Origin of the sequence: Caloramator sp. mosi_1 (assembly GCF_028622835.1) — a bacterium.
Classification (GTDB): Bacteria; Bacillota; Clostridia; order Clostridiales; family Caloramatoraceae; genus Thermobrachium.
Genome location: NZ_CP117677.1, coordinates 342,578 through 803,950 on the forward strand (window position 1 = coordinate 342,578; position 461,373 = coordinate 803,950).

General features: G+C 31.3%; 518 protein-coding genes, 7 tRNA genes, 151 pseudogenes, 3 riboswitches and 1 other annotated feature (2 of these 680 only partly in view). Of the genes and pseudogenes, 112 read left to right on the forward strand and 564 right to left on the reverse strand.

Annotation, left to right across the window (positions count from 1 at the left end):
• The 5 genes and pseudogenes from cysK to PL321_RS02455 form a co-directional block, all read right to left on the reverse strand.
• Positions 1 to 435 (reverse strand): annotated as a pseudogene (gene cysK / locus PL321_RS02435) (cysteine synthase A); it reaches 479 nt to the left of the window's first position.
• Between the two features lie 71 nt (positions 436 to 506).
• Positions 507 to 746 (reverse strand) — a binding site (T-box leader).
• A gap of 89 nt (positions 747 to 835) precedes the next feature.
• The gene (gene sleB / locus PL321_RS02440; RefSeq protein WP_273964353.1) at positions 836 to 1,471 is read right to left on the reverse strand and encodes a spore cortex-lytic enzyme; all 636 of its coding nucleotides are present in this window, start codon (positions 1,469 to 1,471) and stop codon (positions 836 to 838) included.
• 156 nt (positions 1,472 to 1,627) lie between these two features.
• Complete coding sequence (locus PL321_RS02445) at positions 1,628 to 2,170, reverse strand: hypothetical protein (RefSeq protein WP_273963337.1); 543 nt, start codon at positions 2,168 to 2,170, stop codon at positions 1,628 to 1,630.
• A gap of 26 nt (positions 2,171 to 2,196) precedes the next feature.
• The gene (locus PL321_RS02450; RefSeq protein WP_273963338.1) at positions 2,197 to 2,433 is read right to left on the reverse strand and encodes a hypothetical protein; all 237 of its coding nucleotides are present in this window, start codon (positions 2,431 to 2,433) and stop codon (positions 2,197 to 2,199) included.
• Positions 2,421 to 2,663: a hypothetical protein gene (locus tag PL321_RS02455; RefSeq protein WP_273963339.1), complete on the reverse strand. Its 243-nt coding sequence runs from the start codon at positions 2,661 to 2,663 to the stop codon at positions 2,421 to 2,423. The genes PL321_RS02450 and PL321_RS02455 overlap by 13 nt, the downstream gene beginning before the upstream one ends.
• A 179-nt stretch (positions 2,664 to 2,842) precedes the next feature.
• Between PL321_RS02455 and PL321_RS02460 the strand changes: the two genes are divergently transcribed.
• From PL321_RS02460 to PL321_RS02475, 4 genes and pseudogenes are all read left to right on the forward strand, one after another.
• Positions 2,843 to 3,022, forward strand: coding sequence for a hypothetical protein (locus PL321_RS02460; RefSeq protein ID WP_273962636.1), 180 nt, complete (start codon positions 2,843 to 2,845; stop codon positions 3,020 to 3,022).
• Positions 3,019 to 4,152, forward strand: a complete 1,134-nt coding sequence (locus PL321_RS02465) for a transposase (RefSeq protein WP_273963340.1) — start codon at positions 3,019 to 3,021, stop codon at positions 4,150 to 4,152. Before PL321_RS02460 ends, PL321_RS02465 begins: the two co-directional genes overlap by 4 nt.
• 276 nt (positions 4,153 to 4,428) lie before the next feature.
• A pseudogene (locus PL321_RS02470) lies at positions 4,429 to 6,236 on the forward strand (YgiQ family radical SAM protein).
• A 468-nt stretch (positions 6,237 to 6,704) separates the two neighbouring features.
• Positions 6,705 to 6,875 carry a hypothetical protein gene (locus PL321_RS02475; RefSeq protein ID WP_273963341.1) on the forward strand — a complete coding sequence of 57 codons (171 nt, stop codon included), beginning with the start codon at positions 6,705 to 6,707 and terminating at the stop codon, positions 6,873 to 6,875.
• An 801-nt stretch (positions 6,876 to 7,676) separates the two neighbouring features.
• Here PL321_RS02475 and PL321_RS19415 read toward each other — a convergent pair.
• Genes PL321_RS19415 through PL321_RS02490 form a run of 4 tightly spaced genes read right to left on the reverse strand, consistent with a single transcriptional unit; the run spans position 7,677 to position 9,537 of the window.
• The gene (locus PL321_RS19415; RefSeq protein WP_337960926.1) at positions 7,677 to 8,102 is read right to left on the reverse strand and encodes a hypothetical protein; all 426 of its coding nucleotides are present in this window, start codon (positions 8,100 to 8,102) and stop codon (positions 7,677 to 7,679) included.
• Positions 8,103 to 8,110: 8 nt separating this feature from the next.
• Positions 8,111 to 8,548 (reverse strand): YegS/Rv2252/BmrU family lipid kinase, encoded by a 438-nt coding sequence (locus tag PL321_RS19420; RefSeq protein ID WP_337960927.1) that lies wholly within the window; start codon positions 8,546 to 8,548, stop codon positions 8,111 to 8,113.
• A 59-nt stretch (positions 8,549 to 8,607) separates the two neighbouring features.
• Complete coding sequence (locus PL321_RS02485) at positions 8,608 to 9,036, reverse strand: CBS domain-containing protein (protein ID WP_273963342.1); 429 nt, start codon at positions 9,034 to 9,036, stop codon at positions 8,608 to 8,610.
• A gap of 39 nt (positions 9,037 to 9,075) precedes the next feature.
• Positions 9,076 to 9,537 carry a TVP38/TMEM64 family protein gene (locus PL321_RS02490; protein WP_273963343.1) on the reverse strand — a complete coding sequence of 154 codons (462 nt, stop codon included), beginning with the start codon at positions 9,535 to 9,537 and terminating at the stop codon, positions 9,076 to 9,078.
• Positions 9,538 to 9,880: 343 nt separating this feature from the next.
• Between PL321_RS02490 and pssA the strand changes: the two genes are divergently transcribed.
• The 3 genes and pseudogenes from pssA (at position 9,881) to PL321_RS02505 (ending at position 11,222) form a co-directional block, all read left to right on the forward strand.
• A complete protein-coding gene (pssA, locus tag PL321_RS02495) occupies positions 9,881 to 10,402 on the forward strand; it encodes a CDP-diacylglycerol--serine O-phosphatidyltransferase (protein WP_273964354.1) in 522 nt (173 codons plus the stop codon).
• Positions 10,403 to 10,490: 88 nt separating this feature from the next.
• A pseudogene (gene rbr, locus PL321_RS02500) lies at positions 10,491 to 11,028 on the forward strand (rubrerythrin).
• A gap of 11 nt (positions 11,029 to 11,039) precedes the next feature.
• Entirely contained in the window at positions 11,040 to 11,222 is a 183-nt protein-coding gene (locus tag PL321_RS02505; protein ID WP_273963345.1) for a hypothetical protein, read from the forward strand.
• 113 nt (positions 11,223 to 11,335) lie between these two features.
• Here the strand turns inward: PL321_RS02505 and PL321_RS19425 are convergent, their stop codons facing one another.
• The 3 genes and pseudogenes from PL321_RS19425 to sdaAB all read right to left on the reverse strand — a co-directional run bounded on the left by PL321_RS19425 (position 11,336) and on the right by sdaAB (position 13,116).
• The gene (locus tag PL321_RS19425; protein ID WP_337960928.1) at positions 11,336 to 11,446 is read right to left on the reverse strand and encodes an RCKP-type rubredoxin-like domain-containing protein; all 111 of its coding nucleotides are present in this window, start codon (positions 11,444 to 11,446) and stop codon (positions 11,336 to 11,338) included.
• A gap of 110 nt (positions 11,447 to 11,556) precedes the next feature.
• Positions 11,557 to 12,430 (reverse strand): annotated as a pseudogene (gene sdaAA / locus PL321_RS02510) (L-serine ammonia-lyase, iron-sulfur-dependent, subunit alpha).
• Positions 12,431 to 12,444: 14 nt separating this feature from the next.
• The gene (gene sdaAB / locus PL321_RS02515) at positions 12,445 to 13,116 is read right to left on the reverse strand and encodes an L-serine ammonia-lyase, iron-sulfur-dependent subunit beta (RefSeq protein ID WP_273963346.1); all 672 of its coding nucleotides are present in this window, start codon (positions 13,114 to 13,116) and stop codon (positions 12,445 to 12,447) included.
• Positions 13,117 to 13,308: 192 nt separating this feature from the next.
• On the opposite strand from sdaAB, the gene PL321_RS02520 reads away from it, so the two are divergent.
• Complete coding sequence (locus tag PL321_RS02520; protein ID WP_273963347.1) at positions 13,309 to 13,569, forward strand: hypothetical protein; 261 nt, start codon at positions 13,309 to 13,311, stop codon at positions 13,567 to 13,569.
• 54 nt (positions 13,570 to 13,623) lie between these two features.
• On the opposite strand, the gene PL321_RS02525 is transcribed toward PL321_RS02520, so the two are convergent.
• The 4 genes and pseudogenes from PL321_RS02525 to PL321_RS20765 form a co-directional block, all read right to left on the reverse strand.
• Positions 13,624 to 14,574 (reverse strand): TldD/PmbA family protein, encoded by a 951-nt coding sequence (locus tag PL321_RS02525; protein ID WP_273963348.1) that lies wholly within the window; start codon positions 14,572 to 14,574, stop codon positions 13,624 to 13,626.
• 159 nt (positions 14,575 to 14,733) lie between these two features.
• Entirely contained in the window at positions 14,734 to 14,967 is a 234-nt protein-coding gene (locus PL321_RS02530) for a PmbA/TldA family metallopeptidase (protein WP_273963349.1), read from the reverse strand.
• Between the two features lie 11 nt (positions 14,968 to 14,978).
• A pseudogene (locus tag PL321_RS02535) lies at positions 14,979 to 16,360 on the reverse strand (TldD/PmbA family protein).
• 115 nt (positions 16,361 to 16,475) lie between these two features.
• Positions 16,476 to 18,170: pseudogene (locus tag PL321_RS20765) on the reverse strand (nucleoside kinase).
• 124 nt (positions 18,171 to 18,294) lie between these two features.
• Here PL321_RS20765 and PL321_RS02560 point away from each other — a divergent pair.
• Together PL321_RS02560 and PL321_RS02565 are read left to right on the forward strand one after the other, a co-directional pair.
• Positions 18,295 to 19,434 carry a YVTN family beta-propeller repeat protein gene (locus tag PL321_RS02560; RefSeq protein ID WP_273963354.1) on the forward strand — a complete coding sequence of 380 codons (1,140 nt, stop codon included), beginning with the start codon at positions 18,295 to 18,297 and terminating at the stop codon, positions 19,432 to 19,434.
• A 38-nt stretch (positions 19,435 to 19,472) separates the two neighbouring features.
• Positions 19,473 to 20,207: a carboxypeptidase-like regulatory domain-containing protein gene (locus tag PL321_RS02565; protein ID WP_273964355.1), complete on the forward strand. Its 735-nt coding sequence runs from the start codon at positions 19,473 to 19,475 to the stop codon at positions 20,205 to 20,207.
• Positions 20,208 to 20,482: 275 nt separating this feature from the next.
• Here PL321_RS02565 and PL321_RS02570 read toward each other — a convergent pair whose 3' ends face one another.
• The 5 genes and pseudogenes from PL321_RS02570 to PL321_RS02590 form a co-directional block, all read right to left on the reverse strand.
• A complete protein-coding gene (locus tag PL321_RS02570) occupies positions 20,483 to 20,869 on the reverse strand; it encodes a hypothetical protein (protein WP_273963355.1) in 387 nt (128 codons plus the stop codon).
• An 88-nt stretch (positions 20,870 to 20,957) separates the two neighbouring features.
• Positions 20,958 to 21,410 (reverse strand): glutamate--tRNA ligase, encoded by a 453-nt coding sequence (locus PL321_RS02575; RefSeq protein ID WP_273963356.1) that lies wholly within the window; start codon positions 21,408 to 21,410, stop codon positions 20,958 to 20,960.
• Between the two features lie 17 nt (positions 21,411 to 21,427).
• Positions 21,428 to 21,941, reverse strand: a pseudogene (locus tag PL321_RS02580) (glutamate--tRNA ligase).
• Entirely contained in the window at positions 21,942 to 22,214 is a 273-nt protein-coding gene (locus tag PL321_RS02585; RefSeq protein ID WP_273963358.1) for a hypothetical protein, read from the reverse strand.
• 98 nt (positions 22,215 to 22,312) lie between these two features.
• Positions 22,313 to 23,020, reverse strand: a complete 708-nt coding sequence (locus PL321_RS02590; RefSeq protein ID WP_273963359.1) for an SMI1/KNR4 family protein — start codon at positions 23,018 to 23,020, stop codon at positions 22,313 to 22,315.
• A gap of 155 nt (positions 23,021 to 23,175) precedes the next feature.
• On the opposite strand from PL321_RS02590, the pseudogene PL321_RS02595 reads away from it, so the two are divergent.
• From PL321_RS02595 to fba, 3 genes and pseudogenes are all read left to right on the forward strand, one after another.
• Positions 23,176 to 23,837, forward strand: a pseudogene (locus PL321_RS02595) (YetF domain-containing protein); the annotation flags it as partial.
• 155 nt (positions 23,838 to 23,992) lie between these two features.
• Positions 23,993 to 24,199 carry a DUF4363 family protein gene (locus PL321_RS02600; RefSeq protein WP_443110721.1) on the forward strand — a complete coding sequence of 69 codons (207 nt, stop codon included), beginning with the start codon at positions 23,993 to 23,995 and terminating at the stop codon, positions 24,197 to 24,199.
• Positions 24,200 to 24,350: 151 nt separating this feature from the next.
• A pseudogene (gene fba / locus PL321_RS02605) lies at positions 24,351 to 25,278 on the forward strand (class II fructose-1,6-bisphosphate aldolase).
• Positions 25,279 to 25,289: 11 nt separating this feature from the next.
• Here fba and PL321_RS02610 read toward each other — a convergent pair.
• Positions 25,290 to 25,730 (reverse strand): carboxypeptidase-like regulatory domain-containing protein, encoded by a 441-nt coding sequence (locus PL321_RS02610; RefSeq protein ID WP_273963360.1) that lies wholly within the window; start codon positions 25,728 to 25,730, stop codon positions 25,290 to 25,292.
• Positions 25,731 to 26,160: 430 nt separating this feature from the next.
• On the opposite strand from PL321_RS02610, the gene PL321_RS02615 reads away from it, so the two are divergent.
• Both PL321_RS02615 and PL321_RS02620 read left to right on the forward strand, forming a co-directional pair.
• Complete coding sequence (locus PL321_RS02615) at positions 26,161 to 26,553, forward strand: hypothetical protein (protein WP_273963361.1); 393 nt, start codon at positions 26,161 to 26,163, stop codon at positions 26,551 to 26,553.
• Between the two features lie 10 nt (positions 26,554 to 26,563).
• A complete protein-coding gene (locus tag PL321_RS02620; RefSeq protein ID WP_273963362.1) occupies positions 26,564 to 27,433 on the forward strand; it encodes an MSCRAMM family protein in 870 nt (289 codons plus the stop codon).
• A 28-nt stretch (positions 27,434 to 27,461) separates the two neighbouring features.
• Here PL321_RS02620 and PL321_RS02625 read toward each other — a convergent pair whose 3' ends face one another.
• The 7 genes and pseudogenes from PL321_RS02625 to PL321_RS02660 all read right to left on the reverse strand — a co-directional run bounded on the left by PL321_RS02625 (position 27,462) and on the right by PL321_RS02660 (position 31,438).
• A complete protein-coding gene (locus tag PL321_RS02625; RefSeq protein ID WP_273963363.1) occupies positions 27,462 to 27,758 on the reverse strand; it encodes a hypothetical protein in 297 nt (98 codons plus the stop codon).
• Entirely contained in the window at positions 27,755 to 28,609 is an 855-nt protein-coding gene (locus tag PL321_RS02630; RefSeq protein WP_337961038.1) for an LCP family protein, read from the reverse strand. The genes PL321_RS02625 and PL321_RS02630 overlap by 4 nt, the downstream gene beginning before the upstream one ends.
• A gap of 398 nt (positions 28,610 to 29,007) precedes the next feature.
• Positions 29,008 to 29,888, reverse strand: a pseudogene (locus PL321_RS20770) (alpha-amylase family glycosyl hydrolase).
• Positions 29,876 to 30,343 (reverse strand): alpha-amylase family glycosyl hydrolase, encoded by a 468-nt coding sequence (locus tag PL321_RS02645; protein ID WP_273963366.1) that lies wholly within the window; start codon positions 30,341 to 30,343, stop codon positions 29,876 to 29,878. Before PL321_RS02645 ends, PL321_RS20770 begins: the two are co-directional and overlap by 13 nt.
• Before the next feature lie 39 nt (positions 30,344 to 30,382).
• Positions 30,383 to 30,544 (reverse strand): hypothetical protein, encoded by a 162-nt coding sequence (locus PL321_RS02650; RefSeq protein ID WP_273963367.1) that lies wholly within the window; start codon positions 30,542 to 30,544, stop codon positions 30,383 to 30,385.
• Positions 30,545 to 30,659: 115 nt separating this feature from the next.
• The gene (locus tag PL321_RS02655) at positions 30,660 to 30,869 is read right to left on the reverse strand and encodes a hypothetical protein (RefSeq protein WP_273963368.1); all 210 of its coding nucleotides are present in this window, start codon (positions 30,867 to 30,869) and stop codon (positions 30,660 to 30,662) included.
• 413 nt (positions 30,870 to 31,282) lie between these two features.
• Entirely contained in the window at positions 31,283 to 31,438 is a 156-nt protein-coding gene (locus PL321_RS02660; RefSeq protein ID WP_273963369.1) for a hypothetical protein, read from the reverse strand.
• 376 nt (positions 31,439 to 31,814) lie between these two features.
• Between PL321_RS02660 and PL321_RS02665 the strand changes: the two genes are divergently transcribed.
• Positions 31,815 to 32,057 (forward strand): hypothetical protein, encoded by a 243-nt coding sequence (locus PL321_RS02665; RefSeq protein ID WP_273963370.1) that lies wholly within the window; start codon positions 31,815 to 31,817, stop codon positions 32,055 to 32,057.
• Between the two features lie 26 nt (positions 32,058 to 32,083).
• Here PL321_RS02665 and PL321_RS02670 read toward each other — a convergent pair whose 3' ends face one another.
• From PL321_RS02670 to PL321_RS02680, 3 genes are all read right to left on the reverse strand, one after another.
• Positions 32,084 to 32,548 (reverse strand): AEC family transporter, encoded by a 465-nt coding sequence (locus tag PL321_RS02670; protein ID WP_273963371.1) that lies wholly within the window; start codon positions 32,546 to 32,548, stop codon positions 32,084 to 32,086.
• On the reverse strand, positions 32,545 to 32,838 hold the full coding sequence (locus PL321_RS02675; protein ID WP_273963372.1) for an AEC family transporter: 294 nt from the start codon (positions 32,836 to 32,838) through the stop codon (positions 32,545 to 32,547). The genes PL321_RS02670 and PL321_RS02675 overlap by 4 nt, the downstream gene beginning before the upstream one ends.
• A 123-nt stretch (positions 32,839 to 32,961) precedes the next feature.
• Positions 32,962 to 33,369 carry an acyl-CoA thioesterase gene (locus PL321_RS02680; protein WP_273963373.1) on the reverse strand — a complete coding sequence of 136 codons (408 nt, stop codon included), beginning with the start codon at positions 33,367 to 33,369 and terminating at the stop codon, positions 32,962 to 32,964.
• Between the two features lie 181 nt (positions 33,370 to 33,550).
• Between PL321_RS02680 and PL321_RS02685 the strand changes: the two genes are divergently transcribed.
• A complete protein-coding gene (locus PL321_RS02685) occupies positions 33,551 to 33,976 on the forward strand; it encodes a ferritin-like domain-containing protein (RefSeq protein WP_273963374.1) in 426 nt (141 codons plus the stop codon).
• A gap of 38 nt (positions 33,977 to 34,014) precedes the next feature.
• Here the strand turns inward: PL321_RS02685 and PL321_RS02690 are convergent, their stop codons facing one another.
• From PL321_RS02690 to PL321_RS02725, 8 genes are all read right to left on the reverse strand, one after another.
• Positions 34,015 to 34,683 carry a methyl-accepting chemotaxis protein gene (locus PL321_RS02690; protein ID WP_273963376.1) on the reverse strand — a complete coding sequence of 223 codons (669 nt, stop codon included), beginning with the start codon at positions 34,681 to 34,683 and terminating at the stop codon, positions 34,015 to 34,017.
• 56 nt (positions 34,684 to 34,739) lie between these two features.
• The gene (locus PL321_RS02695; protein ID WP_273963378.1) at positions 34,740 to 34,928 is read right to left on the reverse strand and encodes a hypothetical protein; all 189 of its coding nucleotides are present in this window, start codon (positions 34,926 to 34,928) and stop codon (positions 34,740 to 34,742) included.
• A 212-nt stretch (positions 34,929 to 35,140) separates the two neighbouring features.
• The gene (locus tag PL321_RS02700) at positions 35,141 to 35,596 is read right to left on the reverse strand and encodes a cache domain-containing protein (RefSeq protein WP_273964358.1); all 456 of its coding nucleotides are present in this window, start codon (positions 35,594 to 35,596) and stop codon (positions 35,141 to 35,143) included.
• Positions 35,593 to 36,018: a hypothetical protein gene (locus PL321_RS02705; RefSeq protein WP_273963379.1), complete on the reverse strand. Its 426-nt coding sequence runs from the start codon at positions 36,016 to 36,018 to the stop codon at positions 35,593 to 35,595. Before PL321_RS02705 ends, PL321_RS02700 begins: the two co-directional genes overlap by 4 nt.
• A gap of 474 nt (positions 36,019 to 36,492) precedes the next feature.
• Positions 36,493 to 36,825, reverse strand: a complete 333-nt coding sequence (locus PL321_RS02710; protein ID WP_273963380.1) for a hypothetical protein — start codon at positions 36,823 to 36,825, stop codon at positions 36,493 to 36,495.
• A gap of 32 nt (positions 36,826 to 36,857) precedes the next feature.
• Positions 36,858 to 37,136 carry a hypothetical protein gene (locus PL321_RS02715; RefSeq protein WP_273963382.1) on the reverse strand — a complete coding sequence of 93 codons (279 nt, stop codon included), beginning with the start codon at positions 37,134 to 37,136 and terminating at the stop codon, positions 36,858 to 36,860.
• A 20-nt stretch (positions 37,137 to 37,156) separates the two neighbouring features.
• Positions 37,157 to 37,588, reverse strand: coding sequence for a hypothetical protein (locus PL321_RS02720; protein WP_273963383.1), 432 nt, complete (start codon positions 37,586 to 37,588; stop codon positions 37,157 to 37,159).
• Between the two features lie 281 nt (positions 37,589 to 37,869).
• Entirely contained in the window at positions 37,870 to 38,178 is a 309-nt protein-coding gene (locus tag PL321_RS02725; RefSeq protein ID WP_273963384.1) for a hypothetical protein, read from the reverse strand.
• A 489-nt stretch (positions 38,179 to 38,667) separates the two neighbouring features.
• Here PL321_RS02725 and PL321_RS02730 point away from each other — a divergent pair, with 489 nt between their 5' ends.
• From PL321_RS02730 to PL321_RS02755, 6 genes are all read left to right on the forward strand, one after another.
• Positions 38,668 to 38,844: a hypothetical protein gene (locus PL321_RS02730; protein ID WP_273963385.1), complete on the forward strand. Its 177-nt coding sequence runs from the start codon at positions 38,668 to 38,670 to the stop codon at positions 38,842 to 38,844.
• A 5-nt stretch (positions 38,845 to 38,849) separates the two neighbouring features.
• The gene (locus PL321_RS02735; protein WP_273963386.1) at positions 38,850 to 39,278 is read left to right on the forward strand and encodes a hypothetical protein; all 429 of its coding nucleotides are present in this window, start codon (positions 38,850 to 38,852) and stop codon (positions 39,276 to 39,278) included.
• Between the two features lie 229 nt (positions 39,279 to 39,507).
• The gene (locus PL321_RS02740; RefSeq protein ID WP_273963387.1) at positions 39,508 to 39,699 is read left to right on the forward strand and encodes a hypothetical protein; all 192 of its coding nucleotides are present in this window, start codon (positions 39,508 to 39,510) and stop codon (positions 39,697 to 39,699) included.
• A 107-nt stretch (positions 39,700 to 39,806) separates the two neighbouring features.
• Positions 39,807 to 40,850, forward strand: a complete 1,044-nt coding sequence (locus PL321_RS02745; RefSeq protein ID WP_337961039.1) for a 3'-5' exonuclease — start codon at positions 39,807 to 39,809, stop codon at positions 40,848 to 40,850.
• Positions 40,822 to 41,145: a zinc-ribbon domain-containing protein gene (locus PL321_RS02750; RefSeq protein WP_273963388.1), complete on the forward strand. Its 324-nt coding sequence runs from the start codon at positions 40,822 to 40,824 to the stop codon at positions 41,143 to 41,145. Before PL321_RS02745 ends, PL321_RS02750 begins: the two co-directional genes overlap by 29 nt.
• An 802-nt stretch (positions 41,146 to 41,947) precedes the next feature.
• Positions 41,948 to 42,023: transfer RNA gene (locus PL321_RS02755), tRNA-Trp, on the forward strand.
• 44 nt (positions 42,024 to 42,067) lie between these two features.
• Here the strand turns inward: PL321_RS02755 and PL321_RS02760 are convergent.
• From PL321_RS02760 to PL321_RS19445, 19 genes and pseudogenes are all read right to left on the reverse strand, one after another.
• A complete protein-coding gene (locus PL321_RS02760) occupies positions 42,068 to 42,250 on the reverse strand; it encodes an SHOCT domain-containing protein (RefSeq protein ID WP_273963389.1) in 183 nt (60 codons plus the stop codon).
• Positions 42,251 to 42,335: 85 nt separating this feature from the next.
• Entirely contained in the window at positions 42,336 to 42,488 is a 153-nt protein-coding gene (locus tag PL321_RS02765; RefSeq protein ID WP_273963390.1) for a hypothetical protein, read from the reverse strand.
• Positions 42,489 to 42,652: 164 nt separating this feature from the next.
• Entirely contained in the window at positions 42,653 to 43,414 is a 762-nt protein-coding gene (locus tag PL321_RS02770) for a putative bifunctional diguanylate cyclase/phosphodiesterase (RefSeq protein WP_337961040.1), read from the reverse strand.
• Positions 43,411 to 45,221, reverse strand: a pseudogene (locus PL321_RS02780) (diguanylate cyclase domain-containing protein). The gene PL321_RS02770 and the pseudogene PL321_RS02780 overlap by 4 nt, the downstream one beginning before the upstream one ends.
• 50 nt (positions 45,222 to 45,271) lie before the next feature.
• A complete protein-coding gene (locus PL321_RS02785; RefSeq protein WP_273963392.1) occupies positions 45,272 to 45,520 on the reverse strand; it encodes a hypothetical protein in 249 nt (82 codons plus the stop codon).
• Between the two features lie 173 nt (positions 45,521 to 45,693).
• Positions 45,694 to 46,023 (reverse strand): hypothetical protein, encoded by a 330-nt coding sequence (locus PL321_RS02790; RefSeq protein WP_273963393.1) that lies wholly within the window; start codon positions 46,021 to 46,023, stop codon positions 45,694 to 45,696.
• Positions 46,024 to 46,132: 109 nt separating this feature from the next.
• Positions 46,133 to 46,321: a hypothetical protein gene (locus tag PL321_RS02795; protein ID WP_273963394.1), complete on the reverse strand. Its 189-nt coding sequence runs from the start codon at positions 46,319 to 46,321 to the stop codon at positions 46,133 to 46,135.
• Positions 46,291 to 46,419 (reverse strand): hypothetical protein, encoded by a 129-nt coding sequence (locus tag PL321_RS02800; protein WP_273963395.1) that lies wholly within the window; start codon positions 46,417 to 46,419, stop codon positions 46,291 to 46,293. The genes PL321_RS02795 and PL321_RS02800 overlap by 31 nt, the downstream gene beginning before the upstream one ends.
• Positions 46,386 to 46,688: a hypothetical protein gene (locus PL321_RS02805; RefSeq protein WP_273963397.1), complete on the reverse strand. Its 303-nt coding sequence runs from the start codon at positions 46,686 to 46,688 to the stop codon at positions 46,386 to 46,388. Before PL321_RS02805 ends, PL321_RS02800 begins: the two co-directional genes overlap by 34 nt.
• Before the next feature lie 4 nt (positions 46,689 to 46,692).
• Complete coding sequence (locus tag PL321_RS02810; RefSeq protein WP_273963398.1) at positions 46,693 to 47,634, reverse strand: aminoimidazole riboside kinase; 942 nt, start codon at positions 47,632 to 47,634, stop codon at positions 46,693 to 46,695.
• 14 nt (positions 47,635 to 47,648) lie between these two features.
• A pseudogene (locus PL321_RS20775) lies at positions 47,649 to 48,382 on the reverse strand (PTS transporter subunit EIIC).
• An 8-nt stretch (positions 48,383 to 48,390) separates the two neighbouring features.
• The gene (locus PL321_RS02820) at positions 48,391 to 48,927 is read right to left on the reverse strand and encodes a glucose PTS transporter subunit EIIB (protein ID WP_273963399.1); all 537 of its coding nucleotides are present in this window, start codon (positions 48,925 to 48,927) and stop codon (positions 48,391 to 48,393) included.
• Positions 48,928 to 48,942: 15 nt separating this feature from the next.
• Positions 48,943 to 49,005: pseudogene (locus PL321_RS20780) on the reverse strand (PTS transporter subunit EIIB); the annotation flags it as partial.
• 200 nt (positions 49,006 to 49,205) lie between these two features.
• The gene (locus tag PL321_RS02825) at positions 49,206 to 49,523 is read right to left on the reverse strand and encodes a PRD domain-containing protein (protein ID WP_273963400.1); all 318 of its coding nucleotides are present in this window, start codon (positions 49,521 to 49,523) and stop codon (positions 49,206 to 49,208) included.
• A 93-nt stretch (positions 49,524 to 49,616) separates the two neighbouring features.
• Positions 49,617 to 50,038, reverse strand: a pseudogene (locus PL321_RS02830) (CAT RNA binding domain-containing protein); the annotation flags it as partial.
• Between the two features lie 88 nt (positions 50,039 to 50,126).
• Positions 50,127 to 51,386 (reverse strand): annotated as a pseudogene (locus tag PL321_RS02835) (SpoVR family protein).
• Complete coding sequence (locus tag PL321_RS02840) at positions 51,346 to 52,077, reverse strand: DUF444 family protein (RefSeq protein ID WP_273963402.1); 732 nt, start codon at positions 52,075 to 52,077, stop codon at positions 51,346 to 51,348. Before PL321_RS02840 ends, PL321_RS02835 begins: the two are co-directional and overlap by 41 nt.
• Positions 52,046 to 52,552 (reverse strand): annotated as a pseudogene (locus PL321_RS02845) (DUF444 family protein). Before PL321_RS02845 ends, PL321_RS02840 begins: the two are co-directional and overlap by 32 nt.
• Positions 52,553 to 52,558: 6 nt before the next feature.
• A pseudogene (locus PL321_RS19445) lies at positions 52,559 to 54,476 on the reverse strand (PrkA family serine protein kinase).
• Between the two features lie 157 nt (positions 54,477 to 54,633).
• Here PL321_RS19445 and PL321_RS02865 point away from each other — a divergent pair.
• The 13 genes and pseudogenes from PL321_RS02865 to PL321_RS19455 all read left to right on the forward strand — a co-directional run bounded on the left by PL321_RS02865 (position 54,634) and on the right by PL321_RS19455 (position 60,874).
• A pseudogene (locus PL321_RS02865) lies at positions 54,634 to 55,331 on the forward strand (ABC transporter ATP-binding protein).
• The gene (locus PL321_RS02870) at positions 55,325 to 55,618 is read left to right on the forward strand and encodes a hypothetical protein (protein ID WP_273963404.1); all 294 of its coding nucleotides are present in this window, start codon (positions 55,325 to 55,327) and stop codon (positions 55,616 to 55,618) included. The pseudogene PL321_RS02865 and the gene PL321_RS02870 overlap by 7 nt, the downstream one beginning before the upstream one ends.
• A 206-nt stretch (positions 55,619 to 55,824) precedes the next feature.
• The gene (locus PL321_RS02875) at positions 55,825 to 56,064 is read left to right on the forward strand and encodes a hypothetical protein (protein WP_273963405.1); all 240 of its coding nucleotides are present in this window, start codon (positions 55,825 to 55,827) and stop codon (positions 56,062 to 56,064) included.
• The gene (locus PL321_RS02880; protein ID WP_273963406.1) at positions 56,055 to 56,294 is read left to right on the forward strand and encodes an FtsX-like permease family protein; all 240 of its coding nucleotides are present in this window, start codon (positions 56,055 to 56,057) and stop codon (positions 56,292 to 56,294) included. Before PL321_RS02875 ends, PL321_RS02880 begins: the two co-directional genes overlap by 10 nt.
• Positions 56,291 to 56,812, forward strand: a complete 522-nt coding sequence (locus PL321_RS02885; RefSeq protein WP_273963407.1) for a hypothetical protein — start codon at positions 56,291 to 56,293, stop codon at positions 56,810 to 56,812. The genes PL321_RS02880 and PL321_RS02885 overlap by 4 nt, the downstream gene beginning before the upstream one ends.
• A gap of 140 nt (positions 56,813 to 56,952) precedes the next feature.
• On the forward strand, positions 56,953 to 57,516 hold the full coding sequence (locus PL321_RS02890; protein WP_273963408.1) for an FtsX-like permease family protein: 564 nt from the start codon (positions 56,953 to 56,955) through the stop codon (positions 57,514 to 57,516).
• Positions 57,517 to 57,580: 64 nt separating this feature from the next.
• Entirely contained in the window at positions 57,581 to 57,766 is a 186-nt protein-coding gene (locus PL321_RS20785; protein ID WP_443110722.1) for a TetR/AcrR family transcriptional regulator, read from the forward strand.
• A gap of 17 nt (positions 57,767 to 57,783) precedes the next feature.
• Complete coding sequence (locus PL321_RS02895; protein ID WP_337961042.1) at positions 57,784 to 58,158, forward strand: hypothetical protein; 375 nt, start codon at positions 57,784 to 57,786, stop codon at positions 58,156 to 58,158.
• Positions 58,159 to 58,454: 296 nt separating this feature from the next.
• Positions 58,455 to 58,934 carry an alkaline phosphatase family protein gene (locus tag PL321_RS02900; RefSeq protein ID WP_273963410.1) on the forward strand — a complete coding sequence of 160 codons (480 nt, stop codon included), beginning with the start codon at positions 58,455 to 58,457 and terminating at the stop codon, positions 58,932 to 58,934.
• Positions 58,841 to 59,473 carry an alkaline phosphatase family protein gene (locus PL321_RS02905; RefSeq protein ID WP_273963411.1) on the forward strand — a complete coding sequence of 211 codons (633 nt, stop codon included), beginning with the start codon at positions 58,841 to 58,843 and terminating at the stop codon, positions 59,471 to 59,473. The genes PL321_RS02900 and PL321_RS02905 overlap by 94 nt, the downstream gene beginning before the upstream one ends.
• Entirely contained in the window at positions 59,473 to 59,628 is a 156-nt protein-coding gene (locus tag PL321_RS02910; RefSeq protein ID WP_273963412.1) for a hypothetical protein, read from the forward strand. The genes PL321_RS02905 and PL321_RS02910 overlap by 1 nt, the downstream gene beginning before the upstream one ends.
• 14 nt (positions 59,629 to 59,642) lie before the next feature.
• Positions 59,643 to 60,290: an MFS transporter gene (locus PL321_RS19450; RefSeq protein ID WP_337960933.1), complete on the forward strand. Its 648-nt coding sequence runs from the start codon at positions 59,643 to 59,645 to the stop codon at positions 60,288 to 60,290.
• Between the two features lie 206 nt (positions 60,291 to 60,496).
• Entirely contained in the window at positions 60,497 to 60,874 is a 378-nt protein-coding gene (locus tag PL321_RS19455; protein WP_337961043.1) for an MFS transporter, read from the forward strand.
• Positions 60,875 to 61,397: 523 nt separating this feature from the next.
• Here the strand turns inward: PL321_RS19455 and PL321_RS02920 are convergent.
• Positions 61,398 to 61,619 (reverse strand): hypothetical protein, encoded by a 222-nt coding sequence (locus PL321_RS02920; RefSeq protein ID WP_273962625.1) that lies wholly within the window; start codon positions 61,617 to 61,619, stop codon positions 61,398 to 61,400.
• Positions 61,620 to 61,833: 214 nt separating this feature from the next.
• Positions 61,834 to 62,490, reverse strand: coding sequence for a hypothetical protein (locus tag PL321_RS02925; RefSeq protein WP_273963413.1), 657 nt, complete (start codon positions 62,488 to 62,490; stop codon positions 61,834 to 61,836).
• Positions 62,491 to 63,031: 541 nt separating this feature from the next.
• On the opposite strand from PL321_RS02925, the gene PL321_RS02930 reads away from it, so the two are divergent.
• The gene (locus PL321_RS02930; protein WP_273963414.1) at positions 63,032 to 63,379 is read left to right on the forward strand and encodes a LiaF transmembrane domain-containing protein; all 348 of its coding nucleotides are present in this window, start codon (positions 63,032 to 63,034) and stop codon (positions 63,377 to 63,379) included.
• Position 63,380: 1 nt separating this feature from the next.
• Here the strand turns inward: PL321_RS02930 and PL321_RS02935 are convergent, their stop codons facing one another.
• On the reverse strand, positions 63,381 to 63,503 hold the full coding sequence (locus tag PL321_RS02935) for a hypothetical protein (protein WP_273963415.1): 123 nt from the start codon (positions 63,501 to 63,503) through the stop codon (positions 63,381 to 63,383).
• A 60-nt stretch (positions 63,504 to 63,563) separates the two neighbouring features.
• On the opposite strand from PL321_RS02935, the gene PL321_RS02940 reads away from it, so the two are divergent.
• Positions 63,564 to 63,707 (forward strand): hypothetical protein, encoded by a 144-nt coding sequence (locus PL321_RS02940; protein WP_273963416.1) that lies wholly within the window; start codon positions 63,564 to 63,566, stop codon positions 63,705 to 63,707.
• A gap of 113 nt (positions 63,708 to 63,820) precedes the next feature.
• Here PL321_RS02940 and PL321_RS02945 read toward each other — a convergent pair whose 3' ends face one another.
• The 30 genes and pseudogenes from PL321_RS02945 to PL321_RS20810 all read right to left on the reverse strand — a co-directional run bounded on the left by PL321_RS02945 (position 63,821) and on the right by PL321_RS20810 (position 80,287).
• A complete protein-coding gene (locus PL321_RS02945; protein ID WP_273963417.1) occupies positions 63,821 to 64,192 on the reverse strand; it encodes an SdpI family protein in 372 nt (123 codons plus the stop codon).
• Positions 64,193 to 64,236: 44 nt separating this feature from the next.
• Complete coding sequence (locus PL321_RS20790) at positions 64,237 to 64,335, reverse strand: DUF1648 domain-containing protein (protein WP_443110723.1); 99 nt, start codon at positions 64,333 to 64,335, stop codon at positions 64,237 to 64,239.
• A gap of 59 nt (positions 64,336 to 64,394) precedes the next feature.
• Positions 64,395 to 64,643 carry an autorepressor SdpR family transcription factor gene (locus tag PL321_RS02950; RefSeq protein WP_273963419.1) on the reverse strand — a complete coding sequence of 83 codons (249 nt, stop codon included), beginning with the start codon at positions 64,641 to 64,643 and terminating at the stop codon, positions 64,395 to 64,397.
• Positions 64,644 to 65,010: 367 nt separating this feature from the next.
• Complete coding sequence (locus PL321_RS02955; RefSeq protein ID WP_273963420.1) at positions 65,011 to 65,256, reverse strand: TIGR03905 family TSCPD domain-containing protein; 246 nt, start codon at positions 65,254 to 65,256, stop codon at positions 65,011 to 65,013.
• 71 nt (positions 65,257 to 65,327) lie between these two features.
• Positions 65,328 to 65,564 (reverse strand): annotated as a pseudogene (locus PL321_RS20795) (DUF3793 family protein); the annotation flags it as partial.
• 22 nt (positions 65,565 to 65,586) lie between these two features.
• Positions 65,587 to 65,874, reverse strand: a complete 288-nt coding sequence (locus PL321_RS20800; RefSeq protein ID WP_443110724.1) for a DUF3793 family protein — start codon at positions 65,872 to 65,874, stop codon at positions 65,587 to 65,589.
• A gap of 37 nt (positions 65,875 to 65,911) precedes the next feature.
• Positions 65,912 to 66,199, reverse strand: a complete 288-nt coding sequence (locus PL321_RS02960) for a DUF2325 domain-containing protein (protein ID WP_273963421.1) — start codon at positions 66,197 to 66,199, stop codon at positions 65,912 to 65,914.
• A 434-nt stretch (positions 66,200 to 66,633) separates the two neighbouring features.
• Positions 66,634 to 66,855, reverse strand: coding sequence for a DUF3343 domain-containing protein (locus PL321_RS02965; RefSeq protein WP_273963422.1), 222 nt, complete (start codon positions 66,853 to 66,855; stop codon positions 66,634 to 66,636).
• Between the two features lie 4 nt (positions 66,856 to 66,859).
• Positions 66,860 to 67,027 (reverse strand): sulfurtransferase TusA family protein, encoded by a 168-nt coding sequence (locus PL321_RS02970; protein ID WP_443110684.1) that lies wholly within the window; start codon positions 67,025 to 67,027, stop codon positions 66,860 to 66,862.
• A 36-nt stretch (positions 67,028 to 67,063) separates the two neighbouring features.
• Complete coding sequence (locus tag PL321_RS20805; RefSeq protein WP_443110685.1) at positions 67,064 to 67,243, reverse strand: hypothetical protein; 180 nt, start codon at positions 67,241 to 67,243, stop codon at positions 67,064 to 67,066.
• Positions 67,215 to 67,883 carry a YedE family putative selenium transporter gene (yedE, locus tag PL321_RS02975; RefSeq protein ID WP_443110725.1) on the reverse strand — a complete coding sequence of 223 codons (669 nt, stop codon included), beginning with the start codon at positions 67,881 to 67,883 and terminating at the stop codon, positions 67,215 to 67,217. The genes PL321_RS20805 and yedE overlap by 29 nt, the downstream gene beginning before the upstream one ends.
• A gap of 161 nt (positions 67,884 to 68,044) precedes the next feature.
• Positions 68,045 to 69,111, reverse strand: a pseudogene (gene tnpB / locus PL321_RS02980) (IS200/IS605 family element RNA-guided endonuclease TnpB).
• 60 nt (positions 69,112 to 69,171) lie between these two features.
• Positions 69,172 to 69,267, reverse strand: a pseudogene (locus tag PL321_RS02985) (IS200/IS605 family transposase); the annotation flags it as partial.
• Positions 69,268 to 69,382: 115 nt separating this feature from the next.
• Positions 69,383 to 69,589 (reverse strand): annotated as a pseudogene (locus PL321_RS02990) (YedE family putative selenium transporter); the annotation flags it as partial.
• Positions 69,590 to 69,757: 168 nt separating this feature from the next.
• Positions 69,758 to 71,153, reverse strand: a pseudogene (gene gltA, locus PL321_RS02995) (NADPH-dependent glutamate synthase).
• 12 nt (positions 71,154 to 71,165) lie between these two features.
• A pseudogene (locus PL321_RS03000) lies at positions 71,166 to 72,018 on the reverse strand (sulfide/dihydroorotate dehydrogenase-like FAD/NAD-binding protein).
• 199 nt (positions 72,019 to 72,217) lie between these two features.
• Positions 72,218 to 72,760, reverse strand: coding sequence for a shikimate dehydrogenase family protein (locus PL321_RS03005; RefSeq protein ID WP_337960934.1), 543 nt, complete (start codon positions 72,758 to 72,760; stop codon positions 72,218 to 72,220).
• Positions 72,761 to 72,792: 32 nt separating this feature from the next.
• Positions 72,793 to 72,909: a hypothetical protein gene (locus PL321_RS19460; protein WP_337960935.1), complete on the reverse strand. Its 117-nt coding sequence runs from the start codon at positions 72,907 to 72,909 to the stop codon at positions 72,793 to 72,795.
• A gap of 124 nt (positions 72,910 to 73,033) precedes the next feature.
• The gene (locus PL321_RS03010) at positions 73,034 to 73,252 is read right to left on the reverse strand and encodes a chorismate synthase (protein ID WP_273963423.1); all 219 of its coding nucleotides are present in this window, start codon (positions 73,250 to 73,252) and stop codon (positions 73,034 to 73,036) included.
• 17 nt (positions 73,253 to 73,269) lie between these two features.
• Positions 73,270 to 73,547: pseudogene (locus PL321_RS03020) on the reverse strand (chorismate synthase).
• A complete protein-coding gene (locus tag PL321_RS03025) occupies positions 73,544 to 73,681 on the reverse strand; it encodes a hypothetical protein (protein ID WP_273963425.1) in 138 nt (45 codons plus the stop codon). The pseudogene PL321_RS03020 and the gene PL321_RS03025 overlap by 4 nt, the downstream one beginning before the upstream one ends.
• A complete protein-coding gene (locus PL321_RS03030) occupies positions 73,681 to 73,833 on the reverse strand; it encodes a chorismate synthase (RefSeq protein ID WP_337961044.1) in 153 nt (50 codons plus the stop codon). The genes PL321_RS03025 and PL321_RS03030 overlap by 1 nt, the downstream gene beginning before the upstream one ends.
• Positions 73,793 to 74,128, reverse strand: a complete 336-nt coding sequence (locus PL321_RS19465; RefSeq protein ID WP_337960936.1) for a chorismate synthase — start codon at positions 74,126 to 74,128, stop codon at positions 73,793 to 73,795. Before PL321_RS19465 ends, PL321_RS03030 begins: the two co-directional genes overlap by 41 nt.
• Positions 74,121 to 75,394: pseudogene (aroA, locus tag PL321_RS03045) on the reverse strand (3-phosphoshikimate 1-carboxyvinyltransferase). Before aroA ends, PL321_RS19465 begins: the two are co-directional and overlap by 8 nt.
• 130 nt (positions 75,395 to 75,524) lie before the next feature.
• On the reverse strand, positions 75,525 to 76,487 hold the full coding sequence (locus PL321_RS03050) for a dipeptide epimerase (protein WP_273963426.1): 963 nt from the start codon (positions 76,485 to 76,487) through the stop codon (positions 75,525 to 75,527).
• 169 nt (positions 76,488 to 76,656) lie between these two features.
• Positions 76,657 to 77,661 carry a tRNA (adenosine(37)-N6)-threonylcarbamoyltransferase complex dimerization subunit type 1 TsaB gene (tsaB, locus tag PL321_RS03055; RefSeq protein ID WP_273963427.1) on the reverse strand — a complete coding sequence of 335 codons (1,005 nt, stop codon included), beginning with the start codon at positions 77,659 to 77,661 and terminating at the stop codon, positions 76,657 to 76,659.
• A complete protein-coding gene (locus PL321_RS19470) occupies positions 77,661 to 77,831 on the reverse strand; it encodes a tRNA (adenosine(37)-N6)-threonylcarbamoyltransferase complex ATPase subunit type 1 TsaE (RefSeq protein ID WP_337960937.1) in 171 nt (56 codons plus the stop codon). The genes tsaB and PL321_RS19470 overlap by 1 nt, the downstream gene beginning before the upstream one ends.
• On the reverse strand, positions 77,819 to 78,004 hold the full coding sequence (locus PL321_RS19475) for a tRNA (adenosine(37)-N6)-threonylcarbamoyltransferase complex ATPase subunit type 1 TsaE (protein WP_337961045.1): 186 nt from the start codon (positions 78,002 to 78,004) through the stop codon (positions 77,819 to 77,821). The genes PL321_RS19470 and PL321_RS19475 overlap by 13 nt, the downstream gene beginning before the upstream one ends.
• A 491-nt stretch (positions 78,005 to 78,495) precedes the next feature.
• Positions 78,496 to 79,389 carry a methyl-accepting chemotaxis protein gene (locus tag PL321_RS03065; protein WP_273963428.1) on the reverse strand — a complete coding sequence of 298 codons (894 nt, stop codon included), beginning with the start codon at positions 79,387 to 79,389 and terminating at the stop codon, positions 78,496 to 78,498.
• Between the two features lie 98 nt (positions 79,390 to 79,487).
• Positions 79,488 to 80,287: pseudogene (locus PL321_RS20810) on the reverse strand (heme NO-binding domain-containing protein).
• Between the two features lie 150 nt (positions 80,288 to 80,437).
• On the opposite strand from PL321_RS20810, the gene PL321_RS03080 reads away from it, so the two are divergent.
• Both PL321_RS03080 and PL321_RS03085 read left to right on the forward strand, forming a co-directional pair.
• Positions 80,438 to 81,259: an HD-GYP domain-containing protein gene (locus tag PL321_RS03080; protein ID WP_273963431.1), complete on the forward strand. Its 822-nt coding sequence runs from the start codon at positions 80,438 to 80,440 to the stop codon at positions 81,257 to 81,259.
• A gap of 2 nt (positions 81,260 to 81,261) precedes the next feature.
• Positions 81,262 to 81,678, forward strand: a complete 417-nt coding sequence (locus PL321_RS03085) for an HD-GYP domain-containing protein (protein WP_273963432.1) — start codon at positions 81,262 to 81,264, stop codon at positions 81,676 to 81,678.
• 119 nt (positions 81,679 to 81,797) lie between these two features.
• Here PL321_RS03085 and PL321_RS20815 read toward each other — a convergent pair whose 3' ends face one another.
• The 9 genes and pseudogenes from PL321_RS20815 to PL321_RS03130 form a co-directional block, all read right to left on the reverse strand.
• Positions 81,798 to 81,941, reverse strand: coding sequence for a hypothetical protein (locus tag PL321_RS20815; RefSeq protein ID WP_443110686.1), 144 nt, complete (start codon positions 81,939 to 81,941; stop codon positions 81,798 to 81,800).
• Between the two features lie 106 nt (positions 81,942 to 82,047).
• Positions 82,048 to 82,374, reverse strand: a complete 327-nt coding sequence (locus tag PL321_RS20820) for an ECF transporter S component (RefSeq protein WP_443110687.1) — start codon at positions 82,372 to 82,374, stop codon at positions 82,048 to 82,050.
• A gap of 72 nt (positions 82,375 to 82,446) precedes the next feature.
• A riboswitch (FMN riboswitch) is annotated at positions 82,447 to 82,561 on the reverse strand.
• Between the two features lie 53 nt (positions 82,562 to 82,614).
• On the reverse strand, positions 82,615 to 83,031 hold the full coding sequence (locus tag PL321_RS03095; protein ID WP_273963433.1) for a Crp/Fnr family transcriptional regulator: 417 nt from the start codon (positions 83,029 to 83,031) through the stop codon (positions 82,615 to 82,617).
• Complete coding sequence (locus PL321_RS03100) at positions 82,989 to 83,300, reverse strand: hypothetical protein (protein ID WP_273963434.1); 312 nt, start codon at positions 83,298 to 83,300, stop codon at positions 82,989 to 82,991. The genes PL321_RS03095 and PL321_RS03100 overlap by 43 nt, the downstream gene beginning before the upstream one ends.
• 122 nt (positions 83,301 to 83,422) lie before the next feature.
• Positions 83,423 to 84,601, reverse strand: a pseudogene (locus PL321_RS03105) (amidohydrolase).
• 12 nt (positions 84,602 to 84,613) lie between these two features.
• Positions 84,614 to 86,764, reverse strand: a pseudogene (locus PL321_RS03110) (Tex family protein).
• A gap of 6 nt (positions 86,765 to 86,770) precedes the next feature.
• Positions 86,771 to 87,135: pseudogene (locus PL321_RS20825) on the reverse strand (DUF2294 domain-containing protein).
• A gap of 71 nt (positions 87,136 to 87,206) precedes the next feature.
• The gene (locus tag PL321_RS03125; protein WP_443110688.1) at positions 87,207 to 87,473 is read right to left on the reverse strand and encodes a DUF1294 domain-containing protein; all 267 of its coding nucleotides are present in this window, start codon (positions 87,471 to 87,473) and stop codon (positions 87,207 to 87,209) included.
• Between the two features lie 376 nt (positions 87,474 to 87,849).
• Complete coding sequence (locus tag PL321_RS03130; RefSeq protein WP_027308166.1) at positions 87,850 to 88,398, reverse strand: NADH peroxidase; 549 nt, start codon at positions 88,396 to 88,398, stop codon at positions 87,850 to 87,852.
• 181 nt (positions 88,399 to 88,579) lie between these two features.
• On the opposite strand from PL321_RS03130, the gene PL321_RS03135 reads away from it, so the two are divergent.
• Positions 88,580 to 88,756, forward strand: a complete 177-nt coding sequence (locus PL321_RS03135) for an FmdB family zinc ribbon protein (protein ID WP_273963437.1) — start codon at positions 88,580 to 88,582, stop codon at positions 88,754 to 88,756.
• Positions 88,757 to 88,810: 54 nt separating this feature from the next.
• Here the strand turns inward: PL321_RS03135 and PL321_RS03140 are convergent, their stop codons facing one another.
• From PL321_RS03140 to PL321_RS03215, 18 genes and pseudogenes are all read right to left on the reverse strand, one after another.
• On the reverse strand, positions 88,811 to 89,293 hold the full coding sequence (locus PL321_RS03140; RefSeq protein ID WP_273963438.1) for a hypothetical protein: 483 nt from the start codon (positions 89,291 to 89,293) through the stop codon (positions 88,811 to 88,813).
• 96 nt (positions 89,294 to 89,389) lie between these two features.
• Positions 89,390 to 89,677, reverse strand: a complete 288-nt coding sequence (locus tag PL321_RS19480; RefSeq protein ID WP_337961046.1) for an ATP-binding protein — start codon at positions 89,675 to 89,677, stop codon at positions 89,390 to 89,392.
• Positions 89,678 to 89,737: 60 nt separating this feature from the next.
• Positions 89,738 to 90,804: pseudogene (gene tnpB / locus PL321_RS03145) on the reverse strand (IS200/IS605 family element RNA-guided endonuclease TnpB).
• A gap of 276 nt (positions 90,805 to 91,080) precedes the next feature.
• Entirely contained in the window at positions 91,081 to 91,506 is a 426-nt protein-coding gene (locus PL321_RS03155; protein WP_273963439.1) for a hypothetical protein, read from the reverse strand.
• A 131-nt stretch (positions 91,507 to 91,637) separates the two neighbouring features.
• A pseudogene (locus PL321_RS03160) lies at positions 91,638 to 92,361 on the reverse strand (energy-coupling factor ABC transporter ATP-binding protein).
• A 95-nt stretch (positions 92,362 to 92,456) separates the two neighbouring features.
• A pseudogene (locus PL321_RS03165) lies at positions 92,457 to 92,801 on the reverse strand (energy-coupling factor transporter transmembrane component T); the annotation flags it as partial.
• 22 nt (positions 92,802 to 92,823) lie between these two features.
• Positions 92,824 to 93,168, reverse strand: a complete 345-nt coding sequence (locus tag PL321_RS03170) for a hypothetical protein (RefSeq protein WP_273963440.1) — start codon at positions 93,166 to 93,168, stop codon at positions 92,824 to 92,826.
• A complete protein-coding gene (locus PL321_RS19485; protein WP_337960938.1) occupies positions 93,169 to 93,408 on the reverse strand; it encodes a PDGLE domain-containing protein in 240 nt (79 codons plus the stop codon). It lies immediately after the preceding gene.
• Complete coding sequence (locus PL321_RS19490; RefSeq protein ID WP_337961047.1) at positions 93,405 to 93,719, reverse strand: energy-coupling factor ABC transporter permease; 315 nt, start codon at positions 93,717 to 93,719, stop codon at positions 93,405 to 93,407. Before PL321_RS19490 ends, PL321_RS19485 begins: the two co-directional genes overlap by 4 nt.
• Before the next feature lie 8 nt (positions 93,720 to 93,727).
• Positions 93,728 to 93,972, reverse strand: a pseudogene (locus PL321_RS20830) (energy-coupling factor ABC transporter permease).
• A 28-nt stretch (positions 93,973 to 94,000) separates the two neighbouring features.
• A complete protein-coding gene (locus PL321_RS19500; RefSeq protein ID WP_337960939.1) occupies positions 94,001 to 94,129 on the reverse strand; it encodes a hypothetical protein in 129 nt (42 codons plus the stop codon).
• A 173-nt stretch (positions 94,130 to 94,302) separates the two neighbouring features.
• A pseudogene (locus PL321_RS20835) lies at positions 94,303 to 95,414 on the reverse strand (beta-propeller domain-containing protein).
• The gene (locus PL321_RS03190) at positions 95,405 to 96,061 is read right to left on the reverse strand and encodes a beta-propeller domain-containing protein (protein WP_337961050.1); all 657 of its coding nucleotides are present in this window, start codon (positions 96,059 to 96,061) and stop codon (positions 95,405 to 95,407) included. The pseudogene PL321_RS20835 and the gene PL321_RS03190 overlap by 10 nt, the downstream one beginning before the upstream one ends.
• 28 nt (positions 96,062 to 96,089) lie before the next feature.
• A complete protein-coding gene (locus PL321_RS03195) occupies positions 96,090 to 96,245 on the reverse strand; it encodes a hypothetical protein (RefSeq protein ID WP_273963441.1) in 156 nt (51 codons plus the stop codon).
• Positions 96,246 to 96,350: 105 nt separating this feature from the next.
• Positions 96,351 to 96,617 carry an RNA polymerase sigma factor gene (locus PL321_RS03200; protein ID WP_273963442.1) on the reverse strand — a complete coding sequence of 89 codons (267 nt, stop codon included), beginning with the start codon at positions 96,615 to 96,617 and terminating at the stop codon, positions 96,351 to 96,353.
• Positions 96,578 to 96,871, reverse strand: a complete 294-nt coding sequence (locus PL321_RS03205) for a sigma-70 family RNA polymerase sigma factor (protein WP_273963443.1) — start codon at positions 96,869 to 96,871, stop codon at positions 96,578 to 96,580. The genes PL321_RS03200 and PL321_RS03205 overlap by 40 nt, the downstream gene beginning before the upstream one ends.
• Positions 96,872 to 97,017: 146 nt before the next feature.
• The gene (locus PL321_RS03210; RefSeq protein WP_337961051.1) at positions 97,018 to 97,731 is read right to left on the reverse strand and encodes a sensor domain-containing diguanylate cyclase; all 714 of its coding nucleotides are present in this window, start codon (positions 97,729 to 97,731) and stop codon (positions 97,018 to 97,020) included.
• Between the two features lie 217 nt (positions 97,732 to 97,948).
• Positions 97,949 to 98,089 carry a hypothetical protein gene (locus tag PL321_RS03215; protein ID WP_273963444.1) on the reverse strand — a complete coding sequence of 47 codons (141 nt, stop codon included), beginning with the start codon at positions 98,087 to 98,089 and terminating at the stop codon, positions 97,949 to 97,951.
• Positions 98,090 to 98,298: 209 nt separating this feature from the next.
• On the opposite strand from PL321_RS03215, the gene PL321_RS03220 reads away from it, so the two are divergent.
• On the forward strand, positions 98,299 to 98,427 hold the full coding sequence (locus PL321_RS03220) for a hypothetical protein (RefSeq protein ID WP_273963445.1): 129 nt from the start codon (positions 98,299 to 98,301) through the stop codon (positions 98,425 to 98,427).
• A 228-nt stretch (positions 98,428 to 98,655) separates the two neighbouring features.
• On the opposite strand, the gene PL321_RS03225 is transcribed toward PL321_RS03220, so the two are convergent.
• The 8 genes and pseudogenes from PL321_RS03225 to PL321_RS03250 form a co-directional block, all read right to left on the reverse strand.
• Entirely contained in the window at positions 98,656 to 98,817 is a 162-nt protein-coding gene (locus PL321_RS03225; protein WP_027308154.1) for a zinc-ribbon domain-containing protein, read from the reverse strand.
• Positions 98,818 to 98,984: 167 nt separating this feature from the next.
• A pseudogene (locus PL321_RS03230) lies at positions 98,985 to 100,526 on the reverse strand (DEAD/DEAH box helicase).
• Positions 100,527 to 100,590: 64 nt separating this feature from the next.
• Positions 100,591 to 100,752 carry a glycerate kinase gene (locus tag PL321_RS20840; RefSeq protein WP_443110689.1) on the reverse strand — a complete coding sequence of 54 codons (162 nt, stop codon included), beginning with the start codon at positions 100,750 to 100,752 and terminating at the stop codon, positions 100,591 to 100,593.
• Between the two features lie 25 nt (positions 100,753 to 100,777).
• Positions 100,778 to 101,622 (reverse strand): annotated as a pseudogene (locus tag PL321_RS19510) (glycerate kinase family protein).
• A complete protein-coding gene (locus PL321_RS19515) occupies positions 101,561 to 101,722 on the reverse strand; it encodes a hypothetical protein (RefSeq protein WP_337960941.1) in 162 nt (53 codons plus the stop codon). The pseudogene PL321_RS19510 and the gene PL321_RS19515 overlap by 62 nt, the downstream one beginning before the upstream one ends.
• 48 nt (positions 101,723 to 101,770) lie before the next feature.
• Positions 101,771 to 103,093: a 6-phospho-alpha-glucosidase gene (locus PL321_RS03240; protein WP_273963446.1), complete on the reverse strand. Its 1,323-nt coding sequence runs from the start codon at positions 103,091 to 103,093 to the stop codon at positions 101,771 to 101,773.
• A gap of 23 nt (positions 103,094 to 103,116) precedes the next feature.
• Positions 103,117 to 104,466, reverse strand: coding sequence for a PTS transporter subunit EIIC (locus tag PL321_RS03245; protein WP_273963447.1), 1,350 nt, complete (start codon positions 104,464 to 104,466; stop codon positions 103,117 to 103,119).
• A gap of 8 nt (positions 104,467 to 104,474) precedes the next feature.
• Positions 104,475 to 104,663, reverse strand: a complete 189-nt coding sequence (locus tag PL321_RS03250; protein WP_273963448.1) for a hypothetical protein — start codon at positions 104,661 to 104,663, stop codon at positions 104,475 to 104,477.
• 205 nt (positions 104,664 to 104,868) lie between these two features.
• Between PL321_RS03250 and PL321_RS03255 the strand changes: the two genes are divergently transcribed.
• The 7 genes and pseudogenes from PL321_RS03255 (at position 104,869) to PL321_RS03285 (ending at position 112,106) form a co-directional block, all read left to right on the forward strand.
• A complete protein-coding gene (locus tag PL321_RS03255; protein ID WP_273963449.1) occupies positions 104,869 to 105,633 on the forward strand; it encodes a MurR/RpiR family transcriptional regulator in 765 nt (254 codons plus the stop codon).
• Between the two features lie 654 nt (positions 105,634 to 106,287).
• A pseudogene (nadA, locus tag PL321_RS03260) lies at positions 106,288 to 107,143 on the forward strand (quinolinate synthase NadA).
• 4 nt (positions 107,144 to 107,147) lie between these two features.
• Positions 107,148 to 108,429 (forward strand): annotated as a pseudogene (locus PL321_RS20845) (L-aspartate oxidase).
• A pseudogene (gene nadC, locus PL321_RS03270) lies at positions 108,416 to 109,241 on the forward strand (carboxylating nicotinate-nucleotide diphosphorylase). Before PL321_RS20845 ends, nadC begins: the two co-directional pseudogenes overlap by 14 nt.
• 118 nt (positions 109,242 to 109,359) lie before the next feature.
• Positions 109,360 to 110,227: pseudogene (pdxS, locus tag PL321_RS03275) on the forward strand (pyridoxal 5'-phosphate synthase lyase subunit PdxS).
• A gap of 1 nt (position 110,228) precedes the next feature.
• A pseudogene (gene pdxT / locus PL321_RS03280) lies at positions 110,229 to 110,779 on the forward strand (pyridoxal 5'-phosphate synthase glutaminase subunit PdxT).
• Positions 110,780 to 111,313: 534 nt separating this feature from the next.
• Positions 111,314 to 112,106: pseudogene (locus tag PL321_RS03285) on the forward strand (ZIP family metal transporter).
• 8 nt (positions 112,107 to 112,114) lie between these two features.
• Here the strand turns inward: PL321_RS03285 and PL321_RS03290 are convergent.
• Positions 112,115 to 113,829 (reverse strand): annotated as a pseudogene (locus tag PL321_RS03290) (ABC transporter ATP-binding protein).
• A 156-nt stretch (positions 113,830 to 113,985) separates the two neighbouring features.
• Between PL321_RS03290 and PL321_RS03295 the strand changes: the two are divergent.
• From PL321_RS03295 to PL321_RS03310, 4 genes are all read left to right on the forward strand, one after another.
• Positions 113,986 to 115,824: an OPT family oligopeptide transporter gene (locus PL321_RS03295; protein ID WP_337960943.1), complete on the forward strand. Its 1,839-nt coding sequence runs from the start codon at positions 113,986 to 113,988 to the stop codon at positions 115,822 to 115,824.
• A gap of 330 nt (positions 115,825 to 116,154) precedes the next feature.
• A complete protein-coding gene (locus PL321_RS03300; RefSeq protein ID WP_273963451.1) occupies positions 116,155 to 116,382 on the forward strand; it encodes a hypothetical protein in 228 nt (75 codons plus the stop codon).
• A gap of 483 nt (positions 116,383 to 116,865) precedes the next feature.
• Positions 116,866 to 117,165, forward strand: a complete 300-nt coding sequence (locus PL321_RS03305) for a hypothetical protein (protein WP_273963452.1) — start codon at positions 116,866 to 116,868, stop codon at positions 117,163 to 117,165.
• The gene (locus PL321_RS03310) at positions 117,165 to 117,899 is read left to right on the forward strand and encodes a hypothetical protein (RefSeq protein ID WP_273963453.1); all 735 of its coding nucleotides are present in this window, start codon (positions 117,165 to 117,167) and stop codon (positions 117,897 to 117,899) included. The genes PL321_RS03305 and PL321_RS03310 overlap by 1 nt, the downstream gene beginning before the upstream one ends.
• 60 nt (positions 117,900 to 117,959) lie before the next feature.
• Here PL321_RS03310 and PL321_RS03315 read toward each other — a convergent pair whose 3' ends face one another.
• From PL321_RS03315 to carA, 26 genes and pseudogenes are all read right to left on the reverse strand, one after another.
• On the reverse strand, positions 117,960 to 118,298 hold the full coding sequence (locus PL321_RS03315; RefSeq protein ID WP_273963454.1) for a hypothetical protein: 339 nt from the start codon (positions 118,296 to 118,298) through the stop codon (positions 117,960 to 117,962).
• Positions 118,289 to 118,555, reverse strand: a complete 267-nt coding sequence (locus PL321_RS03320) for a hypothetical protein (protein ID WP_273963455.1) — start codon at positions 118,553 to 118,555, stop codon at positions 118,289 to 118,291. Before PL321_RS03320 ends, PL321_RS03315 begins: the two co-directional genes overlap by 10 nt.
• A 38-nt stretch (positions 118,556 to 118,593) precedes the next feature.
• Positions 118,594 to 119,118: an MFS transporter gene (locus tag PL321_RS03325; RefSeq protein ID WP_273964370.1), complete on the reverse strand. Its 525-nt coding sequence runs from the start codon at positions 119,116 to 119,118 to the stop codon at positions 118,594 to 118,596.
• 34 nt (positions 119,119 to 119,152) lie between these two features.
• A complete protein-coding gene (locus PL321_RS03330; protein ID WP_273963456.1) occupies positions 119,153 to 119,614 on the reverse strand; it encodes an alpha/beta hydrolase in 462 nt (153 codons plus the stop codon).
• A gap of 11 nt (positions 119,615 to 119,625) precedes the next feature.
• A complete protein-coding gene (locus tag PL321_RS03335) occupies positions 119,626 to 119,904 on the reverse strand; it encodes an alpha/beta hydrolase (protein WP_273963457.1) in 279 nt (92 codons plus the stop codon).
• A gap of 258 nt (positions 119,905 to 120,162) precedes the next feature.
• Positions 120,163 to 120,657: a GGDEF domain-containing protein gene (locus PL321_RS03340; protein WP_273963458.1), complete on the reverse strand. Its 495-nt coding sequence runs from the start codon at positions 120,655 to 120,657 to the stop codon at positions 120,163 to 120,165.
• 106 nt (positions 120,658 to 120,763) lie between these two features.
• On the reverse strand, positions 120,764 to 121,237 hold the full coding sequence (locus PL321_RS03345; protein ID WP_273963459.1) for a PAS domain-containing protein: 474 nt from the start codon (positions 121,235 to 121,237) through the stop codon (positions 120,764 to 120,766).
• Positions 121,234 to 121,473, reverse strand: coding sequence for a PAS domain S-box protein (locus PL321_RS03350; protein WP_273963460.1), 240 nt, complete (start codon positions 121,471 to 121,473; stop codon positions 121,234 to 121,236). Before PL321_RS03350 ends, PL321_RS03345 begins: the two co-directional genes overlap by 4 nt.
• 92 nt (positions 121,474 to 121,565) lie before the next feature.
• A complete protein-coding gene (locus tag PL321_RS03355; RefSeq protein WP_337961053.1) occupies positions 121,566 to 122,099 on the reverse strand; it encodes a GGDEF domain-containing protein in 534 nt (177 codons plus the stop codon).
• Positions 122,100 to 122,144: 45 nt separating this feature from the next.
• Positions 122,145 to 122,333: pseudogene (locus PL321_RS03360) on the reverse strand (PAS domain-containing protein); the annotation flags it as partial.
• Positions 122,334 to 122,489: 156 nt separating this feature from the next.
• The gene (locus tag PL321_RS03365) at positions 122,490 to 122,876 is read right to left on the reverse strand and encodes a PAS domain S-box protein (protein ID WP_273963461.1); all 387 of its coding nucleotides are present in this window, start codon (positions 122,874 to 122,876) and stop codon (positions 122,490 to 122,492) included.
• 267 nt (positions 122,877 to 123,143) lie between these two features.
• Positions 123,144 to 124,358, reverse strand: coding sequence for an alpha-amylase family glycosyl hydrolase (locus PL321_RS03370; RefSeq protein WP_273963462.1), 1,215 nt, complete (start codon positions 124,356 to 124,358; stop codon positions 123,144 to 123,146).
• On the reverse strand, positions 124,346 to 125,170 hold the full coding sequence (locus PL321_RS03375; RefSeq protein ID WP_337961054.1) for an alpha-amylase family glycosyl hydrolase: 825 nt from the start codon (positions 125,168 to 125,170) through the stop codon (positions 124,346 to 124,348). Before PL321_RS03375 ends, PL321_RS03370 begins: the two co-directional genes overlap by 13 nt.
• Positions 125,158 to 125,619 (reverse strand): hypothetical protein, encoded by a 462-nt coding sequence (locus PL321_RS03380; protein WP_273963463.1) that lies wholly within the window; start codon positions 125,617 to 125,619, stop codon positions 125,158 to 125,160. Before PL321_RS03380 ends, PL321_RS03375 begins: the two co-directional genes overlap by 13 nt.
• Positions 125,620 to 125,822: 203 nt before the next feature.
• Positions 125,823 to 125,981 (reverse strand): hypothetical protein, encoded by a 159-nt coding sequence (locus PL321_RS03385; protein ID WP_273963464.1) that lies wholly within the window; start codon positions 125,979 to 125,981, stop codon positions 125,823 to 125,825.
• A 107-nt stretch (positions 125,982 to 126,088) separates the two neighbouring features.
• Positions 126,089 to 127,594: a pullulanase X25 domain-containing protein gene (locus tag PL321_RS03390; RefSeq protein ID WP_273963465.1), complete on the reverse strand. Its 1,506-nt coding sequence runs from the start codon at positions 127,592 to 127,594 to the stop codon at positions 126,089 to 126,091.
• A 63-nt stretch (positions 127,595 to 127,657) separates the two neighbouring features.
• Entirely contained in the window at positions 127,658 to 127,957 is a 300-nt protein-coding gene (locus tag PL321_RS20850) for a pullulanase X25 domain-containing protein (RefSeq protein WP_443110726.1), read from the reverse strand.
• 26 nt (positions 127,958 to 127,983) lie between these two features.
• Positions 127,984 to 128,208 (reverse strand): hypothetical protein, encoded by a 225-nt coding sequence (locus tag PL321_RS03395; RefSeq protein ID WP_273963466.1) that lies wholly within the window; start codon positions 128,206 to 128,208, stop codon positions 127,984 to 127,986.
• 200 nt (positions 128,209 to 128,408) lie between these two features.
• The gene (locus PL321_RS03400) at positions 128,409 to 128,912 is read right to left on the reverse strand and encodes a metallophosphoesterase (RefSeq protein WP_273963467.1); all 504 of its coding nucleotides are present in this window, start codon (positions 128,910 to 128,912) and stop codon (positions 128,409 to 128,411) included.
• 14 nt (positions 128,913 to 128,926) lie between these two features.
• Positions 128,927 to 129,415 (reverse strand): hypothetical protein, encoded by a 489-nt coding sequence (locus PL321_RS03405; RefSeq protein WP_273963468.1) that lies wholly within the window; start codon positions 129,413 to 129,415, stop codon positions 128,927 to 128,929.
• Positions 129,416 to 129,571: 156 nt separating this feature from the next.
• A complete protein-coding gene (locus PL321_RS03410; RefSeq protein ID WP_273963469.1) occupies positions 129,572 to 130,243 on the reverse strand; it encodes an alpha/beta hydrolase in 672 nt (223 codons plus the stop codon).
• A gap of 13 nt (positions 130,244 to 130,256) precedes the next feature.
• Positions 130,257 to 130,514, reverse strand: a complete 258-nt coding sequence (locus tag PL321_RS03415) for a hypothetical protein (protein WP_273963470.1) — start codon at positions 130,512 to 130,514, stop codon at positions 130,257 to 130,259.
• A complete protein-coding gene (locus PL321_RS03420) occupies positions 130,514 to 130,810 on the reverse strand; it encodes an SDR family NAD(P)-dependent oxidoreductase (protein WP_337961055.1) in 297 nt (98 codons plus the stop codon). The genes PL321_RS03415 and PL321_RS03420 overlap by 1 nt, the downstream gene beginning before the upstream one ends.
• Positions 130,811 to 131,274: 464 nt before the next feature.
• On the reverse strand, positions 131,275 to 131,655 hold the full coding sequence (locus PL321_RS03425) for a hypothetical protein (protein ID WP_273963471.1): 381 nt from the start codon (positions 131,653 to 131,655) through the stop codon (positions 131,275 to 131,277).
• Positions 131,656 to 131,861: 206 nt separating this feature from the next.
• A pseudogene (gene carB, locus PL321_RS03430) lies at positions 131,862 to 135,029 on the reverse strand (carbamoyl-phosphate synthase (glutamine-hydrolyzing) large subunit).
• Between the two features lie 10 nt (positions 135,030 to 135,039).
• A pseudogene (carA, locus tag PL321_RS03435) lies at positions 135,040 to 136,088 on the reverse strand (glutamine-hydrolyzing carbamoyl-phosphate synthase small subunit).
• A gap of 435 nt (positions 136,089 to 136,523) precedes the next feature.
• Between carA and PL321_RS03440 the strand changes: the two are divergent.
• From PL321_RS03440 to PL321_RS19530, 3 genes and pseudogenes are all read left to right on the forward strand, one after another.
• Positions 136,524 to 137,341 (forward strand): annotated as a pseudogene (locus tag PL321_RS03440) (pullulanase-associated domain-containing protein).
• Positions 137,342 to 137,517: 176 nt separating this feature from the next.
• Positions 137,518 to 139,179, forward strand: coding sequence for a type I pullulanase (gene pulA / locus PL321_RS03445; protein WP_273964374.1), 1,662 nt, complete (start codon positions 137,518 to 137,520; stop codon positions 139,177 to 139,179).
• A gap of 17 nt (positions 139,180 to 139,196) precedes the next feature.
• Positions 139,197 to 139,322, forward strand: coding sequence for a hypothetical protein (locus PL321_RS19530; RefSeq protein ID WP_337961056.1), 126 nt, complete (start codon positions 139,197 to 139,199; stop codon positions 139,320 to 139,322).
• Between the two features lie 222 nt (positions 139,323 to 139,544).
• Here PL321_RS19530 and PL321_RS03450 read toward each other — a convergent pair whose 3' ends face one another.
• Entirely contained in the window at positions 139,545 to 140,414 is an 870-nt protein-coding gene (locus PL321_RS03450) for a tRNA 2-thiocytidine biosynthesis TtcA family protein (protein ID WP_273963472.1), read from the reverse strand.
• A 297-nt stretch (positions 140,415 to 140,711) separates the two neighbouring features.
• Between PL321_RS03450 and adhE the strand changes: the two are divergent.
• Positions 140,712 to 143,296 (forward strand): annotated as a pseudogene (adhE, locus tag PL321_RS03455) (bifunctional acetaldehyde-CoA/alcohol dehydrogenase).
• Between the two features lie 108 nt (positions 143,297 to 143,404).
• On the opposite strand, the pseudogene treR reads toward adhE, so the two are convergent.
• The 10 genes and pseudogenes from treR to PL321_RS03495 form a co-directional block, all read right to left on the reverse strand.
• A pseudogene (gene treR, locus PL321_RS03460) lies at positions 143,405 to 144,118 on the reverse strand (trehalose operon repressor).
• Positions 144,119 to 144,152: 34 nt separating this feature from the next.
• A complete protein-coding gene (locus tag PL321_RS20855; RefSeq protein ID WP_443110727.1) occupies positions 144,153 to 144,407 on the reverse strand; it encodes an alpha-glucosidase C-terminal domain-containing protein in 255 nt (84 codons plus the stop codon).
• 45 nt (positions 144,408 to 144,452) lie between these two features.
• Positions 144,453 to 145,761, reverse strand: a pseudogene (locus PL321_RS03465) (alpha,alpha-phosphotrehalase); the annotation flags it as partial.
• A 125-nt stretch (positions 145,762 to 145,886) separates the two neighbouring features.
• Positions 145,887 to 147,307: pseudogene (gene treP, locus PL321_RS03470) on the reverse strand (PTS system trehalose-specific EIIBC component).
• Between the two features lie 142 nt (positions 147,308 to 147,449).
• Positions 147,450 to 148,777 (reverse strand): annotated as a pseudogene (locus PL321_RS03475) (FAD-dependent oxidoreductase).
• 205 nt (positions 148,778 to 148,982) lie between these two features.
• Positions 148,983 to 150,248 (reverse strand): annotated as a pseudogene (locus tag PL321_RS03480) (APC family permease); the annotation flags it as partial.
• Between the two features lie 32 nt (positions 150,249 to 150,280).
• Positions 150,281 to 151,009, reverse strand: coding sequence for a gamma-glutamyl-gamma-aminobutyrate hydrolase family protein (locus PL321_RS03485; RefSeq protein WP_273963473.1), 729 nt, complete (start codon positions 151,007 to 151,009; stop codon positions 150,281 to 150,283).
• 418 nt (positions 151,010 to 151,427) lie between these two features.
• Complete coding sequence (locus PL321_RS20860; RefSeq protein WP_443110728.1) at positions 151,428 to 151,592, reverse strand: hypothetical protein; 165 nt, start codon at positions 151,590 to 151,592, stop codon at positions 151,428 to 151,430.
• Positions 151,589 to 152,167: a sigma-54 interaction domain-containing protein gene (locus tag PL321_RS03490; RefSeq protein WP_273963475.1), complete on the reverse strand. Its 579-nt coding sequence runs from the start codon at positions 152,165 to 152,167 to the stop codon at positions 151,589 to 151,591. Before PL321_RS03490 ends, PL321_RS20860 begins: the two co-directional genes overlap by 4 nt.
• Positions 152,168 to 152,375: 208 nt before the next feature.
• Positions 152,376 to 153,152 carry a PAS domain-containing protein gene (locus tag PL321_RS03495; protein WP_273963476.1) on the reverse strand — a complete coding sequence of 259 codons (777 nt, stop codon included), beginning with the start codon at positions 153,150 to 153,152 and terminating at the stop codon, positions 152,376 to 152,378.
• A 348-nt stretch (positions 153,153 to 153,500) separates the two neighbouring features.
• Between PL321_RS03495 and PL321_RS03500 the strand changes: the two genes are divergently transcribed.
• The 3 genes from PL321_RS03500 to PL321_RS03510 are packed head-to-tail and all read left to right on the forward strand — an operon-like array spanning position 153,501 to position 154,521.
• Positions 153,501 to 153,671, forward strand: a complete 171-nt coding sequence (locus tag PL321_RS03500) for a hypothetical protein (protein WP_273963477.1) — start codon at positions 153,501 to 153,503, stop codon at positions 153,669 to 153,671.
• 23 nt (positions 153,672 to 153,694) lie between these two features.
• A complete protein-coding gene (locus PL321_RS03505) occupies positions 153,695 to 154,237 on the forward strand; it encodes an alanyl-tRNA editing protein (protein WP_273963478.1) in 543 nt (180 codons plus the stop codon).
• Positions 154,238 to 154,296: 59 nt separating this feature from the next.
• On the forward strand, positions 154,297 to 154,521 hold the full coding sequence (locus tag PL321_RS03510) for a hypothetical protein (RefSeq protein ID WP_273963479.1): 225 nt from the start codon (positions 154,297 to 154,299) through the stop codon (positions 154,519 to 154,521).
• Positions 154,522 to 154,712: 191 nt separating this feature from the next.
• Here the strand turns inward: PL321_RS03510 and hcp (PL321_RS03515) are convergent.
• From hcp (PL321_RS03515) to PL321_RS03710, 41 genes and pseudogenes are all read right to left on the reverse strand, one after another.
• Positions 154,713 to 156,352, reverse strand: a pseudogene (hcp, locus tag PL321_RS03515) (hydroxylamine reductase).
• 194 nt (positions 156,353 to 156,546) lie between these two features.
• A complete protein-coding gene (locus PL321_RS03520) occupies positions 156,547 to 156,840 on the reverse strand; it encodes a DUF2752 domain-containing protein (protein ID WP_273963480.1) in 294 nt (97 codons plus the stop codon).
• A 48-nt stretch (positions 156,841 to 156,888) separates the two neighbouring features.
• Positions 156,889 to 157,239, reverse strand: a complete 351-nt coding sequence (locus PL321_RS03525) for a CD225/dispanin family protein (RefSeq protein WP_273963481.1) — start codon at positions 157,237 to 157,239, stop codon at positions 156,889 to 156,891.
• Between the two features lie 246 nt (positions 157,240 to 157,485).
• Entirely contained in the window at positions 157,486 to 157,758 is a 273-nt protein-coding gene (locus PL321_RS03530) for an acylphosphatase (protein ID WP_273963482.1), read from the reverse strand.
• Between the two features lie 62 nt (positions 157,759 to 157,820).
• Entirely contained in the window at positions 157,821 to 158,534 is a 714-nt protein-coding gene (locus tag PL321_RS03535) for an HD-GYP domain-containing protein (protein WP_273963483.1), read from the reverse strand.
• Between the two features lie 82 nt (positions 158,535 to 158,616).
• Positions 158,617 to 158,862 carry a hypothetical protein gene (locus PL321_RS03540; protein ID WP_273963484.1) on the reverse strand — a complete coding sequence of 82 codons (246 nt, stop codon included), beginning with the start codon at positions 158,860 to 158,862 and terminating at the stop codon, positions 158,617 to 158,619.
• A gap of 283 nt (positions 158,863 to 159,145) precedes the next feature.
• Positions 159,146 to 159,397 carry a hypothetical protein gene (locus PL321_RS03545; protein ID WP_273963485.1) on the reverse strand — a complete coding sequence of 84 codons (252 nt, stop codon included), beginning with the start codon at positions 159,395 to 159,397 and terminating at the stop codon, positions 159,146 to 159,148.
• A 38-nt stretch (positions 159,398 to 159,435) separates the two neighbouring features.
• Entirely contained in the window at positions 159,436 to 160,554 is a 1,119-nt protein-coding gene (locus tag PL321_RS03550; RefSeq protein ID WP_273963486.1) for a glycoside hydrolase family 10 protein, read from the reverse strand.
• A 362-nt stretch (positions 160,555 to 160,916) separates the two neighbouring features.
• Complete coding sequence (locus tag PL321_RS03555) at positions 160,917 to 161,177, reverse strand: HPr family phosphocarrier protein (protein WP_273963487.1); 261 nt, start codon at positions 161,175 to 161,177, stop codon at positions 160,917 to 160,919.
• Positions 161,178 to 161,191: 14 nt separating this feature from the next.
• Positions 161,192 to 161,925: pseudogene (nagB, locus tag PL321_RS03560) on the reverse strand (glucosamine-6-phosphate deaminase).
• A gap of 54 nt (positions 161,926 to 161,979) precedes the next feature.
• Positions 161,980 to 163,107: pseudogene (gene nagA / locus PL321_RS03565) on the reverse strand (N-acetylglucosamine-6-phosphate deacetylase).
• Positions 163,104 to 164,025 (reverse strand): annotated as a pseudogene (gene murQ, locus PL321_RS03570) (N-acetylmuramic acid 6-phosphate etherase). Before murQ ends, nagA begins: the two co-directional pseudogenes overlap by 4 nt.
• Before the next feature lie 14 nt (positions 164,026 to 164,039).
• A pseudogene (locus tag PL321_RS03575) lies at positions 164,040 to 165,122 on the reverse strand (DUF871 domain-containing protein).
• A pseudogene (anmK, locus tag PL321_RS20865) lies at positions 165,091 to 166,281 on the reverse strand (anhydro-N-acetylmuramic acid kinase AnmK). Before anmK ends, PL321_RS03575 begins: the two co-directional pseudogenes overlap by 32 nt.
• Positions 166,282 to 166,301: 20 nt before the next feature.
• Positions 166,302 to 166,541: a hypothetical protein gene (locus PL321_RS03585; protein ID WP_273963488.1), complete on the reverse strand. Its 240-nt coding sequence runs from the start codon at positions 166,539 to 166,541 to the stop codon at positions 166,302 to 166,304.
• Positions 166,522 to 166,695, reverse strand: coding sequence for a hypothetical protein (locus tag PL321_RS03590; RefSeq protein WP_273963489.1), 174 nt, complete (start codon positions 166,693 to 166,695; stop codon positions 166,522 to 166,524). The genes PL321_RS03585 and PL321_RS03590 overlap by 20 nt, the downstream gene beginning before the upstream one ends.
• A 14-nt stretch (positions 166,696 to 166,709) precedes the next feature.
• Entirely contained in the window at positions 166,710 to 166,865 is a 156-nt protein-coding gene (locus PL321_RS20870; RefSeq protein ID WP_443110729.1) for a BadF/BadG/BcrA/BcrD ATPase family protein, read from the reverse strand.
• Positions 166,844 to 167,197 carry a BadF/BadG/BcrA/BcrD ATPase family protein gene (locus PL321_RS03595; RefSeq protein WP_273963490.1) on the reverse strand — a complete coding sequence of 118 codons (354 nt, stop codon included), beginning with the start codon at positions 167,195 to 167,197 and terminating at the stop codon, positions 166,844 to 166,846. Before PL321_RS03595 ends, PL321_RS20870 begins: the two co-directional genes overlap by 22 nt.
• Before the next feature lie 15 nt (positions 167,198 to 167,212).
• Complete coding sequence (locus PL321_RS03600) at positions 167,213 to 167,695, reverse strand: PRD domain-containing protein (RefSeq protein ID WP_273963492.1); 483 nt, start codon at positions 167,693 to 167,695, stop codon at positions 167,213 to 167,215.
• Between the two features lie 86 nt (positions 167,696 to 167,781).
• On the reverse strand, positions 167,782 to 168,225 hold the full coding sequence (locus PL321_RS03605) for a hypothetical protein (protein ID WP_273963493.1): 444 nt from the start codon (positions 168,223 to 168,225) through the stop codon (positions 167,782 to 167,784).
• A gap of 11 nt (positions 168,226 to 168,236) precedes the next feature.
• Positions 168,237 to 168,500 (reverse strand): PRD domain-containing protein, encoded by a 264-nt coding sequence (locus tag PL321_RS03610; RefSeq protein WP_273964375.1) that lies wholly within the window; start codon positions 168,498 to 168,500, stop codon positions 168,237 to 168,239.
• Positions 168,501 to 168,555: 55 nt separating this feature from the next.
• A complete protein-coding gene (locus tag PL321_RS03615; RefSeq protein WP_273963494.1) occupies positions 168,556 to 168,702 on the reverse strand; it encodes a hypothetical protein in 147 nt (48 codons plus the stop codon).
• A gap of 77 nt (positions 168,703 to 168,779) precedes the next feature.
• Complete coding sequence (locus tag PL321_RS03620; RefSeq protein WP_337960947.1) at positions 168,780 to 169,163, reverse strand: hypothetical protein; 384 nt, start codon at positions 169,161 to 169,163, stop codon at positions 168,780 to 168,782.
• Positions 169,164 to 169,521, reverse strand: a pseudogene (locus PL321_RS20875) (sigma 54-interacting transcriptional regulator); the annotation flags it as partial.
• Positions 169,509 to 169,817 carry a hypothetical protein gene (locus tag PL321_RS03635; RefSeq protein ID WP_273963497.1) on the reverse strand — a complete coding sequence of 103 codons (309 nt, stop codon included), beginning with the start codon at positions 169,815 to 169,817 and terminating at the stop codon, positions 169,509 to 169,511. The gene PL321_RS03635 and the pseudogene PL321_RS20875, both read right to left, overlap by 13 nt.
• A 369-nt stretch (positions 169,818 to 170,186) precedes the next feature.
• Positions 170,187 to 170,495 (reverse strand): PTS lactose/cellobiose transporter subunit IIA, encoded by a 309-nt coding sequence (locus PL321_RS03640; protein ID WP_273963498.1) that lies wholly within the window; start codon positions 170,493 to 170,495, stop codon positions 170,187 to 170,189.
• Between the two features lie 178 nt (positions 170,496 to 170,673).
• Positions 170,674 to 171,999, reverse strand: coding sequence for a PTS sugar transporter subunit IIC (locus PL321_RS03645; protein WP_273963499.1), 1,326 nt, complete (start codon positions 171,997 to 171,999; stop codon positions 170,674 to 170,676).
• Positions 172,000 to 172,022: 23 nt separating this feature from the next.
• Positions 172,023 to 172,331: a PTS sugar transporter subunit IIB gene (locus PL321_RS03650; RefSeq protein ID WP_273963500.1), complete on the reverse strand. Its 309-nt coding sequence runs from the start codon at positions 172,329 to 172,331 to the stop codon at positions 172,023 to 172,025.
• Positions 172,332 to 172,476: 145 nt separating this feature from the next.
• Positions 172,477 to 172,986 carry a hypothetical protein gene (locus tag PL321_RS03655; protein ID WP_273963501.1) on the reverse strand — a complete coding sequence of 170 codons (510 nt, stop codon included), beginning with the start codon at positions 172,984 to 172,986 and terminating at the stop codon, positions 172,477 to 172,479.
• Between the two features lie 26 nt (positions 172,987 to 173,012).
• A complete protein-coding gene (locus tag PL321_RS03660; protein ID WP_273963502.1) occupies positions 173,013 to 173,951 on the reverse strand; it encodes a hypothetical protein in 939 nt (312 codons plus the stop codon).
• A 20-nt stretch (positions 173,952 to 173,971) separates the two neighbouring features.
• Positions 173,972 to 175,204, reverse strand: a complete 1,233-nt coding sequence (locus tag PL321_RS03665) for a SpoIID/LytB domain-containing protein (protein ID WP_273963503.1) — start codon at positions 175,202 to 175,204, stop codon at positions 173,972 to 173,974.
• Positions 175,201 to 176,499: a glycoside hydrolase family 10 protein gene (locus PL321_RS03670; protein ID WP_273963504.1), complete on the reverse strand. Its 1,299-nt coding sequence runs from the start codon at positions 176,497 to 176,499 to the stop codon at positions 175,201 to 175,203. The genes PL321_RS03665 and PL321_RS03670 overlap by 4 nt, the downstream gene beginning before the upstream one ends.
• 894 nt (positions 176,500 to 177,393) lie before the next feature.
• Positions 177,394 to 177,732, reverse strand: a complete 339-nt coding sequence (locus PL321_RS03675) for a hypothetical protein (RefSeq protein WP_273963505.1) — start codon at positions 177,730 to 177,732, stop codon at positions 177,394 to 177,396.
• A gap of 182 nt (positions 177,733 to 177,914) precedes the next feature.
• A complete protein-coding gene (locus tag PL321_RS03680) occupies positions 177,915 to 178,175 on the reverse strand; it encodes a hypothetical protein (RefSeq protein ID WP_273963506.1) in 261 nt (86 codons plus the stop codon).
• Positions 178,145 to 178,369: a hypothetical protein gene (locus PL321_RS03685; RefSeq protein ID WP_273963507.1), complete on the reverse strand. Its 225-nt coding sequence runs from the start codon at positions 178,367 to 178,369 to the stop codon at positions 178,145 to 178,147. Before PL321_RS03685 ends, PL321_RS03680 begins: the two co-directional genes overlap by 31 nt.
• 390 nt (positions 178,370 to 178,759) lie before the next feature.
• A pseudogene (locus PL321_RS03690) lies at positions 178,760 to 179,970 on the reverse strand (iron-containing alcohol dehydrogenase).
• A 135-nt stretch (positions 179,971 to 180,105) separates the two neighbouring features.
• A complete protein-coding gene (locus tag PL321_RS03695; RefSeq protein WP_273963508.1) occupies positions 180,106 to 180,378 on the reverse strand; it encodes a hypothetical protein in 273 nt (90 codons plus the stop codon).
• A 53-nt stretch (positions 180,379 to 180,431) separates the two neighbouring features.
• Positions 180,432 to 181,331, reverse strand: coding sequence for an MFS transporter (locus PL321_RS03700; protein WP_273963509.1), 900 nt, complete (start codon positions 181,329 to 181,331; stop codon positions 180,432 to 180,434).
• A gap of 103 nt (positions 181,332 to 181,434) precedes the next feature.
• On the reverse strand, positions 181,435 to 181,521 hold the full coding sequence (locus PL321_RS20880; protein WP_443110730.1) for a hypothetical protein: 87 nt from the start codon (positions 181,519 to 181,521) through the stop codon (positions 181,435 to 181,437).
• Positions 181,522 to 181,550: 29 nt separating this feature from the next.
• Positions 181,551 to 181,703 carry a hypothetical protein gene (locus PL321_RS03705; RefSeq protein WP_273963510.1) on the reverse strand — a complete coding sequence of 51 codons (153 nt, stop codon included), beginning with the start codon at positions 181,701 to 181,703 and terminating at the stop codon, positions 181,551 to 181,553.
• 60 nt (positions 181,704 to 181,763) lie between these two features.
• Positions 181,764 to 181,958: a hypothetical protein gene (locus PL321_RS03710; protein ID WP_273963511.1), complete on the reverse strand. Its 195-nt coding sequence runs from the start codon at positions 181,956 to 181,958 to the stop codon at positions 181,764 to 181,766.
• A gap of 136 nt (positions 181,959 to 182,094) precedes the next feature.
• Here PL321_RS03710 and PL321_RS03715 point away from each other — a divergent pair.
• Positions 182,095 to 182,709, forward strand: a pseudogene (locus PL321_RS03715) (ATP-binding protein).
• A gap of 474 nt (positions 182,710 to 183,183) precedes the next feature.
• Here PL321_RS03715 and pdxA read toward each other — a convergent pair.
• From pdxA to PL321_RS03755, 9 genes and pseudogenes are all read right to left on the reverse strand, one after another.
• Positions 183,184 to 184,116, reverse strand: a complete 933-nt coding sequence (gene pdxA / locus PL321_RS03720; protein WP_273963512.1) for a 4-hydroxythreonine-4-phosphate dehydrogenase PdxA — start codon at positions 184,114 to 184,116, stop codon at positions 183,184 to 183,186.
• Positions 184,117 to 185,103 carry a four-carbon acid sugar kinase family protein gene (locus PL321_RS03725; protein ID WP_273963513.1) on the reverse strand — a complete coding sequence of 329 codons (987 nt, stop codon included), beginning with the start codon at positions 185,101 to 185,103 and terminating at the stop codon, positions 184,117 to 184,119. It lies immediately after the preceding gene.
• Between the two features lie 142 nt (positions 185,104 to 185,245).
• Positions 185,246 to 185,323: a four-carbon acid sugar kinase family protein gene (locus PL321_RS20885; protein WP_443110731.1), complete on the reverse strand. Its 78-nt coding sequence runs from the start codon at positions 185,321 to 185,323 to the stop codon at positions 185,246 to 185,248.
• 13 nt (positions 185,324 to 185,336) lie between these two features.
• Positions 185,337 to 186,290, reverse strand: a pseudogene (locus tag PL321_RS03730) (2-keto-3-deoxygluconate permease).
• Positions 186,291 to 186,824: 534 nt separating this feature from the next.
• Positions 186,825 to 187,980: pseudogene (locus PL321_RS03735) on the reverse strand (UxaA family hydrolase).
• Entirely contained in the window at positions 187,961 to 188,095 is a 135-nt protein-coding gene (locus PL321_RS20890; protein WP_443110690.1) for a hypothetical protein, read from the reverse strand. The pseudogene PL321_RS03735 and the gene PL321_RS20890 overlap by 20 nt, the downstream one beginning before the upstream one ends.
• 266 nt (positions 188,096 to 188,361) lie before the next feature.
• Complete coding sequence (locus PL321_RS03745; RefSeq protein ID WP_443110732.1) at positions 188,362 to 188,904, reverse strand: helix-turn-helix domain-containing protein; 543 nt, start codon at positions 188,902 to 188,904, stop codon at positions 188,362 to 188,364.
• Positions 188,890 to 189,566: pseudogene (locus tag PL321_RS03750) on the reverse strand (sigma-54 interaction domain-containing protein); the annotation flags it as partial. The pseudogene PL321_RS03750 and the gene PL321_RS03745, both read right to left, overlap by 15 nt.
• Complete coding sequence (locus PL321_RS03755; RefSeq protein WP_273963516.1) at positions 189,551 to 190,303, reverse strand: PrpR N-terminal domain-containing protein; 753 nt, start codon at positions 190,301 to 190,303, stop codon at positions 189,551 to 189,553. The gene PL321_RS03755 and the pseudogene PL321_RS03750, both read right to left, overlap by 16 nt.
• A gap of 793 nt (positions 190,304 to 191,096) precedes the next feature.
• Between PL321_RS03755 and PL321_RS03760 the strand changes: the two genes are divergently transcribed.
• Positions 191,097 to 192,314 carry a transposase gene (locus PL321_RS03760; protein ID WP_273963517.1) on the forward strand — a complete coding sequence of 406 codons (1,218 nt, stop codon included), beginning with the start codon at positions 191,097 to 191,099 and terminating at the stop codon, positions 192,312 to 192,314.
• A 236-nt stretch (positions 192,315 to 192,550) separates the two neighbouring features.
• Here PL321_RS03760 and PL321_RS03765 read toward each other — a convergent pair whose 3' ends face one another.
• The 45 genes and pseudogenes from PL321_RS03765 to PL321_RS03975 all read right to left on the reverse strand — a co-directional run bounded on the left by PL321_RS03765 (position 192,551) and on the right by PL321_RS03975 (position 218,912).
• Positions 192,551 to 193,048, reverse strand: a complete 498-nt coding sequence (locus PL321_RS03765; protein WP_273963518.1) for a class I mannose-6-phosphate isomerase — start codon at positions 193,046 to 193,048, stop codon at positions 192,551 to 192,553.
• Positions 193,012 to 193,281: a type I phosphomannose isomerase catalytic subunit gene (locus PL321_RS03770; protein WP_273963519.1), complete on the reverse strand. Its 270-nt coding sequence runs from the start codon at positions 193,279 to 193,281 to the stop codon at positions 193,012 to 193,014. The genes PL321_RS03765 and PL321_RS03770 overlap by 37 nt, the downstream gene beginning before the upstream one ends.
• 491 nt (positions 193,282 to 193,772) lie before the next feature.
• Positions 193,773 to 194,087 carry a PTS fructose transporter subunit IIB gene (locus tag PL321_RS03775; protein WP_273963520.1) on the reverse strand — a complete coding sequence of 105 codons (315 nt, stop codon included), beginning with the start codon at positions 194,085 to 194,087 and terminating at the stop codon, positions 193,773 to 193,775.
• 124 nt (positions 194,088 to 194,211) lie between these two features.
• On the reverse strand, positions 194,212 to 194,829 hold the full coding sequence (locus tag PL321_RS03780) for a PTS fructose transporter subunit IIC (RefSeq protein WP_337961060.1): 618 nt from the start codon (positions 194,827 to 194,829) through the stop codon (positions 194,212 to 194,214).
• Between the two features lie 5 nt (positions 194,830 to 194,834).
• Positions 194,835 to 194,978, reverse strand: a complete 144-nt coding sequence (locus PL321_RS03785) for a hypothetical protein (protein WP_273963521.1) — start codon at positions 194,976 to 194,978, stop codon at positions 194,835 to 194,837.
• A gap of 213 nt (positions 194,979 to 195,191) precedes the next feature.
• Complete coding sequence (locus tag PL321_RS20895) at positions 195,192 to 195,269, reverse strand: hypothetical protein (protein ID WP_443110733.1); 78 nt, start codon at positions 195,267 to 195,269, stop codon at positions 195,192 to 195,194.
• 110 nt (positions 195,270 to 195,379) lie between these two features.
• Positions 195,380 to 195,630 (reverse strand): annotated as a pseudogene (locus PL321_RS03795) (PTS sugar transporter subunit IIA); the annotation flags it as partial.
• A gap of 120 nt (positions 195,631 to 195,750) precedes the next feature.
• Positions 195,751 to 196,059 (reverse strand): PTS sugar transporter subunit IIA, encoded by a 309-nt coding sequence (locus PL321_RS03800; protein ID WP_337961062.1) that lies wholly within the window; start codon positions 196,057 to 196,059, stop codon positions 195,751 to 195,753.
• Between the two features lie 81 nt (positions 196,060 to 196,140).
• A complete protein-coding gene (locus tag PL321_RS03805) occupies positions 196,141 to 197,049 on the reverse strand; it encodes a BglG family transcription antiterminator (protein ID WP_273963524.1) in 909 nt (302 codons plus the stop codon).
• A gap of 89 nt (positions 197,050 to 197,138) precedes the next feature.
• Positions 197,139 to 197,459, reverse strand: coding sequence for an HTH domain-containing protein (locus PL321_RS20900; protein WP_443110734.1), 321 nt, complete (start codon positions 197,457 to 197,459; stop codon positions 197,139 to 197,141).
• Positions 197,411 to 197,599 carry a helix-turn-helix domain-containing protein gene (locus PL321_RS03810; protein WP_273963526.1) on the reverse strand — a complete coding sequence of 63 codons (189 nt, stop codon included), beginning with the start codon at positions 197,597 to 197,599 and terminating at the stop codon, positions 197,411 to 197,413. Before PL321_RS03810 ends, PL321_RS20900 begins: the two co-directional genes overlap by 49 nt.
• Positions 197,600 to 197,894: 295 nt before the next feature.
• Positions 197,895 to 199,550, reverse strand: coding sequence for an ATP-binding protein (locus tag PL321_RS03815; protein ID WP_273963528.1), 1,656 nt, complete (start codon positions 199,548 to 199,550; stop codon positions 197,895 to 197,897).
• Positions 199,551 to 199,603: 53 nt separating this feature from the next.
• On the reverse strand, positions 199,604 to 199,726 hold the full coding sequence (locus tag PL321_RS03820) for a hypothetical protein (protein WP_273963529.1): 123 nt from the start codon (positions 199,724 to 199,726) through the stop codon (positions 199,604 to 199,606).
• A gap of 324 nt (positions 199,727 to 200,050) precedes the next feature.
• Positions 200,051 to 200,290, reverse strand: coding sequence for an AAA family ATPase (locus tag PL321_RS03825; RefSeq protein ID WP_273963530.1), 240 nt, complete (start codon positions 200,288 to 200,290; stop codon positions 200,051 to 200,053).
• Between the two features lie 130 nt (positions 200,291 to 200,420).
• Positions 200,421 to 201,212 carry a metallophosphoesterase family protein gene (locus PL321_RS03830; protein WP_337961063.1) on the reverse strand — a complete coding sequence of 264 codons (792 nt, stop codon included), beginning with the start codon at positions 201,210 to 201,212 and terminating at the stop codon, positions 200,421 to 200,423.
• A complete protein-coding gene (locus PL321_RS03835) occupies positions 201,188 to 201,388 on the reverse strand; it encodes a metallophosphoesterase family protein (protein ID WP_273964382.1) in 201 nt (66 codons plus the stop codon). The genes PL321_RS03830 and PL321_RS03835 overlap by 25 nt, the downstream gene beginning before the upstream one ends.
• A 258-nt stretch (positions 201,389 to 201,646) precedes the next feature.
• Positions 201,647 to 202,027, reverse strand: a pseudogene (locus PL321_RS03840) (class I SAM-dependent methyltransferase); the annotation flags it as partial.
• Between the two features lie 93 nt (positions 202,028 to 202,120).
• Positions 202,121 to 204,031, reverse strand: a complete 1,911-nt coding sequence (locus PL321_RS03845) for a DEAD/DEAH box helicase (RefSeq protein WP_337961064.1) — start codon at positions 204,029 to 204,031, stop codon at positions 202,121 to 202,123.
• Entirely contained in the window at positions 203,986 to 204,417 is a 432-nt protein-coding gene (locus PL321_RS03850) for a phospholipase D-like domain-containing protein (protein WP_273964384.1), read from the reverse strand. The genes PL321_RS03845 and PL321_RS03850 overlap by 46 nt, the downstream gene beginning before the upstream one ends.
• A 58-nt stretch (positions 204,418 to 204,475) precedes the next feature.
• On the reverse strand, positions 204,476 to 204,640 hold the full coding sequence (locus tag PL321_RS03855; RefSeq protein ID WP_273963531.1) for a hypothetical protein: 165 nt from the start codon (positions 204,638 to 204,640) through the stop codon (positions 204,476 to 204,478).
• Between the two features lie 121 nt (positions 204,641 to 204,761).
• A pseudogene (locus PL321_RS03860) lies at positions 204,762 to 206,103 on the reverse strand (GntP family permease).
• 19 nt (positions 206,104 to 206,122) lie between these two features.
• Positions 206,123 to 207,252, reverse strand: a pseudogene (locus tag PL321_RS20905) (glycerate kinase).
• Positions 207,253 to 207,673: 421 nt separating this feature from the next.
• On the reverse strand, positions 207,674 to 207,865 hold the full coding sequence (locus PL321_RS03870; RefSeq protein ID WP_273963532.1) for a PucR family transcriptional regulator: 192 nt from the start codon (positions 207,863 to 207,865) through the stop codon (positions 207,674 to 207,676).
• Between the two features lie 47 nt (positions 207,866 to 207,912).
• Positions 207,913 to 208,389, reverse strand: a complete 477-nt coding sequence (locus tag PL321_RS03875) for a hypothetical protein (RefSeq protein WP_273964385.1) — start codon at positions 208,387 to 208,389, stop codon at positions 207,913 to 207,915.
• Positions 208,386 to 208,822: pseudogene (locus tag PL321_RS19590) on the reverse strand (sugar diacid recognition domain-containing protein). The gene PL321_RS03875 and the pseudogene PL321_RS19590 overlap by 4 nt, the downstream one beginning before the upstream one ends.
• A gap of 106 nt (positions 208,823 to 208,928) precedes the next feature.
• Entirely contained in the window at positions 208,929 to 209,198 is a 270-nt protein-coding gene (locus tag PL321_RS19595) for an AIM24 family protein (RefSeq protein ID WP_337960952.1), read from the reverse strand.
• A gap of 13 nt (positions 209,199 to 209,211) precedes the next feature.
• Positions 209,212 to 209,514, reverse strand: a complete 303-nt coding sequence (locus PL321_RS19600; protein ID WP_337960953.1) for an AIM24 family protein — start codon at positions 209,512 to 209,514, stop codon at positions 209,212 to 209,214.
• A gap of 172 nt (positions 209,515 to 209,686) precedes the next feature.
• Positions 209,687 to 209,869, reverse strand: coding sequence for a hypothetical protein (locus tag PL321_RS03895; RefSeq protein ID WP_273963534.1), 183 nt, complete (start codon positions 209,867 to 209,869; stop codon positions 209,687 to 209,689).
• 11 nt (positions 209,870 to 209,880) lie between these two features.
• Complete coding sequence (locus PL321_RS03900; RefSeq protein ID WP_273963535.1) at positions 209,881 to 210,666, reverse strand: RecB family exonuclease; 786 nt, start codon at positions 210,664 to 210,666, stop codon at positions 209,881 to 209,883.
• A 157-nt stretch (positions 210,667 to 210,823) separates the two neighbouring features.
• A complete protein-coding gene (locus PL321_RS03905; RefSeq protein WP_337960954.1) occupies positions 210,824 to 210,961 on the reverse strand; it encodes a hypothetical protein in 138 nt (45 codons plus the stop codon).
• Positions 210,962 to 210,990: 29 nt separating this feature from the next.
• Complete coding sequence (locus PL321_RS03910) at positions 210,991 to 211,131, reverse strand: hypothetical protein (RefSeq protein ID WP_273963536.1); 141 nt, start codon at positions 211,129 to 211,131, stop codon at positions 210,991 to 210,993.
• Positions 211,132 to 211,187: 56 nt separating this feature from the next.
• Positions 211,188 to 211,604, reverse strand: a pseudogene (locus PL321_RS03915) (3'-5' exonuclease); the annotation flags it as partial.
• A gap of 26 nt (positions 211,605 to 211,630) precedes the next feature.
• Positions 211,631 to 211,798, reverse strand: coding sequence for a hypothetical protein (locus PL321_RS03920; protein ID WP_273963537.1), 168 nt, complete (start codon positions 211,796 to 211,798; stop codon positions 211,631 to 211,633).
• A gap of 88 nt (positions 211,799 to 211,886) precedes the next feature.
• Positions 211,887 to 212,075: a UvrD-helicase domain-containing protein gene (locus PL321_RS20910; protein ID WP_443110735.1), complete on the reverse strand. Its 189-nt coding sequence runs from the start codon at positions 212,073 to 212,075 to the stop codon at positions 211,887 to 211,889.
• A complete protein-coding gene (locus PL321_RS03925; RefSeq protein ID WP_273963538.1) occupies positions 212,072 to 212,200 on the reverse strand; it encodes a hypothetical protein in 129 nt (42 codons plus the stop codon). The genes PL321_RS20910 and PL321_RS03925 overlap by 4 nt, the downstream gene beginning before the upstream one ends.
• Before the next feature lie 92 nt (positions 212,201 to 212,292).
• Complete coding sequence (locus PL321_RS03930; RefSeq protein WP_337961066.1) at positions 212,293 to 212,667, reverse strand: UvrD-helicase domain-containing protein; 375 nt, start codon at positions 212,665 to 212,667, stop codon at positions 212,293 to 212,295.
• A gap of 58 nt (positions 212,668 to 212,725) precedes the next feature.
• Positions 212,726 to 212,938: a UvrD-helicase domain-containing protein gene (locus tag PL321_RS03935; protein ID WP_273963539.1), complete on the reverse strand. Its 213-nt coding sequence runs from the start codon at positions 212,936 to 212,938 to the stop codon at positions 212,726 to 212,728.
• Between the two features lie 231 nt (positions 212,939 to 213,169).
• The gene (locus PL321_RS03940) at positions 213,170 to 214,408 is read right to left on the reverse strand and encodes a PD-(D/E)XK nuclease family protein (RefSeq protein ID WP_273963540.1); all 1,239 of its coding nucleotides are present in this window, start codon (positions 214,406 to 214,408) and stop codon (positions 213,170 to 213,172) included.
• Between the two features lie 209 nt (positions 214,409 to 214,617).
• On the reverse strand, positions 214,618 to 214,974 hold the full coding sequence (locus PL321_RS03945; RefSeq protein WP_337960955.1) for a hypothetical protein: 357 nt from the start codon (positions 214,972 to 214,974) through the stop codon (positions 214,618 to 214,620).
• Positions 214,975 to 215,266: 292 nt separating this feature from the next.
• Entirely contained in the window at positions 215,267 to 215,416 is a 150-nt protein-coding gene (locus PL321_RS03950; RefSeq protein WP_273963541.1) for a hypothetical protein, read from the reverse strand.
• Positions 215,401 to 215,631 (reverse strand): hypothetical protein, encoded by a 231-nt coding sequence (locus PL321_RS19605; protein WP_337961067.1) that lies wholly within the window; start codon positions 215,629 to 215,631, stop codon positions 215,401 to 215,403. The genes PL321_RS03950 and PL321_RS19605 overlap by 16 nt, the downstream gene beginning before the upstream one ends.
• Before the next feature lie 17 nt (positions 215,632 to 215,648).
• The gene (locus tag PL321_RS03960) at positions 215,649 to 215,996 is read right to left on the reverse strand and encodes a hypothetical protein (RefSeq protein ID WP_273963543.1); all 348 of its coding nucleotides are present in this window, start codon (positions 215,994 to 215,996) and stop codon (positions 215,649 to 215,651) included.
• 108 nt (positions 215,997 to 216,104) lie between these two features.
• Positions 216,105 to 216,968, reverse strand: coding sequence for an SDR family oxidoreductase (locus tag PL321_RS03965; protein WP_273963544.1), 864 nt, complete (start codon positions 216,966 to 216,968; stop codon positions 216,105 to 216,107).
• A gap of 73 nt (positions 216,969 to 217,041) precedes the next feature.
• Positions 217,042 to 217,968 (reverse strand): DUF5692 family protein, encoded by a 927-nt coding sequence (locus PL321_RS03970; RefSeq protein WP_273963545.1) that lies wholly within the window; start codon positions 217,966 to 217,968, stop codon positions 217,042 to 217,044.
• Between the two features lie 173 nt (positions 217,969 to 218,141).
• On the reverse strand, positions 218,142 to 218,912 hold the full coding sequence (locus tag PL321_RS03975) for an ABC transporter ATP-binding protein (RefSeq protein WP_273963546.1): 771 nt from the start codon (positions 218,910 to 218,912) through the stop codon (positions 218,142 to 218,144).
• A gap of 277 nt (positions 218,913 to 219,189) precedes the next feature.
• Here PL321_RS03975 and PL321_RS03980 point away from each other — a divergent pair, with 277 nt between their 5' ends.
• On the forward strand, positions 219,190 to 220,044 hold the full coding sequence (locus PL321_RS03980; protein ID WP_273964388.1) for a glycosyl hydrolase family 18 protein: 855 nt from the start codon (positions 219,190 to 219,192) through the stop codon (positions 220,042 to 220,044).
• Positions 220,032 to 220,394, forward strand: a complete 363-nt coding sequence (locus PL321_RS03985; RefSeq protein WP_273963547.1) for a glycosyl hydrolase family 18 protein — start codon at positions 220,032 to 220,034, stop codon at positions 220,392 to 220,394. Before PL321_RS03980 ends, PL321_RS03985 begins: the two co-directional genes overlap by 13 nt.
• Before the next feature lie 10 nt (positions 220,395 to 220,404).
• Here PL321_RS03985 and PL321_RS03990 read toward each other — a convergent pair whose 3' ends face one another.
• Positions 220,405 to 221,310 (reverse strand): DMT family transporter, encoded by a 906-nt coding sequence (locus PL321_RS03990; RefSeq protein WP_273963548.1) that lies wholly within the window; start codon positions 221,308 to 221,310, stop codon positions 220,405 to 220,407.
• A gap of 251 nt (positions 221,311 to 221,561) precedes the next feature.
• Between PL321_RS03990 and PL321_RS03995 the strand changes: the two are divergent.
• The 13 genes and pseudogenes from PL321_RS03995 to PL321_RS20915 all read left to right on the forward strand — a co-directional run bounded on the left by PL321_RS03995 (position 221,562) and on the right by PL321_RS20915 (position 229,935).
• Positions 221,562 to 222,896 (forward strand): annotated as a pseudogene (locus PL321_RS03995) (IS1380 family transposase).
• Between the two features lie 348 nt (positions 222,897 to 223,244).
• On the forward strand, positions 223,245 to 223,466 hold the full coding sequence (locus tag PL321_RS04000) for a hypothetical protein (protein WP_273963549.1): 222 nt from the start codon (positions 223,245 to 223,247) through the stop codon (positions 223,464 to 223,466).
• A gap of 627 nt (positions 223,467 to 224,093) precedes the next feature.
• Positions 224,094 to 224,816: a hypothetical protein gene (locus PL321_RS04005; RefSeq protein WP_273963550.1), complete on the forward strand. Its 723-nt coding sequence runs from the start codon at positions 224,094 to 224,096 to the stop codon at positions 224,814 to 224,816.
• A 446-nt stretch (positions 224,817 to 225,262) separates the two neighbouring features.
• Positions 225,263 to 225,436, forward strand: a complete 174-nt coding sequence (locus tag PL321_RS04010) for a hypothetical protein (protein WP_273963551.1) — start codon at positions 225,263 to 225,265, stop codon at positions 225,434 to 225,436.
• Entirely contained in the window at positions 225,423 to 225,947 is a 525-nt protein-coding gene (gene lepB / locus PL321_RS04015) for a signal peptidase I (RefSeq protein ID WP_273963552.1), read from the forward strand. Before PL321_RS04010 ends, lepB begins: the two co-directional genes overlap by 14 nt.
• Positions 225,948 to 226,339: 392 nt before the next feature.
• A pseudogene (locus tag PL321_RS19610) lies at positions 226,340 to 226,852 on the forward strand (MFS transporter); the annotation flags it as partial.
• A gap of 33 nt (positions 226,853 to 226,885) precedes the next feature.
• Complete coding sequence (locus PL321_RS19615) at positions 226,886 to 227,395, forward strand: MFS transporter (protein ID WP_337961068.1); 510 nt, start codon at positions 226,886 to 226,888, stop codon at positions 227,393 to 227,395.
• 136 nt (positions 227,396 to 227,531) lie between these two features.
• Positions 227,532 to 227,867: an IS66 family insertion sequence element accessory protein TnpA gene (gene tnpA / locus PL321_RS04025; protein WP_273963553.1), complete on the forward strand. Its 336-nt coding sequence runs from the start codon at positions 227,532 to 227,534 to the stop codon at positions 227,865 to 227,867.
• A 73-nt stretch (positions 227,868 to 227,940) separates the two neighbouring features.
• Positions 227,941 to 228,209: pseudogene (gene tnpB, locus PL321_RS04030) on the forward strand (IS66 family insertion sequence element accessory protein TnpB).
• Positions 228,210 to 228,301: 92 nt separating this feature from the next.
• Positions 228,302 to 228,577: a transposase gene (locus PL321_RS04035; RefSeq protein WP_273962931.1), complete on the forward strand. Its 276-nt coding sequence runs from the start codon at positions 228,302 to 228,304 to the stop codon at positions 228,575 to 228,577.
• Positions 228,578 to 228,650: 73 nt separating this feature from the next.
• Positions 228,651 to 228,974, forward strand: a complete 324-nt coding sequence (locus PL321_RS04040) for an IS66 family transposase zinc-finger binding domain-containing protein (RefSeq protein WP_273963554.1) — start codon at positions 228,651 to 228,653, stop codon at positions 228,972 to 228,974.
• Positions 228,974 to 229,776 (forward strand): annotated as a pseudogene (tnpC, locus tag PL321_RS04045) (IS66 family transposase); the annotation flags it as partial. The gene PL321_RS04040 and the pseudogene tnpC, both read left to right, overlap by 1 nt.
• A 21-nt stretch (positions 229,777 to 229,797) precedes the next feature.
• Complete coding sequence (locus PL321_RS20915; RefSeq protein ID WP_443110736.1) at positions 229,798 to 229,935, forward strand: hypothetical protein; 138 nt, start codon at positions 229,798 to 229,800, stop codon at positions 229,933 to 229,935.
• 83 nt (positions 229,936 to 230,018) lie between these two features.
• Here the strand turns inward: PL321_RS20915 and PL321_RS04050 are convergent, their stop codons facing one another.
• Positions 230,019 to 230,543 carry a GNAT family N-acetyltransferase gene (locus PL321_RS04050; RefSeq protein ID WP_337961069.1) on the reverse strand — a complete coding sequence of 175 codons (525 nt, stop codon included), beginning with the start codon at positions 230,541 to 230,543 and terminating at the stop codon, positions 230,019 to 230,021.
• Between the two features lie 128 nt (positions 230,544 to 230,671).
• A pseudogene (locus PL321_RS20920) lies at positions 230,672 to 232,089 on the reverse strand (YfcC family protein).
• Positions 232,090 to 232,438: 349 nt separating this feature from the next.
• Here PL321_RS20920 and arcA point away from each other — a divergent pair.
• The 3 pseudogenes from arcA to arcC all read left to right on the forward strand — a co-directional run bounded on the left by arcA (position 232,439) and on the right by arcC (position 235,701).
• Positions 232,439 to 233,663, forward strand: a pseudogene (gene arcA, locus PL321_RS04065) (arginine deiminase).
• A gap of 33 nt (positions 233,664 to 233,696) precedes the next feature.
• Positions 233,697 to 234,685, forward strand: a pseudogene (gene argF, locus PL321_RS04070) (ornithine carbamoyltransferase).
• A 66-nt stretch (positions 234,686 to 234,751) separates the two neighbouring features.
• Positions 234,752 to 235,701 (forward strand): annotated as a pseudogene (gene arcC, locus PL321_RS04075) (carbamate kinase).
• Positions 235,702 to 235,816: 115 nt separating this feature from the next.
• On the opposite strand, the gene PL321_RS04080 reads toward arcC, so the two are convergent.
• The 20 genes and pseudogenes from PL321_RS04080 to ppaX form a co-directional block, all read right to left on the reverse strand.
• Positions 235,817 to 236,005, reverse strand: a complete 189-nt coding sequence (locus tag PL321_RS04080; RefSeq protein ID WP_273963558.1) for an EAL domain-containing protein — start codon at positions 236,003 to 236,005, stop codon at positions 235,817 to 235,819.
• A complete protein-coding gene (locus PL321_RS04085; protein ID WP_273963559.1) occupies positions 236,005 to 236,586 on the reverse strand; it encodes an EAL domain-containing protein in 582 nt (193 codons plus the stop codon). Before PL321_RS04085 ends, PL321_RS04080 begins: the two co-directional genes overlap by 1 nt.
• 16 nt (positions 236,587 to 236,602) lie before the next feature.
• Positions 236,603 to 236,929 carry a GGDEF domain-containing protein gene (locus PL321_RS20925; protein ID WP_443110737.1) on the reverse strand — a complete coding sequence of 109 codons (327 nt, stop codon included), beginning with the start codon at positions 236,927 to 236,929 and terminating at the stop codon, positions 236,603 to 236,605.
• 254 nt (positions 236,930 to 237,183) lie between these two features.
• Positions 237,184 to 238,272 (reverse strand): methyl-accepting chemotaxis protein, encoded by a 1,089-nt coding sequence (locus PL321_RS04090; RefSeq protein WP_273963560.1) that lies wholly within the window; start codon positions 238,270 to 238,272, stop codon positions 237,184 to 237,186.
• A 92-nt stretch (positions 238,273 to 238,364) separates the two neighbouring features.
• Positions 238,365 to 238,550, reverse strand: a complete 186-nt coding sequence (locus PL321_RS04095; RefSeq protein ID WP_273963561.1) for a hypothetical protein — start codon at positions 238,548 to 238,550, stop codon at positions 238,365 to 238,367.
• 39 nt (positions 238,551 to 238,589) lie between these two features.
• Positions 238,590 to 238,880 (reverse strand): MCP four helix bundle domain-containing protein, encoded by a 291-nt coding sequence (locus PL321_RS04100; protein WP_337961070.1) that lies wholly within the window; start codon positions 238,878 to 238,880, stop codon positions 238,590 to 238,592.
• 621 nt (positions 238,881 to 239,501) lie between these two features.
• A complete protein-coding gene (locus PL321_RS04105) occupies positions 239,502 to 239,837 on the reverse strand; it encodes a hypothetical protein (RefSeq protein WP_273963562.1) in 336 nt (111 codons plus the stop codon).
• A gap of 50 nt (positions 239,838 to 239,887) precedes the next feature.
• On the reverse strand, positions 239,888 to 240,280 hold the full coding sequence (locus tag PL321_RS04110) for a methyl-accepting chemotaxis protein (RefSeq protein ID WP_273963563.1): 393 nt from the start codon (positions 240,278 to 240,280) through the stop codon (positions 239,888 to 239,890).
• 23 nt (positions 240,281 to 240,303) lie between these two features.
• Positions 240,304 to 241,398: a HAMP domain-containing protein gene (locus PL321_RS04115; RefSeq protein WP_273963564.1), complete on the reverse strand. Its 1,095-nt coding sequence runs from the start codon at positions 241,396 to 241,398 to the stop codon at positions 240,304 to 240,306.
• Positions 241,399 to 241,589: 191 nt separating this feature from the next.
• Complete coding sequence (locus tag PL321_RS04120; protein ID WP_273963566.1) at positions 241,590 to 241,841, reverse strand: hypothetical protein; 252 nt, start codon at positions 241,839 to 241,841, stop codon at positions 241,590 to 241,592.
• 249 nt (positions 241,842 to 242,090) lie between these two features.
• The gene (locus tag PL321_RS04125; RefSeq protein ID WP_273963567.1) at positions 242,091 to 242,519 is read right to left on the reverse strand and encodes a DUF4931 domain-containing protein; all 429 of its coding nucleotides are present in this window, start codon (positions 242,517 to 242,519) and stop codon (positions 242,091 to 242,093) included.
• 22 nt (positions 242,520 to 242,541) lie between these two features.
• The gene (locus tag PL321_RS04130) at positions 242,542 to 243,972 is read right to left on the reverse strand and encodes a glycosyltransferase (protein ID WP_273963568.1); all 1,431 of its coding nucleotides are present in this window, start codon (positions 243,970 to 243,972) and stop codon (positions 242,542 to 242,544) included.
• 9 nt (positions 243,973 to 243,981) lie between these two features.
• A pseudogene (locus PL321_RS20930) lies at positions 243,982 to 244,655 on the reverse strand (carbohydrate kinase family protein).
• A gap of 122 nt (positions 244,656 to 244,777) precedes the next feature.
• On the reverse strand, positions 244,778 to 244,963 hold the full coding sequence (locus tag PL321_RS04145; RefSeq protein WP_273963570.1) for a hypothetical protein: 186 nt from the start codon (positions 244,961 to 244,963) through the stop codon (positions 244,778 to 244,780).
• 32 nt (positions 244,964 to 244,995) lie between these two features.
• Positions 244,996 to 245,721 (reverse strand): substrate-binding domain-containing protein, encoded by a 726-nt coding sequence (locus tag PL321_RS04150; protein WP_273963571.1) that lies wholly within the window; start codon positions 245,719 to 245,721, stop codon positions 244,996 to 244,998.
• 148 nt (positions 245,722 to 245,869) lie between these two features.
• Positions 245,870 to 245,983, reverse strand: a complete 114-nt coding sequence (locus PL321_RS04155; RefSeq protein WP_273963572.1) for a LacI family DNA-binding transcriptional regulator — start codon at positions 245,981 to 245,983, stop codon at positions 245,870 to 245,872.
• 258 nt (positions 245,984 to 246,241) lie between these two features.
• A complete protein-coding gene (locus PL321_RS04160) occupies positions 246,242 to 247,552 on the reverse strand; it encodes an ABC transporter permease (RefSeq protein WP_273963573.1) in 1,311 nt (436 codons plus the stop codon).
• Between the two features lie 8 nt (positions 247,553 to 247,560).
• Positions 247,561 to 247,866, reverse strand: a complete 306-nt coding sequence (locus tag PL321_RS04165; protein ID WP_273963574.1) for a carbohydrate ABC transporter permease — start codon at positions 247,864 to 247,866, stop codon at positions 247,561 to 247,563.
• Positions 247,867 to 247,966: 100 nt separating this feature from the next.
• A complete protein-coding gene (locus tag PL321_RS04170) occupies positions 247,967 to 249,211 on the reverse strand; it encodes an ABC transporter substrate-binding protein (protein WP_273963575.1) in 1,245 nt (414 codons plus the stop codon).
• A gap of 301 nt (positions 249,212 to 249,512) precedes the next feature.
• On the reverse strand, positions 249,513 to 250,139 hold the full coding sequence (ppaX, locus tag PL321_RS04175) for a pyrophosphatase PpaX (RefSeq protein ID WP_273963576.1): 627 nt from the start codon (positions 250,137 to 250,139) through the stop codon (positions 249,513 to 249,515).
• Between the two features lie 537 nt (positions 250,140 to 250,676).
• On the opposite strand from ppaX, the gene PL321_RS04180 reads away from it, so the two are divergent.
• The 3 genes from PL321_RS04180 to PL321_RS04190 all read left to right on the forward strand — a co-directional run bounded on the left by PL321_RS04180 (position 250,677) and on the right by PL321_RS04190 (position 252,302).
• Positions 250,677 to 251,180 carry a hypothetical protein gene (locus tag PL321_RS04180; protein WP_273962624.1) on the forward strand — a complete coding sequence of 168 codons (504 nt, stop codon included), beginning with the start codon at positions 250,677 to 250,679 and terminating at the stop codon, positions 251,178 to 251,180.
• 142 nt (positions 251,181 to 251,322) lie between these two features.
• Positions 251,323 to 251,769, forward strand: coding sequence for a hypothetical protein (locus PL321_RS04185; RefSeq protein WP_273963577.1), 447 nt, complete (start codon positions 251,323 to 251,325; stop codon positions 251,767 to 251,769).
• A 287-nt stretch (positions 251,770 to 252,056) separates the two neighbouring features.
• Positions 252,057 to 252,302, forward strand: a complete 246-nt coding sequence (locus PL321_RS04190) for a thioredoxin family protein (RefSeq protein WP_273963578.1) — start codon at positions 252,057 to 252,059, stop codon at positions 252,300 to 252,302.
• A 100-nt stretch (positions 252,303 to 252,402) separates the two neighbouring features.
• On the opposite strand, the gene PL321_RS04195 is transcribed toward PL321_RS04190, so the two are convergent.
• The 18 genes and pseudogenes from PL321_RS04195 to PL321_RS04275 form a co-directional block, all read right to left on the reverse strand.
• Positions 252,403 to 252,720: a hypothetical protein gene (locus PL321_RS04195; RefSeq protein ID WP_443110691.1), complete on the reverse strand. Its 318-nt coding sequence runs from the start codon at positions 252,718 to 252,720 to the stop codon at positions 252,403 to 252,405.
• A 399-nt stretch (positions 252,721 to 253,119) separates the two neighbouring features.
• The gene (locus PL321_RS04200) at positions 253,120 to 254,082 is read right to left on the reverse strand and encodes a hypothetical protein (protein ID WP_273963579.1); all 963 of its coding nucleotides are present in this window, start codon (positions 254,080 to 254,082) and stop codon (positions 253,120 to 253,122) included.
• Positions 254,057 to 254,545, reverse strand: coding sequence for a hypothetical protein (locus PL321_RS04205; protein WP_273963580.1), 489 nt, complete (start codon positions 254,543 to 254,545; stop codon positions 254,057 to 254,059). The genes PL321_RS04200 and PL321_RS04205 overlap by 26 nt, the downstream gene beginning before the upstream one ends.
• A 37-nt stretch (positions 254,546 to 254,582) precedes the next feature.
• A complete protein-coding gene (locus PL321_RS04210) occupies positions 254,583 to 254,954 on the reverse strand; it encodes an ATP-binding cassette domain-containing protein (RefSeq protein WP_273963581.1) in 372 nt (123 codons plus the stop codon).
• A 153-nt stretch (positions 254,955 to 255,107) separates the two neighbouring features.
• Positions 255,108 to 255,332 (reverse strand): GntR family transcriptional regulator, encoded by a 225-nt coding sequence (locus PL321_RS04215; RefSeq protein WP_337960956.1) that lies wholly within the window; start codon positions 255,330 to 255,332, stop codon positions 255,108 to 255,110.
• A 223-nt stretch (positions 255,333 to 255,555) separates the two neighbouring features.
• Positions 255,556 to 255,843 (reverse strand): DUF6449 domain-containing protein, encoded by a 288-nt coding sequence (locus tag PL321_RS20935; protein WP_443110738.1) that lies wholly within the window; start codon positions 255,841 to 255,843, stop codon positions 255,556 to 255,558.
• Positions 255,840 to 256,526, reverse strand: coding sequence for a hypothetical protein (locus PL321_RS04220; RefSeq protein ID WP_273963582.1), 687 nt, complete (start codon positions 256,524 to 256,526; stop codon positions 255,840 to 255,842). Before PL321_RS04220 ends, PL321_RS20935 begins: the two co-directional genes overlap by 4 nt.
• Complete coding sequence (locus tag PL321_RS20940) at positions 256,502 to 256,927, reverse strand: ABC transporter permease (RefSeq protein WP_443110739.1); 426 nt, start codon at positions 256,925 to 256,927, stop codon at positions 256,502 to 256,504. The genes PL321_RS04220 and PL321_RS20940 overlap by 25 nt, the downstream gene beginning before the upstream one ends.
• A 698-nt stretch (positions 256,928 to 257,625) precedes the next feature.
• Positions 257,626 to 257,889 (reverse strand): hypothetical protein, encoded by a 264-nt coding sequence (locus tag PL321_RS04225; RefSeq protein ID WP_273963583.1) that lies wholly within the window; start codon positions 257,887 to 257,889, stop codon positions 257,626 to 257,628.
• A 62-nt stretch (positions 257,890 to 257,951) separates the two neighbouring features.
• Positions 257,952 to 258,530, reverse strand: coding sequence for an ABC transporter substrate-binding protein (locus PL321_RS04230; RefSeq protein ID WP_273963584.1), 579 nt, complete (start codon positions 258,528 to 258,530; stop codon positions 257,952 to 257,954).
• A gap of 14 nt (positions 258,531 to 258,544) precedes the next feature.
• The gene (locus PL321_RS19620; protein ID WP_337960957.1) at positions 258,545 to 258,775 is read right to left on the reverse strand and encodes an ABC transporter ATP-binding protein; all 231 of its coding nucleotides are present in this window, start codon (positions 258,773 to 258,775) and stop codon (positions 258,545 to 258,547) included.
• A 131-nt stretch (positions 258,776 to 258,906) separates the two neighbouring features.
• Positions 258,907 to 259,236, reverse strand: a complete 330-nt coding sequence (locus tag PL321_RS19625; RefSeq protein WP_337961073.1) for an ABC transporter ATP-binding protein — start codon at positions 259,234 to 259,236, stop codon at positions 258,907 to 258,909.
• A 101-nt stretch (positions 259,237 to 259,337) separates the two neighbouring features.
• Positions 259,338 to 260,157: pseudogene (locus tag PL321_RS20945) on the reverse strand (FecCD family ABC transporter permease).
• Positions 260,085 to 260,339, reverse strand: coding sequence for a hypothetical protein (locus PL321_RS04255; protein ID WP_273964716.1), 255 nt, complete (start codon positions 260,337 to 260,339; stop codon positions 260,085 to 260,087). Before PL321_RS04255 ends, PL321_RS20945 begins: the two are co-directional and overlap by 73 nt.
• Positions 260,340 to 260,341: 2 nt before the next feature.
• Positions 260,342 to 260,866, reverse strand: coding sequence for an FmdE family protein (locus PL321_RS04260; protein WP_273963587.1), 525 nt, complete (start codon positions 260,864 to 260,866; stop codon positions 260,342 to 260,344).
• Positions 260,867 to 261,127: 261 nt separating this feature from the next.
• Positions 261,128 to 261,576: pseudogene (locus PL321_RS04265) on the reverse strand (DUF134 domain-containing protein).
• A 16-nt stretch (positions 261,577 to 261,592) separates the two neighbouring features.
• Positions 261,593 to 262,404, reverse strand: a pseudogene (locus PL321_RS04270) (Mrp/NBP35 family ATP-binding protein).
• 447 nt (positions 262,405 to 262,851) lie between these two features.
• Positions 262,852 to 266,270: pseudogene (locus PL321_RS04275) on the reverse strand (bifunctional metallophosphatase/5'-nucleotidase).
• Positions 266,271 to 266,452: 182 nt separating this feature from the next.
• On the opposite strand from PL321_RS04275, the gene PL321_RS04285 reads away from it, so the two are divergent.
• The 4 genes from PL321_RS04285 to PL321_RS04300 all read left to right on the forward strand — a co-directional run bounded on the left by PL321_RS04285 (position 266,453) and on the right by PL321_RS04300 (position 268,695).
• Complete coding sequence (locus PL321_RS04285; RefSeq protein ID WP_273963590.1) at positions 266,453 to 266,734, forward strand: PAS domain-containing protein; 282 nt, start codon at positions 266,453 to 266,455, stop codon at positions 266,732 to 266,734.
• Between the two features lie 83 nt (positions 266,735 to 266,817).
• The gene (locus PL321_RS04290; RefSeq protein ID WP_273963591.1) at positions 266,818 to 267,069 is read left to right on the forward strand and encodes a hypothetical protein; all 252 of its coding nucleotides are present in this window, start codon (positions 266,818 to 266,820) and stop codon (positions 267,067 to 267,069) included.
• Between the two features lie 172 nt (positions 267,070 to 267,241).
• A complete protein-coding gene (locus tag PL321_RS04295; protein ID WP_443110740.1) occupies positions 267,242 to 268,240 on the forward strand; it encodes a sensor histidine kinase in 999 nt (332 codons plus the stop codon).
• A 221-nt stretch (positions 268,241 to 268,461) separates the two neighbouring features.
• Positions 268,462 to 268,695 carry a hypothetical protein gene (locus tag PL321_RS04300; protein ID WP_273963592.1) on the forward strand — a complete coding sequence of 78 codons (234 nt, stop codon included), beginning with the start codon at positions 268,462 to 268,464 and terminating at the stop codon, positions 268,693 to 268,695.
• Between the two features lie 245 nt (positions 268,696 to 268,940).
• Here the strand turns inward: PL321_RS04300 and PL321_RS04305 are convergent, their stop codons facing one another.
• The 37 genes and pseudogenes from PL321_RS04305 to PL321_RS04485 form a co-directional block, all read right to left on the reverse strand.
• Entirely contained in the window at positions 268,941 to 269,474 is a 534-nt protein-coding gene (locus PL321_RS04305) for a phosphoesterase (protein ID WP_273963593.1), read from the reverse strand.
• On the reverse strand, positions 269,420 to 269,671 hold the full coding sequence (locus tag PL321_RS04310; RefSeq protein ID WP_273963594.1) for a PHP domain-containing protein: 252 nt from the start codon (positions 269,669 to 269,671) through the stop codon (positions 269,420 to 269,422). The genes PL321_RS04305 and PL321_RS04310 overlap by 55 nt, the downstream gene beginning before the upstream one ends.
• Positions 269,672 to 269,673: 2 nt before the next feature.
• Positions 269,674 to 270,006 carry a DRTGG domain-containing protein gene (locus tag PL321_RS04315; RefSeq protein WP_273963595.1) on the reverse strand — a complete coding sequence of 111 codons (333 nt, stop codon included), beginning with the start codon at positions 270,004 to 270,006 and terminating at the stop codon, positions 269,674 to 269,676.
• Positions 269,996 to 270,160: a (Fe-S)-binding protein gene (locus PL321_RS04320; RefSeq protein WP_273963596.1), complete on the reverse strand. Its 165-nt coding sequence runs from the start codon at positions 270,158 to 270,160 to the stop codon at positions 269,996 to 269,998. The genes PL321_RS04315 and PL321_RS04320 overlap by 11 nt, the downstream gene beginning before the upstream one ends.
• Positions 270,157 to 270,342, reverse strand: coding sequence for a hypothetical protein (locus PL321_RS04325; protein ID WP_273963597.1), 186 nt, complete (start codon positions 270,340 to 270,342; stop codon positions 270,157 to 270,159). Before PL321_RS04325 ends, PL321_RS04320 begins: the two co-directional genes overlap by 4 nt.
• A gap of 3 nt (positions 270,343 to 270,345) precedes the next feature.
• A pseudogene (locus tag PL321_RS20950) lies at positions 270,346 to 270,423 on the reverse strand (hypothetical protein); the annotation flags it as partial.
• 103 nt (positions 270,424 to 270,526) lie between these two features.
• Positions 270,527 to 271,069: a [Fe-Fe] hydrogenase large subunit C-terminal domain-containing protein gene (locus tag PL321_RS04330; protein ID WP_273963598.1), complete on the reverse strand. Its 543-nt coding sequence runs from the start codon at positions 271,067 to 271,069 to the stop codon at positions 270,527 to 270,529.
• Positions 271,030 to 271,215 (reverse strand): 4Fe-4S binding protein, encoded by a 186-nt coding sequence (locus PL321_RS04335; RefSeq protein ID WP_337961075.1) that lies wholly within the window; start codon positions 271,213 to 271,215, stop codon positions 271,030 to 271,032. Before PL321_RS04335 ends, PL321_RS04330 begins: the two co-directional genes overlap by 40 nt.
• Before the next feature lie 100 nt (positions 271,216 to 271,315).
• Positions 271,316 to 271,660: an ATP-binding protein gene (locus PL321_RS04340; protein ID WP_337960958.1), complete on the reverse strand. Its 345-nt coding sequence runs from the start codon at positions 271,658 to 271,660 to the stop codon at positions 271,316 to 271,318.
• Positions 271,660 to 272,034, reverse strand: coding sequence for a DRTGG domain-containing protein (locus PL321_RS04345; RefSeq protein WP_443110741.1), 375 nt, complete (start codon positions 272,032 to 272,034; stop codon positions 271,660 to 271,662). The genes PL321_RS04340 and PL321_RS04345 overlap by 1 nt, the downstream gene beginning before the upstream one ends.
• A gap of 188 nt (positions 272,035 to 272,222) precedes the next feature.
• The gene (locus PL321_RS04350; RefSeq protein WP_273963599.1) at positions 272,223 to 272,705 is read right to left on the reverse strand and encodes a class I SAM-dependent methyltransferase; all 483 of its coding nucleotides are present in this window, start codon (positions 272,703 to 272,705) and stop codon (positions 272,223 to 272,225) included.
• A gap of 17 nt (positions 272,706 to 272,722) precedes the next feature.
• A pseudogene (locus PL321_RS04355) lies at positions 272,723 to 273,492 on the reverse strand (EAL domain-containing protein).
• 23 nt (positions 273,493 to 273,515) lie between these two features.
• Complete coding sequence (locus PL321_RS04360; RefSeq protein ID WP_273963601.1) at positions 273,516 to 274,001, reverse strand: GGDEF domain-containing protein; 486 nt, start codon at positions 273,999 to 274,001, stop codon at positions 273,516 to 273,518.
• Between the two features lie 358 nt (positions 274,002 to 274,359).
• Positions 274,360 to 274,991: pseudogene (locus tag PL321_RS04365) on the reverse strand (methyl-accepting chemotaxis protein).
• Between the two features lie 38 nt (positions 274,992 to 275,029).
• Positions 275,030 to 275,956 (reverse strand): methyl-accepting chemotaxis protein, encoded by a 927-nt coding sequence (locus PL321_RS04375; RefSeq protein WP_273963602.1) that lies wholly within the window; start codon positions 275,954 to 275,956, stop codon positions 275,030 to 275,032.
• Between the two features lie 632 nt (positions 275,957 to 276,588).
• Positions 276,589 to 277,777, reverse strand: a pseudogene (gene hydF, locus PL321_RS04380) ([FeFe] hydrogenase H-cluster maturation GTPase HydF).
• Positions 277,778 to 277,788: 11 nt separating this feature from the next.
• Positions 277,789 to 279,203 (reverse strand): annotated as a pseudogene (gene hydG / locus PL321_RS04385) ([FeFe] hydrogenase H-cluster radical SAM maturase HydG).
• Between the two features lie 97 nt (positions 279,204 to 279,300).
• Positions 279,301 to 279,429, reverse strand: a complete 129-nt coding sequence (locus PL321_RS04390; RefSeq protein WP_273963603.1) for a hypothetical protein — start codon at positions 279,427 to 279,429, stop codon at positions 279,301 to 279,303.
• Positions 279,426 to 279,653 (reverse strand): hypothetical protein, encoded by a 228-nt coding sequence (locus PL321_RS04395; protein WP_273963604.1) that lies wholly within the window; start codon positions 279,651 to 279,653, stop codon positions 279,426 to 279,428. The genes PL321_RS04390 and PL321_RS04395 overlap by 4 nt, the downstream gene beginning before the upstream one ends.
• A 23-nt stretch (positions 279,654 to 279,676) precedes the next feature.
• Entirely contained in the window at positions 279,677 to 280,000 is a 324-nt protein-coding gene (locus PL321_RS04400; protein WP_273963605.1) for a radical SAM protein, read from the reverse strand.
• Complete coding sequence (locus tag PL321_RS04405; RefSeq protein WP_273963606.1) at positions 279,982 to 280,242, reverse strand: hypothetical protein; 261 nt, start codon at positions 280,240 to 280,242, stop codon at positions 279,982 to 279,984. The genes PL321_RS04400 and PL321_RS04405 overlap by 19 nt, the downstream gene beginning before the upstream one ends.
• 8 nt (positions 280,243 to 280,250) lie before the next feature.
• Positions 280,251 to 280,496, reverse strand: a complete 246-nt coding sequence (locus tag PL321_RS04410) for a TM1266 family iron-only hydrogenase system putative regulator (protein ID WP_273963607.1) — start codon at positions 280,494 to 280,496, stop codon at positions 280,251 to 280,253.
• Between the two features lie 217 nt (positions 280,497 to 280,713).
• Positions 280,714 to 282,450, reverse strand: coding sequence for an NADH-dependent [FeFe] hydrogenase, group A6 (locus PL321_RS04415; RefSeq protein ID WP_273963608.1), 1,737 nt, complete (start codon positions 282,448 to 282,450; stop codon positions 280,714 to 280,716).
• A 15-nt stretch (positions 282,451 to 282,465) separates the two neighbouring features.
• Positions 282,466 to 284,259 carry an NADH-quinone oxidoreductase subunit NuoF gene (gene nuoF / locus PL321_RS04420; RefSeq protein WP_273963609.1) on the reverse strand — a complete coding sequence of 598 codons (1,794 nt, stop codon included), beginning with the start codon at positions 284,257 to 284,259 and terminating at the stop codon, positions 282,466 to 282,468.
• A 14-nt stretch (positions 284,260 to 284,273) separates the two neighbouring features.
• Positions 284,274 to 284,675, reverse strand: coding sequence for a (2Fe-2S) ferredoxin domain-containing protein (locus PL321_RS04425; protein WP_273963610.1), 402 nt, complete (start codon positions 284,673 to 284,675; stop codon positions 284,274 to 284,276).
• Positions 284,675 to 285,223, reverse strand: coding sequence for an ATP-binding protein (locus PL321_RS04430; protein WP_273963611.1), 549 nt, complete (start codon positions 285,221 to 285,223; stop codon positions 284,675 to 284,677). The genes PL321_RS04425 and PL321_RS04430 overlap by 1 nt, the downstream gene beginning before the upstream one ends.
• 9 nt (positions 285,224 to 285,232) lie before the next feature.
• On the reverse strand, positions 285,233 to 285,736 hold the full coding sequence (gene nuoE / locus PL321_RS04435; RefSeq protein WP_273963612.1) for an NADH-quinone oxidoreductase subunit NuoE: 504 nt from the start codon (positions 285,734 to 285,736) through the stop codon (positions 285,233 to 285,235).
• 554 nt (positions 285,737 to 286,290) lie between these two features.
• Positions 286,291 to 286,920 carry an HD-GYP domain-containing protein gene (locus PL321_RS04440; RefSeq protein ID WP_273963613.1) on the reverse strand — a complete coding sequence of 210 codons (630 nt, stop codon included), beginning with the start codon at positions 286,918 to 286,920 and terminating at the stop codon, positions 286,291 to 286,293.
• Entirely contained in the window at positions 286,914 to 287,621 is a 708-nt protein-coding gene (locus tag PL321_RS04445) for a GGDEF domain-containing protein (RefSeq protein ID WP_273963614.1), read from the reverse strand. Before PL321_RS04445 ends, PL321_RS04440 begins: the two co-directional genes overlap by 7 nt.
• The gene (locus tag PL321_RS04450) at positions 287,606 to 287,992 is read right to left on the reverse strand and encodes a hypothetical protein (RefSeq protein WP_273963615.1); all 387 of its coding nucleotides are present in this window, start codon (positions 287,990 to 287,992) and stop codon (positions 287,606 to 287,608) included. The genes PL321_RS04445 and PL321_RS04450 overlap by 16 nt, the downstream gene beginning before the upstream one ends.
• Positions 287,993 to 288,445: 453 nt before the next feature.
• Positions 288,446 to 289,380: pseudogene (locus PL321_RS04455) on the reverse strand (magnesium transporter CorA family protein).
• Between the two features lie 154 nt (positions 289,381 to 289,534).
• Positions 289,535 to 290,137 carry a hypothetical protein gene (locus PL321_RS04460; RefSeq protein WP_273963617.1) on the reverse strand — a complete coding sequence of 201 codons (603 nt, stop codon included), beginning with the start codon at positions 290,135 to 290,137 and terminating at the stop codon, positions 289,535 to 289,537.
• A gap of 284 nt (positions 290,138 to 290,421) precedes the next feature.
• On the reverse strand, positions 290,422 to 290,610 hold the full coding sequence (locus tag PL321_RS04465; RefSeq protein WP_273963618.1) for a hypothetical protein: 189 nt from the start codon (positions 290,608 to 290,610) through the stop codon (positions 290,422 to 290,424).
• 219 nt (positions 290,611 to 290,829) lie between these two features.
• Complete coding sequence (locus PL321_RS04470) at positions 290,830 to 291,036, reverse strand: hypothetical protein (protein ID WP_273963619.1); 207 nt, start codon at positions 291,034 to 291,036, stop codon at positions 290,830 to 290,832.
• A gap of 199 nt (positions 291,037 to 291,235) precedes the next feature.
• Positions 291,236 to 291,541, reverse strand: a complete 306-nt coding sequence (locus tag PL321_RS04475; RefSeq protein ID WP_273963620.1) for a carboxypeptidase-like regulatory domain-containing protein — start codon at positions 291,539 to 291,541, stop codon at positions 291,236 to 291,238.
• A gap of 134 nt (positions 291,542 to 291,675) precedes the next feature.
• Positions 291,676 to 292,311 carry a DUF11 domain-containing protein gene (locus tag PL321_RS04480; protein WP_337961076.1) on the reverse strand — a complete coding sequence of 212 codons (636 nt, stop codon included), beginning with the start codon at positions 292,309 to 292,311 and terminating at the stop codon, positions 291,676 to 291,678.
• Positions 292,308 to 292,913, reverse strand: a complete 606-nt coding sequence (locus PL321_RS04485) for a hypothetical protein (RefSeq protein ID WP_273963621.1) — start codon at positions 292,911 to 292,913, stop codon at positions 292,308 to 292,310. Before PL321_RS04485 ends, PL321_RS04480 begins: the two co-directional genes overlap by 4 nt.
• Positions 292,914 to 293,027: 114 nt before the next feature.
• Here PL321_RS04485 and PL321_RS04490 point away from each other — a divergent pair, with 114 nt between their 5' ends.
• The 5 genes from PL321_RS04490 to PL321_RS04510 all read left to right on the forward strand — a co-directional run bounded on the left by PL321_RS04490 (position 293,028) and on the right by PL321_RS04510 (position 295,172).
• The gene (locus tag PL321_RS04490) at positions 293,028 to 293,366 is read left to right on the forward strand and encodes a hypothetical protein (protein WP_273963622.1); all 339 of its coding nucleotides are present in this window, start codon (positions 293,028 to 293,030) and stop codon (positions 293,364 to 293,366) included.
• 113 nt (positions 293,367 to 293,479) lie between these two features.
• Positions 293,480 to 294,388, forward strand: a complete 909-nt coding sequence (locus PL321_RS04495) for a M28 family metallopeptidase (protein ID WP_273963623.1) — start codon at positions 293,480 to 293,482, stop codon at positions 294,386 to 294,388.
• A 4-nt stretch (positions 294,389 to 294,392) separates the two neighbouring features.
• Complete coding sequence (locus PL321_RS04500) at positions 294,393 to 294,542, forward strand: hypothetical protein (RefSeq protein WP_273963624.1); 150 nt, start codon at positions 294,393 to 294,395, stop codon at positions 294,540 to 294,542.
• A 28-nt stretch (positions 294,543 to 294,570) separates the two neighbouring features.
• Positions 294,571 to 294,741 (forward strand): hypothetical protein, encoded by a 171-nt coding sequence (locus PL321_RS04505; RefSeq protein ID WP_273963625.1) that lies wholly within the window; start codon positions 294,571 to 294,573, stop codon positions 294,739 to 294,741.
• 65 nt (positions 294,742 to 294,806) lie between these two features.
• Entirely contained in the window at positions 294,807 to 295,172 is a 366-nt protein-coding gene (locus PL321_RS04510; protein WP_337961077.1) for a GNAT family N-acetyltransferase, read from the forward strand.
• 86 nt (positions 295,173 to 295,258) lie between these two features.
• Here PL321_RS04510 and prfB read toward each other — a convergent pair whose 3' ends face one another.
• Both prfB and secA read right to left on the reverse strand, forming a co-directional pair.
• Positions 295,259 to 296,377: a peptide chain release factor 2 gene (gene prfB, locus PL321_RS04515; protein WP_273964399.1), complete on the reverse strand. Its 1,119-nt coding sequence runs from the start codon at positions 296,375 to 296,377 to the stop codon at positions 295,259 to 295,261.
• 26 nt (positions 296,378 to 296,403) lie between these two features.
• Positions 296,404 to 298,901 (reverse strand): annotated as a pseudogene (secA, locus tag PL321_RS04520) (preprotein translocase subunit SecA).
• 847 nt (positions 298,902 to 299,748) lie between these two features.
• Between secA and PL321_RS04525 the strand changes: the two are divergent.
• Positions 299,749 to 300,126 (forward strand): hypothetical protein, encoded by a 378-nt coding sequence (locus tag PL321_RS04525; protein WP_273963627.1) that lies wholly within the window; start codon positions 299,749 to 299,751, stop codon positions 300,124 to 300,126.
• Positions 300,127 to 300,136: 10 nt separating this feature from the next.
• Here the strand turns inward: PL321_RS04525 and hpf are convergent.
• From hpf to PL321_RS04610, 17 genes and pseudogenes are all read right to left on the reverse strand, one after another.
• A pseudogene (gene hpf, locus PL321_RS04530) lies at positions 300,137 to 300,660 on the reverse strand (ribosome hibernation-promoting factor, HPF/YfiA family).
• A 634-nt stretch (positions 300,661 to 301,294) separates the two neighbouring features.
• Positions 301,295 to 302,215: a ComF family protein gene (locus PL321_RS04535; RefSeq protein WP_273963628.1), complete on the reverse strand. Its 921-nt coding sequence runs from the start codon at positions 302,213 to 302,215 to the stop codon at positions 301,295 to 301,297.
• A gap of 62 nt (positions 302,216 to 302,277) precedes the next feature.
• On the reverse strand, positions 302,278 to 302,478 hold the full coding sequence (locus PL321_RS04540) for a hypothetical protein (RefSeq protein ID WP_273963629.1): 201 nt from the start codon (positions 302,476 to 302,478) through the stop codon (positions 302,278 to 302,280).
• 360 nt (positions 302,479 to 302,838) lie between these two features.
• Complete coding sequence (locus PL321_RS04545) at positions 302,839 to 303,558, reverse strand: hypothetical protein (RefSeq protein WP_273963630.1); 720 nt, start codon at positions 303,556 to 303,558, stop codon at positions 302,839 to 302,841.
• An 18-nt stretch (positions 303,559 to 303,576) separates the two neighbouring features.
• Positions 303,577 to 305,786 (reverse strand): annotated as a pseudogene (recD2, locus tag PL321_RS04550) (SF1B family DNA helicase RecD2).
• Between the two features lie 169 nt (positions 305,787 to 305,955).
• Complete coding sequence (locus tag PL321_RS04555; protein WP_273963631.1) at positions 305,956 to 306,294, reverse strand: hypothetical protein; 339 nt, start codon at positions 306,292 to 306,294, stop codon at positions 305,956 to 305,958.
• A 206-nt stretch (positions 306,295 to 306,500) separates the two neighbouring features.
• A complete protein-coding gene (locus PL321_RS04560) occupies positions 306,501 to 306,668 on the reverse strand; it encodes a YvrJ family protein (RefSeq protein WP_273963632.1) in 168 nt (55 codons plus the stop codon).
• A 143-nt stretch (positions 306,669 to 306,811) separates the two neighbouring features.
• The gene (locus PL321_RS04565) at positions 306,812 to 307,030 is read right to left on the reverse strand and encodes a DUF2922 domain-containing protein (protein WP_273963633.1); all 219 of its coding nucleotides are present in this window, start codon (positions 307,028 to 307,030) and stop codon (positions 306,812 to 306,814) included.
• A 14-nt stretch (positions 307,031 to 307,044) separates the two neighbouring features.
• Positions 307,045 to 307,269, reverse strand: coding sequence for a DUF1659 domain-containing protein (locus PL321_RS04570; RefSeq protein ID WP_273963634.1), 225 nt, complete (start codon positions 307,267 to 307,269; stop codon positions 307,045 to 307,047).
• Positions 307,270 to 307,482: 213 nt separating this feature from the next.
• Positions 307,483 to 308,673: a methionine adenosyltransferase gene (metK, locus tag PL321_RS04575; protein WP_273963635.1), complete on the reverse strand. Its 1,191-nt coding sequence runs from the start codon at positions 308,671 to 308,673 to the stop codon at positions 307,483 to 307,485.
• Positions 308,674 to 309,050: 377 nt separating this feature from the next.
• Positions 309,051 to 309,155: riboswitch (SAM riboswitch) on the reverse strand.
• 239 nt (positions 309,156 to 309,394) lie between these two features.
• Positions 309,395 to 309,703 (reverse strand): YkvA family protein, encoded by a 309-nt coding sequence (locus tag PL321_RS04580; RefSeq protein ID WP_273963636.1) that lies wholly within the window; start codon positions 309,701 to 309,703, stop codon positions 309,395 to 309,397.
• An 81-nt stretch (positions 309,704 to 309,784) separates the two neighbouring features.
• Positions 309,785 to 309,868: transfer RNA gene (locus tag PL321_RS04585), tRNA-Tyr, on the reverse strand.
• 5 nt (positions 309,869 to 309,873) lie between these two features.
• Positions 309,874 to 309,949, reverse strand: a tRNA-Thr gene (locus PL321_RS04590).
• An 8-nt stretch (positions 309,950 to 309,957) separates the two neighbouring features.
• Positions 309,958 to 310,033 (reverse strand) — tRNA-Val (locus PL321_RS04595).
• Positions 310,034 to 310,057: 24 nt separating this feature from the next.
• Positions 310,058 to 310,142: transfer RNA gene (locus tag PL321_RS04600), tRNA-Tyr, on the reverse strand.
• A 5-nt stretch (positions 310,143 to 310,147) separates the two neighbouring features.
• A tRNA-Thr gene (locus PL321_RS04605) sits at positions 310,148 to 310,223 on the reverse strand.
• A 7-nt stretch (positions 310,224 to 310,230) separates the two neighbouring features.
• Positions 310,231 to 310,306 (reverse strand) — tRNA-Val (locus PL321_RS04610).
• 271 nt (positions 310,307 to 310,577) lie between these two features.
• On the opposite strand from PL321_RS04610, the pseudogene PL321_RS04615 reads away from it, so the two are divergent.
• A pseudogene (locus PL321_RS04615) lies at positions 310,578 to 311,320 on the forward strand (ATP-binding protein).
• A 157-nt stretch (positions 311,321 to 311,477) separates the two neighbouring features.
• On the opposite strand, the gene PL321_RS04620 reads toward PL321_RS04615, so the two are convergent.
• A complete protein-coding gene (locus tag PL321_RS04620) occupies positions 311,478 to 311,873 on the reverse strand; it encodes a hypothetical protein (RefSeq protein WP_273963637.1) in 396 nt (131 codons plus the stop codon).
• A gap of 134 nt (positions 311,874 to 312,007) precedes the next feature.
• On the opposite strand from PL321_RS04620, the pseudogene yyaC reads away from it, so the two are divergent.
• A pseudogene (gene yyaC, locus PL321_RS04625) lies at positions 312,008 to 312,521 on the forward strand (spore protease YyaC).
• Between the two features lie 311 nt (positions 312,522 to 312,832).
• On the opposite strand, the pseudogene PL321_RS04630 reads toward yyaC, so the two are convergent.
• From PL321_RS04630 to PL321_RS04780, 33 genes and pseudogenes are all read right to left on the reverse strand, one after another.
• Positions 312,833 to 313,842, reverse strand: a pseudogene (locus PL321_RS04630) (rod shape-determining protein).
• A 112-nt stretch (positions 313,843 to 313,954) separates the two neighbouring features.
• The gene (gene spoIIID, locus PL321_RS04635; protein WP_027307888.1) at positions 313,955 to 314,209 is read right to left on the reverse strand and encodes a sporulation transcriptional regulator SpoIIID; all 255 of its coding nucleotides are present in this window, start codon (positions 314,207 to 314,209) and stop codon (positions 313,955 to 313,957) included.
• Between the two features lie 316 nt (positions 314,210 to 314,525).
• Positions 314,526 to 315,248 carry a M23 family metallopeptidase gene (locus tag PL321_RS04640; protein WP_273963638.1) on the reverse strand — a complete coding sequence of 241 codons (723 nt, stop codon included), beginning with the start codon at positions 315,246 to 315,248 and terminating at the stop codon, positions 314,526 to 314,528.
• A gap of 189 nt (positions 315,249 to 315,437) precedes the next feature.
• A complete protein-coding gene (spoIID, locus tag PL321_RS04645) occupies positions 315,438 to 316,274 on the reverse strand; it encodes a stage II sporulation protein D (RefSeq protein ID WP_273964400.1) in 837 nt (278 codons plus the stop codon).
• A 279-nt stretch (positions 316,275 to 316,553) separates the two neighbouring features.
• Positions 316,554 to 317,801 (reverse strand): annotated as a pseudogene (gene murA / locus PL321_RS04650) (UDP-N-acetylglucosamine 1-carboxyvinyltransferase).
• 17 nt (positions 317,802 to 317,818) lie between these two features.
• Positions 317,819 to 318,016, reverse strand: coding sequence for a YwmB family TATA-box binding protein (locus PL321_RS20955; RefSeq protein ID WP_443110742.1), 198 nt, complete (start codon positions 318,014 to 318,016; stop codon positions 317,819 to 317,821).
• Positions 317,965 to 318,504, reverse strand: coding sequence for a hypothetical protein (locus PL321_RS04655; protein WP_273963639.1), 540 nt, complete (start codon positions 318,502 to 318,504; stop codon positions 317,965 to 317,967). Before PL321_RS04655 ends, PL321_RS20955 begins: the two co-directional genes overlap by 52 nt.
• A 62-nt stretch (positions 318,505 to 318,566) precedes the next feature.
• Positions 318,567 to 318,935, reverse strand: a complete 369-nt coding sequence (atpC, locus tag PL321_RS04660) for an ATP synthase F1 subunit epsilon (protein WP_273964401.1) — start codon at positions 318,933 to 318,935, stop codon at positions 318,567 to 318,569.
• 52 nt (positions 318,936 to 318,987) lie between these two features.
• Positions 318,988 to 320,382 (reverse strand): F0F1 ATP synthase subunit beta, encoded by a 1,395-nt coding sequence (gene atpD, locus PL321_RS04665; RefSeq protein WP_273963641.1) that lies wholly within the window; start codon positions 320,380 to 320,382, stop codon positions 318,988 to 318,990.
• A gap of 10 nt (positions 320,383 to 320,392) precedes the next feature.
• Positions 320,393 to 321,100: an ATP synthase F1 subunit gamma gene (gene atpG, locus PL321_RS04670; RefSeq protein ID WP_337961078.1), complete on the reverse strand. Its 708-nt coding sequence runs from the start codon at positions 321,098 to 321,100 to the stop codon at positions 320,393 to 320,395.
• A 159-nt stretch (positions 321,101 to 321,259) separates the two neighbouring features.
• Positions 321,260 to 322,763: pseudogene (gene atpA / locus PL321_RS04675) on the reverse strand (F0F1 ATP synthase subunit alpha).
• Complete coding sequence (atpH, locus tag PL321_RS04680) at positions 322,760 to 323,311, reverse strand: ATP synthase F1 subunit delta (protein ID WP_273963642.1); 552 nt, start codon at positions 323,309 to 323,311, stop codon at positions 322,760 to 322,762. Before atpH ends, atpA begins: the two are co-directional and overlap by 4 nt.
• A 281-nt stretch (positions 323,312 to 323,592) precedes the next feature.
• A complete protein-coding gene (locus tag PL321_RS04685; RefSeq protein ID WP_273963643.1) occupies positions 323,593 to 323,790 on the reverse strand; it encodes an ATP synthase F0 subunit B in 198 nt (65 codons plus the stop codon).
• 137 nt (positions 323,791 to 323,927) lie between these two features.
• Complete coding sequence (gene atpE, locus PL321_RS04690) at positions 323,928 to 324,173, reverse strand: ATP synthase F0 subunit C (RefSeq protein WP_273964403.1); 246 nt, start codon at positions 324,171 to 324,173, stop codon at positions 323,928 to 323,930.
• Between the two features lie 23 nt (positions 324,174 to 324,196).
• A pseudogene (locus PL321_RS20960) lies at positions 324,197 to 324,897 on the reverse strand (F0F1 ATP synthase subunit A).
• A 787-nt stretch (positions 324,898 to 325,684) separates the two neighbouring features.
• A complete protein-coding gene (gene wecB, locus PL321_RS04705; protein WP_273963649.1) occupies positions 325,685 to 326,845 on the reverse strand; it encodes a non-hydrolyzing UDP-N-acetylglucosamine 2-epimerase in 1,161 nt (386 codons plus the stop codon).
• Positions 326,846 to 326,849: 4 nt separating this feature from the next.
• Complete coding sequence (locus tag PL321_RS19630) at positions 326,850 to 327,248, reverse strand: MraY family glycosyltransferase (RefSeq protein ID WP_443110692.1); 399 nt, start codon at positions 327,246 to 327,248, stop codon at positions 326,850 to 326,852.
• Positions 327,221 to 327,700, reverse strand: a complete 480-nt coding sequence (locus PL321_RS19635; protein ID WP_337960959.1) for an MraY family glycosyltransferase — start codon at positions 327,698 to 327,700, stop codon at positions 327,221 to 327,223. Before PL321_RS19635 ends, PL321_RS19630 begins: the two co-directional genes overlap by 28 nt.
• A 383-nt stretch (positions 327,701 to 328,083) precedes the next feature.
• The gene (locus tag PL321_RS04715) at positions 328,084 to 328,530 is read right to left on the reverse strand and encodes a deoxycytidylate deaminase (protein WP_273963650.1); all 447 of its coding nucleotides are present in this window, start codon (positions 328,528 to 328,530) and stop codon (positions 328,084 to 328,086) included.
• 8 nt (positions 328,531 to 328,538) lie between these two features.
• Positions 328,539 to 329,170, reverse strand: a pseudogene (gene upp / locus PL321_RS04720) (uracil phosphoribosyltransferase).
• 19 nt (positions 329,171 to 329,189) lie between these two features.
• Positions 329,190 to 329,638 (reverse strand): annotated as a pseudogene (gene rpiB, locus PL321_RS04725) (ribose 5-phosphate isomerase B).
• Between the two features lie 74 nt (positions 329,639 to 329,712).
• A pseudogene (locus PL321_RS04730) lies at positions 329,713 to 330,157 on the reverse strand (low molecular weight protein arginine phosphatase).
• A 9-nt stretch (positions 330,158 to 330,166) separates the two neighbouring features.
• Positions 330,167 to 331,207 (reverse strand): annotated as a pseudogene (locus PL321_RS04735) (L-threonylcarbamoyladenylate synthase).
• A 166-nt stretch (positions 331,208 to 331,373) separates the two neighbouring features.
• A complete protein-coding gene (locus PL321_RS04740; protein WP_273964405.1) occupies positions 331,374 to 331,655 on the reverse strand; it encodes a ZIP family metal transporter in 282 nt (93 codons plus the stop codon).
• Between the two features lie 46 nt (positions 331,656 to 331,701).
• Complete coding sequence (locus PL321_RS04745) at positions 331,702 to 331,899, reverse strand: hypothetical protein (protein ID WP_273963652.1); 198 nt, start codon at positions 331,897 to 331,899, stop codon at positions 331,702 to 331,704.
• 82 nt (positions 331,900 to 331,981) lie between these two features.
• A complete protein-coding gene (locus PL321_RS04750; RefSeq protein WP_273963654.1) occupies positions 331,982 to 332,572 on the reverse strand; it encodes a hypothetical protein in 591 nt (196 codons plus the stop codon).
• Positions 332,573 to 333,080: 508 nt separating this feature from the next.
• Positions 333,081 to 334,154, reverse strand: a pseudogene (prfA, locus tag PL321_RS04755) (peptide chain release factor 1).
• Positions 334,155 to 334,214: 60 nt separating this feature from the next.
• Positions 334,215 to 334,418 (reverse strand): chromate transporter, encoded by a 204-nt coding sequence (locus tag PL321_RS20965; RefSeq protein WP_443110743.1) that lies wholly within the window; start codon positions 334,416 to 334,418, stop codon positions 334,215 to 334,217.
• A pseudogene (locus PL321_RS04760) lies at positions 334,391 to 334,683 on the reverse strand (chromate transporter). Before PL321_RS04760 ends, PL321_RS20965 begins: the two are co-directional and overlap by 28 nt.
• A 163-nt stretch (positions 334,684 to 334,846) precedes the next feature.
• Positions 334,847 to 335,266 carry a chromate transporter gene (locus tag PL321_RS04765; RefSeq protein WP_443110693.1) on the reverse strand — a complete coding sequence of 140 codons (420 nt, stop codon included), beginning with the start codon at positions 335,264 to 335,266 and terminating at the stop codon, positions 334,847 to 334,849.
• Positions 335,267 to 335,394: 128 nt separating this feature from the next.
• The gene (locus PL321_RS04770) at positions 335,395 to 335,844 is read right to left on the reverse strand and encodes a N5-glutamine methyltransferase family protein (RefSeq protein ID WP_337961080.1); all 450 of its coding nucleotides are present in this window, start codon (positions 335,842 to 335,844) and stop codon (positions 335,395 to 335,397) included.
• Positions 335,844 to 336,107, reverse strand: a complete 264-nt coding sequence (locus tag PL321_RS04775; protein WP_273963656.1) for a hypothetical protein — start codon at positions 336,105 to 336,107, stop codon at positions 335,844 to 335,846. Before PL321_RS04775 ends, PL321_RS04770 begins: the two co-directional genes overlap by 1 nt.
• Position 336,108: 1 nt before the next feature.
• Positions 336,109 to 336,996: pseudogene (locus tag PL321_RS04780) on the reverse strand (DUF1385 domain-containing protein).
• A 153-nt stretch (positions 336,997 to 337,149) separates the two neighbouring features.
• Between PL321_RS04780 and hcp (PL321_RS04785) the strand changes: the two are divergent.
• Positions 337,150 to 338,795 (forward strand): annotated as a pseudogene (gene hcp / locus PL321_RS04785) (hydroxylamine reductase).
• Positions 338,796 to 338,897: 102 nt separating this feature from the next.
• Here hcp (PL321_RS04785) and PL321_RS04790 read toward each other — a convergent pair.
• From PL321_RS04790 to PL321_RS05055, 54 genes and pseudogenes are all read right to left on the reverse strand, one after another.
• The gene (locus PL321_RS04790) at positions 338,898 to 340,121 is read right to left on the reverse strand and encodes an LTA synthase family protein (RefSeq protein ID WP_273963658.1); all 1,224 of its coding nucleotides are present in this window, start codon (positions 340,119 to 340,121) and stop codon (positions 338,898 to 338,900) included.
• A 23-nt stretch (positions 340,122 to 340,144) separates the two neighbouring features.
• On the reverse strand, positions 340,145 to 340,702 hold the full coding sequence (locus PL321_RS04795) for a hypothetical protein (protein ID WP_273963659.1): 558 nt from the start codon (positions 340,700 to 340,702) through the stop codon (positions 340,145 to 340,147).
• Complete coding sequence (locus PL321_RS04800) at positions 340,677 to 341,459, reverse strand: glycosyltransferase family 2 protein (RefSeq protein WP_337961081.1); 783 nt, start codon at positions 341,457 to 341,459, stop codon at positions 340,677 to 340,679. The genes PL321_RS04795 and PL321_RS04800 overlap by 26 nt, the downstream gene beginning before the upstream one ends.
• Positions 341,460 to 341,576: 117 nt before the next feature.
• Positions 341,577 to 341,951: a glycosyltransferase family 2 protein gene (locus PL321_RS04805; protein ID WP_273963661.1), complete on the reverse strand. Its 375-nt coding sequence runs from the start codon at positions 341,949 to 341,951 to the stop codon at positions 341,577 to 341,579.
• Positions 341,952 to 342,685: pseudogene (locus tag PL321_RS04810) on the reverse strand (WecB/TagA/CpsF family glycosyltransferase).
• A gap of 495 nt (positions 342,686 to 343,180) precedes the next feature.
• Positions 343,181 to 344,447 (reverse strand): annotated as a pseudogene (gene hemL, locus PL321_RS04815) (glutamate-1-semialdehyde 2,1-aminomutase).
• A gap of 10 nt (positions 344,448 to 344,457) precedes the next feature.
• Positions 344,458 to 345,418 (reverse strand): annotated as a pseudogene (gene hemB, locus PL321_RS04820) (porphobilinogen synthase).
• A gap of 1 nt (position 345,419) precedes the next feature.
• Positions 345,420 to 346,027 (reverse strand): annotated as a pseudogene (locus PL321_RS20970) (uroporphyrinogen-III synthase).
• Between the two features lie 321 nt (positions 346,028 to 346,348).
• Complete coding sequence (gene cobA, locus PL321_RS04835) at positions 346,349 to 346,861, reverse strand: uroporphyrinogen-III C-methyltransferase (protein ID WP_273963666.1); 513 nt, start codon at positions 346,859 to 346,861, stop codon at positions 346,349 to 346,351.
• Between the two features lie 9 nt (positions 346,862 to 346,870).
• A pseudogene (gene hemC, locus PL321_RS04840) lies at positions 346,871 to 347,729 on the reverse strand (hydroxymethylbilane synthase).
• Between the two features lie 187 nt (positions 347,730 to 347,916).
• The gene (locus PL321_RS04845) at positions 347,917 to 348,057 is read right to left on the reverse strand and encodes a hypothetical protein (protein ID WP_273963667.1); all 141 of its coding nucleotides are present in this window, start codon (positions 348,055 to 348,057) and stop codon (positions 347,917 to 347,919) included.
• 68 nt (positions 348,058 to 348,125) lie between these two features.
• A complete protein-coding gene (locus PL321_RS04850; protein ID WP_273963668.1) occupies positions 348,126 to 348,341 on the reverse strand; it encodes an NAD(P)-dependent oxidoreductase in 216 nt (71 codons plus the stop codon).
• A pseudogene (locus PL321_RS04855) lies at positions 348,305 to 348,427 on the reverse strand (glutamyl-tRNA reductase); the annotation flags it as partial. The gene PL321_RS04850 and the pseudogene PL321_RS04855, both read right to left, overlap by 37 nt.
• A gap of 35 nt (positions 348,428 to 348,462) precedes the next feature.
• Positions 348,463 to 349,299 (reverse strand): hypothetical protein, encoded by an 837-nt coding sequence (locus PL321_RS04860; RefSeq protein WP_337961083.1) that lies wholly within the window; start codon positions 349,297 to 349,299, stop codon positions 348,463 to 348,465.
• Positions 349,296 to 349,463, reverse strand: a complete 168-nt coding sequence (locus PL321_RS04865; protein ID WP_273963671.1) for a hypothetical protein — start codon at positions 349,461 to 349,463, stop codon at positions 349,296 to 349,298. Before PL321_RS04865 ends, PL321_RS04860 begins: the two co-directional genes overlap by 4 nt.
• A gap of 96 nt (positions 349,464 to 349,559) precedes the next feature.
• Positions 349,560 to 349,820 (reverse strand): precorrin-6A/cobalt-precorrin-6A reductase, encoded by a 261-nt coding sequence (locus PL321_RS04870; protein WP_337961084.1) that lies wholly within the window; start codon positions 349,818 to 349,820, stop codon positions 349,560 to 349,562.
• Positions 349,817 to 350,119: pseudogene (locus tag PL321_RS04875) on the reverse strand (precorrin-6A/cobalt-precorrin-6A reductase); the annotation flags it as partial. The pseudogene PL321_RS04875 and the gene PL321_RS04870, both read right to left, overlap by 4 nt.
• Positions 350,120 to 350,161: 42 nt before the next feature.
• Positions 350,162 to 350,903: pseudogene (gene cobJ, locus PL321_RS04880) on the reverse strand (precorrin-3B C(17)-methyltransferase).
• 27 nt (positions 350,904 to 350,930) lie between these two features.
• The gene (locus PL321_RS04885) at positions 350,931 to 351,152 is read right to left on the reverse strand and encodes a cobalamin biosynthesis protein (RefSeq protein WP_273964411.1); all 222 of its coding nucleotides are present in this window, start codon (positions 351,150 to 351,152) and stop codon (positions 350,931 to 350,933) included.
• Positions 351,110 to 351,847, reverse strand: coding sequence for a cobalt-precorrin 5A hydrolase (locus PL321_RS04890; protein ID WP_273963673.1), 738 nt, complete (start codon positions 351,845 to 351,847; stop codon positions 351,110 to 351,112). Before PL321_RS04890 ends, PL321_RS04885 begins: the two co-directional genes overlap by 43 nt.
• Positions 351,844 to 352,594 (reverse strand): annotated as a pseudogene (gene cobM, locus PL321_RS04895) (precorrin-4 C(11)-methyltransferase). Before cobM ends, PL321_RS04890 begins: the two are co-directional and overlap by 4 nt.
• Before the next feature lie 305 nt (positions 352,595 to 352,899).
• Positions 352,900 to 353,241, reverse strand: coding sequence for an SAM-dependent methyltransferase (locus PL321_RS04900; RefSeq protein ID WP_273963674.1), 342 nt, complete (start codon positions 353,239 to 353,241; stop codon positions 352,900 to 352,902).
• Positions 353,238 to 353,522: a hypothetical protein gene (locus tag PL321_RS04905; RefSeq protein ID WP_273963676.1), complete on the reverse strand. Its 285-nt coding sequence runs from the start codon at positions 353,520 to 353,522 to the stop codon at positions 353,238 to 353,240. Before PL321_RS04905 ends, PL321_RS04900 begins: the two co-directional genes overlap by 4 nt.
• A 23-nt stretch (positions 353,523 to 353,545) precedes the next feature.
• On the reverse strand, positions 353,546 to 353,767 hold the full coding sequence (locus tag PL321_RS04910) for a 50S ribosomal protein L11 methyltransferase (RefSeq protein WP_273963678.1): 222 nt from the start codon (positions 353,765 to 353,767) through the stop codon (positions 353,546 to 353,548).
• The gene (locus PL321_RS04915; RefSeq protein ID WP_273963679.1) at positions 353,757 to 353,888 is read right to left on the reverse strand and encodes a hypothetical protein; all 132 of its coding nucleotides are present in this window, start codon (positions 353,886 to 353,888) and stop codon (positions 353,757 to 353,759) included. The genes PL321_RS04910 and PL321_RS04915 overlap by 11 nt, the downstream gene beginning before the upstream one ends.
• A 100-nt stretch (positions 353,889 to 353,988) precedes the next feature.
• Entirely contained in the window at positions 353,989 to 354,318 is a 330-nt protein-coding gene (locus PL321_RS04920) for an SAM-dependent methyltransferase (RefSeq protein ID WP_273963680.1), read from the reverse strand.
• Complete coding sequence (locus PL321_RS04925) at positions 354,290 to 354,622, reverse strand: hypothetical protein (RefSeq protein ID WP_273963682.1); 333 nt, start codon at positions 354,620 to 354,622, stop codon at positions 354,290 to 354,292. The genes PL321_RS04920 and PL321_RS04925 overlap by 29 nt, the downstream gene beginning before the upstream one ends.
• Positions 354,623 to 354,634: 12 nt before the next feature.
• Positions 354,635 to 354,745: pseudogene (locus PL321_RS20975) on the reverse strand (hypothetical protein); the annotation flags it as partial.
• On the reverse strand, positions 354,700 to 354,975 hold the full coding sequence (locus PL321_RS04930) for a cobalt-precorrin-5B (C(1))-methyltransferase (RefSeq protein WP_273963683.1): 276 nt from the start codon (positions 354,973 to 354,975) through the stop codon (positions 354,700 to 354,702). The gene PL321_RS04930 and the pseudogene PL321_RS20975, both read right to left, overlap by 46 nt.
• Before the next feature lie 17 nt (positions 354,976 to 354,992).
• Positions 354,993 to 355,352: a cobalt-precorrin-5B (C(1))-methyltransferase gene (locus PL321_RS04935; protein ID WP_273963684.1), complete on the reverse strand. Its 360-nt coding sequence runs from the start codon at positions 355,350 to 355,352 to the stop codon at positions 354,993 to 354,995.
• Between the two features lies 1 nt (position 355,353).
• Positions 355,354 to 355,988, reverse strand: a pseudogene (locus PL321_RS04940) (precorrin-8X methylmutase).
• Positions 355,989 to 356,045: 57 nt separating this feature from the next.
• A pseudogene (locus PL321_RS04945) lies at positions 356,046 to 356,317 on the reverse strand (sirohydrochlorin chelatase); the annotation flags it as partial.
• Between the two features lie 64 nt (positions 356,318 to 356,381).
• Positions 356,382 to 356,729, reverse strand: a complete 348-nt coding sequence (locus PL321_RS04950; protein ID WP_273963686.1) for a hypothetical protein — start codon at positions 356,727 to 356,729, stop codon at positions 356,382 to 356,384.
• 429 nt (positions 356,730 to 357,158) lie between these two features.
• Positions 357,159 to 357,365 (reverse strand): hypothetical protein, encoded by a 207-nt coding sequence (locus tag PL321_RS04955; RefSeq protein WP_273963687.1) that lies wholly within the window; start codon positions 357,363 to 357,365, stop codon positions 357,159 to 357,161.
• Positions 357,366 to 357,373: 8 nt separating this feature from the next.
• Positions 357,374 to 357,622: a nucleotide-binding protein gene (locus PL321_RS04960; RefSeq protein WP_273963688.1), complete on the reverse strand. Its 249-nt coding sequence runs from the start codon at positions 357,620 to 357,622 to the stop codon at positions 357,374 to 357,376.
• A 151-nt stretch (positions 357,623 to 357,773) separates the two neighbouring features.
• The gene (locus tag PL321_RS04965) at positions 357,774 to 358,430 is read right to left on the reverse strand and encodes a GHMP family kinase ATP-binding protein (protein ID WP_273963689.1); all 657 of its coding nucleotides are present in this window, start codon (positions 358,428 to 358,430) and stop codon (positions 357,774 to 357,776) included.
• Positions 358,423 to 358,835, reverse strand: a pseudogene (locus PL321_RS04970) (aminotransferase class I/II-fold pyridoxal phosphate-dependent enzyme). The gene PL321_RS04965 and the pseudogene PL321_RS04970 overlap by 8 nt, the downstream one beginning before the upstream one ends.
• Positions 358,836 to 358,989: 154 nt before the next feature.
• Positions 358,990 to 359,430, reverse strand: a complete 441-nt coding sequence (locus PL321_RS04975) for an aminotransferase class I/II-fold pyridoxal phosphate-dependent enzyme (RefSeq protein WP_273963690.1) — start codon at positions 359,428 to 359,430, stop codon at positions 358,990 to 358,992.
• A complete protein-coding gene (gene cbiB, locus PL321_RS04980) occupies positions 359,427 to 360,353 on the reverse strand; it encodes an adenosylcobinamide-phosphate synthase CbiB (RefSeq protein WP_273963691.1) in 927 nt (308 codons plus the stop codon). The genes PL321_RS04975 and cbiB overlap by 4 nt, the downstream gene beginning before the upstream one ends.
• Positions 360,350 to 361,771, reverse strand: a pseudogene (locus PL321_RS04985) (cobyric acid synthase). The gene cbiB and the pseudogene PL321_RS04985 overlap by 4 nt, the downstream one beginning before the upstream one ends.
• 17 nt (positions 361,772 to 361,788) lie before the next feature.
• Positions 361,789 to 362,082: an energy-coupling factor transporter transmembrane component T gene (locus tag PL321_RS04990; protein ID WP_337960960.1), complete on the reverse strand. Its 294-nt coding sequence runs from the start codon at positions 362,080 to 362,082 to the stop codon at positions 361,789 to 361,791.
• A gap of 17 nt (positions 362,083 to 362,099) precedes the next feature.
• The gene (locus tag PL321_RS04995) at positions 362,100 to 362,267 is read right to left on the reverse strand and encodes a hypothetical protein (protein WP_273963692.1); all 168 of its coding nucleotides are present in this window, start codon (positions 362,265 to 362,267) and stop codon (positions 362,100 to 362,102) included.
• A gap of 192 nt (positions 362,268 to 362,459) precedes the next feature.
• Positions 362,460 to 362,704, reverse strand: a pseudogene (locus PL321_RS05000) (energy-coupling factor ABC transporter substrate-binding protein).
• Positions 362,705 to 362,732: 28 nt separating this feature from the next.
• A pseudogene (locus PL321_RS05005) lies at positions 362,733 to 363,433 on the reverse strand (energy-coupling factor ABC transporter permease).
• Between the two features lie 14 nt (positions 363,434 to 363,447).
• Entirely contained in the window at positions 363,448 to 363,597 is a 150-nt protein-coding gene (locus PL321_RS05010; RefSeq protein ID WP_273964413.1) for a histidine phosphatase family protein, read from the reverse strand.
• Positions 363,598 to 363,623: 26 nt separating this feature from the next.
• Complete coding sequence (locus PL321_RS05015) at positions 363,624 to 363,944, reverse strand: histidine phosphatase family protein (RefSeq protein ID WP_273964414.1); 321 nt, start codon at positions 363,942 to 363,944, stop codon at positions 363,624 to 363,626.
• A gap of 62 nt (positions 363,945 to 364,006) precedes the next feature.
• Positions 364,007 to 364,357, reverse strand: a complete 351-nt coding sequence (locus tag PL321_RS05020) for an adenosylcobinamide-GDP ribazoletransferase (RefSeq protein WP_337961085.1) — start codon at positions 364,355 to 364,357, stop codon at positions 364,007 to 364,009.
• Positions 364,333 to 364,646, reverse strand: a pseudogene (locus PL321_RS20980) (adenosylcobinamide-GDP ribazoletransferase); the annotation flags it as partial. The pseudogene PL321_RS20980 and the gene PL321_RS05020, both read right to left, overlap by 25 nt.
• A gap of 91 nt (positions 364,647 to 364,737) precedes the next feature.
• Positions 364,738 to 365,272: pseudogene (gene cobU, locus PL321_RS05025) on the reverse strand (bifunctional adenosylcobinamide kinase/adenosylcobinamide-phosphate guanylyltransferase).
• A pseudogene (gene cobT / locus PL321_RS05030) lies at positions 365,269 to 366,347 on the reverse strand (nicotinate-nucleotide--dimethylbenzimidazole phosphoribosyltransferase). The pseudogenes cobU and cobT overlap by 4 nt, the downstream one beginning before the upstream one ends.
• Positions 366,348 to 366,507: 160 nt before the next feature.
• Positions 366,508 to 366,678, reverse strand: a riboswitch (cobalamin riboswitch).
• A gap of 85 nt (positions 366,679 to 366,763) precedes the next feature.
• Positions 366,764 to 367,093 carry an asparaginase gene (locus PL321_RS05035; RefSeq protein WP_337960961.1) on the reverse strand — a complete coding sequence of 110 codons (330 nt, stop codon included), beginning with the start codon at positions 367,091 to 367,093 and terminating at the stop codon, positions 366,764 to 366,766.
• Positions 367,036 to 367,724 (reverse strand): annotated as a pseudogene (locus PL321_RS20985) (asparaginase). Before PL321_RS20985 ends, PL321_RS05035 begins: the two are co-directional and overlap by 58 nt.
• Before the next feature lie 55 nt (positions 367,725 to 367,779).
• Positions 367,780 to 369,462, reverse strand: a complete 1,683-nt coding sequence (locus PL321_RS05050; RefSeq protein WP_337961086.1) for a molybdopterin-containing oxidoreductase family protein — start codon at positions 369,460 to 369,462, stop codon at positions 367,780 to 367,782.
• Between the two features lie 85 nt (positions 369,463 to 369,547).
• A complete protein-coding gene (locus PL321_RS05055) occupies positions 369,548 to 369,736 on the reverse strand; it encodes a hypothetical protein (RefSeq protein WP_273963697.1) in 189 nt (62 codons plus the stop codon).
• Between the two features lie 112 nt (positions 369,737 to 369,848).
• Between PL321_RS05055 and PL321_RS05060 the strand changes: the two genes are divergently transcribed.
• Positions 369,849 to 369,995 (forward strand): hypothetical protein, encoded by a 147-nt coding sequence (locus PL321_RS05060; RefSeq protein WP_273963698.1) that lies wholly within the window; start codon positions 369,849 to 369,851, stop codon positions 369,993 to 369,995.
• Positions 369,996 to 370,006: 11 nt separating this feature from the next.
• Entirely contained in the window at positions 370,007 to 370,189 is a 183-nt protein-coding gene (locus PL321_RS20990; protein WP_443110744.1) for a DUF7852 domain-containing protein, read from the forward strand.
• A 436-nt stretch (positions 370,190 to 370,625) separates the two neighbouring features.
• Here PL321_RS20990 and PL321_RS05065 read toward each other — a convergent pair whose 3' ends face one another.
• From PL321_RS05065 to PL321_RS05220, 32 genes and pseudogenes are all read right to left on the reverse strand, one after another.
• The gene (locus tag PL321_RS05065; RefSeq protein WP_273963699.1) at positions 370,626 to 372,152 is read right to left on the reverse strand and encodes a sodium:solute symporter family transporter; all 1,527 of its coding nucleotides are present in this window, start codon (positions 372,150 to 372,152) and stop codon (positions 370,626 to 370,628) included.
• Positions 372,152 to 372,607: a hypothetical protein gene (locus tag PL321_RS05070; RefSeq protein WP_273963700.1), complete on the reverse strand. Its 456-nt coding sequence runs from the start codon at positions 372,605 to 372,607 to the stop codon at positions 372,152 to 372,154. The genes PL321_RS05065 and PL321_RS05070 overlap by 1 nt, the downstream gene beginning before the upstream one ends.
• Positions 372,608 to 372,906: 299 nt before the next feature.
• On the reverse strand, positions 372,907 to 373,653 hold the full coding sequence (locus PL321_RS05075) for an alpha/beta fold hydrolase (RefSeq protein WP_273963701.1): 747 nt from the start codon (positions 373,651 to 373,653) through the stop codon (positions 372,907 to 372,909).
• Positions 373,617 to 373,793 (reverse strand): alpha/beta fold hydrolase, encoded by a 177-nt coding sequence (locus PL321_RS05080; RefSeq protein WP_273963702.1) that lies wholly within the window; start codon positions 373,791 to 373,793, stop codon positions 373,617 to 373,619. Before PL321_RS05080 ends, PL321_RS05075 begins: the two co-directional genes overlap by 37 nt.
• Positions 373,794 to 373,802: 9 nt before the next feature.
• Positions 373,803 to 375,098, reverse strand: coding sequence for an acetyl-CoA hydrolase/transferase family protein (locus PL321_RS05085; RefSeq protein ID WP_273963703.1), 1,296 nt, complete (start codon positions 375,096 to 375,098; stop codon positions 373,803 to 373,805).
• A gap of 15 nt (positions 375,099 to 375,113) precedes the next feature.
• Positions 375,114 to 375,368 carry a 3-oxoacyl-[acyl-carrier-protein] synthase III C-terminal domain-containing protein gene (locus PL321_RS05090; protein ID WP_337961087.1) on the reverse strand — a complete coding sequence of 85 codons (255 nt, stop codon included), beginning with the start codon at positions 375,366 to 375,368 and terminating at the stop codon, positions 375,114 to 375,116.
• Entirely contained in the window at positions 375,365 to 375,772 is a 408-nt protein-coding gene (locus tag PL321_RS05095) for a hypothetical protein (RefSeq protein WP_273963704.1), read from the reverse strand. The genes PL321_RS05090 and PL321_RS05095 overlap by 4 nt, the downstream gene beginning before the upstream one ends.
• Entirely contained in the window at positions 375,769 to 376,140 is a 372-nt protein-coding gene (locus PL321_RS05100; protein ID WP_273963705.1) for a hypothetical protein, read from the reverse strand. The genes PL321_RS05095 and PL321_RS05100 overlap by 4 nt, the downstream gene beginning before the upstream one ends.
• 104 nt (positions 376,141 to 376,244) lie before the next feature.
• Positions 376,245 to 376,391 carry a helix-turn-helix domain-containing protein gene (locus PL321_RS20995; protein ID WP_273964418.1) on the reverse strand — a complete coding sequence of 49 codons (147 nt, stop codon included), beginning with the start codon at positions 376,389 to 376,391 and terminating at the stop codon, positions 376,245 to 376,247.
• A 48-nt stretch (positions 376,392 to 376,439) separates the two neighbouring features.
• A pseudogene (locus PL321_RS05110) lies at positions 376,440 to 377,210 on the reverse strand (sigma-54 interaction domain-containing protein); the annotation flags it as partial.
• Between the two features lie 152 nt (positions 377,211 to 377,362).
• A pseudogene (locus PL321_RS05115) lies at positions 377,363 to 377,539 on the reverse strand (PAS domain-containing protein); the annotation flags it as partial.
• 199 nt (positions 377,540 to 377,738) lie between these two features.
• The gene (locus tag PL321_RS05120; RefSeq protein WP_273963706.1) at positions 377,739 to 378,122 is read right to left on the reverse strand and encodes an alpha/beta fold hydrolase; all 384 of its coding nucleotides are present in this window, start codon (positions 378,120 to 378,122) and stop codon (positions 377,739 to 377,741) included.
• A complete protein-coding gene (locus PL321_RS05125) occupies positions 378,119 to 378,556 on the reverse strand; it encodes an alpha/beta fold hydrolase (protein ID WP_273963707.1) in 438 nt (145 codons plus the stop codon). Before PL321_RS05125 ends, PL321_RS05120 begins: the two co-directional genes overlap by 4 nt.
• Positions 378,557 to 378,567: 11 nt before the next feature.
• Positions 378,568 to 379,743 (reverse strand): ABC transporter substrate-binding protein, encoded by a 1,176-nt coding sequence (locus tag PL321_RS05130; protein WP_273963708.1) that lies wholly within the window; start codon positions 379,741 to 379,743, stop codon positions 378,568 to 378,570.
• 48 nt (positions 379,744 to 379,791) lie between these two features.
• Positions 379,792 to 380,497, reverse strand: a pseudogene (locus PL321_RS05135) (ABC transporter ATP-binding protein).
• A 10-nt stretch (positions 380,498 to 380,507) separates the two neighbouring features.
• Positions 380,508 to 380,720, reverse strand: coding sequence for a hypothetical protein (locus PL321_RS05140; protein WP_273963709.1), 213 nt, complete (start codon positions 380,718 to 380,720; stop codon positions 380,508 to 380,510).
• 66 nt (positions 380,721 to 380,786) lie between these two features.
• Positions 380,787 to 380,945 (reverse strand): annotated as a pseudogene (locus PL321_RS05145) (hypothetical protein); the annotation flags it as partial.
• A gap of 172 nt (positions 380,946 to 381,117) precedes the next feature.
• On the reverse strand, positions 381,118 to 381,267 hold the full coding sequence (locus PL321_RS05150) for an ATP-binding cassette domain-containing protein (protein ID WP_273963710.1): 150 nt from the start codon (positions 381,265 to 381,267) through the stop codon (positions 381,118 to 381,120).
• Positions 381,264 to 381,689, reverse strand: a complete 426-nt coding sequence (locus tag PL321_RS05155; RefSeq protein ID WP_273963711.1) for a branched-chain amino acid ABC transporter permease — start codon at positions 381,687 to 381,689, stop codon at positions 381,264 to 381,266. The genes PL321_RS05150 and PL321_RS05155 overlap by 4 nt, the downstream gene beginning before the upstream one ends.
• 26 nt (positions 381,690 to 381,715) lie before the next feature.
• Positions 381,716 to 382,240, reverse strand: a complete 525-nt coding sequence (locus PL321_RS05160; protein ID WP_273963712.1) for a branched-chain amino acid ABC transporter permease — start codon at positions 382,238 to 382,240, stop codon at positions 381,716 to 381,718.
• A 3-nt stretch (positions 382,241 to 382,243) separates the two neighbouring features.
• Entirely contained in the window at positions 382,244 to 382,387 is a 144-nt protein-coding gene (locus PL321_RS05165; protein WP_273963713.1) for a hypothetical protein, read from the reverse strand.
• Complete coding sequence (locus tag PL321_RS05170; protein ID WP_273963714.1) at positions 382,381 to 382,662, reverse strand: ABC transporter permease subunit; 282 nt, start codon at positions 382,660 to 382,662, stop codon at positions 382,381 to 382,383. Before PL321_RS05170 ends, PL321_RS05165 begins: the two co-directional genes overlap by 7 nt.
• A 62-nt stretch (positions 382,663 to 382,724) precedes the next feature.
• Entirely contained in the window at positions 382,725 to 383,105 is a 381-nt protein-coding gene (locus tag PL321_RS05175) for a branched-chain amino acid ABC transporter permease (protein ID WP_273963715.1), read from the reverse strand.
• Positions 383,106 to 383,258: 153 nt separating this feature from the next.
• Entirely contained in the window at positions 383,259 to 384,005 is a 747-nt protein-coding gene (locus PL321_RS21000; protein WP_443110745.1) for a CsxC family protein, read from the reverse strand.
• A gap of 214 nt (positions 384,006 to 384,219) precedes the next feature.
• Positions 384,220 to 384,414 (reverse strand): DUF3006 family protein, encoded by a 195-nt coding sequence (locus PL321_RS05185; RefSeq protein WP_273963718.1) that lies wholly within the window; start codon positions 384,412 to 384,414, stop codon positions 384,220 to 384,222.
• Positions 384,415 to 384,418: 4 nt separating this feature from the next.
• Positions 384,419 to 384,996: pseudogene (locus PL321_RS05190) on the reverse strand (thymidine kinase).
• Between the two features lie 52 nt (positions 384,997 to 385,048).
• Positions 385,049 to 385,261: a 50S ribosomal protein L31 gene (rpmE, locus tag PL321_RS05195; protein WP_273963719.1), complete on the reverse strand. Its 213-nt coding sequence runs from the start codon at positions 385,259 to 385,261 to the stop codon at positions 385,049 to 385,051.
• Positions 385,262 to 385,370: 109 nt separating this feature from the next.
• Positions 385,371 to 386,753 (reverse strand): annotated as a pseudogene (gene rho, locus PL321_RS05200) (transcription termination factor Rho).
• Between the two features lie 432 nt (positions 386,754 to 387,185).
• Positions 387,186 to 388,133 carry a class II fructose-bisphosphatase gene (glpX, locus tag PL321_RS05205; RefSeq protein ID WP_273963720.1) on the reverse strand — a complete coding sequence of 316 codons (948 nt, stop codon included), beginning with the start codon at positions 388,131 to 388,133 and terminating at the stop codon, positions 387,186 to 387,188.
• A gap of 40 nt (positions 388,134 to 388,173) precedes the next feature.
• Positions 388,174 to 389,216: pseudogene (gene glpX, locus PL321_RS05210) on the reverse strand (class II fructose-bisphosphatase).
• 224 nt (positions 389,217 to 389,440) lie between these two features.
• Positions 389,441 to 390,088 (reverse strand): fructose-6-phosphate aldolase, encoded by a 648-nt coding sequence (gene fsa / locus PL321_RS05215; RefSeq protein ID WP_273963721.1) that lies wholly within the window; start codon positions 390,086 to 390,088, stop codon positions 389,441 to 389,443.
• Between the two features lie 25 nt (positions 390,089 to 390,113).
• Positions 390,114 to 390,509, reverse strand: a complete 396-nt coding sequence (locus PL321_RS05220; protein ID WP_273963723.1) for a hypothetical protein — start codon at positions 390,507 to 390,509, stop codon at positions 390,114 to 390,116.
• 150 nt (positions 390,510 to 390,659) lie between these two features.
• Between PL321_RS05220 and PL321_RS05225 the strand changes: the two genes are divergently transcribed.
• The 3 genes from PL321_RS05225 to PL321_RS05235 all read left to right on the forward strand — a co-directional run bounded on the left by PL321_RS05225 (position 390,660) and on the right by PL321_RS05235 (position 392,923).
• Entirely contained in the window at positions 390,660 to 391,064 is a 405-nt protein-coding gene (locus PL321_RS05225; protein WP_273963724.1) for a hotdog domain-containing protein, read from the forward strand.
• 5 nt (positions 391,065 to 391,069) lie between these two features.
• Positions 391,070 to 391,885 carry a 3-keto-5-aminohexanoate cleavage protein gene (locus PL321_RS05230; RefSeq protein WP_273963725.1) on the forward strand — a complete coding sequence of 272 codons (816 nt, stop codon included), beginning with the start codon at positions 391,070 to 391,072 and terminating at the stop codon, positions 391,883 to 391,885.
• A gap of 174 nt (positions 391,886 to 392,059) precedes the next feature.
• Positions 392,060 to 392,923, forward strand: coding sequence for a diacylglycerol/lipid kinase family protein (locus tag PL321_RS05235; RefSeq protein ID WP_273963726.1), 864 nt, complete (start codon positions 392,060 to 392,062; stop codon positions 392,921 to 392,923).
• Between the two features lie 52 nt (positions 392,924 to 392,975).
• On the opposite strand, the gene PL321_RS05240 is transcribed toward PL321_RS05235, so the two are convergent.
• The 33 genes and pseudogenes from PL321_RS05240 to PL321_RS05385 all read right to left on the reverse strand — a co-directional run bounded on the left by PL321_RS05240 (position 392,976) and on the right by PL321_RS05385 (position 417,844).
• On the reverse strand, positions 392,976 to 393,248 hold the full coding sequence (locus PL321_RS05240) for an SH3 domain-containing protein (protein WP_273963727.1): 273 nt from the start codon (positions 393,246 to 393,248) through the stop codon (positions 392,976 to 392,978).
• Between the two features lie 32 nt (positions 393,249 to 393,280).
• Positions 393,281 to 393,511: a hypothetical protein gene (locus PL321_RS05245; RefSeq protein WP_273963728.1), complete on the reverse strand. Its 231-nt coding sequence runs from the start codon at positions 393,509 to 393,511 to the stop codon at positions 393,281 to 393,283.
• A gap of 124 nt (positions 393,512 to 393,635) precedes the next feature.
• A complete protein-coding gene (locus PL321_RS05250) occupies positions 393,636 to 393,881 on the reverse strand; it encodes a S41 family peptidase (protein ID WP_273964419.1) in 246 nt (81 codons plus the stop codon).
• A 37-nt stretch (positions 393,882 to 393,918) separates the two neighbouring features.
• Entirely contained in the window at positions 393,919 to 394,572 is a 654-nt protein-coding gene (locus PL321_RS05255) for a S41 family peptidase (RefSeq protein WP_273963729.1), read from the reverse strand.
• A gap of 71 nt (positions 394,573 to 394,643) precedes the next feature.
• On the reverse strand, positions 394,644 to 394,766 hold the full coding sequence (locus tag PL321_RS05260) for a hypothetical protein (protein ID WP_273963730.1): 123 nt from the start codon (positions 394,764 to 394,766) through the stop codon (positions 394,644 to 394,646).
• Positions 394,767 to 394,816: 50 nt separating this feature from the next.
• Positions 394,817 to 394,939, reverse strand: coding sequence for a hypothetical protein (locus PL321_RS05265; protein WP_273963731.1), 123 nt, complete (start codon positions 394,937 to 394,939; stop codon positions 394,817 to 394,819).
• Between the two features lie 89 nt (positions 394,940 to 395,028).
• Entirely contained in the window at positions 395,029 to 395,853 is an 825-nt protein-coding gene (locus PL321_RS05270; protein ID WP_273963732.1) for a hypothetical protein, read from the reverse strand.
• Positions 395,854 to 395,867: 14 nt separating this feature from the next.
• The gene (locus PL321_RS05275) at positions 395,868 to 397,664 is read right to left on the reverse strand and encodes a hypothetical protein (RefSeq protein WP_273963733.1); all 1,797 of its coding nucleotides are present in this window, start codon (positions 397,662 to 397,664) and stop codon (positions 395,868 to 395,870) included.
• 185 nt (positions 397,665 to 397,849) lie between these two features.
• A complete protein-coding gene (locus PL321_RS05280; RefSeq protein ID WP_273963734.1) occupies positions 397,850 to 398,047 on the reverse strand; it encodes a hypothetical protein in 198 nt (65 codons plus the stop codon).
• A complete protein-coding gene (locus tag PL321_RS05285) occupies positions 398,029 to 398,223 on the reverse strand; it encodes a hypothetical protein (RefSeq protein ID WP_273963735.1) in 195 nt (64 codons plus the stop codon). Before PL321_RS05285 ends, PL321_RS05280 begins: the two co-directional genes overlap by 19 nt.
• Before the next feature lie 77 nt (positions 398,224 to 398,300).
• The gene (locus PL321_RS05290) at positions 398,301 to 398,681 is read right to left on the reverse strand and encodes a hypothetical protein (RefSeq protein WP_273963736.1); all 381 of its coding nucleotides are present in this window, start codon (positions 398,679 to 398,681) and stop codon (positions 398,301 to 398,303) included.
• A gap of 849 nt (positions 398,682 to 399,530) precedes the next feature.
• Positions 399,531 to 400,052 carry a cell wall-binding repeat-containing protein gene (locus tag PL321_RS21005; RefSeq protein ID WP_443110746.1) on the reverse strand — a complete coding sequence of 174 codons (522 nt, stop codon included), beginning with the start codon at positions 400,050 to 400,052 and terminating at the stop codon, positions 399,531 to 399,533.
• Positions 400,028 to 400,324, reverse strand: coding sequence for a cell wall-binding repeat-containing protein (locus tag PL321_RS05295; protein ID WP_273963737.1), 297 nt, complete (start codon positions 400,322 to 400,324; stop codon positions 400,028 to 400,030). The genes PL321_RS21005 and PL321_RS05295 overlap by 25 nt, the downstream gene beginning before the upstream one ends.
• Before the next feature lie 121 nt (positions 400,325 to 400,445).
• Positions 400,446 to 401,969: a cell wall-binding repeat-containing protein gene (locus PL321_RS05300; RefSeq protein ID WP_273963738.1), complete on the reverse strand. Its 1,524-nt coding sequence runs from the start codon at positions 401,967 to 401,969 to the stop codon at positions 400,446 to 400,448.
• On the reverse strand, positions 401,942 to 402,532 hold the full coding sequence (locus tag PL321_RS05305) for a cell wall-binding repeat-containing protein (RefSeq protein ID WP_273963739.1): 591 nt from the start codon (positions 402,530 to 402,532) through the stop codon (positions 401,942 to 401,944). Before PL321_RS05305 ends, PL321_RS05300 begins: the two co-directional genes overlap by 28 nt.
• A gap of 102 nt (positions 402,533 to 402,634) precedes the next feature.
• Complete coding sequence (locus tag PL321_RS05310) at positions 402,635 to 405,193, reverse strand: hypothetical protein (RefSeq protein WP_273963740.1); 2,559 nt, start codon at positions 405,191 to 405,193, stop codon at positions 402,635 to 402,637.
• 107 nt (positions 405,194 to 405,300) lie between these two features.
• Positions 405,301 to 406,656 carry a S8 family serine peptidase gene (locus PL321_RS05315; RefSeq protein ID WP_337961089.1) on the reverse strand — a complete coding sequence of 452 codons (1,356 nt, stop codon included), beginning with the start codon at positions 406,654 to 406,656 and terminating at the stop codon, positions 405,301 to 405,303.
• 54 nt (positions 406,657 to 406,710) lie between these two features.
• Positions 406,711 to 406,824: pseudogene (locus PL321_RS19650) on the reverse strand (PA domain-containing protein); the annotation flags it as partial.
• Positions 406,825 to 406,873: 49 nt separating this feature from the next.
• Positions 406,874 to 407,938, reverse strand: coding sequence for a S8 family serine peptidase (locus PL321_RS05325; protein ID WP_273963741.1), 1,065 nt, complete (start codon positions 407,936 to 407,938; stop codon positions 406,874 to 406,876).
• On the reverse strand, positions 407,935 to 408,150 hold the full coding sequence (locus PL321_RS05330; protein ID WP_273963742.1) for a hypothetical protein: 216 nt from the start codon (positions 408,148 to 408,150) through the stop codon (positions 407,935 to 407,937). The genes PL321_RS05325 and PL321_RS05330 overlap by 4 nt, the downstream gene beginning before the upstream one ends.
• A 379-nt stretch (positions 408,151 to 408,529) precedes the next feature.
• Complete coding sequence (locus PL321_RS05335) at positions 408,530 to 409,348, reverse strand: hypothetical protein (RefSeq protein WP_273963743.1); 819 nt, start codon at positions 409,346 to 409,348, stop codon at positions 408,530 to 408,532.
• Positions 409,349 to 409,482: 134 nt separating this feature from the next.
• A complete protein-coding gene (locus PL321_RS05340; protein WP_273963745.1) occupies positions 409,483 to 410,187 on the reverse strand; it encodes a hypothetical protein in 705 nt (234 codons plus the stop codon).
• Positions 410,163 to 410,384: a hypothetical protein gene (locus tag PL321_RS05345; protein WP_273963746.1), complete on the reverse strand. Its 222-nt coding sequence runs from the start codon at positions 410,382 to 410,384 to the stop codon at positions 410,163 to 410,165. The genes PL321_RS05340 and PL321_RS05345 overlap by 25 nt, the downstream gene beginning before the upstream one ends.
• Before the next feature lie 27 nt (positions 410,385 to 410,411).
• Positions 410,412 to 410,717, reverse strand: a pseudogene (locus tag PL321_RS21010) (Ig-like domain-containing protein); the annotation flags it as partial.
• Positions 410,718 to 410,820: 103 nt separating this feature from the next.
• On the reverse strand, positions 410,821 to 411,978 hold the full coding sequence (locus tag PL321_RS05350; protein ID WP_273963747.1) for a DUF5050 domain-containing protein: 1,158 nt from the start codon (positions 411,976 to 411,978) through the stop codon (positions 410,821 to 410,823).
• 301 nt (positions 411,979 to 412,279) lie between these two features.
• Positions 412,280 to 412,465: a hypothetical protein gene (locus PL321_RS05355; protein ID WP_273963748.1), complete on the reverse strand. Its 186-nt coding sequence runs from the start codon at positions 412,463 to 412,465 to the stop codon at positions 412,280 to 412,282.
• Complete coding sequence (locus PL321_RS21015; protein ID WP_443110747.1) at positions 412,392 to 412,571, reverse strand: Ig-like domain-containing protein; 180 nt, start codon at positions 412,569 to 412,571, stop codon at positions 412,392 to 412,394. The genes PL321_RS05355 and PL321_RS21015 overlap by 74 nt, the downstream gene beginning before the upstream one ends.
• Positions 412,544 to 413,920 carry a hypothetical protein gene (locus PL321_RS05360; protein ID WP_273963749.1) on the reverse strand — a complete coding sequence of 459 codons (1,377 nt, stop codon included), beginning with the start codon at positions 413,918 to 413,920 and terminating at the stop codon, positions 412,544 to 412,546. Before PL321_RS05360 ends, PL321_RS21015 begins: the two co-directional genes overlap by 28 nt.
• 232 nt (positions 413,921 to 414,152) lie before the next feature.
• Positions 414,153 to 414,884, reverse strand: coding sequence for an SLAP domain-containing protein (locus PL321_RS05365; protein ID WP_273963750.1), 732 nt, complete (start codon positions 414,882 to 414,884; stop codon positions 414,153 to 414,155).
• A 258-nt stretch (positions 414,885 to 415,142) separates the two neighbouring features.
• On the reverse strand, positions 415,143 to 415,574 hold the full coding sequence (locus PL321_RS05370) for an O-antigen ligase family protein (protein WP_273963751.1): 432 nt from the start codon (positions 415,572 to 415,574) through the stop codon (positions 415,143 to 415,145).
• On the reverse strand, positions 415,520 to 416,059 hold the full coding sequence (locus PL321_RS05375; protein ID WP_273963752.1) for a hypothetical protein: 540 nt from the start codon (positions 416,057 to 416,059) through the stop codon (positions 415,520 to 415,522). Before PL321_RS05375 ends, PL321_RS05370 begins: the two co-directional genes overlap by 55 nt.
• A 644-nt stretch (positions 416,060 to 416,703) precedes the next feature.
• Positions 416,704 to 416,943 (reverse strand): hypothetical protein, encoded by a 240-nt coding sequence (locus PL321_RS05380; RefSeq protein WP_273963753.1) that lies wholly within the window; start codon positions 416,941 to 416,943, stop codon positions 416,704 to 416,706.
• Between the two features lie 265 nt (positions 416,944 to 417,208).
• On the reverse strand, positions 417,209 to 417,844 hold the full coding sequence (locus PL321_RS05385) for a hypothetical protein (RefSeq protein ID WP_273963754.1): 636 nt from the start codon (positions 417,842 to 417,844) through the stop codon (positions 417,209 to 417,211).
• Between the two features lie 277 nt (positions 417,845 to 418,121).
• Between PL321_RS05385 and PL321_RS05390 the strand changes: the two genes are divergently transcribed.
• Positions 418,122 to 418,262: a hypothetical protein gene (locus PL321_RS05390; protein ID WP_273963755.1), complete on the forward strand. Its 141-nt coding sequence runs from the start codon at positions 418,122 to 418,124 to the stop codon at positions 418,260 to 418,262.
• A 785-nt stretch (positions 418,263 to 419,047) separates the two neighbouring features.
• On the opposite strand, the pseudogene PL321_RS21020 reads toward PL321_RS05390, so the two are convergent.
• The 14 genes and pseudogenes from PL321_RS21020 to PL321_RS05455 form a co-directional block, all read right to left on the reverse strand.
• Positions 419,048 to 419,236: pseudogene (locus PL321_RS21020) on the reverse strand (cell wall-binding repeat-containing protein); the annotation flags it as partial.
• Complete coding sequence (locus tag PL321_RS05400; protein ID WP_273963757.1) at positions 419,191 to 419,946, reverse strand: cell wall-binding repeat-containing protein; 756 nt, start codon at positions 419,944 to 419,946, stop codon at positions 419,191 to 419,193. The gene PL321_RS05400 and the pseudogene PL321_RS21020, both read right to left, overlap by 46 nt.
• 510 nt (positions 419,947 to 420,456) lie before the next feature.
• Positions 420,457 to 422,054: pseudogene (locus PL321_RS05405) on the reverse strand (CTP synthase).
• Positions 422,055 to 422,154: 100 nt separating this feature from the next.
• Positions 422,155 to 422,745, reverse strand: a complete 591-nt coding sequence (locus tag PL321_RS05410; RefSeq protein ID WP_337961090.1) for an MBL fold metallo-hydrolase — start codon at positions 422,743 to 422,745, stop codon at positions 422,155 to 422,157.
• 141 nt (positions 422,746 to 422,886) lie between these two features.
• Positions 422,887 to 423,675 carry an OAM dimerization domain-containing protein gene (locus PL321_RS05415; RefSeq protein ID WP_273963758.1) on the reverse strand — a complete coding sequence of 263 codons (789 nt, stop codon included), beginning with the start codon at positions 423,673 to 423,675 and terminating at the stop codon, positions 422,887 to 422,889.
• Between the two features lie 35 nt (positions 423,676 to 423,710).
• Positions 423,711 to 425,223, reverse strand: a pseudogene (locus tag PL321_RS05420) (lysine 5,6-aminomutase subunit alpha).
• A 9-nt stretch (positions 425,224 to 425,232) separates the two neighbouring features.
• A complete protein-coding gene (locus PL321_RS05425) occupies positions 425,233 to 425,355 on the reverse strand; it encodes a hypothetical protein (RefSeq protein ID WP_273963759.1) in 123 nt (40 codons plus the stop codon).
• Positions 425,356 to 425,363: 8 nt separating this feature from the next.
• A complete protein-coding gene (locus PL321_RS21025; protein ID WP_443110748.1) occupies positions 425,364 to 425,567 on the reverse strand; it encodes a hypothetical protein in 204 nt (67 codons plus the stop codon).
• Positions 425,568 to 426,506: 939 nt separating this feature from the next.
• Positions 426,507 to 426,656: a hypothetical protein gene (locus PL321_RS05430; protein WP_273963760.1), complete on the reverse strand. Its 150-nt coding sequence runs from the start codon at positions 426,654 to 426,656 to the stop codon at positions 426,507 to 426,509.
• 281 nt (positions 426,657 to 426,937) lie between these two features.
• Complete coding sequence (locus PL321_RS05435; protein ID WP_273963761.1) at positions 426,938 to 427,252, reverse strand: hypothetical protein; 315 nt, start codon at positions 427,250 to 427,252, stop codon at positions 426,938 to 426,940.
• The gene (locus tag PL321_RS05440) at positions 427,246 to 427,650 is read right to left on the reverse strand and encodes a hypothetical protein (RefSeq protein ID WP_273963762.1); all 405 of its coding nucleotides are present in this window, start codon (positions 427,648 to 427,650) and stop codon (positions 427,246 to 427,248) included. Before PL321_RS05440 ends, PL321_RS05435 begins: the two co-directional genes overlap by 7 nt.
• A 6-nt stretch (positions 427,651 to 427,656) precedes the next feature.
• Entirely contained in the window at positions 427,657 to 427,797 is a 141-nt protein-coding gene (locus PL321_RS05445) for a hypothetical protein (protein ID WP_273963764.1), read from the reverse strand.
• Between the two features lie 11 nt (positions 427,798 to 427,808).
• A pseudogene (ablA, locus tag PL321_RS05450) lies at positions 427,809 to 429,070 on the reverse strand (lysine 2,3-aminomutase).
• 16 nt (positions 429,071 to 429,086) lie between these two features.
• Positions 429,087 to 430,118 (reverse strand): annotated as a pseudogene (locus PL321_RS05455) (L-erythro-3,5-diaminohexanoate dehydrogenase).
• Between the two features lie 426 nt (positions 430,119 to 430,544).
• On the opposite strand from PL321_RS05455, the gene PL321_RS05460 reads away from it, so the two are divergent.
• The 4 genes and pseudogenes from PL321_RS05460 (at position 430,545) to PL321_RS05475 (ending at position 431,880) form a co-directional block, all read left to right on the forward strand.
• The gene (locus PL321_RS05460; RefSeq protein WP_273963765.1) at positions 430,545 to 430,808 is read left to right on the forward strand and encodes a PAS domain-containing protein; all 264 of its coding nucleotides are present in this window, start codon (positions 430,545 to 430,547) and stop codon (positions 430,806 to 430,808) included.
• A gap of 200 nt (positions 430,809 to 431,008) precedes the next feature.
• Positions 431,009 to 431,585, forward strand: a pseudogene (locus tag PL321_RS05465) (sigma 54-interacting transcriptional regulator).
• Positions 431,558 to 431,776 (forward strand): hypothetical protein, encoded by a 219-nt coding sequence (locus tag PL321_RS05470; protein WP_273963766.1) that lies wholly within the window; start codon positions 431,558 to 431,560, stop codon positions 431,774 to 431,776. The pseudogene PL321_RS05465 and the gene PL321_RS05470 overlap by 28 nt, the downstream one beginning before the upstream one ends.
• A gap of 32 nt (positions 431,777 to 431,808) precedes the next feature.
• Positions 431,809 to 431,880, forward strand: a complete 72-nt coding sequence (locus PL321_RS05475; protein ID WP_273964422.1) for a helix-turn-helix domain-containing protein — start codon at positions 431,809 to 431,811, stop codon at positions 431,878 to 431,880.
• Positions 431,881 to 431,960: 80 nt separating this feature from the next.
• Here PL321_RS05475 and PL321_RS05480 read toward each other — a convergent pair whose 3' ends face one another.
• From PL321_RS05480 to ypeB, 5 genes and pseudogenes are all read right to left on the reverse strand, one after another.
• Entirely contained in the window at positions 431,961 to 432,374 is a 414-nt protein-coding gene (locus PL321_RS05480; RefSeq protein ID WP_273963767.1) for a DUF1934 domain-containing protein, read from the reverse strand.
• Positions 432,375 to 432,483: 109 nt separating this feature from the next.
• Positions 432,484 to 433,197, reverse strand: a complete 714-nt coding sequence (murI, locus tag PL321_RS05485; protein ID WP_337960962.1) for a glutamate racemase — start codon at positions 433,195 to 433,197, stop codon at positions 432,484 to 432,486.
• 22 nt (positions 433,198 to 433,219) lie between these two features.
• Positions 433,220 to 434,197, reverse strand: a pseudogene (locus PL321_RS05490) (tRNA 4-thiouridine(8) synthase ThiI).
• A gap of 450 nt (positions 434,198 to 434,647) precedes the next feature.
• Positions 434,648 to 434,794 (reverse strand): hypothetical protein, encoded by a 147-nt coding sequence (locus PL321_RS05500; protein WP_273963768.1) that lies wholly within the window; start codon positions 434,792 to 434,794, stop codon positions 434,648 to 434,650.
• Between the two features lie 32 nt (positions 434,795 to 434,826).
• Positions 434,827 to 436,002 (reverse strand): germination protein YpeB, encoded by a 1,176-nt coding sequence (ypeB, locus tag PL321_RS05505; RefSeq protein ID WP_273963769.1) that lies wholly within the window; start codon positions 436,000 to 436,002, stop codon positions 434,827 to 434,829.
• Positions 436,003 to 436,267: 265 nt separating this feature from the next.
• Here ypeB and PL321_RS21030 point away from each other — a divergent pair.
• Together PL321_RS21030 and PL321_RS05515 are read left to right on the forward strand one after the other, a co-directional pair.
• A pseudogene (locus PL321_RS21030) lies at positions 436,268 to 436,737 on the forward strand (MGDG synthase family glycosyltransferase).
• Positions 436,679 to 437,077: a glycosyltransferase gene (locus tag PL321_RS05515; protein ID WP_273963771.1), complete on the forward strand. Its 399-nt coding sequence runs from the start codon at positions 436,679 to 436,681 to the stop codon at positions 437,075 to 437,077. Before PL321_RS21030 ends, PL321_RS05515 begins: the two are co-directional and overlap by 59 nt.
• Positions 437,078 to 437,256: 179 nt before the next feature.
• On the opposite strand, the gene PL321_RS05520 is transcribed toward PL321_RS05515, so the two are convergent.
• The 22 genes and pseudogenes from PL321_RS05520 to PL321_RS05620 all read right to left on the reverse strand — a co-directional run bounded on the left by PL321_RS05520 (position 437,257) and on the right by PL321_RS05620 (position 449,993).
• Positions 437,257 to 437,457: a hypothetical protein gene (locus PL321_RS05520; RefSeq protein WP_273963773.1), complete on the reverse strand. Its 201-nt coding sequence runs from the start codon at positions 437,455 to 437,457 to the stop codon at positions 437,257 to 437,259.
• Positions 437,458 to 437,472: 15 nt separating this feature from the next.
• Positions 437,473 to 437,700, reverse strand: a pseudogene (locus PL321_RS21035) (stage II sporulation protein R); the annotation flags it as partial.
• Between the two features lie 41 nt (positions 437,701 to 437,741).
• Positions 437,742 to 437,891 carry a hypothetical protein gene (locus tag PL321_RS05525; protein WP_273963774.1) on the reverse strand — a complete coding sequence of 50 codons (150 nt, stop codon included), beginning with the start codon at positions 437,889 to 437,891 and terminating at the stop codon, positions 437,742 to 437,744.
• Between the two features lie 80 nt (positions 437,892 to 437,971).
• A complete protein-coding gene (locus PL321_RS05530; protein WP_273964423.1) occupies positions 437,972 to 438,736 on the reverse strand; it encodes a Ger(x)C family spore germination C-terminal domain-containing protein in 765 nt (254 codons plus the stop codon).
• A gap of 43 nt (positions 438,737 to 438,779) precedes the next feature.
• Positions 438,780 to 439,124 carry a Ger(x)C family spore germination protein gene (locus PL321_RS05535; protein WP_273963775.1) on the reverse strand — a complete coding sequence of 115 codons (345 nt, stop codon included), beginning with the start codon at positions 439,122 to 439,124 and terminating at the stop codon, positions 438,780 to 438,782.
• Positions 439,121 to 440,222: pseudogene (locus PL321_RS05540) on the reverse strand (GerAB/ArcD/ProY family transporter). Before PL321_RS05540 ends, PL321_RS05535 begins: the two are co-directional and overlap by 4 nt.
• Positions 440,200 to 441,689, reverse strand: a pseudogene (locus PL321_RS05550) (spore germination protein). Before PL321_RS05550 ends, PL321_RS05540 begins: the two co-directional pseudogenes overlap by 23 nt.
• 110 nt (positions 441,690 to 441,799) lie before the next feature.
• Entirely contained in the window at positions 441,800 to 441,907 is a 108-nt protein-coding gene (locus tag PL321_RS21040; RefSeq protein WP_443110749.1) for a CLC_0170 family protein, read from the reverse strand.
• A gap of 407 nt (positions 441,908 to 442,314) precedes the next feature.
• Positions 442,315 to 443,049, reverse strand: coding sequence for a nucleotidyltransferase family protein (locus PL321_RS05555; protein ID WP_273963780.1), 735 nt, complete (start codon positions 443,047 to 443,049; stop codon positions 442,315 to 442,317).
• Positions 443,050 to 443,052: 3 nt separating this feature from the next.
• Positions 443,053 to 443,637 (reverse strand): 4-(cytidine 5'-diphospho)-2-C-methyl-D-erythritol kinase, encoded by a 585-nt coding sequence (ispE, locus tag PL321_RS05560; RefSeq protein ID WP_337961091.1) that lies wholly within the window; start codon positions 443,635 to 443,637, stop codon positions 443,053 to 443,055.
• On the reverse strand, positions 443,628 to 443,900 hold the full coding sequence (locus PL321_RS05565; protein WP_273963781.1) for a 4-(cytidine 5'-diphospho)-2-C-methyl-D-erythritol kinase: 273 nt from the start codon (positions 443,898 to 443,900) through the stop codon (positions 443,628 to 443,630). The genes ispE and PL321_RS05565 overlap by 10 nt, the downstream gene beginning before the upstream one ends.
• A 117-nt stretch (positions 443,901 to 444,017) precedes the next feature.
• The gene (locus PL321_RS05570) at positions 444,018 to 444,830 is read right to left on the reverse strand and encodes a DUF3794 and LysM peptidoglycan-binding domain-containing protein (protein ID WP_273963782.1); all 813 of its coding nucleotides are present in this window, start codon (positions 444,828 to 444,830) and stop codon (positions 444,018 to 444,020) included.
• 63 nt (positions 444,831 to 444,893) lie between these two features.
• Complete coding sequence (locus PL321_RS05575) at positions 444,894 to 445,511, reverse strand: DUF3794 domain-containing protein (protein ID WP_273963783.1); 618 nt, start codon at positions 445,509 to 445,511, stop codon at positions 444,894 to 444,896.
• A gap of 429 nt (positions 445,512 to 445,940) precedes the next feature.
• Positions 445,941 to 446,144, reverse strand: a complete 204-nt coding sequence (locus tag PL321_RS05580) for a Veg family protein (protein WP_273963784.1) — start codon at positions 446,142 to 446,144, stop codon at positions 445,941 to 445,943.
• A gap of 276 nt (positions 446,145 to 446,420) precedes the next feature.
• The gene (locus tag PL321_RS05585; RefSeq protein ID WP_337961092.1) at positions 446,421 to 446,639 is read right to left on the reverse strand and encodes an N-acetylmuramoyl-L-alanine amidase family protein; all 219 of its coding nucleotides are present in this window, start codon (positions 446,637 to 446,639) and stop codon (positions 446,421 to 446,423) included.
• The gene (locus PL321_RS05590; protein ID WP_337961093.1) at positions 446,633 to 446,998 is read right to left on the reverse strand and encodes an N-acetylmuramoyl-L-alanine amidase family protein; all 366 of its coding nucleotides are present in this window, start codon (positions 446,996 to 446,998) and stop codon (positions 446,633 to 446,635) included. Before PL321_RS05590 ends, PL321_RS05585 begins: the two co-directional genes overlap by 7 nt.
• On the reverse strand, positions 446,992 to 447,729 hold the full coding sequence (locus PL321_RS05595; RefSeq protein ID WP_273963785.1) for a hypothetical protein: 738 nt from the start codon (positions 447,727 to 447,729) through the stop codon (positions 446,992 to 446,994). Before PL321_RS05595 ends, PL321_RS05590 begins: the two co-directional genes overlap by 7 nt.
• A gap of 11 nt (positions 447,730 to 447,740) precedes the next feature.
• A pseudogene (yabG, locus tag PL321_RS05600) lies at positions 447,741 to 448,611 on the reverse strand (sporulation peptidase YabG).
• Between the two features lie 124 nt (positions 448,612 to 448,735).
• A complete protein-coding gene (locus tag PL321_RS05605; RefSeq protein ID WP_273963786.1) occupies positions 448,736 to 448,894 on the reverse strand; it encodes a hypothetical protein in 159 nt (52 codons plus the stop codon).
• A gap of 5 nt (positions 448,895 to 448,899) precedes the next feature.
• Positions 448,900 to 449,172 carry a phosphotransferase gene (locus tag PL321_RS05610; RefSeq protein WP_273963787.1) on the reverse strand — a complete coding sequence of 91 codons (273 nt, stop codon included), beginning with the start codon at positions 449,170 to 449,172 and terminating at the stop codon, positions 448,900 to 448,902.
• A gap of 2 nt (positions 449,173 to 449,174) precedes the next feature.
• On the reverse strand, positions 449,175 to 449,651 hold the full coding sequence (locus PL321_RS05615) for a hypothetical protein (RefSeq protein WP_273963788.1): 477 nt from the start codon (positions 449,649 to 449,651) through the stop codon (positions 449,175 to 449,177).
• 201 nt (positions 449,652 to 449,852) lie between these two features.
• On the reverse strand, positions 449,853 to 449,993 hold the full coding sequence (locus PL321_RS05620) for a hypothetical protein (protein WP_273963789.1): 141 nt from the start codon (positions 449,991 to 449,993) through the stop codon (positions 449,853 to 449,855).
• 125 nt (positions 449,994 to 450,118) lie between these two features.
• Between PL321_RS05620 and PL321_RS05625 the strand changes: the two genes are divergently transcribed.
• Positions 450,119 to 451,438 carry an MFS transporter gene (locus tag PL321_RS05625; protein WP_273963790.1) on the forward strand — a complete coding sequence of 440 codons (1,320 nt, stop codon included), beginning with the start codon at positions 450,119 to 450,121 and terminating at the stop codon, positions 451,436 to 451,438.
• Positions 451,439 to 451,550: 112 nt separating this feature from the next.
• Positions 451,551 to 452,641, forward strand: a pseudogene (locus tag PL321_RS05630) (glycosyltransferase family 4 protein).
• Positions 452,642 to 452,700: 59 nt separating this feature from the next.
• On the opposite strand, the gene PL321_RS05635 reads toward PL321_RS05630, so the two are convergent.
• The 7 genes from PL321_RS05635 to PL321_RS05665 all read right to left on the reverse strand — a co-directional run bounded on the left by PL321_RS05635 (position 452,701) and on the right by PL321_RS05665 (position 455,853).
• Complete coding sequence (locus tag PL321_RS05635) at positions 452,701 to 453,219, reverse strand: phosphotransferase (protein WP_273963791.1); 519 nt, start codon at positions 453,217 to 453,219, stop codon at positions 452,701 to 452,703.
• Between the two features lie 11 nt (positions 453,220 to 453,230).
• On the reverse strand, positions 453,231 to 453,422 hold the full coding sequence (locus PL321_RS05640; RefSeq protein ID WP_273963793.1) for a hypothetical protein: 192 nt from the start codon (positions 453,420 to 453,422) through the stop codon (positions 453,231 to 453,233).
• A gap of 107 nt (positions 453,423 to 453,529) precedes the next feature.
• Positions 453,530 to 453,685 (reverse strand): hypothetical protein, encoded by a 156-nt coding sequence (locus tag PL321_RS05645; RefSeq protein ID WP_273963794.1) that lies wholly within the window; start codon positions 453,683 to 453,685, stop codon positions 453,530 to 453,532.
• Between the two features lie 170 nt (positions 453,686 to 453,855).
• Positions 453,856 to 454,005 (reverse strand): hypothetical protein, encoded by a 150-nt coding sequence (locus PL321_RS05650; RefSeq protein ID WP_273963795.1) that lies wholly within the window; start codon positions 454,003 to 454,005, stop codon positions 453,856 to 453,858.
• The gene (locus tag PL321_RS05655) at positions 454,005 to 454,283 is read right to left on the reverse strand and encodes a hypothetical protein (RefSeq protein ID WP_273963796.1); all 279 of its coding nucleotides are present in this window, start codon (positions 454,281 to 454,283) and stop codon (positions 454,005 to 454,007) included. Before PL321_RS05655 ends, PL321_RS05650 begins: the two co-directional genes overlap by 1 nt.
• Positions 454,284 to 454,597: 314 nt before the next feature.
• On the reverse strand, positions 454,598 to 455,179 hold the full coding sequence (locus tag PL321_RS05660; protein WP_273963797.1) for a hypothetical protein: 582 nt from the start codon (positions 455,177 to 455,179) through the stop codon (positions 454,598 to 454,600).
• Positions 455,180 to 455,223: 44 nt separating this feature from the next.
• Positions 455,224 to 455,853: a hypothetical protein gene (locus PL321_RS05665; protein WP_273963799.1), complete on the reverse strand. Its 630-nt coding sequence runs from the start codon at positions 455,851 to 455,853 to the stop codon at positions 455,224 to 455,226.
• A gap of 141 nt (positions 455,854 to 455,994) precedes the next feature.
• Here PL321_RS05665 and PL321_RS05670 point away from each other — a divergent pair.
• Positions 455,995 to 457,117 (forward strand): annotated as a pseudogene (locus PL321_RS05670) (glycosyltransferase family 4 protein).
• A 32-nt stretch (positions 457,118 to 457,149) separates the two neighbouring features.
• Positions 457,150 to 457,497 carry a hypothetical protein gene (locus PL321_RS05675; RefSeq protein WP_273963800.1) on the forward strand — a complete coding sequence of 116 codons (348 nt, stop codon included), beginning with the start codon at positions 457,150 to 457,152 and terminating at the stop codon, positions 457,495 to 457,497.
• Positions 457,498 to 457,686: 189 nt separating this feature from the next.
• Here the strand turns inward: PL321_RS05675 and PL321_RS05680 are convergent, their stop codons facing one another.
• The 6 genes from PL321_RS05680 to PL321_RS05700 all read right to left on the reverse strand — a co-directional run.
• Entirely contained in the window at positions 457,687 to 458,529 is an 843-nt protein-coding gene (locus PL321_RS05680) for a methyl-accepting chemotaxis protein (protein ID WP_337961094.1), read from the reverse strand.
• Complete coding sequence (locus PL321_RS05685; protein WP_273963802.1) at positions 458,466 to 459,023, reverse strand: hypothetical protein; 558 nt, start codon at positions 459,021 to 459,023, stop codon at positions 458,466 to 458,468. The genes PL321_RS05680 and PL321_RS05685 overlap by 64 nt, the downstream gene beginning before the upstream one ends.
• Positions 459,024 to 459,154: 131 nt before the next feature.
• Entirely contained in the window at positions 459,155 to 459,568 is a 414-nt protein-coding gene (locus PL321_RS05690) for a mannose-6-phosphate isomerase (RefSeq protein ID WP_273963803.1), read from the reverse strand.
• Between the two features lie 438 nt (positions 459,569 to 460,006).
• Positions 460,007 to 460,504, reverse strand: a complete 498-nt coding sequence (locus PL321_RS05695; RefSeq protein WP_443110694.1) for a restriction endonuclease subunit S — start codon at positions 460,502 to 460,504, stop codon at positions 460,007 to 460,009.
• A 59-nt stretch (positions 460,505 to 460,563) separates the two neighbouring features.
• The gene (locus PL321_RS21045) at positions 460,564 to 460,869 is read right to left on the reverse strand and encodes a restriction endonuclease subunit S (protein WP_443110750.1); all 306 of its coding nucleotides are present in this window, start codon (positions 460,867 to 460,869) and stop codon (positions 460,564 to 460,566) included.
• 350 nt (positions 460,870 to 461,219) lie between these two features.
• Positions 461,220 to 461,373, reverse strand: partial view of a hypothetical protein gene (locus PL321_RS05700; protein WP_273963806.1) — the 3' portion only. Its footprint extends 68 nt past the window's final position; 154 of the gene's 222 nt are visible here — the last part of the coding sequence; its start codon lies off the right edge, out of view — the gene reads right to left on this strand; it ends in the stop codon at positions 461,220 to 461,222.

The window sequence follows — 461,373 nt, forward strand, 5'->3', positions numbered from 1 at the left end:
TATATTTTCAAACTGCATCGGCATAAAGTATCCTTTTTCCTTTGCAAGCTCATATGCCCTTTCAACAGCTCCCTTCATTCCCTTTGCACCTTCAGTCAATACTATATCTGCACCATAGGCCTTAAGTATCTTTCTTCTTTCTATACTCATTGTCTCAGGCATAACCAAAATCAAACTATATCCCTTTGCTGCTGAAACCATTGCAAGTCCTATGCCCGTATTTCCACTTGTAGGTTCTATTATTGTGTCTCCTTTTTTATAAGTCCCTGTTTTTCTGCCTCTTCTATCATTGAAAGGGCTATCCTATCCTTCACACTACCCCTGGATTAAAAACTCTACTTTTACATAAACCTCAGCACTATTTTCATCTAACATATTATTTAATTTTACTAATGGTGTTTTTCCTATTGTTTCATAAATATTATTAAAAATCATTTAGACCCCTCCTAAAATAATTGATTTATATATAAATTTTTTGCATATAAAAAACCTTCTACCTCTGTAAATACAGAGGCAGAAGGTCTACTTCCGCGGTTCCACTCTGTTTAGGCTAATAAAAGCCCATCTCATTTTCAGGTACTAACATACCCTATCTCTATAACGGGAGCACCCGTAGCAGCCTACTTATTTTTCGGCTTAACACTCCGAGGGGCACTTCAATTATACTCTGCTTAGAACTCTCTCAGCCTTGGAGTTCCTCTCTGTAAAGCTTTATATAATCTACTTTCCCTCTTCACTGTGTTTAATTCCTATTAATTTAGTCGGATTTCTTAATTATATTATATGCAATTCTCATAAAAAATCAATAAATATTTTTAAATTTTTTTATGTATTTTTATTTACAAAATACGTGTTTACCAATTACCTTGATTACAGGACGTGAATATATCCATTTATTGGTTGTTTTTTCAGGATTATAATAGTATATTGCTCCTCCAGATGGATCCCATCCATTTAAGGCATCTATTGCTGCTTTTCTTGAACTATCTACAACTGCTGCATTTATCTGCCCATCTACAACAGCTGTAAAAGCACCTGGCTGATAAACTACTCCTGGTATAGTTGATGGGAATCTTGGATCCCTAACTCTATTCAATACAACTCCTCCGATTGCAACCTGACCAATATATGGTTCTCCTCTTCCTTCACCATTAATAACTCTTGTAAGTAAATCTAAGTTTTGAGAGCCTGTTCCTGCTGTACTTTGACCTCTTGATGATGATACATTTATGCCAAGTGCAGCTAAAGTTCTTGGTCCAACTACTCCATCTGCAGTAAGACCATTTTTCCTTTGAAAGTTTCTAACTGCTGTATAGGTCTGATATCCATAAATTCCGTCTATTGCACCATTATAATAACCCCATCTTTTTAATCTTGTTTGAATTTCTCTAACAACATCCCCTCTTGAGCCATAGGAATAGGTTTGAGCGTTGATAACACTTGTAGTAATAAAGTATGCAAAATACATCATAAATGCTACCCATACAATCAAAAATGCCTTCTTCAATTTACATCCCCTCCTTCATTATCTTATTATTTCCAAGGGATGATAGAAATTATTACAAAAACTCCTTAATTTTTATTAATGTTGAATTATTTAATTTATGCAATCAATATGACTTTTATTTTACATACTTCCTTCACAAACTTGAATAATTTGCCCTTTAGTATATTTAAAGAGTCTATACGCACTTATGTCGTTTACAATATTAAGTTCTGTAAAATATAGTTCTCCATCTATCAATCTAATATCTTCAATTAGATTGTTACTTTTATATATGTTATTATAAACATTGTTTTTTACATCAATCTGATATATTTTAAAAATGTCTCCTGTTCTACATACTGTATATAGAAATTCATCATCTGTTGCTATAATATATATGTCTGACAGATCAATTTTAAATTTGTTTTTGTAATCTATATAAAAATAATCCATAGATTTTAAATCTTTATATACAAGTTTTAATTTCTTTATATCTAAATAGTTTATATAAATATCGTTGTATTTATAGTTTGTAAATATGGTTTTAGAGTTCTCCTTTAAATTTAAAAGCTTTAATACTAAATCTATGTTTACAAAACTCGATAGGTCGTAAACATCATATTCTTTTTCTATATCTATTAAATATAGTCTATCTTTATTGTTTTCGGTAATCTTTACTATCACTCTATATTCGTCTATATAATTAACATCTATTTTTGTGCATCTTCTAAGTTTAATATAGTATTATATTTTCCTGTATATTTATCTATCGCAATTAAGTAAAGTATTGAACTTGATATGGTTTTACTAATTATTATATTTCCTGACGTATTATACATAGGATCATATACTTTTCCATTTATCTTTTCTTGAGTTAATCTTAAATTTTTAGGTACTTCGTCCACACGAAGCTCTGAAAAAGTCCATTTATCATTTAAAAAATCCAATTATAATTTTTATATCTAATTCCGCTTTCCTCTAATGTATACAGCAAATTTCCATTTATATCTATAATTTTATATTCATTTTCGTACTTTAGTGCAACCTTTTTGTTATCTGGACACCATTTAATATTTTCAATTATATTATTACTTTTTTCCTTAATATCAACATCATAAATATAATAAACAAACATAAATACTAAAAATATAGATAAAGCAATAGTAATTTTTTTCAAAGTATCACCCCTTTTAAGTTCTTTTAATAGCCTTGAGCATAACTCAAAGACCTTGATTTTACTAGCCCGATAGGGCCAAATTTTTTATCACTCAAATTTATGTCATAGGATTTCCTCTCTTTTGTCGAATTATACTATATAACCACACATAATACAAAAACAATAAGGAGGAAATCTCTATGTACCAACGTCAAGAAATATTTAATATAATTGAACTTTTTACTTCTCAAAAACTTATCAATTTTTATACTAAAATCTTTGATAGTCTTGATTTATCTATATTACCCGATAGGATTCCTTCTAAATATGGTCCTAATGGCTATTCTCGCCATGCTCTTTTAGAGCCTTTATTGTTATGAAATGTGAGAAGTTCGGCAAAATTACTGACCTAAAAGATTTTCTAGAAAATAATCTAATCATTGCTCAGCTTTGTGGTTTTAATATTCTTAAGCCTTTGCCTTCATACTCAGTTTTTCAGAGATTTATTAAAAATTTATCTAACTCTTATCTTAAGGAAATCATGAAAAATCAAGTTAATATTCTTAAAGAACTAGGATTTATTGACAACAACTTTATATCAGTTGATGCAACGCCTGTTAAAGCTAACACTAAATTTAATAATCCTAAATGCTTCGCAAATAACAAGTTTTCTAAAAATAACCCGCCTTCTTCTGATAAAGATTGTAAATTAGGTGTTCATACTGCTAATAACTCTATGAATGTTCAAGTTTCAGAAGATAAACCTAATAATTCAAAGAAAAAATATGAATTCTACTGGGGATACAAAAATCATGTTATTTGTGATGCTATCTCTGGTCTTCCCATTGCTGAATTTACTACAACCGCTGATGTCAATGAAATTTCTAACTTTACAGAAATCCTATCTGATACAAATGAGTGGTTCCCACTCAAAGGTAGTTATATTATTGCTGATAAAGGCTATGATTCAAAGCAAAATCATGACTTTATTCGTAATACCCTTAAAGGTCATGCTTTCATTGCATTAAATAAACGTGGAAGAAAGCCTAAAGACTTAACATCCACAGGTAATGTAATATGCGATGCTGGATTAGCAATGCATAAAGATGGCAAACAATATTTTGATTCCTATATTAAACAAAAGTTTTGCTGTCCTTTTAGAACTTCTAAAGATGATTCTTTATGTCCATGTAACCACGAAAAATTCTTTAACGGTAAGAAAAACAGAGGTTGTGTAAAATACATAAGTATTGGCACTGATTATAGATCTTCCATAAATCGTGATTCTATATTTTTCAAGAAAATATACAGTCTTAGAACTGAATCTGAAAGATACAATTCTAGATGGAAGAATCTAAATACTGAGCAAGCTTATGTTAAAAATATTAACTCTGTTGCTAATCTAAATACAATCGGACATATTTGTCTTTTAACTATTGCAATTGCTGCTATAAAATCTGGCTGTGTTGATAAATACAAATCCCTATCGGGATTAAAAAGGACAGCTTAAACTAAGTTATATCAAAATTTTTAAGCATCAATTTCACCAAGGGGATAGTCTACCCTTTTTTGTTTCTTTCATTTCAATTTAAATTCCATTTTTGATAGTTAAGCTACGCTTAATAAAAATTGTAATAATTTAACTTTTGTTGTTTTATTTTTTATTTAATTATGCTCATATCTATTCTTTTAATATTTTATCATATTTTTTAAAAAGGACCTATTTTCTTTTTATATTATTATTTTTGTGTTATAATACTAAAACAATACAAAACGAGGTGATACTATGGCAGATTTCTTACCAATAAATAAAGAGGATATGAAAAAGAGAAATATAGAACAGCTTGATTTCATATACATATCTGGAGATGCATACGTTGACCATCCGTCCTTTGGCCACGCTATAATTACAAGGCTTATTGAATACTACGGTTTTACTGTTGGGATAATTCCTCAACCGAACTGGAAAAGTAAAGATGATTTTATGAGGCTTGGGAAACCTAAAATTGCTTTTCTTGTGTCGTCAGGAAACATTGACTCAATGGTAAATCACTACACAGCACATAAAAAAGAAGAAATGATGATGCCTATTCACCTGGTGGTAGGGCTGGATATAGACCTGATAGAGCTGTAATAGTCTACTGTAACAGACTAAGAGAAGCATATAAAGATGTTCCAATAATAATAGGTGGAATAGAAGCAAGCCTCAGAAGGTTTGCCCATTATGATTATTGGGATGATAAGGTTAGAAATTCAATACTTGTAGATAGTAGTGCAGATCTACTAATATATGGTATGGGTGAAAAACCTATTATGGAAATACTTAATCTTATTCAATTTGGTAAGAATATTAAGGATATAAAAGATATTCGTGGAACCTGTTATTTAACATCACAAATCAGCCAATTAAAGGATTACATAGAGCTACCATCCTTTGAGGAAGTGTCTAAAAATAAAAAGAATATGCAAAGGCCTTTAAAATACAGTATGAAGAACAGGATGCAATAAGAGGAAAAACCTTAGTTCAAAAACACGACAACAAATATGTTGTTCAAAATCCACCTGCTATGCCGCTTTCCAAAGAAGAGATGGACTTTGTTTATTCTCTTCCCTATACAAGAACCTACCATCCTATATATAAATCACAGGGTGGTATACCTGCATTAAAGGAGGTTGAATTTAGCATAACATCCCACAGAGGTTGTTTTGGGGGCTGTTCCTTCTGTGCATTAAATTTTCATCAAGGAAGAGTAATTCAGCCAAGAAGTGAAGAATCTATATTAAGGGAGGCTGAAGCATTAACAAAACTTCCTAATTTCAAAGGTTATATACACGATGTAGGTGGGCCTACTGCAAACTTTAGAAGACCCTCCTGTAAAAACAAATTGAACAGGGTGTTTGCAAAAATAGACAGTGTCTTTTCCCAAATCCCTGTAAAAATTTAGAAGTTGAACACTCTGAATACTTAAATATGCTTAGAAAGATTAGAAAAATTAAGGGTGTAAAAAAGTATTTATTCGTTCTGGAATAAGATATGATTATCTTATGCTTGATAAAAACGATGCCTTTTTGATGAACTAATTAAACACCATATTAGTGGCCAACTAAAGGTTGCACCTGAACATATTTGTAATGAAGTGCTAAACCTTATGGGAAACCAAATAGAAAAGTATATGATGCCTTTGTAAAAAATATTTTGAGAAAAACAAAAAATTTAAACTAAATCAATTTTTGGTACCATACCTTATGTCAAGCCACCCAGGAAGTACATTAAAAAGTGCAGTAGAACTTGCAGAATATATTAGGGATATGGGCTATAATCCAGAACAGGTTCAGGATTTTTATCCAACCCCTGGCAGTTTGTCAACAGCAATGTATTATACAGAAATGAATCCTCTAACAGGAGAGAAGGTATATGTACCTAAAACAAAGGAAGAAAAGGAAATGCAAAGAGCTCTACTACAATTTAGAGACCCTAAAAATTATGATTTAGTCTATAAGGCTTTGGTTAAAGCAGGTAGGGAAGATTTAATAGGATACGGAAAAAAATGCTTAATTCCTCCTAAAAAGTCTAAAATTAAAAAGGGTAGATGATAAATGGAAAAACAAATTCTTATTATAGTTAAATCCATTGTGGACAAAAGTTTAATTGGAACATATTTATTCTTCTTTTTAATTCCTGTTTGCAGATACTTTTTCCTCCATATCCTGGAGATACAATTACTATTTTTCAAGGATATTTAACCTATAAAATGGGGTTTAATAAATATTTAATGCTTCTTTCTACTATTTGTGGCTCCTTCTTAAGTAGTATGTTTCTTTACTACTTAAGCTATAAAAATCAAACATTGTACTTAATAATAAATTTTTGATTAAATTTTTTAATCTTGATAAAATACACAAATTAGAAGAATGGTTTAAAAAATACGGGGTATTTTTGTTCTGATAAATAAATTTATTCCAGGCCTTGGTTCTCTTACATTTATTGCAGCAGGTATTTTCAAACTTCCTATAATACCTGCCACTATATCTATTCTTTTAGCAAATGTTTTACAAAATACAATGCTCTTTGCTGCTGGTGCTCTTACAGGAGATAATATGGAAATTATAAAAGCTTCTATTAAAGAATATTATAGGTTAATTGTTGGGATAACAATAATCATATCATTACTATATTATGTAATTAGAAATAGAATAAAGTTAAACAGCAGGCTGTTGAAAAAGTCGAGATAAAATAAGCCCCTTGAAGGATTTCTTTGGCATTCCTTCAAGGGGCAATTTCATAATCAATGCATATTTTATGTTTGTCAACAATCTGCCCATTAAGAATTTACTTAATGGGGATTTTGAATACAGCTATCAATAAATACAGCTAAAAGCAGTATAGCCTCTGGAATTAATGTCATAGTTTTTAATTCTATTCCTACATAGATTGAAATAGCTTGAATTAAAAATATTAAATATCCTACTATATAAGCTATATTTACAGCCTTTACAGGAATTGAATCAATAACTCTAAAATAATTTGATGCAATAAATATAAAAAGTAGTGCAAAAACGATATTAACAGAATCAAATAATTCTCATAGTCATTTATGCAGACAAATTTAAATCCACCATAATATTTTATAAAATTATTTGGTGTAATATATATTGTATATGATTCTATTATAATAAAGACAAATATAAGTGTTTTATCTATTAATCCAATTTTTGATTTCCTATTTAAAATATATATGAAGTAAATAACTACAGTAAAAAGTATAACTGGCACTAAGGTGAATTTACCAAAATAAAACAAGTGATTTAGTTTTTTAGCCTTTAAGAACATAAAAATCAGAATATATCTTAAGGATGATATTAGAAATAATAAGGATATTAGAATGCTGTATTTTTGTTTTTATTTAATAAAATATAAATATTGAAAAAGCATAAAACAAAACATATAAAAATCAGTGTTAATAAAGCCTTCACCCTCTACACCTTTTAGATTGCTACTAATTAATTAATATTATAAAACATTATTATTTATACCTAAGGCGTAAATATTTTTATCTTTTTAGACGAAATTCTAACATCAAGTGGGAAATTGGGTCCTACTTCTCCATCTATATCTGTCTCTATATTTTCATTACATTCAATTCTAAATTCTCTACTCTTTAGATATATTACGTTGCTGTTTTCAAGATGCTCTCCTTTTAACATTTTCAAAAATAAGTTAAATAGCTCTACAAGATTGCACTGCTTTATTGCAATTAAGTTGAGCATTTCATCATCTGCAGTTGAATCCGGTGCTAATTTAAATCCTCCTGCACTTGAACCATTTAATATTACAAATAGATATATATTTTCCTCATAAGTTTTTCCATCACAGCTTATTTTAATTGGAATAGCTCTAAAGTTTGGAAGTTGCTCTATCCCCTTTAAATAATATGCTACTTTACCAAGGGTATTTTTCATATTTATGTCTATTTTTGTGATACATCGGTTAAAAGGCCTCCTGCTGCAACATTTATAAAATACCTATCGTTTATTTTTCCTAAATCAAATTCGCTGAGTTTTCCCCTTGCTATTACATCACAGGCTTCAGTAATCCTTCGAGGTATACCTAAGTGTGATGCAAAATCATTTGCAGTACCATAGGGGAAAATTCCAAGAGGAACATCAATCTCCTTTAAAATCATTGCATTTATTACGTGATTTATTGTTCCATCTCCACCTGCAACAAGAATTATATCATAGTCTTTAGCCCTTTCCATACTTGTATAGATATCTTCTATTGAAATTGTTCTATAGGGTGTTACCTCATATCCTGCCATTTGCAGTCTATCTATCACCGCATCTAATCTATTTCTAAAGGACCTATCACCTGAATAGGGATTGTAAATTAATCTTGCCTTTTTCATATTATCGCCCCCCAAATATATATAATACCTACAATATCTAATCCCTGCAACTGCAGGGATTAGAACATTATGTCATTTGGTTTTGAAATGTCGCTTAATGCTTCACCAGCATCATCCTGAAGCCTATTAGTTACAGCTATATCTCCTAAAGCAAGCATTCCAACAAGTCTTCCATCTTCAACTACAGGAAGACGTCTTATTTGCTTTTCTGCCATAAGTCTTGCTGCATCGTGGATGTCATTATCAGAATTTATTGTTGTAATACCAACTGTCATAACATCCCTTGCTAATACTTCACCTGGATTTTTACCATAGGCAACATCCCTTAAAACTATGTCTCTGTCTGTAATGATACCCACTACTCTATTACCCTCACAAACTGGAACTGAACCTATGTTATAATTCTTCATCAAATTTGCAACTTCAGTTACAGGAGTATTTGGAGTAACTGTAACCACTTCTCTTGTCATTATATCCTTTACCTTCATAAAAACACCTCCAATTTTAGTATTTCCTGAAGGTGTTTTTTACTCTAATTCTTTCATATCCTTTATTACAAATGAAACCACCAAAAGTATTATAAGTATAGTAATAGGAATAAGTAAACTTTTGTAGTGTCTTGTATTAAAGGAATTCCCAAAATAATTATATGCAAACATCTCAGGCATAACACCAAGTACACTTGCTAATATAAAATCTCTATATCTAATAGAAGTTAATCCACAGGCTAAACTTAAAGCGTCGTATGGAAAAATAACAGGAAGTCTCATTAAAAATAAAATTTTAAAACCATCCTTTTCTAATACCTTATCAAACTTATCCAATTTACCCTTTGTAATTTTATGCACAAAATCCTTCCCTAAAAACCTTGCAACATAATATCCTACAGTTGCAGAAATAAAACATCCAATTAAGGAAACAATGTATCCAAAAATCCAACCATATAAAACGCCTGAAATAACTCCAAGAACCCAAGTTGGGAAAAGCATAACAAAGGGTTTGACTGCATATATGAGCAGTAAAACAACAGCAGAATATTGTCCATAACTTTCTATAAATCTCTTTATACTTCTTACGTTGGCTCTATTAAAACAAAAAATAATCTATTTGATTTAATAATATAAATTATAGCGATAAGTGTTATTACTATACTAATATATTTTAATAATTTTTTTTTGTCAATATATCACCTCAAATTTGATTTATTTTATTGTAAAAAAGCTGTTTTTGTTTATAATATATACTTAGTAAATTAAATAAAAATTCTAAAATCAGTTACATTACTTATTTTATAACATTTTATATTTTACTTCAATGTAACTTAAATAATTTATTTGGGGTGATTGTTTTGAAAAAGATTTTATTCCTAATTTATTTACCTTTGCTAACCTGTCCCTTGGAATGATATCTATTATGTTTACATTTAATAACAATTTAAAGTTGGCAGCTATTTTAATAATGTCAGCAGCTCTTCTTGATAGGTATGATGGTAGGATAGCAAGGAAAATAGGGGTTTCAAGTGAACTTGGAAAAGAACTTGATTCATTAGCTGACCTTGTTTCCTTTGGTGCTGCACCAGCAATATTAAGTTGGCAATTATATTTAATTAATTTCGGACTTATAGGATATATTATAACACTTTTATTTCCAATAGCTGGTGCCTTCAGACTTGCAAGATTTAATGTTACTAAGTTTAACAATGTATTTACTGGTGTTCCTATAACTGTAGCAGGTGCAGTTGTTGCACTTGATAATTTAATAGGCATATATACACCTCACCAGTACATATCAACGATTATATTTATAGTTTTTGCTTATTTAATGGTTAGCAAATTGCAAATTAAGAAATTCTAAAATAGGGTTAAAAAACCCTATTTTTTGTAAAAAATATAACATAATACATATTATATAACTGTGAGTAAATTAAATTGGGAGGATTCTAATGAATCTTAAGGGAAGCAAAACAGAAAAAATTTACTAAAGACCTTTTCTGGAGAATCAAGGGCAAGGAGTAGATACTCATTTTATGCAGAGAAGGCAAGAAAAGAAGGATATGAGTTTATTGCTAAAATATTTGATATAACTTCAGATAACGAAAAAGCTCACGCCAGGAGAGTTTTTGACGACTTTTTAAAGGAAAATAAAACTACTGCTGAAAACCTTCTTGAAGCTGCAATGCTTGAGGCCTTTGAAGCAGAAAAACTGTACAAAGAGTTTGAAAAAGTTGCAAAGGAAGAAGGATTTGAGGAAATCGCTGACTTTTTGAAGAACTTGCAGAAACAGAGGAATATCATAAAATAAGATTTTTAAAGATACTTGAAAATCTAAAATCAGGTAAGATATTTAAGAGGGATACTCCTGTTAAATGGCAATGTCTCAATTGTGGATATGTTCACGAAGGTACTGAAGCACCTGAAGTATGTCCACTATGTGCCTTTAAGAGGGCCTTCTTTGAAATCTACTGTGAGAACTATAAATAGAGGTGAATATAATGTCTCCTTGTATGATTGTTTGGGTGCCAATTAGTTACTTTGAAGATGAAGAAGATTTATTTGAAAATGCAAGATTCTATAGAGCTGATGATGGTGAAGATAATTATCAGGATAAGATAAAGCTATTTGAAATGATTGATGATGAATTTGTTAATGAATATATAAATCAATCAAACAAATAAACTGATGTAAAAATTCATAATCAAAGCCCTATAAAGGATTTTAATGTAATCTGTTTTAAATCCCTTATAGGGCTTTAGTAGTATAAATTATAAAAATTTAGCTAAGCTTAATGTTATTGTTGCTTTTCAAAGTTTTCCTTAGTAGCACCACACTTTGGACATTTTTGTGGTCTACATCTTCCTTCCTTTGTTTCTCCACATACTGTACATTTCCAAACAGCCATAACACAACCCACCTTTATGTAATATAATAAGAGTGGATTTTCCACTCTTATTATAATTCTAAATTTAAGTTTTGTATTTGTCAATAATAATTATCTTTTAAATGTAATTATTACTCACCTAAAACTTCTTTTCTTAATTTTATTCCCGTTGGTGTTGCTGCTATTCCTCCAAGGGCAGTTTCCCTTAAGGCTTCTGGTAGTGCCTTACCTACTCTATACATTGCCTCAACAACTTCATCAAAGGGAATAATACTTTTAATCCCTGCAAGTGCAAGTTCTGCAGATATTAATGCATTTACAACACCTGAAGCATTTCTTTTAGCACAAGGTGCCTCAACAAGACCGGCTATTGGGTCACATACAAGCCCCATTATGTTTTTAAGTGCTATTGATGCAGCATCAAGGCACATCTGTGGTGTACCACCTGCCATCTCAACAATAGCTGCTGCTGCCATAGCTGCTGCTGCTCCACACTCTGCTTGGCAGCCGCCCTCTGCACCTGATACTGTAGCATTCTTTGCAATTATCTGTCCTATACCTGATGCTGTAAATAGAGCATTCACAATTTCATCTTCAGTTTTATTCAGCTTTTCTCCTGCTGTAATTACTGCAGCAGGTAAAATTCCACAGGAACCTGCAGTTGGTGCTGCAACTATTCTACCCATAGCAGCATTAACTTCAGAACAGGACAATGCCCTTGCCATTGCTTTTACTACTGTATCACCACACAGTGTATTACCATTTTTTCTATAATCCTCTAATCTTTTTGCATCTCCTCCTATAAGTCCACTTACGGATTTTACCTCCTTATAAAGTGCCTCCTGTGCAGATGCCTTCATTACTTCTAATGCCTTTTTCATCTTTAATACTATTTCTTCTCTACTTAAGCCTTGCAGATCTACTTCATTTTCTAATTACAACCTCATATATTTTGCACCTTTTAGAATTTGCCAACTCCATTAATTCTAAACCTGTACTATACATATAATAACCTCCAATTACTTTACAGGATTTATAGCCTTTGCTGAGATAATATTTTCTACCTTTTCTATAACCTTTAATACATATTCACTTATCTCTGCATCTGTTTCAATTATCATTAATGCCTCTTTACCCTTTGCCCTTCTTGTCACCCTCATTGTCGCTATATTTATGTTTTGGCTTGCCAAGATTGCAGTAACTGAACTTATCATACCTTTAACATCCTTTTGCTTAACAATAAGGGTTGGATAATCTCCTGTAAATTCAACCTTATCTCCATTTATTTCAGTAATTATTATATTTCCTCCTCCAATGGAAGAGCCTACAACCTCAAATTTACTACCGTCGTCTTTATAAAAAACTATTTTTACTGTATTAGGATGAACATCCCCTAAATCCGCCTCGATAAACTCTATTTCTATCCCTTTTTCTTTAGCAATATCAAGAGAATACTTTAATCTATCATCGTAGGTTTCCATACCTAATACACCTGCTACAAGAGCCCTGTCTGTTCCGTGCCCTCGATAAGTCTTGGCAAAGGAACCGTGAAGATAAAATACAACTTTACTAAAATTGCCTCCTGAAATCGACATTGCAACCTTTCCAAGTCTTGTTGCCCCTGCTGTATGTGAACTTGATGGTCCAACCATAATAGGTCCAATTATATCGAAGGAACTTAAACCGCTCATACTATCTTCCTCTCTCTTAAAATTCGACATTATTTTCATTTTAATTTTATCATTTTATTAATTTTTAAACAATAGAAATTTTAAATTCTTTTTAGTGTTTGTAAGAAAAGATAATTGCATTAAAATTTGTTTAACAAAATTAATATCTTATTAATATTATATACTGTAAGTCAAAATAGGAGGTAAATTATAATGAACCCTGTGGATATGATTCCTACAATGATTATGCCAAATATGGTACCTATTATAGTAGATATTGAAGATGATGAAGAAAGACAAAAGGGTGAATTTGAACAAAAAGGCCAATTCAATGAAGTTGATAGAATACTGAACAAAATTGAAAAAAATAATCCAGAAATTTTTGTGCTTCTTAAAATGTACAATATGCCTTACCCCGTTGCACGAAGACTTGTTAGAAGAATAATAAGGCTTACATTAAATTATCAGAAATAAATTTTTAATACATTTTTAGGTGCCAAAAAAATTTTGGCACCTAAAAATTATTTATTACTTTCCAGATATATTAAGCTCTCTTATTATTAAACTTGGACTTCCATAGCTTCCAAGTCCACTTGGTAAGGCAAGTTCAAAATCTGAGAGTACCTCCTCTATATCATTTAAAAGACTATAGAAATTACCAGCTACTGTTATTTGTTCTACAGGTCTTGTTATTTTTCCATCTTCTACAAGATACCCCTCTGCTGCAAGAGAAAAGTCGCCAGATACTGCATTTGCTCCTGAGTGAAGTCCTTGAAGGCTCGTAATAATAAGTGCCCTTTGCTGTATTTTAATTGCCTCTTCATATCCTAAACTGCCCTTAACAATATACATATTTGTAGGTGAAACTACAACTGGTGACTTATAACTTGACTTAAAACCATTTCCTGTGGATTTTACTCCATCCTTCTTAGCAGTTTTTATGTTGTAAAGGAAGGTTTTTAAAACACCCTCTTTAATTATTTCCTTTGTGAAGGTTTCAACACCTTCGTCATCAAAGGAACAGCTTGATGGTGCATCCTTCAAAAATGGATCATCTAATATTGTTATCTTTGGAGATGCAATCTTTGTATTTAATTTACCCTTTAAAAGCGAATATCCCTTTTGTACTGAGTCTGCAGAAAATATTGATGAAAAAGTTGCAAGCAATGTAGCTGCTGCATCACGTCTTAATATCACTTTATATTTACCTGATGGTACACTTTCTGCACCAAGTGAATTAATTGCCTCATCACAGGCCTCTTTTACTAACTTTTCAAAATCTATATTGCTATAATTACTTGTTACTTTAAAGCTACTTCCGCTTTTTACATCATCCCTATCCTTTGCAACGACTGAAATATATGCTACACTTACACCACTTTCTTCTTCTAAATTAAGTCCCTTTGTGTTTACTATTTTCCTTCTTCCTTTTCCTGTCTCAATTAAACAGTAATTAACAGATTCAATTCTTGAATCCATTTCCTTTGCTCTTTTTCCATAAACATAGCATCATCTATTTTCTTTTTGTATCAACATCAACATTTATATCTTTTTCAAGTTCTTTATACTTACCACCTTCATAAAACTCAGGAAGTACATCTGTTTGTGTTTCCTTTGCATTGTCTTTAGCATTTTTAATTAAAAATCAATATCCTCTTCATCAAACTTTTCAGAATATGCGTATCCAAGCCTTCCGTCGTATATAGCCCTAAGTGAAATTCCTTTATTTCTATTTACATTGTACTTATCTACCTCTTGATTATATATATTTACCTCAAAGCTGTCAGAATCTATGTAGTATACCTCCATATCACTTAATCCTTCTTGTTTTCCTCTTTTAAATAGTTCATCTATAAACTTATTGAGCTCCATAAAATCACCTCCTACTTTCTTCCACCAACTGTCATCTTCTTAACTCTAATCATAGGCTGACCTACATTTGCTGGAACACTTCCACTTACCGAACCACACATTCCTTGACCTAAATCAAGATTGTCTGCAACCATATCAATATCAAGTAGAACCTGTGAACCCTTACCTATAAGTGTAGCACCTCTTACTGGTCTATCTATTTTACCATCCTTTATGAGGTATGCTTCATTTACAGCAAAATTAAAATCCCCTGTAACAGGATTTACAGAACCTCCACCCATATATTTAGCATAGAGTCCGTACTCAGTTGACCTTATAATCTCCTCTTTAGTTTTATCGCCAGGTGCAATGAAGGTGTTTGTCATTCTTGAAGTTGGTGCATACTTATAACTCTCGCGTCTACTGTTTCCTGTTGGTTTCATATTCATTCTTCTGCCATTTAGCATATCTACCATATATCCCTTTAATATTCCATTTTCTATTAACACATTTTTCTGTGTTGGATGTCCTTCATCGTCAATATTAGAAGAACCCCAAGCATTAGGTATTGTTCCATCATCTATTGCTGTTACTACCTCTGAAGCTATCCTTTGACCAAGCTTTCCTGCAAAAACAGAATGACCCTTTGCCACCGAAGTAGCCTCTAAGGAGTGTCCGCACGCCTCGTGGAATATAACACCTCCAAAACCATTGTATATTACAACAGGCATAACTCCTGACGGACAAAGGTCTGCGTGAAGCATTGTTACAGCTATTCTTGCTGCCTCCTTTGCGTGCCATTCCATATCAACATTTTGGAAAAATTCAAAGCCCATAAGCCTTCCAGGACCAAAAATCCAGTTTGATTTTCATTTCCATCTGAAGCTACAGCCTCTATAGCCATTCTTGTTCTTATTCTTCTATCCTCTGCAAGTAAACCTTCTGAATTTGCAATTAAAACTCTTTTATCGTTGTCTATATATCTAACTGAAACCTGTACAATCTCACTGCTGTAGTTTTTAGCTATACCATAGGCTTCTTTTACCTTAGAAACCTTTTTAGAAATATCAACTGTGCTTGGAACAACAGCTATAGGATGTGCATTTGTATAATCTAACTTAATAAAATCTTTACTTTCTATATTTTTAGTTCCAGCTAATGCATAGGATGCATCCCTTGCTATCTTTAAAAGTCCTTCCCTTGATAAATCATTTGTATATGCATAAATGCATTTAAAACCTGATAAAATTCTAACTCCTGCTCCATAATCCTTTCCTGAAAGTACACTTTCAACCTTACCATCTGTCATATAGGCAGTATTTAAATCATTTTGTTCTATATAAATTTCTGCAAAATCTCCACCTGTCTTTAATGCTTCATTTAAAACTTCCTGAAGAATTGATTTTTCAATCATATTTACACCTCCCATTATTATATTATCCTAAATTTTACAGGTAATACCTATATATTAACATTTAAATACCATAAATTCAATCGATATAACAAAAAGGGCTTACGCCCTTACTACTTTACTCAAAACAACTTCCACCAATAAATTCTTTAATAATAGAATTCTTAGGAATTATATCCTCATCCTCAACTGATATAAAATATTGTAGAAAGGACAAGAGCCTTTTTGCCTCGATATATGCTGGGCTATCCTTTTTAATTTCATGAAGAAGAGGTTCTGCATACTTCTTAAGTATACTCATTTCATATACAAGGGTCGAATTAAACATTGCATCTGCATCCTCTTGAAAAGGAAATATATTTTTTCTTCTCCTCGTCTTACACTCGGCCAAGAAAGAATATTAGCCTCTGCATTTCTTCCCCTTGAACGATTATCCCTTACAATTCTTCTTAAAAGTCTAACATCGGTTGTTGGTATTCTGTTATGATTATCTATATTTAACTGTGTTAATGCACTAATATAGATTTTAAACTTATTTTCTCTTGCAATTGCGTTTGTCAACATTTCATTTAATCCGTGTATTCCTTCTATTACAAGAACTGAATTAGGTTCCATTTTATATTTATGTCCCTTCCACTCTCTTCTGCCTTCTATAAAATTAAAGGTTGGAATTTCTACCTCCTGCCCATCAAGAAGTAGTGCCAAGTGCTTGTTAAAGAGCTCTAAATCAAGTGCATAGATTGACTCAAAATCATATTCCCCATTTTCATCAAGTGGCGTCTTTTCTCTATCCACAAAATAATCGTCTAAAGATATTGGATGAGGTTTTAATCCAAGAACCCTAAGTTGAATAGAAAGCCTTTTTGAAAAGGTTGTTTTACCTGATGATGAAGGTCCTGCAATCAATACTATCTTTACCTTATCCCTATTTTCATAAATTTTATCTGCAATTTGGGCAATTTTTTCTCGTGAAGCCCCTCTGCAACTAAAATCAGTTCATTCATCTCTTTGTTTAAAACCTTGTCATTAAGTGCTCCTACATCTGCTACATCGAGTATTTTTGCCCATTCTTCTGTCTCTTTAAATACCTTTGCAAGCTTTGGAACATCTCTAAATTTAATTAACTCCGTTGGATTACTCTCCTGAGGATATAGAAGTAAAAATCCAGGGTCGTGGAACTTCAAATCAAAAAGTTTTAAATATCCTGCTGAAGGCACCATAGGACCATAAAAATAATCATACAAATACCCACACCTATAGAGGTTAATATAAGGAAGATTAATATACTTTAAAAGTCTAAGCTTATCCTTCATACCATAGTTTTGAAATATTTTAATAGCCTCTTCCTTCTTAACCTTTATTTTTTCAAAGGGTTCATCAGAATCTATTATCTCCTGCATCCTTTTTTTAATAAGTTCTATATCCTTCTCCTCTATCTTTCTTTCATAGTGTATTTCTCCATATAATGCTTTATTTAGTGAATGTTCTATAGTAATCTCTGCACCGGAAAACAAATCTTCTACTGCTTTTATAAAAACAAATGTCAAACTTCTAAGATATGTCTTCACACCAAGGGGACTTTTTAGAGTTATTGGAAGAACTTCAACATCATAATGTATCTTTTAGTAAGCTCCTCAATTTCTCCATCCACCATAGCAACAACTGGGTCTTTTAGGTCTTTGCCTGTTTTTAATATGTCAAGTAAATTGCTTCCAACATTAGCCTTTATAATCTCTCCGTTATCTAACCTTTTACTGTGACTAATTTTTCCATAATTATCCCCCTTTAATAGAGTGTAGTTTATTATATGCATTATTTTAAATAAAGTTACATCATTAATTTATTATATTTTACAAAATTAATTTTAATTTTTCTACACTTTACTTGTCACTTATTTTTTTCTGCATATATTATATTGAAAAGATAAGGGGGATAATATGAAGACCTTTGCTGTATATGCAGCTAATTTAAACTCAGCAAGTGCAACTTGTATAGATACAACAACCGATAAAGTTATAGCAAATATACCTGTTGGAAGTAACCCCTATGATGTACTATCAACTCCAGACGGACAGTATATATTCACCTTTAACTCTGGTGATGGAACTGTAAGTATGATTAATACAACAACAAATACTGTTATCTCAACAATAGCAGTTGGACAGTTTCCTATGGCCGGAGTTATAGCCCCCGATGGCTCCACTCTCTATGTAGCGTGCCGTGACAGTGAATATATAGCTGTAATTAATATTACAACTCAAACATTAATAAACACTATACCTCTAAACTTTAAACCAGTTAGAATGGTTATAACTCCAGATGGAAGGTTTATATTTATACAGTGTATTAATGCTCTAAATATACCTGTAATTGATACAGAGACTCAAACTATAATTAAAAGAATTTCTCTACCTTCATCTTTAACCTATACCCCAACCGATCTTTTAATGAGTAAAGATGGTAAATATGTATACTTTATAAGCTATCAAAGACCATTTATAGGTATGGTATCTGTAGAAAATCTTGAACTTTTAACACCATATATTACCTTTACCTCTGGTGTGTTTAATCCTACTGCTATAACGACTTCAGATGATGGTAAATATGTATTCGTTTGTGGACTGAGTAGATCAACTGGTATGATTATGCAACTTTCCACAACGCCTCCACTTAGAATATTAAAAACAAAATTCCTATTTGCTGTACCATATAAATGCAAAATAACTCCAAACTCTCAAAAGCTAATTACACTTAACTCAACTTCAGGCAGCATAACAATATTTGATATAAACAATCTTGATAACTACAAAACAGTCTATTTAGGTGGTTCTTTAACAGATATTGTTATAAGACCTGAATCTAAAATTGCCTATATTACAAACCAAAGTTTAAATATAGCAATAAGAGTTGATCTTGAACACGCAAATCCTGTATCTGCACTCCCAACTGGCAATTATCCTATATCTCTACGTGGAACATTAATTGAGGTTCCTACACCTTCTTCACTTCTACTCTGCCGTGCTCTAAGAGCTGAAACAAGCAATATTGAGCTTACAAAAATGCAAGTATTGATATAACTGTAACTCCTGAGCTTGACCAAAGTCCAGAAGGTTTGGTGTATGGAAACATCACAGATCCTGCTAACAATCCAATCGTAAACGCTTCAATTAAAATTATTACCACCGATGGATATACTATATATCACGACGCAACAGATAGTAAGGGATTCTTTAGCGGCAGACTTCCTTCTGGAGATTATTATATTATAATTATCTCACCAGACTATAATCTATCATATGTTGGTAGCTTTTCACTTCAGGGAGGAGAGCAAAAGGATTTAAGTATACTATTAAACGATAATATAGTCTCTAAACTGGGCGTTATATTTGGAGAAGCACTTGGAAGCACCCTTGAAGGCATTGTAAATGGAGGTGCAAACCTGTATAGAAAAGTGGAAGGAATAGATGAACTATATGTTCATAGTTTCACAGGTATTAATGGTAGATATAGAATAGCATATATACCACAGGGAATTTATACCTTAAGATTAGCTTGTAATGGATATCTGCCACAGGATTTCTTAGTTGTAATAGATAAGGACTATATGGTAGTATCTTCTACTAATAAACTTTCAAAGGATCCTACAAACCCACAGGGTAAAATTTCAGGTACAGTAATTTACAACGGCATTCCTGTTGATAAATGTCTTGTAGAAATTTATAGACGTGAAGGAGACCTTAAATATGTTGTCGCAATAACAGAAACAAAATCTGACGGTAAATTTGAATTTGATAAGCTTCCTGCTGGAACTTACTTTATTGAAACATTTAAGCTGATACCTCAAAATTAATTGTAATTTATAGCTAAAATAAGCCCCATAATGTAGTGAACTACCCCCACCTATAGAGGTGGGGGCTTCGTGGTCAAGGTAGCTTCTGCTACCAGATTACCCACGCTCAAAGGGCTGTTCCTTCCCCAGTTTTACCAATCATATGGCTAATTTTAGTAGCCTTGGTTTTCGCTACTTTTCAGCTACATTCATCACCCACTTACAGAAGTGGGCGACTTCTGTTGCTGTTTATGTTAAATATATACATTATGGGGCTTATAAAAACAAATTAAAATCTATTGTGTCTCAATATCCATCCTGCACCTTCTTAATCTTTTTAGTGTCTCCTCCTTACCTATAATCTCAAATACATCAAATAGTGGAGGAGATATCCTTGAACCTGTTACTGCAACTCGAAGAAGCATAAACAATATTTTTGTTTTAGTATTTATTAACTCACACAATCTTCTCATTTCCTCTTCTAAATAGATTTTATCCCAATTATCTATGTCTTCTAAATGTTTAATTGATTCATCTAAAAGCCTTAGAACCTCGCCTTTTTCAATCTTCTTTATTGCATCAATTATTACTTCTAAGGAGTATTCCTTTGGGCTTTGGTAAAACATCCTAAAGGCGTCCTTTACCTCATCTAACCTTTTCAATCTTTCCTGTTCAATTTCCACAATCTTTTTAACTTTCTATAATCATCATCTGTGCTATTAAAATAATCTTGTCCCTCAACAAAGGGTAAAACAAGTTCATACAGTTCTTCTACACTTTTTTTCTAATATAGTGTCCATTGTACCAATCAAGCTTTTTAAAATCAAAAACAACATTTGAATTATTTATATTTTCTAAACTAAACTTCTCTATCATCTCGTCAATTGTTAAAAATTCCTGTCCATCCTTTGGATTCCAACCTAAAAGCACTATAAAATTTAATACTGCCTCCTTTAAATAACCCATATCCTTATATTCACCAATATAAAGTGCACCATCCCTTTTTGAAATCTTACTTCTATCCTCATTGAGTAGAAGAGGAAAATGTACATACTGTGGTATTCTTGCAGAAAGTGCCTCTAAAACTAATACCTGACAGAAGGTATTTGGAATGTGCTCCTGACTTCTAAGAACGTGGGATATATTCATTAGGTAGTCATCCACCGCCGTAGCAAAGTTATATGTTGGAACTCCATCGGATTTTCTTATTACAAAGTCCCCCATTAGATTTCCATCCCACTTTAATTCCCTCTTACTAAATCGTTAAATGTTATAATTTTATTAGGAACTTTAAATCTAACAACTGGTTTTAATCCTCTACTTAATTTCTCCTCTACCTCATCCTTAGTTAAAGTTCTACACTTTCCTGTGTACTTTGGAGGAAGTTTTTGTTCTATTTGTCTTTTCCTCTCCTCTTCAAGTTCCTCTTCACTACAAAAACAATAATAGGCGTATCCTTCACTAATTAGTTTCTCTATGTATTTATTATATATGTCTAATCTTTCTGACTGTCTATATGGGCCATAGGGTCCCCCTACATCAGGTCCCTCATCCCAATTTATCCCCAACCATTTTAATCCTTCAAAAATTCCTTCTTCAGACTCCTTTGAATTACGCTTCATATCAGTGTCATCTATTCTTAAAACAAACTTACCGTTATTTTTTTGCAAATAAATAATTATATAGGGCATTCCTTGCCGTACCAACGTGGCAATTCCCAGTTGGACTTGGTGCAATTCTAACTCTAACCTCCATCTACAACACCTTCCTATTTAAGTTTTTTATATCATTCTCAATTATTTTTGATAAATACGAATCACCTGAAACCTTAGTAACCCTTAAGGCTAAATTTAATATCTCCTCTTTGTCATCTATTCCACAGTAAAGAGCATTTGCACATTCCTCTAATGCCTGTTTATATCTACCCCTATTTAAATATTCTTCCGCCATAATCTTTCTAAGCTTAGCATCATAGGGGTCGACACCCTTCATTAATCTTCCTTCCAACAAATCGTCATAATCATACATATCCTCAATAAAAAGAGCAACCTCTCTGTGGGCATCCTCTGGAATGTCTATAAAATCCTCCTGCCAATAGCTGTAGCCAGTTAAACACAGGGATTTTTTTATTGCTTTTTTAGATATGTATATCCATCCACTTTACCTGATAAAATAAGATGTCTTCCCAAAATATAATAGGGGGCAAAATAGTTATTGCAGGCCTTAATAGCCTTATTTATATAACCTACTCCCCTTTTATAATCTCCATTTTCAAGATAATACTTACCAAGATAACATAGACTCTGTACAGCCCTTTCATCGCGATTAATCATTAATCTATGATAGTCTAATTCAGACTTATATTGTTTTATTTCGTTAAAATCAAAACCATATTCTTTAGATAAAATCATACACCTTTCTATACACTCATTAGATGCAGAAACATTTTCCGGGAATGAGTATTCATCTATACCATTTATTGATGCAAAATAGTCATCCAGCATACATCTATATAGAAAAGACTCAAAATTTGAAGATAGTATAACAAAATTTCCTGTCTCGTGAAGATAAAGCCCTATAAAATAATCATCTACTTCGGGACCATATTTATAAAAACAATATAAATCTCCATTGCTTATATCCCCAAAGGGAACAAGCCTAAAATCCATTTTACCTGGCAGCCTTAATATATTTGCAGCTATATTCTCAGCATACTCAAACCTGCAACTGCCAAACTGAACATCTCCACCAAACTTATATATAAATTCCTTATATTCCTTTGGAAGAAAATATCCATATTTCATTTCAAATTTCTCTAATCTACCCTTTGTCATACCTTAGTTCCTTTCATTAAAGTGTACTAATTAAATTATATTAATAATTCTAATAATTTACAAGTAAATTACAAACGATTCTAAATTATTGAAAATAATTTTAAAATGTTTAAAAATCAATTTTAATCAAATACTACAACTTAGGAGGTGTATTTATGATTGTATTTTTACGAACAATTATTTTATATCTATTCGTTACATTAGCAATGCGTCTTATGGGCAAAAGACAAATTGGCGAACTCCAACCCTTTGAGCTTGTTGTTGCTCTTATGCTCTCAGAACTTGCTACACTTCCTATGCAGGATACTGCAATACCATTAATACACGGAATTATTCCCATATTAACTTTAATGACTCTTGAAATATTAATTTCATTTTTAACCTTAAAAATAGAATTTTTAAGAAAGGTATTTTGTGGAACACCTGATATTTTAATAAAACACGGCAAAGTTTCTGAAGAAGAATTAAGAAGACAACGATTTAATTTAGATGATTTAATTGAAGAACTTAGAATGATGGGATATCTTGATATCGAAGACATAGAATATGCAGTGCTTGAAACAAGCGGTAAGCTTAGCATAATACCTAAGGCTGAAAAATCACCTGTAACAAGAGAAGATTTAAATATAAAACCACAAGCTGTTAAGTTGCCCATTAGCTTAATACTTGACGGAGTATTAAATAAAAAAATCTTGCAATAACTGGCCACGACATAAATTGGCTTATGGAAAATTTAAAAAGCAAGGGCATTGATGATATTAAGGATGTATTTATTGCTATGATAGATTCTAAAGGAAATCTTTTTATTCAAAGGAGGGATAAAGATGAGAAAAAGAATAAAAGCAATATTAAAACATCTTTAATTATCCTCCTGCTGTTTTCTATTATTGTTTCCTCAGGATTAATAGTAAATATTTTTTAAATAATACATCTAATTCTTTATTAAATTCTATTTATGTTATACAATTTAATATAGAGAGCAGTAATTGGGATATGTCATATAACGAAATAATAAAACTTAAATCTGAATGGGAAAAAACTAAAAGAGTTTGGAGTGCTTTAATTCACCACGATGAAATAGATAAAATATCTGAAAATATAGAACTAATTATTGAATATATTAAAGCAAAAGACAAAACAAATTGCTTAAGCCATATTGCTGTATTAAAAAATATATAGAACACATACCTGAAATGGATAAAGTTTGCATCCAAAATATTTTTTAAAAAATTATTTGCTTACAACTAAAAATGTACTATAATATACATAGTGTCTAATTGTCCCATAGGGACCATTTATGTCCCATAATACATATAAAGGAGGATTAATAATGCCACTTGTAACAACTAAAGAAATGTTTAAAAAGCCTATGAAGGCGGATATGCAATTGGTGCTTTTAACATCAACAATCTTGAAATACTTCAAGGAGTTGTAAAGGGTGCAAAGGCTAAAAACTCACCTGTTATTCTACAATGCTCAACTGGTGCACTAAAATATGCAGGACCAAAATACCTAAGAGCAATGGTTGAGGCTGCTGCTGAAGAAACAGGAATTGACATAGCACTACACCTTGACCACGGTCCAGATTTAGATGCAGTAAAGCTTGCAATAGCAAGTGGATTTACTTCAGTTATGTTTGATGGTTCACACTATGACTTTGAAGAAAATATAAAAAGACTAAGGAAGTTGTTGAATATGCTCACGCACACGGTGTTGTGGTAGAGGCAGAACTTGGTGTACTTGCTGGAGTAGAAGACGACGTTGTTGCAGCTGAACACGTTTACACTGATCCAGACCAAGCAGTTGAGTTTGTTGAAAGAACAGGATGTGATTCTTTAGCAATTGCTATTGGTACATCCCACGGTGCCTTCAAGTTCCCACCAGATTATGAACCACAACTTAGATTTGACATACTTGAAGAAATTCAAAGAAAGCTTCCAAACTTCCCAATAGTACTTCACGGTGCATCAGCAGTTGATCCTGAAACTGTTGAAATGTGCAACAAGTTTGGTGGAAACATTGCAAATGCAAAGGGTATACCTGTTGAAATGTTAAGAAAGGCAGCTTCAATGGCTGTATGTAAGATTAATATGGATACAGACTTAAGACTTGCTATGACAGCAGCAATTAGAAAGGTATTTGCAGAAAACCCAGCTGAATTTGACCCAAGAAAGTATCTTGGTGCTGGTAGAGATGCTATACAAAAGGTTGTTGAATACAAGATTGAAAACGTACTTGGATCAGCAAATAGACTATAAAAGAGCAGACCTTAACAGGTCTGCTCCTTCTTTGCACAAGTTATAATAGAATACTCTCCTCTTTCAACGTTGTAAAACAAATACTCACCTTGTGAGTTGGTACGTGTAAATTTAATTAGTTTTCCATCTTTTCTTTGAAGAACAACCAACGCATCCTTTACTCTATTTCCTTCACTATCTACTATAACTCCACTTATTGTTCCATACATCATCTTAGGCTTAATTATGGGATAAATATTTAAGGCATTTACTCCTGGTCTTAAACATATCTTTTCTTTGTAATAAAACATATTATTTTCAGCCCTTATGATGTAAATGCCACTTGAAATACCATCGATAAAAAACATACCACTTTTATCTGTAATAGTTCTTTCACATAGGGTAGTTACACCATAGTAGCAGGCATATATTTCCACTTGGCACATATCAACTGGTTTATTGTTAAATATCACTTTACCTATTATATAAGACAGTTTGTTTTCAATCTTATTTAGACTTATTAAAATACTTATTTTTGGCGTTGAGACAAAAATATATGTTGGAAATCAGAAGTAACATAACCTTCACAAACTGCAAATACCTTATAACAATTTTTATTATCAAAAGCATTAATTTAAAGTTTCCACAACTATCAGTAATTGTATGTGCAATTGGATTCGAATATACATCTAAGGCCTTAACACAGGCACTACAAATACCTTGTCCATTTGAATCAATAACTTTTCCTTCTATGATTTTGAAACAACCTTCTCTTTTTCTATCCTCCCATCTATTCTAACCTCATTATCCATATAATCACCACCACATTCCCTACTACATATTATTCACAACAGTGATATTTTTTTCATAATATAATACAGGAAAGAGATGGAGGCATACTTTATGCCAGTTGATTTAAGAAAAATTCTAATTTATTTTGAAGAAAAATTTAATCAAATATACAGTAAGCTTGAAAATTTAAATAACTCCTTCTCAACCTGTGAAATAATTACTAAAAATATTACAAAAGAAGAAACAATAATCTTAAAGCCAAATACACAAAACATCATAATAAAAGATATAATTATTGCCTCTACATTAGATGACAACCCTATGTGTGAAATTAAAGTGAATTTTGGGTTATCCTATATAATATTTGTTATAACCAAAGAACAACCAACACTCCATATAAATCTAACAAACGGAATTCTACTTAAATACAATCTACCTGCTACAGCCCGAATTGAAAACGGCTGCAGCAGTGCATCCATAACCTTAATATACAATACCATTTAGGGGGATATAAATGACAATGCCTTCAAGCGACCTATATATTTTAGGGCAATCTACCGCTAAGGAACTTACAGGTATAGGACAAGAAATTAGAATTGACCTTGACCTTCAACCAAACCCTAATTTAGACTCAGGCACAATTATAGGTACAGTTAAAGATGAAAATGGAAATCCAATCCCAGGTGCTGTAGTAAAAATATTCGATGCACAGGGCAACCCAATAGCCCACACCTTTACAGATGCACAGGGTAATTATACTTTTTCACCCTTCCCACCTGGAACACAGTACTATATATCATCCATTGCTCCAGGATTTACCTTCTCACATCTACAACTATTTGCACTACAAGCAAGACAACAGATACAAATTGATATTACACTTGCCTCTGACCCTAAGGCTAATCTATCAATTATAGCAGGTGATGTATTTACAGCTCAAAGTGAACCAATTCAAGATGCAATTATTCAACTATTTAAAGTAAATCCAGACCAGACAGAAACATTAATAGGAACAACCTTTACTAACCAGACAGGTCAGTTCCTATTTATGGATGTAGACCAGGGAACCTATAGAGTAAGAACAAGTAAATTTGGATATATTTCTGATACTTCTACTATGTTAATTGATCAAAATAGAATGATAGGTAAACTTGTTATTACTCTTAACGTTGATCCAAACGCTTCAAAGGGTACTATTTCTGGATATATTAAGGACGATAATAACCAACCAATCTCTAATGCTGTTGTAACTCTTTATAGAGTTGAAACTGATGGTAACCTTACTCCTATAAAATTTACAAGAACAAACGATCAGGGTATGTATCTGTTTACAGATGTACCAAACGGCAATTACAAAGTTAAGGCTAATAAATTATCTGTATAAAAATGTGCCCAGAAATACTGGGCACATTTTATTGACTATTCTGTTGTTCATCATTACCTTGTTCTGTGCTATTTTGAGAATCTGTACCTTGTTGATTATTTGAATTTGAATTAGTATCAGTATCTTTATTTTCTTCTTGAGTTCCGCCTTGCTCTACGTTATTGTTTTGATCACTATCATTCTGTGAGCTATCTTTATTCGTATCAAGATTATCTGAAGAGTTTTCTTTATCAGACGTATTTGTATTTGTATCTATATCACTATCTTTAATTTCTTTTGAATCCTTAATTTGTTTATCTTCCTTTGGTATCTCTAATTTAATCACTGGTGGTTTTTGCCCCTCTTATCAATAGGCTTGTCTTGTGAATGATAATTGTTTACCATATAAACAGGTGCATAGGATGCTGCCCCTGATGTTGAATATAGGAACTTTTCAAGCATTATGGCATTCTTTTGAAAATCAGGAAGCAATATACTCATACCATTCACATAGGTTTCCTCAAAGGTATAATCAAAGGGTACTCTTGCCTTCTCAACTGGAGTATTACCAAATTTATAAGCAGTATAACCTATATTCATAAGTTTTGTAGTTGGGATATTTGTTTTTATATAGGGTAGTACTGCTTTGGCTACCTCCGGAAGTTTAAACATACTTATATTTCTTGCCTTATCTATCAAAAGCCCTAATACCATTCTTTGTCTCTCTGTTCTTTCATAATCTCCATTACCTACTTTTCTTATTCTACAGTAGGAAAGAGCCTGTTGACCATTTAATTTTTGATAACCTGGACCCGAAAGTAAAGTTGAATTCTTACCGTTTACTTCTTTTATATACTTATTTATTTCATTTACTTCATAATCCTTAACTTCAACCTCTATACCTCCAAGCGTATCAATAACATCTTGGAAGGCATTAAAATCTATACATACATAGTATTGAACATTTACCTGAAAGACTTCATATAATGTCTTCATTAATAGTTCTGGTCCACCTAAGGTAAAGGCTGCGTTTATTTTATGCGGCTTATACCCTGGTATTGGAACATACATATCCCTCATAAAGGATGTAAGCTTTATTGTTTTATTGTTTGTATCTAATGTTGCCAGTATAATTGAATCTGTTCTTGCAGCTTCTCCCTCTTCTCTTGCATCTATTCCTATTAAAAGTATATTGATAAATCCCTTTTCTTCTTCATACTCTAACTGCTGTTTTTGTTCATCTGACGTAAAAAATCCTTTGGTGTTGGTACGTGAATTGTGTCGTTAATATAATAAAATACTCCCAAAGCTAAACTAATCAAAACAATAATTGGTATTAATACATATTTTAGCTTTTTCATATTATCCTCCCTTTGATTAATATACCTAATATATTATGCCATAAAAATATGTTGGAGACAATTGATTTATATGAATAAAGTGTAAAAATAATAAATAAAAGAGCTGTTTTGTTACGTACTAATAACATAACAGCTCTTTTTACTTTTATTTATTTGTAAAAATCACATAATCGTATGGCTTAAGCTGGTATTTTTGAATACCATTTTCTGTTACTTCTACTACATTACCTTTGACTACTTTATTAAATCCATTTTTACTACTAAATCCTTATCTATCAATATGTTTTCTTCCCTTATATTTACAATTATTAGTCTCTTTTCACCTTTATAATCCCTTATAAAGGAAGCAGCAAGCGGTATAGTATCAAAGGGTACTATATCTCCATATTTCATAACATCATCATTTAATCTAAACTTTATAAAATCTCTATAGAAATTAAGCAGTGAATTTGGATCCTGGTCCTGTTCCTCAACAGATGGAGAATATTCTCCAACATTGTGTTTTATTAATTCCCACTTTGTTTGGCCCTGTCCTGTTGTTTTGTACCATTTAAATGGTTCTCTTATCTCTTCATCTGGCTTATGCCCCTTCATTCCTATCTCTTCACCATAGTATATAAATGGGTTTCCTGGTAGACTTAGATAAATAGCAGCTGCTGCTTTATTTTTTCAACACTATCTAACTTTGACATAACCCTATCTATGTCGTGATTTGTTAAAAATGGTGCATCCACATAGTCTTTATATGTTGATTTATATGTGTCATACGTATGCTTTATTCTTTGAGATAGTTTTGTAGAAAAACCTGTGTTTACTGCTTCTATAATTTTATCTGCCATATTAAAGTTGAAACAAGAATCAAAGGCTGTAAAGAATGGTGCTATCTTTGACTCTGAGTCCCAAACTTCGCCTACTATATAGACATCGTTTTTAACACCTCTCACATAATCTGAAAACTCCTGCCACCAGTCAACAGTGTCCTTAAACCTTTTCCCTTCATATATATGAAGAGCAGCGTCTATTCTAAATCCATCAACACCTTTATCTATCCAAAACTTCGCTGCGTCCTTTATCTCTTTTCTTACCTTCTTGTTATCAAAGTTTAAGTCTGGCATCTCTGACCAGAAGGTAGCATAATAATAGTTTTTGCTGTCCTTTGTATGCCAAGCTTTTGCCCAATGCCTGATAATTCTCTTAGATTTGTATCCTTACCAGACCATATATAATAATCTTTGTATTTTCTGTCTCCTTTTAATGCCTTCTCAAACCACGGATGTTTGCTACTTGTATGATTTGGAACAAAGTCTAATATTATTTTTATACCATTATCGTGGGCCTTTTTAATTAGATTTTCAAAATCCTCCATTGTACCAAAATCCTTATTTATACCTTTATAGTCTGTTACATCATAACCGTGGTAACTTGGTGATGGATATATAGGATTTAACCAAATTGCATTGGCTCCTAAGCTTTTTATGTAGTCTAATTTTTCAGCAACTCCCTTTAAATCTCCTATTCCATCTCCATCTGAATCGTAGAAGGACCTAACAAAAATCTGATAAACAACCAAGCCCTCCTGTTTTGTTCTTGGTGCAATCGTTTGCTCTTTTTAAAAAAGCACCCTACACTTGTTAGTAGAGCAGCCAGTACTAAAAATAATGCCAGTAATCGTTTCTTCATATTTTTCTCCCCTGTTATATAAATTTATTAATTTTAACATCTCTTCATCCGGTGCAATATATCCTGCCCTTTTTCCACCCTTGTTGTACATAAAAACATACCTTTTATCTTCACAATTCCAAGGAATATAAATTTCCTTTTTGTTCCTTCTGAAACCTTTAAATCCTTTTCACTACCAAAGGCTTCAAATTCTTTAACATCAATGTCTAATAAAGTTTTTCTTTTTGTTTATTGTATATCACATCTATTTGAAGGTTACCATTTGTAAATATATATTCATATTCTCTATACTGCTTATTTCTCAAAATAGTCATAAGATAAGCAATTAAAATTAAAAATACTGTAATTGTAAGTATAGTTTTATTAAATGTTATTAGGGTAAAAAATAAAGATATTGCGGCAATAACAGCGAACACATAAATCAAAGCATTGAATAGACCATATACTGTATTTTTTCAGTACCTAAATGCTGTTCATAGAACTTGTCCATCTAAATTACCTCCCAAGTTTTACAATCTTCGTAAATATTATATCATATAAATAAAAGAATACCTGCAAAATTAAAAATAAAAATAATGTAATATTTTTTATAGGTCTTGTAATACTTACTGAAAATATATTTCCATTAACCATATATATTAGAAATAATATAGAATTAAACCATAAAAACTTAAATAGTCTTTTCTCATTATTATTAAGGGATGATAATTCTATAAAATAATTTATTATTGGATAGATGCCAAAAAACTATATATAATCCAACAAAGGCTATTAAACCCTAAAACGTGAAGTAAAACTAAAGAATAAAAGTAAGAAATAAATCCATAACTTACTCCACATTTTTTATTGGATATGATACAATAAAGGTTGTTATCAATATAAATATTAAATTTAAAAATGATGTAGTATTTAGTTTTTGCATAAAAAGCATAACTAAGGTAACTATTGTACCAGCTAAAATGGATATATATAAATCTCTTCTCATAGTCTACACCCTTAATCTAAAATTATTAAAAATATTAATAATATTTTACAATAATTTAAATAAAATTTCTATACTTTATTTTGGAGGAATAAAAATGAAGGAGATAGAAGTTAAAGTGTTAGATGTTGATTTAGATAGTATAAAGAAAAAGTTGAAATGCATTGGTGCAGAAAAAGTAAAGAAAGAAAATCAAAAAATTTCTTTTTAATCTACCAAATGGCGAAAATGGTTATGTTAGGATAAGGATTATAGAAGATTTAATGAATAATAAACAAAAAGTAACTCTTTGCATTAAAAAGATATTTAAAACAGATTTTGCAAGGCAAAATATCGAACACGAATTTGAAGTGTCTGATTTTAATGAATGCCTAAATTTTTGAAGGAATTAGGTATAAAGGATTTTAAAAGAGAAGACAAACATAGAGAAAGCTATATGTTAAAGGATGTATTAATAGAATTTGATACTTGGGATAAAGAAGTATTCCCTATGCCATATATAGAAATTGAGGCCCCAAATATTGAGGCCTTAGAAAATACAATCCTTCTTTTAAATATACCAAAGGATAAAATAACTTCAAAGGGACTTTTAGAAATCAAAAGAGATATGGGGTTACTTTAATAATAGCAAAATTGCTGGGATGGTTATTACAGATAAAATCGTAGATAAAAAACAACCTTTGATGCATATTCTGCATTTCCACCATATTTTTCTGCCATTATAACCGTATTTGCTGCTGCCGGCATTGCAGTTATTATTACTGGAATGCTTAAATAAAAATCCTTTAACCCAATAAAATTTAATATAAAATAAACAGCTAATGGAATGAAAATCAACCTAACAAAGGAGCCAAAGTATACCGAAAACCCTTCAAAAATTGACTTTATCCTTGCATCTGCTAATGTAGAACCAATTATTATCATTGAAAGAGGGGTTGTCATTGAGCCTACTATTTCTAATGTTTTTATAATCGGTGCTGGAAGGCTAATTGAAAATAAAAATATAATTAAACCAATAAAAACTGAAACTATACCAGGATTTAATACAGCCTTCCTTAGATTTTCTTTATTACCTCTGCCTGAAAATATGAAGACACCTGCTGTCCATATCAATATATTGAAGGGAATATTGAAAAGAGCTGCATAAAAAGTCCTATTTTACCATATATACTCTCTACGACTGGGTATCCCATAAAACCACAGTTTGAAAAAACCGTTACAAACCATAAAACCTTTCTTTCATCCTCTTTAAATCCTTTATAAAGAATATTTCCTATTACAAGTAGTACTATATGAATTAGGGTTGAAGTCAAAAATAATTTCATCCCTAAATTAAACATATCCTTTGAAAACTTAAAATTAAAGGATGCTACAATCATAAAGGGTAGTGTAACATTAAGCAAAAGTTCTGATAAGCTTTTATTTACCTTTGGGTCAATAAAACCCTTTTTCTTGAAATATAACCTACTACCATAATTAAAAACAGAACTATTACTTGCGTTATAATTGTATTCATATTAATCCTCCTAATTTCTCTCCGCATTATTTATTAATATTTCGTATAAAGGCTGATTAAACTTATTTAGTGCAATTGGTTTTAAATTTTTATCCGTAAACCCGTGTACTGTGTAGCCCTCTGCTAAAAGTGTTTCTCCTCTATACACTTTATATCCAAACTTAATCTTGACCCTTGAAACCTCTAAAATAGTTGCTTCTATCTCAACTAAATCATCATAATAGGAAGGGCTTTTATATCTTACGTTTACCTCTACTACAGGAAGCATAAGTCCTATTTCTTCTAAATGCCTGTAATCAAAACCTAAATTTCTCAACAGTTCTGTTCTCCCTACATCAAACCATACTATATAATTTGAATGATAAACAATTCCCATCCTGTCTGTTTCTTTATACCTTACTCTAAACTTTGTTCTCATACAAACCACTCCCTTGTATAACAACTTTTAAATTGTATATATTTAAAACTCAAAATAATTTTATACCCTCATTATATAATTTATCATAGTTTTTATTAAAAAATATAACAAAAATCACTTTTAAACGTAAATTTACAAAATCAATAAATATTTTTATACTAAATATAAGGAGTGTGATAATATGTACGGGGCTGTTAGAGCAAAAATTGATAAAAACCTTAAACTTGAAAGTATGTTGATTTATGCTATTGAGGATGAATACCTTGCAAGAACTGAGTATGAGCTTGCCTTAAAGGCACTTGGAAATGAAAAACCCTTTAACAGCATTATTAATTCTGAAGTTCATCATATAAATTGGATTAAGGAACTTATGCAAAAATACAATGTAGATATTCCTGAAGATAAATCTTTAGACTATTTAAAGGAGCCTTCCTCATTGGAGGAAGCCCTTGAATACGGCATACACGCTGAAATTGAGAACATAGATATGTATGAGAGGTTTTTATCTCTTGATATTCCAGATGATGTGAGAACAGTTTTTAAGAAATTAAGGGACGCTTCAAAGGGACATCTATTGGTGCTTAAAAACAGAAAAGAATCATTATAAAAGTAATCTAAGGGTTGTCTTTTGACAACCCTTAGTATTTAAAGCTTTATAATGCTTAGCACATCCTTTAGTTTATTTGCACCTTCAAGGTTTTGGTCAGAAATTTCCTTTACTCCATCTACAGCAGCAACAATGTTTTGAGTTTTTGTTGCGATATTTTCAGTTCCTACTGCACCTTCATTTACTGTCTTTGCAACATCACTTATTGCTCTTGCAATGTCTGAAACAGCTTCCGTTGCTTCCTTAACCTGCATCTTTACTTCTTCCATATAGTTGTATATAGTGTCTGCATCCATATTATACTGTTCACCAACCACTATAAAGGCATTATAGTCATTTGTAACCTTTTCCTCAATAAAACCAAGTATATCTTGGCTACTCTTTGCAAGGTTTCTAACTGATACATTTACCATATCAACAACCTTTTGTATATTTGAAGCAATTTTTGAGGATTCTTCAGCCAGCTTTCTTACTTCATCTGCAACTACTGCAAACCCTCTTCCTGCTTCTCCTGCACGTGCTGCCTCTATTGCGGCATTTAGGGCAAGTAGATTTGTTTGAGATGTTATTGCAATTATTGTATCTGCCAACTCATTTATCTTTTCTACCTTCTTAGATTCCTCTATTGCCTCTTCAAGATCCTTCTTAACATTACTATATATGTTTAGAGCATTTTCCTTTGAAGCTTTTACATCTGAATCTATCATTAATGCTCTTTCCTTTATTTCTTCTGTATATCTTGTAACCTGTTCTACTCTTTCTCTTATTTTTCAACATTTGATAATATCGTATCAGATGTTGCTGTAACCTCCTCTGTTGCTGCTGATGTTTCCTCCATACCCGCTGCAAGTTCCTCTGTTGTTGCCATATTGTCTTCTGCTTCTGACTTTAGCATTTCTACAGTATTTGATACTTTAAAGGCATTATCCTTAATAATATCTGAAACATCCATAATCTTTCCTACTATGTCCCTTAATTGAACTCTTAGATTTGCAACGGCATTTGCAATAAAACCAACTTCGCCCTTGTATTTTAATAGGTCTTCATACTCTTTCTTATACTCAAGTTCAAACTTTGACGTTTCATCAATTAATTTTACAATCTTCTTTAATGGTCTTGTTATTCTTTCAACAAATATATAACATAATACTACTGCAAGTAATCCTAATACTCAAAAATTAATATAAGCTTTCTTATTAATGAATTTATTGGTGCTACTGCTTCTTCCTCATCAACTGTTGTTACTACAATCCATCCTGTCTTATTTGAAAAGTCATAGCCTGCAATTTTATTTATTCCATTATAAGTATATTTTATTGTATTTCTATCAACCTTCTGGTTAGATTTTAGTTTCTCAAGCAAATTTTTTACAGCATCATTTTGAACTGGTTTACCAATCTTTTCTTTATCCTTATGATATATAATTTTACCTGTTGTATCTACAACATAGGTATATCCAGATTTTAATCCCGCAACGCCTTCATCCTTTAAAAATTTTGAAAAGCTGATACATTTTACTGCACTTGTAACAAATCCTTTTATATTCCCCTCTATTATTACAGGATATGTTACAGCTACAACTAATTCTCCTGTTGATTTTGAAACTAAAACTTCACTTATAACAGGAGCTTTTTGTTTATTGTATCCTTTGTATACTGTCTGTCTTGTACACTTTTTCCTATTAAATTTCTATCACTGTCTGCCAATATTGTACCATTTACATCGGCAAGAAATATATGTTCGCTATTTCCTACATCCTTAACATAATTATCAAAAATTCTACTTAAACCCTCAACGCTTCCTTGTCCTTGTAAAACAGCCTTAACATCACTTGAGGAGGCAAGTCCGTGTAATTCTGAAATCTCTTTTTCTAATAGTACGTCAATCTTTTCAACCTCATTTGATGAAATATTTAAAATCTCTCCATTTAACCTCTTTATAAAATAGTCATTAACCCCCTTATAGGATAACAAACCCATAACTACGATGCTTGTTACAAATATTGATAGCACGAATAAGGATATTCGTTTTCCCATCGTCATTCTGCAATTCCTCCTTTGAAGTTATTATATATCAGTTATCGTATTTAATATTAAAAACTTAACAAGTTTTTGTATAATAATTTGTTAATTAATTTTTATTTTAAAAATTATTTTACCATTTTTGTCTAACATATACCATCTCTACCAGTTATTTCTCTTATATTTATTAAAATTTAACTCATAATATAATTAGAAGGGAGGCTTTACTTATGGTTAGAAAAAGTAGAAAAGGTATTGTAGGCAAGGCTCTTCCTACTATGTCTAAAAGATACAGAATAGGTGAAGGAATTGATTTTATAAAGGAAAAACTTAAAATGGAGTAGGCGTTGCCTACTCCATTATTTTACTTCAACCTCTAAAACATCATAGTAATTGAAAATTGTATAATAAAGCTTTTTTGTTTTTCATCGTATAAAAATGAGTTTATATATGGTATATCTTCGACTATTGTAGTTATTTTGTTTGTAGTAAGATCTAAACAGTTAATTTTACATTTTCCGTTATCTTCTGTGTAAACAAAAATATTTTTTCTTCAGTTGATAAATATCCCTCAAAAAATTTGAAATCATTATATATCATACTTTCTTCTTTAGTTTCTAAATTGTAGATACGTAAATCATTATTAGTAGTAGAATATAATACATATTTATTATTTAAATGTAAAATTTCAGATACATATATATTATTTTCAATTTTTTCTGTTTTGTTTGTTTTAGTATCTAAAATAAACATATTGGTTCCATCTGTAATGTCATTGTTTATTTTGTAATAACATATTTTACTATCTTTTATATTTAAAACCCACACATTATCTAAAACTCTTTCTACTGTGGTGTTACTTATTTTATACAGATTTTTAACTGAATAAATATAGCAATCTTCTCCATCAACAAAAACCTATTTACAATTAGGTTTGTAACTAAGTGGGGCATATTTTCATCTAACGTATATAACTGAACTCCATAAAAATACAAATTACCTTCAAAAATCTTTAAATTATTAGCACTTGTATCATCTATCAAAGTTTTTAAATTTTTACCTCCACCCTTTGAATCTAATTTACATTCAATTATTTTATCATATTCTAAATAGTATATTTTGTTATTTATTTTTACCATTCTATGTCCTTGTATTGCTTCTACTTCTTTTTACTTGGGATATAATATAAATCTGGCTTTATTTCTGGACATTCATATTTCTTTTTACTTTTTATGTCATATATATATTTTTGATTATTTTCCTCTAAAAACTCAAAATTACCATATACAATTTTATTAACCTTTATCTCCTCTTTTGGATTTTTACCGTTTAAATCAACACTCATAAGTAATTTTTTATTATTTTCATTACAAAAAGTATAATAGTATATTCTATTGTTTAATATTTTTGCCAATTCAACTGTATTATCTGAAGATGCCAAATCCCAAAGTTTTTCAAAATTTTTATTATAGCACGTTATTTTGATATTTCCTGTAGATGTATAAAAACATCCATTATAAAACATAATGTAAGTAATATTATCATTTAAAGTATATGTTTTATAGTTTTTATTATCTATATTCATTCTCATATAAAAGATTTCCTGCCTCAGCATAATAATAATAAATTATATTGCCCATATACAAAAATTAGTAGGATATATCTTTAAATCTACAGTGTTTTTGTTCGCAATATCAAATATTTTTACACTCTTGCTTTTACTATCAATATAAGCAATTTTGCCATCGACGATTTGAAACTCATTACAATTATCTAACAGTTTTTCTATTGATTTTTTCTTTGGTTCTAATCTAAATAAAGTATTTTTATCATCTCTAAAATAAACAATATCCCTATAAGCATCAACTTGTTCTACCCAATTTTTGTAATTCTCTCTAATGATTTGTACTTTGTATTATAAGCATATAAACAAAAGTCTTCATATTGAATAAATGGTATAAAATATATAGTATCTCCAACCTTAACCTGATTTTTTATTGTATTAGTATAATATTCCTCTTGTTTTAATATTTTAGTCTTAATTTGATATTTAAAAACCTGCATTTTTGGTGTTAAAACATTTTTTATACTTTTACCAAAAAAGCTAAATAAAAATCCTATCAATAGTATACAAGCTAAGATATAGTATAACCTCTCTATTTTCTTTCCTTTATTATCCATATTTTCACCCCCTTTTCAATATAATATCATATTGTTCCATAAATACAAATATTTTGTATAAAAATTTCAGATTGTTGACAAACATAAAAGATGCATTGATTATGAAATTGCCCCTTGAAAGTTTTTCAAATTGGCATATTTCATAAGCTTTAGCAAGTGTATCTTTAGACTTTGAAAAAGTCCTAAATTCGGCACACGATGTGCCGAGCCGAGCGGCCCTCAAGGATGAGGGCATCGCGAGGGCAGGACTTTTTAGAACAAAGTATTCCCAGGAAATAATATTTACATCTACTATAAAATGAGATAAAATTAATTTAAGCTGTTTTCAAGGACCTCCAAAACTTAAGGAGGTGTTTTTATGTCAATCGAGAATCATCCAGATTATACGCAAGAATCACAATTTTTAAGCTTTATTCTTGACTTTCTAAAAAATATCACAACTCACTTCTTACAGCAAAGGCTATTTTAAACAAAGAACTTTCAAGAGGTGTGGGCGACCCTAAGGACGACAGCAGTGACCCCTACATCAGTATGATAATCAACACTCAGCTTTCCGACACAATAGAGGAAAAATTAAAAAAGATAGAAAATGCACACAAAAAGCCATATTTTGCAAGGGTTGATTTCACAGAGGACGGCTCAAAAATCGTGAAAAACTCTATATAGGAAAGATGTCAGTACTTGATGATAAAAATTACAAACCAATAATAATCGACTGGAGGGCACCCATTGCAAACTTATATTATGAAGGACGTTTAGGTAAAGCACACTACGACTGCCCTGACGGTCGAATATACGGTGAAATCCATTTAAAAAGGCAGTATACAATTGAAGATGGTAAGCTGCTAAATATGTTTGATATTGATATAACCACAAACGATGAGTTTTTACAGGCCTTTCTTGGAGCAAATGCAGACAACAGATTAAAGGATATTGTCTCAACTATACAGGTTGAACAAAATAGAATAATAAGAGCCGATATGTGGAAACCTTTAATTGTCCAGGGGTCGCAGGAAGCGGAAAAACAACCATTGCACTCCACAGGATTGCCTATCTTATTTACAACTACGACAAGGACTTTGTTCCTGAAAACTATATGATTATTGCACCAAATAAGCTCTTTTAAATTATATTTCTGATGTTTTACCTGAACTTGGTGTCAATAGAGTTAAACAGACAACTTATGAAGAATTTGCCTTTGAGGTTCTTGAAAAGAAGGTAAAAGTAAAGGATGTAAATAACAAGCTTTCGCACTTAGTAAATCTTTTAGATGAAAAGGAAAAAGAAATAATAATTGAGGCAACTAAGTTTAAAACATCAAAGGAATTTATGGATACATTAAATCTTTACTTAAAGGATTTAGAGAAAAGGATTATACCTGAAAATTCCTTTAAAATTGGTAAAATCGAACTTTATTCCTATGAGGACATACAAGAACTGTTTTTAAAAAATTATTATGACCTTCCTTTTCTAAAAAGGTTAAATGAAATAAAAAACATCTGCAAAATAAAGCAAAATTAAAAAAGGATGAACTTATTGAAAGACTAAACAAAATTTCTGATTTAGAGGTCAATAAAATAAAAACAACTATATTAGACACAGAAGAAAGAAGGATTAAACTAACTGAAATATATAATAAACGAGATGAACTAATAACCAAGGTAAATGATTTTGTTAAAAACGGTGCACATAATTTTATTAAAGAAATAATAGTAAAAACTCCCTTTGAATACTATGATGAATTTTTATCAAGTAATATATTTAAAGAAGAGGCCATTAAACATATAAGCCTTGATGCCTATGAATATTTAGTACGTTCCTATAAAGAAAATATCTCTACAAATATGTATGAGTATGAAGATTTAGCTCCTCTTCTCTATATAAAGTATTTTACTTTGGGACTCAGCGAAAAAATAAAGGTTAAACATATTGTGATAGATGAAGCACAGGATTTTAGTGTTCTTCAACTTTATGTTTTAAAAAATATAATAAAGGACAGTTCCTTTACAATTCTTGGAGACTTAAATCAAGGCATACACTACTATCGAGGTGTTAGAGATTGGAGTGAAATCAGAAGCATTGTTTTTAATAATTCGGCTAACTACCTTACACTTGAGCAAACCTACAGAACAAGTATAGAGATTATGGATGTTGCAAACAAAGTAATATCCCATATAAAAGATTCTCAAGTTCAAATTGGAAAACCTGTTATAAGACACGGTGAGAAGGTAAAGGTTAAAAGGTTAAGCTGTACAAAAGAAGTGGTTGATGATATTCTGGTTAAAATAGAAGATCTTAAAAAATCAAATATCAACACAATGGCTATTATAGGAAAAACAATGGAGGAATGTAAAGAAATCCACAAACTATTAAAAAAGAAGGGAATTGAATTTAAGCTAATTACTGGAAGTGAAAAGGAATATTCTGCAAAACAAGTAATTGTTCCTTCTTATCTTTCAAAGGGGCTTGAGTTTGATGCTGTTTTTATTCCTAATGCCAATAAAAATTTATACAAGAACAATGAGCTTGATATAAAACTTCTTTATGTTGCTCTTACAAGGCCTCTTCATAGATTATATATATACACAATAGGCGAAGTTTGTGATATGCTAAAGGATATAGAATGTGTTGAGGGGAAGGAGTATGTTCTTTATAGGTATCTTTGGAGTTGAAGGCAAGGAAGAACATATAGGAGATTTAAATGGAAGAGTTTGTAAGGTATGTGGGCAGTACACAACCTATAGGGTATATAAAAGATATTCCTATTTTCATTTTTTCTTCATAAAATTGTTTAGGTTTGATGAACATTATTATGCCATTTCGAGATGCTGTAACAGAATATTTGAAATACAAAAGGAAGTTGGAAGAAAATTTGAACTCAAAGAAATATATGATATAGATGATAATGATTTAAAGGAAATATATAATCCTTATGCTGAAAAAGTATGTCCAAACTGCAAAAATTAATTAATCCAGAATATCCCTATTGCCCATTTTGTGGGACAAAATTAAATTAACTTAAAAAATCACTTTTCATTATCCTCCCTCATATAATGTACTAAAAAAGGGGGATATTTTATGCCAGAGCTTTGGGGTATTGTAGCAGTATTAGCAATACTTGTTGTATACTATTTCGTAAATAGAGAATATGCAAAAAATTAGCCCTTGAGTTTATGTTCTACGTTGAAAAAAGGCAGAAGAGCTTGCACTGTATGAAGGAAAAAGAAATTCTACTATGTTGTTTCCCAGTATGATAGGCTGCCTGCATTTGTAAAGGCAGTAATTACCCCAGATCAATTTGCACAAATGGTACAACAACTTTTTGATGAGGCTATAAGTAGGTTGGACGATAAAAATAGTTTTATCCCACCAGAAAAATAATAACACTAAATAAACTATAATAAATTCTTAAAACAGTACTAAATATCTTTTCTTAAATTGATAAAAAATTCTTCATCTACGCTAATATATACTAATGGAAAATTTATATAAACAAAGCCCCATTGAAGGATTTTATCATTTACAATTTCTAAGTAGTTCTCAACTTAGAAATATACTTTAAAATCCATTCTTGGGGCTTTTAAAAATCTTAATTTTAATTTAATATAACTATATAATTTGAATTATCTTTTATTCATCAAATCCTTATTTACATATAAAATAGAAATTTATATAAATTAGTCTAAACATATTAATATTAATTAATGAAACATTTTTTAAAATTAGTGTTGACAAATATAAAAATATATTATAGAATAAACTATGTCGAAGGGGTATAGCTCAATTGGTAGAGCAACGGTCTCCAAAACCGTAGGCTGTGGGTTCGATTCCTACTGCCCCTGCCATAAGGCCTAATCATACGATTAGGCCTTGTTTGTTTTTCTACTCCTTATAAGATTCTTTTATTCAGATACTCTTCTTCACTAATTTCTCCCTTTGCAAACTTTATGTTCAAAATTTCTATTGCTGAATTTGTTGAATTCTGTTTTTTATAAGACTTAAAGAGCATATATACCAAAAATACAAATAAAACTAAAAATACTAAGTCAACAATATGCATCCAAGGAAACAAAAACCTCCGTCTCCTAATCTTTCACAAAAACCTCTTGGTATACCACCAGCAAATGAATGTCGCATAACTAATCCCTACCTTTCAATTAAATATTTTTATTCAAATATTCCTCTTCGCTGATTTCTCCATCTATAAACTTTTTATCAAGAATTTCTATTGCTCTTTTGTTTGCTGCATTATTATTTTGATTTAAATAAAAAATTGCTATAGCTCCTAAACCTATTATAAGTAAATACATTTCATCACCTCCTCACCTTATTTATAGAATAAGCATTCTTTGTGGAGACATAGTGATAAAATGATTAATAAACTGTGAATTTATATTATAAAATTTTATTAATGCTTACATTATAATTTTCTAAATAAAAAACAGGCATTCTAATTATAGAATGCCTGCAGCTTTTAAACTTCAAATTTGCATTCAAATAGTTTTTCTACCTCTTTCTTCTCAACTGGTCGACTAAACAAATATCCCTGCATATAGTCGCATCCCTTAACCTTTAAGTAGTTGAACTGTTCTCTGTCTTCAATTCCCTCAACCACAACCTTTAAATTAAGCTGATGGGCTAAAAATGTTATTCCATCTAAAACTTCCTTTTTGCCTTCCTTCGCAAACATTTTATCAATAAAGGTTTTATCAAGTTTAATATAATCAGCAGGAATAAAAGTTAAATAATTCAATGAGGAGTAACCTGTACCAAAATCATCTATTGCAATTTGAATTCCTACCTCTTTTAGCTGTTCTATTATATTTATATTTCTCTCTTTATCCTCCATCAATGCACTTTCTGTTATTTCTATCTTTAATAATTGTGGCTGTATTGAATAGTATTTTATTACTGATTTCAACTTATCTACAAAACCTTCATCTCTAAGCTGAACTGCAGAAACGTTTATTCCAATAGGTTTTACATCCATACCTTTATCAATCCACTCTCTTATTTGTCTTGCTACTTCATCTATTACGAAGTATCCAATATCTACAATAAGACCCGTTTCTTCTGCAACTGGAATAAACACAGCAGGTGATAGATTATGCTCCTTTAGTCTTATAAGAGCTTCAAAGGCGTGCACTTCTCCAGTTTTTGAACAAACCTGTGGTTGATATACCAATTTAAATCCATTATTTTTTATACACTCTAATAGTATCTTTTCAGTTTCTATTTTTTCTCAAGCTCCTCAATCATTTCATTACTAAAGAATACATACCTGTTTTTCCCTTCAGATTTTGCCTTATACATTGCAGTATCAGCATTTTTGATTATATCACTAACATTATTGCCATCATCAGGAACCAATGCTATACCTATACTTGTAGTTGTATATATGTTCTTTCCTATCACATCTATTCCTTCTCTTAAATCATCAATAATACTCTTAGAAAGTTCCCTTATTTCATTTATATCTGTAAAATGTCTTAAAAGAATTAAAAATTCATCTCCCCAAACCTTGCAACAAGTACATTATTATTAATATACCTTTTTAATATGGTTGCCACCTTTCTAAGCAATGCATCTCCTTTATCGTGCCCTAAGGTATCATTTACCTTCTTAAAATTATCCAAATCAAGCAATAGCACTGCAAACCTCTTGTGATTTATATTTCTTATTTCCTTTTCTAACTCCTCAATAAAATATCTTCTATTTGGCAAATCTGTTAGTGTATCATAATAGGCAAGATATTTTATGTTATCTTCGTATTCTTTACGTTCAGTTATATCCATCATAGCACCTGATATTATCTTTTCTTCACCTTTTAAATTTATCGCTCTTCCTTTAATATACATCCACCTTATTATTCCAAATCCAGTTTTAACCCTTATTTCACACTCTATACAGCTTCTTCTTCCTTCTATATGATCCTTATATGCTGAATATAATACGTCTTTGTCTTCCTCAAGTACAATTTCATCTATTAACTCTCTAATCTTTATCTCCTTAAAGTCATAACCTATAAGCGTTTTAAACTGTTCGGATAGGTATAGTATATCGTCCTTAGTATTCCATTCAAATATACCATTCTTTCCAGCCTCAAGGGCTATTCTATACCTCTCTTCACTAATCCTTAGCTGCTCTTCAGAATTAATTAAATTATCATATTGAACTCTTAATTCTTCTTCTGTTGCTGCAAGCTCTTCATAGAGTGCCTCAAGCTCATCATAATTATTTTTTAATCTATTTATCATACTATTGTATGCCTTACTTAAACTTCCAAATTCGTCTTTACCGTTATATATAAACTGATGTTCTAATGTTCCTTCTTCAGTAGCCTTCATTGCATTCATAAGATTGGTAAGTGGTGTTGTAATGGTTTCTGAAAATCTTATCCCAAAACGTATAGACAATACTAAAAAGGTAATTAAAAGAAGTAAAGATAGTATTGTTATATTCCTTGAAACTGAAAGTATTTCCTCTAAATCCTGTGCTACAACAATCAGCCATCCTGTTGACTTCATATACTTTAATGCCATAAACTTTTTATTTCCTCTATATTCATATATACCACTATATTCATCTATTTTTTCACCATTGTTTATTCTTTCTATTAAGCTGTTTAACAATTCATTTTCTACTTTTGTCCCAATCCTCTCTAAATCTGGGTGATATAATATTATACTATTTAAATCAACTATATAAGTATACCTATTTTTGCCTACTTCATAATTTAAAAATTTTAATCCTATCTCATCTATATCAAAATATGCACAAAATACACCTATTAAATTTTTATCTACGTCAGACAAAACTGGAACAGATACAAGCAGTTTAGAATGGTATTTATCTGTATAAATTGGTTTCATAAATACTTTATCTTTATTTAAATTTTTTATTATATCTGAATGTATTGTATTAGATATATACTGCCTATCGTCTGTATCTAATAGTATTTTACCATCAAGTGCTAATATTACAGATTTATACTTTAACTTAGGCTTTAATAGAAAATTTCTATACTCAGATAAATAACTCATACTTTCTATTTCGCTTTTATTTTTTATATATTCATAGGCTTGCTGTCTACTTATTTCATCCCTTTTACTATAAAATCCTTTATCTTTTTATTTTGTGCTATATCCTCTATTTCACTGGAAAAGATGCTTAATATAACAGATATATTTTCTGCTTCTACTGTAACTATATCACTTATTTTTGATTTGTTTATTTCAATAAGTTGTCTTGATGAATAATAATAAATAGAAACCGTTAATATAATAAGTGGTATAGATACAAGTAATGCCAAAAATATAGGCAACTTTTTCTTTATATACAAGGAAACTCCTCCTTTTTATCCTAATTTGCCCTATCATTATAACATATTTCTTCAACATTTTATGTTTTTCGACATTATTTTTATCGTTATTTTTTCGTAAAACTTTAATACAAAGAAAAGGTGAAATGCTAATTCCATTATATGGCAATTCACATTTCACCTGGGTGGCACTTTTATATCAGTTTCATATTTCCCTTTGCATCATATTCAACTTTAATTTGATTGGAAAGCCTATAGGATTTATTATTTCTCTCAAATCCTTCATCATCCCCAACATACCAAGATAAAAATACATCTTCTCCTTTTGGATTCTTTATTATTCTTCCAGTATATAAACCTTCTTTATTACCGCATAAAACAATATTGTCTGATAAAGGCTTGAATTCGCCCGACAAACTATCAGAAACAAAGTATAATACCCCTGTCTGTGGTTCTAATGGATAGATTTCTTTAATGTACTCAGGGTTATACCATTCCTTTTTACTGCAAATATCATATACCATTTGCCATTGTGTTTGTGTAAAGACGGAACCTCCATATCGGTAAATATATGAGGTGATGTTGCTGGAGGCATAACTTCCCAATTAATTAAATCCTTTGATCTTGCTCTTCCTATGCACCCTCTATATTTTGGATGTCCATTTTTATCCCTTGCTGTAAAAATGCATAGTACATTTTTTCATCTTCATCATATACAACAAATGGGTCTCTACATCCCTCGTGTTTATTATATGCATCCTGCTGCTTCTCATAATATCTTTCATCAGCAACTATAACAGGATTTCCTTGTACTTTTCCCAATTTATCAAATCCTTAGATATTGCAACCCCTATTCTTTGAGTATGTCCAACATAACCATCTTCAACTATATCCCTTTTACATCTTGATGTATAAAACATATAATAAGTATCATCTTTTTTATAGTACAACCCGTCCAAATTGAAACACTGTCCCAATCATCCTCTAAATCCGACGCTTTTAATACAGTGCCTTTATATTCCCAATTTATTAAGTCCTTTGATACTGCATACCCAACTGAAGAATTTCTATGCCTGCTATGGGAGTCTTCATTTAACGGTGCCTCTAAATGGAATAAATGATAAACCCCATTTTCTTCATATATCCAAAAATCCCATAAAAACTTTCCTTCTGGTGCATAAAGCTTCATTTTTTCACCTCTTTAGTATTTCAAGTACTTCATCTAATGTAGGAAGTGCAGACATTGCTCCCTTTTTAGAAACAGCACAAGCACCACATACATTAGCTATCTTTGCAAAATATTTTATGTCTTCTATTGTAATTTCATCAAAATCCTTTCCACAACTTGTAATTGCATAAAGGATTCCAGCAATAAAAGCATCTCCAGCACCTGTTGTGTCAACTACCTCTACTTTAAATCCATCTATTTTTTCTATATAACCTTTGTAACTTAGTAATACGCCCTCTTTTCCTAATGTCACAAGTATTAATTTTATATCATATCTTTTTAACTCTTCTAAAGCTTCCTTTATATCACTTTTACCCGTTAAAAATCTTATTTCTTCATCCGATACCTTTAAAATATCAACCTCATTTAATATTTCAAAAACAGTATCTTTTGCCTTCTTTTCATTTTCCCATAAATTCAATCTTAAATTTGGATCAAAGGATATATACATTCCTTTTTCTTTTGCAATTTTAATTGCTTTTATTGTCGCCTTTTTAGAGCCTTCACTTATCATTGATATTGTACCAAAGTGAAGTATTTTATATCCTTCAAGCATTTCTTCTTTTATATCTTCTTCCCTCAAAAGACTATCTGCACTTGGATTTACATAAAATTCAAAGCTTCTCTCTCCATTTTCATCTAATGTTACAAGTACAATACCTGTGTGTGCTTCTTCTGTAAATATCATATTTTTAGTTGACACATTAAAACCATCCAATACACCCTTTAAGTATCTTCCTAAACTATCGTTGCCAACCTTTCCTATAAACCCAGCATTACCTCCAAGCCTTGAAACCCCAGCTGCTACATTTGCTGGGGCTCCTCCAGGATTCTTTTGATATGTCATATTATTATCTATTGGTATAAAATCAATCAAAACTTCTCCAAGTGTAACAACACCCTTCATTTTATCACCTACTTTTAATTTTCTGTTTGTTTATCTTCAAATCCTATAACATAAGTTGATATAAAAGCTGAAGCAAAAGCTATGACCATACCTACTAAATAATTAATCATAGATGACGTTTGAACAATAGCTGTACCTGGAATACCAGTAACACCTACCGCTGTCATCGCAACCTTAGTAGCAACAACATATGCTCCACCTAATGCCCCTCCTATTGCTGCTGCAATAAATGGCTTCATAAGTCTTAAATTAACTCCAAATATAGCAGCTTCAGTAATTCCAAGCAGACAGGAGGTTGCTGCAGGAAGTGCTATAGACTTCATTTTTGCATTTTTGTTTTAAAATATACAGCAAAGGCTGCTCCACCTTGTGCTACATTTGCCATTGACCATATTGGTAATAATAAATTTGCACCAACATTCTTTATAAGTTCAGCTTCTATTGCGTGGAAACTATGATGAATTCCTGTTATTACTATTGTTGAATATAATCCGCCGAAAATTAACCCTGCTAATGCACCAACGCTATTGTAGGCAAAATTTAATACAAAGGATATACCCTCACCAATAATTCTACCTACAGGTCCTATAACGGTTAATGATATAAATCCTGTTATCATTATTGTTAAAAACGGAGTTAAAAGTATATCTAAAACTTCTGGAACTATTTTTCTTATATTTCTTTCTACTATTCCTAATATCCATACTGCAATAAGTATTGGTAAAACAGTTCCTTGATATCCTACCATTGCAACATTTAAACCAAATACATTAATTGTTCTTTCAATTCCCCACCAACTGTCCAAGCATTTTGAAGTGCAGGGTGTATTAAAATTCCACCAAGGGCTGCAGCTAAAAATGGATTAGCACCAAACTCCTTTGCTGCACTAAAGGCAACTAATATTGGTAAAAATACAAAGGCTGCATTTGAAAACATATCAACAAGTATAAATAGACCACTTTCTGGATTAACCAAATTAAATGTTTTAAACATTCCTAAAAGTCCCATTAGAAGTCCACTTGCAACTATCGTTGGTATAATTGGAACAAATATATTTGATAAAATCCTTGCAAGTTTTTGAATAGGGTTCATCTTTTGCATAGAATCCTTCTTTAAATCACTGGTTGAAGATTCCTTTAAATCAGCTATTTTTATTAGTTCCTTATATACTTTATTTACAAAACCTTGTCCAAGTATTATTTGAAATTGTCCTATATTAGAGAACACTCCTTTAACTTCCTCAAGTTTTTCAAGTTCCTCAATGTTTACCTTAGACTCATCCTTTAAAACCATTCTAAGTCTTGTGGCACAGTGAGCCGCACTGATAATATTATCCTTTCCACCAACAAGTTCAAGTATTTTTGAGCATATTCTCTATGATCCATATATTTCCTCCTCAACTATTTTAAAATTCAAATTTAGTCCCGGGCACTAAATCTAATTTTTATTAAACAAAAAGACCCAAAGCACCAGTAGTTAAATCTACCGTTACTTTGGGTCTTGCCTGCATTACCAGTAACAATCCCTAAATATTTGTTTGTATATTTATAATATAAAAATTTTTGAACTTGTCAAGCAGAATTTATAATTCTCTGAATGTGCAGTGAAATATAGGCTATCTCTTCTTCAGGTATATTATATTCATATTCATCATTTATATGCTGTTGTATTTGTTTTGCAATATTATATGCCTTTGAATATTTTGTTTTAATTACTTCAAATAATTCTGCATCTATACCAAAGGTCTTTTCTCTATTAATAATTCTTTTTAACGCAAAGTGAAAATGGGTTTTTAATCTTTGATAGGAAATAGATGCTTCATCAATTTTTATATTTAGGTTTGCTTCTATAATTTTTGTCATATCCTTAATAATAGACGCTATATCCATTGTTACAGTTATATCTCTATAGTTATTCTTTGCAGTATGAATGTGCAGTGCAATAAAACCTATCTCATCTTCAGGAATTTCAATATTAAGTTTTTGTTTGATATACTCTTTTGCCCAAATACCTATTTTGAATTCATCGAAATAGAGGGATCTTATCTCCTCAAGAAGCTTATTTTTTATTATAATTCCCTTTTAAATCTTTCAAAGGCAAAAGCTAAGTGGTCAGTTAATGCAATATAAATATGTGGATTTAATTCAACATTTAATTTATTTTCTGCATAACGAATAATATTCTCTGCAACATCTACATACTCTTGAGGAAAGCTTTTTACTATTTCTTCAAATTTTTCATATTCGCTTTTATCTTCCATAACAAAGACTTTCTCTATTTTAGTCTTATCGACTATATCATTTATTTTCTTTTGAAAACCAATACCAGAACCTATAACAATTTTTTCTACACCCTTATCACTTACAAGGAGAGTATTGTTATTAAGAATTTTCTTAATTTTCATTTTATCCTCCTCATACTTCTTATGTACTACAAAATATTATATCACACTCAAAATAAAGTTTTGTCAATAATTTTTTATACACCTCTTTTTACACTCTTTTTTCATCACAGTATATCTTATATTCCTTTCCACCAAACTGCGTTTTTAAAATCACTGGATGTCCCCAAAGCTCAACAAGATGCTTTAGGGTTGCCTCTGCATATTCAAGAAGAAGTTCACGTCCATCAAATATATGCTCTAAAACTAAAGTTCTATCCCTTTCAACATCAACAACCTGTATATATGGTACAAGCCCCATTCCGCAGTTATTGCTCAAAGTGTCTCTAATCTCCTTCCATCCCTCATCATCGGATACTTCTTTGATAATATACTCACTATCCCGCTTTACATATTCAAAAGGTTCATCTCTTGACAAAGTTCTAATGTCAAATATCTTCTAATAAAGGAAGAATCTCTATCAACATCTCTTACCTCAAATATTTTCTTATTTCCATATCTTTTTCTAAGTCCTCAAATATCTTGTATCCAACATAATATGGGTTTAATCCACCTAATCGTGGTGCTACCACATCATTATGCCTTTTTATAAATTCTAAATACAAACCTTGAGGAAGTTCCAACTCCTTTAAAATACGATAGTGCCAAAAACTTGCCCATCCTTCATTCATAATCTTTGTCTCTATCTGAGGTATAAAATAAAGTGCCTCTTCACGTATCATTTCAACAATAGTCTTTTTATAATCCTCAATATCACTGTATTTTATTATAAATAAAAGCAAATCCTCCTCAGGAAGTTTATACTTATTATCAACCTTTTCATCTTCTTTATTTTTGTAGATTGTTCTTCCTACCTGAAGCTTTAGTGCGTGGGCTGCATCTATAACCTTTTCAACTTCATCATACCCTATTGAAGGATTTTTAATATATTCTCTAATTAAATTTGCGTGTCTTTTAAACATATCTATAGTATAATCAGCATTTGTTCCCTCTTTAAAGAGTCTGTTATTCTTAAAAAATCATTATGGGCATAGACGTGTGCCATAGTTAAAATTTGAAGGAGAAGAGTATTCTCCTTCATTAGATAAGCAAGACAAGGATTTGAATTTATAACCATCTCATAGGGAAGCCCTGTTAAATTGTATCTATATAAAGTTTTTGTTCTTTCATAGGCCTTTCCAAAACTCCAATGGGGATATCTTGATGGCATTCCTATATATGCCTCATAGGAGAGCATCTCTTCATAGCTTACTATTTCAAACTCCTGCTCATAAAAATCCAACCCAAAATCTCTGGCAATCTTTTCTATCTTATCGTTCCAATTCATAAGTTCCTTTATTGAATAGTCCATCAATATCCCCCTTCTGCCTCTTTTTAAGCATTGTCTTTAATCCATCCCAAAGTTCATTTTTATGACTAACAGAAACTGCAACAAAATTTTTTTCTTTTATCTCTTTTGTAAGTTTTCCTTTTATAGTCATACTATAGCTATTGGGCATAACCTCAGCATAAGCAAAGAGGTTGCACACCTTGCAAAGTTCCTTTGCAGATTTTATAGTCCTTTCATCATCCTCACTCCAATTATCTCCATCGCTAACATAAAAGGCATAAACGTTCCAATTTTCAGGATTAAACCTTGTATTGATTATCTCAAGTGCCTTATTAAGACCACTTGAAATATAGGTACCTCCAGATTCAACCCTATGGAAAAATTGATACTCATTAACCTCCTCTGCTGTTGTTGTATGGGCTACAAAGGCTACCTGTACGTTTTTATATTTCTTTCTTATAAATCTTGACAAAATATAGAAGAAGGATCTTGCCATAAACTTCTTTGTATTATCCATAGAACCTGAAATATCCATTATGCATATTATTGCTGCATTACTTTCTCTTCTAAACTTTTTCTTTATTTTAAAATACCTTAAGTCATCCTCAACAAACGGAAATCTTTCTATATCTACTGGCAGGTTCATCTCCCTTAGTGCTCTTTTCCTTGCCTGCTTTCTTTTATCTTCTCCATAACAGTTCTTTTTTCGCAAGCCTCGGTCTTATGCCGTACTTTTGATATCCATCCCTCTTTCTACTGCTCTCTACTAATATCTCGGATGTTTTCTTTCTATCCATATCAGGGAGTTCAAGGTCCTCAAATAGATAGTCAAGTATATCATCTATTGTAATTTCAAGTTCATACATTTCTTCTCCCTCTTGATTTCCTGCCCCCTGTTGTCCCATACCCTGCTTTTTTCACTTCCTATTCTATCTCCTCTTTTTCTGTACCATCACCCGATGCTACACCCTTTGTATTTTTACCATAGATAAATTGATATTCCTTAAGACCCCTTATTGGAATCTTTACCTTTTATTTTTACTCTCACCTATTATACTCTCTTCAGATAAAATATCTGCAAGATTGTCCTTTATTGCCTTTTCAACAAGCTTTTTGTGCCTTCTTCTATCCTCTATGGAACGGTCGTGCTCAACAGGATCTGAGTGCATATCACGAAAAATAGCCATATAACATCAATCCTTCCATAGATTATTTGCTGCATATTTTAATATAACGTCACAACAGTGGTCGCAATAGCCATCCTCCTTCATCTTTTCTACCATTGCATTGTATTTTGCATCCTGCTCCTTATCCCTTACCTTTGATTTAGTTATTATCCTTGTTAAATCCTTTACAGATGCTATAAGTTTCTTTTCTATTGCCTCCTTTAATGGTTCATAGCTCGTATAATCTATCTTTCCGCCATTTCTTATGACATAGAACATATAGGATGTAACATCGGTTCTAAATCCCTTTGCTGAGTTTGGCGATATACCTATCTGTTCCTCTATAGACCTCATAAAGGCTTCATCTGGATTTAATTCTTCACCGGTTGCCTTGTCCTTAATCTTTGTCTTATTAACATATGCCTCAGCATTATCTATATAATTGTTAAATAGGCTCTCTGCCTGCTCTCTAAATCCGTGTATAAAGGCCTTTGTTATTTCCTTCTCTAAAATCTTATTATATTCTTTTCTTATTGCATCCTGTATATATGCAGTATATTTTTCTTATCATCATCATTAACGTCAAGTTCTTTTATAGATTTTAAAATGCTCTCCATTACACTTAGTGGGTTTATGCAGTCATATTCTGAGTTAGAGAGTGCATTATCTATTGCCTTAACTATAAATCTTGTTGAAATTCCTGTCATTCCTTCCCTTGGACCTGCCTCCTCCTTGAGTTCCTTTATATCTATCTTCTTTGTTGTTCCATTTTCTAAAATATCTTCACCATTATATAGTTTCAATTTAGTCATTATATCCACTTTATTAGAAGGTGTTAATCTTGAAAGAATTGCAAACATAGCTGCAACTTCAATTGTATGCGGTGCTATATGGGCCTTAAAATTGCTCTTTTTAGAATCTTTTCATATATCTTAACTTCTTCATTTAGTTCTAAACAGTAAGGAACCTCTATTTTAACTATTCTGTCAAGTATTGCCTCATTGGTATGGTCTGACTTAAATTTATTCCATTCAGCTTCATTAGAGTGGGCTATTATTATTCCGTCAAAGTAAATCATTGGCCCTTTACCTGGAGATGGTATTGATTTTTCTTGGGTTGCTGTAATTATTGTGTGAAGATATTCTACATCGTTTTTAAATACCTCTATAAACTCAACAATTCCTCTATTACCAACATTAAAGGCACCATTTAATGAAAGTATTCTTGGATCATCTTCAGGATATAAATCCATCTTGGATATGTCTATTGAACCTGTTAGAACTGATGTGTCTTGGTTATTAGGATCAACAGGTGGTACAACTCCTATTCCCTTTCTTGATCTTATTGAAAAATTGCTTGTTACAACTGGAAATCTTTCATATTCTCCATTATACTCATTCATAAGCCTATATTTACATATAGGGCACAAATCGCCTTCTATTTGAACTTTAAGTAATTTTTCAAATTCAGGTCTTAGGTGATTTGGAACTAAGTGAAGTGGCTCTTCTCTCATTGGACAACCCTTTAGTGCGTAAATTGGAGGTGATTGCTCAAGTGCTCTTTTTAAAGCCTCAACTATAGAGGATTTACCAGCACCAACAGGACCAACTAAATATAAAACCTGTCTTGATTCTTCGCCCTTCATTGATGCAGAATAAAAATAATTTACTATCTTCATTAGAACTTTATCTATTCCAAAAACTCATCCTTGAAAAAGTTGTATTTTTTATAACTTCGTTTCCATATATCTTTCTAACTCTTGGGTTTTCCTCGGGTTTTAAAACTTCGTAACCTTTGCTTAGTATTATGTCGTACATTCTTTTGTGTGCAAGCTTTGCAATATCTGGATTGTTTTTTAATATCTCAAGATAATCTAAAAAGGTACCTTCAAATTTTTCTTTACTTTTTTCTCTCTATCACTCTTAATTAGTTGATTAAAGTCCATATTACCCTCCAATTACCCTTCTATTTTATTACTATAATATGGGGGAATTTTTAAATTATGATGAAAAAATAAAGTATTATATGCATTGACCATATGGTCAATATGTATTATAATAAAATTAAGAATATTGACCATATGGTCAAAAGGAGGTATATATATGTCGATTTCATTTAAAAATGTAACTAAAGAATATAAGACTTCCTCAAATTCATTTTTGCTTTAAAGGGCATTTCCTTTGAAGCAAATGAAGGAGAAGATAGTTGCTATACTTGGACCATCTGGTTCTGGGAAATCAACTCTTCTTAATATCTTAGGAGGGATTGACAGGGTAACTTACGGTGAGGTTTTATTTGGAGATATTAATATTAGCAGACTATCCGATAAGGAGCTTACAAAATATAGACGCGACAATGTTGGGTTTGTTTTTCAGTTCTATAACCTAATACCAAATCTAACTGCCTATGAAAATGTTGAGGTTGCTTATGAGCTTAATAAAAGTACCCTTAAAATAGATGAGGTTTTAGAAGCTGTAGGTATGATTGAGAGCAAAAATAAGTTTCCTCAGCAGTTAAGTGGTGGTGAACAGCAGAGAATTTCAATTGCAAGAGCAATTATTAAAAACCAAAGCTTCTACTTTGTGATGAACCTACAGGTGCTTTAGATTATACAACATCAAAGGAAGTATTAGAATTGCTTGATAAAATAAATAAAATGTATGGTACTACAATTTTTATTGTAACCCACAATACAAGCATTGCATCTATGTGCCATAGGATTATTAGATTGAGAAGTGGTCAAGTAACAGAAGTTAAGATAAATAAAGAACGCATCTCCCCTAAGGAGGTTGAATGGTAATGATTTTAAATAAAAGAATCTGGAGAGTTCTGTTTCAAAACAAAATGCAGTATCTTGGACTTATGTTTTTAGTCGCTCTATCAATTTCCTTATATGCTATATTTGGAAGTTTGGCATTTAATTTTAATGAAGCAACAGAATCATACAACAGTAAAACAAATATTGAAGATGCAAAGTTTTTAACCTACAAAGAAGTAGATGTTGATAAATTAGAAAGTATTTTTAATGTTGCATTGGAAAAAGGTATGAAACTGATGTTCAGTTTAAAAATTCAACTATTAGGTTAATAGAGCTTACTAAGAAAATAAATAAACCGATTATAATTGAAGGCCAAAGTATTAAAGATGGAGAAATTGCAATTAATCCTGCTTATGCTAAAGCCAACAATATAAAAATTGGAGATGTAATTAACTTAGGTGGTTATGAATATACAGTTTCTGGTTTTGTATCAATCCCAGATTACATCTACCCTACTAAATCTTTAACTGATTTAATGGCAGACCCAACTAAATTTGGAGTTGCAATTGTGACACAGAAGGATATAAAAAGATACAATGATTTAACCTATTTCTACAGTATAAAAGGAGATTTAAACAATGCAAAGGAATATATAGACAAGGAATACAAAATAATTATGTGGCAGGATATAAAGGATAATTTAAGGTACATTTTAGCAAAAAGAAAATTGAACAACTTCCTCAACTTGCTGTTAAAATACCTCTTTTGTTTTTAAGTTTAACCTTTATACTCTTATTTGTTCTTTTAAAGAGAATTATAAAACTTGAAATTAAGGAAATAGGAACACTTTATGCACTTGGATATACTAAAACTGAAATACAAAAGCATTATCTATTTTATCCTATTATAATATCCCTATTTGGAACTATACTTGGAACTCTTTTTACTCTAATTTTACAAAAACCTCTCACAGACTACTATGTTTTTACTTTAACATTCCTGTGAGTCCTAACGTTAAATATACATTTTTATTATATGGTCTTCTTGAATCTGTTTTAATTCTTTCCCTATCTACCTATGCTGCATCATCAAAGCTTTTAAAGAATCCACCCACTACTCTTTTAAGGGGAAAAATAGAAAAGGAAAAGTTATCCTGGTTCACAAATATAAATCTTAATAAGTTGAAGTTTAAACATAAGTTTAGAATAAGGGAGTCCTTAAGAGGAATCTCAAAAATTATACTTCTTATTTTTGGAATATTTACCGCTTCAACACTACTTCTTGTTGGATTTGCTGCAAAAGGTTCAGTAGATGCATTAATTAATAAATCAATTAAAGATACATTTAGGTATAAATATAGCTACATTTTAAAAGAAAATATAAATAAGAGTGAAATAAATGCTGAAGGGTTTAAGATAGCATATTTTAAAAACACAGAGGCTAATGATAATATTTTAGTCTATGGACTCGATAGAAATACAAAACATATAAAGCTTGTTAAGGGGAAAATGAAGTTAAAGTAGATAAAATATATATAACTAACTCCCTGTATGAAAAATTAAATAAAAAAGCCTCCTTAAAACTTATTAACCTTTTTAACAACAGAACAATCGATATTCAAATAGACGATGTAGTTGATGTATATACAGGAAATGTTATTTATATGCCCCTTGATATGTTGAATAATATATTAAATGATGATAAGGAAAGTATAAACGGAATATATTCAAATACAAAACTTAATATTGCTGAAGATAAAATACTAAAGATTGAAAGTATTGAAGAAATATTAAAATCCTTTGATGTAGCACTTGAACCAGTTAAGTATATGTTAGTTGCAATGGGTATATTATCCTTTATAATAGCTTTAATAGTAGTCTATATAGTTACATCACTTATAATTGAAGAAAACAAACACTCTATTTCACTCCTAAAGATTTTAGGCTATAACGAGAATGAAATAAATTCACTTATGCTTTCATTTATGTTTTTACCAAGCATTGTAGGTTATATACTTTCTATACCTTTTGTAAAGGCATTTTTAGGCTCTATTCTAAATACATCTTTAAAGGATATGAATTTAGCTATGCCAATTGAAATAAATCCTGTTTATTCGATTTTAGGATATGCTATAATCTATTTTGTACTTGTTATTTCAAAATTTATATCAAGAAGAAGAATATTTAATATTTCTATGGTTGACATCCTTAAACTACAAAAGGATTAAAGTACAAGAGGTGATTTAGTTTGGAAAAAGACAACAATGTACCTGAAGAAAAAGAGAAAAAATAATAAAGGCTGCAATAGAGGAATTTGCAAAGGAAGGATATAAAAATGCCTCTACTAATAAAATAGTAGAAACTGCCTGCATATCTAAAGGCATATTATTTCACTATTTTAAGAGCAAAAAGGGGCTATATATAGAAACAATTAAATATGCAATTCCTCTACTCTATGATGAATTTTTAAGATTGTAGATTTTTCAGAGACGGATATTTTTGAAAGAATTATTAAATGGAATCTTGTTAAATTTAATCTTATGGAGAAATACCCATATATTTTTAAATTATTAACAGATGCCTTTTTAAACACACCAAAGGAATTAAGCAAAGAACTTACACCAATTCTTATGGAATATCAAAGATTTGGTTATGATGCTATGTTTAAAAATATAGACTTTTCAAAGCTTAAAGAAGATGTAGATGTTCAAAATGCTATCAAAATTATTTCGTGGGTATTTGAAAGTTATGGAAACAGCTATATTAAAACTCATAAGAACGAAAAGGGAGAAATTGTTTTAGAAAAGGAAAAGATTATTGAGGAAATGAAGGTTATTTCAACTATTTTAAAATATGGAATGTATAGATAGGTGTTTAAAACACTTGATAAGATAGCCCCTTGAAGGATTTCTTTGGCATTTTTCTACGGCTCAAGCAAGTCTAAGCTTTTCTTTGTTTGAAAAGGTCTAAAGATTCCACTTTCTAAAGCTTATAAAATGCCAAACTAAATCCTTTCAAGGGGTAATTTCATAAACAGATCATCTTTTTTATGTTTGTTAACAATATGAGGTATATAAAACAACTTTATGTAAAATAAGCAAATATTTTTCCAAAACTTAATATATATTAAATATATTTGTATTATAATTAAATTGAGGTGTTGAATTTGAAGGAAAAACTTATTGTGATCTCCTTTGATGCATTATGTAAAGAGGACTTAAAAACAATACAAACCCTACCAACATTTAAGTACATTTTAAACAACTCTCTTTACTCACTTGATGTAGAACCAGTTTATCCAACACTTACTTATCCAAACCACGCAAGTATAATTACGGGAAAGAGGCCCTTTGAACACGGTATTGTAAATAATACCAAGCTGCAACCAGGCCGTATTTCCCCAGATTGGTTTTGGTACAAAAGCGATATAAAATGTGAAACTTTATTAGATATTGTTAAAAATAAAGGTGGAACTACCTGCACACTACTTTGGCCTACAACTGCAGGAGGCAGGATAGATTATAATATGCCTGAAATATTTGCAAACAGACCTTGGCAAAACCAGATAATAGTCTCTCTTTTGCTGGAAGCAAACTATTCCAACTATCTATTTATAAAAAATATGGAAAATTACTTGACGGTCTAAAACAGCCAAATCTTGATGATTTTGTACTCGAATCTACTCTATTTACACTTAAAAATAAAGAACCAAATCTATTACTTGTTCATTTTACAGACCTTGATACACAAAAACATATATACGGAACAAAATCTGAAAATGCAACGAAGGCAATTCTACGGCACGAAGAAAGATTAAAAAGAATATTTGAGACTGCTTCTAATTTAGGCTATAAAATTGTAATATTAGGTGACCACGGAAGTTTAGATGTTCACAGTGCTATATCTATTAATAGTTATTTAAAAGAGCAAAAACTTTTAGACTACGTATACTTCAAATCCTGTGATGGTTCTGCCTATATTTACTTAAGAAGGGAGGTGCCAATAGGTATAAAAGATAAAATATATCATTCTATAGAGGATTTTAATAAACAAAGCAAAGGAACTATAGAAAAAATATTTTTAAGATCTGATTATGAAAAATTAGGATTTGATAAAAAGGCTTTTCTTATGCTTGAACCTTCATCAGGATACTGTTTTACAGAAAAAATACTAAAGATTATATAGTGGCATCTGACCACAAGGCTGCCCACGGACAGCTTCCCTATAAGCATAAAACAATATTTTGTTTCTGGGATATGGGTAAAACTAAAGGAACCCTTGGCAGTATAAAAATAACTAAAATAAAGGATATATTGATAAACTCAATAAATTTAAAATGAATTGGGGGATTTTTATGAACTTAAACAAAGAAGAGAAAAGCTGGGCTCTATACGACTGGGCTAACTCTGCCTATTCAATGACTGTTACAACAACTATTTTGCCTCTATATTTCAAGATGTTGACAGATGCTGTTAATATTGATAAAGCAACTTCTACTGCCTATTGGGGTTATGCAAATTCTATTGCTACTTTAGTTGTGGCACTTTTAGCTCCAATTTTAGGAACTATTGCAGACTATAAGGGATATAAGAAAAAATTCTTTGTAACATTCTTTTTAATAGGAATCATATCTACATCTTTACTTGCAATTCCTACAGGAAATGCTTGGTTTATTCTTCTTGTAATTTATCTTTTAACCGTAGTTGGTTTTTCAGGTGCAAATATATTCTATGATGCTTTTTTAGTTGATGTAACAGTTGAAGATAGAATGGACAGAGTATCTACTATGGGTTATGCTTTAGGGTATATTGGAAGTACTATTCCATTTATTATTTGTATGATTATTGTTATACTGGCACAATTCAACAAAATTCCTATGAGCGTTTTTACTGCCTCTAAAATTTCCTTTATTATAACCGCCATATGGTGGGGTATTTTTACAATACCTATGATTAAAAATGTAAAGCAAAAATATTTTATAGAACCTGAAAAAATCCTATAACCTCAAGTTTTAAAAGAATTTTTAATACCTTTAAGGATATAAAAAGCATAAGCCCCTTTTATTTTCCTTTTGGCATACTTTTTCTATATAGATGGAGTTGATACAATTATAAAAATGTCAACTTCCTACGGTGCTGATTTAGGTATTAGTGCTACAAGTCTTTTGATTATACTACTTCTTACTCAATTTGTTGCATTCCCTTTGCTATATTATACGGTAGGCTTTCTGAAAAATACTCAACAAAAACTATGCTATATGTTGCAATAACAGTTTATACTGGAATCTGTATTTATGCATACTTTTTAAAGACGGCGATAGATTTCTGGATACTTGCAATGCTTGTTGGAACATCTCAAGGAGGAATACAAGCACTTAGCCGTTCTTATTTTGGTAAACTCGTGCCTAAGGAAAACTCCAATGAATTCTTTGGTTTTTATAATATATTTGGAAAATTTGCAGCTATAATGGGTCCATTTTTAGTTGGACTTGTTGCACAACTTACAGGTAAAACAAACAACGGAGTGTTTAGTGTAATTATTTTATTTATTATAGGAGGAATTTTATTGAAAAAGGTACCTAATTAAGGTACCTTTTATGCATATACATTTATATTTAATCCTACATTTTTGTTGATATACCCTTCATCCCCCTGTAATATTTCTTAGGATCATAGGTCATAATAAATTCATCTATTGATGCCTCAAGGGATTTTGTTACACGTATGATTAAGTCTAAATTTAAAAATCCTGAGATGCATTACCTAAATTCCTTAAATTACTTGAAAACTGCACATTAGAAACTGTAGGTATCATAGTCACACCTCGTGCTAAAATAATTCGTTTTATATATTTTATTTTAGCACAACAATTAAAGATTGTCCATTTATGTAAAAATGTTTATGTAATTGTAAATATTTTATTTTTGACTACTAAAATTCGTATTTTGTAGTATAATTAATACTATATAGATGATTGCAGAATGTAAAAATTAAAATTGTGGATAACTTTTTGGATTTTACTAAAAAATCACAAAAAAGAACATGCCAAAAACCTTTGATAAAAAGGCATGCGAAGCATAAATACAAATTTTGGATTGTGGATATGTGGATTAAGCAGGTATTTTAAGAAGTTTTGATATACTTCTTAAATATTCAGGTTTATTTATGGCGTAAGCCAATATTACATTTATAAGTTTAGATATAGCAGTCAAATATAAGTCAGCACGCATTGTATAGGTATTAACAGTTTTAGGTTGCTGTATACAAGGGTTTGATTTTAAAGATGCTATTTCTCTCTCAATACAACAACGTATTGAATAAGTTTTTCCCATTCCACAGAGTTCCTTATAATACCAGGATAAAGTCTAAAATTTTTATCAGGATAAACATAGGTCATACGACCACTTTTGCTATCAGTACATGGATTTTCACATGTATGATAAGGTTTACCATTTTTATCACGATGTGATTTAGGGCAAGTAAACTTATATCTTAAACTTCTATTTTTGCCTTTACAAGAACCATCAAATTTAAAAGGTTCTTGTGTTAAGGAGCATATAGGAATACCTTCGGTATTATATTCAAGTTCTCCAATTTTTGTATTGGATTGGCTACGAGGATTAAGTGGGATAAGAACTTTTCAAATTCTAAATGTTTAAATAATCCAAAGTTATCATAACTATCAAATTCTGAATCACCTAAAAAAGTTTTAAATTTAAAATTTGAATATTTTTTTAAGTTATTCAAAAATGGTACAATTACTGGTTTCAATGAAGCATTATCATAAAAATATTTTTGTTCTTCAGGAGTAGAGAATTCTTTTTCTACAGATTTATAAAAGTCTTCTTCGAAGAATTTTATGCTTAAAGGTATACCCCAACCATTAGTTAATAATCCAAATTTATAGAAGTAACCAAAATGTCCATTTACGAAATCAAGTCGTATATTTGGGTTAGCTTGAGAATACTTAGGCATGTTTTTATATGCGGCAGCATAGGGATTAAAGTTCTTGTCATTAATAATTTTTGAATATGCTTTTTGCTTATTTATTTCACTTGCAAGTGTTTTAGGATTATTTTCTTTTACACGAGGCTTTAATCCAGATGTATCATATATCAAAATTGAGTTTAAATTTTTATATGGGGAATCAGCAGGAAGAAGATTATTAATATCTTCACATATATCAATAACTTTAGGAACCATAGAATTAAATAAATCTGCGATATCACTTTCAAAAGTAGTTTTAAATCTACTGAAAAAGATTCATCAGGTATAGATTTATAGAAACCACAAAATTCTCTAATTTCAGTAGAAAATACAAGAAATAGATTTAACAACGCAGTTGTAGGTATATGAAATATTTGCATAATTAGCAAAGATGATAATATAGAAGAAAGCTCATATTCACGATTTCTTCCTAAATCTGAATAGTAATGTTCTTTAAAAGAATTAGGGATAAATGTATTAATATCAAAATTATCAGCAAGCAATTTAATAAACCCTACGGGTTGTTTAGTAACCATATTTTTAAATTCAGATACTTGCTCAAAAAGTTAAGTTGCTTAATTTTGCTAATACAAAACATGCTATTCTCCTCCTCTGTGGATAGTTTTAAAGGTTGTTATAATTTAATAATGCCACAGTGGAGGAAAATATAAAAGCCTTATGGCTAAAAAATAGTAAAATCAATGGTTGCAGAATTCTGCAACCGACTAATTAATACTATAAGAAGGGAGGGGTTAAAATGAATGGAAGAAAGAAAATGGGAATACTACTTATCATTATCGGTGTTTTTCTAATTTTATCACAATTACAGTTAATAGATATTAATTCACTAATAAGACAATATTGGCCATCTTTAATTATTATTTATGGAATATATAAATTTATAGAATACAGAGGAATAAATGCAACTGGTCTATCCTTTTTAGTAGTAGGTATAATATTACAGGTTTGGCATCTTGATTTGCTTCCTGGTCAATTTAAAGAATATATATGGCCAACCATATTAATAGTAATAGGAATATCACTTATTTTTTCACAAAATGCTTCTACTTCAAAAAAAACAAATTTAGAGAAGACAACTTTATAGATTATCTTGCAATTTTATCTTCCCTTGAAACTATAAATTCTTCTTCTAAATTCAAGGGTGGAAATATTACCTGTATATTAGGTGGTGCTGAAGTAGATCTTACACCCTGTAAAATAGAAAACAACTATGCAGAAATAACTACAACTGCAATAATGGGAGGAATAGACTTAAAGGTGCCTAAGGATTGGAAAGTTGTGGTTACTGGAATACCCTTTTAGGTGGATGGGATAATAAAACCTTTTTAAGTCCTGAACAGGAAAAGACATTATATATAAGATGTTTTGCAATATTAGGTGGAGTTGAGATAAAAATTAAAAGTAGTTGGTGAAATACACCAACTACTTTTGTTTAATTCTCTATATATTTTATAACTGTAAAACAACGGAACAAAGGCACTTATTAAAGTTGAAATCATTAAAACTGCAAATGCAGTTATACCTCCTACAAAGGATACAAAAATATAATAAAACCAGACATAACCCAAAAGGGAGCTGCAAATCTATGAGTTCTTACCCAAACTCTTTCATCCGCAAGTGTCCAAGGTGTTCTAATGCCAACAAAATAGTTGTGTTTTATCTTTCCCATTACATTTCCAAATAATATAAACATTATTGAAACAGCCATTGTCATAACAAAATCTACCTGAACTTTATAGCCTAATGCCGCAACCAATATTATTATTTGAATTATAATAAATAAAGTGTGTATAAAGTATCTTATTATATTATAAGCAGATTTAAATTTTGTATAGTTATCCTTTTTAGGGTCTAAATTAGGTAAAACTAAAAACATTAAATAAAATAATATATTCATTAAATTTATTCCTATTACCCCAAATAATTTGCTTGAATAGGAATCTATTTCCCTCTAATATTCCAATGACTTGGTACTTTATCAGGTAAATAAGGATACAATACAAGACTTATAATAAACGTAATAAATATTAAAGATAAAATAGGCCAATCCTTTTTATTCTTTCACCTATTCTCATCACTATTCACCCCTTCATTATAATCTATAATTTCAAAAACCAATTTATAAGTTCTTGAAAAACCGTTGTATTTAAAGAATAGTATATGTTTTGCCCCTTTCTTTCATCTGATACCAAATCAGCCTGCTTTAGTATATTAAGATGATGTGAAATGCTTGGTTTCGTCATATTAAAATGTTCTGCTATCTCTCCTGCTGTTAAATCACCATCTTTAAGAAGCATTATTATTTTTCTTCTTGTTGGGTCTGCTAAAGCTTTAAAGGGTAAATTCATATAAACACCTCCTTTAGATATTTAGATAAATTTCTAAATATCTACTATTATTATACAACATTTTTCAAAATATGTTCAAGGAGAAAAAAATAAAATATGTTTTGATGGTAAAAACCCCTTGAAGGATTCCAATAGATTATTTCATAGGATTTAGCAAGTCGTCTGTTTTATCTTTAAAAATCTCTAATTCAACACAGAATATTCCGCACCATAATTTCACACATATGATGGAAATCGTCAAAGTAGGACTTTTAAAAGCAAAAAAATTTTAACTTGCCTAAGCCTTAGAACACAAAAATCCTTCAAGGGGTTAATCTTATAATGACTTTTTCATCATTTTCATAGTGACTAAGTTTTATTCTATCTTTTATTTCTTTAGTATTTCCTCAAGAGCCTTTGCAAATTGGTCTGGGCAAGATGTATCTTTCAATCCACATCTTACTCCCTTTAATCTTTTTATAGCCTCCTCTACCTCCATACCTTCAAGTAGATTTGCAAGGCCTATTGCATTACCAGGGCATCCTCCAACAAATTCAACATCTGTAATTTTTCCATCTTTAATATCAAATAATATTTCATCTGCACATACACTACTTGGTTTATAACTGTACATACTTTCACCCCCAAATTTTAATAACCATTGTTAATTATACAAGGTTAACTTGGGGAAAATCAACCTTCAAGCTATTTTTGCTCAATTATTTTATCTTTTATTATTTCTATAGCTTTAATCTTTGCTTCATCATATAATCTAAATATTTTCTTAGCATTCTCTACATCATTATATACCTTCCAATAACCACAAAGTTTGCATTCACTTTTACTACAAATAAAATCCCTTACATCCTCAACAGGAATTCCAAGGAAAATACCTATTTCGTGTGGGCAAGAATATGTATATCTCTTTTTAAATGTTTTAACTTTTCTATCAAAGTCATATCATCTAAATAACCAAATTTTTTAGAAACTCAATGTTTAATTTAAGTGTTTTTTCAAGCTTATTTTCATTGTATAGAAGTACTGTTAACTTGTTATTTTGCAACTTAATCTCAAAACATTTTATCTCATAATCTCTTAAAATATCTTCCTTTAGTTCTCTCCATAGTTTATAAAAAGATATATCGAAATCTTCAATTGTAATAATTGTAGATGGTTTATTGCAAAATATTGTGGGTGCACAATGATAAAGTAATAAACTTTTTACGAATAACTTCTTATCGTATTCTTTTATTTTTTAAATAATGTATTGATAACCATTGCTCTCCTCCCTAAAATTTTAATACCTTCTTTATGTTCTCTTCGATTAAAGGCCAAGAACGCTTACAATATATTATTCTATTCTTTGAATTGCAGTTTTTTAAATTAGTAACAATACAATGATTTATATAATCTGTAAGTACAATGACTAAATCATATTTTACAGCTTTGTTAATACTGCTATTTATCTTGTCACCATTTTTTCTTCCACTAATATGCTTTATTTCATCAAATTCTTTATTCTTTAACCCCTTAATTACTGTATCAATTTTATCTCCACCTATAATCAAGGCACTCATATAAACCTCCCTCAATCCTTATTGATAACAATTATCATTTTCATTATTATTTTAATATTTCATTGATAATTTGTCAATTATATATCAAAAATAAAACAACCCTTGGGTTTTACCAAGGGTTCAGTTTGTTGTCAAACATAAAAGATGCATTGCTTATGAAATTGCCCCTTGAAAGGATTTCAAATTGGCATATTTCATAAACTTTAGCAAGTGTTGTTTTTCGACTTTGAAAAAGTCCGTAATTCGGCACACGATGTGCCGAGCCGAGCAGCCCTCAAGGATGAGGGCATCGCGAGGGTAGGACTTTTTCAAACAAAGAAAAGCTTACACTTGATTAGCGAAATGAAGGAATGCCAAGGAAATCCTTCAAGGGGCCAAACATATTATAGCTTTTTCAACAGCCTCAACCCTTGGGTCTTACCAAGGGTTGTTTACTATACGCTTTTAAATAATACTTGAAACTCTTCATCATAGATACCATCTAAATCATCTATCGAATATTTGAGTGCTTCTTCTTCAAAAATTCTTGCAGCAATTCCACAACTTGAACTTATTTTTCTGGGTGTTGGCATAAGCTCTACCCTTAACCCATTTTGTTCAAGCAGTCTCTTATACATAAACGCTGCCGATTGTGTGTGAAAGGTTACAATATACATAAAATCACTCTTTTCTAATCTCTATAAGTATTTCCTGTTCCTTTTCCTTAATATTTACCCTATATCCTAAATTAACTGCATATCTTTTAATATTTTCCCTTGAAGTTGCATTATCAACCAAAACATCTACACCATCTTTATAAACTTCTAAAGCCTTCTTTGTTAATAGCACAGGTTCTGGACAAGATCTTCCCTTGCATCTACTACATTAACCTTCAACCTTGACATCCCCCTTCACTTTAAAACTTATACTCTTTTCTACGTTGAAATAACCAATTAAAGCCACTACCACAAAGCCTATTAACACCGCTATCTTACCATTTGTAGTTGGCCCTTGTGCACTTGATGCAAGTTTAAAGTTATGTGCAAAAGCTGCGCCAACTGCCATACCTAATACTGTTATAGCAGAATCTATATTTACCTTCTCCTGCTAAAATTAATTGTCTCATTGGACATCCTCCAAGTAATACTGAGCCAAATCCTGCAAGTGCCATTCCTAAAAAGTTCCACAAACCATCAGTATGAGCAATAGGTTGTGCCGAAAATCCTACTTTAAAGTATCCAAATATTACATTACCTAAAAATGCTGCCACAAAAATTGCTAAAAATCCTGAAATTAAATACCAATCTTTAAATAGAATTAAATCTCTAATACCACCTACCATACAAAGTCTTGTTCTTTGTGCATATCCGCCAACAATTAATCCTACAACAAGTGCCAATAAAATTGGTGCGTGTTGAGAACCTGGGCCCTTTTGGCTATAAAATAAAACTGCTGAACCAGCTATTAATAAAATGAGTAGAGCAATATTTATCAATGGAAATATAAATCCTTCAGCCTTGTTCAAGTTGTATGTTCTTTTTAGTGTAAAGCCCTTATTTAAAAATACTATTCCTAAACCTATCCCAGCTGTAAAACCTATAATTCCAAATAATGCATTTAAGTCTCCTCCTGCAAGTCTTAAAACCATTCTTAATGGACAACCTAAGAACATTAATGCTCCAACCATAACTATAAATCCTAAGATAAACCTTGTAAGTGGTGATGAACCTCCTCTAGACTGAAATTCTTTTTACCATAGGACAGTGAACTACCCCCACCTATAGAGGTGGTGGCTTCGTGGTCAAGGCAACTTCTGTTGCCAGTTTACCCACGCTCAAAGGGCTGTTCCATCCCCAGTTTTACCATTTATATGGCTAATTTTAGTAAGTTCTTTGCTGCATTTACATCTCTATCGTGTTTAGCACCACAATTAGGACATTTCCATTCTCTTAATGCTAAATTTTTTACATCAGGGTTTTTATATCCACACTCTGAACATATTTGACTTGATGCATAGTTTTGTGGTGCTATTATTATTTCTCTTCCATACCACTTTGCTTTATATTCTAATATTCTTCTAAATTCTGCCCAGGATACTTCACTTATTGATTTTGATAAACATCTATTTTGTTGCATATTCTTTACCCTCAAATCTTCTAAAACTATAACTTGGTTTTCGTTTATAATTTTAGAGGATAATTTGTGAAGAAAATCTCTTCTTTGATTAGTTATTTTTTCGTGTAATTTAGCAAGTTTTTGTCTATTTTTCTCATAATTTTTACTGCCCTTTTGTTTCCTTGATAAATCTCTTTGTAGTTTCTTTATTCTTTTTCACTTCTTTTTAGCCACTTGGGATTTTCTATTTTTGCTCCATCTGATAATATTGCAAATTCCTTTAACCCTAAATCTATTCCAATTTTTTTATCTGCTTTTGGTAACTCCTTTATCTCTGTTTCTACTAATATAGAAGCATAATATTTTTCTGTTGGTGTTTTAGATATTGTTACTGATTTAATAATTCCTTCAAATTGCCTATGTTGTTTTATTTTTATCTTTGTTTTTAATTTTGGTATTTTCAAATAACCATCTATAATATCAACTGTTCCATTTTGATTATTTGTTGTATAGGATTGATGTCCTTTTTCTTCTTGAATTTAGGAAAGCCTATGCTGTTATCTCTAAAAAGCTCTTGTATGCCTTCTCTAAATTAAGCTGTGCATTAGCAAGAGCAAGGCTATCTACTTCTTTTAGAAAAGGATATTCTTTTTATATTGTGCAGGAGTTGTTTTAAGTATTTTTCCTGTTTGTTTGTAATGCTCTATCTTATCATTAAGCATTTTGTTGTATATGAACCTTACACAGCCAAATACTTTTGATAAATATTCCTTTTGTTCTTTTGTTGGGTATATTCTATATTTATAGGCTTTTAGCAAAGTCACACCTATTCACCTTGCTTTTCTATATATTTTTTAATAACTTCAATTGGCCTTCACAATATTATCATTTATAAGCTTTCTTCTATATCTCGTTACTAAAACAAGATGATAATATAGCAAGAATACTGAATGATCATTATTATCTAAATCTATGTATCTATATAACCTCATTTTTCTAATGCTTATTTTGTATCTGAACGATGAATTTGTCAACTGACATTCATCACCCACTTATAGAAGTAGGCGACTTCTGTTGCTGATTAGGTTAAAAAGCTCCAAGTACTATCCCTATTATTTCTGGTCTTATGTATTGAACAACCTCAGCTCTATGTAAACCTAATCCCCCAACTGTATCTCTTATAAAGCAGGCAATACATATTCCCATATTTACTGGGTTACCAAACTTTACAAGAAGAACAGACAACAGACCTACAATAAGACCATTAATAACAATAGATTTTTTGTACCCATACAAATCCCTCTTTTTCTGAATTTTCTATTTTTAGTATAATTTATTTATGTACCTAATGTTAAATAGATAATTTCTATAAATATTCTTAATTATTTTTATCTATATAAAAGGTACTGTGAAGTAAAAGTTCTTTATCTCTTCACAGTACCTCTTTAATGAATTTTTTATTCATTACCACAAGATAGAAATGTCAGATTTCAACTGGATGGAACTTTTTGTGTATAGCAAAGGCGGCTTTTTACCTGCCTCCATTGCAAGAATTACTGTTGCAGCTCCAGTTACTGCATCACCGCCAGCATATACACCCTCCATTGTTGTTTTTCCTGTTTCCTCTTCAACTACTATGCACCTTCTATTGTTTACTTTAATTTCACTTGTTGTATACGTAATTATAGGGTTTGGAACCGTTCCTATTGCCATAATAACTGTGTCAAATTCCTCTATATAATCTGATCCTTCTATTTCTATAGGTGTCCTTCTTCCAGTATCATCTGCGTCTTCAAGTTTCATTTTCCTTAAAACCATTCCCTTTACCCAACCATTTTCATCAGCTATTATCTCAACCGGATTTGTTAATAAATCAAATATTACTCCTTCTTCCTTTGCGTGATGTATTTCTTCTAATCTTGCTGGCATTTCCTCTTCTGTTCTTCTATATATAATATGAACCTCTGCATTAAGTCTTATTGCTGTTCTTGCAGCATCCATTGCAACATTACCACCACCAATAACTGCTACTTTTTTGCCAAGCTTTAAAGGTGTATCATAATCCTCTAAAAGGCCCTCATTAGGTTGGCCCTTGTTAAAAATTCATTTGCTGAAAAAACACCCTTTGCATTTTCACCCTTTATACCCATAAACTTTGGAAGTCCAGCTCCTGTTCCAATAAATATAGCATCATATCCCATTTCATTCATAAGTTGATTAATTGTTACTGTTCTTCCAACTATGACATTTGTTTTTATCTCAACCCCTAATTTTATTAAATTTTCTATCTCTCTTTTACAATCTTATCCTTTGGAAGTCTAAACTCTGGAATACCATATACCAAAACCCCACCTGCTTCGTGAAGTGCCTCAAATATCGTTACTTTATAGCCTAATGTTGCAAGAGTTGACGCACAGGATAAACCTGCAGGTCCACTTCCTACAACCGCAACTTTTTGCCATTATATGGATATTTATTTACTACCTCTATGTTGTTACTAAGAACATAATCTCCTATAAATCTCTCAAGCTTACCTATGGCAACTGCTTGTCCTTTTTACCAAGAACGCAACCGCCCTCGCATTGAATTTCCTGCGGGCAAACCCTACCACAAATAGATGGAAGGGAATTATACTTAAATATAGTCTCTGCTGCCTCTTTAAATTCTCCTCTTTTGATATAATCTATAAACTTAGGTATATCTACTCCAACAGGGCATTTTTTACACACTGGGCATTTTTACAATTTAAGCATCTTGAGGCCTCCTTCATCGCCTCCTCTTTGCTATACCCTAAGCAAACCTCTTCAAAGCTTTTTATTCTTTCTTGCACACTTAATTCTCTAACAGGAACTCTCTGCATACTAACCCTCCATTAAAAACAACTGCATTCTTTGCTGTGATGTAATCTTCTCACTTCTTCATCTCTAAACATATTTTGTCTATTTATTGCTTCATCAAAGTCAACTAAATGACCGTTAAATTCAGGTCCATCTGTACAGGTAAACTTTGTCTCTCCGCCAACAGTTACTCTACAAGCACCGCACATTCCTGTTCCATCAACCATAATTGAGTTTAAACTTACTGTTGTCTTTATATTATATTCCTTTGTAAGAAGGCATACAAACTTCATCATTATCATAGGGCCTATTGCTACAACTTCATCATATTTATTGCCTTCCTCTAAAAGCTTTTTTATTAAATCTGTAACTCTACCCTTAAAACCTAAACTTCCATCATCGGTAGTTATATAAACTCTACATCCTAAAACTTCTAATTCATCCCTTAATATTACTAAATCTTTGTTTCTTGCCCCTATAATAACATCACATTCTACTCCCTTTTCTCTTAAGTACTTTACTTGTGGATACACTGGTGCTGTCCCAACTCCACCTGCTACAAATAAAAACCTTTTGTTCTTAAGTTCATCAATGCTTAAGTTTACAAACTCAGAAGGATTGCCAAGGGGACCTGCAAAGTCTAAAAACTGTCTCCTTCATTAAGTTTTGACATTTTAGTTGTGGACGCACCAACTACCTGAAACACAATTGTAACTGTACCTAACTCCTCATTATAATCACATATAGTAAGAGGAATTCGCTCCCCCTTTTCATCTATTCTTACAATGACAAACTGTCCTGGTTTTGCAGATTTAGCAACCAAAGGAGCCTTTACTTCAAACATTACTATGTTTTGTGCTAAAATCTTCTTTTTAATATCTTATACATTAATATACCCCCAATTAAATACTTTGTTTATTAATACATTTTTGGCTTAAGACATTTAATTATATATTATTTTAATAATAGGTTAAAATCAAGTGCTCCAAGGTAAATATTTTTTGATTATCAAAGTATTTTTTAAAATTCACAATCCCTTTACAGTTTTTTAAGCTGTTTAAAACTTTAGCTATATTATAGTGTAATATTATGTTCCTGTATTAATAATATTGAACACTATATCATAAATATCCTTAATAATTTTTTTATCCACACTACACCCATTCCAAATCTCCTGTGCCTTTATTGCCTGTGCTATAAGCATATAAAGACCATTTACAGCCTTTAAATTTAACTCCTCTGCCCATTTTAGAAATAAAGTTTTAGTTGGATTATATATTAAATCTACTGCTACACTATAGTTTTGAAGAATATTTTTATCAACGGGTGAATTATCAATATTAGGATACATTCCTACAGGGGTGCAGTTTATTATATAATCTAAATTACTTAGCTTTTGCAATTCAAAGTAGTCAATACACCTAATCCCTCTAAATTTAGTTGAAGCACTCTCTTTGTCTCTACTAACTAATACTATCTCTTTTATTCCGTTATCTATAAGACAGGAGGCTACTGCCTTTGAGGCACCTCCACCACCTAATATTACTGCTCCTTTATTCTTTATTTCTATATCATAAATTTCAAGCATAGACTTAAAACCGAAATAGTCTGTATTATAGCCTATCATCATATTGTTCTTAAAATCTATTGTATTTACTGCTCCTATTTTTTAGCCTCCTCTGATACCTCATCTAAATAATCCATTATATCAACTTTATAGGGAATAGTAACATTTAAACCTTTAACTTTCTTTCTAAGCTCATTAACTTTTTCCTTCAAACTATCCTTTTCTATTTCAAATAGTAAATAGTCTCCCTCAATATTTAATTTTTTAATATCTCCCTATGAATTAAAGGAGAGTAACTGTGTGAAAGCTTCTCTCCTATTAAACCATATAAATTCATTACATCATCCATATATATCCATCCTTTTCAATTAGTAAATCCAATATGCCTATTGCTGTTACAGCCTCAACTACTGGAACTGCACGGGGTACAATACAAGCATCGTGCCTTCCTTCTACCTTTAGTTTAACATTTTGCATTAGAGCAATATCTACTGAATCCTGTTCCTTTAATATAGATGGGGTTGGCTTTATCGCAACCCTAAAGATAATAGGCATTCCATTTGTTATTCCTCCTAATATCCCACCATTGTTGTTCTTTTTGTTTTTATTTTTCCATTTTCAATATAGAATTCATCATTTGCCTCTGAACCCATTAGTTTTGTAATATTAAACCCTTCTCCAAACTCAACCCCCTTAACAGCAGGTATTGAAAAAGTAGATGGGCTAATTTAGACTCTACTGAATCAAAAAAGGTGAACCTACCCCAGCTTCTTATGTTTACTACTGCTGTTTCTATTATTCCACCTATTGAATCGCCCTTTTCCTTTGCATCTAAAATAGTCTTCTTCATTTTTCTCCTGCATTATCATCTAAAACTGCAAATTCTGTATTTTGAAGTAAGTTTAGGGTTTCATCATTAATATTAGAAAAATCAAAACCCCTATCCTCTATATCACCTATACTCTTTATATGGGCACCTACCATTATTCCCTTCTTTTTAAAATCAATTTTGCAATTGCTCCTGCAAAAACAAGAGGAGCTGTTAGCCTACCTGAAAAATGTCCTCCTCCTCTATAGTCATTAAACCCCTTATATTTAATATATCCTGTATAATCTGCGTGTCCTGGTCTTAATATATTTTTGTTCTTTCATAATCTCGTGACTGCTTGTTTTTATTATATATAATACCACATAGAGGGGTTCCTGTTGTTCTTCCATTAAAAAACCACTTAATATTTTAACTTCATCCTCTTCCCTTCTTGGGGTAGAGATGCTACTTCTTCCAGGTGCTCTTCTTGCCATTTCCTTATTTATATAATTAAAATCAAGCTCTAATCCTGCGGGAAGTCCATCTATAACAATACCTACTGCATCGTTGTGGGATTCGCCAAATAAAGAAATTTTAAAATTGTTCCCCCATATACTACTCATAGGTTTCACCGCCTAACTCTCTAAAGTGGTCAAAAAGTTTGGATAGGATTTTTTACCGATTCAAAATTGTTTATTATTACAGGGTTTTCACACCTAATAGACGCTATCGCAAGTGCCATTGCTATTCTATGGTCATTCCAACTATCTACACATCCTCCAATTAGTTTATCCTTTCCTTCTATCAAAAGTCCATCATCAAATTCTAAAACCTTTGCACCTAATTTATTAAGTTCCGTCGCAATCGCCTTTAACCTGTCGGACTCCTTTATCCTAAGTCTTTTAGCATTTATAATTTTTGTTGTTCCCCTGCTTAAGGATGCAAGAGTTGCAATAATTGGAGTTAAATCTGGACATTGAGATACATCTATTTCTGTACCTTTTGTATTAGATATTTCTGTGGTTATAAAGCCCTCTGCAATTTTAATATTGCCACCCATATCTTTAATAATATCAACTATAACCTTGTCTCCCTGAAGCGAATCTAATTTTAAACCATTGCATTTTATGCAATCACCTAAAACTCCAGCAACAAGCCAAAAGGCAGCCTGTGAATAATCCCCTTCTACCCTATAATCTGTCGGTATATATTTTTGACCACCCTTTATAATAAATTCTTTATAATTGTAGTTTGTTACTTCAACTCCAAAGCTTTTTAATACATCCAAGGTTAAATCTACATATCCTTTAGATTCTAACTGAGTCGTCAAAACAATCTTTGAATCACCATCTAATAAGGGAAGTGCAAATAAGAGCCCTGATATAAACTGCGAGCTAATATTTCCTGCTACTTCATATATTCCACTTTTAAGCTTCCCTTTACTGTAAGTGGGAGCTTACCTTTATTATTTAAATATTTTATTCCCTTTTCATCAAACAGCCTATAGAAAACATCAAGGGGTCTTTCTACTAATTTGCCACGTCCTTTAAAGGTAACTTCTTTATCCTGCAAAGAGAAACAGGGATTAAGAATCTTAATGTTGACCCCGACTCCCTGCAATCTATCACATTATCTATTAGATTTAAATTGCCCTTTCCTCTAATTAATAAATTTAAACCTTCCTCATCATCCTTTACCTCATATTGAACTCCAAAGGCCTTCATACCTAAGAGTGTAGCAGTAATATCCTCAGAGAATATTATATTTTCTATTTTACTTAATCCATCTGATAAAGATGCACAGATTATTGCTCTATGGCTTATACTCTTTGAAGGTGGTATTTCTACACTTCCCTTTAGCCTTCTTGGTACTATTTTTATACTTTTCACCTAATTCACCTCAAATTTTAATATCTTACTCCCTTTATTCCACATCCTATTTCCCTTGAAATATTAATTAAATTCCTTTTATACTCTATACCGCCGTCAACCCTGTTCTCCTTTAAAAGAAGAGCTGCATCTAAATCAACCTTTTAATTCCAAGTCTTCCACAGGCAAGAGATGCAGCATAGGAAATCCCTACACCGCTTTCCATCATACTTCCTATCATACACTCAACTCCATAGGCTTCAGCTATAGATAGTATCTTTTGTGCATTATAGAGTCCTCCACACTTCATAAGCTTAATATTTAATATGTCACAGGCTCTATTTGATAAAAGCCTTACTGCATCCTGAAGTGAAAATAAAGATTCATCTGCCATAATAGGAATATAGGTGTTGTCGGTTACATATTTTAAACCTTCTATATCGTAGTATGGGACAGGCTGTTCAATAAGTTCTATATCAAGTCCCATATCCTCCATCCTTCTGATTGTCCTTACTGCCTCCTTAGGACTCCAACCTTGGTTGGCATCAAGCCTTATTTTAATATCCTTTGGCACAGTATCCCTTATTGCTTTAACCCTTTTTATGTCAAGTTCACTATCAATTCCAACTTTAATCTTTAGGGTATTAAAGCCTCTTTCCACATATTCCTTTGCATCCTCTGCCATTTCCTTTGGGTGCTTTACGCTTACTGTAATGTCAGTCTCAACATTGTCCCTTGCACCGCCTAAGATTACATATAAAGGTTTATTGCACATCTTTGCAAACAAATCATAAACAGCCATATCGACGGCTGCCTTTGCACTTGTATTTTTTATTAGACATTTATTTATTTTAGACATTATATTTTCAATCTCTTCTACTTCCATATCCTTTATAGCTGGAAAAATATAATTATAAATTGCATCCTTTATATTTCCTTCTAAATCACCAGTTATTACAGGTGTAGCCGCAGCTTCACCGTAACCAATACTGCCGTCATCTGTATAAAGTTCTATTATGAAGGTTTTTAAAGTAGTAACCTCTCTTAAGGCTGTTTTAAAGTTTTTTTCTAAAGGTACTTCTAATGTTTTTATATCTACTCCACTTATTTTCATTTTATCCCCTCTTAAATTATTTCTTATCTAAATCATACTTCCACATAATATAGGCATCTTCCCTGTATCTTGATAATATCCCTTTCTGGTTGCAACAATAACAAATCCTTTTTCTTATAAAGATTAATTGCAGGTATATTAGATACCCTCACCTCAAGTGTCATAGCGTTTATATGTCTTTTTGGGCCTCCTCAATTAAAACATCTACTAACTTTTCACCAAGCCCTTGCCCTCTAAATTCTGGATGCACAGCTATATTGGTTATATGTCCTTCATCGATCATACACCACATACCAGCATAGCCTATAACCTTTTCTTTATATCTTAAAACCTTATAAACTGCACAGCTATTCCTTGTTAACTCTGTTTGAAAGGCCTCTTTACTCCAAGGCGTTTTAAAACTTAAAACCTCAACTTCATAAACATCATCAATATCCTCTAATTTCATATCCTCTACTATGAAATCACTCAATCTTCTCACCTGTCCTTTTTCATATTCCCTTTCTGCTTGAGACTTTCTTATATATAAAGGACTAAAGGTATATATATCGGAAACTTCACCCTTATAATATTTTTTCAGTGCAATCTCTCCTATGCTTGATGCTCTTGGAAGCATATTGTTTTTACTTGAAAAATACGCCCTATCCTTTAATCTATCTTTTATTTTGCCAAAATGTATTGAAACAGCATCGCCGCAGAATAAAATTTTATTATATGCCTCAAGCTTTTCTAAAAGTTCATCTATATGTAAAGCATCAATCGGTATTATATTTATAAGTTCTCCTGCTTTATATTCGTAAAGTGCAGTATATACATTATCCCTTAGGGCATCCATAATAGGACAAATTACACCATCAAAACTTCCTTGCTGATATGCCATTGCCTCAAGGCTTGATACAGTTATGAAGGACTTATTGGAGCCTTGAACTATTCCCTTTGCTGCTGCAACACCAATTCTAAGTCCTGTAAAGGAACCAGGTCCACCCGATACTGCAATTATATCTATATCCTTTAGGCTGTTTTCTGTAATCTCAAGTAACCTTTCTATCATAGGAAAAAGTATTACAGAATGCTGCATTTTGTGGTTTAAATATATTTCTCCTTCAACTTTTTCATCTGATACAATTGATACAGTTGCAACAGTTGATGATGTATCCATTGCTAAAACCTTCATTAAATTTCACCTTCCAATCCCTTTATTTGTATTTCGCGTTCGTTGTCTTCTAACTTCTTAATATAAATATATATTTTATTCTTTGGAAGAAGCTCTTCTACCATATCTCCCCATTCAACAACGCAAACTCCTTCTCCATATAAATACTCCTCAAATCCTATCTCGTACATCTCATATATATCCTCAATTCTGTATACGTCAAAATGATAAAAGGGAGTCGTCCTATATATTCATTTACAATAGTAAAGGTAGGGCTTGTAATATAATCGTCAACTCCAAGTCCCGCTGCAATTCCCTTTGTAAGATGAGTTTTACCAGCACCTAAATCACCATTTAAGGAAATTACATCTCCCTTTTAAGAAGTGTTCCTATTTTATATCCTAATTGAAAGGTTTCTTTTTCGCTTGTTGTAACAATAGTCTTCATCTATTACACCAACCTTATATTTTTATTTTGGCATAAATCTATTTTATACCATAAATGTGAAATCATCAATTAGAAAGAAAAAGTTGCCCAAAGGCAACTTTTGAGGCTGTTGAAAAAGCTATAATATGTTTGGCCCCTTGAAGGATTTCCTTGGCATTCCTTCATTTCGCTAAGCAAGTCTAAGCTTTTCTTTGTTTGAAAAGTCCTACCCTCGCGATGCCCTCATCCGTGAGGGCCGCTCGGCTCGGCACATCGTGTGCCGAATTACGGACTTTTTCAAAGTCGAAAAGCAACACTTGCTAAAGCTTATGAAATATGCCAATTTGAAATCCTTTCAAGGGGCAATTTCATAATCAATGCATCTTTTGTGTTTGTCAACAATCTGAAAAGTTGCCCAAGGGCAACTTTTTATATCTTATATATGTTAATATCTTGTGAGAATTGTTCTGTAATCTTTTTAAAGTCTGCTATGCTGTCAATAAGTTTCTTAATTTCTTCTGTGTAGCTTTGAACGTTAGCTGCAACCTCCTCTGATGATGCAGAATTCTCCTCTGCAATTGCAGCAAGGGATTCAATCTTTTCATAAACCTTAATTATAGAATCAGTTTCTGCTTGAAGCTTATTTGATGTTTCAATAAGCTTATCTGCAACCTGCTTAATCTTATCTTTTGCTTCACTACTTGAATAAACAGCCGTATTTAGCTTTTTGTTTTCATCATTTAATACTTCAAATTGTTCTGCAACAGAATTTACTTGGATTTCTATCTGATTTACAAAGTCAAGAAGTCTGTTGTTTATGTCATCCACAGCATTCTTTGACTGTTCAGCAAGTTTTCTAACCTCATCTGCAACAACTGCAAAGCCACGTCCTGCCTCTCCTGCACGTGCTGCCTCAATTGATGCATTAAGGGCAAGAAGATTAGTTTGTGCTGCAATCTGTGAAACAAGTTCTACAACCTCAGTTATTCCCTTCGCCTGTTCCTTTATTTCAAAGCTTCTGTTCTTTACAACTTCAAAATTCTTCAAAAGCTCATTTAACTTTTGTGATGTCATATCTACATACTTAAAGCTTGTCTCTATCTTCTCAACAGCATTCTCAAGTTCTTCCTTATTTTGCATTTCTATTTCAACCACATTCTTTATTGCCTCAACATTATCATTAAGTAGTGCTACTGATGTTTCTGTTTCCCCAGCTTGTGTCATAGCAGCTTCTGCTACCTGCTCAACTACACTTGATATTTCATCTGATGTATATTTCATCTTATCTGCAATTGTTGTTAAGGTATTACTGAAGGTATTCATCTCATCAGTGATTCCTTTAAAACCTACAAAATCCTTTCTTACTACATCTTTATATTCATTTAGTGAATCAAATATTTTTTCAAAATAGTCTCCTGTTACTATTTTCCCATCCTCAACATATTCGTGGGACTTAATTCTTTTAGTTCATTAACTATTCTGTACAATGGCCTGTTTATAAGTTTTGTACCTAAAAGGGTAGATATTAAAGCATACACAAAGGAGGCATATAGGGCAACTTCCTTTGAAATTAAAAATGTTGGTATTTCAAGTAGTGCAAATAAAATAAATGATACTACTGATGCCTTTAATTCTATATCCTTGATAAATCCTAACGCCTTATTTAATCTAAACTTTTCTGTTACATATATGTCCTTTTCAAAGGTTAGCTTTAATTCTAATGTATCAGCTGCCTTTGAAATTTCCTGTATTTCAACCTTTTCTTTAAAATACTCTGCTGAACCTTCAATTAAACCTAAGAAGTAATCAAACATACCTCTTTTTGAGAAGTACTTAAATACCGCTTCTCTTCTTGAGATAGGTTTCATCTCTAATATAGGAGGCTTTGCACCTGGTATTCTTTTAACCACAATCACGTGTACATCATACATAGACTTTAAGAAACCATAAAGGCTATCGTGTTTAAAAAGGCTGGATAATCTAAACTGAAGGTTTTAATATTATCACGACCTATACTTCTCCAAAGCTCCTGTGTTGTAATTCCCTTTTCCTTTGATATAAAGTTCATCATTGATTTGACCTTATCGTCCTGCACATCTTCTATTGGTGAAAACATTTTATCTCTATTGAATCCTATATATTCTAAAGCCTTATCTACAACGCTATCACCATATAATTTTCTACAGGTTTTTACCCAAGTTGATACTGCAGTTCCCTTCATAATAACACCTCCAACTAAATTTTATCAAACATTTCTTGCTAATTCAATTCTTTTAATAATGATTTTTGCTATTAATTGTAGAATTAAAGCCTATTTTGTTGTACAATACTATATATCGAATAAAATTTTAAAAAGTTTATGGAGGTTTTTATGGAAAGACTTGATCTTCATCAAGTAGTCGCATCCCTTGCTTTTTCTGTTGATTTAGCTGAAACAAGTGTAATTGCTGATAATGATTTTAAAGATTACACAGCAAACCTCAATTTTTCAAAACATAAATTTCTAAATCACGCCAGAAGAGCAACCTATGTTGCCTTAAAGGTTGCAAAATACATAAATAGTGATGAAAACTTCCTAAGTAAAGTATTTATAGCAACGGCACTACACGACATAGGAATAAGAAAAGACATAGATTCTGCACATTCTGATTTTGACATTATACTTGAACATTCAAAACTTGGTGAGGCTTTAATATTAAGACTTCCTGTGGATAAGGAACTTGCAACCATAATAAAATATCATCACGAAAATTTCAATGGCACTGGTCTTTATAAGTTAAAGGCAGAAGAAATTCCTCTTATTTCACGTATAATAAGGTTGGCTGACCTATTTGAAATACTATATGATGAGTCAAAATCAAACTTTATTCAAAGAAATAGAATAAATGAGTGGATCAATGAGCATAAGAATAGTTTATTCGACCCTAAAATTATTGATATATACAACAAAGTACAATCTGTTGATGCCTTTTGGCTTGATATAGAAAACCTTGCATACAGCAGTCAAATACTTGATAGGATAATACCAGATATTAAAATACCTACAACACTTGAAGATATTAAGAAGATTGCTGAGGTTTTTGCATATATAATTGACCATAAAAGTCATTTTACTTATACTCATTCCACAAACCTTGCAAAGCACGTTAAAAGGTATGTAATTATATTGGCTTTGATAAGAGTAAAACCCTAAAGATGGAAATTGCTGCACTACTGCACGATATAGGCAAATTATCTATTCCAAATTCTATACTTGACAAAAACGGTAAACTTACCCCTGATGAAATGCAGATAATGCGTTCTCATACCTACTATACAAGATTTATACTTTCTAAAATTGAAGGCTTTGAAGAAATTACAGAATGGGCCTCAAATCACCACGAAAAACTAAACGGAAGAGGATACCCATTAGGACTTGTTGCAGATGAATTATCCCTTGAATCTCGAATAATGGCAATATGTGATATCTATGAAGCATTAACAGCTGATAGGCCTTATAGAGCTGGAATGAGACCTGAAGACGCCTTTAAGATTATCGAAACTATGATTGAAGCTGGTGAGGTTTGTAATAAAGCCTTTAATATTGTAAAACACGCATTATTAGAGATATAAACTTATGAAACTATTAAAAAGGCTATGATAGTATTAACCCCTTGAAGGATGAAGTGCTCCTTCAAGGGGCAATTTCATAATTTGAACATCTTTTATGTTTGTCAACAATCTGAATCTTTTTATTTTAAGATTGTATTCATCTTCTTGTATAATAAAAATGTCACAACCGAAGCCAGTATACCCTTTATTAAATTAAAGGGCATAATGCAGTATACTATTAGAGTATTTAAATCAACAACAAGACTATTTACCTTTGAAGTCATCTGAACAACAGCTTTTATTGGAAATCCTAAAACCTTCTCATATAATGGTAAAAAACGTAATAGTTTGCAACTGACGCTACAACTGCCATAACAAGCACACCTGCAATTAAAGATAAAATTGCTCCTTTTTTGTCTTATCTCTTTTATAAAGTGCACCAGCAGTATAAACTAAACTTGAACCCACAATAAAGTTAGCAAGTTCACCAATACCAGATGTACTTCCCTTAGTAATAAGATGTAGAAGATTTTTCACCGCTTCAACAACTACTGCAAATACAGGTCCAAAGGCAAATGCTGCAAATAATGCAGGTACATCACTTAAATCAATCTTTAAAAAATCTGGGAAAAATGGTAGTGGAAACTCAATAAACATCACCAAATAGGCTATTGCTGCTAAAATCGAGATTTTTGTTAGTTTTTGTGTCTTTGACATAAAATCCTCCCTTTCTTAATCCCAGGGCGGAGAGAAAATAAAAAACCTCTGAAATCTCCAGAGGCAAAAAAGATAAACCTTCTCCCATCCAGACTATACTGTCGGCCTCGGAATTTCACCGAGTCATGCCTTTCGGCTCGCGGGCTATACCGCCGGTCGGGAATTGCACCCTGCCCTGAAGATTTTTATTCTTATTCTTTTATCTTATTATATAATAATTTCCAAATAAATTCAATAGCACTAACTGCAGAATTTTTCTAAATCCAATATTTTTAAATAACGTCTTCCAGATTCTATTATTCCACTACTTTTAAATTCATTTACAATACGTGATAGTGTTTCTCTTGTCATATTTAAAAGATATGCAATTTCTTGATAGTTTACATCAAGTTCTATCTCAACTTGTCCATTGTTATATTTACTATATCCATTAAAATACTCAAGTATAAAACTTACAAAGGAATGTCTGTGGTTTCCAGAACTTGTATATCCCTGTCTTATCATTTGTAAGTCCATACTTCTAATAATTAAACTATGAATATACCTTCTAAATTCTATATTTTCGTGTAAATAGCTTAATATTTTATCCCTTTCAATAAAATAAACACAGCTATTTATTGCTGCTTCATATTTAAAGGTAGACTCATCTGTAAACACAGAAAAGTTAAAAACTCTCCTGGAAATACAAAGCTGCAAATCATATCACTTCCCATATAGTTATCGTGCTTTATTGCAACTTTTCCCTTTTCAAGAAAGAAAAACTTACTTTTTATATTTTCTCTTTCTATTTCCTCACCCTTTAAGTATAAAACCTTCTTAAAATCACTACCAAAAATGTCGTAAAATTTATTAACTGTGTTTTCTATGTCGTAAAAGTACCTTCTATGATGTGTAGTTAAAATTTTCTCATAAAGCCCCCTATCCACATTCTCACTCCTTTTTATTAGACTAATTAATATATCGTAATCTATTTAAAATAATTTAGTTAATTTTTATAAAAAATAAAAAAATATTATTTTAAACTTGTCCTATTTTAAAATTAAAGAGTCTAAGAAACACCCAAGTGGTGTTTCTTAGACTCTTTGTATACTACTTTACCCTCTATTAAAACATATTGCGTCTTTGACATTATATCAAGCGGAAATCTGTCTAAAACAACTATATCTGCATCCTTTCCTACCTCTAAAGAACCTACCCTATCATCAATTTTTAGTATCTTTGCTGGATTTATAGTTATTGCCTTTAAAGCCTCCATTTCATCCATACCGTGTTTTGCTGCAAGTGCTGCACAAAGAGGTAGGTATTGTATTGGAATAACACCGTGGTCTGTCATTATAGCAATATCTATTCCCTTTTACTTAAAATGCCTGCTGTTTCAAAGGTTAATTCCTAAGCTCTACTTTACTTCTCTCAGATAAACTTGGTCCAACTATAAGAGGATACCCCTCTTCCTTTAATTCATCTGCTATTAGATGCCCCTCAGTACAGTGGTCTAAAGTTAAATCTATATCAAACTCCTTTGCTATTCTAATAGCCGTAAACATATCATCAGCTCTATGAGCGTGCACCTTTAAAGGTATTTCTCTTTTAAAACAGGTATTAGACTTTCATACTTTATATCAAAGTCTGGTTTATCTTCTTCCTCCTCTGCACTTTCCATTTTGTTTAGATATTCCTTTGCCTTATATAAAGTATCCCTTAAAAGTGCTGCAATTCCCATTCTTGTAGTTGGCATTTCGTGTTTTTCGTGATATGTTGATTTTGGATTTTCACCAAAAGCCACCTTTATAGCAGCTGGGCTCTTTACAATCATATCATCAATTCTTTTTCCATAGGTTTTTATTACTGCAAAACTTCCTGAAATAACATTTGCACTTCCAGGTCCTGAACAAACACAGGTTATACCGTTTTCATAAGCCTCTTTAAAGGTTTTATCCATTGGGTTTATACCATCTATCGCCCTAAGATGTGGAGTTATAGGGTCAGTTGCTTCGTTGCCATCTGCCCCTTCAAATCCAACTCCATCCTCCCACATACCAAGGTGGCAGTGGGCATCTATCATACCAGGCATTATATATCCACCCTTTGCATCTATTACTTCAATTTCTCCATCGAACTCTTTTTCTTCTCCTACATATTTAATTTTTCTGCCCTCTACAAGTACGCAGCCCTTCTCTATAACTCTACCTGCCATAGTTAAAACAGTTCCATTTTTTATTAAAATCATTTAATAACCCCCTTATATCTTCATTGAAAGTGCTATTCTCTTTCTTTCTAAATCGACCTCTAAAACCTTTACATCAACTACTTGACCTACCTTAACAAAATCTGCTGGATGTTTTACAAATGTCTCTGCTATCTCTGATTTATGAACAAGTCCATCTTGATGAACACCAATATCAACAAAGGCTCCAAAATCTGCAACATTTCTAACTGTTCCCTTTAATATCATTCCTGGCTTTAAATCCTCCATCTTTAAAACATCACTTCTGAAGATAGGTTTTTCAAGTTCATCTCTTATATCTCTTCCTGGCTTCTTAAGTTCCTTAACTATGTCAAGTAGTGTAGGTATTCCTATATTTATTTCTGATGCTATTTTTTCTTCTCCGTAGTTTTTAAGTCTTTCGTCTATATCCTGTAGTTTATTTTGCTTAACATCATCTTTACTATATCCTAATAGGTTTATAAGCTTTTCTGCTGCTTCATAGGATTCTGGGTGAACAGCAGTATTATCAAAAACATTATCTCCATCTGTGATTCTTAAAAATCCTGCACATTGTTCAAAGGCCTTCTCTCCTAATCTTTTTACCTTAAGAAGTTCTTTTCTATTTTTAAACTTACCGTTTTCTTCTCTATATTCTACAATATTCTTAGCAATTGCAGTATTTATACCAGAAACATATGAAAGAAGTGCTTGTGATGCTGTATTTAAATCAACTCCAACAGAGTTTACCGCATCCTCTACAACTCCATTTAATGCCTCAGAAAGACGTTTTTGTGTTACATCGTGCTGATATTGACCAACACCAATTGACTTTGGATCAATTTTTACCAGTTCTGCAAGTGGGTCCTGTAGTCTTCTTGCTATAGAAATTGCACCTCTTAAAGAAACATTTATATCTGGAAACTCCTTTGCTGCAAGCTCTGATGCTGAATAAACTGATGCCCCTGCCTCAGACACAACAACATAGAATATTTCCTTTCCTGTTTCCTCTTTTATTTCCCTTATAAGTTCTGATAAAAATGCCTCTGATTCACGTGATGCAGTGCCATTTCCTAAAGAAATAATATCAACATTATGCTTGTATATTAGCTCTTTAAGAGCTTTTGCTTCCCTCAATATCATTTTGAGGTTCTGTCGGATAAACTGTAGTAGTATCAAGTAATTTTCCTGTTTCATCTACAACTGCTATCTTACATCCTGTTCTAAATGCAGGGTCAAATCCAAGCACAACCTTATTCTTTACAGGAGGTTGTAACAAAAGATTTTTCAAGTTTATTGAAAAGACTTTTATTGCCTGTTCCTCAGCTTTATCTGTTAACATATTTCTAATTTCTCTTTCTATTGAAGGAGAAATTAATCTCACATAACTATCCTTTATTGCATCCTTTATGTATTTTGTTTCCTGTCCTTCTCTTTTAATTATTTTCTTTTCAAGATATAGAAGTATTTTATCAACTGGTGCCTCAATCTTAACTTGTAAAAACTCTTCTCTTTCTCCTCTATTTATTGCTAAAATTCTGTGGGGAACAATTCTGCAGACTGCTTCACTATAATCGTAGTACATTTCATAGGGAGAACGTTCATCCTTTGTCTTTTTAGTTGCTATGATTCCCTCTTTATAAGTAATATCTCTAATTGACTTTCTAAAATCTGCGTTGTCTGATATATCCTCAGCTATAATGTCGAGGGCACCTGAAATTGCCTCTTCCTTTGTTAATACCTTTAATTCTTCATTTACGTACTTTTCTGCTTCCTTTTCTAAATCCCCATCAAATTCCTGAGAAATAATTAAATTTGCAAGTGGCTCTAACCCCTTTTCCTTTGCTATCGTAGCTCTTGTTCTTTTCTTTGGTCTAAATGGTCTGTATATATCATCAACTTCTGTAATTGTTTCTGCTGCCTCAATCTTTGAAACAATCTCATCAGTTAGTTTGCCTTGTTCATCTATTAATCTTTTTACTTCTTCCTTTTTGATAGCAGATTTCTTAAATAGGTTAGTCTTTCGTAAAAATTTCTAAGAGTTGTATCATCAAGATTTCCTGTAGCCTCTTTACGATATCTTGCTATAAAAGGAATAGTATTGCCTGAATCAATTAACTCTATGGTATTTTTGACCTGCCATTCCTTTATACTAAGTTCCTCTGACAGTCTTCTTATAATATCCATTACCCATCACTCCTTAAATAAACTTTCTACATCCTTTTCCATAACAAAAACCATTAGATATTCTCCTGTCTTTGTACTGATATCACAGTGAATACTTACAACCTTTACATTAACAATTTCCTCTATTATTGCCTCAAGTTTTCCTCTTAAAACGTCCTCAAGCATATACCTGAATTCTTTAATGGTTTTTCTCCCCTCTGGTGACTGAGCAAGTCTTTTTCCGCTGGAGTTAAAACCTTTTTTAGTCTTACTATTATCATATCCTTAAATATATGTGCCATTGCTTCTTCAGCACCACGACCTATCTCTTCCTTTTCAAAATGTATAAGTGCATTGCTTATCTTCATTTCTAAACTTCCCTTTAGAGACATAAAAATACCTCCATTTATAATTTCTATACTATTTTATATTTACCTTCCTATAATATCAAGGGAAATTTAATTTATTTAAATATTAAAAAAGATATCAACAATTGAAATATAATCATTAAAGGCACTCCAAACTTAAACTTAGGCTTTCGTGTTTTATGGTGAAATATATGCATAGAAAGATATACACCAATGCTTCCACCAAGTAATGCAATCATTAGTAAAGTACTCTCCCTTATTCTCCATCCCTTGTATTTAGCTTTAAATTTATCAATCATAACCAAAAACATACCTAAAATATTTAGGATTGCTACCCAAGTTAAATATGAAATTTCCAACACTTTTATATATCCCCTTAAAATTAATTAAGTTCACCGTACCAATAACAGTATTATAATATATTTTACACGATATTACTTATATTTTTTAAAATAAGTTACCTCAACAAACACACTACATCCGCTATAAGTTATGGTTGTTCACAGTCATCTATATAATAAAAAATAATGTGTCCGATTAGGACACATTATTCTTCTTCAGGCATAGTTTCTTTTTTCTGTTCTTCTTTTGTTTCTTTTCTTCCTTCTTTGCCATTCTTATCACCCCTCCCATTATAAGTTAACCAAATTTTTATAAATTATACAGGTTATAATAAATTTTTCTCGTAAAAATTCTAAAGACTGTCCTTCAAGTTGAAGAACAGTCTTTTTATACTCATTACTTATTAAAATATCTTTCTAATAGCCCCTTAAATGCTGCACCGTGTCTTGCTTCATCCTTACACATTTCGTGAACAGTATCGTGTATTGCATCAAGGTTTAGTTCCTTTGCTCTTTTTGCAAGCTTTAACTTTCCTTCACAAGCACCATATTCAGCTTGAACTCTCATCTCTAAGTTCTTCTTTGTGCTGTCTGTTACCACTTCACCTAAAAGTTCTGCAAACTTTGCAGCGTGTTCTGCTTCTTCAATTGCTATTCTCTTATATGCTTCTGCAACTTCAGGATATCCTTCTCTATCAGCTTGACGGCTCATAGCAAGGTACATACCAACCTCAGTACATTCTCCTATAAAGTTCATCTTTAGACCTTCTATTATTTCTGGATCAACATCCTTTGCAACTCCTATTCTATGTTCATCCGCCCAAACAAGCTTTCCATCTTCCTTTACTATAAACTTTTCCTTAGGTGCATTACATTGTGGACACTTGTCTGGTGCCTCCATTCCTTCGTGAACATAACCACATATTGTACATACAAACTTCTTCATATTAACATCCTCCCTTTATATTAAAATTTTTTATATTTCCTATCGACACTTTAATAATACCATATTATTTTTATTTTGACAATAGTTTTTGTAGAAAATTATTTTCCTTAATGAAATATTGAAATGCATTGTGATATGTATATAATATACCATAGAAGGGTATATAAAGGAGGTGTAGTTTATGCCACTATATACTTACAAATGTGAAATCTGTGAAAATGAATTTGAAGAGTTAGTAAGAAATGCAGATGAAAAGGTTGAATGCCCTAAATGTAAAAGCTCAGTTGTTAAGAGAAAACTTCCTACAATAAAAGTAAATGGTTCATCTAATGCCCCTAAGTCAAGTGGTTTTTCTTGAGCAGGATGTTAACTTTGGCTGGATGCCAAAATTAAAAGTAGGTGAAATCCTCACCTACTTTACTATCTTTAAATAATCCTTAATATCAAATACATCTTCTTCAGTTTGATATAGTTTGTGTTTTACAAATTTTACGTCTTTATATGTTGTCTTTAAAATACCCATCATTGCAATATGGTTTTTAGCATTTTTAGCATCTAAATCCTCTAATCTTACCTCCAGCCTGTTTTGGCTTGCTCTTATTTCTGTTACATCAGTCCTCATTTCTTTTATATCTGTTTCAATAGAATCTACCCTGATTCTAATACCATCTATTCTCTTTTCGATATTATCCATTCTAATTTCAATATTATCCATTCTCTTTTCGATGTTGTCCATTCTAATTTCAATGTTATCTATTCTCTTTTCGATGTTGTCCATTCTAATTTCAATGTTATCTATTCTCTTTTCAATACTATCAATTCTTTTCTCGATGTTATCTATTCTTTTTTCAATGTTATCCAACTTGTTCAAAATTAAATTTAAAACCTGTTCCATCTATTCACCTCCAAAACACCCTTAATGATAATTTTATACTAAATATACCTATACATCAATAGAAACTATATAATAAAATAAAACTTAACTCCACCTTCAATATTTATAGCTCCAACCTCTCCCCGTGAAGTTCAATAATATTTTTACTATACTTAAGCCCAAACCAGTACCTCCATATCTTTTATTTCCCGACTTATCGATTTTATAAAATTTATTCCATATATATTCAATCTCATCCTGCGGTATATTACTTCCTGAATTTATAACTTCAAATTTAACCCTATCATCTTCTTTATATAAATTTATCTCAACTTTACCTGTTGAATGTCTTATTGCATTAGGTGAACTACCCCCACCTATAGAGGTGGTGGCTTCGTGGTCAATACTCCTATCGGAGCAAGTTTACCCACGCTCAAAGGGCTGTTCCATCCCCAGTTTTACCATTTATATGGCTAATTTTAGTAAGTTCTTTGCTGCATTTACATCTCTATCGTGTTTAGCACCACAATTAGGACACTCCCACTCCCTCAATGCTAAATTCTTTACCTCTGAGTTTTTATATCCACATTCACTACATATTTGACTTGATGCATAGTTTTGTGGTGCTATTATTATTTCTCTTCCATACCACTTTGCTTTATATTCTAATATTCTTCTAAATTCTGCCCAGGATACTTCACTTATTGATTTTGATAAACATCTATTTTGTTGCATATTCTTTACCTTCAAATCCTCTAAAACTATAACTTGGTTTTCGTTTATAATTTTAGAGGACAATTTATGAAGAAAATCTCTTCTTTGATTAGTTATTTTTTCGTGTAATTTAGCAAGTTTTTGCCTGTTTTTCTCATAATTTTTACTACTCTTTTGTTTCCTTGATAAATCTCTTTGTAGTTTCTTTATTCTTTTTCAGTTCTTCTTAGCCATTTGGGATTTTCTATTTTTTCTCCATCTGATAATATTGCAAATTCCTTTAACCCTAAATCTATTCCAATTTTTTATCTGCTTTTGGTAATTCCTTTATCTCTGTTTCTACTAATATCGAAGCATAATACTTTTCTGTTGGTGTTTTAGATATTGTTACTGATTTAATAATTCCTTCAAATTGCCTATGTTGTTTTATTTTTATCTTTGTTTTTAACTTTGGTATTTTTAAGTAACCGTCTATAATATCAACTGTCCCATTTTGATTATTTGTTGTATAGGATTGATATCCTTTTTTCTTCTTGAATTTAGGAAAGCCTATGCTATTATCTCTAAAAAGCTCTTGTATGCCTTCTCTAAATTAAGCTGTGCATTAGCAAGAGCAAGGCTATCTACTTCTTTTAGAAAAGGATATTCTTTTTATATTGTGCAGGCGTTGTTTTTAGCATTTTCCCTGTTTGTTTGTAATGCTCTATCTTATCATTAAGCATTTTGTTGTATATGAACCTTACACAACCAAATACTTTAGATAAATATTCCTTTTGTTCTTTTGTTGGGTATATTCTATATTTATAGGCTTTTAGCAAAGTCACACCTATTCACCTTGCTTTTCTATATATTTTTTATAACTTCAATTGGCCTTCACAATATTATCATTTATAAGCTTTCTTCTATATCTCGTTACTAAAACAAGATGATAATATAGCAAGAATACTGAATGATCATTATTATCAAAATCTATGTATCTATATAACCTCATTTTTCTAATGCTTATTTTGTATCTGAACGATGAATTTGTCAAGCGACATTCATCACCCACTTATAGAAGTAGGTGACTTCTGTCGCTGATTAGGTTAAATTTGCTAAATTATTTTTGCCTCCTTTAGCTGAAGATTGATAAGCTTTGCTTCATCCTCTGACTTTGCATTACTTAACTGAAGGTTTAATTTTTCTATATTAATCTCTGCACTTGCTATTTGTGACTCTATTTGTTCATTATATACTGTTAAAAGTGTCTGACCTTCCTTTACAGTATCTTTGATTTTTACACTTAAATTTTTAACTTCACCACTATTTTTAGCAACTATATCCTTAGTAGTTCCTGCAAATACAATACCAGTTGACTTAATTTTAACTGAAATATCCTGTTTTACTACCCTTTGCGGTATATATCTGATAGTTGATTGTGTGTTATTTGTGTTGAACTTCTTAGAATAAAAATAATACACCGAAAACACAATAATTAAAGCTAAAACAATACCAATTAATACTTTGAAACTTCTTTTCATTTTCTCTCCTCCCATCAAGTTTTAAACCCATTTTAAAGTTTAATTAAGGAGGGTAATTGACAAAATTATTAATAAATTGTGAATAAAAATACAGCTTCTTATAGGTAATCAAAGCCTATAAGAAGCTGCGTTTAAATTATGTTATTTTGTTCTAAAAATTCCTTATTACAGATTAGATTATCAAAATCACCATCATATATTATCCTATGCTCACTTGATATTACAATAGCTCTTTTAAACAACCCCTTAAAATAATCAAAATCGTGGGTAGCACAGATTATAGTTTTACCATAATCATTTAAGTTTTTTAAAAGCTCCTTAATTTTTCTTTTACTCTTTGGGTCGATTTCATTTAAGGGCTCATCTAAAATTAAAACCTCTGGATTTAAAGCAAGAGTTGCAGCAATTGCAACCTTTTTCTTTTCACCACCACTTAATGTATATGGAACCCTATTCTTTAGATGTTCAATATCAAGTAGCTTTAAACAATCATCAACCCTTTTTGAACTACTGCATAATCTATATCAAATTGCAACAATCCAAAGGCTATTTCATCAAAAACAGTTTTGCAAAAAGCTGATTATCTGAGTTTTGAAAAACAAAACCCACTCTCTTATGAAAAATTTTTCTTCTTCTTGAATCACTTAAAAACTTAGAATCAATTCTTTGCCTATCAAATAAATACTCTCCAATTTTTACATCCAAAAGACCATTTAACACCCTAAGTAAAGTAGTTTTTCCCGAACCATTTGGTCCAATAATTGCAACACTTTCACCATGCTGTATTTTAAATGAAATATCTTTTAATACTACATTGTCATTTAGCCTACAAGTTAAATCTTTAATTTCAATCATTCTATCACCTTATAAAATTATAATTTTTTATTTTATAACAAAAAAGCCAATTATAATTATTATATTTATGATACTATACAACACTTCACCAATTCCTATTTTTTATATATCCTGCTATTAAATTCACCACTAAAACATCTACACTCTAATGCCTCGTCCATCTTAAAACTTAAATCAATAGATGTTACAAACAAATTATACATTATTTGTGAAAGCACATCATAAGGATTTTTGATATATCCAACACTTCTTATCTTTAAACTGCAAAGTATTGCATATGCTCTTTCTGACAATAAATATATAAACCTTATTGCAGAATCAAATATGAATAGTACAATATTAGGAACTTTAATCAACCGAAACGATGAAATAATATTATGCCAATTTGATGTAATTGACATAATCATAGTTAAAATAACTGATATAGTTATTTTAACTACGCTTAATACCGCATTTTTGTTTCTAAAAAATCGATGGACCTATTATTATAGCAGAAACAAAAAGGGTTACTAAAAATATATTTAATATTCTTAGAAGATCCTTATCCTCTAAAAGAATCACTAATAAAATCAAATAGGCAGCATTTAACATTATATAAAATTTATTAAAGGAAAGGGATAGAAGTATTAAGTTGATAAGAGTAAAATAAAGCTTAAAAGTCTCGTGGATACTATATATACCTCTATCCCTTTTATCAAACTTTCTAATATTAGATAAAAGATTAAGTAATGAAGTTAAAGTTTTTTCAATAAAAGTTTCATTTTTAATTTTAAATTCAAGTTCATCCTTTTCCTTTAACCAATCCATTTAACTTTCTAACCCTTTCTTTAAAAAGATACCTATTAATCTAAATAAAAGCATAATCATCATTACCCCAAGAATGGCAGATATTATATATCCTATTACATCGTTTACACCTGAGACTGTGTAATCTGGCATTATAGCCTCAAAATTAAAACCTGTTTCCATTCCATTTGGAACATACCCTATAATCTCTTTTATTTCATCTAACCCCCACTCACCCCAAGCTGTGCCTTGTGCTATCAATCCAAGCGGTGATAGTGCAATAAGTAGTGTGATAAATATATATACTTTATTAATCCCCTCTTTTTACCATTATCTTCATATATTTTTACTAAATCTATTTGTTTTGCAATCTTATATATTAACAATGATATAACACCTTCTATAACACCTGCAACTAAAAGATGTGAAATCATCATAGCTGGTATTGCTACACTTAAGCCATACGGACAGTAAAGCGGCGTACCATCTGCTGTTTTAAATAGATATGGTTGTATACCAAATTCAACAGCAGTTAAAAATGCTGCAATATTAAGTCCTATATATGAAGCTATAAAAACTGCTAAGTTTTCATTTTTATTTTTAACTTATTGTAAATGTAGTATCCACTAAAGGACATAGCAAAGGCCATATTAAATATATTTGCACCTAAAGAAAGTATCCCTCCATCTCCAAAAATAGTGCTTGAATTGTAAGGGCAACAGCAACAGATATAAAGGCAGCATAAGGGCCAAGGAGTATTGCTATAATTACAGCTCCAACTGCGTGACCTGTTGTTCCTCCAAGTAGTGGAACATTAAACATCATAATCAAAAAGAATATGCCGCCGCAACACCTAAAAGTGAAAGCCTTCTTCTATCAAGTTCCTCTTTACTTTAGATATAGTTCTTTTAATCACTGGTATAATTGCAAAATAAAAGGCTGTGCAAGTAGATGGACTTAAGTAATTTTCTGGTATATGCATTTAAACCCCTCCTTAAGATTTTTTATTTGATTTATAATTTATATGTAGTAACAAAAAGGGTAGCGTCTTAAACGCTACCCTCGTGGTAACAAATCTATACTAAAACATAATAAATCAACTTGCCTTCGTGGCTATTTTTAGTTTAACAAAAATTTTATATTAATTCAATACTTTTAATGCATTCTACTGTATATCTCCCTATAAACTTCCTGCATAGTATTAAGATTTAAAACACTTATATATCTACTTGATATTACAAACATTAAGTTATCTACAAAAACTGCCCTATATCCATACAAAGGCTCTCTATATGCATCTGTAGAATCTATTTTGCTATGGCTTATCTTTGCCTTTACTTCTAACTTATTATTTTTAATCTCCATTAAGCAAAGCCCTGTAAACTCTAAATTATATGAGTCGTCATTCTTTGTTTCATATAGGTCAAAGGCATAGAGGTTATATTTTCTATATTCAACAAGGGCCTTGTGATTATATAGAGATTCTGAAAAGCTTCCCTTTCCTCCAATTTCAATGCTGTCTTTTGTTTTGGATGGTTTACATCTGACACATCAAATATTGCAACCTTTATTCCTTTATTTACAACTCTTCCTTCCATTTCTCCTGTTTCCATTCCAAAACCAATAATTGTATTTTCATCATAGGGATGGAGGTAAGTGCTGTAGCCAGGAATCTTTAGTAACCCTAATATTTTAGGTTCCCTTGGATTTTTTAAGTCGATTACAAATAGTGGATCTACCTGTTTAAAGGTTACCATATATAACTTATCCTTCACAAATCTTGTGGAATAGATTCTTTCATCTACTGCTATCCCTTTTATACTTCCTACAACATTCATATTTTTATCAATCACATAAACACTATTAGATGTTGTAAATTTATTATTTTCTGTTTTATTTTCTGTTGTTGCTATTCTAAAATATCCATCATATTCATCCATAGAGAACTGATTTATTATTGCTCCCTTTACAGTAGTAAACTTTTTATATTCAACCTTTTCTCCTAATTCAAATTTATAAATAACTGTGTCTTGATCATATACTGAAACTGCAATACTTTCATTTGGCTTAGATGAATCTTGTTTTATTTCTTTGTAGTTTACAGCAGTTCTAACAAGATATAGACTACTGTGGGACATATACATATTTTCAAAGTAACCTAAAACCACCTGATTGTCTATTGTATTATTATTTATATCAATTGATGCTATAACTGTATAGTTAGGCTGAATATCCTGCTTGTTATATCTTATATTAGTTACATCAATTTCTTTTTAACTGCTTCCTTTCCGTATTCTATATAATACGGTAATAAGCTGTCATTATTCGCTGATTCTCTTATATAATAGTAAAATCCCTTATTTGTAACTATATAAACCCTTCCATCCTTTAACCTTGCCGACAATTTATAGCCATTAATTTCATATTGCTTAACTGAAATTGGTTTTTGAATATCAGATATATCATATATACTTATAAGAGTTGTATCTTCCCCATAATAAATAGGCATTATACCTATCACTTTTTCCTTTAATGATGGCTGTTGTTGATTCTCTTTAAATCTACTAACACTTGACATTAATACTAAATAATTCTTACTATCATTTTTATATAAGAACATATCTGTTAAATTTATATTTCTTTTATACCCTTTGAACTCCTTTACCTCTTTATCTCCTAATAGTTCTTCTCCTTTTAGAGCTGTAATCTTCTTTGGTTTTTCCTCTGCTGTAAAAATAGTTACTTCATTTCTTTCAAAATTTATAACATATATATAGTTTCCATCTGTTTTTATAATATCTGCCTCATCTATTCCTTGAACCTGCACATTGGTATTTGAATGTTCTCTTGAGGTAGATTGTGCTTTTGAATCTAATGCCTTCTCTTGAGTTGCTATTCCTCCAAAAACCTTAATCTATTATTTTTATCTCTTAAATTCTTGTTTAGCATAGAAACAAATTCTTTTTATTTTTAACCTTAGTAAGTTCGTACGATACCTCTTTTGTATCCTTATCCTGTTTCAAATAGGATAAAACATAGGTAAATGCAAAAATTGAAACTATCAAGCTCATAACTAAAGCTGCCCATCTTCTTTTCATAACTATCCCTCCTTTATTTAAATCTTTACATTTTAATAAAGTCCTTCTTTTAAATCTTCACTTACGTGTATCTCATCTAACCCTCTTAAATCAATCTCCCTTTTGTCATTCCTCATAGGCTAATCCCTCCTTAAGATTGCTTTTTAGTATTTCTCTTGCCCTCATAAGCCTACTTCTTATAGTTGATTCTTTAGTATTTAGCATCTGTGATATATCAGCTGTTGTAAGTCCTTTGTAATAATAGAGATAAACAACAACTCTATACTTATCTGGCAAGTTTAATACTGCATTAAGTATGTAATCCCTCTCTATCTCTTTAAGAGCATCATTTTCTACTGTTTCTTTTTCTTCTCCTTTAATCTCCCAAAACAAAATGTTTCTTTTATCCAAGCACTTTTAAGATAATCTTTACAGGTATTTATTGCTATTTTAGTTATCCAAGTATACACATCTGAATCCTGTCTAAATTTATCTATATTTTTATATACCTTTATAAAGACTTCTTGAAACAAATCCTCTGCCTGTGAATAGTCCTTTGTATATATATAACACAACCTTAAAATGTCATCTCCATATTCATCTATTAAATATTCAATTTCTGCACTTCTATCCTGCTTAATTATCACACCTCTTCCTCCCTTCACTTATTAGACGATACAAAATTCAATTCTGTTGCAGTTAAATAATATTTCTATTAATTTTTTATAATTCCTTCAAAAATAAAAAAGAGGTAAAACTACCTCTAAAAACTACCTCTACCTTTCAACTTTCTTTATCTTTTTTGTTGGTACATCCTATCATCTGCCGCTGTCATAATACTATCAATATCCATTCCATCCCTGTATTCACATATACCATAACTAAAATCAATAACTATATTTTCTATTGGATTTTCCTTTAAATAATTTTTTATAAATCCAATCTTTCCCTCTGATTTATTATCATCTGCTCCGTGTAAAAGAAGTACAAACTCGTCTCCACCTAATCTTGCAACTACATCTGTATCCCTTAAATTTTTCTTTAGTACATCAGCAAAATATTTTAACACTCTATCTCCCATCTTATGTCCATAGGTATCATTTATTGGTTTAAAATCGTCTAAATCAATTAAAACTATACTAAACCTGTTTCCATATCTTATTGCCCTCTTTATTTCCTTTTCAAGTATTTCTTCAAAACATCTTCTGTTGAATACATCAGTAAGCTTGTCCGTTCTTAATGCATAATTTAACTCCTCAAGTAAAATGACATTCTTTATTGAAGCCTCCAGTTGTTTTACCAAAAATTCAAGAAGTTCAATATCCTTATTAGTAAAGGCATCTATCTTTTCAAGATTATCAATATTAATTACTCCATAAAATTCTCCCTCTATATAAATAGGTGCACTTAAAGTTGATTTTATATCTAATGCATTCATTTCAAGCAGCATTTTATATTTTTTATTATCTATATATTCACTATCAAAGGAACGCGGATTTTTTATTATATCTGCTGAGTTTAACCTATTTAGTTTATATAAATAAAGCTCCTCTTTTTAAAATTAACCTTTTTAGCTCATCTATATCATATCCTATTGCTGCTACATACTCCATATAATCCCTTTGTTTATTGTATACAAGTATGCTTCCAGCATCCCCTCTTCTACAATCTTTAGGGTATCCACTAATATCTTTTAAAGAGTTTATTTACATCTTTATATGCCATTAATTCTTTGAAATTTCAATTAGTAAATTGTTTAAATCTACCTCCCTCTCATATTTTTCTTTTAATCTAATGTACTGATTATAAAGTATTGTTAAAATAAAAATCAATAAAAACAATAACGCTGCAATAAAAGGTTTCAATAATATTCCCCTAATAAAAAGTATATCACATTTAGATAATCAAGCTTAATACAATTATATTATAAGTTATTTTCGATATTTTTGAACATTTATTTTTGAATACTATCTATGTTGCAGTATCTTTTATTGTTTTTATTCAAATAATATTAGGGAGGTGTATTTATGGCTAAAAAGAATTTAAAAACAGCATAACACCAGAGGCTACTGAAATGTATCCAACAAATGATAGAGAAGTTGAATCCTACTGTGAAGGGAAACCCTGTACCTTTAAGCACGTTGAATCTAATGTAAAAAATATTGACACAGGTGTTATGGAACCAAGTCTTAGAAAAAATTAAAAAATAGGCTGCATTGCAGCCTATTTGGGAGGATTTAATGGTGTTGGGGATTGTTTTAATTATTATTAGTAAATAATAATTGTCTTCTATAATTAAATAATATCACATTGTTGTGTTTTGTCAATATATGTAGAAATTTTTTATTTTAAAAATAGGACAAACCTTTTAATTCCTGCCTTACTTTTGGAAAAAGCAATAAAAAAGCAGCTTAACGCTGCTTTAAACTTCTTATCTATTGAAGTTTCTCTTTTGTTGCTTTCTAGCTTTTCTACATTCTGGACATCTCTTTGGTTCGTTTTCGAATCCCTTTTCAGCGTAGAATTGTTGTTCTCCTTCTGTGAAGATGAACTCCTTACCACAGTCTACACATACTAAATTCTTGTCTGCCATTTCAACATTCCTCCTAAAATATAACCTTTTTCCTTAAGACCAGGTACAACATTTCCAAGGCTATACAAGGAGAATGTTGAACTGTCTTTCGGGTACTATATAAATATATCATATATTTAATGTAATTGCAAGCAAAATATTTTATTTTTTCTTTGCAAACTCAATATTTACTTTTTACCTTTAATAGTATTTTCGTTCATTATCTTCATTACTTCCTTTGCATATTCTCTTGGAACTTCAACAAAGGAGAATTTGTCATAAATATCTATACTGCCAATTAAGTCTCCAGGTATTTTTACCTTATCTGCAAAGGCACCAACAATGTCCCTTGGAGATATTTTTGATTTTTACCTATGTTAATAAACAGCCTTGTCATTTCTCTATCCTGTTCTATTTCTTGAATATCATCTTCATATCTTTCATCTAATTTCATAGTCATCTTTAATAATGCTGATGCTATATCTAAAGAAGTATATTCATCTCCTACTATTCTTTCAATTATACCTGCATATCTTTCAAGTCCGCCCTCATTTATTACATCTTTTATCTTATCTATTAGGGCTGAAATCTTTCTTTCCTCTACATCGTTTATGGTAGGAATTTTGCCCATCTTAATCTTTGTTTTTGTATACCTTTGTATATCCTTTAATTTATATATTTCCTTTCCTGATATGAAGGTATATGCCTTTCCCTCTCTACCTGCTCTTCCTGTTCTGCCTATTCTGTGAACATAGTTTTCTATATCCTGTGGAACATCATAGTTGAAAACCATCTCAACATTTTCAACATCAATTCCTCTTGCTGCAACATCTGTTGCTACAAGTATTTCTATTAAACCATTTCTAAATTTTTGCATTACCTTGTCTCTTTGAAGCTGTTTTAGATCTCCGTGAAGCCCGTCTGCAAGATATCCTCTTGCCTGAAGGCTTAAAGAAACTTCGTCTACCTTCTTTTTGTATTACAGAATACTAAAGATAATTTAGGATTATGTATATCTAAAAGTCTTGATAAAACTTCTATTTTGTCTGCCTCTCTAACTTCTATATAGGTCTGTTCAATTGTAGGAACTGTAAGTTCCTTTTGAACAATCTTAACCATCTTAGGCTCTTTTTGATACTTTTGTGTAAGCTCTAAAATAGGCTTTGGCATTGTAGCTGAAAATAATAGAGTCTGTCTTTCCTTTGGTGCATTGCTCAATATAAACTCTATATCCTCTATAAATCCCATATTAAGCATTTCATCTGCTTCATCCAGTACAATCATCTTTAAATTATCTAACTTAATTGTGCCTCTATTTATATGGTCAATAACCCTTCCTGGCGTTCCTATTACAATATTTACACCTTTATTTAACGCATATATCTGTCTTTCTATAGCCTGCCCTCCATATACAGGAAGTGCGTATACTCCCTTTTAAAGGAGGATAGTTTTTTTATCTCTTCGCTTACCTGTATTGCCAATTCTCTTGTTGGACATAGAATTAGTGCTTGTATTTGTTTCTTACTTGTATCTATCCTTTCTATAACAGGTATTGAAAATGCTGCTGTCTTTCCTGTTCCTGTTTGTGCCTGACCTATTATGTCGTGTCCTTCTAATACTATAGGAATTGCCTGACTTTGTATAGGAGTTGCTTCTTCATACCCAAGGTTTGCAATTGCCTTTAGCATTTCCTTTGATAAATTAAGTTCGTTAAAATTTAATGTTGTCATACTTTACCACCTTTTATTTAGTTTAATATATTAATATTATGTGTTATTTTCAAAAAAGCAACTCCTATTTAAAAATTTTTATAAATTTCATTATTCTTTCGGCAGTATCCTCGATTAAAGTAGAAGCATTTTTCATAGATTGTTCTAAAGATATAGGGCCCTTTGTTATTGGAAATATCACATCTATACCATAGTTATATAAATCCCGGTAACTCTCTTCTAACAAACCACAGATGGCAAGTACAGGCTTATTATATTTTTAGATAGTTTAGCAATTCCAAGGGAACTTTACCAGAAAGTGTTTGTCCGTCTATTTTTCCTTCTCCTGTAACTACATAATCTACATTTTTAACAGTTTCATCTAATTTTAAAGTATCAATTAACACTTCAATTCCTTTTTTAATTTACCATTTAAAAATATTAACGCTCCAGCACCAAGCCCTCCAGCTGCACCTCCTCCTTTTATACTGCTTACATCTATTCCAAATTCTTTATAAACAATTTTAGAAAAATTAATAATAGCACTTTCAAGTACACTTAAATCTTCTTTCCTTGCACCTTTTTGCATTGCATAGACATAAGTTGCTCCCTTCTTTCCATATAGAGTATTTTCCACATCACAAGCTACCGAAAATTCACACTCATCTAATCTTTTATCTTTGCAGGATGGATCTATAGAATATAAACTTAAAAGCTTTTCACCTCCTAATCCTATATCAAAACCATTTTTATCTAAAAACTTATATCCTAGTGCCATTGCCATACCTACACCTGCATCATTAGTTGCACTTCCACCAATTCCAAGGATAAATTTTCTATAACCCAAATCAAGTGCCTGTTTTATAAGTTCTCCTGTCCCATAGGTAGTCGTATATAGAGGATTTCTTTCATTATTTTTAAGAAGTGGTAATCCTGAAGCCGCAGCCATTTCAATTACAACTGTTTTTTCATCTCCCAAGATGCCAAAATAGGAATCAATCTCCCTCATTAAAGGATCTTTTACCTTTGTTTTTATTATTTTCCCCTTAGTACAATTAACTAATGCTTCTACAGTACCTTCTCCACCATCTGCTATAGGTATCTTTATTACTTCTATATCCTTTTCTAACTCGTCTTAATCCTCTTTCAAAGGAATTTGCAGCATCAATTGACGAAATACTTCCTTTAAAGGAATCTATAGCAAGTAAAAACTTCATAACTTAACCTCCTTATTTAAAATAAAAGGGCAAGGTTTTACCTGCCCTTTATTTCAATTCTGGCCAATAGCCCTTATTTGCTTCAATCAAAGCATCTAAAACTTCCCTTGCCTTCTTTGCGGATACTATAGTTCTGTTTAAAGTTAATGCCTGAAGAGCCTTTTGGTATGAACCTTCAAAATATGCATCAACTGTAAGTTTTTCATATGCTAACTGATTTTCAATAAGTCCCTTGTAGAAGGTAGGTATTTTGCCTACAGCAAGAGGTCTTGGTCCATTTGATGTCACTACAGCCGCAACTTCTACCATTGCATCATCTGGTATATTTGATATTATACCGTTGTTTTCAACAATTACTATAAATATCTTATGCTTGTTAAAGGCAATTGATTCTGCAAGTTCTATAATATATTCACTATGTGCATCATTATGAACCAAGCTTGAACCTTTTGATGTTCCCTTTTCTACAACTTTTCTACACTCTTCAAATACTCTCTTTTCTCTACCGTCCATTACTTCATTTGCTCTTGTATAATTAGGATTTAAATGTGCAACTTTGTAATCTGGGTAATAATAATATTGTAAATATGTGTTAGGCAAATAATCTGGAAAATCAACCAGCATATCTCTAACAATAGCATAAGTATCAAGCCAAGATTTGTCTCTTTGTTCGGCGTCAACTGGTTTAAACCCAGTTTCAAGTATTATTTCTTTTATTTTAGGTACTAAATCATTACCATTTTTATCATAAAGGTGTGTAAACCAACCAAAGTGGTTAAGCCCAAAATAAACAGGTTCAAATTCGTTTGGATTCATATTTAGTAATCTGCCATAGGACCTTAACAGATTAACTGGTTGATCACATATATTGAGTATTCTTTTATCATCTGGAAATATTCTTCTTAAGGCCTCTGCTACAATTGCTGCTGGATTTGTATAATTTAAAATCCAGGCATCCTTTGAATATTTTCTTATGTCATTTATTGTATTTACCATATCTTTTATTGAACGCATTCCATAAGCAAATCCACCCGGTCCACAGGTTTCTTGACCTAATACCCCTAATGATAGAGGAATTTTTTCATCCTTCTCCCTCATTTTTAGGCCACCTGTTCTCATTTGAATAAATACAAAATCAACATCTTTATACGCCTCTTCAACCTTTGTTGTATAGCTGAATTCAAGTCCTTCATATTCTTCACTAAAAAGTATTTTTGCAAACTCTCCTATTGGTTTTTGTCTTTCTTCATCAATATCATATAAAACCAATTTTTTTAATGGAAACCTATCCTTCATTTTACATAAACTTTGAAGTAAACCTGGTGTCCAAGTACTGCCACCACCTACAATTGTCAAATTAAATTTTTTCATTGCTATGCCTCCTTATTTGTCGTTTACATTTTCTTTAATGCCTTTGTTACTGAAACTTTTATATTTGATGCTGATGGTCCATAGATAACTTGTACATTATTTTGATTAGGTTTTATAATTCCCTTAGCACCTGTCTTTTTTAGTTCTGTTTCATTTATAAGTGCTGAATCCTTTACTGTTACTCTAAGTCTTGTAAAACAATTATTTACTACTTCGATATTTTGTTTTCCACCTAATGCATATATAATTTGAATTGCTCTTTCATCTATAGATACCTGTTTTGAGTTGTCCTCTTCTATGTCTAAATCCTCTTCTCTTCCAGGAGTTTGTAGATTAAATTTTATTATTATAAGCTTAAATATATAGTAATAAGCAAATGCATATAAGATACCTATAAATAAAGTAATATACCACTTTGTATTAGGTTGCATCATACCAAATACTATAAGGTCAATTATTCCACCCTGTGTATTCCCTATTGCAACTTTAAAAATATGGTTTAACATAAAGGATAGACCACTTAATACTGAGTGAATCAAGAATAGTATTGGTGCAACGAATAAGAAGGAAAACTCAAGTGGCTCAGTTATACCTGTAACTAATGAAGCAAGAGCTCCTGTTATCAATATACCTTTTACTTTATTTTTGTGTTCTTCCTTTGCTGTATGGTACATAGCTAAAGCTGCTGCTGGAAGACCAAAAACCATTATTGGAATTTTTCCTTGTGCAAGAAATCTTGTGGCTTCTGTTGAAAAATTTGTACTTCCTGCTGCAAGTTCTGCAAAGTAAATATTTAAAGCTCCTGTAACAGTTTTACCTGCAACTTGTATTTCACCCCCAACAGGTGTAAATCTAAACATCGCATTTAATATATGATGAAGACCAAAGGGGATTAAAAGTCTTTCTAATGCTCCAAACAAAAATGTTCCAAAGTATCCCAGCCTTGCTATACCATATCCTGTTGCCTGTATGCCATTTCCAATAGGAGGCCAAATTACTGGGAATATTAATCCTATTAGCATAAATACAAAGGTTGTTACTATCGGTACAAATCTTGTTCCTCCAAAGAATCCAATATAATCCGGGAGCTTAATATTATAGTATTTATTATGAAGTGCTCCAACTATCATACCTGTCAATATACCACCAAAAACACCAAGTTCTAAGGTTTGAATACCAAGAACCATTGCTTGTCCAGCTTGTTTCATCTTATCTGGTTCTACTAACATTTTATTTGTCTTTAATACAAAGTTTATTGCAACATTTAAAATTATGAATCCAACAAAACCTGAAAATCCTGCAATAGCAGGTTCATCATCTGCTAATCCAATTGCTAATGCAATGGCAAATAATACCGGTAAGTTTGAGAACAAAGCTCCTGTTATAGCTCGTATGTATTGGATGAAATTTTGAATGCCTGCCCCTGTAACAATGGTAACTTTGAAATAATATTAGGATTGGAAAATGCTGCACTTAATCCTAAAAAGATACCTGCTGCTGAAATAAGTGCTATAGGAAGCATAAAGGCTTTTCCTAATTTTTGAAAGTAATTATTTAACTTTTTAAGCATATATAAACCTCCTCTTGTTTATTTACTCACATTATAAATAATTCAATTTAATTTTTAAATATATTTTGACAATATAGAAAATTAGTATGCAAGTTGTACATTTTTCATTTGATGAAATTTTTTTCACAACCCATATTCAAATTTATATTTTTGTAGTATAGTTAACTTTGATATAATATAATAAATCTTTTATAAAGGTGATAATATGTTAAAGATTAAAGATATTGAAGCTATAAAATATAAACTTAATAAAAACGAAAATGAACTTTTGAAATATTTTCTTGATAACTCAGATAATATAAAAAATATGACAATACAAGATGTTGCTAAAAATGCATATACCTCAACTGCAAGCATAGTGAGATTTTGCAAAAAATTAGGATATAGCGGATTTTCTGAATTCAAAATTGCCTTAATATACTATTTTGAAGATAAAATAAAAGAAAATAATAATTATGTTAGATTAAATAGCTTTAAACATACAATTTTTGATGATATTGATCAGAGCAAGGAATTAATAAATGATGAAAAAATAAATTCTGTTTTAGACTTGATTTATAACTCTGGAAGAATTGATTTTTATGGTGAAGGTTCATCAAGAATGATTTGTATGGAAATGTCAAGAAAATTTCATATAATTGGTAAGCCTTCAAATTATTATGATGATACGAGTATGATGTATATTTCTGCGGCATCATTGAAACCAAACGACATTGTGTTTGCAATTTCAATGTCTGGTGAAACAAATCAAATACTAAAAGCTGTTAATATAGCAAGAATGAGAAAAAGTAAAATTATTTCACTTACAAATATTGGAGTAAATACATTATCTAAGCTTTCTGATATAAATCTTTATGTATGTGCAAGCAACTTTACTATAGATGATATAAGCTTTATTTCTCGTATTCCAGCATTAACTTTGATGGAATACATATACTTTGCTTACTTAAACAAATATAAAACAAAATAAAAAATTTACGAATATTTTTTAAAAAACGGGCATTACTAATAATGTAAGGTAAGGGTATATAGCAGTTGAGCTAAGATCTATATATGCTCCCTGGCAGGGGTGTATATAGGTCGACCAAAGATTATATATAGGTCCATCTACTTGGGCTTATATATAGTCGGAGGGAAGATTCTTTAGGGTTGAGAAAAGCTATATTATAGTCGTACATTCATAATATGATTATAATATGGTTCCAATCTATTCTAAAGGGTCGAGCTAAGACTATAGAGGGTATTGGGATTTCACTTTTAGGCCTGAGTGATTTTTGGTTATATACAGCCGAGAGGTTGTATATAGCTGGGTAGATATCCTTTATGGTCGAACGAACCATCAGCTTAGGTGGCGAACTGCTCTATTGCAGTCGAAAGATTGCAGTTGGGTAATAAACTATCTATGTTGGTGTAAGGTAGACTGCTATGTGCTCTTTCCTTTTATTTTACAATAACACAATAAAAATCATATTACAGCTGTTATGGTTAACTTGCATAACAGCTTTTTATTTTTACCTAATTGAAAATAAATACTTTATGATATATTATATATGTAAAGACATCTGTAAAGTGAGGTGTATAGTTTGAAGAATAAAATTATAAACTTAAAAAAGAACTAAATGCAATAATTTTAGCTCATAATTATCAAAGGTCTGAGATATTAGATATTGCTGATTATGTAGGTGACTCATTCTACTTAAGTAAAATAGGGCAAAGTTGTAAAAACAAAACCATTGTATTTGCTGGTGTGTATTTTATGGCAGAAAGTGCCAAAATATTGTCTCCAGAAAAAGAAGTTTTGTTACCTGTTTTAGATGCAGCCTGTCCCCTTGCCGATACTGTTGACATAGAAAAACTTAAAGAATTTAAGAAAAGATATTATGATTACACTTTTGTTTGCTATATAAATACAAATGCAGAAGTAAAATCATTGTGTGATGTTGTTGTTACTTCTTCAAATGCAGAAAAAGTAATAAGTAAAATTCAAAATGATAAAATAGTGTTTTTACCAGATAAAAATTTAGGAGAATATATTAAAAGCAAATTTCCAAATAAAAATTTATAATATGGAATGGATATTGTCCCACACATCAAAAATTAATGCTTTATATATAAAGAAATTAAAAGAAAAAATAGATAATCTAATAGTTTTAGCTCACCCTGAATGCAATTTAGAAGTAAGACAAATTGCAGATTTTTTAGGAAGCACAAAAGAAATTATAGAATATGCCAATAGTACTAATTATAAAAACTATTTAATTGCAACTGAAGATGGAATCATTCATACTTTAAAACAAAATAATCCTAATAAAAACTTTTATATACCAGGTACTCCTGCTACCTGCGTAAATATGAAAAAAACTACACTTGAAGATATATATAACTCTTTATTGTATAAAAAGCACAACATAACCGTAGATAAAAATATATCACATTTAGCTATTAAACCTTTATTAAAAATGATTGAATTGGCAGGGTGATTTTATGAAGATACATACAGATGTGTTAATTGTAGGGAGTGGAATTGCTGGGCTTTTTACTGCTTTAAATTTAGATGAAAAATTAAGCATTACTATTGTTACAAAATCCAATTTAACAGATTCAAATTCATATCTTGCACAGGGCGGAATATCAACAATATATAATGATGATGACATAGATGATTTTGTATCAGATACTCTTATTGCAGGAAATTATAAAAACGATATTGAAACTGTATATCTTGTAGCTAAAGAATCTAAAAATGTTATTGATATACTTATAAAACTTGGTGTTAAATTCGACTCAGTAAATGGACAACTTTTATATACAAAGGAAGGAGGACATAGCAAATACAGAATTGTTCATCATAAAGATTTTACAGGAAAACACGTAATAGATATACTTTTCTCAAAAATACAAAATAGAAAAAATATTAATATAATAAAGAATACTTCTCTTATTGATTTAATAGTAGAAAATAATGTATGTTACGGGGAATTTGTTTAAAAAATAACAAAACTATTAATATATATTCCAGACAAACTATTTTAGCAACTGGAGGAATAGGTGGACTATTTAAGAACTCAACTAACACCAGAATTTTAACCGGAGATGCCCTTTCTATTTCCTTAAGACATAATATAAAACTTAAAGATATAGAATATATACAATTTCATCCTACAGCTCTTTATACTGAAAAAACTAAAAGAATGTTTTTAATTTCAGAAAGCTTAAGAGGAGAAGGTGCAATTTTAAAAAATATTTACGGTCATAGATTTGTAAACGAATTATTACCCCGGGACAAGGTTGCAGATAGAATATGGAATGAAATAAAAGAAACAAATTGTAACTTTGTATATTTAGATGTTTCACATCTTGACAAAGATTATATTAAAAACAGATTCCCTTTGATATATAACACCTGCCTATATTATGACATTGATATAACAAAAATCCAATACCAGTTCGCCCTGCTCAGCATTATCATATGGGTGGAATTGATGTGGATAAATTTTCAAAAACATCAATGAATAACCTGTTTGCAGTTGGCGAAGTAAGTTGTACAGGTCTTCACGGAAATAATAGACTTGCAAGTAATTCACTTTTGGAAGGTCTTGTTTTTGGAAAACGTTGTGCCGATTATATTAATAAAAATATTTATAATGCAAAACTTAGAATTTTTGATGTTCATAAAAATATTGATAAAATTGCTTTTGAAAATAAAATGCTTTTTAAAAATTTATTAAAAAGTTTTAGGAGTGATATAATCAATGAACTTATTTGAAATTGATGAACTTATAAAAAAATCATTAACTGAAGATGTTAACTATTTTGATTTAACAACAGAAGCAATCATAGACAACAATATGAAATCAACTGCAAAACTTATAGCAAAACAAGAAGGAATAATTGCAGGAACTTTTGTTTTTAAAAGAGTTTTTGATCTCTTAGGTGATATTGAATGTAATATTCTTTTACAAGATGGAACATTTATAAAAAGTGGAGATATAATTTGTACTCTTTATGGAAACACAAAAACATATTAATTGGAGAACGAACTGCGTTAAACTTTATTCAAAGAATGAGTGGTGTTGCAACTATTACAAGACAATTTGTTAAAGAACTTGAAGGTACTAAGACTAAACTTTTAGATACAAGAAAAACCACCCCAACGTTAAGAATACTTGAAAAATATTCAACATATATTGGAGGTGCTTTAAACCACAGATTTAATCTGTCTGATGGTATTTTAATAAAAGATAACCATATAAAAGCAGCTGGTTCTATAAAAAGGGCTGTAGAATTAATTCGAAATAAATATGCAAACACAAAAAAATAGAAGTAGAAACTGAAAACATTGATATGGTTAAAGAATGTTTAGAATGTAATGTTGATATTATAATGCTTGATAATATGGATATTGAAGAAATAAAAAGGCTGTATCTATTATTAATGGAAAAGCATTAATTGAAGTATCTGGTAACGTAACTTTAGAAAATATAAGAGAAATAGCTGAGAACAAATATAGATTTTATATCAACAGGTTATATAACTCATTCATATAAATCTTTAGATATAAGTTTAAAAATAGTGTAAATCTGCCTAAATAGGGCAGATTTTTTATTGACAAAATTAAGTAGTAAGTGTATCTATATTTTGAATATAACACTTTTATATTGTATCGATACATTATATCTTAAAGGGGGATTTTGTTATGGAACGTTATGAATTAAACAAAGATCTTGCAAAAATGCTAAAGGGCGGAGTAATAATGGATGTAACAAATGCAAAGGAGGCTGAGATTGCCGAAAAAGCAGGTGCCTGTGCTGTTATGGCACTTGAAAGAGTTCCCGCTGACATTAGAAAGCAAGGTGGAGTTGCCAGAATGTCTGACCCTAAGCTTATAAAAGAAATAAAAACAGCTGTTTCTATACCTGTAATGGCAAAAGTAAGAATAGGACATTTTGTTGAAGCTCAAATACTGAAGCATTAGAAATAGATTACATTGATGAAAGTGAAGTTTTAACACCAGCAGATGAAAAATATCACATAAATAAATGGAATTTTAAAGTTCCCTTTGTATGTGGTGCAAGGAATTTAGGAGAAGCTTTAAGAAGAATTGCTGAAGGTGCTTCTATGATAAGAACAAAAGGAGAAGCTGGAACAGGAAATGTTGTTGAGGCTGTAAGACACTTAAGACAAATGAAGGAAGATATAAAAATGGTTCAATCAGCAAGCGAAGAGTCCTTAATGACCATAAGTAAAGAACTAAACTCACCCTTTGAACTTATCAAATATGTTTGGAAAAATGGTAAACTTCCAGTTGTAAATTTCGCAGCAGGAGGAATAGCAACACCAGCAGATGCAGCTCTTATGATGCAACTTGGTGCTGAAGGAGTTTTTGTAGGTTCAGGAATATTTAAATCGCAAAATCCTGAAAAAGAGCTAAGGCAATTGTAATGGCTACTACATATTATAACGACCCAAAGATACTTGTTGAAATATCAGAAGATTTAGGGGATGCAATGTATGGGCTTGAAATTAAAAACTTAGAAAGTAATTTTGCTGAAAGAGGTTGGTAAAATGAGGGTTGGAGTTTTATCTTTACAAGGTGGTGTCATTGAACATATAAATCATTTAAAAAAGCTTGATATTGATGCTTTAGAAATAAAAAAAATTGAAGATTTAAAAAATATTGATGGAATTATACTACCAGGTGGAGAAAGCACTACTATTGGTAAACTTTTAAGAGATACTAACCTGTTTTTACCTTTAAAATCGTTAATTCTATCTGGATTACCAACTTGGGGTACTTGTGCAGGTATGATTTTGCTTGCAAAAGAAATCGAAAATGACACAAGAAAACATCTGCAGGTTATGGATATTAAAGTTAAAAGAAATGCTTTTGGAAGCCAGATTGATAGCTTTAAAAAGTAGATTTAATACCCGATGTTTCAAACAAACCTATTGAATTAATCTTTATTAGAGCACCATATATAAGTGAAGCGAGCGAAAATGTACACATTATTCACAAAATAGAAAACAGAATTGTTGCAGCAAGGCAAAATAATATTTTAGCAACTTCTTTCCATCCTGAATTAACTGATGATTTAAGCTTTCATAGGTATTTTTAAATATGATTAAATAGCGTATAAAAAATAACATTGTGAAAAAATAATAATGTAAGCAAAGGGTATATAGCAGTTGAGCTAAGATCTATATATGCTCCCTGGCAGGGGTGTATATAGGTCGACCAAAGATTATATATAGGTCCATCTACTTGGGCTTATATATAGTCGGAGGGAAGATTCTTTAGGGTTGAGAAAAGCTATATTATAGTCGTACATTCATAATATGATTATAATATGGTTCCAATCTATCCTAAAGGGTCGAGCTAAGATTATAGAGGGTATTGATATTCGTGTTTGGGCCCACACGAAATTTGGTTATATACAGCCGAAAGGTTGTATGTAGCTAATTAGATATCCTTTATGGTCGAACGAACCATCAGCTTAGGTGGCGAACTGCTCTATTGCAGTCGAAAGATTGCAGTTGGGTAATAAACTATCTATGTTGGTGCAAGGTAGACTGTTATGTGCTCTTTGCTTTTATTTTTGTGTAACAAATTCCACCCCTTCTAAATATTCTAAATTAATAGGGGTGGTATTTTGAGCTCATTAAACAATTTTTCTCCTTTAATACTCGCACTACTTGCTGGACTTTTTACCTGGTTAATTACAGCCTTAGGCTCATCTATTGTTTTCTTTTTTAAAGATGTAAACAAAAAGTTTTAAATAGTATGATGGGATTTGCAGCAGGTGTTATGATTGCAGCAAGCTTTTGGTCACTGCTTTCACCTGCTATAGAGCTTGCTGATGAATTAGGCTATAACCCTATTTTGCCTACAGCATTAGGTTTTTTATTTGGTGGATTATTTATTAGATTAACAGATTTTTTAGCAGGTAAAATACACAAAAAGAAACAGAAGAAGAAAATGTTTGGAGAAGAATGTTTATACTTATACTTGCAATAACCCTACACAACATTCCTGAAGGTCTTGCAATCGGAGTTGCCTTTGGTGCTTTAAACTTTGGGTACAGTGCAGCTGCTGTTGCAGCGGCAGTTTCTCTTGCAATTGGTATAGGAATACAAAACTTTCCAGAAGGAGCAGCAGTTTCTCTACCTTTAAAAAGGGAGGGATTAACTTCCTTTAAAAGCTTTATGTACGGTCAGGCCTCCGCACTGGTTGAGCCGATTTCTTCTTTAATTGGTGCATATCTTGTTGTTTATATAAGGGCTCTACTTCCCTATGCCCTTTCCTTTGCCGCTGGAGCTATGATATACGTTGTTGTAAAGGAGCTTATTCCTGAGTCTCAGTCTGAGGGAAATGAAGGGTTGATAAGCATTATGACACTGATAGGATTTATAGTAATGATGGTGTTAGATGTTGCATTAGGATAGGCTTTAGCCTATCCCTCAAATTGAGTCTTGTAGAGTTCATAGTAGATACCCTTCTTATTCATAAGCTCACTGTGGGTTCCCTCTTCCTCTATTCCATTTTCTGTTAAAACTATTATTCTCTTTGCATTTTTAACAGTCGCAAGTCGATGGGCTATTATAAAGGTAGTTCTATTCTTAGATAATTCCTCAATAGATTTTTGAATTATAGCTTCACTTTGATTATCTAAAGAAGATGTTGCTTCATCTAATATTAAAATTGGTGGATTTTTAAGAAACATTCTTGCTATTGATATTCTCTGCTTTTGACCGCCTGATAACTTAACTCCCTCTCTCCTATATATGTATCATATCCATCCTCAAGTTCCATAATAAAATCGTGGGCGTTTGCTGCCTTTGCTGCCTTTATTATTTCCTCTTCAGTTGCATTCAATTTTCCATAGGCAATATTTTCCCTTATAGTTCCTGCAAATAAAAATACATCCTGCTGGACAATGCCTATATTTTGCCTCAATGATTTTAGTTTTATATCCTTTATATTTATATCATCAATATATATACTTCCATCATCTACATCGTAAAATCTTGGAATTAAACTGCAAAGTGTCGTTTTCCCAACTCCAGAAGGACCTACAATAGCAACGCTCTCACCTGCAGCTACTTTTAGGTTTATATTTTCTAATACTGTATTTCTGTCATTGTATCTAAAACTAACATCTTTAAATTCAACTTTCCCCTTTATATTATCTAACTCTACTGCATCCTCTTTATCATAAATATCAGGTTTTATGTTCATTACTTCATAAAATCTCTTAAATCCAGCCATACCTCTTTGATATTGTTCAACAAATTGAGCAAGCCTTTTTACAGGTTGTGTAAATTGACCTATGTAAAGTAGATATGCAACTAAGTCTCCAACCTCGATTTGTCCCTTTGCTACAAAATATCCACCTGCAATTAAGGCAGAAAGTATTGATATATTTGAAAAAAGTTAATCCCTGCGTGAAGTATTCCAATATATTTTACTGATTTTGTCCTTAGAAACTTAAACTGATTATTTCCCTCATCAAATTTGTCCTATCTCATATTCTTCATTTGTAAAGGATTTTACAACTCTTATACCCGATATTGAATCCTCTAATCTACTGTTTACGTCTGCTAAGCTTTCTCTTATTCTTCTAAAGTTCTTTCTCATTTTAGAATTATATACTATTGTAAAATAAACCATAAAAGGTATTATAGTGAAAACTATTAAAGTTAACTTTACATTAAGTCTTAATAACAAAACAAATGAACCCAGTATCATAAGAGTGGATATGAACAAGTCTTCGGGACCGTGGTGTGCAAGCTCCGATATTTCATTCAAATCATTTACAATTCTTGACATTATCTGACCTGTTTTTGTATTGTCAAAATAACTTATAGGAAGCGTTTGAATATGTGAAAACATATCCCTTCTCATATCATATTCCATTCTAACCCCTAAAACGTGTCCATAATAACCTACTATGTACTCCATTGCCATTCTCAGTAAATATAACAATAAAAGTACTATTCCTACATTTAAAATTAGAGATATATTTTTAGAAGGAATAATATTGTTTATCATTTTTCTTGTTATCATTGGATAGATTAGATCTGTTGCAGCAATCAAAACTGCACAAAGCATATCTAAAATAAAAAGTCTTAGATGCGGTCTGTAGTATTTTACAAAGCTCTTTAGCATATAAATCACCCCTATTAAATTTTAAACTAAAACTTTAAAATGAACAATAAAGTTATGTATTTTTGTTAAAAAAGTTAAGTAAAAATTTAGAAGGAATTAAAATAGATTTATAGAAATAAAATTTTAATATAAATTCAAAATGGGGAGGGGTTTTTTATGTCAAGAAAAGGGCTTCCTGACGGAGCATACGGCCTAAAAGATGGACAAAAATATGTCCCATATGTTCCTTCAGAGAAGAAGATGCCTGAATTCACAGTTTTATCAATCATCTTAGGTATTCTGCTTTCTGCTCTATTTGGTGCCGCAAATGCATATCTTGGACTCAAGGTAGGTATGACTGTTTCTGCTTCTATTCCAGCTGCTGTTGTTTCTATGGCAATTGTTAGAGTTCTTTTAAGAAGAAAATCAATACTTGAAAACAATATGGTACAAACAATAGCATCAACTGGTGAGTCACTTGCTGCAGGTGCAATATTTACAATTCCTGCTCTATTCCTGTGGGGAGAAGCTCCAAGTGTTTTAACAATGGGTATATTAACATTTGTTGGCGGTGCTCTTGGTGTTCTATTTATGATCCCTGTTAGAAGATATTTAATAGTTCAAGAGCACGGAAAACTTCCATATCCTGAAGGTGTTGCTTGTGCTGAAGTTTTAGTTGCAGGAGAAGAAGGCGGAACAGGGGCAATTTATGTATTTATTGGTGCTTTAGTTGGACTTATCTATAAACTTGCTGGCGATGGATTTATGCTATTCCCAACATCAATAGACTTCGAAATACCAAAATACAAAGGTGCAATGGTAGGAATGGATGTATATCCTGCACTTCTTGGTGTAGGTTTTATTGTAGGCCCTCAAATATCTGCTTATATGCTTGGCGGTGCAATTTTAGGATGGCTTGTATTAATTCCAGCAATATCATTCTTTGGACAATACATTAATGTTCCTATATTCCCTGCTACAAAGCCAATAGCAGAACTTAGCATTAGTCAAATATGGAAAAGCTATATAAGATATATAGGTGCTGGTGCAGTTGCAACTGGAGGTATAATAAGCTTAATTAAGGCTATACCAACTATTGTAAATTCTTTTAGAGAAGCAATGAAGGGATACGGAAAGAAGGCTAAAGGTGTAATTGAAAGAGTTGACGCAGATCTTAATCCAATAATTGTTATAATAGGTATAATTGTTTTAGTTGTACTTATGGCAGTATTACCACAGATTCCTGTTAAAATATGGGGTGCTATACTTATTGCTATTTTTGGTTTCTTCTTTGTAACAGTTTCATCCAGAATAGTTGGTCTTGTTGGTAGTTCTTCAAACCCTGTATCAGGTATGACTATTGCAACTCTTCTTTTCTCTACAGTTATATTAAAGGCATTAGGATATAAGGGTACAGATGGTATGGTAGCTGCTTTGATAATAGGTGCTGTTGTTTGTACTGCTGCTGCAATTGCTGGTGATACATCACAGGATTTAAAAACAGGATACCTTGTTGGTGCTACTCCTTGGAAACAACAAATAGGAGAATTAATTGGTGTACTTGCTTCTGCTGCTGTAATTGGTTTTATACTAATTATGCTACATCAGGCATATACATTTGGTTCAGAGGAATTAAGTGCACCACAGGCTACTCTTATGAAGCTTGTTATTGAAGGTATAATGGACGGAAATCTTCCTTGGAACCTTGTATTTATGGGTGTATTTATTTCATTAATGCTTGAACTATTTAAGATTCCATCACTTCCTGTTGCAATAGGACTATATCTACCAATCAGCTTATCAACTCCAATAATGGTTGGAGGAATTATAAGGGGTATAGTTGATAAGAAGATAAAAGATGAAGGGGAACGTAAAGAAAAAGTTGAAAGGGGTATACTCTACTCATCAGGTCTAATTGCTGGTGAAGGTTTAATGGGTGTAATTTTGGCATTCTTTGCATATTTTGAAATAGATTTTAGTTTAAAAATCCTGTTTTTGAGAGATTGGGTGCTTTGATATTATTCTTAATTGTAGCATTGAGTTTAGCTTACTTTGTATTCAAAGATAAAAAGAACGAAAACAAGTTAATAAAACTAAAAGTGTATAATTAAATTCCACTTGGGTGTTAACCTAAGTGAAGCTGTTGAAAAAGTTATAATATAATATGTTTGGCCCCTTGAAGGATTTCCTTGGCATTCCTTCAAGGGGCCAAACGAAATCCTTTCAAGGGGCAATTTCATAATCAATGCATCTATTATGTTTGCCAACAATCTGACTTAGGTATTAACCTAAGTAATAAATTATAGTCAAATTTTTAAGCGACTGTAATTTTAAGGAGGGAATATTATGAAATACGTTCTTTATGTATTATCCATTGCTCTAATTACTGTGTTTTTAATTATATATGGACGTGCAAAGGAATATTATCTGCCTATGGAATTGACAAATAAATTATACATAAAATGCAAGGATAAAATATTAAAATATTTGATTAAAAATAAATATGCTACTTACAAAGAACTTGAAAAAGAAATAGAAGGTGTAACTGCAAAGGTATTTTGGAGTAAAAAGTAATAACAGTTCTTGATTCAAAGAAAATGGTTAAAACAATAGTTGAGTCCCTTATAGAGCAAAATAAAATAAGACTTGAAGAAATAAATGGTAAAAAACTGATAAAACTTAGTTGAATATACATTCTTATGTATCCATTAAAAAACCATTACATCCATTAAAATGTATTTTGTGATCCTCCCTTATAATAAACTTGGCATAATAGTTGCACTTAAGTTTTCAAAAATCTTGGGGGATTTTATGAAAAAAGATTTTTATTCTATCATTACTATTAATTTTATGTATTTTATTTAGCTCAGTATCTTTATCTAAAAGCAACAAATTAGTTAAAAACAATGGTTCACTTGTAATTGTTGGCGGTGCCCTTGAAAGCAGTAATGGAAGCATCTATAGAAAATTCATTGAATTAGCAGGAGGAAAAAAGCAGTTATAGGTATTATTGGCGCAGCAAGTTCAAAACCATACAAATACAGTAACGATTTTAAGATGGATTTAATAAAATATGGAGTTAAGGAGAAGAACATATTTATCATACCGATAGCTGTAAGAGATGATAAAACCACACCTGATGTTAATGAATCTAAATGGGCTGAAAATGTTAATAAACCTGAAGTTGTTGAAATGATAAAAAAATGTACAGGTATTTGGTTTGTAGGTGGAGATCAAACAAGAATTACAAAAGTTTTATTTAATAAAGATGGTTCAAATACCCTTGCACTTAATGCAATTTGGTCTGTTTATCAAAATGGAGGAGTAATAGGGGAACAAGTGCTGGTGCTGCTATAATGAGCGATCCTATGATTGCAGGTGGCAACAGTTTTGGTGCTTTAAAAAATGGATTTACCGATAAATATGAAGACTATAACGATCAAGAACAAGGTCCTGTGTATGCAACTAAGGGACTTGGTTTCTTTAATCAAGGAATAATTGATCAACATTTTGACAGAAAAGCAAGATTAGGAAGACTTGTTGTCACACTTCTTGCAAACAAAGATAAATTTAATCTTGGCTTTGGTATAGATGAAAATACTGCTCTTGTATACTATTCTGGTAAAAACGAAATTGAAGCTATTGGACGCGGTGGTATTGTTGTACTTGATGTTCAAAGGGCTCATAAAGAAGAAAATGGATCAATTAAGAATGTTGATATTAGCTATATAGAAAAAGGAGATAGATTTAATATAACAAATAAAAAATTTATGATAAATACAGTTAAAGAAACTACGCGTGGATATGAATACTACGAAGTTGAGGGGCCAATTATTAACTCCGGTGTTTTAAGCCCAAATTCATCCTTAAGAAATCTTCTTTCCTTTGATTTAATGGACAATTATTGCGTAAACGAAGTAAAAAGTTACTCCTTTGACGCAAATGGTGATGGCTTTGAACTTATATTTAAGAAAGGTGAAAATTCGCAGGGTTATTGGGCTTATTTAGATGGAAACAATGATTCATATTCTGTAACAAATGTTATACTTGATATTATTCCAATAAAGGTTACAATAAAATATAATAACTGAAAAGTCCCCAGAATGAATTAAATTCATTCTTGGGGACTTTTTGATATATTAATTTTATTTTTATATAGATGCAGATGTACCTTTGCTTATATACTTAGTAAATCTTGATGTTAGTATAATTAACCCTGCAATAACCATTGCTACAGCTGCAGTTGGGAAAAATACTCCATAACCAAATTTATCAAGCATAAATCCCATTATATTATTTGCTAAAAATTGTGGTAGGGATATAAATAAGTTCATCATTCCCATAAACTCACCTAATCTTTCTGGTGGAACTATTTCTGCAAGTATTGAATAAGTTGTAATTTGAATTGCTATAAATCCTATCCCTATCACTGCCATCATAGTAAATAATGCAGCTTTATTTTTTACAAAGGTACCTAAGGCTAAAGACAATGCAAACAATACAACTCCAAGTAAAAGAACCTTTCTTTTTCTATCTTGTCTGCAAGCTTTCCTATTGGAACTGCAAATACAGCACCTGCAAGTGTTAATATGAGTAGAGCATTATTTGCATCTGAGTTAGTTATATTTAAATTAGTTGTACAGTATTTTACAAAGAAAGGAGTTATAAATCCAAAGGACATATAAACCATAAACACTGAAAGATAAAGCTTTAATACAGATGGAAATTTAACAAAATCAAAGGACACTTTATTTGGTTTTTCATACTTTGAAGTATCTTCTTTTACTAAAAGACAGTTATCACTACAGTAACAAGTCCTAAAATTGCTCCTAAATAGAAGGGATATTTAAAATTCTTTTCCCATAAACTTGGACCTAACATAAATATAATTGCACTACCTATTACACTAACAACCCTTGCAAACCCATTAGCAAGTCCTAACTCCTTTTCATCTACAGCCTCTGGAATTAATGAATAGTAAGGACCTTGATAAAAGTTTAAAAAGAAATAAAACAAAAATGCTAACATAAAGGCGGTAGTATATGTGTTTGTATAAGGTAGTAAAATTAAGAATAAGGCTGAAAGAACTGAACCCATTATCATAAAGGGCTTTCTTTTTCCCATTTTGAAATTACTTCTGTCACTTAAAAGACCAACAAGATACTGTACAAATATTCCTGTAAAGGCACCCATTGAAATAAGACGTCCCTGCTGTGCATTTGATATGTTTAGTTTTGATACAAATAAAGGTATAACCGACATATTCATAGCCCAAAGAAGCCCAACCCCTAAATTAGGAAGACCAACAATATAAGGAACATACTTTTTTTCATAAAATTTCCCCTTATTTTATTTCAGATAAGAAATCTAAAACAGCCTTAAAACAATCTTCTCTTTCACATTCAACCGTAATATTATGTCCTGATTTTTCTAATTTGCATACTCTCTTAAATTCGCTTCTTGCAGTATTATTTAAGTAATCTGCACTTTTTATATCAACAGTTTCATCGTTCGTAGAATAAACTATCAGTAGTGGTACTTGTATTCTACTTAAATTTTTCTTTACAACTTTATTTAATTTGTTAAACTCATCAACTGATTTTATTGGAACCTTATTGTAGCCTAATAGATACTTCATTTCCTCCTCCGGTCTTTCCCTTGGTTCCCACTCACTATAACGCATAAAGTATTTTATGATAAATGCAAAATTAGCAGCTTTATTCTTATTAAAAAGTGGAGGTGCTAAAGCTGAAACACTATCTACTTCAAAGTTTTCAGCAATATAAAGTGCCAATAGAGATCCCATAGAGTGACCAATTACGTGAACTTTTTACATCTGCTTCTTAGCAAATTATAGCCCTCAAGTGCAGAATCTATCCAATCCTTATACGTGCATTTCTCCATCTCCTCAACATTAGTTCCATGCCCCTTTAACCTTACTCCATATACAGTATATCCCTTTGAATGTAGTCTTTCTCCAAGTAGTCTAAGCTCTGCTGGTGTACCTGTAAATCCGTGTATAACAAGACACCCCTCATCACTACCCTCAAATAAATACTCTTTTCTTAAGTCAACATCTAAAACTGTTGTTTCCATAACAACTCCCCTTAATAGAAAAGGTTTTCTTAATTCCATTATTGTACAAACAATTTAAAATGTCAATATTTTTCAGAAAATATTGATTAAAAAATACAAAGCCATACAATTTTTATCTCCATAGCAATAAAAAGCCCCTATGCAAAAGAAAAATTTAAAACGCATAGGGGAAAGTTTATGTCAATTACTATTTTACCATATTTTTTATAAATTTAAAGAATTTTTGTTTAAATTTATATCTTACAAAATCTTAGGTTATTACAAACACTCAACTCTATTTCTACCTGAATTCTTTGCTTTATATAAGGCCCTATCTGCATTAGTAATTAAATCTTCTAATGATAGTTCCTTTCTTGGCTCAAGGGCAGACACCCCAAAGCTTGCTGTATAGTTTATATAGAGGTTGAGCTTTTTAGAATATACTTTATTTTGTTCTATTTCTCTTCTCAAATTTTCTGCCTTCCTGTAAGCATCCTCAAGGTCAGCACCACTTAATAAAATTACAAACTCTTCTCCTCCAAATCTTGCAACAACATCGTATTTTCTAACTGCTCGCTTTATTGTTTTTGAAAAACTCTTTAAAACCAAGTCTCCTACATCGTGTCCATAGGTGTCATTTATAAATTTAAATTTATCTAAATCAGTCAAAATTACTGACACTGGTTTTTCCATTCTTTTTGCTCTTGAAAACTCCTCCCTCGCACGAACGAAAAAGGCCCTTCTGTTATAAACCCTTGTTAGATAATCAAACATAGCAAGCCTCTCAGCTTTCTGCTTTGCCTTAATTATTTCACTTCTATCATTTTTCTCCTTTGTTATGTCCTGTATTATACCAACTATTCTAATAGGTTCACTATTTTCATTCTCTAATAGGCATACATTTTAATCTTACCCATCTAATTTGCCTTTTAGAATCTATCGCTCTAAACTCATCCATATATGTATTATAATATCTAAAGTATTCTATTAATTTAACTAACTCTATTCTACTTATAACTCTATCCCGATCTTCTTCATAAATGCAGGTTAACCATAGATTAGAATCTCTATAGAAATTTTCTATCGATATTCCAGTAAACTTTTCTGCCGAATTGCTTGTATACACAATTCCCTTTGTCTTAACATCCATAAGGAATGTAATTTCCTCTAAATTTTCTGTAATCTGCTTCATTACTTCCCTTTGTTCAGAAAGATTTGATGTTAAGTTTTTTATGTCTGTTATGTCTGTATATAAAAGAGCAAAATAACCCTGCTCAGGTGAAAAAACATCTATACTGTACCATCTTTTCCATACTTCAAAGTATTGTTCTATTTTATCTTCTGTTCCCTTCATTGCAATTTCTGAAAAAGCTTTATGTAATTATTTATAACAAACTGATTTTCCTTGATTTCACTGGCTCTTTTACCTATAATATATTCTCTTTTAAGTCCAGTTAACTCCTCAAAGGCCTTATTAACATATATATATTCATAGTCAATAGCTTGTCCATTATCATTATAAACTATTTTATTATAAGCTAAAGCATTTTGCATACGACTTACTATCCGTCTAAATAATTCACCCTCCATTGGCAACACCCCAAACAAAATTAAAATATCTTCAACTATATTTTAACAAATAAATTTAATTATTTGAATATTAATTTTCTAAATTATTTAAATTAATTTATTATTTCAACTCTATTTCTACCATTTTCTTTTGCTCTATAAAGGGCTTTATCTGCAATTTTTATAGCTTCTTCTAAAGATTTATAATCACAACAATTTACTTTGCTTATACCAAAACTTGCTGTATATTTAATTTTCTCATCTGATACTTTTATTTCAGTTTCACTTATCATTTCTCTTAATTTTTCTATTCTGTTATATGCATCCTCTAAATTAATATCCTTTAGCAGAATTATAAATTCTTCTCCACCAAATCTTGCAACCAGATCATTTTCTCTAACTGATGTTTTCAATATTTGTGCAAAATTCTTTAAAACTAAATCACCAATATCGTGTCCATAGTTATCATTTATATTTTTAAACTTATCTATATCTGCCATTACAAGAACTAAATTGAAACCTTTACACTTTGCTTTTTTACATCTTTCCTCTGCTAATTGAAAGAAGGCTCGTCTGTTGTATAAGTTAGTCAAGTAGTCACGCATTGCCATATTTTCAGCTTTAACTTTTTGTTTTATTATTTCCATTTTATTTTCAATATCCCTTGTTATATCCTGCTCAATCCCCACAACCCTTACTATTTTATCCTGCTCATTTTTTATTGGTAAAAATTTAGATTTAATCCATTTTAGTTTTCCTGAATCAGTTATTATTCTAAATTTTTCCACAAATATACCCTTTTCATACATTTCTTTAACTGTATTTTCCATATTATATCTCTTTAAAACTTTTTCATAATCATCAGGATGGACAAGTTTTTTCCACTTTGAACATCCTTTTTCATATCTTCTATGCTAATTCTATAAATTTTTTCAAAGGCCGTACTTGCATATATAACTTCTCTTGTCTCTACATCCTGTAGAAATGTTGCTTCTTCTAAATTTTCAGTTATCTGATATAGTACTTCTTTTGTTCTTTTAGCGATTCTGTTGTTTTTTCATATCCGTAATATCATAAAATAAAGTCGCAAAATAGCCTTTTTCAGGTGAAAAAACATCTATTTTATACCATCTATCCCATATATCAAAATACTGCTCAATATGGCCCTCTGATTCATTTTCTGCAATTTTAGAGTAATATTCTATCCAATTTAAACTACTCTCCTTTATATTAGGAATTATTTTTGTTACTTTTTCCCCTATAACCTCCTGCTTTTTCAAGCCTGTTAATTCCTCAAAGGCATTGTTGACATATATAAATTCATAGTCAATTGGCTTATTTTTATCATCATATACAACTTTGTGATATGCAAAAGCATTTTGCATTTTATCAATTATCTTTTCTAAAACCATATTGGCTATCATATGTTCACCTCATACAAATTTTTCACAAATAATTATTATACAAAATTCATTAATTATTTTCCATATATATTACATAATATTTATTTAAATTTTAAAATTAAATAAAAGAGACTGAGTTAATCAGCCTCTTTTAAATTTAATAGATGATTTTTTAAAATTACTATACCTGTTATTATTAGTGTAAGTGATAAAAGTATTACCCCTCTAATGGGAATCCACCTGTCTTTGGTAGTTTATTATTCTTTTTATTCTCTTTTTCTTTATCTTCTAATTTATCTTCTTTTTATCTTCCTTTAATTCATTTTTGTCTTCAACCTTATTATTTGTTATTACATAATCACTGCAATGAGTTATTGTAAATGAAACTACTCCATTATCATATTCACATTCTATTTCTTCAAATTTTTGTGTCTGAGGATTAAAGTAATAAACATATGCTGCACCATCTTTAAATTTTGTTTTATCTACCTTAACAGAAATCTTAATACCTGTTCCATTTAATGTACCAAAGTTACTGTTAATATTCAATGGAATGTAATAGATATTTCCAAGCAACTTATCTATAGACTTTTTATTTTCGAGTTCTTCTTCAACTGTTAAAATCAAATCGCCATCAATATTTATTGCAATATCCTTTGCATTAAATTCAAATTCAACACCCTCTACATCAACAATAAGTGTCAAATTCTTTCTTGCAGCTAAAAGCAGCACATCCCTTGATAGTCTGTTATTTTCTATGCTAACTTTTATCTCTGAACCGTCTTTAGTTTCACTACTTAGTATATTGTTTATATCATTCATTACATTTGCTGAATCTTTATTTGTTACTACAAATCTTGCATCATATGCATCCTTTAATTTATCTGTTTGTATTGCAACATTTCTATAGCTGTTTACTAAAACAACACCTTGTTTTTCAGGAACTTGTACAACAACCTTACCATTTTCAACTACATATTCTTTTGCTGTAATTGCATCTATAAGTCTATTTACACCCTGTGGAATAGATAGTTCTACAGTCTTTTCTACATCGTTATTTATAAGCACATACGCCTCTTCATTTCCTAATGTTCTCTTAAATGCAAATAGACCCTCTAATTCTATTGGTGTTATTTCTCCTGTTCTTAATACTTCATAGTTTCTTCTTATATTGCTAAGCTTTGCATACCATTCAACCATATCCTTATCGCCTTTGCCCCAAGGGAATGTTCTTCTGTTATCAGGGTCATCTGCACCATATAGTGCTGCCTCGTCTCCATAATAAATAACTGGTGCACCTGGATAAGTCATTTGCATAAGTACAGCAAGTTTTAAGAGCTTCTTTGCATTCTCACTTGGAGCTTCTGCAACTGCCTTTTGGCTCTTTTCATAACCATCAAAGGCTGAGATTGCTCTTTGTGTATCGTGAGAATCTATTAAGTTAAACATAGCATAGAAGGCTTCTTTTTGATATTGTTCTCTTACTAATTCTAAAACTTCCATTGTGTTTTTAGCATCTTTTTATTCATTAAATAATCTAAAGCAGCTGCTCTAAATCTATAATTCATTACAGAATCATACATATCCCCAAGTAGATATCTTGATGCATCATCCCATATTTCACCTATTATTACGTTGTCGCCTTCTTCCTTTACTGCTTTTCTAAAATGCTGCCAAGTTTCATCTGAAACCTCATTTGCAACATCAAGTCTCCATCCATTTGAACCTTGTCTTAACCAGAATCTTGCATTAGCGTCCTCTCCATCTATTACTTCTTCTGCCCAAGATTCAACCTTGTATTCTGAACCATTTAACGCTTGAATTACTGGCATTGAATCAAATCCCCACCAGCCTTCATACGCATAATGTTCATTCTTTGTTCCTACATCTACTTTTCTATTTTCAATCTTAAACCAATCTTTATAGTGGAAATCTGTGATTCCAATTGATTTAAAATAGTCTTGAACTTGTTTTTCTGCTTCCTGTTGAGTTAATCCCTTTTCATTCATCAAGTCGTAAACTCTTGACCAATATTGGTATGCACCAAGTGGTTTGCCCTTTGTCATATGTTTACCATATCTATCAAAATAAATTGAATCATCTGAAACGTGATTAAATACTCCATCAAGTATTATCTTCATTCCTCTCTCTTTTGCTTTATTTGCAAGCTCAACAAAATCATCCATTGAACCAAGAATTGGATCAAGTTCTCTATAGTCAGTTGCATCGTACCTATGGTTTGAAATCGACTTAGATATAGGGTTGAAGTATAAAACATTTACACCTAATGCTTGTAGATAATCTAACTTTTCAATAACTCCCTAATATCTCCGCCATACATTTCATTACACCATTCTCCATCACCTTTAGTTCCTTTGTAGCCATCATTATTTTCTATTGAGGGAATCTCAGGTATTGCATACCAGTCATCATAAAATTCGTATGGCAAGAAACCTCTTGCTAATTTTTGTGCATAGTCGTTGTTTCTATCTCCATTATAGAATCTGTCAGGGAATATATGGTATATTACAGCATTCTTCATCCAATCAGGTGTCTTGAAATCATTTAAATAAACATTAAGTCCATAATACATTACCTTTCCAAGTTCATCAGCCTTACCTTTACCATATAATCCGTCATCATCACCATAGGCCTTTACATCAGAACCATTTGACACTATGAAGTAGTATTTATCCATTCCCTTTTCATTAGGAGTATATTTAGCTGTCCATATATAATACTCATCCTTTTGTTCCTTTGACATATCAAGACTTAATTGTCCGTTTGTTGTAAATAGAACTAATTTTGCCTGTGCTATATCTTTACCTGTCTTTAATCTAAATGTTACTTCTTCTCCAACCTTTACTGCACCAAAAGGAACCTTGTAATCACTATTTCTTGAATCAAAGTAAATTTTTGAAGTATCAATAGAATTTGAAACAGAATTATTAAATATTAAGCCTGTTATTATATCGTAGCTAAATTTAACTTTTTGCCTTCATTCAATGTCATTTCAGGATATACATATTCTTTATCATCTATTTTTACCTTTATATCAGAATAAGTTGCTTTTGATAATTCAACTTCTGCTGAATAAATACCTTTTAATTCTAAATCCTTCATCACATATTGATTGTTTCCTACTACTAATTTTGGTCTATCTTCATCTGAAAGTCTGGGTACATATTTAGTTGAATCTGTAACAATGTGGCTTATATCAGAGTAATAGAAGGTTACGTCTTGGGTTTTGGATTTTGCATAGTTATATTTGCACCATTTCTTTCACCATTATTTCCATAGTTTTCATTCCAAGAACCCATAGCAACTTTATATTCATATATACCTGCTGGTAAGTTTTTAATTGTAAATGTATATAGATTATCACCTATATGTTTCATCCTTGTGTTTTGATTTGATGGATCCCAGTCTCCTCCACCTACAAAGTGTTGTAAAGTACCTGCCAATATAACCGTTCTACCACCTGGAACCTCAGAAAGTTCCCTAACAACTTTAGTCTCTTTAGTTAGTTCTATACTTGAATTCTTATCCTTTCCCTTTATCCTAATTAAAACTTCTTCTACTCCATCTGGAAGAGTTGATACTATAAGCTTTCCGTTTTCTATCTTTGCAATGTCATTTGGATTCTCAACAAGGCTCCATTCAATATCTGAATAATCTTCTGTACTTCCATCCTCTTTAAGCACTCTACCCTTTAAAGTAAGTTCTGAATCCATCTTTACTTCAAAAGGAATTAATAAATTTATTAGCCCTGGAACATAAACTATTGAATTATCAAAGGCACCATCGCCTGTTTTTATTGGGTTTAGAGGGTCAAACATCCAGTTGCCATCAACAATAAACTTATACTGATAAATTCCAGGCATTATATTATTTAAAGTTATTGTAAAGATATCTCCCTGTTTTTCAAGATTTCTTCTTTCCTTCCAATCCTTGTCCAAGATTGAACCAGCAAGTTCAACCTTCTTAACCTTTCCTGTTAAATCTAAATAGCTGAAAGTAACACTTGTACCACTCACAACTGGGCTTACAACCCTTGCTGGAACCTTAACAACAGAATTTTTACCACCGAATCCGTCATCTGCTTGATTAGGGTTTGATGGATCTTGTATCCAGTTTCCGTCTACAACAAATTTGTATTTATATTCACCAGGATTTAATCTTAATTCTATACTCCAAACTCCCTTTTCATCCTTTGCCATTAAATCTTTTTCTGAATTCCAACCATTAAAATCACCAGCTATATAAACCCTATTAGCATTATTATTCTTATATCTAAATATTACCTTTCCATCTGGATAAACTTCTGGACTTACTATAGGTGCTTCAAGGCCTAGTATTTCTGAGACTTTATCTATATTATTGATGCTGTCATAAAGTTTTCTTTCCTTTACATCCGCAATAAAGTGAACCAATTTACCTTCCTTTGGTATTGAAACCCTTAAATTTCCACTTGATGGTATTCCTCCACCATCCCAACTGTAGTTTTCACAGACCTTATATTCAAATGTTCTATCCTCATTTTGTGGTGTAAAATATTTTGAGAAAATGAACTTTCCTTGTCCATCTAAATAAGTAAACTCAAACCCCTTAAGAGATGCATCCCATTCGCCACTTTGAACTTCTCTTATAGGTCCAATCAAAGAAACAATAGTATTAATCTCTGGGTTGTTTATTGAGTCTTCACATAAGTTTAGTTCTGGATTTGCTAAGAATGTCACATCTGTTGTATTTGTTAACTTTTCCCTTGAAATAACTCTATTGCTACCTTGTATTTCTCCTGCTCACCAAACGTGGTTGTAGGCTACCTTGTATTCAAAATCCTTATTTTGAGGCACTAAAGTAAATGTACCCTTATAGAACCCCCCACCTATATATTCTAAATCAAAATTTGAATCTGATGGGTTCCAATCTTGTCCGTTTTGTATAAAATCCCTAAGTGTTCCTACAAACGTAGCACTCTCTTTAAATCTTTGTGGTTCATTAACTGAATCGTAAACTTCCTTTGACTTTGAGTCAAATCTAAAAATTACCTTTGTATTGTGAGCAGGAACGTTTATTTTTCTATTATCGCCTCCAGGTATGCACTCATCCCAATTACCATTGAAGGCTACTTTATACTCGTACTCTCCTGCTTTTTAAAAGTCCCCACCTTTTCGTAAACTCCATTTTGGTATAACCTCATAAAACCTTCAGGATTTTCTGGCCTCCAGTTTGAGTCTTTGTTGTCCCCATCTGGAGTAAAATTACCAACAAGTGAAACGATTAAGTCTGCAGACAAATAATTTACCTCTGCACTTGCCTTTGGTGTTAACCTTGGAACTAAAGTGAACATAAAAAGAACACCAACAGCCAGCTCAGAGGCTTTTTAATTTTTGCATTTTTAGTCCCCCTCTATGCAATCGTTTGTTCATTTTAATTGTAAATAATTTTTGAAAAATTTTCAATAATTTGCAAACTTATTTTTTCTGTAAAAATTAAGTTTATTTTTACATATACTTATTTTTACAATCTCACTCTTGGTTGCAATTCTAATCAGGGGCCCCAAGTACCAAATCCACTTGAAACTATAAGATTAAAACTATCCTCCTGCAACAAACCGTGGTCTATATCATATATCCTTCCTGTTATAAAGTTTACTGGAAAAAATTGACCCTTATGAGTATGTCCACTTAACTGCAAATCCACTCCTGCCTCTTTTACCTCTTTTATATTCCTTGGTTGATGATCAACTACTATTACCAATTTATTTTTATCTAAATTTGAAACTAAATCTTTAATATTTCTTCTTTCTTTTCCATTAAACCTTAAAGAAGCTAAATCATCTCTACCTACCAAATATATCCCATCTAATTCTTTTACATCATCTATAAGTAATTCTATACCTGATTCATCAAAGCATCTCTTTACTTTATCTATATTTCTTGATATATATTCGTGATTTCCAACAACAGCATAAACACCATATTTTGATTTAATATTCTTCAATATTTCTCCATATCTTCTCCTCTCAAATACATCAATATCATCATCTATCAAATCACCTGCGAATATTACAATATCAGGGATTGGCTGTTAATTTGATTAACCAATTTATACAGCCTACCTTCTGTAATAATAGTTCCTAAATGGACATCGCTTACCATTATTATGTTTAAATCTTGATTTATAACCTTATTTGCTGTTATTTTGTACTCTGTAATTTTTGTATTTAGTGCATTTATTGTACCAATTATTATTAATAATATTATTGTTGCAGCAACAAATATGTTCGCATAGGCTAATATTTGAGGGGTTTTATAGCCTTTTATGATAATTTTAAGTGAAAGCCTTATTATGTCCACTAAAAAGAAGGCAATCATAACATAAAATAATAGGGCAATATAATAGGAACCCAGTAAACTTATAATGTAATTTAAGTTTTTAGATATATACTTTCTTAAAAACCTTTCAATTATAAAACTTAAAGATAGAAAAATAATTATACCCCAGTATAATTTTGCACTTAAAAAGGGCATTATTTTTCTTATGTTTCTAAACATCCTAAGACCTAAATAATAATTACCAAGACCGTATATAGCTATTGTTAATAGTATAAAAATACCACCATAGCATCTCCTCTTTTGAATATATTTTTATTTGATTATTTCCATAAATTTAGCAATATATTCAGCTGTAATTTTGCTGCTCTTCTTCCGTTATTTTAGCATCTCCATCCCCTTTTGTTTTCCATAGCTTCCAAATTGTCCGTGGTTTCCACCTTTTATTTCTACAAATTCAGCATCATCTGGCAATAACTCTTTTGAAGATTTTACTTTATCTAAATTTGCTACCTTATCTTCACTTCCCCATATAGAAACTACCTTTATACTTTTATTTTTAAAATTGAATTTTTCCTGAGGATATGAAGCTAAAAGAAAAAGTCCCTTTATCTTTTCTACGTGATTATAAGCATAATCTGATGCCACAACTCCACCTAAAGAATGTCCGCCAATAACCCAAACACTTATATCGCTATACTCCTTTATTACTTCGTCTGCTTTATTTTTATTAAATATTGCCAAATTTAATGGCATAGGAGTTATTACTACCCTGTATCCTTCTTCTGCTATTTTTGATGCTATTTTAATATATGCAGCAGGTTCTACCTTCCCACCGGGGTAGAAAATTAAACCCTTTTCTACTTTTTTATCTACAGGATTTATTACAATGTTTTTATCAATTTTTATATGCACCCGTTCATTAGACTTGATATATGCTTCTACATCAAAATTAGGTTTATATGCTGAAACTGCCCATATTAAAAATATTGCACTAAATACAAGAATTAAAACCGATGTTAAACCAATAATCTTTTTAACCTTCTTCAATAGTCATCACCTCTTACACTTTTTCTAACCATCTTTTAAACTTCTTATATTGTACTATTTGATAAAGTCTGTAGATAAATGGGAAAACTCTATTCAATATTGATATTATAACAAATGTTTTGGAGGGATTTACGTATTTTTTATTTCTCTCTATACCTTTTAAAATACATCCTGCAACATAGTTTGCTGACTGACTTGGGAAAGGCACTGGTGCAGTCTTTTTTGAATTTTTAAAGAAGTTTGTTCTTGTTGCTATGGGGTATACCACCATTAAGTGGCAATTTTATCCTTTTCAAATCTATAGGCATTTTGAAAAGCATCTACAGCACTTTTTGTTGCTGAATAAAGTGAATATCCTGGAAGGGGCATCTTGGCAACAGCCGAATCCGTAATAACATACGTAAACTCTTTATTTTTGCTTATCTCATTCATCTTTTCAAGACAATATATAGGTGCAAAAACATTTGTTTTAAATATTCTTTCTATATGTTCATAACTTGCCTCTTCAATTTTTTCATAATAAGCAAAACCTGCATTAGAAATAAAAATATCTATATTACCAAAAATTTAATGCGTAATCAAATAATTTATCCAACTCATCCCTATTTGAAACATCACATTTATATGGATATACATTATTAAGGGTTGGTATCTTTTCTATATCCCTTGATACAGCAATAACTTTGCATCCTCTTTTACTAACATATACAAAAGCTCAAGCCCAATACCTGATGAAGCACCTGTTAATATAACATTTTTACCCTTTAAATTCATAATTTCATCCCCTCTACCTCTGCTTTTGGAAAAACTATATTAAAATCAGCGACTTTCACAACTGCAATTGGTTTAAAAAAGTTATATCTGGAAAATATTTTTCATTAACTTGTATTTCTTCAATCCTTGAAAATCTTCCCTGCCCTTTTCCATAAAAATTAGTATAATATAGCTTATCTTTATATTTTTGAACTAATGGAAATGGTAACAGCTTTGTATTAACAGGAAATTTAATCTTTCCATCGCGTAACCGTATCTTAAAAATAGGCTCTCCTTCCTTTGAAAATTCTATATGAGTTAAACCTGCAGTATTTTTTATACTGCAATCTGCAAATTCCTTTGGTATAGCCCAATTTTTTACTCCATTTATTACACTGTCCTGTGTTGTTACATATATTTTTGATATTGTATTTAGTTTTTGCCTTTAAACTTAAATTTGCCTGGAATAAAAGAAGTTCCCTGTATGGTCCTACATCTGATTGCTTATAGTCAACAATCATAACACACCCTAATCCACCACAGGAATTGTCCTTTAAAAAGTCTTGTGAATAAAGGTGGCTCTTAATGAATTGTTTGTTAAATTTATAAAGTATAATATATCCATCACCCTTTAAGCTCCAAGGTGCTTCCTTATACATAACATCCCCCTAATTCTATATATTTACAACAATATTATAGAACATTTTTTACCATAATTGTATTAACAATTTGTGTATATTAGTATAAAAATCCAATTTTAATAATAAAAAACACTCCTCCTTATGGAAGGCAGTTTTATTTTTACTGTCTACCAAAGGGGAGCATATAAACCCTTTAAAAGATAAACCTACATCAAAAACATAAATTACAACTTATAAACATCATATTCAGCTTTATCCTCCATAACCTCAACAATAGCCCTTAGAGTATCTATTGATGTTACAACTTTGATATTTCTCTCTGCAGCAGCTCTCCTTATTTTAAAACCTTCTCTTTCTAAATCATTACCCTTTGTTGGTGTATTTACAACCAAATCTATATCTGCTTTTTTAATAAATTCTACTGCATCATCTTCTACAAACCCTACATCAATTTCCTCCTTAATCAATACCTCCTTAGTTCCTCCTGTTGCATATATAGTGCACCCTAATCTCTTTAACCTTTTTGCTAACTTTACAAACTCACACTTATCGTAATCATTTACTGCTGCAAATATGCTTTTTATCTTCTTTATATTTAGGCCTTTTGCTAAAAATCCCTTTAAAAGTGCCTCATTTAAACTTTTACCAATCCCTAAGACTTCACCTGTTGACTTCATTTCAGGTCCTAATGCAACCTCAACATTTTTTATTTTTTCTGTGGAAAACACAGGAACCTTTACTGCTATTATTTCAGGTTCTTTATATACATCAACTCCATATCCTATATTTTTTAATTTTTCACCAAGCATAACTCGTGTTGCTACCTCAACAACAGGTACACCCGTTACTTTACTTATAAAGGGAACAGTTCTTGACGCCCTTGGATTTACTTCTATAACATATAGTTCATCTTTATATTCTATAAACTGTATATTAAGCATTCCCCATATTTTAATTGATTTAGCAATTTTTTTAGTGTATTCTAACACCTTATCTTTTATAATTTTTGATACATTCTGCGTAGGATATATTGTTATACTATCACCTGAATGAATTCCTGCACTCTCTAAATGTTCCATAATGCCTGGGATTAAAACATCTTCCCCATCTGAAATTGCATCAACCTCAATTTCCCTACCACACAAATACTTATCAATTAACACTGGATTTTTTCTATCCCTTTCAAAGGCATATTTTAAATAATATTTAAGCTCCTTTTCATTCCTTGTTATTTCCATACCCTGTCCACCAAGTACGTAGGAAGGTCTAACCAGCACTGGAAAACCTATATTTTTCGCTTCTTTAACTCCCTCTTCTACAGACCATACTGCTCTTCCCCTTGGTCTTTTTATATTTAAACCTTCAAGAAGTCCATCAAACTTTTCCCTATCCTCTGCTAAATCTATCTGCTGTGACGTTGTTCCAAGTATTTTGATACCTTTTTTATCTATGTATTTAGCAAGCTTTATTGCAGTTTGACCACCAAACTGCAGAATTACACCATAGGGTTTCTCCTTTTCTATGATATTTAAAACATCCTCTTCTGTAAGCGGTTCAAAGTACAATTTATCCGATATATTAAAATCTGTACTTACTGTTTCAGGATTGTTGTTTATTATTATGGTTTCAAAGCCAAGTCTTTTAAGAGCTAATATGCAGTGTACCGAAGAATAATCAAACTCTATGCCCTGTCCTATTCTAATTGGTCCAGAACCTATTACTACAACCTTTTTGTTATCGGTTACTACAACTTCATCATACTCCTCATAGGTTGAGTAATAGTATGGAGTTTCTGCATTAAACTCACCTGCACAGGTATCAACCATTTTATATGTTGGATTTATATTCCATTCTCTTCTTAACCTTTTTATCTCTTCAACGTCAACATTTAAAAACTCAGCTATAGCTCTATCTGAAAAGCCAAATTTCTTATATTCCTTAAGCTTTTCTCTACTTAAATTCTTAAGACTTGATTTCTTTAGTTCCTCTTCCTTCTCTACTATATTTTTATTTTATTAATAAAGTACTTGTCTATTTTTGATATACTTGAAATTTTCTCAACTTCAATCCCTCTTCTTAAAAGTTCTGCTATTATGAACAATCCCTCATCATCTGGTTGTTTCAATCTTTCTATCAACTCATTTGATTGTATATTTTTAAATTTATTAATATTTAAAGAGTAGGTACCTATTTCAAGAGAGCGAACTCCCTTTAATAGTGCCTCTTCAAAGTTTCTGCCAATTGCCATAATTTCTCCTGTTGCCATCATCTTTGTTCCAAGCCTTTTTCAGCCTTAACAAATTTGTCAAAGGGCCACTTAGGTATCTTAACAACAACATAATCTAAACTTGGTTCAAAGCAAGCAAAGGTCTTCTTTGTTATTTCATTTTTATTTCATCAAGGCTGTAACCTAATGCAATCTTTGTTGCTACCCTTGCTATAGGATATCCTGTTGCCTTTGAAGCAAGGGCAGAAGAACGGGACACCCTTGGATTTATTTCAATTACTGCATATTGAAAAGAATCTGGATTTAATGCAAACTGGACGTTACATCCTCCCTCTATTCCAACTGCATTTATTATATCTATTGCTGCACTTCGTAACATCTGATATTCCTTATCTGATAAGGTTTGACTTGGTGCAACCACTATACTGTCACCTGTGTGCACTCCAACAGGGTCAATATTTTCCATATTGCATACGGTGATGCAATTTCCTTGACTGTCGCGTATAACTTCATATTCTATTTCCTTCCATCCCTTTACACTCTTTTCAAGAAGAACTTGTCCTATTGAACTTAATTTTAATCCTGTTTCTAAGATGGCCCTAAGCTCCTTTTCATCCTCTGCTATTCCTCCACCTGTACCTCCTAATGTATAGGCTGGCCTTACTATAACAGGATAGCCTATTTTCTCTGCAAACCTTAGTCCACTATCTAAATCTGTAACTATTTCACTTTCAATTACTGGTTGATTTATTTGCTTCATCAAATGCCTAAATAGTTCCCTATCCTCTCCACGTTTTATTGCCTCAATTTTGGTTCCTATAACATTTACGTTGTATTTTTGTAGTATACCCTTTTCATAAAGTTCAACTGCTAAATTAAGTCCCGTTTGTCCACCCATTCCTGCAAGAAGTGAGTCTGGCCTCTCCTTTTCTATTATTCTCTCTAACACATCTAAAGTTAAAGGTTCTATATAAATTTTATCTGCAACCTCTTTATCTGTCATAATCGTAGCAGGATTTGAATTTACCAAAACAACCTCTATTCCCTCTTCTTTTATTGCCATACAGGCCTGTGTCCCTGAATAATCAAACTCCGCTGCTTGTCCTATAACTATTGGTCCAGAACCTATCACAAGTACCTTTTGTATCTTACTATTAAGTGGCATACTATCCCTCCTATAATGCTAATTTTATAAATTCATCGAATATATAGTCGCTGTCTTTAGGACCAGGACAGGCCTCTGGATGAAATTGAACTGAATAAATAGGAAGCTTTTTATGTCTCATTCCCTCAACTGTTCCATCGTTTAAACTTATATGGGTTACCTCCATATCCTTAGGTAAAACATCAACGTAATATCCGTGATTTTGAGAGGTGATATATATTTTGTTTTTTATTAAATCTTTAACAGGATGGTTGCATCCTCTGTGTCCATACTTTAACTTTTTAGTTTTACCTCCAAGACTTAAGGCTATTAACTGATGCCCTAAGCATATACCAGCTATAGGCTTTTTACCTATTAATTCTTTTATATTTTCCACTATACCTTTTAAATCCTCTGGGTCTCCTGGGCCATTTGATAAAAACACCAAATCAGGATTTACCTCTAAAATTTCCTTGTATGATGCTACTGCAGGAAAAACACTTAGTCTGCACCCTCTTTTATAAAGCTTGTTATTATGTTTTGTTTTATTCCAAAATCATATATTGCAATATGCTTTCCTCTACCTTCTATATGGTATTTTTCCTTTGTACTTACCTTAAATACTGCATCTTTGTTTGAGAAGTTTTGCATAATTTCCAAAGCCCTATCAAAACTAATATCTTCAAGTGATATAACACCCTTCATTGTACCTGTATCTCTAAGTATTTTAGTAAGTGCTCTTGTATCTATTCCCTCAATTCCTATAATTTTATTTTCCTTAAAATATTCATCTAAATTCATTTTGCATCTAAAGTTGCTTGGGAAAGAGCATTTTTCCTTTACGATAAATCCCTTAACTTTAGGTGATTTAGATTCTACATCCTCAAAGTTTATTCCGTAATTTCCTATTAAAGGATAGGTCATTACAACTATTTGTCCATAGTAGGAAGGGTCTGTTAAAACCTCCTGATAACCTGTCATACCAGTGTTAAATACTACTTCACCTACTGCTTCCTTTTGATATCCAAATGCTCTTCCTGTAAACTCTATTCCATTTTCAAGTATTAGCTTTGCCATCATATTTTCCCTCCTTCGAATTTATAGAGGCTAAATTACATAGAATAAAAGGACACTCAAGAGATTATAAACACTAATCCCTTAAGTGTCCATTATGTTTTATAAAAATATGTAAGCAAAGCTGAAATTTTAGTTAAATTACAAAGAATCCTCATATTCACCATACTCCTTTCTGGCCTCACGGGACCAATTTAAAGTGTATTTTTTAAAATTTTAATCGATATTAAACTTAGTGTCAATTCATAAATAATTATTTTATATTTTAAAATTTTTCTGAAATTTATTTTTCTAAAACATATAAAACATTAATATTTATATATTGAGAATCTTAAATGCAAAAGAAGGAAAAATGAAATTTATGTCGAATAACTTCATTGAATACTATTTTAGAAGGGGAATCTTGATGACAAAAAGAAGACACTTGCAGTCTTTACTTTGGTGGTTTTTCTTCTGATTAACCTGTTTTATATTTTCCCACCAAAGCAAACGTTTGCTCAAGGCAAAACTAAGCTAATCATCCACTATGCAAAGGATCCAAATACCGACAAGGACTGGAACCTTTGGATCTGGCCTGCAGGTAAAGAAGGTAAAAAATATGAATTTACTAAGAAGGACGCTTTTGGTCCCTATGCAGTAATTGAATTTGACGAAAGCTACGACAAGGTTGGATTTATAGTAAGAACTGATGATTGGGAAAAGGATGTTGCAGAGGATAGGTTTATTGATAAATTCAAGGATGGTGTAGCTGAAATTTGGCTACTTCCTGGAGATCCTGAAATTTATTATACAAAGCCAAGCAAAACAGCCTCAACACCAACAAAGCTAAAAGAACAAACAAAGGTTACTGTTCACTACTATAGATATGATGGAAAATATGATGGATGGAACCTTTGGATTTGGCCTTTGGGAAACAAGGAAAGGGATATAATTTCACAGGTAAGGACAACTTTGGAGTTGTTGGAACCTTTATTATCGATGACACCTTAGGTGTTGAAAAATTGGGAATTATAACAAGGAGAAGCGAAGGCGGTAATGACTGGGCTGAAAAGGAATTTGGTGATAGATTTATAACTAAATTCAAAGAGGACGGTTCTGCTGAAATATGGTTAATGCAAGGAGATGAGAGAATTCACTATTCTATGGATACACTTGATTTAACTCCAAAATTAGTTTCTGCTTCTATAGATGGTATAAGCACAATAAATGTTGAGGTAAACTTCCCTTTGAAATTACAGAAAATATTAAGGATAATTTAACTGTTAAGGATAATTCAACAACATATACAATAAAGGAAGTTAAAATTGATGAATCAACAAAGGTTGATAATAAAGCAAGACGACTAAGCATAATACTAAATGAAAAAATTGCACTTGATAGGACAATAACAGTAGAATTTAAAGGCTATGGAACAAAAACTGCAATCTTTGGACAAATATTTAGCTCAAAGGAATTTGATGAGCTATACTTCTACTCTGGAAATGACCTTGGTGCTAACTACTCAAAGGAAAAAACAATCTTTAAGGTATGGGCTCCAACAGCAAGTGAAGCAAAGCTTGTTATCTACTCAAAGTGGGATGATAAACAGGGGAATGAGCTTGTAATGAAAAGGGAGGATAAGGGCGTATGGTCCTACACCCTTGACGGAGACCAACACGGAACAATCTATACCTATAAGGTTAAAATAGGCGACAACTGGAACGAAGCTGTTGACCCTTATGCAAAGACTGTTACAGTAAATGGGGACAAAGGAGTTGTAGTTGATTTATCAAGAACTAATCCTGAAAAGTGGAACCCTAAGTCTAAGCCTCAATTTAAAAATCCTGTAGATGCTGTAATCTATGAACTTCATATAAGAGATTTATCAGTTCATCCAAACAGCGGAATTAAAAATAAAGGTAAATTTTTAGGATTAGCAGAAACAGGAACAAAAACAAATAATGGAACACCTACTGGGCTTGACTATATTAAAAGCTTAGGGGTAACCCATATTGAGTTACTTCCTATGTATGATTTTGCATCAATAGATGAAACTTCAACAAAACCTCAATTTAATTGGGGATATGATCCTAAAAACTATAATGCACCTGAAGGAAGCTACTCAACCGATGCATACAATCCTATGTCGAGAGTTTCTGAGCTTAAAACTATGGTTCAAACATTACACGATAATGATTTAAGAGTTATTATGGACGTTGTATACAATCATATGTATAGTGCTGAAGCATCCAACTTTGAAAAGCTTGTTCCTGGATATTTCTTCAGAAAGGATGCATCTGGAAAACTCACTAATGGTTCTGGTTGTGGAAATGACGTTGCATCAGAAAGAAGTATGGCACGAAAATTTATAGTTGAATCTGTTGTATATTGGGCAAAGGAATATAACATAGATGGATTTAGATTTGACTTGATGGGACTTTTAGATGTAGAAACTATGAATACAATAAGAGCAGAACTTGATAAAATTGACCCATCAATACTGATAATAGGAGAAGGTTGGAACCTTTCTACTGCTTTAGATGATAGTTTAAAGGCAAACCAAAAGAACGCTACAAAGATGCCAAGAATAGCACATTTTAACGACACTATAAGAGATGGCATAAAAGGAAGCGTATTTAATCATAATGAACCTGGATTTGTAAATGGAAGTACAGCGTCACAGTTTAAGGTTATGTCTGGTATTGTAGGTGGTATCAACTATTCAAGCGGAATAACTACCTGGGGAAATATAGAACCAAATCAATCTGTTGTTTATTGTGAAGCCCACGATAATAACACACTATATGACAAACTAAAGTTTACAAATCCTAATGCAACAGAAGATGAAATAAAGGCTATGCATAAGCTTGCAGGAGCTATTGTTCTAACATCACAGGGAATTCCATTCCTACACGCAGGGCAAGAATTTATGAGAACAAAGCAAGGAAATGACAACAGCTATAATGCAAGCGATGAAATAAATAGACTCGATTGGGATAGAAAAGATAAAAATATAGACGTTGTTGAATACTACAAAGGATTAATAGAACTTAGAAAAAATCATCCAGCCTTTAGAATGCCAACTGCTGAAATGATCAAAAACATCTTACATTCTTAGATACACCTACAAATGTTATTGCATATACTCTAAAGGATAATGCTAACGGAGATAAATGGAAAAATATTGTTGTAGCCTTCAATGGAACAAATAAAGAGCAAAAATTACTCTTCCAAGCTGTGGAAGATACAACGTTGTTGTAAATGGACAAAAAGCTGGTATTAAAACTCTTGAAACTGTAAGCGGTGGAACTCTTACTCTTCCACCAAAGACTGCTTATGTTTTATATGAACAAACAACAAACTATGCATTAATTTCAGCAATAGTAATTCTTGTTGGAATGTTGGGATTTGTTGGATACAATATGTATAGTAAGCTTAATAAGAAGTGATAACAGCTAAGAGCCCTATTTTTATAGGGCTCTTTTATTCTTCGTAAAAATCTAAAAATGAATACTCCTTATCCCCCTGTTTCCAACCTAATATACAATCCATATTAACATTTTTAGAAGCATTGAAGATTGACTTATCTACATCATTAAACTTTTTCTTTAACTCCTTTATAAGCTCCTTAATTTCATACCTCTTGTTGGCAATCTTTTCTGCTGCAACCATACAAGCACAATTTATAGGCCATATTCCATTAGCCTTTGTAAACTGTTCTATGTGTCTCTCCTCTATATAATACATTGGGCGAATTAGCTCTATACCCTCAAAATTTGTAGCCTTTAACTTTGGCATCATTGTTTTAAAATTTCCTGAATATAGTACATTTAGCATTATAGTTTCAATAACATCATTAAAGTGGTGACCTAAGGCAAGCTTGTTGCATCCAAGTTCCTTTGCCTTAGAATATAGGGCACCTCTTCTCATTCTTGCACACATATAGCAGGGATAGTCCTTTGCAATTCTATCTGCCACCTCAAAGATACCAGAATCAAAAATTTTTATTGGTATGTTTAGATAGTTGCAGTTGTCTATAAGTAATGCTCTTATACTTTCGTGATATCCTGGGTCCATTGCTATAAACTCAAGTTCAAAATTTATTTTTCCGTGTCTTTTAAGTTCTTGGAAGAGTTTTGCCATAAGCATACTATCTTTTCCACCAGATACTGCAACAGCAACCTTATCCCCATCTTCAACAAGTTTAAACTCATCAATAGCCTTAACAAATTTAGTCCAGAGCTTATTTCTATAGGTTTTTATTATACTTCTTTCTATATCCTTTAAAGGTTTTCTCTCACTAAAGGGTACTAATATTGGACAACCTGTTCCTGCAAGTTTATTTTCGCTCATTCTACTCCTCCTTCTGAATAATATCGAATTTTATTATAATTCACATACAGTTAATTATACAACATATATTCAAATTAAACTTCGTTATTTTTTTAACTTTTTTATCAAAAGGTATTGATTTATTTTTAAAACTGTATTACAATGTACTTGTGAATTAATTAACAATATGTGGGTTAATTTAATTCACTTTTTATTGAATAACATTGTTAATTTATTAACTATTAAGTAAAATCAAACTCCTTTATTATTTTCGACATTTCTTATAATCGTTATTATTTTAACAAGAGAGGTGTTTTTATGGCAGTTACAAACAGAGAGGAACTACTTCTAAAAATCTCTGAAATAAGAGAAGCTCAAAGAAAATTCTCAACTTACACACAAGAACAAGTTGACGAGATATTTAGACAAGCTGCAATGGCAGCAAACAATGCAAGAATTTATCTTGCAAAAATGGCTGTTGAAGAAACAGGAATGGGTATTGTAGAGGACAAGGTTATAAAGAACCATTTTGCTTCAGAATATATCTACAACAAGTACAAGGATGAAAAGACTTGTGGAGTAATTGAAAAGGATGAAGCAATGGGACTTACAAAGATAGCAGAACCAATAGGAGTGATTGCTGCTATAGTTCCAACAACAAACCCAACTTCAACAGCAATTTTCAAGGCACTACTTGCACTTAAAACAAGAAATGGTATTATATTCTCTCCTCACCCACGTGCTAAAAAATCAACTATTGAAGCTGCAAGAATAATACTTGATGCTGCTGTTAAAGCTGGTGCACCAAAGAATATAATAGGTTGGATAGATGAACCCTCTGTTGAGCTTTCACAGCTTGTAATGGCAGAATCAGACCTAATACTTGCAACTGGTGGCCCTGGAATGGTAAAGGCAGCATATTCTTCAGGTAAACCTGCAATAGGGGTTGGTGCTGGTAACACTCCTGCTATAATAGATGAAACTGCACACATTAAAATGGCTGTAAACTCAATACTTCTTTCAAAGAGCTTTGACAACGGTGTTATCTGTGCATCAGAACAATCAGTAATCGTACTTGATGAAGTATATGATGAAGTAAAAAATGAATTTATTGAAAGAGGAGCATATATACTAAAGGGCGAAGAAGTTGACAAGGTTAGAAAGATACTTCTTGTTAACGGTTCAATAAATCCTAATATAGTCGGACAAAGTCCACAAAAGATAGGTGAAATGGCAGGAATTAAGGTTCCAGATAGTGCAAGAATAATAATTGCTGAAGTTGAATCTGTTGAAATAGATGAACCTTTCTCATACGAAAAACTATCTCCAGTTCTTGCTATGTATAGAGCTCAATCCTTTGATGAAGCTTTAAATAAGGCTGTAACACTTGTAAAACACGGTGGATTTGGACATACATCTGTTTTATATACAGATACAATAAAGTGCAAAGATAGAGTTGAAAAGTTTAGTATGGCAATGAAGACAGGAAGAACAATAATAAATATGCCTTCTTCACAAGGAGCAATTGGAGATATATATAACTTTAGACTTGCACCATCACTAACTCTTGGCTGCGGTTCTTGGGGTGGAAACTCTGTTTCAGAAAATGTCGGAGTAAAGCACCTTCTAAATATTAAGAACGTAGCTGAGAGGAGAGAAAATATGCTTTGGTTTAGAGTTCCAGAAAAGATTTACTTTAAGTATGGCTGCCTTGCAGAAGCTCTAAAGGAATTAAAGGATATGAATAAAAGAGAGCATTTATAGTTACTGACAAGGTACTATTTGATTTAGGATATGCCGAAAAGGTTACAAACGTATTAGAACCACTTGGAATAGAAACAAGCGTATTCTTTGAAGTTGAACCAGACCCAACACTTGCTTGTGCTAAAAAAGGTGCTGATTTAATGAAGGCCTTCAATCCAGACGTTATTATTGCACTTGGTGGCGGTTCACCAATGGACGTTGCAAAAATTATGTGGGTAATGTACGAACATCCAGAAGTTAGATTTGAAGATCTTGCAATGAGATTTATGGATATAAGAAAGAGAGTTTATAGATTCCCAGAGCTTGGACAAAAGGCTATGATGGTTGCAATTCCAACATCAGCAGGTACAGGTTCAGAAGTTACTCCTTTTGCAGTTATAACTGATGAAAAGACTGGAATTAAGTATCCACTTGCTGACTATGAATTAACTCCTGATATGGCAATTGTTGATACAGAACTTATGATGAATATGCCAAAGGGCTTAACAGCAGCTTCAGGTATAGATGCCTTAACACACGCAATAGAAGCTTATGTATCAGTTCTTGCTTCAGAATATACAAATGGACTTGCTCTTGAAGCAATAAGATTGATATTTAAATATTTACCACTTGCATATAGCGAAGGTCCAACTAATCAAAAGGCAAGAGAAAAGATGGCTCACGCTTCAACTATGGCTGGTATGGCATTTGCAAATGCTTTCCTTGGTGTATGCCACTCAATGGCACATAAGCTTGGTGCAATGCATCATATACCACACGGTATAGCAAATGCTCTACTAATAAATGAAGTTATAAGATTTAATGCTGTTGATAATCCAAGAAAACAAGCTGCATTCCCACAATATAAGTATCCAAACGCTAAGTGGAGATATGCAAGAATCGCAGATTACCTTGGACTTGGCGGAAAGAATGAAGATGAAAAGGTAGAACTATTAATTAAGGCTATAGACGAGCTTAAGGAAAAATTAAATATACCAAAGTCAATTAAGGAAGCTGGAGTTTCAGAGAAGAAATTCTATGCAACACTTGATGAAATGGCAGAACAAGCCTTTGATGACCAATGTACAGGTGCAAATCCAAGATATCCATTAATAAGTGAAATTAAGCAAATGTATATAAATGCCTTTGAAGGTAGATAATTTGTAAACTTACCATATAGATTGCATTAGTATTACCCCATCCTAAGGTTTATCCCCTTGCATTATTTATATACAATTTAAGGGAGTAGCAAAATTGCTACTCCCTTTTCATTTTAATCTTCTTGCAAAATCAACAAATTTAAATTTATCTGGTCTATGCCTTGATTCTGTATATTGGAAAAGTGTCATATCATCTAAATAAACATAGTTTTTTACAACAACTACTACATCATATCCTTCTAAATCTAAATACTTTTTATCCTCTTCTGTTGCACTTTTTACCACTATCTCCTTTTTAGCAAAGGAAATCTTTAGACCTAACACATTTTCTATATACTCATATATAGAGTTTTCACATATTTCCCTTGTAAATCCATCAGCTACTTTTTTAAAATAAAATCCTTATCAAGTATTATTCTTTTGTCCTTTATTTTTCTTGCTCTAACTATCTTCCACACTTCTTCATCTTTATTTATTTGAAGATTTTTTGAAGATACTTGTCTGGCTTTATAACCTCAAGCTCCTCCACTATAGTTTGAGCAGAACCACCCATTTTACTCGCAAGTTCCTTAAAGCTAATAAGACCTGAAATTTGAAAGTCAAATTTATTAATATCAAGTACAAAGGAACCTTTACCCTTTATTTTTGTATATATCCATTTTGTTCAAGATGTAAAAGAGCCTTTCTTACGGTATCCCTTGATACATCATAAATCTTCATAAGTTCGTTTTCTGAAGGAAGCTTTGTATTTGGTTCATACTCTGCCTTTTCAATCTTTTCTACAATATCATTGTATATTATTAGATATTTACTATTATCCATATACATCACCAATGATATTTTAACACGTATTACATTACTTAACAATATAATAAATTATTGATTCATATGGTCTTAAATTTAAATTCTTTAAATCACTTCCACTATCTTTGTAGTTAGATAATAAAATTTTTGTTTCACCCTCAACATCAATTTCATTTATGCTGACCTTTGCATCCTGACCATAGAAATTATTTACAACCACAATCAACTCATCTTTATACCTTCTTGCATATGCAAAAACACTGTTATTTTCTACACAAAGCGGAATATATTCGCCATAAGCTACCACATCATAGTCCTTTCTAATTTTTATTAATTTTCTATAATGGTTTAGTATTGAATCCTCATCATTTATTTGTGATTCAACATTTATTTCTTTATAATTTTTGAAACACCTATCCAAGGTTGTCCATTAGTAAAACCTGCATTATTACTACTATCCCACTGCATTGGAGTTCTTGAGTTGTCCCTTGACCTTTCCATTATAATATTCATTACTTCTTCTTCCTTCAAACCCTTTTCCATTAATATTTTATAGTAATTAATTGACTCAACATCCCTGTAATACTCTATCTTATCAAAATAAGCGTTAGTCATTCCAATCTCTTCACCTTGATATATATATGGCGTACCCCTTAGCATATGAATTGAAGTTGCAAGCATCTTTGCTGATTCCCTGTGGTATTTCTTATCATCTCCAAATCTTGATACAATTCTTGGCTGATCGTGATTGCACCAAAATACTGCACTCCAGCCGTTTCCCTGTTGCATTCCATTTTGCCAATCATTAAATATTTTCTTTAGCTGCCTAAAGTCAAAATCCATAAGGGCCCATTTATCTCCGTCTTTATAATCCACCTTTAGATGATGGAAGTTGAATACCATTGATAGTTCCTTTTCATCTGGGTTTGTATATTTTATACAATTGTCTATTGAGGTTGATGACATCTCACCAACTGTAATAACATCTTCATACCTTCCAAAGGTGTTTTTATTAAGTTCCTTTAAGTATTTATGAATGTTTGGTCCGTCTGTATAAAATCTACGGCCATCTCCTATTAGATCATCTTCAAAGACCTCAGGCTTAGATATTAGATTTATAACATCAAACCTTAATCCCTTTACACCTTTACTTAGCCAGAAATTTACTACATCGTAAACATTTTTTCTTACCTCTTCATTATCCCAATTTAAATCTGCCTGAGTTACATCAAATAAATGCAAGTAGTATTCTCCAAACTTTTCTACATACTCCCACGCACTTCCTCCAAACTTAGACTGCCAGTTTGTGGGTTTTTCTTTAAATATATAAAATCCTTTATACTTTTCTTCTCCATTAAGTGCTCTTTTAAACCACTCGTGGTCAGTTGATGTGTGGTTTAAAACCATATCCAGCATAATTCCAATGCCTCTTTTTGGGCTTCATCAACTAACTTTTCAAAGTCCTCCATTGTTCCAAATCTTGGGTCTATATTGTAATAATCTGCTACGTCATAGCCATTATCCCTTTGGGGTGAAACATAAAAAGGAGTTAGCCAAATGTAGTCAACCCCTAAAAACTTAAGATAATCAAGTTTTTCCACAACTCCCTTTAAATCACCAAATCCATCTCCATTGGAATCTTTAAATGACTTTGGATATATTTGATATACAACACTCTTTTAAAATCCTTCATCTCGTCACTCCTATCTTTTTTGATTTAGCACAATTGGGCTGTTATAAAACAGCCCAATTGCAAATTAAATTTAGGGAAAGTCTATTTAATCTATTACTTGTTATCCTTAACAAGTATATTGTTCTTCTTAAATATAATTGTTAGAACAAATGGAACTATTATTGCAATAAGCATTGCTATAAAGAACTTAAACATAAACTGTGGCTTTATTGAAAGTATTCCTGGTAATCCTCCAACACCTATTGAGTTTGCTAAAACACCAGTTCCAACTGAAAATACTGCTGCAATTGATGAACCTATCATTGCTGCAAGGAATGGATAAACATATTTTAAGTTTATACCAAACATAGCAGGTTCAGTTACACCAAGATAACAGGATATACAAGCTGGAATTGATACTTGTTTTTCTTCTTCATCGTGCTTATTTAGATAAATTATTGCAAGTACTGCTGAACCTTGTGCTATATTTGAAAGTGCTATCATTGGCCATAGGTTTGTTCCACCAAGTTCGCTCATTAATTGTAGGTCTATTGCGTTTGTCATATGGTGAAGACCTGTAATAACAAGTGGTGCATAAGTAAATCCAAATATTGCAGCAAATAACCAACCAAGTGCTGATGTAAGTCCTGCGTAAACAACCTTTGAAATTGCTGAACCTATTGCCCATCCAAGTGGTCCAAGTATTGTGTGTGCAATCAATACTGTTGGAACAAGTGCAAAGAATGGAACAACTATCATTGATATATATGAAGGAACTATATCTCTTAATTTTGATTCAAAGAATGAAAGTGTAAATCCTGCAAGAATTGTTGGAATTACTTGGGCTTGGTAACCAATCATTTTAACTTGTGCAAAACCGAAGTTCCAAACTGGAATTTCCTTTGCTGTAGCAACTGCATAGGCATTAAGTAGCTGTGGTGAAACAAGCGTAATACCAAGTACTATACCTAAGATTTGTGTTGTACCCATCTTCTTTGATATTGACCAAGTTATACCAACTGGTAAGAAGAAGAATATTGCTTCGCCTATAAGCCATAGGAAATGGTGAACTCCAGCCCAAAATTGTGATATTTCTGTTAAGCTCTTTGTTCCGTTTTCAAACATCTTAATATCGCCAATTATGTTTCTAAAACCAAGAATAAGACCTCCAACAACTATTGCTGGAATAAGTGGTGCAAATATTTCTCCAAGGTGTGATATTAATCTTTGAATCAGGCTCATATTTTGTCTTGCTGCCTTCTTCGCTTCATCCTTGCTAACACCCTCAATACCAGCATATTTTACAAATTCATTGTAGAAAACAGAGACTTCATTTCCAATTATTACTTGGAACTGTCCTGCTTGTGTGAAGGTTCCTTTTACTACCTTCATTGAATCAATCTTCTTAACGTCTGCCTTTTTGGGTCATTTAAAACAAATCTCATTCTTGTTGCACAGTGGGATACAGCTGCTATATTCTCTTTACCTCCCACATACTCTAACAATTCTTTTACATCATTTGTAAACTTACTCAACTTTATTCCCTCCATCCTTAACTTGTACGTACAACTTTGTTTTCACTTATATATTATCATGTACGTACAAGTTGTGCAATAGCTTTTTTAAAATTTTAAGAAAAATTAAATAAAAACACAAGGTAGGAGTAACCTTGTGTTTTTATATAGCATTTAACCCTGCAATATTTAATAAATTCCAAGGCTTATTAAAATGTGGCTGGAAGAAGAAATCCGTAAAGGCTAAATCCTCAACTGTCATTTCATTTTGTATAAAAACAGACATTGTATTCATAAGAGGTGTTAAATCGTGCTTTGATAAAATTTGAGCTCCTAATATTCTTCCTGTTTCCTTTTCAAAAACTACCTTTAACTTTGCCTTTTCAAATGTTGGCATAAACTCTGGTCTGTAGTTATCCTCTATTGTTACAGCTTGTATATTTAGCCCTTTATCCTTTGCAACTTCTTCTATTAATCCTGTTGAAGCAATGTTTAAGTCATATATTTTAATACCTGAAGTACCTTGAGTTCCTCTCCATTTAATACTGTTTTTGTAAGATTCTTTGCAGCTAATGTTCCCATTCTTACTGCATTTGTAGCAAGAGGAATATATTCATAGGACTTAGTTGGATTATACCATACTGCACAACAATCTCCTGCTGCAAAAACATCTTCTCTTGATGTTCTCATATATTCATCAACTATTATTGCTCCATTTGGCAGCATATCTAATTTACCTTTGAATATTTCAGTTGATGGTTTAAAGCCTACACAAACTATTACAACATCGGCAGGATATTGTCCTTTATCTGTTACAACCCTTTTTACTTTTCCATCTTCTCCCTCAAACTTTACTACAGTCTGAGATAATGCTAAATTAATTCCCTTAGTTCTTAACTTATCTTCTGCTAAATCAGTAAATTCTTTATCTAAATATTTGCTTAAGATTCTCTCTTGTGTATCGATTAATGTTACATTTTTCCCCTTTTCCTTAAAGGCTTCAACAAGTTCAACGCCTATATATCCTGCACCAACAACTACAACATTTTGTATATCTTCAACCTTTTTTATTATTTCATTTGCGTGATAATAGTTCTTAGAAAGTAAAATATTCTGTAGTTCATACCCTTCTATCTTAGGAATAACTGGCCAACTACCTGTTGTTATTATTAGTTTATCATAGGTATCTATAAACTCTTCTTCTGTTTCTAAATTTTTAACCTTTAATTCCTTTTTATCAAAATCAACATCTAATACCTCGTGTTTCATTTTTGTATTTATACCTAATTCACTTAGATGCTGTGGAGAGGAATAAAATAACCCATTAACATCCTTAATGACTCCACCTACATATAAGGCTATACCGCAGGATAAAAATGATATAGTATCATTCCTTTCATATACAGTAATATCAGCATCTTTGTATAACTTTGCTGTATTAATTGCAGCTGCCGTACCAGCGTGAGTACACCCAATTATTACAACCTTCATAAAATACACCCCTTTTTTATTTATTTAATTATATTTTAATCTATCGGATAATTTTTATCAATAGAAAATTATATTCTTTATTCATTTTTTAAGTATAATATAGTATTTCAAGGTATTATAAACAACGTATTTTGTTTAAGTAAAATAAAATCACTGTATATAATATTCTCATATACAGTGATTTTTATTTGTTTAAGATATATTGTTATATCCCTTTCATTATCTTAACTCCTCTATTTTGAGCCAATTTTAAAATAACATACAATGGTATTCCTATTAAAAGTGCACCAAGTCCCCATAATATTTGTTCTTTAGTAGCTTTTGTTAAAAGCCATATACTAACTATAACAGAGATAACAGGTAGCAAATACCCAAAAGGCATAGTATACGTGCTATTCATTCCTCGTTTTCTAAACACAATAACAGAAAGACAAGTTGGAATATATTGTGCAAACCTTGAAATAACAGAAATCATTGCAAGCTGTGTAAAGGTGCCAGAAACTGCAACTGGTATAGCCAGTATAACAGTTATAATGACTGCAATATATGGAACATCATATTTATTTTTCTTTGCAATGTACTTAGGAAGTATTCCATCTTCCGCAAGTGCTACACCCGATCTTGGAGCATTAAACGAAGCTGCTATATTTATTCCTCCTATTGATAAAATCGTCGCTATTGCTACAAACTTTTCACCAAAACCTCCCATAAAAACCTTTGCTGCATCAGCAACTGGTGTTGTACTTTCTGCAAGTTGTCCTCCCAAGATTCCAACAGAAATAATTTGAACAAGTATGTAAACAACAGATGCCAAAACCATAGTTACAATAATTGCTCTTGGTATGTTCTTTTGAGGCTCATCCATATCCTCTGCAGCAACTGCTATAGATTCAAATCCTGTAAAAGCATAAAAAATAAGTATAGCTGCTGAGCCTATAGTTGCACCACTTGTACCATTTGGAAACATAGGTATAAAATTTCCACCTTTTATAAAAAATATACCTATAATTACAAATAAAATAAGTGGTAATAATTTAGCAACTGTTATTATATTATTTAAATATTTAGTAGTCTTAACACCAGATATATTAACTAATCCAAGCCCTACCAAAATTGTTGTTGCAATTATGTTTTTAGCTAAAGGAGTTGCAGCTTGTGGTATAAATTTTGCCATAGCTGTTGCAAAACCTACTGCCATTGTTGCCCAAGCAATTATACTAATTGCCCACTTCATAATACCAACTTCAAAACCTATAAACTCTCCAAAGGCTTCTTTTGCATAAACATAAGGTCCTCCATTTTTATCAAAAAGACCACCAACCTCTGCAAAGCATAATGCCATTGACATTACTAATAGAGTATCAAAAATATAAATCCATATGCTACCAGGACCTATTATTTTCATAGCCTTTCCTGGTAAGAGATAAATCCCTGAACCAATAACACCGTTTATGCCTAATAATACTATACTCCAGAATCCAAATTTTTACTATCACCCATAAATTAATCCCTCCCTGAACAGTTTATAAATTCTTTAAATAAATTTATCATATTTGATTTAGGATTCTGAACCATCATTTCTGGATGCCATTGAACACCTATTACGAATTTACTGTTCTCAAGTTCAATTGCTTCAATAATATTATCATCCGAAAAAGCAACTGCTTTTAATCCGTTTCCTAATTTTTTAACACATTGATGATGGTATGAATTTATATTTGTCTTTTCTCCAAATATTTTATATAGTCTTGAACCTTCAATAAATCTTACACTGTGTGTTGCTGTACTTCTTTTAGCAGCTTGAACGTGTCTTATAAATGAACCTTCAACCTGAGATATATCCTGATATAGACTACCACCTAAAGCTACATTTAACATTTGCATACCTTTACATATACCTAATATTGGAATATTTCTTTCCAACGCAATATTTATACTTTTTAAATAAAACTCATCTATTTCAGGATAAGTATAATCCTGATACTTAGATGGTTGTTCACCATAAAGTAATGGATTTACATCAAACCCACCTGATAAAATAAGTCCATCTAACAAACTTATTTGTTTTGCAATAATTTCTTCTTCTAAATTCATAGGAATAATATACGGAACTCCACCTGCTTTAATAACTGAATCAATATAGTCATAATTAACATAGGCTCTTTCAATTCCCGGTAATATACCTCCCTCCATTATTAGTATATTTCCTAACACTCCAATAACTGGTCTCATCTTTAACGCCTCCTTTATATTGTTTCTATGCAAATACAATGCCAAAATTAAAATAATCCAACTTTTTGTAAATTGAATTTAAACCTATATTTCAATTCATTTCTTTACATTTTTTATAGTAAAATTAATACATATAAAATAAAAAACGGGATATGATAAACCTATTTTATCCCGTTTTTAATCCAATTTAAAAATATTTTACCTTTATCATTAATTTTAGTTCCACTCCTACCCTTATTTTTATTTATCATTTCTAAATCAAAAAGTAAATTTAATATTGACCTTACTTCACCCTCACCAATGTATGAAAGTTTTTCACTTATACATCTTCTACCAACACCATCACTTTTATCTAAACATTCAAGTACATCTATTACTTTTTCTAATTTATAAGTATTATTTATAATTTCAATTTCTTTTAAAAATCTATTCCATTATTTAATATATATTGTGGTAAATCATTTAATGTTACAATTTCAAATCCCATTACATTTAAATAACTTGCTATATTTTGCAGTTCTCTTATATTTCCTGGCCATTTATAATTTAGAAATAGTTTTTCAACCTCATAATCAAATTCTATTTTTCTTTCAAAAAACTTTCTAAAAGAGGCATTATATCTTCTTTTCTTTCCCTAAGTGGTGGTAAAGAAATTGGTAATACATTTATTCTATAATATAAATCCTCTCTAAATAAACCTTCATCTACTAATTTCTTTAAATCTTTATTAGTTGCTGCAATAACTCTAACATTGACATTAATTATGTTATCTGAACCAACTCTCATTATTTGTTTTTCCTGAAGTACTCTTAAAAGCCTTGTTTGTAATTTTAGTGGCATATCACCTATTTCATCTAAAAAAATTGTTCCATTATTGGCAATCTCAAATAAACCAATTTTGCCTTCCTTTAATGCACCTGTAAATGCACCTTTTTCATATCCGAAAAGCTCACTTTCTAATAAATTTTCAGGCAAAGCAGCACAATTTACAGCAACAAAAGGATATATAGAACGATTACTATAATTGTGTATAGATTGAGCAATCATCTCTTTACCAGTACCACTTTCTCCATTAATTAATACTGTATAATCTGATTTAGCTATTTTCTTTGCTATATTAATGCATTCCTTCATCTTAGGAGAATTTGTTATAATCATATCAAATTTATATTTTGCAAAAACCCTTTTTCTCGTATCTTTTTAGATAGATCTTGTTCAATCCTTTTTATATTAGTAACATCTGAAAAAGTTATTATATAACCTGAATCATAATTTAGATATTTAATAGGTTCTTTGTTTACACTAAAAATTTGGTTTTTATATTTTATTATTTCACTTTGTACTCTATTCTTTTTTATTACATTATCTATTTCTTTTCATTAAATGATAGGTAACTACCCATTTTATAGTTAAATAAATTATTATATGTACTATTAGCTAAAACTATTTTCCCTTCATTATCTGTAATTACAATAGCATCTTGTATATGCTCAATTAAAACCTCAAGTTGTTGCCCCTTTACAAACAAATCGAAATATTGTTTCTTAATCCCAATATCTTTGCTTATAATACTTTCAGAATATTTTATTAAATTTTCTTCTATATCCTTATCGTGTATATCTAAGCAATTAAATATTTTTAAAAACGTTGCTATATCAATGCATCTATGTCCTACATCAATTATAGTTTCTACAAAATTTGGTACCTTGTCTTTTTCTCCAGGAGTAATTGCAACCTTTACATTTTCATATACCTTATCATCTAAATATGGTATAAATTTAAGATGTTTTATTCCAATTCTACGAAGTAAATTAACTGTTTCAATTGTTGTTTCTTTTGTATCATTTACTACTAAAACTTCCGTATCATTTGGAATTGCTGCAATTTTATAAATTTCTTTTTCTCTCAATGTCCTTTCTATTACTATGATTGTACTCTCTTTTGAAGCATACTTTTGTATCTCATAAGCTTTTTCATCTATCATAACTAAAATAACAGTATCATTAATAATATCCCCATCCTTCATTTCATATAAGTAGTAGTTATTTATCTCTACCTTACCTACTAATACTTCATTTAAATTATCTCTTAAAAACTCTGACAAAGGCCCTTTTCTATTTGTAACAAGTGCAATACTCTTCAAATTTCATCCCTCCCTAAGTGCCCCCAGTTGAAATACTACATTTTTATATTTAATATCTTATTCATATCTTTAATTAATTTTTATATCGATAAATTATAATAAAAATAAAGATGTAATCATAAAACTTATAAGAAAAATTAATAAAATAAATTATTAAAGTATATACCTGCATTCAGTATTTTCTAAAAAATAATTATAATATTGACATAATTAATTCATATAAGACTTATAATTTCTCTTAGATTTAGCCTTTAACAAATTCATATAAAATAGTTATAATATACTTAATACTGATAATAAACAATTCCATAAAATGGTTTAATTCACATTTCACCTGGGTGGCACTTTTTGAGAAAAGGAGAGGTTATTATGCAAAAGCTGTATTATGAAAATCCATATATTTTTGAATGGGATGCTGAAGTTATAAATCAAATTAAAAAGATAATTTATATTTTGTTGAACTATCAAAAACAGCCTTTTATCCAGAAGGTGGGGGACAACCAAGAGACTTTGGGATAATTGATGGTTTTAACGTTATTGATTTGTTTGAAGAAAATGATACTGTATATCACGTTGTAGATAAAAAAATCGAAAAAAATAATGTAAAATGTACAATTGATTTTGAAAGAAGATTTGACCATATGCAAAACCACACAGGACAGCACCTTTTATCTTCAGTATTCATAACATTGTATGATGCCCCAACAAACAGTTTTCATCTTGGTGATGATTATGTAAGTATAGATATTGGTTTAGAAAATATAACAGACGAGATAGTTAAAAATGTTGAGGATAGAGTGAACGAACTAATTTTTAAAAACATACCAGTTAAATCATACATAGTAAATAATGAAGAAGCTAAAAAATTACCTTTAAGAAAACTCCCGCCTACTGATGTTAATATAAGAATTGTTGAAATCGAAGGAATAGACTACTCTCCCTGCTGCGGCACCCACGTTAGAAACCTTGGGGAAATTGGTATGGTAAAAATTTTAAAAACGGAAAAATATAAGAATATGACACGAGTATATTTTAAATGTGGTAAGAGACTTCTTAGAGATTTTCAAGAAAAAATACAATCATAAACAATTTAAACAAACAGCTATCTGTTCCACAAAATGAAATTCTAAGTAAAATAAACTCTATGCAAAATGAGATTAAAAATTTATCTAAACAGCTAAATGTACAAAAAGAAATTACTTCACAATACATTGCAATGGATTTAATAAAGGATTCTAAAGAAAATATCATATTTAAAATATACGATGATAAGCTATTTGACGAAATACAAATGATAGGAAATAAACTAACTTCCTTATGTGACAAAGTTGTTATTTTAGCTTCTATCGCCGATAAAAAGTTATATTAACCCATAATGGAACACTAAAAATTAACTGCGGTCAAATTTTTAAGGAACTTTTGCAAAACTTCAATGGTCGTGGGGAGGCGGTCCAAAATTTGCACAAGGAAGCTTTGAGAACATAGAAAACCTAAAGAAATTCACAGAAAATCTACTTGATCAAGTTAAAATACAGTAGGTAGAACCTACTGTATTTTAACTTATCCAATCATCATTTTAATATCATCATCTACGTTTGTAATACCACCAATTCCAAAGTTTTCAACAAGAACCTTTGCTACATTTGGTGATAAGAAGGCTGGTAGTGTTGGTCCTAAGTGAATATTCTTAACTCCAAGGTAAAGCAGTGCTAAAAGAACAGTTACAGCCTTTTGTTCATACCAAGCTATGTTGTATACTATTGGTAGCTCATTTATATCATTTAGTTCAAATACTTCCTTAAGCTTTAGAGCAATTACAGCAAGTGAATATGAATCGTTACATTGTCCTGCATCTAAAACCCTTGGAATTCCTCCAATGTCTCCAAGTTCAAGCTTGTTGTATCTGTACTTTGCACATCCTGCTGTTAGAATTACTGTATCCTTTGGAAGTTTCTTTGCAAATTCTGTGTAGTACTCTCTTGACTTCATTCTTCCATCACAGCCTGCCATAACAACAAACTTTCTAATTGCACCGCTCTTTACTGCTTCAACAACCTTATCAGCAAGTTGTAATACTTGGTTGTGGGCAAATCCACCAATTATTTCACCTTCTTCTATTTGTACTGGTGGTTTACATCTCTTTGCGTGTTCTATTATTTCGCTAAAATCTTTATTTCCATTTTCATCTTCCTTAATGTGTTTTGCACCTGGGAATCCTACTACACCAGTTGTGTATAGTCTATCCTTATATGAATCCTTTGGTGGTACTAAGCAGTTTGTAGTCATTAAAATCGGTCCATTAAATAGTTCAAATTCCTTATCTTGTAACCACCAAGCATTTCCATAGTTTCCAACAAAGTGTTCATACTTCTTAAAGGCAGGATAGTAGTGTGCAGGAAGCATTTCTCCGTGAGTATAAACATCCACGCCTGTTCCCTTAGTTTGTTCTAATAGTTGTTCTAAATCCTTTAGGTCGTGTCCACTTATAAGTATCGCTGGATTATTTCTTACACCAATATTAACCTTTGTAATCTCAGGATTTCCATAGGTTGATGTATTTGCCTTATCTAAAAGTGCCATCACATCAACAGCATATTTTCCTGTTTCAAGTGCAAGTGAAACAAGTTCATCAGCACTAAGTGTGTCATCTAAAGTTGCTGAAAGTGCCCTTTGCATAAATTTAAATATATCATTGTTTATATACTTAAGTACATAGGCGTGATTTGCATATGCAGCCATTCCCTTTACACCATAAGTAATTAATTCTCTTAAGGATCTTATATCCTCGTTTTCTGTCTTTAGTATTGATACTTCCTCTGCCTTCTTTTGTGCATCTTCCCTTGATACAACAAAATTTACTGCATCGTGATTTAGTTTTTTACATCTATTCCTTTAGACTTTAATTCATTCTTTATTTCCTCTCTTAAATTTATTCCCTCAAATACCCTATCGTATATTGCCATATCATCAAAATTTACATTTGTAATTGTCACAAACAGGCTTTCCATTATAAACCTATCTACATCATCCCTTTGAATTCCATTTTCCTTAGCAGTAAGGTTTACCATTGATAAACCCTTTAAAGTATACATTAGTAGGTCTTGACTCTTTGCAACTACATCATTCTTTCCACATACACCTCTTAAGCTACATCCCTTTCCACCTGCAGCTTCTTGACATTGATAGCAAAACATACTCATCTGAATCCCTCCTCTTTTTGTTTATACCTTAATTATACTTGCTATATTTTGGGGATTCAGTGATTTATATCACATAAATAAATTTTTATATGTTTATTTTAAAAATAGCACCGTTTATTACGGTGCCAGTAGAATAAAAGGATAATATGGAATGTTTCTTAATATCCAATATAAAAGAATGACTACTAAAATTATTATATAAGTTTTTTAGTTAGAATAATCTTTTTAAAAATAGGTTTATCATTTATGTATATTCCTATCTCTGAAATACAAAAATAAAATACAATTGGAATAGATAAAACCATAGCAGGATTATAGGAAAATGCCTGTTTTATCCTCCCGTGTAACAAATGGTAGTAAGCCCTTGATGACCCACAACCTGGACAATAATAACCTGTTATATACAAAAATGGGCAGGTTGGATATAGTGTTACCTCAGGATTATTTTTATAAAAATATAAAACTGAAACACAAAATAATAAAAGCATAATATAAAAAGTTTTTTTATTCCTTATACTAACCTTCATATTCAATTATCATCCTGAAACCGCAATAATATAAAATATCCCTATTATTAAACCAATAATAAATGAAGCCATACACCACGTTTTTGCCTTATCTGACGCTTCCTGTGCACCGTAATAGTCTCCAGCTGCCCATTTTGTATCCACTTGAGCTGCATAAACTATTGCAACAATTCCAAAGGGCAAACAGCAAAACAACGTTACCAAAATAGCCTGAGCTAAATATGTTGGTGGTTTATCTGCTAAACTTGGCCTAATATTTTTATAACCATAGTAAGTTTGTGTATCCCTTAGTTTAGTTCCACAATTTAAACAATAAAAAGCATCATCAGGACATTCTTGTCCACAATTTTTACAATACATAAAAATTCCCCTTGAATAGACTATTACATTTTATTCGATTATTGTTTGTGTTATTCGTATATTTTCTATATACAATTTTGTATTAGTTTTAACCCATAAAAATCACCCAAGTGAATTTTACACTTGGGTGAAGCCTTTAAAAAGTCAAGATAAAAAGGCCCCTTGAAGGATTACTTTGGTATTTTTTCAAGAGGCCATTTTAAATCAGAGGATATTTTATGTTTAATAACAATCTGGGTAATTTTTTTAATAATAAAGTATCTTAAATTTCTTGTCTCCCTTGATCTCTATTTCTTCCCTTTCAATATCATCTATTCTTGAAATTCCATTCCCCTTAAGTACAGCATCTAAAAATTTATGTATTTTATCCTCTTCCCCTTCAACTTCTGCCTCAACTGTTCCATCATCTAAGTTCTTAACATAGCCACTTAATCCTAAAGCATATGCCTTTGTATAAACAAAATACCTAAAACCTACTCCCTGTACTCTACCGCAGAACCTAAATCTATATCTTTTCATAAAACCACTCCATCTTATTTATACATAATTTGGAAAATATAACATTTCACCTGGGTGGCACTTTAGTTAAGTAAAGAGACTATTTTTAAGTCTTTTCTATTCATTAAATCTATAATTTCATCTCCTATTTTAATTATAGGATATGCAACATTTTGGGGTGTTATATAGACAATTTCAGCTGCTCGTCCATCATTCAAAACCACCTGCATACCAACATAGTAACTTGCAATGTTATGTAAGAAGGTAAGCAATATTTTTATATCAAAATTTATGTATCCATCTATTTCAATTATTTTGAAGGCATCAAAAGGCGTCATTCTACCCTTATAGACTCTCTCTTGAGTTAAAGCATCATATACATCGCATATAGAAATTATCTTTGCAAACAAACTTATATTATCACCCTTTAATCTTAGTGGATACCCAGAACCGTCTTCCTTCTCGTGATGCATAAGTATACCCTTTAAAACTTCAAGACTAATACGTTTATCCTGTTTTGCAATTTCATACCCGTACTGTGCGTGTTTTTTCATTATTTCAAACTCATTTTTATTAAGTGGTCCCTTTTTATTTAGTATTTCCTCAGGAATTTTTGACTTTCCTAAATCGTGCATAACCGCAGCCTTTGTTAACTCTGTAATTACCTCCTCTGAAAGACCAACCCATTTTCCAAGGAGCATACTATAAAAGGCTACGTTCAAGCTGTGATTATAGGTGTATTCATCATAGGCTTTAAAACTGGATAAAAATTTAATCACATTATCCTTTTGTTCCATTTCCACCTTTATATCTTCTGCAATATCAGATATAGCCCCATAATCAAGTTTTTGCCTAATGCTAAATCACCTATTATATTTTTTACTGCATCAACATTCTTAGAATATTCTTTTTTAGCTCTTCATATGCATTATTTATTGAATCTACTGAATCACTATCTGAATATATATATATTTGACTTATATCTAATTTTTTTAGCTTGTTTATTATAAATTCATTTAAAACTGTACCTTCTGTAATAATTACTGCTCCTGTTTCAGTAATCACATCTAAGGCAACCTTATCACCAATGCAGCAATCATCGATATTAATAATCCTCTTTTCCAAAATATCAGACCCCTCTTACTATATTAACTAATTTATATTATAACATAAAATCTTAAAAATACATATTTACCTATATTTTGTAAATTAAATAATTTATAAAAAATATTTTATCTTAGTAAATTAATACAGTATTCATTGTACTATTCTTTCAGTTATTTATTTCTTTATATATTTCTTTGAATCATAAGTTATTCTTGAAATTTCACTTTCATTTCCTATTCTGTCTACAGCTGTAACAGCATAAATATAATTTTTTTAATATCCACTTTATTATCGATAAATATTATCTCTCTTTGTCCCTTTTCTCTTTTATAATGGCTATTATGTTGTTAGGATCGTTTATATTTCCTATTTTATTCCCATTAAAACGATAAACAATATAATACATAGATTCATTAGATAAAGAATCCTGCCACTTTATTGATACTTTATTTTTTAAAACAGAAACTTTTAAATAACATACCTTCTTTGGAGATCTATTATCTATCCAAGGCATATTTGGTACAAATGCTTTTGTTCTATATAATTTTTTCAATAAGTTAGTTCCTTCATTATTACTATTAACAAGATTTCTTAAACTGAAAAAGCACTGCCCTTTACTTCTTTATATAGCGAGTTGAATTTTATTTGGTTTATTATTTCTTCAGGGTTTTGCCAATCAGTATCTAATTTATCAGTATATTTGTATACTGCTTGTCCAATATATAGATGACAATTCGTACCCCTTACAACATCTGACCACCAATCTACTAATTCAGCGTATGGTGCAGCATTATTTGCAAAAGACCAATAAATTTGTGGAATAATGTAATCAATCCATCCAGATTTTACCCATTTTCGTGTATCCGCATAAATATCATCATAACTTGATTGTGATGTTACAGGTGTATGTGAGCCTACACCTTCCTTGCTACCTTCTGGATGTTTTGCAATATGACCCCAAATCCCAAATGGGCTTACTCCAAATTTTACATATGGTTTCTCCCTCTTAATAGCCTGTGAAACTATTCTAATCATATTGTCAACATTGTTTCTTCTCCATTCCTTTATATCACTATATCCTTTGCCATATAGTTCAAAAGTATCTTTATCTTCTAAAGCCTCACCAAATACTAAAGGAATCTTTTTACCTGTTACATTGTCTATTTTCGATGTTTTATATGGATAAAAATAATCATCAAAGTGTATAGCATCAACATCATATTTTTTAACTATTTCTACAACCGTATCCTTTATAAAATTTTGAACTTCTGGTCTCCCTGGATCTAAAAATAGTTTATTTGCGAATCTAAGAACACAATCTGGATGAAGCTTGGCAAAATTATTATCTGCTAATTTTACAAGTTCCTCCTTTATAACTTCATCAGTTGGTTTATCAATTGAAAATCCTTGTGCAACTCTATATGGATTTAGCCAAGCGTGAAACTCCATATTTCTTTTGTGGGTCTCTTCAATCATCCATTTTAAAGGATCCCAACCTGGACTTACTCCTTGTTTACCTGTTAAATACTGCGACCAAGGATTTAATTTTGAATTATAAAAAGCATCATTCATAGGCCTTACTTGAAAAATTACTGCATTAAAATTCATATTCTGTAATTGATTTAGTATATTTATATATTCCTTTTTAAACTCTTCTTCCGATAAACCTTTTTTGATGGAAAATCTATATTTGAAACTGTTGAAATCCACACTCCTCTAAACTCACTTTTTTAGGTGTAATTTGCTGTGGTATTTTTATTTGTTCATCGTGTAACAGTATTTTTTATCTGAATTGTATTTAAATAATGGTACAAGCTTATCTACAGCCATAACATTTTTTGACTTAAAATTATATTTAATAACAATATCGATGTCAGAACTATAATAATATACTTTTTCTTCATACCAAAACACCTCAATCTTTTGAAAACAACTAAAATACACTATACTTAATAAAAATTATATAATATTTTGTGTATAATTTAAATAATTATTATGTCTTTTGTAAAAATTTATTTTAATAAGTAAAAAATTGATTTTAAATTAATAAATAGGTCGGGCATAATCCCGACCTATTCATTTAAATTCTCTATTAAATTTTTTAGTGCATCTACTGCTTCTCTTTCATCCTCACCCTCTGCCTTTATTACTATTTCATCTCCCTGTCTTACAGCAAGACTTAATAGTCCTAAAAGACTCTTTATATTTACTTCCTTTTCACCCTTTTTAAAAAATATGTTGCTTTTAAACTTTTTTGATTCTGTTACAACCAATGTTGCTGGTCTCGCGTGAAGACCTGTTTTGTTTTGTACTGTTGCCTTTGCTTCAACCATTTTAAACCCTCCATTTATTTAAAATTAAGTTTAGCTGCCGCCTCTTTATCTAAAATTAAAGTTACATCAGGATGAAGCTGCAGTATTGATGCTGGAACATCTGGTGTAATTGGACCATTTACCATTTTTTCAATTATATCTGCTTTTTCTTTGCCTGATGCCAAAAGAATAATCTTTCTTGCGTGCATTATTGTCTTTATTCCCATACTTATTGCCATCGTAGGTACTTCTTCTATTGAATTAAAAAATCTCGAATTTGCCTTTATGGTATCTTCATCAAGCCTTACAAGATGCGTTTTTGCTTCAAATTTAACATCAGGTTCGTTAAATCCAATGTGTCCATTTTTTCCTATACCTAAAATCTGAAGGTCTATACCTCCAGCCTTTTCTATTTTTTCTTCATATTCTAAACATTCCTTTTCAATATCCTGTGCTCTACCGTTTGGAATATTAATTTTATTCTTATCTATATCTACGTGTTTAAACAAATGTTCCATCATATAAAAATAATAGCTCTGTGGATTATCTCTATCTAATCCATAATACTCATCAAGGTTAAAGGTAGTCACCTCTCTAAAGGTAAACTTCCCTTCACTGTACATTTTTACTATTTCCCTATACATACCAATAGGAGTTCCTCCTGTTGCAAACCCAATAACACTTTTTGGCTTTAATATTAATTGGCTTGCAACCATATCTGCAGCTTTTTGCTTAACTCTTCGTAGTTTTCTGTCACAATTATTCTCATAAAAACCCTCCTATATTTGGTAAATCTCAGTTAAGGGCAACTGAAAACTAACTTTTATGCCGTAAAGACAACTTCTCCATCTATTATTGTTAACTTAACCTCTATATCTTCATTAAAAATTATAATATCTGCTTTTTTACCTTTTTAATACTACCAATTCTGCTGTCTTCATTAATAACTTTTGCTGGATTTAAAGAGGCCATCTTGACAGCATCTACTATATTTATTCCTAAATTTTTACATTTAGCACAGACCTATTTATAGTAAGGATACTTCCTGCAAGAGTACCGTCTTCAAGTCTTGCTGAAGTCTTATCCACATAAACCTCCTGTCCACCTAAGTCATATACCCCTTCCTTCATACCTCCTGCTCTCATAGAATCTGTTATTAAAACAACCTTATCAGTTCCCTTTATATTTATTAATAGCTTTACTGCCTCAGGATGAACGTGGATAAAGTCAGCAATGACCTCTGAGGTTATATGCTGATTAAGTACAGCACCAACTGCTCCTGGTTCTCTATGATTGAAGGGACTCATTGCATTAAAGGTGTGGGTAGCGTGACTTATCCCCTTTTTATTGCCTCTATTGCAATATCATAGGTTGTACTTGTATGCCCCATTGAGAGAACAATATTTTTATTTTTGAAACATATTCTATAAAACTTAATGCATCATCCACCTCCGGTGCCATTGTTATTATTTTTATTACATCAATATAATCCTTTATAAAATCATATGTCGGAGGTATTATATACTTTTCATCCTGTGCTCCTTTGTATTTTTGCTTATAAAAGGTCCTTCTAAATGAACTCCTAAAACCTTTGCTCCCTTTACCTTATCTTTATAACTTCTAACATTTTCAAGTGCACTATATATTAAATCCTTTGACATTGTCATCGTAGTTGGTAAAAGGCTGTAGCACCATACTTTGTGATGGTTTTACTTATATTTTGAAGTGCTTCATAGCTTGCATCCATTGTATCGCTACCACCTGCACCGTGTATATGTATATCAATAAAGCCAGGTGATACATAGTTACCGTCAGCGTCAATTATTTTATAGTCAGCTTTATTTATTTCTTTTTCATCCACAATATCAATAATTTTTTCGTCAAAGATTAAAGCTTTACCCTGAAGCACTTCCTCTTCTGTTATTATTCTACCGTTTATTATAGCCTTCATTTTATCAATCCTTCTTCATATTCTTCTATAGCCTTCGCTATGTATCCTCTGTTTTTTCTAAAAGTTTTTTAGCTTCTTTTATACAAAGTCCTGTCTTAATCATTAATATACTTAGTTTTACATCGTAATCTGTTTTATCAAGAACAGTCTCAATTACCAAATCATCTGCACCTGTCGCAATTTTAACTATTCTTTTTGCTCTCTCATACAATTTTTTATTTGAAGCCTGAACATCCACCATTAAATTTTCATATACCTTGCCCATTTTAATCATTGTTCCTGTTGAGAGCATATTTAGAATCATCTTTTGAGCTGTTCCTGCCTTCATTCTTGTTGAACCCATTATAACCTCAGGTCCAACCTCAGCTGATATTGGAACATCAGCATACTCATTCATTATGCTTTTCTTATTCATATTTACTGCAATTGTCAGTGCTCCTATTTCCTTTGCATACTTCATTGCTCCTATTACATAAGGAGTTCTGCCAGATGCTGCAATTCCGCAGACAACATCTTTATTTGTCAAATTTCTATCTATCATATCTTTTCTACCAAGCTCCTCATCATCCTCTGCACCTTCTACTGCTTTAAACATTGCAGTATGTCCTCCAGCAATTACCCCTTGAACCAACTCATAATCAACTCCAAAGGTAGGTGGGCACTCCGATGCATCTAATATTCCAAGTCTTCCACTTGTTCCTGCCCCAACGTATATTAACCTTCCACCATCTAAAAGCCTTTGTGATATCATATCAATTGCCTTCGCAATATTTTCCTTTTCCTTCTCTACTGCGAAAGCTACCTTTTATCCTCCTCATTTATCATTGAAACCATCTCTAATGTGCTTACTCTATCAATATTCTTCGTATTTGGATTCACAGCTTCAGTAACAAGATGTGCCAAATTTATTTTGTCCATACAGTTCACTCCTATCATTTAAGCTCAAAACCAAATTTCTGCCAAGGTTGTAAGTAGTCCAATAAAAATAATTCTTCTTCCTTAATTCTACCTACTACATTTGTTTTCCCTGAGTTTTCCATATCCTTTAATGCTATTTGCAATTCACCTGCATAATGTCCATATAATGATGTATCAATTAGTATGTCTCCCTTTTAATATCTGGTGTATTAAAAGGTATAAACTTATGTCCCTTGTATTTTACTCTACTTTGTGTAGACCTAATCATATATTCTGATACATCTCCGCGATTAAAGTGCAATTCTTCTAAAACTATTTTTCTTTCAATTTCTGGTACATCCTTAACAAGTTCTACTTCAAACTTGAGCATATCCCTATCCACTTTACTTAATTCTTTCATTTCCTCTTCAGATGCAAAACAATTTGCAATTATAACATCATCTATTAATCCTGTTGCAAAAGATGCTTTGCTTGAACCTTTATAGGTAAATTTCTATGCATTTCTAAAGTACATAGTCCCTCATTAACAGGCCAAGGTCCAAAGGTACTATTGTTTGAAGAAACAAAAGCTGCTGTTCTAATTCCTAATTCTTTAAATTGTCTACTACACTTTTCAAAGTGATTATAACTTAGACCTGTATATCTGTGGGGATAAAAATTATGACATGCAATAAGATTTTCTAAATTTGGTTTGTAGCTTAATATATTTTCTATATATTTTGTACCATTACTCATATTTATTTCAATCTTCAAACCATATGGATTAAATGTCATAAGGGATTCCTCTAGTCCACTAAATCCCATATCAAGTCTTATGCCATAGACATTAAGCTCTTTAAAAAGCTCAAATCCTTATAACTAATTCCAAGTTCTCCAAAAACTCTTGGACTTACATCTGCAATTACGTTCATTCCTAATCTATTTGCTTCATTAATTATTTCCTTAAATTCCTTGACTATTTTATCTTTATCGCCATTAACAGATAATAGACAAGTAAATACCCTTTTAAATCCGTATTTTGCTGCTAAATTTAAATACTCTATATTTTCCTGCAAACTGGCTTTTTCAGGATATATTGAAATACCTAACTGTTTCATATATTATTCCCCTAAAAAATTTTTTGCCTGGTGTTATATTCCCTAAAACAACTCTTTCCCTTGCTCCTGTTGCACCTTTAATATTTGAACATATTCCATTTAATGTTTCATTAGCAAGTACTGCAAAGGCAACTGCTTCTTTTGCATCTGATGAATATCCTAAATCTTCTTGTATCATAACACTACAGTTTGGTAATAAATCTTTAATCATATTTACTAAAGTTTTGTTATAACTACCACCACCACTTATAATTACTTCATCCACACTATATTTATCAAAGATATACAATTTATAATTTATGTATATTGAATAAGCTGTAAAAGCAGTTACTGTTGTTATAATATCAAAATCTTTATGAATCCCCCATTTTTTAAGGAGACTATCAACAAATGAACTGCCAAACATCTCTCTTCCAGTAGTCTTTGGTGGTTTTTAGATATATATGGTATATCTAAAAGTTCCTTTAACATACCTTCTATAATTTTACCTTGTGAAGCAAAATAACCATCTTTGTCATATTTAACTCCCTTAAGTCTCTGTACAACTTCATCTATAATCATATTTCCTGGTCCAGTGTCAAAGGCAAAAACATCATCCACTCTGCAATTTTTGGGTATTACCGTTACATTTCCAATACCACCTATATTCTGTAGTGCCCTTGTTTTATCTGATTTATATAATATATAATCTACATAAGGTACAAGTGGTGCACCTTGCCCCCTGCTGCCATATCCATAACTCTAAAATTAGATACGACAGTCGCTCCTGTTTCATAGGATATAACTGCTGGTTCTCCAATCTGAAGTGTTGATTTTATACTTCTATCACTACCTACTGGAATATGATATATAGTTTGTCCGTGTGAACCTATGAAATCAAGTTTGTCCAAAGGAAATTTTGCCCTTTTACATACCATTTTTACAGCATCTGCAAATAAATATCCTAATTTAAAATTAAGACTGCAGATAAGTTCAACATTAGACTCCTCCAACTTACAACAACTTTTTATCTCTTTTTTATATCCTCTGGCATATCTAAATTAACGAATTCTATTAATTCAACCTTTGTATTTTCGGAATTTCCGCTTATTTTAACAAGTGCTACATCAATACCGTCTAATGATGTTCCTGACATAAGACCTACGGCATACTTACACATTGATATCACCAACCATTTTATTATGTTCCATTAGAGCTATATAAAAGCCCCTTTGACGCTGGAACGTCTTCTTCTATTACTCTTACATTATTTAGTTTTCTACTTAAAATCTCTTTAAAATTAACTTTAACTATGTCAACCTTTGTTAATATGCTACCTTTAATACCAACCTTTATATCATTTAACATATCTAATTTATTTGCAACCATACAGGTTAAATTAACTAAATCTTCAGCTGCCTCAAGTAATATTTTTTGCATATATATCTTGTTTACTACTCTCTACAACAACCGGTACTAATGAAGCAATACTTGCCTTATCAAATTGGTAAACAAAACCTTTTATCTCTTCTACTTTTTTAATGTTTAATTTTTTCATTATATTTAATGTTAAAGGGCTCGCTTTATAACCCATATCGTATTCATAAATCATCTTTTTAAAGCTTTTAAAGATATATGATATCCACTACCTTCATCACCTAAAATATGTCCCCATCCTCCAGCCCTCATAATTTCATTTTCCTTTTTACCTACACTTATAGAGCCGGTTCCTGAAATAGTTATTATTCCATCCTCCCCTTTAATAAAGAAGCGTGTGCTATAACTGCATCATTCACTACCTTTGTATTGATTTTAAAGTATTCCTCAATTTTCTGCTTAATAATTGTACTATAATTTCCAGCTTCAACTCCTGCTAATCCTGCACAAATAAAAATACATTTTGAGTCTTTTGTTTTTTCATATACACCCTCTATACAACCATCAATTGCTTTTATTATATTATTTAATGCTTCTTTTTCATTTACCATTACATTTCCAAAACCAGAGACACTTTTATAGATGTAATCTCCATTTAAACTATAGGCTACAGCTTCGGTTTTAGTGCCTCCACCATCCACACCAATAATATACTGCAAAATATCACCAACCTCTTAGCTTAACATCATATCTAAAATATTGCATAAATCATCATCAGAAAATTTTATACTAAATTTTCTTTCAATAATAGTTAGATTTTCTTTTATATGTTCATAAATCTCAGAGTGCTTATTTTTTATTACTTCCAAGTTCTCGCATTTGACAGTTTCTTCTTGGTTTATTAACTTTTCAATTAAACAACCTAAATGTATAATAATACCATTTAATTTATCTTCATCAATATGAATCTTAAAGGTATTTAATAAATCATCAAACATATTAATAATATAGTCTACTAAATCACCCGATTCATCAATCTGTAAATAATCTTTAAAAACTATCTTTAAATTTTTTATAAACTCACCAGTTGAAGTAGTATAATTAATATATCCTTTATAATACTGTTCAAATAATGAATCAAGAGATATATAATTTATACCTTCAATTTCTATTTTAAATGGACTAACAATTGCTTCAATTTCAGCATTTTTTCTCAAACCTTCAACTGCTTTTAAAAATTCATTTTTATCTTTAATAGCTAAATTAACAACATCATATTTATTTATATCAAATTTTTTATATATTAACTCTTTAATCTTTTGTGCAGTTCCTTCACCTGTTGTACAAGCTGAAATGATAATTGGTTTATTTTTGAACTAAAAGAATTTTCAGCTTCACTTATTTGCTTCTCTTCAGCCTTTAGTGAACTTACTATATCGCTCAAACTCGCATTCATTAGAGCCATTCTTGTTGCTTTAATTGCCATAAGTGTTGTGACCATATCGACAGACTCGACTTCTATTCCTGTATTGTTAGAAATCATTTTATCAAAATATCTCAATGAACCCATATCAACTAAAAGTAATGCACCTTTTCCTTCGTTTTTCTCTTTTATTATTTCTTCAATCTTTTTTAGTGCATCCTCTGGTTTCATTGAAAGCGGCATATCAAAGGCTAACGCGTGATTTGTATTTAACAAATGATTTACTACCTCAACCATAGAAGATGCTGTGCTACTTCCGTGCATAGCAACCAAGACTAATACTTTACCATCATTTTCCTTTGCTTCTGCTGCAAAAACATAGCAATAAACCCTATTTCATCTAACGGAACCCTAATATTAAACTTTTCTTCTAACTTCTCAGCAAGTAACATAGCAATTTTAAATTCTTTTGGGTATTTCTCTCTTATTTCTTCTAATTTTGGGTTTTCTATCATTTTGTTAAATTTTGCTCTATTTAAAAATGTATCTATATGTATAACTAATCCTAAAAATGTGTTTTTGAAATTTTTCTTTTTAATTTATATTCAGCTAAAGATATAAAGGATTTTATAAATTCAAATAAATCATTATTTATTAATCTTTTACTTCTTCATCTTCATTTTTTAAATTAATATTTTTTAAATACTTATTAATGTATTCTTCAACTTCACCTGAAACAATATCTTTTATATGTTTTGTATCTAATCCCTTAGATTTAAAATAAAGTGTTCTTTTTTCCATAAAATCATATATGTTTTGTGATAGAGTATATTTATCGTCTTCAATATAATCCTTTATTGCCTCATCTGTTTTTATTTTTAATTTTTTATATTAGTTTTACTTGCAATTAGTAAACCTGCTTTTACTTTTTCATTAAAATCATCAAGTGTAACATTTAATGAATCTCCACCAAACATACTTCTTATATAAGCCTTAGCACAAGCAATTTGAATATCACTTTTAAGTTCACCTATGTTATTTAAACAATCATAATTAAGAAGTGCAGTAATTGCATCTTTTTCTACTTCTATTTTTCTATTTATCCTTTTTGATTCTTCTTCAAAGAAATTTTTTATTAACTCAAATCTTTCTTCAACTGGTCTCTCTCTTAACGGAGGCAATGAAATAATAACTGGTATTCTTCTAACAAATGTTTTTAACAATGTAGACTCTATATTTTCTGTTGTAGCTGCTATAATCATTACATTAATAGGTATCTCTTGCGTTCCTCCTAATTTTGAATATCTTCCTTCATCAATTAATGTAAAAGCATCTCTTGTCCCTCTGGTGGAAGTCTATGCACTTCATCAAGAAACAGAATACCATCTCTTGCCTTTTCAATTATTCCTTCTTTATCCTCTGTGGCTCCTGTGTACGCACCTTTTTTACACCAAATAAGTAGGAAATAAGAAGTTGCGGATTATTTGAGTAATCTGCACAGTTAAAAACTGCAAATTTACTGCTATCTTTTATCATCTTGGACTCTACAGCATATTTAAACATTATCTTTGCAAAATATGATTTTCCAACCCCAGTTTCTCCAACTATTAAGGTATGCAATCCCTTTGGAGGATAAACAATAGCAGCCTTTGCAAGAGCAATCTGATTTTTAAACTTCCACTGTTTCCAATGATACTATCAAACACTGAACTACTTTTCCCTATTTCTTCTTTCAATAATTTTTCTTCATTGACAAAGTATCTTACAGGTCTTCCTGATGTCTTCTTAATATATCCTTGATTAACAAGCCTACTAAATTCCCTTACTACATTACTTCTCTGCATATTCATAATCTTAGCTGTTTCTTGTGCTGTTACACCAATTACCTTCCCAATTTGCTTTTTTGCCTTATACATTCTTCCTTGATATAATCATATACCTCTTTATATTTCACACTAATCCCGCCTTATTTAATTTATTTATTTTTTTACCATCTATTTTTACAAGTCCTTTATATTCTTCTTTTTCTAACATTTGCCTGGTAATCTCAAAAACATAATACACAATACTGAAGATACTATCAACAGTATATTCCAAATAACGGGATTAATTTTATTAAAAGCAAAACTTGGAATAATTAAAACCAAGAAGGCAGAAAAACCTATAATCCATCTATTCAGTTTTATCTTTTTCATCAATAAATTTGTAAATTTAACTGAACCTAAAATCAAAACTATAAAAAGATTATATAAAACAGTTTTGAAGGCATCTATATCTCCTCCATACTACTTTTTCTCTTCTAATTTTTTACATAATTTTACTATTTGTTCTATTAAATTTTTCTCTGAAATTGCTGTCATCAAATGGTCTTGAGCGTGAACCATAAGTAAATTCATTTGAAGATTTTCACCATTAATTTCAGCTTGAATTAACTTTGTCTGGGTATTATGAGCAATATCAAGTTCCTCTTGTGCCTTTATAAGTAATTCTTCAGCTTCTTTTATGTTTCCCTCCTGTGCCTTTTTAATAGCTTCATAGGCATATGCCCTTGCATTACCTCCGTGTGATATTATTTCAAAGATTTCATTTTCCATAACTAAACCTCCATTCAGCAATTAAAATTCAGTCAATTATATAAATTTAACATATAATTTTATCATTAATTGTAATTAAAAATAATTAAATTATATATTAGATTAGATGTATACTTAAATTTTGTCTGTACTATACTCTATTTTATTGTGCACCAGGGGTAAACCCTGGTGCACTAAATTACATATTTAAAGTTGATTCAGTAGCAGCAACTTGAGCCTTTTCTTCTTCTATCATTTTCTTCTCATATACCTTAAAGAATGGATAATAAATTATCATAGAAATTAAGATGTTTATTATAACCAAAATTACCGCTGAAATACTTCCGTTGGTAGCAAAATATGCTCCTATTGGTGCTGGCAATGTCCAAGGTGCATTTATTGCAAATCTTCCTACTATTCCTAAAGCTACAGCTATATAAGAAATTATACCTATTACAAGTGGTGCAACAATAAATGGTATTGCAAGAATTGGGTTCATAACTAATGGTACACCAAACATCATTGGTTCATTTATATTAAATATACCTGGTATTATTGAGAATCTACCAACCTTCTTTAAGTATTCAGATTTTGAGAAACATAATAGAATTGCTAAACCTAATGTTGCTCCTGCACCACCAATCCATACAAGCCATTGGAAGAATTGCTCTGGTGCAATATTAGGAAGTGGTTGTCCAACCGCAAGTGCTGCTGCATTTTCTTCAAGTAAAACTAACCATATTGGTCTAAGTACTGAACCTATAACTGATGCCCCGTGAATACCTGCTGACCATAATAAAGTAATTAAGAATATTGGAACAATTATACCCCAAATTGAGTTACCAGCCACACCTTTTACTGGTGCAAATATATTCATAATGAACTTTTGAATATCAAAATTTAACCATACTCTTATAAACCATAATACAATTATTATCACAGCAGCTGGGATTAATGCTTCAAAGGATCTTGAAACTGATTCTGGAACTTGTTCTGGCATCTTTATTGTAATGTGATATTTCTTTAATACTCTTAGTACCTCAACAGCAAATATCATAGCTAAAATAGCTGCAAACATACCTGCTCCACCTAAATTTCCCATTGGTAGTGCCCAACCAATTGGGGCTGCACCCTCAATGCCTGCCTCTGCTGCCTTCTTTAAAACAGCATCAACATTAACAGGAATAGTCATCATTAAAAACGCCGCAAGGGATAACACTCCTCCTGAAACACCATCTAATTTATAAGACTTTGCCAAACTGTATCCCATACCATATGCTGCATATAAAGCCATAAGCCCCATTGTCATTCTAAATGGTATAAGTATTTTTCCAACATGTGGTGCAACTGCATCTGCCCAAGACTTAACAGGTGGAAAAGCAATAATCAAGAAAAAGCTACCAACTATAATTAATGATAATGTTGATATAATACCTTCTCTTATTGCTCTTAAATGTCTCTGTTCTGCCAATCTTGCCATAGGAGGCATAAACTTTTCTTCAATCCATTTCAAAAATTTTTCCATTCAAAATTCCCCTCATAAAATATTTATTTATAATATTTTTTAATTTGTTCTAAGACCTTTGGAGCACCTATTGGAGTATATCCCATTGGAACTATTAATTCTATTGGAACATTTGCACTTGCTGCCTGTTCTTTAAAAACATCCATTCTATGTTTGACTTGTGGTGCGACTATTGCTAAATCATATCCTCCATTCTTTAGCTCTTCTTCAAACTCACCAGTTCCAACAGCTTTAATCTCAAGTGGAAAGTTTTGTTTATCTGCTTCTTGTTTTATTGCCTTAACTACAATTGCACTTGACATTCCACCTGAACACACCATCAATACTTTCATACTCTTCCTCCCATCTTTAAAATTTACTTAAGTAATAAGCAAATAATGTGCCAACTTGTTGAAATATTGTATTTACTATATTTTTAGAGTAGTGTATCATTTTATGTCTTTTTGATACACTACTCTAATTAATCAATGATACTAATTAGATGTTTTGTCTCTTTTTATTAATAAAAAGTAGTGCTATGCCAAATACGATTAATATTAAACTTAATGAAACTAAAATATTTGAATCTATAAGGTGGCCTGTCTTTGGCAAAGATTCATTAGACTTATTATCATTGTTTTGTTCATCTTTATTTACATCACTTTCTTCAGTATCTTTACTATCTTTACTCTTAAGTTCTTGTAGTTTTTCTTCAAGTGCAATCAACTTATTAAGATTTACAATATTCGAATCGTTGTTAGCAATATTTACTAAATACCTTGCATTCTTTATTACTTCCTCATCTTCTAATGATAAATTCTCTATATCTGGTAAGCTTGCTATTGCATCAATTGCTGCTTGCTCCTTTGCATATTGAGTTGCCTGTTCCTCTGATACCTTCGATACTATAAATGTTCTCATTGCTTCCTTTAACTCATTAGTTGTATTTTCAATCACTTGATTGTCTGAACTTTCATTATCAAACGTATTTACAGCCTTATCTATCACAGCTCTAAATTTGGATTTTGAGCCTTCTAAATAGTTCCCTTGTTGTTTCCCTCCTCTGCACTATCCAGCAAACCTTCAGCCAATAAAATAAGAAGCTCTAAAGGATTATTTTCTAAATTATTAGTTTGATTATAAATGTTAACAAGTTCAATGTCAGTATAATATGTGGTCAATATCTTGTCGTATGTCCATCCCCTATCTGATAAACACTTCGCACCATATTGACTCATACCAACACCGTGTCCATTACCTCCACCGTAGAAAATTACACTATTTATATTGTTATTTTCATCTTTAATTATATCAAATGTAAAGAAAGCTGATGGTAATATGCTGTAATTTTTTAGTGAACTTGCGTTATAACCTTGCGAGCCACCTGTTGCCCTATATAAGATTACATCACTTCCTTTTGTGTCTACTGCTCTTGGTCTAATTAGAAATCTTATATTAAATTCTTTAACTATCTTATATGTTCCAGTTGTACCTACAATAACAAGTTCTGTAATGTTGCCTCCTTCACCTCGTTTAGCAACATACATATCTAATATTTCACCTATTCCTTCTTCAGGTATTGGTTTGCTTATAAAATTTCCATCTGAATCTTTGGTAAGTATAAATTGTGGATCTGCTCCATACCTTAACTTTATATTCGCATTTATTGTGTTTTGTAATTCTTGCTTACTTAAACCCACTTTCCATCTAAACCACGGTGAGTCTGAATCGTATGATTTTAAGGATATATTTTTATAAAACTCCTCAATTTGCTTTTCATCTTGTGTATTAATAGTCAATAACTTAGAATCGTCTTCTGGGTCAAAAGTATAACTTTTACCTATTAAATATGGAACACGTATTCCAGGGAACAAGTTAGAAACTGGCTCTGACCATACTTCATGTTTTGCTGCACTGTATCCACCAGAAGTTGAATAATACCTTGCATCAACAAGTTGATCTCCATTTTTCATAATCATCCCTTTAGTTTCATTTACCGCCTTAGTAGCAGTAGGATTCTCTGAGTATTGTTATATACTTGACTCAATGTACTATCATCAACGTGAAATCCTCTATCTGCAAATCTACTGCTAAAATAATCTCCTAATGCATATGTTCTTGCTGCTACTGCTTGTGCCTTTAAAGCTTCTAATCCAAATGATTCTGGCATTTCACTTGGTACAACTTGATATAAATATTTTTCTATCTGTATTTCATTTATTAAATTTAATTTATCACCACTCTTAGAAAGTGTGACTTCTAATGTTCCTCTGTAGGAAGGATTAAAAACTGGACTACCTCTTCTTAATGTTGTAACTGTTATTTTATCATCTTCATTATAAGGTTCTGCATATAATCTATTTAAAGTTCTATAAACTATATTTCCATTTTTATATACTGAAATTTGTCCATCTTCAACTTTAAAACTAATTAAATCATTACTTAAAATATCAAAGGCAACATTACTTTTCTTATCTAATAACTTAAATCCATTTGATGCCTTCATTTCAATATTAGAATAATCAAGTAAATTAATGTCTGCTGGATTGTTTACATCACTTCTTATCCCTATTCTAACTTTATCTATTTTTGTTTCTCCATCTATTATTATTAAATCAACTTTATTATCTCTATCTAAATAAAACGTCACATTCTCTGCTCCAACCATTACATTAGATAAGTTTCTTTCTACTACTTTATTATCAATTATTTGATATACAAGTACATCTTGAGCTATATCTATATATCCTCTATATTCCAACTCAATTTTATTATTTATAGTATCCTTTAACATAACCTTTTCTTTAATGTACTGAACCTTAGGATAAAATACTATTTCTGGTTTACTTTCATTATGCAATCTATCTAAAGCAGTTACAGCATAAACATACTGTTTATTTTTTTCTACTGAATTATCAACAAAGCTTTGTTCCTCTTTACTATTATCCCTTCTTACTACCCCAATTATTTTTGATGGATCTTCAATATTTCCAATACTTCTTCCTTCAAACCTATATACAACGTAATATGCAGATTCATTTTCCAAGTTATCTTTCCAAGATATCTCTATTTTATTTTCTCCTAACAATTTATATGAAATATCGTGTACTTTATTTGGTGCTTTACCGTCTATCCAAGGCATAGTAGGTATTAATGCTTTTGTTTTAAAATACTCATTTTTTATCTTATCTGTAACACCTAAATTATTTAATCTTAATTGTTTCAAACTAAAAAGGAACTACCCTTCACCTGTGGATACATCAAATTGAATTTAAGTTGATTTCCTATTTCATCTGGATTTTTCCAATCGTTATCACTTGAGTTTATCTTATAATTTGCATGCCCTATATATAAATGGCAGTTTGTACCTTTTACAACATCTGCCCACCAATCAACAAGCTCTCCATATGGTGCTGCTGTGGTACCAAAAGCCCAGTATATTTGTGGAGTAATATAATCAATCCATCCTTCCTTGACCCATTTTCTCGTATCGGCATATATATCATCATAACTTGCAGATGATGTAATTGGTGTATGGGAACCTACACCTTCAGGACTGCCTTCAGGATGCCTATCATAGTGTCCCCAGATACCAAATGGACTAATACCAAACTTAACATAAGGTTTCTTTTCCTTTATTGCTTTTGATACCTCTCTTATTAAAGTATCAACATTATTTCTTCTCCAATCCTTTATATTATCAAAACCTTGTCCATACTTCTCAAAAGTAGCTAAATCCTCATTAGCATCACCAAAATAATAAGTTACACCATTTCTTGTAACTTTGTAAGGATAGAAGTAATCATCAAAATGAATTGCATCTACATCATACTTTTGAACTACTTCAACTATACTATCTTTTATATAATTAATTACCTCAGGTTCACCTGGGTTCAATAGGAGTTTGCCATCAAACTTTAATACATATTGTGGATGCATTTTAGCCCAGTTATTATCGCTCAAAGTAGATAAAATTTCTTCTATTGTTTTATTAGGTTCATATGTATTTGTTACTCTATATGGATTAAACCAAGCGTGAAACTCCATATTTCGTTCATGTGTAACTTTAATCATCCATTCTAATGGATCCCAACCTGGATCTTTACCTTGCATACCTGTTAGATATTCCGACCAGGGATTTATCTCTGATTTATAAAATGCATCTAACTTGGGTCTAACTTGAACTGTAATCGCATTAAAATTCAATTCTTCAAATTCTTCTAATATTTTTAGATATTCCTGTTTAAATTCTTCTTCACTTAAACCTGGTCTACTTGGAAAATCTAAATTTGTGACAGTTGATACCCAAGCTGTTCTAAACTGCCTTTTTGCTTGCTGATAATCTTTTGGAATATAAATATCTTGCCCATGGATTTGTATAGGTGTTTGCGTACCATATTTATACAATGGTACCATATCTCCATCAAACGCCTTAACCTTGTGTTGCCCTAAATTTAACATAGAAAAGAATATAATAATTGTCATTAGCCTTGAAAGCAGTCTAATTTTTCCCTTATCCATTATACTATCCCCCTAATGAAATTTACCATTATTAAAGCAAATTCCATACCAAATATTGCATAATACTAAATTGATTGTATTTAAGATAAAGTTATTCTAATTATAGAAAACTTGATACATATAAAACCATCTATTTGATACAATAGACTGTTGATTTTCTATTTTACAACTAAATTAATCAATCATTTTATTCTTTGATGTATATTTTAGATACTACTTTGATACACAAAAATTAATTAAATTTTTATTACCAAATTAAATTTCTTTGAAAATGTTTATGTAAATTAATAAAAATACTATATATTAGTAAATTTTAGTTTATTGTCAAACCTATAAAGCCCTACGACTTAAAATGTCATAGGGCTAATTTGATTTTATATTACTCTTTTAATAAATTTATTTTATAAGACATAAATTTTGCAAAATATATGTGAAAAGTAAATACATATCTTAAATTATTCATCTGTTATTGATAATTCTAATTGTTCTTTTGTTATTGATATTAAATCATAATAAGTTATTGTTGGGTAAAAACTATAATTATTATTATTAAAAATATAATCTATTTTGGGTCTTATAATGTAATAGCTATATTTTTTCCACTATAATTTAAATTTATTTCATACATCCAATTTGAATTAGCTTCAATTATTATAGGATTAAAATCATAATATAAATCATCAATATTAATTATAATATTATTTATTTTTATAGGTACATTGGTAATATTTATTAATGAACATACATAACTGTTAAAAGTTGTTCTAATAACAGGGTATTTGTCTCCTATTTTTAGATGTTCTTCATTTCCTACTTCATTAACTTCTATTACTAAATATCCAATATCATAAAAATAAGAAACTCCTCTTTTATCATATACTTTGATTTTATTAATTATGTATTTACCTTTTTATTAAACTTTATCTTAACTGGAATTGATGTTAAAATAAATTCTTGCATTACAACTTGTTCGTTAACCTTTAAACTTTCAAATTCAATACCATCAACACCAACAAATTCTATTTTTTCAATTCCGTTTATTAATTTATTATATCCTGAATAAAAATAAAATAAATTTATTATATAACTCTCATTAACTTGTCCTGCTATATATCCTTTTACTTTTAAAAATTCACTTATTGATTTTTGCTTTACTTTATTATTTTGGTAAGAATATAGGTTAATAATGCTTAGGATAATTAGTAAAATAAATATTATAATTAATAAAAACATTTTTCTTTTTTCAAAAACTTCTCCTCCCTAAAATTAAAATAATTAAAATGTTTTTATATTATATTTTAATAATATTTTACATATATCCAGCTATCTACAGGTATACTATAGGTGGCATTAGTATAATAAGAATAATATATATCCTCCCCTGTTGATGTATCAAAATAATGATCGATAACTTCTTATTTAATATTCTGTTTTTTATAAAGCACGTCAAATGCAAGTTTTGATTGTCTTTTGGAATCTGCAGGAATTGTTAGACCTATACTATATGAAGTGGATTTAGTTTGTCCATATCCAACTGTAAGTTTTAACTCCTCTATAGCTTCAAAAGTAAGATTAGTTGATACCATTGACGTTGCTATAACTGTTTTATTTACTGTATAACTATTTGCATATACCCACGATTCTGTTAAATAAGAAAAAATTCTCTTGTATACCATACTGAAGAAACATAATATAAATTAACTTTCCTATCTACCCAACCACCACCATTAATATCCACTTGATCAGAATAATCTGAAATTGAATTAATCGTTTTTGCCTTAATCTTATAATATTCTCCAAAATTTAACACAGAAAAGAATATAATAATTGTCATTAACCTTGAAAGCAGTCTAATTTTCCCCTTATCCATTATATTATCCCTACTAATGAAATTTACCATTATTAAAGCAAATTCCATACCAAATATTGTATATTACTAAATTGATTGTATTTAATATAAAGTTATTCTAATTATAGAAAACTTGATACATATAAAACCATCTATTTGATACAATAGACTGTTGATTTTCTATTTTACAACTAAATTAATCAATCATTTTATTCTTTGATGTATATTTTAGATACTACTTTGATACACAATAATTAATTAAATTTTTATTACCAAATTAAATTTCTTTGAAAATGTTTATGTAAATTAATAAAAATACTATATATTGGTAAATTTTAGTTTATTGTCAAACCTAAAAAGCCCTACGACTTAAAATGTCATAGGGCTTTATAAACCTAATATATATTAATATCATCTAATTTTATATAGTGAATCCTCATATATTCTCCTTATTGTCTCTCTTGTTGCTGGGATTGGTGCCATACTTAGAAGTAGATCTAAACTTGGTGTATTCATTGCAAGGTCTGTTAACTTGTCTAAATCTTCTTCACCAAATCCTAAATCAGCTAACTTTTCTACAAGTCCCATTTGATTCAACCAATTCTCCACTGCTTGTGATGCATATTCTGCATCTCCAGGAACACCCATTAGACCTGGTGCAATTGGGGATAATATATCTGCTAAAACTTCTGAACAAGCTGGATAAATATGCTTAATAACAGCAGGAAGAAGCATTCCAAGACCTAATCCGTGAGCAAGTTCTGGTTTTACAGCACTTAATGGATGCTCTAATGCGTGTGTGAAATGTAAAAGTCCATTATCAAAGGATATTCCTGCAATTAATGAAGCATAAAGCAAATAGTATCTTGCTGTTAAATCTTCTGGATGCATAAGTGCCTGCGGAAGGTATTTTGAAATTAATCTAAATGTTTCCTTTGCAAGAAGTACTGAATATGGGTTAGTTGATTTAGTTGTTGCTGCTTCTATAATATGATTTATTGCATCAACTGAAACATAAAGAGTTTGATTTCTTGGAAGCATTGTCATAAGTGAAGGGTCATCTATTGAATAAAGTGGATATATACAATCGTAGGCAATAGCTGGCTTATATTCATTCTCTGGTATACTTACAACAGCAAATCTATCTGCCTCTGTTCCTGTACCGTGTGTTAAATTTATAGCAATTATAGGCACAGCCTTGTTTGGAGTAAACTTATATTCATAAAGCTCTTGACAGTTCTTGTCTGGATATTCTAATAATATAGCAACACTTTTTGCTGCATCAATTGGACTTCCACCACCAATACCAATTACAGCCTTTGCTCCTATTTCTCTTCCTATTTGTGTTGCCTCATCAACCTGATGAGTTGTTGGATTAGGTGTCACCTTATTATATAGTGCATACTCAATTTCATATTCCTTAAATGCATCAACCACATATTTCCAGGCACCTGTCTTTTCGTATGCACCTTTACCTGTTACAACGACAACCTTGTCTATTCCCTTTCCTTTAATTCTTTACAGATGTCATTAATCTTCTTTATTGCTCCAACTCCAAAGAATACAGTAGTTTTACACCTGATTTCTCTTACTTCATTAATAGGCATTTTTGTTTCCCACAACAAGTGTATCCCCTATTTGTTAATATTTTAACTAATTTCAAATATTATTATACCAAACAAAGTATTACTTTTCAATATTTTCTAAATATTTTGTTTTTTAAATATAAAAGCAGGTTACACACCTGCTAAGATACTTTACTTATACATTCTATTTACCCTTAATGACAACCCTACTGCAATTATGTATAAAATTAAGCTTGTGTAGAAGGGAAAAACCGGATTAAGCTTATACATATATCCCGATACATAACCAGCTGGGATTGAAATTAAGGCAATAAAGGCACTTGCTGCTGAAAAAATCTTTGCCCTTTCCCTTTCTCCTATTACATTATTCCATATCGTTTCTCTAAATACTATTGTAATTAGATTACCTGCTGCCATAAATATAATGCTCATAAGTAAAAGCAAATAGCCTCTTGGTTTAACCAATATTAAAAGTAGCACTCCGATAGAATTAAAGGTTAAACCATAAAATAAGCTTTTTTATCTCCAACCCTTCTTAGTTTATCCATAAATACAAAATAGACCATTAAATTTACCACTGCTGAAATTCCTGGAACAATTGATGTTAGAGATTCCTTTATGCCTATAATATCCTTTAAATACACCGATTGAAAATACAAAAATGACATTTGAAGCTGACCAATTAATAAAATAAAAAACATTAGTAGAGTTACTTTACTATTATAAAAATACACTATTGCCTCTTTATAGTCCCTTATTTTATCCTTAACAGAAAATTCGCTGTGTTCCTTCATCATCCTTTTACCTATTCCCGTTTCCTTGACAAATTTATTTCTGATGAAGAACATTGCCGTCATACTAATACAGCCTAATCCATAAATTAACCTCATAGCATTTACAACACCTATCTTCTCCACTAAAATTCCTGCAAGTGGTGCAAAAATTCCTGAAGCTAAATTTATTATCATAATAAGACTGAAAAAGTATACCCTTTTATCCTCTTCGGTATCTTCAATGGATAAGCACGTCCAAGAAATATATGAAATTTTATTAAAGGAGTTTAAGACAACTGCAAGCAGGAAATACCAATAATTTTGTGATATTGCCCAAACAAACATAGTCATACTCCAACAAATTAAGTCAAATACAAGAGTGGTACGCTTTCTTCCAAATCTATCTGTAATAGGGCCTGCTATAAAAGAGGTAATTACCGCAAGGGTTGCTGCAAGGGAATTTAAAAAGCCCATCTGCACCTCTGTTACATTCAAATGTTTCATATACAATGGTTGATAAAAGAAAATCATTCCTCCAAATACAGCCCAAAGAGGTTCCATAATTATGCTGTAATAGGCATTACCATCTAACCCTCCAAGTAGCTTTTGTCTTAAATTATTCACCTCATCCCCCTCCTTAATCAAAAGAAACTAATACTTTCGTACCTTATTCTATCTTCCCTTTTAATAACTAACCTCCCATCCTCAAGGGGTTTTAATAAATCTATTATTTTTTTATCAAAGCCTTCATATAAATATAATTCCTCATCTTTTTATCAATAATTACAGGCATTCTGTTATGAATATTTTTCATATCATTATTCGGTTCAGTTGTAATTATTGTTACACATCTTTTACACTACCATCTTTATTCTTAAAGTCCTTATAAATACCCGCAAGTGAAAATATGCTTTCACCCTTTACTTCTATTCTATATTTAACCTTTTTATTATTTTCATTTTTCCATTCAAAAATCCATTCACCGGAACTATACATCTTCCCGTTAAAAGGCTTCTTTAAATAGCGGCTTATCTAATATGGTTTCACTTCTTGCATTTATAATCCTTTTATTATTGAGTAAAAATCCCCATAGAAAAATATCTGCCTTTTTTTATCCTCTTTTATTATAACAGGAAGATTATCTCCTGGAAATCCTTCACCTTTTTTATACTCAAATATTTTATACTCCTCAACCATATACCTTTTTAAAATATCCTGAAAATCACTCTCAAGAATTACTCTACCACACATATTCTCCCTCCTAAAGTGCCACCCAGGTGAAATGTGAAATAATCCATTTATTGTAAATTTTTTTAGTATACATTGTCTTAAATTTAATTATAACATTTTATTTCAAAAATAATTAAAATCCATGTAAGAAAAAGCTATTCTTACTTATGTAAAAACAGGTAACTTTCCTTTTCTTAAGGAAATTGATAATTTTGAATTCGAATTTCAAACAAGTATTAACAAACAGCAAATATTAGATTTGAAAAGTTTAAGATTTGTAGAAAATATTGAAAATATTTTATTTGTAGGAACACCTGGGGTTGGTAAAACACATCTTACTACCTCTTTAGGTATTGAATGTGCTAAACATAGGTATCTACTTATTTTATTCACTTTCAAGAATTAATGGATCAATAAAAAAGCGTTAGCTGAAAATCGTTTAGAAGCAAGATTAAAACATTTTTCTAAATACAAAGTACTTATAATAGATGAAGTAGGCTATTTACCAATCGATACATATACAGCTAATATATTCTTCCAACTAATATCTAAATGCTATGAAAAACATTCTACTATTATAACTACCAATATGCCTTTTTCAAATTAGGGAGAAGTTTTTAGCTCAACAACAATTGCTAACGAAATATTAGATAGGCTATTACACCATTCGCATATTAAATCAATAAAAAGTCCTTCATATAGATTAAAATCTAAAATTAAATACTTTAACAGTTCTTCCAGTGCTTCATCGAAGTATTATTTTTGTACATAAATATATTCAACTTTTTGTTCAAAATTATATTGACATTCGCAATAAATATATTGAAATATCCTTAAAACAACATCATTTGTTGATATATAATATTTCTCTTCATATTCAACTTTTTAATTTAATTTTACACTCTATTTATATAATCAATGTATAAACAAATTAAAAATTAAGCCACTTAAGTGGTTCATTCACTTAGGTGGCTTGTTGTCTTATTTTGCTTTAAATTAAAAAGTTAATCCCTCTATTTAAATCTTTTTTGTATTTTTTATATGTCCCATTCCCCATTTTAACAAATATATAAAAATCATAACCATACAATAAATTATAGTAATTTCATAAAAAACTTAATCTATTTACAAAAATCTTATAATGTATCCTAATAAATATTTATGAAAAAGCTACATCATTAATATCTGAAATTTTTTGTTACATTTAGACACTAAATAAACATCTCAGCTGTTTTCATTGCTTCTATCATACTTTTTCATTTGCTATGCCTTTTCCTGCTATATCAAATGCAGTTCCATGGTCAACCGAAGTTCTAATTATTGGAAGACCAACAGTAATGTTTACTCCTGTATCAAATCCCATAAGCTTAACTGGGATATGCCCCTGATCATGGTACATAGCCACAACTATGTCATATTTACCCTTTACCGCTTTTAAAAATACAATATCAGGTGGAACAGGTCCATCTACATTTATTCCATTCTCTTTAGCTAATTGCAATGCAGGAATTATTTCATTTATTTCCTCATCCCCAAATATACCCGATTCTCCTGAATGTGGATTAAGTCCTGCAACTGCAATCCTCGGCTCCTTTATACCCATTTTAATGAGAACATCATTTGCAATCTTTATAACATCAAAAACTCTTTCCTTTTTAACTTTGTCACATGCATTTCTAAGAGATATATGTGTAGATACATGTATAACTTTTAACGGTCCTCCTAATAACATCATCGAATATTTACTTGTATTCGTAAGCTTTGCAAATATTTCAGTATGGCCATCGAAGTTATATCCGCCTTTATTAAGAGCTTCTTTGTTGAGAGGTGCTGTAACTACTGCCTTGATATCACCTATTAAGGCATCCTTTACAGCAGCTTCAACATATTTGAAGGCCGCATCACCGCATATAGGTGAAACTTTTCCTATTTCAAAGTCATCCATAGTAATATCTATAACATCTATAACATTTATGCTACCGACATTGTAATCGCAAACCCTTGAGATTTTATTTAAAGGAAGTTTTATACCAAGCAGTTGTTTATAATATTCTATAACTTTAACACTCCCATAGATAACATAATTGGCTTTAAAGCTATGGTTTGAAGTTATTGCCTTTAATGTAACCTCTGGTCCAACACCTGCTGGATCTCCTATTGTAATTCCTATCAAATACATTTAACATCTCTCCTTTAACCTTTTTGCACAGTAATATATCGAATCTTCCTTTCCAAAAGCACCTGCCTTTGTCACACATTTAAGTCCATCACAGATTCCACCTTTTAAAGACATCAGAGGTATCCCTGGGAGAAGTTCACTTAATATTTTTGATCCTTCAGATCCAAGTTTTTTAATTACTCCAATTGCAGTATCACCACCTGTCAGAAACAACCCTGAGACCTTAACTTTCAATAATATTTCTCGAGTAATTTTCCCCAGAATGTTCTGGGTAAAATTAGTAATATCTTCCTTATTCATACCTTTTAAAATTCCTCTTTCAACAGCTTTATTGTAATCTTCCTGACCCAGAGCTGACACTAAAACAGTATCCTTTCCATTTTCAATTGCTTTTATGGCTTCTTCAGCCACCATCATTATATCTTCATTTTCAAGCAGTGATGCTATATTACATTTTACAGTATAAACACCATTTGAAATAAGATAATTAACTTGTTCCCTTGATATATTACTTACACTTCCAACAACGATTAAAACAGGATAAATTGGGTATAAAACTTGAAGCAATGCATCAGCAAGTCCAGCTGAGCCTACCCACAAAACCTTCTTATTTAATTTTAACACCTTCTGAATTATAGCCATAAGATCCTCATTTGAAACAGCATCAAAAGTTAAAATACGTGCATCTAAATCTATATAATTCATACTTAATTCCTTTAGCGAAATATGTCTAACACTTTCATTTAATTCTTCCTCAAGCAGAATTTTTAAATTGTCGATTCTTACTGGCTTATTAGGATCCCTAGCTATTTCAGTTTGGGTAACAGGAATTCCGTTTATCATATGTACAGCATCAACTGTTGTTCTATTGTTATCCGGATAAGCAGGTGCAAAAACTATAAGCTCCGGTTTATATACTTCATCTATAGCCTTTATTTCAGCACCTAAATTTCCTCTAAGGGTGGAATCAATTTTTTGTAAACACAATCAAAGTTATATTTTAGTGCATCTTCAGTCATCTTTTTAACTTTATTATATGCTTCAACATAGTCAAGCCCTCTTGACTCCGTATCTACAACAAATGATGTCTTATTATCTACTAAAGTTGCATCAAGAACAACATCTATTTCTATTCCCCTTTTCTAAACTGAACTCCTGTATCATTTGCTCCAGTGAAATCATCAGCTATTATTAAAAATCTGTTCACTTACTATTCCTCCTTATGCTTTAGCAGTATAATTTTGTCTTTCTTGCTGCATCCTTTTTGCAAGATATGAAACCAGCAAAGGACAGAAAATAGCTGTTATAATTACCGCAGCCGCAATTTGAGCAGTTGCAACTGGCACCAAATCTAAAAGTTTGGGATCAACTGCTGCTATAGCTGCAGGTGTTGCTACCGCATTTCCAGCTGTTGTACCGATTGCAGCACCAACTGCCTTCTTCCCTCCAAAAGTGAATAAGTATAATATCCTGCAAATCCTGTCAAAATAACCACACTAAATCCAAGAAGCAATCCTGGAGCCCCAGCCTTAATAATAGTTTTAAAGTCAAGTGCTGCTCCTAAAGGGAATGCAAAGAAAGGTATTAACAATGATTGTCCCGGTGCTAAGAATTTTTTCCAATCCTCATCAATATTACCTAGAATAAATCCTATTAATATAGGAATTAAAACAGCAACAAAAGCTTTGAACGGTATACTCGCAAAACCTGCCGCCCCAAGGGCTATCATTGTAAAAAATGGTCCATCATTCAAAGATAAGATAGAAATTGCTCCAACATCGGTTGCATCTCCATATTCACCTGCAAGTGCTGCAAAGAGTCCTCCGTTTGAATTAGTAAGCGCAGCAATTATAGCAAGAGGAGTTATACCAAATATTCCCGCTTCACCAAAGAACCTACCTACTGCCCAACCAAGAAAAGCACCAACAAAAACTTTACTGAAGTTAAAGCAACGCCTTTATATAAAGGCATTCCCGCCTGTCTAATATTTATTTGTGAACCAGCACATAAAACAAATAGGGCAATTAAAGCCAACGCACTCTTCTTGAATAACTCTGTTGTAAAACCACCTATTCCAAGAACCTGTGGAAAAAAGTATTTATTGTAGCACCTAAAAGAAGAGGAATTACCATCATACCTCCAGGTACCTTTTGCATAGTTTTCAATATTTTCATATATATTCCCCCTTAAATATTTTATAACCTTCTATACAAAACAAATATGCCAATTTTTCATCTTAATAACACATATTTGAGATTTATAAAATTAAACTTAAGCTATATTTTACATAAAAAATTGTTCATTATATGTCTACATAGGAAGGTATAGCTGTTGCAAGTTATTCTATAAACCACCTTAGACAACTTACCCCTAAAATTATAATGCAATTTTTTAAGAATTATATATAAGCAAGTTAATGATTTTTTGTATTGTACTAATTCTAATACCATAATATATCAAAACACTTAAAATATATGAATTATTTGGGAATTTACTATATATTTTGTTTATATATTATGACTTACTTACGTTAAATTTTATTAAACTTAACGTAAGCAAGTATTCAGTATTAACTTTAATTATCTCTTTCACATTTCAATTTTTAAAATAATAAATCGTTTATTTCTATAGCATATTTTTATTACTTGCCGAACTAATTTTATAAATTGAAAATGAAGCTGTAAATTAATCAATTAACCATATTTAATTTAAAATGTTGATATAAGCTTATATATTCCAAATTCTCTATGCTTCAATGCTTCTGATTTTGTAAGTTTTCCATTTATAACTTCTATAATTTCATTAAATATTTCTTCTCCAACTTTCTGTATTGAACTTACTCCTTCGATTATGGCTCCAGCATTGATATCTATATTGTCTTTCATTTTTATAAAAGTTTCAGGATTTCCAGTTACTTTTATTACAGGAGCTATAGGACATCCCGTTGGAGTTCCTCTTCCTGTTGTGAACACAACGATTTGAGCACCTCCTGCAACCATTCCTGTTATCGATTCTATATCCTGACCAGGAGTATCCATAACAAATAATCCTTTTTATTTGGTATATCTCCATAATCAAGTACACCTGTAATTGGAGCTGTGCCTCCCTTATAAATACATCCAAGCGATTTTTCCTCTATTGTACTTATTCCACCCTGGATATTTCCTGGCGTTGGCTGTCCACCACGCATATCCACTCCCATAGTCATTGCCTTCTTCTCACATTTTAATACTATTTCAAGTATTTTATCTCCAACTTCTTTAGATACAGCCCTTCTAGCAAGTATGTGCTCAGCACCAATAAATTCAGTTGTTTCTGAAAAGATTGAAGTTCCACCTAAAGCTATAAGCTTATCTGATGCATATCCAACACTAGGATTTGATGCAAGCCCTGAAGTAGTGTCCGAACCACCACACTCAATAGCAAGAGTTATTTCAGAAATATCTATTTCCTCTCTTCTAAGCAATGATATTTCTTGTGCCATTTCCTTACTATTCTAACTCCCTTTTCTTCTGTTTTAAGCGTTCCTCCACATTCCTGGATTATCAAATACTCCGTTCTTTTACCCGTTTTAGCTATTTCTTCTGCAACCTCTTTTGTGGGTACTCCTTCACATCCAAGCCCTACAACAAGAACAGCCGCCACATTTGGATTCTTTCCAAGATTTTTTAGCACTTTTATTGTCTGATTTAAATCTGCACCAATCTGACAACATCCATGTTGATTAGGAACAGAAACCGCACCCTCAACATGACTTGCTATCCTTGCAGCTGTTTCGCTTGCACAAACTGAAGACGGAATCACAAGTATATGATTTCTTATTCCAACTGTTCCATTTGCTCTTCTAAAACCTGTTAATTTCATTTTGTTTCCCCCAATCTCCTCTTCCTCTTTTACTTTCAATATTATGAACATGAACATAATCTCCCTTGTTTATATTGTTCGTTGCTTTACCTATTTCCTCTGCATATTTGATCACATCCTCACCTTTTATAATATCAGAGATAGCAAATTTGTGACCAAATGGAATATTCTCATTAAGTATTATTCTTATTTCTTTACCTTCAATTTCAATTAATACCTCCTCTCCTTTTTTAAATCCTTAACTGCTGTTGCAACGTTATCTCTTATATTCGCAACTACAGCAAATTTTAACATATAGCTCCACCCCTAAATTAAAATTTTATAATATTTACGCAAATGTCATGCCAAGATCTACAGAAAGAATTTTCTATAACTTCAATATTATATTATTGCATAATGCAACATTATAACGTTGCAAAAGCACACTGTTGCATTATACAACAGTGTGCTTTTGAGCTTTCTCCAAATGGTACTTCTTTCTATTCCAAGAATTTTTGCAGCCTCACTTATATTCCCACAACATTTTTCTATTACCTTGTTTATATAGTTTAACTCAAATTCTCTAAGGCTTAAAAGTGGTATATCATCACTTAATTCTTTATTTATTGTAATATTTTCCTTTTCATTAGGTACACCTTCCACATCCTTTAGCTGTATTATATTTCCCTCACAAAGAGCTACTGCCCTTTCAATTATACCCTGAAGCTCTCTGATATTACCTCTATAATTATATGACATTAAATAATTTTTAACTTCACTACTTACTCCTGTTATATTTTTTCCATACCTTATTGAAAATTTATTAATAAAATGATTTGTTAGTGGAATTACATCTTCCTTTCTAAACCTTAATGCCGGTATGTAAAGCGTTAGTATGTTTATTCTGTAATATAAATCCTCCCTAAACTTATATTCACTGACCATTCTATTAATGTTCTTGTTAGTTGCAGCTATAATTCTTACATCTATGGGAATGACTTTATCGTCTCCAATCCTCATTACCTCTTTCTGCTGAAGAACTCTTAAAAGTCTTGCCTGAAATTCCATTGAAAGCTCTCCTATTTCATCTAAAAATATACTTCCTTTGTGAGCAAGTTCAAAAATTCCCATTTTTCCCCTTTCCTTGCTCCCGTAAATGCCCCCTCAACATATCCAAATAACTCACTTTCAAGAAGATTTGGTGGAAGTGCTGCACAGTTAACAGCAATAAATGGTCCATTTCTCCTTGAACTTTCATTATGTATACTCTGTGCGAATAGTTCTTTTCCTACACCAGATTCACCTAAAATTAAAACTGGAGAATCAATTTTACTATATTTTTTAGCCTTTTCAATGCACTCCTTCATATCCCTACTTACATAAACAATATCATCAAAACTATACTTTGCAACAAACCCCTTCTTAACCTGTTCACATCTTATTTTATACTCCAAATTCTGTATCTGAGTAACATCCTGAAATGTTGCAACGGCCCCCACTACTTTATCATCTACAATAATTGGAACTCTATTTGTAGCTATTTTACATCTGTTAATATCTTGCAAAACACCTATTTCTTTACTCCCTGACTCTATAACCTGTAACATTCCGGTATTTGGAATAACCTGCCATACTTTTTACCAACAACCTCCGATGCCCTCATTTGAAATATTCGTTCAGCAGCTGAATTAAATGTAGTTATAATTCCCTGCTTATCAATAGCGAGTATTCCCTCATTTATAAAGTCCAAAATCGTTTTAAATTGTTCTGCCTTTGCCTTTTCATTCTTGGTAACTTCAAGTATTCTTATTGCCTCCTGTGCTGCATCATAAATAGATTCCTTTCCAGATGTTATTAAATAACTATGGCAACCAAACGCCATAGCACTTTTATATCCTATAGAATCTCCAATAAAAATTTTAATACCTCTTGAAATTGCTTCTTTTATAACCAATGGTGCAGTTGCCTCATTATCAAAAGGAAAGATTTCAATATTTACATTTAAAACCTCTGCAACTGTATCACATCCATAGATAACATTTCTATATCCAGCAACACCTATTTTCTCCGAGTATTTCATTAAATTTTTAAATCCCCTCAATATATCAAATGAGTTTATCTTTATTTCAACTACTGGAACATTTACTGCCTCCTTTATCATAGTATAGGTTCCACCCCTAGAAATTAAGACCTGAGCTCCTTCATTCACAGCCTTCTTGGCAACCTTTACACCGTCACTCAAGTCTCCTACAACAACTTCAATATTAAAACCGTTTTTATTTATAACCTCTTTAGCCATATTACCCAGATTTTCATAAGGTGCAATCAACACAATATCTCCCACATACGATTCCTCCCCCATATTTTTTACAATTATGAAATTCTGTAAAATAGTTTTAAATTTAAATTTTGTTTTTCAAATTCTTTCTATACCATGTTTAGAACCTGAAAATAAAATTTTAAGATATTATTGTATATTCATTTCAATAATTTTATTAAACTCTTTCAATAACACTCAAACTTTTAAAGATATTTTAAATCTAATTCAAAATCATCTATAAAACAATTTTAACTAATAACCTTAAGAATAAATTTATTGATATCTATAGTTATTTGTTTAAATTTTTCCATAAAATTAGTAAGCAAATGCTAATTATAATTAATAACCATATCTATTTTTTTAGTCCCATATAATTTAAACTATAGCAATAAATTAAAATAAAAATATGTGTTTAATTTGTTAGTTTATTAACCTATATTAACACTGAATATGGTAATATAAGAATACTTCATAAATTTAATTTTTATTGTAAAAAGCTATATATACCAAATATTTTCATTCTATAATAATTTAAATCCAAAGTAAGATGCAAAGTTAAATTCTTGTTTTTTAGGGTAAGTACAAGAAAAATCTATACATTTATTTACTTATTAATTCTCCTCAAAGTTGAATATATTAAAGAATGAAATTTCTAAAATTTTATCTATTTAAACATTAGCTCTAAATAATATGAGCAAATTGCATATTTTTTAAACCTTAAAAACACTTAATTCTTAAAAAATCAAAAGGAAATTCACCCAAATGTCGAATATATATAAGTGGATACAAAATACCAACAAAGGGGTGAATCCTACTTATGTATATTCGACAAGAATGTCTATTTTCCTTCGAAGAAATATTAAAATTTCAAAAAGAAAATAAACTTCAATTAATTTTATCTCAACTTGATTTTAGCAACTTGATAAATAAACTTACGAAACCTAAACATAAAAGAGGTCCCAAAGGATATAACCCTGTTTCTTTAATTAATGCATTAATTGCTATGCAATTAGAGAAAATCAATGATTTTGAAAGATTAAAACAAAGATTAGATTCTGACTTATACTTTAAATTTAATTGTGGTTTTGATATATTAAAACCTTCACCTTCTACATCAACTTTAAGTAGATTTTTATCTAAAATATCTTCTATGCCTGAAGTAGAAGAAGAATTTAAACGCATTGTGCAAAAAGCTAAAAATTTAGGTATCATTGATGATACAAATGTTGCTATTGATGCTACTAAATTAGATTCTTTTGAAAAAGCTAAACCAAAATCTAAAATTGAAGATGATGGTATATCCCCTAATTGGGGTAAGAAAAAGGATACTGATGGTAATGATATAAAGTGGTTTGGTTGGAAAGCACATATAATAGTAGATTGTAAAAGTGAATTACCACTTTATGTAGACATTACTCCCGCAAGTTTTAATGACGGTAAGTATGCTATTCCTTTACTTAAAAAGTTTAAACAATTTTGGAGTTCTATATTAAACCCTAAATATTACATAATGGATTCAGGTTATGATATTGAAGAAAATTACAACTACATTATAAATAATACTAATGGTCAAGCAATTATAGCATACAACAAAAGGGGTAGTTATGCACCACCTGAAGGGTTTAATGATAATCTGTGGCCTGTTTGTTCTATGGGATATCCTCTTTCATTTTGGGGAATAGATGGAAATTATATAAAACTTCGTTGTCCCCATGCCACAGGGAAAGTTGATTGCCCATATGGGCTAAATTGGTGTAGCAATTCGAATTATGGGTATTGTTTAAAAGTAAATTATAAGAAAAACCATAGGTTATTTAGCTATCCGCTAAGAGGCTCAGAAAAATGGAATAAATTACATAATCTAAGAACCTCTGTTGAAAGATGCAATAGCAGATTAAAAGAATACTTAAATTTAGATAATATACGCTCCGCAGGAATAGATAAAGCTAAAACATGGGCATTATTATATTGTATAGCATTAGTTGCTGGCTCAATAGCTGTAAATAAATTAAACACATTATCCATAAGTGCTTAATGGTAATAAAATATAAAATTTACCACTAAATCACAATAATTACTTGTGGTTTATTAAAGTATGTCAAAAATACACATTTAAATCAATTTTATATTTAAAATTAAATAAGTCAACATTATAACCTGTGGATAAATTATACAGTTTTAAAAATTTTTAATTGTGCAATTTCCTCAATTATAAAAAGTTAATGAAAATCAATTTAATATATGTATCAATCTATTACAGAATTTAATCTTTTATAAATGCGTTTTTAAAAGCTTCATTTTACCTCTTATTTCAAATTTATTTTCCTTAGCAGGAATCATAAATGTTTTTCCAGTTTGTATTTGATATTCTTTATTGTTGTATATTAATATACCATTTCCTTCAATGCACATAAAAATATAGAAAGAATCTCCATTTGTTGAATCATTATAAAGCTCATCTACTATTAATTCATCTACGTTAAAGTATTTGCATCTTGTTATATTTGCAATCGAATTTCCATCCATTTTAGTATAAATTGGAGTACTAACCTTTCCACACATACCAAAATCTATTACATCTAAAGCCTTTTCAATATGAAGCTCGCGTGGTTTACCGTTTTTATCAATACGGTTCCAATCATAAACCCTATATGTCGTATCACTATTTTGTTGTATCTCAGCTATTACTATTCCGTCTAATATTGCATGAACTGTTCCAGAAGGAATAAAAATTATGTCTCCTTTTTTACTTTTACATAGTTTAAACATTCCTCAAGATTTTTTCTTTCAAGCGCATTTATAAAGTCCTCTTTAGTAGTTCCTTCTTTAACACCAAATATAAGCTTTGCATTTTCTTTTGCATCAACTACATACCAAACTTCAGTTTTTCCATAATCACCTTCATTTTTTAAAGCATATTCATCATCAGGATGAACTTGAACTGATAGTTTATCATTTGCATCTATGTACTTTATTAAAATAGGAAATCTATCATATTCCAATGATTTTTACCTAATAGTCCTACCTTATCTAAATCAATAACTTCTTTTATTGTTTTACCTTTATATTCACCATTTTCAATTATGCTCATTCCATTTTTATGACAACATACTTCCCAGCTTTCAGCAGTTTTTTCAAAAGGAACTTCCTTGTTTAATAATTTTTTAAATTTTGCCCTCCCCAGATTATTTCCTTAAAAACAGGTTGAAAAAAAGTGGATATAACATATAATACCTCCCTTTGTTTCAATATTTTTATAAGTCACATACTTGAAATGATTATCTTTATTTCATTAAACTTCTTTTAAATAAGTCAACTTAAACTTCACAAATAAATAATTCCTATGAACCTTGAAAATTCAATTACTAACAATAAAACAAATGCTTCATAGTTTATCTGTAGATGCATCAAGAAAAAGTTCCATAAACATAAAGAGCAAACCACTTAAGTAGTTGATATGCACTTAAGTGGTTTGTTTCATTATATTAGAATATTACTTAATATTCAAAGACTGAATTGCTTCTTCTATTACCGCTTTTGCATTTTTTATTACCCTTTGAGCCTCTACTCTATATATAGGTTTATCTTTAAATCTATTTTCTTCTTTAACTGCAACATCAGCAGCAAAAATTACTAAATCTGCCTCACTTACTTCCTTTTGTGATATTTTATTCTCTATTCCTATTGAACCTTGAGTTTCAACTTTTATACTATAACCCAAACTTTTTGCAGCTCTTTCCAACGCTTCTGCCGCCATATATGTGTGTGCTATACCTGTAGGACATGCTGTTACTGCCACTATCTTCATTTGTCTCACCTCTCTTAATTATAAAACGTCATCTTCTACAACTTCAACATTTTTCTTTAATGCATTAACCATTAGAGCCGTTACAATAACACCTACAACAACAGCTAATATAAACATCAATCTATTATCCACAACTGGAAGAACTATTGGACCACCGTGTGAGTGCATGATCTCCAACCTTACCTATAGCTGCAATTGCAGCACCTATTGCTGAACCTGTCATTATGGAAGGAATTACTCTTAATGGATCTGCTGCTGCAAATGGAATTGCACCTTCAGTTATACCAATTAATCCCATAGCAATTGCACCAATTCCTGCTTCTTGTTCAGCTTTTGTATATTTTTTCTTATTCATTAGTGTAGCTACTCCCATTCCAAGTGGAGGAATACATATTGCTACAGCAACTGGCCCCATAATTGTAGCTATTCCTTCTCCAATCATTGCTGCTGCAAACATAAATGCTACTTTATTAACTGGTCCACCCATATCAAACGCAATCATTGCACCCATTATTAATGCTAAGACAACAGAGTTCCCTGTACTCATTGATTTGAGTGTATTAGTTAAACTATTCATTAGACTACTTATTGGTGATCCTATTACATAAATCATTAGAAAACCTACTATTAATGATGTAAGTAATGGTATTACAAATATTGGCATTATAGGTCTTAAGTTTTTATGAACCTTCCATCCTTTAATCCATCTGGCGGTGTATCCTGCTATAAAGCCTGCAACTATACCTCCTAAAAACCTGCTTTGATATTACTTGCAAGCACTCCACCTACAAGACCTGGAGCAATTCCAGGTCTATCTGCAATACCAAAAGCAATAAATGCTGCTAACACTGGAACCATCATTGTAAAGGCTGCTGCTCCAATATCCATCATACTCTTTAATAAAGGATTTGTAACTACCGCACCTTCTCCTGCTTTAACTCCACTTAAAGCAATTGAGAAAGCAATAAATACACCACCAATAACTACTATTGGTAATCATGTACGAAACTCCTGTCATTAAATACTCTCTAATCTTTTTAATTCTTCTTTCATTTTAATCCCCTCATCCAATTAATATTTATTAAGAACTATAAGTTCTCTCGATTAAATTGAATTTAAAATGTTTGCAACTTCATCTCTAGATTGCGATTTTCTAAGCTTATCAACAAAGTTTTCATCCATAAGTTTTCTAGAAATTCGAGATAGGATTTGTAAGTGTAAGTCATTAGCATCTTTTCTGGAACGCCTAATAAAAATACTAAATCAACCGGATTATTATCTAATGATTCCCATTCAACTTTTTGTTCAAGTTTTGCAAATACCATTACTGCTTCATTAACAGCATCTGTCTTACCGTGTGGTATTGCAATTCCATTTCCAACTCCAGTTGTAAAAGTTTTTCCCTTTCCAATACTGTTTTTACATATTTGTCTACTGAATTAATTTTACCAAAATTATAGGCTAACTCTGCTAATTCTTTTATAACCTCCTCCTTTCTATTAGCATTTAAGTTTAAAACTATTAAATTTTTGTTAATCACCATCAAAAACGCCTCCTAATATACGTTTTACTTCTAATATTTCCTTGGAATCTCTAATTATATTAACAAAACCTTTCTCCTCAATTGCATTATAAAGTTTTTTAAATATAAATTTTCCTTCTTTTAAATCTTTTTTGATATACTTATCATAAACACCACATCTACATATTCATTACCCCATAATATAGGTTCCTTTAAAGTTAATAATGATAATTTTGTCCTTTTCACCAACTCTGGATTAGCGTGGGGTATAGCTATACCATTTCCTATTGATGTATAGGTCATTTTTTCTCTTTCAACTAAATTTGTATAATATTCCTTATCTACATAGCCTCTCTTTATAAGTTCAGATGATAAAAACTTTAATATTTCATTTTGTTCTTTGAAACTGTAATTCAAAAATATTAAATTTTCATCAATGATACTTTCAATAAATGCTGTATTTTCTTTTTATTTTTTATACCATTAATAAAGTATTCTATTTTTTTATGTCATTTTGGGTAAGGATAGGCTTTATTTGTAATACAGGTTTTTTGTTATTATAGGTATTGTAGAAATTATAAAATCAATATCATTTAAGTTAATTTTTTCAAGATCTAAATATGAAATTGTATCAACTATATCTATTTCTCTAAAACTATTTTCTATCCTCGCCGCCAAAAGCTGTGAGGTACCTATACCACTTGAACATACAACAATTACTTTAAAAGGCTTTATATTTCTTTCAATAGCTGCTCCAATATGTAATGCTATATAACCAATTTCTTCTTCAGGAATCTTTACACCTAAATATTTGTTGAATACAGTACTTGACATCCAAGCTACTCCAAAGAACTCTGAATAGTTTTCTTTTATTTCATTTAATACTGGATTTCTAAGTGCTAAACCATATTTTAATCTATTAATTGTTGGTCTTAAATGTAATATTAATCCATTTAAAAGCTGTTCATCTTTTTCTAAATATATATCTAATGCCCTCTGTGCAATATCAATTATTTCTTTTGCCATAATAACTGATAAATCATCTTCTTTTATGTTATTAACTAAATTATTTAGATCATCTTTTTTATTTTGTTGCATCTTAGCACCGAGTATATGCATCAATATATATATAACCTCTGATTTTGGTAAACTAATTTTAAAAGCATTTTCTATGTTTCTTGTAATTTCTAATGCAATTTCATATTCTTCTTTATCTTTTATTTCATAAACAATATCCTCTGGTAAATTTATGTCTTTTCCTTCTTTTAGTCTTTTAATTGAGATTGCAATATGTATTACAAGACTTATAAACGCATCATCTGTAAACCTAACACCTAGTTTTGCTTCGGCGTCTTCTACAATGTTTTCAAGCAGCTTATAATCTAAATCTACTAATTCTTTCAATTTTTCTATCATCTTAAAATCTAACCTTGCTGCCACATTATTTAGTAAAATTTCTTCTAGTTCTTCTTTATCTTTTTCATTTACAATTAAATATGCTATAGCATTTCTAAAGTTATCTTCAGTACCTACAATTTGTATACCATAGTTTGTTTTTTAATAAGCTTTAAATTAAAATTTTTTAACCATTTATCTACTTGTTCAATATCTTTATGAATTGTTACTTTACTAACATATAATTCTTGTGCTAATTCTGATACTGTTATATTTGTTTTTGTTATAAGTAGCCTCTTTAGTATATAATTCTTTCTAAACTGTGGAGTATATGGTTCTATAAAACTACTATTATATTTATAATTTTGAAGAAGTTCTAAACGTTTTTCTTCATTAACTTTAAGTCTTATTCCATACCTCGGTTTTTTTCTACATAAACATCTTTTTCTAATAATACATTTTCAACTAATTTTATATCATTTCTAACTGTTTTATTAGACACATTTAATTTCTCAGCTATATTATCAATAGTTATATAAGAATCATTTGTTTCTAAAAGAATTTCTATTATCTTATTTACTCTTTCTTGGCTCATATTTTTCCCCTTTTACCACATTAATTGTGGTAACTATTATTGATTTTTGTATTTTATATACATTTCTTAATTATATTATAATTTGAAAAATATAGTTTTTTCAATACTTCTAATCTATATTTGTATTTCCATATTAATGTGGTAAATGTTTAATAATTAATAAATATAAATTATTTAATAGCTTTTATTTTATGTAAATACTTAAATTTTTTAAAATAAAATAGGGGTCATCCATAACTTTTGTAGAACACATTTATGGATTCCCCTTAAAATAAACGCATCTCTTACATCTCTATCAAATTTCCTCCAGAAGCTCTGCTGTGTCTCTACTGCAGGTTGTAAAAATAACCTGATGTTTTTCTGCAAACTTCTTTATAAGTTCTGCTGCCTTTTGTTTTCTATCTTCATCTAAATCTACTAAGCAGTCGTCTAAAACTATAAAGGTCTCTTTATCAAACATATTATCAATAAGTGCAAACTTTAGTGCAAGGGCAACTGTATCATATGTTCCAGTTGATAATAAATCTACTGAAATATTTGACGTATCATTACCTATTTCAAAATTCATTGATTCTGTAAAATCCTTAACCTTATACTTATTATTTGTTATATATCCTAAATATTCATTGAAGCTATCTATAATTGGAGTAAAGGTATTGTTATTTATTTCATCCAATGTCTCATCAATTATTTCCTTTAATTTAATTAAATTCATTGCCTTCTTTAAATAGTTCCTATAACTTTCTTCATACAACTTCATTTCTTCTTCAAAATCCTTACTTGACTTTTTATCTTGAAGCTCAAGCTCTATGCTAAAATACTGCTGCTGAAGTTTTCCTTTTTCACTAAATAGACTCTGTTCCTTCTCCTTCATTTCATTTAAATGATTATTAAACTCTGTTACCGTAGTAAAACCTTGTGGAAGTGGCTTAAGTTTAGCAAGCTCCTTATCTAACATTTTTATTTCAGACATAACATCTACTATTTTATTAAATAGCTCTTCAGGTGATATATACTTATTTTCCCAATCCTTTATAGTTGACTCTATATTAGTTACCTCTGCTAATATTCTAACCTTCTTATTATCTAATTCTACCTTCTCTTTTCTTATATCTTCTATTGCCCTTGTTACATTTACATCTCCAATTTCAGCAAGCTTCTTTTCTAACCCTTCTACCGTATCATCACCTAAATCCTTTTGTATATCCCTCTTTTTATTAACAATATCCACACTTAAAAGAGTTCTTTTTGTTGCAATCTCCCTTGCCTCATCTACATCCTTAACCTCAAACTTATTCAACAAACCAAAGAACTCACTCTTTAACCTTGTATATTCTTCCCTTATCTTCTCTACATCAAAATCCTTAAGTTTTATCTCTAAATCAAAATCATCTGTTTCAATCTTTGCAAATCCCTTTGCACTATCACTAATTGATTCATCTATTCTTCTCTTTTCCTCTAAATCCTTTGTTAAATAGATGCTGCTGCTATTTTTTATATTAATATTTACTGTAAACTCACCTAAATTTATTTGATTTTCTAACCTTTCAATTTCTCTTCTTTTCTTTTCAAGTTCTTTTACATCCTGATCTGAAATCTCCTTGAGCTCATCAAGTTTTTTCTTTAAATCTTCTACTTGAGTAAGTTTATCCTTTATTTGCCTTAATCTCTTTTCTATCTCTACTTTTTCCCTTGCCTTTAAGTTTTGTTCCTCTTCCCTTATTAGAACCTTTATCTTCTCTTCAATCTCATCTAACTCTTTCTTATTATTCTCTAATTTAGTTTGATACTGAGGCCAATTTCTTTGAACCTCACTTAATTTGTCATACTCAATTTTTAACCTATCCCTCTTTGGTTCAATCTCTGCCCTATTGAGTGCATCCTTTTCAAAGGCCTTTAGCTCATCTAACTCCTTTTTAACAGAAGTATATTCCTCTTCTATTTCCTTCAAACTCTTTAAAATTTTATCCCTCTCATCCTCAATTTCTATTACTTTTTCAAGCTCTATCTTTGCCTTTTCTTTTTGTAGTAGCTGTCCAAAATTAAGCCTACGTTTTTTAAATATGGATTGTTTATTCCTCTATTATTAAGGGGTGCTTCTCTATCTATATCCCAGTTATTTGTCAATTTTTTAATCTCTTCTTCAATATTGGACTTTAAATCCTCTATTGAAACACCATCTAATTCAAGTGTTGAAGTACTTACAAATTGAAAAATTGAATTTTTATCTCTTTGTCCTCTACTATATTTTTAATGGACTCTTTAAAATCCCTCTGTTTTTGAAATACAAGCTTATTATACGTTGCTTCACCTTCAATAAATATTTTATTTAGCTCTTCCCTTATTCTTTTTCATCGCTAATTTTAGTTCCCTGTATTTCTAAATAAGATGAAGGATTTTTGTCCGACCATCTTCTATTTATTTTTAAAACATCATTACCATTTTCAATCTCTAAATAAGCCTCTGCGTAATCTCCCTTTGGGTAGGGGAAAAATAGATTTTTAAATTCCTTATCTTCTCTCTTCTACTTCCTATTTTTGCATCCTTAAAAATTGTATTTGATATTGCCTCAACAATTGTACTCTTTCCTGCTTCATTTTTGCCATATACAACATTTAAGCCATCAGAAAACTCAACCTTCTTATCCCTTAAACCTGCAAATTGTTTACACTCTACCTTCCTTAGCTTCATTTTTTCACCTCCATTATCTTTTCGTAGGCAAGCTCTAAAAGTTCCTTATCTTCAATTTTGCTTAAAATTCTATGTGGAAGTGAACCTATTGAAAATTCTTTATCAATTTGACTCTTATCGAATTTCTTTCTTATATTATCACTGTATTCAAAGTAAAGAGCTTTCTTGATAGCTCATCAAAGCATTTCTTTCTATCATCGCTGTGATCTACTTCAATGCTTCCTGAAAAATATGTCCTTACTATTTTATTCTTTGGATTCTCCTCTAAAAGCCTATCTTTATAATCCTCAAGTTCCTTATATGAATTAATAATACACTTATCATCAACAAATTTATATGTACCTGTTTTAACCTTAACTGCATTGAAGTTGCCTTTATCTTCTACGTCAACAACCCAAGCATAACCCTCGTGTCTGCAGTCAAGTCCATCTGGTTCAGGAGTACCTGGGATTAATACCTTTTGGTTTTTTACCTCATCATTAAAGGGGTAATTTATGTGCATATGACCTACAACAGCCATATCTACATCTAAAGAGTTTATTTCATCAATACTCATACTAAAATATTCATCCTTCATATCAGGTGAAATACCCTTTATAGAACCGTGGGCAACAAGTATATTAAAGGCACTATTATCAAATTCCGTATAATTTTTAATCCAGTCAAGTCTATTTTCCTTTGAATGCTTTAAATCACAAAATGCAGGATACAGAATAACCTTTTCTTCATTTATTTCAAGTTCATATGGTCTATACTCATTTAAGATAATTATGTTTGTATCCTTTACACTATTTAAAAATGTTACCCAAAAGTTTGTTACATTGAAAAAGTCGTGATTTCCTGGAAGAATTGCTACATATTCGCCGTGGAACTTTCTTAAAATTGATATGATTTGATCTAAGTATTTTTGTTTGTGTCTGATGCACTCTCAAATAGATCGCCTGCGATTAGAAATAAGCTGCAACCCCTATCGTTTGCTATATTAACCATATTTTCTAATGCTTTAAACCTTGCCTCCTGAAGAACCTTACTTACATTTTCACTATAGTTTTTAAACTTCATACCAATATGAAGGTCTGAAGTTGCTAAAAACGAAATGCCATCTAATCATCCCCTTTAGTTTTTTCGTAAATGAGTTGAATATTAAATATATGCTACTATTACTTATATTAACACTTTACAGTATGTTACGCAAAGGTAAATTTTTACATTATATAACGCAAAAAGGACCGTCACAGACGATCCTTTAAAACTAAATTTTTCTTAATATTACACTGAACCACATTTCATCCTCTCTACCTTCTCTTACATCTTTTGTAATAAGCGTTTCTATTATTTTAAATTCTGGATGCTTATTTATAAGCTCCCTAAAGGATTTTTCTTCATAGAAATTAAAAACCTCCCATTTCTAAATTCCTCTTTATCTCCATACTTAAAGGATGCAAACAAAATGCCATTTGGTTTTAAAGCTCTTGATATTTTGTTTAAAATATCATCCATCTCTTTTCTTGGTACGTGCAGTAATGAAGCACAAGCCCAAACACCTTCAAATTCATTATCATAATCTAACTCATTAAATGCTTTGTGTACTGTTTTTCTGCCTGTTAATTTACTTGATAGTTTTACCATTTCAATAGACGCATCCAAAGAAATAACATCATAGCCTTTATCTAAAAAATACTTTGTATCTCTTCCAGAACCACATCCTAAATCAAGTATCTTTACTCCCTTGTCTAAATATTTTAGAAAAAATCATATAATTCCTGCATATCTGCATCTTTTGTATTTAAATAAAAATCCAGTGCATTATTGTTATAGTACTCTATTGTTTCATTCATTTTTAAATCTCTCCTTGTAATATTTGATTATTCTATAATCTAATGCATCTTTGAAGTGTTTTTTAAAAGCCTGGTTATCTAAATATAACTCTAAATCTTCAACTAAACAAAAATACTCTCCATCCCTAAAGAAAAATTCTGGATTCGTTTTGGATAAAAATTTTTCTGGATTATCCCTAGATAACTTTAAATACTCCCTCATTCCCCAATTTTTATAGCCTGCTGTATTTTTATCCTTCAACATATCTACAGCATTTGAAGAATTAGAATAGAAATTTTTAAAACTCTCATATATATCCTCATCAGATAGTTTTAATTTTATATTACCGTTGTTATAAAAAGCAATAAGTAGTGGCATTTTATAACTTTTAGCCATAGATGTTTTTTCAATAAAATTTATAAATTTATGTGCCAATGTACCATACATTTTTTCTTCATCTTCATCAAGTTCAAAATTTTTATATAAAAATTCAATATAATCGTTTAATATATTTATTTTAGAAGATTTTTTCATACTAAAATATATAGAGTCGTCAACATACTTATAAAAATCGTGTCTTAATGGTTTATATCCTAAAAATTCTTTTATCCTTAGATATTCATTAAAAATTATTTGCTCTATACCTAATAAATCATTCGCTTGTTTCTTGAAAATATCAATTATTCTAAAGTCAAAATCTACAATACAATTTTCTGGAAAATCCTCTTCATTAACAATATATCTGTTTTTCCTTATATTCTCTATATCATAATCTGAACCACTTAATAAAAATGGAACTAAATTAGCCTTTTTATAATTTCCTATAAAATCTAATACCGTTAAATAATTTTTGTTTTTAGATTTTCTTAATCCTCTTCCTAACTGTTGTAAAAATACAGTTGGCGATTCAGTTGGTCTTAAAAACATAACCATATCAATATCTGGAATATCTACTCCTTCATTGAACATATCAACAACAAAAATAACATTTATTTCTCCATTTTTAAATTTTTCAATTGCTTTTTCTCTTTCCAAAGAAAACTCTCCCTGTTCACCACTATATACAGCACAGGATTTAATTTTATTATCATTAAAATATTTAGCCATATATTCAGCGTGTCTTTTTGATGAACAAAAGGCTATGGTCCTTTGTTTGCTATACTTTAAGTAGTTTTTTAATATTAGATTCGCTCTTTTATTTAACATTAAAACTTCTTCTAATTCTTTCTCTTTATATTTTCCATTTATAACTGGAATATTAGAAAAGTCTGTTTCATCATATATCCCATAATAATGAAAAGGAACTAAGTAGCCTTTGTTTATAGCATCCTTTAACCTTAGTTCATAAACTACATTATAATCACAAAGTTCAAATATATCCTTATTATCTAACCTCTCTGGTGTTGCTGTTAATCCTAACAAAAATTTAGGTTCAAAATAGTTAATTATATTCATATATCTTGAAGATACAGCGTGGTGAAACTCATCTATTACTATATAGTCAAAATGATTATTATTAAAAAATTCTTTATTTAAATATTCTTCCTTTCCAAGTGTTTGAACAGAAGCAAAGAGTATATCACAATCTAAATCCTTAACATCAGCATTAAAAAATCCAATAGTATCTTCAGGTCTAACGTTTCTAAAGGATTCTGCTGCTTGTTTGAGTATCTCCTCCCTATGAGCAACAAATAGTACCTTTTTAAATTCTAAAGAATCAAAGGCAGCTAAATATGTTTTACCTATTCCTGTTGCAGCTACAACAAGTCCCTTATTAAATCCCTCTAATCTACTTCTTTTAAGTTCATATAATGCCTCTATCTGTGCTCCTCTTGGTTTATAAAGATTAATTATTTTTTTATCCTCATTATTTTCATCTAAAATAAATTTAGGTTTTTTCCATTGTAAACTATATTTTTTAATTCTCTATCATCAATTTTTATTGTATTTTCCTCAAATATTCTAAAGAATTCATTTTTAAATTCTTTAAAATCCTGTGGATTTGTTGTTTTTTCTATTCTATAATTCCACTCAACACCACTTATTAATGCTGATTCTGATAAATTAGATGAACCTATAAAAATATCTCCACCATTTTCATAATCAAATATATATGCTTTAGGATGGAATGATATATTTTCTTGCTTATAAAATCTTAAATCTACATAATCTCCCAGTCTATCTTTTAAAAGATAGAGAGCAGAGGGTTGAGTTATATTTAGATATTTTCCTGTTATTATTCTAATTTTTGCTCCTCTATTTTTAGCTAAAATTAGTTCATCTAAAATCAATCTTATTCCTGATTCCATCAAAAAGATACAATAATATTTATTTCATTAGCTCTACTAAATGATTTCTTAAGCTCCGTTAAAAAATATCTGTACAACCAGTAAAACATTTTTTAATACTTATTCCTTGACTTAATTGAAGTCTTTTATATAATTCCTCTATTTTGCTATATACATCGTCTATTTCTTTATATTCAACATTTTTTAGTTCTTTATTTATCAATCCTATCTTTTCAGCAGCCATAGCTATCTACCTTTCTTTAGTCTTTATTATTATATTTTCTTCATTTTTTTAAAAATCCTTTTATAATCTAAGTAAATTTATCTATAATATATAAAAAGGCAGCCTTGCGGCTGCCTTATTCTTATAGCAATATTAAAGATGCAATGTAAACTGATAATATTGTTACCAATCCCATTAGAAGAGTTGCAACTGTTTGTGTCTTATAGGCTGTTTTAACATCCATTCCTCCAAATTGAGATACAACCCAGAAGTAGCTGTCATTTGCGTGGCTTACAGTCATAGCTCCTGCTCCTATTGCCATAACAACAAGAACTCTTGCAACCTCAGATGTTAAACCTAATGTTGGAAGAAGCGGAAGCATTAATGCAGAAGTTGTCAAAAGCGAAACTGTTGATGAACCTTGTGCTGTCTTAATAGCTGCTGCAATTATAATGGTAGTATTATACCTATATTTAATCCTGCTAAGGTTTGTCCTAAATATTCTCCAACCTTTATTTCTTTTATAACATTACCAAGAGAACCACCCGCTGCTGTTATTATTAAAATCATTGCAGAATCCTTCATTGCTTCTTGAAGCCATTTATTTTTTATTTCCCTATCTACATTAGGTATTAATAAGAAAGCAAAGAACATACCTATTATTAATGCATTAACTGGAGTTCCAAGGAAAACAAATAGTTTAAATATAAAGTCCTTTCCAAATGGATTGCCAGGGAATTTTGCTATTGAACCTAATGCCATTAAAATTATTGGAACAACGATAGGTGCAAAGGACTTCCAAGCACTTGGGAGCTTACCATAATTTTTTATAACATCTTCATAGTTTATTGCGTCTGTTATGTTTGAATTATATTTTGAAGCAACCTTATTTGCATATATATTACCTACAATTAATGCAGGAATAGAAAGAATAAGACCAAACACAATAACAAGTAGAATGTTATTTAGCTCTAAGTTTGAAGCTGCAGCTATTGGTCCTGGTGTTGGTGGAACTAAAACGTGTGTTGCATAAAGTCCAGTGGATAGTGCAATTGACATAGCAACCAATGAAGTCTTTGTCTTTTAGCAAGTGCCTTATTAAGTGGAGTTAGAATTACAAAGCCACTATCACAAAAGACAGGAATTGAAACAATATATCCTATTATACTCATAGCCAATGTTGGTCTCTTTTCTCCAACAATTTTTATTACTGTGTCTGCCATTTTAATTGCTGCCCCTGATTTTTCAAGTATAGTTCCTATTATTACACCAGCAATTATCACTATACCAATATTAGTTAAAGTGTTTCCAAATCCCTGTGTAATTATTGTTGGGATTTTATCATAGGGTAATTTTGCTGCAAAAGCAAGTAAGTATGAAGCAAATATTAATGCTAAAAATGGATTGAGTTTAAATTTTGAGGTTGTAATGACAATAAAAACAATAGCAACTAAAAGTGCCAAAATTAAGTATGGACCAGACATAAATCCCCCTCCTTATATTTTAAGCCTTAAAGGCTTTTATACATCTAAATACCCTCTCAGTAACGTTTTGAATTAATAGCGGTGCATTTTTGTTGCATCTTCAATTTTCATTGGTTTATCTAAAATAGAAAATACAGTTGTAACTCCTATATCATAGAGTACATCAACATCCTCCACCGAACCTGCAATTACGATTAAGGGTTTATTGTATTTTTACAATACTTTGCTACTCCATATATAGTCTTACCATAGGCAGTTTGACTATCTATTTTTCCTTCTCCAGATACAACTATATCTGCTGTCTTTATCTTATCCTCAAGATTTAAAACATCCATAACAATATCTACACCACTTTGTAGCCTTGCATTTAAAAATGCCATAAGACCAGCACCTAATCCTCCAGCTGCCCCTGCCCCTTCATAATTTATTATCTCTTTATTGAAAGTCTTTTCTAAAATATTTCCAAAGTGACTTAAATTTTTTCAAGAATTTCAACAACTTCATCCGTTGCTCCCTTTTGAGGTCCAAAGACTCTGCTTGCACCATTTTCACCAACTAAAGGATTTTTGACATCACAGGCAACTATAAATTCACAGTCATATATTCTTTTATCAATCCCTGATATATCAATATAACTTACCTTTCCTAATTCTCCTCCACCTAACCCAATCTCATTTCCAAAACAATCCAAAAACTTTACACCAAGTGCCATTGCCATACCAGAGCCTGCATCATTTGTGGCACTTCCGCCTATGCCAATTATGAATTTTCTACATCCTTTATCTATAGCATCCAAAATTAACTGACCTGTTCCATAGGTTGTTGTAAAAAGCGGATTCCTCTCATATTCCTTTAAAAGATAAAGCCCTGATGCTGCCGCCATCTCTATTACTGCTGTCTTCCCATCGCCTAATATTCCATAGAAACTAAGTATTTGCCTATAAATTGGGTCCCTTACAATGGTCTTTACTATCCTACCACCTGTTGCATCAACTAAAGATTCAACTGTACCCTCCCCGCCATCTGCCATAGGTACACTTTCTATAACAGCATCATTAAAAACCTTTTTATTCCTAATTCAATATTTTTACACACATTAAGTGCAGACAGACTTCCCTTAAATTTATCTGGAGCTATTAAAACCTTCATCAAATCACCACCTATATTTATTCTATTACTATGAAAATAAATATAAAATGTAGATTTAATATAAAGTTTATAACTTCTTTTTCTTATTTTTGTACTAAAAAAACAAATACCCCATTATTGGGATATTTGAGGCTGTTGATAAAACTATAATATGTTTGGCCCCTTGAAGGATTTCCTTGGCATTCCTTCATTTCGCTAATCAAGTGTAAGCTTTTCTTTGTTTGAAAAGTCCTACCCTCGCGATGCCCTCATCCTTGAGGGCTGCTCGGCTCGGCACATCGTGTGCCGAATTACGGACTTTTTCAAAGTCGAAAAGCAACACTTGCTAAAGCTTATGAAATATGCCAATTTGAAATCCTTTCAAGGGCCAATTTCATAATCAATGCATCTTTTATGTTTGTCAACAATCTGAAATACCCCATTATAGAGATATTTGTTTTAATGCTATGTAAAAATATAACTTCATACATTGAAAAGGGTCTTTTATATTTACATTACACTTCTGTTCAATCTTATCCAATCTATACTTTATTGTATTTATATGAACATATAGTTTTGCAGCAGTCTCCTTTATATTCATTCCCGTTTCAAAATAAATCTTTAAGGTATTCATAAGTTCTATATTTTTATTTTCACAAAAGCAATTCGTATTTATTTCATTTATATATACTTTTTTATGTAATCAGGAACTTCATCTAACATTAAATAGAGTATCCAATCCTTATAAAATAAAATTTCTTCACTAAGAATTCTACCTATTTTAATTAATTTATTTGCAATAGTAAAGGACACATAATAATCCTCAATATTTAAGCACTCTTTGCCTATTCCAATATTAAATTTTAAATTATATTTTTTCTCTATATCCTTTTGTATCATTTGGCTTAAATAAAGTGGATTTTTATCCTGCGTAATAATTACAAAGCGGTCCTCTGATATGTTATATATTATATCATTATTGGAAAGCTTTTTCTTTATCGTATCTATTATATTTTGCTTTACTTGCTGTACATCAAATTCATTAAGCTTATAGGTCTCAATGTAATTGTTAAAGGTTATTATATCAAGTACAATAACATATCTTTTTAACTTTAAACTGAATCCAAAAATTTCTGCCCTATGTTTTAAAACTGCTATTTCATCCTTTTCAAAACTTTGCTTTTTAGAAGTTCCTTTGTAAAGCTCTCAATTGCTCTTTGCTGGTAGTTTTGAAATTTGTTATTTTCATATTCCTGAACCATAAGTTCAACAAGCTCTTTTATAATTTTTCCAAAGCCTAATACTTCAGTTGGTTCGCCTGTAATACCAACAACACCTATTACCTCATTGTTATTAAATATAGGAATATTTATTCCCTTTTACTCCCTCTATACAAATTTTTATTATCATCATCTATAATTACTTCCTCTTTTCGATTTGCTGCCTCCTTGGCTCCTTCGTGCAGTGTTCCAATTCTATTCTCATCCCCCGATGCTATTATTACACCATCAACATCCATAATATTTATATTTTTACCTAATATACTCATAAGTCTATTAACTATTTTCTGATAGTCCTCTTTAGTGAGCATTTTTATCCCCCTCTAATAAATAAATAGTAAAATAAGGCAAAATAAAATAACCTTATTTTACTATTATAATACATAAATTTATATAATTGTTTATAATTCTATTAAATTAATCATTATGTTTTACTGGAATATAAGGTATTATCTCTTTTGCAAGATTTTGAATAGGAAGAGATTGAAGTATTACCTTGCCAGGTCCTCTAAGCTCAGTTAGGAATAGTCCTTCTCCTCCAAAGAATATGTTCTTAAATCCCTTTACCGTAACAATGTCATAACTAACTGTTGGTTCAAAGGCCGCTACGTGACCTGTATCAACCTTAAGGATTTCACCAGGTGCAAGATTATATTCAACAGCCTCGCCATCTATTTCTAAAAGCACATACCTGGGCCGGTTATCTTTTGTAAAATAAATCCTTCTCCTCCAAAAAGCCTGAACCAAGCCTTCTATTAAATATAATATCTAAATCTAAAGAGCTCTCTCCACACAAAAATGCGTGCTTTTGACAAATAATTGACTGCCCTGATGCAAGATTTAAAGGAACAATTTTCCTGGGAAATGATGAGGAAAAAGCTATTTCTGTATTGTCTCTAACACTTGTATATCTTGTCAAAAACTGATTCTCCACCAAATGCACGGGCAATTCCCTTAAAAGTCCACCCTCCATATTAGTCGACATATCAATTCCATCACTCATCCAAGACATTCCACCTGATTCTGTAATTATTGTTTCTCCCTATTAAGGTTTAAAATTACAACAGGAAGACCTTCACCAATAACCCTATACCTCATAATTTCACCTCAAAATTATTTTTTATTATACTATTCTATCAAACTATAGTTTTTAAATGGTAAAAGTTTGGTTAACATTATTTGCAAATTAAACTATAGTTGCAAGCATAACAGTTTCCACATCTATCATACTTTTCAAAATCACTGTTTGTTTCCATAAAGTTAAATACTTCTACAATATCCTTTATACCCCTTAGTATATCTTCTTCCTCTAAGTTTATTTCAATATATTCTCCTATATCAAGAAGGTATAGGTACATCTTTTCAATTTCTATGTCATATATTTTCTTGACAGCATAACTGTAGGCAACAAACTGTGGAAGATAATGATTTTTATTCTCTCTTTATCCTTTTCTCCATTTACTTTATTTGTTTTATAGTCTATAACAACTGCCCTTTTAGTATCTGAAACCTGATATATATCTAATCTATCAATTATTCCCATTAAGATTATACTTGTATCTGGAAGTGGCACTCTAAATACAAACTCTTGATTTGAAAATAGCTTTTGTCCATTTATTTTAATATCCTTCTCTATCTTTTGGTAGCTTTCTACCATCCTTTTTATTTTTTCCTTATCTTCATTGCCAACTTCACCAAGTTCGTTATTTATTCTATCCTCAACATCTACCGTATAACCCTTTGAGACTTCCTCTAGAACACTATGAACAAAACTTCCAATCTCTGCTGCATTTATACTCTTTACAACTTCTACTTCACTTTGTTCTTCTTCATCTTCCTTTTTATTTAAAAAGCCAATATCTAAAGCGTCTGCATCTATTTTTGCAATATATCTAAAGAAATATTTTCTTGGGCAGTCCTTATAGAGCATATACCTTGATATGCTGAATATTGATTTAGGTATATATTCTATATTAAGGTTTATATTTTCTTTTGCACTATTTATATCAAATGCATCTTCTTGGCTTTTATCTTCAATTTTTTCCTTTACATAGTACTTAAATGAATCTGTAATTTTAATGTATTCTTTAAAATCAACTCCATTCTCTATTAAATAATTTATTAACGTATTTTTGCTTCTTTTTCTTAACAGCACTTAGGGATAAATACCTTATTGCCCTTGTTACCGCCACATAGAATATTCTTATCTCTTCCTTTTTTCTTCCTCTATTCTTTTTCATCTACATAATAAAACAACTTTTCCTTTTTATCTCTTTTATTATTTTTGTTAGGGTGTATATCGTAATTAATCACTATCCCATATCTTTGCCCTTTTTCATCTGAAACCTTGTCATATACAAACTTATTTTTATTGCTTTTTCTATTTCATAGTCTAAGGATGGTAAAAATACTGCCTCAAATTCAAGTCCCTTTGATGCATGTATTGTCATTATCTTTACTGCATTGCTGTTTTCCGTGTCTAAAAAGGCCTGTGCCTCTTTTTTGACACTTCAATTAGATTTTCTAAATAATCTACAAACTCAACAGATGAGTATATTCCTTTTCTTTCAAACTCCTCTGCAATCTCTAAAAACTTCTCAAAATTTCTATACTTTTGCACTCCATCCTCCTGAAGAAGGAGTATATCCTTTATTTTAAGCTCTTTATCTAACTCCCTTAAAAGTTTGATACACTATACAAAGTAGCCTTTTTCTTTAATTCAAATAGCATATTTAGTTTATCATTATAATCCTTTGCTGAAGATATATAGTTATTTTCATTTATTATATTATAAACATCTAATACCTCATTATCTGAAAGGCCTACAAAGGGGCTTCTTAGTACTCCAAGGAGAGACACTTTATCATCATATTTATATATAAATCTTACTAAGTTTATTAAGTCCATTATTTCCTGTCTTTCAAAGTATCCTATACCTCCAAGTATTGTATAGGGTATTTGTCTTTTCTTTAGGGAATTTTCAAACTCTAATATACCACTTCTTCCTCTAAACAAAATTGCAATATCCTTAAAGTCAATACCCTTTCTATTTAGCTCAAGTATTTTATCTGCTACATATTCTGCTTCATTTCTCCTCTTTTCACCTTTATCTTCTTTTTCTAAAAAACTTCAAGTTCATCTTTTTCTACTTTTCTCTCCCTTAATTGTTTTGTATCAAAACTATCCTTTTCCTCCACATCTAATATACAAAAATCAAATCCTGCTTCTCCTTTTACTGTATGTGATTCTTTAGATTTTACATATCCATCTATTAGATTTTTAAACATAAGATTTATGATCTCAACTATTTTGTCGTGGCTTCTGTAGTTTTTGAAAGCTCAAGTTTTTTCCCACCTGAAGATTCTATATTTTTAGTTACATTTTCAAAAACCCTGTAGTTTGCACCTCTAAAAGGTATATAGATTGTTTAATATCTCCTACAACAAACAGTTTACCCTGTTCTATTTTCCCCTCATCCTCTGTTAAACAGCTTAATATCCTAAGCTGAACATCATTAGTATCCTGAAACTCATCTACAAGAAAGTATTTGTATCTTTCCTTTATCCTTTTCTTACTTCCTCTTTTTCAAGTACCTCTAAAGTATATTTTTCAAGGTCATTAAAATCTACTACCCCTAATCTCTTTTTCTCCTCAGTGTATTTTATATCAACAGCCTCTACTAAATCCATAACAAGATGAATTATTGTTTGGAGCTTATCTAAAATGCCTTCATCTTCCTCTTTAGATTTTCTTGTCTTTTTAGGCTTTTCTTCTTCTGAATTTAATTCATTAAACCTTTTAATGTTGTCTCTTGTGAAATTTTTGCCTCCTCTATGCTGTCGCCCTTTGTCTTTATGTCTTTATAAAGGGCCTTAACATCCTCCATAATTTTCTTTGAACTTAGATAATCTACACCTAATACCTCTGCCACAACCTTAAATCTTTCACTGTTATTAGAGTCGTTTACAAACTCATTAAACACTTCCTTTGATATTCTGTTAAGTATAGTTAATGTATCTACCTCTTCAACTATCTGATACATTGGTTCTATTCCTATAATGTGATAATACTCTTTTACAATAGTATCGCAGAAGCTGTGAAAGGTTGATATATTTGCAAGAGGTATATCCTCCTTGATTTGCCTTAGAGTCTCTATTTTTTAGCATCTGTTTCCTTCTCTATAAATTTATTTACTAAATCAATAACCCTTTCCTTCATTTCAAGGGCTGCTTTTTTGTAAAGGTTATTGCAACTATATCATCAACCTTTGCCCCACCCTCAAGAAGAAGCCTTAAAAACCTTCTTGTTAAAACTCTTGTTTTTCCAGAACCTGCCCCAGCGTGCAGTGCAATATTTTTGTCTATATCAAGAGCCTTTGCCTGTTCTTCATTAACCTCATACACTTTTTCTATAAGTTCAATATTCATATTTCCACCTCGCCTTTGCCTAAAAGCCTTATCTTGTTATATCTGCATACTCCTTCATAATCACAACTTAAATTAAAACCATCTTGAACTGAACATATCTTAGGAAGCGTAAATACAGCCTTTTTATCTTTTCTATGCTCTCTTTTATAAAGTTATCTGTAATATGGGATATAACAACATCAAAGTTTTCCTTTGAAACAGTTCTTGTGCTGTGATGAGTTTTAAGTATTTCTAATTCTTTTTATCCTTTGCTACAATAATACCACTTAGTTGTTTCTTATTTTTATTTACTGTATCATTTATATCATAATACACCAATCCCACACATTCTGGTGTTTTGCCTAATTTTTCTGTAAGAATTTTATTTACTACATAATAATAGAGAACAACTTGGATAGCATCTCCCTTTAGCATATCTGAAAGTCCCTTAGCATTGGAAATTTTATAGTCCTGTATTATATATCTTCCTGTTGGATTATCTCCATCATATTCCACATCAACTCTGTCTATTCTTCCCTTTATTTTAATTCCCTCAATCAAATCATCAATCTCAAAGTCTTGTTCTATAAGATAAGGCCTAAATTTAATTTCATTTTTATAGCTAACATCAATCTTTATAAATTTTTTAATGTTATCAAGAAGTTTCTGATTTATAATGTATGTATAGTTGTCATCTAATACAAGTCCATAATTTTTAAAGCCTTCGTTAGAAAGTTGTTCTATTCTATCCTCTTTATATTCAAGCTCTTTTTCTATATAATCTCTATAATAGTTTTCAAGTACATAGTGATAAATGTTTCCATAGTTTAAATTTGAATAAATATCCTCTTCCCATTTTCTTATATTTAGTACATTTTCAATAAAGTATTTAAATGGACATTTATTATAGGACATTATCTTTGATGCACTAAAGACATCCTTCTTGTTACTATCCTTCATTTTGTTTATATCAATTAACCCATCATACTCTGTAAATTCATCAGAGTTTCTCTTTTCTTCTATCATCAATACTTCTTCTAAATAATTTGTTTCTATATTATCAATTCTACTATCCTTTGTTATGCAATATCTTTTTATAAGCTCAGGCTTGCTGTAGATTTTATTAAGATTAAATCTATCCCTCATTGTTCTAACTTTTCTTCCCTCAAAGGCCTTATGGAGTCTAAGTTTATATATTACTTCATCTAAAAATTGAGATTTTGAAATATATGCCCCATCTTCTCCTGATGTCCTGTAGGATAAAATTAACCCTTCCCTCGATGATGCAATTGACAAAATAAATCTTATTTTTTCCTTCTCCATTTCAAATATACTGCTTCCGAAGTTTACACCAAGCCTGTATATAATCTCCTTTTCCCTTGTTGTATATATGCCTGATGCCTTTGATAGTTTAGGGAACTTTCCTTCATTAAGGCCCATTATAAATACATAGTCGTAGCTTGTTCCTCTTATTAAATCTGGAGTTAACACCTTTACCCCATAGCTTTTTTAGGTTTTAATGTAACGGTTGTAGCCGTTATATTTTCATCAAGTATATTTAGAAAATCCGTATACTGCATATTAGAATTTTGATGCTTATATACTTCCCAAGGTTATTTAGCATCTCAATAAATCCAAATAAAGCCTTTAAATCTCGAAACATAATATCCTGAGATATTATTCCTTTTTATAAAGACAAATTATGCTCTTTTTATATCAATTTCATCTATAATATCTATTACTGCCTTTTTAAATCCTTCAAAGCTATCACTATATTTTAACTTTGATAGTTTGTTATTTATCATATTTTCAAATTCAACATAACTGTTCTTTAGATTAGATATTTTTTCTATATACTTTTCCTGTTCCTCTTTATCTTCCATCTTAAAGTCCTCAGGAAGTTTTTCAAGGAAAGTTACTGTATCTTTTCCTTTAAAGTATCTCTCTAAAACCTTCAACACATTATATTTTTCAGAAGTATATATATATGGACTTAATACTATATCTTCCAATAGATTTTTGTTATATCTTTCATTTTTTAATCTAAGTAGTGCCATTATAGTTTTGATAAAAGGTATTTTTGAAAGAAGTTCTGTATCACTTAAGGATATATAAACACCATATTCATTAAATACTTCAAGAAGTATATCCTCATACTCCTCCCTTTCCGGAACTATTACTGCTATTTTATCAAGCTCAACCTTTTTTCTTTATAAATATCTTTTATCCTTGAGGCTACCTGTCTTACTTCATCTTCAATACAGGGAGCATCTATAATTTCAACATCAACCTTTTCTTCTAAGTTTTTGTCTAAGAATAAAGTTTCTGCAAGAGGTTTATACTTTGTATTTAAAAATCGCTGTAGCTTATTTCAAAGCCTAATTCATTTGCAAATCCTAAGGCCTCTTTTTGGGCAAAATCCTTTACATATGGGACATTTAAAGGAAGATGATATATAAACTCAATACTACTAAAATTATGCTTTATTGCCTCAAGCAATTTTTTTCGCTTTTGAATATATCTATATATCCGTCGATTATAAATAAAGCGACATTTTCAAAATATGAGGTACCTTCAACATTTTCTACTGCAACTTTTATAATATCATCCATATCCATAAGATTTAGTGAAGACAGTTTTTGCTGATATGCATTATATATTTTTATTAAATCTTCCGTTTTTCTTGTTAATACATAATCCTTTTGATTGTTTATCTTTTCCCTTAATTCTTCTACATCAACATACTCCTTTTTATGCTTCTTATTGCATTAAGTGCATTTATTGCAAAACCTTTTTTATCGTATACCTTCCCAAAATATTTAATATTATCTTCTCCAAGTTCCTTTAATACTTCTTCAACAAGAACAAGGGATGCTTCATAGGGAATTAATTCAGCATTGCCTATATGACTTTTTGCAATCCTTCTTGATAAGTCATCAAAGGTAATTACATCAACATTATAGAGTGAACCTGCCCTATTTAATATTTCAGCTCTTACATATTCAATAAGCTCTTTGGTAGGTGCAAGGTATATAACTCTTTTATTATTTTTTATTGCATCTAATATTCTTTCAAACAAAATATCACCCCGATAATTCCAATTTTTGTATTAATTTTATTTTATACCTTTAAATTCTTTAGTTCAACATAAGAAATTTTGATAATTTAACGTAAAATTACTCTAATGTTATCTCATCCTATATTCCCTTAAACAATTTGATATTGCCTCCTTTGTCGTTGGAAATACTATGCCATATTTTGATATTTTATCAGTATTTAATCTTAAATCCCTTGGGTTGTCTTTGTATTTTTCTTCATCATTAATTAATATTTCTTCTACTCTATTCTCTAAACCTAATTCAATTAATATATGCTTTACAACATCGTACCTACTCATATCATTGGTGCTGCCTATATGATATGTACCATAAGGAATATCAAATACCTTTACAATATTGTCAATCATATCATAAACATAGGTCATTCCCCTAAACTCGTTTGGTGACGCATAAATCTTTTCTCCCTTTATAAGAGATGTTATTGTATCCCAAAGAATATTTGAAGCCATACCCATATTCCTTTCTGCCATTCCAAATAGCCAACTAAACCTTAGTATCCAAAGTTCTTCTATTATTTCCTTCAAAAGTTCCTCTGCTTCTAATTTATTTTGTCCGTAAACTGTATTAGGAATAGGGGTATCATCTTCCTTATATGGCCCTAATTCAGTATTTCCATTAAAGACTTGCTCAGTGCTTATAAATAAAAGCTTTGCACCTACCTTATTAGATACCTCTGCCACATTAACTGAACCTTCAACATTTATTTTTCTTGCAATATGTGGATTCTTGTTACAAAAATCTGTAGAAGCAATTGCCGCAGCGTGTATTACATAATCTGGTTTAAAATCACTAAATATATTAAATACCTTATCCTTGTTTGTTACATCAAGTTCTTGTTTACCTAACGCTAAGATTTGATATTCGTTTTTATATTTTTCATAAAATCTGCTACAGAAAAATCCCATTCCACCTGTCAACAAAATCTTTTTCATTTCTATTCCTCCAATTTAAACTAATACTACACTTTTATTATACCAAATAAAAAAGCATCTGGAAAACAGATGCTTATATACTTAAATTATTGTTGTGCAGCACAGCCTTATATGAATTAAGGTCTGTATGAATTTCCTCCTTAAATGGATTCTTCTTGAACTTAAATATCTTATAGTAGTGATATATAAATACCGCAATATTTGATAATAGAGCAAGTAAACTCACAACAAATAGTGCTGTTGTACTGTGGGATGATTTTACCGCAAAACGTGATGTATCAACAAAGTTTGGAAAACACATTACAAACATCATCCAAATCCCCAATGTTTGTGCTCTATGCTGTAACCAAGCACCCTTCTTTATAAAGAAGGCTGGTATTGTACAGGATAAAAGAAGTGCAAGGCCTGCATAATAGGAATGGTCCGAAACACAGTTATATACGTATGCAAAGTTCCATAGATCGTATGCAATTATCCAAAACCAAAGTTGGTCTGGCCAAATCATATCTTCACTCTTGTCTTTACTGATTACAATGCCCATCCAACCTGAAATTGTTATTATATTTAATATTCCTGCTATACCATTCATTATGTTCCAAGGTCCACCAATTATAGTAACACCATCAACAAGTCCATTATAGCTGTAGCACTGAAAATCTCTTATTACTGCCTCCATAATGTTAAGAGCAAGAATAAATGGAGGAAACATTAGAGCGTATTTGTTAGTTCTTAATCCCTTTTTATATCTTATTGCCATAAAACCTATACATCCAGCAAGTGCTGAATATACCTTTGCCCAGTGAAACCAAGTGCCTACACTTGAACCTGCCCCTGCTGTTTTTGGCCATACTGTTATAGTTAAAATAATTGGTAATACAACAAATAAAAAAATTGAAATATACTTGTTTCTGCGTGCTATTTCATTAATTAGTATAAGTGCAGCTAATACAACAAACCACATAAGTACTTGTGCCAATGATAGTTTTTCAAACAAAAACATACAAATCCCCTTTTATCGACTTAGTCGATTAAATCTTTTAATATTTAAAAATGTAATTACAATTAAATCGTATCAGAAATTTTTGTAAATGTAAATAAAACAAACTAATTATTACATTAAATTTTAGTTAACGTTTTCTAAAGCACAATGAAAAAGGCGTAAATATATACGCCTTATAAATTAATTACCTCTACAATCCTGTTTGCAACTTCAGAATGGTTTGTAAAACCTGTTAAGGTATTAAATATATCCTCAAGACTACTTCCTAACACCTTTTCCTTTAATTCTTCAAAGTTTCCGTCCGCCACTATTTGACCATCATTTAAAAGAAGTATTCTATCACTTACCTTTTCTACAACCTCCATAATATGGGAAGAGTAAAAAATAGTTTTACCTTCATTTTTCAATACCTGCATCATCTCTTTAAACACTAACGCACTGTTTGCATCAAGGCCTGTAATAGGTTCATCAAAGAATATTAAATCTGGATTATGTATTACTGATGAAATGATGGCAAGTTTTTGCTTCATTCCCTTTGAAAAAGAAGATATTCTGCTATTTTTTACTTCATAAAGGTCAAAAATGTTTAAAAGTTCATCTATTTTTGCATTTAACCTTTTTTCATCAATTCCATATATATTGCCTATAAAGCTCAAGTATTCAACAGGAGTTAGACTATCATAAAACTCAACAATTTCAGGAACATATCCTATTCTTCTTTTATATTCATACTGATTCTTAATATCTTCTCCAAAAATTTTAACTGTACCCCTATATCCACTTGTCATACCTAAAAATATTCTTATCGTTGTACTCTTTCCAGCACCATTTGGACCAATGTATCCAACAATTTGTCCCTTTGGAACTTCAAAGCTAATTCCCTTTAGAACATCCCCACTTCCATAATCCATATATAAATTTTCAACTGAAATAATTGTATCCATTTTAGTCCTCCTTACACTACAGTATAGGTTAATTTTGACATAATTCTTAATATTTTTCAAGATGTTAACTCCCATCAACTTTGGTAAATAACCCATAAATTACATTTAAACTTTATATAGTTTCACTTCGATAAATAAATAGATAAATTTTTAGGAGGGTAGTATATGAATAAAAGAAAACTATTTTACCACTACTAATTATAATTTTTACGTTAACAAGCTTTATTACTGCTATTGCAAAGGTAAAAAAGGTACACCTCCTGCTGCACCTTCAAGTATAAGCGTATCAGGTGTAACTGCTAATGAAGTTACTTTATCTTGGACAAGCAGTCAAGGTGCAACAGGCTACAAAGTATTTATGGCAATATTAAATGATTCCAACTATACACAAATTGCAACTACTTCATCATCAACCTATAAAGTAACAAACCTAACTCCTAATACAACCTACTGGTTTTATGTACGTGCATACAATAGCTATGGAACATCGGGTGATTCTGCTCATATAAAAGTAACTACACAAAATATAGTGGTTAATAGTCAAAAACAGGTTGTTGGATTTGCAACCTACTACTATAGTGGTGACAAATCCTCCTATAATTCAATGGTAAATAATACATCTTTGCTTAATACTGTAATTACACATACTTATATTACAGATTCATTTGGCAACATTTCTGGATTAGTGCCAACAGAACAAATCAATTATGCAAATAGTAATGGAATAGTGCCTATTGCTATGGTAAGTAATAATTTCAGTGGGGACATTGCAAAGCAAGTTCTTGAAAATGAGCAAAACAGAAAGAACCTAATAAATAATATTTCAGCAGCATTAAAATCAAACAACTATAAAGGTGTAAACATAGACCTTGAGGGAGTTTACTACTATGATAGAAGTTATTTAAATACCTTTATGAAGGAACTTTATACAGCACTTAAGCCACAAGGTTATATTGTTGGTATTTCTGTTCCTGCTAAGACGTATGATAGTTTAACTAATAGCTGGACAGGTGCCTATGATTATGCTGAACTATCAAAGTATGTAGATCAATTTATATTGATGACATATGATGAGCATTATCCAGGGGTACTCCTGGTGCTATTGCATCTATCGGATGGGTGCAAAAGGTAATAGATTATACTATTACTGTTGTTCCTAAGGAAAAGATTTTCTTAGGGCTTGCTGCATACGGATACGACTGGTCATCAAATGGCACAAAGGCCTATAGTGTAAACGGAATTTACAACTTAGCAGCTAACAATAACGCAACTATACTTTGGGATGATGTCTCAAAATCTCCTTATTTTAATTATACTGATTCAAATGGAATATCACATTCTGTTTGGTTTGAAAACGACAAGAGCATTTCTTATAAGCTTGATTTGGTAAATAGCTATAATCTTTCTGGAGTTGCTATTTGGAGACTTGGTCTTGAAAATGCAGACTATATGAATATGATTAGGACAAAATTTACTAAATAAAAATAGGGCTTTAAGCCCTATTTTTATTTAGTATTCCAAAGTAATTTGTTCCCCAAACACCAATTATAATCATTATAGCACCAATTAATTTATAGGTTTCAAAGCTTTCACCTCTTATTGTTATACCCGCTATAACAGATACAACTGTAGTTAGATTTGCAAAAACTGATGATTGGGACGCTGGAAGCTTTGACAAACTGTAGTTTACAAGTAAAAATGCAAAGACTGATGATAATACCCCAAGATAGAAAATTGAAATTGAAACTTGGGTATTTATCTTTGATAGAATGTTTATATCTTTTGCTATTATACCTTGAATAAAATACAAAACACCAAAAGTAATCATACCAAGTATCATCATAAAATATGTTGTTTCATAGGGTGTAAAATTCTGTGATGCCCTTCTTGAATAAATATTAAACATTGCTGCACTAAAAACAGCAGATAGTAAAAAGATAATTCCCTTAAATTGGCCTGCTGCCTCTAAGTTGCCTCCACCTAATACAATTGTTAAAACACCTGAAACTGAAACCACAATAAATATCCATTGAAGCTTTGATGGTTTTTCGTCTAATAAAAATGCCGCAAGTATTGCAACAAGTACTGGAATAAAGGCCATCATAACTCCAGCCTCTGAGGATGTAGTGTATTGAAGCCCCTTTGTCTCCATAATAAAATAGATGATAGGCTGCCAAAGGGCAACTAATATAAGGGGTTTTAAGTTTTTACCCTTTAAATTTACCTTAACAACTCCAAGTAATATCAAAAGAGACATTGTTATTGTTGCTGTTGTAAATCTTAAAAACAAAAGTTCAAAGGTTGACAAAGTCTCTAATGCTGCTTTACTAAATATAAAGGAAAATCCGAAAATTAGCGACATTGTAACACCAGCTAAATATGGCAAATACTTCTTCATAAAACACCTCCTATCCACCTTGTATATTCTAACATAAGTTATATCAAAATAAAATAACTGTAATAACATTGTATTTATTATAACTTGTATTCGGCAAGTAATGCCGAAAGACATTGGAATTAAAGGATTTTTGTTCAAAAATTAAAAGAAATCATCCCTTTTAAGTGTTAAAATATAATTGCAAAACTAAAACACAAAAGGGTGATTTCTATGGATAGTTTACAACAAAATCAAAAAATTTAAAGAAGAAAATTAGATTTTTGAACATGAAAGCAAAATTTAATGATACCAAAGTTACTTCTGTAGCAACTTTTTCTTATGTGGAATCCTTTAAACAAATAATAGGATTACCAACTATTTTAGAAAAAGGCGTAACCTATAAGAAGGCCGCTAATTCTACTTTTAATACTGCAGAAATTATAGAATACATGATTGATGCAAATATTCTTGGTTTCTCAAGATTTATGCACATTGAAACATTAAGAAATGATGAAGGATATAAAAAGTTTAAAGGTGTAGATAAATTACCCAGTGAAAAAGTATGTAGAGATCTCTTAAAAGCTTTACCAACAGAAACTTTAGAAGAATTAAGAACTATAAATAAAAAATACTTGACTTAAAGTCTTCAACTGAAGATGTACGCGAGGTTTGTATTAATATTGATGATACTGTTATAACTATCTTTGGTAATCAAGAAAAATCAGGAATAGGATATAATCCAAGGTACAATGGAAGACCATCATTTAAAGAAAAAGTTGGGTTTATTTCAGGAACTGATGAATTACTTAACATTACTCTTGAAAATGGTAGACACCATAGTAATTATAAATTTTTAGATTTCTTTAAGAGTTGTGTAAACCAGCTTCCTTCAAGATATATTCTTAAAAGAGTTAGACTTGATAGAGGTTTTTGATGAAGAAAACTTTTTATATTTTGAAGATAATGGAATAGAATATGTTGTTAAATGTAAAATGTATTCTACTGTTAAAATGATAATAGATTTTATAAATAATAATCCAAAGGATTATATATGGCACGATATAAGTTCTACTTTATCTGTTACAGAAATTACAGTTCCATTGCCTAAATGGCAAAGAGCAAGAAGATTTGTGATTATAAGAGAAAAAATTATTCCAAAAAATATGAATCAGTTAATGTTCGAAGAATGTAAATATAAATATCAAGCAATAGTAACAAATATAAATTATTTAACACCTGAAGAAATATTTCAAGATTATAATCAACGATGTGATGTTGAAAATAATATAGATGAAATAAAAGAAGGCTATGCCTTTAGCGAAAATAGTTTAGTAAATCATAAATGCAATGAATTGTACCTTTTAATAAAAATGATAGCATATAACATTCATAACTGGTTTAAACAAGCAATCATGCCTAAGGAAGTACAACATCATGAAATTAGTACATTAAGAAGAATATTTTATAGAGTTTGTGGTAATGTTTGCGGCAGCAAATATTATAGATATTTAAGTTTTTCAAATAATTGCTTATTAGAAAAAATCATTACTCATATTCAAAAACAAATACATATTTTTAGTAGAAAAATGATAACAGTTTATACTTAATAGTAAAATAAAAACAATAAATTCCCTTAAAAATCCAAATGTTATTTGGGTTTATTAAGTATACTCAAAAAAGACCTAACGGTATAAAATATCATAATAAATGTAAATTTATTCATAAAGAAAACAAAAATGGCAAGTAGAAACTTTTTTAAAATTTACTTGCCGAATTCAAGTTAAATTTATTTAAAATATGGTAAAAACAATGATTTAACAAAAATATGTTTAATTTTCTATATATTTTTAGCCTATGCTTTGTATATCAATTTTTTAAAATTTCTTATGAATAAAAAAATTATTCTGGATATAAATTATTACTGTGAGTGTAAAATTTGGTTCAATTGAAAGGAGGTGGAACAGATTGTTAAAAAAACTCAGCAAAAAATATTTGTAATAATATCTATAATCTTGTTAACATCTATAGCAACTCTTGCAGCAATTAATGCAACTGATATTTTAAGAAACTGGTATTTAAGTGAATTTAATAATAGCACACAAAAATTGGTTCAGAATATGAAAACAAACTCTATAATGACGTGTTTAAAGAAATGGAGACTACATCTAAAACAATAATTAGCGATTCACAAAACGCACTTAGTAGTTTGGTAACAAAGCTTATACCACAAAAAATGGTGAAATATATAAAAAAGTTGGCACATATCTTTATGACCTTGAAAATGCATTAAATGCTATCTTAGATGAAGTTTCGCAACACTTTGAATCCTTTAAAAGGTCTGAAGAAGACAGGATTAAATTAAAACTTGATGAGTATGAAAAGCAGTGTATTGAAGAACTAACAGATGGTCTAGATGAAAAAGTAAATGAGTTTAAAACATCATTAGAAACTTCAAAAAGGATTCAACTGATGCGTTAAAGAAATCAATTGAAGATGCTCAAAAAGAAATAAGTGAGAAAATAAGCTATTACGAAGAGGAAACAACCAACAATCTAAAAGACTTTATTGATAGTTCAATTAGTGAAAGAAAAAAGAAATTCAAATTTCAACTTTAAATTTAGTTAATGAAAAAAATTCTGCTTTAGATTCTACAGCCAATGGAATTGTAGGAGAAGCAAAAGGCAATATGGATAATTTAGTTAACAATATTAATAAATAAATTTTATAAAAGGAGGAATTTTTATGAACAATTTAAGAAAAAAATTGTTTCAGCTGCTGTAGCAGCAAGTCTTGTAGGTGGTTCATTGGTTGCATTTGCAGGAACTGATGCAGGAGAACAATTAAGAGCTTGGTACAATTCAGAATTTAAAAAATCAACAAATAGTATAGTTGCAACCCTAACTAATTACTTTAATACTAAATATGCTAAAGAATTACTAAGCTGGTTTGAAGCTTTAAAAACTAATAGTGTTAATGATGTAAAAGAACACGCATCAAATACTTTAACAAATTCTACAAATTCTATAAATGACTATGCAGATACATATATTGACCAAATCACTGAAGCAAAAGAAAGTATATTAGCTGTAATGGAAAACGATTATTCAACATTTGAAGCTGCTAAAAAGGCTTGGGGAACTAATGAAATGAATAAGGAACAAGAAAAGAGACAAACAGAAATTAATAATGCTGTAAATAATGAATATGCTAAACAAAATACTACTCTTACAAATACTTTAAATTCAACTAAGAATTCTGCTGTTGAATCATTACAAAATGCAATAGATGATGCAAAGAAAGCAATCTCAGATGAAATTTCAACAAATGAAGATACAACAACTAATAGCTTAAAGTCTTTCTTAGACAATGAAGTTAGCACCAGAAAATCAGAAATGGAAACTGCTTCATCAAAATTAGTTGAAGAAAAGAAATCAGAAATTACTAATACTGCAAATACAATAGTTGATGCTGCTAAGGCTGAACTTGATGCACTTGTTGAAGGAATTTTTAGTAATAATAACAATTAATTATTTAAGCGACATAGGTTTTCCTATGTCGCTTATCCTTAAGGTGGTGATGGTATGAAGGATAAAATATCTTACATTTTAATTACAGTTTTACTTGTGTCTTTTTTATAATCAAACCAGTAAATAGAGCTGATGCAGATATCAATGTAAAAGCCACACTTGAAAACTATTATAATAGACTTGCTGATAATTCAAAAAACAAATTAGAGTCGCCATTGATTCTGAACTTGAAGTTCAAAAATTAAGACTAAAGGAAGCAATTCAAAAGGAACTCAAAAGATCTAAAGAGGATTTAGACAATTTTACTATTGAGAAAAAAATGAATATAAAAAGGAATTAGAAAATTACACAAACACACTTATAGCTAATCTAAATATTTCAAATGAAGAGTCTAAAAAACAAGTAATTGATATATTAAATTCAATTTTAGAAGAATCAAAAAGGCAATGGATAATCTTGTTGAAAACTATAAAGTAGAAGAAAATATAGTATCAAATAGTGAAAATGTTCAAAACAATATACAGGAAAGCAATGAATCTCAAAATTCAACTCAAGAAGATTCCAATCAAAATAGTGGAGCTTCAAACGATGAAGGAGACGTAAAAGATGGTTCAAACTAATAAAAAGGTAATTGATAACATTAAAACAATAATTATTGCGATTTTGGCATATTTTATAGTTTCAAACACAGTTTCAATAAGTAAGGTATACGGTAATTCAATGATACCAACAATTAAAAATAACAGTTATCTTTTTATAAATAAAGCAGTATACAAGTTTAAAAAACCAAAAATAGGCGATGTTGTAATCGTTAAATATAAGAATTCCTATTTAGTCAAAAGAATTATAGCATTAGAAAACGATAGTATTGAGATAAATAATGGTGTTGTTTATGTAAATGAAAAACCACTACTTGAAGTTTATTCTGTTGGCAGACCTGAAAATATGAAAAGGACAGTTGTCCCCAAGAATCATTTATTTTTAATAGGTGATAATAGAGAAAATGGAGAGAGCTTTGATAGTAGAAATCCAAAACTTGGACCAGTTAATAAGGATTTAGTTGTAGGTAAGGTTGTATTTTCTATTTATCCTTTTTATAAAATTATGTATCCATTGAATTTGTCATATTAGTTGTAGTTAAAGTTATTTTATAAACCCTACATAAAAGATAACTATATTAAGCTTAACAACTCCCTATTTAAATATTAGATCGATAGGGAGTTGTTTATTTCTTTATCTATTTTAAATATTATTATAAATCTTTTTATTTTAATTTAATAACTAATATATAACTTAAAATTTATTCAGTTATTGTAATATTTAAGTTATTAATTTATAATCAAAGTTGGGGAATGGGGGTGCTAATTTGAGTAAACTAAAGAATAATTACTATTTAAACATATTAAACGGAGTATTTCAGGTAATAGCCCTAAATCTTGCAACTTCCTTTGCAGGACTTTTCTTAAAAGATTAAATGCAGGGGATAATCTGGTTTCACTTTTTAATTCACTTCCAGCTTTTTTAGTATTATTGCAATTTTTATTGGAGGAATTATATTAACAACCACAAAAAATAAAAAACGAACCACTTCTATTGCGTTTTTTATAACCAGATCCTTTTATCTGTTAATGGCACTTGTACCATTCTTGTCGCCTAACTACAGAGCCTTTATATTCGTACTTTTATATGGTGCTATGAACTTTCCAAACTCTATTGCAGTATTTTTATGGCAGTCTTATTTTGCCGACATATTCTCACCTGGAGAGCGAGAACAATACCTTTCAATTAGAAATAGTATTTCTACAATCGCAGGAACTGCCACAACTTTAATTGCAGGTTTTTTATTAACTACACTTTCAAAATCTAAGTCGCAACTTATAGCTATTTATCAATTGATATTTGTTTTAGCCTTTGTATTTGGTCTACTTGAGGTTGTAACCCTTCTAATGCATAAAAATAAAAAGACTTCCTTTGCAGAAATATCTACTGAGGGTAATAGGATTTCAATTAGTTTTTTAAAGACACTGCCAAAACAAAGAGAATATCTCGTTTTTATTGTAACAGTTATTATTTTCCACTTCACTTGGCAGATGGGATGGCCATTATTTCTAACCTATGAAGTAGACTATCTTCACACTAATGAGTTTTGGGCATCTATAATCTCAACGATAAATGGACTTGCTATGGCCTTTGGATATAGATTCTGGGGAAAATTCTCTAAAAAACACGGAAACTCCATTGCACTTACAATAGCTGCAATTGGAATGTCCTTTGCTCCTTTTATGTATGCAATGTCTACTAAGATTAATCACGTTGCCTACTTTGTAGTTATAACCGGGTTAAGTGTTTCAGGTACTCTACTTCTACTTATAAACTCACTTTATGAAGTTGCCCCAAGGGAAAATAGAACATCATATATAGCTTTTTATAATCTTGTAACTAACATAACCCTTGTAATTGCTCCTTGGGTTGGAATGAGGCTTTATCAGTTTACTACAATAAGAACTGCACTTGTTATAGTAGGTATTTTAAGATTTATATCTGGTCTACTATTTATCTTAAGATATAAAAGGGCATAAACCCATTATGGTTTTATGCCCTTTTTCTTCTCTACTACATCCTTTATATAAACGTAAGCGTCAAAAATTAAGTACCTAGATATCTCATCCTCCCATTGATAGAATAAAAGCAAATATTATTAATGGGAGGTAATTTATGGGTAAAAGAATGAGTCATGCTAAATGGGAAGAATATATAAAGAAATTTGAATCATATAATGGTTCAATAACAGTAAAGGATTTTTGTATAGAAAATGACATTTGTAAAACACAATTCTATTACCATAGAAAAAGATTGCAAAAGGAAGAATCAAATGATAGAAAAGACATTGTATTTCACGCTATTCCATTAGCTATACAAGATGAGCAAAAAGAAACTGCTAAATTATCAAAAGAAGTAAAAATTACCGTAGGTAATGTAACTGTAATCATTCCTTCTGATGAAGTCAATCTAATATCTAAAATAATAAAGGAATTATCTATATCATGCTAAATATAGAAAAAGTACAAACAGTTTATCTTGCCTGCGGCTTTACGGATTTAAGAAAAGTATAGATGGTCTAGTAATGATAGTCCAAAGTCAATTGAAGCTAGACCCATTTGAAAAAGCCTTATTTGTTTTTGCAACAAACAAATGGATAAATTAAAGATTCTGCATTTTGACGAAGGCTTTTGGTTATATTATTATCGTTTAGAAGCTAATCGCTTTAAATGGCCATCAAATCCACAAGAAGCATTAAAAGTTAATATAGAAGAATTACGTTGGCTTTTAAAAGGTTACGAAGTAAGAACAGTATCTAAATTTAAACCTATAAAACCAAGTAATTATTTTTAATAGAACATAAAAAGTCCTTGAGAAACCTTTATTTTCAAGGACTTTTATGATATAATTAATTTGTAAAATAAATTCTAAAGAGGTACTTTACGATGAATCACGAAATTTTAACTAATGAAATAGATGATACTACAAAAGCATTAATAGAAAAGATGGAAGAAGAAATCAATGCGAAATCAAAGGAATTAAGTCAAAAAGATGAAGAAATAAAAAATCTTAAAAATGAAATAGAATTTTTAAAGTCTATTATATCAAATAAGAATAAAAAGATATTTGGAACATCTAGTGAACAAGTAGATGCTAACCAACTATCTCTTTTAACGAGGTTGAAAAACATAGTGATTCAAAAGCAGAAGAACCTACTTTAGAAGAAATTACATATAGAAGAGCTAAGAGAAATAACAGTACAGGTAAAAAGATAATCTTGCAAATTTAGAAAGAGTGGTTATTGAACATAAATTAGAAGGCGAAGACCTTAAATGCAAAGAATGTGGTGAAGATCTTGTTGAAATTGGTGTTAAATCTAGAAAGGAAATTATAAAGTATGTTCCAGCTAAACTTATAGTTGAAGAACATATTATATACAGCTACGCTTGTAAAGCTTGTGAAAAAGAAACAGGCGAAAGTAATATAATTTCAACGGAAGCTCCAAAGACTATTTTTTACAACAGCATGGCTTCACATGAATTGGTTGCACATACTCTTACTTTAAAATATCAACATCTGCTATACCACTTTACAGGCAGGAAACATATTTTGATATGATGGGAGCCACACTTTCAAGGCAAACTCTATCAAACTGGACTATGGCGGCAGCCAAAGCTCTAGAACCAATATATAACCACATGAAAAAGAATTGTTAAGTAGAAATTATATTCATGCAGATGAAACTACTCTAACTGTAATTAATGATAATGGTACAGAGTCTAAATCTAAAAAATATATGTGGTTATATATGAGTAATACTAATTCAAAGCCTGTAATTTTGTATGATTATCAAAATACCCGTTCAAGCTCTTGCCCTAAAAATTTCTTAGGAGATTTTAGTGGGTATCTTCAAACAGATGGTTATAGTGGCTATAACTCTGTTTCAAATGCTACAAGAGTGTACTGCTTAGCTCATATAAGAAGACACTTTTATAATATAATTGCAGAGCTGGATGAGGAAGCCCTAAAGGACTCTAGAGCTATAATAGGGTTTAATTTTTGTGAGCAAATTTATAAACTTGAAAAAGAATTACGAGAATCTTATTCAAGTGATGAAAACTATTATGAAATTAGATATAAAATACGAGCTGAAAAATTAGCTCCGCTATTAGATGAATTTATAGATTATGTTGAAAGAGAAATACCTAATGCTCTTCCAAGAAGTCCATTAGGCAAAGCACTAGACTACGCTAAAAAACATTTACCTGGACTAAAGAATGTATTGCTTGATGGTTCTTTAGAAATTGATAATAATGCAGCAGAAAGAGCTATCAAACCTTTTGTAATAGGTAGAAAAAACTTTTTGTTTGCAAATACAGCAAAAGGTGCAACATCTAGTGCTATTATATATAGTATTATTGAAACTGCCAAGGCTAACAATATAGTTGTAGAAAAGTATTTAGTCTATTTGTTTGATAACCTATCAAAAATAGATATGCAAGATAGCGATAGCTTAGGTAATCTTATGCCTTGGTCTCATAAAATACCTGAAGATATGAAAATTAAAGATAAGAAATAAATTAATCCTAGTAAAGCTTATTTGCCTTACTAGGATATTTTAATGTCTTTTTATAAAAGTTGTAGGTGCTAAAATTTTGACGCTTACATATAAACTGATTTAAACTCACTCTTTAATATATCCATATAAATTACATCATATCTTTCTCCTGCTACCTCTATAGCCTCTCTTAGTCTTCCTGCATATTTAAAACCAACCTTTTCATAGCACCTTATAGCACTAACATTGTAGCCATAGACCTTTAAGTATACCATATGCAAATTAAGCATATTAAAGGCATAATCAAGTAAAAGTTCCATTGCTTCCTTTGCATAACCTTGTCCCCAATAGAATTTATCTCCTATTAATATACCAATCTCTGCTGTTCTTGATATCCAATTAATATTATGTAGTCCGACATTTCCTATTAATTTATCTACTTCATTTAAAACTATGGCAAATACATTTTCCTTAGAAAGCTCCTCTATAATCTGCCTTTCGCCTTCAGCAGTAATTGGAGTCTTCATTTCAAATAGTCCAATACTAACTTCTAAATCATTTATCCACTCTGCATATTTTAAATAATCATCTGAACTCAATGGTGATAAATAAATTCTCTCCCTAAAAATCTTTTAAAGTACATAACCATCCCCCAAAAGTGTATAAAAGCTATTTATAAATGTATATTACAGTTGTTAACTTTTTAATATAAAAATTTTATATTATGAAAAAAGTAACATTTCACCTGGGTGGCACTTTATAGTGCCCCTACTGTTAAAACTGCAATTATTATAACCATTAATATAACAAGCAGCCTCCATACATACTTCAACCACTTATCATAGGATACCCTTCCTATTGCAAGACCTCCCATAACAACAGCACTTGTTGGAGTAATCAGGTTAACAATACCTGATGCAGATTGGTAGGCAGTAATTACTATATGTCTTGAAACATTTGCAAAGTCTGCAAGAGGTGCCATAATTGGCATTGAAAGTGTTGCAAGCCCTGAAGTTGAAGGTATTAAGAAGGATAAAGGTATATAAAACAAATATGAAAGAATTGTAAAACCAACTCTACCTGTACCTGCAAGTGTATCTTCTCCTAAATGCAAAATGGTATCTGTAATTTTTCCCGCATTCATTACAACTGTTATACCCCTTGATACACCAATTATTAGTGCAACACCTAAAAGATCCCTTGCTCCATCTACAAAGGTTGAAGTAAGTTCATTTTCCTTCATTCCATATACAAGTCCTATTAAAATTGCTGATACTAAAAAAGTGCCGTTAGTTCTCCAAACCACCATCCTAGGGTTGGAACTAAAGTAATTCCTATGTCTTCAAAGGGAATTACACCAAATACCATTATTATAAATGTTGCTGCAAACATATATAAAACAAGTTTTCTCTTTCCTGTAAGTTCTGGAAATTCTGTTCCTTCCTTATGAGCAAGGAAATGCTCTTTATCTTCCTTTAGTGTATCATATACCAATGATTTAGTTGGATCTTTTCTTACCTTTTCAGCATATCTCAATACAAATAATATTGCTGCTGCCTCACCTAATACTAATATTAGTAGTCTAAATATTATTCCATCACCAATTGATATATTTGCAAAGCCTGAAGCTATCCCTGTTGCAAAGGGATTAACTGTTGAACCTAAAACTCCAACTCCAGCACCCAGCATTATAACTGAAACTGCTGTAATTGTGTCATATCCTGCTGCTAAAAATACAGGAATTAATAATGGATAAAATGCAATTGTCTCCTCTGCCATACCAAAAGTAGTACCACCTAATGAAAATAAAATCATAAGTATTGGTATCATCCACTTTTCTTTTCCCTCAAGCCTTTTTGTAACATTTGAAATTCCAGCCTCAATTGCCCCTGTTTTCATAACTATCCCCAAAAATCCACCTATTACAATTACAAACAGTGCAACATCCACAGCTTCATAAAATCCCTCTATTGGAGCTAAAACTATATCTTTAAACCCCTGAGGATTTCTATCAACTAAATGGTAGGTATTAGGTATTGGCTGTTTTTTAACCGCCGTTGGATCAACGTATTGATATTCACCTGATGGTACTATCCACGTTAATATCGCAACAATCACTATTATAATAAAAAGTATAGTAAAGGCACTTGGCATTCTCAATCTTTTCCTTTGCATTTTTAATCCTCCTAACTTTTTTAAGTATATTTTTATTAGTTTATCGAACTAAGAGTTTAATCATAAAATCTCCTAATTGTTAGTTTCCCCAATATACTTTTTCATATTTAATGTATTTATTTTTTACAATTAATGGTTCAAGTAACATTTCACCTGGGTGGCACTTTTTATTTTTAATTTTCAAAATTATTAGTATACTTGTGTAAAAGGAGATAAAATAATACTATTGGCAAAAATTCAATACAAAGGGTGATTACTGGTATTACATAAGGTTTTACCTTTTTATACATAAAATGTATAATGAATAATGTGAAAACTATGCAATTTTAGTTGCAAAAGGAGGGATAAAATGAGCAAACTAATAAACATCACCTCCGAGATTGGAAAACTCAAAAAGTTCTATTACATAGACCAGGAAATGAAGTTGAAAACTTAGTACCCGAGTATCTCGGAAGACTTCTATTTGACGATATACCCTATCTTAAAATAGCAAAGATGGAACACGATAAGTTTGCACAGGTTCTTCGTGATAATGGTGTAGAAGTATTTTATCTTGAAGAACTTGTTACTTCAGCCTTAAGCGATGAACAAGTAAAAGTAGAGTTTTTAGAGGAAATGCTAAGTGAAAGCAAAATAAACTCTCCTTCACTTAGAGAAGCTCTAATGCAATATCTGCTTTCTATGTCTACACGTGATATGGTGGACAAAGTAATGTCTGGAATAAGAAAAGAAGAAATTAAAATTAATGAAGTAACTTCACTTGCTGACTTAATAATGGACGACTATCCCTTCTATTTAGATCCAATGCCAAATCTTTATTTTACACGAGACCCAGGTGCAGCAATAGGTAATGGTATAACATTAAACAAAATGCAAACTGAGGCAAGACGTCGTGAAACTCTCTTCTTAAAGTATATACATAAATATCATAAAGACTTCAAAGAAGCTAATGTCCCCCTCTGGTATGATAGAACTTTACCCTTCTCGATTGAAGGTGGCGATGAGCTTGTTTTATCAAATAAAGTAGTTGCAATAGGATACAGCGAAAGGACTTCTCCAGAAGCTATTGAAATAGTTGCTAAAAAACTATTTGAAAAACCGAATTCGAAAAGGTTCTTGTTTTTGAAATACCAAAATGCAGAGCCTTTATGCACTTAGATACCGTATTTACTATGGTTGATTATGATAAGTTTACAATTCACCCAGCAATTGAAGGACCTCTTAGTGTATATGAAGTGACTAAAGGTTCTGGAAACAGCTTGAAATTCAAACACAATACAAGCCCACTTGAAGAAATATTAATGGATGCCCTACACCTTGACAGCGTTGAACTTATAAAATGTGGTGGTGGTGACTACATAATTGCTGGACGCGAACAATGGAATGACGGTTCTAATACATTAGCGATAGCTCCAGGTGTTGTTGTAACCTATGAAAGAAACTACGTAACAAATGAAATACTTGATAAGAAGGGCATTAAAGTACTAACTATACCAAGTTCAGAACTATCCCGGGGTCGTGGTGGCCCGAGATGTATGAGTATGCCACTTTATAGAGAAAATATTAATTTGTAAAAAATAAATTTACATAAAGAAAGGGAAATATTTATGCCAGTTAATTTAAAAGGAAGAAGCCTTTTAACTCTTATGGACTTTACTCCAGAGGAAATAAGATACCTACTTGACTTATCCCACGATTTAAAGTCTAAAAAAGAGCTGGAATAAGAAACAATCTACTTGCTGGAAAAAATATAGTTCTTTTATTTGAAAAGACATCAACAAGAACACGTTGTGCCTTTGAAGTTGCTGCACTTGATGAAGGTGCCCACGTTACATTCCTTGATTCTAACAGCTCACAAATGGGTAAAAAGAATCCTTAGAGGATACTGCAAAGGTTCTTGGAAGATATTACGACGGTATTGAATACAGAGGATTTGACCAAAAGGTAGTTGAAGATTTAGCAAAATATTCAGGAGTACCTGTTTGGAATGGATTAACTGACGTTGACCACCCAACACAAATACTTGCTGACCTTATGACAATTGAAGAACATGTTTGCAAAACCACTTAACAAGGTTAAGGTTGTATTCGTTGGAGATACAAGAAACAATATGGCCTATGCCTGGATGTATGGTTGTGCAAAGATGGGTATGCACTTTGTTGCATATGGTCCAAAGGAACTTTGGCCTAAAGAGAATATAGTTGAAAAGGTTCGTGAAGTTGCAAAGGAAACTGGTGCAGTAATTGAAATAACTGATAACATAGAGGCTCTAAAGGGTGCAGATGTAATTTACACAGACGTTTGGGCATCAATGGGAGAAGAAGCTCAGCTTGCAGAAAGAGTAAAGCTTTTAACCCCATTTAGAGTAACAATGGATATGCTAAGATCAACTGAAAACCCAGATGTAATATTTATGCACTGTCTACCATCCTTCCACGATTTTGAAACAAAAATGGCAAAGGATGCTATGGAAAAGATGGGACTTGATATTAGAGAAGTTACTGATGAAGTGTTTAGAAGCAGACACTCTGTTGTATTTGATGAAGCAGAAAACAGAATGCATACAATAAAGGCTGTTATGGTTGCTACTCTATAATAAAGGCTCACGTTTGGGCTTAAGTCCAAACGTGAGTTTTAAAAATAAAGAATAGGGGGATAAAATATGGCAAGAATAGTAGTAGCTTTAGGAGGAAATGCTCTTCAAGCTAATCCAAAGGATATTTCAGCAGAGGCTCAACTTGAAACCTGCCACCATACTGCAAAGGCCATAGTTGATTTAATAGAAGATGGTCACGAAGTAATAATTGCCCACGGAAACGGCCCACAAGTTGGGCAAATTGTTGCAACCTATGAAGCTGCAAATGCACAGGACAGCTCAAAACCTGTTATGCCATTCCCTGAATGTGGTGCAATGAGCCAAGGATATATAGGATACCATTTGCAGCAGGCAATAAGAGAGGAAATGTTAAAGAGGGATATAAAAAATCAATAGCGGCAATTGTAACACAGGTGGTTGTGGATAAGAATGACCCAGGATTTAAAAATCCTACAAAGCCAGTTGGTTCCTTCTTTACTGAAGAACAGGCAAAAATTTTAATGAAGGAAAAGGGATATGTAATGAAGGAGGATGCTGGCCGTGGATGGAGGCGCGTTGTTGCATCTCCAATGCCAGTTGATGTTGTTGAAAAGGAAATAGTTAAAACGCTTGTTGAGGCAGGACATATAGTTATAACTGTAGGTGGCGGCGGTGTTCCAGTAATTATGAAGGATGATGGAACATTAGAAGGTGTACCAGCAGTTATTGACAAAGACCTTGCATCAGAAAAAATTGCAGAAATATTAGATGCCGATGAACTTATTATACTAACTGCTGTTGAAAAGGTTGCTATAAACTTCAACAAGCCAGACCAAAAGGATTTAGATACACTAACAGTTAAAGAGGCTGAACAATATATAGAAGAAGGTCACTTTGCTCCAGGTTCAATGCTTCCAAAGGTTAAGGCTGCAATAATGTTTGCAAATTCAAAGGAAGGAAGAAAGGCTATTATTACTTCACTTGAAAAGGCAAGAGAGGCCTTAAAGGGATTAACTGGAACAGTTGTTACAAGGTAAAAACCCTCCACTAAAATTTAGTGGAGGGTTTTTTATTTACTAAGACAACATTAATATTATTATGTATAAAATTATTAGAAAAATAGCAATAACGATAATTTCAATAACAATTAATTTAAAAATGCATTTTTTGTAATAAAATTCCTTCTATTTCTTTTGCATCAATAGGCTTATTTATATAATAACCTTGTATTTTTATGCAACCCATTTCTTTTAATATTTTAAACTGATGTTGTGTTTCTACTCCTTCTGCTATCACTATATATCCTAAGTTAATAAATAGTTCAATTAAAAATTTTACCATTAATTGTACTTTTTATCTTTTTCTATTGAGCTAATTATTTCCTTTGATATTTTTATTTCCTTTGCAGGTATTTTAATTAGATTAGTCATTTGAGAATAATCATTACCATAATCATCTATAGAAAGTGATATTCCCATTTTTCTTATTTCATTCAATATTGTGTGCTGTAACTCATCACATTGAAGCATCTGATTTTCAGTTATTTCGAAAGTTATTTTGGTTAAATCTACCTCATATACTTCTCTTAATTTATTCAATTTTGAAATAAAATTTTTATCTCTTAATTGTAAAGGAGATATATTTATATTTACATCCAGTTCAATACCCTTATGTTTCCATACTTTGATTTGATTAAACACTTTTTCTAAAATAATATATCCAAATTCTTTAATTAACCCTGTTTGTTCTAATAGCGGAATAAAATCACTTGGAGGAACATAACCTAACTTTTCGCATTTAAGTCTTGCTAAAGCCTCAACTTTTTGTATTTTTAATGTTTCTAAATCTAAAATTGGCTGATAAACTAAATAAAACTCATTATTATCAATATTATCAATTGCTTTTCTAATCTTAATTAACAATTCGCTTTTTTACTTTCTATTTCTTCAATTTTTTTTGAAAAATCGTTAATTTTGATTTTCCTGTATTCTTAGATACATAAAGAGCCAAACTTGCTCTTCTAATTATCTCATACAAACCTTCCTTTTTGTTCGATTTATAAACTCCTGCACTTAAAGTTACAAAAACTTCTTTGCCTTCTAACTCAAAAATATTATTAAATTTATCAATTATCTTCTGTATATAATTTTCAACATTCTTAATATCAGTTTCTTTAAATAAAATTAAAAATTCATCTTCACCAAATCTAAATAAAATTCCTTCATCCTTTAAAATTTCTTTTATTTTTTTACAAAATAACCTAATACTTTATCTCCAAAACTATATCCATAGGTATTATTAATATATTTAAAGTTATCAAAATCTAAAAAGCAATTATACAATGAGTATTTATATTTTTATTGTAATATATTTCCAAATATTTTCTATTATATATACCAGTAGTTGGATCTATATATTCACCCTTAACATCATTCTTCATTTTATTCCCTCCTAAAAAACTCCCTAAGAACATAAAATAATTTTTAAAAGTGCCTTGAAATATCAAGGCACTTAAATTTTTACTCTACCTTAAATCTATTTACTATGTTTGCTAAATCCATAGCCATTGCACTTAATGTTTGTGCTGTTGCCGCAACTTCTTCTGAAGATGCTGATATCTCCTCTGATGAAGCTGCAACTTCCTCTGAAGCTGCTGTATTTTCTTCAACAATTGCACTTACACCTTCAACCTTTGTTAGTACCTCATCTTTAGATTTTACTATCTCATCCATTCCTTCATATGTTCTTGTCATAAGAGGGGCAATATTTTCAACAGATTCTAATATTTCCGCAAAGGAACTTACTGTGTTTTCAACAGCACTTGTTTGTGCATTTATAAATTCTTCAACTTCATTTGATGTTTTTATAACTTCTTCGGTATCCTTTTGAATTGAAGATACAAGATCCATAATCTCTGCCGTTGATTTCTTAGATTCTTCTGCAAGTTTTCTAACTTCCTCTGCAACAACTGCAAAACCACGTCCTGCCTCTCCTGCACGTGCTGCCTCAATTGCAGCATTTAGAGCAAGAAGATTAGTTTGTTCAGATATTGCATTTATTACATTTGTAATATTATTTATTTCCTTTACTGATGATGTAAGGGTTCCAACCTTATTTACAACAACTTCAAAGGCATTCTTAATTTCTTCTATTGATTTTACAAGTTTATCCATTTCTCTTTTACCAGCATTTGCCTTATATGTTGCATTATCAGTTTCTGTTTTTACATTACTAAGTTCAGTATAAACATTTTCTATATTTGAAGTTAAATCAGCAATTAAGTTTACAATATCCTGTAGGTCGTTGGCCTGTGATGTAGCACCTGCTGCTACCTGTTCCATTGTGTTTGCAAGTTCTTGGGATGATGAAGCCATTTCCTCTGAAGCTGCAGTAAGTTCCTGTGAGCTTGCACTTAATGTTTCTGTATTTATTCTTATTTCTGCTAAAGCCTTTTTAATATTTTCAATCACTATAGCTAACGACTTATTCATTTCTATAAATTCATTTTTACCTTGTGTATCAAGTTCAACTGTAAAATCATATTGGCTTAACTTTTCAACAACTAAATTTATCTGTGCCATAGAATTTTTTAATAATTTTGTAACCATTAATGCAAAAATTGCTGATATTATTAGAAGTGTTATGAAAATAAATAACATTATAGTTCTGGATTTTGAATAAAGAGAATTGGCTGTATCTACTACGTTTTTAGACTCAGAGGCATTTTTTCTACTAAAGTATTTATTGCATTTTGAATATTATTAGTTAGATTTCTTAAGTTTTGAAGTTCTGTCTCTGAAATAGTTTGATTTGACTTTAATCTACTTATTAATATCTTTGAATTTTCCATATATGCATTATATGCAGATTCAATCTCTGAAAGCATCCTTTTTGTTCTTCATTCATTTTTGTATTTCTATATCTCTCAAATAAACTGTCTATATTTTGCTTTTGTTTGTCTATATTCTGTTCTTAAAGTTGAATCATAATTATTTGAATAAACCATTTGAGCTAAAGATAGTCTGATTTTATAAAATTCTGTTTCGATAAGTTTCAATTCAAGTGAAGGTAACATTCTTTCATTGTACAAATTATTCATATCACCACTTAAAGTTTTCATATTATTAATTCCCAATAATGAAATACCAATTAAAGAAAATCCCATAATGGCTACTAATGTAAATAGTAATGATGTCATTTTAATGTTTTTAAGTATGTTTTTACTTTTTGACTCTCCCCTTGTACCATTATAAAACCTCCTTTAAAAATTTATATTTAATTATTAGGAATATGTAAAATATAAGCATTAAAAATACATAAAAATTCGGCATTTAATATATTAGCATATGACACTTTTCCTGTAAATATAAAAAATACGTTATTTTTCGACATAATTATTAAGGGATGTTTGCCGATAGTTGAGGCGAGTATTCGATTAGAATGCTTGTCTTTTTCAATATTTCTATCTGAAAGTCCTTTACATATATAATTAATAAATCAACCATCATCTAATCCAACATATTTAACATTAAAATTATAAGTGTTAATTATTCTATCAATTCTATTCAAGTAAGGATCTACATCATTCACATTTCCTGGAGTAACATGAACATCTACAATTATCTTTAGTTCTCATTATAAACTACTTACAATTTTTGTTGTTTGGATTTAATCTCGTTAATAATATACCTCTGATTTAAGTTCTTTCTATTAATATAATTCTACATAAATCATAAAAATCCTTTTTGCTATTGTAAAAAGCTGCTAACAAATTATATTTGTCAACAGCCTGGAATTTTTGTATCTTCAATAATTTTATATTAAAGAAGAAAACAGTCTAAATCTTAAATTGTAATATTATTTCTTCTAATTTAGAAGATACATATTCTAGTTGCATCATTAGATTTTTTACATTTTCAACTGCATTTACTTGTTCTTCTGAAGCAGTACTAATCTCATTAATTGATGTTGAAGTATTTTGTGATATATTGGCAATTTCATAAATTAAATTTACAACTTCATCTTTGTTACTATTTATTTTATTTACTATATCACCAAATTTATTCATTCCTAATGCAACCTCTTTAAAAGATTCGTTTATTTCATTAAATATTGCAATTATTTCATTAACTGCCTGTTTCTGATTATTTAATACAATAGCTATATTTTCCAAAGCATTGGATGTATTATTTACATTTTTATTTATATCTTTTATTATATTAGCTATCGTATAAGTGGATTTTTTGAATTATCAGCAAGTTTTCGTACCTCTTCGGCAACTACCATAAATCCTCTTCCTGCTTCTCCTGCCCTTGCAGCCTCTATTGCAGCATTTAGAGAAAGTAGATTTGTTTGTTCAGCAATTTGATTTATATTAGTTAAAATTTCCTCTACATTCTTTGTACTTAAAGTTAAATCATTTGACATTTCCATAACATTGTTGATAATTTTTACATTTTCATAAAATTGACTAATAATACTTTTAACATACTCAATTCCATTTAAGCTTTTTTCCATTGCTATTTTTGATTTCTTATCTAACTTTTCAAATATTTCTACAGATTCCCTCAACTGATTTCCAAAACTTTTTACACTGCCGCTACACATATCCGCCATATCACTTTGTCTGTTTGCTCCCTCTAAAATAGATTGTATACTTGCAGAAATTTCGTAAATCGAACTATGAAGTCCATATACACTTGAACTAACATCTCCAGCAACTTTTTTGTTTCATTTATTGTATTTAACGTCCTTTCAATCATAACTCTTAAATTGTTGATCATATTATTGAATGTATTAGATAACTTACCTAATTCATCTTTTGTATTTACATCAACATTTATAGTAAAATCTCCATTTTCAATACTTTGTGTTGCTTTTACTATTTTATCTAATGGTTTTAATAGCTTTTTCATATATAAGCTTATTGTTAATGTAACTATTAACATAAACAATATCCCTATAACTAAAATATAATTTATAACTTTAATAGTATCCTTTAGTAATAAATCTTTTGGAATTTCATAAACAAGCTTCCAACCATTTTGAGCAGTTGTATATATTATTAACTTTTCCTTTAAATTATCTTTTATATAAAAATAACCTTTTTCTTTATTTAATTTATCCCTTTTATCTTCTTTTAAATCTTTACCTATTAAATTTAGGTCTCTATGTGATATTATTTTACCCTGTTCATTAACGATATACATCATTGAACCATCATTGTTTTTTATTAAAGCTTTTGAAAATTTTTCAGGGCTCAAGCTTATAATAAGTAATCCTAATTTTTTCCCTGAATTTAAATCTTTAATTGTTGAGTAATTACTTATTGTAATATTATCTACAAAACCTAAATTTAATTTTGTTGGTGGTGTCCAATAATTAAAATTATTAGATTCTATAAATTCTTTATAAAATGGAATTTTTTCAGTTGTAATGTCACTTTTTATATTCGGATAACCATAATTTATTTTATTATCAATTATTATGAAAATATCGCTTATTATATTATTTGATAATGCTATAGATGATACTTTACTTTCTAATGCTTTATTTGCCAACAACTTATCATAATCATCTTTAAAATCTTTCTGTAAAATTTCAATCAAATCTTTATCAGATATTATTTGTATTGCATAATCGTTTATACTTTTTGTTATATACTCAATATAATTTTTATTTTGCTCTAAAACTTGATTGGCAGAACTAATATATTGTCTTTTTGCAGATGCCATTAATACATTATATATAGTTGCAAGCAAAAACAAGAAGGATAAAGCCGTTATAATACTAATTATCCTAATTAATCTTACCGACAGTTTTTGCTTTGTAAAAATACTTTTTTACTTTCTCATAAATTCTATTTTTATTTGTACTTATTTTTTATTAATTGACATAACCCCACTCCCTTGCATCTTATAGACCATTATTTATTTTCCCTAAGTATCAATGCAGCAGTCTCTGGAGATAACACGTTTGTATATAGACCAGTTGCTATTTCAAAACCAGCATGTATAGATAATCTTGGACATACTCTAATTTGAAAATGATAATATTCATTATCATCTTGTATAAAATCAAAGAACATATTATATGGTACATCTCCTACATTACATTGAAGTCTATCCAATGCCTTTAAAATAACTCTACCTAGTCTTCTTATTTCTTCATCCTTCATATAAAGTATTGTACTTTTATGATTAATAGGTGATATTGCAATTTCATAAGGGAAAATAGATGCATAAGGGCAATAAATTATATAGTGTTCATCAACATAGACAATTCTTTTCTTATTTTCTATCTCATTTTTTATAGTATCACAAATAAAGCACCTTCCTTTTTATAGAAATACTCCCGTGCTTTTCTCTTCTGCCTTCTTATCTTTTCAGGTGTCTTTTTATTGCAATAATTTGCGAATGTGGATGTTCTAAAGAAGCACCGGCCTCTTTTTATAATTTTTAAATATCTGAACATATTTAACTTCTTCTTTAGTATACAACTCTTCACTTACTTTTACAAAACTTTTAATAACTTTGTACATTTCATCCTCATTCATTTCGTGTAGATTTTTACTATGATTAGTTGTTTCAATTACAACATAATGATAACCAGTAATATCACCATTACTGTCAAGTATAGGAAATTTATTTTCAACTACCCTAACCTCCCAGGGATCTCCAATTCTATAAACTTCAGGAGGTGTTTGTTCTTCATTTCCAAAGCAAAATGGACAGTTTTCTTTGAATGAAACCTTCTCAATAACCTCCTGATTTTTAAAATCCTTTGGTCTTTTAAGTCTTGACTCTACTATTAATATTTGTTCCTTAGTTATTTCATTCAATCTAAACTCTGCCATATCTAATCCCTCAACAATCCCTTCATTTTTTTATTAAATTATCCCCTTCAACTCTTGTGTAGTAATAACTATCAATTTCTTCCCTTTTTCTTAACGACTCCTCAATTGCCTCAAGATATCCCTTTGCTGTTGCTCTCCAAGTATATTTTGATTCCACCCTCTCTATTCCAAGTTTTTTATAAACCTCAAAGTTATCAAGTGCCTTTATAAGACCTTGTGCTATATCAACTGGATTTTCAGGGTCAACAACGACTCCATATTTTCCACCTTTTACTGTCTCTAAAGTTCCACCATTTTTAGTAACAACAGCAGGAAGACCTGCATACATAGCCTCAATGGGAGCAAGTCCAAAGGGTTCATATAGAGCTGTTAAACAAAATACAGATTTTAACTGGCTAAATACTCTATAGGCTGATGCAAGCTGCTTTTGTCCATTTATTGGAAACATCGATACTTTCCCATAAAGGTTGTATTCTTTAATAATTGCCATTATATCATCCATAATCTCCTTCTCTTCAGCATTTAAATTTGAATAATCCTGGAAGGCATTTTCTACATTTCTTAAAACAATTACTAAATTAGCCTTTTGTTGAAGCTCTTTGTTTTTAGCAAAGGCAAGAACTGCTCCTTTATGGTTCTTCTTTTTATCAAACCTTGATGAAAGTATAATATATTGAAGATTTAATCTATCCTTTGCTATATCTCTCTTTAGATATTTGTATATGTATTCTTTAGTTTTTTCATCCTCCTGTTGATATTCATAAGTAAATACCTTTGTATTTACTCCAGGAGCAACTACTTTAAACTTAGTATCGTCATTAACATCAACAGCTCCATCATAGTATTTATGACTATACTGATTAAACCTTTCTTGCTCTGTTGAAACAATATTAACATAAGACCTATTCATTGCTATTCTTTCTGCAAATATTCTCTTTGAAAAATTAAATCTCTTTTCAAACTCATCAAAATTATCTTTGTTTACACCAAGTTTGTCCATCTTTTGTGCACCAAGTGAATGTGCTGTAAAGGTAAAGGGAACATCAAAAATATTTGAAAGAATAGCACCAACTAATCCACCATCTGCATAGTGGGTAGTTATAGCATCAGGCTTTGTGTTTTCCCTCTTATAAAACTCAACTATTCCATCAATAAATTCATTGGCAAGATATGGCCAAAGTTCTTCTTTAGGTAAAAATTTATCGCCACCAAATGCTATTCTTACCACTCTAACATTTTCATTCCCGTGATAAATCTCAACATCCTTTGAAAACTCTGGCCACTCATCATCTACTATTTTTCTTGTAATTATATCTACCTTTATACCCATATCCCCAAGGGCAAGGGCAACTTCCTTTACGTATACAAGCTGTCCTCCAAAATCAGGATGTTGAGTCCAGTAGCTGTCGTTATTATCAAAATTACCTTGTGGATTTATAAATGCAACTCTCATATAAACCTCCTATACATTAAATTCTTTGATTAATTCTTCATAGCTTGGCATTGGTGAAATAGCACCTATATATCTTAATTTAAAGGCACTTGCAGCAAGGCCAACCTTTGCTGAATCCAAAATACTTCTTCCCTTTATTAATCCTGTATAAAAACCTGACCAAAAGGCATCTCCTGCACCTGTTGTGTCCTCAACCTTTGTTGCTAATGTATCAAACCTTTGCATTATGTTTTTGTCTGCAACTATAACTCCATCCTTTCCAAGAGTCATAACAACAACCTTTGCACCAAGTTCAAGAAACTTTTTATTTGATTTTCTGGCGTATCTTTACCAAAAAGTCTTTCTGCATCATCCTCCGATGGTTTAATAAAGTCAACACTTTTTATTATGGATTTTATATACTCTACTCCATCAACATCTTCATTCCATAAGTCCTTGTGATAATTTGGATCAAACCCAATTAATGTACCGCTTTCCTTTGCAGTTTCAATTGCCCTTTCTATTACTTTTCTTGATTTTTGTTTTGAAAGCGGCCAAGTTGAAAAATGCATTATCTTAGAATTTCTTATTGTTTCATCTAATTCTTTTGTATATTCAATGTTGTAGTCTGCTCCTCTATAAAATATAGGAACAGGGGTTCCCTTGACCTTGTAAGCACAACCATACTGGTAGAAACATATGATCGTTTTATAAGTTTTATATCAATCCCTTCAGTCTTTAATCTTTCAATTAAAAATCTCCCATTCCATCATACCCTACACTGGAGGCTGTTATTGAATTTAAGCCTAATTTTTTGTATTTATAGCTATATTAGAAGGAGACCCTCCAAAGTTTCGAATATAAGTATTACATTCCTTTTATCCATAAACTCTGCTGAAATCATATCAACAAGTATTTCACCTATTGTAACTAAATCATTTTCTACATTTTTAAAAATATCGTTTTTGTTATGTCTTGCATATATATCCCACCTTTGAAATTTATGAAACATATTAGAAAAGCTTTTCAATTTATTTTAAAAAATTACTTAGTGCTTTTTCTTATTATAAGTTTATAATCTAACACTATATATTTTTCTGTATTATTTCCATTTATTTTTTCAATTATTGATTTTGCTGCTATCCTTCCAGCTTTGTTAAAATCAATCTTTATAGTTGTAAGAGATGGGTTATAAATTTCAGAAATTATATTATCATCAAATCCTATAACTTGAACATCATTAGGTACAGAAAATCCTAAATCAAATAAACACTTTATTGCACCAAGTGCCATAAAATCATTAGCTGCAATAACCCCATCCACTTTTACATTGCTCAAAATCGTTTTCATTAATTCATATCCTGATTTAATTGTAAAGTCTCCTTCTTTATATATTATTTTACTTGGATTTACTCCTTCCTCAACAGAAGCTGTAAGAAATCCCATAAATCTATCATAACCTGCTGCCCTATCCCACAACGGACCTCCAATCATTGCAACATTTTGTGCTCCGTTAGAAAATAAAAATTTTGTCGCCTCATAAGCTGCCCTTTTGTTATCTATATTCATTGCCACAATGTTTTTGTGTTCAAAATCTTGACCAAACACCAGAAATGGGATAGTTGTATTTTCTATTGAAATTTTATGTTTCTCTGTAAATCTGGTCCCTGAAAATATTATTCCATCTACTTTTTTCTTTAAAAACCTCAAAGCATTCAACCTCTCTATTAAAATCATTTCCAGATGTTGTAAGAAGTATGTTGTATCCATATTCCCTTGCTTCTTTCTCTATTCCTTTTACAAATTCAGAAAAATTTATGTTTGAAATATCAGGAACTACAATACCAAGAGTATATGTTTTTGTGTATGAGTCCCCTTGCAAGGGCGTTTGGCTTATACCCAGTTTCCTCTAATACTTTTAATACCCTTTCTCTTTTTCATCCTTTACATTCCCTGAACCATTTATAACCCTTGATACTGTAGCCGGCGAAACTCCAGCAAGTTTTGCTATATCCTTAATATTTAAACTCATAATTATACCCCACAATGATATAATTTTATTATATAAAAGAATAATCTACTTTATCTATATATACAAATTTTAATATTTTTAATATAAAACATTTCTGTTACTTAATCAAAATTTATTTTATGTTTTGTTTAACTATTTGTCAACTAAATATAAACTATTATTTTATAGAACCTGAAATCATTCCCTTGATTATATGTTTTTGACCTATAAGGAATCCTATAACTATAGGTGTTGCAGCCATCAATACAGCTGTCATTATCAAATCCCATTTTTTACAAAAGAACCTGCAAATGCAGCAATCGCAAGTGGAATAGTTTGTATATTTTGACCTACTCCTAATACAAGAGACGGCAATAAAAAGTCATTCCATATCCATATTGCATTTAATATACATATTGTAACAATTATAGGTTTCAATATAGGCAATATTATTTTAAAGAATATTTGTGGTTTTGAACACCCATCTATCCAAGCTGCTTCTTCTAATTCAAGAGGTATGGTTTTAATAAACCCGTGAAACATAAATACTGCAAGTGGTGCACCAAAACCAATGTAAGCAAAAATCATACCGTGGTAAGTTCTTAGCATTGGCAATCCTATTGCTTCATTTATCATTCTAAAAAACGAAACAAGAGGAAACATAACTACTTGAAAAGGTATAATTAAACCACTTACAAATAATAGAAAAATAAAATTTGAAAGCTTTGTTTTTCGTCTAACCAATACCCAAGCTGCCATTGCAGAAAATAGGGCTATAGTAAGAAGCGAAAATGTCGTTATAATAACTGATGCATATACACTTGAAGCATATCTTAAATTAGGATTTGTCCATATAGTTTTTATATTTATAAACAACTGCACCCATCTGTCAGGCAATTTAATGGGATTTGTAACAATTTCCAATGAGGATTTTGATGAATTTATAATCACAATAAAGAAGGGGAAAATAGTAATTAAAAATAAAATTAAAGTTAATAACTGTAACAATACTTCTTTCAGTTTCTTTTTGAAATCATTACATTTCAACCTCGCTTTTTTGTTATAATAAACTTGAGCTATAGAAATTACAGACAACATAATAAAAAATACAATTGCACGTGCTTGACCTTCAGCCATCCTATTATACTTAAAAGCAACATTGTAAATATGAACTGCTAAAAGTTCTGTTGAATTTACAACATCACCTTTAAACATTGCTGTTGGTCCACCATTTGTTAGTGCAACTATAATATCATATTGTTTAAAGGAGTTGACTAATGTCAAGAATGTAGTTATTGTGAACGCATGTGCTATCATTGGCAGTGTAACATTCTTTAATTTTTGCCAATAATTTGCACCATCAATCGATGCTGCTTCTACTAACTCCTGTGGTACATTTAATAACGCTGCAACATAAATCATCATAATATATCCAGCATACTGCCACGTAAAAGCAAAAACAAGCCCAAACAAGGTTAAATTAGGATTTGATAGAATTAAAATATCTGCTAACTTTTGAATTCCAATAGCAGAACCAATTGCTGGAACAACACTTTTGAATATAAATTGCCAAATATAACCTAAAACCAATCCACCTATTAGGTTTGGTATAAAAAGCCCGCTCTGTAAAAGTTTTTAAATCTTATTTCTCTTGTTACTAATATAGCAAACAATAATGCTACAATATTTATCGATACTACACTTAAAAGGGTAAATATAAATGTCCTATATAGAGAATATAAAAATTTATAGTCTAAAAACATTTTTGTATAGTTATTGAGACCTACCCAATTCGGCTTTAGGCCAGCAACAGCTGTCCAGTCGGTAAAGGAATAGTAAAGTCCCATAAAGAATGGAATAATTACAACCATAACAAAAGCAAACAATGCTGGCGTTACAAACATCCAAAAACTACTTTATCACTTTTTGCCTATTTCCCATCATATTTCTCCCTTTGAAATTTATGAAAAAGAAAGGGTGAGCAGGAACACCCTTTCTTTAGTTTTACTTCTTAATTGACTTGATCTTTTCTGCAATCTTTTCTATAAATTGTTCTTTTGTTAAATCACCTTTAGCATAGCTTTCGTATATTGGTCCAAGTGTTCCCATACCAAATCCATCTGGCATATCATTTTGCAACCAAGTATATGCACTTCCTTTTGCTAACCATTCTGTTACATTTGTTGAAAGTGGTGCAGATGGCTTAAGTTTTACATTTTTGAAGGCAGGAACCATTTTAGCTTCATTAACCATATAGTTATGTCCTTCTTCTGACATAGCAATATAATTTATAAAATCTCTTGCTTCCTTTAAGTTTTTGCTATCTTTATTTAATACATAGAATGATGGAGCACCTATAAATATTCCCTTCATTTCTCCTTTAACTGACGCGTGTGGTGCAAATCCCATAGGGAAATTAATATTGTTTTGTGCAAGCCAAGGATCTATCCAGTTTCCTTGATGAATAAATGCTGCCTTCTTAGTTGCAAATTGTCCAACCTGTGCATCATAGTTTCCAGTTAATAGAACATTTTTATCCGCATACTTGAATAATAACTCTACCCAATCAGCATATTCCTTTAATCTTTGCATATCTGGTTCGCCATTTAATAGTTTATTTAGAACTGTCTTATCTCCATATGGTAAACCAGCTGATAAATATCCATTAAAGTTATGTAAACCTGTTACCCATCTCATATCAGGACCAGCTGCCATTGCAACAACAGATGTAATACCTAATTCTTTCTTCATTGAATCTAACTTTTCAAATGCTGCTTTGTATGCTTCTTGTGATGTTAAAGTATTAGGATCTATTCCTGCCTTATCCAACATTTCTTTATTATATGCCATACCCCAAGCTTCAACTGCAACAGGGAATCCATATACCTTTCCATCAACAACAAACTCTAAATCTGTTTGATCTATCCATTCATCGCCTTCAAATGGAACAAGCTTTGATTTCCAAGTATTATAACCACCCATACCTTCAATTACAAAGATATCAGGTTGACGGTCTGATTGGAATTCTGCCTTTAGGTTTTCTGCATATGGTGAATCTCCACCAGATGTTTTAACAATAACTTCTACACCTGTCTTTTTTGAATATTCTGCCGCAAATTTTGTTAGTGCATCATGGATTTCAACTTTGTTCTGGTAAATTACAACAGTTTTCTTTTCATTTTTGTTTTCTCCAGTTGAGTTTTGTGTTGAGTTTTTGGATGAACATCCTACAAATAAGCTTCCGACCAAAAATACTGTGGTTAAAAGAGCTAAAGCTTTTTCATTGTATAATCCCCTTCATACTTTATATTTATTAATGAATAGTAATAATTACTATCCATTTTATACCAATATTTAATTTAAACAGTTTTGAATCGTTTCCAAGTTAGTTAAAAATAAATAAAGTAAATTAAAATTTCCTTTAGTGTTAGATTAACAATATAAAATATACTTGAAAAGCTTTTCTTATTTAGAAAATATCATATTTTTTATACAATTGTCAATATTTTTTTGTTTATTTTTGTTAAAATATATATACTTTCATAAATATTCATAATTTTAAAAGTTCCTTTAGATCATTTATAGCAAAATCCGGTCCATAGCTTAAAACTTCTTGTAGATCCAAAACAGTGTATTTTACAACACAAGTTTTAGAACCTGCATTTTTACCACATTGAACATCATAGTGGCTGTCCCCTACATATAAAACTTCACTTGGTAATATATCAAGTCTTCTACACGCCTCAAGTAGCGGCTCAGGATTAGGTTTATGTATTTTAGTATCCTCCATAGCGATTATTACATCCATAAGTTCAATCAGATTAAAATATTTTAGACCCCTCTCAGCCATAGCTTTTCTTTTAGAAGTTACAACTCCTATTTTAAATCCTCTATTTTTAAGTTCCTCCAATGTTTCCTTTGCATTATCCATTAGTTTTATCATACTATCGTGTTTTTCTTCATTATATTTCACATAGGTTCTGTACATTTCTTCAACCTTTTCTTTGTCATATCTCTCAAGAGTCAGCCGTAAAGGTTCTCCAAAATATCTCACTATTTCTTTGTCTTCTAAATCCCTATTTAAATGCTTCTTTATTGTATATTTGTAGGATGAAATTATAAGTTCATTTGTATCTAAAAGTGTTCCATCTAAGTCAAATAATATCGCCTTAAACATATGCCCCTCCTAAACAAATTATTTTTAGTCGGTTGCAGAATTCTGCAACCATTGATTTTACTATTTTTTAGCCATAAGGCTTTTATATTTTCCTCCACTGTGGCATTATTAAATTATAACAACCTTTAAAACTATCCACAGAGGAGGAGAATAGCATGTTTTGTATTAGCAAAATTAAGCAACTTAACTTTTTGAGCAAGTATCTGAATTTAAAAATATGGTTACTAAACAACCCGTAGGGTTTATTAAATTGCTTGCTGATAATTTTGATATTAATACATTTATCCCTAATTCTTTTAAAGAACATTACTATTCAGATTTAGGAAGAAATCGTGAATATGAGCTTTCTTCTATATTATCATCTTTGCTAATTATGCAAATATTTCATATACCTACAACTGCGTTGTTAAATCTATTTCTTGTATTTTCTACTGAAATTAGAGAATTTTGTGGTTTCTATAAATCTATACCTGATGAATCTTTTTCAGTAGATTTAAAACTACTTTTGAAAGTGATATCGCAGATTTATTTAATTCTATGGTTCCTAAAGTTATTGATATATGTGAAGATATTAATAATCTTCTTCCTGCTGATTCCCCATATAAAAATTTAAACTCAATTTTGATATATGATACATCTGGATTAAAGCCTCGTGTAAAAGAAAATAATCCTAAAACACTTGCAAGTGAAATAAATAAGCAAAAAGCATATTCAAAAATTATTAATGACAAGAACTTTAATCCCTATGCTGCCGCATATAAAAACATGCCTAAGTATTCTCAAGCTAACCCAAATATACGACTTGATTTCGTAAATGGACATTTTGGTTACTTCTATAAATTTGGATTATTAACTAATGGTTGGGGTATACCTTTAAGCATAAAATTCTTCGAAGAAGACTTTTATAAATCTGTAGAAAAAGAATTCTCTACTCCTGAAGAACAAAAATATTTTTATGATAATGCTTCATTGAAACCAGTAATTGTACCATTTTTGAATAACTTAAAAAATATTCAAATTTTAAATTTAAAACTTTTTTAGGTGATTCAGAATTTGATAGTTATGATAACTTTGGATTATTTAAACATTTAGAATTTGAAAAAGTTCTTATCCCACTTAATCCTCGTAGCCAATCCAATACAAAAATTGGAGAACTTGAATATAATACCGAAGGTATTCCTATATGCCCTTAACACAAGAACATTTTAAATTTGATGGTTCTTGTAAAGGCAAAAATAGAAGTTTAAGATATAAGTTTACTTGCCCTAAATCACATCGTGATAAAAATGGTAAACCTTATCATACATGTGAAAATCCATGTACTGATAGCAAAAGTGGTCGTATGACCTATGTTTATCCTGATAAAAATTTTAGACTTTATCCTGGTATTATAAGGAACTCTGTGGAATGGGAAAAAACTTATTCAATACGTTGTTGTATTGAGAGAGAAATAGCATCTTTAAAATCAAACCCTTGTATACAGCAACCTAAAACTGTTAATACCTATACAATGCGTGCTGACTTATATTTGACTGCTATATCTAAACTTATAAATGTAATATTGGCTTACGCCATAAATAAACCTGAATATTTAAGAAGTATATCAAAACTTCTTAAAATACCTGCTTAATCCACATATCCACAATCCAAAATTTGTATTTATGCTTCGCATGCCTTTTTATCAAAGGTTTTTGGCATGTTCTTTTTTGTGATTTTTTAGTAAAATCCAAAAGTTATCCACAATTTTAATTTTTACATTCTGCAATCATCTAAAATTATTTTAGTAATATAATGATAACATAATTACATAATATTTCAAAACCTTGTCAAAATATATAATGAATTAAAAGTAGAATGTAAAACTAAAATATTGTATAATATCATATTATATTGATATTATATTAAAGAGGTGTTTTTATGAAACTGGCATCCATAGATTCAATTAAAAATTTTATTAGGGACAATAAAATGTGCATCCTATATTTTTCAAGTGAATCCTGCAGTGTATGTCACGCCCTTTATCCTAAGATTCAAGAAGTACTTATCAACTACCCAAATATAAAGCTTGCAAAGGTTGAAATTACTGATGTTCCTGAATGTGCTGGGGAATACTCTATATTTACTTTCCCTACATTGCTTATATTTATAGATGAAAAGAAATAGCCAGAAAATCAAGAATAATAAGTATTGATGATTTTCTGGCTACAATTGATAAATACTATTCACTCGTTTTTTAGAAAAGGTTGTTATACCTTTTCTAAATTTATTTTACAATTTTTTCTATCCATTTATTATTTTTGTCTATTAAATAGGATACATATCTACCCTTTCCATATATTATTTCAATTCTCCCCTTTGCTTGTTCTTCCCCATCAAAAATTACATCATCCTTAAATTTATAATTGTTGCACAATATATCATTCCTTAAACTATCTACAACAACTTTAATCTTATCCTTATCCTCAATTTCAATAAAACCTTTATCAAGAGAAATCATAACCTTTTCAAATTGGTTATCATCGATGTTGAAGATATCATAATTTATCCTTTTGTATCCTTCATCCTTAGCAATTAGATTCATATACTCCATATATTTATTATCAAAAGTTCCTTCATATAGTCTTTTTATTTCTTTTCCATTTTTAAGTTTATATACAATATATAAATTTTCTGAAGAAGTATAATCCCTTTTAAAGATGTAATATGCTTTTGTAAAGAAATTATATTTTTATCACATCTTTATTTTTTATAAAAAGTCTTGGTTCTTTTAATTCGTATTCAATATCATATATGATCTTTTTATTATTTGAAATGCATACACTTTCAATTTCATCTATATCAGGAGGGTTATGACTAAAAATTAAATCTGTCTGACTGAATGCTAAAAACACAGAAATTATGGTTATTATAACTATATATTGCTTTAAATTTTTATGTATCTTGAAATTACGTTTTAATATAGCTTCTGATAAATAATATCCTAAAAAGCACCTATTATGGTAAATATAAATACTGTTTTAATGGTACCTTTAACTATAACTGTGGTAAAACTTGAAATTGCAAGCATAATTAAAAATGTGTTAAAATATTTAATTCCATCAGCTATCTTATCAAAAACTATCAGTTTTGTTGCTTTTTCATTTTTCCTTTTTGTAAAAAGTATGTAGAGCAACGTCAGATAAATTAATATTGCCAATATTGAATATGCTAAATCTGCAAAAACTATCTTGTTAAATGCAATTTCTGAAGTCAACCAACTTGCAAAGGGAAATAAATAAAACATAAAAGACCTATTAGATAGTAAAGTGTCAAAACTTCTATCTAAATATATCCCATAAAAAATAACACTTAAAAAGTTATGTAAAATGATAAAAAATATTATTGGAATAAAATTAAAAACTAATGAACCTGATAATTGAAACAGCGAATTTGATGTTATAATTCCTATTAGAAAACTTTGTAGAAGAAAAATTAAACAAACTATAAACAGCATAAAGTAAAAACTTATTATTAAGTTTTGCTGTATCAAACCTTTTGCATTAAATACAATATAAACTACTTCTGTTATAACAAAATTAATTAAAATCGGCATAATAATTAACACAATACCTACAAAAATTTTATTTAATAAAATATCTTTCTTAGTTAATGGGAGACTAAAAATATGAATATTGCTTCTATATGCCTGTATCTCTCTTACTATAATTAGCCCCACTAATAGAGTTATAATAAACATACCTATTATAAAGTTTTGATTTGGATGACTAAAAATTTGGTTAATGAAGAAAGTTAGTTCCTCCCTTTCTCCACCTTTCGATAATAAAATTAACATATCAAAAGGTATGAATAAAAAAATTAAAAATAAGTATAAAAGCCCAACAACCCAAAATCTCTTTAAATCATTTTTAAATATTGCATTAATAGTTGATGCTCTCAAAATCATACCCTATCCCCTCCATTTCAAACATAAATATTTCTTCAAGAGTAAGTGCTACCACATCAAATAAAACAGGATTATAGGATTGAATAATATCTTCAACTTCTTGTCTTTCTCCTTCAACTATAAATACCCACATTCTTCCCTTTTGTACACTCTTTATCGGTTTTATACTTTCAATAAGTTCTTCAGGCATACCATCTTTAAATGCAACCTCTACTTTAAAAATAGTAGATTTAAGTTTTTCAATTTCTCTCTCTAAAATAACTTCCCCATTATGTAAAATTGCAATATAATCACAAAAATCTTCAAGTTCCCTTAAATTATGGGATGATATTAATACTGTAAGTTCTCTATCTATAACCTCCTGAAAAATCAATTTTTTTACTCTTTGTCTAATAACAGCATCAAGACCATCAAGTGGTTCATCTAAAATCAAAAATCTGTATTTGTTGATAGTCCAAGCCATATGGCTACTTGCTTTTGCATTCCTTTAGACATATTTCTTACTTTTTATTTTCATCTATTTTAAATATCCCCTTTAACCTTTCATACTTAACCTCATCCCAAGTTTCATATACATTTTTATAAAACTTTGCCATATCCTTTACTGTATATCCAGGATAAAAATAAGGATTATCTGCTATAAAAAACATATTCTTTTTAGCATCGACATTTTCATATATTTCTATATCATTTAAAGTTATACTGCCTTTATCCTTTTTAAATATTCCAGTAATAGTCTTTAATAAGGTTGTTTTTCCAGCACCATTTGAACCTATAAGTCCATAAACAACTCCCTTTGGTATATTGATACTTACATTCTTAATTGCCTCAAAATCATCATATTTTTTATAAAGTCCATTTACCCTTAACATTATAAACCCTCCTTAATTTTTATGGCTTCTTCTAAAACTTTTAAAAATCCTCTCTATCCATTCCCAAATAAAATCCCTCAAGTACAAGTTTCTTTACTTCTTCTAAAATTTTTTCTACCCTTTCTTTGTTTATATTTTTACTTTTTAATGGAGCTACAAAACTTCCCTTTCCGGGTATAGAGTATATATATCCCTGATTTTCAAGCTCCCTATATGCTTTTGAATAGTATTAGGGTTTATGGTTAAATCATTTGATAGTGCTCTAACTGAAGGTAATTGTTCGTGTTCCTTTAATAATCCCTTTATGATTAGCTCCTTTATTTTTTCAACAAGCTGCTCATAAATAGGAACTCTACTTCTTACATCAAGTTCAAACATTATCTCGCCTCCATTCCTTTACTTTATAACCTCCTCTATCCATTGACTGCTCTCTTTTATTTCGTAATATAAAAAGGCTCTTTGATGTCTATTCTATATTTTTCACAATATTGAGGATATACAGATATTCTTATTTGTACTTCTGACTCATTTAATTTATACGAATTATTTAAAATATCTTGCTTTAAATTTTCATATACAAACCTTATATCTTCTCTGTCCTTTAATTCAAATATTTTGTCTTTATAAAAAACTGCACATCCTTTATGTGCTCTGGCTCTATACGTAAAATATCATACTCAATAATCTTAAAATCCTTATCCTCTGATATTTTATTTAAATATTCTTCTTCTTTTACAGTATAATCAATTTTATATTTTCTCTTAATTACAGAACCATCCTTCAGCTTGTATACAATATAAATGGAACTAATGTCATCTTGATTCTGTTTTAAATTAATTAAATAATTGTGCAGATCTATTATCTGTTTTATTGTTTCAGGACTTTTTATAAGGTAATCAAAATTATTTTTTCAAGAGTTATAAACTTATGATAATCTTTAGTTACATAGGCACCTTCAACAGCGTTAACTTTTGGAGGTGTATGTCTGTATACTATATTAGTCTTGCAAAGTATAAATAAAGCAATCAACATAAAAAATACATAAATATAAAAACCCTTGAAGTATCTAAATACAACCAATTCCTTATGTAAAACCATCTGCGAAATATAATATCCTAAAAAAGCACCTATCAAGCAACTTATAACTAACCCTAAAAAGCTCTTATATGTAGTATTCATTATTAAAATAGCAAATAAAATCATTAAAATAAAAGTCGCTATATATGCAAATACTGGTTCTAAAAACTTAAATACAACAATTCTATTAATATCCTCATTCCTTCTATATTTAAACAGTAAATAAGATAAAATCCCTATAAAAATGATACTGATTAAAAATAAAGAAATATCTTTTACAGTAAATAGCTCTAAAGTTTTATCTGCCATAACGCTAAAAGGGAAAAGATGTGGTAAAATTATATCCTTAAGTTCATCATAATTGCCAATAAATATGTTTACTAATAATATATTTAAAAGTCTTACTATAGCAATAGGAAGTACACAAACAGTAAAACTAAAAAGAGCACTAATAAAATAATTTGATATTATTATTGAAAACAAAACACTGTACATAAAAAAATCAGACTTAAAACAAATACCAAAATGTAATATTTTAATATATCTATCTTAAATAAACTAAAATATTTAGCATTAAATGTTATAAAATAACAAAGTAGAATATTAATTAAACAAGAAACTATTAATAAAGTTATACCTACTAATATCTTATTTATTAAAATATTTCCCTTTGAAAAAGGCAGACTATGTATATGGTTATTAGCTCTGTTATTTTGTAATTCACTAAATATAACAACACCAAGTATAACTGAAAAAATTACAATACCTAATATATTTAATCCCAGATTTGAATTGAATCTAAAAATACCATTTTGATATAAGGACTCTAATGTCTCTGAATTTTTAACTAAATCAATTAATCTAATAGGTATAAAAAACTTAGAAAAACAGCATATATTAAGCTAAAAACACCAAACCTTTTAATATCATTTTTAAATATAGGATTTATATCCATCCTACTCATTCAAAATCCCCTTTATAAACATAAAATTTATTTAAACAACACGTTTTATAATTTTACTTTTTTATAGAACTATTCCCTCCTGTATTATGTGTATTAACTGTATTATATTATATAATACAGTTATATTGTAATTGATTTTTTAAGTTTGTAAATACCTTTTGTAAAAAGTTGTTGACATACTTAAAATAATAAAATACCCCTTGTAAGGAGTTTCATAAGGCTATTACATAAGCTTAAGCACGTCTTAATCTTAAATAAACAAAACTAATTAATTCAACTCAAAATGTGCCAAGCGTCCCTAAAAACGATAACTCAAAAGGATAGTACATTTTAAACTTAGACTTGCTCAAGCCGTAGAAGGAATGCCAAAGAAATCCTTCAAGGGGCTTATCTTAATATGAATTTTTTAGCAAAATATAAATGATTGAAATACATAGTTATTTTATACTTACCTTCCCTAACTCTCCAAAATCCTCCTGCATCTTATTAAAAAGTTCTTTTCCTATAAAAAACTTATATATTTCATCAGCTTTTTCCGTTATATTTATGTCATTAAATTTTTCTGGATAAACTGTCTTTCCAATAAAGTAAGCATCTACTAATGCTGTATCTATGTTTGTACTATAAAAATTATATGGAAGTTGTGAATATACCTTTCCTTTTTAAAGGCAGAAAGTGAATGATAGAACTTTGAATTTTTTCATAGTCCTGCTTTACTATTTCTAATCCACCTAAATCAATAAATATTATATTTGGATTCCATTCAATTAACTTTTCCTTATCAATCATAACACTTCCAGTCTTTCCTGTTTCATCTCCTGCATTTTTTATATTTAAGGCTGTAAACAAAGAATATTTGCCTTGTGTACTTTCTATACCGTGCATTCCCTTCATTCCAAGGGCACCTATGTAAACAAATGGCTTATCCTCATCCTTTATATCTGATGTTCTTTTATCTAAATCCTTTTTATATTTTCAATAAAATCTACTACTTGTTTTGCCCTTTCTTCTTTATTTACAACTTTACCAATAATCTTTAAAGACTCATTAACCGCTTCATCAAATAAAGAAACTTTTCCATAGCTTAATACTACAACAGGTATTCCTGTTTGATTTTGCAAATCATCTGCCTCTGCTTTATCCTTTGGATAAGTTGTAAAAATAACATCGGGCTGTACAGTTAAAAGTTTTTCTGCATCTGGTGGATTATTGGGCCCACCTAATCCTATTGTTGGTAAATCCACAAGTTCTCTGTTTGCAATAATATAAGGTCTTCCCTTTGGATTTTTCTTTTCAAACTCCTCAATTCCAACAAGTTTATTTTTATCTCCAACATAAGTATATAATCTTAATGCCCCTGGTCCAATTGCAACAACTTTTTCAACATTGTCTTTTATCTTTACTTCTCTTCCTAACATATCTGTTACAACAATTTCACTTTGAGCTGTTTTAGTATCATTTTTGCTACAACCCACTATAAAGAAGGATAAAAATAAAATTAATACTGATAAAAGTAGCGATAACCTTCTTTTCATAATTAAATTCCTCCTTAAATAGGTATAATAATCTTTTTATCATCTATTTTCTTAATCTTTACATCTACTAAATAAACATCCTTTATTGATTTTTCAGTTATTACCTCTTCTCCACCTACTGAATATATCCTTTTATCCTTCATAAGTATGTATTTATCTGCAAATCTTAGTGCCAGATTTAAATCGTGTATAATAACTATAACAGAAACACCTAAATTCTTTGCAATACCTTTAATAAAATTCAAAACCTCTATTTGATTTTTTAAATCAAGACTACTGGTTGGTTCATCTAAAAGTAGTAATTTTGGTTGTTGGGCAAGTGCCCTTGCAATTAAGACCTTCTGAAATTCTCCTCCACTTAATTCGTCTATATACTTTAGGCTATAATCCTCAAGGGAGAGGTTTTTAAAATATCTTCTACTATTTCTATATCCTTACTTGTTACATCTACTTTAATATAGGGTCTTCGTCCTAATAAAACTGCATCAAAGACAGTCATCCTTGAAGGATTTGTACGTTGAGGAACATAAGCAATATTTTGTGCCACCTCTATTTGATTTAATTTGTTAAGATTTTTGTTATCAATATATACACATCCATAACTTGGAGTAAGTATTCTGTTTATGCATTTTAAAAGAGTAGATTTACCTGCTCCATTTACCCCAAGAACTGCAACACACTCACCTTTATCTACATTAAAACTTATTTCCTCTAAAACTGTCTTACTGGGATATGAAAAGAAATATTATCTACCTTTAGTATCATCTATTCTCCCCTTTATTAATAGATACAGAAAAAGAGGAGCCCCTAAAAGGAAGTTACAACTCCAACTGGAAGTACAATTGGACTTATAATTGTCCTTGCAAGTGTGTCTGATAAAAGGAGTATAACAGAACCTAAAAGTGTTGCTGTTGGTATTAAAAATCTTAAATCACTTCCAATAATTCTCCTCATTATATGTGGTGCAATAAGACCAATAAACCCAATAACACCTATAAAGGATACAGCTGTTGCCGTAGCAAAGGATACTATAATCATACTTTGAAAGCGAAGTTTTTCTACATCAACGCCCAATGACTTTGCAACATCATCAGAGGATTCAAGTGCATTGTAATCCCACCTGTGAAGGTAAAGTATATAAATGCCAGTGTAGTTACAACTGCCATAATGAAAACCTCTTTATAGGATACTCTGCCTAAATCTCCAAAGGACCAAAAGACTGCTGCAGCAACTTGATAGTCCTGTGCAAAGTATTGTATTAACGTTGTAGCTGCTGTAAAAAGTGAACCAAGTGCCACACCAGATAAAACTATAGCCTCTTTACTAAAAAATTTTATTTGGGCAAGTTTAACTACCAACAATGTTGCAATCATTGAAAATATAAAAGCACATAGGTTGACTAAATACGGATTATTTATTAATACTGCATTCTTTGTACTGCTGTGAGTTGAACCTGCACCTAACAAAATAATGGCTACGTTAGCACCAAAGGCTGTTGCATTTGAAATACCAAGTGTAAAGGGGATGCAAGTGCATTTCTTAAATTATTTTGCATTATACAGCCTGAAATTGAAAGTGCTGCTCCTGCAACAATTGCAGCAGTATTCTTGGAAGTCTTATTCTCCATAAAACCAAGTTTACTGTTTCATCCTTTATTCCTGTTACAAGGCCAATTATGTTTATTAACGTAACTTTGCTTGCTCCTAAATTTAGTGATATAAAGGAAAGAATTAATAAAAGAATAAAAAGAAGTATGAGTATATGTTTCTTTCTTCCTATGTACATCCTATATGTTAAATTTATTTGCATATTTACCAACCTCTCGTATACTCTCTAAAGCAGTCTAAACAAACCATCTTACCGTTTTGTATTCTTATTCTGTGTTCTGCAGTTGACTCTCCACACTCTGCACAAATAATACTATTAAATATCCTTGCCTTCTCTGGTAATGGCATATTTACTGGTTTTATTTCAAATACATCATCAATAGGGGCTTCAAGAATATACTTTTGTCTTTCTTCCCTTGACATTTCCCTATTTGTAGGCTTTAATATAACCCTAATTCCCTCACCTGTCCCTCTTTTAATAAATGAAAAGGCCATTTTTCCTCTATCTTTAAATATTAAGTTCCCCTTTCCCATTGTACATCCTGTTATAACCTGAACCGCGTCTACACCACAGGCATCATTTTCTGTTATACACACTATTTCTTCATCCTTTGAAAAATTTAAATTTAACTTTTTACTTGCAATTTCACAGGCTCTAAAGCCTATTGCAAGACCTGAGCATTCGTGTCCGTGAAATTCAACGCATCTTTTCCAAAGCTCTTTATTCATATTAAAAACCTCCTTAATGTTAAATTTTGTTTTCTATCCCTTTAAACAAAATAACCCACGAAGGTATTACCCTTCGTGGGTTTAGATTCATCCTTTAGTCTAAATAAAAGCATAGGGAACTTCGTGTTCCACTTTCATGTTAACAAAATTTAATTTTAATGTCAATATAATTTATAACTTGACAATGTCTCTATTTTTACATTATGTCTATTTTAGTTTTGACTACGTATTCTAAGCAAAGGGAAATTCCATTTTAAAATCTCAAAAGGACCCTTCATCACATTTACACCACTTTTTACACTTTTCAGCTTTTTTACTGCACATAACCTTATTTGAACCGCATATAGGACATTTTGTCTTATCATAATCAACATTTATTTCATATTCATTATTACAGTCAAAGCATTTAAACTTACAGTGCTTTGTTACAAAGTGTCCTCCTCCTATTCTAATTGCTTTACCCTCTGTCAAAGCAATTGCAACCTTTTTCTTGCACTATCTATTATGTTCTGGAAGGTTTGCCTTGAAACATTCATTCTTTCTGCACAATCCTCTTGATGCAGGTCTAAAACATCCTTTAATCTCATAGCCTCAAGTTCTTCAACCTTTAATACAACTTCATCCAAAGAGCATTTTGGAACATTTGCTGGTACAAAATACTCCTCCTTAGGCAGGTTTTCTACCATTCTATATTTAGTTGGTCTTGGCATAAACTCCTCCATTAATCTATTTTTTTAATATGTCTAACACTATTGGCGTAAATATTTTATCAAATTCTATTCTATCTTGTGTTAAATTGTTGTAATTATTTAGACTCTGCGTCATTGGAAGTTCACCTAAAACATCAACTCCCATTTCTCTATATTCTTCCTCTGCCTTTTCTGAATCAAATAGTCTTATTTTTTCCCACAGTCTGGGCAGTTAATGTAGCTCATATTTTGTATTACTCCCAAAACATCTATATTTAGCTTTCTTGCCATATTTACAGCCTTCATAACTATCATCGTAACTAAGTCCTGTGGAATTGAAACCATTACAACTCCATTAATTGGGATTGACTGCATAACAGTTAATGCAACATCGGATGTTCCAGGAGGCATATCTATTATTAAATAGTCTAAATCCTCGCATAAAACATCAGTCCAAAATTGAGTTACAACACCTGATATTACTGGGCCTCTCCACAATACAGGCTGGTTTTCATCCTCCATTAAAAGGTTTACTGACATAACTTTAATACCATCTTCAGTTTCAACAGGAAGTATATACTCCTCTGTTCCCATTGCCTTTTCTTTTATATTTAGAAGTCTTGGTATGCTTGGCCCTGTTACATCCGCATCCATAATACCAACGCTGTATCCAAGTTCATTTAACTTTTTAGCAAGAAGTACTGAAATAGTTGATTTTCCTACTCCACCCTTTCCACTCATTACAGCTATTACCTTTTTTATTCTATTGTTTGGATTTATTTGTACCATACAAGTTGATTTATCCTTTGAACAGGATGAATTTGATGGACAAGTACTGCAATTTGACATAATACCACCCCTTTATAGCATTTGCTATTTATAGAATATAACTAATTTTCAAATATGTCAAATATGAAGTTAAACCATCTCACACATTTTTTATCTTATTCTAACATAAAAACAAAGCAGGCCCTGGGCCTGCTTTTTCAGATTGTTGACAAACATAAAAGATGCTCTGCTTATGAAATTGCCCCTTGAAAGGATTTCAAATTGGCATATTTCATAAGCTTTAGCAAGTGTTGCTTTTCGACTTTGAAAAAGTCCGTAATTCGGCACACGATGTACCGAGCCGAGCGGCCCTCAAGGATGAGGGCATCGCGAGGGTAGGACTTTTTCAAACAAAGAAAAGCTTACACTTGATTAGCGAAATGAAGGAATGCCAAGGAAATCCTTCAAGGGGCCAAATATATCATAGCTTTTTCAACAGCCTCCAAAGCAGGCCCTGGGCCTGCTTTGTTATGCTACCTTATTCTTTCTCCTTGAATCGTGGATTACAAATGCTGCACCAAGCATAATTGACGCTGCACCTGCTCCAAGTAAAGTTGTTAAATCAATCATTGAGCCTGTCTTAGGTAATTTTTTATCTTGGTCAACTTGGTTATCTTGGTTTTGATTATTTTCATTATCCTTATCAATTTCTTCTTGCTCTGATGTTTCATCATCATTTATTGTTTCATCTGCTACTTCTTCAACCTTTGTAGTACTTATATTCCAATTCTTTTCTACAGTATTTGCAACTGTACCATACTTCTTGAAATATTCTATCATTAAGCTTCTAACTTGTCCGTCATCTCCAAGTGCCTTTTGAGAATCATATACAACTATACTTGGATCTGTATTGCTTATACCAGCAGCAGCCATAAATCCACCGCCACCGTTATATCTATAGTTGTTTATTGCTACTGTAAATACATCTGTATCCTTTATTAATCTTCCTTGGTATCTTAAATTCTTTATTCTCTTTCCTACAGGTTCAGTTAAATCAATATCATATGTTGCTCCATATAATTGGTCAAGGTTATAATCAGGAATATTAAGTACAGGATCCTTTTCTATTTTATCTGTTGGATTTTGTACTTGCTTGTAGTATCTTACTGACCATTCTAACCAATCCTTTAACTGCTTTCCTGTCATCTTTATACCATATAGGAAGTTTTCATAAACGTATACTGACATAATATCCTGTATAGTTACATCACCCTGTGGTATATATGCCTTTGAACTTAATGGGGCTGCAATTGAAAGTTGTGTACCTGCTGCCTCCATTTGAACTTTGTTGATAAGTTCCATTATAGCTGTTGGTTCTATTGTTTGATTTTGTCCAGTGAATTCACCAGTAGCCTTACCTACAACTGTTTTAATATATTCCATAGTCTTATCATTATAAGGTTTAATAATATTTACAATATCTTGATCTTCTTCAATTGTGCTATCCATTTTTATATTTTTAGCAGCTACTGTATATGTTCCATCTTGGTTTACATATATATCTATCTGTGATATATATTGTGCCCATTTACCTGGCTCAGTAACAATTACATCTTTTCCTTCTGGATTTTTATATACATTTTGAGCAATTATACTATGGGCGTGGCCTGCTACTATTGCATCTATTCCACTTACATTTTGTGCAATCGCCTTAATTTGATTTTCTGGTATTATATCTGACGATTTTTCTTCTCCACTATGAGCTGAAACTATAACAATATCTGCACCATTATCTTTAACTTCTTTAACCCATTTCTTTGCTTCTTCAACTAAATCTCTAAACTCTAATCCCTTATAGTTTTGTGGTGATTCCCAACTTGGAATAGTCTTTGTAGTAAGTCCTATTACAGCAATTTTAACCTCTTTTCCATCCACATTATAGGATTTTATGATGTATGGTTTTACAAAGTTTTCTCCATTTTCTTTATATGTATTTGCTGATAATACTTCGATGTTATTTTTCTTTGCATCTGAAATAACTCTATTTAATGTATCAAGTCCATAATTATATTCGTGGTTTCCTAATATCCAAGCATCATATCCCATAGCCCCCATAACCTTCATCATAGGATATTCTGCTGTTTTATCTATCATATTGTAATAGTAAACAAGTGGTGTTCCTTGAATTGTATCTCCATTGTCTATAAGCATAACATTGTTATTTTGTTTTCTTAAATTCTTTACATAGGTTGAAACCTTTGCAAGTCCTTGTCCTATTTCTAATCCCTTTGAATCAACTGGTGGTTTTCCTGTTGCATAATCAATATTTAATACATTACCGTGTACGTCTGAAGTCGCAACAACTGATATGCAACCCTTAACATTTGTTAATCTGTTATTCATAACTGTTTCTATCTTACCTGTTTCTTTAACAGCATCAATTAAAGCATCCCTTACTAAAACAAATGTATTGTTCTTTGGATCTGCACCACCAGCACTTATGAAGGCTGTAAAGTTATCTCCACCTGTTGCCATAAAGTCGTTAGTTACAACAACTAATTTTTCTGTATCAGATATTGGCTTACCATTTTCTCTTGTTATGTCTACAACCCTATCTCCAGATGGTCTTGTTGGATTGTATTTAACCTTTAGTCCAGAAACTTGTATTCCCTTTCCGTTATCCATAAATGCCTGCTCAAGAACAGCCTTTATTTGTGCCTTTGTCATTTCAAGTTTAACTAATGTATTATCAAAGGGCATCAAATAGTAGATTGTTCCTACAGTAATGTCACCTGCTGGAATATCTATTCTTATACCCCCATTATTTTGGAATGCAACATCAGCATTTAACTTACTTCTCATTACATCTGTTACCCAATTTCCTAAATATGACTCCCCAAATGGAGTTTGGTTTTGAGTTCTTGTTAAGTTTTTATCAGTATATCCTATTTTAACATCAAATATTGGTTTTAGATCGTTATATGCCTTATCAACTATAGCTTGTACATCTAAATCATAAATTGGATTTGCTGTTTTATAACCTGAAGCATTGTCAAGTGCAACATACTCTCCAGTAAACTCTATCTTTCCATTATTTATAGTCATTTTTACGTGAATATATCCTTTTCCACTTGAATTTGCTATATAAACAGGCACTCCATTTTCTGCTTTTTTATTTACTACAGTGTGTGAGTGTCCACCAAATACTATGTCTACTCCAACTAAATTTTTGTAATGTCAAATATTCTTCCCGCACTGCCTGATTTATCGCTTCCTTCGTGAATCAAAACCAATACTACATCCGCCTTACTATTATCTCTTATATCTTTAACAACGGCATTAATTTCTGTTACTTCGTCTCTAAATTCATAATTTTCTACGTGTTTTGGAAGTACAATTGTTGGTGTTTCTGTAGATATAGCACCTACAACTGCAATTTTAAGTCCATCTCTTTCTAATATCTTATAAGGTTCAAATACTCTTTTACCTGTTGCCTTTTCATATAGATTAGAACAAATAAAATCATAATTTGCAACTGGTTGTTCTTTGTGCATATTTAAAATAGTATCTAATCCCCAGTCAAATTCGTGATTTCCAAGTGCTGAAACATCCAGGCCCACATTATTTAAAAATTCTTTAACTGGCCTTCCCACAAGCACATTCGAAACTGGTGAACCTTGATATAAATCACCACCACTTAAGAATATAAATCTGTCCTGGTTTGAATTTTTAACCTTTTTAATCCTATCTGCAAGTACTGCAGCAACTTTGTTATTTGATGAATCTAAAAGTGTACCGTGAAAATCTGTAATTTCAATGATGTCGTATACCTTTTGTGTTGTTTCTGCCTTTGCTAAGGATGCTATCCCCGGTTGCAGCATAGATAGCAATAGCATTAATGTCAGTAAAATACTTGTAACCTTAGCACCAATTCTTTTAATTCTCATTTTTTATACCTCCTTCATATTTATGGTGCATTATCTATTATATTACTTTGATTAAATTTTGTAAATATTTCTAATTTTTTTAGAAAAAGTTTTCTAATTATATATTAATAAATTTATTTGAAGGATTTTTTGATAAATGTTGAATAATTTATATGTAATAATTTACAGGAAGGGGAAAGGGCATGCAAAATTTATCAAATGAAAAATTATTTTATATACTTGAAAATATGCCTGTATTAATAGATGCACTTGATGATAAGGGGAATATTATTCTTTGGAATAAAGAGGCTGAAAGAGTAACAGGATATTCAAAGAAAGAAATAATAAACAATCCTGATGCCTTTAAACTTTTATATCCTGATGATACATATAGAAACCATTTACTTAATCTTGTCCCAGAACTTGAAAACAACTTCAGAAACCTTGAAACAACAATTACTTGTAAAAATGGAACTAAAAAGTAATATCTTGGTCTAATGTTTCATCCTTATATCCCATCGAAGGATTTTCCCTTTGGGCTGTTGGAGTTGATATAACTAAGCGTAAATTGGCTGAAGAAAACCTTAAAAATATAACATCAGAGCTTTTATCAATAGTAAAGGCATTTCCTGACTTATATTTCAAAATAGATAGAGATACAAATATACTTGATTTTAGGACATATAATAAAGATGATTTATATGTTTCTCCTGATAAAATAATAGGTAATAAAATAATAGATATGCTTCCAACGGAGGTTGCACTTCTTTATAAATCAGCAATAGATTATGTGCTTAATACTAAAAAATTAAATCCATAGAATACTGCCTACCTTTGGCACATTCTCAACAATACTTTGAAGCAAGGATTGTAGCTTTAAATGATAATCAAGTTATAGCAGTTGTAAGAAACATAACAGAAAAAAACTTATAGAAATTAAAAATTTAGAACAGCAAAAAAGATATAAATCCTTCTTTGATTACAGCCCAGATATTCTTTTAGAAGCAGACCCTTACTCTGGCTATATATTTGTTGCAAATCCTACTTTCTTTAAGATAACTAAAATTGATAAGGATGAGCTTCAAAATTATACTATATATAACTTATTTGAAATTGGAGATGAAATAACAAGTAAAGATTCAGTGGATTCACTATTAAAGGGCGAACCTGTAAAGTTTGAAGCAAAATTAGTAAATAAATTAGACGAAGAATATTATCTTGAATTTAATATAATGCCTATATTAGATAACACTTTATTAGACAGGGTTTTTATATATGCAAAGGATATAACGGATTCTAAAAAATTAGAAGAAAGTAAAAGAAAAATTAAAGAGCTTGAAGAATATGAAAACATCCGCTCTGAATTTTTCGCCAACATCTCCCACGAATTTAGAACTCCTTTAAATATTATCTTAGGTTCTATTCAACTTTTGGAATTATATTTGAAAAATAATAAAATTATCGATGATAATGATACACTTTATAAATACAACAAATCTATAAAACAAAACTGTTTTAGACTCTTAAGACTTGTTAATAATTTAATTGACATAACAAAGGTAAATGCAGGTTATATGCAACTTAACCTATGTGAGTGTAATATAGTGTCGCTTATTGAAGATATAGTACAATCCGTTGCCGACTATATAAAATCTAAAAATATTGAAATCACCTTTGATACGGATATAGAAGAAAAATTTATAAAGTGTGATAAAGATAAAATTGAAAGAATAATACTAAATCTACTTTCAAATGCAATTAAGTTTACTCCAGAAAGAGGTAAAATAGTAGTTACTATAAATGATTTAGATGAGTATACCTGTATTTCTGTTAAGGATAATGGTATCGGTATCCCTAAGGATAAACAGGATATTATTTTTGAAAGATTTAGTCAAGTTAATAAATCTCTTTCAAGAGAACGTGAAGGAAGTGGGCTTGGGCTTAATATTGTAAAATCATTTGTAGAAATGCACGGAGGGAAATTAAATTAGAAAGCGAAGAAGGAATAGGAAGTGAATTTATAATTTTACTACCAAATAATATGGATAAAGAAGTTAAATGTGAAATTAATACAATAAGCAATTTTAATAATGTTGAAAGAATTTCGATTGAATTTTCCGATATTTATTTTTAATTTACTTCACATTTTTTTATTTTATTGAATATATATATTATGTATAGTTTTTAACTAATGTAAATGGGAGGGTTTAAGATGGAAGTGAGTTTGAGTGTTAATAATTTCACAAAATTGCCTCGGGAATACCCAAATAGCGAACTTGAATCTCTTACTAACCAAATCTACTCAAATATTAAAATTAATAGGTATATAGGTGATGGATTTAACATATTTTCTGCTAAATACTTAAACAATATATCTTCTGCAAAAGGAACAATTATAATTGAAAACTTCTACAATGATAAGTATTTCTTTTTAGGTCTGATATAAGAAACATAGAAAATAAAATAAATAATATTGTTGATAACTGGGTTAAAGAATATTTAGAAAGTAGGACTGATAACCTAAATACTTCCATAAACAAAATAATAAACCTTTTAAAAACTTATAATAATTATCCTATCACCTATACATTAAATACAAAAATAATAAATTGCACGAGATAAATAAATACTACTATGAACTAACAATGAAAAAGATATATAATGATATAAACTCAATTATAATAAAAAGACTTAACTACTATAAAAGTGAAAAAGCCACCCTGTTGAAGTTTTGTTAATAAAACATTTCAACTGGGTGGCTTTTATATAGTTTTCTCTTTCTGATATCTGGCCTAAGTTGTGGGCATCAGAATTTTTGATTAATCTGTAGCTATCCTTTAAAATTTTATTTTTTATAAGTTTATTTACTTTGTCTAATTTTGAATATTCTATTGTTGTTATATTTAAATAATCTGGCATAAACCCTAAGTTAGAAATTATGCTGTAGGTATCTTTATCTATATGGGCTGGAATAAACTGACCACCTAACTCCTTAACCTTATAAAAAGCCTCATCTATTGTTATATCTGCAGAATTTAAAAGCAATTTTTCCTCATATCCTACTATCTCATCGTTTTCATTATATATTATTTGATTACCAAATATTTCAGGTTTGTTTTTTATATTTGGCAGCCTATCATAGACAAATTCTTGAAAGATTAAGGCGGGTTCTAAATCTTTAAAAAGGCACAGAACGTGAACTTCTTCCTTTGTCTGAAGTTCCATTCCAGGTATAACTGATATTCCAACCTTTTAGCAACCTTTAAGCAGGCCTCAACATTTTTACAACTGTTGTGGTCTGTTATTGCTATTACATCAAGGCCCTTTAGTTTTGACATATTAACTATATTGTTAGGTGTCATATCATCATCTGCACAGGGTGAAAGACCGGTGTGTATATGAAAATCATAATAGTATTTCATAATTATGCTCCTAATTTATTTAATTCAACACACAATTCATATGCATTTAGGTTTGATTGAAGTACAGGTATATTTTCTTCGTTTGCCTTATTTATTGTTACATCTTCAACCTCGATGTCCTCAGGAATTATAATGCAGGAAAACTCTAAAAGGGTCGCAACTGCAATAATATTTGGATGTATCTGCACAGTTATCCAAGCGTTATTTTGCTTTCCGTGGGACATAACCCAGCTCAAAAGGTCACAGGTATATACTCCCTTTACCTCCTTATCAAGCCCCTCCTCTCCTGCTAAAACCTTTAATTTTAAAGAATTAACAATATCTCTAACCTTCATTATTTAACCCTCCGTTTTTTATAAATTTACAGTCTCCAATATTTGCAAGCCCCTTTGCAACATCCTCTGCAAAGGCTTTACAAGAAGGTGAACCACAAAGTCCACAATCTGTTCCTGGCAATATATTTATCAGTTTATTCATACTTTTTATCATTTTAACTGCACTTTCAAAATCTGTAGAGAAGGTATTTTTATTTTTTCATCTTCTTCACTAACTATTTTACTTTCAATATCTGAAAAATCGTGTATTTGATAGGTGAAATTTATCTTACTATTTATATACTTTGTTATTCTCTCTGCATTATATGGGTTTTCTACAAGTAATAATCCACCCAAACATCCATTAGGACAGGATAATACTTCTATAAAGTCTATATCATCTAATCTTCCATTTTCAACATCGTTTAATACCTTTATTACATTTTTATGCCGTCAACTACAATAGAATTTTCCATAGCAATTGCTTCACATTGACCTCCAGAATATGCCCACATAAGTCCAGTACTTGATATGTGAGAATTTACATTTTCACTTTTGATTTTATATGCTTTAGCAGTTTTGGATATATGTCGCTTATTGGTATTGCACCATTTATTCTTATATTTTCATTCCTTGATATCTCACTAATCTTTGTAACCCAGCTCGGACAAGGTGTTAAAAAGAATATTCCTATATCTTCATTTTTAAATCCCATACTTTGATATTTTTCTCTAATTATAAGTGCTGAAATTTCAATAGGAGTTAGCATTTTAACTAAATGACTTACTAAACTTGGATATTCTGTTTCAATTAGCCTAACTACTGTTGGGCAAAGTGTTGATATTGCAGGTTTTTCTACCCTTTCTAAGTCCTTTTTCAATGTTTCTGATGCAATATCACAGGAAAAAGTAATGTCAAAAACCTCATCAAAGCCAAGCTTTAAAAGCCCATCATTTATTAAACCAGGGTCTACACTTTTTCCAAATTGAGAATATAATGTAACTGATGGTATAGCTATTTTTTTCTTATATCTTTGTATATCCTCTAATGAATTTTTATAGAAATGTGGGCTCCATACGGACAAACCTTTATACATTCACCGCAATCTATACACTTTTCATTATATATTACAGCTTTACCATTTTTTACTCTTATTGCTTCAACTGGACAGTTCATTAAACATTTAGTACATCCTATGCATTTTCTGAAATCAATGCAACTGAATGAAATAGCTGTTTCATATTATCACCTTAACTAAAATAAATTATTATTTTTATCTCTGTAAACTTCCCTACCTCTGACCTTATATAAAATTCATCACTACTTCTTTTTATATTAGGAAGTCCCATTCCCCTCCAAATCCCATTTCACGTGCAGCATCCGATGCAGTAGAATATCCCTCCTGCATCGCAAGGTCAATATTTGGAATACCTGGGCCATAGTCATAGGCTGTAATTTCAATTTTATCATTATATATCTTTGCCTCAATAAATCCACCTACACTGTGAATTACAATGTTCATTTCAGCCTCATAGCAAGCAACACAAATCCTCTTTACTATATCACTTCTTACCCCAAGCTGGTTTAACAGTTTTTTTAAATTACTTGAGGCTTCTCCACCTCTTATAAAATCACCACTTACTATATCATATTTTACTGAAAGTAATTCCTCCATTATTCCAAATCAACTCCTTTTAAGCCATTACTATAGAGTATACCACAGGATGTAAACATAGTATGGTGTGTTGCAAGTAAGCACATTGCCTTTTCCTTTGCAAGTTCAATTATAGTTTCATCTGGTCTTTTGTTTCTAACAAAAATAATACATTTTATGTCCAACATTTCAGCTGTTCTTATGGTTTGAATATTTGTTAATCCAGTTATTAAAATAGTGTCTTTACAACTAAGTGCCAAAACATCACTCATCAAATCTGAACCAAAGGCACATACAGTTTCCATCTCTAACATTTCATCATTGCATAGAACATCTGCATTTAATAACTCTTTTATTTTTTTAACTTCATATATACATTCCCCGTCACAATATATATCTTAATATTATAATTTTTTCGAAAATTTTTCAATGTTATTTTTTGATAATTATTAGGTCATATACATAAATAAAAAGCATTAACCTTTATAGTTAATGCTAAACTACTTTTCAAAAATTAATCCATAATGATGTTGAGATACTTCAATTTCATCAATAAATTTTAAACCCTCACTTTTAAACCACTTTATAACATCTTCTTGTGAAATTCTATGATTTTTGGGGGACCATAATTTGTATCAATTTTTCTCCACTCTATCACAAATACTCTTCCACCATTTTTTAATACCCTTCTTATTTCATTTATATATCTGCTTTTATCTTGTATTTCGTGTAAAACATTTGATAGCATAACATAATCAGCAAAATCACTATCTATAGGAAAAACATATTCGTCACACCTTTTGTATTCTATATTCTCTATACCAAAGGACTTATCCTTGGCAATTTCTATCATTTCATCTGAAATGTCAATTCCAATAGCCTTACCATTTGTTAAAATTTTTGCTGCTGGAATTGTAAAATACCCTATACCGCAACCTATATCTAAAAAATTTCCTTTTCCATTTCTTTTTAGCCCAAAATTTTCTAAAGTTTTATATGGAGGCATATATTTTCTTCTTGTTGGGTTATCTAATTTTTGAGCATTCATTGGATTAAATTTATGCATAAACAACACTCCTTAATTTAGCAATTTTGCAACAACATCCTTAGCTCGTCTAAAGGTAGGGCCTTTGCTATGTAGTATCCCTGTATCTTGTCACAGCCTAATTCTCTTAATACCTCAAATTGCTCCTTTGTCTCGACTCCTTCTGCTACAACCTCATAATTAAAATAGTGACATACTTCAATAAACTTTTTGCTAAATAACGATATTTATCATCTATTAATATTTTGTCTATAAACATCTTATCAAGCTTTACTTCATCAAAGGGGAATATCATAAGATTTCTAATAGAAGAATACCCTGAACCAAAATCATCAAAGGATACTCTTATCCCATTTTGCTTTGCATATTTAACGCTTTCTATGATTTCAGTTTTGTTTGATAAAAGTGCTGTTTCTGTTATCTCTATCTTTATACTTTCTGGTGAAACTTGGTTTTTATTTAAAACCTTTAATAACTTATCTATATACTGATAAGATAGGGTTTCAACTGAAACATTTAAACTAAGTTGTATATCTAACCCCTTGTCTAACAGTAACTTAAAATCACCGATTGCCTTCTTTAAAACATATTCATCTAAATCCTTTATATAACCTGCCTCTTCAATTATAGGAATAAACTTCGCCGGTGAGATAGGCCCTAATATACTGCTGTTCCATCTAACTAATGATTCAACATCTGTTATTTTATTGTCCTTTGTAGAATAAATAGGCTGATAATAGGAACTTATTTCATTTAGCTTCATTGCATTAAATATATTATTAACTACCTTTGTTTTTTCAATTATCATTTCTTCAAGTTCCTTAGTAAACTTTATAATAAGTGACTTTGAAATATTTTTGCTTCGTGTAGTGCTATATCTGCTTTTCTTACAGCCTCTAAAACAGATTCGTTTTTAAAGGGTTTGTATACTCCTGCACTTAAAGAAACTGATACCTTTATATCATTTACATATATACTCTGTTTTATTTCATCCTTAATTTTCTCAAGCTTATTAAAAACATATTCTTCATCTACTTTTTCAAATATTATGACAAAATCGTCTCCTGAATATCTGTATATATTTCCAAGCCCCTGCAATTTCAACTTCATATATTCTGAAAATCTCTTAAGAAGTAGGTCTCCAAACAAATGACCGTAGGTATCATTTATTAATTTAAAATTATCTATATCAACATATACAATTATGTCATCTTCTCTACATCTTTTATATATTAGAGCTGTTCTATTTAAAAGATTAGTTACACTATCTAAAACATCAGCCGTTTTTAACATTTTCACCTTCTTTTTAAAACCCATAGCTGCCTCCCTAAATACCCTATATATTTATTTTTTATAAAAAATACTTAATACTCTTTAAATTAAAATATAACATAAAATTACAATTGTTTCTATATAAAATCAAAAATTTTCTAAATTATTCAACAAACTATTAATTATTTTACTTTCTTATTTGTTACAAATTTTAGTAAAGATGTGTTAGAATTTTTTATAACTTCTAAAATGCTTATTTATCTTATCCTATTAATAAACCTAAAATATTTAGATTGAAAAATGACCCTTGAAAGATTTTTAAAGTTAAGTCAAAAATCCTTCAAGGGAGTAATATTATTATAACTTTTTAACAGCCTCATTCAAAATTATGTTTTAAACATATCTACAACTTTTTTAATTCCTCTGCAAGCAGTGACAATTTTTCTGATGCAGATGCAACCTCCTCTGATGAAGCTGAAAGTTCCTCTGAGGATGAACTTACCTCCTCAACTACTGCTAAATTTTCACCTGCTATTTGGTTAACAGATTCTATTTTACTTATTGTTTCATCCTTATATTCCACCATTTCAGTTACATAATCAGATGTTGACTTAATAAGAGGTGTTATATTTTCAACAGATGATAATATATCTGTAAAAGAAAATACAGTTGCTTTAACGGACTCTTTTTGGTTATCTATATATTTTTCAACATTATTTGATGTCTGTATTACTTCCTTTGTTTCTTGCTGTATCATATTAATTATGTCCACAATTTCATCTGTTGATTTCTTTGATTCTTCTGCAAGCTTCCTAACCTCATCTGCTACAACTGCAAATCCACGTCCTGCTTCCCTGCACGTGATGCTTCAATTGCTGCATTTAATGCTAAAAGATTTGTTTGTTCCGAGATTCCCTTTATTACATCAGCAATACTACTAATGTTATAAACAGATGCACTTAACGTATTTAACTTTTCTGATACAGATTTAAAGGCAGCTCTTATTTCTTCAATTGAAAGAATTAGTTTATCCATCTCATTTTTTCCAATAGATGCTTTTTGTTCTGTAGCTTCTACTTCACTTTTACACTATTTAATTTGTTTGAAACCTCATCCATAGCAGTTGCTAATCTATCAAAAACAATCATTATTTCTTCTATGCTTGCTGATTGCTCCTGTGCACCACTTGTAACCTGCTCAATGCTTGATGCTACTTGTTCCGATGATGCAGCCATCTCCTGTGAAACTGCAGTTAAGTTATTTGCCTCATCAAATAAATTAGATGAAGTATCAGAAAGATTCTTAATCATATCCTTTAAAGTATTCATCATTTTATCAAGGCTACTAAACATATCTCCCACTTCATCAGTTCTTTCTAAAAGCCTCTTGTCTAATGTAACTTTGAAATTCAAATCAGATATAGCATTAAGATTTTCATTAAGCTTATCTATAGGTTTTATAATATTTCTCTTAGTAAGTAAATAAAAGGCTGCTCCACCAAGCACAAGGGTTGCAAGGGAAATAATTACTATTAAAATCAATGGTGCCTTTATAATTCCCTTTATATAACTTTCTGGATAACCTACAAAAATCATTCCAATTGCCTTACCTGAAGCGTCCTTTATAGGTCTATAAATAGTAACGTACTTTCTCCCTAAAACATCTGCTGTACCGGTATATTCAGCACCCTCTTTTAAAACCTTTTCCGATACATTACTTGCAGCCTGTGTTCCTATCTGTCTTTGTCCATTATTAGACACAGTGGTATTTACTCTTGTATCATTTAAAAATATTGTTACATCTGCCTTTGTTATTTCCTTTATACTATCAAGTATTTCATAATCCCCATTGATAACTTTTTCTCCTTTTAAAAGCCTATCACCATCAGCCTTCCATTCACCTTTATATTGCCTATCTAAAAGTTCAACTATAAATCCTGCATTCGATTCTAATACATTGTTTTGAATGACCATCTTAAATTGATAATAAACAATACACATTACAGAAAAAATAAGAACAAAAGATAGCAAAAAGTACGTTGAAATAATCTTTGAACTTATGCTCTTTTTCCTGAATTTTTCCATTAATTTTCACCCCTTTTTACCATAATGTATTGTTATATTTTTAACATTTACAACAACAAATACTATATAAATTCTTATCCCTATACTATTAATTCATATATAAAATCAAAATTATGATATATTATTACATATTATAGCATTATATTACAAATTTCTTAGCTTTTCATATTATACTATATCATTTTTTGACACTCAACACTTTTTTAATTTTTTAATTTTTTAATTATATTTAACAGGGATGTTAAACAAGCATCCCTCAGATTGTTGACAAACATAAAAGATGCATTGCTTATGAAATTGCCCCTTGAAAGGATTTCAAATTGGCATATTTCATAAGCTTTAGCAAGTGTTGCTTTTCGACTTTGAAAAAGTCCGTAATTCGGCACACGATGTGCCGAGCCGAGCGGCCCTCAAGGATGAGGGCATCGCTAGGGTAGGACTTTTTCAAACAAAGAAAAGCTTACACTTGATTAGCGAAATGAAGGAATGCCAAGGAAATCCTTCAAGGGGCCAAACATATTATAGCTTTTTCAACAGACTCAGGGATGCTAAACAAGCATCCCTGTTACCCTATCAAGTATTCCATTCATATATGCTATTGCCACTCCATAGTTGGTTATTGGAACATTCTGCTCTCTTGCCCTTATTATTCTTGTCATCATTTGCTTTCTATTAAACATACACGCACCACAGTGGATTATTAATTTGTACTGTGTTAAATCCTCTGGAAAATCTACTCCTGCATTTACTGTTATATCAAGGTTTGCACCCGTCCTTTGCCTTAACCAATTTGGAAGCTTCTCACGTCCAATATCTCCCTGTAGAGGATGATGCGTACAGGCCTCTGCAATTAAAACCTTATCCCCATCCTTTAAAGTATCTATTGCCTTTGCACCTTCTATAAGTATTTTCAAATCCCCTTTATACCTTGCCATTAAAATTGAAAAGGAGGTTAAAGGAACATCACTATCTAATGTTTTATTGACCTTCTCAAACACCTGAGAGTCGGTAATTACTAAATCAGGCTTTCTATTTAAGGCACCTAATATATCATTAAGTTCACTGTCCTTTACAGTTAAAGCAAGTGCATCATTGTCTAAAACATCCCTTATAACCTGAACCTGTGGAAGTATAAGCCTTCCCTTAGGTGCCTGTATATCCTGAGGTGCTACTAAAACGACTAAATCCTTAGGTTTTACAACATCACCTAAAATTGTTTTTCTCTCATAATCCTCTGGGGCATATTGCTGAATAGCCTCTTTTAGTTTTCCAATATTTATTTTTGCTCTTGCACTAACCTTAACAAAGGGTAAATCAAATTCCTTTTAAGCTCATCTTCATCAATATCCTTAACATCTATTTTATTTATTACTCCAATTGTAGGTATCTTTCTCTCCTTTATAAGGTTATACCATTCCCTCTCCATTGATAAGTCTGTATTTTCTGAACTAAAAACCAAAAGAGCAAGATCTGTTTTATCTAAAACTTCCTTTGTCTTTTAACTCTAAGTTCCCCTACTTCTCCCTCATCATCAATTCCTGCTGTATCTATTATAACTACAGGGCCTATTGGTAATAGCTCCATTGCCTTATAAACCGGGTCTGTTGTTGTTCCTGCATAATCTGAGACAAGGGCAATCTCCTGACCTGTTATTGCATTTATAAGGCTTGATTTTCCTGCATTACGTCTTCCAAATATCGCAATGTGCAATCTATTTGCCTTTGGTGTATCTAACATAGTATTCCTCCTTAGAATCTTAAGTCTCTCTCTCCCTTTTCAATTCTTTGAAGCATTTTGATTGCTGCTTCCTTTGCCCTTTCGTTAGGGATTGTGTCAAGTTCCCTCTTTATTACTTCTTCACCTAATTTTCTTGCCTCATCATCCCCATAGTCAAGAAGAAACTCCTTAAGGGTAATTAGAGCATTTGGCTGACATACATTGTTTATCTGTCCTGTCTTTGCAAGACGCATAAATCTATCTCCAGTTCTACCTTCTCTATAGCAAGCAGTACAGTAGCTTGGAATATATCCACCCCTCATAAGACTTTTTATGATTTCAAGTGGTGAACGGTGGTCCCCTACCTCAAACTGTGGCTTTTCATCATCGTGGTGTTCTCCCTTATAATATTCCACATATCCTCCAACACCTGTGCAGGAACCTGCACTTATCTGTGAAATACCAAGTGCAATTACTTCATCCCTAAACTTAGGTTCCTCCCTTGTTGATAAAATCATTCCTGTATAGGGTAACGATAATCTTAAAACTGCTACAATCTTCTTAAAATCTTCATCTGATACTAAATAAGGGAATCTATCTAAGTCAACACCCTCTGCCTTTTTAAGTCTTGGAACTGAAACTGTATGAGGGCCAACTCCAAATTTCTCTTCAAGGTGCTGTGCGTGAAGTAGCATTGCAACTGTTTCATATTTAAAATCGTAAAGTCCGTATAAAACCCCAAGACCTACATCATCAATGCCGCCCTCCATAGCTCTATCCATTGCTGTTGTATGGTAGTCATAGTTATGCTTTGGTCCTTTTTGTGCATCTTTTCGTAGGTTTCTCTGTGATATGTTTCTTGGAACAATATATATGTTCCTATTTCTGCCTCCTTTAATTTTCTATAGTTTTCAACGCTTGTTGCTGCAATATTTACATTTATTCTTCTTATGCTTCCATTGTCAAATTTAATTGAATATATCGTTCTTATACAGTCTAAAATATATTCAATCGGACAGTTTTGAGGATCTTCTCCTGCCTCAAGGGCAAGTCTTTTGTGTCCGAGTGACTCTAATACCTTAACCTCTTCAATTAGTTCACTCATAGTTAGCTTCTTTCTCTTAAAGGAACAGTTAGAATGCTTATATCCGCAATATTCACACTCATTTACACAATAGTTGCTTACATAAAGTGGTGCAAATAAAACTATTCTTCTACCATATATCTTTTCCTTTATTTCCTTTGCCATCTTAAACATTCTATCTAAAAGTTCTTTATCCTCTATATTTAGTAAAACAGCAACCTCTAATGGTGATAGCCCCTTTGCTTCCCTTGCCTTTTCTAATATGTTAAAAACATATTGTCTATCCCTTGCCTTATCTTTTGCTTCATCTAATATTGCATAAATCTCATTGTCATTTATAAAGGTTTGCTTTACAGTTTCCATTTTAATACCTCCTAAATTATGAGGGCATCCCCTCTACTATCTGAAACTTCAAGTCCTAAACTTATTAGATAATTTTCTAATGCAATTCTTTCTTCTTTTATGCTTTTTCATTATTTATTTCCTTTGGATAAATTTCATATAATCTTCTATACTTATGTGGCTCAACCTTCTGCATTATTACATTAGCACCTGCAAAGAACACCTTATCCTTATATCTTGTATTCAATACCCCAAGGGCAGTTGTTGCAGGAAGATGCGGCCTTTTAGAAGGATTCTTGTAAGTGCAACCGCCTTTACAGTTAAAAAGGCACTTCCAGCATCGTATTTTCCAAGGGGTGTATCCTTATGTGGTATAAATGGGCCTATTCCCGCCATATCAACATCAAGTTCCTTTAGGAGCATTATATCCTTTGCAACAGTTCTTACAGTCTGACCTGGAAGCCCTATCATAAATCCGCTTCCAACTTGGTAGCCTAATTTTTTAAATCTCTAAGGCAGCCTACTCTATTTCTAAAATTTGAATGAGGGTGAAGGCTGTTGTACAATTTTTCATCTGCTGTTTCGTGCTTCATTAAAAATCTGTCTGCACCTTTTTTCTTTAAATACTCATATTCTTCAAAGTTTCTCTCACCGATGCTTAAAGTAATTGCAACATCTGCATACTCCTTTATTTTCTCGACTATTTCACCTAAAATTTCCTTTGTATAGTATAAATCCTCTCCAGACTGCAGAACTAAACTTTTGTACCCTGCATCTACAGCCTCTTTAGCACATTCTACTATTTCATCCTTTTCCATTCGGTATCTTGGCAATTTTTGTTACTGCATCTTAATCCACAGTAGTAGCAGTCTGCTCTGCAGTAGCTTGAAAATTCGATAATTCCCCTTATGTGAATTTCATTGCCAAAGTACTTTTTCTTTACTTCATCAGCTACTTTAAATAAAAATTCTGCATCTTCTTCATTTAAAGAAAGTATCCCTTCCATTTCCTCTAATGTTGGCTCATATCCTTCAACTATTTTGTATATTAAATCCTTCATATTATCACCTATTTCTTAGTTAATGCTGATTTTACACTTACACCCTTTATTTTTCCAAGCTTACCTGTCATTGCACTAATCTCATCTGTCGTTCCATCTACGATTAGTGAAATGACAGATACGCCTCTATCTCTATAGGGTATTCCCATTCTACCAATTATTACACTGCTAAATTCGTGAAGAATTGAATTAACGTCCTCTGCTCTTTGTAAATCTTCAACAACTATACCAACAATTCCAAGCCTCTTTTCCATATTAAACCTCCTTAGTAAAACTAAAATGCCCTCCAGCAAAAGCTGGAAGGCATATATAGGCCTAATAATATAAGTCTTTCTACATTCCTTCCCCTCTTGCTCAGAATAGTCTTTGCAATCAGGATACTCTATTTTATCCCCTCAAGCAGTAAAACCACTTCAGCGGATATCTCTAATACTATTTTATCACACTAATGTAATTTACACAATATAACAATTAGAATCTATCTCTCTTTACATAGTGAGTATGAAGAAGTTCGTGTGCCTTATGGCTGTTTGGCTTTCCTAAGAATTCTTCATATAGTCTTATTATATATGGATTCTTATGGGACTTTCTTATTGGCATATCCTTATCTTCATCGTAGATTGCCTTTGCTCTTTCTGCCTTAACATCTATGCAAGCTTGAGTTCTTGAGTCTACTATTGGTTGTCCACCACCTGTTACACATCCGCCAGGACAAGCCATAACTTCTATAAAGTCGTAGTGCTTTTCTCCACTCTTTACAAGTTCCATAAGCTCTCTTGCATTTGAAAGTCCGTGGGCAACTGCTGCTCTTACTGTCTTTCCATTTGGTAGAGTAAGTTCTGCTTCCTTTATTCCAGCTGTTCCTCTTACTTGAACGTAGTCTATGTCTTTTAAATCTTCTCCTGATAGAATATCATAAACTGTTCTTAAAGCAGCCTCCATAACTCCACCTGTTGCACCAAATATTACTGCAGCACCTGTTGATTCTCCAAGTGGATTATCAAATTCTTCATCTGGTAGCTTTACAAAGTCTATTCCTGCTTCCTTTATCATTTGAGCAAGTTCTCTTGTAGTTAGTACATAGTCTACATCTTGTAGATTATCGTTTGATAGTTCTTCTCTTTGTCCTTCAAACTTCTTAGCAACACAAGGCATTATTGAAACAACAACAACATTCTTCTTGTCAACACCAAGCTTTTCAGCAAGGTAGTGCTTAATTATAGCACCCTCCATCTCGTGTGGTGACTTACAAGTTGATAGATTGTCTATAAGTTCAGGATAGAAATGTTCTACAAACTTAACCCATCCTGGACAGCAGCTTGTCATAAGTGGAAGTCTTTCTCCCTTTTCAAGTCTTGAAAGAAGTTCTGTTCCCTCTTCCATTATTGTAAGGTCTGCTGCAAAATCTGTGTCGAATACCTTATCAAATCCTAATCTTCTTAATGCCGCTGCCATCTTTCCAGTTACTCTTGTTCCTATTGGCATTCCAAATTCTTCACCAAGTGCTACTCTTACAGCTGGTGCAGTTTGAACAACAACAAACTTTTCTGGGTCAGCAAGTGCCTTCCATACGTCCTTTATGTTTTCCTTTTCAGTCAAAGCACCAACTGGACAAGCCATTATACATTGTCCGCAGTTTACACATACTGTTTCAGCTATATCTCTATCTAATGCAGTTGATACTCTTGTATTAAATCCTCTTCTTGAAAAATCAATTGCACCTACAGTTTGTACGTTCTTACAAGTATTTATACATCTTCCACAAAGAACGCACTTTTCTTGGTCTCTAACAAGAGAAGGTGAAGAACTATCTATTTCGTAGTTTATTCTTTCTCCTTCAAATCTTATATCTCTTACATTAAGTTCCTTTGAAAGAGTTTGAAGTTCGCAGTTTTCACTTCTATTACAGGATGTACATTCTCTCTTGTGGTTTGAAAGTAGAAGCTCAACAACAGTTCTTCTTGCTTCTCTTACCTTAGGAGTGTTTGTTTTAACTTCCATTCCGTTTTCACAAGGTAAAGTACAAGATGCTATAAGTCTTGGTCCAACTTCAACTACGCATACTCTACAGCTTGATGTATGGCTAACACCCTTTAAGTAGCAAAGGCTTGGTATATTTATGCCTATTTGTCTTGCCGCTTCAATTACTGTCGTTCCTTTTGGTACTTCTACTTCGATTCCATCTATAGTTAACTTTACCATTTCCATTGTTCCTTGTACCTCCTATTTCTTAACTATTGCCTTAAATGGACACTTATCTATACAAGCACCACACTTAATACACTTGTCTTGGTCAATCTTGAACGGACTCTTAACTTGTCCTGAAATTGCATTTACTGGACATTGTCTTGCACATAGGCTACATCCCTTACACTTCTCTTCAATAATTGTGTATTGTAGTAGTGCTTGACATACTCCAGCTGGGCACTTCTTGTCCACAACGTGTGCGACATATTCATCTCTAAAGTGCTTAAGTGTTGATAAAACTGGATTTGGTGCTGTTTGTCCAAGACCACATAGCGAAGCAGCCTTTATTTGCTTTCCTAATTCTTCAAGCTTATCAAGGTCTTCTAAAGTACCCTTTCCTTCAACAATTCTATCTAATATTTCAAGCATTCTCTTAGTACCAATTCTACAAGGAGTACACTTTCCACAGGATTCATCTCTTGTAAAGTCAAGATAAAATCTTGCAACGTCTACCATACAAGTGTCTTCATCCATTACAATCATACCACCTGAACCCATCATTGAGCCAAGTGCTGTTAGTGTATCATATTCAATAGGAGTATCTAAGTGTTCTGCTGTTAGACATCCACCTGATGGACCTCCTGTTTGGACAGCCTTAAACTTCTTTCCGTTTGGAATTCCTCCACCTATTTCATAGATAACTTCTCTTAGAGTTATACCCATTGGAACTTCAACAAGTCCTGTGTTAGTTATCTTACCACCAAGTGCGAAAACCTTTGTTCCCTTGCTCTTTTCTGTTCCCTTTGAAGCAAACCATTCTCCACCTCTTACAATGATTGGAGGTATATTTGCATAAGTTTCAACGTTGTTAATTAGGGTTGGTTTTTCCCAAAGTCCTGATTGTGCTGGGAATGGTGGCTTTGGATTTGGCATACCACGTCTACCTTCTATTGAGTTCATAAGTGCAGTTTCTTCACCACATACAAAGGCACCAGCACCAAGTCTTATTTCTATGTCAAAGCTGAAATCTGTTCCAAATATATTCTTTCCAAGTAGTCCATATTCTCTTGCTTGCTTTATAGCTACCTTTAATCTTTGAACAGCTATTGGATACTCTGCTCTAACATAAATATATCCTTGATTTGCACCTATTGCATATCCTGCAATTGCCATAGCCTCAAGTACTGAATGTGGGTCTCCTTCAAGTATTGATCTATCCATAAATGCACCTGGGTCACCTTCGTCTGCATTACATACAACATATTTTTGGTCTGCCTTTGACTTTGCAGTAAATTCCCACTTTAATCCTGTTGGGAAACCGCCGCCTCCTCTACCTCTTAGACCTGACTTTTTAACTTCTTCAATTACTTGTTCTGGGGTCATTGTAGTTAAAACCTTAGCAAGTGCCTTATATCCATCAAAGGCGATATATTCATCTATGTTTTCAGGGTCTATTACACCGCAGTTTCTAAGTGCAATTCTCTCTTGCTTTTTATAAAATCCTGTTTCATTTAGTGACTTTATTCTTCCTTCATCTATTGTTTCAGTATATAAAAGTCTCTTAACTGGTCTACCTTTTACAAGGTGTTCTGCTACTATCTCTTCAACATCTTCAACCTTTACTCTTGAATAGAAAGCTCCTTCAGGATATACAATAACTACAGGACCTAACTCACAAAGACCGAAGCATCCTGTTCTTACTATCTCTATTCTATTTTCTATATTATGCTTTTTTACTTCTTCCTTAAACTTTTCTAAAATCTTCATTGAATCTGATGATGTACAGCCTGTACCACCACAAACTAAAACCTGTGAACGATAGAAAGCCATTCTTTTCCCTCCAATCACTCTTTTTCTACCTTATAATCGTTTAAAATCTTTCCTTGGATAACGTGCATTGTGTATTCTTCTACAACATTTCCATCCTTAATGTGTTCTCTTACTATTCTTCTTGCCTTTTCAGCATCCATCTTTACATAAGTTACCTTTTCTTCACCTGGCTTTATTACCTCAACAATTGGCTCCATCTTGCAAAGACCTATACATCCAGTCTGAGCAACTACAACATCAGTAAGTCCTAATTTTTCAACCTCTTCCATAATTGCAAGTAAAACAGGTCTTGCACCTGCTGCAATACCGCAAGTTGCCATACCAACAACTATTCTTGTTGTTGTTCTATCCTTTCTTTGGTTAACCTTATCAAGGGTCCTTTTTCTGATTTCTTCTAATTCTTGTATTGTTTTCATTAGAAGGCACCTCCACTAATTTCTTTTAAATTTTCTTTTATATATTCTTTTATCCACAAAAGTACCTCAGGACTGCTTATATCTTCACTTCCAAGTATCCTTTTAATCTCTCTTGAATCAAGTACAAACTTTTTATCATTTACTGTGTGTTGGTAAAGTAAATCTATTTTTGGATTTAACAAAACCGATACTACAGTATCCTCAATCCTTCCAAGTGGTGGCCTGTCTATATTATTATGTTCCATCGTCGCCACAACTTCTGTTCCTACATTAACCATAGAATATACCTTTAAACTTCCATTACATCTTAAACAGGTGCTTTCAAATAAAGATAGACCCAAGCCAACTCTTCTTGTTGTTCTTGATGTAACAAAAGGGTCCGTTATATTCTTTAACATTTCTTCCTCTATACCCTTACCATTATCCTTTATTTTTATAGTAAGGATATTTTTAGAAGTGTCTTCTTCAATATAAAGTTCAATGAGCGTTGCATTTGCACTAATTGAATTTTCAATTATATCCATTATATGAAGCGAAAGCTCCCTCATAATATCTCCTTATTTTTCTTGATATTCTTTTAAAATGTTTGGAATATCATCTGGAGTAATTCTTCCATAAACCTTTTCACCTATAACCATTACAGGTGCAAGTCCACAAGCTCCAAGACATCTTGTAGCTTCGAGTGTAAACTTTCCGTCCTCTGTTGTTTTCCCAACTTCTACATTAAGCTCCTTGCTTATTCTATCAATTAGACCTTGAGCTCCCTTTACATAGCAAGCTGTTCCAAGACAAACTCTTATTATGTGTTCTCCCTTTGGTTCAAGTGAGAAATATGAATAGAAGGAAGCAACACCAAAGATTTCTGCCATTGGAATATCAAGTTCCTTTGAAACTATCTTTAAAATGTCCTCTGGTAGATAGCCATATGTATCCTGTATTTCGTGTAATACTGGTATAAGGCCACCCTTTACTGTCTTATGTTCTTCAATTACCTTCATTACTTTTTCCAGTCTTTCATCAACGTGATTTCCGCCACAGCAGCAGCAATTTTGTTGATTCATCAGATTCACACCCCTTGCTTGTTATTTTTATGGCATATTTGATTATATATTATTGGCTAATGAACAAAGTCATTAACCATAATAAACTTTTAATTTGTAATTTTCAAACAATTTAATTATAAACTAAAAAAATATCTAATTCAATGTTATTAAATGTCAACAAAAATTAGTTTGTTACAAATTTAACAAATTTGACACAATTTTTAAACAATTTGACTAAAGTAATATATCATATATACATCATCATTTCAATGTTTGTTACAATAATTTTAAAATAGCAGAAGCTGTTATATATCAGCTAAAACCTAAATATGTTTTAAAAACTTTCTTTTAGTATATGTAAAAGCTATAAATAAAAGAATTTTTATATTCTGTTGTAATACAAATTAGCTATAGTATCTAATAATTATAAAAATTATTTCGACTATAAAAATACCAACTAAAAAATTTCTAAAGGCTGTTTAATATGTTTTATCAATTTTTAACAAGATAAAAAGTCCTACTATCTCGAATGAAACCATCGTGAGAGTAGGACTTTTCATTTAATCATTCCTTTATTCATAACTCATTGCAATCTCAATAATCCTTAAAAATGCATTAACTACTTTTGCATCGAATTGTTTTCCTGATTCTTCCTTTAAAATTTTAACTGCCTTTTCTATTGACATACCCTTTCTATAAGGTCTATCTGTTATCATTGCATCAAAGCTGTCTGCAACCGCAAGTATTCTGGCACCAAGTGGTATCTCTTCTCCAAACCTTTCCTTTGGATACCCAGAAAAGCCTTCCTTTGCTTCATCATATCTTTCGTGATGATATCTAATTAAAGGTGCCACATCCTTTAATATATTTAATGAAGTTACTATCTCATATCCGTATATAGGATGTTTGGATATTATACTCAATTCATCCTGTGTTAATGGTCCATTCTTATTTAATATTTCAGTAGGAACTAAAATCTTACCTATATCGTGGAGAAGTCCTGCAGTATAAATTGTTTTTATTTGGTTTTCAGGTAGGTTCATCTCCTTTGCTATAAGTGTTGCATATTCTGCAACCCTGCTTGAGTGTCCCTCTGTATAGCTGTCCTTTAACTGAACAATCTTTAGAAAACTCTTTAACACCTCAATCTGCTGTTCTTCTAACTTCTCTCTATTCTTTTCTTTAATCAGTTCATTTACCATATGTTTTTTGATAATCTCTTTTGGGACAACTTTATTTCTACATTATATAATGCCTTTTCTAAATTCGTGTGTTCATTTAATGTTAGATTGTAGAAGGTAAATCCTATTTTTTCCTTTAAAATTTTGTTTTGTTCTGCTACATACCTTGTCAATTTACATATTCTATCCTTTATTTCCTTCTCCTGTTTATTTAAAAATATGATTAAAAACTCATCTCCTCCATATCTTATACATATTGAATCCTGGCCTAAAAATCTATCTATTATTAAAGATATAGTTCTTATTCTATTATCTCCTTCTTGTATGCCGTATTTTGAATTGTATGCCTGCATCTCGTCAATATCTATAAGAATTAATGATATAGGATATACCCTATGTTTAAACATTTTTATCTTATTTAAAATATCTGGTAGCTTTTCTCTTTTATAAAATTGAGTAAGTTTATCAAATATATTTTCATATTCAAACCACTTTACATTATTTGTTATTGTCTTGATATTTGCAAACATTCTTAATACCATTAAAGAAAAAATAACTATATATATACCGATATTTTCAATGTTCAAATTCAAATTACTATTTAATTTAATGAAGGAGATTACAAAAATTAAAAGTAATATACTGTACATCCAAGCAAAATAAACTTCTAAGTTTCTTGTCTTTAATGAAGACTTAATATATGAGGTTATGGTATCCTCCATACCCTTTTAAGAAGATGATATACTCCAAATGTAATGCTTATACCTGTATAACAGTACAGTATATCTGCAAAGGCTGTATAGGCATTATTTATATTAGAACCTATTATAAAATAAATTAAGTCTGCAACAAAGTAAAACACCAATGAGGCAATAACGTACATTACGTGTCTTCTTATCTTAATTTCAGAGGTCATCTTCAAAGCATTCATAACTATATAAAACAATAGTATTACATCAAACAGTACATAGACTATTTCATAAGAAAATTCCTTTAAAATATTGTTTGAAAAAATTAACAACGTTGAGTATATAAAGGTATAGCAAAATATTAATGCATCTATTAATATTGATTTATTAAATCTAAAGAGCATAAAGTTTTTGTATAGTTTATCAAGTGCTAAAAATACATTGATGTAGGCTATGAAATAAAAATATGATATATATTGCTATTACTATATACCGTAAGCAAATCACCTATCAGTGAAAATATTAAAAAAACATTAGATTTAAGAAATAATTAATTTTTATTTTTTATACGCTCTGTAGCATAAATACGAAGATACAATATAGATAGAGGCTTCAATAGAATTTATTATATTTATAAAGTGTATATCAGTCCAATAAAACTTACTAATTACGAACGCAACAATGACTAATAAAGAAATCAATATATGCCCCAGCCATAATTCTCTTTTCGTCATAATAACCCTCTTTTTAAACATTTTTACTTTATTATACTAAACTTTTACTAAATTATCTATATTTTATACAAAAATTAAACAAAAAACAACAATAAATACAAAAGTTAGGCCAAGGCCTAACTTTTAAAACATATCCTTTTTTGCTAAATAATATGTTGCAATACCTGTTGCAAAAGCTGTAATTAAAAGCACAAAATAAAAACCATAGGGATTTTCAGCAAAAGGAACAGGTACATTCATTCCCCAAAGTCCTGCAAAAACTGATGGAATAGATATAACTATTGTAATAGATGCTAAAAACTTCATAACTATATTTAAATTATTAGAAATAATTGACGCAAAGGCATCCATTGTTCCACTTAGTATATTACTGTATATATTTGCCATCTCTATTGCCTGTTTATTTTCTATTATAACATCCTCAAGAACATCCTGGTCTTCTGGATATCTATTTATCATATCAAGCTTTAACATCTTTTCAAGAGTTATCTCATTTGCCTTAAGAGATGTTGAAAAATACACAAGGCTCTTTTCTAATTCAAGAAGCTGTATAAGCTCTTTATTTTTCATCGACCTGTGAAGCCTTGCCTCTATTACTGAACTTGTTTTATCTATTTGCTTTAGATAATTTAAATAGTAGGTTGATATTCTAAAGAGTATTTGAAGTATAAATCTTGACTTTTTATAAGTGTAAAAGCTTTTGATTTTTCCCTTTGAAAAATCTTCAAGTATCTTATTTTCCTCAAGGCATATTGTTACAATATAATCATTATTTAGTACAATTCCAAGTGGTATTGTATAATAATTTAATTTTTGTTTTCAACATCAATAAATGGAATATCAAAAATAAATAAATATTGCTCATCTTCAATTTCTAAACGTGAACTTTCTTCTTCATCTAATGCTGATTTTAAAAAATCAACCATAATACCTGTTTTATTTGATACATATTCAAGCTCAGTATCTGTTGGATTAATTATATTAATCCAACATCCCTTTTCAATTGCTTCTACTTCAACTGTAGTATTATCTTGAACTGTCTTATAAATCTTTATCATACTGTGCACTCCCTTCCACACCCACAAGGGTGCAGAATAACGTGCACCCTTGTGGTCTATTTTATACTACTATAAGGCCCATCTCCCATATATTTACACCTCTTTAAAGTATATATTACAATAATAATTTACATTATATATCAAAAAAGACAACCTATTTTTCCTCAGGATTTAAAATTATAATAGGTTTTGGAGGAACAATTATATCCTTATCTCCACCATTTTTAGGAAATACATTCGGTCTTTCACAAATACCTGTTATTCCTACAATATATCTTCTCTGTTCAATAAGTTCTCCATACTGCTTTATCTTTTTAGTTAACAAATCAAAGGACACCCTAATTGCCCTTTCATATTTTTCAATTGTATTTCTAAAATGCTTAAAGTCATTTCTCTGATCGTGTTTTCCATTGGCTGCTACTGTACCATTTATAACAACCCCATCAAATATTTTAAAAAGCTCTGTTAAGGCTCCAACCACATTAAAGGAGTTTATATTGTAATTATTTGATTGAATTGGGGTAATTAAAATCTCCTGAAGTATGCATTTTATTATATATCTTATTTCATCCTCTACAACTGCTATCTTATATTCAAGTTCAAGCTCAATCAACCTTAATATTTTTAATAAACTCTCATTTACCTTATCCCTTAATGCAACAACAATATAGTACTTTATCATTGTTATGCATTCCTTCTCTGTCAGCGTTCTTTTTCTATCTGCATCAAAGGGAACATAGTTTACATTGTAAAGCATCCTGATTATCTGCCTCTTATTAAATCTTCCAAAGTTTATTTCTATAAACTTATCATATCCTGTAGATATTAGTATATCTTCCGCCTTACATCTCCATTCAACATCATCTATTTTTTCTATTATTTCCCTTATACTTACTCTAAATATTAAATATTCAAAGACATTGACTAAAATCTCCTCTTCAACCTTTTCTGCAACAAGTGCCAGTTTATAATTTCTGCAATCCTCATCAACATAAGGTGGTATATATTCTCTATTGCATATCTTATTATAAGCATCAATAATTACCTGCTTTTTCTACAGGCATTACAAGGATTATATAAAACCCTCTTATCTTTTATGCCACCTTCAATACTTTCCTTTACAAACTCATTAAAGCAATCATCAAATTCACAATCATCATCAACAGTTTCAAATCTTTCAGATAGCCTTTTAATAAAATCGTCTATCTGTTTATCTATGTTGTCTCCCATAAAACCCCACCTTATATCTTAATACTATTATAGTATATTATTTATTTAAAAAATAATGATTTTTCAAATATTCGAAAAAGTTTTCAACAATATCCACAAGCTTGTCCACATATTATACACATCGTTTTTTATCCAAATTTCTTCCACATTTTTTCACATATTATTCCACAGGCTTATCCACAGGAATTGTGGATAAGCCTGAAATTCAGTGGATAACTCTTAGCAATCTCCTTCTACTTGCCCTTTTACTAATATATCCATAGGTTCTACAAAGAATCCTTTAAATTCTATATCACAGAAGTTATATAGTTTACTAAAGTCTCTACATAATTTAAACTTATTAACCCTATATTTATATTTAAATTCTCTTTCACAAATTTTTTCTTCTAATGGATAACAAATTGAGTATTCAAGTAAATTAATCATTAAATCTTTTCCTTCGTGTTTGTAAATTATATTTTTTCTATTATAAACTTTAAAATAATCTTGTTGTCAAAAACTCTATATTCAAATTTATCTACTACATCGCTACCACATTCTAAAGCATATTTTTCGTGTAAGCATACAATTTGGTTTAATATAATATTGCCATCTATTCTTTCTATTATTTTATCAGCATATATATCTAAGTTATCTTCAAATTCACTGTCAACAACTTCTTTTTCAAAAGTCTTACGTCGTAAATTATATATTCATCTGTATATATGATTGGTGCAATAAATTTCTTATAATATCCATCCTTCTCAAATATAATTGTATAAACCCCAACTGGAAGATTAAAACTATATTCTTGGCTAAAAACTTCACTCATAATTAAATTACATTCCCTATACACTTTTACTCTTACATCGGATAATAACTCTTTTGTTTTACAATCTAATATTTTCCCTGAAAGATTTATTTGTATATCATCATATACCGCTTTAACCAAAACTCCCTCATCTCTTACAACATCAGTCGTTTCTGCATTTAAAGCAGAGGCACGTGCTTCATTTAGATACTGTAGACCTGGAAGTATAAAATATCCATTAAATTCTATCCTTAAGTTTTCCTGTTGATCTGGATCTAAATCTCCAACACTCCAAACAATTGTACTTGTATCTGTATCGTAAAAACTGTACCTGCTGAAGAATAAAAGGTTGGAACTCCATCTGTAAATACAAAATATTTATTTAACTCATCTACTACTTTTGCATCATATATCTTAACTTCTGAAATATTTTTTATTGTTATATTTACCTCCCAATAATCCCTTTTACAAGCATTGATTTCAGTAGGTCCTTCAGTTAATGTTTTTGTTAATTCTATTTGGCCTCCCTCTTCATTAACACAAACACCCATATCACTCACAGGACCAACGGGTTCTATATTATCACCAGTTAATGTTGCAAAATTTATAATTTTAAATCCAGGATATTTAAATGCACCTGTTATCTCTACCTCAAGTGTTGCAGTATTACCTGAACCAAGGTCTCCTATATCCCACGTAACTGTAGACATATTCTCATCAAAATCTGCCGAGCCAAGACTTGGAGTTAGTGATACATCTGTATCTTCCAACTCTAATTCTGCATTAATAACATCTTTAACAATCAATCCTTCTGCAGTTGATTCTGATGTGTTAATAACTGTTAGTGTATATTTCCAAGTTCTCTCTTCTTCTGGCCTTATGCACTCTGGATAAACAGGACCCTCTGTTATTTCCTTTTTAACATTACTTCAGGTTGAAGTCCCTTATTTATTTCATCACCACAAATTATGTCCTTAATCAAGATTAGATTTTGTGTCGAAGTAAAATAACATAGACTAAATACAGTTGTATCGAAGTTAAATCCTTCAAAGGCCGATAAAGGTGCCCTAAAGTCTAAAAAATAGTCATCATTTGGAGTTTTTCCACACGCAAACTGTGTAGTTGCCTTTATCACCCTAACATTTGTACCAAGCACAACCGGAACATTATATATAATTACTCCAAAGGGATTTGTAATTAAAAGTCTATAGTTTGCACCGCTTGTATCTATTGTAAAAGTATACTTTAAGCCTGATCCAAAATTAATAAAAACTCCCCAAACAAATTCTTTAAAGTCTCCTGATACGTTTTTAAGAGGTGTATCATTTAGTCGCATTCTAAAACATACATCCCTTTCCTCCTCTGTAATAGGGTCAATATAGTAATATGCTGCTGGATTTAGTAAGTCTCCTACAATATCTGTTGAACAAGGAGATGCATTGTTTGGTACGGCAGTTATAGGTAGTCCATCTTGAGTATAGATAATCCACAGGCTATCGTTTATAGGGAACATTTAATCACCTCTTTTATGTTTTCTATAACTATAATATCTATATTTTTACAAAAGGTTCCTCTTAATTTAGCCTAAATTATAAAAACTTTTCATATAATTATACGAGGTGATTTTATGAAAAAATTTGCTGCAGTAATTTTATTATTTATATGTCTTTTATCTACTTCCTTCACTCCAATAAAGTTTAACAAGCAAAATGTATATGAAATAACAAAGGAACTATCTTCTGATAAATATCGAGGAAGGCTTTCAGGTGATAAAGGAAATAAACTTGCAGAGGATTATATTGCTACAGAGTTTAAAAGGATTGGTCTAAAACCTCTTTATACTGATTTTAGGCAGAGCTTTGAGGTTTTTGTTCCTTTAATCGAGGGTGAATGCACCCTTAAGGTTTTTGACAATGAAAAAAACTTGTTAAAGAATACAGATATGGAGATGACTTTAAAGAAATAATATCTGGATTATCTCAGGGAGGAAAGATATTAACTAAGCTTGATGACACTTCTATTAAGTTTGAAACAAGGATTACAAGCGAAAGTATAAGTAGCTATGATTATGATAAGAGATTGTTAAAACAGGGTGTAAAGGCTGTTATTTATTCCTTTGATAGAATGATGAGGTTTAGAAGTCCCTACAAGGAACAGATGGATTATAAAGAAGGACTTATTAAAATTTCTGTTCAGACAAATGTTTTAAGGGAGCTTGAGCAATTTAAAAGGCAGGGATACTATATTGAAATAAAAAGCCCAGTGAACTATAAAAAGGTTAAGGTTAGTAATATTGTTGGAATAAAGGAAGGAAAGGATAAAACTCTTCCTCCATTAATTTTCTCTGCACATCTTGACCACGTTGGATTTGATGCAGATGGTGTAATATACCCAGGTGCTCTTGATAATGCTTCTGGAGTTGCATTCTTACTTGAAGTAGCAAGGGCTCTTAAAAATACAAACTATGATAGAAATATCATATTTATTGCCTTTAATGCAGAAGAAGTTGGACTTATTGGCTCTTCATACTTTGTTAAAAATAGTAAAGTTGATTTAAAGGATGCAGAGGTTATTAATTTTGATATGGTGGGTTCAAAACAGGATGTACCCTTAAGCATTTTATCCTCCAGCAATAGAAGTAATTTTTCAAGAAATATTTTAGGACTTCTAAAGGATAAAATAAAATGCAAAAGTATCTATCAAGACAACAGCGACCACGCACCCTTCTGCTATAAAGATATAAAAGCTGTTACCTTTATACACGATGATACAAGCAAAATCCATACCCCTAAAGATACAATAGAAAATATTGATATTGATAGATTTGGGGATGTTTTTAATGCAGTCAATATATATCTTGAGAGTCGTACTAAATTAGTTTACAATCCAATAATTAGTGAGTTTTCCTTTAGTTCAATAATTATAGGTTATATTATTGCATTCATAATACTCCAATCAATATATCTTGTAATAAGTAAAAGAGAGTGATATTATGGCTCATTTTGCCACAATTTTAGATTTTAAAAGGATTATAAAACATAAGCCAAGTTATATTACTGAAGAGGAACTTTATAACATATACAATGATGGATATATGGTAGTTTCTGATATTAATCCCTATTCATTTTTCATATCCTGTTAGGTACTATGACAGTTTAATAATTAGATATTTGATAAAGGACTATGATGAACTTGTTGATATGTTAAAGCCTTATTTAGATTTGTTTAATGAAGATATTTATATAGCAAATATACCAGAAAACAAATTAGAATTATTTAAACAAATGAATTTCTACCCTGTCTTTAAACTTAATACTATGATTAAAAAAACTATGAGATAAAAAATAATATACCTAGCTGCTATTTTATACCCTATTCCAACATTTATTCTAAAAATCTAATTGACATAGATAACAGCTTCTTTAGTGATATTTTTAAACTACAGCCCCATCATATAATCGAAATGTCTAAAGACCCCTATATAAAAATTACACTGTGTATTTATGAAAACAATTGTATAGGTTACAGTATATACAAACTAAATTATACACTTGGTTTTGGATATATAATAAAAATCGCTGTAGATAGAGATTATCAAAATAGAGGTTTTGGTTCTATGCTTTTAATGGATATAATCAATTCCTTTAGAACTAAAGGGGTACTCCCTATATTAATCGACTGCCTCGACTCATCTGTAGCCTTCTTTGAAAAACACGGATTTTATGTTGTCTGCTCAAACTATTTATTGAAACACCCCCAAAACCTACCATAGTGAGAGCATATCAATCCTAAAGAGGCTAATCTAACCATATAGTCTAAAGCCACATTAAGGATGTTAATCCTTAATGTGGCTTTAAATTACTCTATATCAGTACTACCATTTGCTGTTTGACCCTTTAGGAAAGCATTTATAAACTCATCTATTTCTCCATCCATAACTGCTTGAACATTACCAATTTCAACACCTGTTCTATGGTCTTTAACAAGAGTATATGGTTGGAATACATAGGATCTTATTTGGCTTCCCCATCCGATATCCTTTAGGTCTCCAGTTAAGTCTTCTATCTTTTCCTTGTGTTCTCTCTCTTTAAGTTCTATCAGTTTTGATTTTAACATCTTCATTGCTCTATCACGGTTTGCGTGCTGTGAACGTTCTGTCTGACATTGAACTACAATACCTGTTGGTATATGCGTAATTCTAATCGCTGACTCTGTCTTGTTTACGTACTGTCCACCTGCACCACCTGAACGATAAGTGTCTACCTTTAAATCCTCAGCCCTTATATCAATATCCTGTTCAGGTGTAATTTCTGGCAGAACTTCGACTGATGCAAAGGACGTATGCCTTTTACCTGCTGCATCAAAGGGAGAAATTCTAACCAATCTGTGAACACCTTTTTCTGCCTTTAAATATCCATAGGCATATTCTCCCTTTATTTCAAGGGTAACACTCTTAACTCCTGCTTCATCACCTGGAAGCATATCAACAACCTCAACCTTGTAACCCTTCTTTTCTGCCCATCTTGTATAGAGTCTTAAAAGCATTGATGTCCAATCGCAGGCCTCTGTTCCACCAGCACCTGCGTGTATTGTAAGTATTGCATTATTTTTATCGTATTCACCTGATAGAAGTATTTCTATCTTAAAATCCTCTATTTTCTTTTCTATTTCTTTTCTTTCCTGAACTATTTCATCTAATGCATCTAAGTCCTCTACTTCGTCGGATAGTTCAATTAAAACCTCAAGGTCATCAACCCTTCTTACAAGGTCTTCATATCTTTCTACCTTATCCTTTAAGGATTTTAGCTTTTGAGTAACAACCTGAGCATTTTGAGGATCATCCCAAAAGCTTGGGTCATTCATTTTATTCTCCAAGTTTTCAATCTCGCTCTTTAAACTGGCGATGTCAAAGAGAAGCCCCATTTCCTTTAGTGCTTCCCTCATTGGATTAATTGCTGCATAGTGTTCTTCAAACATTACGTGCACTATAATCACCTTCCCTATTATTTATTTCTTCCACAACAATGTTTGTATTTTTGCCACTGCCACAAGGACATAGTTCATTTCTTCCTATTTCCTTTTCCTTCTTTACTGGAGTCTTTTTACTGACTCATCATAGTTTGTTGATGTTTCCTTTGCTACTCTTTCTCTCTTTACCTCTTTTTCTGGCTTTAATCTACATAAAAATCTTAAAGTATCTTCCTTTATACTGTATATCATTTCATCAAACATATTCATACCTTCAATTTGGTATTCATATATTGGATCTCTTTGTCTATATGCTCTAAGCCCTATACCTTGCTTTAAGTGGTCCATTGCATCGATATGATCCATCCACTTAACGTCAACTGTTCTTAAAAGAACTATTCTTTCAATCTCTCTGATTTTATCATCCTCAAAGTCCTTTTCTTTATTTTCATATACTTTATTTGCAATACTTAATAGTTTTTCTCTTATTTCATCTTTACTTAATGACTCAAATTCATCTATATTAATCTTTTCTGAAATATTAAATACATCTACAAAGTAGTTAATTAATCCTTTTAAATCCCATTCTTCCTTATGTCTATCATCTGATATATGTGAATTTATCGCCGCATCTACAATATCCCCTATCATCTTGAATATTGTATCGCGAAGATTTTCACCCTCAAGAACCTGTCTTCTTTGGTTGTAAATTATCTCTCTTTGTTTATTCATTACGTTGTCATATTGTAAAAGGGCTTTTCTTATTTCAAAGTTGTTTCCTTCAACTTTCTTTTGTGCCTGTTCAATTGCATTTGTAACCATCTTACTCTCAATTGGTTCATCATCTGGCATTCCTAATTTTTCAACTAAATTTTTAATCTTTTCAGAACCGAATAGACGCATTAAGTCATCTTCAAGGGATATATAAAATCTTGATTCTCCAGGGTCTCCCTGACGTCCTGAACGTCCTCTTAATTGGTTATCAATTCTTCTTGATTCGTGTCTTTCTGTACCTATTATCTTAAGTCCACCAAGTTCAGCAACGCCCTCTCCAAGCTTTATATCAGTACCACGACCTGCCATATTAGTCGCAATTGTAACCATTCCCTTTGACCAGCATTTGCAACTATTTCTGCTTCCTTTTCGTGATACTTTGCATTAAGCACCTGATGAGGTATCCCTCTTTTCTTTAACATATCTGAAAGTAACTCTGACTTTTCAATGCTTATTGTACCAACAAGTACAGGCTGGCCTTTTTATATGTTTCAACAATTTCATTTGCAATGGCATTAAATTTTGCAAATTCTGTTTTATATACAATATCTGGATAATCCCTTCTGATAACAGGTTTATTTGTCGGTATTACAATAACATCTAACCCATAAATTTCCCTAAATTCACTTTCTTCTGTTTGTGCAGTACCTGTCATACCTGCTATTTTGTTATATAATCTAAAGTAATTTTGGAAGGTAATAGTTGCAAGTGTTTTAGATTCGCTTTGAACCTTAACACCTTCCTTTGCTTCAATAGCCTGATGCAAACCATCGGAGTAGCGTCTACCATACATTAATCTTCCTGTAAACTCGTCTACTATTATTATTTCCCCATCTTTTACAACATAGTCTATATCTTTCTTCATTAATTTATGGGCCTTTAATGCCTGTATAACGTGATGCTGTATTTCCATATTTTCTGCATCTGCGTAATTTTCTATTTTAAAGAATCTTTCTGCCTTTTGAACACCAGTTTCTGTTAATATAACAGCGTGTTGTTTTTCATCAACTTCATAATCTTCTTTAGATAATGTTCTAACAAAGGTATCTGCAACTTGATAAAAATAAGTTGACTTTTCACCTTCACCTGAGATAATAAGCGGTGTTCTTGCTTCGTCTATTAATATTGAGTCAACTTCGTCGATAATTGCATAGTTTAATTCCCTTTGAACCATTTCTTCTTTATAGATAACCATATTATCTCTTAGATAATCAAAACCAAACTCATTATTGGTTCCATAGGTTATATCGCTGTTGTATGCTTCTCTTCTTTGTGTTGCATCTAACTCGTGGGTAATAACCCCAACAGTTAACCCTAAAAATTCATAGATTTTACCTGTCCAATCTCTATCACGCTTTGCTAAGTAATCATTTACGGTTATTACGTGAACTCCTCTTCCTGTTAATGCATTTAAATATGCAGGCAATGTAGCAACAAGTGTTTTACCTTCACCTGTCTTCATTTCTGCTATTCTACCTTGATGAAGTACAATACCACCAATTAATTGAACTCTATAATGTTTCATACCGTGAACTCTCCAGGCAGCTTCTCTAACAACTGCAAAAGCTTCTGGTAAAATATCATCTAAAGTTTCACCATTATTCAGTCTTTCTTTAAATTCGTAGGTTTTATTCTTCAATTCTTCATCCGTAAGCTTTGACATTTCTGATTCTAGTGATTCTATTTTTTCAACCAACGGCATTATCCTCTTAATTTCTCTATCACTGTATGTACCAAAAATCTTTTCTAATATACTCATTTTTTCACCTTCTCTTATAATCTTATTTAAATACAAATTTCATTATATCATTTAAACCTTTCATTATCAATATTGAAAGGTTAATATTATGTTGATTAATTATTATACAAAAATTTTTTAGCAAAATTTAGTTGACAAATTTCACCTTTAAGGTTACAATAATAGTAAAGATATGTAGATATTTGACGAAATTTGAAACCCCCAATACACCACTCCCCTACCCACTTAGTGTGGGTATTTTTTTATTATAAAGAAGGAATTATAAAAAAACATAGAATATATATTTAATAACAAATGTTGGGGGTGTTTTTGGATGATATGCTTCTTCATCAATTAGTAGAAGAAGTTAGACTTCTAAGAGAAGAAATTAGACTTTTAAATTTAAAAATTGATGGGGGAATCAACTAAAGAAAAATTTAATTAAAATAGAAAAATTAAATCCAACTGGAACTTCTGAAGCTCAAAACGATAATATTCAGATCAATAATCAAAACGCTGCTATATCTTATATTATGTCGAGAAAAATGATGATAAAGAATTATAAAACTGATGTTGATGATGATATTTTTATGAAGCTCTCTAATTATCTTGAAATAGATATGAATATCTTAGGGAATTATATGCTGCTATAAAACCTTCTTTATCAAACGGAAATAGTTTCTTTTTAATATGCAAAACAAGCCACAGGAAGTTATAACCTACTGTACTCAATTTTGCAGCCTCCTTTATAAGAATGCTTTTTATCTAATTATTCCTACAAGAAATCAAATAGAATTATAACAGGTGCACCCCAAAGAGTTGGTAGGGTTATAAACTTTTTACAGGTGGGTGGCTTGAAAACTATATTTTGAATACTGTAATTAGTGAGCTTCACGCAAAGGGAATTAATAACTTTTCCTTTGTTCAAAACTGCCAGTTGGAACTACCAAATGGCGATAACTTTGAAGTTGATATGCTGTTTATAGTTAAAGATGTTCCTATATGGATAGAATGTAAAACAGGAGATTATCAAAGATATATATCAAAGTACTCGGATTTTAGAAAACGTATGGGAACTACCAAGGAAAATTCACTCCTAATAATTTCAGACCTTCAGGCAGGACTTAGCAAAAATTTATCTTCAACATTTGATTTAACTGCAATGAGTTTATCTGAAGCAAAGCATTATATAAGTGAGCTCATAGAAAGCATTCAAAGCAAGATACCAAGAGAAGAAGGGGCGTAAAGGCCCCTTCTTAAAATTCTGGTTCTATTAATCCGTATGCTCCATCATTTCTCTTATATACAACATTAACATCATCTGTCTCTGCATTTTTAAATACAAAGAAATCGTGTCCTAAAAGTTCCATCTGTAAAACTGCTTCTTCAACATTCATTGGTTTTAGTGAAAATCTCTTTACCTTCTTTATGTTAATTTCATCCTCTTCAAAATCATATCTTGGAACTTCTGCAAACTTTATAGCACCTTCTCTTACTTGCTTTTCAAGCTTTGTTTTATGTTTAATTATTTGCTTTTCAAGCTTTTCCACCACATTATCTATAGATGAATACATATCGCCTGTTGATTCTTCTGCTCTTAAAATCATTCCATTAAAAGGTATTGTTACTTCAATTATTTGTTTAGTTTTTGAACACTTAAGGTTACGTGTGCTTCTACATCTCCTGTAAAATATCTTTCTAACTTACCAAGCTTCCTTTCTACTGTTGCCTTTAGGGCATCAGTTAATGCAACATTTTTACCTGTCATTATATACTTCATAGAATCTACCCCTTTCCTTATGTTATAAGGGAATTTGTTTATTATATTGTAATATTTTTATCAAATTAGTTCAAGTTCCCTTTTCAAAATTTTTAGACGATTTTTAGTATTTTGCTTTAGATTTATATTTATTTTATGTATTTTTGTACTTTTACTACACAAAATATATTTGTTCGATGTGGAAAGTATGGATAAATGCCTGTGGATAATGTGTAAAAGTCTGTGTATAACTTTATTTATAAGACTTTTAATTTTGTACAAGTTGTTGATAATTAATTTTCTTATAATTTAAATCGAACATAAGCAATATATTATAAAATAAATTTGTTAATCTTATTTTATCCAAAATTTATTTTTTAATTATAAAGATAAAAAATAAAAGTCTTCTATCAATAGAAGACTAAAATGAAAAAGGCTGTATCAACTGGCTGACCTGGTCTTTGCCCCCACACTCGCCTGCTGGAGGTTTTGCTTAAGGTGTATGCCTCTCACTAATCCCTCTCTCGAAGTTTTCTTCGGCAGGACTTACTTCTAAACCGCACCATGCTCATCAGACTTTTGTCTGACTTACGTGGGTCGCTTCGCCTGCGGCTAGCATCGACTTTCAACCACAGACCCAGTTGATACAACCTATTTAACAACTTTTTGCAAAACATATACCTTCTACTATGTCTGCACCACTTTTCTTTAATGCCTTAGCACAATAATTCAATGTCGCTCCAGTTGTTACAACATCATCAACAATTACAATTTTTAATCCCTTTAGATCTTTAATTGTTGCAAAGGCATCGCATACATTATACCATCTATCTAAACCATTTAGCAATACCTGAGTTTTAGTTTCCTTAATTCGTATAAGTAATTTCTCACATTTAATACCAGTAAAATAGGAAAGATACTTCGCAATCTCCTCTGATTGATTGTATCCTCTATTTTTATATGTTCCTTTAGACTGTGGAACCCAGGTAATCAAATCTGCATCTATGTTTATATTTTTACTAATTAAGTAAGCAATAACTTCAGCAAAATCTATTTTTCCTTTATATTTTAAATCGTGCACCATATTTCTTACATTTCCTTTAAACTCATAAAGAGCTCTACACTTATCTATAAAAATATTATCTTGTCCATCTATTTCTACTAAATCAATAACTTTTTGAAAATTGCCTTGACAACTATCACAAATATATACTTCTCGATAGGTAAGTTCCCTACCGCATATAATGCACATATAGGGTTTTTGAAAAATTACATCCAAAAGGCAGTTGAATACAAAAATTACTTTTTCAAATAACCCTTTTCCCAGGCAATTTTGTTTAAAACTCTTATTGTTGATTTTGCTATTTGCATATTTTCTGTTTCCTGACATGATTACAAAATATACCTCTCCTATTCTCTTTCCGTGAAAATTCATAGGTATTTGACACATATAGACGATGGCCTCAAGGGTATATGCACTGTTATCACTATACATAACAATGACATTGGTATTTTCATAACTTAAATATGCATCAGCTACATCAGCGGAAATCAGTACACAGCCCTCTTTCTTCATAAATCTAAATAATCCATCTTTATCCTTTTGAGTTGAATACTCTATAAAATCTATATCTATATTTAAAGTTTGAGATAAAATAAAGTAAATTTTTGCATAAAACCTTCATCTGGAACAAATATAATCAAATTGTTTTTCTTGCTTAATGTAAATAATATAAAATCGACTGCCATCTGAGGTATAAAATCCTCTGTTCCATCTAAATACCTTGATATGATATTCATCGGTTCAGGCATAGGTTTTTTAATTCCATCAACGGGCATATAAATAATTTCTTTATATTGCCTTTTATCCTGCTCGCTTAAGGAAACTGCTATCTTTAAAAACTTTCCTCTCTCTTTTTTGCCTTTTGAAAAATTTCATCCTGTATATTAGGTAAATCTAAAAACAGTAATCGTTTATCGAATACTACAAAATCAAAGGACTTATAAAAACAGGGGTAATCGGTATAGGATGTTATAATTATCTCGCAGTCTACAATTTTTGCCTTCCTGCCAAGAACTATCTCTACACTTACACCATCTATCTTACTTTGAAACTCCTTTTTGCTTCATTCATAAATTTTGGTGAAGTAATATAAAGCACTCTTCCACCATATTTTAAAACCTCATAGATTCCCTCTATTAAAACATCAATACTAAATGCCTTTGGTGATGAAAGGAGCATACATTTTTCTTTTTAGATTTTATAAATTCCGTAACTTCCTTCATTGTATTTACCGTTGCTTGAGAGTTTCTGTTTATTAGCGGTTCAATATGAGGAGGTTTTAAATTGTTGTAATTATCAGCAGCATAGAGAAGGATATCATCTTCTATATGTTCAAAATTACATATATCACATTTTTCCTTTTCACATAAAAAACATACATCTTTATTTTTATTCTTTTTAACCGCCTTTGTATATTTAATTCTTCTTTCACAATATAAGGTTTGTATAATATCTATAACTAATTCATAATCCATATTCTTTATACCATCTAATTCCATTAGATATCTAAAAGAGATTACCTTTCCCTTTATATACTCCTCTATCTTCTCTAAATCCTCAACCCTTGGGAGTGGTTTACCACTCGTAATAAACCTTATCTCCTTCTTTATACCATAACTCTTTAATATTTTATTTAGATAATATTCCTGAAGAGTTATAAACCTACCTATAAAATTACCAGCATAGATCTGATTTATAATTTCTTCTGCAATCGATAGATCTATTTTATCTGTTAACACCTCGATGTTATTTATACCCCTTAACTTTCTTAAAACTTCAAAGTCTATCTGAGGATTTAGTGTTATATCATAAATACTTCCACCCTTACCCCTTGCCTTATATAGATATACCTCCACGCAAAACACTCCCTTTTATTAGGATATCGCCTTCAAATAATTTATTATTCTACATTTGAGTCCTGAATACCTCTTTGTAATTGTATTATTATTTATCATATATTTAAGTGCAACTCTATTTCCAATAAGAACAACAAGTTCCTTTGCTCGTGTAACACCTGTATAAATTAGATTTCTGGTCATAAGCATTGGCGGTCCAAAGCATACGGGTATAACAACTACCTTAAACTCACTTCCTTGACTCTTATGAATGGTTATTGCGTAGGCAAGTTCAAGTTCCTCAAGGTTTGAGAAGTCATACTCAACTTTTTGTCATCAAACATAACTGTTACTTGCTGGTTCTCTAAATCTATATCCTCTATATATCCTATATCACCGTTAAATACCCCTCTTCCCTTTTCACCCGTAACAACACTTTCCCATTCTATGTTGTAATTATTTTTGATCTGCATAACCTTATCAAATCTTCTGAAAACAAACTCTCTAAAGCTCTTTTCAGTTTTAAACTTTGCAGGTGGATTTAATACCGATTGCATACTAACATTTAAGCTGTTGACACCTGCATCACCCTTCCTCATTGGGGATAAAATTTGAATATCCTTGACTGCATCAATATCCTTTTTAAAATTTGGTAGTCTTTCAGATACCAGCTTAACAAGTTCATCACTTAAGCTTTGTGTTCCTTCTAATTCTATAAAGAAAAATCCTTATCCTTTTCATTTAAAATTGGCATCTCTCCGTTATTTATCTTATGTGCATTTACCGTTATTAAACTTTTATCCTGTTGTCTAAATATTTTATTTAACTTTGCAACACATATACTTCCACTTTCAATTATATCCCTAAGAACATTACCTGCTCCAACCGACGGAAGCTGGTCAACGTCTCCAACTATAATAAGTCTTGTACCCTGTGCTACTGCCTTAAGTAGGCTATTCATTAAGAGTATGTCTATCATAGATGCCTCATCTATAATAATTGCGTGGGCTTCAATTGGGTCATCTTGATCCTTTGTAAATATTGGCATTTCATTTTCTGGCATATACTCCATTTCAAGCAGTCTATGTATAGTCTTAGCTTCATATCCTGTCGTTTCAGTTATTCTCTTTGCTGCTCTTCCAGTAGGTGCTGCTAAAACAACACTTAATCCTCTTTTCTCAAACAACTTAATTATACATTTAATAATTGTAGTTTTTCCTGTACCCGGTCCACCTGTTATAACACACACACCATTTTTAACCGCCTTTTCAATTGCTTCCTTTTGTTCCTTAGCAAGCTCAATCCCATTTTCTGCTTCATATTCTATTATTTCTTCTTCTATTTCTTTATAATCTTCATTGAAGCTTTGAAGGGAAAGTTCTATTAATTTTTTCGCTACATAAAGTTCTGATAGGTAATAGTATTTTAAATATACTGCTTCATCATTATCCACATTTTCTATAAATATCTCTTTATTTAAATGAAGTGCTACTATTTGCTCATTTATTATATCCTCAGGCACATTTAAAATTTTAGTACATTCTTTAACAAGCTCCTCCTTTGGTAAGTACACGTGACCATTTGCAATACATTGAGATAGAATATACTTTATTCCTGCCTTAACCCTTTCCTGCGACATCATATCATAGCCTAAATTTACGGCAATTCTATCTGCCGTCTTAAATCCAACACCCGACACCTCATCACACAACCTATAAGGGTTAGATTTTAAAACCGCATTGGTCTCATCTCCATAACGTTTAAATATCTTTATTCCAAGACCAGCAGTTATACCATAGCTCTGGAGAAAAACCATTACCTCCTTAAGTTGCCTTTGTTCTTTAAAGGATTCTGCAATCTTCTCTGCCTTTTTAGGACCTATTCCCTCAACCTCTGTTAATTTGTCTGGATTCATCTCTATTACGTCAAGAGAATCCTTTCCAAATCGTTCTACTATTTTTTGCTGTTACAGGACCTATTCCCTTAATAAGCCCTGATGCTAAGTATCTTTCTATACCCTCTATTGTCGATGGTTTGACCTCTTCACAATATTGAACCTTTACCTGTTGACCAAAGTTTGGATGAAATACCCATTCACCTTGAACCTTCACCCTTTGACCTATATTTATAAAGGGCATATACCCTACTACTGAAATCAAATCCTTGTTACTTCTTATTTTAGCAACTGTATATCCATTTTCTTCATTTTTAAAAACAATATTCTCAACAACACCTTCTATATCTATCATCCAACTCTCTCCTATTAAATTTATCTTTTTAGTATTATTGTCTCTAATTTATCGTTAAGTTTCAAGACCTCATTTAAAATTCTAACAATGTTACTATATTCTATTTTAAGTATTGTACTACTTAAATTTTTGGCAACATTTATCCTTTTTATAATACTTCTTCTATTTTCTACAAAAATATTTTACTCCCATTATTTAATAATATGAAATTATCACAAACTTGTTCTACAAAATACAAATTAATATAACCATATCCTCCATCTCTATGAACCCTTGGAGTTCTTACTTTAACAGGAACTAAAATACAGTCAGATGATAGAGCAATAGGACTTAACTTTCCTAAATCAGTTATTCTATTACATTTATATTTTATCTCTTTAATATCCTGATTATATTGTTTTGCAATGTGTCTTAAGGCATATCTTATATTCTTTTTAGAACTACCTCCCCGAATTATAAATAAGTATTGTACAATCCCCAATACCCTCTTTATATTCTGGTTTAACACAAACTAACATTTAACTCCTCCCCTTTGTAAATATAAGATAAACTATAATATATATAAATTATAATCGAACATTTGTTCGATGTCAAAACCCTATTTTTTAAATATTTACAATTATTGAAGACAATTGTAAGCTATATATACAAATTAGTCCTATGATGGATTTATTTAAAAGAATATATAAATCCCATCATAGGACATTTTTTATTTTATACATCCTTTATATTAGACCACATTCTGATATTTGATATATTTTTAGAAAGTTCATTTATGCTTTCTGATAATTTTTCTAATTTATTTTCCAATCTAACTAAAAGATAGATAGACAGCACAATTGGAAAACCAAAATTAGCTATTTGATTAAATACTTCTTCCATAATATTCACCACCATTTTACTTCTTAATAAAACTTGAAATTTAGCCCCATAATGGATTTAGAACATTTTCTATATCATCCATTAATGGGGCCTTTCAAATTACTATAGGATTGTATGATGTTTCTTAATATGTTTTATATCCATTATCTTACAGACAACTCTTCTACTTCTCTGTTTACTATCTGTGCAGACATTATTGTTATTAAGTTTCCACCTGTTGAAGTAAATATGTTCTTAGTTATAATATCCTGCATAACTGTCTTCACTTCTTGTTCTGTTATATTTTCCCTTACATTTGGAATTGATAATGAAACATTTTTACCCGCTTCATTTTGGAACACCATCACAAGTGATTTTGCCATAATCTACACCCCCATTATTCATTTACTAATTCAAGAACTTCTTGTCTTAAAACTTCAGTAAGGTTTCCATCCACTAATGTAGAGATAGATAGTGCAGTATCATATACTGCTTGATGATCTGCTGTTGGTTTTACCTTCCTTAGATTAAGTACCTTAATTATGTCGTTTCCTCTTGAGTCAACCCCAAAGTTAAATTTCATAAGTAGTGTTGATGATTGTTTAAAATCTCTTATTGCCATTTTTTATTCCCCTTTCACTTATATAAATTGTAAGAGGGTGATATTTTTACACTATTTTTTATAATTTTTTAAATTCATAAAATTATTGAAATAAAAGTTAGATTGTTAACATATACAAATAACCTATGAAAATACCCCTTGAAGGATTCAAAAGGAATGCCAAAAATCCTTCAAGGGGCTAATCTTAATATACTTTATTCAACTAACTCAAATTTATTGCATTTCAGCTACAAGTTTCTTTATTTCATCAACCTTGTTTAGTCTTTCCCAAGGTAAATCTAAGTCTGTTCTTCCAAAATGTCCGTAAGCTGCAACTTGTCTGTAGATTGGTCTTCTTAGGTCAAGGTGCTTAATTATAGCTGCTGGTCTTAGGTCAAATACCTTGTTGATTATTTCAACGATCTTTTCATCTGGTAACTTTCCAGTTCCGAAAGTATCAACAGTTACTGAAACTGGCTTTGCAACACCTATAGCGTAAGCAACTTCTACTTCTAACTTATCTGCTACACCTGCTGCTACAAGATTCTTTGCAACCCATCTTGCTGCATAAGCTGCTGAACGGTCAACCTTAGTTGGGTCCTTTCCTGAGAAGGCACCGCCACCGTGACGACCATATCCACCATATGTATCAACTATTATCTTTCTTCCTGTTAAACCTGAGTCTCCGTGTGGTCCACCTATTACGAATCTTCCTGTTGGATTTATGTAATACTTAGTATTTTCATCAAGAAGGTTTGCTGGAACAACCTTTCTAATAACGTGTTCAATCATATCTCTTTCTATTTGTTCTCTTGTAACTTCTGGGCTGTGTTGAGTTGATATAACTATTGTATCTATTCTAACTGGCTTATCATCTTCATACTCAACAGTTACTTGAGTCTTTCCATCTGGTCTTAAGTAATCTAAAGTTCCATTCTTTCTAACTTCAGCAAGTCTTCTTGATAGTCTATGTGCCATTGCTATTGGTAGAGGCATATATTCAGGTGTTTCAGTACAAGCAAAACCAAACATCATACCTTGGTCTCCAGCACCTGTTGTTGCAAATTCGTTTTCTTCACCCTTCTTTGCTTCAAGTGCCTTATCAACACCCATTGCAATATCAGATGATTGTTCATCTATTGAAGTTATAACTGCACAAGTATCACAGTCAAATCCGTATTTTGCTCTTGTGTAGCCTATTTCTTCGATTGTTCTTCTAACAACCTTTGGAATATCAACATAGCACTTTGTTGATATTTCACCCATAACAAGTACCATACCTGTTGTCACTGCTGTTTCACAAGCTACTCTGGCTTCTGGGTCTTCAGTTAATATAGCATCAAGTATTGCATCTGAAATTTGGTCACAAATCTTATCTGGATGTCCTTCTGTAACTGATTCTGATGTAAATAGTCTTCTTGCCATCGTTCTACCTCCTTTAATATATAAATATAATTTGTTTACATTTTATAAAAATTATTTTGAGACTAAATTTAGTATCTCTCATTCTTTTGTTTTTAATAGTGAACTACCCCCACCTATAGAAGTGGTGGCTTCGTGGTCAATACTCCCATCGGAGCAAGTTTACCCACGCTCAAAGGGCTGTTCCATCCCCAGTTTTACCATTCATATGGCTAACTTAAGTAGCCTTGGTTTTCGCTACTTTTCAGCGACATTCATCACCCACTTATAGAAGTAGGCAACTTCTGTCGCTAATTAGGTTAAAATAATACTTTAAAGATTTATTTTATAATTGTATAAAATAAAAACCTCTTCTGACGAAGAGGCTTATATGCATAAGACTCTCATCTGCCAGAAATAAAATTCTGCAGGAATTGGCACCATTGTGCTCTTGCACCGGTTGCCGGGCTTCATCGGGCCAGTCCCTCCACCTCTCTTGATAAGAGTTTCCTGTATTCAATTTAGACATCTTGAGTAATATTATCATAATAAAATAAGTATGTCAATAATATTATTTGTAATTTTATATATTTTATTTTACTCTATGAAATTCCCGTGAACACTGCTTTAATATAATAACTTTATTGGGTATAAGTTATTTTTCATTTTCAACTAAACACATCTAATAATCATAATAGTTTTCTAATTAATAAATATATCAACACAATCCAAAATATTGATATTACTACTGCCGATAATATTTTTTACCCTTAAACTTACTATAGTCAATCTCTATGTTTCTACATTCTTCTATAATGTAATCTGGCACTAACTTTAGCGACAGATATATTCCTAAAGGTAGAATCAATAAATCGTCTAAGTAGCCCAATATAGGTATAAAATCTGGTATTAAATCAATAGGACTTAGTGCATAGGCTATAACTATACCAATTGATATTTTTGCATACCAAGGAGTCTTTTGGTATGTGTATATCTTATATAATAATTCAAGTTGATTTATTAAGTTTTTAGCCCATTTTTTAATCCTCTTCATAATTATCACCACTTTTAATATAAAATAAAAATTTAAATTTATCTACAAAAGCAAACTAAAAAGAGACGCTATTGCGTCTCTTGGTGGGACAGGGTGGATTCGAACCACCGAAGGCTGTGCCAACAGATTTACAGTCTGCCCCTTTGGCCACTCGGGAACCGTCCCATATATGGAGCCGGCTATAGGAATCGAACCTACAACCTACTGATTACAAGTCAGTTGCTCTGCCAATTGAGCTAAGCCGGCATCTTATGTGGTGGGCACGACAGGGCTCGAACCTGTGACCCTCTGCTTGTAAGGCAGATGCTCTCCCAGCTGAGCTACGCGCCCACGTTTTTATTTATTTTTTATTAGTGGTGGGGCGAGGTGGATTCGAACCACCGAAGGCTGTGCCAACAGATTTACAGTCTGCCCCCTTTGGCCACTCGGGAATCGCCCCACTTATGGAGCCGGCTATAGGAATCGAACCTACAACCTACTGATTACAAGTCAGTTGCTCTGCCAATTGAGCTAAGCCGGCATTTATGTGGTGGGCACGACAGGGCTCGAACCTGTGACCCTCTGCTTGTAAGGCAGATGCTCTCCCAGCTGAGCTACGCGCCCACGTTTTTTATTTCTCTGTCGCTTTTTTCGTTCGTCCCTCGCGACAAGTGTTATTATATAAGAGCTAAAAACTTTTTTCAAATATAATATTGCCCATTTTTGAAGATTATATTCATATTTCTTCAATATTCTTTTATATTCTTTTAATAACTAACTATTTCACATATAAAATTATATATTTATGTTTCATCCCTATTAGCTTCCCCTTGCCAATCCTCCGTATTTATTGTAAATTTATCTATAAACATAATAGCTTAAAAGGTGGGATAAAATGAAGCAAATTCTCGGAAAGCTAAGAAGAGCTGTAACAGATTTTAATATGATTCAAGATGGAGATAAAATTGCTGTAGGTGTATCTGGTGGTAAAGATAGTAATCTCCTTTTAAAATCATTGAAGATGTATCAGAGATTTTCTAATGAAAAATTCGACATAGTAGCTATAACAATTGATATGGGCTTTAAAGAATATAACCCAGAACCACTTATAAAATATTTTGAAGAACTTGAAATTGAATATAAAATAATCCCTACACAAATAGGCGAAATATTATTTGAAGTTAGAAAGGAAAAAAACCCTTGTTCCCTTTGTGCGAATATGAGAAGAGGAATATTGCACGATACTGCAAAGGAACTTGGATGTAACAAGGTAGCTCTTGGTCATCATCTAAACGATGCAATAGAAACCTTTTTACTTTCTCTCTTTTACGAAGCACGACTAAATACTTTTTCTCCTGTAACATATTTATCAAGAAAAGATTTATACCTAATAAGGCCCTTTGTCTATGTCTATGAAAAGGAAATAATAGGAGCCTGCAACAAATATAATATACCTGTTGTTAAAAATCCGTGCCCTGCAAATGGCGAAACAAAAGACAGTATATGAAGGAATTAATAAAACAAATTGAACACGATATCCCCTTTGTAAAGGATAATATATTAGGTGCAATTACCAATATAGAACAGCTTAATATATGGGATAAAGAAAAAATAAGTAAAATTTGCAAAAAAGATTAGTTGTTATATCTTTCTACTATTTGTATTAACTGTTCATATTTTTCTTCAGGAAGTCTATCCTTTAAAATATCAAATATATCATAGGCTTCCTTTTCTGTTACTCCATTTTTAATTATATCATTTAATCTAAGGATATCTGAAGGTTTGAGGTATTTTACTAATGAAAAATATAAGCCTTATCATCAAGGCTTATTTTATTTTCCATTGCTGCAACATCGTAGGTTGAAACTTGTGAAACTTCTCCCATACTTTCTATATTATAATATTCACTTATTATATAGTTATCATATATGTATTTTAGTTTATCTATATTATTTAAGCTTTGTTTATTTGTTTTCACGTCATCTTTAATTTTCTTTTCTTCTAATTGTATATTTATTCCTTTATTAAAATCATCAAAAATATATCCTGTGTTTTCATCTTGATTGGCATTAAACTCTTGCTCAATTATATCGTTAACTGTAGTCTCGATTTCATTAGGTTTAATTGTAAACATCGTATATAGAGTTATAATAGTTATAACTATTACAAGATAACTATATATTTTTTTCATAATATCCCTCCTTTTTATCTTATTTTTCCCTCTTTAATATTTTTATATTCATATTTGTAATAATTCCCCTTTATATGTGTGTATATATTAAATAAGGGGGTGGAGGATGTGCCTAAAAAGATGATTTAATTGGGATGAAGGTACATTTTAAAGATAAAGACGCAGTGGATAAACTTTCTGAATACCTAAAAAATATATAAACGAAAATACTGTTATACTTTGTATTGGTACCGATAAATGTATTGGTGACTCTTTAGGTCCTTTAGTTGGAACTTTGCTTACTGACAAAGATTTTAAACTTCCTGTAGTCGGAACCCTTGATGACCCTGCTCACGCAGTAAATTTAGAAACAAAAATTAAATATATAAATGAATATTTTGAAAATTATTTTGTTATTGCTGTAGATGCCTGCCTTGGCTATTCTGATTTTATTGGCGATATTCAGGTTAAGTTGGGACCTGTTTCTCCTGGAAAGGGAGTGGGTAAAAATTACCTAAAGTAGGAGATATTTCTATAATAGGAGTGGTAGATTCAACGGATAATTCAGATATATTTGCATTTAATTCAACAAGACTTGGATTTGTAATGCAGATGGCTAAAGTTATAACTGGAGCCCTTATAAAGGCATCAAAAGAAATGGAAATTTAGCAAGATGTTGAAAAAGCTATAATATACTTGGCCCCTTGAAGGATTTCTTTGGCATTCCTTCATTTCGCTAAGCAAGTCTAAGCTTTTCTTTGTTTGAAAAGTCCTACCCTCGCGATACCCTCATCCGTGAGGGCCGCTCGGCTCGGCACATCGTGTGCCGAATTACGGACTTTTTCAAAATCTAAAGATGCACTTGCTAAAGCTTATGAAATATGCCATTTTTAAATCCTTTCAAGGGTCAATTTCATAACCATAGCATCTTTTATGTTTGTCAACAATCTAAAGAGCACGCATTACGCGTGCTCTCCTCTTTAATAGTTTGATATTTTTACTTCCTCAAGTTTTTCGATAAAATCTAATGCTTTACCTGTTCCAACAGCAACACAGGATACTGCATCCTCTGCAACCTTTACAGGTACGTTAGTTCTTTCTTCTATGAATTTATCAAGTCCCCAAAGGAGTGAACCTCCTCCTGTCATAAGTATTCCTTTATCACTTATATCGGCAGCAAGTTCTGGAGGAGTCTTTTCTAATACTGAATGTACACATTCAGCAATTTCGTGTACAGGCTCTGCAAGTGCCTCTCTTATTTCCTCTGAACTAACAATTATATTTTTGGGAAGACCAGAAATCAAATCTCTTCCTCTTATTTCCATTGAAACATCTTCATCTCTCTTATATGCACAACCTATATTAATCTTTAATTCTTCTGCTGTTCTTTCCCCAATCATCAACTTATATTTTTTCCTAATATATCTAATAATTGCATCATCAAATTTGTCACCAGCAACCTTTACTGAAGACCTAACAACCATCCCTCCAAGGGATATAACTGCAACATCTGTGGTTCCTCCCCCAATATCAACCACCATCGTACCACTTGGCTTTGATATATCTAACCCTGCACCAATTGCTGCAGCTATAGGTTCTTCTATTAAATATACTTTCCTTGCACCTGCGTTTAGTGCTGCATCTTTAACTGCTCTTTTTCAACCTCTGTTGCCTCACAGGGAATACATACTACCACCCTTGGTTTACCCCATCCTCTTTTATTATATGCCTTTCTAATGAAGTGGCTTAACATTTTTTCTGTGACATCATAGTCAGAAATAACACCTTCTCTTAAAGGTCTTTTTGCCACTATATTACCTGGGGTTCTACCAATCATACTCTTGGCATCCTCGCCAACAGCTAATATCCTGTTACTATTTTTCTCTATAGCAACTACAGATGGTTCCTTTAATACAATTCCCTTTCCCTTTACATATACAAGTACTGTAGCAGTTCCTAAGTCTATTCCAATGTCACTTGCAGTAAAAATCCCATTTGACACACTCCCTACGTAATTTTACTTAACAATTAATTATTCTATCTTTTTACCAATTTCCTGCACATAAAAAGTAAATTTTTGTTAATAAAGTAGGGAGTCTAAATTAAGCTTCTGCAGATTTATATTTTAATTTAGTTGCTTTTCCACCCCTAATATGCCTTTCTGCCTTGTTTAAATCTAAAACTTCCTTGGCTTCCTTTGCAATCTGTGGATTAATTTTAGGCAACCTTTCAGTTATGTCCTTATGAATTGTACTCTTACTTACTCCAAACATTTTGGCTGTTTTTCTAATAGTTGCCTTAGATTCTATAATGTACTTTGCAACTTCTAAAACTCTCTCTTCTATATAGTCCTTCAAGGCATGTACCTCCCTCAAATACTCTTATATCATAATATGTAAAATTTTAGTGTTTTATAATAACTTTTTTTAAAATAAGGATGCAAACCTAAAGGTTTGCAACCTTATTTTTAGTGAACTACCCCCACCTATAGATGTAGTGGCTTCGTGGTCAAGGCAACTTCTGTTGCCAGTTTACCCACGCTCAAAGGGCTGTTCCTTCCCCAGTTTTACCATTTATATGGCTGATTTTAGTAGCCTTGGTTTTCGCTACTTTTCAGCGACATTCATCACCCACTTATAGAAGTGGGCGACTTCTGTTGCTGTTTATGTTAAATTACTTTAAAAATTTTTGTGGATCTACTGGCACATATTCACTGCCATTTTTCTTAAGAAGCATAAAGTGTAGATGACTTCCTTCTATTGCAACTGATTCTCTTACAGAAGTATCTCCAACAACTCCGATAATCTGACCCTTTGTAACTTTTTGCCCCTCTTTAACCTTTAAATCCTCTGCAAGATTGCAATAAACTGTTTGGTATCCATTACCGTGATCAATAATTACTGTTACTCCAAATCCTGTCTTGTTAATGGTGTTAACAATCTTATCATCCTTGAATATTTTTAAAACTTTTCCATCAGCAGCAGCCTTTACTTCTGTTCCTAAATCTGCTTCAATATCAATTCCTTCGTGAGTTTCCCATTGGTTTAATGTCTTATTAAATAAAGGTTTAGTATCATCGAAGGGTTTTACTATTTGACCTTCAAGTGGTTTAATAAGTTTAAAAGAAACTACAGAACTTTGCTCGGTTTTCTTAGTTGTGTTTGAATTATTATTGCTATTTTGAGGATTATTGCTTGATGTTTGTTTTGGTAAATTTGAAGCAGGAACAGTGTTGTTCTTTGTTTTTTCTTCAATTAATGTAGGTTCATTGTTAGGCTGATTGGTCTTCTTTTCTTCAGTAAGTTTTGAATCACCTAACTTGTTTGTAATTTTCCTTTCATTGTTTCTTGTAATAACTACTGCTGCTACAGCTACTATACAAAGACAGATAAACAAAATAACGTAAAAACTGTCTTTGTTAAAGAATTTTGATTTTTGAAAATGTTTTTTCTCCCACTATCAACACCTCCATTAGTATTTTCTCCAGTTTGTGACATTTTATACATAAGAAAAAAGCATCTTACATTTAGTAAGATGCACTTAATTACTGTTTTTTATTCACCAGTTCATCAATTTTTTTAATTTCTATACCTCTATAATAATGCTTAAGTATCTCACTATATTTTTCCCTCTTTTAGCCATTTCATTTGCTCCCCACTGGCTCATCCCTACCCCGTGTCCATAACCTTTAACATTAAATGTAACATTTTTAGTATCAATATTAATTGTAAATGAAGCAGACTTTAAACCCATAGCCCATCTTATATCTATTCCCGAAAATGTCTTATTGCCTATTTTTATGGTTTTAACTCTATCTCCTTCTGTCCATTCAAGTATCTTTATCTGCTTTGCTAAATTACTTGAACTTATACTCACCTCTGGGTTTAATTCCTTTATTCTTCTTATAAACTCTTCCTTCTTCATAACAACTTTAGATGAAAAGCTTGGTGTTCCCTCCTCAAAGGGACTTTCAACGCTAACCAAGTATGGTTCTTGATACCCAAAAACATAAATGCTGTTTTCTGTCTTTCCATTACTTGTAGAATGATATTTTATATGTTTAGCTACTTCATTATTATAAGTTATTACCATACCCTTTGTTTCATAAACCGCTTGTGTTAATTTACTCCAGTATTCATTTGCTAAAGATGCTGGCCAATTTCTATATCTCTCCTCCTTAGTTACATAGGCTTGGCAATGAACAGAACTACAAACATCTGCACCCTTATGTTTAGCACATCCTGAACCACCGTTTTGAATTAGGTTAGCATAGGCAAAGGTTCTTGCTGCTATTGCTTGAGCCTTTAATGCTTCTATATCAAAGGCTGCAGGCATTTCCGCTGCAACAACGCCTCTTATATAATCCTCAAACTCCAATTCAACTATTTTGTTTTGTCCCTCAATAAAGACCTTTATTTTAATTGATTCATCGTTTTTTGCTCCTTAAGCTTGTCTTCTATTTCCGGCTTTTTAGCGGTTCGGGTACAAACTGCTGAATTTTTGATATGTAGTAGGGCAATTTAGTATCTTCTTTTACACCTCCTGAAATAATAAGGGGTATGCCTATCATTAGAAATATAATAAACAAAAAAAGTATGCTACCCTTTTCACTTAATCCCCCTCACAAAGTTCTACTACAATTTTATTTTTATCCCCTCTAATTTATTCCAAAACAAAAAGGTGGCATTATGCCACCTAACCTTACACCCTCTCAATTTCAGCTCCTATAGATTTCATCTTACCTACTATATCAACATAACCTCTATCAAGGTGATGAATATCTCCTATTGATGTTACTCCATCAGCTACAAGTCCTGCAAGAATTAGACAAGCCCCAGCTCTTAAATCAGTTGCTCTAACTTCGGCTCCAGTTAATCTTTTTACTCCTTCAATAACTGCACTTCTACCATCAATTTTTATGTTTGCTCCCATTCTTTTAAGTTCTGTAACGTGCATAAATCTATTTTCAAATACAGTTTCAGTTACAATAGACGTTCCATCAACTGTACACAAATATGCCATAAACTGTGCCTGCATATCTGTTGGAAAACCAGGATAAGGTAATGTCTTTATATCAACAGGTTTAGGAGTATCTGTTCCTATAACCCTTACTCCTCCTGGAACTTCTAAAACCTTAACTCCGCATTCTTCTAACTTTGCAATTATTGGTCTTACGTGCTCTATAATAACATTTTCAATTATAATATCACTTTTAGTTATCGCAGCTGCTACCATATAGGTTCCTGCTTCTATTCTGTCTGGTATAGGTTGATGGATTGTCCCCTTTAACTCCTTTACTCCTTGAATTCTTATTGTATCAGTTCCAGCTCCTAATATATTTGCTCCCATTCTATTTAAAAAATTTGCAAGATCAACTATTTCAGGTTCCTCTGCTGCATTTTCAATAACAGTTTCTCCCTCTGCAAGTACTGCCGCCATCATTATATTTTCTGTTGCTCCTACTGATGGAAAATCTAAATAGATTTTGTTGCCTTTAAGTTTTTTACATTCTGCCTCAACATATCCGTGACCTAAATTTATTTCAGCACCAAGCAATGAAAATCCCTTTAGGTGTAAATCTATAGGTCTACTACCTATGTTACATCCTCCAGGCATTGAAATTCTTGCTTTTCCATAACGTGATAGTATTGGACCTAAAACTAAAAAGATGCCCTCATTTTTTTACAAGTTCATAGGGGGTTCTAAGGTTTTTAAGCAGCCATCCTTTACTTCTATTATGCCTTTTTAATATCCATATTAATATTTGCTCCTAATGAATCCAATACACTACACATCACCTTAACATCATCAAGGTTTGGTACGTCATCTATAACGCACCTGTCTTGGCATAATAAAGACGCTGCAATAATAGGAAGTACAGAATTTTTGCAGAACTTATTTTTACACTTCCTTTTAATTTGTTATTCCCTTTACAACAATTCTTTCCATCATATATTCCTCCAAAATTAATACTCTTCATATATTAGTGGACTGCCAATCCAAATATATGTGCATTTATTTAAATCACTATATCTTAAGGCTATGTTTAAATTTACATATTTATCTTCACATTTTTCCTCTCCTCCAGCGTTGGCAAAAGCAGAAACACTAACTAAGTTTTCATTTTCAATCCCATTAACGAAAATAGCTCCTTTTCTTTTAATATTTCAGCTGCCTTATCCTTCATCTCCTTAGTTGTTAGTTTTCCATCAAATCGCCCTATAACCAATATTGAAAACTTAGGAATGGCCCTATGTCTTAAAAAATTAATAAAAATAGTTTGCTTAATATTATTTATATTCACATTATGTGCATTTTGTGAAACTGTTACAGAAGCATAAATTCTATCTTCTATATCCTTTAATCTTACTGTTATATAACCCCTTGATAAAATTGCATTGAAAAGAAACTCCTCTTCTGTTTGTGTATAATCATAGGAAATGATGTCAAAACCATTGATTAGTTCTTTAGATAGCAAATATTTATCACTATAACCAGATAAGAAACCACTACCTTCTAATTGAATAGTAATTGTTTCAGCACCCGCTTGATAGCAAACATTAACAATATCTGCATAAATTTTATTTTGATATTTCCAAAATGTAAACGAAAAAATAAATAATATTAATAATAAATAAAACCACTTTTTCATTTTAACACCCTCCCCTTTTATAAAAGAGTATGTCCAAGAAAAAGTGGTTTTATTCAAATTTTCTATTTTTTGTTCAATATATCACTGGCCTTTAATCTTGCAGTTGCCTTCATAAGCTTTAACTTTGCCTTAAGATAGTCAACATTTTCATCCTTTGCAATAAGCTTTTTCCTTGCTCTATCAAGCTCTTCCTCTGCTCTTTCTCTATCTATTTCCTCAGGCCACTCTGCTGCATCTGCCATTATAATTGCCTTATTATCTAAAAACTCTATAAAGCCACCTGCAATAACTGCATATTTGTTAAATCCATCCTGTGTTATCTTTATTACATCTGGTAAAAGTGCTGCAACATAGGGTGTGTGATTTGCAAGAAACTGCATCCTTCCAACAAGACTACTAACAATTAATGAATCTACTTCTCCTTTAAAAATCTTCTATCTGGTGTAACAATCTCCAGGCTAAATTTAGCCATACTATCACCTCTTATACCTCATATCCTAATGCCTTTGCCTTTTCAACTACCTCATCTATAGTTCCGACCATAAAGAAGGCTGCCTCAGGAATATTATCATACTTACCATCAAGTATTTCTTTAAATCCTCTTACAGTCTCCTTTACAGGTACATATTTACCCTTTATTCCTGTAAATTGTTCTGCTACTGAGAAGGGTTGTGATAAAAATCTTTGAACCTTTCTTGCCCTTGATACAACTAATTTGTCCTCCTCTGATAGCTCATCTATACCAAGGATAGCAATTATATCCTGAAGCTCTTTATATCTTTGAAGAATATTTTTAACTCTTTGTGCTGTTTCATAGTGTTCTTCACCAACTATTCTTGGGTCAAGTATTCTTGACGTTGAATCAAGTGGGTCTACTGCTGGATAAATACCAAGTTCTGCTATTGATCTTGATAAAACTGTTGTTGCATCAAGGTGCGTAAATGTTGTAGCTGGTGCTGGGTCAGTTAAGTCATCTGCAGGAACATATACTGCCTGAACAGATGTAATCGAACCATGCTTTGTTGATGTAATTCTCTCTTGCAGTGCTCCCATTTCGGTTGCAAGAGTTGGTTGATATCCAACAGCTGATGGAATTCTTCCAAGTAATGCTGAAACCTCTGAACCTGCCTGTGAAAATCTAAATATATTGTCTATAAATAAAAGTACATCCTGACCTTTATCTCTAAAGTATTCTGCCATAGTAAGACCTGTTAGAGCTACCCTCATTCTTGCTCCTGGAGGTTCGTTCATTTGGCCAAATACAAGAACGGTATTGTCTATAACCTTTGACTCCTTCATTTCATTGTAGAGGTCATTACCCTCTCTTGTTCTTTCTCCAACTCCTGTAAATACAGAAAGGCCTCCGTGCTGCTTTGCTATATTATTTATAAGCTCCTGTATCAAAACTGTCTTTCCAACTCCTGCACCACCAAACAGACCAATTTTTCCACCCCTTTGATATGGTGCAAGAAGGTCTATAACCTTAATACCTGTTTCAAACATTTCCGGTTGCACTGACTGTTCCTCAAAACTTGGAGGTGTTCTATGAATGGAATAATACTCCTCTGCATCTACCTCTCCTAAATTGTCAATAGGTTTTCCTAATACATTAAATAATCTACCTAATGTTTTTTCTCCAACAGGTACAGAAATTGGAGCATTAGTATCTTCTGCTAAGGCACCACGTACAAGGCCGTCTGTTGAATCCATAGCAATAGCTCTTACTGTATCATCCCCTATGTGCTGCATAACCTCAGCAACAAGCTCTTTACCATTGTTATCTATCTTAATAGCATTATAGATACTTGGCAAATGTCCTTCTTCAAACTTTATATCTACAACAGGCCCAATAACCTGTACAACCTTTCCCTTACTCACACTATCCCTCCTACTCCTTTAGTGCTTCTGCACCACTTACAATCTCAGTTATCTCTTGTGTTATGTTGCTTTGTCTCAAACGATTATACATAGTTTGAAGTTTGTTTAATAGCTCCTGTGCATTCTTTGTGGCACTATCCATAGCACTCATCCTCATTGCGTATTCACTTGCAATACTTGATAAAATTGCAAAATAGAGCATATTATTTAAATACTTTGGGAAAATATAGTCAAGCACCTTACTTGCTCTTGGTTCAAACTCAAATTCTCTATTTACCTTCTCCATAGGCTTTTCAAGTGGAAGAAGCCTTAAAACTTCAACCTCCTGCTTAACTGGTGAATAAAACTTAGTATAAATAAGTTTTACATTCCTAACCTCACCATTTTTATAGGCATCTATTGCGTGCTTCATAATATCTACAGCATCCCAATAAACAGGATAGTCACCAACTTCTACATACTCTGCAATTGTATCGTATCCTCTTCTTACAAAATAACTTCTTGCCTTTTCTCCAACAGTCAAAAGCTTAACCTTTTTGCCCTCCATCTCTTCTACAGCTCTTTTTATTACATTTGCATTGTAGCTTCCGCAAAGCCCAGAGTCGGAAGTTATAATTATATATAAATCTGTATCAACCTTGTTTTTATTAAAGTAAATACTCGACTCAGCATCCTGACTTAGTGCCAGTGTTTTTATTACCTCATTGAATTTATTTATATATGGCTGGTTTTTTCAGCCCTTGCTCTTACCTTTTTAAATTTAGATGTTGCAACAAGGCCCATTGCCTTTGTTATTTTTGTGTATTTTGTACTGACTTTATTCTTCTTTTTAAGTCAATTAGCCCTCCTGCCATAAAAACACCTCCAGAAGGGTATATTATTTAAATTTACCCTTAAATTCATTAATTGCATCCTCTAACATTTTCTTTATTTCATCTGTTAATTCCTTTTTCTCAACTATAGCATTTAAGACTTCTCTCCTGTGAGTTTTTAGAAAATCTAAATATTCCTTTTCAAATCTTCTAACATCCTCTACCTTTATATCATTTAAATAATTATTTATTGCTGCGTATAAAATGGCTATTTGTTCTTCAACTGGCATAGGTGAATACTGCTCTTGTTTTAATATTTCTACAAGTCTTTGCCCCTTTTCAATTCTTGCTCTTGATTCTTTATCAAGGTCAGAACCAAATTGTGCAAAGGCAGCAAGCTCTCTATACTGTGCAAGCTCAATTCTAAGCATACCTGCAACCTGTTTCATTGCCTTAATCTGTGCAGAACCTCCAACACGGGAAACAGATATACCAGGGTTTATAGCAGGTCTTACCCCTGCAAAGAAAAGATCTGTCTCTAAAAATATCTGACCATCTGTAATCGAAATAACATTCGTTGGAATATATGCCGTAACATCCCCTGCAAGTGTTTCAATTATAGGAAGAGCAGTCATTGAACCTCCTCCAAGCTCATCTGACAGCTTTGCAGCTCTTTCTAAAAGTCTTGAATGTAGATAGAATACATCACCTGGATACGCTTCACGTCCTGGTGGTCTTCTTAATAATAGTGACATAGTTCTATATGCCACAGCGTGCTTTGATAAATCATCATAAACTATCAAAACGTGTTTTCCATTGTACATAAACTCTTCCCCATAGCACAACCTGCATATGGAGCTAAAATTGAAGTGGTGCTGTATCAGATGCTGAAGCTGATACAACTATTGTATAATTCATTGCACCTGCCTGTTCAAGTGTATTTACTATATGTGCAACCGTTGACTGCTTTTGTCCTATTGCAACATAAATACAAATTACATCCTTACCCTTTTGGTTAAGGATTGCATCTATTGCAATTGCTGTTTTTCCTGTTTGTCTGTCTCCTATGATAAGCTCTCTTTGTCCCTTACCTATTGGAACCATTGAGTCTATTGCCTTTATACCTGTCTGCATAGGTTCCTTAACAGATTTTCTTTCAATAACTCCTGGTGCCGCAGTCTCAATAGGTCTTGTTTTTGATGTCTTTATTGGCCCTTTCCCATCAATTGGTTCACCCAAAGCATTTACTACTCTTCCAATCAATGCTTCTCCAACAGGTACTTCAACAACCTTTCCTGTTCTTTTTACTGCATCTCCCTCTTTTATTCCCTGTTGATTTCCAAATAAAACTGCACCTACATTTGACTCTTCAAGATTTAGTGCCATACCGTATATTCCATTTGGAAATTCTAATAGTTCTCCTGCCATACAATTATTTAAGCCGTAAATTCTTGCAATATCGTCTCCAATTTGAACTATTGTACCAGTATCCTCTATCTCAAATTTATTTTCATATTCCTCAAGCTGTCTTTTTAATATACTTGTTATCTCATCTGGTCTTATGCTCATACTATCACCTCATCCTTCTTCAGAAGTTGTTTTCTTATTCTTTCAAGCCTTCCCTTTACTGTTTCATCGATAGTTTCATCTCCAACTCTAAGATATACTCCACCAATCAAGGACTCATCAACCACATTTTCTATCTCTATATCACAGCTATACTTTTTCTCTAACTTACTCCTTAGTGCCTCTATTTCTTCATCTGTTAATTTTATTGCAGTTTTTACAATTGCAAACTTTACACCTATATGCTCAAAATACCTATATTTTAATTCCTCATTTACCAAAAATATATCTTCAATTCTATCGTGGGTTATAAGAAGAATAATTGTTCTTATAAGTTCATCAGGTGTTTTACCCTTTAGAGAATTATTTATTAAATTTATCTTCTCATCATCCTTAATTTCAGGATGAATCAAAAATTCATATAACTGTTTATTATCCTTAAGAAGTTTGCAGAAATTTTCAAAGTCCTCAACACATTCTTTAACATTGCCTGTTATTATTGCCTCTTCTAACAGTGCCTCTGCATACTTTGATGCTACTAATTCATGCATATTATGCACCTACCCTGTTTATAAAATCCCTTATTAACGCACGGTGTTTTTCTTCATCAAGTTCCTTTTCTATAGCCTTTGTAGCAGCTAAAATTGATAAAGATACAATTTGCCTTTTAATTTCATCCTGAGCCCTTTCTATTTCAAGTTGTGCGTCTTCTCTTGCCCTCTGTCTTATAAAATCTGCTTCCTTTTAGCAGCTTCTACTATCTCATCGTGTATGTTTTGTGCCTTAAGTTTATATTCCTCTACAATTTTTCTTCCCTCTTCATTTAGCTCTTTTATTTTATCTTCATAATGTTTTTTAACTCCTCTGCTTCCTTCTTTTTATTTACGGATGTTTTTATATTGTTTTCAATTGTATTTGTTCTATTTTCCATAAATGTTGTAACTGGTATAAACAACTTTTTCTTAAGGTATATATATAAAATAACAACATTGAATATTGTTATTACAACTGTCCATAAATTTATCTCCATAATTTCACCTCCAAAGGCTTAAAATAGGAATTAATCCTATTTTAATTAGAAAGTTTTGCTTAGCCCCACTAAGGATTTAAATTCAAAATTTAGTCCTTAATGGGGCTAATTTTTGTTTAGTAAATATAAGTTTTATATTATACTAACTTAACAATTATAAGTAGTATTGCAACAAGCAATCCATAAATCGCTGTTGCTTCTGAAAAGGCTGAACCTATGATTAGTGTACTTACTATATCATTTTTAGCCTCTGGTTGTCTTGAAACTGCTTCTACTGCCTTTCCTGTAGCAATTCCTGTACCTATTCCTGCACCAAGACCTGCAAGTGCAGCAATACCAGCTCCTATTGTTGAAAGTCCTAATATAAATGCTTTTGGATCCATTGTAGTCATTATAATCTCCTCCTTTAATGTTCTGATGTAGTTTTTATAAATATCATTGTTAACATAACAAATATAAACATCTGTATTGTTCCATCAAACAAATCAAAGTATATGTGAAATGGTATTGGAATAAAGGCTGCAAATACAGGAACCTTAAGATGTAATGAATGGCTTAAAAACTCTAAACCTTCATATAAAAGTTCCATCATAATTACTGCAGCAGTTATATTTCCAAATAATCTTAAGCTCAACGAAACAGGAACAACTAATCTTTCTATAATGTTCAACGGAAGCATAAACCAAAATGGTTTAGCATATCCTTTGAAATATCCTAATATTCCACTGTGAACTATGGCATTTGCCTGTATAATCACAAAGGAAATTATAGCAAGACCAAGTGCTACGCTATAATCAGCAGTAGGTGGTCTAAATCCTGTCAAACCAAACAAATTTAAAAACAAAAGATAAATCATAAGTGTTCCAAAAAGGGAGCAAATCCTTTGTATTCATCTCCCATACTTCCTTTAACAAGGGAGTTTATTTTTTCTACAATTACCTCTACAAAAATTTGTTTACCCTTTGGAACTGTTTTTAATTCTCTTGTAACAAGTGGAACTGTCAGCATAATAAATGCCATAACTATCCACTGTGCTAATACAGAAAAATATATAGGAATATGTAAGCCTAATAGCCTTAATGTAAAAAGTGCTTCACTTTTTCCCATATTATACCTCCCTTCTTAATTCAATTAGCCCACTAAACTTCAAAGAAATATTTATAGTCAAATATCCTATAAAAAGCAAAAATACATTATATCCATCCTTAACAGCATTAGCTAAAATAAAAGCTAGAAGGATTATTCTAAGTGTAAAAAATACAAATTGTATTATTTTAGAATTATTGACTTTTTACTTACAATGTAATTTGTTCCTAAGGATAGAACTATAAAGTTAAACACCCCTATAAGATAACCTAAAAAATATGACACAGTGTAAATTTTGTATAATATTGATAATGGTATTATAAATATCAAAAATATGTAAAAGGAAAATTTGAGCTTCGTTATAATAAAGTTAAATATAAAATCATCAACCATAAAACACCACCAAAAATGTCTTTTATCTTAGTTTCTAAAGTTTTATATTTTTAATACATAAAAACTATATCGTATTATTACGATATACCAATATATAATACTCCCAGCGTTTTTGAATGTCAATTAGAACTAAAAATATTTTAATTTTATAACTTGTCAGAAATTTTAATTAAAAAGGCCGGTACCAAAATTTATGGTACCGGCCTACATTCACCCCAATAAGGTAACTGTCTGCCTTCTTGTTTACTGGACTACCCAACCTCCAAACTTGGCTGTCAGTTAGCCCTAACAATAGATATTTTAACACTTATTCGATAAAATTCAACACATTTTTATGTTAAAAATACGTAATTTAGACTGATTAGTCTAAATTACGTATTATAATTCTATTTATATCTACCTAAAACTATAGATTTCATTCAAAGTGAACATTTGCATAAAACTCATCAGGTCTTTCATTTACTAAACCAAAATAATATAATATGGCATCTACTATTCTTCGTGAAGCATAACCGTCGCCGTATGGGTTTACTGCGTTTGCCATAGTTTTATAGGCATCTACATTTTTTATTAATAATTCAGCCTCTTTATATACATTTTCCTCATCAGTACCTATAACCTTTACAGTTCCAGCCTTAACTGCCTCTGGACGTTCTGTAACATCCCTTAATACAAGAACAGGTTTTCCAAGATGAGGTGCCTCTTCCTGTAATCCTCCTGAATCAGTCATTACCATATAACATCTGTTCATTAAGTTATGTGTTTCCTTTGTATCAAGTGGTGGTAGAAGATGCACCCTTTCTACACCATCTAATATATCATATACTGTTTCTCTAACGACTGGATTTAAATGTACTAAATAAACAATCTCTACATCTTTATTGTTTTCAACAATTCTCTTAAAGGCTCTGCATATATTTTCAAGAGGCTGCCCCCAATTTTCACGTCTATGGGCAGTTACCATTATCACCTTTTTATTTTTAAAATCTATGTTATTCAAAACCTCGTTTTCAAAAACATATTCATCACAAACTGTCTCCTCAAGTGCATCTATTACTGTGTTTCCAGTAATAAATATTGTATCTTCCTTTATTCCTTCATTTAACAGATTTTGCTTTGAGGTAGGAGTTGGTGCAAAATGTATGTCAGCAAGTGCACCGGTAAGTTTTCTATTTATCTCCTCAGGATAAGGAAAATACTTATCAAAGGTTCTAAGTCCTGCTTCTACGTGCCCTATTTTTATTTTATTATAAAAGGCAGCAAGGCTTCCAGCAAAGGTTGTTGTTGTATCACCGTGAACTAAAACAATATCTGGCTTTACTTGCTTAAAAAGTTCATCAAGTCCCTCAAGAACACCTGTTGTAATGGATGTTAAAGTCTGTCTGTCCTTCATAATGTTTAAATCATAATGTGGTGTAATTTCAAATAAATCCAATACCTGGTCAAGCATCTGCCTGTGCTGTGCTGTTACACATACAATTGACTCTATATTTTCTCTTTTCTCAAGCTCCTTTACAAGTGGTGCCATTTTTATAGCCTCTGGTCTTGTTCCAAATATAGTCATTACCTTTAACATACAATCACCTCTTATTACTTTTTAAAAGCCCTAATTCTGTTGCAAAAGCTAATACTAAAGTACAAACAATCATCAATATCAAATAGGATTTTTTGTTGAGAACTAACATAGCTATAATAGATGTAATCCCGAAAATTCCACTAACTATATATAAAATTATTGCAACCTGTCTTTGGCTGTATCCTAATGCCAAAAGCCTATGATGAAGATGCCCTTTATCTGCCTCCATAATAGGTCTATTGTTTAATTTTCTTCTTATCATTGCAAATAAAGTATCATATATAGGAAGCCCAAGGGCTAATATTGGTACTGCTACCGCAACTGCTGTTGCTGACTTTATTGCACCTTGTATTGATATTGCAGCAAGGGTAAATCCTAAAAACTGTGAACCAGTATCTCCCATAAATATACTTGCTGGATTAAAGTTATAATATAAAAACCAACACAGGCACCTGATAATATTATTGATAAAATTCCTACTGTTATTCTTCCACTGATTATTGATACTCCAAACAGCGATAATGCAGATATTGTACAAACACCACAGGCAAGACCGTCTAATCCATCAATAAGATTTACAGCATTTGTCATACCAACAACCCACAGTATAGTTATTGGGATACCTAACCATCCTATATAAAAAGAACCTGTTCCAGGTAAAAATGGTATTGTTATGTAATTTACCTTTATTCCAAACAATATTAGAACACACGCTGCTATTATCTGAAATATAAGCTTTGTCTTTGGCTTAAGCTCCTTTATATCATCTACTATACCCATTGCAACTATAATAGATGCACCAGCTAAAATTCCATCAAACTTCGAATTAAAACCTATGTAATATAAAGAATACAATAAAAAGGATAAAAAATAGCAAGTCCCCCAAGCCTTGGTATGGGTTTTTATGCAGACGTCTTTCATCCTTTGGAACATCTATTGCATCTAATTTATATGCAAGCCTTTTTACGAAGGGTGTTAATAAAAAGATGTTAAGGCTGGCAGTACAAACATATATAAATACTTCATTTTAATACACCTCATTTGTTTTAAAATACCATATCCATTTTACCACAAAAATTCATAAAAAATAATTAAAAATAAATGAACTTTATAATAATATTAACCATATTACACATTGACACAATAATATTGCATTTTTAGTTTAACCTGAAATAAACTATTCAATAAAAAGACCGCTACAGAATGTAAAATAAACTTACTGTAGTGGTCATACATTATCACTTTAATAAAAATCTATCTATTTCAACTCCAGACTCCTTTATCATATGAAGTGACAATTCATCGGGATAGTCTCCTGAAAATACAATCCTTTTAATTCCTGATGCAATTATCTGTTTTGCACATATGATACAAGGCTGTGCAGTTACATATATTGTAGCACCCTCTATAGATATTCCATACTTTGCAGCCTGTATTATAGCATTTTGTTCTGCGTGCAGTGCTCTACAAAGTTCGTGTCTTTGGCCCGATGGAATGTTAAGTTCTTGCCTTAGGCATCCTATATCTATACAATGTTTCATTTTAGGCGGAACACCATTATAGCCTGTTGTTAAAATTCTATTTTCCTTTACAATAACTGCCCCAACCTGTCTTCTAATGCAGGTAGAACGTTTCTTTATAGTATGAGCAATCTCCATAAAATATTCGTCCCAGCTTGGTCTCATAGCTCCACCTACTTTGTGCCAAAAATTCTATCACCAGCATCTCCAAGTCCTGGAACTATATATCCGTGGTCATTTAGATATTCATCTACGTGGGCAACATAAATCTCTATATCTGGATGAGCATCAAGAACAGCCTTGATTCCCTCTGGTGCAGCGATTAAACACATAAGCTTTATATTTTTGCCCCCTTATCCTTTAAAAGCTTTATAGCATCTGATGCAGAACCACCAGTTGCAAGCATAGGATCTGTAACTATTATTTCTCTTTCTTCTATATCACTTGGAAGCTTACAGTAGTATTCAACTGGTTTTAAAGTTACAGGGTCGCGGTAAAGTCCTATATGTCCAACCTTAGCAGCTGGAACTAATTTTAGCATTCCATCTACCATTCCAAGCCCTGCTCTTAAAATTGGAACTATTGCAACTTTCTTTCCAGTTAGCATTTTTGCCTTTGTCTTGCATATAGGTGTTTCTATTTCAACCTCTTCAAGTTGAAAATTTCTTGTAACCTCATATCCCATTAGCATTGAAATTTCTTCAAGAAGTTCTCTGAAATCCTTTGAACCAGTGTTAACATCCCTCATTATTGAAAGTTTGTGCTGAATTAGTGGGTGGTCAATAACAATAACTCTCTTATCCATAATATCCTCCTTATACAATTTATTTTGAATATTTCTTTTCAATCTCTGATATTTTATCTATTCTTCTTTGGTGTCTTCCACCTTCAAATTCAGATTCAAGATAAGCATCTACAATATCAAGTGCAAGTCCAATTCCTGTTATTCTCTCTCCAAGTGCTAATATATTTGCATTGTTATGTTGTCTTGCCGCCTTTGCACTAAATGTATCTGTACAGTGAGCTGCTCTAATACCAGGAACCTTATTTGCTGCAATTGAAATTCCAATTCCTGTTCCACATACTAATATTCCTAAGTCGTACTCTCCCTTTACTATTGATTCTGCAACTTTTTCTGCAAAATCTGGATAATCGCAGGATTCTATTGAATAGCATCCAAAATCCTTATATTCAATCCCCTTCTTTTCTAAATGCTCTAATATAGCCCTTTAAGATTGTATCCTCCGTGGTCGCATCCTAATGCTATCTTCATAAATACTCCTCCTTTATATTAGTTATTATCTGCCTTTTTATTTAACAAAAAGGAAAGTAAAAGGCTAAAAAGCCTTAACTTTCCTTTAATTTATCGAATAGAATATCTATGGCTTGTTTAATTTCATTGGCACAAGCCCTATAAGTGTCAATATCTCCTCCAAATGGATCTACTATATCTCCACTTTTGCCAATATACTCATAAATAGTAAAAACTTTGTTTGAAAAGGATGGATAGTATGAAAGTATTGTATCTTTGTGTGCTCTTGTCATAGTTAGTACAAGGTCTGAATTTTCTAAAAGTTCATATGTAAGCTGCCTTGCAAGATGGTTTCTTATATCTATTCCCATTTCCTCCATAGCAAGTGCTGCATTTAAAGAACAAGCAGCACCATTTGTGGCATATATACCAGCAGATGAAATGCCTATATTAAGATTTAACTCCTGTGCCTTCTTTTGCTATTCCTTCTGCCATACAGCTTCTACACGTATTCCCTGTGCACACAAATAGTAGCTTCATACTTACCTCCTAAAGATTTATCACATTATATGATGCAGCCTTTTTCATTCTGTTCATTATAGCAAGTCCTAAACCGTCTTCTTCAAATCCTTCTGCATATATATAATCTACATCTATTTTATCAAATTCCCTCAGCGTGTCAAATAGATTTGCAGCAATAAGTCCTAATTTTTTCTGCTTCCTACTGAAATAATGTATCCACCCTTGTATAAATCCTTTGTTTCTTCTGTAGCAAGAACTCCAACAAGTTTTCCCTTTGCTTTCATTTCCTTTATTTTCATATTTATATATTCAACCGCTCTCTCTACTCTTCCTGTAATGATTGTCATTTCAGCCTTTGGAGCATAATGTCTATACTTCATACCAGGTGATTTTGGCTTTAAATTCTCATCAGGCTTTTTAATATTGTAGGGTCAATTTCAACCGTAAGCCCTATTTCCTCCAGCATATCCTTTGTTATGGCACCCGGTCTTAGTATTGTAACCTTTTCATCTAAAACCTCCACTACCGTTGATTCAAGTCCAAATTCGCACCTATCTCCTCCAATTATCATATCAACCTTACCCATTAAATCTTCAATTGTATGTTCTATTGTAGTTGGGCTTGGTCTTCCTGATATATTCGCACTTGGTGCTGCAATTGGTACATTTGCATACTCTATTAACCTTCTTGCAACCCTATTAGACGGCATTCTTATTGCTACACTATCTAAATTTGCTGTAACTAACATAGGTATTTTATTACTCTTTTTAAGCACAATTGTTATAGGTCCTGGCCAAAAGCTTTCCATTATTTTTTTGCGTTTTCAGGTATATATTCAACATATTCTGATATATCAAAATCAGCAACGTGAACAATTAACGGATTATCCTGTGGCCTTCCCTTGGCCTCAAATATTTTTCTGCAGGCCTTCTCATCTAATGCATTTGCACCAAGGCCATATACTGTCTCGGTTGGAAAAACAACAAGTCCTCCTTTTCTTATTATCTCTGCCGCCTCTCTTATTTTTTCATCATCGTGTTCATCTAAATAATAAACCTTTGTATCCAAACCATTCGCCTCCATCAGATTATATTAATAAGTATAAAGCCAATTATAAAACCTATTATAATTGACAAGGTAGAAAATAATCCTCTATAATTCTCCTTGCTCTCAGGGATAAGCTCTCCACAAACAATATAGAGCATAGTTCCAGAAGCAAATCCTAAAGAAACTGCTATAAAACTTTTTGTATTTCACCAATATAGGCACCAATGTAGGCACCTACTGCAGTTGGGAGTGCAGTTATTGCTGTAAATAAGATTATTTTTAGTTTAGACAAATTTGAATTTAAAAGTGGTGCCGCAACTGCCGCTCCCTCTGGAATATCGTGTAGGGCTATTACAAAGGCAATTTTATATCCTAAAATGCTGCTTCCTCTAAATCCCGAACCTATGGCAAGGCCTTCTGGGAAGTTGTGGGCTGCAAGCCCAATAGCAAGAAGCAGTGCAACTTTTATTCCTTTGCCGTACTTTTTACAAAATTGCTATAGGGTAAAAATATGTCTAAAAAGATATAAACAATACGCCGAATATTATTCCAATCAAAACTACCTCTATATCTGCCATAATTATAGCCTCTGGTATTAAATCAAAGGTAACCACCGAGAGCATAAGACCTCCTGCTATGCCCATAACAGCAGATAAAACTATGTTATTAGTTTTTCTAAAAGTACAGTTAAAGTTCCCCAAGGGATGTTCCAACCATACAACAAAGCGTTGCAAATAGGGTTATATATAACCTTGACTCCATACAACCTCTCCTTTTCAAATTTCTCCTTAAAGTTTATGAGAGGTTGTATTCATCTATAACTAATTTTATGTATTTTATTGCTCTATCTGTAAAGTGAGCCCTATAGCAAGTTTTATAAAGTTTATATAAATAAAAATACTTTTTAGCCCCTCCATTTTTAATTATATAACAGTAAAAATTCTCCCTTTCATATAACTTAGAGGCCTCTTTATAGCATTTTAGATAATCATTATGATTTAATGCATACTGCTTGTCAAATAGAATTAGTGATTTAGAACGCTTCATTCTATCTATTAATAGTATGATTTGAAAATCATCATATTTTTCAACAACATCTACAAAGAGTATATCATCAAAGGGTATTTTAACAATCTTACTAAAGAGCTTTTGAACTTTTACTCTGTCCTGATTAAATATTATATCAAAGGTGGAATCGATATACGCCCTAAACATATAAATTATAAATAAAAACTCTATTATATATAAATTTGCATATATCAGAGTTCTTTCTAAACCTATAAAATATCCCTGATCATCAAGAACCTTTACAAGATAGAGCATTACTATCATTACTATTATAGAAAAAAATATACTTCTTTTAAACTTAGCCCTTTCCTTTGCCAATTTCTTTTTATCTTCACCATACCACCCCTTTAATGCAAGTCATTCCCCTTTATTTAGGTTTTTAAACATCTCCATCAATATATTTCGTCCATTTTTGGTGGTAAGCACATAAAAAACTCCTGACTTTGTTTTAATTTGAGTCAAAAAGTTTGACTGCACAATCCCTATATAATCTTCAATATACACTCTCCTCCATAAGAAAAGCCCTTTAAAGTTCATACCTTTGCTATCAATACTTACTTCTAAACAGAACCTTCTTAAATAAAATAATAATATAAACAAATCAAATCCTATATTTATATAGTTTACATAGGCATAGCTTTTTTATAAAGTACAAGTAAATAAGAAAAAATTATTGATAGTACAAATAGCGGAAAGATAAAATACAAGGGTTTATTTGCTATATAACGCTTCATTATTTTACCTCCAACTAAAAATTTGGGCATGCTGTGTAGCATGCCTTAACCTGTTGAATTGTTAGCATAAAGCTAAAAGATAAATCTTATTACTATTCTCCTGCAGCCTTTAATTTTTCTGCCTGGTCATTTGTAATAAGTGCATCTATCATTTCATCTATTTCTCCGTCTAAAAATGCATCAAATTTATATATTGTAAGCCCTATTCTATGGTCTGTAATTCTACTTTGTGGGAAGTTGTAGGTTCTTATCTTTTCACTTCTGTCCCCTGAACCTACCTGACTCTTTCTCTCCTCTGCAATTTGACTTTGCTGCTTTTGTAGCTCCATTTCATAAAGTCTTGCCCTTAATACCTTCATTGCCTTTTCTCTATTTTTTATCTGGGACTTTTCATCTTGGCAAGTTACAACAATTCCTGTTGGAAGGTGTGTTATTCTAACTGCTGAATCTGTTGTATTAACGTTTTGTCCACCGTGACCTGATGAACGATAAACGTCAACCCTTAAATCATTTGGATTGATTTCAACCTCAACATCCTCAACCTCAGGTAAAACTGCAACCGTTGCAGTAGATGTATGAATTCTTCCACCTGATTCTGTTTGAGGAACTCTTTGAACACGGTGAACCCCACTTTCATATTTTAGTCTACTGTAGGCACCTTGTCCTTTTATCATAAATATAACTTCCTTATATCCACCTATTCCTGTTCTCATTTACTGACATAACCTCTACTTTAAAATTATGTCTTTCAGCATATCTTGTATACATTCTAAATAGATCACCTGCAAATAATGCTGCCTCTTCTCCACCTGCACCTGCTCTTATTTCTACAATAACGTTCTTATCATCATTAGGATCCTTTGGAAGAAGTAAAATTTTAAGTTCCTTTTCAACTTCTACAACTTGTTCCTCAAGCTCCTTTATCTCTTCCTTTACAAGCTGTTCCATCTCATCGTCAAGGCCGCCCTCTTGAAGCATCTCCTTATCTTCCTTCAGCCTTTTTGTATATCCTTATACTCCCTGTACTTTAAAACAATTGGTTCCATTGAACTGTGTTCTTTGCATAGCTTTTGAAAAAGATTATTATCTGCAATAATCTCAGGGTCTGCTATTTTCTTTGAAAGTTCTTCATACTTTTCTTCAATAAAATCTAATTTATGCAACATAGTTATCACTCCATATAATAATATAATTTACAACATACCTATCTTATTTTAGCAATGAATTTATTTAGTTGCAACAAAAATATTATTAAAAAAGAATATACCAATCATACCACATATAATCAAAACAAATATGGTATCTAACTTAAAATATATAAGTAATATTAGAGATAAACAATATATAATTACATCCTTTACACTATTAACATTGCTTCTAAAAATAGAATAGGAGGCATATATTAAAAGTCCAAGAACTGCTGGTCTAATTCCATTAAAGGCCCTTTTACACCTTCCTTTTCATAAAACCTCTTTAAAAAGGCTGCAATTATCAAAATCATTATAAAGGAGGGGGCTACAACTCCAAGTGTTGCCATTATACCTCCGAATACTCCTGCCAATTTATACCCTATATAGGTTGCAGAATTTATTGCAATAGGCCTTGAGTCATTTGAGATATAGCAAGTATATCTGAAAACTCCTTCATAGTCAAAAATCCTCTACCTATAAATTCCTTTTCAATAAAAGGAAGCATTGCATAACCTCCACCTATCGAAAAGGCACCTATCTTAAAAAATATTAAAAAAGCCTAAATGCCATCCCTATCCCCCTAATCATAATACCTAAAATTGCCGCCGATATAATTATTACTATAGGGTCAAATTTTAAAAACATAAATAGAACCGTAAGAGCAGTTATTATATAATAGTACCACTTAAACTTTTTAGTTTTTGCAATCTTAAATGCAGAATAAAAATTAAGGCTGCAACAGCAGGTCCTGCACCTTGAAAGAACTTTTTAACATATTTATAATCTAAAAAGTTTGTTAAAAAAGCTGCAATAAAAAGTATGGATAAAAAGGATGGAAGGACGCATCCAAGTGCTGCAAATATAGAACCTAAAACTCCCCTTAATCTATATCCTATATACACAGACATATTAACAGCAAGGGCCCCTGGTGTAGATTGGGATACAGCCAGTATATCTAAAAACTCCTCCTTATCTATCCACTTCTTTTTATCAACTACCTCCTCTTGAATAAGAGGAACCATTGCATAACCACCACCTAAGGTAAAGGCACCTATTTTAGCAAAGGACATAAAAAGCTCAAATAACATCTTACCCCTCCTTGCAAGTATAACTCTATCAAGTCCTGCCAAATCCTTAATACACTCAATATCTTTATAATCCTTTGAAAGGATATTAAATAAATCCTCTCTTTGGTCATATCCTATTTCAAAGGCAATTAACCCATCCTTTTTAAAAATCTTAACGCATCCTCTGCTATCTTTCTATAAAATACAAGTCCATCCCATCCTCCAGATAGAGCCTCATAGGGTTCATAATCCTTAACATCCACCATTAAAGTAGGGATAACTTCATCCTTTATATATGGCGGATTAGAAACTATTACATCAACACTTCCCTCTAAATCCTTTGGAAGATTTGAAAAAACATCACTTTTTAAAACCAATACCCTGTCTTCTACTCCAAGCCTTTTAACATTAATCTTTGTAACCTTAATTGGTGTATCCATTAAATCAAGTGCATAGACTCTACTTCCTTCAATTTCCTTTGCAAGTGTAACTGAAATTGCACCACTTCCGCATCCTACATCAACTATAGTAGGATTTTTGTAATCACTACTTCTTTTTATAACCTCCTCAACAAGTATCTCAGTATCAGGACGTGGAATTAAAACTCCCTTTCAACATAAAACTCATACCCGTAAAATTCCCTTTTATTTATTATATAGGCAACTGGTTCTCCCCTTTTTCTTCTATCTACATATTCTATAAATTTTTCTATTGTCTTATTGTCTAATACCTCATCTCTATGAAGTATTAAATATATTCTATCTTTACAAAGTACATCGCTTAAAAGAACCTCAGCATCAAGCTGAGGTGTATCTGAATTTATATTTTGGATTCCATATCTTATTGCCTCATAAATAGTCATATTATTCCTCCCCTATGGCAGCCTTTAGTGCAGCAATTGCCACCTCTATTTGTTTTCGTCGGGTTCTCTTGTTGTAAGCCTTTGAAGCATAAGCCCAGGAAATGCTAAAAACTTTGATAGGCTTGAGTTTGATTTACCAAACCACTTTATTACCTCATAGGAAATACCCGCAACAACAGGAATTAAAGCTATTCTTGATATTATTCTTACAATTACATTCGGCCATCCAAAAAGCTAAATATAAATATACTAATTAACATTACTATTAGAAGAAAATTTGTTCCGCATCTTGGATGAAGAGTTGAAAACTTTGAAACATTCTCAACAGTAAGTGGTAATCCTGCCTCATAGCAGAATACACTTTTATGCTCTGCACCGTGATATTCAAAGACTCTTCTTATATCCTCCATTTTACTTATAAGATAAATGTAAATAAGGAAAATAATTAATCTTAATAAACCTTCAAATAAATTAATATAAATAGTATTTTGTATTTTTACCTTAAAAAGTTTGCTGTAAATGTAGGTAAAAGCACGAATAAAAATATCGCAAATGCAAAGGAGGTAAAAAGAGTTAAGCTCATTATTATGTTTTCCGATTTTCCTTTAAACTTTTCATCAAGATATTTTTCAAACCTACTTTTATCCTCTTCCTCCTCGTAAAAGGATGCTGAATACTGCAGTGTTTTAATACCTACAATCAAAGATTCAATCATAGATGCTGCACCACGTATAAAAGGAAGAGAAAGTATTTTGTATTTTTTATATAAAGGCTCTATATTCTCAACGCTAACCTCAATTTCTCCATCAGGCTTTCTTACGGCAACTGCCATTTTATCCTTTGCCCTCATCATTACACCCTCTATTACTGCTTGACCTCCAACCTGCATAAAACACCTCCATAATTATCAGTATATTTTTATATTATCAAAGATGAATATGGTTGTCCACAAAATCACTTATCTAAATAAAAGGTATATATATATTTATTTTTTTTTTTTTTGAGCAAACTAATACTGTATCTATATAAAGGAGGTTTTGTTATGGAGGAATTGATGTTTTGCTATCAGTGTGAACAAACAATTGGTGGAAAAGGTTGTACAAAGGCAGGTAACTGTGGTAAAGATGCAGAAGTTGCAGCATTACAAGATTTACTTGTATATCAGTTAAAGGCAATTGGATTTTTAGGCAATGAATTATTAAAACAAGGTAAAACAATAGATAAGGAAATTTCAAAGTTTGTTGCAGATGTCTGTTTTTCCACCCTTACAAATGTCAACTTTGATCCAGAAAGATTTATATGTTTTTTAAAGGAAGCTGAAAAGATAAAGGAAAATTTAAAATCACAACTTGGCACTTTACCACCAAATATACCTGAATGTGTAAATTATAAACTACCAGATTCAAAGGATAAAATGTTACAAGACGCTAAAAAGACTGGTATAATGTATGACCAAACCTTGGATGCCAATATTCGTTCTCTTAGAGAAACTTTGATTTACGGTATTAAAGGTATGGCAGCCTACGCACATCACGCCCACGTTTTGGGATATATTGATGAAGAAGTTAACAATTTCTTCTATAAAGGTTTAGCTGCAACCCTTGACAACTCATTAACTGTAGATGATTTATTTAATCTAACTATGGAATTTGGTAAAGTTAATTTAAAATGTATGGAACTTTTGGATAAAGCAAACACACAAACCTATGGGAATCCTGTACCAACACCTGTTTTAATAACAAAGAAAAAGGGCCCATTCATAGTTGTTTCTGGCCACGATCTTAAGGATTTATATGAATTACTGGTTCAAACTGAAGGAAAGGGAATAAATATTTATACCCACGGTGAAATGCTTCCTGCCCACGGATATCCAGAACTTAAAAATTTAAACACCTTGTTGGAAACTTCGGTGGTGCTTGGCAGGACCAACAAAAAGAGTTTGATAATCTACCAGGATGTATATTAATGACTACAAACTGTCTTCAAAAACCTCGTGATTCATATAAAGATAGAATATTTACAACAAGTATTGTCGGATGGCCTAAAGTTCAACATATCGAAGAAAGGAATGGTAAAAAGGATTTTACTCCAATTATAAATAAAGCACTTGAACTTGGTGGATTTACTGAGGACGAACCAGAAAAGACTATACTTGTTGGTTTTGGTCATCATACTGTTTTATCACTTGCCGATAAAATTTTAGATGCTGTAAAACAAGGTCAAATTAAACATTTCTTCTTAATAGGAGGTTGCGATGGTGCAAGGCCTGGAAGAAACTATTATACAGAATTTGCACAAAAGACTCCAAAGGACACAATAATACTAACTCTTGCCTGTGGTAAATATAGATTTAATAAGATGGATTTTGGAACTATTGGGGAGTTCCCAAGGCTACTTGATGTTGGGCAATGTAACGACTCCTATTCTGCAATTAAAATAGCCCTTGGTCTTGCAGATGCACTAAAATGTACTGTAAACGATTTACCACTTTCATTAATTTTATCTTGGTATGAACAAAAAGCTGTATGCATACTTTTAACTTTACTTTCTCTTGGAATAAAGAACATATACTTAGGCCCCAGTTTACCTGCATTTATTTCACCTGATGTACTTCAGGTATTAATTGATAAATTCAATATTAAACCAATTTCAACTCCTGATGAGGATTTAAAGGTGATATTAGGATAAAACAAATTCCACTAAGGAAAACCTTAGTGGAATTTGATACGATTTAATTAAATGCATAAATATAACCCATTATATTATTTAATTGCATAAAAATTCATAACATTATTTGTTTATAACCTTTACTAAAATATTATTATATTTTATTATCTTATTTATTTTTTCTATTATATTAGTATCTATATTACGTATTTCATTATTATCAAAATCCTTATATTTATTCGTATAAGTCAAATATATTTTATTACCATTTTTATATATTCCCTGTGGTAAATAAACATAGTCCTTATTTTTAAATATAGATTGACTTACTTCTGTTGTAGGTCTATTTATACCAAACAAATGAAATACAGTTGCAAATATATCTGCTTGTCCATAGATACCATCAGCCCTACCTTTAACCGCTTTGTCTGGTAACATCACCAATCCCCATACTTTAAATTGATTATACCAATCATAGTCATCCTCTATTGAAACATTTATGAATGAAGCTAACTCTTGTCTAAAATTATATGGTATTCCGTGATGGTCACCATACATAATTATAACAGTATCTTGCAGTATACCCTCTTCTTCTAATTTGTTAATGAACAGTCCTATTTGTCTGTCTAAATAATGAATTGATTTTAAATAATCACCAATTAATGTTCCTTCAAACTTTCCTACGTCTAATTCATTTGAGAATTTAGGATCTCTAAAAGGGTAATGAGTTGACATAGTTATCATCATATTATAAAAAGGTTTTGGTAATTGCTTAATATATTCTATACTCTGTCTTAAAAAGCTTTCATCTGATAAACCAAGTAATATCTGTTCATCTATCTCATAATCCTGTTTATTGAAAAATTTATCTACACCCATATTTCTATATACAATACCTCTATTCCAAAATGATTCGTTATTTGCGTGCATTACATAAGATTTATAACCTAATTCTTTAAATATTCTCGGTAAAGAGTTTTTAAATTTATTATCTGTATAATAAACAGGTATATCTGGTGTTGATAATAGACCATTGTTTACTATAAATTCCGCATCTGATGTTCCTCCAATTGTTGTTTGGATATATAAATTAGGCACTTCATAATATTCCTTTGCTAATCTATTTAAGTTTGGTGTAATCTCTACACCATTAATTGTTTTACCTATTACAAAACCTTGAAATGATTCTAATTGTAGTAGTATTAAATTTTTGCCTTTATACTTCCCATATAACCAATCGTTTTCGTTATAATATTGTAATGTTTGCTTAGCTTCATTAATATCATTAGCATTATATAAATATGCCATATTTTTTATATATCTCTTTAAGTCTAAATAGTGATACATAAGAATATTAGTTGTTGAAGCTATCATATGTTTGTTATAAAACTGGTCAAAAACTGTACTGTTTCTTTTTTGGCATAGGAAATTGTTGAATTCACTAATACTATCCCAATTATTGCAAAAACTGATAATCTTGTTAGTATATCCATATACTTTATATTTAAAATTTCCTTCTTACTTTTATTAAATATAAATTTTATTAAACAGATAAATAGTATATCTATTATAAAAATTAGCATAAACTTAAAGGAAAAATTTCTTGCTATTGATGATGAAATATCATCAAGATACTTTACACTTGTTATATTAAAAATTGAAACTATATCTTTAAAATAGGTATAGTTTAATATATTAGCTACTAATATAAACGATATTAGCAGGTTAAAAACTATACTATATTTCAAGTAATTATCTATTCCAAATAAGCTTAATATAAATGTCAAAATTAATATTACTCCTAATAATGAAATAAAATTAAATAATGTATTATTTATATTTATTATATTATTAAATATAACTATCTTCATTGTTAAAAATACAATAAAAATTATATACAAACTAAGCACCTTGATAGTTTTGTTCAATATCTGCACCTCCATTCTGTCCTTCTCTTTCTTGTATATCTTCAATAGTTAAACCCCTCGTATGAACTGTATGAACCCATTGTTTGTCCTTTCGTTTTATCCATCCGATTACTGTAACTGGGAACCAAGTTAATCCATAAAAATAACAAGGGATTAAACCTAAAATGTATTTTAGTGACACGTTCTCTTTAATTAATATTACTACTGGTATTATATAGTTAATACATAAACTAATTAGCATTAACCATAATGGAAATATGATTTTACTAAACCATAGTTCTGGAAATAAAAATTTTAACATTAATGACAATAAAACAAATAAATTTGTTAATACTTTTGATGGTTGTAATAAATAAAATGCTGCATCTAAAGCAACTATATCCTTATCCTTAATAGCTTTTCTAAATAAGGCAATTGTATACCTATATGCACAATCCCAATGTCCTTGCATCCATCTTACTCTTTGTCTCATAGATGCTCTTAATGTTAATGGTTTCTCATCATATATCTTTGCTTCGTGTTCCCAATGTACGGTTATATCCTTTAAAACACACTTCATTGAAAACTCTAAATCCTCTGTAAGACTTAATGCATTCCATCCTAATTCCTTAAGTGTATTATAATTAATACAAAAACCTGTTCCACCTAATGCTGCACATAAACCTAAATTCTCTCTTGCAAGCTGAAAGGCCCTACTTGTTATCCAATAGGCCAATGCACTTGATACTGTTATCCAAGTATCATCTGGATTTTGTATCTAAATATCCTTGGATTACTTTATGTCCTCTACACAATCTATTGTTCATCTTAATTAAGAAATTTTTCGAAACAAGATTGTCTGCATCAAAAACACATACACCATCATATTGTTTCTCTAAATTAAATAAATACCCTTCAAAAATTCCTTAAGTGCATATCCCTTACCCCTAAATTCATTGTTAAACCTCTCATATACTTTAACTCCTGCTTGTCTTGCAATATCTGCAGTGTTATCTGTGCAGTTATCAGCTATAACAAAAATATCATATAGTTCTTGCGGATAATCTAACTTCTTTAGATTATCAACAATGCTACCAATCACTGCACTTTCATTGTGTGCAGCCACAACTAATGCAAAGGATTTTTGGGGAGGTATATCTTTCGATTTATTTAATTTAAATCCCCATAAGGATATTAAACTATAATAGTAAATAAACCCCAAATAATAAACCTGTAATGCATAAGACAACGTTATTATTAATAATTGCACTTAAAACTCCTCCTCTCGCGTATTAAACCTTGGCTTTACCTGTTTTAACCTTAGACTTAGTTCTAACAAATAAAAATTAAATTTTATAATACTAAATACCTTTTTAAATCTTTTTGGTTCTAATAATGCACGCCATAACCACTCCAATTTTAAATTTATAAATACCTTTGGTGCCCTCTTTTATAACCTGAAAGAACATCAAAGGCACCACCAACAGGAATTATTAATTTTACGTTTAATCTCTCATATGCCCTGAATATAAATTCTTCTTGCATAGGTGAACCTAATGCTACAAACAATACATCTGCTTTGCTTTTATTTATATCATTTATTAAATCTTCTTCATCATATCCATATCCTGGTTTGTTACCAACAATATTAACACCCTGTTCTTTTAATCTTTCAACTAAACTATTATTTACTTCTTCCTTTGCACCAAACAAATAAATTGATTTTTCCTTAAATTTATCAACTATAAATTGCATAACTTCAATTCCAGGTAATTTTTCTATCGTAAGATTGTTTAAATTTTTAGCTAAATATACAGTAGTAATACCATCAGGTATTAAATAATAATTTTCAACTAAAGGTAAATTATTAAATATAATATTATTCAAAATCTCTCCATTTGCAGAATATAAACAAATTTTATTCTGGCTAAACAAGAAATCAACAATATCATTAACATCTCCATAAATTAACTTAAATCCTAAAAGGGAAACAATATGAAACACACAAATCCCTCCTATTAATAAAAAATACTCAACTATAATTGTTTAAATCTGTAATTAATTTATAAATATTTAAAATTTACTTTGATTATCAAAGCATTAATGTGACTTTGCTTGTATGTATTACTACTTAGTTTTCATATTTGTTAACTTTATATCTATGTATTATTAGGTATATTTTATTTGAGAAGTTTTTGACTTGTTTTATGTAGAGAATATTAGATATGTTAAATAAATTGTATAAGAATAATCAATCTATTTAGAACTTGTAACGACAGATATTTTATAGATAATAAATACCTATGTTAAGAATTAAGTCTAATTATATAATATACTATTATTCTAAATATTTATATCGGGAGTTGAAGGTAATAGAGGAAAATATAATCATTATAAATATATAACGATAAACCACATATAAAATTTTATCTATAGTATGAAGATCTTTTTAGATTAAGTAACTTTATTCTTTAAAATTAAATTCCACTAAGGAAAACCTTAGTGGAATTTGTTCAATACATCCAAAAACTCCTCTATATCACTCATTGAATGTTTAACAGAAAGAAACATAGCTTCGAATTGAGATGGAGAAATATATATTCCATTTAATATCATATGTTCTGCATATCTTCTATATAAGTCTACATTACATTTTTTGCATCATTATAGTTTTGAACCTTTTTCTCCTCAGTAAAGAAAACAGTCATCATTGAACCACATCTATTTATTACAAAGGATATATTTTTTCTATTTAATATATCACTTATCTCTCCTTCTAAATAGCTTGATAGTGCTTCAAGTTGTTTATAATATCCTCTATTGTTTTTCAATTTCTTTAATGTAGCCAATCCCATAGAAACCACAACAGGATTACCTGACATTGTTCCAGCTTGATAAACAGGTCCTAATGGTGATAAATTCTCCATAATATCTTTTTCCCACCGTAGGCACCACAGGGAAGACCTCCACCCATAATTTTAGCAAAGGTCACTAAATCTGGTTCTATATCGTAAACTTCCTTTGCACCACCAAGTGCCACTCTAAATCCTGTCATAACCTCATCAAAAATAAGGAGTGCACCATACTTTATTGTTATATCTCTTAAAAACTTTAAAAACTCCCTTGTTGCAGGTACAACCCCCATATTACCTGCTACAGGTTCTACAATTACACAGGCAATCTCATTCCCCCATTTTTCAAAAACTTCCTTAATACTATCTATATCGTTGTAGTTTGCAATTATTGTATTTTTAATACTATCCTTAGGTACACCTGCACTACCAGGTATATTTTCTGTCATAACACCAGAACCTGCATCCACCAAAAATCCATCGAAATGTCCGTGATAACAACCTGAAAACTTAACAACTTTATCTCTTTTTGTATATCCTCTTGCTAATTTTATAGCACTCATTGTAGCCTCTGTACCTGAGTTAACCAATCTTATCATATCTATTCCATATACCTCACAAATTAGTTTTGCAAGTTCTAACTCTAAATATGTAGGTGCACCAAAGGCTTGAGCCTCCCTTAATGTATTTATTGCCTCATTTATAACCTCCTCATCACTGTGGCCTAAAATCATAGGTCCCCAGGCAAGTACAAAGTCAATATACCTTTTGCCCTCCTCATCGTATATATAGGCACCTTTTCCTCTTTTTATAACAGGAGGATTTATATTAAGTCCTGTATAAGCTCTTACAGGACTATTTACCCCACCTGGCATATACCTTTTAGACTCATTAAATATTTCCAAATTATTCATATTACTCCTCCTACTTCCTTAAAAGTTTTGCAACATTAAGTGCGTGGTAGGTTATTATAATATCGGCTCCAGCCCTTTTAATAGAAGTTAATATCTCCATAACTATCTTTTCTTCATCAATATATCCCATTTTTGCAGCTGCCTTTACCATTGCATATTCTCCACTTACATTATATGCTGCTATTGGATGATTAAATTTATCTCTTGTCCATCTTATAACATCAAGATATGAAAGGGCCGGTTTTATCATTACAATATCTGCCCCTCATCTATATCGTATTCAATCTCCCTCATTGCCTCCCTTATATTACAAAAATCCATCTGATAACTTTTTCTATCGCCAAACTGTGGCTTTGAATAGGCTGCCTCTCTAAAGGGACCATAAAAACTTGATGCATACTTTGCTGAATAGGACATTATGCCAACATTTTTATAGCCATTTTCATCAAGTACGTTTCTTATTGCCCTAACTCTTCCATCCATCATATCAGATGGTGCCACCATATCAGCACCTGATTTTGCGTGGGATAAGGCTATCTTTGCTATGTATTCTAATGTAACATCATTATCCACATAATTATCCTTTATAATTCCACAATGACCGTGACTTGTATATTGACACATACATACATCGGTTATTACAAATAAATTTGAAATCTCTTTAATTTTTTAACTGCCCTTTGCACTATGCCATCTTCACAAAAGGCGGAAGTCCCAAATTCATCCTTATTATTTGGAACCCCAAATACCAATACACCCCTTATACCTAATTTTTCTACCTCCTTAACTACTTCATCAAGCTTGTCTATTGAATATCTATAATTCCCCTCAAGCGAAGGTATTTCCTCTTTTATGTTGATACCCTCAACAACAAAAATAGGATAAATTAAATCATCAACAGTTAATACTGTTTCCCGAACAAGTGACCTTATGTTTTCATTTATTCTTGTTCTTCTTGTTCTATTTATCATTTTAAAAACCTCCTAAGACAGTCTGAATTATACCATCTACTGTATATTCCTTTGGCATTTTAGCCCTAAATCCCTCTTTTTCTATCTCTTTACCTGTTATAGGTCCAATTGCAACTATTTCCTTATCCTTTAAAATTTCTTTTCCATATAGCTTTACAAAATTTCTAAAGGTCGAAGGACTTGTAAAGGTATATATGTCACAATCTATATGTTCTCTTTTGTCCTCTAAATCTAACTCATATATATATACTTCATCTACCTTGGCCCCTATATTTCTTATAGAGTCTACCAGAAACTCTCTTGCCCCTTTTGCTCTTGGAATCAATATTTTTTCACCTTTACTTATTTTATCTTTGATTTGTTCAAACAAACCCTCCTGTGTGTAATAGTCACCACAAAAGGAGACGATACCTCTTCTTTTAGTGCATACTTAGTCTTCTCTCCTATTGCATATATATTTCCCTTAATTGAACGTATATCAACATTTTTATCTATTAATTCCTCAAAGAAAATCTCTACACCATTTACGCTTGTAAATATAATGTGATGGTAAGTGCTTAGCCTATCTATATAATCATCTAACGAACCTTTAATCCTTTTTATTTTTATAGACGGAAGTTCTAAGACCTCACCCCTAAGGCTAAAATCCTGTTTTTAAATTCAACTATCTGTTTATTTGGTCGTGTTATACATATTCTTTTTCCAAACAGAGGCTTTTTTGATACCAATTAAGTTTACCTCTAAAGTCAACAACTTCACCTGCAACAAATATAGCTGGTGTTCCTATTTTTGCTCTTTAACTTTATCCAATATATCACAAAGTCTTCCACTACATACCCTCTGTCTGCTTGTTGTTCCACTTTCTATAACTGCACAAGGTGTATCTTTATCCTTACCAAATCTTATTAAATTTTCAGTAATATTTTTATCTCAGACAGTCCCATCAAAAACTAACGTTCCATTCAATTTAGAAAGAGCTTCATAATCAATTTTTAGTTCTCCTTCACTTTTTGCTGTTAATATTGTAATGGACTGTGATACTCCTCTAAAAGTTGCTGGTATACCTGCATAGTTTAAAGCTGCAATAGCAGAGGTTACACCTGAGATTACCTCAAACTCTATCCCCTCATTATACAGCCTTATAGCCTCCTCTCCTCCACGTCCAAACACATAGGGGTCTCCTCCCTTTAATCTTGCAACTATCTTTCCCTTCTTTGCATTCATAACAATTAAATCATTTATCTCCTCTTGAGTTTTATAATGCTTTCCTGCCTCTTTACCACAAAATATCAGCTTTGCATCTTCCTTCGAATAATTTAATATGTTTACATTTATCAACTTATCGTATAGTATAACGTCGGCCTCTTTTATTGCCCTTATTGCCTTTAAAGTTAAAAGCTCCTCATCTCCTGGGCCAACACCTATTAAATATACCTTTCCCATACTATCCTCCTAAATAATTCTTTGAACTAATTTATTGCATAAATTTAAGTAATCCTCTTTATTTCCTTCTATACTTGCCTTTTTAGAGTTCCTGAAACCTCATTAGAGGCAATTATATACACTCTTTCCTTATCTATTTTTGCATAGGCACAGGAGGCACTATGACAACCTCCCTTTAAAAGCTTCATTATGTATTTTTCAATCCTACAACATAAATTAACATCCTCATTATCTATTTTCTTTAACAAATCTTTGTAAATACTTTTTTAAGAATCTCAACACCTAAAATTCCCTGATTTGCTGCTGGAACAAAATCTTCAGTATCAAAATAATCAGTAATCAAAGCCTCAAGTCCTAACCTTTTTAACCCTGCCGCAGCAAGTACTATACCATCCAACTGTTCTTCTTCGATCTTTTTAATTCTTGTTTCTACATTTCCTCTTATGGGTACAATTTCTAAATCATTTCTTATATTTAAAATCTGCATTGCTCTCCTTCGACTACTTGTACCTACTCTTGCCCCTTTTTTAACTCAAAAACTTTGTCCATTCATTGAAACAAAGGCATCCCTCGCATCCTCCCTTACAGGTGTTGCTATTATTTCAAATTCCTCACCTAAATCATAGGGAACATCCTTCATACTGTGTACTGCACAATCAACTTCACCTTTTAAAAGTGCATATTCTATATCCTTTGTAAATAAACCCTTTCCTCCAATCTTATCTAAAGTTACATCAAGTATTTTATCTCCCTTTGTAGTATATAGAACCTTTTTAGCCTGTATATTTAATTTTTCATTTATAAGCACTATAACCGTATCTGCCTGAACTTGTGCAAGTGTACTCTTTCTTGTTGCCACCCTAATCATAAAGACCTCCAAAAACATATTTAAAACCAACTTATGTTTATCTTTTAAATAGAAGAAATAAAAATCCTCACTATAAATAAAATTAATTATATTATCCTTTTGCTCATTTGATTTTACCTTTTCTCTTACAAGTCTCATATCGTATAAAAATCCTCATATTTTATTGTAGCCTTCGCTATCCTTTCCTTTAAAAAACTGCCCCCTTAGGACTTCCATTTGATGTCAATCCAATAGAAAAACCCTTATTTTTAATTACAATCGGAGAAAAGCTGTTACCCTCTCTACTCTTTGAACATATTACATACAATTTTTTCAGTCTATCAAGCATTGCTTTTATGTCCTTATATTCTCTAACTGCAACTATTACTAAATGATATTCCTTTAATAAATTTAAACTTACTTCCCCTTAATTAAAGGAATGTTTAATGTATTAAAATCCTCTATAAAGTCCCTTGAAACTATATCTGGCCTTATTCCTTGATTAAGTAGACCCTTAGCCTTAAGATAACCAACCCTTCCACCACCAACTATTAAAACTCTAATCTTATCTACATAAACCCCTATAAATCCTGAATCTAAATCATAAATATCTTTTCTACAATCCTTAAACATTCCTCTCCTCTTCCCTCTAAAAATTCATTTTTTAATACCTCTATAGCCCTATTTACATAGGCATCAGAGGTACTTTTAAATAAAACCTGTAAAGTTTCAAAATCACTTTTAGGATATTTATTCATATACCTTTTAAGCCTTGCCATATAAACACTATCTGAACTTTTTGAAGCCTTTTTATAACATCTGAAAGACACCTTGTATTTACAAAGCTCATAAATTTTTCTAAGTGTTCATCTATTACATACCTATTTTCCTCCATAGTCCTTCTTCTTATTTCTATGTTTTCATCATTAATAGCTTTTATCGTATCTATGTCAAAATAAACTATATCCCTTATATCAGCTATATCCTCCACATCCTTGGGTACTGCTAAATCAAATACATATCCTTTAAAACTTTTTAAATCTTCCCTTTTCAAAACTATATGGGGTGCTGATGTTGCAGAAATAATACACTCCACATCCTCTATATATCTATTTTTATCTTTAAAATTGATTACAGATATCCTGGTATCTTCAATATCAACCTTGTCAACATCTCTTACTGCAATATATAGAACATCAAAATTTGATGATAAAATATATTTTAATGTAAGCCTATTTACATCTCCAAATCCTATAAGCATATATCTTCTTATTCTTCTTTTTCTACAATAGTTAGCAATAATAGAAGAAGATGATACTGGATAGGTATTTAATCTACTTTTTACCCTAAACTCCTTACCACAGGAGATTGCCTCATCAAATAATCTCTTTAAAGTACCACTTATTACTCTAAGGTCCTCTGCTAAAATCAAAGCATCCCTTATCTGACCTAATATCTGTTCTTCACCTAAAATAATTGAGTCAAATCCACAGGCTACATTTAAAAGATGCAAAACACACTCTTTTTCTTCTTTTATAAAAAGTACATCCCTAAAATCCTTAAAATTTAAAACTTCTAATATTTCATCTATATTTTTTCACCCTCTATGTAAATTTCAGTTCTATTACAAGTTGAAAGTATAATACAACCCTCCACTATTTCTTTTAAAGCAATAAGTGTTTCTCTTAATTTAGTTTTTGAAAAAGCTAATTTCTGCCTTATATTAAGGGGAACATTTTTAGAAACTCCAATCACATAAATCAAAATACCTCCCCTTTTCTATAATTTTTACTATCTCATCTATGTCAAATCCTTTTTCTTCCTCTCTATCAATAACAAGTGGTATTACTCCTAACTTTTTGCTGCATTTATCTTTTCAATTGTTCCTCCCAATATCCCGCTATTTTTCATAACTATATAATCTGCTCTATACTCCTTTAACATAGCCATATTAAACTCCTCAGAAAAGGGGCCCTTTATTGCAATTATCCTGTCCAATTCGATATTTTGTTTTATACATTCATTCAAGCCTTCTACAGAAGGTAAAATTCTATAAATATATCTTCTATCTTCTCTTCCCTTTTCAAATATATAGATATTCTTAGAACCTATAGTAAATAAAAAGTTCCCTTCTTAGTCTTGATAAAATTATTACATTCATCATAATCCTTAAAAACAACACATCCCTCTAAATCAACCCTATCCCTTGAGTAACGAATATATGGTATACCTTTTATTTTGCAGGCCTTAAATGCATTTTTACTTACATTTTTAGCATAGGGATGTGACATATCAACAACCATTTTTATTTTATTTCTCTCTATAAAGTTCAGCATATCTTCGTATTCAAGTTTTAAAACAAGAGGATTATACTTTCCATATTCCTTTTTTCCATCTATAGTTGCAACCGTTAATACGTAATCCTTTTTATATTATCAAGTAATATCCTACTCTCAGATGTTCCTCCTATTATCCATATCAAAGCTTGTACCCCTTGGAGTTATCATATATCCATTTTTAACATAGGTTTGACTATTTCCTACAATAAGTACCGTAGACATATCAACAGAATCATAATTAATATCCTTCATCATAGTTACTACAACCTCTTGATTTTCCCTTAAGGCATTTTTAACAATACCTACAGGAGTACTGTCCTTTCTATAAAGTCTTATTATGTTCATAGCATATTCAAGGTGATTTATTCTACCTGAACTTTTAGGATTATACAGTACAATTACAAAATCGGCCTCGGCTGCCGCTTTAACTCTCCTTTCTATTACCTCAAAGGGAGTTAAAAGGTCACTTAAGCTAATTGTACACATATCGTGCATTATAGGTGCACCAATCTGTGAAGCTGCCAAAAGGCTGCCGTAATTCCTGGTATATATTCAACTTCTAAATCATCTATCATCTCATAAATTGGCCCTGCCATACCATAAAGTCCTGCATCTCCAGAACTTATTATAGATACAACCTTACCCTCCTTAGCCTTATCTATGGCAAATTTACATCTATCTATCTCACCCTTCATTGAATTTGAAAAACTTCTTTTCCATTTAATAGTGGTTCTATAAGGCTAATATATCCTGTATAACCAACAACTATATCTGATTCATTTATTGCATCTATTGCTCTTTTTGACATATCCAATATATTGCCAGATGAAATAGAAACTACATATACTTTTCCCATACTACTCCTCCAAACAAACAGAAATTGTTACTCCATCCTTTTAAACTTCTTTACTATAAGGCTGCCTCCTAAAAGTCTTGCACAGGGTTCTGAAACAGCCTTTACTCCAACACTTTTATACACAAACTCATCCATTTCACAATCTACATTGTTTATTTCATCTTTGTTATAAAATACAATTGGTACATTTAAATCTCTACTTAACCTTAATAGTGCTTCTTCATCCCTTTTAAGTTCAAAGCTTGCAATCTTTTTATAGAGTTTATGCTTATATCATTATTGTCAAAGGCATAATATAGCGTCCTATAAAGTGCTTCATAGCTTATGCCTCTTTTTAATCCTATCCCAACATTTAAAACCTTTGGTCTTAAGATTAAATGTGGTCTACTATCCTGAACCTTTTTGTAAGTTATATAGAGTGCAATTTCTGAATCTTTACTTTTAAATTTATAATCATAATCAACACTAACATCCTTTATTAAATCAATCCTCTTTTTCTCTATCATTGCCAAGGAAATAAGTTTTAGATTTTCTTTATTTTCAATAAGCATATTGTGCTCTTTAGCAAATAAATCAACTGCATATATGTTATGTACATCTGTTGAAGTTGTTATAACTGGTGTTGCCTTTAATATATTTGCAATTTTAAGGCAAAGCTCATTTGCTCCTCCAATATGGCCTGAAAGAAGACTTATTACAAAATTACCACCATCATCTATAACAATTACTGCGGGATCATCGTATTTTGATTTTAAAAACTTAGATATTGTTCTTACTGCTATTCCAGTTGATGAAATAAAAACAATTGATTTTGAACTGTTAAATATTTTTTCCATATTTACTTTATATGAGCTTTTATCATATGTATAAACGCAATCAAAATATTCTCTCAACCTGTTGGCAATTTTTTCTCCATAGCTTGTAAAATAAATAATGCTAATCATAACGCATCCCTAAATTCGTGGCTAAAATTCTTATCATACAATTTACTGTAGGTTTTACAATCCTTTAGAAAATAACCTACTAAGATTTGAGCCGTTTTCTTTATATTTTTCTCTTTAACCTTTTTTGCAATATCCTTCAAAGTTCCCATTATTATAACTTCATCCTCCCAAGTTGCCTTATAAACAACAGCACAGGGTACGTTTTCATCCTGATAACCCTTTTTAGCTTTTCAACAACTCCTTCTATATCGTGTACAGATAAAAATATTGACATTGAAGACTTATGGGATGCTAAAGCTTCTAAATCCTCCTCTTCTGGCACATAAGTTCTTCCTGATATTCTTGTCAAAATAACTGTTTGAGTAACATCTGGAACTGTAAATTCCCTATTAAGCCTTGCACAACTTGCAGTAAAAGATGATACCCCTGGAACAATTTCGTAAGGGACATTTAAATTAGAGAGTTCCCTCATCTGCTCAAGTATAGCACCATATATCGTAGGGTCTCCTGTATGAAGTCTGACTACTTTTTGCCTTCTTTATAGGCTCTATAAATAACCTGAGTAATTTGTTCTAAATTCATAGCTGAACTATCATATACCTCAACGTTTTCCTTGCAAAATTTAAGATGTTCTGTGGAAATTAGAGAGCCTGCATAAACTACAACATCTGCCTCCATTAGCATTTTTCTTCCCTTAACCGTTATCAAATCTACATCTCCTGGACCTGCACCTATAAAGTACACCATATAATCAGCTCCTTTTGCTATTATCATTGATAGATAGTCATTATCCTTTAGTATTTCATTTCTATCTGTTAAAACAGCCTCTCCTATTTGAGTACACCGCTTTACATAAAAGTATCTAAATCCCTTTTCTTCAAAAGCATTTAATATTTTTTCTTTATTTAGTGTTTTTAAGACAATTATTGCATCCAATTCTTCTAAATTAACTCCTTCTATAAAATCACAAACAATCATTCTCTCTCCCTTTCTCAAGAGAGGTTCATTTATCAAAGAAGATGCTGCAACAAAGGAAGGTATTCCTGGTATTGTTAAAACTTCTGCACCAAGTTTTTTATTTCATCAGCTGTATAGGAAAAGGTACTATAAATACTTGGGTCTCCAAGGGTTAAAAACACAGATGTCTTTCCTTTAGATAGTTCGTATATTTTTTCTGCATAGTTTTTATACAAATCCTTGCTGCATCCCATTGGTATGTCTAAAAATATAATATTGTCCTTATCCTGTAAAAATGGTTTTGCAATCTCATAGGCAATGGATTTACCACAACTTTCTGGAACAAATATATATGCTGCATTATTTATAGCATTAATAGCCTTTAAAGTTAAAAGTTCAGAATCACCAGGGCCAACCCCTACTCCTATAAGTTTCAATTTTTCACCGCCTTTACAATAAAAACAGGATTATTGGCTCTAAACATTATCCCATCAAAATTAGAAGTGTTTAAAAGCTTAACTTCTAATTGATAATTCTTTAACTTATCTATCATTTTTGTGTATTTATTCGTAACAAAATTAGCTACTATAACTCCACCCTTTGTAAGTTTTCTATCTACAAGCTCTAAAATTTCATCTATATTACCATCTGTACCGCCTATAAAACATTTGTTGAAATCTAAGTTTGATACAACATCCTCCGCCCTTTTATAAATCATTTCTATATCAACATTAAATTTATCTATATTCCTTTTAATACCTCTACTGCTTCCCTATCCTTTTCAATTGATATAACCTTTGCACCTAGTTTTCTTGCCTGTATTGAAATGCTACCAGTGCCTGCACCTATATCTAAAAGCACATCTCCCTCTTTAACATCAAGAAGCGCTAAAGATAGAACCCTTGTTTCAAATTTTGTCATAGGAACCCTTGAGCGTATAAACTCATCATCTTTAATCCACATAACAAATCACCACACTTAAATCTGAAATTTCCTCAAAGGTATCCCCTATCTTTCCCTCCAATATCCTTTCATCATCATAGGAAAGATTATATCCTACAAAAATAGTTCCATTTTTGTCCATATCCTTAAGTTTTTAGATATTGCATTTGGTGTATTTATTCTATCTGTAAATATTGCATAAACACCTGAATCTAAATCCATAAAATCCCTACCGTGTAGGCTTATAATCTTTGTATCTGACCAACTCTTTTTAATTTTGAAAACATATACTGAACAGAGGAAATAGAAGAAATAACCTCCTCAATCTCTATATTATTTCTTATAAGATATTCTAAAACTCCATAAAGACAGGGATCTCCAGATGCTACAAAACAGGCATCTTTGTAGTTTATAAGTTCTTCTAAACCTTTTATAATAACTGGATTACAAATTCCTTCTATATCCTTTGCAACTCTCTTAAAGGCAACCACTGTCTTAGAACTTTTAATTTTTTCTATAACCTCAAGGCTTGCATACTTTAAATTACCTGGACCTATCCCAACAACTATCAAACACATCACCTCTAAATGTGTACATTATAACCCTTATATCCATTTTCAACTTTAAAAGACCATTTATTTTATTTATTGCACCCTTTACCATATCTAAAAGTATAAAGTTATACCCATTATCCACTAAAAAACACACAGCCTCCTCAGCCGTTGAAATCTTATCTATCTTATCTATGATATTGTAATCAATATGATTTTTAGCAAGATAATAAACTAAGGCCTCCATTCTTAAATCAGCTACGTGACTGTGGGTATTAAAGGCTCCAATACAGACTTTACACATCTTACCGACGTGCCCAACCAATGTTACCTTCCTAAAACGCAATAACTTAGCAAATAAAAGAGATTCCCCTACAAAGTTAGATATAACTACACATCCCTCTAATCCCTTTTTGCTGCAAAATCCTCTCCGTGGTTTCCAAAGCACAAGACTACCTCATCACTTTTTTCCCTTTTTAGTTCTAACTCCATAAATATAGTCTTTAAAAGTGCCTCATTAGACATTGGCTTAACAATACCTGTAGTTCCAAGAATAGATATTCCACCCTCAATTTTCAATCGTCTATTAAAGGTTTTCTTAGCAATTTCCTCTCCCTCTGGTGCAAATACAATAACATCTGCTCCCTTTAAAAACCTTCTAACTTCCTTTTCAATCATCTCCCTTGGAACCTTATTTATTGCAGCCTCTCCTTTTTACCATAGGGAGTATCCTCTATAAATCTTCCTATTCCAACTCCACCATCAATTACGACTTTATTGTCCCTTCTCTCTCTTAGCTTCACATATATTTTCATTCCATCTGTTACATCCCTATCATCACCCGAATCCTTTACTACATAGCAGCTTGCCCAGCCATTTTTATACCTATGTCCAAATATTTTTATATTAAGTTTTACCCCAGATTTTGTTTCTATTTCAACCTCATTAAGTTTAATTCCATTAAGTAAATAAATACATCCTAAAGTAGCTGCCTGTGCACAACTGCCTGTTGTATATCCACATCTTAGCCTTTTACCCTCTACAACCTCAAACATACTATCCCACCATATATAAAATAGAATTTAATATAGAAGCTGCAACATTGCTTCCTCCCTTTGTACCATAAGTTGTAATCTGTGGAACACAAACCCCTCTTAACTCCTCCTTTGATTCCTTTGCTCCAACAAACCCAACAGGTACTCCTATTACAAGCTTTGGTTCTACATTCCCCATATTTATATGTTCTATAAGCCTAAAAGTGCAGTTGGTGCATTTCCTATTACAAAAACCTCAAAATCTAAATCTACTGCAATATCAATACAGGCCATAGAACGCGTTATATTCTGTTCCTTTGACCTTTTAAAAACCTCATCACTATCTATAAAACAATCAATCTCACAACCTAATTCCTTTAGTTTTCTTTTGTTTATTCCAGAATACGCCATTCTTGTGTCTGTAAATATCTTTGTACCTTTCTTTAATGCCTCTATCCCACTCTCTATTGGTTTGTTTTTAAAAGAAGTAATACTTTCATAATCATAATCCCCTGTTGTATGTATCATCCTCATAACAACACTTAGTTCCCTGCCTTCAAAAATACCCTTTAAATTAGCTCCTATTATTTCAAAACTTCTCTTTTCTATCTCTGATGGATTTTTATATACAAATCCCTTCCCCTTTAATCTGTCTATTAATATATCCACAATCAAACTGTGAAACTCTATTGGTCTTTTAAAAATAATATCTATGTCATACTTTTCTTTCATATCTTTTAATATCTCTGGTATATCCTCCTTTATATGAATACCCTCAAATAAAAAATATGGAAGTACATCTACATTTTTATTCCTTCTTCCATCATTAATTTAAATGCATCTTCAATCGTAGGAGTTGCATTTTCCATAAAGGCTATATACACATTATTTTCTATCCTATCTTCAAGATACTTCGATACCTTTACAAATACTTCCTTTGCCTCCCTTGCTCGGCTACCGTGTCCTATAAGTAAAATTCCCTTCATATTTATTTGCTCCCTTCTATAAAATCTAACATTGTATTAAAGGCTTCTATGTTTCCAATAAAACTTATATGGGGATACATTGCACAAACATTTTTATATCTATACCCACAATTCCATATTGCCTCCCCATTGTCTTTCTAACTTCTACATAGGTCTTATCATTTATTTCTATTAAAGATTTATGAAACTCGTGTCCCTTAAATTTATCAAATCTTTTTCCTATTAAAAATTCTTCCTTTAGCACTATATCTACATACCCAAAATTTTGAAGTTTATTGGTCATTTTAGTCCTTCCTTTAAATATCCCAACCATCTCTTCTCCCTCAATCTCTTCAGTTAAATACATAAGTCCTCCGCACTCTGCATAAATATGTCCATTATTTTCTGCAAATCTTTTAATAGATTTTCTCATATCCTCATTTAGGGAAAGCTCATATTTAAATATTTCTGGATAACCACCACCTATATATAAAAATCACACATTGGTATAGAATTATCCCTTAGAGCTGATACATAGGAGACATTACACATCTTTTCTAAAAGTATAATATTTTCTCTGTAATAAAAGGAAAAGGCTACATCCTTTAATATACATACATCAATATTTCTTTTTTGATATCTAATTTATTTTTGTATTGAACATCCTTAAATATTGCCATAAGATACTCTAAATCTATATTCTCCTTTATCTTATTAGCCATCTTATCTATTATTAAAGAAGAATTATAAACTTCCTGACTCTGAACAAGGCCTAAATGTCTGGATTTTATTGTTAGTTCTTCATCCTCCTCTATAAAACCTAAAACTTTAACTCCTACATATTCCTCAATTTTAGATTTAATTAATTCATAGACTTTTTATTAGTTCTATTTAGGATTATCCCTTTTATCCTTCCGCAGGAAAAATCAACAGCACCCTTAATTTTAGGAATCATTGAAAACATTTCTCCTTTAGGAGAATATATAAGAACAGAATTTATATCTAAACTTTTGGATATATCATAACTTGAATTTTCAAAGGTATTATATATTCCATCAAAATACCCCATAGCCCCCTCTATGACAAGGTAGTCTTTACCCTCAATAAAAGGCACTCCATTGCACCATTTTTACCCTGAAGGTGAAAATCAATATTTTGTGCCCTACATCCTGCCGCTTGAGAAAGATACTGGGTATCTATATAGTCAGGACCTGATTTTGCTGGAAGAACATCAAGTCCCATTGAACTTAGAAGTCTTATTAATCCTGCTGTAAAGAGAGTTTTTCCACTACCACTACTTAATGTTGATATCATTAATGACTTCATAAATTTCATCCTTTCCAAGTGTGTCAAGAGAATAATAATTCATATTAATGTTAATCCTCTGTAAGTAAAAATCTCTTTTTCTTTATCATCAAACACAATCGAAATCATATTCCCACTATGTGCTCCAACTATCCCTAACCCTTCAACTCTTCTACATACATCTAATACCTCTTTTAAATATGAATAGGGAGTCTTTTTGGTTTCTTAATATACTCTGTGTTGAAACATATGCAAGTTTTTCTACACATTCATCCTCTATAGCTTCAACTAAAATAGGAACCAAGTCATCAATCGGTTCTAATGGGACTTTTACACTATTATTAAAACTTAAAGTATCTACGCCTTCTTCTCCTTCAAAGCATATACAATAAAATTTAAAATAATCTCCTATTGTTTTTCTATATTGTCCAAATCTATAATCAAACAAAGTAGCTCTATTAAAAATGATGCTATCTGTTGGTTCAATTTTTAATGCTGTCTTTACAAGCTCATCTATTTTAAATTCTCTTTTATACCTTTTTATCATTGCAATATATGCCGCAAGTATATCAGCAGTACTACTGGCAAAACCCTTCATCTTTGGTATGTTAGACTCTATATTAAAACTTAAATTTTCCTTTTTTCCCCATATTTTCAATATTTCTTCTATGAAATTACTTGTTTTTACATAATCACTTGTATAATAACCATCCTTCTTTAAATAAATCCTTGTATAAAGGTTTACTGGAAATGAACAAAGAACATCAACTCCCCTAAAATTACCCTGTAAAATCTCGCCTAAACTCCCATAGGCAACAGCACTAATCATACAAAGCCTCCCTGAATACTTTTAAAAATAATTCATTGTTCTTTCTATCCTTTATGGCTATTCTTATAAAGCTTTTATCTAATCCCTCAAAGCTTGAGCACTTTCTAATAAGTATTCCTTTTTGAAGCATTCTTTTAAAAATCACATCTTCATTGAGCTTTAACAGCTTTATTAATATAAAATTTGCCTGTGTTTTATATACAACTATATCCTTTATCCCATCTAATTCAGATAACATATATCTTCTTTCTTTTTTAAAAATTCTTTAGAAACTTTTATATATTCCTCATCTTTTAAAAACTTTAAAGCAAGCTTATTTGCAAAGGTGTTTATGTTCCAAGGAAGTATTAACTTATCTATTTTCTCTTTAAGCTCCTTTGAAACATATGCATAACCTAATCTAATACCTGGTAATGAAAAAACTTAGTAGCTGCCCTTATTATTGATACTCCCTCTTTATCCTTGAAAATTTGTAGGCTGTCATAACTACAGCAAAACTCATAAAATACCTCATCTAAAAGTAAATATGCTCCCTTTTTCCTACAGAGTTCATATATTTTTAGAAGTTTATTTTTTCTATCCTATATCCTGTTGGGTTATTCAGATTTCCAAGAATCAATATATCTCCATTTTTTAAACCTTCTAAGCTTTTTAAATCTATATCAAAATCCTCCGTAAGTGGAATCTTTAATATATCCTTTTCCCGTACAACAGCCCTATCTATGTATTCACTAAAGCAGGGTATAAACACAACAATTCTTTTAAAGGCTGAAATAAAAGAATCTATTATTTCTATTGCTCCATTCCCTAATACAACATTGTCTATAGAACAGCCTAAATATTCAGCCACTACATCCTTTAAGTCTCTATATTCAATGTCTGGATATATATAGGCTTCTTTAAAATCAATATTAATTGGATATCTTATAGGGTTTATGTTGCTTGAAAAATCTATTATATTCTCTTGATTAAATTCATATATACATCCTCCGTGCCTCATCTTAAACACCACCAAACTATTATATATAAGGCCATATATAGAAATTCTGTACGATACATTATTTGTATACTTTTCTTTATATCATCCCTTTGGAGAGGTCTTAGATAATCTCCTATGGTTGGTTTTTCTACAAGCTCGCCAAAATAATAATTATTCCCTCCAAGCAAAACTCCAAGAATTCCTGCTGTAGCAGCTTCTGGGTAAGCACAGTTTGGACTTTTATGATTTTTTCTATCCCTAATCATAATCCTAAAGGATCTGTTTATCTGTTTAGGATAAGTTAAAATCATCAATAAACCTGTTAATCTTGCAGGTATGAAATTAAAAACATCATCGGTTTTCGCTGGAAAAAAACCAATCCTTTTAAACCTTTCATTTTTATATCCCAACATAGAATCCATAGTATTTACCATCTTATAGCAGAGTGCCAGTGGTGCACCATATAAGCTTGCATAAAATAGAGGTGCTATAACTCCATCTGATGTATTTTCAGAAACTGTTTCAATCGTAGCACGAACTATTTCAGTTTCATTTAAGTTATTTGTGTCACGACCAACTATATAAGAAACTCTCCTTCTTGCACTTTGTATTGAATCCTTTAAGGCACTATGAACTTTATTTGCCTCATCTGCCAAACACCTTGCTGCAATTGTGGTATAGAGAAGATAAATATTTACTATATGGTAAATTATTTTAAAGGGCTTTATTACTTTTAAAATATAAAAGGGTATAAAAAAGGCTAATGATAAATTTATTACTACAATTAAAAAACCAGCAAAATAGAGCATTTCTTCCTTAAATAACTTTCTAAAAATCTTTTCTTCAAAGGAAATTATTTTTCCCATAAGCTTTACAGGATGAGGAAAATCTTCAGGGTCACCTAAGACTAAATCCAATAAAATTGCAATTATTAAATCAATCATAAAATACTATATATATATTCCACATCAACATTTTCCCTAAAGATTTCCTCTAATCTATCAAGCTCTCTGTTTCTAATATCCATTAAATCTGGTGAGTTCTTTTCAACAAGCCCCTTTTTTCTTCTTATCTTGTTTAAAATATAGCTTCTAAACTCTCCTGAATCAAAAATGCCGTGGATATAGGTTCCATAAAACTTATCTTCCTTATAATCTCCATCAAACCTGTCTCCTAAATTCACAAAAGGGTTTTTGTTATTTAAAGTTACTCCCATATGTATCTCATACCCATAAACTTTACTTGAAAAGGCTGTACCTTCTACCCTCTCAAGCTTTTTTTATTTAAAAAAACTGTATTTGTATCAAAAATACCAAGCCCCTTTTCATATTCACCCTTATAGCCTTCTACACCCTCTTGATCTATCAATTCCTTCCCCATCATTTGATAACCTCCACAAATACCAAATATCATTCCCTTAAAGTCCTTAATTGCCCTATCAAAGCCCTTCTCCCTTAACCATCTTAAATCTGAAATTGTATTTTTACTTCCTGGAATAATTACTAAATCTGCATCCTTTATTTCTTCTACTTTTGTTACAAACCTTAAAGAAACATCCTCATCATATTTAAAGGCATCAAAATCAGTAAAATTTGATATTTTAGGTAACTTAATTACAGCAACATCTACTCCTTCCCTAAAAGAATTCTTAAAACCAGTTGCACTATCCTCATCATCAAGATTAAATTCAAAATATGGTACAACTCCAATAACCTTTACAGGTATAAGTTCCTCCAGCATCTTGATTCCAGGTTCAAGTAATGCTTTATCTCCCTAAATTTATTTATAATAACTCCCTTTATCCTTCTTCTCTCCTTCTCCTCAAGAAGCATATATGTACCGTATATTTGGGCAAAAACTCCTCCTCTATCAATGTCTGCTACCAATATTACATTGCTATCTGCCATTTCTGCCATACCCATATTCACAAAGTCATCCTTTTTAAGATTAATTTCAGCTGGGCTTCCTGCACCTTCTATAACCACCACATCATACTTTGACTCAATTTTTTGTAAATCTCATATACCTTTCCCTTTAAAGAAGGCTTAAAATCAAAGTATTCCTTTGCTCCCATATTAAAAATTGGTTTTCCCATAAATATAACCTGACTTTTATGATCCGTTGTAGGCTTCAATAAAATGGGATTCATATAAACCTTTGGCTCGATATTTGCTGCATAGGCTTGAAGTGCCTGAGCCCTTCCCATTTCATATCCATCTATTGTTACAAAGGAGTTTAATGACATATTTTGAGACTTGAATGGACAAACTCTATATCCATCTTTATAAAATATTCTGCATAGGGCTGCTGCCGTTAAACTCTTTCCACAGGAAGAAGAAGTACCCTGAATCATTATCCTCATACAATCACTCCTAAATATTAATAGACAAAAACTGCTAAAACTAATAAATATAGAAGAATAACCGTTAGTCTTTTGAAACTTAAATCATATTTCCTAAAATTAGGAGTTTTTCCAACATAACATCTTGTATATAATGCATCCTTTACCTCTTTATACCTATTTAAAGTATTTATAAAAAGAACAGCAGAAAGACGTCCTGTATCTTGTATCGTTGCCAAAACTCCTAAAAATCCACATCTTGACCTCATTGACTTATTAATCAAAACTAATTCATCCTCAAGTACAAATAAAAATCTAAACATCATCTCCATTATCTCTGCTGTATCCCTTAAAAAGGAACCCTCTTTAAGCTTATTAAAATATCATCCATAGGGGTTGTGAATATTAAAAGAGTAAGTGATAGAGAAGAAAATAGAGTTCTTAATATAATAATCTTTAAAAAATTCAAACCAAGTTCAAGGGAATAAACAGCACCAGATACAAAGGATAAACTCATTATTCCTAATACATATTTAATAACTATTTTTTAGGAGTTTTAAAATACAAGTGAAGAAGCAATAGAGGAATTAAATTTAAAATAATTAAATCTATATTTTCACAGGAGCTTATTATTACAATTGAAGCTACACAAAATAAAATTTTTTCCACTGGATGTATGTATCTGGCACTGTTATTTCTTGAGTACAAATCAACATTCCTTAACATTCTTGTTTTTTCCTACATAGTAACCTATAAAATATGCTCCAATTCCTGCTTGAAGTGCAAATAAAAGGCTTTCAATCTCCCTGATGGTGGTTCCCATACAGAATTAAACCAAGGCTTGTAATTTTCATCTATTTCAACAATTTTTTCTTCTATTAAATCGTCGGCTCCTCCAAATTCTCCTCCTCTTGAACCTATAAAAAGAGACACGACAACTAAAAGTGCACAAATAGATAGTAAAAGTAAATTTTTTTCTTCATTATTTCACCTCCAAGGCCTTCATTTCTTCTGATGAATGTCTTGATATATATTCAAAAATTACGACAGTTAATATTCCCTCCATTATAGCAAGTGGAATTTGTGTTACTGCAAATATTGAAACAAATTTTATAAAGGAACTTATAAATCCAGCTTTATTAAAGGCAAGTGCAAGCTGAATTGATGTAACTATATAGGTTGTAAAATCTCCTAAAAAGCAGCTAAAAATACAGCTAAACTCTGATTTTTATTTTTTAATAGTTTATAAACTATAAAAGCTACAAATGGTCCTACAACTCCCATAGAAAAAGTGTTTGCTCCAAGGGTTGTTATTCCTCCGTGGGCCAAAAGTAGTGCTTGAAAAATAAGTACTATCATTGACAAAAATGATGTAACAAAGGGACCAAATAAAATTGCTGCAAGTCCAGTTCCTGTTGGGTGAGAACAAGAACCTGTTACAGATGGAAGTTTTAAAGCAGATAAAAGAAATATAAATGCTCCACACAATGCAATTAACATCTTAATATCTTTGTCCTCTGCCCTTTTAATCTTTAAGGCACCCTTCATCACAAATGGAAGCATTAACACATAATAAAAGGCAGCCCAAAAAGGTGGTAAAAATCCCTCTCCTATATGCATTGCATATGAGAGTTTTGGTAATAGCATTAAAATTAGAAAGAGAAATAATTTCTTATTTTTCATTTAAACCCCTCCATTTAATTTTTTATATACCAATAACAACCATCGATAGTTGTTATTATAGACATACTGCAGTTATCTACTGCAAATTTATAAAAATAATCATAGCTATCAAAAACCAAAGACAGCATACAGCGTATAACACCAGCAGAAGTTACAACTAATATATCTCCCTCTTCCTTTTTAACATCCTCTAAAAAATCGTAAGCCCTATTAAAAGGTCCATTAAACTTTCACCCTTTGGAATTCTGTAGTTTTTATAATCTTCACACCAGGTGTTATATTCCTCTTTAAACTCCTTTTCAATTTCCAAATAGCTCTTTCCCTCAAAAATCCCAAAGTTTAGTTCAATAAGCCTATCATCAATTTGAAATTCTCCAAAGTATGCTGCGGTTTGTTTGCATCTTTTTAACGGACTTGAAATTATCCTGTTAAACTTTATATTGATTCTTTTACTTGCCTCTTTAGCCTGTTTGTGGCCGAGTTCTGAAAGTTCTTCGTCCTTCCATCCTATATACTTTTACACTCATTACCCCTACACTTCCGTGCCTTAATAGATACAAATTAAGCATTTTTTCACCTCAAAAGTAAAAGTATTAAAACAAAACCCAATATCTCACAAACCTCTATACAAGCCCCATAAACATCACCCGTTAGACCATTTATAGTGCTATAGGACTTTAGCATCAAAGCTATTGCAAAGGCCATATCAATAAAGAAAATATAAAGTGCTACATAACCTAAAAATACATAGGAGATAGGTATGAAACTTAAAACTGATAGTACATACCATACTTCAGAATTGTTTTGTGTAATCTGTGCACCTAAACCATCACTCTTTGCACTTTTACCAAAGGTAAACATAAAGGCTGCAGTCAATCTTGCAAAGGCAATGGAAAAGACTAACGAAAAAACATATACTTGAATGAAATTTTAGATAATATAATAAACCTAAATAAAATATCCATTATAATGGCTACTACTCCAAATACCCCTACCCTTGAATCCTTCATAATTTCAAGTATTCTTTCTCTACTTCTTGAAGAAAAAAGCCATCACAGGTATCCGACAAACCATCAAGGTGAAAACCTCCTGTTACAGCAATAATTGACAATATAGTAAATAACACAGCTATCTGGTTGTCTATTTTATAAAATAAATAGTAGGGAATATAGCTTAGAAGACCTATAAGCATACCTATATATGGATAGAAAAAAGTACCACGTGCTAAAGTTTTTTATCTACATCTATAGAAATTGGTATTGGTAGCCTTGTTAAAAATTGAAGAGTTAATACAAAGGCTCTAATCATTTTATTTTTACTGGTATACCACAAACTACAATATATACTTCATCACAAAGGCTACCAAGGATTGTATTTACTCTTCCCTGTATATCTCTAAAGGCTCTTGCTACTTTATTTTCTGGAACAACTGAATAACCAACCTCGTTTGTAACTAAGATTAAATTGCCCTCCATTCTTTTTACCTTTTTAATTAACTCTTTAAGCTCTTCTACTACCGCATACTCTACATCTCTCTTTGCTGTTTCATCTATATATTCAAGCTTGGAGGTAATTTCAAACATAATATTTGAAATCATATTGGTTACACAATCTAAAAGATAGTTTTTTCATCTCCTACTGCTCTTTTTAACTCTTTATAGCCCTCAAAGGTTCTCCAGGTATCAGGTCTTCTCATCCTGTGTAGCTTTACCCTTTCCTTCATCTCCTCATCCTCTGCAACTGATGTTGCTATATACACTACATCTTTTTATCCTTTAGCATATCTTCGGCAAAGCTACTCTTTCCCGACCTTACCCCTCCTGTTACAAGTGTTATCATATTGCCTTCTCCTCTCTTATATCTATAAGAAAATCATTTACTATGTTTGCATCTTCAAAAGTTCCCATATTCTTCATCATTTTTTGGGAGGCTTCTATTATGAAAAGGCAAATGGGCATCCTGAACCTTCACCTAACCTCATATTCAAATTTATCATTGGCTCAAGACCTATCTCCTTCAGCATATATATAGCCCCTGGCTCCTTTGATAAATGCGATGGGAAAATATAATTTTTGATTAAAGGATTTAATCTTACGGCACAAAGGGCTGCTGCAGAGGAAATAAATCCATCAATTACAATAGGAACTCTATTTTTGCAGCACCTATAAAACAACCGCATAAACCTGCAATATCAAGTCCTCCAACCTTTGCTAAAATATCTATTGGATCACTTTTATTAGGTTTATTTATGCAAAGTGCCCTTTTACAACCTCTATCTTATGTTTATACTGCTCTTCTGTAAGACCTGCTCCTTTGCCCACTACAACCTCTGCCTCAAGGTCAGTTAATGCACATAGGACAGCTGCCGAAGTAGTTGTATTAGCAATGCCCATCTCTCCTGTACCTATAAGGTTATAGCCCTCTTTACGAGTCCGTCTACAATCTCAATACCAACTTCAATAGCCTTAACTGCATCTTTATAATCCATCGCAGGCCCTTTAGCTATGTTGCCTGTTCCCCTCATTATCTTTTTATTTATAATCTTAGGATTGCTAAATTCAGCTTCTACGCCAATGTCTACCACTGTTAAAGCAGCCTGTACCATCTCTGCAAATACACAAACACCAGTTATGCCACGTGTGAAGTTTTCTGTAACAACCCTTGTTATATCTTTAGGACAAGCACTTACTCCCTCTTCTACAACTCCATTATCTGCACACATAATTACAATATTCTTATTTAATTTATCATTTACTAAGTTTCCTGTAATACCTGCCATTCTTGCTGCTATTTTTTCTATAGTTCCGAGGCTTCCTATGGGTTTTGTGAGGTTATCAATCCTTTGCCAAGCCTCCTTTATCTTTTGTTCATATAAAGGTTGTATCTGATTCAAACTATTTTTTAAAAGCTCCATATTACTCCTCCCTAATCTATACAAAATAAAAAGCCTCCAAGGAAATGGAAGCTTTTATTTTTATTTCAAGTAAGTTCCATATAAAATTAGAACTTACCAAATAAAAAGCCTGCAAAAAGGGCAGGCTTGTATTCAAACTTTGCCATTCCCTTCGCTCCGAAGGATTAGCACATCAAAGGCAGGTCTCCTGGCTCACGGGTCTTCCTCCTCCTACCTTCCCAGTTTCCCAGTGGTTAGGATTTGTCTCCGTCTACAGTAGCGGGGCTGCAGTGGATTTTCACCACTTTCCCTATTAAGCTAACAAATTAGCAACCTTGACGTATATATTCAATTTTAAATTTACAATTTTATTTTACACCATAAACAGGTATTATTTCAATAATATTTAGAAATATTTCTTACTTGTAAAAAGTTTATCATACCCTTTTTAAATCAAAAATTGCTCTAATTTCTCCTACCTTAACTCCCTTATTATTGAGGTTAGGAGGATTTTTAAAGGTTAAAAGCCTATTTATCTCTGCATAGTTTAATATCTTTAAATCCTCCAATATCTTCATAACAGCAGGATAGAGGGCTCTATAATTTCCATCCTCTATTTTTACTGCAATTCCAATCCCTAAATCCTTAACACCTATGCAGTATACTGCCTCTGCACCAAGCTTTCCTATTAGTTTCCCTGCTGCTGTTTTCATAAGTTCTGTACAAAAACCATTAGTACCTGCCACCATTTCAGGATAGGCCACCATTGAATTATACACCCTTTGGGCAGCTTTTTATACTCATCATTTAGTCCGCATCCTGTTACAAGTCGTGCATAACCTAACGCCATATTGTAAAGAGGCATTCCAAATACAGGTACACTGCATCCATCAACCCCTAAAATTATTTTCTCCTTATCGATATCGCAAACCTCTGAAACAACCTCTAATGTATCCCTTTGGATTGGGTGTTCCTTTGTATTGTAATCTATAAGTCCATATCCTTTATGAAGACAGGTGGCTACAACCCCTATGTGTTTTCCTGAACAGTCTGAATTTAATGTTGTTATTTGATGGTTTTCCCTTAATTGCTTTTGTCTATAGGTTTGGTTTATTGAATAGGTTTCACCACACAAAAGTGCCTCTTTTTTATATTTATCTTATTTAACATTTCATTTAATGTATCTATATGAAACTTTTCTCCATAGTGGGAGGCACACATTATAGCAATTTCCTTATCGGTAAACTTAAATCTATCTGATGCACCTGATAAAATAACATTCATTGCCTGTATAGGTTTTGCTGCAGAACGTATATAGGTAACCTTATAGGCGTCACCTGAATAGGCCAACACCCTGCCATTGTTATCTACAGCAACAGCATCTCCCTGTGAATACATTCAACCAGCGGCCCTCTTGTAACTTCTACAAATACCTCTGACATTTTATTACCCCCTACTCAAACCTTTTAATATTAACTCCTATATTGTGGAAGACTGTACAAAGTCCAATATCTGTGTTCTTACCCTCCACCAGAGAATTTAAATCTATATCCTGTCCAAAAGGTATAATAATTTGTCCCTTCCCTACATCATATGTTGTTTTAGCCCTTAAAGTTATACTTGATAAACTATTATACACAGTTATTTTCTCTCCATCTTTAATTCCACGTTCTTGTGCATCATCTATATTAATATAGGCAAAGGGCTCCTCCATACTATCTAAAATAGATGGTATATTTAAGTATTGGGAATTTATAACATATCTGCTGTGGACTGAAATTAATCTAAAGGGACTTTCATCGTCTATCCTTTTATAGCTTGGTACTGCATCCTGTCCCCACTTTTCCATTCCACTTGCCTTAAACTCTATCTTACCAGATGGTGTTTTAAATTTTCTATCTTTATAAACTACTTCGCTGTAATCTTCAGTTAAATAGGGACCTTTTCTTAAAGTATCAATATCCACTTTAATTTTTGAGTATTTTAAAACATCTTCTATAAATTCTAAGTTATTTTCAGGAATTAAATCCTTATTAAATCCCATTCTATATGCAAGTTCTCTATATATTCTGCTCTCGTGCATAGAATCTCCAAGAGGTTCTACAATCTTGTCCTGAAACATTATATATGGATGCCAGTAGGACCTTAATATGTCGTAGTATTCAAAGGTTGCCGCAGCTGGCAGTATTATATCTGCATACTTTGCTGTCTCTGATACAACTGTATCAATGCAAACTAAAAATTCTAACTTTTCAAGGGCCTCCCTTAAAGCCTTTGAATTTGGATTTGACATAACAGGGTTTGCTGCCTGAATTAACATACACCTTATACCTTTTTCTTTTATTTCTTCTCCCATATTTACTACATTTATTCCTCTAATGTTTTTGATTGTCTTTAGCATACCTGGAAGATTTAATCTTGGTCTTGTATGATTTGAATATCTAAAACCTCCTCCAAAAACTCCAACACTTCCAACAAGTGCAGGAAGAAGGGAAAGTGCCCTTACTGTTTGGCCTCCTTGAATTTGTCTTTGTATTCCAAAACCACATATTAAGGTAAAGGGCTTTATATTAGCTATTGCCTCTGCAACCTCTATTATCTTATCCTTTGATATCCTTGTAATCTCCTGTGCATATTCAAGGGTATACTTTTGTGCTTCCCTTTTAAAATCATCAAAACCATAGGTATACTTATCAACAAAATCCACATCATATTTGTTATTTTGTATTATATAGTTATGTATTGCCATAGCAAGAACTAAATCAGTTCCAACCTCGGGATTTATAATTAAATCTGCATATTTTGCCGTTTCACTTCTTCTTATATCTATTAATATAACCTTTGCTCCCTTCTCCTTTGCCCTTTTTATATGGATTAACTCCTGAATATTTGTGTTGGCAGGATTTTTGCCCCATATAACAATAAGCTTAGATTTTTCCAAATCCCAAGGTGCATTGTGTTCTACACTTCCATAGGTTAGCTTTAGAGCTTCAAGCCCTGCACCAGAACAAAGGTCTCCGTAAACATATGTATATCCCTTGAGTTGGTTTATAAAATTGTTGTATACCCTTGAAGCTGTTCCAATCTCTCCTGCTCCCTTGTAGAATAAAAAGGATAGTGGATCCTCCTGCTGAATCTTTTTATTTTATCTGCTACCTCACATAATGCATCTTCTATATCAATCTCCTTAAACTCTCCCTTTCCCTTGTCTCCAACTCTCTTTAGTGCCTTTTTATTCTATTTCTGCCGTAGTTTCTATCTATATACTCTAAACCTTTTCTGCAAATTAGGCCCTCTGTTGCCCTGTTTTCTTTATCTCCATAAACCTTAATAATCCTTCCTTCTTCGACTTCTAAAATCAAAGAACATCCTCCGTAACAATCCCTTGGACATACTGCCTTTATCTTCATCTAATCCCCTCCAAAAATTACTATAATAAAATTATACATCAACATTAATAATTAGTAACCAATCTTTTAAATACATCATAATATAAAATGAAGTTTAAATTAGGGTGATTAAATGGGTAGTAAATCAAAAAGAAACGAAGACTTTAATGTTAAGGAAGAACCAAATCTAACTGTAGATATATTGGAAGATACTGAAAATGTTAATGCTGATGAAGCTTCAAGATGTGAACAGGAGGGGAGTGCGATCCTATACTTATAAATTCTAAGAATATACCAGAATGCAAGAATGAACCTGAAGAACCCTGCTGCAATGACGTAAACTATATAAACGTTCCTGTTGTTATAAGTCAGTTTAAGATATGCATTCAGCTTGAAAATTCAGTTAGATTCTGCGAACCTGTTGTTTGCATTAAAGCATCTAAAAAACACTTCAGCTTAAGGAGTGTAAATTAATACCTGGGACAAAGAAGGTATTTATAAGAGGAGTTATTAAAAAGGTGTTAGAATATGCCTCTGCTCGCTGCCAAAGTTCCAAAGGCACAAGCGGTAACATTAGATATTTAACCTACCTTGTTCCCTTTGAATGTACAACTGAAATAAGCTATATAAATCCACCTGAGATAAGGGCAAATAAAGAACAAAAGTTTATCCCCCTTGAATATCACTTTGTATGTGAGGATAAGGGATATTTTAATCAAAACATCCTGTGTGAAATAGTTAAGTATAAAATAAATGAACTTATGTGCAGAGAGGATGTTGTTCCTGTTGAGAATATAAAGGGGCAGGATTGCTTTTATAAGATGAAGGAGAGAATTGTGCTTAATTTACATCTAAGGCTTATGCAGAATCAGGTTGTGTGTATGAAAAAGGGGCTGAATAGCCCCCTTTATTATGCCTCCAATACTGCTTCAACTTTTGTATCAAGTTTTTCTTGCTTAGTCATATATGAAACAAGGATGTATACTATTATTGATAGACATAGGGATAATGTACCATTGTATATACCCTTTGAAGCAAAGTATGTTTTGTAAAAGTTAGCACCTAATACCTTTGCTATTTCAAGGCCTACATTACAAACAAGTCCTACTATAATTGAAGCAAAGGCTGCCTGTTTTGTTCCCCTTGACCAGTTAAATCCAATACCTATTGCTGGTGCAAGTGCTGCTGCGAATGTACCCCAACCAAATGCACCAAGAAGTGCAATTCCCTTTGGTCCAAGTGTTAAGGCAAGAATAATTGTAACTACAGCTATAATAACAACTACTATTCTTCCCATAAAAAGTTCTTGCTTTGAGTCTAATTTTTTATTAAAGGCAAAGGGCAAATCTCTTACTGCACTTGCTGCAGCTATGTTTATAAAGGAGTCTGCGGTTGACATTATAGCTGATGCAATACCTGCATATACAACTCCTGCTATAACCTTTGGAGTATAGTAGTTTAAGAATACAACTATTGTATTGTCGGTTGATTTCTTTAATAAATCCATTGCTTCTGCAGGTAGTTTACCTGTTACTGCTAAGTATTTTACTGCTAAACCAACACCAAACCATAATAGACCTGCAACCATTCCTCCAATTGCTGCAAGTACTACTCCCCATTTCATCTTTCTAACTTCTTTTACCATATAAAATTTGTGAACTATGTGTGGTTGTCCTACTATACCAATAGATAAGCAGAAAAACCAGCTCATTGTTGTTATGGCAGGCATTATACCCCAAGGGTTAACAAACTTTGCACCTACTGCATCCTTAGACAATACTTCTACAATACCAGCAGCCATATTTTGAGTTCCATTACCATTAACCAAACATAGTGCAAATATAATTATTGAAGCTATAATCATACACGCCCCTTGAAATACATCTGTATAAACACCGGCAAGCATACCACCTGCAACAGAATATATAAGTACAATACCCATTCCAACTAATACTGCCCACTGAAAGTTTATTTTAAATATTGGTGATAGTATAAATGCAAAGGCAGTTATTTGATTAGCAAGATATAAAACAAGCCCCACCAATATTGCAATTGCTGCTATTCCACTAACCCATTTTGATTTATAACGTGCATACACTGCGTCAGGTGCAGTCATACAATCATTTACTTCTGTTAATAATCTCATTCTTTTTCCTAATATAATCCACGCCATTGCAAAGGATATAGCAGTTGGGAAAGTCATCCAAAGAGAACCTTGTCCAATACTAAAATAAAGACCTGGACCTCCAACAAAAACCCATCCTGATATTGCTGCTGAGAAGGATGCCATTGCAAGGGCTATAAGACCTAATTTCTTACCTGCTATAAAAAGTCCTTTGAACTTGTGGTCTGCTTCATTGCATAATACCCTATAACTAATACAACCAGCATATAAATGCTCATAACAACTCTTATGGTTGACATATTTATCCCCCATTACATATTTAGTTTGCTTTGATTACTTTCAGTTACTTCAATACTTAAGTTAGCACCTGTCTTTTTATTAAACTCCTTTATATCTTCACTTGTTATGTAGTCTTTATCAAATCTTAATGCATAAACTAAAGTTACAACTAAAAATGATGCCACCCATACTCCATATACCATAATAGCTGTTGCCTTTGGTAATCCTAAGAAATATCCTGTAACTTGACTGTTGTTCATTGAAACCATTGAAACAAAAGCAATTAGCCAAATTATTAAAATTGCTATAAGTGAAACCTTAGCCCTACCTCTAACAGTGTCCTTCTTCATTGCACCAAGCCACATCCAAGCTATACATACGAATGGAAATGAAACAGCAAACAACATATTGTTTTTAGTAAATTGAGCTATTAACATTAAAATTGCTGAAATCAAGATAACTAATACTGTTAAATCCTTCTTATTCATAACCAAACCTCCCCACTTTTTAAAATTTATTTTTTAATAGAATAATAAGTTTGATCCCCCTTTTCTTTATAAGGTCAACTGCTAAAAGTCAGCTGCCTGAAAAAGGAAAGCAAATTATATGCCATAATATATAAGATAAATCAAAGCCTGAAAGCTAATTGTTTTTTATCTAATGTAAATATTTTAGACACATTATCATATTGATACACATTGTATGAAAGTAGAAAAATCAATCATAAAAAGGTGCCAAAACAGCATAAGGGGAAACTAAATTTATTATTTTGGCACCTTAAAACTACTTATTTATAGAATTCCTTTATCCTTTGTAATACAAGCTCTAAGTTATCGTAGTGTGGAGTATGACCACAGCCATTTAATATTACAACCTCTGCATTATCTCCTATTTCTTTTGCAGTAAAATATGCTAAATTAGATGGAACAATTAAATCTCTATCTCCAGCAAAAATTCTAACAGGTATGGTTATTTTATCTACTTCGCCACTTCCCTGTGTCACACCATTATACATATGGGATATATTAAAGCTGTGGGCTGCCCAGGCTGCATCCCTTAAGTTTCTTGTCTTAAAAATATCATCTAAAAGCTCCTCATACTCTTCATCGCTTGGTTTTACAATATTTAAAACAAGCTGATCCCAAAGATATTTTATAAAGGCTCTATTATTATTCTCTAATGCGTCTATCATAGGCTTTAGTTGTATTCTATCCTGCAATAGTTCTTCTTTATTTTGATAGCATTCAGGCAAAAATTCTCCATTTGGTCCCTTTTTATGATATGAATATCCTGAGCAAGGAATAGATTCATAAAGTATCAAGCTGTTTGCATAACCTTCATAATCTGCCACAAATTTTTGAGAAATTCCTCCACCCATTGACCATCCAATAAGTAAGAAATCCCTTAAGTTTAATTCATCACAAAGAAGCTTTATATCCTCTGCAAAATCCTTAAATGTATCAATAGGCTTGTTGTAGCTTGACTCTCCTGCTCCTCTTAAATCAACTGCAACAACGTGATAGTCGTCTGCCAAGCACTCAAGAAGTTTTCCCAATGTCTTGAAGAAACCATATTACCGTGTACAAGAAGTATAGTCTTTCCTTCTCCTCCTTCGCGATAACCCATAACCTCGCCATTTTTCAGGTTTACTTTCTTAAGTTCTACCTTTCCCATAATCCCCTCCTACCAAATCATATATTTCTCTGCATCCCTCTTTAGCTGTTCTCTAAAGTTAGGATGTGCAATGCTAATTAAATTTCTTACTCTTTCTCTAATTGTTCTTCCCTTAAGAGGTGCAACTCCATATTCTGTAACAACATAATCTACATCATTTCTTGAAAGTGATACTGCTGCCCCTTGAGTTAACATCGGAACAATAGTAGAAATTGTATCATTCTTTGCAGTTGAATAAAGTGCAATTATTGATTTTCCACCTACACTGTTTTGTGCTCCTATTGCAGTATCTGATTGTCCTCCTGTTCCACTATATTGAACGTGTCCTATTGCCTCTGAACAGCACTGCCCTGTTAAGTCTACCTGCAAGGATGTATTTATAGAAACCATCTTATAGTTTTGTCCTATCACATAAGGATCATTAGTATAGCATCCTCTTTTAAATTCAACTCCAGGATTTTCATCAATAAAGTCATATAACTTTTTAGTACCAAGTGCAAAGGTTGCTATAAATTTATCCTTGTGTAGAGTCTTCCTCTTGTTTGTTATAACTCCTGCGTTATACAAATCCACCATTCCATCTGTAAACATTTCTGTATGAACACCTAAATCCTTTTTAGTGATAAGTGCCTTAGATACTGCATTTGGAATTCCTCCTATACCAAGCTGTATAGTTGAACCATCTTCAATGAGCTCTGCTATATAGTTTCCTATTATCATATCCTTTTCATTTGGTTCAACTATTGTAAGTTCTGGAGGTCTTCTATTACTTTCATATACAAAATCCACTTCACTTATATGCACAAAAGTATCTCCATAGGTTTTTGGATAGTTTTCATTTACCTCAAGTATTACTATATCTGCTGCCTCAATGTATTCCCTCTCGTAGGTTACTGATAAAGATAGGCTAAAATACCCGTGTTTGTCCATAGGTGTTGCAGTTCCAACAAATATATTAGGTTTTCTATAACCTAATCTTTGTTTTGCTGCAAGGTGTAGATGGTTAGGTAAGAAGCTTGCAGTTTTATCCTTGTGGGCTTTTCTTGTTAGTGGGCTGTAAAACCAAGTATTGTTTATAAAATGTCCCTCCATATCTGGTTCACTTGTAAATTTGTAGTTGCCCATATTTAGACAAGTCAATACAGATACATTCTGAACCTCATCCTTTATCTCGTGAAGTCTGTTTAAAAAGTCCATAGGTTCTGCCCCTGCAAGTGCAACACAAACCTCATAGTCTGACTTTACTAAATGCAAAATTTCATCTAAACTTTTTAGCTTTCTATTATATTCTTCTCTAAAATTCATAAAAATCCTGCCTCCTTAATCTTCTACTTTTCCCCATTTTATTGTATTTGCTGCCCAAGCATACCCAATTCCTGCACCAACCATAACAACTATATCTCCTTCCTTTACTTTGCCCTGTTCTAAGCCTAATTTTAAAGATAAAATTTGGTCTATTTGTCCTATATGTCCATAATCACAAAGATAAACAGATTTTGACTCATCTAATCCAAGTTCATTTAAAATATACTTGTGGGCAGAATATTTAAAGTGTAATATTGCAAGATAACCTATATCCTCCTGTGAATATCCACTCTTTTTAAGGAATCTCTTATAACCTTTAAAAAGTTAGGTGTAGATTTTTCATTAAGTCTCTGTTTCATTCCCTCAACATCAAATACATCGAGGGATTTATAGGCGTAATCCACATTTTCTCTATTTATTGGATTAACTGTACCACCATACCTTACACCAACATCCCTTGCAAAGGAACCATCACTCATTATAGCTGACTCTAAAAGCTCGTTTTTACCTAAATTCTTTTTAAGAATTAATGCACCGCCACCTGCACCTAAATTATACATAAAACTTACTCTTGGATTTTTGTAGTCTATGAAATCTCCATTTCTATATCCACCAACTATCAAAACGGTGTTTATTGAATCATCACTCATCATCATATCCTTTGCAACCTTCATTGCAGTAATGCAGGTGCAGCATCTTTGTTGCAAATCAAATCCATAGGCATTTTTGCTCCTATCTTCTCCTGTATATAGATGGCTGATGTAGTCAATGGATATTCCTTCCATTCTTCTCCTATAGAAATTACAACATCTATTTCCATAGGATCTATGTTATATTCCTTTATACAATTTAGAGCTGCTTTCACACCCATCTCCTGAGTTCCATCATCCTCTTTTGGTATTGGCTTTTTATAAAATCCTAACTTCTCAATAACAGCCTCCTCCGTCCAAACCCCTCCTGTTGCCTCACTTACCTCTTTTGCAGTAATAAATTTATCTGGAATATAGACTGAAACCCCAGCAATTCCAACGTGTTTTCTCATAATATCACCCCTTAGCTTTTTTATGAATATTGCAAAAACTATGCCAAAAATACTAAAGGAGCACCCTTTTTGGTGCTCCTGTGTAACAAATTATTACATATGTATTATTTATTTTCACTCTCTATGTTGTATTCTTCTATCTTTCTGTATAATGAAGCCCTCGGAATATTTAATTTGCTGGCTGCTAAACTCTTATTGTTGTTACACTCCCTTAAGGTACTTATTATTATTTCCTTCTCTATACTCTCCATAATCTCCTTTAAACCTTGGTCCTTCTTATGTTCAATCTTAAAGGTCTTGTTCAGTATAGAGGCTGGAAGATCATTAATCATAACTTCCGTTTCATCAGCATTAACACATATTCTCTCAACAATATTTTTTAACTCCCTTATATTTCCCGGCCAGTCATAATTACATAATATATTCATAACCTCATCGGGTATTTCTCTATAAAGTCCTGTCTCCTTGTAAAAGTTGTGTACAAACTTTTCAACTAAAAGAGGTATATCATCCTTTCTTTGTCTAAGGGGTGGAATGTCTAAAGAGAGTACATTTAATCTATAATATAAATCCTCCCTAAACTTTCCCTCATCTACAAGCTGTTCTAAGTTCTTATGGGTCGCACATATAACCCTTACATCCAGCTTCACAACCTTATTTGAACCTATTCTTACAACTTCCTTCTCCTGAAGAACCCTTAAAAGCTTTGCCTGCATATATAAAGGCATATCACCAATCTCATCTAAGAATATTGTACCACCATTTGCAAGTTCAAACTTACCAATGTTTCCGCCCTTTCTTGCTCCAGTAAAGGCACCATCCTCATATCCAAAAACTCTGCCTCAAGTAGATTTTCTGGAATTGCAGAACAATTTATAGATACAAAGGGAACTCCCTTCTTTCACTTTCATTATGGATAGCGTGGGCAAAAGTTCTTTACCTACTCCACTCTCACCTATAATTAAAATATTAGAATGTACTCTTGCAAGCTTTTTAACCTTAGATTTTACCTGTTTCATAGGCCTTGACTCACCTATTATGTCCTCAAGTGTGTATTTTGCCCTATTCATCTTAGCTATCTCATTTTTATATAAATTAAGTTCTTTGTGTATTTTCTCTATCTGTTCTGTTACCTGTTTTAACTTTTCATAATCATCAAATAGAAGTAGTCCAAATCCACCTATTAAATTATCATTTTCATCTATTATTGGTACTCTGTGTACTATTGCCTCTTTTCCATTTGAAAAGACGTGCCTTTTGCAATCTCTGCTTGTTTATATTTTAATGTGTCTAAGAATTTAGAAGTTGGTTCAACCTCTGTAACAATTTTACCCAAAACATCCTCTTCATTAAAGCCTAAAAAATCTAAAAAGCATTTATTTATGTAAACTATTCTTCCATCCTTATCTAAAAATCAACAGGTACAGGTAGTTTATCAAAAGATTTTTACAAAAAATTAAATTCCTTTGTCTTCATAAAATTTATCATTCCCCTCACCCCAACCTTTTCACTATTTACTATATTTTATTATAAATAAATCCAATATATTTTAAAATATATTCTTTAAATAAAACAAAAGGTGCGGAGCACCTTTTGTTTTATTTAATCTTTATCTCAAATTCTGCTGTCTTTAAAAATCCTATAACAGCAAGGGCAAACTCATTTGGTCTTTCATACATTGATGCGTGTCCTGCTTCCTTTATCTCAATCCACCTGCTATTTTGGATTCTATTTTTTATTTCAAGCTGATAAGATGCTGGAGTTATTATATCTAATTCACTACTGATTATTAGTGTAGGTACTGTTATTTCAGATATCCTGTCTAAAATATTTAATTCATCTGCACTTTTAACAGCCCTTCTAAAGCCGTCATACCATTCCTTAGTAAATAGGCCCTCAAACAAATCTATTCTTTGATTTATCCATTCAAAATTTTCTTCATAGAATCTTTGAGAATAGATGTATGGCAGTGTTGCCTTCATAAAATTTTTGTATCGTATAGTGAAGCAGAATATTCCCACGCATCACCTATATGCTTCATAATTTTAGTTGTATAGGCGGTTGTGTTCGAAAGGATGAGGGACTTTAATGTATCTTGATATTTTAATGCATAAAGCATTGCAACTTCTCCACCATAGGAGATACCAAGAAGGTTGAATTTACCTAAGTCAAGTTTCTTAGTTAACTCATACAGCATATCTGTATGCATATCCTGTGTATAAAAACTATCTCCCTTATCAGACCTTCCTTGATCTATTAAATCCACCAAAACTACTCTATAATACTTTGAAAGTGCTCCCACAAATGCTGCCCAACTTGCTGTAGACATCATTATTCCATTTAGCAGTACTAATGGCTCTCCCTCTCCATATACTTCATAGTACAACTTTTTATCCTTTATAATCTCAAATGGCATAACTTCAACTCCTATTCAAGTCCAACAAAATCTGAAATCTTTTCAAATCTTGGTAATTTTTCATCCCATACCGCCTTCATAAAGTACATCTTTTCAACTCCATTTCTTCTGTCCTTTGTATATGTTATACCCTTTGCAATACCGTCATTCCAATCCTTAAATGTTTCCATAGCCTTTATATATCCTTCCCAAGATAAGTCATTTCCAGCTCTCTTTAATCCTTCTACAAATACCTCTGCTGCAACCCAACCAGCAGCTGCAAAGGCATTTGGTGTTTCGTTTGGGAAATATTTCTTATATGTTTCAATAAACTTCTTAGCTGCTTGATTATTAGGATCTGTTATATCTGGAACCCAAGCTGTAACAATAACACCATCTGCTGCATCCTTTGCTAATGTTAACATAGTTAAATCTGCATTTATATAGGATGTCATAAATTGAGTCTTAAATCCCTGTTTCTTTGCTTCAAGAAGAATTCCTGGAACAGCCTTTTGATATCCAACAACTATTGTTACATCTGGGTTTACTGCTGATGCCTTTTGAACGTGAGCTGAAAAATCAAGGTCCTGTGTATTAAATGGAACTTCTGCCTTTAAAACATCCTCCTTACCCATCTTCTTTAATTGTTCTTTAATACCTTGTAATTCTTCCTTTCCTGCATCATCATTGCCGTAGATTACAGCTAATGAATTAGCCTTTAGATTGTCTATAGCATATTTAACAAGTAATCCACCCTCAAAGGTGTAGTTTGGCTGTACTGGGAAATAATTACCCTTTGCCTTTGCGAAGGCACTTACTCCAGTTCCTTGGTATACTGCAGGTATTCCCTTTTCCTTTATATAATCAAGTGTTCCAAGACATCCTGGTGTGCCTAATTGACCTACAATTGCAAACACTTTATCCTTCTCAACAAGTTCTTCTGCCTTTTGAAGTGCTAAATCTGGCTTAAATTGGTCATCCTTTGCAATAAGCTCAATCTTTCTTCCATTAATTCCACCTGCATCGTTTACCATATTAAAGTAAGCCTGCATTCCGTGTAGCATTGGAACTCCAACTATTGCAATAGGTCCTGATGTTGGCCCTATAGTTCCAACCTTTATAGTCTTTTCGTCAACACCTTGTGCAAGAGTTGTTTTTGTTTCCTTACCACAACCTGATAGTAAAGAAATGGATAGAAGAAGAGTCAATAGAATTGATAAGATTTTTTCATAAAAATTCCCCTTTATTTTAATTAATTATGCACCAAGATATGATTTTCTTATAGCTTCATCGCTTAAAAGTTCCTTGCTTTCTCCTGCTTTTACCACTTGACCTAACTCAAGTACATAGCTGTAATCTGAAATTTTTAAGGCTCCGTTTGCGTTTTGTTCTATTAAAAGCACTGTTACTCCTTCACTATTTATTTGCTTTATTATCTTAAAAATTTCATTAACTATAATGGGTGCAAGTCCAAGAGAAGGTTCATCAAGCATTAAGAGCTTTGGTTTTGACATAAGAGCTCTACCAATTGCAAGCATTTGCTGTTCCCTCCACTTAAGGTTCCTGCTACCTGCCTTCTTCTCTCCTTTAGTTTTGGGAAAAAGCTATAAACCCTATCAAATTCGTCCTCAATATTTATTTTTTGTTTCTTAATACATATGCACCTATTTTTAGATTCTCCTCAACTGAAAGCTGTGGGAAAATCCTCCTACCCTCTGGACAGTGGCTAATACCAAGGGATACTATTTTATCTGTCAACATATTTGTTATATCCTGTCCTTCAAACATAATGTTGCCTGACTTTTCCTCAACAAGACCAGATACTGCCTTTAAAAGACTTGTCTTTCCTGCACCATTTGAACCTAAAATACTAACAATCTGACCCTTTTTTATTTCTATATCAACCCCCTTTAGTGCATTTACATAACCATACTTTACCTTTAAATTTTTAATTGTAAGCATCTTTTTCCCCCTATCCTAAATATGCCTCAATAACCTGTGGATTTGCTTTTATTTCATTTGGGGTTCCTTCAGCAATCTTTTTACCAAAGTTTAAAACTACAACTCTATCGCAAATATTCATAACAAAAGGCATATGATGTTCTATTACTATAATTGTTAAGTTAAATTTATCCTTTAATTCCTTAAGCTTATTAGATAAATCTATAGTTTCTGTGTCATTCATTCCTGCTGCAGGTTCATCTAATATTAAAATCTTTGGATTTGAAACTAAAGCTCTTGCAAGCTCAACCTTCTTTTGAATTCCATAGGGAAGATTTATAGGGTAATAATAGGCATAATTTTGAATTCCTAATGTAGTTAAAATTTCAAAGGCCCTGTTCTTTGCTTGCTCCTCTATTTTTTTACCTTCCTTGACATAATCAAGCTTGAAAATATATTGTAATTTAATTGTCTGTGCTGACCTATTAAGAGATTATCTAAAACAGTCATATGCTTAAAAAGTTCTACATTTTGAAAGGTCCTAACTATACCCTTGCTTATAACATCGTGGGGTTTTAGAGAACTTACATCCTATCCAAAAACCTTAATTTTGCCTGTATCCTGCCTATAAAAACGGCTTATTATATTAAAAGAGTTGTTTTTCCAGCTCCATTTGGTCCTATTATTCCAACGATTTCTCCCTCATTAACATCAAAGGATAAACTATCTATTGCTTTTAAGCCTCCAAAGGCAATTGTTATATCTGAAAAATTCAAGGCCTCCCTTTTCATACCTTAACCCCCTCGTTCTTAAATGCTGCTTTTTTCTTCTTTATCCACATCTTAAACTTTCTATATATGTCAACAAGTCCATAAGGGAAATACATAACACATAATATAAGTAAAAGTCCTGTGAGTATAAAGGAGGCATTTTGTATCTTTATATTCTTTAAAAACTCAGGAATTAAAGTAATGAAAAGTGCTCCAACAACTGAACCTTCAATAGAGGCAATACCTCCTATTACAATCATTGCAAGTATATTTAAGGACATACCTACATCAAAGGTATTTGGATATACCTGCCTAAATAAAAAGGCGTAAAGACAACCTGCAACACCAGCATATATAGCACTTATTAAAAAGGCTATAGTTTTATACTTTGCAACGTCTATTCCAAGGGACATAGCTGCATACTCACTATCCCTTATTGCCATCAAGGCTCTTCCTGTTTTTGTTTTAATCAGGTTTTTGCAAATATTATTGAAACAACTATAAAAAATAGAATAAAATAGTACATTGATAATCTTGATTTAAGCTGATACCCAAATATGGAGGGAGCATTTATTCCCTTTATACCTGAAAAACCTCCTGTAACACTTTCCCATTCCATAAAAATATGGCTAAAGGCAACTCCAAATCCTAATGTTGCAATAGCAAGGTAATTTCCCTGTAGTCTAAGGGCTGGAAGACCTAATACAAAGCCTAAAAGTCCACTTATTAAAATTACAATAGGAATTATTAAAATAAAGGATAGATTAAGCCTTGTTGATAAAATTGCTGTAGTATAGGCACCAATTCCAACAAAGGCAGCGTGCCCTAAAGATATTTGGCCTGCATATCCTAAAAGGATATTAAAACCTATCGCAATTACAACATAAATTCCAGCCATATTTAAAAGTGTCATAAAGCTTCTGTTAAAGTTGAATACTAAGGGAAGAAGTATAAATACAGCCAATAGGATTATCTGCTTCATATATTTTTTCATAGTCTACACCTTCTTTCTATAGCTTTTGCCACATAATCCATTAGGCCTTACCACAAGCATCACAACTATTAACACAAAGGCAAAAACTGTTTTCCAAGCAAGGGATATATATTTTCCAACTAAGTTTTCAAGAATACCAATTAACACACCACCAACTGCAGGTCCAATAAATGTATTAAAGCCCCTAAAACTGCTGCACAGAAGGACTTTAGATGTACCTCAGACATCATATTTATATCGAGAAAGGTTGTTGGTGCTATTAACATACCTGCTGTTGCTGCAAGCATTGAACTTATTATCCAAGTGGTAACTGTTACCCTCTTTACTGATATACCCATAAGTTTTGCTGCTTCAACATCCTGTGCAACCGCCCTTATAGCTATTCCCTCCATAGTTTTAAAATAGAAAAATAGTGAAAGCATTATTACAATTGTTATCAGAACAATTACTATGCTGTTTGGTTCAAGGGATACTCCAAAGATATTTATGTTTTTGCATTAATAAGCTTTGGGAAACTCCTCGTCTCAAAACCAAAAAGATTACCAGCAAGTCCATTTAAAATCATAATAAGTCCTAAGGTTGCTATCATAATGCTTAAAACATTAGATTTTGATAAGGGTTTTATAATTAATCTATAAACAATTACCCCTAAGATTCCTGCACAAACTATTGTTAAAGGAAAGGCTATATAATATGGAAGTCCTATAAAGGTCATAAAAGTATATGCAATAAATGTACAGAACATCGCCATCTCACCCTGTGAGAAATTGACAACGTCAGAAGTTTTGAAAATTAGAACTAACCCTAAAGCAGCAAGTGCATATAGGCTGCCGGTTATTATTCCACTTACAATTACCTGTGACATCACTCCACCTCCGTGTATAGAATTTTCATACTATTTTAATGCAATTTTTATGCCAAATAAAAATAAAAGGTCTCAAGATTATACAGAATAAATCTGTATAATCTTGAGACTGTGTCTATATATGATACAATCTAAAAGATTTACATTATACTACTATTTCTCGTCCTCAAATTCAACCTTTAGTTCATCGAATTTTGCTTCTTCTTCTCCCTCCATATATCCAACAGCTGGGCCATCCCAACAAACCTGTTGATTTTGGAGAAGCTTAATTGTTACATATACAACCATCTTTTCCTTTAACTTTCTAAATACTTCTTCTGTTTCAAATCCTCTAACTGGCCTTGAATCAAGTTTAATATCTGTTTCATAGATATACGCCTCTTCTAATTCGCAGTATACCCTTTCATTAAATACTTCTACGTGCTTATAGTTATCTTCCTTCATATTCTTGCCTGGCTTCTTGCAGTCTAAAAATTCTACTTCCTTCTTTGGAGGTGTTGAATAAATCTTTGGATATCTTTCAAAGCATACTTCTGTTACACAATCAAATGGTACATTTAATGTTGCGTGTCTTATATTTCCTGCTATACCCTTACCTGTTACTCCGCCTAAGGTTGAATATACAATATTCTTTCTTACATAACCTGCAAGGTATACCTTATTAGTTCCTGGTATTAAGTGGCATTGTGTTAAATAGACATTTTTATCTATAAACTTAATATCTATTGCATCCTCTGGTAAAGTTATATCTGCTTCTGTATCTATTTGAACAGTAAACTCTGCTAAAACTACTGGTATCTTAACATATTTCTTTCTTCCGTGTTGATAATTTTTGCATAAGCATTTTGTTTCTGTATTTGTAACTTCTATTGTTTGTTCATTTTGTGTTGGATTACAAATTCCCTTACATCCTCTGGCTTTACATCCATAGGCATATTATTTCTTATATCTGGCATATTTGCCCCCCTTTATTTTTTCCTACTCTATATTATGTAAGATTTTGTCGAATGTTCATAATAAATAAAAACACTACCTTTTCATCATAAAAGGTAGTGTAACTGTAACCAAATATAAAGGGGGATTTATAAATTGAAATTTTTAATCCTCAAATAAATCAAGATACTTCTCTACTTCTTTTTCTATTTAAAGTCTCCTCTTCATCTACATCCCAACTGCAACAGTCTTTATATACTACATCCCCTTCTTTTACAATAGCTTTAAACTCTTTTGTATTAACATCTATTACATCTCCATCATCTAAAACAACTACAACCACATTTCCCTCTACTCTATCCACAACACCCTTCATAAAATCACTCCTTAGGAACTATATGACACTTCCTGCATCTTGCTTCGTATGCTTCAGTTGCACCAACTAAAATAATAGGGTCGCTATACTTTGCAGGTTTTCCATTTATAAGCCTTTGTGTTCTTGTTGCAGGGTTTCCGCAAACAACGCATATAGCCTGAATCTTATCTACAAACTCTGCAATTGCAAGAAGTCTTGGAATAGGCCCAAAGGGTTCTCCTCTAAAATCCATATCAAGTCCTGCACAAATCACCCTTTTGCCTTTATCTGCAAGCTTTTTACATATATCAACTATCTTTTCATCAAAAATTGAACTTCATCAATTGCAACTACGTCAGTAGTATCCTTAACATAGGTTAATATGTCCTCTGGGTTTTGAAGACATATTGCCTCCTCCTTTATACCTGTATGAGAAACCACACAGGTTTTGCTGTATCTATCATCTATCACTGGTTTAAAAACCAGTACATTTTGCTTTGCTATCTTTGCTCTTTTAATTCTTCTTATAAGCTCTTCACTTTTACCACTATACATTGGACCTACTATAACCTCAATATATCCGTGATCCTTTGGGCCGTACATAATATCCCTCCATCCTAAAACTAAGAAAAAGACCGGCACGCCGGTCAAAGAATTATTCTTCAATCTTTAGGTTGTACTTCTTCATAAACTTATCCATTCTTCCACCTTGTTCAACAAGCATCTTTTGCTTTCCTGTGAAGAATGGGTGGCACTTTGAACAGATTTCAACCTTTAATTCCTTCTTTACTGAACCTGTTGTAAATGTGTTACCACAAGCACACTTAACAACTGCATCGTGATTGTAATTTGGATGGATATCTCTCATTTATTTCACCTCTTTCATATATTCTTAACATAATATATTTACTTTATGTAGTACCTTCCGTCAACTTTTAAGATTATACCATATTTATTGTAGATTTTCAATATCTAAATTAATCCTTTAAAACCTTTGCTGCCATTTGTACAAATTCCCTGTTTGTTTTTGTTCTTGCTATTGAATTAAGTAGTTTTTCTGTTGCATCCTGAGTAGTTTCATTTGATAGAAGTCTTCTTATTGCAAGTACAGTTGATTTTTCATCTTCATTTAACAGAAGATCTTCTCTTCGAGTACCTGACTTGTATATATCTATTGCTGGGAATATTCTTCTTTCTTGAAGTTTTCTATCAAGATGAACTTCCATATTTCCCGTTCCTTTAAACTCTTCAAATATTACGTCATCCATACGGCTTCCAGTCTCAACAAGGGCTGTAGCAAGTATTGTTAAACTTCCGCCCTCCTCTATGTTTCTTGCTGCACCAAAAACTTTTAGGTTGAATAAGTGCCCCTGGGTCAAGACCTCCAGATAATGTTCTTCCCGTTGGGTTAATTGTAAGGTTATAGGCCCTTGCAAGACGAGTAATACTGTCAAGAAGTATAACAACGTCCTTTTTAAGTTCAACAAGCCTTTTTGCCCTCTCTAAAACAAGTTCTGCTATTCTTGTATGATTCTCTGGTTCATTATCAAAGGTTGAATACACAACCTCTCCCTTAATTGATCTTTGCATATCTGTTACTTCCTCAGGCCTTTCATCTATTAAAAGGACAATTAGTTCAACATCTGGATGATTTGTTGTAATAGCATTTGCAATCTTCTTTAAAAGAACAGTTTTTCCTGCCTTTGGAGGTGCTACAATAAGACCTCTTTGTCCTCTTCCAATTGGAGCTAAAATATCTATAAGTCTTGTTGCTAAATCCCCACTTGACACCTCAAGGCTCAGTCTTTTATTAGGATATATTGGAGTTAACGTCTCAAAACTTTTTCTACCGATTATCTTCTCAGGATGCATTCCATTTATCTCTTGAAGATAAATAAGTGCTTTATATTTTTCAGTCTCCTTTGGGAATCTTGCCTTACCTTTTATCAAGTCACCTGTTTTTAAATTAAACCTTCTTATTTGTGATGGAGATACATATATATCCCTTGGACCCTGCTGATAGTTATCTAATCTTAAAAAGCCGTACTGCTGGTTTTCTATAAGCTCAAATACACCTTCAACCGTATCTGCATCCTGAAGAAGCTCCTGTATCTTTTCTCTCTTTTCTACGTCTATATCGTGAAGCTTTATTTCCTCATCACGAATAGGATCGTTTTTTCCTCTTCAATTACAGGTACAATAATCTCCTGAGGTTTTGCCTTATTCTTCTCCTCTTCTAACTTTAAAATCTCTTCGATAAGCTCGCTTTTTCTAAACTTTGAAACAGATTTTATATCATAATCCTTGGCAATCTGTCTTAGTTCCTCAAGCGTCTTACTCTTCAATTCTTCAAAATTCATACTACACCTCCATAATTTTACAACACATAAGGACATTTAACTCTATCTTGAACATCTTTTTATTAAATTCGGATAACTGGGGAAATAGACGAATAGAACAGACTATAAGACTCGACTATTATTATTTTAATACTCTATATAGGAAATGTAAAGTACAACTAATACTGTTAAACATAATTAACATTTACTAAGGCTCAAAACATATATGTATATAAATAAATTACCCCTTGAAGGATTTTTGCATTCATTAAACCCAAAAATTAGCATACAACGTACCATCACTAAAGGATGAGTATACCATAAAAGTAAAACTTTTTACACTAAGAAAAACTTAGACTTGCTTAATGCAATGAATGAATGCCAAAGAAAATCCTTCAAGGGCTAATCTTATCTTGAATTTTTCAACATCATCAATAAATAATTATTTTGTTTTTATAATCTATGAATTGCATTTATAAATCTTACCGTTCCTGTCTTTGACCTCATAACAACAGACTGTGTTTTTACTCTATCTTTACTTAAGTAAACTACACCCTTTAGAAGGTCTCCATCTGATACTCCTGTTGCAGCAAAATACACATCCTCTGCCTTAACTATATCATCTATATACATTATCCTTTTAAAATCAGTAATTCCCATCTCAATACATCTTCTTCTTTCTTCTTCACAGGTTACACAGAGCCTTCCTTGGAAATCTCCTCCTAAACATTTTATTGCAGCAGCAGCTATCACTCCCTCAGGTGCTCCACCTGTTCCAACCATAATATCTACTCCAGTATCCTCAAACCCTGTTGCTATTGCAGCTGCAATATCTCCATCTGTTATCAACTTCATTCTTGCACCAACTTTTCTTACCCTTTCCATTAGTTCATAATGTCTTTCTCTATCCAGCATTATTACAGTTACATCCTCAACCTTTTTATTAAGTGCCTTTGCTACGTTTTTTATATTTTCCTCAAGTGGTGCATCTAAGGATACACATCCTCTTGCTCGCCTTCCTACTGCTATCTTTTCCATATACATATCAGGAGCGTGCAAAAGCCCTCCCTTTGGTGAAATTGCAACAACTGATAGTGCATTTGGAAGTCCCTTTGCTACAAGATTTGTTCCATCAAGAGGGTCAACCGCAATATCAACTTCAATACTATCTTCATCTCTAATGCCAAGTTCTTCACCAATATAGAGCATAGGAGCCTCATCCATCTCTCCTTCACCTATTACAACCTTACCCTTTATTGGGATTACATCAAACATTTTTCTCATAGCAGTAACTGCTGCATCATCTGCTGCATTTTTGTCTCCTCTACCTAAAAGCCTTGAGGCACTTATTGCTGCTGCCTCTGTAACTCTTACATAAGATAAAGCTAAATCGATATCCATATTACTCCCCCATTCCAAATTGCTAATTATATTATATACACTATTTATATACAAAGTCAATCAATAATATAACACATTTTAATATATGTGCGACACATAAATACTGCTCATAAAAAAGGAGCCAAAAGCTCCTAATACCCTCTTTACTTAAATTATGTACAGCATTAATATATCTTATAGTACCCGTTTTTGCCCTCATTACGATAGAACTTGTTTTTACTCTATCCTTTCCTAAAAATACAACTCCCTTTAGAATATCTCCATCTGATACACCTGTTGCTGCAAAATACACCTCATCTGATTTAACTATATCATCAAGCTGCATAACTCTACTCAAATCCGTTATACCCATATCAATGCATCTTTTCTTTTCTTCGTCATTGGTTGGAAAAAGTCTTCCTTGAAAATCTCCACCTATACACTTTACAGCAGCTGCTGTTATAACCCCCTCAGGTGCTCCGCCTATTCCAACCATTATATCAACACCACTATCATCAAAGCAGGTTGCAAGGGCCTCTTGAATGTCACCATCGTTAAATAGCTTTAATCTTGCATTTACCTTTCTTACTTCTTCCATAAGATGTTTATGTCTTGGTCTATCCTGAATTACAACAGTTACATTAGATACATCCTTGTTTAGTGCCTTTGCTACATTTATTATATTTTCACTTAAAGGAGCATCTAATGATACCACTCCCTTTGCCTTAGGTCCTACAACAAGTTTTTCCATATACATATCAGGTGCGTGCAAAGAGAGCCCTTCTCAGAAATCGCAACAACTGCAAGTGCATTAGGCATTCCCTTTGCTACAAAGCTTGTACCGTCTAACGGATCAACAGCTATATCAACTTCATAGTCACCACTTCCTAATACCTCTCCTATATAAAGCATTGGTGCTTCATCCATTTCACCTTCACCAATAACAACCGTTCCCTTAATTGGAAGACTATCAAACATAGCCCTCATACCCTCAACTGCAGCTTCGTCAGCAGCATTTTTATCTCCACGTCCCATATATTTTGAAGCATTAATTGCGGCAGCCTCAGTAACCCTAACAAGCCCAAGTGCCAAGTCCATATTCATAACTTTTCCTCCTAATGTGTTATACTATTTATTTCTTTTAACAACATTTTTATTATACTCTTTGTGTTAATTGTTTGTCAAATATATTTTTGTTAAATAATATTTACCTAATGTGATATACTTTTAGAGTGCCACCCAGGTGAAATGTGAAATTAAACTATATTTCTATGTCGTTTGATAAAAATAAAAGCCTAACTTAATGTTAGGCTTATTTTATAACCATATTATTTCTTAGGTACTGTTTCCCAATCCTTTAGGAACTTTTCTATTCCTATATCTGTCATAGGATGCTTTGCCATTTGAACAAGCACCTTATATGGTACTGTTGCAATATGTGCACCTGCAAGTGCTGCTTCAACAACGTGCATTGGATGTCTTATACTTGCAGCTATTATCTCTGTCTCTATGCCGTAGTTGTCAAATATTCTTACTATCTCTTCAATTAATGTCATTCCATTATGTCCTATATCATCTAATCTTCCTACAAATGGACTTACATATGTAGCACCAGCCTTAGCAGCAAGCAGAGCCTGTGCTGATGAGAATATCAGTGTAACATTTGTTTTAATTCCTTCCTTAGAAAGAACCTTAACAGCCTTTAATCCCTCAAGTGTCATAGGTATCTTTATTACTATATTCTTGTGAATTTTAGCAAGTTCCCTTGCTTCTTTAACCATACCCTCTGCCTCAAGGCTTATTACCTCTGCACTTATTGGACCATCAACAATTTCAGTTATTTCCTTTACAACCTCTACAAAGTCTCTTCCTTCCTTTGCAATAAGCGAAGGATTTGTTGTAACTCCACATATAATCCCTAATTTTTCTGCCTCTCTTATTTCATCAACATTGGCAGTATCAATAAATAATTTCATATAATCACTCCCCATTGTAATATTTTTATTTTATAACCCACCTCTTTGTTTTATCAATAACTCCAAGATGAGTTAATAATTCAAACATATCATCCATATATCTATTAACCATATCATCTACAAGATATTCTTTCCCTAAAAATGCAATTTCCATACCACAAACAGGACATCCTAAAATATTTACTGGCCTATCAATTAAATCCTTTATTTTATATTTGTATTTATGTGTTTCTCCACAAGCTATGCAAGGTATATCTATTTCAACTTCTCCTTTGGTGGCACTTACTTTAAGTACAATGTTTCCACAAGTACATCTTCTGCTTGTTGGTCGTTTTGCCTCAAACAGATTTATGTTAAAACTTGTATATCTACCACACTCACTGCACTTTACAGCAGCCTTTATGGAAGAATCCATTATCATTTTTTTCACCTCCATAATCATATATTCTCCACTTAAGTTTAAATTCCTTCTATGTCGAAAAAATATTTTTTGTCAATGTTTATTTAAAAGGATTCTAATGTTTTTTGAAGAATATAAATATTATGAAAATATTTTTAAGGGGGTAACACAATGCCAATTGGAGAAAAGGTAGTAATTAGGGTAAGAATGTCCAGCCACGATGCACACTATGCTGGAAATTTAGTTGATGGTGCTAAAATGCTACAGCTATTTGGAGATGTGGCTACAGAACTTTTAATACGCCACGACGGAGATGAAGGCCTATTTAGAGCCTATGATAGCGTTGAATTTTTAGCTCCTGTATACGCCGGTGATTATATTGAAGCTATTGGTGAAATTGTTGAGGTTGGCAATACATCAAGAAAAATGAAATTTGAAGCAAGAAAGGTCATAACCTCTGCAAATCTTCCTGATAATGACTCTGCCTGTGATGTTCTTGATAATCCAATAATAGTTTGTAGAGCTTCTGGAACCTGCGTTGTTCCAAAGGATAAGCAAAGATTTAATAGGGGGTAATTATTATGGAGAAACTTATTATCACCTGTGCACTAACCGGTGCAGAAGTTACAAAGGAACAAAATCCTGCCGTACCATATACAGTTGAAGAAATGGTAAGTTCAGCCTATGAGGCCTATACTGCAGGTGCTTCTATATTACACATTCACGTTAGGGAGGATGATGGTACTCCTACGCAAAAGAAGGAGAGATTTAGAGAAATACTCGATGCTATAAGAGATAAATGCCCTGATGCAATTCTTCAGGTTACAACAGGCGGTGCAGTAGGAATGAGCGACGAAGAAAGGCTTGCACCTGTTGAATTAAAGCCTGAAATGGCAACACTTGATGCTGGTACAATAAATTTTGGAGACGAAGTTTTTGCAAACAGTTTTCCTTCCCTTATTAACTTTGCTAAAAAGATGAAGGAACTAAATGTAAAACCTGAAATAGAAGTCTTTGATAGAGGTATGATAGAAAATGCAAAAAGACTTCTTAAAATGGGTCTTTTAGATGCTCCACTTCATTTTGACTTTGTTTTAGGTGTTCCATCAGGTATGCCTGCTGATATAGACAGTCTAACCTATATGATAAGGTCAATACCTCAAGGTTCAACTTGGACAGTAGCAGGAATTGGAAGACATCAACTCCCTATGGCAGTCTATGCTATACTGCTTGGTGGACACGTAAGGGTTGGCCTTGAAGATAATATATACTACAACAAAGGTGAACTTGCAAAATCAAATGCTCAGCTTGTAGAAAGAGTAGTTAGAATAGCCAAAGAACTCGGAAGAGAAATCGCAACTCCAATGGAAGCCAGAAGGATTTTAAATATAAAATAAAAATTAATAAAAACCCCATTATGGCTTCTGTAAACAGAGATTTGTCCATAATGGGGATAAATTACAAACTTTTGTGCACTTATAGATACTTCATATATATTCCTTAAGGTAAACTAATATATAATTCTTCCCTCTCATCTTCTGTTTAACTATATAATTTAAAGGTGGGATACTATGCTTTTTATTGTTAACCCTAAGGCTGGAAATGGACGAGCTCTTAAGGCAGTAGAAAATATAAAAAATATATGTAATAAAATAGGTGTAAATTATGCATTGGAATTTACAAGTTATCCTGAGAACGCAGTAGAGATTGCAAATAAAAATGCTGCAAAGTTTGAAAAGATTATTGCTGTAGGTGGAGACGGTACTCTAAACGAGGTACTAAATGGTATTGTAGATACAAATACTGCCCTTGGGGTATTACCCTGCGGCACAGGGAATGATTTTGCAAGAACAATATATAAAACAATGGATATTAATAAAATTATAGAACTATTAGTTAAAGGAGATTATAAAAAATGTGATGTAGGAAAATGCTTAAATAAACACTTCATAAACATTGCAAGTGTGGGTTTAGATGCTGAAATAGCTCATAAAGTTCAAAGAGGTAAAAAGATATTTGGTGGTAAAACAAGCTATCTACTTCAGCTTGCAAATACATTAATTAAATATAAAAATACTTCTTTAAAGATTCAAATTGATGATATGAGTTTTGAATCCGAAACTCTTTTAACCATAATATCTAACGGAAAATATTATGGTGGTGGAATAATGCCAGCACCAGAATCTGATATATTTGATGGCAAATTTGATATTTGCCATATCAAAAGAATGAACAAACTAAAAATCCCCTTTCTTTTGAATAAATATATTAAGGGGCATCACAAAGATTTTAAAGAAGTTAGCTTTTATAGAGGTAAAAAGGTAAAAATAGAGTCTGAAGATTTATTTGCTGTAAATTTAGACGGAGAAACTTTTCTTGCAAATGAGGTGCAATTCGAATTAAAGTCTAAATATGTTAACTTAATCTATCCATAAAAGTTAAGTTCCATCTTTTTAAAAAATAAGATGGAACTTAACTTTATCTTTATCATTTAGATATTCGTATATATTTTGCATAAACATAGGCTATTTTATTATTATATTTTATCTTATACCAGCCATTTTGACTTTCTAAAATTTCAACCTTTGTATTTCTTGGAAGAACAAATAGTACTCTACTTTTTGTAGTAGGACGTTGTCTGAAATTTAATCTGGAAATAGTCACATAACCATATTTTTTAGATACAATCTTGGTTTGCTGAGTTTTATTTGTATTTGTACTTGCACTATTTTTTACTTCTTCCTTTTTATTTTGTTCCATTTCCTTCTTTTGCAACTCAACAAGTTGGTCATTTATATCCTTTTTATTTCTATAAAAGGATTGTCCAATTTCTTATAATAATTCAAGTCTTTTTTAATCCATTTATCTTTTACCCCAATATATATATCACAATTATTAACAGAATTGATCAATTTATTAAAATATACTTCTTCTTTTAAGTTGACATAATAGTTGTTATTATTAATCACCAATTTCATATAATATGTTTTATCCAAACCTGGTTCCTTTGCAGTAAGTTGCATTGCTACTTTATCTATATCTTCTTCTATATTTATATGTGGTAAAACACCTACTTTGTTTATTTCGTTACCATAGGGTGAATAAAATTTTTGTGTTGTAAGTTTTACAACATCACCGTTAGATAACTCAAAAAGCTCTGGGCTGTTCCCTTACCATAGGTTTTTTACCTATAATTAATGCTTTATTATAGTCCTTTAGAGCTGCTGCTAAAATTTCCGATGCACTTGTTGAATTTTCATTTGTTAATAAAATAAATCTATCATTTATTAATTTGCTTGGTACTACATCACTTCTTATCTTTGTTTCAGTATCATACTTGTCCTTTAATATTAAACAAGTATTACCTCCAATAAAATTAGACAATATTTCGATTGCTGTATATAAAAACCTCCACCATTGTTTCTAATATCTAAAATAAAAATATCTGCACCTTTGATTTTAAGCTGTTATATTCATTTAAAAATTCAGCATTTGTATTTTCGCCAAAGGAAGTCAAACTGATATATCCAATATGTCCATCGATTAGTTGACCTTTAGCTGTTGCTATTTCTATTTTAGTTCTCTTTAAATAAAAATTTAAAGTTTCACTACCCCTTTTAACTTTTAAATTTACAAACGTTCCCTCTTCGCCACGTATTAATAATATTGCCTCTTCAAGGGACTTATTTGAAATAGATACTGAATTGACTTCAATTATTATATCTCCTGGTAAAACACCAGCCTGTTTTGCAGAGGAATTGTCAAAAACACCTGTAATTAATACTCCTTCTTCACATTTTTCTACCGATACACCAATTCCGACATAACTTTGATTTATTGAGTCTACAAAGCTTTCAAAATCGTCGCTTGTAAAATAGGTACTATAGGGGTCACCTATGTTTTTAAATAAGTCATCTACAGTATTTACATTTAATTTAGAATCATCCACATTTTCCACATAATAATTTTTAATAATATCCTTTACTTCATCTATTTGTCCTGCTGCAAAAACATTTAACTGAAAAACAATAAAGAATAGAATAAAAATTGATATTATTCTCTGTTTCAGACTATATTTCGTCAAAATCAACACCTCCATTCCTTTTAATTATAACATAATTTTATATTTAAAAAAGAGGATGATTAAGACATCCTCTAAAATAAAAGTTCCATATATATTTTTCTTTCGTGACCATCAGAATATTTTACTAAACCTTCAATTTTTATAGGTAAGTAATTTGCCCAATCAATAAGATTTCTTATTTCTCCTAAATTCATGTCATTTAACTTATAGTATAAGTCTTCTAATTCAACAGAAAGTTCCCCATCTATAATTTGTTTTTCAAACTTTTTGATAAAGCACCATCTTTTGTCTTTATAGTGTATTCTACATTCATCACATTCTCATCAAAACGAATATTTATACTATCAAATTTACTATCATCAGGCATTTTTGTTAAGTCTACATATGCATAATCATTAAATACATTTACTGGTAAATATTTTTCATTATCATATTTAATAGTAGCTTTTTGATAACTTAATAGTTATTATAATTTTTCTTTGTAAAAATTCCTGTAACATTTCTTACTAACTTACCATCTTTTATTATACATACTACTACAACTTCTTTCTCTTCTGCTGATACTTCTTCTCCTACTTTTATTATCTTACCTTTAAATATACTTCCTTCCTCTTGCCACCATTCTTCTCCTTCATTGTATCCGTAATATCCATAGCTATATCCTTCTGGTAGTTCTGCTGCTTCTTTTATAATAAACGTTCCCTTATTCATATCTATTTCTACTCTTATATAGTTTAATAATACCTCATTTACATCCCTTACTTTTCCATCCTTATCTACTACCATAACTACCATTGTTTGTGGCTTGTTAAATTCTATCTCCTTTTTAAAATCCTGTGCTCCTTCTGGTACCTTTTTATCTACATATCTGTCCCATATCCATCTTCCATCTACTTGGTTTTCTAATTGGTCTATTAAGATATACTTATAGCTATATCCTTCTGGTAATTCTATATTTGCTCCTTCTATGTTTGCTTTATATCCTGTTTCTGTCTTTTGTACTTCTCCTGTCCATATTTCTCCCATATGTACTCTATCTACTCTTCCTGCTACTACCTTTCCTTCTTCATCTAATGCTACTATCGCTACCTTATCTCCCCACTTCACACCTTCTATTTCTTCTCTTTCATTTACTTCACTCCAATATTCATCTATTTGTATACCTCTTAAGTCTATATCATCCTCTACTACCTTATACATTATTGTTCTTTCATCTTCCTTTTGAATAACGTATGTTCCATTTTCATCTATAAAACTCCATAACATAATTTCGTCATTCAATGGCATATATTTATCTAAAATTTCCTTAAATTTATCTTCTTTTGTTCTTCTTCACTTAAATTCATAAATATTGATATACACTCATTTTTATCCTCATCTTCAAGTGAATCAAAAGCTATTTTTATGTCTTCACTAAAATATTTGAACTTTTCTACAAAATCAAATATACTATTTTGTTTAATAAACTCTACATATATAGGTTCAAATATGTCATCTACATTACCATATCTATCTACAATTCGTAATTGCAACTTATATATACCCTCTGGCGAATTTTCAGGATTATTTATCCCAATATAAATATCAGTTAATCTATCAGAACCATCCTTACCTATTCCAAATTCAATTCTATTTACCACTTCATTTCCTTCTGGATCAAATAACTTGCTTAATACAACCTCTTTACCATCATTGAGTATTATCTCTTCTTGTGTATTTTCATCTTTTAAAGTTACTGGTATACGTTTAGTTTTTAAAAATGAAAAATGATGATACACTGCATTACTACTGTCAATAACAATTTTATTCTCATCATTAATATATAACTTAGGCATTAATTTAGCTTTACAAGTAAATCTTTTAATATATTCTGAATTTTTATCATTGATATCTTTTACTTTTATTTTTATTGCATAATCTGTTCCTACTTCAAGATTCTTTAATTCTAACTTAGCTACATTATCTACCACATTTATATCTTTAAATTCTTCTACCTTTTCAGATAACTTTAAAGTATCATCTAACTTATAAACTTCAACCTCTATAGCTTTTGCATTCACAGTCATTATATTACAATCTAAAATTGAATTATCTTTTGTATTTATGTCAACTCTTTTTACATAGGCCTCGCCATCTAATGTTAAACCATTTTCTAATTTAACGTTTATTCCAGTATATGATCCCCCTTTTGAAGTTTGAATATCTATAGGTACATTATTAATAATTTCATCCTTTGTCTTCTTTAATAAATATACTCTTTCTTTAAATACTTGAACAAATTCATTTTCATCTTTAGGAATATCAGCATTATTAATTGGCTTTATTATTACATCATCACTAAATGATTTACCCTCTTTTAATTTTAATACATATTCTGTAATATCAGCACCAACTTCTACAGATTGAGGTATAGTTGTAAATGGTATTTCTCCTTCATATATTAAATTACCACCCCAACCCTGAAGTTTTCTACATTCTCTTTCTACATACATTCCGTTTAACGCATCATTCAACGCTTTCTGAATATCATCCATTCCATTAAATTTACCTGCAAAATTACCCCATTTAGCTGCTCTTATTGTATTTGCAATAATAACTTTTTCAACTTCATCATAATTATTAAATTCTCGAAGATCTAGATAACCTAATTCACCTGCATCTTCAAGAAGTACCTTGAATCTTTTCCCATTTTCAATCCATTGGTTATAATCCTCTACCCCATTTAGTGGTGTATATATTTCATTTATCATTTCAAGTTTCTCGAACATTTTTTCTTGTGTATTTACCAAATTTCTAATATCTTTAATTGTTTTATTACTGCCATCTTCTAAAACAATTTCGTTTAGATTTACTCCATCGTCTCTTTCTATAAAGTTTAACTGTTCAACTAAATTATCAAATTTACCCTTTATCTTTAATTTTTGAGATTTTACATATAAATTATCAACTTTTGAATTGTTATTAAATTCTATTATTGCATCACTATTTTTTTCAGTTGCTAATTCTCCTACCGATGTATTTTCTATTTTTATTCTACCACCATTTTTATCTTTCATTTTTATATTTGTTATTTTTGCATTTTTAATATCCAATGTATTTGTTGCTATATCATTTATTACTAAATCACCTTCAATATTTGTTTTATATAAAGTTAAATCTCCTCCACCATCTACAACTACATCCCCAATTATTAATAAATTGTTTAATTTTACTTCCTTTCCTTCTTCTACATTAATTATTATATTACCTTCAATAATTGTTTGTCTTGATTCATCTCCTAAAAACCTGTTGAAATTTCTATGTTATCTTTTATATATATAAATCCTGCTACAACTCTATTATTTTTGTCTAATATCAAAACTGCTATTTTACCATTTATATTGGGTTCATTATTTTCCTCAATTCTGTTCCAATTATTATTATTAAATATAATTTCATTAAAATTAAATTCATTTTCTATTTGCTTGTAATACATATCAAAATTTTCAATACCTTTTTTATAACATTGACTTTAGCTCTTATAGTTGTTGGCTCTACGTTATTTATTGGACTTAAATCTAGTTCTCCAAGATATTCTAAGCTGTCTGATGAACTTTGACTGCTGTTTAACCAATTTTTAATCTTAACTCTACTATAACTTCCATCACTCAATTTTATATTAACATAATTAGGTAGTATTAAACAGCTATCGTCAATTTCTTCTGGGATTTCAATATCAGCTATTTCTTCTACTTCAACAACTGTTCTTTTTGAATAACATTACCACCAATATTCGATGGTGTACTATTATTTTCATTGTTTATAATAATGTTTTCACCATTATTTATATTATTTGTGTTATCAATTTGTATTACTTTAACACCCTCAACTGCATTAAGCTGTTCTATTTTTACATTATTTTCTTTATTTAAATTAACATTTTCCTTAGCCTCTAGTTCCTTTATATAACTACCTTCCTTTATTTCTAACTTCTCTACTTTATTTTCTACTATCAACTTGTCTACATTAGCTTTTATTATAACTTTATCACCATTTTGCTTTGTTGTTAAAGTTAGAGTTTTAATATTAGCTTCTTTATCTGCTATAAGCTCAGTTGAAGCCTTCAACACAATATTTTCTATTTTAGCATTATTATTAATTTCTATTTTAGCCTTATTTTCAACTTCAATATTTGTAAAATTACCATCTATTTTTATATTAGCATCCTCATTTTGAACTTTTAAATTATTAACTTCACCCGTTGATTTTAGTTCTACTTCTTCTTTTACTATAACAGTATCTATTTTACCTCTAAGTTCTACCTGTTTATTTTCTGATGTAGACTTTTGTATTTCAACTTGTCCTAAACTTCCTTCTTTAGCTTCAACTATTGCATTAGTCTTTACAGTTGTTTTAGCAACAGATGTTGTTCCTTCAGAAACTAATCTAACACCCTCTTTAGCTTCTACTTCTACATTATCGGCCTTAACATTGACTATATGTATACTTTCTTTAGCACCAGATAATATTTTTATATTTTTAGCCTCTACATTAATTAAATGAGTAATACCATCATTTCCTGGGTCAATATATATATCTCCATCTACCTTTAAATCCCTTAATTCTACCTTATCACCATCAATATAAACATTTCCACTTATATCTAAATTAGTAACTTTAGAATTTTGATGCTTAATTAAAATATTATTTTTATATTTTCTCTTCTATTTAAATTACCTATAGTTGAATTTTCACCCAAATCTTCAATAGCTGATACTTTTAACCCATCAATTGCCTTTTGAGTTAATACCTTTTCTCCACCAACTGCATATATTTTTGTTGATGGTTTGATAGTATTTTTAACGCTATCTTGAACAATAGTATTTCCTTCTTTTGTATTTATTGCAACAAAAATTGTAACTTACCAGCATATGCTGAAGCTGTTAATGCGTCTGCAAAATCTTTTTCTCCAGGCCCGCCTATTGATGTAAAAATAACATCTTTTTAATATCTGCAGAGAAATATTTCATAATTTCTGTGTTAGTTGAGTATCTGTCTTTCCCTGAAATCCTCTCTACATTCTTTAAATCCTTAATAGCGTTATCTGATATAACTGCTTGTCCACCTATAACATAAATCTTCTTAGGATTTGTTTCATCTAAGAATTTTAATACTTCTTGAGGTATATTATTATTATTAACAAGTAGTATAGGAATATTTTTATTTGCAGCTATACTTGCAAATGAAAGTGCATCGGCATAATTTAATCCTGTAGCTAATGCAACCTCATTTTTAACACCTACAACCTTTGCTATTTCAACAGATGTAGAGTATCTATCCTCTCCACCTATTCTTTGAATCTCAATTCCTAAAGATAGTAATTGAGAATCTACATATTTATCTATTGCACCTTCTCTTCCTGTAATTATTACTTTCTTTGCTTTTAATCTTTTTATTTCATTTAGTGTATCCTCATTTATCTTATTTTTTGAGTTAATAATATAGGTGCATCATATTTCTTAGACAATGTTGATGCACATAGTGCATCTGGGAAATCATCTCCTCTTGATAAAATAACAACTTCAGAGCCATTTTTCCATCCTTGTTGAGACACTTTTACTGCTGTTTGAAACCTATCCTGTCCACTTAGTCTTACTACTTCTTGAATTGTAAATTTAAAATCGTTAGAGTTTGCCTTTACACCTGATGAACCCAATAACATTGTAAATGTTATAATAGCAGAACATATTACTTTTGAAGCTTTCCTATTCATAGTTTTCCTCCTTTTTTAGTATCTATATAAAATTATACAATAACTAAAATTCTTAGTAAATTTATAAATTTCGACAAATTTATACATAATAAACCCCCACCTAAACGGTGAGGGCTTAACATTAAAAATTAATTATAATTATTTCTGTTAATGTTCCTCTTATATATAATGTGTAATTTCCTTCATCTAAACTAGTTTCTATCTCTCTGCTTCCTTCTAAATCATCAATTTGATCAATATATTGAATATTTCCTTTTGAGTCTTCTATTCTCATTGTAACTATTTGTTTTTGTGGTGATATAACCTTTATCTTGTAATTATTTCCTTTCTTTGATACTACTACTGTCAATTTTTCAGTTTGTTTTGTTGCAATTAGTTGATATGTCTGTCCTGTACTTCCACCACTACTTCCTCCTGTATTTCCACCACTGCTTCCTCCTGTAGTATTATTATCATTGCTTGAATTATTTACTCCTTCTCCTTTTAGATCTACCTTACCTTGACCTTCTGTTTTATTAATCTTTGAATTTTTATCAACATTAACTTCAACTTTTTTATCAGTCTTAATCGATTCTACCTTAGCACTTTCTAAATCTAATTTTGATTCCTCATTAACATAAATATTTTTTATATTTCCACTTAATTTAACTTCACCTTTGCTGTCTATTATAATTTCATCTATATTACCTTTAATCTCTACTTTTTCATCTGTCTTTATATTCAAATTAAGTTTTTGTGCTTCATCTGCAACTATTTTTGTTGAAGACATTAAAACAACAGGCCTATCAAACAAACCTTTGAGTTCAACTTCCTTTGATTTAACATTTACAGCACCAAAAGAACCTTCTTGAACTTCTAATTTTACACTTGAATCAACAGCTGTTTGTTTTATACTTGTATTTCCTAATGAAACAACTCTGACTTTTTCATTACTTTTAACTTCTAATCTATCAGCCTCAACATTTTTAAAATAAATACTATTTTGACCACCAGATAGAATAACTATTCTATTTGCTTTTACTCCATCTAAAGTAGTCTCGCCATCCTTTCCTGGGTTTACATATAATATACCTTTTACTACTACATTTTTAAGTAATACTTTATTAGCATCAACAAATAGATTCTTATTTGCCATAGTATCTACTAAAGAAACATTATCTCCTGAAATTCTAATATTAACATCACTACTTGAAATAGTCTTATTCTCCTTTATATCTGAAAATTTTAACGTTGCTTTATTTAATACTTCCTCTGAAATTGCATTTTTACCACCAATAGCAATAGTTATTGTTGAACTTAACATATTTTCTTCAAGATGCTTTAAAGTTATATCTCTTATAACATCCTTCTCTGTTAGAAAAACAAATGAATTAGTTTGTGCAGCAAGTGCACTAGCTGATAGTGCATCGGCAAACTCATTCCCTATTCTACCTTTTCCTATTGCTATATAAACTCTACCATAATCAATTACATTTGCAAAATATTTAGCTATCTCTATATTTGTTCTAAATCTATCATTACCAGCAATTCTTTCAGAATTATTTATGGAATCTTTAACTGAATCGAAAATAACCTTATTTCCACCAATTACATAAACTTTAGAAAAATTATTTTCATCTATATACTGTTTAACTTTTTGTGGCAAATTGTCTTTTGTGTAAGTAAAATTGGCCAACCCATTCTTGCAGCTATTGGTGCAACTGAAAGTGCATCTGGGAAATCTTCTCCACTTGCTAATACAACTTTATCAGAATTTACAAGTTTTGCAACCTCATATGAAGTTTCATATCTATCTTTTCCTGATACTCTCATAACGTTTATATTTAATGATTGTATTTTTGACTTCACATCGTCTGAAACTACATCTTTACCACCAACAATAAATACATTCTTAGCACCTATTCTTTGTATTTCCTGTAGCACCTCATTAGTAATGCTATTTTTCGAAACCAACAAAATTGGTGCATTAAATTTCTTCGCAAGAGGTGCGGCACACAATGCATCAGGGTAATTTTCTCCACTTGCTATAATTACAGTATCGGCACTTTTAAATCCATTTTTAGATATTTCAACTGAAGTTAAATACCTATTATCTCCATAGTACCTGTAATTCTTTCCTATTGACTCTGACGCAAACGAAAAACGCGGTATGTATCCCATCAAAAGGGCTACAACTAAAGAAGATGCAATTATTTTCTTTTTATTCATATTAATCCCCCTTTATTTAATATTTTAACTATTTAAATTATACCACTTTTTAATAATTTATGCAAAACCCAGGATTAATTCCTGGGTTTTGCAATTTTGATTTTACTTAATAATAAACTCATAACCCTTTGATATTGACTTCATTGTATCCATTTGATCCCATACAAATGCTTTGATCTTATAGCCCTTTGTATTTTTATCAAGTTTTAATTTTGCTTGCATTTCTACTGCATCGTTTGATTTTATTATATATTTTCCAGATATACAGTTAACAAGCTTATTATTCTTATCATACAATCCAACTATCAATGTTGCTGTTCTATCTTGTGAAGTCACATTCTTAGCATTAATGGATATCTTAGCATCACTACCAGATATATATTCAACTTCATTATTTGCTGTAAGTTCAATTGGGTAAACTATCTTAACTTCATAAATTTTTACTGTTCCGTCCTCTGCTGTTACCTTTATCTTTGCAACTCCAGGTATAGAAGAAGCTTGTGTCACTTCAACCACTGCATTGCTATCTTCTGCTACAGCTGTTATTATATACTGTTTTCCATATTCTGCTTCAACAATATATTCTCCTTCTTCGTTTACATTTAGTTCTTCTCCATTTACGAATACATTCTTAATGTTAGTATTTTCATTTCTTAAATCAAAAACATTTAAAACAAAAGATAATATGTCATTATTTACAAACTGTACTTTAACTTCATAGTTTCCTCTTTCTAAAGTCTTTAAATATTCAGATTTTATACACAAATTATTATCCTCTAAATTATAATTTGTTTTATCTACAACTATATCATCTTTTAAAGTAACCTGTTTAATCTGTTTATCATAATCATCTGGTATATATAATTCTACTTTAAGGTCACTATCTGAAGTTCTATCAAATTTAACATAGTTATCAATTGAAATTGGATAATTTATTTTACAGTAAATATTAAGTACTTTACTTGAGGTATTTCCTGCATAATCAACAACATCAAGTCTTACAACGTTTAATCCCTGATTTAGTTTCATTTCGTAGCTATATTCCTTTTCTACACCTGTTGCAACTTCGTTTTCCTCTGTATATACTTGGTTTGTATTTATATATACTCTATAACCAAGTGTATTATCTTGTACCTTAAACTTTAACTCAACACTATCATCATTAACTACTATAGTATCCTTTTCAAAATTTAATACTTGAATACTTGGTGATTCTGTATCGCAGTACACTTTGTAAACATATTTATTTATATTTCCTGCTATATCCTCAATTTCAAAGAAAATTCTATTTAAACCTTCCTTTAATGCAATTTCTTTTTCAAATGCACCTTCACTAACCTCAACAAAATCACCATTAATCTTAAGATTCTTCACTTCTTCATTACATAAACCAAATACTTTTATGATATTTTCATTGTAGAAAGGAGTGTCTGAAAGATTATTTCCATACTGGTCATATACTACTACAGTTGGGAAGTCTTGATCAACATATACGTTTACTATTCCCACTCCCCAACTACTATTCTCTTTTACTACATTAATTCCTACAATATTGTTGCCCTTATCTAAATCTGTAACTGTACATTCAACTTCTCCATTTATATCCTTTCTTTGAAGAACCTTTACAACTTCATTATTAAGCGTAACTTCAACTTTATCATAATCATATTCATCTGAAACAATAAACCTTAAATCAAACTGCTTATTATTTGTAACAAGTTGTATTGGACTTAAAACTTCTACAGGGAAGAAACTCACATTAAAGCTTCCTTCAAATAATATTTCATCATCCTTTACAATTATATAGTTGTATTGTTGTTCTTTAAAGCTATCAGATGAAACCTCAATATCAAACGTACCATCATTATTTACATTAAATCTTCCATCTTCTATTTCATCTACTGAGCCATCTTCTTTGATTAAATTGTGTTTAACTAATATTATCATATCTTCAAAGGATTTGTTTGTTTCAATTTTACCATTTATCTTTGCTATCTTCTTATTATAAACTATATTTATTGGCTCTACAAAAACATTAAATTCTTCAATCTTTTTAATATTTATCTCTACTTTTTTAATTGTTTCATTTCCCGCAAAATCTACTGCCTTAATTTCAAATTTATTTGTACCTAACTTAACATCTACTGGTATCGTATATTCTTTAACTGCACCATTTAAGTTTTTAGATGCATTAACGTCTACAATATCATCATTTATATATAATGTATATCCAGTTAAATTATCCTGAACTATAAAATTCAAATTGTACTTTCTTGAAGATTTTTCAACAACCTTGTTTTCTAAACCATTTATTTCTGGTGAAGTTGTATCTAAAACAAATTTTTGTCCTACTGAGGCAAAGCACTTATTTTCTTTATCCATTAACATTACACTTAGTGAGTACTGTGCATCCTCTAAATTATCATTAGATAAATCAATTGTATTACCAGCAACTTCCCTTTCTATCCTGTCATTATTTCCTGCTTTATCTAAGGTCATTAATATATTACTTAAGAAATATTTTGCTGATGGACTTATTTCAAATTCAAATGGTGTTAAAGTATTTGTTACTTCATATCCTAATAATGGTTCAAACTTAGTTTCTATCGGTTTTTTAATTGTTATAAACTTATTATCAAGTTCTACAATCTTAACTCCCATATTTCCTGCAAAATCTAGTGCTGCAACAGCTACCTCACTTATTCCCTGTGGAATATATATATCCTTATTTAAATCTTCACCAATTATAAACTCTGGATTTGCATCATCTAATCCCTAAATACTATATAACCATATATTCCAACATTATCTTTACTACCTGTGAAATCAAAATTAAATACATTGCCTTCCCTCTTAGTTGCATTTACCTTAACTTCAGGTACAGTTAGGTCAACTTTAACAGGCATTTCTACTTCCTGCCACTTTGCTCCAGTATAGTCAACCTTAGATTTAAATCTTAGATAATACTGTCCTTCACTTGCAACTTGTGGTGTACCGAACATATCATATAACATTCCATCCCACAACCAATTTGGGTTCATATATGCAGGTGTATATTGAGTTCCAAGATTCTTTCTTATGTTTATATCGTATGATAACTCTCTTAAGACATTTCTAGTTTCATCTATCAATTCTACCTTAAATTCCTTAGCATTTCTTAAGAAAGTTAAATTAGGTTGAACATTATCAAATAAACCGTCTGCATTTGGTGATATAGAAATCATATCTGGAAGAATCTTTGGTAATAATAAATTATAATCAAAGCCTGCATATCCTAAATAATAACCAAACTCATCTGTCAAACAAGTAACTCCATAATATGTTTGTTCATCCCATATTGGTGCATCAAGTACTCTAACTTCGTCCCACTTACCATAGAAACCTATAAATGGAACTGTCATAGAAGGTGTCTTATTTTCAAGTTCCTCAATCTTTATAAATCCCTCTAAGAAGATATTTTGAGGTACATTTTCATCTATATTTAAAACAACACTTACCTCAGCCTCTTCATTTGCACCAACTGTAACCTCATTTTTATCAAATTCTACATTTGCCCCATCTATCTTTGCTTCTTTAATATTTATATATAAACCGTAAAGCAAGCTATTACTTAAAACACCAAAAGGATTGGAAAGCTTAAATGTCATATCCTCATTTGACATATTTTTGATCTTAATTTTAAATTCTTTATTCTCTGTAAAATCCCTTAACGCAACATTTGGTCTTCCATCCTCATTTACAACATATGCCTTTGCATTTATTGCTTTATCTGTCTTTATTAGACCTGCTCCTTGTTTTCTTGGAGAATATGGAAGATTATTTGTATCCATTAGTTGTTCTGCAGAGTTTGAAAGAAGAATTTTAGCCCTCTCTACAAGTTCTCTTCCTGAGAGATTTGGATTATTCTTCTTTAATGACTGTAAAACAAGTGCTGCAGAACCTGATGCGTGAGGTGCTGCCATTGAAGTACCACTCATTGTTTCATACTTATTGTCATTTACAGTAGAATAAATTTGACCACCTGGTGCTGAAACATCAGGCTTAAAACTTAAATCTGGTGCCGTACCCCAAGATGAAAAATCAGACATTCTATCCTTTACTGCGTTATCAGACAATACTGTCACATTCTTTTTAAATGAAACCTTAGCAGTATTTATATTATTTTTTAATTTTAAACCATCACTTCTTTTTATAAATACAGCTGGAATATTAACTCTTGAATCTGTAGCCATATTTATATATGTGTCTCCACCTAATGAACTATTATAAACAATCACTCCAACAGCACCTGCATATTGTGCATTAAGCTTTTATCAACAAAACTAATTGCTCCTCTTTCAATTAATGCAATTTTCCCTTTACATCTTTGTCTATAAAATCGTTTGGTAGTCCAAGGCCACAATAAACAAGTTCATATTCACCCTTTAGTGTTGTTGGGTCTACTTCACTCATTGTATAGCCCATTAATCCAGTGATTTCTTTATTTGCAATCATATATTTATAATTCAAGGCAGGAAGTGTAATCTTACTATTTTCACTTGATGCAACCTGTAGTGTATCTGGGAAAAGCCCTGGTGAACCAACAAGGCCCATATCTGGGTCATTTATATATGGATAATAATATCCATAAGTTGAATAATAGGAATTACCTCCTGAAACTACAACCAATACTCCAGCATCTGTTGCATTCTTTATTGCTCTTTGCTCTGGATCATCAGGCATTACAAACCCTGCTGTTGAACCTAAACTCATATTTATTACATCTGCCCCGTGCTTTACTGAGTCTTCTATTGCTGCTGCAATATCATCAGTATATGCACCTCTAAGCTCTGGATTATTAGAGAAAACCTTCATAGCAAGAAGCTGTGCTTCTGGTGCAACACCCTTTATTTCTCCATTTGCTGCAACTATTCCGCCAACGTGCATTCCGTGCATACTTGAAGTTCTATCTATAACTTCATCATTTAAATCAGCGAAATTATAACCATAGGGCACCTTATCTGTATAATATTTTCCAGGTCCACCCATTTCCTCAACTTTATTCTTATTTAATTTTGCCTTAGCTGGATCAGTTAACTTCATATCTTTATGGGTATAGTCTATGCCTGTATCAACAATTGATACAACCATTCCTTCACCTTTTAAGCCAAGTTTATCCCATACCTTTTCGGTATTTGTTAGTGCCTTTGCACTACTTAAATCTGGATAATAAACATTTGCAACTGTAACTTTTTTAACGCCTGGTATTCTCTTTATTTCTTCAATATCCTTGTAATTAACTGTCATAGAAAAACCATTTAATACGCTTTTGTATGTATGCCTTATTTCCCCATAACCTTTTATTTTATTCAAAACACTTAGTTGAGAATCAGTTACATTTTTCTCTTGTTCCTTTAACTTTGTCAAAGGAAGTCCTTTTGTTTTATAAGTTCTAAAGCTGAGGGTGAATCCACTTCAACAATTATTCTTACCTTATCATTTACTTGATCTTCTTTAGGTAAATTGTCAAGTTCTTCGAACTCCACACCAAATTTTTGCTGCATAGCACGCCTATAGTTAACATCACTTAACTTTGTTAAACTGTTCTTATATGCCTGTTTTGCTCTCTGTTTTAACAACTCAGTTTTGTCTTGAGTTTGTGCTGTAACGCTAAAACTAAAACTTGATAAAGCTAAGCTTACAGATAGAAATACCCCAATTAATTTTTGAATCTCATAGCATCCCTCCTATTTTATAATGTAATGAAATTTGTGGTTTTATTGTAAGATACCACCTCCATTTCTTTTTATATATCTTATGCTTAATATTTACTAAAATGGATATTCATTCGTTCGCAAGTTTTGAGAATATTTGATATTATAATACGAATACACTATCATTTTAAAATTGTAAAATTTAATTTTATTAAAAATAAAACATAAATTATTACTGTATAATATCTTCAATATAAATAAAAAGATGGTTCGCTTTTTATATTAAAACGAACCATCTTTTATTTTACTTTATTGTAAATCTGTAATCATAGTAAGTATAGTGCCCATTTCTGTTATTATAAACAACAATTCTTAATAAATAGTTTCCAGGTAATGTAAGTTTATCACCTTTTTCAATTTTATTCCATGTATTTCCTAAATCTCTACTATATTCAACATAGAAGGAATAGTCTTTATCAGTTTCTCTTACTTCTGTTTTACTTTTCATCCACTGAACATTAGTAGGTTCATTAATTATATATTCATTAATTGACACTGGACCTGTATATTCAACAGTACCACTATAAGTCTTATCTATTCCTCCAACAGGTGAATACTCTTTAGCAAGTGCTCCAATTATATCAATATCTGATTGATTTTGTTTTAGAGCTATTTTAGGTGCTATACTTCCATCTAGTTCTAATTTTATTGTTTTTGCTTGTGAAACTACTGAAGGCTTAAACAGTGTATTTTCATATCTTACAGCTACTTCATAATAACCATTTTTGTACTTTGATGGTGTTAATAATTCTCCTACCCACATTCCACCTTTTTCATCAATTACATATTCAAATCTGTATTTTTCTGCTACACCATTATCATATTTTATTGTACCTACAACAGGAATTTCTGCTCCCATACCTGGAACTGCGGGCACCACAATCCTTGCATTATAGCAAATATATTTATCACCATCTTGTCTTCCAACAACACCAGCTATTTGAGGATTGATATTTTCTATACTTTGATTAAACAACCTAAATTTAATATTAGATTCACCTATTTTATTATTGTTTGAATAAGCAATTATTGTTAGAGTGTTTTCAGCATTTTCATTTAACATATTAGCTATATAATAATTATATTTTAACGAATATATTAGTTCCTCTGAACTATCGTTAATCTTATATTTATAAGTTATATTTTGTTGAGATGGAATTGTGTAATTTATAGTAATTTTATCCTTATCTGCATTAGCTATATATTTTGATACAAATGCATTAGAAGTAGCTTCATAAGTGTATGTTGTTGAATCATCAGAATCAAAAGCTTTTCACCGTTAGATACTATTACTATACTTGGCATTGGTATCATTGAAACAAACTTACTAACTCCAGGCATTTTATTTCCAGATGCTTTTTGCCTAAACTCTACATACGTTTTACCCATTAATCTATATGGATTATATCTTAATTCATTTGCATCAAACCATTCACCAGAACCATCTATTCTACATTCTATACCACTAGTAATATTTTCAAAAACCCCAGTTTTAAAATTATAGAAAACATTTGGTTCTGATTGTGCAAGCATCGTATAAGGCTTTGAAGGTGTGGACTTTGTTTCATTATATGCAATCATTAAATAACGATTTTTATCCCATCCTTCAAATATTTCACTAGAAATTTTGAAATAATATATATTACTATTTTCTCCTGCTGAATCTACTTTTGTAACTTGTGGAAAATTACTTGAGTCAGCTTTTTGTGTTTCAGAAACAACAACGTACTTAATATCTTTACTCAAACCTTTATAAGTAACACGATATTGTTTTTCCTGTGCAATATATTCAACACTTAATATTGACGGTGCCTCTCCTGGATATGTTGCAATTGTTGCAACACTTGGTGCATAACCAGGTGTTACCCTTGAAGCCTTTATCTCTCCTGATGTTTTTTCCAACTCAATCTTAGATAATGTTGCAACTCCTTTTTATCTGCCTTTACTTTACCTAACAACTTATCTTCTGCGTCATATATTAAAACTTCTTCTCCGGGTTGTAAATTTCTCACAACCACACTATCTGCCTTAATTCCTTCTTCATTATATATTTCTATATCATTTGGATCAATCATTCTTGAATATCTAATAGCACTCATTTGAACCTTTGTACCATAGCCTATAACAGTTCCTGTATATGTAAAAACACCATTTTTAGATTTTACATTTTTAGTATCCCAGGCAACTAATACATCCTTAACTTGCCCATTATCAAAAATTGCTGAAACACTATCAGGAAGTGGAGTACCATAGGCTACTTGTTCTAAATCATCAATTTTTACAATCTTGCCTTCAGGTTTGAATTTACTTGCTGCAACTGGCTTGCCTTGGGTTTTTATATCATATATATATAATTTGCCACCCTTTAAATAAAATAAGATGTCCCCTATTATATTTAAACTTGTCGCTGTATCATCAACAACTTTTTTGATGTACCATCTAAAGCCCTTTTATATATCTTTCCTGAATCGGATAAGCTTCTAAAATATACTGAACTTGAATCTACTGCATTTATAAAACCAACCCTGTCATCAACTACCTGAGGCGTAGAACTCTTACCCTTTTTATTATAGTTGTTTGGATATAAAGAGGTTCTAATCTATTGCTTTTTGTATTAATTCTATATAACTTAGAATCATATCCCGCACAATAAACGTCACCATTTTCAGTAACAGATATATATCTTATTCCTAACTTTGTACTTCCTGTAACTGTAGCATACCCTTGTCTTGCACCTATTGAACCACCACTTATGTTAATTGAATAGAGTCTTCCTTTATCTGATAAATTACTGTAATACAACATACTATTAGTTGCTATTAAATAAGCAGCCTTATCAGAAGTAACAAGTGTCCCTTCATTTTGAGGGTCTGTGTTGTATGCCTTAAGTCTATATATTCTATTTCCACGTTTACCGTTTATATAATATATATAGTCATTTACTACATTTATATGAGAAGAAAGAACATTATTTACCTTACTTCTAGAAGTACCATCTGTTTTTATTCTATATATTTTACCACCATCTGACATATTACTGTAGTAAATAAAATCATCTACTACATTTATAAACTTGGCATTATCATTACATATTGGATATGAATCAGTACCATCTACAGGTCTTTTATATATCTTACCACCATCTGCAAAATTACTATAGTATATATATTCTCCATCTGTTGCTGCAATTCCACCATTGCTTATGTTTCCCTTTACATTTGTATATATATCCCTTTGAGTATCATCTACATACAGTAATACAGGAAAAATTCCATTATTATTAATATTACCTAATGTTCCAGTAGCAACTCTATATCCTGATGAATTATAAAAGGCTATGTAAATTGTGTCCACTAGATAGTTATTGACTAAAGAATAATGTTCATTTATTGTTCTTTTGTTTAATTGATAATCTGAACCTAAACTTGACAATCTATTAGTATCTGCTCCTATAATAAAATTACCTGTTCCCACTATATAGTAGTAGGCTTCTGGAATATGATTTATCTCCTTAATTGAAATGTCTATAGTATCTTTAGTATTACTATTCAATAATTTCAATTCAAAAACTGCATAGCCATATCTTCTATACGAGTCATTATTGTCTATTCTAACAAAAATTCCATTTTCATCAGCTACAAATTTTGTTCCATTTGGATAATTATAGTTTTCTGATTTACTGTAAACGGTCAAAATTCTAATGTTAGTTTTAACGATTTGTTGTTCTGTTACAAACTGACCATATTCATTCTTTATATTTCCATCATCATCAATATAAAATACTCTGCCAGGATTATTACGTATTTCTGAATTTACAGAATCTATGTTTTCTACAATATAGTCGCTTGTAAAAATTTTTTCTCCAACAATTGTTGAATTTTTAGGTAAACTAGTTGTTGCTGCTGCATAGGTTAATGTTTTTTAGGAAGAATACCAAAAATTATTGTTAAACTTAGCAAAAAGGATATAATTCGCCTCATTCCATAACCTCCTTTTATATTTTATAATTTTTTATAATATTACTTATTGTATTTTTACTTGCCCATATTATAAAGGGCAATTTATTCTTATCAATATAATGTTTAACCCTTATTTTACATTTAGTTTCATAGCCACCATCTAAGCTTTTGGCAGTAATTATTGCTTCTCCTATTTTTTGCCTTAATAACACCTTTATCATCTACAGCTACAATATCTGGATTACTACTTGTCCACTTTAGCTTTTTTACAGTTGCGTTTACTGGAACAAAATTAACATTTAATTTTGCTGTTTCTCCCTTTTTAATACTTTATTATTTTCACTGAAATATATCGCTGAAACCTTTATTCTCTGTTCTTCAAACTTTGTCATAAGACAATCCTCATTTCCCTTTACATTTAGCTGTTTTGATGTTGTATATCCAACAGCTACAAAACCATAAAAATCACAATAAACTGCGGATGAAAATATATCATCTCCGTCTTTTCCATATACATTTTTCCATATTAAGTTACCATCTAAATCATACTTTACAGTTAGTGCATCCATATTTCCTGAATTTAAGCCTTCTAATTCTCCATCCTTTGATTCAGTATAGCCAACTACCACTAATCCGTAATCGTTTTTATTAAAAAGTGATGTAAAAACATCCTCTTCACTACCACCAAAGGTTCTCGTCCATTTTACGTTACCGTTAAAATCAAGTCTTGAAATAAATGCATCATAATTTCCATAATACCTTTGGCTTTCAAAATCTTTATCAGAAGAGTTGGTTTTACCTACTATAACAAAACCATCTTCTATTTTACATATCGAAAAAATATCATCATCTCCATCTCCACCAAAGGATTTTGACCATAGAACTTTTCCATCTGTATCATATTTTACTATTATACCCTCTTGTCCTAATATTTTTAATCCCTTTAAATCCTTATCCTTAGACTCTGTATATCCAACAACTATGTATCCTCCAGTAACTTCTATTGCTGAGTAGAATTTATCCCATCTACTTCCACCAAAGGAACTCTTCCACTCAATATTTCCCTCTCTGTCAAGCTTAATTACAATTCCATCATACTCACCCTTATTTAGTCCTGATAAATCTCCGTCCTCTGAATTAGAATACCCTATAACCAAGTATCCATTACTTATCGGAATTGCATTAGTAAATCTTTCTGACCTACTTCCACCAAAGGTAGTTTTCCATTCTATATTTCCTCTAGAATCGAACTTAACCACAAGTCCGTCTTCATCTTTTACATTCCCATTTCCTATATCTCCATACTTTGATTTTGTAAAACCTGAAACAATAAAACCACCATCTTTACATACATTTACGCTATTGAAGGTATCAAAGGCCTCACCACCAAATTTTTTAATCCATTCAAGATTGCCACTTTCATTATACTTTAAAAGTAACGCATCAAAATCTCCATATGTACCATAAAAATTGGTCGAAAAATCATATGAATTAGTATGTCCTACAACAATAAAACCTAAATCATCTGTTTGCTTTATGTCATTAAACCTTTCAAAGCTTTTTCCACCTATTATATTTCCCCATAGGTATTCTGATTGTTTATTAATTGCAAAAGCTTGTATATGAAATAATAAAAATAATACTAATGTAAGAATTTTTATTCTATTTTTATACATTTTATCACTCCCACTCCATCCAAGAAAACTTTGCATATACATAATACCACAAAATATGGCTTATTTCCAGTTATTTTGATAAGAATAAGCTAATTTTGTTAAATAATAAAATTTAATGCTAAATTTAGGAAAATAACTCTAAAATTTTTAATGGTTCCAAATAAATAAACCCCGTGATATCTTAAATCGCAGGGTTTATCTACAATCTATGACCTCTATTAAATTAAGCTATTTATAGCCTTATTCCTTTTATTTCAAATTTAAATGCTCGTATACTTCTCTTAGGAATTATTATGCCATCCCATTCAATCCTAATATTTTTTACTTCTCCGTCCTTTTCATAGTTGTATGGCAAGAAATCAAGCTTTACATCCTCGTAAGCTCCATTTCTTACAATATAGGTTAAGTATAATGTTTCTTTTTCTTTACTATATGCCTTAGTAACAACATCTAGGTCAACTGTTTTTGGCTCTAATGGTGGCATATTTTTTATAAATTCTATTATAGCCTGTTTTTCACCTTCATTAATATCACTTGGCAAAATTAAATCAATTCTATTAGGATCATTTACTTCTGCCTTTAATCTTTCTGTATCAAACTTTACAGTTAGTTTCTTTCCATTTACATCTTTTATAAACATATCATCTAAGTTAATATAAAACTTCCAAGGTCTCGCCTTAAAGGGTGGAATATCTCCTATTCCAGTAGCCTCAAAGGTTGCTCTAAAATATATGTTATTATCTTCATCTGTTATTAGAATAGGTAATTTTTCAAAATTAATTGTATTATTAAGTCCATTTCTAATAATAACACTTACTTCAACTTCATTTCCATTTAAATATACATAGGATGTATGTATATTTACTTCTCCTTCTTTAATTGGTTCTAAACTTTCAAGTTCCTTTTTAAAGTATTCTTTTGTAATATTTGATACTTTATTTTCAATATCAGGATGAAGTGACAAATCTATATTAGATTTTTTATTGTCATTTTTTGTCCTCCTTAAAAAATAATGAGTTATTTTAATTCTAACATAAGTACTTATAAAAGTCTATAAATTAATGATTTGATAAAACTTTGCCTTTTATCTATGATATAGAGCTATATATTTAACCAACGACGTTTCTATTAATATATTTTTTACAAAAAGAATTAATCTTATTAATAGTTAACATTTAGAAAGTATAAAATTACGTAATTTATTAATTAGTTTTATTATTAATTATTTTTTATTCTTATTTTGAAAACTTATTGCATTATTTAAACCAATGCCTACTCCATAAAGTATCCAGAAAATTGGTGCAACTGATACAATGCTATCGTTAAATAATGCAGCCGAAAGATATCCTATCACTCCTAAAAATATTCCTAATCCATATACTTCAATTTCTTTATAAAAATAAGCATTAAAATATATTTTTATACTTTGTATTATGTAACCTGCTACTAGTATTACAAAAACAAAGAAAAACAGTAGCCCCATTTGTTGTGAAATTTGTAAATATAAATTGTGTGGTTTATCAACAATTATATATGGATCATACAAGAATCTCAATTTACCTAGTACATCATTTTGAGGGAAAAATATCATAAAAGTATCTATCCCCGTTCCAAATAATGGATATTTTTTATTAAAGGTAAAGTCCTTGACCATATATATGCTCTTGAAGAACCTAATCGTTCTTTACCTTTAAATCCTATTGCTTCAATTTCACTGATTGGACGCGTTACGTTATCTGAAATCAGTATTTCAAATTTATCACCTTTAAGAACAAACTGTATATTATATCCACTATCTTCTAAAATAATCATATTCATACCTTTATATATGCCATAAACAAAATGTTTATCAGAATATCTACCGAATAATTTAAGTTTACCTGTAGTACTGTCATATTCATACTTAATTATGTCTCTATTTTCATCATAAATTATTAAATTTTGGTTCACATCAAACTCTATTATACCGTCAGGATAAATAAACTTAAGCTTCTTATCACTTGATGATATTGATAAAGGTAGGTTGTCAATAAAATTTGACTCCTGTTTTGTAAAAAATTGTTTCGCCTCTTTGAATATTGTTGAAAATCTACTTGAAATATAACCCTTTGATACAAAATTTATACCACTTAAAATCAAAACTACAGATGCAAAAAGATAAAAAATATTTTTTTATTTTTAAATATTTTTTATTTAAAATAATTAACATAAATAAAAATGATACAATCACTCCTACTAATCCTGCTCTTGATTGAGAAGCAAGTAAAACAGATAATGCTGTTAAAGTATAGATATAATTTTTAAACTTATCAAAACTATCAATTAATAATATAGCACAAACTAAAAATATTGGTAAAACAATTGCTATATAACTACCAACATAATTAATATTATATAGTGTACCATATGCAGCTCTATCTCCTAACGTAAATTTAATGCTATCAAGGCTACCCCAATATTTTTGAGGTACAATTATTTTTTTCCCAAAGGTTGACTGAAAAAGTCGTGATTGAAGTATTGAAAAATTGCTATTGTCGATATTATTGTAAAATTATAAGTTAAAAATTTCAATAAAAATCCTACTTTCTTTTCATTGCTAGTAAAATATGAATTTAAGGCTATAATAAGTAATAATATATAACTTAACCAAACAACTAAACCTTCATATCTATCCGGTGCACCCCACAAAGATATAATCTTTTCAGTAGAAAACAGATGTGAAAGAAGTAAAAATAATATTAATAATAAAATTTTTGTATATGTAATTTTGTCTTTAAATAAATTTATTCTTTTTTATAAAGGAAGAAAATAAATAGAGCAAAACAAATTAATGTTAAAATAATCAATGTCTTTGCCTTGTAGTATGAAAATATATCATAATTATAATTTTCTGTTGGCCATATTTTTGTTATTGTGCCTGATAAAGTAACAACTTTAAATCTAACAATTAAAGGTACAACTAACAGTATTATTCCTAACAAAATATCAACTAAGGTTATTTCATCATTGTATATCTTTCTCATAATACCCTCCCATCTATTAACTTTTGTATAGATTTTTATTATGTTAATTTTATCATACTTTTATATCTTTATCAATATTTTCAAATTTTGAATATACTTTTGAAATAAAATGATATTAAAATTCATACAACCATTAGTAATATTTTCTGTACGTTTATTTAACATTTAAATTCAAAATAAGAATCTGTTTGCACCATTCTGCAAACTTTATAAATGCTAAATTAAAACAAAAAGGCAGACAAATTGTCTGCCTTTTTGTTTTAGATTAGTCTACTAAAACTTCAACTATATATACAATCTTATTAATTACTATTGATAGTGTAGCTTTTCCTCTACTTATTGCATTACCACTATTATCTACTACAGATTCATTTGATGAATAAATTCTGTAATCATTTGCACTAAATGCGATCTTTTCACCGTATTGATCGTATCCTACAAATACTCCTCCATTCTTGTCAGTTCCAAATAGAGCATTTGTCACTACTGCTGAACCTGTAGTTACCTTTATAGCATTCTTAACTTGTGATACTGTTGATAAAACTGGAGTAGTATTTACTACATTAAATGTTATTGTACCAACCTTTACAGTTCCAACTTTAACTGTTACAGTTTCTGTTCCTACTGCATTTGCAGTAACTATAGCACTTGATGTAGTTACATTTACAGCATTATTATTTTGTTCATCTTCAAGGACTACTGCACCTTCTACTCCAATGTAATTTCCATTGTTATCAACTTTATATACTGTAATTGTAGCAGTTCTTGGATTATTATCTTTATTATTAGTATTCAAATCAAGTTTAGTAGCATCTGCAACAGCCTTATATCCAGCAAATGTTCCTGCTTCAACAACGTTTACATCAAGAGTAGCAGTTAACTTAGTATTTTCTGTATTCACATACTCAACTGTTAGCTTATCAGTTCCCTTTTCTATAGCTGATAATGTAATTGCTGAACCTGATGTGTTTTGACTTACAACATTATTCTTTCCAAGGCTAACAGTTAATTTAGATCCATCTATTGTAAAATCTTTTCCATATTGATCTTTAAGATTTATTTTTACATTAGCTGATATTCCAGAACCTTTAACTAATGTAACTGCTGATTTATCTAATGTTAGAGTTGTTGCAACTGGATCCTTCTTTACTTGTATTTCTACAGTCTTAGTTAACTTAATGTTTGAATCATTTCTATCTTCTACAGTAACAAGAACAGTAGCCTTTCCTTCTGCTATTGGAGTAACAACACCAGTTACTTCATCAACTACAGCTACAGTTGGATTTAATGACTTAAATGTCTTATTTACTGCTGTATAATCTCTTCCATCTTGATCTAATATTTCAACATGAATTGCTTGACCAGTTGTTGACTTATAAAGTTCAGTCGTTGGTTTAGCATAATCAGGATTTCCTGTTGATAGTGTCCATCTGTCAAGCTTTGAAAGTTTTTGTAATGATTCCTTTACTGTTATTATTGTATTTCCTGTTTCTACCTTTGTATCTGTAATCTTAACATTTACTATTGCACTTCCTGTTGTAGTACCAGCTCTAACAACACCATTTTGTTTACTTACTATACTTGTGTTTGATGTTTCTACTACATAATCAAAACCATTTTCAGTTATATCATTTCCTTCTGCATCCTTTACAACAAGTTCAATTACACTGCCTGTTGTAACTGTAGTTGACTTAAATGCAATTGATGCAGGAGCCTTCTTTGCATAAGCGAATTCAACCTTAGCAGTTTCTGATAATGCTGTACCTACTTCTGGAGTTACTCCTTGAACTTCAACAACATATTCTTTCTTGTCTGATAGCCTATCTACTAACTTTATAGTAACAGTATCCTTTTCTACTGTAACTTTTTCTATTATTTGTAGACTATTTGTATCTGACTTTAAGTATACCTTAAAGTTGCTTGCTATAGCACTCTTAACATCCTTGTTAAACTTAAGAACTATTGTCTTGTCTGATGGAGCAACTGCACTTAAAACCTTTAAAGTTGCCTTTGATACTATGTCTTTTGCAGATGTTTCTACAGATGTTACATTTACTTTTCCACCAAATACTACATACTTAGCCTTTTCAATTCCCTTTGCAGTAGCTAATTCAGTCTTAACAGTTTCTGAAATTACCTCATCAACTAAAACTATTGCTGCATTATTCTTAGCAGCAAGTGCCGCACCAACAAGTGCATCAACTAAATTTGCATCTGCTCCCTTTGCTACATAAATATTTTCAAAATTTATTTCATTCTTGAATTTTTTACTATTTCTAAGTTTGTAGCATATCTATCAGCACCATAAATTCTTTCACCATTCTTTACTTCATTTAAAACTGATGCTGAAAGAGCATTTTCTCCACCAATTACATAGTACTTATTGTAATTTCCCTTGTATGTATCATTTACATCGTCCTTGCTTGCTAGAATTATTGGCCATCCCTTTGCTGCTGCAACTGGTGCAATTGACATAGCATCTGCTAAACCTGTTACACCATTTACAACTACTGCAGTATCAGCTGAACCAAGTTCCTTTGCAATATTGTATGCAGTTTCATATCTATCCTTTCCGCCAAGTTCCTTAACTGTCATTCCTGCACTTCTTAATGCATCCTTAACTTCTGCACTAATTACTTGTGGTCCTGATACAACGTATACTTCCTTAGCACCAAGACCATTAATCTTAGCAACTACATCAGCTGCCTTTGCAGTCTTATGGTCAATTATTACTACTGGTGCACCTAACTTCTTAGCAAGTGGTGCTGCTGCTAATGCATCCACTAGATTAGCTTGTTCTCCTGAAGTCAGAATAACCTTGTCAAATTTAGTTCCTAATTCTGCGTTAATTTTGTCTGCTGTTTCATATCTGTTTGCTCCAGCTAAGCTCTTCACTTCAGCTTCTGCCGCACTTGCAACTCTTGGCATTAACACTGCTGCATTTGTAGCAACAAGAGCTGAAAGAGTTAAAGTACTTAACACTCTTTTTACCTTGTCGTTCAAAATTGACACCCCTGAAAAAATTTTATATTGTAGCTTTTATATATTTATATAAATATATAATAAGCTCGAGTGGTTATATTAATTTTTATTACCTGTTTTAAAGGTTTAGAACTGGTATTTTTAGAAAATTATACTTACCTTCTTATAATACTAACATACTGTGTAAAATATGTCAACAGTAGATTTATTTTTTGTTTTACCATTACACAATATGTTTTGGTAATGAATATGTTTTACAAGAAAATTTAACCTTATACCTTGATTATATTTACCACTATTACCAAAGTCAATAGGATTTTTGGGAATTCTTGTCCAATTTTATTCAATGTTTCTGTTATTACTATTATATTTATATGATGGTATATTTTTTTATGTTGGTTAATTCTTTATTCCATATTTTACTTTTTGTTAAAATTCTTATGCATAATAAACTCTGTGTTTAGTAAATTTCAAGTTTTTATACATACTTTATATAATACAAAATAAAAAGAGCTGTCACTCGACAGCTCTTTACTTATTTAATGCGGCCTTTACAAAATCTCTAAATAGAGGATGTGGCCTATTTGGTCTTGATTTAAACTCTGGGTGGAACTGTGCACCAACAAACCACTTATGATTTGGTATTTCAACTATTTCAACAAGTTTATCATCGGGACTTGTTCCTGCAAGTACCATTCCCATCTTAGTTATTTGACTTCTATATTCATTATTGAATTCATATCTGTGTCTATGTCTTTCATAAATTATTTCATCACCGTAGGCTCTGTAGGAGAAGGTATTTTCCTTTAGCTTACAAGGATATAATCCAAGTCTCATTGTTCCGCCCTTTTCATCAATGTCCTTTTGCTCGTCCATAAGGTCAATAACTGGATGCTTTGTTGTTGGATCTATCTCTGAACTATTCGCATCTTCTAAGCCCACTACGTTTCTTGCAAATTCAATTACTGCACATTGCATTCCAAGACATATTCCAAGGAAAGGAACATTGTTTTCACGTGCATATTTTATTGCAAGTATCTTTCCTTCTATTCCTCTGTCTCCAAAGCCGCCTGGAACAAGTATACCATCTGCATCCTTTAAAACGTCCTTGTAGTTATCTTCATCAACATCACAGGCATTTATCCAATCAATTTCAACCTCTGCATCGTTGTATATACCTGCGTGCTTTAGTGCTTCAACAACTGACATATAGGCGTCGTGAAGTTCTACATACTTTCCAACAAGGGCAATTTTTACTCTGTGCTTTAGATTCTTTAATCTTTCAACAATAGCCTTCCACTCTGAAAGGTCTATTTCCTTTGAATTTATGTTCAGCTTTTTAACAACTAAAGAATCTAATCCCTCTTCGTGAAGCATAAGAGGAACTTCATATAGTGTTGGAGCATCTAAATTTTGTATTACTGATTCTCCATCTATATTACAGAAAAGTCCTATCTTGTCCTTCATTTCACGTGAAAGAGGCTTTTCTGAACGGCATACTATTATGTCAGGTTGAATACCTATACTTCTTAACTCCTTTACTGAATGCTGTGTTGGTTTTGTCTTTAGTTCTCCTGCTTTTCCAAGGTATGGAACTAAAGTTACGTGTATGAATAGAACATTTTCACGGCCAACTTCATATTTTATTTGTCTTATTGCTTCAAGGAAAGGTAAACTTTCAATGTCTCCAACTGTTCCACCTATTTCTGTTATAACTACATCAACGTCCTTTTCCTTTGCTACCTTGTACACCTTTGATTTTATTTCATTTGTTATATGAGGGATAACTTGAACTGTTCCGCCGAGGTATTCACCTTTACGCTCTTTTTGGATAACTGACCAGTAGATTTTTCCCGTAGTGACATTGCTGTTTTTAGACAAGTTCTCATCGATAAATCTTTCGTAGTGACCAAGATCAAGATCTGTTTCTGCACCGTCATCAGTGACGAAAACTTCACCGTGCTGATATGGACTCATAGTTCCTGGGTCGATATTTATATAAGGGTCAAACTTTTGTATGGACACCTTTAGCCCGCGGGACTTAAGTAGTCTTCCGAGGGATGCTGCGGTTATTCCTTTCCAAGAGATGACGCTACACCACCTGTAATGAATATGTATTTGGTTGCCATAATAAGCCTCCTTTGTATTCAATTTATTTAACTTTTATATTTTACTTTATGTTTTTAATTTATGCAAGAGGAAATATAAAGATAGGAGGCAATTTGCCTCCTATTCATAATTTAAAACATATATATGTCTTTCCTTTAGCATATCCTCTGTTATCTCTATAAATGGCTTATCAAGCTTTGTATATGGATAATATTCTAAGAATTTATCCACTGGGTTTAAATCAAATTTTAATGGTTTTGTCTTGTAGTGCATAGGAATTATTACCTTTGCATTTAGGCTTTCACATACATCATAGGCTGCCTCTGCATTAATTGTATATATCCCTCCAACAGGTACTAAAAGAACATCAACATCTCCTATCATTTCAATTTGTGCCTTTGTCAACCTGTGCCCTAAATCTCCAAGATGACAAACTCTTTTGCCGTCAACTTCAAACACATAGACGATATTATCTCCTCTTTTTGCTCCCTGTTCTTCATCGTGGTATGTATGAACTCCTCTTATAGCAATATCCTTTATATAAAAATTTCCTACTTTATTTACTATTGTATAATCTCCATTTAAACAGTCTGTAAAGTTGTGGTCGTAGTGATTATGGCTTGTAGTAACTATATCGCAACTTACCTTAGGTAGCTTATATCCAACATTATCATCAAATGGATCAGTTACTATTCTTATTCCATTTTTGATGTTATCTTAAAGCAGGCGTGGCCTAACCATTTTATTCGCATAAAACCCTCCCGATTAGTATATATTTATTTGTATATATAATATCATAAATGGACTGGTTTTATGCAAAAATTTTTAAAAATTCACAAACAAAGTATACATCTACTTAATTCCTCTTGCTACCATCTCCTGCACAATAAAGGAGGCTACATCCTCTGCAAAGGAACCTGATCCAAACCCTGCATCATACCCAAGCTCCTTTGCAAGTTCGTGGCTTATTCGAGGGCCACCTGCAACTAATACTACTCTATCCCTTATTCCCTCTGCTTCAACAATTTCAACAAGCTCCGTCATATTGGGAATGTGTACATTCTTTTGGGTTACAACTTGCGATACAAGTATTGCATCCGCATTAACCTCTATTGCCTTTGCCACTAATACTTCATTTGGAACTTGACTTCCTAAGTTATATGCTTCTATCATCTGATATCTTTCAAGTCCGTAGTGCCCTGCATATCCCTTCATATTCATAATGGCATCTATTCCAACCGTGTGGGCATCTGTACCTGTACAAGCACCAACTACCACAACTTTTCTTCCTATATTCCTTCTAATATAATCATCCACCTCATCCATTGACATAGTATTGGTTTCAACCTTTGGAACAACTATCTTTGTAGCATCAACAGAGTGAATGCAAGAACCATATACAACAAAGAAGGTATATCCTACCCCTAAATCCATCATATAAGTAACATTTGGTTCCTCAATTCCCATCTTCATTGCAAGCTGTCTTGCTGCCTCCTTTGCCTCCTCTGAATAAGGAAGAGGGAGTGTAAAGGATAGCTGAATTTTTCCATCATTCATTGTATCTCCGTAGGCCTTTACCCTTGATTTATCAAAGGTTTTGTCAAAATCCTTCTTTTCCATTGAATAAAGTCCGCTACTCATTTATTGCACCCCTAACATTAGAGGTATGAATTCGTTTATATAGTTTTCTCCCTTTTGAATACTCCATCTAATCCCTTGCCACCATATCTTGAACGCTTAATATCTGCAAAAATTCCCTTCTCAAGAGTTGTAAATAATCCTTCCTTTTCGATCTCCTCAAGAAGCATAGTAGCCCTACTTAAAACTTCATTTGCTCTTTTTCGATTATTCCTCCACGTTTAAATTCTATTTCATCTCCTATTGATTTCATATTATTAAATATATACCTTGCATTTTCAATAGAAAGGGCTCTGTCTGATATAAAGGGTGTATGAATTGCCTCTGTTAACATTCCAAGAAGCTGTATACCCTGATGTGTCCAGATAGATACAACATTAAATAGTGCATCTTGAATATGTCCTTTAAATATATTTCCTGTCATAAACTTAGTAGGAGGCATATATTTTAGTGGTGCCTTTGGGAATATCTGTCTTGCCATCTGAGCCTGTGCAAGTTCAAACAAAAATCCATCCCTAAGATCTGGATTCATTTCAAAGGCGTGTCCAAGTCCCATCTGTTCTTCAGGAATTCCAACCATCTTTGCAAACTGTTCATTAATAAATTGAGATGCTAAAACAGTATGGGCTGCCTCTACCGCATCTGCTGTTGTTAGGTAGTTGTCCTCTCCTGTGTTTATTATAACCCCTGCAAATCCATTTATAACTCTTGAGAAGAACTGGTCAATTAATGTCCTTTGCATATTAATATCTCTAAAGAGTATTCCATATAGGGCATCATTTAGCATTACATCAAGTCTCTCCATTGCTCCCATCGCTGCAATCTCAGGCATACAAAGACCTGAACAATAGTTGCATAGTCTAATATATCTTCCAACCTCCAAAGATACCTCATCAAGAGCTCTTCTCATTATTCTGAAGTTCTCCTGTGTCGCATAGGTTCCTCCAAACCCTTCTGTTGTTGCACCATAAGGAACATAATCAAGAAGGCTCTGTCCCGTTGTTCTTATTACAGCAATTATATCAGCTCCCTGCTTTGCTGCCGACTGTGCCTGAACAACATCCTCATATATATTCCCAGTTGCAACTATAACATAAAGATAGGGTTTATCCCCTTCACCTATATTTTTAATCATATTGTCTCTTGTTTGTCTGTTTTTCCTTATCATATCCACCGTAGGATATGCAAGTTCATAGGCCTTCCTTCTTATCTCATCTAAGCTATGTTTATTTAGTTTAACAATATTTAGATTCCCTTTGCTACCTCCTCTGCAATCTCTTGCACAGAAAGGTTTGTCTCAATCACAGCATTTACAAGATAATAGGAAAGTCCATCCTCAAGAGCACCATTTTCCTTAATATGGTCAACTATTCTATTAGGAAGTGGAACTCCATTTTCATCTACTCCATCTATTCCATAAAGCCTTGCAATAGTTCTTTCGGTTGAAACAGTAGAATGAAGGTCAATGAATTTTTGTGTATCTATTGCTATATTTCTTGCCGCATCTCTTGCCCTTTTTATAAGTTCTTCATTTAAGTTTATATATGCCATATTATCCCCCTAATTTAGGTATTTTTCTGCCAATTTAAGTATTTCCTCATCAAACCCAAGAAGCCTTGCTACCCTTATAGCGTCCTTTGGTACTTCATATTTTCCATAAACTTCTCTTAAGGTATAGTCCATATAAAGGTTTAAATCCTGTAGGGAAATACTTTTACCTCCTTGTCTATTTTAAGACCCACAACCTCATAATGTCTTGCCGCATCATCTATTCCATCAAAGTGGGTTGTAACCACCAAAACAGAGTTCAATGTATTAAAATATGACAGTATAGCCTTTAATATTGCTCTTCCTTCCTTGGGGTTTGTTCCTCTTGCTATTTCATCTAAAAGAATAAGCCCCTTAGATCTTTGTACTTAATAGTTTGATTTAATGCTAAAACCTCTGCACCAAAGGTTGAAAGTCCAGAGTCAAGTGACTGCATATCTCCAGCTTGGCAAAAATAATAATCGAATATATAAAAACTAAAATACTCACAGGGTACAAAAGCCCATCTGTGCCATAATGCACAAAAACCAATTAGCCTTAATGTAACCGTCTTTCCCCCATATTTACTCCTGTAATTATTGTTGAACCTCTCTTTAAATCTATTGAAATAGGAGTATAACAGATTCCCTTCTTTTTAGTTCAGCCTCAACCTTCAGGTGGCGTCCATTTGATATTTTAATTTCTATATCACTATTTATATGGGGTCTTATGGATTTTGTATCTACCGCAAGCTTTGCCTTTTGCAGTAATAGGTCTAATTCAGAAATAGTATAGATTTGCCTAAGAAGATTTTGTTCCTCCTCTTTAATTCTCTCCGTTAGATATTTCCTAACTGTATACTCCTCCTGCTCCTCCTGTTGCTTTAATCCTTCTATTATGTTATTAATCCTATCTCCCTCATCTTTAAGCTCAAGGGAAAAATAATGTAATAGGGTGTTTTTAAGATTTGTCTGAGGTTTTTATCACAGAGAGCATCTTCTATTAATTTATCATCCCTCGATATAACAACTTCATCATTTTGCTTTACCGTAACAGAATATTTTTGTTCAATCTTTCTTTTTAGATTTTCCTTTAAGAGATTTAGTTCTTTACTGTAACTTTTTATTTCTTTCCTTATTTGTTTTAACCTTTCACTATAGCCGTCGTATATATAAAAGCTTCTACTGTTTTGCCCTCTATGTCCAAGAGATTTTCTAAATTGGGTATTGTAAAGAGCTTTAAATCTTCTATAAAATTATTATTCCTTTGTATTTTGCAAATTTCCCGTACATTTATTAAGAAGTTCTTTATTTCAAAAACTCAATATCCTCAAGAACAGCACCAGATACTGCCCTTTTTATAGATGTTCTTATCTCCTTTATACCCTCAAGAAGAGATAAAATAGTATAATAGTCAGAAGGATTTTTTGTATAAACCCTATTAAAAAGGTTATACAATCATACTGCCTATTTAATTCTTCTTTATTTTTATATAAACATAGTGAGTTTAGCCTTTCCTTTCCATAGGGGTCTTTAAATCTAATATAGAAATTACATAATCCATTCCAACATTTTTTAATGTGTCCTTTAAAATCATACCCCCACTCCTTCATACAAAACATCATAGACATCAACAGGGTTTAATGCACTCCTTAAATTTTTCAAAAATACATTAGGATTATAATAGTAGCCAAAGGGGGAAGTTGGATTTTGTGTTACACATATTAGATTTATTTTTTCTAATACGTATATATTACCTCCCGCCCCTTAAAACTATCATAATCCTCCTTATTTACAAAGACCTTTGTCCCATCATTAACAATTAAATCTACCACAAGGCCCTTAACTTTATTTAAAAAGGTACTCGTTAAGCTTCCAGGTAAATATATATATTTAATATTCTTATTTAATCTACTTAGTATTTCATCCTCATTTCCTAAGCAGGTTTTTATATTCGTATCAATGGTGTTATCCCCTATTAATAAAACATTTTTGGTATCTAAAGAGTTTATTTTGCATAAAACATCTTTTTCTACCCGATTAAGACTTAGCATATCAACTGTGTGTTTTGTTTTTTTATTGTTACATTCATATCCCTTGAAAGGCTTGCACCAGTTGATAAAATGCACCCATCAGTTATAGAAGGGGAACCCTGTGTTTTTCTATTTAGTGCACCATCAACCAGTACAACATCTCCTCCAAGGGCAAGCATCATATCAGAAACTTCACCTATCTCTCGGTTACTATCTGGACCTGCCAAAAGCACATACCCTTCCCTTACAACTTTAACTATCACTATTTTCCCAAGGCAGGTTGTAAAGTCTATAATATCTATTATTTCATACTTTGCACTAAAACTTTTTAATGCCTCCTGAGATGTTGCAATCAGTGTGCCCTCATAGGCGTAGATCTTAGGTTTTTGTCTTATAAACCACATCCCTTCCCTCTCCATCTACGCCTATAGAGGTAAGGCAGACTCCTTTTTTCTTTTTGTGCAAATATTAATTAACTCATTTAAAACAACGGTTTTTCCAGAATTTTTGCACATTCCAAGTATTGATATCTTTTTATAGGTATCTAAAGCAGAATATAAATTCATTCATCCACCTTCTATTTATTTTTGTAGTTCTTTGCCCTCTCTCTCCTTAATAGGACATCTGGCTCAAAGCTTAATTTATCTCCCTCAAGAAGCATTGAAACTCCTGTCACATCATCTTCCTTTTTGCCTCTGCAAACTTCACAGTTGCATTTTTCCTCAATATATTCAGGCTCAGTGTATGTTGTAATAACTCCCTCAAAGTTTCTTAAAACGACTTTCTTTGGTGATTGGCTAATCACATACTGTGGCATAACTGGAGTTTTTCCTCCTCCACCTGGAGCATCAACAACAAAGGTTGGAACGCAAAAGCCTGATGTGTGTCCCCTCAATCCTTCTATAATCTCTATTCCCTTTGAAACCTTTGTTCTAAAATGTTCAATTCCCTGTGACAGGTCGCATTGGTATATATAATAAGGTCTTACCCTCATCTTAACTAAACCGTGAACAAGCTCCCTCTGAATGTGAACGCAGTCATTTACTCCCCTTAACAAAACCGACTGATTGCCAAGTGGTATTCCTGCATCCGCAAGCATCTCGCAAGCTCTCCTTGATTCCTCTGTTATTTCCTTTGGATGATTAAAATGAGTATTTAGCCAAATAGGATGATATTTTTTCAGCATCTTACATAAGTCCTCTGTTATTCTCATTGGATTTACAACAGGAGTTCTTGTACCTATTCTTATTATTTCAACGTGGGGTATTTCCCTTAGTTTCTTTATTATATACTCGAGTCTGTCATCCTCCACTAACAGTGCATCTCCTCCTGATAGCAATACGTCGCGAACCTTTGGGGTATTTTTAATATATTCTATTGCTTTTTCTATCTTATCCATTGGAAGAGAGGAGTCTGTTTGCCCTGCAAATCTTCTCCTTGTGCAGTGTCTGCAGTACATTGAACACATATCAGTTATTAATAGAAGTACTCTATCAGGATATCTATGAGTTAAACCTGGAACTGGAGAATCTGCATCTTCGTGCAGAGGGTCACTCATATCACAGCTTGAAAAATTAAGTTCTGCTAGCGTTGGAACAGCTTGTTTTCTTATAGGGTCGTGAGGGTCATCTTTATCCATTAAAGTTGCGTAATATGGGGTTATAGCCATTCTTAAAGTCTTAAGACATTTTTCAATCGCCTGTTCTTCTTCAGGAAGTAAGTTTATAACCTTTTTAACTGTTCAACAGTTGTTATTCTATTTCTTACCTGCCATTTCCAATCCTTCCACTCTTCTTCTTTAACATTTTTAAACAGCTCAATACTCCTATAATCCCTCATTTAAATCCCCTCATAATCATACATAAATAGTTTCAAATATTTCTCTAAGAAGCTTGCTCTCCCTTAAAACCTCAAGTGTAATCTGTGCGTGTCCCTTTGTGTATCCATTACCTATTATCATATTAACGTCCTTTCCTATACCCTCTGCTCCAAGTGCCGCCTTTGTGAAACTTGTTGCCATACTGAAGAAATAAACTATTCCATCATCTCTGACTGGAAGAATTGTTGACATTTCTGTATTTGGTATATTAACAACATTAATTGCAATATCTACATATCTTCCTCCTGTGTATTCTAAAACTTTATTCAAAACTTCAACTGGTTGTGTTGCATCACCCTCGATTACAACATCACAAAGATTTGTTGCTTTTAACCTTTCTGCTGACTTTCCTGGTCTTGCAAATCCTATTACCTTACCAGTTACCCCTGCACGTTTTTTAGCCTCATAACAGCATAAAAGTCCACTCTTTCCTGCTGCACCAAGTATTAATACATAATCTCCTGGTTTAACAAGCTTTGCAGTTTGTGCTGGTGCACCTGCAACATCAAGGGCAGCAAGTGCTAATGTCTCTGGCATATCATCAGGTAGCTTTGCATAAATACCACTTTCAAACAAAATTGCCTTTCCTTCTATATCTACTTGATCTATATCCTTTTTACATTTAAAATCTTGTCTATTCTAAGTGGAGTTAATGAAAGTGATACTAAAGTAGCTATCTTATCTCCAGCCTTTAAGTCTATTTTGCCCTCTAAGTCCTTTCCAATCTTTTCTACAATACCAATTAGCATTCCACCTGAACCTGTAACAGGGTTTTGATGTTTTCCCTCTCTTTAACTATATTCATCATTATTTCCTTTATCTTTTCTACATCTCCCCTGCCTGCTCCTTTATTTGGGTGAAACTTGCAGAATCTATATTTAGAGTCTTTACGTCAATTAATATTTCGTTATCATAAATATCCATTGAGTTATCAATTTTTAATGCCGTTTGTGGTAAAACACCCTTTGGTTCTATAACTCTGTGTGTTCCATATGGACAACCTCTCATAGAAAATTCCCCTATATTTGTTTTTTATTATTATTGCAAAGTGTATGCCAAAATTTAATTATCTCTATGACGATTTTGCTGTAAAAATCAATGTAGTTTTTGCAATCGATTTTAAAAAATCCCCTACCTTCTGACTAAATGTGATGAATTTTTGGCAGTTTACTATATATGCGTAATTATACCCTAACAAGATGAGGTAAGACGTCCTAAAGGACGATGGTAAAAGAGAGAAAAGCTTTTGCTTACTAAAGCAGTAGAAGGGAATCCTTCAATGCATAAGCATATTATAGCTTTTTCAACAGCCTAAAATTAATTTTTAGATTATATAAATAACTAATGGTAAATTGAACTAAAGTATGGTAAAATAAATATGCAGAAAATTCTGCATATTGTGCCGATTTTTAATCACTTGTAGGGGATAATATTATGTTTGATAAAAATGTATATGATATTTTTGATAATCTTGAAGATGGGATTACAATTATTGATACAAAGGGAAGAATTGTTTTTCTTAATGAAAAGGCACAAAAACTTGACAATATTAATTTAAATGAGGTTTTAGGAAGACACGTTCTTGAGGTCTATCCTTCTCTTTCTCAAAGAAGTAGCACCCTTTTAAATGTTTTACACACTGGAATTCCAATCAAGGACAACACCCAAAGCTTTGTTAATTTTAAAGGAGAAAAATAACTACGCTAAACACTACTCTTCCTGTTTTAAATGGAGAAAAAATTATCGGTGCCATAGAAATTTCAAGAGATTTAACCAGTGTAAAGAAAATGACGGATGAAATATTAAAGCTTAAAAATGAACTTATTACACGAAAAAATGGAAAGAATGTTGATAGAAGGTTATATACCTTTATGGATATAATTGGTGAAAGCAGTGAAATGCTTAATATAAAAAATATAGCAATAAAAGCCTCAAACTCATCTTCTCCTGTATTTATATACGGAGAAACTGGTGTTGGTAAGGAGCTTTTGTCCAAGCTATACATTCCACAAGCAAAAGAAAAAATGGTCCCTTTATTGCACAAAACTGTGCCGCCCTTCCTGAATCACTTCTTGAGGGTATTTTGTTTGGTACAGTTCGAGGAAGTTTTACAGGCTCTGAAGATAGACCAGGTCTTTTAGAACTTGCAGATGGAGGAACACTTTATCTTGATGAGCTTAATTCAATGCCACCTACTTTACAGGCAAAGCTATTAAGAGTTTTGCAGGATGGTCTTGTAAGAAGAATAGGAGATGTAAAGGAAAAAAGGTAGATGTAAGATTTATTGCCTCTACCAACATAAGCCCTGATGAATGTTTAAATAAGGGGCTAATTAGACGGGATTTATACTATAGATTAAATGTGATATCTATAAACATTCCAGAACTTAAGGATAGAAAGACAGATATTCCTCTTCTTGTTAATTTTTTATTGATAAATATGAGAATATGTTTGGGAAGGAAAAGATACAGATAACAAAAGAAGCCCTGGATTGTTTCATAAACTATAGTTGGCCAGGAAATGTAAGAGAGCTTGAGCATACTATTGAAAGAATACTAAACCTAAAGGATGATGAAACCATAACCATAGATGACTTGCCTGAACAGATAAGAAATTGCAGCAACGCATCTCTTGAAGAAACCCTTGAAAGATATGAAAAAAATTAATTGAAGACGCTTTAAAACTTTGCGACAACAACATAAGCCTTGCTGCTAAAAGATTAAAGATACCAAGACAAACACTTCAGTATAAGATTAAAAAATATTTTTAGTCTGATTCTTTGAAAAAGCTATAATAATGCACCCCTTAAAGAATTTTTTATTCCTTAAGGGGGTGTCTTATAAATTATATTTATTTTATATTAAGTTCAAGATGGTTTATTATGGGATCAAGGCCTGTTGCCTGCATCTTATAATCAAGTTCTACCTTTGCACCCTTTTCATCTGCTTGAATATTAACCTTATTGGTTGATATTGTTATTTCAAGTGCACCGTAGGGAGTTGAATAGAAGGCTGTATGTTTTTCTCCCCTTTTAAATTTCAGTTCAGAAGTTGTAGTACCTCGTCTTATTATATTTAAGCTATCTTGACCAATAATTAGGGTTGTTCTTGTACCTTCCATTCCTGATATTTCTGACTCATCATATTCTGCTACATAGCTGTCATTTTCTTTATAATAAATACCTTCTGATATTAGTTCTATTGTTTCTTCTTGTCCATCAATTAGTTGTTTTGTTTTAACAGAAATTAAACGCTTGTTCTCCACACTCTCATCCTCACTTTTTAAAATTTTTCTATATCAATTTTTGCAATATTATCTATTTCTCTGTTTAAGAAGTTTCCTCCTACTCTTTTGAACTTGTCAGGATTATCACTTACATAATAGCTGTATTCAGCCTTTCTTTTGATGTATTTTGAAGCCCATTTTCGAATAAAATACTCTTAAGTTCAATTGCTGTCTCCTCTGCAGGATTAATCAGTGTTACACCATCTCCCATTATTTTCCCTATTACATTTGTAAGAATAGGATAATGGGTGCATCCTAATACTAAGGTGTCTACATCAAATTCCTTAAAGGGTTCTAAATACTCCTTTGCTATCATATAGGAAACTTCCTTTTCTGCCCATCCCTCCTCTACAAGAGGAACAAATAATGGACAAGGTAGTGCATTAATCTCAACCTCTTTAAATAACTTTCTTATCATTTTTTCATAGGCTCTACTGTTTACAGTTCCCTCTGTTCCTATTATTCCAATTCTTCCTGTTTTAGTTGCTCTGACTGCTGCACTTGCCCCTGGCTTTACAACACCGAGTATTGGAATATCAAACTCATTATTTAGTTCCTCAAGGGCTAAGGCAGATGCAGTATTACAGGCAATTACTATGGCTTTAACATCCTTACTTAATAAAAATCTTGAGTTTTGTTTAGCAAACTTAGTTATTGTCTCTTGAGACTTACTTCCATAGGGAACCCTTGCCGTATCTCCAAAATATACAATGTCCTCATAGGGAAGTATTCTCATTATTTCCTTAACTACAGTTAGCCCTCCAATCCCTGAATCAAAAACACCAATTGGTCTTGTATCCAATTCTCTCCCACCTTTTACTTAATTAAAGCATAAATTTTGATATTTCATTATCCTCAATAGGGTCTACCGTTAATATATTATATTTATTTTCATTGTAAATTCTATACTTAACTCTAACATTTTTTGTTCCCTTGCTTTACTGTATCTTGCTGCTATTCTTGCTGCAAATAGGATATCCTCCTCAGTTGGCTGTCCTCTCAAAACGACTGTTGAACCTGTTACGTCAAGTGTATCAAATATATAGTCTCCCTCTTTTATCATTGTCTTTAGCAGTTTAAACTCATCCTGAGTTCTTGTTGAAACTATCTTTACATTTTCATTTATTCTAAAGTGTCTTCCTATGTTTAATATATCAATATGTTCAACCTTTGCATCTTTATTGTGTGTTAATAAGTCCTTTAATCGCTTAGAGAAGCCAGGGTCTGTTAATTTACATCCACCTGCTGGAGATGGATATTCCTTTATATTCCATTTCTCTGCAAGCTCCATCTGTACCTTTCTTCCTCTACCTGATATGCCAAGTAGCTTTTCTCTATCCACAAGACCTTCCTTCTCCATCCAGGTTTCTGGTAAGTTTTTAGCACAAAGAGGTCTTAGTATATATTCTTCATATCCTGATTCCTTTTTACTATATCAAGTGCCTGTCTATTTTGAGACATAGGTCTTTGGTTTAAAACTTCACCTGTTATTATAAAATCAGCATCAAGTTCCTTCATTAGTTTTCCTGCATAGTTTAGCATCATAGTTGTGGCAGTCTATACAAGGATTCATATTTTTGCCATATCCGTGTTTAGGATTTTTCACCATTTCAAGGTGATCTTCTGAAAAATCTACAACCTTAAGAGGTATATCTATTTGTTCACACATCTTGATAGCTCTATCACAACCAAAAAGCAGACTTGAAGCATATACCAATAACTTCCACACCTTGATCCTTTACAAGCTTTGCTGCAAGTCCACTGTCTAATCCACCTGATATTAAAGCAAGAGCTCTTGCCATTTTCTCCACTCCTTTTTACAATATGGTGAGCCACCTATACTATAAATATTTTAAAAAGCAAGGCAACTCAAGTTTTATAATTTTACCCTATAAACAATAATATGTTTAGGTGTTGCTATATAGACATTTTATATTTTGTGTTATTATAAGTCAAGAAACTTATATGTAATGTATATAAGTCAGAGGAACTCAAAGAGTTCCTCTGACTTATTAGCTATGATTGTTGTTTTGTTCGTACATCTTTTGTGCATACTGTATTGCTGCTGCTACAAGGTTTCCACACTCTCTTGATGGAACATCGCCCCAGCCTTTTTCCTTTACAATGTCATAAACCCCAAGCTCTTTGTAAGCTCATACTTTAGTTCGTCAGACATAATACTTCTATGTCTTGACATCCTAAATCCCCCTTTGATATTAATTTTCCCCCAAAACATTTTTATATGTTATAAACTATATGGTAAGCTCGCCATTAGGTGTATCTATTAGCTTCAGTATCCTCTCTTCTGTTCCATCCTGTGCATTTATGTATATGAAGAACTTTTCTCCGTTATATTCTCCAAAGAACTCATAGCATAAAACTTCCTTTAGTGATTCCATTGGTATAATTGTTAATCTTATATTTTTTATGTTTAAATTTTTACTAACATTATTTTTGCTTCCTGTGGTGTTATTCTTGCATTTGGTATCTTTCTCTCAGTATGTGCTACTAAATAATGCTGAGCCTCTATACCAATTATATCTCCGTTGTCCAAAGCGATCTTTAATTTTATTTGGTCTGGATAAACAACAACCTTATCCTGAACATAAGCATAATTTATTAAAGCAACATTATCGTATTTTAGTGTATAAGTTGGTATCATATCTCTATATCCTATTTTTTCAAGATATTTCATTCCCTTTTCTATAGCCTGCTTCATATTAAGCTTTGAACCCTTCACTTCTCTTGTGTCAAGAAGATATACAATCTTTCCTCCGTTTTGACTTATATCAACATCTACTGTTGCATCCTTGTTGCCCTTCATAGTAACTTTAAAGGGATAAACTGGAATTTTGCCGCCCGTCTTATTGCTGTATGTATCAATAGATTGAACCTTATCGTTTCCAAGTATATCCTTAACTACCCTTTTAGCTTCCTCTATGCTTATCTTGGATTCTTGCAATACCTTTGGCTTTATATTTAGTACATTTTCTGAAAAAGGACCATCATATATTAAGGTGGGATACTGCTGAAGTTCCTTTGATATATTCTCAAATTTTACATCAACTGGATTTTGAAGCTTTTGTGAAAATAGAACCTTTCCCTTAAGTTTTATTTCTGTCCAATCTAATTTACCCTCTGAAACCTCCTGCTGAAGTTCGTGTAATTTAACATTAAGATAGCCTGCATAGTCATTTAATTTTTCAAGTGTCTTAAGCTCTGTTTCATTTAATCCCTGCCCACTGCCACTTCTTTTAAGAAGCGTATAGGAAAAGTCTCCTACCTGTGCTAAAAATTTTGTTGTTTGAGATAGGGCTTCGTGGGAAATTGGCAAACTGTTTAGTCTATCCTGTGCCGCACCCGCCTGCCTCCATATTTCACTAAATATTATTATTGCTTGTTTTTCAGACATAGTAACAGGAACTTTAGATAAGCTTGCCTGTAAAGATTCAACATTTGAAACTATTTCGTATAAATCCTTTTGATATTGGTTTCCAAGAAATATTCTATAGTCTCGTCTATCCAGATACATTAAAACTCCAAATGTTGTGGTAAAAACAATTATTATAGAAACAACTATTGCAAGAAAAGACCTTTTATTAAACATATTACCACCCTTTACACAAAAATTTCTGAATATATTTTTGTATTAATCTTGTAATTATACATTTAATTTGTTGTTAATTTTATGTTAATAAAAGGATTTTTTAATATTTTTGCTTATAATATAGTTAGTGAGGTGAAGTTATGAAGATATTATGCTTAACAGTTTCTGCTGGAAGTGGGCATATAAAGGCCGCTGAAGCACTTAAAAATACTTTAAAACACATTATGAGGAAATTGAGTTTGAAACTGTAGATACACTAAAATATATAAACCCAATAATTGATAAAATTATAGTAGGCGGCTATTTAAAAAGTTTAAAGAAAACACCTGCACTTTATGGCAAGCTTTATAAGTACGCAGATTCAGAGGATACTTTATCTAATTTGTCAAGTATAATTAATGAAATACTTTCTATTAAAATAAAAGGACTTATTGAAGAATATAAACCTAAAGCAATAGTATGTACACATCCATTTCCACTTGAAATGGTATCTAAACTAAAAGAAAAAATAAAATTGAATGCCCTTGCATTGCAATCCTGACAGACTATGCACCCCATTCCTTCTGGCTCTACAGCCATATTGATGCCTATGTTATACCTAATGAAGATTTTATTCAGGATTTAGTTGAAAAGGGTATTGAGAGAGAAACTATATACCCTCTTGGAATTCCTGTTTGTGAAGAGTTTCTTCAAAATATTGATAAAAAGAAGCAAAAAGCAGTTAAACTTAGATGATAAAATCACTGTTCTTTTAATGGGTGGAGGTCTTGGAATTGGAAATATAAGGGATATATTCGAAAAGCTTGCCTTCTGCAAACTGGATATACAAATAATTGCCTGTGCTGGTCAAAACATTAAATTAAGAAATCAACTTAATGAAATAGCATCAAGAACTAATAAAAAGACCATTGTTTTTGACTATACAGACAATATAAATCTACTTATGTCGGCATCAGACCTTTTAATATCAAAACCAGGTGGACTTACAATTACAGAGGCATTAATTAAAGAACTTCCTATTATTATCAACTCAGCCATTCCTGGTCAAGAAGAAAAAATGCCGACTACCTCTTAAACAATGGAATTGCTGCAAGAATAAATTCAGATGATAGTGTTGTTAGTATTTTAATGCAGCTATTAAATAGCAGGGTTAGACTACAGCATATGAGGGAGTGTTGCAAAGAAAAGGCAAAACCTTATGCAACAAGGGATATTTGTAAGCTGATTATCGATATAAGTAAGTAAGGGGCTGTTTTATAGCCCCTTAAATAATTCTTCTATTATTTCAATTATTTTAAATTTAAATACCACATTTTCGTGTTTCTCTCTATTGAATTGTGATACATTCATAACCTCTACTACTTCCTCATCATCCAACACCTTATTTAATTCTTTTTCTGTTTCTTCAGTTGTAAGTCCCTTTGTAATATCGATAAAACATAGTGGTGGAAACATTACACACCACCAATTCTTACCTCCTCCTTCTCCTAAAACTATTCTTAAGGCGGTGTAGTCTCCTTCCTTTAATGTTATATTACCATAGCTTTTTATAGGGAAAGTGTATGTGCCTATTGTTGCCTTTGCAGTATATTTGTATCCGTTATTTTGTAATATATTGTTGGATATGTATTCAATGCTGTCTATATTGCTTGTAATTATTTCTATAGCCTCATCCTTTGTTTTTGCCCTCTGAAGCTTTGGTCCTAATTCCTTTAGAACTGCATCTCTGACCTTTAGCTTTACATTTTGGTCATTTTTGAGTCGCTATTTGCGATGACGTGAAATCTTATGAGCTTGTCCTTGTAATTTAGCTCACCTACTTTTCTATTTGCATAAATAAAAGAAGAAATCATAATTAATGTAATTATTCCACATACCAACCTTTTCATTTAAAATCCCCCTCCTTGTGAACTTATTTATAATATTTCCATATTACATACTTTTTAAACAAAAAGAGGTAATTTTTTTATTACCTCTTTGACCCTATTCTTCTTATAAAGGCTTTTGCTTCAACAGTAAACTCTGCCTCTGTAAATGCCTCATCCCAATTGTCCTGAAATTTTTTATATACCTTAAAGTAATTCTTTCTTGTATAATCCTCTAAACCTAAATAGTCTGCCTCTACATCATCTTGAAAATATTTTATAGTCTCCTTCATTTCAAGCTCAAAGGATTTTGATAAAACACCCTCTATTTCATCTAATATACTCTTATCTATATCCTCTTTGCTAAATATTTCATTTTCTATATAGCCCTCAAGTTCAGCCTTTATTGTAAATTTGAGTTTTCCATTATCATCCTCAACAAATACATCTTTGTAGTTGTCCTGAATAAAATAGGATATGTCCGTTCCCTTATAGTTTACAAACTTTCTTCCTCCCTTTAACTTACCATTTATAAACTGGAAGGCTCTTAGGTATTTTTCATCAACGTCTTTATAAAACTTATTATCCTTTATCAATACAATATTTTTTATCTCAACCTCATCATTTTTTACTGATATGGCTGGCAGTACTGCCTTATTACCTGAATTAAGTTTTGATATAAACTCCAAAAGTTTTACAGGAACAATATAAGACAATTTGCTTGCATTATTAAATACTCCTTGTATATAGGTTACTAAATAAATATCAAGCTTTGGTTTTATTTTTGTAAGTTCTTCTATATCTCCATCAAGTACCATTATGTTTATTGTTGAGTTTATATCAGGGTCCCTTTCTAAGAAGTCTAATATTTCTCTAAAAGTTTATCATTTTTTAAAACCGCCTTAGTTAAAACTACAACCTTAGTGTGAGCAAAAAAGGAGTTCTATTTAACTTTATTCCGATCTTTCTTATTGCATCTGGTACTGTTTCTGCCTCTGCCTCAACTGTTACATATCCTTTTTCTCCACCTGATAATATTTCTCCTGGATTTGCAAGAGTAAATATAACTTTTAATGTTTTACCCATTCTTTCTTCATAAAAGGGTTCAATTTCTTTTATATTCTTGCTGGTCTCTTCTTCTAAAACATCTATAAATATACCACCTACAAAGGCCCTTTCATCAATCTCCACCTTATCCCAACAGCCTTGAAAAAGCAAACTAAAGATTAAAAGCAAAACTAAAGGCAATCTCTTCATTTATTAACACCTGCCTTTTTAAACCTTGACACAATAAATATAACTATTGGAAGTATAAAAATTGTATATAGTCCTAAAGTTGATGTAAGTAAATCGCCGTAATTCATCATATCCAAAATACTGTCCCCTACAAGAGATCCTAAATATATAAAGGGTAAAAATATAGTTAGTATATGTTTTGCTTCAGTGTGGCCCAATATATCCTTTGAAATTACGCTTAACGAATAAAGAAGAGAAACAATAGTAGTATATACAAACAAAACCCAAAGTGCCTCTAATATACCTTCAACTCTTTCTATAAAGGCACCTGGTACATCTGATGCCTTTATCATACTTAGTGTTGGATACATAAGCCTTTCTGTTAGCTTGGGGCCAAATACAGCATAACATTCAACTATAGTTATAACATAAGCTATTATTAGCAATACTATTGAAACAAACGATGCCTTAAAGGCTTTATTGGGTTCCTTCACAAACGGAAATATTATAAGTAGTGCCTCAAAGCCTGCATAGGCAAATAGGGCTGATTTTATACCCTTTGCAAAGCTTAATATGTCGTGGGAAAATATCGGCTTTAAATTTGAAAAATCAGCACTTACCAAACCTATTAAATATAAAATGATTAAAACAAATGCTATAATTGGAGTTACAGCTTCAAAAATCTTACTATTGGCTCAATTCCAAGCCTTGCAAGGATAACTGACAATATAATTAAAGGGAGCATTATCATTTCAAGAGGAGTTCTATTTAATAGGAATATCTTTGCTGTTTCACCAAATATTCTTGTCTCTAATGCTGCAAATAAAATAAAGTATAGAAATGTTGGAATTGCAAGTATTGTACCTAATATATTTCCAAAAGTAACCTCAAAGTACCTACAAAGCCATTCTGTGGAAACTTCTCGCCTACTTTACACATAATATAGACTATACCTATGCAGACAATACCTGCAATTATGGAAAGTATCCAACCATCGTTTTCTACTTCCTTTGCCATCGATGCTGGAAGTGTCAAAATTCCTACACCCAAAATAGTGAGATATATAAATATTCCAACTTGGTAAGTAGATATCTTGTCATTGCCCCTCTGCATTTTCATCACCTGCCTGCCTTATTTCATCCTTAGGATTTATGTGCTTTGGTCTTTTTATCATATATTCCCAAGGTGCTCTAAAAATTAGTGAATCCTTTATATCTGTATACTCAAAGGGTGCAATAGGTGCTAAAAAGGAACTCCAAAACTCTTTAAATTGCTAAGATGTATTAAAACAATAATTGAACCTAAAACTATACCATAAAGTCCATATATAGTTGCAAATACCATCAATAGAAACCTTACTAACCTAAATGCAGCCGATACCTCATAGTTTGGTATTGAGAAGGAAGATATAGCAGTTATTGCAACAACTATAACCATTATAGGACTTACAATTCCAGCCGATACTGCTGCCTGACCTATTACAAGACCTCCAACAATACCTATTGTTGAACCTATTGGTCTTGGGAGCCTAACTCCTGCCTCCCTTAAAAGCTCAAGCGTAAGTTCCATTATTATCGCCTCTATAAAAGCAGGGAATGGAACACCCTCCCTTGTTGCTGCAATTGAAAGTGCAAGCTTTGTTGGAATAATACCCGGACTAAAGGAAGTTATCGCAATGTATAGAGCTGGCGCAAGTATAGCTATACCTCCGCATATTACCCTAAGTATTCTTACAAAACTTACAACAACAGTTCTTGAATAATAATCCTCTGGTGATTGAAAAAAGGCAGTTAATGTAACTGGTACAATTAAAGCAAAGGGAGAATTGTCGACAAGTATAGCCACCCTTCCTTCATACACTGCCGCTGCTACAACATCTGGCCTTTCTGTTGTCTGAACCTGTGGAAAAAGGCTAAAGGGCCTATCCTCTAAATACTGCTGTATATATCCACTGTCTAATATTGCATCTATATTTATACCATTTAGCTTATTAATAACCTCATCAACTATCTGCTTATCTACTATGTCATCTATATACATTATTGCAATATCGGTTTTTGAACGAACTCCAATCTGCTTTTGTTTTATTTTAAATCTGGGGTCCCTTATTCTTCTTCTAACAAGAGCTGTATTCATCCTTATTGTCTCTGTAAATCCATCTCTTGATCCTCTTATAACTGTCTCTGCTGTAGGCTCCTGAACGCCCCTTACTGGGAAAAACTTCGTTGCAATAACAAGGGCCTTGTTTTCTCCATCCATAAGTATTGCTGTATCTCCAGATAATACAGCTAAAACTGCCTCTTCTATGTTGTCATTTTCCTTAAAATCAGTTACTGACATAGCTGCAACCTTTGACACCTCATAGATCTCCTCTTTAATGTCATCAAAGGTTGGTCCAACCATTCTTGCCATAAGCATAAGAGGTTTTAGTACAAAGTTATTTAAAAGTTCCTTTTCTGCCATTCCATCTATGTAGAATAAAAATACATCCTTACCCTTGTCTCCACCTATTTTAAACTGTCTATATACAACATCATCACAATCCTTTAAGAGGTTTTTGACAGAAAGTATATTGTCATCAATCATATAACTTATAGGTGTTTTTTGTTAGGAGTATATTGGTAAAGTATTTCCCTTTTCATACACTCACCCCTATATCTCTAAGGTTAAATAAAGAACATATCCTATTATTGCAATTATGGTATACAAATAGATAAAAATCTGCAGAACTTATACTCCTTCTGCAATCCCTTTTGTTTATATTCCTTTGAATCCCTATATAAAAAAATACTGATATAAAAAATAGTAGAGTCACATTAAAATCAAAGTATTCTTTAAAAAACTTTAAAATAGCCATAGCACCACCTCTTTAATTTAGTTTTGCATCCCCAAAGGTTATTTATACAAAAAAGTTTCGCTATGGTTTTCCAAAAGCGAAACTTTACAAATTTGTAAAAACACAAAAATGTTTAAATTGTAAATCAGCCCCTTGTAAGGATTTCAAAAGCATATTTCATAAGCTTTAGCAAGTCCATCTTTAGACTTTGAAAAAGTCCGTAATTCGGCACACGATGTTCCGAGCCGAGCGGCCCTCAAGGACGAGGGCATCGCGAGGGTAGGACTTTTTCAAACAAAGAAAAGCTTAGACTTGCTTAGTGAAATGAAGAAATGCCTAAGAAATCCTTCAAGGGGCTAATCTTATTGTAACTTTTTAAACTATATTCAAATACTTATTCACAAACTCAATATCCTCCTGCTTATCTACATCATTACCTATTTCAGGATACTTAGTTGCAATTGCTCGTCCATTAACATTAAACATCTTTCCAATCTTCTTCTCAACCGCTTCAATTGTAAGCTTTCCCAGTGCCAATCTTAATAAAAATGTAAAGCCTAATGTTTTTCCCATCTTAAAAGGTTTTTTTCTATACTCCACCAATTTCTTTGCCTTTTCTGTGCAGTTTTTGATTGCCTCCATCTTTATATATACAATATTTCCTCCAGTATATACGCCTTCCTTCATCTTAACATAGGTTCTTCGCACATCTGGATATTTTTCATCGTTTAATTTTTTATCTATTATAGGATAACCTACATCTATATTTTTCTTTTCACATTCTTCAACAAATTCCTCTATTGCCCTACTTTTTATAAGCGGTATATCCGCAGTACATACAATAAGTGCAGTTCTTTTGTCTTCTATGCATTCAGAAGCAAATAAAATATTGTCTATTATATCTCCAGCAGGATTTATGCAGCCCTTTACCCTGTCCTTTAAAACTTCCTTTACACCTTCATCACATACTATGTAAATATCCTTTACATTTTTACAATCCTTTAGAGCATCTATAATGTAGTCTACCATATACTTTTCACCTATTTTTAACAGGGCCTTTGAAACCCCATCCCTACCCTTATCGCCAGCAAGAATTAAAGCATTTACCATTTTTTACACCCCTCTATCAACTGTATTAACAACAAAAACTTCCTTTATATAATCTCTCAATCTATTGTGGCACTTTATTGCATCTGCCCTTTCTTCAAAAATACCAAAGACCGACGGGCCGCTTCCGCTCATCAGACTTCCTAACGCTCCAAACTCCATCATTATGTTTTTAATTTCATATATTACAGAATATTCCTTTACTGTTACATTTTCAAGAACATTAACCATTGATGTTGCAAGCATCTTTATATCATTATATTTTATATAATCAATTATTCTCTTTGTATCTGGGTGATGTGTTATTTCATCTAATTTTAAATTTTGGTATACATATTTTGTTGAAACATTTATCGGCGGCTTTGCAAGTACAATGTAACAGGATATATTATTTAGTTTTGTAAGCTTTTCTCCTATCCCTTCTGCAAGACAGGTTCCACCTTCAAAGAAAAAGGGAACATCTGCACCAAGCTTTAACCCTATTTCCTTCATATCTTCCTTTGAAAGATTTAAAGAATACATTTCACTTATCCCCTTTATTACCGCTGCTGCATTGGTACTACCACCAGCAAGCCCAGCGGCTACAGGTATATTTTTTCTATTTCTATTTTAAAGTTATCCTGTATCTCAAACCTCTGCTTCATTAGTTCTGCTGCCCTATAGGCAATATTACTTCTATCTGATGGTACATTTAAATTGCTGCATACAACCCTCATCTCATTATCCTTAGTTATCTTCACCTTATCATAAAGTGAAACAGTCTGCATTATCATCTCTAAAAGATGATATCCATCCTCCCTTTTACCCACCACATCAAGTGAAAGATTAATCTTTGCAGGACATTCGATAATCATAGAAAATCCTCCCTTCGTATATACAATTATACATAAGTTAAAAATTCCTGCAATTATATTCTGAATAAGTTAACAAAGGGTGTCAGGAAATTTTTATTTTACCTGACACCCTAAAAATTACTTAATAAATCCCTTCTTCGGAATCAAAAGCTTCATTCCTGGCATTATCAAATCTGGATTATCTAAATCATTTATTTTTATTATATCCTCCATAGAAGTACAATATTTCTTAGCTATTTTCCATAATGTATCATTTGGCTGCACAACATATAAAACTAAGCTTGGCATATTCTTTATACTGTCTTCTATATCAACTTCCTCTACATTTTTAACAATATCAAACATCATCTTGTTGTATAGCTTTGCAGATACTTCAACAATAACCTTTACATCCATTTCTCTTTGGGATGCCTTGTCAAAGGATAGATATTCTAAGTTAACAACTGCATCCTCTATCATATCTATCTTTGCACCATCTATTGAAACTGTAGCCTTAAATGGTATCTCCTCTCTGTAGCTTACAAGTTCCTCCTCTTCCTTTTCTGCTCTATATACAGCACATATAGATACAACACCGTCACAAACAACCTTGTCTTCCACAATCTTAGTCTCTGTTATTATTGGCTTTGCATCAACATATATAATATCCCTTATGCCGTATAAGTCATCATCAATTGTAATCCTTTCTTTTAGAGTTTGACTATCTACTCCCTCGTTATAATACCCTATTGCACCGACATTTTCTCTCACAAACTCAAATCTTGATGTTGATGTAAATGCATCTATTGTTCTTTCAATTACTCTATCATTGTAGGTTTTTACATTAACATCAAGGGATATCTGTATTTCTAAGTTTTGTCTCTCTCCCGCTTCATTTTCTAATACCTTATAATCAATATCAGTTATCCTAAAGGATACGTCACACTTCATATTAGGTTTCAAATTTTCTATCATTATTCTCATTAGTAAAGGCTATATCCACATCTTGGCACATTAACTGGTCCTTTGATGTTTCAAAAGTACTCTTGAAAGTACACAGGCATTTACTACAAGCTTTCCATCTTGAATTAATAAATCCTTTTTATGAACGTGAGCCGAAAGTTTAAGTATGTTTCCAAACTCTCCCTTATCCTGAGGAAGCTCTAAATTGCCCTTTACTATAACCTTAGATGTGTCCTCAGAAACAAATTCACACACCTTCATTGTATCCTTCTGGGTTTGAAGCTCCTGTCCCTTAATATCAACTATTGTTTCAATTTCGCATTTTTGATAAACTACAGTCTTTAAGGTTACAACTGCATTAACCTTTAACTTTTTATCAGACACCATTTCATATTCAAGTGTTTCAATTGAAGGCATAACTTTGCAGGTCATATTAGGAACTGCCATTGGTGCCTGAACATAGTGTTTAAAGTTAGTATCTGCCTTTTGAATTTTAACTTGGGAACTTTCGCCCTTTGAAGCATAAAGTATTTTAAAAGACATCCTTCCATCAACTAAAACCTTATCCTCAAGTACAGTAGCCTCCATTAAAGTAACTTCTCCATCAACACTTAGTATCTTATCTATCTCTGGGTTCATCTCGTCAATTACAATATCTCCACTAACCATTGTTTGACTTGAACCTTCAGCTATAATTCTTTCTGTAAGTTAGCATATCTCTAACTAATTCTACTGACATTATATCCCTCCCACCCAAAATTACCTAATATAGTATATAATGTCTACAGCTTTTTTATGACTAAAACATTATTTGATAGAATTTTTTAATATTACTTCTTTTTCGATATATATTGACATTTTTTTATTTTCGATAAAATAAATAATTGTTGATGACCATATAACCTCTCATAAATTCTCAATACCCTAAAGAAACCTTAATCTTTTATCCCCTATTTTAAAAAATAAGCTGCCAAACCCATAACCCCACACAAAAACCACTTCCCCGGTGGTTTTTGTGTTTTGTCGAAAAAAGGAGCCTAAAACCGGCTCCTATTTTTGTGTTTATTTTCTACATTGCTACTTCGTTGTTTTCAAAGACTATTTGTACATTTTTGTGAGTATATCGGAATAGCTATAGGAAATTACCCTTGATGTATTATCACTTGCTTCGACTCTAACTACAAATATATTAGGATATGTTTGCTCTAATATACCTTCTTTTACTAAAACTTTCTTTCTGCCGTTGTTTGCCTTTAGAAGAACCTTTTCTCCTACGTGCTCATCAATATTTTTTGATGGCATCTAATAGTTCTTTTCCCTTCATAACAAACACCCTCTTTCCACAAATACAATTTTACTCCAACAACTTAATTTTGTCAAATAAAATATTTAATTTTATCAGCATTTTAATCTAAAGTCAATATTAATTTTATGTTTACTAATTTTAAATTTTTTATTAATTAGCATACTATATAATAATATCTCAATTATACTCTAAAATTCATATTAAATTTGAATTTGACAAAAATCATTGTAATAATGCCAAGACATTTATAAAATACCTTGGCATTATTACAATTAAACGTCAACTTCAAAATATTCACATACAGCCCTATACATAGCTTCTGCTATCTTGTAAAGATTTTCATCGCATATTAAACTGCTATCTATATTTCCTGTAATATACATACACTCCACAATAACTCCTGTACTTTTGCTCTCTCTTAAAATATAATAATCGCCTTCTCTTATACCTCTATTTTTAATACTTAATTCCTCTGTAATCCTTCCTAATATTTTTTTGAAAGATTAACAGCATCTAAATCATCTTTAAAACAATAAACCTCTATTCCATTAACACTCTCTTGAGGAAAACTGTTTTGATGAATGCTTATAAATATATCAGGTCTTCTCTTGTTTATTATTTTAACTCTATCTGATAGTGTTACATCCTCATCTACACGTCTTGTTAAAATACATTCAGCACCTTTATTAGATAGAAGTTCATAGAGCCTTAGGGCAATTTTTAAATTTATATCCTTCTCAACCAATTCACCCTGAACATTTCCTGAATCCTTTCCTCCGTGTCCTGCATCTATTACTATTTTTCTTCCTTCAAGTGTATTTATTATTTTATATTCATCAAGTTTTAAAATTCAATTCCAGTATAATAGTACTCTATTATATCCTTAAAATCTTTGTTTTCATTTGCCATACTACAAGCACCTTCAATACATATACCAAGTCCTAATCCTTCACCTACTACTTTAAGAATTATACTATCCTCTTTAAAATAAACTCTATTACTCTTTAAATTTAATATCTCCATAAGCTTATCTCCTGTTATTTCTTTTCCTAAAAGATTTAGTTTTCTTATTCTCCCCGTATCATCCCTTGATACGTCCTTTATTATCTCTCTTATCTGGTCTTTATATTTGATTCTACATCCTATAGAACTTGCCATTTTCTCACAATCAATTTTTATCTCTTCACATTTTTCACTGCATCTTCTACACAGAACCTTTCTTAGATAATTAACCTTATATCCCAATATAGACTCTGAATTTGCTGTACCTCCTCCACAACATTTTGTATAGTATAGGGAAACAGGTTCAGCATTATTTACAACAATTATTCCTTGAGTTTCTTCATAGGCCCTATCCAAAAGTTCTCTTTTTACTATCAAGTTTTTTATATTACTCAAATCAATTTCTCCAACATATTCCCTTTTATAAAACCCAGAATTTTTTACGTGAACAATCAGTTCACTTCTTTTCAAAACAATGAGGGCCTTTAAAACCTCAAAGGGTATATCAAATATATCAATATCCAAGTGCAACAGATTACTTAATACAAAATCTTTAAAAGATACGCCCAATATTCTCATAAACATCCCACCTATGCATAAGGTGATTTTGGTAGTCCTTCTCTGTATTTACCTCGCGTCTCAAGTCCACCAATACCTTTGATTCCTGTAATCGTACTATCAACTATTTCCTTAGGATTTAAAAATTTTGATATACTCGAAAAAGCAACCTTTTCACAAACAAAAACAGGGTCCATTGCGTGAATAAAAACCCTATTAGGAGAGCTTGCAAAATTTGCACCCGCCTCAATTAATGCTTCATAAAAAGATTGACAAGCACCCGCAAATATAACTAAATCGTCATAGGAGGGTTCATATTCTCTTGCTCTTCTCACAGCCTCAACAAAATATCTCGAATTTCTATAGCTATCTAAATTCTTATAATCCTGACTACCCTTTAACATCGCATCGTGTCCTGTTAAAACCAAGATATCAGGCCTAACTTCACTTAAAAGCTCAAGAACAACATCAGGTTGCCTAACTTCTGGAACATATCTACCGTATGCCTCTATTCCAAGCTGTTTATACCCTTTTAGGCAAATATTTAAATATTCCATATCTCCATCTATATGAAGGACCTTGCCAGGACGGCCAAAAGTAACACTGGAATTAACATTTGGTGTATTTATTCTTTGAAAGGTCCCTTGATTTCTTCTTTGAAGTACAGCCTTTTTATAAGTGTATTTACTCTTCTTAAGGTTTCATCTTCTTCCTTTGAAATCTTTGAAATTGGTGGTTTCTCTAAATCCTCCTCCTGGGCATCTGCAATAAGCCTATAGTTTGTTCCCTTTAAAATATATAAGTTTGTACCATCTTGTTTTTTACTATCTCCATAATTTTAAAATAAACATCACCACCATAGGATTTCCTAATAACTATATCTCCCACTTTAAACTCCTCCATAACATCACCTCCTTTGTATATAATATGTTTTAAACAAGCTTAAGGTTAAAAATAATGGTATAAGGCAGTTTAGACCACTTACATCTAAACTTCCTTATACCACTATGGTTACTCTTTTCATACATCACAATATTTCATCTAACTTACTTAAAAACTCTATATACTTGTCCTTTTCTTCTACTATCTCGTTCATCTTCTTTAGGAAAGTTGCTTCTGTCCAAGATGCTTCTTTATAGTAATATCTATTAGCAAGCCTCCAAAATCTCTGTGGAAATCTAAGCAATGTCTTTAAAACCTTTTTTCATCACTTGTTAATTCTCTAATAGAAGAATACTCCTTTAAAATTATTACCGCATAATCTATGTTCCATCCTACTCTCTTTAATGTTTTAACAATAAGAGTTGATAAATCATAAACCTGAACCTCTGATTTTAGATAGTCAAAATCAACTAAGTACACTTCATCAGGATTTTTTATCAATATGTTGTGGTATGTGTAGTCGTGATGACATAAAACCTTTTCCTCAAGAGACATATCACATACTCTTTTATAACTTTCCATATCTATAGTTTCGTATGCATTTTTGCAAGTTCATAAAAACTATCTACATTTGATAAATAAATCATATCAAATTCTGATTTCTTTTTATTTTTTAAGGCCATCTCCTTCATCTTTTTTAAAGTTCTGAGCCTCTTTTCAAGCGTATAAGGAAGTTTACCCACATCACATCTAACCTTAAGGTTTTCCTCTAAATCATATCCCCTTGCTGCAATATGGAATTTTGCTAAAGTTCTTGCAGCTATCTTCACATCCTCTAAAACTTTAAAATCAGCCTCTTTTCCGTCAATCCAATCAGTAACTATATATATATCCTCATTTACAAGGGCATATGGATTATTACTAAGGGATAGATTGTATCTATCAACCTTTTCAAAACCGTTTGAAATTATATGATTTTTGGCCTTATAAATATAGTTTAACTTTTGAATTCCATAGGATATTTTCTTTAAACATTTATCACCCTTATCTGTTTTTAGCAAATATACTCCTTTTTAGGTATGCAGTCGTATATTCTAAAACCAAATTGATTTGATATTTCTGTTTCTCTAACCATAATTCCACCCCTTTATTCATTTTTATGTTAGTTTCTATTTAACTATTCCAAATCAATAATAAATAATTGACAGCATCTTTAACACAATAAAGCATTTTTAGTTCACAAAACAAAAATTTCAGAATGTTTATTTTTGTAACATAAAAACATTATCCCAAGGGTTTAAAGCTATTTTAAAAATTTTCTTTATTTTTATACCTTCTATTACTGCTGACTTATTTAGATTCAAGTCTTCATTAGATACACATTTATGAATTTTGTCATTCATTTTACAGTTAATTTTGTGTATTTTTGTAATTTAGAGAATTTTTCTGATTTTTATAAATATATTGTTAAATTTATTTTAACATTTTATAATACTAATTGTCGAAAAAATAATATAGGGGTAGCACAATGGAACAAAAAGAATTAAAACGTTATAATCTTAACAGCTATGCCTTCATAGTAAGTTACATATTTATGGGACTACTTGCTGGTATAGCCTTTGACGTACTTGTTACATTCCTACAACAAGTATCATTAGGTACTGCACAATCTTTTTCAGCCTATATGGGCTATAGTACATTCCTTGCAGCAGCAATTCTTCTTTTAGCACCAAAGATAGGATATAAAGCACTTGCAATTGCAGCTCCTTTGATGGTTATTTTAGGTCTTGTTGCAGTTGCTTATGTAAATGTTGGACTTATATTCCCTGTTGCAACACTTGCAATACTAACAGGTACAACACTTTATGATGTAATACTTCCACCATACCTTACAGCATACACTACTCCAGAAAACAGAAATAAAATATTCTCAACAGCTATTTGGACAAACCTTGCAGGTATGGTTGTTGCGACTTACTTTGGTGGTTCATTAATCGTAAATAGATTTGCTTCAAGAATGAATATATCAAAGCAAGAAGCTCAGGCTGTTTCAGAGGCTGTTGATAAAATGAGCCCTGAAATGTTAAATCAATATATACTTGCCCACAAAGATGTACTTTTAATGTTTGCAATAGTTGCACTTATATCATTAATACCATTCTTATTCGTAAAGCAAGTAGAATCTGACTATAAAGAAACTAACAAAGAAAAGAAGGGCTTCGATTGGTCAATACTTACTAACAAATATGTTCTAATATTCTTAGTTTACTATGCTTTAATTAGATTTGGTGCATCACTAATATGCCCATACTTCTCAGTATATCTAAATAAATTTGTTGGAATAGACAGAGCGACAACATCAAAGCTAATTTCTTACTCATACTTTGCTGGTGTTATATTTACAGCTATATGTCCATATATCGTAAAGAAAATTGGGCAAGTTGTTGCACTTGGAGGCCTTGCACTTGCTTCAATTCCATTTATGATGTTTATCGCAAATGGTAGTGCCTTTGGTGATAAGGCTGCAATGGTAGTAGGTTTAGCATTATTCTTTAGATTTGGTCTAATGAATGCTGCAAACCCAATAATGAACTCACTACCAATGGAATTCGTTTCAAAGGAACTAAGACCTGCATACAATTCAGCAATATTCGTTGCAGGTGCTGTAACTTCAATACTTGCTGGTTTCTTTACAAAGGGATTCCTATTTAAGACTACATCAGGTTATGCTGTAGCTTATTATATAACTGCTGCTGTATACACTACAGCTTCAATACTACTACTTGTGACATACACTAAAAAATACAATAGATCAGGTGAACAAAACAAAGAAGAAAAAGCTGCTTAATTCCTTAACAATAAAGGGCTGCAATAAATGCAGCCCTTTATTGTTAGCATTTTTCACACTTTTGTATATAATTCATATTATGATATAGTAGAAATATTTATAAGGTGCAAAAATGAAGATAGGAATTGACGCACGTGCCGCAAGGTGGTATCGTGGAACTGGAATTGGCACATACACATATCAAATCATCTACAATATATGTAGACTCGATAAAATAAATAAGTATACCTTCTTTTTGCCTAACGAAAACAATTCCGACCTTGATATCCCAAATAATATCGAAATTAATATAATAGATGACAGAAGTAAAGATACCTTTTGGGAGGATGTCTATATACCTAATGTAATTAACAACACCAATATGGATGCTTATTTTGTGCCCCAAAACGGTATAGGACTTCCAAAGGATAAACCCTGCAGATTCTTTATCACCCTTCACGATGTAATACCCTATAAAATGCCTGAAACAGTAGGACCTCAGTATCTCGATATTTACCTTAAGGAAGTACCTGAAATAATAAAAAGGGTTGATGGAATAATTACTGTATCTAACTTTTCAAAAAAGATATTTCACAAACATTAGGCTTTCCTGAAGAAAAATATATGTTACACATCTTGCTGCTGAGGATTTTTATGTACCTATGGACAAATCAATTTGCAAAAACTTTGTATTAAGAAACTATGGTATAGAAGGAGATTTTATACTCTATGTTGGAGGGTTTAGCCCAAGAAAAAATATAAAGGGGCTAATACAAGCCTTTGCACTTTTAAAGGAAAAATATAAAAAGCCTATTAAGCTTGTTATACTCGGTAAAAAGGTAGGTCCTATTATGACTATAGAGACTTAGCACTTAAGCTCAACCTTAAGGAAGATGTTGTATTTACTGGATATGTTCCTGTTGAAGAACTGCCTATCTTTTATAACGCGGCTAAGCTTTTGTTTATCCGTCCTTCTACGAAGGCTTTGGGCTTCCTCCTCTTGAGGCTATGGCCTGCGGAACACCGACTATCTCTTCTAATAAAACATCTATACCCGAGATTCTTGGAGAGGATACGCTGTATATTGATCCCTATGAAATAGAAGATATAAAAGAAAAGATGCTACTGCTTTTAGAGGACGAAACCTTCTATAACAAAATGGTTCTAAAGTCTCTAAAGAGAAGTAGTATGTATTCTTGGAAAAAGCTACTATTGAAACAATAGAGATCTTAAATAACTGCTAAGGGGAGCTGTGCTCCCCTATACTAATTCCTTAAATTCTCTTAAGAAACTCTCTCTATCCTTCTTATATTCTGCCTTTCTTTTAAGTTTTTCAAAAACTCATCCTCATCCCATCCCCTTGTCTTCATATAATAGCTAATTGTTATGTCGTAAAAATCCTGCGGGAATAGAAGATACGCATAAAGTACCTCAAGTTCATCCTTTTCAAGATTATTGATCTGGGAATAACCCTGTAGTATAGTTTCTGCCATATCAATATTCCACATATTGTGTTTTATTGCCTTGGTTATAAAATTACAAAGGTCGTGATAGGGTAAATCAACTACAGCATAATCAAAATCAACAAAATAATAGTTATCCTCATTGTCCACAATTATATTGTGATGAGCCAAATCGTGATGGCAGAGAACATACTTTTCTCTACACAGCTTTCTATAATCAGACTCCTGAAGTTTATTTAAGGCTTGAGTTGCTTCATCTATATAATATTCTGCATATTCTAAGAAAAGTTTATCAAAATCACTTTTATTTAAGTGAAGTTCTGCAAACTCTTTGCACATATTGAGTTCTTTTATCTTTTTATAATATTGCCTTCCATCTTATAAAGATTGTTTCGTATCTCCTTAACCCTTATCCCCTCTGAGGCACTATGAAGCCTTGCAAGTGCCCTTGATGCACCTATTAAATCAACGGGATTTTCGTATATACACTCTCGTCCCTCTATTAAATCAAGAACAACATATATACCTCCTTGGTATTCCACATAGGGTTTTCCTTCTACGCTCTGTTTAAAGTTCACCACAAAGGGATATGTCCTTCTGATGTGATTTAGTGCTTCATAAATATATTCGAGTTCCTCTAACTTATAATCTATCTTTTTAATATTTTAAGTCCTTCGTTTGTTTTTAAAATAAATACTGAACGAATTGGTACTGCATCTTCGACTAAAAAATTATATCTATCAAAAAGATCTGTATCTAACAAGTATGTTGAAAGATATACCTTGTCTCTAAATTTATATTCCATAAATTCACCTCACATCATCCTTAATAGAGGCTTTTTTAGCTTTTCTGCAAGGCCTACATCCTTTTGCCTCATATATTCTGCTATTACCTTAAGTGTGTTTTCAGGAAAGCGTAAATATGCCTCCAAAACATTTGTATTTATCTGCCTTGGTGAATTTCTATTATATATATCTAATATTTTTCTTTATTTTCATTTTGTGTTTTTCTTATCAGCATAGCTAAATCCTCTTCTATAAGTCCATAGGATAAATCAAAAACATCGTATATATAATACTTTCCGTCTGATTCTGCCAATGTTTGTTTTCCAATGTCATAAAGCACTATTTCCTTTTTTTCATACTTAACTCAAGAAGATTAAAATATTCTGTGCTTCTAAACACCTTCATTGAGCCTTTACATCTCATCTTTAATTCCCCTAAAATAGACATCACATTTTCCTCAAACTCGTTATGCCTGCTTCTTTCACTTACCTCATCTATAAATTTATCTAAAATTATATAAAGATTTCTAAACTTACCTACCCTCTTTCCCCAAGTAACACTGGGCTTTATTTCATCCCTTGCTGTAAAACCTGTGGTTGAGGTATGAAAATCTGCCAAAAGTGATGCTAAACAGAAGGAATTTATATCCTTTTTATATCAACAAATCTATATATATCTGTTAAAATATACAGCTCATTTTCATACTTTATATAAGGTTTGGCATCACTTAGTGTATTAAATTGCACAATATTAGTAAATCCATTTTTAAAAGCATATCCTATAACCTCATTTATAAAAAGTATTTCTGATTCTTTAATGTTTACTTTCCTTAAGTGAAGTATCTTACTCCCAACTTCAATGATATATCCATCTTCGATTTTATCAATCTTTTTATCCTATCTTTGCCTCCTTTAAAATCCATACAATCACTCCTAATGTTTTCTTTTACGCTTTTTCTTTAAATGCTTATCCTTTGATCTTTCAATCTCCTTTATAATCTCATCCTTCTTATCAAGTAGTTCCTCCATCTTTTCCTGCTGTTTTCTCAACTTTTTTAGCCTCTTTATTTCATCCTTTAGGCTTTTTATTTTTTCCTCTAAATCGCCAATATTTACGTTCTCTTCATCAGTTCTTTTTAAAAGTTCTAAAGTAATATCATTAAGCTCACTTTTCATTTTCTCTACTTTTTCAAGATATTTATCTATACCTTCCATACAACCCTCCAGCTCATCTAAAAATTTAAATCTATTTTCACAATCTAAAACAACCCTGTTTAATCGTTTTAAAAAGTTTTCCTCTGTCCAAGGTTGCTTCTCCACATAATATTGAAGCCCTACCTGCCAAAAATCCTGTGGGAATTCCATAAAGCAGAAAATAAGATTTACTTCTTCTAATGTAACGGGTACATACCTTCCATATTCATTTAATATAAAGTTAAAAAGCTTTATATCCCAATTGCCATACCTTAGATTTCTAATTAATAAACTTGATAGATCGTGAAGATGTGTATCCATTATCACGTAGTCATAATCTATTAAAACTATATTGTCATTAGTTATTAAAAAATTATGATTTGCTGTATCGTGATGACATACTTCGTGAAGTTTTTGTGGGATTCGATTATTTTTGAATATCTTGATTTTTCAAAGTCCTTTAAACACTTTAAGGACTGTTTGTAGTGAATATCAAAATATTTTAAAAAGATTGTATCAAATTCACTTTTGTTTTCCTTTGCTTCACACATAGCTCTAAAATATAAAAGCTCGCTACTTCTCTTTTTAAACTTCTCAACCCATTTGCCGTAGTAATCCCTAAGCCTAATATCATATCTAAATCCTCTTGATAATATGTGAAGATTAGCAATGGCTTCTATACACATTTTAAGCTCTGTATAGTCTTTAAAATCTGCCTCCTTAGCTTCAATAAAATCCGTAAGATATGCATAGCCTTCATTTAAGGAGATAAATAACTCTCCCTCCTTTGTCTTGTAAATAGAAAGTATGTGTTCATAGCCTTTATTAATTAGATACATCATTACAGATATAATAAAATTATATTGCTTTAAATCGTACTTGGATGTTTTTAAGCAATATACTCCTTTATCCGTAATTAGTTTATATATATTCTTTATTTTTTCATATGAGAGAATGTTAAATCCATAGGCCTTTTCTACCTCATTAAATTGCATACTTCATCTCCCATTTAAGAGTTCTATTTTATAATATGTTAATAACTTTGTTTTGTGCTACTGCAATATTTAAAAAATATGCACATTTAACTAATAATTGTAATATTTATAATATATACAGCTTATTTACGGAGTGATAGGATGAATATTGCTATAGATGCAAGAGGTGCTAATCTTTATGCTGGAACTGGAATTGGAACCTATACAATCGAACTTTTAAAATATATAAATCTCCACGACTTTGAAAACAAGTATTTACTATATTGGTATGGCAGCAATTATAAGCAGTTTAATTTTAATAAAAATATTTCTATTAGCATTGCCTCTAAAAAACACCACCACTTTTTGAAGAATATTTTATACCAGAAAATCTAAAGGCTAAGAATATGAATATATACCACGTCCCACAAAATGGGATTGGTCTTCCTTCTAAAAAAGCTGTATCTATATATCCACAATTCACGATTTAATTCCATACGTTATGCCCGAAACTGTAGGTCGTGGATATTTAAAAAATTTATATCTCAAATGCCGCAAATAATACAAAACTCTGATGTTATAATAACAGTATCTAACTTCTCTAAAAGGACATTATGAGAATATTTGACGTGGAAGAAGATAAGATAAAGGTAACACACCTTGCGGCTGACGATTATTTTAGGCCAATTGATAAGAATATATGTAAAGACTTTTTAAATAAAAAGTATAATATAGACTTTGATTATTTTTTATATATTGGTGGATTCAGTCCAAGGAAAAATGTAAAATCAATACTTCTTGCCTATTCAAGACTAATTAAGGATATAAAAGATAAGTTTAAGGTAGTAATTGTAGGTTCTTCTAAAGACGAACATAGCTTTTTAATAAGCCTTGCAAATAGTTTAAATATAAAGGATAGTGTTGTATTTACAGGGTATGTACCCTACGAAGATTTACCTTACTTTTATAGTGGTGCAACTTTATTTTTATATCCATCCCTCTATGAAGGTTTTGGACTTCCTCCCCTTGAGGCTATGAGCTGTCAAACACCAGTTATAACATCAAATGTTTCTTCTATTCCTGAAATTGTAGAGGATGCTGCACTACTTATAAATCCCTTTGATGCTGAAGAGCTAAAAACTCAATCGAAATTTTACTTCAGGATGATAATAAAAGAGATAGTCTCGCCAAGAAGGGATATGAACATTCTTTGAAATTTAGTTGGAATAAAACTGCAATGGAAACATTAAACATATATAAGGAGGCAGTAAAAGAAAGGGTATAGTGTCCCCTTAAAAACTATAAAGGGGTGGTTATGTGGGCGAGACAGTTGAAAAGTTTGGCTTTGCTGCAAAGTATAAGTCGGTAGGAGAGCTATTTAGTACAGAGATTTTACCAATTGTTGATGCTATATCAAGGCTGGGTGTTGCTGCTGATGGATTTGCATCTGCTGCAAATTCAGTTTCACATATAAATATCACAGAACAGCATCAAATCAAGGAACTATTAGAGCTTGTATTTAATATTCGCCGTTCTGCAGAGGATTTGCAGTGCCTTTTAGATAAAAGGTTATGTGCTGCAATTAAAACCGTTGAGAGTGGGGTTTATGATATAAAGAATATTAAAGAAGCAACAGAAGAGCAAGAAAATAAAACTAATCCGTAAAATTCAATCAAATAAAAAAGGAAGTAACTTTCTACTTCCTTTTTCCATTTTATGGTTAAATTCACTTTTCACCTGGGTGGCACTTATCAAGGAGATTGTCTATAGAAATGCCAACTGATATTACACCTTCACTGTCTATTCTCTTTACCGCCATAAACTTAAAAAGTTCTCCTGTATCTAATCTTCTTGTTAAGGGATAAATTTGAACTTCTTTACCACTTTTACAAAATCCCTGTATCTTTTATCTAATTCAAATATATTAAGACCTAAGGCATCTTTTGTTGTTCCATATTCAAATATTCCTCTTGAGTTTGCATAATATACATCATTTACTCCAAGCTCTCTACATAATCTTTTTAACGTTGACTCGGATTTATCCCCCTTATACTCCATTATCTTTTTGCCTATTTCAACTAATTTTTCCTCTACACTTTTGTCTATACTTTGACTTAAAAACTCATCTGATGCTGATGATATATCATTAGAGATTACTTTAAACTTTTCTACAACCGTCCATTGATTTTGTATAAGTTCTGCTGCCTTTTCTATTAAGGATGATGTATTTTCGTGGGAGGAATAAACCGCTTGTGCAGTCTCAATTGCAGAATTTGTTGAAGCCTCTATTCCCTTTGCCTGAACAATCACATTGTTTATGTTTTTATCAAGCTCAACAGATGAGTTTATGAATCTATATATGGAATTATAAAGTTCCTCCATCTCCATTTTTGTCGTTTCCATCTTCATTGAACTTTGATTTGACACTTCATCCAAATTATTTATATTCTTAGTAATTCCATCTAACACTTTTTTAATGTTTTCACTAAACTCCTTAGATTGTGCCGCCAGCTTTTTTATTTCTGAGGCTACTACTAAAAATCCTCGACCTGCCTCACCAACTCGTGCTGCCTCTATACTTGCATTTAAAGACAAAAGATGTGTTTTATTTGCAATTTCATTTATATAATCTGCTATCTCATAAATCTTTTGGGATGATGTAACAAGCTCATCCTTACTTTTGAAAAATTCTTGTATACATCTATTAAGTCATCAAAATTCTTTCTTGAATTTCTTATTGAATCTTCATTTTCTTTTATATCTCTTATACAGTTGTTGGAAAAATCCTTAGCATCCTGTGCTGATTTCATTATGTCTAAAACCTTTGACATAATAGTTTCTATTTCATTGATTATTGATTTTATATTTGCATTATCCTTATCGCTCAGTACAGTTATTTCATCTGATAAACTATATATTTCCTTTGATAAATCGTACAGCTTATTGCTTGACATATATATGTCTTTACTGCTATTTGCAAGCTTTTTAGAAATATTAGTAAAATCCATCTCATTTTTCTCTTGCTTTTCCTTTACATACACCACCCTCTTAGAGGTATAATATGTTACTGATGGCAACAAAACAACTAATACAGCAAATGATATTATTGGATTTAAATTTAAAAGAATAAATGCTGCTGAAATAAAACCCCCTAAAACAAAAATTAAAATTAGCTTTAGTAAATCCTTCATTATATACCCCCTTTGTAAAATATACACTTTAATTATACCAAAAACAATTAAAGCCTTCCATAATAAACTAATACGCCTTTTGTTAAGTATAGATTAAAAATAAAAAAGGAGATATCATAAAGATACCTCCTCTATATAAACTTTTCAAACTCTTGGCTACTTGAAATCTTTTTAACCAAGTCCTTTATACTCTGTGCCCTGTCCTTTGGACATATTAAAACAACATCATCTGTATCTATTATAAGCATATCCTTTATTCCTATTGCTGCAATAAGCCTCTTATCTCCCATTATTGTTGTGTTCTTTACATCTATAACTGCACATTCACAATTTTGAATTATGTTTCCATTTTCATCTTTACTTAAAAATCTTTCAAGTGATGTAAAGCTTCCTATATCATCCCAAACGAAATTGGTTGGTATTACAACTGCTCTGTGGGTTCTTTGCATTACGCCAAAATCAATGGATATACCATCTATTTTTTCATATTCTTCACGAATCACCTTCTCTTCATCCTCTGTACCTATATACTCATATATTCTCATAAGATTTTTGTATAGGTCTGGTAAATATTTTTTATTTCCCTAAGTAGTCTGTCTGCACGATTGTCAAAAGTGCGATGGAATGTTATCATTTTTACTATCCACCTTAAGCAATTTGATTCATATCTTTTCTTTCCTATCACATCCAAGACCTATAAAATCAAAATAGCATACGTTGATTTCTACAAAAGGTTAATAAAAACTAAATAGTCTTTTTAGTAATAAAAATAAGATTTAACTTTGAATAATAAATTTTTAACAACAATTCTTAACTATCATCAAGCAATCTAATAACATTTATCTGGATAATTAAATAACTCCTATACCAATAATAATTTTTATAAAAACACATAAAAATTATTATCGACAATTGAGCGGATGTGGTATACCACAACCACCCGATTGCCGACAAATTTTTCTATTCAAATAAAAATAACATTACTATTCAATCACTTTTTCTAACTCATCACATAAGTTCATAATTTGGTTTACTTTCTCTACAATACGTTTTTGTTCTGCAAGGGGTGGTAGAGGGAGAACAATATTTGAAAATTCTGTACCTGAAATCTCGTTAAAAGTTGTACCAGAAGCATTTTCATTAATTAACTTTGCTGCATACATTAAGTAATAATAAATATATTCATTCATATCCATTACATATGGAACTGATGACTTACACCCTTGATTTGTACATATTTCATTCTTTGCTATTGCTACATATCCTATTGGTGCTCTACTTGAAAATATTACTGCACCTCTTGGCATTAACTGTGCTGAACTTTTTATTAATCCTATCTCTGTTATAAACCTTTTACCATGTGAAATATACTTAGATTTATATAAGCCTAAGTCAGCTGGAGTAATCCAAGGAATCGTTCCATTCTCCCAATATTCTTTTACACTTGTTTTAGGTGTTCCTCCTGATACAATTTTTCCCACCTCCCCTAACCTCACCCACTCCCATCCTTGTGGCAACTCAAACGGCTTTTCGTATTCTTCTATTGGTGGTAGTGGCTTTTCTTTTTTATTTTGCCTTCCTTTATTAGCCTTTCTTTTTCTTCCTTTATCTTTTCTAATAATACACTTGCTGGTTCGTCATTTGGGTCTTGGGGTACTAATTTCCCTTGTATAGCAAGTTGTAATGTTTTCTCTCTAGTTAATTTTATTAATTTCTTTAATTTTTCTTTATCACTTTCTAATTCATCTATAAGATTAAATAAATGTTCAACTTTTTCTACAATACGTTTTTGTTCTGCAAGTGGAGGAAGGGGGATAAGAAAGCTATTAATTATATCTTTAGTAATAGCTAAAAAGTAGTTCCATTACCCTTTTCAATCATGACATCTTTTAGTGCCTTCATAAAATAATAGTAAAATTCACTTTCTATATCTCCTAATTTAGTTATGGCACTTAATCCTCTTCCTATACATATTATCCTATCTGTAATATTAACATCTCCAACAGGTGCTCTAACAGATAATATTACATCTCCTGGTTTTGCAATTTTACTTTGCTTTGTTGTATATTTGTCACTTCTTTTTAAAATCTTTTCTCCAAAAAGTCTTCCCTTGATGAAATTCCATCCCTGTAGTGCTATTTATTGTATTACCATTAGGTGATTGTCCCATAACAATAATTCCTATCTCCCCTAACCTCACCCACTCCCATCCTTGTGGCAACTCAAATGGCTTTTCGTCTTCTTCAATTGGTGGTAGTGGCTTTTCTTTTTTATTTTGCCTTCCTTTATTAGTCTTTCTTTTTCTTCCTTTATCTTTTCTAATAATACGCTTGCTGGTTCGTCATTTGGG

Bases quoted from the DNA above. Each gene is read 5' to 3' on its own strand.
- sleB (WP_273964353.1), bottom strand. From the start codon at position 1,471: ATGATGTATTTTGCATACTTTATTACTACAAGTGTTATCAACGCTCAA.
- PL321_RS02460 (WP_273962636.1), top strand. From the start codon at position 2,843: ATGTACCAACGTCAAGAAATATTTAATATAATTGAACTTTTTACTTCT.
- PL321_RS02465 (WP_273963340.1), top strand. From the start codon at position 3,019: ATGAAATGTGAGAAGTTCGGCAAAATTACTGACCTAAAAGATTTTCTA.
- PL321_RS02475 (WP_273963341.1), top strand. From the start codon at position 6,705: ATGCTCTTTGCTGCTGGTGCTCTTACAGGAGATAATATGGAAATTATA.
- PL321_RS19415 (WP_337960926.1), bottom strand. From the start codon at position 8,102: ATGAAAAATACCCTTGGTAAAGTAGCATATTATTTAAAGGGGATAGAG.
- PL321_RS19420 (WP_337960927.1), bottom strand. From the start codon at position 8,548: ATGAAAAAGGCAAGATTAATTTACAATCCCTATTCAGGTGATAGGTCC.
- PL321_RS02485 (WP_273963342.1), bottom strand. From the start codon at position 9,036: ATGAAGGTAAAGGATATAATGACAAGAGAAGTGGTTACAGTTACTCCA.
- PL321_RS02490 (WP_273963343.1), bottom strand. From the start codon at position 9,537: ATGCTTTTCCCAACTTGGGTTCTTGGAGTTATTTCAGGCGTTTTATAT.
- PL321_RS02505 (WP_273963345.1), top strand. From the start codon at position 11,040: ATGTCTCCTTGTATGATTGTTTGGGTGCCAATTAGTTACTTTGAAGAT.
- PL321_RS19425 (WP_337960928.1), bottom strand. From the start codon at position 11,446: ATGGCTGTTTGGAAATGTACAGTATGTGGAGAAACAAAGGAAGGAAGA.
- sdaAB (WP_273963346.1), bottom strand. From the start codon at position 13,116: ATGAGCGGTTTAAGTTCCTTCGATATAATTGGACCTATTATGGTTGGA.
- PL321_RS02520 (WP_273963347.1), top strand. From the start codon at position 13,309: ATGAACCCTGTGGATATGATTCCTACAATGATTATGCCAAATATGGTA.
- PL321_RS02525 (WP_273963348.1), bottom strand. From the start codon at position 14,574: ATGGATTCAAGAATTGAATCTGTTAATTACTGTTTAATTGAGACAGGA.
- PL321_RS02530 (WP_273963349.1), bottom strand. From the start codon at position 14,967: ATGGAGCTCAATAAGTTTATAGATGAACTATTTAAAAGAGGAAAACAA.
- PL321_RS02560 (WP_273963354.1), top strand. From the start codon at position 18,295: ATGAAGACCTTTGCTGTATATGCAGCTAATTTAAACTCAGCAAGTGCA.
- PL321_RS02575 (WP_273963356.1), bottom strand. From the start codon at position 21,410: ATGGGGGACTTTGTAATAAGAAAATCCGATGGAGTTCCAACATATAAC.
- PL321_RS02585 (WP_273963358.1), bottom strand. From the start codon at position 22,214: ATGTATGATTATGACGATTTGTTGGAAGGAAGATTAATGAAGGGTGTC.
- PL321_RS02590 (WP_273963359.1), bottom strand. From the start codon at position 23,020: ATGACAAAGGGTAGATTAGAGAAATTTGAAATGAAATATGGATATTTT.
- PL321_RS02615 (WP_273963361.1), top strand. From the start codon at position 26,161: ATGCCAGTTGATTTAAGAAAAATTCTAATTTATTTTGAAGAAAAATTT.
- PL321_RS02620 (WP_273963362.1), top strand. From the start codon at position 26,564: ATGACAATGCCTTCAAGCGACCTATATATTTTAGGGCAATCTACCGCT.
- PL321_RS02650 (WP_273963367.1), bottom strand. From the start codon at position 30,544: ATGTACAACAAGGGTGGAAAAAGGGCAGGATATATTGCACCGGATGAA.
- PL321_RS02660 (WP_273963369.1), bottom strand. From the start codon at position 31,438: ATGAGAAGAGATTTATATATATCCATTTTAGCTGGTACAATAGTTACC.
- PL321_RS02680 (WP_273963373.1), bottom strand. From the start codon at position 33,369: ATGAGAACAAAGTTTAGAGTAAGGTATAAAGAAACAGACAGGATGGGA.
- PL321_RS02685 (WP_273963374.1), top strand. From the start codon at position 33,551: ATGTACGGGGCTGTTAGAGCAAAAATTGATAAAAACCTTAAACTTGAA.
- PL321_RS02690 (WP_273963376.1), bottom strand. From the start codon at position 34,683: ATGATAGATTCAGATGTAAAAGCTTCAAAGGAAAATGCTCTAAACATA.
- PL321_RS02695 (WP_273963378.1), bottom strand. From the start codon at position 34,928: ATGGATGTTTCAGATATTATTAAGGATAATGCCTTTAAAGTATCAAAT.
- PL321_RS02705 (WP_273963379.1), bottom strand. From the start codon at position 36,018: ATGACGATGGGAAAACGAATATCCTTATTCGTGCTATCAATATTTGTA.
- PL321_RS02715 (WP_273963382.1), bottom strand. From the start codon at position 37,136: ATGGTAAAAATAAATAACAAAATATACTATTTAGAATATGATAAAATA.
- PL321_RS02720 (WP_273963383.1), bottom strand. From the start codon at position 37,588: ATGAGAATGAATATAGATAATAAAAACTATAAAACATATACTTTAAAT.
- PL321_RS02725 (WP_273963384.1), bottom strand. From the start codon at position 38,178: ATGGATAATAAAGGAAAGAAAATAGAGAGGTTATACTATATCTTAGCT.
- PL321_RS02735 (WP_273963386.1), top strand. From the start codon at position 38,850: ATGTCAGTACTTGATGATAAAAATTACAAACCAATAATAATCGACTGG.
- PL321_RS02740 (WP_273963387.1), top strand. From the start codon at position 39,508: ATGGATACATTAAATCTTTACTTAAAGGATTTAGAGAAAAGGATTATA.
- PL321_RS02750 (WP_273963388.1), top strand. From the start codon at position 40,822: ATGTTCTTTATAGGTATCTTTGGAGTTGAAGGCAAGGAAGAACATATA.
- PL321_RS02765 (WP_273963390.1), bottom strand. From the start codon at position 42,488: ATGTATTTACTTATAATAGGTTTAGGAGCTATAGCAATTTTTTATTTA.
- PL321_RS02790 (WP_273963393.1), bottom strand. From the start codon at position 46,023: ATGGTATATGATATTTGCAGTAAAAAGGAATGGTATAACCCTGAGTAC.
- PL321_RS02800 (WP_273963395.1), bottom strand. From the start codon at position 46,419: ATGTTTTATACATCAAGATGTAAAAGGGATATAGTTGAAGATGGTTAT.
- PL321_RS02805 (WP_273963397.1), bottom strand. From the start codon at position 46,688: ATGAAGCTTTATGCACCAGAAGGAAAGTTTTTATGGGATTTTTGGATA.
- PL321_RS02810 (WP_273963398.1), bottom strand. From the start codon at position 47,634: ATGAAGGGTGTTGTTACACTTGGAGAAGTTTTGATTGATTTTATACCA.
- PL321_RS02820 (WP_273963399.1), bottom strand. From the start codon at position 48,927: ATGGTTTTAAAGGATGAGTCTAAGGTAAACATTGAGGAACTTGAAAAA.
- PL321_RS02825 (WP_273963400.1), bottom strand. From the start codon at position 49,523: ATGGATATAGCGTCTATTATTAAGGATATGACAAAAATTATAGAAGCA.
- PL321_RS02870 (WP_273963404.1), top strand. From the start codon at position 55,325: ATGGTAATGATTTTAAATAAAAGAATCTGGAGAGTTCTGTTTCAAAAC.
- PL321_RS02875 (WP_273963405.1), top strand. From the start codon at position 55,825: ATGGCAGACCCAACTAAATTTGGAGTTGCAATTGTGACACAGAAGGAT.
- PL321_RS02890 (WP_273963408.1), top strand. From the start codon at position 56,953: ATGCCCCTTGATATGTTGAATAATATATTAAATGATGATAAGGAAAGT.
- PL321_RS19450 (WP_337960933.1), top strand. From the start codon at position 59,643: ATGAACTTAAACAAAGAAGAGAAAAGCTGGGCTCTATACGACTGGGCT.
- PL321_RS02920 (WP_273962625.1), bottom strand. From the start codon at position 61,619: ATGGGAAAAACTTATTCAATACGTTGTTGTATTGAGAGAGAAATAGCA.
- PL321_RS02925 (WP_273963413.1), bottom strand. From the start codon at position 62,490: ATGGTTCCTAAAGTTATTGATATATGTGAAGATATTAATAATCTTCTT.
- PL321_RS02930 (WP_273963414.1), top strand. From the start codon at position 63,032: ATGAATGGAAGAAAGAAAATGGGAATACTACTTATCATTATCGGTGTT.
- PL321_RS02945 (WP_273963417.1), bottom strand. From the start codon at position 64,192: ATGAATATATTATTTTATTTAATGTTTTTAGTTTTACCTAATTTAGAC.
- PL321_RS02950 (WP_273963419.1), bottom strand. From the start codon at position 64,643: ATGAATTTACCCTTTAAAGCTTTAGCAGACCCAACAAGAAGAAAAATA.
- PL321_RS02955 (WP_273963420.1), bottom strand. From the start codon at position 65,256: ATGTACAGTTATAAACCAAGTAGTGTATGTGCAGATGAAATATTATTT.
- PL321_RS02960 (WP_273963421.1), bottom strand. From the start codon at position 66,199: ATGAGTGCCTTGATTATAGGTGGAGATAAAATTGATACAGTAATTAAG.
- PL321_RS02965 (WP_273963422.1), bottom strand. From the start codon at position 66,855: ATGTATATTGTAACCTTTCACACACAATCGGCAGCGTTTATGTATAAG.
- PL321_RS20805 (WP_443110685.1), bottom strand. From the start codon at position 67,243: ATGGCAGTTGGCGCAGCTTTTGCACATAACTTTAAACTTGCATCAAGT.
- PL321_RS03005 (WP_337960934.1), bottom strand. From the start codon at position 72,760: ATGATGATAGGCTATAATACAGACTATTTCGGTTTTAAGTCTATGCTT.
- PL321_RS03010 (WP_273963423.1), bottom strand. From the start codon at position 73,252: ATGCCTATTATCTTTAGGGTTGCGATAAAGCCAACCCCATCTATATTA.
- PL321_RS03025 (WP_273963425.1), bottom strand. From the start codon at position 73,681: ATGGTAGGTGCCCATATAAAGAGTATAGGTGATATAGAGGATAGGGGT.
- PL321_RS19465 (WP_337960936.1), bottom strand. From the start codon at position 74,128: ATGAGTAGTATATGGGGGAACAATTTTAAAATTTCTTTATTTGGCGAA.
- PL321_RS03050 (WP_273963426.1), bottom strand. From the start codon at position 76,487: ATGAAAATAAGTGGAGTAGATATAAAAACATTAGAAGTACCTTTAGAA.
- tsaB (WP_273963427.1), bottom strand. From the start codon at position 77,661: ATGAAGGTTTTAGCAATGGATACATCATCAACTGTTGCAACTGTATCA.
- PL321_RS19470 (WP_337960937.1), bottom strand. From the start codon at position 77,831: ATGTACGAGATAGGATTTGAGGAGTATTTATATGGAGAAGGAGTTTGC.
- PL321_RS03065 (WP_273963428.1), bottom strand. From the start codon at position 79,389: ATGAATACCTTCAGTAATACCTTAACAACAATTGCAGATAAGATGAAA.
- PL321_RS03080 (WP_273963431.1), top strand. From the start codon at position 80,438: ATGGAAAGACTTGATCTTCATCAAGTAGTCGCATCCCTTGCTTTTTCT.
- PL321_RS03085 (WP_273963432.1), top strand. From the start codon at position 81,262: ATGGAAATTGCTGCACTACTGCACGATATAGGCAAATTATCTATTCCA.
- PL321_RS20815 (WP_443110686.1), bottom strand. From the start codon at position 81,941: ATGACTTCAAAGGTAAATAGTCTTGTTGTTGATTTAAATACTCTAATA.
- PL321_RS20820 (WP_443110687.1), bottom strand. From the start codon at position 82,374: ATGTCAAAGACACAAAAACTAACAAAAATCTCGATTTTAGCAGCAATA.
- PL321_RS03130 (WP_027308166.1), bottom strand. From the start codon at position 88,398: ATGAAGAAGTTTGTATGTACAATATGTGGTTATGTTCACGAAGGAATG.
- PL321_RS03135 (WP_273963437.1), top strand. From the start codon at position 88,580: ATGCCACTATATACTTACAAATGTGAAATCTGTGAAAATGAATTTGAA.
- PL321_RS03140 (WP_273963438.1), bottom strand. From the start codon at position 89,293: ATGGAACAGGTTTTAAATTTAATTTTGAACAAGTTGGATAACATTGAA.
- PL321_RS03155 (WP_273963439.1), bottom strand. From the start codon at position 91,506: ATGAAAAGAAGTTTCAAAGTATTAATTGGTATTGTTTTAGCTTTAATT.
- PL321_RS03170 (WP_273963440.1), bottom strand. From the start codon at position 93,168: ATGGATTGGTTAAAGGAAAAGGATGAACTTGAATTTAAAATTAAAAAT.
- PL321_RS19500 (WP_337960939.1), bottom strand. From the start codon at position 94,129: ATGCATATACCAGAAAATTACTTAAGTCCATCTACTTGCACAGCCTTT.
- PL321_RS03195 (WP_273963441.1), bottom strand. From the start codon at position 96,245: ATGAAAAGAAGATGGGCAGCTTTAGTTATGAGCTTGATAGTTTCAATT.
- PL321_RS03220 (WP_273963445.1), top strand. From the start codon at position 98,299: ATGTATCCAACAAATGATAGAGAAGTTGAATCCTACTGTGAAGGGAAA.
- PL321_RS03225 (WP_027308154.1), bottom strand. From the start codon at position 98,817: ATGGCAGACAAGAATTTAGTATGTGTAGACTGTGGTAAGGAGTTCATC.
- PL321_RS19515 (WP_337960941.1), bottom strand. From the start codon at position 101,722: ATGAAGTTTTTACTTGCTATAGATTCCTTTAAAGGAAGTATTTCGTCA.
- PL321_RS03240 (WP_273963446.1), bottom strand. From the start codon at position 103,093: ATGAAAAAATTTAATTTGACAATTGTAGGTGGTGGCAGTACTTGGACA.
- PL321_RS03250 (WP_273963448.1), bottom strand. From the start codon at position 104,663: ATGCTTAAAAAGTTAAATAATTACTTTCAAAAATTAGGAAAAGCCTTT.
- PL321_RS03255 (WP_273963449.1), top strand. From the start codon at position 104,869: ATGTTAAAGATTAAAGATATTGAAGCTATAAAATATAAACTTAATAAA.
- PL321_RS03295 (WP_337960943.1), top strand. From the start codon at position 113,986: ATGTCAAGAAAAGGGCTTCCTGACGGAGCATACGGCCTAAAAGATGGA.
- PL321_RS03300 (WP_273963451.1), top strand. From the start codon at position 116,155: ATGAAATACGTTCTTTATGTATTATCCATTGCTCTAATTACTGTGTTT.
- PL321_RS03305 (WP_273963452.1), top strand. From the start codon at position 116,866: ATGGATTTAATAAAATATGGAGTTAAGGAGAAGAACATATTTATCATA.
- PL321_RS03310 (WP_273963453.1), top strand. From the start codon at position 117,165: ATGAGCGATCCTATGATTGCAGGTGGCAACAGTTTTGGTGCTTTAAAA.
- PL321_RS03330 (WP_273963456.1), bottom strand. From the start codon at position 119,614: ATGGGATCTCTATTGGCACTTTATATTGCTGAAAACTTTGAAGTAGAT.
- PL321_RS03335 (WP_273963457.1), bottom strand. From the start codon at position 119,904: ATGGAAACAACAGTTTTAGATGTTGACTTAAGAAAAGAGTATTTATTT.
- PL321_RS03340 (WP_273963458.1), bottom strand. From the start codon at position 120,657: ATGTTTGATTATCTAACAAGGGTTTATAACAGAAGGGCCTTTTTCGTT.
- PL321_RS03345 (WP_273963459.1), bottom strand. From the start codon at position 121,237: ATGAAGGGAACAGAAGATAAAATAGAACAATACTTTGAAGTATGGAAA.
- PL321_RS03350 (WP_273963460.1), bottom strand. From the start codon at position 121,473: ATGGAGGGTGAATTATTTAGACGGATAGTAAGTCGTATGCAAAATGCT.
- PL321_RS03355 (WP_337961053.1), bottom strand. From the start codon at position 122,099: ATGGAAATAATAAAACAAAAAGTTAAAGCTGAAAATATGGCAATGCGT.
- PL321_RS03365 (WP_273963461.1), bottom strand. From the start codon at position 122,876: ATGATAGCCAATATGGTTTTAGAAAAGATAATTGATAAAATGCAAAAT.
- PL321_RS03370 (WP_273963462.1), bottom strand. From the start codon at position 124,358: ATGGAAGTTTTAGAATTAGTAAGAGAACAATATCAAAAAGAAGCCTTC.
- PL321_RS03380 (WP_273963463.1), bottom strand. From the start codon at position 125,619: ATGTCAAAGGAACAAAAGGATGAGTATTATATATGGACAGCTAAATAT.
- PL321_RS03395 (WP_273963466.1), bottom strand. From the start codon at position 128,208: ATGTTCACTTTAGTTCCAAGGTTAACACCAAAGGCAAGTGCAGAGGTA.
- PL321_RS03405 (WP_273963468.1), bottom strand. From the start codon at position 129,415: ATGTTTAGAAACATAAGAAAAATAATGCCCTTTTTAAGTGCAAAATTA.
- PL321_RS03415 (WP_273963470.1), bottom strand. From the start codon at position 130,514: ATGGTGGTATACCCCATAGCAACAAGAACAAACTTCTTTAAAAATTCA.
- PL321_RS03425 (WP_273963471.1), bottom strand. From the start codon at position 131,655: ATGTATAAGGAAGCACCTTGGAGCTTAAAGGGTGATGGATATATTATA.
- PL321_RS03450 (WP_273963472.1), bottom strand. From the start codon at position 140,414: ATGAGCGAAAATAAACTTGCAGGAACAGGTTGTCCAATATTAGTACCC.
- PL321_RS03485 (WP_273963473.1), bottom strand. From the start codon at position 151,009: ATGAGACCAGTTATTGGAGTGTTAGGAAATATACTAATAATGGAGGGA.
- PL321_RS03490 (WP_273963475.1), bottom strand. From the start codon at position 152,167: ATGATTATAACAAATTCTCCTAAGATGAAGGAATGCATTAATATAGCA.
- PL321_RS03510 (WP_273963479.1), top strand. From the start codon at position 154,297: ATGCAAAATGAGATTAAAAATTTATCTAAACAGCTAAATGTACAAAAA.
- PL321_RS03520 (WP_273963480.1), bottom strand. From the start codon at position 156,840: ATGCTTTTATTATTTTGTGTTTCAGTTTTATATTTTTATAAAAATAAT.
- PL321_RS03525 (WP_273963481.1), bottom strand. From the start codon at position 157,239: ATGTATTGTAAAAATTGTGGACAAGAATGTCCTGATGATGCTTTTTAT.
- PL321_RS03530 (WP_273963482.1), bottom strand. From the start codon at position 157,758: ATGAAAAGATATAGATTTAGGTTCTGCGGTAGAGTACAGGGAGTAGGT.
- PL321_RS03535 (WP_273963483.1), bottom strand. From the start codon at position 158,534: ATGGAACAAAAGGATAATGTGATTAAATTTTTATCCAGTTTTAAAGCC.
- PL321_RS03555 (WP_273963487.1), bottom strand. From the start codon at position 161,177: ATGGTTGAAGCAAAGGCAACAGTACAAAACAAAACAGGTCTTCACGCG.
- PL321_RS03585 (WP_273963488.1), bottom strand. From the start codon at position 166,541: ATGCAAAAAATATTACTTGAGGCAGCTGAAGATTTAGTTAATTTAACC.
- PL321_RS03590 (WP_273963489.1), bottom strand. From the start codon at position 166,695: ATGGGTTATAAAGCGAGCCCTTTAACATTAAATATAATGAAAAAATTA.
- PL321_RS03605 (WP_273963493.1), bottom strand. From the start codon at position 168,225: ATGCACGGAAGTAGCACAGCATCTTCTATGGTTGAGGTAGTAAATCAT.
- PL321_RS03615 (WP_273963494.1), bottom strand. From the start codon at position 168,702: ATGGAAAAAAGAACACTTTATTTTAAATCTAAGGGATTAGATACAAAA.
- PL321_RS03620 (WP_337960947.1), bottom strand. From the start codon at position 169,163: ATGATTATAGCAGCTACAACAGAAAATATAGAGTCTACATTGTTAAAA.
- PL321_RS03635 (WP_273963497.1), bottom strand. From the start codon at position 169,817: ATGTATAAGGCAAAAAAGCAAATTGGGAAGGTAATTGGTGTAACAGCA.
- PL321_RS03640 (WP_273963498.1), bottom strand. From the start codon at position 170,495: ATGGAAAATGAAATCTTTGAAATAATATCACACGGAGGTAATGCAAGG.
- PL321_RS03645 (WP_273963499.1), bottom strand. From the start codon at position 171,999: ATGGAAAAATTTTTGAAATGGATTGAAGAAAAGTTTATGCCTCCTATG.
- PL321_RS03650 (WP_273963500.1), bottom strand. From the start codon at position 172,331: ATGAAAGTATTGATGGTGTGTTCAGGTGGAATGTCAAGTGCAATTGTA.
- PL321_RS03660 (WP_273963502.1), bottom strand. From the start codon at position 173,951: ATGAAAAATGGAGATCAACTTGTTGATGCAAGGTATTATTCAACTTCT.
- PL321_RS03670 (WP_273963504.1), bottom strand. From the start codon at position 176,499: ATGGATAAGGGAAAAATTAGACTGCTTTCAAGGCTAATGACAATTATT.
- PL321_RS03675 (WP_273963505.1), bottom strand. From the start codon at position 177,732: ATGTTTTTATTAATTATAATATTTATTTTACTAATTATCCTAAGCATT.
- PL321_RS03680 (WP_273963506.1), bottom strand. From the start codon at position 178,175: ATGGTATACAAGAGAATTTTTTCTTATTTAACAGAATCGTGGGTATAT.
- PL321_RS03685 (WP_273963507.1), bottom strand. From the start codon at position 178,369: ATGGATAAGGGGAAAATTAGACTGCTTTCAAGGTTAATGACAATTATT.
- PL321_RS20880 (WP_443110730.1), bottom strand. From the start codon at position 181,521: ATGAAAAATATTCATAACAGAATGCCTGTAATTATTGATAAAAAGATG.
- PL321_RS03705 (WP_273963510.1), bottom strand. From the start codon at position 181,703: ATGTATAGTTCCGGTGAATGGATTTTTGAATGGAAAAATGAAAATAAT.
- PL321_RS03710 (WP_273963511.1), bottom strand. From the start codon at position 181,958: ATGTGTGGTAGAGTAATTCTTGAGAGTGATTTTCAGGATATTTTAAAA.
- pdxA (WP_273963512.1), bottom strand. From the start codon at position 184,116: ATGTATTTGATAGGAATTACAATAGGAGATCCAGCAGGTGTTGGACCA.
- PL321_RS03745 (WP_443110732.1), bottom strand. From the start codon at position 188,904: ATGGTCAGTGAATATAAGTTTAGGGAGGATTTATATTACAGAATAAAC.
- PL321_RS03760 (WP_273963517.1), top strand. From the start codon at position 191,097: ATGTATATTCGACAAGAATGTCTATTTTCCTTCGAAGAAATATTAAAA.
- PL321_RS03765 (WP_273963518.1), bottom strand. From the start codon at position 193,048: ATGTTTAAACTATGTAAAAGTAAAAAAGGAGACATAATTTTTATTCCT.
- PL321_RS03775 (WP_273963520.1), bottom strand. From the start codon at position 194,087: ATGAAGATAGTGGCAGTAACAGCATGTCCTACAGGTATAGCACACACA.
- PL321_RS03785 (WP_273963521.1), bottom strand. From the start codon at position 194,978: ATGATGGATATTGGAGCAGCAGCCTTTACAATGATGGTTCCAGTGTTA.
- PL321_RS20895 (WP_443110733.1), bottom strand. From the start codon at position 195,269: ATGGATGAAAACTTTGTTGATAAGCTTAGAAAATCGCAATCTAGAGAT.
- PL321_RS03810 (WP_273963526.1), bottom strand. From the start codon at position 197,599: ATGAGCCAAGAAAGAGTAAATAAGATAATAGAAATTCTTTTAGAAACA.
- PL321_RS03825 (WP_273963530.1), bottom strand. From the start codon at position 200,290: ATGAAGCTAAGGAAGGTAGAGTGTAAACAATTTGCAGGTTTAAGGGAT.
- PL321_RS03850 (WP_273964384.1), bottom strand. From the start codon at position 204,417: ATGGAATCAGGAATAAGATTGATTTTAGATGAACTAATTTTAGCTAAA.
- PL321_RS03855 (WP_273963531.1), bottom strand. From the start codon at position 204,640: ATGGCTGCTGAAAAGATAGGATTGATAAATAAAGAACTAAAAAATGTT.
- PL321_RS03870 (WP_273963532.1), bottom strand. From the start codon at position 207,865: ATGAATACCTTAAAGATTTATTTTGAAACGGGAATGAATATAAAGGAG.
- PL321_RS19600 (WP_337960953.1), bottom strand. From the start codon at position 209,514: ATGAGTGATGGAATTGATATGTCGACTAATATGGAGGGTGGACTTTTA.
- PL321_RS03895 (WP_273963534.1), bottom strand. From the start codon at position 209,869: ATGTACCTATACCTTCTTGATATAGGAGAATATATTGAAATAAACTTA.
- PL321_RS03905 (WP_337960954.1), bottom strand. From the start codon at position 210,961: ATGACAATACATGCATCAAAGGGACTTGAATTTGAGGCAGTATTTTTA.
- PL321_RS03920 (WP_273963537.1), bottom strand. From the start codon at position 211,798: ATGTTTAAAAATCTAATAGATGGATATGTAAAATCTAAAGAATCACAT.
- PL321_RS03925 (WP_273963538.1), bottom strand. From the start codon at position 212,200: ATGGATTTAGTAGAGGCTGTTGATATAAAATACACTGAGGAGAAAAAG.
- PL321_RS03935 (WP_273963539.1), bottom strand. From the start codon at position 212,938: ATGAATATTGAACTTATAGAAAAAGTGTATGAGGTTAATGAAGAACAG.
- PL321_RS03945 (WP_337960955.1), bottom strand. From the start codon at position 214,974: ATGGCACTACTTAGATTAAAAAATGAAAGATATAACAAAAATCTATTG.
- PL321_RS03965 (WP_273963544.1), bottom strand. From the start codon at position 216,968: ATGAAAAAGATTTTGTTGACAGGTGGAATGGGATTTTTCTGTAGCAGA.
- PL321_RS03970 (WP_273963545.1), bottom strand. From the start codon at position 217,968: ATGTTTTTGTTTGAAAAACTATCATTGGCACAAGTACTTATGTGGTTT.
- PL321_RS03975 (WP_273963546.1), bottom strand. From the start codon at position 218,912: ATGGATACAATTATTTCAGTTGAAAATTTATATATGGATTATGGAAGT.
- PL321_RS03990 (WP_273963548.1), bottom strand. From the start codon at position 221,310: ATGAAGAAGTATTTGCCATATTTAGCTGGTGTTACAATGTCGCTAATT.
- PL321_RS04010 (WP_273963551.1), top strand. From the start codon at position 225,263: ATGGATAATCTTGTTGAAAACTATAAAGTAGAAGAAAATATAGTATCA.
- lepB (WP_273963552.1), top strand. From the start codon at position 225,423: ATGGTTCAAACTAATAAAAAGGTAATTGATAACATTAAAACAATAATT.
- tnpA (WP_273963553.1), top strand. From the start codon at position 227,532: ATGGGTAAAAGAATGAGTCATGCTAAATGGGAAGAATATATAAAGAAA.
- PL321_RS04035 (WP_273962931.1), top strand. From the start codon at position 228,302: ATGAATCACGAAATTTTAACTAATGAAATAGATGATACTACAAAAGCA.
- PL321_RS04080 (WP_273963558.1), bottom strand. From the start codon at position 236,005: ATGGTAAAATTTTTAATTGAACTATTTATTAACTTAGGATATATAGTG.
- PL321_RS04090 (WP_273963560.1), bottom strand. From the start codon at position 238,272: ATGGTTACAAAATTATTAAAAAATTCTATGGCACAGATAAATTTAGTT.
- PL321_RS04095 (WP_273963561.1), bottom strand. From the start codon at position 238,550: ATGCTTTCAGAGATTGAATCTGCATATAATGCATATATGGAAAATTCA.
- PL321_RS04110 (WP_273963563.1), bottom strand. From the start codon at position 240,280: ATGGCGGATATGTGTAGCGGCAGTGTAAAAAGTTTTGGAAATCAGTTG.
- PL321_RS04115 (WP_273963564.1), bottom strand. From the start codon at position 241,398: ATGGCATCTGCAAAAAGACAATATATTAGTTCTGCCAATCAAGTTTTA.
- PL321_RS04120 (WP_273963566.1), bottom strand. From the start codon at position 241,841: ATGAAGGATGAAGAAATAAGAAGACTAGGTAGAGTTATTTTAAAGGCA.
- PL321_RS04125 (WP_273963567.1), bottom strand. From the start codon at position 242,519: ATGGCAGAGTTTAGATTGAATGAAATAACTAAGGAACAAATATTAATA.
- PL321_RS04130 (WP_273963568.1), bottom strand. From the start codon at position 243,972: ATGAGAGTTGCATTTATAAATCCACAAGGTAATTTTGATAATAACGAC.
- PL321_RS04145 (WP_273963570.1), bottom strand. From the start codon at position 244,963: ATGTTTCATAAATTTCAAAGGTGGGATATATATGCAAGACATAACAAA.
- PL321_RS04150 (WP_273963571.1), bottom strand. From the start codon at position 245,721: ATGGATACAACATACTTCTTACAACATCTGGAAATGATTTTAATAGAG.
- PL321_RS04155 (WP_273963572.1), bottom strand. From the start codon at position 245,983: ATGAGTTTAAATATTAAGGATATAGCAAAACTTGCTGGAGTTTCGCCG.
- PL321_RS04165 (WP_273963574.1), bottom strand. From the start codon at position 247,866: ATGTTTGTAACGCCAGCATTGTTTGCTTTTGTTATGGTTGTAATTATT.
- ppaX (WP_273963576.1), bottom strand. From the start codon at position 250,139: ATGTTTAAGGCGATATTATTTGACTTAGATGGAACACTTTTAGATACA.
- PL321_RS04180 (WP_273962624.1), top strand. From the start codon at position 250,677: ATGGTTCCTAAAGTTATTGATATATGTGAAGATATTAATAATCTTCTT.
- PL321_RS04185 (WP_273963577.1), top strand. From the start codon at position 251,323: ATGCCCTTAACACAAGAACATTTTAAATTTGATGGTTCTTGTAAAGGC.
- PL321_RS04190 (WP_273963578.1), top strand. From the start codon at position 252,057: ATGAAACTGGCATCCATAGATTCAATTAAAAATTTTATTAGGGACAAT.
- PL321_RS04195 (WP_443110691.1), bottom strand. From the start codon at position 252,720: ATGAATCTAATTGCTAAGGATGAAGGATACAAAAGGATAAATTATGAT.
- PL321_RS04200 (WP_273963579.1), bottom strand. From the start codon at position 254,082: ATGATTTTGAGAGCATCAACTATTAATGCAATATTTAAAAATGATTTA.
- PL321_RS04205 (WP_273963580.1), bottom strand. From the start codon at position 254,545: ATGGCTTGGACTATCAACAAATACAGATTTTTGATTTTAGATGAACCA.
- PL321_RS04210 (WP_273963581.1), bottom strand. From the start codon at position 254,954: ATGTTAAGGGTAAATGGACTTTATAAAAAATATGATGATTTTGAGGCA.
- PL321_RS04215 (WP_337960956.1), bottom strand. From the start codon at position 255,332: ATGTTTGAACTTGATGTAAGAAGTAGAGTTCCTATTTATGAGCAGCTT.
- PL321_RS04220 (WP_273963582.1), bottom strand. From the start codon at position 256,526: ATGTACAGTGTTTTGTTTTCAATAATAATATCAAATTATTTTATTAGT.
- PL321_RS04225 (WP_273963583.1), bottom strand. From the start codon at position 257,889: ATGAAGGGAATGCACGGTATAGAAAGTACACAAGGCAAATATTCTTTG.
- PL321_RS04230 (WP_273963584.1), bottom strand. From the start codon at position 258,530: ATGAAAAGAAGGTTATCGCTACTTTTATCAGTATTAATTTTATTTTTA.
- PL321_RS04255 (WP_273964716.1), bottom strand. From the start codon at position 260,339: ATGCAAATAAATTTAACATATAGGATGTACATAGGAAGAAAGAAACAT.
- PL321_RS04260 (WP_273963587.1), bottom strand. From the start codon at position 260,866: ATGAATAAAGAGCTTTGGAAAAGATGCGTTGAATTTCACGGACACGAA.
- PL321_RS04285 (WP_273963590.1), top strand. From the start codon at position 266,453: ATGCAAAATTTATCAAATGAAAAATTATTTTATATACTTGAAAATATG.
- PL321_RS04300 (WP_273963592.1), top strand. From the start codon at position 268,462: ATGGAAGTGAGTTTGAGTGTTAATAATTTCACAAAATTGCCTCGGGAA.
- PL321_RS04305 (WP_273963593.1), bottom strand. From the start codon at position 269,474: ATGGAACTTCAGACAAAGGAAGAAGTTCACGTTCTGTGCCTTTTTAAA.
- PL321_RS04310 (WP_273963594.1), bottom strand. From the start codon at position 269,671: ATGAAATACTATTATGATTTTCATATACACACCGGTCTTTCACCCTGT.
- PL321_RS04315 (WP_273963595.1), bottom strand. From the start codon at position 270,006: ATGAAGGTTAGAGATATTGTTAATTCTTTAAAATTAAAGGTTTTAGCA.
- PL321_RS04320 (WP_273963596.1), bottom strand. From the start codon at position 270,160: ATGATAAAAAGTATGAATAAACTGATAAATATATTGCCAGGAACAGAT.
- PL321_RS04340 (WP_337960958.1), bottom strand. From the start codon at position 271,660: ATGGAGGAATTACTTTCAGTAAAATATGATATAGTAAGTGGTGATTTT.
- PL321_RS04350 (WP_273963599.1), bottom strand. From the start codon at position 272,705: ATGCATAAATTTAATCCAATGAATGCTCAAAAATTAGATAACCCAACA.
- PL321_RS04360 (WP_273963601.1), bottom strand. From the start codon at position 274,001: ATGGGTTTTAAAAAGAAGGTGAAAATGTTAAAAACGGCTGATGTTTTA.
- PL321_RS04375 (WP_273963602.1), bottom strand. From the start codon at position 275,956: ATGTGTATTGTTTATTATCAATTTAAGATGGTCATTCAAAACAATGTA.
- PL321_RS04395 (WP_273963604.1), bottom strand. From the start codon at position 279,653: ATGATAGGGCTTCCAGGTCAGACTGTAAGAACTGTTGCAAAGGATATA.
- PL321_RS04400 (WP_273963605.1), bottom strand. From the start codon at position 280,000: ATGGAAAAGGATGAAATAGTAGAATGTGCTAAAGAGGCTGTAGATGCA.
- PL321_RS04405 (WP_273963606.1), bottom strand. From the start codon at position 280,242: ATGAAGGATTTAATATACAAAATAGTTGAAGGATATGAGCCAACATTA.
- PL321_RS04410 (WP_273963607.1), bottom strand. From the start codon at position 280,496: ATGGAAAAGAGGCTTGGAATTGTTGGTATAGTTGTTGAAGATTTACAA.
- PL321_RS04415 (WP_273963608.1), bottom strand. From the start codon at position 282,450: ATGGAAATGGTAAAGTTAACTATAGATGGAATCGAAGTAGAAGTACCA.
- nuoF (WP_273963609.1), bottom strand. From the start codon at position 284,259: ATGGCTTTCTATCGTTCACAGGTTTTAGTTTGTGGTGGTACAGGCTGT.
- PL321_RS04425 (WP_273963610.1), bottom strand. From the start codon at position 284,675: ATGAAAACAATACAAGAATTAGAAGAAATCAGAAAAAGGACCCTTGAT.
- PL321_RS04430 (WP_273963611.1), bottom strand. From the start codon at position 285,223: ATGAGGGAGCTTTCGCTTCATATAATGGATATAATTGAAAATTCAATT.
- nuoE (WP_273963612.1), bottom strand. From the start codon at position 285,736: ATGAATCAACAAAATTGCTGCTGCTGTGGCGGAAATCACGTTGATGAA.
- PL321_RS04440 (WP_273963613.1), bottom strand. From the start codon at position 286,920: ATGGTAAATGAACTGATTAAAGAAAAGAATAGAGAGAAGTTAGAAGAA.
- PL321_RS04445 (WP_273963614.1), bottom strand. From the start codon at position 287,621: ATGGAGGATACCATAACCTCATATATTAAGTCTTCATTAAAGACAAGA.
- PL321_RS04450 (WP_273963615.1), bottom strand. From the start codon at position 287,992: ATGCTCTTTAGATTTAATAAATCAATATTAATAGATGCATTAATATTT.
- PL321_RS04460 (WP_273963617.1), bottom strand. From the start codon at position 290,137: ATGCTTTACAATGTAAACTATGTTCCCTTTGATGCAGATAGAAAAAGA.
- PL321_RS04465 (WP_273963618.1), bottom strand. From the start codon at position 290,610: ATGGGAGACAACATAGATAAACAGATAGACGATTTTATTAAAAGGCTA.
- PL321_RS04470 (WP_273963619.1), bottom strand. From the start codon at position 291,036: ATGATTAATTTACTTGAATACTCAATTTGTTATCCATTAGAAGAAAAA.
- PL321_RS04485 (WP_273963621.1), bottom strand. From the start codon at position 292,913: ATGTTCCCTATAAACGATAGCCTGTGGATTATCTATACTCAAGATGGA.
- PL321_RS04490 (WP_273963622.1), top strand. From the start codon at position 293,028: ATGAAAAAATTTGCTGCAGTAATTTTATTATTTATATGTCTTTTATCT.
- PL321_RS04500 (WP_273963624.1), top strand. From the start codon at position 294,393: ATGGCTCATTTTGCCACAATTTTAGATTTTAAAAGGATTATAAAACAT.
- prfB (WP_273964399.1), bottom strand. From the start codon at position 296,377: ATGTTTGAAGAACACTATGCAGCAATTAATCCAATGAGGGAAGCACTA.
- PL321_RS04535 (WP_273963628.1), bottom strand. From the start codon at position 302,215: ATGAAGAAAGAGGGCTGTGTACTGATTTCCGCTGATGTAGCTGATGCA.
- PL321_RS04540 (WP_273963629.1), bottom strand. From the start codon at position 302,478: ATGCCCGTTGATGGAATTAAAAAACCTATGCCTGAACCGATGAATATC.
- PL321_RS04560 (WP_273963632.1), bottom strand. From the start codon at position 306,668: ATGGAAGAAGTATTTAATCAAATAGCTAATTTTGGTTTTCCAATTGTG.
- PL321_RS04565 (WP_273963633.1), bottom strand. From the start codon at position 307,030: ATGGCAAAATCACTTGTGATGGTGTTCCAAAATGAAGCGGGTAAAAAT.
- PL321_RS04570 (WP_273963634.1), bottom strand. From the start codon at position 307,269: ATGGCAATAAGAGATTTTAAACAATCATCAACACTACTTATGAAATTT.
- metK (WP_273963635.1), bottom strand. From the start codon at position 308,673: ATGGCAAGAAGACTATTTACATCAGAATCAGTTACAGAAGGACATCCA.
- PL321_RS04580 (WP_273963636.1), bottom strand. From the start codon at position 309,703: ATGAAGAGGATTAAAAAATGGGCTAAAAACTTAATAAATCAACTTGAA.
- PL321_RS04620 (WP_273963637.1), bottom strand. From the start codon at position 311,873: ATGAAAAAAATATATAGTTATCTTGTAATAGTTATAACTATTATAACT.
- PL321_RS04655 (WP_273963639.1), bottom strand. From the start codon at position 318,504: ATGAAAAAGTGGTTTTATTTATTATTAATATTATTTATTTTTTCGTTT.
- atpH (WP_273963642.1), bottom strand. From the start codon at position 323,311: ATGCATGAATTAGTAGCATCAAAGTATGCAGAGGCACTGTTAGAAGAG.
- PL321_RS04685 (WP_273963643.1), bottom strand. From the start codon at position 323,790: ATGGAGATAAATTTATGGACAGTTGTAATAACAATATTCAATGTTGTT.
- atpE (WP_273964403.1), bottom strand. From the start codon at position 324,173: ATGGATCCAAAAGCATTTATATTAGGACTTTCAACAATAGGAGCTGGT.
- wecB (WP_273963649.1), bottom strand. From the start codon at position 326,845: ATGTTAAAGGTAATGACTATATTTGGAACAAGACCAGAGGCTATAAAA.
- PL321_RS19630 (WP_443110692.1), bottom strand. From the start codon at position 327,248: ATGGGAGATACTGGTTCACAGTTTTTAGGATTTACCCTTGCTGCAATA.
- PL321_RS04715 (WP_273963650.1), bottom strand. From the start codon at position 328,530: ATGAGACCAAGCTGGGACGAATATTTTATGGAGATTGCTCATACTATA.
- PL321_RS04765 (WP_443110693.1), bottom strand. From the start codon at position 335,266: ATGTTATTTGAGCTTTTTATGTCCTTTGCTAAAATAGGTGCCTTTACC.
- PL321_RS04775 (WP_273963656.1), bottom strand. From the start codon at position 336,107: ATGACTATTTATGAGGCAATAAGATATGGAATCCAAAATATAAATTCA.
- PL321_RS04790 (WP_273963658.1), bottom strand. From the start codon at position 340,121: ATGTATCACTATTTAGACTTAAAGAGATATATAAAAAATATGGCATAT.
- cobA (WP_273963666.1), bottom strand. From the start codon at position 346,861: ATGGGAAAGGTATATTTAATAGGTGTTGGCCCAGGAGATGAGGAGCTT.
- PL321_RS04845 (WP_273963667.1), bottom strand. From the start codon at position 348,057: ATGCTTGATAGACTGAAAAAATTGTATGTAATATGTTCAAAGAGTAGA.
- PL321_RS04850 (WP_273963668.1), bottom strand. From the start codon at position 348,341: ATGTTTAAGGATTGTAGAAAAGATATTTATGATTTAGATTCAGGATTT.
- PL321_RS04890 (WP_273963673.1), bottom strand. From the start codon at position 351,847: ATGATTAGCATTATTTATTTTACAAGCTATGGAGAAAAAATTGCCAAC.
- PL321_RS04905 (WP_273963676.1), bottom strand. From the start codon at position 353,522: ATGATTTATAAAAGGGCGGAGGATGTTGTATCAAACTTAGATTTCAAC.
- PL321_RS04910 (WP_273963678.1), bottom strand. From the start codon at position 353,767: ATGTGGATTAAAGATGATGAGTTTATACGCTCAAGGGTTCCTATGACA.
- PL321_RS04915 (WP_273963679.1), bottom strand. From the start codon at position 353,888: ATGGACAAAAATGGAACTATTTTTGTAGGATATAATCTTTCCTATGAT.
- PL321_RS04930 (WP_273963683.1), bottom strand. From the start codon at position 354,975: ATGATTGAAAAGGAAGTTAGAAGGTTTTTAAAGGGAGCAGATGTTATT.
- PL321_RS04935 (WP_273963684.1), bottom strand. From the start codon at position 355,352: ATGTTTGAGGTTGTAGAGGGTAAAAGGCTAAGATGTGGATATACAACA.
- PL321_RS04950 (WP_273963686.1), bottom strand. From the start codon at position 356,729: ATGAGAAAATCTATTAAAAGATTTGCAGAAAATAATGGACATATTTAT.
- PL321_RS04955 (WP_273963687.1), bottom strand. From the start codon at position 357,365: ATGGGGTATTTTGATGGAATATATAATACCTTTGAAAATTCAAGTTAT.
- PL321_RS04960 (WP_273963688.1), bottom strand. From the start codon at position 357,622: ATGAAGTCATTAATGATATCAACATTAAGTAGTGGTAGTGGAAAAACT.
- PL321_RS04965 (WP_273963689.1), bottom strand. From the start codon at position 358,430: ATGATTAGTGCTGTTGCCTATGGGAGTTTAGGCGAGATTTTACAGGGT.
- PL321_RS04975 (WP_273963690.1), bottom strand. From the start codon at position 359,430: ATGAGGCACGGAGGATGTATATATGAATTTAATCAAGAGAATATAATA.
- cbiB (WP_273963691.1), bottom strand. From the start codon at position 360,353: ATGATTGATTTAATAATTGCAATTTTATTGGATTTAGTCTTAGGTGAC.
- PL321_RS04990 (WP_337960960.1), bottom strand. From the start codon at position 362,082: ATGGAGATGATGTTTAGATTTTTATTTGTACTTGAGGATGAATTAGTT.
- PL321_RS04995 (WP_273963692.1), bottom strand. From the start codon at position 362,267: ATGAGTTTATCCTTTGTATCTGGTGCTGTTTATTCCCTTGAACTTGGT.
- PL321_RS05035 (WP_337960961.1), bottom strand. From the start codon at position 367,093: ATGGTGGCCTATCCTGAAATGGTGGCAGGTACTAATGGTTTTTGTACA.
- PL321_RS05055 (WP_273963697.1), bottom strand. From the start codon at position 369,736: ATGAAGATAAAGGCAGTATGTCCAAGGGATTGTTACGGAGGATGTTCT.
- PL321_RS05060 (WP_273963698.1), top strand. From the start codon at position 369,849: ATGGGTAGTAAATCAAAAAGAAACGAAGACTTTAATGTTAAGGAAGAA.
- PL321_RS05065 (WP_273963699.1), bottom strand. From the start codon at position 372,152: ATGGGGGATAAATATGTCAACCATAAGAGTTGTTATGAGCATTTATAT.
- PL321_RS05070 (WP_273963700.1), bottom strand. From the start codon at position 372,607: ATGAATAAGAAGGATTTAACAGTATTAGTTATCTTGATTTCAGCAATT.
- PL321_RS05080 (WP_273963702.1), bottom strand. From the start codon at position 373,793: ATGGGAAAGGTAGAACTTAAGAAAGTAAACCTGAAAAATGGCGAGGTT.
- PL321_RS05085 (WP_273963703.1), bottom strand. From the start codon at position 375,098: ATGAATTTTAGAGAAGAATATAATAGAAAGCTAAAAAGTTTAGATGAA.
- PL321_RS05095 (WP_273963704.1), bottom strand. From the start codon at position 375,772: ATGAAGGTTGCAAAGGATATGATGATGAGTGATGATTCAATAAACACC.
- PL321_RS05100 (WP_273963705.1), bottom strand. From the start codon at position 376,140: ATGAGAAAACACGTTGGAATTGCTGGGGTTTCAGTCTATATTCCAGAT.
- PL321_RS20995 (WP_273964418.1), bottom strand. From the start codon at position 376,391: ATGGAGAGTATAGAGAAGGAAATAATAATAAGTACCTTAAGGGAGTGT.
- PL321_RS05120 (WP_273963706.1), bottom strand. From the start codon at position 378,122: ATGAAGGCAACACTGCCATACATCTATTCTCAAAGATTCTATGAAGAA.
- PL321_RS05125 (WP_273963707.1), bottom strand. From the start codon at position 378,556: ATGCCATTTGAGATTATAAAGGATAAAAAGTTGTACTATGAAGTATAT.
- PL321_RS05140 (WP_273963709.1), bottom strand. From the start codon at position 380,720: ATGAATGACACAGAAACTATAGATTTATCTAATAAGCTTAAGGAATTA.
- PL321_RS05150 (WP_273963710.1), bottom strand. From the start codon at position 381,267: ATGAAAAGGGAGGCCTTGAATTTTTCAGATATAACAATTGCCTTTGGA.
- PL321_RS05155 (WP_273963711.1), bottom strand. From the start codon at position 381,689: ATGGCAATAAGGGATAGTGAGTATGCAGCTATGTCCCTTGGAATAGAC.
- PL321_RS05160 (WP_273963712.1), bottom strand. From the start codon at position 382,240: ATGAAAAAATATATGAAGCAGATAATCCTATTGGCTGTATTTATACTT.
- PL321_RS05170 (WP_273963714.1), bottom strand. From the start codon at position 382,662: ATGCTTTCACTATTTTTCTATTTTAAAACTATGGAGGGAATAGCTATA.
- PL321_RS05175 (WP_273963715.1), bottom strand. From the start codon at position 383,105: ATGTCACAGGTAATTGTAAGTGGAATAATAACCGGCAGCCTATATGCA.
- PL321_RS05185 (WP_273963718.1), bottom strand. From the start codon at position 384,414: ATGAAGGGTGTTGTGGATAGAGTAGAGGGAAATGTGGTTGTAGTTGTT.
- rpmE (WP_273963719.1), bottom strand. From the start codon at position 385,261: ATGAGAGATATCCATCCAAATTACAATCACGATGCAGTTGTTAAGTGT.
- glpX (WP_273963720.1), bottom strand. From the start codon at position 388,133: ATGGATATCGATTTAGCTTTATCTTATGTAAGAGTTACAGAGGCAGCA.
- fsa (WP_273963721.1), bottom strand. From the start codon at position 390,088: ATGAAATTATTTATTGATACTGCCAATGTTGATGAAATAAGAGAGGCA.
- PL321_RS05220 (WP_273963723.1), bottom strand. From the start codon at position 390,509: ATGATAATGGATTCTTCCATAAAGGCTGCTGTAAAGTGCAGTGAGTGT.
- PL321_RS05225 (WP_273963724.1), top strand. From the start codon at position 390,660: ATGCCAATTGGAGAAAAGGTAGTAATTAGGGTAAGAATGTCCAGCCAC.
- PL321_RS05230 (WP_273963725.1), top strand. From the start codon at position 391,070: ATGGAGAAACTTATTATCACCTGTGCACTAACCGGTGCAGAAGTTACA.
- PL321_RS05235 (WP_273963726.1), top strand. From the start codon at position 392,060: ATGCTTTTTATTGTTAACCCTAAGGCTGGAAATGGACGAGCTCTTAAG.
- PL321_RS05240 (WP_273963727.1), bottom strand. From the start codon at position 393,248: ATGGAACAAAATAAAAAGGAAGAAGTAAAAAATAGTGCAAGTACAAAT.
- PL321_RS05245 (WP_273963728.1), bottom strand. From the start codon at position 393,511: ATGCAACTTACTGCAAAGGAACCAGGTTTGGATAAAACATATTATATG.
- PL321_RS05260 (WP_273963730.1), bottom strand. From the start codon at position 394,766: ATGAATTTAGGAGAAATAAGAAATCTTATTGATTGGGCAAATTACTTA.
- PL321_RS05265 (WP_273963731.1), bottom strand. From the start codon at position 394,939: ATGCCTGATGATAGTAAATTTGATAGTATAAATATTCGTTTTGATGAG.
- PL321_RS05280 (WP_273963734.1), bottom strand. From the start codon at position 398,047: ATGTATTACAAGCAAATAGAAAATGAATTTAATTTTAATGAAATTATA.
- PL321_RS05295 (WP_273963737.1), bottom strand. From the start codon at position 400,324: ATGAATAGGAAAGCTTCAAAAGTAATATGTTCTGCTATTATAACATTT.
- PL321_RS05305 (WP_273963739.1), bottom strand. From the start codon at position 402,532: ATGAATAAAAAGAAAATAATTGCATCTTCTTTAGTTGTAGCCCTTTTG.
- PL321_RS05310 (WP_273963740.1), bottom strand. From the start codon at position 405,193: ATGGGAGTTAAGATTGTAGAACTTGATAATAAGTTTATAACAATTAAA.
- PL321_RS05335 (WP_273963743.1), bottom strand. From the start codon at position 409,348: ATGTTAAATGAAAATGCTGAAAACACTCTAACAATAATTGCTTATTCA.
- PL321_RS05345 (WP_273963746.1), bottom strand. From the start codon at position 410,384: ATGAGTGCTATTAGATATTCAAGAATGATTGATCCAAATGATATAGAA.
- PL321_RS05355 (WP_273963748.1), bottom strand. From the start codon at position 412,465: ATGATAAAGGTGTTATTAAGGCAAAAAATAGGAGAAGCAATAATTACT.
- PL321_RS05360 (WP_273963749.1), bottom strand. From the start codon at position 413,920: ATGTATAAAAATAGAATAAAAATTCTTACATTAGTATTATTTTTATTA.
- PL321_RS05370 (WP_273963751.1), bottom strand. From the start codon at position 415,574: ATGGTCAAGGACTTTACCTTTAATAAAAAATATCCATTATTTGGAACG.
- PL321_RS05380 (WP_273963753.1), bottom strand. From the start codon at position 416,943: ATGAGAAAGATATACAATGATGAAATAACCTTAGTTGATATTTTGTTA.
- PL321_RS05390 (WP_273963755.1), top strand. From the start codon at position 418,122: ATGTTTGAATCATTTCTATCTTCTACAGTAACAAGAACAGTAGCCTTT.
- PL321_RS05415 (WP_273963758.1), bottom strand. From the start codon at position 423,675: ATGAGTAGCGGACTTTATTCAATGGAAAAGAAGGATTTTGACAAAACC.
- PL321_RS05425 (WP_273963759.1), bottom strand. From the start codon at position 425,355: ATGGACTATACCTTAAGAGAAGTTTATGGAAAATATGAAGTACCAAAG.
- PL321_RS05435 (WP_273963761.1), bottom strand. From the start codon at position 427,252: ATGCTAAGTCTTAATCGGGTAGAAAAAGATGTTTTATGCAAAATAAAC.
- PL321_RS05440 (WP_273963762.1), bottom strand. From the start codon at position 427,650: ATGGAGAGGGAAGGGATGTGGTTTATAAGACAAAAACCTAAGATCTAC.
- PL321_RS05445 (WP_273963764.1), bottom strand. From the start codon at position 427,797: ATGAATTTATATTCTGCTTTAGATACCTATAAAAAGATATCAATACTT.
- PL321_RS05460 (WP_273963765.1), top strand. From the start codon at position 430,545: ATGTTTGATAAAAATGTATATGATATTTTTGATAATCTTGAAGATGGG.
- PL321_RS05470 (WP_273963766.1), top strand. From the start codon at position 431,558: ATGTTTGGGAAGGAAAAGATACAGATAACAAAAGAAGCCCTGGATTGT.
- PL321_RS05500 (WP_273963768.1), bottom strand. From the start codon at position 434,794: ATGGAATCACTAAAGGAAGTTTTATGCTATGAGTTCTTTGGAGAATAT.
- ypeB (WP_273963769.1), bottom strand. From the start codon at position 436,002: ATGTTTAATAAAAGGTCTTTTCTTGCAATAGTTGTTTCTATAATAATT.
- PL321_RS05520 (WP_273963773.1), bottom strand. From the start codon at position 437,457: ATGTTTCCACCACTATGTTTTATCGATATTACAAAGGGACTTACAACT.
- PL321_RS05525 (WP_273963774.1), bottom strand. From the start codon at position 437,891: ATGAAAAGGTTGGTATGTGGAATAATTACATTAATTATGATTTCTTCT.
- PL321_RS05535 (WP_273963775.1), bottom strand. From the start codon at position 439,124: ATGAAGAGATTGCCTTTAGTTTTGCTTTTAATCTTTAGTTTGCTTTTT.
- PL321_RS05555 (WP_273963780.1), bottom strand. From the start codon at position 443,049: ATGGTAAATGCTTTAATTCTTGCTGGCGATAAGGGTAGGGATGGGGTT.
- PL321_RS05565 (WP_273963781.1), bottom strand. From the start codon at position 443,900: ATGATTATCGAATGTCCTGCAAAGATTAATCTTTCACTTGATGTGGTG.
- PL321_RS05570 (WP_273963782.1), bottom strand. From the start codon at position 444,830: ATGAAGTGTGACGTATCCTTTAGGATAACTGATATTGATTATAAGGTA.
- PL321_RS05575 (WP_273963783.1), bottom strand. From the start codon at position 445,511: ATGGTTAGTGGAGATATTGTAATTGACGAGATGAACCCAGAGATAGAT.
- PL321_RS05580 (WP_273963784.1), bottom strand. From the start codon at position 446,144: ATGCCATCAAAAAATATTGATGAGCACGTAGGAGAAAAGGTTCTTCTA.
- PL321_RS05595 (WP_273963785.1), bottom strand. From the start codon at position 447,729: ATGAGAATATTGGGCGTATCTTTTAAAGATTTTGTATTAAGTAATCTG.
- PL321_RS05610 (WP_273963787.1), bottom strand. From the start codon at position 449,172: ATGGAAAGTTATAAAAGAGTATGTGATATGTCTCTTGAGGAAAAGGTT.
- PL321_RS05620 (WP_273963789.1), bottom strand. From the start codon at position 449,993: ATGAATGACAAAATTCATAAATGTGTATCTAATGAAGACTTGAATCTA.
- PL321_RS05625 (WP_273963790.1), top strand. From the start codon at position 450,119: ATGGAACAAAAAGAATTAAAACGTTATAATCTTAACAGCTATGCCTTC.
- PL321_RS05635 (WP_273963791.1), bottom strand. From the start codon at position 453,219: ATGTGCAAAGAGTTTGCAGAACTTCACTTAAATAAAAGTGATTTTGAT.
- PL321_RS05645 (WP_273963794.1), bottom strand. From the start codon at position 453,685: ATGGAATATAAATTTAGAGACAAGGTATATCTTTCAACATACTTGTTA.
- PL321_RS05660 (WP_273963797.1), bottom strand. From the start codon at position 455,179: ATGGATACACATCTTCACGATCTATCAAGTTTATTAATTAGAAATCTA.
- PL321_RS05665 (WP_273963799.1), bottom strand. From the start codon at position 455,853: ATGCAATTTAATGAGGTAGAAAAGGCCTATGGATTTAACATTCTCTCA.
- PL321_RS05685 (WP_273963802.1), bottom strand. From the start codon at position 459,023: ATGAAGGATTTACTAAAGCTAATTTTAATTTTTGTTTTAGGGGGTTTT.
- PL321_RS05690 (WP_273963803.1), bottom strand. From the start codon at position 459,568: ATGAGAATATATGAGTATATAGGTACAGAGGATGAAGAGAAGGTGATT.